This is a genomic window from Paraburkholderia strydomiana (assembly GCF_031456815.1).
In the GTDB taxonomy this organism is placed as follows: domain Bacteria; phylum Pseudomonadota; class Gammaproteobacteria; order Burkholderiales; family Burkholderiaceae; genus Paraburkholderia; species Paraburkholderia caledonica.
Genome location: NZ_JAVDVL010000008.1, coordinates 1 through 342,769 on the forward strand (window position 1 = coordinate 1; position 342,769 = coordinate 342,769).

General features: G+C 61.2%; 316 protein-coding genes, 1 tRNA gene and 2 riboswitches. Of the genes, 148 read left to right on the top strand and 169 right to left on the bottom strand.

What is annotated here, in order from left to right; all coding sequences use genetic code 11:
• Positions 1-515: 515 nt before the first annotated feature.
• Together J2W46_RS21120 and J2W46_RS21125 are read right to left on the bottom strand one after the other, a co-directional pair.
• Positions 516-1,304, bottom strand: a complete 789-nt coding sequence (locus tag J2W46_RS21120; RefSeq protein WP_310355879.1) for a CbtA family protein — start codon at positions 1,302-1,304, stop codon at positions 516-518.
• Between the two features lie 11 nt (positions 1,305-1,315).
• The gene (locus J2W46_RS21125; protein WP_131317972.1) at positions 1,316-1,537 is read right to left on the bottom strand and encodes a CbtB domain-containing protein; all 222 of its coding nucleotides are present in this window, start codon (positions 1,535-1,537) and stop codon (positions 1,316-1,318) included.
• 51 nt (positions 1,538-1,588) lie between these two features.
• A riboswitch (adenosylcobalamin (AdoCbl) riboswitch) is annotated at positions 1,589-1,675 on the bottom strand.
• Positions 1,676-1,753: 78 nt separating this feature from the next.
• On the opposite strand from J2W46_RS21125, the gene J2W46_RS21130 reads away from it, so the two are divergent.
• The 8 genes from J2W46_RS21130 to J2W46_RS21165 all read left to right on the top strand — a co-directional run bounded on the left by J2W46_RS21130 (position 1,754) and on the right by J2W46_RS21165 (position 11,234).
• Positions 1,754-2,344, top strand: coding sequence for a histidine phosphatase family protein (locus J2W46_RS21130; protein WP_310355882.1), 591 nt, complete (start codon positions 1,754-1,756; stop codon positions 2,342-2,344).
• Positions 2,345-2,537: 193 nt separating this feature from the next.
• On the top strand, positions 2,538-4,055 hold the full coding sequence (locus tag J2W46_RS21135) for an ATPase domain-containing protein (protein WP_310355884.1): 1,518 nt from the start codon (positions 2,538-2,540) through the stop codon (positions 4,053-4,055).
• A 4-nt stretch (positions 4,056-4,059) separates the two neighbouring features.
• Positions 4,060-5,718 carry an ATP-binding protein gene (locus J2W46_RS21140; RefSeq protein WP_310070617.1) on the top strand — a complete coding sequence of 553 codons (1,659 nt, stop codon included), beginning with the start codon at positions 4,060-4,062 and terminating at the stop codon, positions 5,716-5,718.
• 80 nt (positions 5,719-5,798) lie between these two features.
• A complete protein-coding gene (locus J2W46_RS21145; protein WP_310355886.1) occupies positions 5,799-6,344 on the top strand; it encodes a MarR family winged helix-turn-helix transcriptional regulator in 546 nt (181 codons plus the stop codon).
• Between the two features lie 6 nt (positions 6,345-6,350).
• The gene (locus J2W46_RS21150) at positions 6,351-8,453 is read left to right on the top strand and encodes an FUSC family protein (protein WP_087753127.1); all 2,103 of its coding nucleotides are present in this window, start codon (positions 6,351-6,353) and stop codon (positions 8,451-8,453) included.
• Between the two features lie 33 nt (positions 8,454-8,486).
• A complete protein-coding gene (locus J2W46_RS21155) occupies positions 8,487-8,696 on the top strand; it encodes a DUF1656 domain-containing protein (RefSeq protein ID WP_087753126.1) in 210 nt (69 codons plus the stop codon).
• A 7-nt stretch (positions 8,697-8,703) separates the two neighbouring features.
• Entirely contained in the window at positions 8,704-9,660 is a 957-nt protein-coding gene (locus J2W46_RS21160) for an efflux RND transporter periplasmic adaptor subunit (RefSeq protein WP_088175637.1), read from the top strand.
• On the top strand, positions 9,657-11,234 hold the full coding sequence (locus J2W46_RS21165) for an efflux transporter outer membrane subunit (protein ID WP_310355888.1): 1,578 nt from the start codon (positions 9,657-9,659) through the stop codon (positions 11,232-11,234). The genes J2W46_RS21160 and J2W46_RS21165 overlap by 4 nt, the downstream gene beginning before the upstream one ends.
• A gap of 236 nt (positions 11,235-11,470) precedes the next feature.
• Here the strand turns inward: J2W46_RS21165 and J2W46_RS21170 are convergent, their stop codons facing one another.
• The 6 genes from J2W46_RS21170 to xylA form a co-directional block, all read right to left on the bottom strand.
• The gene (locus tag J2W46_RS21170) at positions 11,471-11,929 is read right to left on the bottom strand and encodes a (2Fe-2S)-binding protein (protein WP_204523166.1); all 459 of its coding nucleotides are present in this window, start codon (positions 11,927-11,929) and stop codon (positions 11,471-11,473) included.
• A 14-nt stretch (positions 11,930-11,943) separates the two neighbouring features.
• A complete protein-coding gene (locus J2W46_RS21175) occupies positions 11,944-14,211 on the bottom strand; it encodes a xanthine dehydrogenase family protein molybdopterin-binding subunit (protein ID WP_310355889.1) in 2,268 nt (755 codons plus the stop codon).
• Positions 14,212-14,455: 244 nt separating this feature from the next.
• Positions 14,456-15,655, bottom strand: a complete 1,200-nt coding sequence (locus J2W46_RS21180; RefSeq protein ID WP_027778052.1) for a sugar ABC transporter permease — start codon at positions 15,653-15,655, stop codon at positions 14,456-14,458.
• Positions 15,652-17,211 carry a D-xylose ABC transporter ATP-binding protein gene (gene xylG / locus J2W46_RS21185; RefSeq protein WP_204523168.1) on the bottom strand — a complete coding sequence of 520 codons (1,560 nt, stop codon included), beginning with the start codon at positions 17,209-17,211 and terminating at the stop codon, positions 15,652-15,654. The genes J2W46_RS21180 and xylG overlap by 4 nt, the downstream gene beginning before the upstream one ends.
• Positions 17,212-17,291: 80 nt before the next feature.
• A complete protein-coding gene (gene xylF, locus J2W46_RS21190) occupies positions 17,292-18,320 on the bottom strand; it encodes a D-xylose ABC transporter substrate-binding protein (protein WP_020068929.1) in 1,029 nt (342 codons plus the stop codon).
• A 142-nt stretch (positions 18,321-18,462) separates the two neighbouring features.
• Complete coding sequence (gene xylA, locus J2W46_RS21195; RefSeq protein WP_020068928.1) at positions 18,463-19,785, bottom strand: xylose isomerase; 1,323 nt, start codon at positions 19,783-19,785, stop codon at positions 18,463-18,465.
• A gap of 290 nt (positions 19,786-20,075) precedes the next feature.
• Here xylA and J2W46_RS21200 point away from each other — a divergent pair, with 290 nt between their 5' ends.
• The 4 genes from J2W46_RS21200 to J2W46_RS21215 all read left to right on the top strand — a co-directional run bounded on the left by J2W46_RS21200 (position 20,076) and on the right by J2W46_RS21215 (position 23,391).
• Positions 20,076-21,299 (top strand): XylR family transcriptional regulator, encoded by a 1,224-nt coding sequence (locus tag J2W46_RS21200; protein WP_027804777.1) that lies wholly within the window; start codon positions 20,076-20,078, stop codon positions 21,297-21,299.
• 34 nt (positions 21,300-21,333) lie between these two features.
• A complete protein-coding gene (locus J2W46_RS21205) occupies positions 21,334-22,416 on the top strand; it encodes an aldose epimerase family protein (protein ID WP_310355892.1) in 1,083 nt (360 codons plus the stop codon).
• Between the two features lie 173 nt (positions 22,417-22,589).
• On the top strand, positions 22,590-22,883 hold the full coding sequence (locus J2W46_RS21210; protein WP_020068925.1) for a DUF4148 domain-containing protein: 294 nt from the start codon (positions 22,590-22,592) through the stop codon (positions 22,881-22,883).
• A 127-nt stretch (positions 22,884-23,010) separates the two neighbouring features.
• Complete coding sequence (locus tag J2W46_RS21215; protein WP_310355894.1) at positions 23,011-23,391, top strand: hypothetical protein; 381 nt, start codon at positions 23,011-23,013, stop codon at positions 23,389-23,391.
• Positions 23,392-23,435: 44 nt separating this feature from the next.
• On the opposite strand, the gene J2W46_RS21220 is transcribed toward J2W46_RS21215, so the two are convergent.
• The 3 genes from J2W46_RS21220 to J2W46_RS21230 form a co-directional block, all read right to left on the bottom strand.
• Positions 23,436-25,157, bottom strand: a complete 1,722-nt coding sequence (locus J2W46_RS21220; protein ID WP_310355896.1) for a PQQ-binding-like beta-propeller repeat protein — start codon at positions 25,155-25,157, stop codon at positions 23,436-23,438.
• A 398-nt stretch (positions 25,158-25,555) separates the two neighbouring features.
• On the bottom strand, positions 25,556-25,789 hold the full coding sequence (locus tag J2W46_RS21225) for a hypothetical protein (RefSeq protein WP_088175630.1): 234 nt from the start codon (positions 25,787-25,789) through the stop codon (positions 25,556-25,558).
• A gap of 142 nt (positions 25,790-25,931) precedes the next feature.
• Positions 25,932-26,327 carry a hypothetical protein gene (locus J2W46_RS21230; protein ID WP_256972097.1) on the bottom strand — a complete coding sequence of 132 codons (396 nt, stop codon included), beginning with the start codon at positions 26,325-26,327 and terminating at the stop codon, positions 25,932-25,934.
• Between the two features lie 435 nt (positions 26,328-26,762).
• Here J2W46_RS21230 and J2W46_RS21235 point away from each other — a divergent pair, with 435 nt between their 5' ends.
• Positions 26,763-27,407 (top strand): helix-turn-helix domain-containing protein, encoded by a 645-nt coding sequence (locus J2W46_RS21235; protein ID WP_020068920.1) that lies wholly within the window; start codon positions 26,763-26,765, stop codon positions 27,405-27,407.
• Between the two features lie 2 nt (positions 27,408-27,409).
• On the opposite strand, the gene J2W46_RS21240 is transcribed toward J2W46_RS21235, so the two are convergent.
• Together J2W46_RS21240 and pcaQ are read right to left on the bottom strand one after the other, a co-directional pair.
• Positions 27,410-28,543 carry a 4-hydroxyphenylpyruvate dioxygenase family protein gene (locus tag J2W46_RS21240; RefSeq protein ID WP_310355898.1) on the bottom strand — a complete coding sequence of 378 codons (1,134 nt, stop codon included), beginning with the start codon at positions 28,541-28,543 and terminating at the stop codon, positions 27,410-27,412.
• A gap of 235 nt (positions 28,544-28,778) precedes the next feature.
• Positions 28,779-29,777 carry a pca operon transcription factor PcaQ gene (gene pcaQ, locus J2W46_RS21245; protein WP_204523175.1) on the bottom strand — a complete coding sequence of 333 codons (999 nt, stop codon included), beginning with the start codon at positions 29,775-29,777 and terminating at the stop codon, positions 28,779-28,781.
• Between the two features lie 106 nt (positions 29,778-29,883).
• On the opposite strand from pcaQ, the gene pcaH reads away from it, so the two are divergent.
• Together pcaH and pcaG are read left to right on the top strand one after the other, a co-directional pair.
• Positions 29,884-30,588, top strand: coding sequence for a protocatechuate 3,4-dioxygenase subunit beta (gene pcaH / locus J2W46_RS21250; RefSeq protein WP_020068917.1), 705 nt, complete (start codon positions 29,884-29,886; stop codon positions 30,586-30,588).
• Positions 30,589-30,591: 3 nt separating this feature from the next.
• A complete protein-coding gene (gene pcaG / locus J2W46_RS21255) occupies positions 30,592-31,179 on the top strand; it encodes a protocatechuate 3,4-dioxygenase subunit alpha (protein WP_310355901.1) in 588 nt (195 codons plus the stop codon).
• 145 nt (positions 31,180-31,324) lie between these two features.
• Here the strand turns inward: pcaG and J2W46_RS21260 are convergent, their stop codons facing one another.
• Positions 31,325-32,518 (bottom strand): serine hydrolase, encoded by a 1,194-nt coding sequence (locus J2W46_RS21260; protein ID WP_310355903.1) that lies wholly within the window; start codon positions 32,516-32,518, stop codon positions 31,325-31,327.
• A gap of 337 nt (positions 32,519-32,855) precedes the next feature.
• Here J2W46_RS21260 and J2W46_RS21265 point away from each other — a divergent pair, with 337 nt between their 5' ends.
• The 5 genes from J2W46_RS21265 to J2W46_RS21285 all read left to right on the top strand — a co-directional run bounded on the left by J2W46_RS21265 (position 32,856) and on the right by J2W46_RS21285 (position 35,960).
• A complete protein-coding gene (locus tag J2W46_RS21265; RefSeq protein WP_027804774.1) occupies positions 32,856-33,491 on the top strand; it encodes a LysE family translocator in 636 nt (211 codons plus the stop codon).
• Between the two features lie 306 nt (positions 33,492-33,797).
• A complete protein-coding gene (locus J2W46_RS21270; protein ID WP_006047703.1) occupies positions 33,798-34,001 on the top strand; it encodes a cold-shock protein in 204 nt (67 codons plus the stop codon).
• A 289-nt stretch (positions 34,002-34,290) separates the two neighbouring features.
• Positions 34,291-34,515: a hypothetical protein gene (locus J2W46_RS21275; RefSeq protein WP_020068912.1), complete on the top strand. Its 225-nt coding sequence runs from the start codon at positions 34,291-34,293 to the stop codon at positions 34,513-34,515.
• 283 nt (positions 34,516-34,798) lie between these two features.
• Entirely contained in the window at positions 34,799-35,014 is a 216-nt protein-coding gene (locus J2W46_RS21280; RefSeq protein WP_193610986.1) for a hypothetical protein, read from the top strand.
• Positions 35,015-35,096: 82 nt separating this feature from the next.
• Entirely contained in the window at positions 35,097-35,960 is an 864-nt protein-coding gene (locus J2W46_RS21285) for a hypothetical protein (RefSeq protein ID WP_027804773.1), read from the top strand.
• A 220-nt stretch (positions 35,961-36,180) separates the two neighbouring features.
• On the opposite strand, the gene J2W46_RS21290 is transcribed toward J2W46_RS21285, so the two are convergent.
• Positions 36,181-37,095: a LysR family transcriptional regulator gene (locus J2W46_RS21290; RefSeq protein WP_310355908.1), complete on the bottom strand. Its 915-nt coding sequence runs from the start codon at positions 37,093-37,095 to the stop codon at positions 36,181-36,183.
• 216 nt (positions 37,096-37,311) lie between these two features.
• Here J2W46_RS21290 and J2W46_RS21295 point away from each other — a divergent pair, with 216 nt between their 5' ends.
• Genes J2W46_RS21295 through J2W46_RS21310 form a run of 4 tightly spaced genes read left to right on the top strand, consistent with a single transcriptional unit; the run spans position 37,312 to position 41,085 of the window.
• Positions 37,312-38,628, top strand: a complete 1,317-nt coding sequence (locus J2W46_RS21295) for an MFS transporter (protein ID WP_020068909.1) — start codon at positions 37,312-37,314, stop codon at positions 38,626-38,628.
• Between the two features lie 32 nt (positions 38,629-38,660).
• A complete protein-coding gene (locus tag J2W46_RS21300; RefSeq protein ID WP_310355909.1) occupies positions 38,661-39,401 on the top strand; it encodes an SDR family NAD(P)-dependent oxidoreductase in 741 nt (246 codons plus the stop codon).
• A complete protein-coding gene (locus tag J2W46_RS21305) occupies positions 39,398-40,246 on the top strand; it encodes a sugar phosphate isomerase/epimerase family protein (RefSeq protein ID WP_310355910.1) in 849 nt (282 codons plus the stop codon). The genes J2W46_RS21300 and J2W46_RS21305 overlap by 4 nt, the downstream gene beginning before the upstream one ends.
• On the top strand, positions 40,243-41,085 hold the full coding sequence (locus tag J2W46_RS21310) for an amidohydrolase family protein (RefSeq protein WP_310355912.1): 843 nt from the start codon (positions 40,243-40,245) through the stop codon (positions 41,083-41,085). The genes J2W46_RS21305 and J2W46_RS21310 overlap by 4 nt, the downstream gene beginning before the upstream one ends.
• Positions 41,086-41,099: 14 nt before the next feature.
• On the opposite strand, the gene J2W46_RS21315 is transcribed toward J2W46_RS21310, so the two are convergent.
• The 3 genes from J2W46_RS21315 to J2W46_RS21325 all read right to left on the bottom strand — a co-directional run bounded on the left by J2W46_RS21315 (position 41,100) and on the right by J2W46_RS21325 (position 44,257).
• A complete protein-coding gene (locus J2W46_RS21315) occupies positions 41,100-41,783 on the bottom strand; it encodes an HD domain-containing protein (RefSeq protein ID WP_027778075.1) in 684 nt (227 codons plus the stop codon).
• A gap of 491 nt (positions 41,784-42,274) precedes the next feature.
• Complete coding sequence (locus J2W46_RS21320) at positions 42,275-42,976, bottom strand: nitroreductase (protein ID WP_310355914.1); 702 nt, start codon at positions 42,974-42,976, stop codon at positions 42,275-42,277.
• A gap of 150 nt (positions 42,977-43,126) precedes the next feature.
• Entirely contained in the window at positions 43,127-44,257 is a 1,131-nt protein-coding gene (locus J2W46_RS21325; RefSeq protein WP_310355916.1) for a porin, read from the bottom strand.
• A 454-nt stretch (positions 44,258-44,711) separates the two neighbouring features.
• Here J2W46_RS21325 and J2W46_RS21330 point away from each other — a divergent pair, with 454 nt between their 5' ends.
• Positions 44,712-45,263, top strand: a complete 552-nt coding sequence (locus J2W46_RS21330) for a 4-hydroxylaminobenzoate lyase (RefSeq protein WP_310355918.1) — start codon at positions 44,712-44,714, stop codon at positions 45,261-45,263.
• Positions 45,264-45,319: 56 nt separating this feature from the next.
• Here the strand turns inward: J2W46_RS21330 and J2W46_RS21335 are convergent, their stop codons facing one another.
• The 6 genes from J2W46_RS21335 to J2W46_RS21360 form a co-directional block, all read right to left on the bottom strand.
• Positions 45,320-46,681: an MFS transporter gene (locus J2W46_RS21335; RefSeq protein ID WP_310355920.1), complete on the bottom strand. Its 1,362-nt coding sequence runs from the start codon at positions 46,679-46,681 to the stop codon at positions 45,320-45,322.
• 346 nt (positions 46,682-47,027) lie between these two features.
• Complete coding sequence (locus J2W46_RS21340; RefSeq protein WP_214881845.1) at positions 47,028-48,002, bottom strand: LysR substrate-binding domain-containing protein; 975 nt, start codon at positions 48,000-48,002, stop codon at positions 47,028-47,030.
• Between the two features lie 15 nt (positions 48,003-48,017).
• Complete coding sequence (locus tag J2W46_RS21345) at positions 48,018-49,277, bottom strand: NAD(P)/FAD-dependent oxidoreductase (protein ID WP_310355921.1); 1,260 nt, start codon at positions 49,275-49,277, stop codon at positions 48,018-48,020.
• Between the two features lie 4 nt (positions 49,278-49,281).
• Positions 49,282-49,605 carry a 2Fe-2S iron-sulfur cluster-binding protein gene (locus J2W46_RS21350; RefSeq protein ID WP_020068898.1) on the bottom strand — a complete coding sequence of 108 codons (324 nt, stop codon included), beginning with the start codon at positions 49,603-49,605 and terminating at the stop codon, positions 49,282-49,284.
• Between the two features lie 28 nt (positions 49,606-49,633).
• A complete protein-coding gene (locus J2W46_RS21355) occupies positions 49,634-51,070 on the bottom strand; it encodes a glutamine synthetase family protein (protein WP_088175609.1) in 1,437 nt (478 codons plus the stop codon).
• Between the two features lie 54 nt (positions 51,071-51,124).
• Entirely contained in the window at positions 51,125-52,441 is a 1,317-nt protein-coding gene (locus J2W46_RS21360; protein ID WP_310355925.1) for an aromatic ring-hydroxylating dioxygenase subunit alpha, read from the bottom strand.
• A gap of 384 nt (positions 52,442-52,825) precedes the next feature.
• Between J2W46_RS21360 and J2W46_RS21365 the strand changes: the two genes are divergently transcribed.
• Positions 52,826-53,557, top strand: coding sequence for a GntR family transcriptional regulator (locus J2W46_RS21365; RefSeq protein WP_087753096.1), 732 nt, complete (start codon positions 52,826-52,828; stop codon positions 53,555-53,557).
• Positions 53,558-53,679: 122 nt separating this feature from the next.
• Here J2W46_RS21365 and atzF read toward each other — a convergent pair whose 3' ends face one another.
• The 9 genes from atzF to J2W46_RS21410 form a co-directional block, all read right to left on the bottom strand.
• A complete protein-coding gene (gene atzF / locus J2W46_RS21370) occupies positions 53,680-55,494 on the bottom strand; it encodes an allophanate hydrolase (RefSeq protein WP_310355927.1) in 1,815 nt (604 codons plus the stop codon).
• 16 nt (positions 55,495-55,510) lie between these two features.
• Complete coding sequence (gene uca / locus J2W46_RS21375) at positions 55,511-59,110, bottom strand: urea carboxylase (protein ID WP_310355929.1); 3,600 nt, start codon at positions 59,108-59,110, stop codon at positions 55,511-55,513.
• Positions 59,111-59,282: 172 nt separating this feature from the next.
• Positions 59,283-59,924 (bottom strand): urea amidolyase associated protein UAAP2, encoded by a 642-nt coding sequence (locus J2W46_RS21380; protein WP_087753093.1) that lies wholly within the window; start codon positions 59,922-59,924, stop codon positions 59,283-59,285.
• 14 nt (positions 59,925-59,938) lie between these two features.
• Positions 59,939-60,643 carry an urea amidolyase associated protein UAAP1 gene (locus J2W46_RS21385; protein ID WP_310355932.1) on the bottom strand — a complete coding sequence of 235 codons (705 nt, stop codon included), beginning with the start codon at positions 60,641-60,643 and terminating at the stop codon, positions 59,939-59,941.
• Between the two features lie 12 nt (positions 60,644-60,655).
• Complete coding sequence (locus tag J2W46_RS21390; protein WP_204523191.1) at positions 60,656-61,447, bottom strand: ABC transporter ATP-binding protein; 792 nt, start codon at positions 61,445-61,447, stop codon at positions 60,656-60,658.
• Positions 61,444-62,259 carry an ABC transporter permease gene (locus J2W46_RS21395; RefSeq protein ID WP_087753090.1) on the bottom strand — a complete coding sequence of 272 codons (816 nt, stop codon included), beginning with the start codon at positions 62,257-62,259 and terminating at the stop codon, positions 61,444-61,446. The genes J2W46_RS21390 and J2W46_RS21395 overlap by 4 nt, the downstream gene beginning before the upstream one ends.
• Before the next feature lie 33 nt (positions 62,260-62,292).
• Positions 62,293-63,363, bottom strand: coding sequence for a putative urea ABC transporter substrate-binding protein (locus J2W46_RS21400; protein WP_087753089.1), 1,071 nt, complete (start codon positions 63,361-63,363; stop codon positions 62,293-62,295).
• Positions 63,364-63,421: 58 nt separating this feature from the next.
• Positions 63,422-63,521: riboswitch (guanidine-I (ykkC/yxkD leader) on the bottom strand.
• Between the two features lie 203 nt (positions 63,522-63,724).
• Positions 63,725-63,800: transfer RNA gene (locus J2W46_RS21405), tRNA-Lys, on the bottom strand.
• Positions 63,801-63,863: 63 nt separating this feature from the next.
• Positions 63,864-64,433 carry an Hsp20/alpha crystallin family protein gene (locus J2W46_RS21410; protein WP_020068887.1) on the bottom strand — a complete coding sequence of 190 codons (570 nt, stop codon included), beginning with the start codon at positions 64,431-64,433 and terminating at the stop codon, positions 63,864-63,866.
• A 449-nt stretch (positions 64,434-64,882) separates the two neighbouring features.
• Here J2W46_RS21410 and J2W46_RS21415 point away from each other — a divergent pair, with 449 nt between their 5' ends.
• Positions 64,883-65,143, top strand: a complete 261-nt coding sequence (locus J2W46_RS21415) for a hypothetical protein (RefSeq protein WP_087753088.1) — start codon at positions 64,883-64,885, stop codon at positions 65,141-65,143.
• Between the two features lie 6 nt (positions 65,144-65,149).
• Here J2W46_RS21415 and J2W46_RS21420 read toward each other — a convergent pair whose 3' ends face one another.
• Entirely contained in the window at positions 65,150-67,285 is a 2,136-nt protein-coding gene (locus J2W46_RS21420; RefSeq protein ID WP_310355934.1) for a hypothetical protein, read from the bottom strand.
• Positions 67,286-67,584: 299 nt separating this feature from the next.
• Here J2W46_RS21420 and J2W46_RS21425 point away from each other — a divergent pair, with 299 nt between their 5' ends.
• On the top strand, positions 67,585-68,874 hold the full coding sequence (locus tag J2W46_RS21425) for an MFS transporter (protein WP_020068884.1): 1,290 nt from the start codon (positions 67,585-67,587) through the stop codon (positions 68,872-68,874).
• Between the two features lie 35 nt (positions 68,875-68,909).
• Here J2W46_RS21425 and J2W46_RS21430 read toward each other — a convergent pair whose 3' ends face one another.
• A complete protein-coding gene (locus tag J2W46_RS21430; protein ID WP_020068883.1) occupies positions 68,910-69,902 on the bottom strand; it encodes a LacI family DNA-binding transcriptional regulator in 993 nt (330 codons plus the stop codon).
• A 166-nt stretch (positions 69,903-70,068) separates the two neighbouring features.
• On the opposite strand from J2W46_RS21430, the gene J2W46_RS21435 reads away from it, so the two are divergent.
• Positions 70,069-70,920: an NAD-dependent epimerase/dehydratase family protein gene (locus J2W46_RS21435; protein ID WP_310355935.1), complete on the top strand. Its 852-nt coding sequence runs from the start codon at positions 70,069-70,071 to the stop codon at positions 70,918-70,920.
• Positions 70,921-70,985: 65 nt separating this feature from the next.
• Here J2W46_RS21435 and J2W46_RS21440 read toward each other — a convergent pair whose 3' ends face one another.
• Both J2W46_RS21440 and J2W46_RS21445 read right to left on the bottom strand, forming a co-directional pair.
• Positions 70,986-72,179 (bottom strand): GGDEF domain-containing protein, encoded by a 1,194-nt coding sequence (locus tag J2W46_RS21440; RefSeq protein ID WP_310355937.1) that lies wholly within the window; start codon positions 72,177-72,179, stop codon positions 70,986-70,988.
• A 151-nt stretch (positions 72,180-72,330) separates the two neighbouring features.
• The gene (locus J2W46_RS21445; RefSeq protein ID WP_310355939.1) at positions 72,331-73,368 is read right to left on the bottom strand and encodes a transporter; all 1,038 of its coding nucleotides are present in this window, start codon (positions 73,366-73,368) and stop codon (positions 72,331-72,333) included.
• A gap of 362 nt (positions 73,369-73,730) precedes the next feature.
• On the opposite strand from J2W46_RS21445, the gene J2W46_RS21450 reads away from it, so the two are divergent.
• Positions 73,731-75,485 carry a methyl-accepting chemotaxis protein gene (locus J2W46_RS21450; RefSeq protein WP_310355941.1) on the top strand — a complete coding sequence of 585 codons (1,755 nt, stop codon included), beginning with the start codon at positions 73,731-73,733 and terminating at the stop codon, positions 75,483-75,485.
• 110 nt (positions 75,486-75,595) lie between these two features.
• Here the strand turns inward: J2W46_RS21450 and J2W46_RS21455 are convergent, their stop codons facing one another.
• Positions 75,596-76,558 (bottom strand): substrate-binding domain-containing protein, encoded by a 963-nt coding sequence (locus J2W46_RS21455; RefSeq protein WP_310355944.1) that lies wholly within the window; start codon positions 76,556-76,558, stop codon positions 75,596-75,598.
• A 94-nt stretch (positions 76,559-76,652) separates the two neighbouring features.
• Entirely contained in the window at positions 76,653-77,993 is a 1,341-nt protein-coding gene (locus tag J2W46_RS21460) for a leucine-rich repeat-containing protein kinase family protein (RefSeq protein ID WP_310355945.1), read from the bottom strand.
• 265 nt (positions 77,994-78,258) lie between these two features.
• Between J2W46_RS21460 and J2W46_RS21465 the strand changes: the two genes are divergently transcribed.
• Entirely contained in the window at positions 78,259-78,861 is a 603-nt protein-coding gene (locus tag J2W46_RS21465) for a methylated-DNA--[protein]-cysteine S-methyltransferase (RefSeq protein WP_088175596.1), read from the top strand.
• Positions 78,862-78,900: 39 nt separating this feature from the next.
• On the opposite strand, the gene J2W46_RS21470 is transcribed toward J2W46_RS21465, so the two are convergent.
• Both J2W46_RS21470 and J2W46_RS21475 read right to left on the bottom strand, forming a co-directional pair.
• Positions 78,901-80,484 carry an alpha/beta hydrolase family protein gene (locus tag J2W46_RS21470; protein ID WP_310355947.1) on the bottom strand — a complete coding sequence of 528 codons (1,584 nt, stop codon included), beginning with the start codon at positions 80,482-80,484 and terminating at the stop codon, positions 78,901-78,903.
• A gap of 51 nt (positions 80,485-80,535) precedes the next feature.
• Positions 80,536-82,158 (bottom strand): methyl-accepting chemotaxis protein, encoded by a 1,623-nt coding sequence (locus J2W46_RS21475; RefSeq protein ID WP_310355948.1) that lies wholly within the window; start codon positions 82,156-82,158, stop codon positions 80,536-80,538.
• A 369-nt stretch (positions 82,159-82,527) separates the two neighbouring features.
• On the opposite strand from J2W46_RS21475, the gene J2W46_RS21480 reads away from it, so the two are divergent.
• Both J2W46_RS21480 and J2W46_RS21485 read left to right on the top strand, forming a co-directional pair.
• A complete protein-coding gene (locus J2W46_RS21480) occupies positions 82,528-83,205 on the top strand; it encodes a hypothetical protein (RefSeq protein ID WP_310355949.1) in 678 nt (225 codons plus the stop codon).
• A gap of 247 nt (positions 83,206-83,452) precedes the next feature.
• Positions 83,453-84,961 carry an MFS transporter gene (locus tag J2W46_RS21485; protein ID WP_310356355.1) on the top strand — a complete coding sequence of 503 codons (1,509 nt, stop codon included), beginning with the start codon at positions 83,453-83,455 and terminating at the stop codon, positions 84,959-84,961.
• A gap of 33 nt (positions 84,962-84,994) precedes the next feature.
• Here the strand turns inward: J2W46_RS21485 and kdgD are convergent, their stop codons facing one another.
• The 3 genes from kdgD to J2W46_RS21500 all read right to left on the bottom strand — a co-directional run bounded on the left by kdgD (position 84,995) and on the right by J2W46_RS21500 (position 88,783).
• Positions 84,995-85,912 (bottom strand): 5-dehydro-4-deoxyglucarate dehydratase, encoded by a 918-nt coding sequence (gene kdgD, locus J2W46_RS21490; RefSeq protein ID WP_088175592.1) that lies wholly within the window; start codon positions 85,910-85,912, stop codon positions 84,995-84,997.
• A 58-nt stretch (positions 85,913-85,970) separates the two neighbouring features.
• The gene (gene gudD, locus J2W46_RS21495; RefSeq protein WP_087753075.1) at positions 85,971-87,320 is read right to left on the bottom strand and encodes a glucarate dehydratase; all 1,350 of its coding nucleotides are present in this window, start codon (positions 87,318-87,320) and stop codon (positions 85,971-85,973) included.
• A gap of 131 nt (positions 87,321-87,451) precedes the next feature.
• A complete protein-coding gene (locus J2W46_RS21500) occupies positions 87,452-88,783 on the bottom strand; it encodes an MFS transporter (protein ID WP_088175590.1) in 1,332 nt (443 codons plus the stop codon).
• 413 nt (positions 88,784-89,196) lie between these two features.
• Between J2W46_RS21500 and J2W46_RS21505 the strand changes: the two genes are divergently transcribed.
• A complete protein-coding gene (locus J2W46_RS21505) occupies positions 89,197-89,907 on the top strand; it encodes a FadR/GntR family transcriptional regulator (RefSeq protein WP_027804770.1) in 711 nt (236 codons plus the stop codon).
• 36 nt (positions 89,908-89,943) lie between these two features.
• Here J2W46_RS21505 and J2W46_RS21510 read toward each other — a convergent pair whose 3' ends face one another.
• From J2W46_RS21510 to J2W46_RS21520, 3 genes are read right to left on the bottom strand one after another with little or no spacing between them, the layout of a single operon-like run.
• Positions 89,944-90,261 (bottom strand): AtuA-related protein, encoded by a 318-nt coding sequence (locus tag J2W46_RS21510; RefSeq protein WP_204523205.1) that lies wholly within the window; start codon positions 90,259-90,261, stop codon positions 89,944-89,946.
• Position 90,262: 1 nt separating this feature from the next.
• On the bottom strand, positions 90,263-91,621 hold the full coding sequence (locus tag J2W46_RS21515; protein ID WP_310355953.1) for an acyclic terpene utilization AtuA family protein: 1,359 nt from the start codon (positions 91,619-91,621) through the stop codon (positions 90,263-90,265).
• A 26-nt stretch (positions 91,622-91,647) separates the two neighbouring features.
• Positions 91,648-92,952: a CitMHS family transporter gene (locus J2W46_RS21520; RefSeq protein ID WP_020068866.1), complete on the bottom strand. Its 1,305-nt coding sequence runs from the start codon at positions 92,950-92,952 to the stop codon at positions 91,648-91,650.
• Between the two features lie 99 nt (positions 92,953-93,051).
• On the opposite strand from J2W46_RS21520, the gene J2W46_RS21525 reads away from it, so the two are divergent.
• The 3 genes from J2W46_RS21525 (at position 93,052) to J2W46_RS21535 (ending at position 95,509) form a co-directional block, all read left to right on the top strand.
• Entirely contained in the window at positions 93,052-93,945 is an 894-nt protein-coding gene (locus J2W46_RS21525; protein ID WP_310355957.1) for a LysR family transcriptional regulator, read from the top strand.
• Between the two features lie 150 nt (positions 93,946-94,095).
• Positions 94,096-94,926 (top strand): alpha/beta fold hydrolase, encoded by an 831-nt coding sequence (locus J2W46_RS21530; RefSeq protein ID WP_310355959.1) that lies wholly within the window; start codon positions 94,096-94,098, stop codon positions 94,924-94,926.
• A gap of 355 nt (positions 94,927-95,281) precedes the next feature.
• Positions 95,282-95,509: a hypothetical protein gene (locus tag J2W46_RS21535; protein ID WP_020068863.1), complete on the top strand. Its 228-nt coding sequence runs from the start codon at positions 95,282-95,284 to the stop codon at positions 95,507-95,509.
• A gap of 188 nt (positions 95,510-95,697) precedes the next feature.
• Here J2W46_RS21535 and J2W46_RS21540 read toward each other — a convergent pair whose 3' ends face one another.
• Positions 95,698-97,926, bottom strand: a complete 2,229-nt coding sequence (locus J2W46_RS21540; protein WP_088175585.1) for an NADP-dependent isocitrate dehydrogenase — start codon at positions 97,924-97,926, stop codon at positions 95,698-95,700.
• A 360-nt stretch (positions 97,927-98,286) separates the two neighbouring features.
• Positions 98,287-99,291: a TauD/TfdA family dioxygenase gene (locus tag J2W46_RS21545; protein ID WP_088175584.1), complete on the bottom strand. Its 1,005-nt coding sequence runs from the start codon at positions 99,289-99,291 to the stop codon at positions 98,287-98,289.
• Between the two features lie 326 nt (positions 99,292-99,617).
• Between J2W46_RS21545 and J2W46_RS21550 the strand changes: the two genes are divergently transcribed.
• Positions 99,618-99,926 (top strand): putative quinol monooxygenase, encoded by a 309-nt coding sequence (locus tag J2W46_RS21550; RefSeq protein WP_027778121.1) that lies wholly within the window; start codon positions 99,618-99,620, stop codon positions 99,924-99,926.
• Entirely contained in the window at positions 99,923-101,086 is a 1,164-nt protein-coding gene (locus tag J2W46_RS21555) for an iron-containing alcohol dehydrogenase (RefSeq protein ID WP_310355964.1), read from the top strand. Before J2W46_RS21550 ends, J2W46_RS21555 begins: the two co-directional genes overlap by 4 nt.
• 86 nt (positions 101,087-101,172) lie before the next feature.
• Here J2W46_RS21555 and J2W46_RS21560 read toward each other — a convergent pair whose 3' ends face one another.
• Both J2W46_RS21560 and J2W46_RS21565 read right to left on the bottom strand, forming a co-directional pair.
• Entirely contained in the window at positions 101,173-102,567 is a 1,395-nt protein-coding gene (locus tag J2W46_RS21560) for a sensor histidine kinase (RefSeq protein WP_310355966.1), read from the bottom strand.
• Positions 102,557-103,234, bottom strand: a complete 678-nt coding sequence (locus J2W46_RS21565) for a response regulator (RefSeq protein WP_027778124.1) — start codon at positions 103,232-103,234, stop codon at positions 102,557-102,559. Before J2W46_RS21565 ends, J2W46_RS21560 begins: the two co-directional genes overlap by 11 nt.
• Positions 103,235-103,519: 285 nt before the next feature.
• Here J2W46_RS21565 and J2W46_RS21570 point away from each other — a divergent pair, with 285 nt between their 5' ends.
• The 5 genes from J2W46_RS21570 to J2W46_RS21590 all read left to right on the top strand — a co-directional run bounded on the left by J2W46_RS21570 (position 103,520) and on the right by J2W46_RS21590 (position 108,578).
• Positions 103,520-104,539, top strand: a complete 1,020-nt coding sequence (locus J2W46_RS21570; RefSeq protein ID WP_020068856.1) for an ABC transporter substrate-binding protein — start codon at positions 103,520-103,522, stop codon at positions 104,537-104,539.
• Positions 104,540-104,576: 37 nt separating this feature from the next.
• The gene (locus J2W46_RS21575; RefSeq protein ID WP_027778126.1) at positions 104,577-105,371 is read left to right on the top strand and encodes an ABC transporter ATP-binding protein; all 795 of its coding nucleotides are present in this window, start codon (positions 104,577-104,579) and stop codon (positions 105,369-105,371) included.
• 16 nt (positions 105,372-105,387) lie between these two features.
• The gene (locus tag J2W46_RS21580) at positions 105,388-106,251 is read left to right on the top strand and encodes an ABC transporter permease (RefSeq protein ID WP_027804767.1); all 864 of its coding nucleotides are present in this window, start codon (positions 105,388-105,390) and stop codon (positions 106,249-106,251) included.
• Positions 106,252-106,547: 296 nt separating this feature from the next.
• On the top strand, positions 106,548-108,068 hold the full coding sequence (locus J2W46_RS21585) for an alkaline phosphatase family protein (RefSeq protein WP_310355970.1): 1,521 nt from the start codon (positions 106,548-106,550) through the stop codon (positions 108,066-108,068).
• 192 nt (positions 108,069-108,260) lie between these two features.
• Complete coding sequence (locus tag J2W46_RS21590) at positions 108,261-108,578, top strand: DUF4148 domain-containing protein (RefSeq protein WP_020068852.1); 318 nt, start codon at positions 108,261-108,263, stop codon at positions 108,576-108,578.
• A gap of 305 nt (positions 108,579-108,883) precedes the next feature.
• On the opposite strand, the gene J2W46_RS21595 is transcribed toward J2W46_RS21590, so the two are convergent.
• From J2W46_RS21595 to J2W46_RS21605, 3 genes are all read right to left on the bottom strand, one after another.
• Entirely contained in the window at positions 108,884-109,132 is a 249-nt protein-coding gene (locus J2W46_RS21595) for a hypothetical protein (RefSeq protein ID WP_027778129.1), read from the bottom strand.
• A 115-nt stretch (positions 109,133-109,247) separates the two neighbouring features.
• Entirely contained in the window at positions 109,248-110,438 is a 1,191-nt protein-coding gene (locus tag J2W46_RS21600) for an acyltransferase family protein (RefSeq protein ID WP_310070428.1), read from the bottom strand.
• Between the two features lie 67 nt (positions 110,439-110,505).
• Entirely contained in the window at positions 110,506-111,552 is a 1,047-nt protein-coding gene (locus tag J2W46_RS21605; protein WP_204523214.1) for a phytoene/squalene synthase family protein, read from the bottom strand.
• A gap of 65 nt (positions 111,553-111,617) precedes the next feature.
• Here J2W46_RS21605 and J2W46_RS21610 point away from each other — a divergent pair, with 65 nt between their 5' ends.
• The 3 genes from J2W46_RS21610 (at position 111,618) to J2W46_RS21620 (ending at position 114,375) form a co-directional block, all read left to right on the top strand.
• Positions 111,618-112,118 (top strand): MarR family winged helix-turn-helix transcriptional regulator, encoded by a 501-nt coding sequence (locus J2W46_RS21610; RefSeq protein WP_020068848.1) that lies wholly within the window; start codon positions 111,618-111,620, stop codon positions 112,116-112,118.
• Between the two features lie 429 nt (positions 112,119-112,547).
• The gene (locus J2W46_RS21615; RefSeq protein WP_310355978.1) at positions 112,548-114,020 is read left to right on the top strand and encodes an ATPase domain-containing protein; all 1,473 of its coding nucleotides are present in this window, start codon (positions 112,548-112,550) and stop codon (positions 114,018-114,020) included.
• A gap of 4 nt (positions 114,021-114,024) precedes the next feature.
• The gene (locus tag J2W46_RS21620) at positions 114,025-114,375 is read left to right on the top strand and encodes a response regulator (protein WP_020068846.1); all 351 of its coding nucleotides are present in this window, start codon (positions 114,025-114,027) and stop codon (positions 114,373-114,375) included.
• Positions 114,376-114,399: 24 nt separating this feature from the next.
• Here J2W46_RS21620 and bla read toward each other — a convergent pair whose 3' ends face one another.
• Positions 114,400-115,365 carry a class A beta-lactamase gene (gene bla / locus J2W46_RS21625; RefSeq protein ID WP_310355981.1) on the bottom strand — a complete coding sequence of 322 codons (966 nt, stop codon included), beginning with the start codon at positions 115,363-115,365 and terminating at the stop codon, positions 114,400-114,402.
• Positions 115,366-115,464: 99 nt separating this feature from the next.
• Between bla and J2W46_RS21630 the strand changes: the two genes are divergently transcribed.
• Positions 115,465-116,343, top strand: coding sequence for a LysR family transcriptional regulator (locus J2W46_RS21630; RefSeq protein WP_027778135.1), 879 nt, complete (start codon positions 115,465-115,467; stop codon positions 116,341-116,343).
• On the opposite strand, the gene J2W46_RS21635 is transcribed toward J2W46_RS21630, so the two are convergent.
• Both J2W46_RS21635 and J2W46_RS21640 read right to left on the bottom strand, forming a co-directional pair.
• A complete protein-coding gene (locus tag J2W46_RS21635; protein WP_020068843.1) occupies positions 116,340-116,591 on the bottom strand; it encodes a hypothetical protein in 252 nt (83 codons plus the stop codon). The genes J2W46_RS21630 and J2W46_RS21635 overlap by 4 nt on opposite strands.
• A gap of 60 nt (positions 116,592-116,651) precedes the next feature.
• Positions 116,652-117,143, bottom strand: a complete 492-nt coding sequence (locus tag J2W46_RS21640) for a lecithin retinol acyltransferase family protein (protein ID WP_087753054.1) — start codon at positions 117,141-117,143, stop codon at positions 116,652-116,654.
• Positions 117,144-117,605: 462 nt separating this feature from the next.
• Here J2W46_RS21640 and J2W46_RS21645 point away from each other — a divergent pair, with 462 nt between their 5' ends.
• A complete protein-coding gene (locus J2W46_RS21645) occupies positions 117,606-117,893 on the top strand; it encodes a hypothetical protein (protein ID WP_013342362.1) in 288 nt (95 codons plus the stop codon).
• A 5-nt stretch (positions 117,894-117,898) separates the two neighbouring features.
• Positions 117,899-118,669, top strand: a complete 771-nt coding sequence (locus J2W46_RS21650; RefSeq protein WP_310355982.1) for a PP2C family protein-serine/threonine phosphatase — start codon at positions 117,899-117,901, stop codon at positions 118,667-118,669.
• Positions 118,670-118,711: 42 nt separating this feature from the next.
• Here the strand turns inward: J2W46_RS21650 and J2W46_RS21655 are convergent, their stop codons facing one another.
• The 9 genes from J2W46_RS21655 to J2W46_RS21695 form a co-directional block, all read right to left on the bottom strand.
• A complete protein-coding gene (locus J2W46_RS21655) occupies positions 118,712-120,082 on the bottom strand; it encodes a sigma-54 interaction domain-containing protein (protein ID WP_310355984.1) in 1,371 nt (456 codons plus the stop codon).
• Positions 120,079-123,138: a peptidase domain-containing ABC transporter gene (locus J2W46_RS21660; RefSeq protein WP_020068839.1), complete on the bottom strand. Its 3,060-nt coding sequence runs from the start codon at positions 123,136-123,138 to the stop codon at positions 120,079-120,081. Before J2W46_RS21660 ends, J2W46_RS21655 begins: the two co-directional genes overlap by 4 nt.
• A 40-nt stretch (positions 123,139-123,178) precedes the next feature.
• Positions 123,179-123,931, bottom strand: a complete 753-nt coding sequence (locus J2W46_RS21665; RefSeq protein WP_310355987.1) for a peptidylprolyl isomerase — start codon at positions 123,929-123,931, stop codon at positions 123,179-123,181.
• 37 nt (positions 123,932-123,968) lie between these two features.
• Positions 123,969-125,342 carry an HlyD family efflux transporter periplasmic adaptor subunit gene (locus tag J2W46_RS21670; protein WP_020068837.1) on the bottom strand — a complete coding sequence of 458 codons (1,374 nt, stop codon included), beginning with the start codon at positions 125,340-125,342 and terminating at the stop codon, positions 123,969-123,971.
• Positions 125,320-127,929 carry an FHA domain-containing protein gene (locus J2W46_RS21675; RefSeq protein WP_310355989.1) on the bottom strand — a complete coding sequence of 870 codons (2,610 nt, stop codon included), beginning with the start codon at positions 127,927-127,929 and terminating at the stop codon, positions 125,320-125,322. The genes J2W46_RS21670 and J2W46_RS21675 overlap by 23 nt, the downstream gene beginning before the upstream one ends.
• 257 nt (positions 127,930-128,186) lie before the next feature.
• Entirely contained in the window at positions 128,187-129,710 is a 1,524-nt protein-coding gene (locus tag J2W46_RS21680) for an efflux transporter outer membrane subunit (protein ID WP_310355992.1), read from the bottom strand.
• 161 nt (positions 129,711-129,871) lie between these two features.
• Positions 129,872-130,150: a hypothetical protein gene (locus J2W46_RS21685; RefSeq protein WP_310355994.1), complete on the bottom strand. Its 279-nt coding sequence runs from the start codon at positions 130,148-130,150 to the stop codon at positions 129,872-129,874.
• A gap of 263 nt (positions 130,151-130,413) precedes the next feature.
• Positions 130,414-130,845: a DUF4399 domain-containing protein gene (locus J2W46_RS21690; RefSeq protein ID WP_020068833.1), complete on the bottom strand. Its 432-nt coding sequence runs from the start codon at positions 130,843-130,845 to the stop codon at positions 130,414-130,416.
• 47 nt (positions 130,846-130,892) lie between these two features.
• Positions 130,893-131,396: a DUF4399 domain-containing protein gene (locus tag J2W46_RS21695; protein ID WP_310355995.1), complete on the bottom strand. Its 504-nt coding sequence runs from the start codon at positions 131,394-131,396 to the stop codon at positions 130,893-130,895.
• 380 nt (positions 131,397-131,776) lie between these two features.
• On the opposite strand from J2W46_RS21695, the gene J2W46_RS21700 reads away from it, so the two are divergent.
• Positions 131,777-133,777: an SUMF1/EgtB/PvdO family nonheme iron enzyme gene (locus J2W46_RS21700; protein WP_310355997.1), complete on the top strand. Its 2,001-nt coding sequence runs from the start codon at positions 131,777-131,779 to the stop codon at positions 133,775-133,777.
• Between the two features lie 48 nt (positions 133,778-133,825).
• On the opposite strand, the gene J2W46_RS21705 is transcribed toward J2W46_RS21700, so the two are convergent.
• Positions 133,826-136,030, bottom strand: a complete 2,205-nt coding sequence (locus J2W46_RS21705) for a serine/threonine protein kinase (protein WP_310355999.1) — start codon at positions 136,028-136,030, stop codon at positions 133,826-133,828.
• A 799-nt stretch (positions 136,031-136,829) separates the two neighbouring features.
• On the opposite strand from J2W46_RS21705, the gene J2W46_RS21710 reads away from it, so the two are divergent.
• The 6 genes from J2W46_RS21710 (at position 136,830) to J2W46_RS21735 (ending at position 140,938) form a co-directional block, all read left to right on the top strand.
• The gene (locus J2W46_RS21710; protein ID WP_087753047.1) at positions 136,830-137,048 is read left to right on the top strand and encodes a hypothetical protein; all 219 of its coding nucleotides are present in this window, start codon (positions 136,830-136,832) and stop codon (positions 137,046-137,048) included.
• Between the two features lie 328 nt (positions 137,049-137,376).
• On the top strand, positions 137,377-137,583 hold the full coding sequence (locus J2W46_RS21715) for a hypothetical protein (protein WP_310356001.1): 207 nt from the start codon (positions 137,377-137,379) through the stop codon (positions 137,581-137,583).
• Positions 137,584-137,758: 175 nt separating this feature from the next.
• Positions 137,759-138,373: a TetR/AcrR family transcriptional regulator gene (locus J2W46_RS21720; RefSeq protein WP_310356004.1), complete on the top strand. Its 615-nt coding sequence runs from the start codon at positions 137,759-137,761 to the stop codon at positions 138,371-138,373.
• An 85-nt stretch (positions 138,374-138,458) separates the two neighbouring features.
• A complete protein-coding gene (locus tag J2W46_RS21725; RefSeq protein WP_310356007.1) occupies positions 138,459-139,688 on the top strand; it encodes a YbfB/YjiJ family MFS transporter in 1,230 nt (409 codons plus the stop codon).
• 151 nt (positions 139,689-139,839) lie between these two features.
• Positions 139,840-139,995 carry a DUF3309 family protein gene (locus J2W46_RS21730; RefSeq protein ID WP_020068823.1) on the top strand — a complete coding sequence of 52 codons (156 nt, stop codon included), beginning with the start codon at positions 139,840-139,842 and terminating at the stop codon, positions 139,993-139,995.
• A gap of 142 nt (positions 139,996-140,137) precedes the next feature.
• Positions 140,138-140,938, top strand: coding sequence for an SDR family oxidoreductase (locus tag J2W46_RS21735; RefSeq protein ID WP_310070373.1), 801 nt, complete (start codon positions 140,138-140,140; stop codon positions 140,936-140,938).
• Here J2W46_RS21735 and J2W46_RS21740 read toward each other — a convergent pair.
• The 5 genes from J2W46_RS21740 to J2W46_RS21760 all read right to left on the bottom strand — a co-directional run bounded on the left by J2W46_RS21740 (position 140,935) and on the right by J2W46_RS21760 (position 147,224).
• Positions 140,935-142,326, bottom strand: a complete 1,392-nt coding sequence (locus J2W46_RS21740) for a four-carbon acid sugar kinase family protein (protein WP_310356009.1) — start codon at positions 142,324-142,326, stop codon at positions 140,935-140,937. The two genes, J2W46_RS21735 and J2W46_RS21740, sit on opposite strands and share 4 nt — an antisense overlap.
• Positions 142,323-143,621: a ribulose-bisphosphate carboxylase large subunit family protein gene (locus tag J2W46_RS21745; protein ID WP_310356011.1), complete on the bottom strand. Its 1,299-nt coding sequence runs from the start codon at positions 143,619-143,621 to the stop codon at positions 142,323-142,325. The genes J2W46_RS21740 and J2W46_RS21745 overlap by 4 nt, the downstream gene beginning before the upstream one ends.
• Positions 143,618-144,157: a VOC family protein gene (locus J2W46_RS21750; RefSeq protein ID WP_087753039.1), complete on the bottom strand. Its 540-nt coding sequence runs from the start codon at positions 144,155-144,157 to the stop codon at positions 143,618-143,620. The genes J2W46_RS21745 and J2W46_RS21750 overlap by 4 nt, the downstream gene beginning before the upstream one ends.
• Positions 144,158-144,249: 92 nt before the next feature.
• Complete coding sequence (locus J2W46_RS21755; protein WP_310356015.1) at positions 144,250-146,136, bottom strand: TRAP transporter large permease; 1,887 nt, start codon at positions 146,134-146,136, stop codon at positions 144,250-144,252.
• Positions 146,137-146,198: 62 nt separating this feature from the next.
• Positions 146,199-147,224 carry a TRAP transporter substrate-binding protein gene (locus tag J2W46_RS21760; protein ID WP_310356017.1) on the bottom strand — a complete coding sequence of 342 codons (1,026 nt, stop codon included), beginning with the start codon at positions 147,222-147,224 and terminating at the stop codon, positions 146,199-146,201.
• A gap of 198 nt (positions 147,225-147,422) precedes the next feature.
• On the opposite strand from J2W46_RS21760, the gene J2W46_RS21765 reads away from it, so the two are divergent.
• Both J2W46_RS21765 and J2W46_RS21770 read left to right on the top strand, forming a co-directional pair.
• On the top strand, positions 147,423-148,478 hold the full coding sequence (locus J2W46_RS21765) for a LacI family DNA-binding transcriptional regulator (RefSeq protein WP_310356019.1): 1,056 nt from the start codon (positions 147,423-147,425) through the stop codon (positions 148,476-148,478).
• A 565-nt stretch (positions 148,479-149,043) separates the two neighbouring features.
• Positions 149,044-149,517: an Lrp/AsnC family transcriptional regulator gene (locus J2W46_RS21770; protein WP_027778161.1), complete on the top strand. Its 474-nt coding sequence runs from the start codon at positions 149,044-149,046 to the stop codon at positions 149,515-149,517.
• A 30-nt stretch (positions 149,518-149,547) separates the two neighbouring features.
• Here J2W46_RS21770 and J2W46_RS21775 read toward each other — a convergent pair whose 3' ends face one another.
• The 6 genes from J2W46_RS21775 to J2W46_RS21800 all read right to left on the bottom strand — a co-directional run bounded on the left by J2W46_RS21775 (position 149,548) and on the right by J2W46_RS21800 (position 156,270).
• Complete coding sequence (locus tag J2W46_RS21775) at positions 149,548-150,786, bottom strand: YbfB/YjiJ family MFS transporter (protein ID WP_310356021.1); 1,239 nt, start codon at positions 150,784-150,786, stop codon at positions 149,548-149,550.
• Between the two features lie 158 nt (positions 150,787-150,944).
• Positions 150,945-151,664 carry a 4'-phosphopantetheinyl transferase family protein gene (locus tag J2W46_RS21780; protein ID WP_310356023.1) on the bottom strand — a complete coding sequence of 240 codons (720 nt, stop codon included), beginning with the start codon at positions 151,662-151,664 and terminating at the stop codon, positions 150,945-150,947.
• A 70-nt stretch (positions 151,665-151,734) separates the two neighbouring features.
• Positions 151,735-153,057, bottom strand: coding sequence for an MFS transporter (locus tag J2W46_RS21785; RefSeq protein ID WP_310356024.1), 1,323 nt, complete (start codon positions 153,055-153,057; stop codon positions 151,735-151,737).
• A 181-nt stretch (positions 153,058-153,238) separates the two neighbouring features.
• Entirely contained in the window at positions 153,239-153,475 is a 237-nt protein-coding gene (locus tag J2W46_RS21790; protein ID WP_087753034.1) for a DUF2783 domain-containing protein, read from the bottom strand.
• 43 nt (positions 153,476-153,518) lie between these two features.
• The gene (locus J2W46_RS21795; protein WP_310356027.1) at positions 153,519-155,237 is read right to left on the bottom strand and encodes an FAD-dependent oxidoreductase; all 1,719 of its coding nucleotides are present in this window, start codon (positions 155,235-155,237) and stop codon (positions 153,519-153,521) included.
• A gap of 73 nt (positions 155,238-155,310) precedes the next feature.
• Entirely contained in the window at positions 155,311-156,270 is a 960-nt protein-coding gene (locus J2W46_RS21800) for an MBL fold metallo-hydrolase (RefSeq protein WP_310356030.1), read from the bottom strand.
• Positions 156,271-156,546: 276 nt separating this feature from the next.
• On the opposite strand from J2W46_RS21800, the gene J2W46_RS21805 reads away from it, so the two are divergent.
• Both J2W46_RS21805 and J2W46_RS21810 read left to right on the top strand, forming a co-directional pair.
• Positions 156,547-157,404: an IclR family transcriptional regulator gene (locus J2W46_RS21805; RefSeq protein ID WP_310356033.1), complete on the top strand. Its 858-nt coding sequence runs from the start codon at positions 156,547-156,549 to the stop codon at positions 157,402-157,404.
• Positions 157,401-158,246 (top strand): IclR family transcriptional regulator, encoded by an 846-nt coding sequence (locus J2W46_RS21810; protein ID WP_310356036.1) that lies wholly within the window; start codon positions 157,401-157,403, stop codon positions 158,244-158,246. The genes J2W46_RS21805 and J2W46_RS21810 overlap by 4 nt, the downstream gene beginning before the upstream one ends.
• Before the next feature lie 4 nt (positions 158,247-158,250).
• Here J2W46_RS21810 and J2W46_RS21815 read toward each other — a convergent pair whose 3' ends face one another.
• The 3 genes from J2W46_RS21815 to J2W46_RS21825 all read right to left on the bottom strand — a co-directional run bounded on the left by J2W46_RS21815 (position 158,251) and on the right by J2W46_RS21825 (position 161,058).
• Positions 158,251-159,111: a MurR/RpiR family transcriptional regulator gene (locus tag J2W46_RS21815; RefSeq protein ID WP_310356038.1), complete on the bottom strand. Its 861-nt coding sequence runs from the start codon at positions 159,109-159,111 to the stop codon at positions 158,251-158,253.
• Between the two features lie 63 nt (positions 159,112-159,174).
• Positions 159,175-160,257 carry an ABC transporter ATP-binding protein gene (locus tag J2W46_RS21820; protein ID WP_310356041.1) on the bottom strand — a complete coding sequence of 361 codons (1,083 nt, stop codon included), beginning with the start codon at positions 160,255-160,257 and terminating at the stop codon, positions 159,175-159,177.
• Between the two features lie 27 nt (positions 160,258-160,284).
• The gene (locus J2W46_RS21825) at positions 160,285-161,058 is read right to left on the bottom strand and encodes an SDR family oxidoreductase (protein ID WP_310356043.1); all 774 of its coding nucleotides are present in this window, start codon (positions 161,056-161,058) and stop codon (positions 160,285-160,287) included.
• Between the two features lie 333 nt (positions 161,059-161,391).
• Between J2W46_RS21825 and J2W46_RS21830 the strand changes: the two genes are divergently transcribed.
• From J2W46_RS21830 to J2W46_RS21840, 3 genes are all read left to right on the top strand, one after another.
• A complete protein-coding gene (locus J2W46_RS21830) occupies positions 161,392-162,624 on the top strand; it encodes an ABC transporter substrate-binding protein (protein ID WP_027778172.1) in 1,233 nt (410 codons plus the stop codon).
• A gap of 194 nt (positions 162,625-162,818) precedes the next feature.
• Positions 162,819-163,709 carry a carbohydrate ABC transporter permease gene (locus tag J2W46_RS21835; RefSeq protein ID WP_020068801.1) on the top strand — a complete coding sequence of 297 codons (891 nt, stop codon included), beginning with the start codon at positions 162,819-162,821 and terminating at the stop codon, positions 163,707-163,709.
• Positions 163,706-164,557: a carbohydrate ABC transporter permease gene (locus J2W46_RS21840; RefSeq protein WP_310356046.1), complete on the top strand. Its 852-nt coding sequence runs from the start codon at positions 163,706-163,708 to the stop codon at positions 164,555-164,557. The genes J2W46_RS21835 and J2W46_RS21840 overlap by 4 nt, the downstream gene beginning before the upstream one ends.
• Positions 164,558-164,657: 100 nt before the next feature.
• On the opposite strand, the gene J2W46_RS21845 is transcribed toward J2W46_RS21840, so the two are convergent.
• Entirely contained in the window at positions 164,658-164,951 is a 294-nt protein-coding gene (locus J2W46_RS21845) for a DUF1330 domain-containing protein (protein WP_310356049.1), read from the bottom strand.
• A 342-nt stretch (positions 164,952-165,293) separates the two neighbouring features.
• Here J2W46_RS21845 and J2W46_RS21850 point away from each other — a divergent pair, with 342 nt between their 5' ends.
• The gene (locus tag J2W46_RS21850) at positions 165,294-166,103 is read left to right on the top strand and encodes a hypothetical protein (protein ID WP_310356052.1); all 810 of its coding nucleotides are present in this window, start codon (positions 165,294-165,296) and stop codon (positions 166,101-166,103) included.
• A gap of 192 nt (positions 166,104-166,295) precedes the next feature.
• Here the strand turns inward: J2W46_RS21850 and J2W46_RS21855 are convergent, their stop codons facing one another.
• Positions 166,296-167,609 (bottom strand): MFS transporter, encoded by a 1,314-nt coding sequence (locus tag J2W46_RS21855; protein WP_088175548.1) that lies wholly within the window; start codon positions 167,607-167,609, stop codon positions 166,296-166,298.
• A 314-nt stretch (positions 167,610-167,923) separates the two neighbouring features.
• Between J2W46_RS21855 and J2W46_RS21860 the strand changes: the two genes are divergently transcribed.
• From J2W46_RS21860 to J2W46_RS21870, 3 genes are all read left to right on the top strand, one after another.
• Positions 167,924-168,814 carry a LysR family transcriptional regulator gene (locus tag J2W46_RS21860; protein WP_310356055.1) on the top strand — a complete coding sequence of 297 codons (891 nt, stop codon included), beginning with the start codon at positions 167,924-167,926 and terminating at the stop codon, positions 168,812-168,814.
• Positions 168,815-168,938: 124 nt separating this feature from the next.
• Positions 168,939-170,105 carry a CaiB/BaiF CoA transferase family protein gene (locus J2W46_RS21865; protein ID WP_310356057.1) on the top strand — a complete coding sequence of 389 codons (1,167 nt, stop codon included), beginning with the start codon at positions 168,939-168,941 and terminating at the stop codon, positions 170,103-170,105.
• Positions 170,102-170,866, top strand: a complete 765-nt coding sequence (locus tag J2W46_RS21870; RefSeq protein ID WP_310356059.1) for an enoyl-CoA hydratase — start codon at positions 170,102-170,104, stop codon at positions 170,864-170,866. The genes J2W46_RS21865 and J2W46_RS21870 overlap by 4 nt, the downstream gene beginning before the upstream one ends.
• A 56-nt stretch (positions 170,867-170,922) precedes the next feature.
• Here the strand turns inward: J2W46_RS21870 and J2W46_RS21875 are convergent, their stop codons facing one another.
• The 4 genes from J2W46_RS21875 to J2W46_RS21890 form a co-directional block, all read right to left on the bottom strand.
• The gene (locus tag J2W46_RS21875) at positions 170,923-171,363 is read right to left on the bottom strand and encodes a hypothetical protein (protein WP_020068793.1); all 441 of its coding nucleotides are present in this window, start codon (positions 171,361-171,363) and stop codon (positions 170,923-170,925) included.
• A gap of 150 nt (positions 171,364-171,513) precedes the next feature.
• A complete protein-coding gene (locus J2W46_RS21880) occupies positions 171,514-173,202 on the bottom strand; it encodes a purple acid phosphatase family protein (RefSeq protein WP_310356062.1) in 1,689 nt (562 codons plus the stop codon).
• A gap of 88 nt (positions 173,203-173,290) precedes the next feature.
• A complete protein-coding gene (locus J2W46_RS21885; protein WP_288826820.1) occupies positions 173,291-173,734 on the bottom strand; it encodes a hypothetical protein in 444 nt (147 codons plus the stop codon).
• Between the two features lie 54 nt (positions 173,735-173,788).
• Entirely contained in the window at positions 173,789-175,723 is a 1,935-nt protein-coding gene (locus J2W46_RS21890) for a putative bifunctional diguanylate cyclase/phosphodiesterase (protein ID WP_310356068.1), read from the bottom strand.
• A gap of 353 nt (positions 175,724-176,076) precedes the next feature.
• Here J2W46_RS21890 and J2W46_RS21895 point away from each other — a divergent pair, with 353 nt between their 5' ends.
• From J2W46_RS21895 to J2W46_RS21920, 6 genes are all read left to right on the top strand, one after another.
• Complete coding sequence (locus J2W46_RS21895) at positions 176,077-177,171, top strand: ABC transporter ATP-binding protein (protein ID WP_310356071.1); 1,095 nt, start codon at positions 176,077-176,079, stop codon at positions 177,169-177,171.
• On the top strand, positions 177,158-178,282 hold the full coding sequence (locus tag J2W46_RS21900; RefSeq protein ID WP_310356074.1) for an ABC transporter ATP-binding protein: 1,125 nt from the start codon (positions 177,158-177,160) through the stop codon (positions 178,280-178,282). The genes J2W46_RS21895 and J2W46_RS21900 overlap by 14 nt, the downstream gene beginning before the upstream one ends.
• The gene (locus J2W46_RS21905; protein WP_020068787.1) at positions 178,279-179,175 is read left to right on the top strand and encodes a carbohydrate ABC transporter permease; all 897 of its coding nucleotides are present in this window, start codon (positions 178,279-178,281) and stop codon (positions 179,173-179,175) included. The genes J2W46_RS21900 and J2W46_RS21905 overlap by 4 nt, the downstream gene beginning before the upstream one ends.
• The gene (locus J2W46_RS21910; RefSeq protein WP_027801006.1) at positions 179,165-179,977 is read left to right on the top strand and encodes a carbohydrate ABC transporter permease; all 813 of its coding nucleotides are present in this window, start codon (positions 179,165-179,167) and stop codon (positions 179,975-179,977) included. Before J2W46_RS21905 ends, J2W46_RS21910 begins: the two co-directional genes overlap by 11 nt.
• Positions 179,977-180,258, top strand: coding sequence for a DUF2160 domain-containing protein (locus tag J2W46_RS21915; protein ID WP_027778187.1), 282 nt, complete (start codon positions 179,977-179,979; stop codon positions 180,256-180,258). The genes J2W46_RS21910 and J2W46_RS21915 overlap by 1 nt, the downstream gene beginning before the upstream one ends.
• Positions 180,259-180,360: 102 nt before the next feature.
• Entirely contained in the window at positions 180,361-182,100 is a 1,740-nt protein-coding gene (locus tag J2W46_RS21920; protein WP_087751810.1) for an ABC transporter substrate-binding protein, read from the top strand.
• A gap of 98 nt (positions 182,101-182,198) precedes the next feature.
• Here the strand turns inward: J2W46_RS21920 and J2W46_RS21925 are convergent, their stop codons facing one another.
• Both J2W46_RS21925 and J2W46_RS21930 read right to left on the bottom strand, forming a co-directional pair.
• Entirely contained in the window at positions 182,199-182,708 is a 510-nt protein-coding gene (locus tag J2W46_RS21925) for a DUF1697 domain-containing protein (protein ID WP_310356079.1), read from the bottom strand.
• Between the two features lie 33 nt (positions 182,709-182,741).
• The gene (locus J2W46_RS21930) at positions 182,742-183,398 is read right to left on the bottom strand and encodes a DUF2182 domain-containing protein (protein WP_310356357.1); all 657 of its coding nucleotides are present in this window, start codon (positions 183,396-183,398) and stop codon (positions 182,742-182,744) included.
• On the opposite strand from J2W46_RS21930, the gene J2W46_RS21935 reads away from it, so the two are divergent.
• On the top strand, positions 183,319-183,504 hold the full coding sequence (locus J2W46_RS21935) for a hypothetical protein (protein ID WP_310356368.1): 186 nt from the start codon (positions 183,319-183,321) through the stop codon (positions 183,502-183,504). The two genes, J2W46_RS21930 and J2W46_RS21935, sit on opposite strands and share 80 nt — an antisense overlap.
• 91 nt (positions 183,505-183,595) lie before the next feature.
• Here J2W46_RS21935 and J2W46_RS21940 read toward each other — a convergent pair whose 3' ends face one another.
• A complete protein-coding gene (locus tag J2W46_RS21940) occupies positions 183,596-184,363 on the bottom strand; it encodes a DUF899 domain-containing protein (RefSeq protein ID WP_310356082.1) in 768 nt (255 codons plus the stop codon).
• Positions 184,364-184,492: 129 nt separating this feature from the next.
• Here J2W46_RS21940 and J2W46_RS21945 point away from each other — a divergent pair, with 129 nt between their 5' ends.
• Both J2W46_RS21945 and J2W46_RS21950 read left to right on the top strand, forming a co-directional pair.
• Entirely contained in the window at positions 184,493-185,713 is a 1,221-nt protein-coding gene (locus J2W46_RS21945) for a helix-turn-helix domain-containing protein (RefSeq protein ID WP_310356083.1), read from the top strand.
• Between the two features lie 9 nt (positions 185,714-185,722).
• Positions 185,723-186,376 (top strand): Vgb family protein, encoded by a 654-nt coding sequence (locus tag J2W46_RS21950; RefSeq protein ID WP_020068779.1) that lies wholly within the window; start codon positions 185,723-185,725, stop codon positions 186,374-186,376.
• Between the two features lie 36 nt (positions 186,377-186,412).
• Here the strand turns inward: J2W46_RS21950 and J2W46_RS21955 are convergent, their stop codons facing one another.
• Entirely contained in the window at positions 186,413-187,360 is a 948-nt protein-coding gene (locus tag J2W46_RS21955) for a GlxA family transcriptional regulator (RefSeq protein WP_020068778.1), read from the bottom strand.
• A gap of 119 nt (positions 187,361-187,479) precedes the next feature.
• On the opposite strand from J2W46_RS21955, the gene J2W46_RS21960 reads away from it, so the two are divergent.
• On the top strand, positions 187,480-188,277 hold the full coding sequence (locus J2W46_RS21960; RefSeq protein WP_214882626.1) for an SDR family NAD(P)-dependent oxidoreductase: 798 nt from the start codon (positions 187,480-187,482) through the stop codon (positions 188,275-188,277).
• 116 nt (positions 188,278-188,393) lie between these two features.
• Here the strand turns inward: J2W46_RS21960 and J2W46_RS21965 are convergent, their stop codons facing one another.
• The 5 genes from J2W46_RS21965 to J2W46_RS21985 form a co-directional block, all read right to left on the bottom strand.
• Positions 188,394-189,296, bottom strand: coding sequence for a DMT family transporter (locus J2W46_RS21965; protein ID WP_087751816.1), 903 nt, complete (start codon positions 189,294-189,296; stop codon positions 188,394-188,396).
• Between the two features lie 161 nt (positions 189,297-189,457).
• A complete protein-coding gene (locus J2W46_RS21970) occupies positions 189,458-190,828 on the bottom strand; it encodes an MFS transporter (RefSeq protein WP_088175533.1) in 1,371 nt (456 codons plus the stop codon).
• A 319-nt stretch (positions 190,829-191,147) separates the two neighbouring features.
• Positions 191,148-192,080, bottom strand: coding sequence for an MBL fold metallo-hydrolase (locus J2W46_RS21975; RefSeq protein ID WP_310356088.1), 933 nt, complete (start codon positions 192,078-192,080; stop codon positions 191,148-191,150).
• A 2-nt stretch (positions 192,081-192,082) separates the two neighbouring features.
• Complete coding sequence (locus tag J2W46_RS21980) at positions 192,083-192,241, bottom strand: hypothetical protein (protein WP_020068773.1); 159 nt, start codon at positions 192,239-192,241, stop codon at positions 192,083-192,085.
• 203 nt (positions 192,242-192,444) lie between these two features.
• A complete protein-coding gene (locus tag J2W46_RS21985; RefSeq protein WP_374726856.1) occupies positions 192,445-192,855 on the bottom strand; it encodes a rhodanese-like domain-containing protein in 411 nt (136 codons plus the stop codon).
• A 126-nt stretch (positions 192,856-192,981) separates the two neighbouring features.
• Between J2W46_RS21985 and ftrA the strand changes: the two genes are divergently transcribed.
• Entirely contained in the window at positions 192,982-194,010 is a 1,029-nt protein-coding gene (gene ftrA, locus J2W46_RS21990; RefSeq protein WP_310356093.1) for a transcriptional regulator FtrA, read from the top strand.
• 59 nt (positions 194,011-194,069) lie between these two features.
• Here ftrA and J2W46_RS21995 read toward each other — a convergent pair whose 3' ends face one another.
• Together J2W46_RS21995 and J2W46_RS22000 are read right to left on the bottom strand one after the other, a co-directional pair.
• Positions 194,070-194,945, bottom strand: a complete 876-nt coding sequence (locus J2W46_RS21995; protein WP_310356095.1) for a LysR family transcriptional regulator — start codon at positions 194,943-194,945, stop codon at positions 194,070-194,072.
• A 455-nt stretch (positions 194,946-195,400) separates the two neighbouring features.
• Positions 195,401-196,345, bottom strand: a complete 945-nt coding sequence (locus J2W46_RS22000) for a LysR family transcriptional regulator (protein ID WP_310356098.1) — start codon at positions 196,343-196,345, stop codon at positions 195,401-195,403.
• A gap of 133 nt (positions 196,346-196,478) precedes the next feature.
• On the opposite strand from J2W46_RS22000, the gene J2W46_RS22005 reads away from it, so the two are divergent.
• On the top strand, positions 196,479-197,243 hold the full coding sequence (locus tag J2W46_RS22005; RefSeq protein WP_310356100.1) for an SDR family oxidoreductase: 765 nt from the start codon (positions 196,479-196,481) through the stop codon (positions 197,241-197,243).
• 73 nt (positions 197,244-197,316) lie between these two features.
• Entirely contained in the window at positions 197,317-198,108 is a 792-nt protein-coding gene (locus tag J2W46_RS22010; protein WP_204523263.1) for an SDR family NAD(P)-dependent oxidoreductase, read from the top strand.
• Between the two features lie 161 nt (positions 198,109-198,269).
• Here the strand turns inward: J2W46_RS22010 and J2W46_RS22015 are convergent, their stop codons facing one another.
• The 4 genes from J2W46_RS22015 to J2W46_RS22030 form a co-directional block, all read right to left on the bottom strand.
• Complete coding sequence (locus J2W46_RS22015; RefSeq protein WP_310356106.1) at positions 198,270-199,400, bottom strand: amidohydrolase family protein; 1,131 nt, start codon at positions 199,398-199,400, stop codon at positions 198,270-198,272.
• 2 nt (positions 199,401-199,402) lie between these two features.
• The gene (locus tag J2W46_RS22020) at positions 199,403-200,710 is read right to left on the bottom strand and encodes an MFS transporter (RefSeq protein ID WP_131316566.1); all 1,308 of its coding nucleotides are present in this window, start codon (positions 200,708-200,710) and stop codon (positions 199,403-199,405) included.
• Positions 200,711-200,782: 72 nt separating this feature from the next.
• Entirely contained in the window at positions 200,783-202,057 is a 1,275-nt protein-coding gene (locus J2W46_RS22025; protein WP_310356109.1) for a CaiB/BaiF CoA transferase family protein, read from the bottom strand.
• The gene (locus tag J2W46_RS22030; protein ID WP_310356360.1) at positions 202,054-203,013 is read right to left on the bottom strand and encodes a hydroxymethylglutaryl-CoA lyase; all 960 of its coding nucleotides are present in this window, start codon (positions 203,011-203,013) and stop codon (positions 202,054-202,056) included. Before J2W46_RS22030 ends, J2W46_RS22025 begins: the two co-directional genes overlap by 4 nt.
• Before the next feature lie 364 nt (positions 203,014-203,377).
• Between J2W46_RS22030 and J2W46_RS22035 the strand changes: the two genes are divergently transcribed.
• Entirely contained in the window at positions 203,378-204,154 is a 777-nt protein-coding gene (locus J2W46_RS22035; RefSeq protein ID WP_310356113.1) for an IclR family transcriptional regulator, read from the top strand.
• Between the two features lie 215 nt (positions 204,155-204,369).
• Here the strand turns inward: J2W46_RS22035 and J2W46_RS22040 are convergent, their stop codons facing one another.
• Positions 204,370-205,005: a DJ-1/PfpI family protein gene (locus tag J2W46_RS22040; protein WP_310356117.1), complete on the bottom strand. Its 636-nt coding sequence runs from the start codon at positions 205,003-205,005 to the stop codon at positions 204,370-204,372.
• An 82-nt stretch (positions 205,006-205,087) separates the two neighbouring features.
• Between J2W46_RS22040 and J2W46_RS22045 the strand changes: the two genes are divergently transcribed.
• From J2W46_RS22045 to J2W46_RS22095, 11 genes are all read left to right on the top strand, one after another.
• Complete coding sequence (locus J2W46_RS22045) at positions 205,088-206,419, top strand: aminotransferase-like domain-containing protein (RefSeq protein ID WP_310356120.1); 1,332 nt, start codon at positions 205,088-205,090, stop codon at positions 206,417-206,419.
• A gap of 174 nt (positions 206,420-206,593) precedes the next feature.
• Positions 206,594-208,966, top strand: a complete 2,373-nt coding sequence (locus tag J2W46_RS22050) for a bifunctional salicylyl-CoA 5-hydroxylase/oxidoreductase (protein ID WP_310356123.1) — start codon at positions 206,594-206,596, stop codon at positions 208,964-208,966.
• Positions 208,963-209,736 carry an SDR family NAD(P)-dependent oxidoreductase gene (locus J2W46_RS22055; RefSeq protein ID WP_131316558.1) on the top strand — a complete coding sequence of 258 codons (774 nt, stop codon included), beginning with the start codon at positions 208,963-208,965 and terminating at the stop codon, positions 209,734-209,736. The genes J2W46_RS22050 and J2W46_RS22055 overlap by 4 nt, the downstream gene beginning before the upstream one ends.
• A 23-nt stretch (positions 209,737-209,759) precedes the next feature.
• Positions 209,760-210,305, top strand: coding sequence for a MarR family winged helix-turn-helix transcriptional regulator (locus J2W46_RS22060; RefSeq protein ID WP_374726857.1), 546 nt, complete (start codon positions 209,760-209,762; stop codon positions 210,303-210,305).
• A gap of 24 nt (positions 210,306-210,329) precedes the next feature.
• Positions 210,330-211,181 (top strand): enoyl-CoA hydratase family protein, encoded by an 852-nt coding sequence (locus tag J2W46_RS22065; RefSeq protein ID WP_310356129.1) that lies wholly within the window; start codon positions 210,330-210,332, stop codon positions 211,179-211,181.
• Position 211,182: 1 nt separating this feature from the next.
• The gene (locus tag J2W46_RS22070) at positions 211,183-212,391 is read left to right on the top strand and encodes an acyl-CoA dehydrogenase family protein (protein ID WP_310356132.1); all 1,209 of its coding nucleotides are present in this window, start codon (positions 211,183-211,185) and stop codon (positions 212,389-212,391) included.
• A complete protein-coding gene (locus tag J2W46_RS22075; protein WP_310356134.1) occupies positions 212,388-212,831 on the top strand; it encodes an acyl-CoA thioesterase in 444 nt (147 codons plus the stop codon). The genes J2W46_RS22070 and J2W46_RS22075 overlap by 4 nt, the downstream gene beginning before the upstream one ends.
• Positions 212,828-213,223 (top strand): RidA family protein, encoded by a 396-nt coding sequence (locus J2W46_RS22080; RefSeq protein WP_310356135.1) that lies wholly within the window; start codon positions 212,828-212,830, stop codon positions 213,221-213,223. The genes J2W46_RS22075 and J2W46_RS22080 overlap by 4 nt, the downstream gene beginning before the upstream one ends.
• Positions 213,224-213,283: 60 nt before the next feature.
• A complete protein-coding gene (locus J2W46_RS22085) occupies positions 213,284-214,924 on the top strand; it encodes an AMP-binding protein (RefSeq protein WP_310356137.1) in 1,641 nt (546 codons plus the stop codon).
• A 50-nt stretch (positions 214,925-214,974) separates the two neighbouring features.
• The gene (locus J2W46_RS22090) at positions 214,975-216,198 is read left to right on the top strand and encodes a dienelactone hydrolase family protein (RefSeq protein WP_310356141.1); all 1,224 of its coding nucleotides are present in this window, start codon (positions 214,975-214,977) and stop codon (positions 216,196-216,198) included.
• Between the two features lie 82 nt (positions 216,199-216,280).
• Entirely contained in the window at positions 216,281-216,952 is a 672-nt protein-coding gene (locus J2W46_RS22095) for a glutathione S-transferase family protein (RefSeq protein ID WP_214882563.1), read from the top strand.
• 103 nt (positions 216,953-217,055) lie between these two features.
• Here J2W46_RS22095 and J2W46_RS22100 read toward each other — a convergent pair whose 3' ends face one another.
• Positions 217,056-217,316 carry a hypothetical protein gene (locus tag J2W46_RS22100; protein WP_027804758.1) on the bottom strand — a complete coding sequence of 87 codons (261 nt, stop codon included), beginning with the start codon at positions 217,314-217,316 and terminating at the stop codon, positions 217,056-217,058.
• A 690-nt stretch (positions 217,317-218,006) separates the two neighbouring features.
• Between J2W46_RS22100 and J2W46_RS22105 the strand changes: the two genes are divergently transcribed.
• The 4 genes from J2W46_RS22105 (at position 218,007) to J2W46_RS22120 (ending at position 221,721) form a co-directional block, all read left to right on the top strand.
• On the top strand, positions 218,007-219,518 hold the full coding sequence (locus tag J2W46_RS22105) for a DHA2 family efflux MFS transporter permease subunit (RefSeq protein WP_288826875.1): 1,512 nt from the start codon (positions 218,007-218,009) through the stop codon (positions 219,516-219,518).
• A 179-nt stretch (positions 219,519-219,697) separates the two neighbouring features.
• Positions 219,698-220,531: an AraC family transcriptional regulator gene (locus tag J2W46_RS22110; RefSeq protein ID WP_310356146.1), complete on the top strand. Its 834-nt coding sequence runs from the start codon at positions 219,698-219,700 to the stop codon at positions 220,529-220,531.
• Between the two features lie 65 nt (positions 220,532-220,596).
• Positions 220,597-221,046, top strand: a complete 450-nt coding sequence (locus J2W46_RS22115; RefSeq protein ID WP_456307033.1) for a DUF488 domain-containing protein — start codon at positions 220,597-220,599, stop codon at positions 221,044-221,046.
• A 147-nt stretch (positions 221,047-221,193) separates the two neighbouring features.
• Positions 221,194-221,721, top strand: coding sequence for a GNAT family N-acetyltransferase (locus J2W46_RS22120; RefSeq protein WP_310356148.1), 528 nt, complete (start codon positions 221,194-221,196; stop codon positions 221,719-221,721).
• On the opposite strand, the gene J2W46_RS22125 is transcribed toward J2W46_RS22120, so the two are convergent.
• The 3 genes from J2W46_RS22125 to pdxR all read right to left on the bottom strand — a co-directional run bounded on the left by J2W46_RS22125 (position 221,628) and on the right by pdxR (position 224,404).
• Positions 221,628-222,227: a flavin reductase family protein gene (locus J2W46_RS22125; RefSeq protein ID WP_088175512.1), complete on the bottom strand. Its 600-nt coding sequence runs from the start codon at positions 222,225-222,227 to the stop codon at positions 221,628-221,630. The two genes, J2W46_RS22120 and J2W46_RS22125, sit on opposite strands and share 94 nt — an antisense overlap.
• 66 nt (positions 222,228-222,293) lie before the next feature.
• Entirely contained in the window at positions 222,294-222,692 is a 399-nt protein-coding gene (locus tag J2W46_RS22130) for a hypothetical protein (RefSeq protein ID WP_165572601.1), read from the bottom strand.
• 200 nt (positions 222,693-222,892) lie between these two features.
• Complete coding sequence (pdxR, locus tag J2W46_RS22135) at positions 222,893-224,404, bottom strand: MocR-like pyridoxine biosynthesis transcription factor PdxR (RefSeq protein ID WP_204523282.1); 1,512 nt, start codon at positions 224,402-224,404, stop codon at positions 222,893-222,895.
• 118 nt (positions 224,405-224,522) lie between these two features.
• On the opposite strand from pdxR, the gene J2W46_RS22140 reads away from it, so the two are divergent.
• A complete protein-coding gene (locus tag J2W46_RS22140; protein WP_310356157.1) occupies positions 224,523-225,260 on the top strand; it encodes a GNAT family N-acetyltransferase in 738 nt (245 codons plus the stop codon).
• Positions 225,261-225,299: 39 nt separating this feature from the next.
• On the opposite strand, the gene J2W46_RS22145 is transcribed toward J2W46_RS22140, so the two are convergent.
• Both J2W46_RS22145 and J2W46_RS22150 read right to left on the bottom strand, forming a co-directional pair.
• Positions 225,300-225,839, bottom strand: a complete 540-nt coding sequence (locus J2W46_RS22145; RefSeq protein ID WP_020068738.1) for a GNAT family N-acetyltransferase — start codon at positions 225,837-225,839, stop codon at positions 225,300-225,302.
• Between the two features lie 119 nt (positions 225,840-225,958).
• Positions 225,959-226,825, bottom strand: a complete 867-nt coding sequence (locus tag J2W46_RS22150) for a LysR family transcriptional regulator (protein ID WP_020068737.1) — start codon at positions 226,823-226,825, stop codon at positions 225,959-225,961.
• A 136-nt stretch (positions 226,826-226,961) separates the two neighbouring features.
• On the opposite strand from J2W46_RS22150, the gene J2W46_RS22155 reads away from it, so the two are divergent.
• The 3 genes from J2W46_RS22155 to J2W46_RS22165 all read left to right on the top strand — a co-directional run bounded on the left by J2W46_RS22155 (position 226,962) and on the right by J2W46_RS22165 (position 229,240).
• Positions 226,962-227,906: an AEC family transporter gene (locus tag J2W46_RS22155; RefSeq protein ID WP_310356161.1), complete on the top strand. Its 945-nt coding sequence runs from the start codon at positions 226,962-226,964 to the stop codon at positions 227,904-227,906.
• 125 nt (positions 227,907-228,031) lie between these two features.
• Positions 228,032-228,610, top strand: a complete 579-nt coding sequence (locus tag J2W46_RS22160) for a DUF4337 domain-containing protein (protein WP_088175505.1) — start codon at positions 228,032-228,034, stop codon at positions 228,608-228,610.
• 12 nt (positions 228,611-228,622) lie between these two features.
• Entirely contained in the window at positions 228,623-229,240 is a 618-nt protein-coding gene (locus J2W46_RS22165) for a LysE family translocator (RefSeq protein ID WP_027804756.1), read from the top strand.
• A gap of 122 nt (positions 229,241-229,362) precedes the next feature.
• On the opposite strand, the gene J2W46_RS22170 is transcribed toward J2W46_RS22165, so the two are convergent.
• From J2W46_RS22170 to J2W46_RS22185, 4 genes are all read right to left on the bottom strand, one after another.
• Entirely contained in the window at positions 229,363-230,637 is a 1,275-nt protein-coding gene (locus tag J2W46_RS22170) for an RNA polymerase sigma factor (RefSeq protein ID WP_310356166.1), read from the bottom strand.
• A 4-nt stretch (positions 230,638-230,641) separates the two neighbouring features.
• The gene (locus J2W46_RS22175) at positions 230,642-231,049 is read right to left on the bottom strand and encodes a VOC family protein (protein WP_310356168.1); all 408 of its coding nucleotides are present in this window, start codon (positions 231,047-231,049) and stop codon (positions 230,642-230,644) included.
• A gap of 29 nt (positions 231,050-231,078) precedes the next feature.
• On the bottom strand, positions 231,079-231,492 hold the full coding sequence (locus J2W46_RS22180; RefSeq protein WP_020068731.1) for a YciI family protein: 414 nt from the start codon (positions 231,490-231,492) through the stop codon (positions 231,079-231,081).
• 151 nt (positions 231,493-231,643) lie between these two features.
• Complete coding sequence (locus J2W46_RS22185; RefSeq protein ID WP_310356171.1) at positions 231,644-231,997, bottom strand: YciI family protein; 354 nt, start codon at positions 231,995-231,997, stop codon at positions 231,644-231,646.
• A 382-nt stretch (positions 231,998-232,379) separates the two neighbouring features.
• On the opposite strand from J2W46_RS22185, the gene J2W46_RS22190 reads away from it, so the two are divergent.
• Positions 232,380-234,341: a hypothetical protein gene (locus tag J2W46_RS22190; protein ID WP_310356174.1), complete on the top strand. Its 1,962-nt coding sequence runs from the start codon at positions 232,380-232,382 to the stop codon at positions 234,339-234,341.
• A gap of 66 nt (positions 234,342-234,407) precedes the next feature.
• On the opposite strand, the gene J2W46_RS22195 is transcribed toward J2W46_RS22190, so the two are convergent.
• The 3 genes from J2W46_RS22195 to J2W46_RS22205 form a co-directional block, all read right to left on the bottom strand.
• Positions 234,408-234,881: a hypothetical protein gene (locus J2W46_RS22195; protein WP_310356177.1), complete on the bottom strand. Its 474-nt coding sequence runs from the start codon at positions 234,879-234,881 to the stop codon at positions 234,408-234,410.
• Positions 234,882-235,730: 849 nt separating this feature from the next.
• Positions 235,731-236,000 (bottom strand): DUF1488 family protein, encoded by a 270-nt coding sequence (locus tag J2W46_RS22200; RefSeq protein ID WP_027778246.1) that lies wholly within the window; start codon positions 235,998-236,000, stop codon positions 235,731-235,733.
• Between the two features lie 109 nt (positions 236,001-236,109).
• A complete protein-coding gene (locus tag J2W46_RS22205) occupies positions 236,110-236,523 on the bottom strand; it encodes a hypothetical protein (protein WP_310356180.1) in 414 nt (137 codons plus the stop codon).
• A 390-nt stretch (positions 236,524-236,913) separates the two neighbouring features.
• On the opposite strand from J2W46_RS22205, the gene J2W46_RS22210 reads away from it, so the two are divergent.
• Positions 236,914-237,387 (top strand): GNAT family N-acetyltransferase, encoded by a 474-nt coding sequence (locus J2W46_RS22210; protein ID WP_310356182.1) that lies wholly within the window; start codon positions 236,914-236,916, stop codon positions 237,385-237,387.
• A gap of 36 nt (positions 237,388-237,423) precedes the next feature.
• A complete protein-coding gene (locus J2W46_RS22215; protein WP_310356185.1) occupies positions 237,424-237,774 on the top strand; it encodes a DOPA 4,5-dioxygenase family protein in 351 nt (116 codons plus the stop codon).
• 22 nt (positions 237,775-237,796) lie between these two features.
• Here the strand turns inward: J2W46_RS22215 and J2W46_RS22220 are convergent, their stop codons facing one another.
• The gene (locus J2W46_RS22220; protein WP_310356188.1) at positions 237,797-238,108 is read right to left on the bottom strand and encodes a high-potential iron-sulfur protein; all 312 of its coding nucleotides are present in this window, start codon (positions 238,106-238,108) and stop codon (positions 237,797-237,799) included.
• A 62-nt stretch (positions 238,109-238,170) separates the two neighbouring features.
• Positions 238,171-238,908: a nitroreductase gene (locus J2W46_RS22225; protein WP_310356190.1), complete on the bottom strand. Its 738-nt coding sequence runs from the start codon at positions 238,906-238,908 to the stop codon at positions 238,171-238,173.
• A gap of 205 nt (positions 238,909-239,113) precedes the next feature.
• On the opposite strand from J2W46_RS22225, the gene J2W46_RS22230 reads away from it, so the two are divergent.
• Positions 239,114-240,109 (top strand): aldo/keto reductase, encoded by a 996-nt coding sequence (locus tag J2W46_RS22230; protein ID WP_087751916.1) that lies wholly within the window; start codon positions 239,114-239,116, stop codon positions 240,107-240,109.
• A gap of 37 nt (positions 240,110-240,146) precedes the next feature.
• Here J2W46_RS22230 and J2W46_RS22235 read toward each other — a convergent pair whose 3' ends face one another.
• From J2W46_RS22235 to J2W46_RS22255, 5 genes are all read right to left on the bottom strand, one after another.
• Positions 240,147-240,716: a YbhB/YbcL family Raf kinase inhibitor-like protein gene (locus tag J2W46_RS22235; protein WP_310356195.1), complete on the bottom strand. Its 570-nt coding sequence runs from the start codon at positions 240,714-240,716 to the stop codon at positions 240,147-240,149.
• A 42-nt stretch (positions 240,717-240,758) separates the two neighbouring features.
• Positions 240,759-241,670, bottom strand: coding sequence for an ROK family protein (locus tag J2W46_RS22240; RefSeq protein ID WP_310356198.1), 912 nt, complete (start codon positions 241,668-241,670; stop codon positions 240,759-240,761).
• A 4-nt stretch (positions 241,671-241,674) separates the two neighbouring features.
• Positions 241,675-243,294: a glucose-6-phosphate dehydrogenase gene (gene zwf / locus J2W46_RS22245; RefSeq protein WP_310356201.1), complete on the bottom strand. Its 1,620-nt coding sequence runs from the start codon at positions 243,292-243,294 to the stop codon at positions 241,675-241,677.
• A gap of 87 nt (positions 243,295-243,381) precedes the next feature.
• A complete protein-coding gene (locus tag J2W46_RS22250; RefSeq protein ID WP_310356202.1) occupies positions 243,382-246,177 on the bottom strand; it encodes an MGH1-like glycoside hydrolase domain-containing protein in 2,796 nt (931 codons plus the stop codon).
• A 51-nt stretch (positions 246,178-246,228) separates the two neighbouring features.
• Complete coding sequence (locus J2W46_RS22255) at positions 246,229-248,196, bottom strand: amylo-alpha-1,6-glucosidase (protein WP_310356204.1); 1,968 nt, start codon at positions 248,194-248,196, stop codon at positions 246,229-246,231.
• Between the two features lie 212 nt (positions 248,197-248,408).
• Between J2W46_RS22255 and J2W46_RS22260 the strand changes: the two genes are divergently transcribed.
• Both J2W46_RS22260 and J2W46_RS22265 read left to right on the top strand, forming a co-directional pair.
• Complete coding sequence (locus tag J2W46_RS22260; protein WP_087751857.1) at positions 248,409-248,720, top strand: hypothetical protein; 312 nt, start codon at positions 248,409-248,411, stop codon at positions 248,718-248,720.
• A 58-nt stretch (positions 248,721-248,778) separates the two neighbouring features.
• On the top strand, positions 248,779-250,941 hold the full coding sequence (locus J2W46_RS22265) for a phosphocholine-specific phospholipase C (RefSeq protein ID WP_310070158.1): 2,163 nt from the start codon (positions 248,779-248,781) through the stop codon (positions 250,939-250,941).
• A gap of 78 nt (positions 250,942-251,019) precedes the next feature.
• Here J2W46_RS22265 and J2W46_RS22270 read toward each other — a convergent pair whose 3' ends face one another.
• Entirely contained in the window at positions 251,020-252,135 is a 1,116-nt protein-coding gene (locus tag J2W46_RS22270; protein WP_310356206.1) for a succinylglutamate desuccinylase/aspartoacylase family protein, read from the bottom strand.
• A gap of 40 nt (positions 252,136-252,175) precedes the next feature.
• The gene (locus tag J2W46_RS22275) at positions 252,176-252,943 is read right to left on the bottom strand and encodes a transporter substrate-binding domain-containing protein (protein WP_310356209.1); all 768 of its coding nucleotides are present in this window, start codon (positions 252,941-252,943) and stop codon (positions 252,176-252,178) included.
• A gap of 167 nt (positions 252,944-253,110) precedes the next feature.
• Here J2W46_RS22275 and J2W46_RS22280 point away from each other — a divergent pair, with 167 nt between their 5' ends.
• Both J2W46_RS22280 and J2W46_RS22285 read left to right on the top strand, forming a co-directional pair.
• Positions 253,111-254,031: a LysR family transcriptional regulator gene (locus tag J2W46_RS22280; RefSeq protein WP_087751861.1), complete on the top strand. Its 921-nt coding sequence runs from the start codon at positions 253,111-253,113 to the stop codon at positions 254,029-254,031.
• Positions 254,032-254,191: 160 nt separating this feature from the next.
• Positions 254,192-255,040, top strand: a complete 849-nt coding sequence (locus J2W46_RS22285; protein WP_310356213.1) for an oxidoreductase — start codon at positions 254,192-254,194, stop codon at positions 255,038-255,040.
• Here the strand turns inward: J2W46_RS22285 and J2W46_RS22290 are convergent.
• From J2W46_RS22290 to J2W46_RS22305, 4 genes are all read right to left on the bottom strand, one after another.
• On the bottom strand, positions 255,037-255,450 hold the full coding sequence (locus J2W46_RS22290) for a rubredoxin (protein WP_310356215.1): 414 nt from the start codon (positions 255,448-255,450) through the stop codon (positions 255,037-255,039). The two genes, J2W46_RS22285 and J2W46_RS22290, sit on opposite strands and share 4 nt — an antisense overlap.
• A 327-nt stretch (positions 255,451-255,777) precedes the next feature.
• Entirely contained in the window at positions 255,778-256,986 is a 1,209-nt protein-coding gene (locus J2W46_RS22295) for an aromatic ring-hydroxylating oxygenase subunit alpha (RefSeq protein WP_020068706.1), read from the bottom strand.
• Positions 256,987-257,106: 120 nt separating this feature from the next.
• A complete protein-coding gene (locus J2W46_RS22300; protein WP_087751919.1) occupies positions 257,107-258,558 on the bottom strand; it encodes a glycosyltransferase family 2 protein in 1,452 nt (483 codons plus the stop codon).
• Positions 258,559-258,612: 54 nt separating this feature from the next.
• A complete protein-coding gene (locus J2W46_RS22305) occupies positions 258,613-259,212 on the bottom strand; it encodes a cytochrome b (RefSeq protein ID WP_310356219.1) in 600 nt (199 codons plus the stop codon).
• Between the two features lie 327 nt (positions 259,213-259,539).
• Between J2W46_RS22305 and J2W46_RS22310 the strand changes: the two genes are divergently transcribed.
• The 3 genes from J2W46_RS22310 to J2W46_RS22320 all read left to right on the top strand — a co-directional run bounded on the left by J2W46_RS22310 (position 259,540) and on the right by J2W46_RS22320 (position 261,720).
• Positions 259,540-259,743: a DUF3562 domain-containing protein gene (locus J2W46_RS22310; protein ID WP_020068703.1), complete on the top strand. Its 204-nt coding sequence runs from the start codon at positions 259,540-259,542 to the stop codon at positions 259,741-259,743.
• 112 nt (positions 259,744-259,855) lie between these two features.
• Complete coding sequence (locus tag J2W46_RS22315; protein ID WP_310356222.1) at positions 259,856-260,959, top strand: NAD(P)/FAD-dependent oxidoreductase; 1,104 nt, start codon at positions 259,856-259,858, stop codon at positions 260,957-260,959.
• A 299-nt stretch (positions 260,960-261,258) separates the two neighbouring features.
• Complete coding sequence (locus tag J2W46_RS22320; RefSeq protein WP_087751920.1) at positions 261,259-261,720, top strand: GNAT family N-acetyltransferase; 462 nt, start codon at positions 261,259-261,261, stop codon at positions 261,718-261,720.
• Between the two features lie 120 nt (positions 261,721-261,840).
• On the opposite strand, the gene J2W46_RS22325 is transcribed toward J2W46_RS22320, so the two are convergent.
• Genes J2W46_RS22325 through J2W46_RS22390 form a run of 14 tightly spaced genes read right to left on the bottom strand, consistent with a single transcriptional unit; the run spans position 261,841 to position 275,234 of the window.
• On the bottom strand, positions 261,841-263,244 hold the full coding sequence (locus J2W46_RS22325) for an MFS transporter (RefSeq protein WP_310356225.1): 1,404 nt from the start codon (positions 263,242-263,244) through the stop codon (positions 261,841-261,843).
• 25 nt (positions 263,245-263,269) lie between these two features.
• Positions 263,270-264,535: an NAD(P)/FAD-dependent oxidoreductase gene (locus J2W46_RS22330; RefSeq protein ID WP_310356228.1), complete on the bottom strand. Its 1,266-nt coding sequence runs from the start codon at positions 264,533-264,535 to the stop codon at positions 263,270-263,272.
• The gene (locus J2W46_RS22335) at positions 264,528-265,493 is read right to left on the bottom strand and encodes a VOC family protein (protein WP_087751867.1); all 966 of its coding nucleotides are present in this window, start codon (positions 265,491-265,493) and stop codon (positions 264,528-264,530) included. Before J2W46_RS22335 ends, J2W46_RS22330 begins: the two co-directional genes overlap by 8 nt.
• A gap of 14 nt (positions 265,494-265,507) precedes the next feature.
• The gene (locus tag J2W46_RS22340; RefSeq protein WP_310356231.1) at positions 265,508-266,998 is read right to left on the bottom strand and encodes an aldehyde dehydrogenase; all 1,491 of its coding nucleotides are present in this window, start codon (positions 266,996-266,998) and stop codon (positions 265,508-265,510) included.
• A 50-nt stretch (positions 266,999-267,048) separates the two neighbouring features.
• Positions 267,049-267,879 (bottom strand): aspartate dehydrogenase, encoded by an 831-nt coding sequence (locus J2W46_RS22345; protein ID WP_088175480.1) that lies wholly within the window; start codon positions 267,877-267,879, stop codon positions 267,049-267,051.
• Entirely contained in the window at positions 267,872-269,530 is a 1,659-nt protein-coding gene (locus J2W46_RS22350) for a thiamine pyrophosphate-binding protein (RefSeq protein WP_310356233.1), read from the bottom strand. The genes J2W46_RS22345 and J2W46_RS22350 overlap by 8 nt, the downstream gene beginning before the upstream one ends.
• Positions 269,523-270,332 (bottom strand): SDR family oxidoreductase, encoded by an 810-nt coding sequence (locus J2W46_RS22355; RefSeq protein ID WP_310356236.1) that lies wholly within the window; start codon positions 270,330-270,332, stop codon positions 269,523-269,525. The genes J2W46_RS22350 and J2W46_RS22355 overlap by 8 nt, the downstream gene beginning before the upstream one ends.
• Positions 270,329-271,213, bottom strand: a complete 885-nt coding sequence (locus tag J2W46_RS22360; protein WP_020068689.1) for an IclR family transcriptional regulator — start codon at positions 271,211-271,213, stop codon at positions 270,329-270,331. Before J2W46_RS22360 ends, J2W46_RS22355 begins: the two co-directional genes overlap by 4 nt.
• A complete protein-coding gene (locus J2W46_RS22365) occupies positions 271,214-272,107 on the bottom strand; it encodes an alpha/beta fold hydrolase (RefSeq protein WP_310356239.1) in 894 nt (297 codons plus the stop codon).
• A gap of 32 nt (positions 272,108-272,139) precedes the next feature.
• The gene (locus J2W46_RS22370; protein WP_310356242.1) at positions 272,140-272,667 is read right to left on the bottom strand and encodes a cupin domain-containing protein; all 528 of its coding nucleotides are present in this window, start codon (positions 272,665-272,667) and stop codon (positions 272,140-272,142) included.
• Positions 272,668-272,693: 26 nt separating this feature from the next.
• Complete coding sequence (locus tag J2W46_RS22375; protein WP_310356244.1) at positions 272,694-273,461, bottom strand: SDR family oxidoreductase; 768 nt, start codon at positions 273,459-273,461, stop codon at positions 272,694-272,696.
• Positions 273,454-274,557, bottom strand: coding sequence for an aromatic ring-hydroxylating dioxygenase subunit alpha (locus J2W46_RS22380; protein WP_088175477.1), 1,104 nt, complete (start codon positions 274,555-274,557; stop codon positions 273,454-273,456). The genes J2W46_RS22375 and J2W46_RS22380 overlap by 8 nt, the downstream gene beginning before the upstream one ends.
• Before the next feature lie 49 nt (positions 274,558-274,606).
• Positions 274,607-274,918 (bottom strand): recombinase-like helix-turn-helix domain-containing protein, encoded by a 312-nt coding sequence (locus tag J2W46_RS22385; RefSeq protein ID WP_310356246.1) that lies wholly within the window; start codon positions 274,916-274,918, stop codon positions 274,607-274,609.
• Between the two features lies 1 nt (position 274,919).
• On the bottom strand, positions 274,920-275,234 hold the full coding sequence (locus J2W46_RS22390; RefSeq protein WP_020068683.1) for a non-heme iron oxygenase ferredoxin subunit: 315 nt from the start codon (positions 275,232-275,234) through the stop codon (positions 274,920-274,922).
• A 438-nt stretch (positions 275,235-275,672) separates the two neighbouring features.
• On the opposite strand from J2W46_RS22390, the gene J2W46_RS22395 reads away from it, so the two are divergent.
• Complete coding sequence (locus J2W46_RS22395; protein WP_310356247.1) at positions 275,673-276,746, top strand: porin; 1,074 nt, start codon at positions 275,673-275,675, stop codon at positions 276,744-276,746.
• A 14-nt stretch (positions 276,747-276,760) separates the two neighbouring features.
• On the opposite strand, the gene J2W46_RS22400 is transcribed toward J2W46_RS22395, so the two are convergent.
• Positions 276,761-277,771, bottom strand: coding sequence for an IclR family transcriptional regulator (locus J2W46_RS22400; protein WP_310356250.1), 1,011 nt, complete (start codon positions 277,769-277,771; stop codon positions 276,761-276,763).
• A gap of 139 nt (positions 277,772-277,910) precedes the next feature.
• Between J2W46_RS22400 and J2W46_RS22405 the strand changes: the two genes are divergently transcribed.
• Both J2W46_RS22405 and J2W46_RS22410 read left to right on the top strand, forming a co-directional pair.
• On the top strand, positions 277,911-278,207 hold the full coding sequence (locus J2W46_RS22405) for a hypothetical protein (RefSeq protein ID WP_020068680.1): 297 nt from the start codon (positions 277,911-277,913) through the stop codon (positions 278,205-278,207).
• A gap of 144 nt (positions 278,208-278,351) precedes the next feature.
• Complete coding sequence (locus J2W46_RS22410) at positions 278,352-280,061, top strand: acid phosphatase (protein ID WP_310356256.1); 1,710 nt, start codon at positions 278,352-278,354, stop codon at positions 280,059-280,061.
• Positions 280,062-280,064: 3 nt separating this feature from the next.
• On the opposite strand, the gene J2W46_RS22415 is transcribed toward J2W46_RS22410, so the two are convergent.
• Entirely contained in the window at positions 280,065-280,739 is a 675-nt protein-coding gene (locus J2W46_RS22415; RefSeq protein WP_310356258.1) for a DUF4410 domain-containing protein, read from the bottom strand.
• Between the two features lie 205 nt (positions 280,740-280,944).
• On the opposite strand from J2W46_RS22415, the gene J2W46_RS22420 reads away from it, so the two are divergent.
• From J2W46_RS22420 to J2W46_RS22435, 4 genes are all read left to right on the top strand, one after another.
• The gene (locus J2W46_RS22420; RefSeq protein WP_020068677.1) at positions 280,945-281,304 is read left to right on the top strand and encodes a DUF3564 domain-containing protein; all 360 of its coding nucleotides are present in this window, start codon (positions 280,945-280,947) and stop codon (positions 281,302-281,304) included.
• A gap of 350 nt (positions 281,305-281,654) precedes the next feature.
• Positions 281,655-282,404 carry a DNA/RNA non-specific endonuclease gene (locus J2W46_RS22425; RefSeq protein WP_088175473.1) on the top strand — a complete coding sequence of 250 codons (750 nt, stop codon included), beginning with the start codon at positions 281,655-281,657 and terminating at the stop codon, positions 282,402-282,404.
• Positions 282,397-282,657: a hypothetical protein gene (locus J2W46_RS22430; protein WP_027779006.1), complete on the top strand. Its 261-nt coding sequence runs from the start codon at positions 282,397-282,399 to the stop codon at positions 282,655-282,657. Before J2W46_RS22425 ends, J2W46_RS22430 begins: the two co-directional genes overlap by 8 nt.
• Before the next feature lie 198 nt (positions 282,658-282,855).
• Positions 282,856-283,218 (top strand): hypothetical protein, encoded by a 363-nt coding sequence (locus J2W46_RS22435; RefSeq protein ID WP_310356261.1) that lies wholly within the window; start codon positions 282,856-282,858, stop codon positions 283,216-283,218.
• Between the two features lie 175 nt (positions 283,219-283,393).
• Here the strand turns inward: J2W46_RS22435 and J2W46_RS22440 are convergent, their stop codons facing one another.
• Positions 283,394-284,107: a Crp/Fnr family transcriptional regulator gene (locus J2W46_RS22440; RefSeq protein WP_310356263.1), complete on the bottom strand. Its 714-nt coding sequence runs from the start codon at positions 284,105-284,107 to the stop codon at positions 283,394-283,396.
• 90 nt (positions 284,108-284,197) lie between these two features.
• Here J2W46_RS22440 and J2W46_RS22445 point away from each other — a divergent pair, with 90 nt between their 5' ends.
• Complete coding sequence (locus J2W46_RS22445) at positions 284,198-284,737, top strand: Mpo1 family 2-hydroxy fatty acid dioxygenase (protein ID WP_310356267.1); 540 nt, start codon at positions 284,198-284,200, stop codon at positions 284,735-284,737.
• 36 nt (positions 284,738-284,773) lie between these two features.
• On the opposite strand, the gene rarD is transcribed toward J2W46_RS22445, so the two are convergent.
• Positions 284,774-285,664 (bottom strand): EamA family transporter RarD, encoded by an 891-nt coding sequence (gene rarD / locus J2W46_RS22450; protein ID WP_310356269.1) that lies wholly within the window; start codon positions 285,662-285,664, stop codon positions 284,774-284,776.
• A gap of 515 nt (positions 285,665-286,179) precedes the next feature.
• On the opposite strand from rarD, the gene egtD reads away from it, so the two are divergent.
• Positions 286,180-287,160, top strand: coding sequence for an L-histidine N(alpha)-methyltransferase (gene egtD, locus J2W46_RS22455; protein WP_087751880.1), 981 nt, complete (start codon positions 286,180-286,182; stop codon positions 287,158-287,160).
• A 57-nt stretch (positions 287,161-287,217) separates the two neighbouring features.
• Here egtD and J2W46_RS22460 read toward each other — a convergent pair whose 3' ends face one another.
• Entirely contained in the window at positions 287,218-287,511 is a 294-nt protein-coding gene (locus J2W46_RS22460; protein WP_020068669.1) for an acylphosphatase, read from the bottom strand.
• Positions 287,512-287,663: 152 nt separating this feature from the next.
• On the opposite strand from J2W46_RS22460, the gene hpnA reads away from it, so the two are divergent.
• Positions 287,664-288,674, top strand: a complete 1,011-nt coding sequence (gene hpnA, locus J2W46_RS22465; protein WP_027779011.1) for a hopanoid-associated sugar epimerase — start codon at positions 287,664-287,666, stop codon at positions 288,672-288,674.
• A 92-nt stretch (positions 288,675-288,766) separates the two neighbouring features.
• Complete coding sequence (locus tag J2W46_RS22470; RefSeq protein WP_310356276.1) at positions 288,767-289,327, top strand: hypothetical protein; 561 nt, start codon at positions 288,767-288,769, stop codon at positions 289,325-289,327.
• 44 nt (positions 289,328-289,371) lie between these two features.
• Here the strand turns inward: J2W46_RS22470 and J2W46_RS22475 are convergent, their stop codons facing one another.
• Positions 289,372-290,544 (bottom strand): glycosyltransferase, encoded by a 1,173-nt coding sequence (locus J2W46_RS22475; protein WP_310356366.1) that lies wholly within the window; start codon positions 290,542-290,544, stop codon positions 289,372-289,374.
• Positions 290,545-290,891: 347 nt separating this feature from the next.
• Here J2W46_RS22475 and ispH point away from each other — a divergent pair, with 347 nt between their 5' ends.
• The gene (gene ispH / locus J2W46_RS22480) at positions 290,892-291,836 is read left to right on the top strand and encodes a 4-hydroxy-3-methylbut-2-enyl diphosphate reductase (protein ID WP_027804741.1); all 945 of its coding nucleotides are present in this window, start codon (positions 290,892-290,894) and stop codon (positions 291,834-291,836) included.
• A 10-nt stretch (positions 291,837-291,846) separates the two neighbouring features.
• A complete protein-coding gene (hpnH, locus tag J2W46_RS22485) occupies positions 291,847-293,001 on the top strand; it encodes an adenosyl-hopene transferase HpnH (RefSeq protein WP_020068663.1) in 1,155 nt (384 codons plus the stop codon).
• A gap of 142 nt (positions 293,002-293,143) precedes the next feature.
• On the opposite strand, the gene J2W46_RS22490 is transcribed toward hpnH, so the two are convergent.
• Complete coding sequence (locus tag J2W46_RS22490) at positions 293,144-293,749, bottom strand: MlaC/ttg2D family ABC transporter substrate-binding protein (RefSeq protein WP_020068662.1); 606 nt, start codon at positions 293,747-293,749, stop codon at positions 293,144-293,146.
• A 223-nt stretch (positions 293,750-293,972) separates the two neighbouring features.
• Between J2W46_RS22490 and hpnN the strand changes: the two genes are divergently transcribed.
• Both hpnN and J2W46_RS22500 read left to right on the top strand, forming a co-directional pair.
• Positions 293,973-296,588: a hopanoid transporter HpnN gene (gene hpnN, locus J2W46_RS22495; RefSeq protein ID WP_204523317.1), complete on the top strand. Its 2,616-nt coding sequence runs from the start codon at positions 293,973-293,975 to the stop codon at positions 296,586-296,588.
• A 2-nt stretch (positions 296,589-296,590) separates the two neighbouring features.
• Complete coding sequence (locus J2W46_RS22500) at positions 296,591-297,661, top strand: MlaA family lipoprotein (protein ID WP_310356281.1); 1,071 nt, start codon at positions 296,591-296,593, stop codon at positions 297,659-297,661.
• Between the two features lie 46 nt (positions 297,662-297,707).
• Here the strand turns inward: J2W46_RS22500 and J2W46_RS22505 are convergent, their stop codons facing one another.
• The 7 genes from J2W46_RS22505 to J2W46_RS22535 form a co-directional block, all read right to left on the bottom strand.
• Entirely contained in the window at positions 297,708-298,436 is a 729-nt protein-coding gene (locus J2W46_RS22505; RefSeq protein WP_310356283.1) for a phosphorylase, read from the bottom strand.
• A 3-nt stretch (positions 298,437-298,439) separates the two neighbouring features.
• Complete coding sequence (shc, locus tag J2W46_RS22510) at positions 298,440-300,500, bottom strand: squalene--hopene cyclase (RefSeq protein WP_310356285.1); 2,061 nt, start codon at positions 300,498-300,500, stop codon at positions 298,440-298,442.
• Positions 300,497-301,765 carry a hydroxysqualene dehydroxylase HpnE gene (gene hpnE / locus J2W46_RS22515; protein ID WP_310356287.1) on the bottom strand — a complete coding sequence of 423 codons (1,269 nt, stop codon included), beginning with the start codon at positions 301,763-301,765 and terminating at the stop codon, positions 300,497-300,499. The genes shc and hpnE overlap by 4 nt, the downstream gene beginning before the upstream one ends.
• Before the next feature lie 4 nt (positions 301,766-301,769).
• The gene (gene hpnD / locus J2W46_RS22520; protein ID WP_087751889.1) at positions 301,770-302,618 is read right to left on the bottom strand and encodes a presqualene diphosphate synthase HpnD; all 849 of its coding nucleotides are present in this window, start codon (positions 302,616-302,618) and stop codon (positions 301,770-301,772) included.
• 288 nt (positions 302,619-302,906) lie between these two features.
• Entirely contained in the window at positions 302,907-303,845 is a 939-nt protein-coding gene (locus J2W46_RS22525) for a GGDEF domain-containing protein (protein WP_027779023.1), read from the bottom strand.
• A complete protein-coding gene (locus J2W46_RS22530; RefSeq protein WP_020068654.1) occupies positions 303,842-304,465 on the bottom strand; it encodes a chemotaxis protein CheC in 624 nt (207 codons plus the stop codon). Before J2W46_RS22530 ends, J2W46_RS22525 begins: the two co-directional genes overlap by 4 nt.
• Entirely contained in the window at positions 304,458-304,826 is a 369-nt protein-coding gene (locus J2W46_RS22535) for a response regulator (RefSeq protein ID WP_027779025.1), read from the bottom strand. Before J2W46_RS22535 ends, J2W46_RS22530 begins: the two co-directional genes overlap by 8 nt.
• A gap of 661 nt (positions 304,827-305,487) precedes the next feature.
• Between J2W46_RS22535 and J2W46_RS22540 the strand changes: the two genes are divergently transcribed.
• Both J2W46_RS22540 and J2W46_RS22545 read left to right on the top strand, forming a co-directional pair.
• Positions 305,488-307,770: a hybrid sensor histidine kinase/response regulator gene (locus J2W46_RS22540; RefSeq protein ID WP_310356290.1), complete on the top strand. Its 2,283-nt coding sequence runs from the start codon at positions 305,488-305,490 to the stop codon at positions 307,768-307,770.
• Positions 307,771-308,011: 241 nt separating this feature from the next.
• Positions 308,012-309,097, top strand: coding sequence for a hypothetical protein (locus J2W46_RS22545; RefSeq protein ID WP_310356292.1), 1,086 nt, complete (start codon positions 308,012-308,014; stop codon positions 309,095-309,097).
• Between the two features lie 82 nt (positions 309,098-309,179).
• Here J2W46_RS22545 and J2W46_RS22550 read toward each other — a convergent pair whose 3' ends face one another.
• A complete protein-coding gene (locus tag J2W46_RS22550) occupies positions 309,180-309,734 on the bottom strand; it encodes an NADPH-dependent FMN reductase (protein ID WP_310356294.1) in 555 nt (184 codons plus the stop codon).
• Positions 309,735-310,304: 570 nt separating this feature from the next.
• Positions 310,305-310,436: a hypothetical protein gene (locus tag J2W46_RS22555; protein ID WP_020068649.1), complete on the bottom strand. Its 132-nt coding sequence runs from the start codon at positions 310,434-310,436 to the stop codon at positions 310,305-310,307.
• Between the two features lie 304 nt (positions 310,437-310,740).
• Here J2W46_RS22555 and J2W46_RS22560 point away from each other — a divergent pair, with 304 nt between their 5' ends.
• Together J2W46_RS22560 and J2W46_RS22565 are read left to right on the top strand one after the other, a co-directional pair.
• Entirely contained in the window at positions 310,741-311,496 is a 756-nt protein-coding gene (locus J2W46_RS22560) for an RNA polymerase factor sigma-70 (protein WP_227471249.1), read from the top strand.
• Positions 311,477-311,686, top strand: coding sequence for a zf-HC2 domain-containing protein (locus J2W46_RS22565; protein ID WP_179214142.1), 210 nt, complete (start codon positions 311,477-311,479; stop codon positions 311,684-311,686). The genes J2W46_RS22560 and J2W46_RS22565 overlap by 20 nt, the downstream gene beginning before the upstream one ends.
• 69 nt (positions 311,687-311,755) lie before the next feature.
• On the opposite strand, the gene J2W46_RS22570 is transcribed toward J2W46_RS22565, so the two are convergent.
• A complete protein-coding gene (locus J2W46_RS22570; RefSeq protein WP_027804738.1) occupies positions 311,756-312,046 on the bottom strand; it encodes a DUF1272 domain-containing protein in 291 nt (96 codons plus the stop codon).
• A 454-nt stretch (positions 312,047-312,500) separates the two neighbouring features.
• A complete protein-coding gene (gene arsC, locus J2W46_RS22575) occupies positions 312,501-312,884 on the bottom strand; it encodes an arsenate reductase (glutaredoxin) (RefSeq protein ID WP_310356298.1) in 384 nt (127 codons plus the stop codon).
• Between the two features lie 1,136 nt (positions 312,885-314,020).
• On the opposite strand from arsC, the gene parA reads away from it, so the two are divergent.
• Together parA and J2W46_RS22585 are read left to right on the top strand one after the other, a co-directional pair.
• Positions 314,021-314,683, top strand: coding sequence for a ParA family partition ATPase (parA, locus tag J2W46_RS22580; protein WP_027779030.1), 663 nt, complete (start codon positions 314,021-314,023; stop codon positions 314,681-314,683).
• 24 nt (positions 314,684-314,707) lie between these two features.
• Positions 314,708-315,766, top strand: a complete 1,059-nt coding sequence (locus J2W46_RS22585) for a ParB/RepB/Spo0J family partition protein (RefSeq protein ID WP_310356305.1) — start codon at positions 314,708-314,710, stop codon at positions 315,764-315,766.
• An 81-nt stretch (positions 315,767-315,847) separates the two neighbouring features.
• On the opposite strand, the gene J2W46_RS22590 is transcribed toward J2W46_RS22585, so the two are convergent.
• On the bottom strand, positions 315,848-317,194 hold the full coding sequence (locus J2W46_RS22590; protein WP_088175454.1) for a replication initiation protein: 1,347 nt from the start codon (positions 317,192-317,194) through the stop codon (positions 315,848-315,850).
• A 1,811-nt stretch (positions 317,195-319,005) separates the two neighbouring features.
• Here J2W46_RS22590 and J2W46_RS22595 point away from each other — a divergent pair.
• Entirely contained in the window at positions 319,006-320,211 is a 1,206-nt protein-coding gene (locus J2W46_RS22595; protein ID WP_310356310.1) for a DNA-binding protein, read from the top strand.
• A 59-nt stretch (positions 320,212-320,270) separates the two neighbouring features.
• Here the strand turns inward: J2W46_RS22595 and J2W46_RS22600 are convergent, their stop codons facing one another.
• The 3 genes from J2W46_RS22600 to J2W46_RS22610 form a co-directional block, all read right to left on the bottom strand.
• Complete coding sequence (locus tag J2W46_RS22600) at positions 320,271-321,353, bottom strand: tyrosine-type recombinase/integrase (RefSeq protein WP_310356313.1); 1,083 nt, start codon at positions 321,351-321,353, stop codon at positions 320,271-320,273.
• A gap of 55 nt (positions 321,354-321,408) precedes the next feature.
• Positions 321,409-321,807 (bottom strand): DUF2471 family protein, encoded by a 399-nt coding sequence (locus J2W46_RS22605; RefSeq protein WP_310356316.1) that lies wholly within the window; start codon positions 321,805-321,807, stop codon positions 321,409-321,411.
• Between the two features lie 124 nt (positions 321,808-321,931).
• A complete protein-coding gene (locus tag J2W46_RS22610; protein ID WP_310356318.1) occupies positions 321,932-322,570 on the bottom strand; it encodes a helix-turn-helix domain-containing protein in 639 nt (212 codons plus the stop codon).
• 164 nt (positions 322,571-322,734) lie between these two features.
• Here J2W46_RS22610 and J2W46_RS22615 point away from each other — a divergent pair, with 164 nt between their 5' ends.
• Together J2W46_RS22615 and tdh are read left to right on the top strand one after the other, a co-directional pair.
• Positions 322,735-323,934 carry a glycine C-acetyltransferase gene (locus tag J2W46_RS22615; RefSeq protein ID WP_310356320.1) on the top strand — a complete coding sequence of 400 codons (1,200 nt, stop codon included), beginning with the start codon at positions 322,735-322,737 and terminating at the stop codon, positions 323,932-323,934.
• Between the two features lie 12 nt (positions 323,935-323,946).
• Complete coding sequence (gene tdh / locus J2W46_RS22620; RefSeq protein WP_020068636.1) at positions 323,947-324,978, top strand: L-threonine 3-dehydrogenase; 1,032 nt, start codon at positions 323,947-323,949, stop codon at positions 324,976-324,978.
• 48 nt (positions 324,979-325,026) lie between these two features.
• On the opposite strand, the gene J2W46_RS22625 is transcribed toward tdh, so the two are convergent.
• Positions 325,027-325,677 (bottom strand): YceI family protein, encoded by a 651-nt coding sequence (locus tag J2W46_RS22625; protein WP_310356323.1) that lies wholly within the window; start codon positions 325,675-325,677, stop codon positions 325,027-325,029.
• A 107-nt stretch (positions 325,678-325,784) separates the two neighbouring features.
• Here J2W46_RS22625 and J2W46_RS22630 point away from each other — a divergent pair, with 107 nt between their 5' ends.
• From J2W46_RS22630 to J2W46_RS22640, 3 genes are all read left to right on the top strand, one after another.
• Entirely contained in the window at positions 325,785-326,450 is a 666-nt protein-coding gene (locus J2W46_RS22630) for a TetR/AcrR family transcriptional regulator (RefSeq protein WP_310356326.1), read from the top strand.
• Between the two features lie 60 nt (positions 326,451-326,510).
• Positions 326,511-326,990, top strand: a complete 480-nt coding sequence (locus J2W46_RS22635; RefSeq protein ID WP_310356329.1) for a nuclear transport factor 2 family protein — start codon at positions 326,511-326,513, stop codon at positions 326,988-326,990.
• A 217-nt stretch (positions 326,991-327,207) separates the two neighbouring features.
• The gene (locus J2W46_RS22640) at positions 327,208-327,738 is read left to right on the top strand and encodes a hypothetical protein (RefSeq protein WP_310356332.1); all 531 of its coding nucleotides are present in this window, start codon (positions 327,208-327,210) and stop codon (positions 327,736-327,738) included.
• Positions 327,739-327,760: 22 nt separating this feature from the next.
• On the opposite strand, the gene J2W46_RS22645 is transcribed toward J2W46_RS22640, so the two are convergent.
• Complete coding sequence (locus J2W46_RS22645; RefSeq protein WP_088175446.1) at positions 327,761-328,147, bottom strand: nuclear transport factor 2 family protein; 387 nt, start codon at positions 328,145-328,147, stop codon at positions 327,761-327,763.
• A 589-nt stretch (positions 328,148-328,736) separates the two neighbouring features.
• Between J2W46_RS22645 and J2W46_RS22650 the strand changes: the two genes are divergently transcribed.
• From J2W46_RS22650 to J2W46_RS22670, 5 genes are all read left to right on the top strand, one after another.
• Entirely contained in the window at positions 328,737-329,954 is a 1,218-nt protein-coding gene (locus J2W46_RS22650; RefSeq protein WP_310356335.1) for a diguanylate cyclase domain-containing protein, read from the top strand.
• A gap of 627 nt (positions 329,955-330,581) precedes the next feature.
• Positions 330,582-332,972, top strand: a complete 2,391-nt coding sequence (locus J2W46_RS22655) for a HAMP domain-containing protein (protein WP_310356338.1) — start codon at positions 330,582-330,584, stop codon at positions 332,970-332,972.
• Between the two features lie 44 nt (positions 332,973-333,016).
• Complete coding sequence (locus tag J2W46_RS22660; protein WP_310356340.1) at positions 333,017-333,751, top strand: methyl-accepting chemotaxis protein; 735 nt, start codon at positions 333,017-333,019, stop codon at positions 333,749-333,751.
• Complete coding sequence (locus J2W46_RS22665; RefSeq protein WP_310356341.1) at positions 333,748-334,287, top strand: hypothetical protein; 540 nt, start codon at positions 333,748-333,750, stop codon at positions 334,285-334,287. The genes J2W46_RS22660 and J2W46_RS22665 overlap by 4 nt, the downstream gene beginning before the upstream one ends.
• Before the next feature lie 28 nt (positions 334,288-334,315).
• Positions 334,316-334,681, top strand: coding sequence for a response regulator (locus tag J2W46_RS22670; protein WP_020068625.1), 366 nt, complete (start codon positions 334,316-334,318; stop codon positions 334,679-334,681).
• Between the two features lie 681 nt (positions 334,682-335,362).
• Here the strand turns inward: J2W46_RS22670 and J2W46_RS22675 are convergent.
• Together J2W46_RS22675 and J2W46_RS22680 are read right to left on the bottom strand one after the other, a co-directional pair.
• Positions 335,363-336,121, bottom strand: a complete 759-nt coding sequence (locus tag J2W46_RS22675; RefSeq protein WP_088175440.1) for an SDR family oxidoreductase — start codon at positions 336,119-336,121, stop codon at positions 335,363-335,365.
• A gap of 85 nt (positions 336,122-336,206) precedes the next feature.
• Positions 336,207-337,169, bottom strand: a complete 963-nt coding sequence (locus J2W46_RS22680; RefSeq protein ID WP_088175439.1) for a GlxA family transcriptional regulator — start codon at positions 337,167-337,169, stop codon at positions 336,207-336,209.
• Between the two features lie 345 nt (positions 337,170-337,514).
• Between J2W46_RS22680 and J2W46_RS22685 the strand changes: the two genes are divergently transcribed.
• From J2W46_RS22685 to J2W46_RS22700, 4 genes are all read left to right on the top strand, one after another.
• On the top strand, positions 337,515-338,453 hold the full coding sequence (locus tag J2W46_RS22685; RefSeq protein WP_204523339.1) for a LysR family transcriptional regulator: 939 nt from the start codon (positions 337,515-337,517) through the stop codon (positions 338,451-338,453).
• Positions 338,454-338,571: 118 nt separating this feature from the next.
• Complete coding sequence (locus J2W46_RS22690; RefSeq protein WP_310356346.1) at positions 338,572-339,765, top strand: CaiB/BaiF CoA transferase family protein; 1,194 nt, start codon at positions 338,572-338,574, stop codon at positions 339,763-339,765.
• Positions 339,762-340,727 carry a hydroxymethylglutaryl-CoA lyase gene (locus J2W46_RS22695; protein ID WP_310356348.1) on the top strand — a complete coding sequence of 322 codons (966 nt, stop codon included), beginning with the start codon at positions 339,762-339,764 and terminating at the stop codon, positions 340,725-340,727. Before J2W46_RS22690 ends, J2W46_RS22695 begins: the two co-directional genes overlap by 4 nt.
• Before the next feature lie 59 nt (positions 340,728-340,786).
• Positions 340,787-342,118 carry an MFS transporter gene (locus J2W46_RS22700; RefSeq protein ID WP_310356352.1) on the top strand — a complete coding sequence of 444 codons (1,332 nt, stop codon included), beginning with the start codon at positions 340,787-340,789 and terminating at the stop codon, positions 342,116-342,118.
• Positions 342,119-342,769 lie beyond the last annotated feature (651 nt).

A 342,769-nucleotide genomic window follows, 5' to 3' on the forward strand; every position in this document is an offset into this window, starting at 1 on the left:
TACATTTTGGAATCCTACTAAATGTCTCGACGAGGCCCCCCTTTTCCAGTGAGGGCTCGGGCCTCTGCATTATTAAATCGATCCCGACCGGCGTACAGATGGAAACTGTCGCAGTTTTGTAAAACAAAATCGGGATAGGTCTTACGCATAACCAGCTAACGGATTGACTGACGTTGGACAGAACCAGATCGTCCGCAAGATAGGAAAGGCACGAAAAAAAGCCCGCTCGAGGCGGGCACAGTAACTATCGGGGGAAGGCAGACGCCACAGAGAATTGGACAACCGACCGCACACCCGCACTGCACACGTAGTGCAGATAGAGGCTCGATAGGCCCACTCCGTGAAGAGCAAAAAGGTGACTCGCCGCAGTGCAGAGATACGCACACAGTCACCTATGACAGGGCCAAAAACGCACCTATGATTTCCCAGCCCGTGTCATACCACCGCGCGCGCTCAACACCCACAGCCTTAACCACTCACGCAGCCAGCCGCTCAGCGCAAGCCGCCAGAAGACCTCAAGCCGACCGAGCCGCTGTGCGATTCCCGACACGCATGAACGAACTCCGCTCGACGATCGCGCCGAACAGTAGCCCGATCGTCGCCCACATGATCGCCTGCATGCCGAGTGCAGCCACACGGAACTTCCACAGCAGCGCCGCGGGAAAACCGGCCGGGGTTTCGTCGATCACGGGCATCGACATCTGCACCGCGGCAATGATGGCGATGAACACAAGTCCGGCCACGATCGAGCCGTTCCATGCGCCAAGTTTCATCGCCGCGCGGCGCCGGACCTTCAGCGAAAAAACCATCGCGGTCAGCGAGATGGCGATCATCAGAAAAAACAGGCCTGTGCGCGTTCCGATCGTCTCCGGGTCGCCGACCGCTGGCGGGTTCGCCGGATACTTGATGTTGGGAACGATCACCAGTGCGACGAAAGCGCCGAGGGCAAGCCACGCCGACAACGCACGTGCGCTCATCGCCCCCACTCGCCCGTACGCATAGGCAAACACCAGAGAGAACAGTCCGCCGAATGCCGCGCCGTAGGTCACTACGCCGGTGAGCAATCCCAATCCGGCTTGCGTATCGCGACTGACCAACTCCTGCTCATGCGCTTGCTCGTGCGCGTCCGCACCCGCACCGGCGTGCTCATGCTCATGCATTGCGCCGGCTCCGTCCCCGGCTTTCTCTTCGAAGGCAATCGCCTGATTGACCTGCGGCTCGCCCGCCACTCGCGCAAACGCGAACGTGAGCAGCCCCGCGGCGATGCCTGCAAGCATCCCGCGCAACAACAACTTACCGACCATGTTCTGCTCCGTTAGTGGCAGGGAAAGCCGAGCAGATGGCGGCCGTCGTGCACGAACTCATGCACGTACATGCCAGGCACTAAGGACGTGGCGCCCTGTTCCGCACCGACGAAATACAGCGCGAGCAACAGCAGCAATCCTCCGAACACGGCCCAAGGCAGCAGTTCACGCAACGGAATCGGCGTGGGCTGAATGGCGGGCTGGCCGGCGGTATCGAAAACAGCTTCAGTCATGATGGACATCTCCTGGGGTAGCGCGCCCCGTAGTCGATTGCAGAGGAATGATGCGAAGCTCAGGTCTGGCTTTCGGCTTGTGATGCCGATTACAGTGGCGCGACCGCGCCGGGCTTTCACCGGCTTCCGCGCTTCGCAGTGCGGCTATTCTACGCGCTAAACTTCCGCGCCAGCTATCACACAGCGACACGAGCGCATATTGACGGGAACTCAAAAATGAAGCTGCGGCTGTTACTGGTCAGCCATGCGCCGACCGCGGCCATGCGCGCGGGCCGCTTTCCCGCCGACGATCCGCTCGACGCTCGCGGCCTCGGCGAGGCGCAAGCAGCGCGAGCGCGACTGTCGTTTGCCGATGATGCAAGCGCATTCGTCAGCCCCGCCGCCTGCGCGCGCGAAACGGCCTTGGCGCTCGGTCTCGCTGCAAAGGTGGACGCCGCGCTCTCGGATGTCGACTACAGCCAGTGGCGCGGCCAACGGCTCAACGATCTCGCCGCGCACGCGCCAGACGCACTGGCAGCCTGGACGCACGATCCCGACGCCGCTCCTCACGGCGGCGAATCGTTCAGTCAGGTCGTGAAGCGGATCGGCGAATGGCTCGATGCAATAGACGTCGCGCCGGATGGCGCGTCGCACGCTGTCCACGATGTGGTCGCCGTGACGCATGCGCCGCTGGTCCGCGCGGCGATCGTCCATGTGTTGGGCGCCTCGACAGCGACATTTTCGCGCATTGAAATCCCGCCGCTCGCGGTCGTCGAACTGCAGCGCTCGCAACGACGAGGCTGGACATGGCGGCCGACGTCGTCGTGACTTTGCCGGAACAACAGGTCTATTCGTCCGATACCGACAGCCGCGTCGCCCACACGAACTTACACGGCGCTGATCACGCTTCTCCGCCGCCGCACACGCGCCAACCAAGGTCTTTTCGCAATAGGCATGCAACTTGCATTCTGGCGATACCGGCTGACGGACCAGGCCAATTATTCGATGCTATAACCACGCTATGTCAAAAGACGCTGCCACTCACAAGCCTACCCGCCTTTGCTCAGGAATCGAGGGAATCGATAACATCCTGGGAGGCGGCCTCACCCCGCACCGCATGTACCTGGTGGAGGGCGCGCCGGGAACGGGTAAAACCACCCTGGCGTTGCAATTTTTACTTCAGGGCGCTGAGGAAGGTCAGGCAGGTCTGTACATTACGCTGTCCGAGACGCGTTCAGAACTGATCTCGGTAGCTGACAGCCACGGCTGGAATTTGAGCCAGTTCCATATCCTGGAACTGGTCTCCGACGAAGGTCTGGATCCGCAATTCGAGCAGACGGTGCTGCATCCGGCCGAGGTCGAACTCGGCGAAACGGTGCGAAACGTCATCCAGCAAGTCGACGAGATCAAGCCTGTGCGGATCGTGCTCGACAGTCTTTCCGAGTTGCGCCTGCTGTCGCAGAACGCACTGCGCTACCGGCGGCAAATCCTCGCGTTGAAACGCTATTTCGCCACGCGCGCATGCACGGTCCTGCTGCTCGACGACAATACGTCCGACCCGGGCGACGTGCAATTGCACAGCATCGCTCACGGCGTGATCGCGCTCGACAACGTCGTGCACGACTACGGCGGCAATCGCCGGCGCCTGCGCATTGCCAAGATGCGCGGCATCAAGTTCCGCGAGGGATACCACGACTTCACGCTCGACACCGGCGGCATCCATGTCTATCCGCGCCTCGTCGCGGCCGAGCACCACGCCAAATTCGATACACATGTGGTGAGCACGGGCACTGGAGGCCTCGACGCGCTGCTGGGCGGCGGACTGATACCTGGCACCAACGCGCTCCTGATCGGCCCTTCGGGTGTCGGCAAAACCACCACCGTGGTTTCGTGCCTGATTGCGGCTCTCGAACGCGGCGAACGCTGCGTCTACTATGTCTTCGACGAAACGCTGGTCACCCTTGTCGCGCGCTGTGCCACGGTCGGCATGAATTTGCAGCCCTATGTCGACAACGGACTATTGACGCTGCGTCAGATCGATCCCGCCGAGATCTCGCCCGGCGAGTTCGCGAGCGACGTTCGCACCTCCGTCGAGAAAAGAGGCGTGAAATATGTCGCGATCGACAGTCTCAACGCTTACCTGCAAGCAATGCCCGGTGAGCGCTATCTGCTGTTGCAGATGCACGAACTGCTCGGGTATCTGAACCAGCAAGGCGTCATGACGATGCTCGTGCTGGGACAGCACGGGATTATCGGCGAGGTTCAAAGCGATATCGATATCAGCTACCTGAGCGACGTTGTCATTCTGTTCCGCTATTTCGAACACCACGGCGAAGTGCTGACCGCCGTGACGGCCGTAAAGAGCCGCGCTAACGCCCATGAACGCTCGATCCGCCAGTTCCGGCTCACGAGCCGCGGCGTCGAAGTGGGTGAAGCGCTGCGCGACTTCGAAGGCGTGCTTTCCGGTTTGCCGTCTTATCGCGGCACCACGGCGCTACTTGGCTCGACGGAGCGTGTCATCGACACGTCGCGGCAGTAACGTCATGGAGCAACGGGTCCTGATTCTCGCGCCTTTTGGCCGCGACGCCGATGTTATTGCCGAAGTCCTGCACAAGGATCAACGTCTATGCGTGCCGTGCCGCGACGCGGACGCCCTCACCGAGGCGCTCGACGCCGGCGCGGGTAGCGCGCTCATCGCTGAAGAAGCGCTCGCCGGCGAGCATGCAACGCGTCTATTCCGTTGGCTGGAGCAGCAGCCGGCGTGGTCCGACTTTCCGTTCATTCTGCTTGCGGCCACGCGCGTGGGGCATCGCTCTGCGCGCGGGATCGAAGTGCTGGAGCGCCTGGGCAACGTGGTCGTGCTGGAACGTCCGCTGAACTCCGAGACGCTGCGCCGCGCGGTGGCCTCGGCGCTGCGCGCCCGTGCGCGGCAATATGAATCGCGCCGCCATCTGGCTGAGCGGATCGAAGCGCAGGAAGCGCTGGTGCAACTGAACGACTCGCTCGAAGGCCGCATCGCCGAACGTACGCATGAGCTTGCTTCAGCCAACAACCGCCTGATGATGGAGATTCACGAGCGCGCAAAAGTGCAGGCCGTGCTCGTGCAATCGCAGAAGATGGAAGCGCTCGGGCAACTCACCGGCGGCATCGCACACGACTTCAACAATCTGCTGAACGTCATCATGGTCAACTCGGAACTGATCTCCCGGGTGAGCAGTGACGAGCGCATTCGCGGTATGGCGGCCACGGTCAAGCGCGCAACCGAACGCGGCGCGAAATTGACCGGCCAGTTGCTGACGTTCTCGCGCAATAGCAACCTCGACCTCAAGGCCGTCGACGTCGTCGCGTTGCTGCAAGGCATGCGCGACATCATCACCGTGTCGCTGGGATCGGGTATCAGCTACAGCAACGACTTCGAAAGCGACGAGATGTGGACGCAGGCCGACGCCAATCAGCTGGAACTGGCCGTGCTCAACCTCGCAATCAACGCGCGCGACGCAATGCCCGGCGGCGGCCAGCTCAGTGTCCGCGTGAAGCAGCGCACAGCGCCTGATCAGACGCTTGCCGAAGGCCGCTATGTCGTGATCGAAGTCACCGATACCGGCTCGGGCATACCGCCCGACATCGTGTCGCGCGTGTTCGATCCGTTCTTCACGACTAAGCCGATCGGCAAAGGGACGGGACTGGGCCTCAGCCAGGTGTACGGCATCGCGCGGCAAGCAGGCGGCACCGCGAGACTCTTCAGCGAAGAAGGCGCCGGTACGACGGTCGAGGTGTGGTTGCCGCTACGCGACCCCGTCGCGCCGCAGGCTGCGGAGGCGTCCAATATCGAAGCGAACGCCGTGGGCGAAAAGCGCGTGCTGGTGATCGAAGACGACAGCGAAGTACGCGCCATGCTCGTCGAGTCGCTGAAAATGCTCGGCTACCACGTGACGGAAGCCGCTGACGGGCGAGCCGGACTCAACCGCCTGCAGGACGACAACCCCGACCTGCTGATGGTCGACTTCGCGATGCCGGGCATGAACGGCATTGACGTGATCGCCGAGGCGCGCAAGATGCGCAGCGATTTGCCGGTGATTCTCGCAACCGGTTATGCCGACATCGACATTTCCGGTCTTGCGGTAGAACGCTGCACGGTACTGCGCAAACCTTTTCAGCTCGACGATCTCGCGAGGACGATCAGACTCGGACTGGTCGCGTGACGCTCGTGCGTCGCCATGCGCCGCTAAAAATTCCAATTCGATAGTTTGCTAACGATTGTTTTGGAAATACAATACCGGCCATGACGAATCTCGACGCCTTACGCCGCAAAGTGAGCAGCACACTCGTGATCGCTGCCAGAAAGTGGCGGCGCACGAGTCATGGCGTGCTGTCCGCGTTCAACGTCTCCGAGGCCTGCGCCACGCCGCTGCTCACCGCGAGCCGGCTCGGCGAGGCAGTTCGTCAGGTCACGCTGGCCGATTACATCGGCATCGAAGGACCTTCGCTCGTGCGCCTGCTGGACCAACTGTGTGCTGCGGGCCTGATGCGTCGCGACGAAGATCCCGAAGACCGCCGCGCCAAAACGGTGGTGCTGACAAAAGCGGGCCGCGCGGTGACCGAGAAAATGGAAGAAGAACTGGTCACACTGCGCGCGCAGGCGCTCAAGGGCGTTTCACGCAGCGATCTCGAAGCAACCTTGCGCGTGCTTGCCGCGTTCACAGCCGATTCCGCGGAAGAGTCCGAAAGCGCCAGTGCCGCAAAGGCGACGCGGTCCGCGAGCCCGGCCAAAAATACAAGCCGCCCCAGCCGCACAACTGCGCCACGCAACGTCAGCAGATCGGCGTAACGCGTCATGATCTACCCCTCCGTTCGCGACTGGCTGTTCTCGGTCAAGACGTTTGCCGCCGCGATGATCGCGCTGTACATCGGCCTGGCGCTCCAGTTACCACGGCCCTACTGGGCAATGGCGACCGTCTATATCGTGTCGAATCCGTTCGTCGGCGCAACGCGTTCCAAGGCGATCTATCGCGCGCTCGGCACCGCGCTCGGCGCGTCGGCGGCTGTACTGCTCGTGCCGCCCTTCGTCGAATCTCCGTATCTGTTCAGCGTGATTCTCGCGCTATGGGTCGGCACCCTGCTCTATCTCGCCGTATCGGACCGGACCGCGCGCAGCTACGTGTTCCTGCTCGCGAGTTATACGATGCCGATCATCGCGCTGCCCGCGGTCACGAATCCGGCCGGCGTGTTCGATCTTGCCGTTAGCCGCACAGAAGAGATCACTCTCGGCATCGTCTGCGCGAGCATCGTGGGCAGCGTGCTGTTTCCGAGCCGGCTCGCGCCGACCATCATCGAACGGACCGACGCCTGGTTTCGCGACGCCGCGTTCTACGCGACCGAAACGCTGTCGGGCCGCATCGCGGGCACGGCGATTTCCGCCGCGCGGCAGCGGCTCGCGACCACCATCAATGGCCTGGAATTGCTGTTGAGCCAACTGGCCTACGACCACACACGCCCCGACATTCTCACGCGCGCGCAGGAACTTCGCGGACGCATGCAATTGCTGCTGCCGATCATGTCGTCGCTCGCCGATCCGCTGCTCGCGCTGTACAACAGTGGCAGTCACAAGTGGCCGGACGGGCTCGAGGCGCTGCTCGCCGACGTCATCAAGTGGTTCAACGCGCCTCTGCCTGCAGCCAGCGCGGGCTATCATCCGGACGCCGCCGCAGATGCGCTGCGTGAGCGCATTGCAGCGATGCAGCCGCCGCCCGCCGCGCTCGCGACATGGGACGGCGCATTGCTGTCGAATGCGTTATGGCGCATGAGGCAGGTCATCGACGTATGGCAGGACTGCCGCTCGCTGCGCATCATCATCACGCGTGAAGAGGGCTCATGGCGGCCTCGTTTTCGTCATTGGCGGCTCGGTGGCACCGAGCGCTTCTACGATCGCGGCATGATGTTGTTCTCCACCGGCTCGGCAGCCGCGGCTGTCATTCTCGCGTGCAGTCTGTGGATCGAATCGGGTTGGGCAGACGGCGCCAGCGCCGTGACACTTGCCGCGGTAGCCTGCTGCTTTTTTGCCGCGCTCGACGAACCCGCGCCAATGGTCTTCCGCTTTTTCGTCGCTACGGCTATCGCCGTGGTGGCGGCAGGCGTCTATCTGTTCGCGGTACTGCCGCACGTGCATGACTTTCCGATGCTGGTGGTTCTCTTCGCCGCGCCGTTCATTCTCGTGGGCACGCTGATTCCGCGCCCGCAGTTCAACCTGGCCACGGTGCTCGTCGCCGTGAACACCGCCACGTTCATCAGCATTCAGGACGCGTACGACGCCAACTTTCTGACCTTCCTGAACAGCAATTTCGCGGGCCTCGCGGGGCTGCTTTATGCGTATCTGTGGACACGGGTCACGCGCCCGTTCGGCGCGGAACTTGCGGCAGCGCGCCTGTTGCGTTCGAGCTGGACCGACGTTGCGTTAACCGCGTCCACGCGGACAATTGAAGACCCGCGCAATCACGCGGCCCGCATGCTCGACCGTTTGATGCAATTGATCCCGCGGCTTGCGGCGACCGACGACCATCGTCATCCTTCCATCGAAAGCTTTCGCGACCTGCGCATTGCGTTCAATGCACTCGATCTGCGACGTCTTACGCGCAAGCTCGGCGGCGAAGCGCCCGCTGCGATCGACCGCGCGCTCGACGGCGTGCGCGCCTATTATGAAAACTGCGTGAACCGTCGCTCGCGTGAACCGGTGCCGGACAGCCTGATGTCGTCGATCGATTCGGCTGTAGCGCGCGTCATTGCACAAGGGCTCGCCAATGCCGGCGCGCCGGGCGCGAACTCGCAGGCTTCGGCACGTCATCTGCGCGAAGCGCTTCATGCGCTTGTCGGCTTGCGTCTTTCGCTATTTCCAGCCACGCTGCAAACACCCACGCCGCCCGCAACTGAGGCGAACGCGTAATGCCGCCGCTCAACACTCTGCTCCCTTCCCGCGATGATCGGTGAAATAGATATCTTCGGCGTGTTCGTGCCGGCCGTGCTCGTGCTGATGCTGGTCGCCTATCTGATCAACCTCGCCATTCGCACGGCGCTCGCGCGCGTCGGCTTTTACCGCTACGTGTGGCATCGCTCCATTTTCGACCTCGGCATCTATGTGCTGGTGCTGGGCCTTGTCGTCGTCGTTTCGCACAGACTCGTTTCGTGAAATCAACGTGAAAAAAACCTGGTTCTCCGTCGGTCAGATCGTGCTGACCCTGATCGTCGTCGTGGCCGCGGCACTCGTGCTGTGGAAGCTGGTCGACTACTACATGTTCGCGCCGTGGACCCGCGACGGGCACGTGCGCGCCGACGTGATCCAGGTCGCGCCGGACGTGTCGGGGCTGATCTCATCGGTTCAAGTGGTGGACAACCAGCAGGTCAGGCAAGGGCAGGTGCTGTTCGTCATCGACCAGGCGCGTTACACGCTCGCGCTTCGTCAGGCCCAGGCCACCGCGCAGCAACGCCGCGCCACGCTCGATCAGGCGCGCCGCGAGGACGTGCGCAATCGCAAACTCGGCAATCTGGTCGCCGCCGAAGTCGCGGAAGAAAGCCGCTCGCGCGTGGACCAGGCGGAAGCGGCGCTCGCGGACGCGAACGTCGCAATCGACACCGCAAAACTGAACCTGCAACGCGCGACGATCATGAGCCCGGTGGACGGTTACCTGAACGACCGCGCGCCGCGTGCCGGCGAATTCGTTGCCGCCGGGCGGGCGGTGGTCTCGGTTGTCGATATGCATTCGTTTCGTGTCGACGGCTACTTCGAGGAAACCAAGTTGGGCGGTATCGACATCGGCCAGCCGGTTGACATCAACGTGATGGGCGAGCCGAATTTGCTGCGCGGCCACGTGCAAAGCATCGTCGCGGGCATTGAAGATCGCGACCGCACGCAAGGCTCCAATCTGCTGCCGAACGTGAATCCCGCCTTCAGTTGGGTACGTCTCGCGCAGCGCATTCCGGTGCGCGTCGCGCTCGATGAAGTGCCCGCAGACTTCCGCATGATCGCCGGGCGTACTGCTACCGTGTCGGTGCGCGACCTGGCGAATGCGCGCGCTTCGCATGTCACGGGAGCGTCGAGCGCATCCGCCGCAACGCCTGCGAGTGCCGCGGCCACTTCGGGCGCCTCGCAATGAAACTGTCGCGCACCGTGCCGTTTCTGCGTTCGCTCGGGCTGCCGCGACCGCAATTGCAACGACAACTGCGGCTGTTGCCGCTGTTGCCGCTGTTGCCATTACTGCCGCTGCTGCCTTTGACGGCGGCGCTCAATGGCTGCATGAACGTCGGCCCCAACTACTCGCTGCCGAAAGACGCACTCGTCAACGCGCCGCTCGCGAATGCGCAGATCGAGGGCGCGGACGCAACGCTCACCTCACGCGGCAACGTGCCGGCTGTGTGGTGGAAACTGTACGACGATCCCGTGCTGAACGGTCTCGTCGACGAAGCGCTTCAATCGAACACCGACTTGCGCGTGGCCGCCGCCAATCTCGCGCGCTCGCGCGAGGCGCTAGGCGTCGCGCAGGCGCAGGGCGGGTTTTCCGGCAACGCCTCGGCGGTGATCGAACGCGCGCAGGAATCGGCCGAAAAATACTTGCTGACTGAAAAACTGCCGGTCGTGAATGAAGGCGACATCGGCATCAGCGTTGCGTACGAAATCGATCTGTTCGGCAAGCTTCGGCGCGGCGTGGAAGCGGCGCAAGCCGACACCGAGGCCGTGCAGGCAGCGGCCGATCTCGCGCGAATCACGGTGGTCGCCGACGTGGTGCGCGCCTACGTCGAACAATGTTCGGCGGCCGAGGAACTGGAAATCGCGCAGCAGTCGCTCGCATTGCAGAGACAACGCGTGGATGTATCGCGCCGTCTGCGCGATGCCGGCCGTGGCAATCAAACAGAAGTCACGCGCGGCCAGACGCAGGTGGATACGTTGTTCGCGGATATTCCGCGCTACACCGCGCGCCGCAAGATTGCGCAGTACCGGCTCGCGGCTTTGCTCGCGCGTGCGCCGTCGGACCTGCCGCCCGCGGTTCTCGCTTGCGAAAAGCTGCCGCAGATCCGTCAGCCGATTCCGGTGGGCGACGGCGCAGCGCTGCTCAAGCGTCGACCCGATGTGCGCGAGGCCGAGCGTCAGCTAGCGGCATCCACGGCGCGCATTGGCGTCGCCACCGGCGCGCTGTACCCGACGGTGAGCATCGGCGCATCGGCGGGTGTGACGGGCGTTCTGGAAGACCTCGGCACCTCGCCGACCGCGCGCTGGGGTTTCGGTCCGCTGATCAGCTGGACGTTCCCGGCGAACGGTGCGCGTGGCCGCGTACGCGAAGCGCAGGCGTCGAGTCAGGTCGCGCTCGCGCGCTTCGACGGCGTCGTGCTGACCGCATTGCGCGAAACCGAAACGAGCCTCGCCACCTATGCCTCCGACTACGCTCGCGCTGACGCATTGCGCGCCGCGCTGCAGTCGGCGACGCAATCCGCTGACGAAACGCATCGGCTCTATCGCGCGGGCCGCGAGTCGTTCATCTCCGATCTGGACGCCACCCGCACGCTAACGTCGACGAGATCTCAGGTGGCGGTCGCGGAAGGTCAGGTGGCCATCGACCAGGTCAATCTGTTCCTTGCTCTCGGCGGCGGCTGGGAGGAGACACAGGCAGCGGCACCGCATATGCCGACACCATCGGGGGCACGCCCGTCAGATCACAGCAGGCAACCCCGGTGACCCAATCGCCGTAATACCGGCGCTCAAGCTTACGATTTATTTTTGGCGACATTTCTTTTGCCTTTCAATTGCGGTTAAATACGTGCCACCAACCACAACACGTTACGAGGCCAAGCTATGTCGTCGTTCATGAAAAGCGCAGCAGCACTGGGCGGATGCATTGGCATTTTCACGGCCGTCGTGGCCGTGGTTGAGTTGCTGGCAGGCTAACTCCATCGCCCACGAAGCGCCGGCTATTACACAGGCCGGCGCTTCGCCGCTTCGTGAATCGCGGCGCGCACGCGGGGATACGTGCCACAGCGACATACGATGTTGCTCATTGCCGCGTCGATGTCGGCGTCAGTCGGGCGCGGCTTCTGTTTCAGCAGCGCGCAGGCGGCCATCAGCTGCGCGCTCTGGCAATAGCCGCACTGCACCACATCGAGATCGATCCAGGCGGCCTTTAACGCTTGGGCTTCGGCGCCTTGCATCCCTTCAATGGTCGTTATCTTCTGTGTATTCAGGGTCGACATGGGTGTCTGACACGACAGGCACGACTTGTCGTTGAGGTGCACCGTGCACGCCCCGCAAATGCCGACACCGCAGCCGAACTTGGTGCCGGTCATGCCGAGTTCGCAACGCAGCACCCACAATAGCGGCATATCGGGTTCCGCTTGTACCGCCACCGCGCGGCCGTTGATGTTCAGCGATCGCATGCGTGTCTCCCGCGTTACGTGAGCTTCAAGGGCAATGTGCGCAGCCGCTTGCCGGTCAGCGCGAACACCGCGTTTGCTACGGCTGGCGCGACCGGCGGCACACCCGGTTCGCCGACACCCTGCGGATGCAGGCGACTCGGCATGATGTCGGTTTCGATTACCGGGCAATCGTTGATCCGCACCACCGGAAAGTCGACGAAGTTCTTCTGTTCCACCTGCCCATTCACAATCGTGATCTCGTCCTGCAATGCAGCGGAGAGGCCGAATACGATTCCGCTCTCCATCTGCTGACGAATCAGATTGGGGTTCACAGGCAAGCCGCAATCGATCACACACACCACGCGATGCACACGGATTCGCCCGCGCGGTCCGATCGACACTTCCGCGACTTGCGCCACCACACTGCCGAACGCCTCGTGAAGCGCGACGCCGCGCGCACGCGGCGCGCCATCGGCGGCATGGGTCAACGGCTCGTGCCAGTCCGACAGCGCGGCCACACGCTGCAGCACCGCCAGATGCCTCGGGTGCTGCGCCAGCAGCGCAGCGCGAAACGCCACGGGATCCTGGCCTGCGGCGGCAGCGAGTTCGTCGGTGAAGCTCTCGGTGAAGAAGGCTTGATGCGAGTGCCCGACCGAGCGCCAGAAACCGACAGGCACCGGCAATTCCACGATCTTGTGCGCCACTCGCACGACGGGCCACTCGTATGGCTGATCGAATGCGCCTTCAGAAGTGGTTTTGTCGATCGGAATGCGCGGCACGCCGTAATAGCGCGAGAGCGCTTCGGGCACGATCGCCTGACTCGCGGATGCGCTGTGCCACGCAATCAGTTTGCCGTTGTTGTCGAGGCCGGCCCTCAACCGGGCAACGCATGCCGGCCTGTAGAAATCATGCGTGAAGTCTTGCGCGCGCGACCACAACGTTTGAACGGGATGGCCGTCCGCCTCGCGTGCAATCACCGCGGCCTGTGCAATGTAATCGAGTTCGAGACGCCGCCCGAACGCGCCGCCCAACAACTGCGCATGCACGGTGACCTTGTCGTCGTCGATATGCAAAACCTTGGCTACGTGATGCCGCGCGAGCGCCGGCACTTGCGTCGACACCCATACGGTCGCCGCGCCGTCCGCGACCTGCACCGTGCAATTGAGCGGTTCGACTGCGCCGTGCGCGAGATACGGCGCGTGATATTCGGCGCTGACGGTGTGGGCCGCGCGGCTCAATGCGTCGTTAATGTCGCCGCGATGGTAGTACGCGTGGCCGTCGCCGTCGTCGAGTGCGAGCGCGAGGCGGTGCTCAACTTCCGCGCTCGACAGCGATGCCGCGGCGCCGTGCTTCCACGTTACGTTGATGGCGTCGACCGCGTTCATCGCGCGAAACGGGTTGTTTGCAATCACGGCAACGCCACCGGTGCCGCCGTTATACGGCGGGAAGGCGAGAGCCTTGATGCAGCCCGGCATTTTCGCCGCCGACGCGGCGTCGAAGCTCGCGACCGTGCCGCCGAGCGTGGGACACATGACGACGCTCGCGTAGAGCAGGCCGTCGGGCAACGCGTCAATGCCGAAACGCGCGGTGCCGTTCAGCTTCGAAGCGGCCTCGATACGAGGCAGCGGCTTGCCGATCAGCTTGAAACCGGCGGGATCTTTCAACGTGACCTTGTGGGGCAAAGCTTGCTGAGCCGCCATCGACGACAACTCGCCAAAGCTCGCCTTACGGCCCGACGGATGACTCACGTATCCGCCCTGCGCGACGCACTCGCCAGCCGGCACGTGCCATTGCGCCGCCGCAGCCGCGATCAGCATCGCGCGCGCCGAGGCGCCCGCTTCGCGCATCGGTGTCCACAGGTCGTTAATGCTCGATGATCCGCCCGTCATCATCGTGCCGGCCTCGCGCATCAGTTTGCGCGTGTACCAGACGATCGTGCGCTTCGTGATGCTGTCGTGATCGGGACGAAACGGCAGATCGTCAATGACGCTCTGCACGCTGTTGTAGATGTTGTCGATCGGCGCGTCTTCGACTCGCACGCGCGACCAGTCGGCGTCCAGTTCTTCCGCAAGGACCATCGCGAGGCCGGTATGGATGCCCTGGCCCATTTCCGCTTTGCACATCATGACCGTGACGGTATCGTCCGACGCGATCTTGACCCAGCCGTTGAGCGCCGCTTGCGTGCCCTCGACCGGCAGCGGCGCGGCCGTGGTGAGGCGTTGCCGCGCGGGCAGCACAGACCAGCCGACCAGCAACGCGCCGAATGCACCCGCGCCGCCAACAAGGAAGGTTCTGCGCTTCATGACGATTGCCTATCCGCTTGCCGCCGGTAACAAGCTGTGAAGGCGCCACTTCGCGCCCTGCGTTCCCCGCAATAGTAGTAAGACGGGGAAGCGGGCGCGAACTTAAATTCGTCGGATGAAGCGATGGAGGCGCCGACTCGCGGCTTTCGTCATGGCGAGGAGTTGGCCGGGAGTCGTGGGGTGCTTCATTAATTGTGGGTGACCGGTGGCGACTTGGGGCGGGGCCGCCCCATAGCCAACCACCTCACCGCCTGTTCGAACCCGACACCACGTCGATCCAGACGGCCAGCACGAGAATGCTGCCTTTCACGATCATCTGCCAATAGGCGTCGACGTCGAGCATCGACATGCCGTTGTCGAGGCTTGCCATCACGAGCGCGCCGATCAACGCGCCGTACACGGTGCCGGAACCGCCGCGCATCGACGTGCCGCCGATAAAGCACGCCGCAATCGCGTCGAGTTCGCCCATCGAGCCCGCCGATGGCGAACCTGCCGCGAGCCGCGCCGTGTTCACAATCCCCGCGAACGCGCACATCAGGCCCATCAACGCAAAAATAGCCAGCTTTACGCGATTCGTGTTGACGCCAGACAGACGCGTCGCCTCGAGGTTCGATCCGACCGCGTAGATGCGTCGTCCGAACACGGTCTGCGTGGCAATCCACGTAAAAATGCCGAGTAGCGCAAGCAGCAACAGAACGGGCACCGGAATGCCGCCATAACGATCGAGCGTCGCAACGAAGCCCGCCAGGATCACACCTGCGCCGATCACCTTTGCGACGTCCTGCCAGACCGGCACGACGCTCAACTGGTAGCGCTCGCGATTGCGGCGCTGCCGCAGGGTCAGAAACGCGAGCAGTACGAACAACACCACGGCGAGCGTGTCGCCTGCAAGCGTCGGCAAATAGCCTTGTCCGACGAACACGAAACCGTCGGACACCGGCGCGATGGTCGAGCCGCCCGTCACGCCGAGCAGAATGCCGCGATAGGCGAGCATGCCGCCCAGGCCGACAATGAACGAAGGTACGCGCCGGTATGTGGACCACCATCCGTTGAAAACGCCGACGAGCACGCCGAGCAGCATCACCACCGGCAACGTAACGCCTATCGGCCAATGGCGGTTCACGTCGAGTATCGCAGCCACGCCGCCGAGCAAACCGAGCAACGAACCCACCGACAGATCGATCTCGCCCGCAATGATCACGAAGACCATGCCGCATGCGAGCATGCCGGTAATCGACATTTGCCGCAGCAGGTTCGACAGATTGCGCGGCGTCACGAAGGCGCCATGCGTTAGAACCGAAAAGAAAATCCAGATCGCGGCCACGGCGATCAGCAACGCGAGAATCTTGTAACGCGCGAACAGTTGCTGGATACGCTGTGAGCCGCCGAATGCGCCTCGCGGCGCGGTATCGTCGGCGCGTTGTGAAGTAACGTCGGGCGTCATGCGGCACTCGCTGCGGTTGGGTTCGGGACTCGCTGCACGGGACGGATAGCGGCGCTGAGAATGTCTTCCTGCGTGAGGCCGTCGTTGACGAAGTCGCCACGCAACTCGCCCTCGCCGATCACCAGCACACGATCGCTGATGCCGAGTACCTCCGGCAATTCGGACGACACCATCACGATCGACATGCCGCGTTGCGCCAGTTGAAAGATGAGTTTGTAGATTTCGAATTTAGCGCCGACATCGACCCCGCGCGTGGGTTCGTCGAGGATCAGTACTTTCGGGTCGGTCAGCAGCATTCGTGTGAGTACCGCCTTTTGCTGATTGCCGCCCGAGAGACTCGCGATCGACAACATCGGATGCGCGGCGCGCACGGAGAGCCGCTTCATTTCCGTGTGAATCGTGTCGAGTTCGGCGGCCGAATCGATACGTCCTCCAGAAGAAAAGCGCTGCAGAACCGCGAGCGTAATGTTGTGGCCGACACTTAAACCAGGCACGATGCCATGCCGCTTCCGGTCTTCAGGCACCATGCCGATGCCCGCGCGAATCGCGTCAATCGGCGCGCGGATCTTCACGGTCTTGCCTTCCATTACGACCGTTGCCTCGCTCACGCCAGGATAAGCGCCGAAGATCGCTTGCATCAATTCCGTGCGACCAGCGCCGACCAGACCTGCCACGCCGAGAATCTCGCCGTGCCGCAGTTCGAACGACACATCGCTTACGCGCTTGCGGCGCGGATTCGTTACGTCGAAACAGGTTACGTTGCGCGCTTCGAAAATGACCTCGCCGATCGGATGCGGCTCGCGGGGAAACAGGTTCTTGATCTCGCGGCCGACCATCAACGAAATAATGCGGTCCGTGGTGAGCGCGTGCATTGGTTCGGTGGCGACATGCCGTCCGTCGCGAATCACGCTAATCGTGTCGCAAACTGCAGCGACCTCGTCGAGCTTGTGCGAGATGTAGACGCAGGCCACGCCGCGCCGCTTCAGATCGCGCACGATGTCGAGCAAAATCGCAATCTCGGACGAAGTTAGCGAAGAGGACGGTTCATCGAGAATGAGCAGCTTCGCCTGCTTGTTCAGCGCCTTGGCAATCTCGATCAACTGCTGATGGCCGCCGCCATAATTCATGACGGGTTGCGCCGCGTTGATTCCGCTAATGCCGAGTTCGCGCAGCAATTCGTCGGCGCGCTGGTACATCGCCGCGTAGTTCATGCGGCCGCCCGGCAGGGTGATTTCATTGCCGAGAAAGATGTTCTCCGCTACCGACAACTCGGGCACCAGCATCAACTCCTGGTGAATGATGATGATGCCCGCGCGTTCGGTGTCGCGTATGCTCGTTGCCTTGAGCGGCTTGCCTTCCCAGGTTATTTCGCCATCCCAGGTACCGTGCGGATACACGCCGGACAGTACTTTCATCAGCGTGGATTTGCCTGCGCCGTTCTCACCGCACAAGCCGACGCACTCGCCCGGCGAGACCGTCAGGTCGATGCCGTCGAGTGCTTTCACACCTGAAAACGCTTTGACGATGCCGCGCATCGTCAGTAACGGTTGCGTCATTCGCTATGCCTCGCTGCAGGGCGCGCGTTCATGCCGATACGCTGCTGCATGTATCGACGTGAACCGCGCGCACGTTACGCTCATTGGCTCGCGAGCTGGGCCTGGGTGTAGAAGCCGTCCTTGATGACTACATCCACGTTGCTCTTGGTGAGCAACGTAGGCTGCAGCAGCACCGTGTCGACCTTCTTCTTTCCGTTGTCGTATTGCGCATTGAAGGCAGGCTTCTCACCCTTCGCCAGCGCGACCGAGAGCTTTGCCGCTTCACCAGCAATCAGCTTCAGCGGTTTGTAGACGGTCATGGTCTGCGTGCCCGCAATCAGCCGCTTGACTGCTGCGAGGTCGGCGTCCTGACCCGAGACGGGCACTTTCCCGGCCATGTGCTGAGCGGCCAGTGCCTGGATCGCGCCGCCGGCGGTTCCGTCGTTCGACGCAACGATTGCGTCGATCTTGTTGTTGTTGGCGGTTAGCGCGTCTTCCACGATGCGCAGCGCGGTGGATGCGCTCCACTCCGGCACCCATTGCTGCCCGACCAGCTTGATATCGCCCTTGTCGATGGCGGGCTTCAGCACTTTGAGCTGTCCTTCGCGCAGCATCTTCGCGTTGTTGTCGGTCGGCGCGCCGCCAAGCAGGAAGTAGTTGCCCTTCGGTTGCGCCTTATAAACACCTTCCGCCTGCAGTTCTCCCACCTTCTCGTTGTCGAACGAGATGTAGGCGTCAACGTCGGCATCGAGAATCAGGCGGTCATATGAAACGACCTTGATGCCTGCCTTTCTGGCTTCGGCGACCACGTTGCCGAGCGTCTTGGAATTGAACGGCACGATCACGATGACATCGACGCCGCGCGAGATCAGGTTTTCAATCTGCGAGATTTGCCGCGCCTCGCTGGCATCGGCTGATTGCACGGATACTTTCGCGCCGAGTTTTTCCGCAGCCGCGACGAAATAGTCACGGTCGCGTGACCAGCGTTCGACGCGCAGGTCGTCGATACAGAAGCCGATCTCCGGATGATCCTTGCTGGCATGCGCAAGCGGCGCCGCCAGTGACAGGCTGGCCAGCACCGCTCCACATACGAGCGAACCCAGTACAGTACGACGTGTTGCGAATTTCATTTCTGTCTCCTTCTTTTGATAGCCGGAATTCCGGATTGGACGGCCTGCGCTGCGAGCCGCAGGTCCGGACAAGCGACAACCCAAAGCTTTTTTATTCGCGCGGTATATGTCCGCGCGTTTTATTCACGTGCAACAGTGCTCGTCAGCGTCCGCTATAAATCGCCTGATTGACGATGTTTTCCATGCGCTCCTGCTGGCCGCTCGCGTGGCGCGGGTTCAGATCGCGCGACAGCGCTTCGGTGGCGAGCGCCGACAGCGAGAAGTCGCCCGACAGGATCTTGCGTCCAAGCTCGGCGTCCCAGCCTGCATAACGCTGGCGTTTGAACTGGTCGAGACGGTCGTTTTCGATCAGCACAGCCGCGCGTTCCACGGCGAGCGCGAGGTTGTCGATCGCGCCAATGTGACCGTAAAACAGATCTTCCGGATCGACACTTTGCCGACGTACTTTCGAGTCGAAGTTCATGCCGCCCGTGGTGAACCCGCCGTGCTTGAGGATTTCATAAAACGCGAGCGTCAGTTCTTCCACACTATTTGGGAATTGATCGGTATCCCAGCCGTTTTGCGGGTCGCCGCGGTTCGCATCTACGCTGCCGAAGATATCGAGTGCAAAAGCCGTTGCGATCTCGTGATGAAACGAGTGGCCGGCAAGGGTTGCATGATTCGCCTCGATGTTCACGCGAATGTCTTTCGCAAGCCCGTATTGCAGCAGGAATCCGTGCACGGTCGCGACATCGTAATCGTATTGATGCTTGGTCGGCTCCTGCGGTTTTGGCTCGATCAGCAGTGAGCCTTTGAAGCCGATCTTATGCGCGTGGTCCACGACCATATGCAGGAAGCGCGCGAGTTGATCGCGTTCGCGCACGAGATCGGTATTGAGCAACGTGTCGTAGCCTTCGCGTCCGCCCCACAACACGTAGTTCTCGCCGCCTAGCCGTTGTGTGGCGTCGAGTGCATGACGTACCTGTGTCGCGGCAAATGCGAATACTTCTGGATCGGGGCTCGTGGCCGCGCCCGCAGCATAACGCGGATGCGAGAACAGGTTGGCCGTGCCCCACAGCAGCTTGATACCGGTGTCCTGCTGTTTGCGTGCGAGGTAGTCCACTATGCGGGAAAAGTTCTCGCTGTACTCTTTCAGGTTACTGCCTTCGGGCGCCACGTCGGTATCGTGAAACGTGTAATACGGCGTGCTCAGCTTCGAGAAAAATTCGAACGCGGCATCCGCTTTCAGATGCGCCATTTCCATTGCGTCGCCGGACTGCTGCCATGGGCGCTTGAATGTGCCCTGACCGAAAATATCGACACCCGGCCAGACGAACGTATGCCAGTAGCACACCGCAATGCGCAGATGTTCTTCGAGCGTTTTACCGAGTACCTTCCTGTTCTTGTCGTAGTGACGGTACGCAAGCGGGTTGTCCGACTGCGGGCCTTCATAACGGATCTCGGGAATGTGTTCGAAGTAGGACATCAGCGTCTCCAGTATTTGTTGCACTGCAACCCGTGCGGACGTGGCCGCGCCGGTCGATAAGGTGACGCCATGCTGCCGCTTGCCGCAAGCATCGGCAATTGCGAAATTGCGCAGCGTGCTTGATGTTTCTCACCGCCCGCCATTTTGTTTTGCACTGGTGCGCGATTGGCGGCCTAGAATAACCGGACGCTTAAAAACATCGAACCGGAGATAGACGCTGCAGCGCCTACTCTGTCGACATAGGAGACGAAGGCTTTGCGGGTTTGACCATCCGCATGCCGAGCACCGCCATGACCCGTCCGCAAACTCCACAGACGACCCATCGGATCGCACTGCTGTTCAACGCGAACAAGGTCTACGATCGCGAGATCATTACCGGCATTGGTAACTATCTGCTGTCCACACGCGTGGCGTGGGACCTCTTTCTGGAAGAAGACTTTCGCTGCCGCCTGACGGGTATCGAGCGCTTTGACGGCGACGGAATCATTGCGGATTTCGACGATCCTGCCGTGAGTGAAGCATTGCGCGATTGCCCATTGCCGGTCGTCGCGGTGGGCTCGTCGTTTGAAGACCCGTCACAGTATCCCCCGGATTTACCCTATATCGCGACCGATAACAGCAAGCTCGTTTCACTGGCTTATACGCATTTAATTGGCGCCGGCCTCGAACACTTTGCGCTGTACAGCTTGCCGCAAGCGCAAGAGAACCGCTGGGCGCAGCAGCGCGAACTTGCGTTCGCTCATCTGCGCAGCACGGACGGGCACAGCGCCGAGCAGATTCAGAGCGAGATTTATCGTGGGCTGTCGACCAGCGCGCCTTCATGGAACCAGGCGACCGAACAGCTGACTGCGTGGCTGCGCGAGTTGCCTAAGCCCGTTGGCATTATCGCCGTGACCGATGCGCGCGCGCGCCATTTACTGCAAGCGTGCTTGATTGCGGGCATTCCGGTACCGGAAGAAGTCGCGATTATCGGCATCGACAACGACCCGCTAACGCGGACGCTCACACGCATTCCGCTTTCCTCCGTGATACAGGGCACCGAAGAAATGGGGCGCACCGCCGCCCACCTTTTGCATCAGATGCTGCGCGGTGCGCGCTTTCCTGGGCGGCGCATTCTCGTGCCGCCCGTCGGGATCAACGTGCTCGAGTCGACAAGACACGAACCGCTTGCGAGTCCGTATGTGATGCGCGCGCGGCATTTCATCCGTCAGTACGCGTGCCAGGGCATTCGCACCGAACAGGTGGCCGATTACGTGGGCGTGTCGCGCTCGTCGCTGGAAGAGTACTTTCGACGCGAACGCAAATGCACCGTGCATCAGGAAATCTTGCGCCATAAACTGGATGTCGCGAAGGCGCTGCTTGCGAAGCGCGATGCATCGAGTGCGGAAGTGGCGATACGTTGCGGCTTCACGTCGCTGCAATACATGTATGCGGTTTTCCGGCGCGAACTCGGTTGCACGCCGCGCGAGTACCAGGATCGCGTGAACTCGACTCAGGCTTCCACGCCAGGCTGAGCATGCCTTTACTTCTCAAATTTTTATCGACGATATGATCAGCATCGCACAACTTTCATCCGAGCCTTGGGGCGCGCTCAATGGCGGCGACCCGGTACGGCTCTTCACGCTGCGCAACGCGCACGGCATGAAGGTCGCCATCAGCGACCTGGGCGCGACGCTCGTTTCGTGGCATGCGCCGGATCGCACCGGACGTCTCGGCGATATTCTGCTCGGGCATGACACGCCGGCCGATTACGTCGCGGCCACGACCTATATGGGCGGGCTGATCGGCCGCTGGGCGAATCGCATTGCCGACGCCCGTTTTACGCTCGATGGCATCGAGTACACGCTCGACCGCAACGAGGGCGCGAACCTGCTGCATGGGGGAAGCGTGGGCTTCCACCGTGCGATGTGGGATGTCAGCGAGGACAACGGATCGCTGCTCATGCGGCTCGAGTCGCCGGAAGGCGACGCGGGCTTTCCAGGCAACGTCACCACGCAGGTGCGCTATACGCTCGACGATGACGGCACGTTGACCATCGAATACGAAGCCATTACCGACGCCGCCACACCGCTGAATCTGACGAGTCATGCGTACTTCAATCTGACTGGCCGCGCGGGCGCGGATATTCGCGGACACATGCTGTCGATCGACGCCGATCAGTTCTTCGAAGTCGATGCAGCAATGATTCCATGCAGGCTTGCGGATGTAGCGGGCAATGCATTCGACTTCCGGCAGAGCGCGCCGATTGGCGCTCGCCTCGACTGGCCGCACGGACAACTCGTGCAAGCGGGCGGCTTCGATCATTGCTACGTACTGCGCGAGGCGGCTGCTGACGCCAATCAAGCCGGCCATATGCGCGAAGTCGCGTGTCTTTACGATCCGGGGAGCGGACGGGAATTGACCGTGTCAACCGACCAGCGTGGCTTGCAGTTTTACAGCGGCAACTGGTTGAAAGGAGACGCGGGACGCGGCGGTGTGGTTTATCAGGCACATGCAGGGCTTTGCCTCGAAGCTGGCGGTTTTCCGAACCAGGTGAACATGCCGGCGGAACAGAGCGATGTAATCGTTCGGGCAGGAGACACCTACCGGCAAGTCACCGCATATAAGGTCGACGTGCGCCACGGCGTTTGACGACGTGCCTTCATTGTTTACGCCGTCCATTACAGCACGCCGACTTGTCATTTGCTGCAAGAGTGAATTACAGCATTGGGGGTTTTCCCTGGAATAAGGGCTTCCTAAAATCCGCGAATGGTGCCGACGATCCGCTGCGGCATCGGAGTACATCATTCCCGGAGGGAAGCATCATGAAATCGCTTATCAAAACAGTCGCGCTGGTTGTTGTTCTGGCCGCGCCAGTTGTCTCGTTTGCACAGTCGGAGCAGCCGCTCACGCGCGCGGAAGTGAAGGCTCAGCTGAAGCAGATCGAGCAGGCGGGATACAACCCGGCCGTTGCTGTGGATGCGACTTATCCCGCGGACATTCAAGCAGCCGAAGCTCGCATTGCTGCGCAAAATGCGATGGCTCAGAGCGATACCACCGGCTACGGTTCTACGGCGACGGGTTCGTCGCAAGCAGGGGCTGCCGCGCCTGCCAAGTGAGAGTTGCACTTTTGCGCAATGGCCGGTTGCCGGCCTGAGTTGCTATTGCGCAAGGCCTTGTGGGACTGTGCGTCTCCTTTATGCAGTCTCTTCGCCTTAAGATGATCGCTCGCAAACAGGAGCGGTCATGGGTTCATCCGTTAAGAATTCTTTGCTGTGGATCTTCGAGCCTTTCGAAGACGATCCCGGCTTTCTGAGGAAGCGCTTATTCGGCTTCGAAGCGGCTTATGTAGATGGCTTGCTCTGCCTTGCGATCGGCGACGGCGAGGAGCCCTGGAATGGACTGCTGGTGTGCACGTCGCGTGATCGGCATGCAGATCTCACTGCCGAGTTTGTGCAACTCGCGCCGCATCCCGTACTCGGCAAATGGCTTTATTTGTCGCAGCGGGAGGAGGAATTCGAGCAGGTCGCTCGCGCTGTTGTCGAGGCGGTTAAGCGGCGAGATCTGCGCGTGGGAGTCGAGCCCGGAGTCAGGAAAAAGAGGGCGAAGAGGGTAATCGGCAGTTGAAGCTCGCCGCGCTTGGACGGGCGCCGCGAGCTTCAGCTTCTTTTCTATTTCAACAAACCGAATACCGCCACGCCGTTGGTCGTGCCCACGTACACGTGCCCGTGCGCGATCATTGGCGTAATGAACTTGTTTCCCGCGCCGAATGTGTCTCGCGTACCGGACTGGTTACTGTTGTAGAGTTCCTGGCTCAGATCGCCGGCGTTAAAGGCATGCAGCGCGCCAACGGCGCCGTTCTCGGCGGCCCAGACAATCCCGTTCGACGCGCCATTCGCCGAAACGCTGGGCGTGGCGCCTGGGTAAGGGAAAGTGCCGGGACTGCGCGATGCGGGGCTCGTTGCCAGGAGTGCAGCGGTCACCGGAAACGCCTTGAGATTGTCGCCCACGGAGCCGAAATACACGACATGGTTGTAATAGGCGGGCATGCCGAAAACGCCTCCCGGCAGTTGCCCGTCGATCTCCTGCCAGATCTGGTTGGCGCTCGTGTTGAACTTGCCCATCGAATCGCGATTGACCACGTAGATCTTCGAATCCTTGCCCGCTCCCAAGGCGAGATGCCGGGTCGTGCCGCTTGCGTCTGCCTGGTCCGGCAGTACCAATGCACCGCCCGATCCGAGATCCGCGTCCCTTGCTGATTGCACGACAGTGTCGAAAGTCGCGAAATAGTCGGCCACACCGAGCCTCGGCGAAGTCGACAGCTTAAGGAAGGCGTTCCCATAGTCGCCTGCAATAGGGAAACCCTGCGCATTCAGCGTTGCGTCGAAAGTGCCGTTCGCGTCGAGGAGGTACAGGAATGCGCCGTCGGATGCCATACCCGCACCGCTCATCCAGACCGAGCCCTCACTTCCGTTTGGAGTGAGGTTCAGCGCGCTTGTCTGCGAAAGCGTATCCGCGCTGTAGGCCATCACCCAACCGCCGTAAGTGCCCTGGTCGCAATGCGACGTCCATGCAAGATAGACATTGCCGTTGACGAGGGTTAGCGCCTGCCGCTCCGCGTATTGCTGAGGATCGAAAGCGGTGACACCGTTGCTGCTGTTCGCGCCGGTTCCAGGGTAGGTGGCCGTGATCTCGGTGGGACCACCGAGGGCCTCCGATCCTGTCACGAGATCTATTGCGTGCAGGCGTTGATGAATGCCTCCGCTCGCATCTTTACTCATTGCGACCGCGTACAGGACGCCCGCCGTGCCGCGCGTGCGGTCGATAACCGGTGTCGACGTGATGCCGATTTCCGGTGTGATCTGACCGCAGTGACGATCGTCGCTCGTCGTCTCGCCGGAGCCAAGCAGGGAGCGCTGCCACAGTTGTGTGTTGGTGTCGGCGTCGAATGCGTAGACGCTGGCGTGCTCGGTCACGACGTAGACGACGTTGTGCGCTGTGCCGCCAATGGAGAGATTGCTGACGTAGAGCGGTTGAGCATCGACCTTGCCGTCTGCCGCGAGGAACGCAACCTTGCCAAATCCGGTCGGGTTAACGTTGGCGGGCGTCAGCGTCGTCTCCGCAAGATACTGTCCGGTACGGGCTAGGTCGTTGTGATACGTCAGAACGTCGCTCGCAGAAGACGTTGCACCAGAGCCCGAACCACCCGATCCACCCGAGCCGGTCCCGCCGGTGCCCGTTCCGCCGGACCCGCTTCCGCCGCTCGTACTGCTCGTGCTGGAGTCGCCGCCCGAGCCGCCGCTACAGGCGATACAGAAGATGGCAAGCAGGCCGGTCGACACTACCCGGCGCCAGGACAGCGCACATTTGTGCAGATACATGTTGCGGTTCATAGACGTCTCCCAGGCGATCGGGAAGACTGCCAGTCCCAATGACCGTCGACTTTCCAGTGCGGATCTACCCTTCGTTGCTTCGCAAAGAGCGAAGCGTTGCGTCGGGCCACTTGTCAGCGTGCCAACTCGTGTTGGCCAGAATCGTTCAGGGTCGTCGTCGGGAATTGAATCGTGTCCGTGCTTCTGTCATTGTTGATCCCCGTTCGAGGTTTCCAGCACCCATTACGTCCGCACACCGCCGTCACGAACCACGCGTTGTACTGCGGCAGTTGCTACAGCTCGACGTCTAACCGTACGGCCGGGCGCTGTCGCCTATCCGGGAGTTGCCCTGCTGCGCGGCAACGCCGCCGACCGTGCTGCTATGCATATCGCCGTCAACGCTCTGCGTGTGCTTTGGCTTATGCCTTGTCCTGCCCGTTGTCCCGCCCCTCGGTTGCTTCGTGGGCGCGATTGCCTCGCGGATTGGTATCTGGCGCAGGATGCACCTCGCCTTCGCCTCTCTGTCCGTTCTCCGGCGCGCCGCCAGTGACTGGTGCGCCGCGCTGATTGCCGAATGAGCCGCCTCCTGAAGCTCCGGTAGCCTTCGAAGCGTTGCCCTGGTCGTCCATTTCGTCTGAATCGTTGTTCGCCATTTTCGCGCTCCGTGCATTTGGGGTCTGCACTGTATGAGCAAGCAGCGCGCCTGGCTACGGCTGGTCCTCTACCGCTTCGGGCAGTTAGGAGCGCTTCGAGCAGATGGAGTGTCGCGATGAACCATGCAATTCACGGACTGCATCACCACGGCGCCCTTTTCTCGCTTTTTCCAAAACGCACAACGCATGATTCCGCCTCGGCGACAGCGAACACAGGCGCACAAAGCAATTGCCGTTCATGTAGATCGAGAATCTGGATAATAGGCGGACAATCCGCGCTTTCGATAACCCAAACACCCCGGCTTGCACACGAAGCTGCGACATCGAGAATACGTTCAGCATCAAGATAAACCTCGCGCTCCACCGCACCAAAACCTGCCTCCTGAAGGTACCAGGCGAGATAAAGCGCCTTGACGATTTTGGCAAGCAAATCCCCATTACCGTTTCCGGTTTTGAAAGCGGCCAACGCCAGATGCCAGCAGAGCGACTGTTCACGCACGTACGCGGCCGTGTGCGGTAATAACTGCGCTTTTCCCAAGGGCCTCCTACGTGCCCTATTCCCCGATTGGCGTTTCTTCCGATTCTGCGACATGAGGGTTTATCTTCTTGATGCTATTTTTAGTTTGAGCATCGTAATACATTGCAGCAATAAATCAATCCGCTCATGCGTTTGTTAACCTAAGTTAATGCACATGACGACGGGCATATCAAATTGCGTTGAGTCAGTTTTATGTCATCGAAAGGTTTTAAACGGCCCGTTGGCAACGACAGTGGCCGAAATGCCGCAGCGCGGAGCCTATTAAACGCTTAATGCACGCATACTCCCTGTTTCCAATCAGAAAGTCCAACCATCATCTGCAATTGCGCCGACAGCCAAATCGGTAGCCGAGGCGCTAACTTCACGATCCGCGCCAAATGTTATTATCGGAAACAGCAAACTACCGCTCAGATAGCAACGAAAGCAGCAGACCTCATGGACACCCAGATCACCAAGCCCGCTGAACCCTCGACGACCGATCTTGGCCGTCGCGTCCGCGCTGCCCGCCAGTCGCAGGATTTGACGCTCGAAACGGCGAGCCGCCTTTGCGGCGTTTCCCGCTCGACTTTATCCAAAGTGGAAAACGGCCTCATGTCCCCCACTTTCGACGTCCTGCAAAAGATCGTCCTCGGGTTGAAGATCGAAATCGGCGAGTTATTCGGCTCGATGCCCAAAGTGAGCGCAAGCGGACGTCGCGCGCTAACGCGCAAAGGCGAAGGGCAACGTCACGCGTATCGCGGCTATCAGATGGAGTTGCTTGCGACCGACCTCGCGCACAAAGCAATGCTGCCGTTCCGAATCCGCATCTCGGCGCACACGCTGGACGCGTTCGACGACTGGGGCCGTCATGAAGGCGAAGAGTTTTTGTACGTGATCAGCGGCAGCGTGTGCCTTCACTCCGAGTTGTACGCCCCGACACATCTGAACGCCGGCGACAGCCTGTACTTCGACAGCCGCACCGGCCACGCCGCGGTCTCGACAAGTGAAGAGGATGCCGAAGTATTATGGATGGCGACCAGCGCCGACATTCCGCAAGCACCGGCCGTTAATGAGTCGCCGAAAAAGCAGCGCGAAATCTGACTTCAGGCGCCGGCCTGCTCGCGCGCCCGCGCGAGCGCGCTGAGGTTACCTTCACCGAATCCATGATGTCCCTGGCGTTGCACGATCTCGAAGAAAATCTCGCCGGCACCGCGACGCACGAAGGTCTGAAAAAACAGCAGCGGCACGCCGTCCAGGCCGATCTCGCCATCCACCAGAACGTGCGTGCGCTTTAGCCGCTCGACGTCGAGACCGTGTCCTGGCAAGCGCGCGTCCAGCTGCTCGTAGTAGCGCGGAGGCGGCTCGACGAATTCCACGCCGTTTGCAAGCAACTGCTCGACGCACGCGAAAATATCGTCTGCGGCAAGCGCCAGGTGCTGCACGCCCTCGCCCGGATGATCCGGCAAATACTCGTGCATCAGGTCGGTCCGGCGCGTGCCCTCTTCGTACAGCGGGATGCGGATCGCACCGCACGGCGACACCATCACACGCGATTCGGCCGACACATGCCAGTTCGCGTGCAGCTCATGAATCTCGCGGAAGTTGAGCAGGTCGCGGTAAAAGTCGAGCCATTCCTGCATGCGACCCTCGCCGACCGTTTGCGTCAGATGATCCACGGCGACGAGACCCGTGCCTGCATGGCTGAGGTCGGCGTGCGCAGTGTCGATCTGGATCGGACGGAAATCGATGTCGAAGATCGAGATATCGCCAAGGCCTCCGCGTTGCCCGCCGCGTCCGCGCCAACGGTCGACAAAGTAGATATGCGAATCGCCAATGCCTTGAATCGCCGGGATCAGCAACTCGCCGGCGCCAATTCTCTCGCCTTCGAAAGCCCACGCGCCGAGTTCGATCGCGCGGTCGAAAGCGCGTTGCGCGTCGGCCACGCGAATGCCGATCGCGCAAATGCCCGCGCCGTACTCTTCGGCATAGCGCGCAGCAAACGAATCGGGCTCCGCGTTGATCAGGAAATTCATTTCGCCCTGCCGGAACAGGGTGACGTCCTTGCTGATGTGGCGTGCGATTGCCTTGAAGCCGAGCTTGGTGAAAGTCTCGCCCAGCGCCTGCGGATCGCGCGAGGCAAACTCCACGAATTCCAGCCCGGCCGTACCGAGCGGATTGTGCTCAGGCGCCGACACGGCGCGAAGCGCGGCGTCTGGAGTGGGCAAGTCGCTAGGCATGGCAATCTCCTTGTACTGTCTTACGACGCTGTTTCCAGTGTTTCCGATGTCTTTGCAACCCGTCTCGACTCGCAGCGCGGCGCTGCATCGCGCGGTCGGCGACGGCTTTTGCAACGTGTTTGTACACCGGCTAGCGTGACGTTCGCAACTTCATTTTGTACTGACTGGTTCACAGAGCCGCAGCCGGTGCGCGCGCGCAGCTAATTGCGTAGCACCGTTCGCTGCGCTTTGTGCATCAAGTTGTCGACGTTGTGCGGCGCGCACGCTTGCGTGCAGCGTTGCCCGCGGGCCTGCTCGCGCTCGCGGCCATTCGCAACTGAGCAACTTCTCGCACAGCGTCGATAAAAGCCCTTCCCACTGCTGACGGCTGCGTGTCCGAGCGCCGGATCAAGCCAACCGGCTCGCCGGTGCCCGCGAACGGCAACGGAAGACGCACAAGCATGCCGTGCGCCAGTTCGTACTCCACCGCGCTGAGCGGCACAAACCACACGGCGTCGTTCTCGAGCGTCAGCGCACGCCCGGTCGAAACCGACAGCACTTCCACGAACGCCGACAGCGGCGGCACACCCCAGGCGCTCAACAAACTTTCCGCCGACTGCCGGATCAGCGTTCCGAACGGCGGCAACACGACTGTGAAATCCTGCAATGCGGCCGAGGGTAAACCGGGCGCTGCATCGAGCGGATGCCCCGCGCGCACGACTGCAATCAGCGGTTCGGTGAACAACTGCTCGAAGCTCAGCCCCACCATTCGTTCGGGATCGGCTAGTCGCCCGATGGCAAATTCGATCGTGCCCGCTTTCAGGCGCTCGAGCAATTCGGGATTTGCGCCGGTTGCAAGGCGCACGATCACGCGCGGCCAGAGAGACGCGAAACGCTTGAGCACGGGCGGTATCAGCGCCGCCGCGACAGTCGGCAGAATCCCGACTTCGAGCGTGGCCGCGGCCGCGCCTTCCGCGCGCGCGAGCAGATCGACGCCCTGCCGCAACGCACTGACGCACGCGCTTGCATGGGGCATGAAGAGTTGCCCCTCCCGCGTGGGCACCGCCCCGTGACGGCCACGCTCAAAGAGTTTTACGCCCAGAATGGTTTCGAGTTCCGCGACCGTCTTGGAGACGGCCGGCTGCGTAATCGAAAGGCTGTCAGCGGCCCGCTGGACGCTGCCGAATTGGGCTACGGCCAGAAAGCACTGTAGATGACGGAATTTGACGCGGCTGTCCGCGAGACTGCGTTGCATAACGGAAGGTTATACGAAAAGCGCCAAAACGTCATTTTTCATAACCGTCCAGTTTGGATAAAGTCCGTTGATAAGCCTTATCCCACAAATCCCGAAGGAGACACTGATGGACGATTCCTTTCTCAGCGCGCGCGATTTCGCGTCGCATCCCGAATACATCTATCCCGGCTACGGTTCCTCGGTTAAACGCGGCCCGACACGCCCGCTGATTCCGCTGAAGGAAAAGCTGCGCGATCAGCGCGTGCCCGTCTACGGCACCGAAGACCTCGGCGCGCTCGACAGCGATCTCACGCGCAACGCGGTCCGTAACGGCGAACCGCTTGGCGAACGCATCATCGTGACGGGGCGCGTGCTGGACGAGGGCGGACGCCCGGTGCGCAACACGCTCGTGGAAATCTGGCAGGCGAATGCGGCTGGCCGCTATGTGCATAAAATGGATCAGCACGACGCGCCGCTCGATCCGAACTTCCTGGGCGCAGGCCGCTGCATCACGGACAACGAAGGCCGCTATCGCTTTCTGACGATCAAGCCGGGCGCATATCCGTGGGGCAATCATCCGAACGCGTGGCGCCCGAATCACATTCACTTCTCGCTGTTCGGCGAGCATTTCGGCTCGCGCCTCGTCACGCAGATGTATTTTCCCGGTGACCCGCTGCTGGCGTTCGATCCGATTTTCCAGGGCACGCCTGAGCAGGCCCGTGATCGACTGATTGCGAAATTTTCGCTCGATACCACGCAAGAGGCCTACGCGCTCGGCTACGACTTCGACATCGTGCTGCGCGGCCGTAACGAAACTCCGATGGAGCGCTAAGCCATGACCACTCTCAAGCAAACGCCCTCGCAGACGGTCGGACCGTATTTCGCGTACGGCCTGTGCCCGCAGCAATACGATTTCGACTTCAAGAGCCTGTTCACGCCAGTGGTGGCCGACCGCGAAGCGGCGGGCGAGCACATCACGATCGTGGGACAGGTGTTCGACGGTGACGGCAAAGTGATCGGCGACGCCATGCTGGAAGTGTCCCAGGTCGACGCCGATGGCCACTACCCCGAATCGCGCGAGGAAATTCTCAAGACCGGCTTTCGCGGCTTTGCACGCGTGGGCACGGGCACGGACCCGCAAAAGCGCTTTGTCGTCGAGACGGTCAAACCGGGCCGCGTGAGCCCTGACGAGGCGCCCCATTTAAACGTCATCGTGACGATGCGCGGCATGCTGCTTCACACGTTCACGCGCATTTATTTCGAGGACGAAGCGCAAGCCAACGAGCGCGACCCCGTGCTGACGGCAGTTCCGGCCGACCGGCGTGAAACCCTGATCGCGTGCCGCGAGCCGAACACCGCCAACGTGTATCGCTTCGACATCTATATGCAAGGCGACAAGGAAACGGTTTTTTTCGACCTGTAACGCGATTCCCCTACGCTTTCGTAAAGCTTTCACCTAGACTGAAAGTGATCCGTCTAGCGACTGGATCGCGAAACTCCGAGTAGTTGAGCCCGCCTTGCGCGGGCTTTTTTTGCGCCTGCAGAAAAGCGCGGGCATGAGTCATTAGTCAGTGCAATGAGCAACGCAGCCAGCGGCGAATCGTGATCACGTCCGCGATATGATCTCGTGGACCCGGCGCACCCAGCACGACAATGTCGATCGCCCTGCCGTGCACGATCATTCGCACGACGACGCAGTGCCCCGCTTCGTTAATGAACCCTGTTTTCTGCAATACGATCGACCGGTCGCCGCCCCGCACGAGCGCATTCGAGTTGTGATAACTCAAACGCGTGCGCGGTCCGCCGGGAAACACTAATTGATCCCGGTCGGTCGAATAAGCGCGGATCAACGGATAGCGGCTCGCGGCAGCCACGAGGCGAGCAAGATCTCGCGCCGTCGATACGTTTTGCGGTGACAGCCCCGTGCCATTTACGAACCGCGTGTGCCGCATGCCGAGTGCGCGCGCCTTCGCATTCATCGCGGCGACAAAGCTCGGCCGGCCGCCGGCGTAATCGCGGCTCAACGCCGCGGCAGCGCGATTCTCCGACGACATCAGCGCGATATGCAGCATGTCATCGCGCGGCAGCACCGAACCAACGCTAAGCCGTGATCCGGTGAACTTGTCGAAGTCCTGATCCTGAACAGTAACGTTGAGCGGCTCATTCAGTGAGCGCCTTGCATCGAGCGACACGACGGCCGTCATTAGTTTGGATATCGAAGCAATTGGCATGACGCGATCGGCCTGCTTTTCTGCGAGCACCGTGTGCGTTCTTTCATCGACAACGAAGACTGAACGCGACCGTAGCAATGCGCGCGACCTGGGCGTATATCCGCAGCGAGGCAAAAGACGAAGGCTCGCATGCTTCGTACGAGCCGAAAGCGTTGCATTAGCGATTACGCGTGCGGCCGACGCAGGCCGCCGGTTGCGATGCGCAGCCAGTTTGGCAGGGTGTCTGGAAGCGCGCGGCTCGCGTGCGGTGCGCGATGCCTGACGGCGCGACTTGGGCGTGAGCTTGCTCGCGTGCGGTGAACGCTCGTCGTCGGTGACATGCTTGCGCCTGCGTGTGACGCGCCGCCGCGTCTCGCCAGTCGTGACTTTTTTCACGTTACGCGTATAGCCAAGCGAAGAATGCCGTGGAGACTCGTGAGTCGCGCCGAATGTCCAGCCGATGCTCAGCCACAAGAGGCCAAATATCGCGATATAGCGGAGCCAGGCAGAAGAACCAAAAGCAAATGTAGGAGTTTGTGGGCGGTATGGCATGCAACTTCAGGTTCTGTGCCGCGTGCGCCGGTTATTCGGAGAACGGAATTGGCGCACAGTCAACAACGACTCGTAGATATCATGGAAGATCGCTTGCACGATCAAAGGCGCCTGTATGAAGCGGAATTCGTCGCGATAGCAGGAATTGCGTCCGCCTGCCTCAGTGTTCTAAGGCAGCTTTAACATATCGAAGCCGATTCTAGCATTCGCATAATGTTGCTTGCAGCGAATGCGTATGTCTTTACACTGCTTGTACTGCTTGTTAGATGAGAGCCGCGCTCTCATGCTATGTTTGGACAACACGCGCTATTCATATGCAACCGACGGAGACACTGCCATGCCAGCATCGACCGCTATTCTCACCATTCTCGCCGCGCTGTTATTAGGCGCAATGAGTCCGGGACCGAGCTTTGTCATCGTCGCGCGCAATGCGATCGGTCTGTCTCGCGGCGATGGTCTTGCGACGGCGCTCGGCATGGGCATTGGCGGGGTCTTCTTTAGCGGCATTGCGCTGCTCGGCTTATATACGTTGCTCGCTACCGTCGAATGGCTTTACATCGGGCTCAAAGTAGCCGGCGGGCTTTATCTGATCTATCTGGCCTCGAAGATCTGGCGCGGCGCCGCCAAACCGCTCGCGTTCGACGCCACGCAAACCGTTACCACGAATCCGCGCAAATCGTTCTGGATCGGCCTTAGTACCCAACTGAGCAATCCGAAGACGGCGGTCTATTACGGCAGTATCTTCGCGGCGCTGTTGCCGCAACATCCGCCGCTGTGGTGCTACTTTGCATTGCCGCCCGCGATCTTCGCCATCGAAGCAGGCTGGTACACAGTCGTCGCGCTGTGCTTTTCGAGCAGGCGTCCGCGCGAGATCTATCTGCAATGGAAGGCGTGGATCGATCGTGTCGCCGCAAGCGCGGTGGCCGCGCTTGGCTTGCGTCTGATTGTGACCGCGCACAAGGTCGGCATCTAAATCATCCTCGCGTCAGCCGCGTACCGATGGTCGCGGCGACAGGTGAAGACAAGGGCAAGCCGCTAGCGGGGCCGCATTGCGGCGCCTTCGCCGCGCTCAATGGAGCCGCCCAACAGAACAGTTACAAGTTAACTGTTGACGCTGCTGTGCCGGAGCGGTTACTGTGGCACCCGAAGTTCAAGAAGTTCGATTGCTGTTCATCAATGTCTCGCTCTCTCAGCGGTATTCGTTGTCCTCTCCCTCCTTGACGCTTCTAACGCTCCTTCACAGAGCACATTTTCAATTTTATTTCCTCAAGGATTCTTCATGGATACCGGTACCGTTAAGTGGTTCAACGACAGCAAAGGCTTTGGCTTCATCACCCCGGACAAGGGCGGCGACGACCTGTTCGCGCACTTCTCCGAAATCAGCGGCAACGGCTTCAAGACGCTCGCTGAAAATCAGAAGGTGAGCTTCGAAACGAAGCAAGGCCCGAAGGGTCTGCAAGCGGCCAACATCACGCCGCTGTAAGCTAGTTTGAAGGGCTCGGTGTCCGGCAACGGACATCGGGCTGCAGCGACATCCTCGCGGAGCTTTGTCTCCCACAGTTGGCGCGAATCGCTTTTGAGTTGCATGTATCAGGGCAGCTCGCTCAAGCGCCAATCGCCTCGTTGCTCCTCATTCTCCCCTCGGCTTGAACGCCCTCTGTAGCTTTCCGACTGCGTTCTGATTCGGCTCGCAATGGCTTTGAATCGACTCGTCCGCGCGACTCAATAGAAGTTCGCACGGCAGGCGCACTCGCACATTATTAAAATATAAAATGCAAAACCAACAAATTCACCTTTACAACGGCTATGCCATCAAACCATCGGCGCATCGCTTGCCCGACGGTACATTCTCGTCCAACCTTTTGCTCGAGCGCGCCGACAGCGCACGCGCTGAAGGGCTTTACCAGTTCTATTCGCTCGACTACTTCACCGACGAAGAGCAGGCATTGCAGCACTCCGCACGTTGGGCGCACGAATGGGTCGATACACGCGGTTGACGCACATTTAGCGCGGCGAAACCGGCCGCGAATGCCTGCGTCTCGCAAACGGAGTTCAGACGAACTCTTTAGCCGTTAGCATGACGGCTGCATCTAATATTCGTTTCAGCGCAGGCAACTCTTCCTTCAAGCGATCGCTCAGATCGCTACCCCGCCTGCACCGGCACTCCTACGTCAAGAAACTGGCGGCTCCGGGAACATCGCATTAGCGATACGCGTCCCGGCGCCCAATAGCTTTGCGAAGCTTGCGCGGACTATTGCGCCCCCCCTGAATGACGAATGAATGCCTGAAGTCGAGGCATTCATCTCCGTCGGAAAACAAACTCAATTGGCGCGCGGCACGAGTCGCTTCTCTTCCGAACAGCGAGACTATCTGTCGTTCGTTTTATGCGCAATGCATTCAAAGCGCGCACATACAGACCCACCGCAAATAAAGCATTCGAAGTTGAAAGACGCTTCTTCAAAAAATACTAAAGATTTTTCTTTTGCTGCCGTTTAAATCGGTGCGCGATTCTGCGCGGGCATATCGAGAGTTCAACAATCATTTTGCGGAAGCTACGGTCCGCACGCTAAATATCATAATGAAAATGAAAGAAAAACTACCTTTAGTCATTGCCGCGTTCGGTTCATTTACGCTCGCTGCGTGCGGCGGTGGCGGAGGCGACAGTTCGCCGCCTGCTCAAACCGCTGCGCCGGCCACGAGTGCCAGCGCACCGGCGCCCTCGTCGGCGCCCGTCGTCGCGGGCGAGTCGCTGCCCAGCCTGACGTCCCCGCAGGCCGGCTCGACTGCCGCCACGGGCAATGGCTTCGAGGGCATCTGGACGACTTCCTCGTCCTCGCGGACGACCGCCATGGTGGACCCGGCGAACAACATCTCCTACCTGAGCGGCATCTTCACGGTCGTCACATCGACCTTCTTCGGCATCGCGGCACCCGCGGAGCCGAACTGGACATTGACGAGCGGTTTCGAGAGCACAGGTGGCTTCCGCTATACGGCCTCGTCGGGAAGCGGAACGTACAGCGCGAAGCAAACCTTGAACGGCAGCTATGTCGCCAACGGCCAAACGGTGAACCTGGCATTGAACTACGATCCGGCGAACGCGCTTGCCGTCACGCAATCGAGCGTAACGGGAACGTGGGCGCAAAGTGGGACGACGCTGACCATTGACGCCGCCGGCGGCTTCACCGGCAACCTCTCCGGCTGCGCCGTCACTGGGACGCTGACATTGACGACGCCGGGTTCGAACAAGAACCTCTACACGATGACGGTGAGCGGCACCACGAGTACCTGCTTGCTGGCTTCCGGAACGACTTACTCCGGTAACGCCGCTATCACGTTCCTGCCCGTTACCGGCAGCACGACGCTGTATCAACGTTCGATCGTCTATCTGATCAAGGCAGCCGATAACTCGGTGATTGCCTACGGCCAGGTGACGAAGCAGTAAGCCGTTTATGGGCCGCAGCAGCCCGGCAAGTTGTCCGGCTGCTGATTGGCTCGTTTCAAAAGAACTGAGGTTCGCTTCGCGCGGACTTCAGTTCTCCGCGTCTCTTTCTAGTGCCGTTGCCGAAAGACCGGAGCTCTATCTGAACTACCGTTTCGTCAATCGTGCGTGTGAGCGCACCCCAGCGAATGCCAGATCTCCCAAGCCAAAGCCGAACATTTGACTACGCCGGCAGCGGCACACCGGCAATATGGCGGCTAAGGCGTTGCGCCTGCTTATAAACCGCGTGCATTAGCAGTGTCGTGTTGCGTGACGGAGGGGAGAACTTCGAATAGACAAAGGTTGCAACGAGCTCCAGCTCCTCGATCAACGGACGTATGACGAGGCCGTGATCGTCTGCGGCGAACTCGTCGACAATGGCTAATCCGAGACCGCCCTTCACCAGCGCCAGCGCCTGGTCTGCGCGCGTCACATCTACGACGGATTGCAGTTCTACATTGGCTTGCTGGCATGCGCGCGCGATCATCGTGCCGAACGGAATATCGCGCCTGAAAAGAATCATCGGCTCACCAACGAGATCGGCGAGCGCAATGGGCTCCGCTTCGGCCAGACGATGACGAGGCGGCACGACGCAGACCATCCTGCCACGCATGAACGGCACGACGTCGAGGTGTTCATGTTCGATCGGCATCGATGTCACCGCCACATCCACGGCCTTACTCAGCACCTCGAGCGGCATGTCCGCCATAAGCGTGGTATGCCAGTCCACGCTCAAGCCTGGCAATTGCCGTTTCAATTCGACGATCGCGGGTGCAACGATCGACGTCGCCAACGACGGGCTGCAGGACACCCGCAACAAACTAGCGGGCCCGAGCGACAGCGCCCGCGCGAATTCGTCGACTGAGAGTGCCGCTTGGTAGACCTGCTCGACTTCCCTGAATAGCGCCTGCGCCTCCGCAGTGGGTACCAGCCGGCCTTTCGCCCGCTCGAAAAGCCGCAGGCCGAGGTTCGTCTCCGTGTGAGAGATGAGCTTACTCACAGCAGGCTGCGACACGTAGAGCATTTTTGCTGCGGCGTTGATGGACCCCGTCAGCATGACCGCACGAAATACCTCCATCTGCCTGAGCTTGAACCGCATGCGTTCTCCGTGCCGCGTAGCCGGCCTATTAACAAAAAGTTATAGGGTAGCTGAAACTCGGCATACGACAGGCTTGCGGTAAATCCCTAGTATCTGTTCAACGGGAGCCTGACTCCCCGCATTGCGCGACACGCATAACGCCCGCAGTCTGCAAGCCGCACGCAGCGGAAACGGGCGCCGCGAAGAACGCACCAAAGAGAACAGGATGGAGACACGATGAATCACGCAACCCAGTCCGCAGACGCGACGATCAACGTTGCCACCGCGACGCGGAGAACCCGAGCCCGCTTCCAGATACTTGCGCTGCTCGCGATCGGCACAATGATCAACTATCTGGACCGTAGCGTCGCCGGAATTGCCGCGCCGAGCATGAGTCACGAACTCGGCCTTAATCCGGCGCTAATGGGCGTGATCTTTTCGGCGTTCTCCTGGACATACACGGCATCACAGATTCCCGGCGGCGTGATGCTGGACCGCGTCGGCACACGGTGGACCTATTTCTTCGCGCTCACGCTCTGGTCTCTCTTCACGGGATTGCAGGGGTTGGCGACCGGCTTCATATCGCTGCTGATCATGCGTCTACTGATAGGCGTTGCTGAAGCGCCGTGCTTTCCGACTAACAGCCGGGTAGTCGCTATCTGGTTCCCGCAAAGCGAGCGCGCCCGCGCAACCGGCATTTACACATTCGCGGAATACGTCGGGCTGGCCTTCCTGAGTCCCTTGCTGTTCTGGCTCGAACAGCAATATGGATGGCGTGCGCTATTCGGCATTGTCGGAACGGTCGGAGTGCTGTTCGGCGGCATCTGGCTGATGCGTTTTCACGAGCCGCATCAATCGAAGAGCGCAAATCGGGCCGAGCTGGACTACATCGCGAACGGAGGCGGCGTCGTAGACGGCAGCCAGAAAGCTACTCATTTCCGCTGGGCCGACATTGGTGCACTCCTGAAACGGCGAAGCATGCTCGGCATTTGTGTGGGCCAGTTCGCTTGCAATTCGACCAACGTGTTCTTTCTCACATGGTTCCCGACTTACCTCGTGACAGAGCGCCATATGCCGTGGTTGAAGGTCGGGCTGATTGCTGTGCTTCCGTTCATCGCCGCATCGGTGGGCACACTTGCAGGCGGCTGGATCTCCGACTCCATGTTGCGGCGGGGTATTTCCCTCAACTGGTCGCGCAAGCTGCCCGTTATCGCCGGTCTGCTCGCCGCATCGAGCATAGTCCTCGCGAACTACGTGGAATCGACGGCAACGGTTATTGCGATTCTTTGCGTCGCCTACTTTGCACAGGGCATGTCCGCACTCGCCTGGATGATCGTTTCCGACATTGCGCCAAAGGGATTGCTTGGTTTGAGCGGCGGCATTTTCAATCTCTTCGCGAATGCGGCGGGCATCGTCACGCCGCTCGTAATCGGACTGATTGTCAACGCAACAGGTTCGTTCGTTTATGCGTTGGGCTTCATCTCAGCCGTCACGCTAGCCGGGGCACTTTCGTACATCTTCGTGGTTGGCGATATCAAACGTATCGAGTTGTGAACAACATTTTTCAGCAAAGGAAAGAACCCCATATGACTCGCTCTCTCGACGGGAAAGTCGCCATCGTCACAGGCGCCGCGCGCGGCATCGGGCTCGGCATCGCGCAAAAACTGAAAGCGGACGGCGCACGCGTGGCGGTGTGGGACCTCGATGTGAGCGACTGCGGCGCGCAACGGCTGCAGTTTGAGCCTGATCACATTCAACAGGTGGACGTCGCCTCCATCAGTTCGGTCGAACAGGCTTTCGCGGCCACGCTCGGTACGCTTGGGCAGGTGGATATCCTCGTCAATAACGCAGGGATCAATGGGCCGGTAGCGCCGTGTTGGGAGTATCCAGTGGACGCCTGGCAGCGCGTGATAGCAGTGGACCTGAACAGCGTGTTCTATTGCTGCCGGGTCGCGATTCCGCACATGCGCGCGCGCGGCGGCGGCCGCATTGTCAATGTGGCCTCGATTGCCGGCAAAGAAGGCGTCCAGTTCATCTCAGGCTACTCGGCGGCGAAAGCAGGTGTCATAGCGTTCACCAAGGCGGCCGCCAAAGAACTGGCAAAGGACAATGTACTCATCAACTGCGTCGCGCCCGCAATGGTCGAAACCGAGCTTTTGAGCGAGATGTCCAACGCTCATATCGAGGCGAGCAAGGCCAAGATTCCAATGGGCCGTTTCCTGCAGATCGACGAGGTCGGTGCGATGGTAAGCTGGATCGCCAGCCCCGAATGCAGTTTTACGAGCGGCTTTACCTTCGATCTGACAGGTGGGAGGGCCACGTATTGAACGCCATCATTGCAGCACCGAAGCTTGCAGTCGCGCATCTCACCGCGCTTGAACTTGCGCCTACGGAATGGGTGGTCGAAGCCGCTCGCGCCGGGTTCGACGCAGTTGGGCTCAGGTTCAATCCGACTTCACCAGGTGCGATTGCCTATGCCTCGCCTGTGGGCAGCCCGGCGCATCTCGATCTGCGGCGTGTACTTGTCGGCGAAGGTATGACGGTGCATGACGTCGAGTTCATTCCAATGCTGCCCGATGTCGACGTGGCATCGTATGCGCCCATGTTCGATGCGGCGGCCGACCTGGGTGCCAGGTGCGTGACGGTTTCGGGCGACGATCCCAACGCGTCGCGGCTCGCCGCCAACCTGGCGGCTCTGTGCGAAATCGCGGAACAGTATGGCTTGCGTGTCGATCTGGAATTCATGCGCTGGCGCCACGTCGCCACCTTGCAGCAGGCGCGGTCGATCGTGGAGAGCGTGGGGAGCGCAAACCTCGCCGTTCTCGTCGACGCATTGCATCTCACGCGTTCGGGCGGCAATCCGGACGACGTCCGCGCATTGCCCGCCGGCATGGTGCGCGCGGTGCAACTGTGCGACGCCTCGCCGAACGATCCGGTAGGAGACGACGCGACGATTCTCGAAGCGCGCACAGGCCGCTTGCCGCCAGGCGAAGGGGCGCTGCCGCTAAGCGAATTGCTGGACGCGCTGCCTGCCGATACCGCTTTTAGTGTGGAAATGCCGTTGCCGTGGCTGCCTGCGAGAGATCGCCTCAAACTCGCGTATCGAAGCACACGCAATATGCTCGATGCCGCGCGCCTTCGGCGCGAATCTCGCGGAGCGTCTTGTCAATGACTATCTTCGACGAAAAAAAGATCGACTGTCACAACCATATTTTCGATCCCGCTCGCTTTCCCTATCGCGCCGACACCGCGTACAAACCATCGATGCAGGAAATCGGCACCGCTGCGCAGTTTGCCCATGTGATGGACGCATGCGGTGTGCAACACGCGTTGCTCGTAGGACCGACCAGTGGCTACGGCACCGACAATCGCTGCATGCTGGATGCGCTGGCGCGTTATGGCACCCGCTTCAAAGGCATCACCGTGGTGGACCACAATGCGAGCCGCGAAGACATGATCGAGATGAAACGCGCGGGCGTGGTTGGCGCGGCCTTTAATCCGGCGATGCTGGGCGTCGATGCCATGCGTGATGCCGACGCGCTCTTCAATATCCTGGCCGACCTCGATATGTTCGCGCAGATTCAGGTAACGGGCGATCAGTTGGTCGCACTCGAGCCGCTAATCGAACGTACGGCGACGCGAATACTGATCGACCACTGCGGTCGGCCGGACATTGCGGCCGGCATGAAGCAGCGGGGCTTCCAGACGCTTCTCCGTCTGGCCGACTCGGATCGCATCGTCGTCAAAATCTCCGGGTTGCAAAAATTTTCGCAGCTCGAATACCCATATGAAGACGCGCAGACCTTCGCGACGCGGCTTCTCAGCACGTTTGGGCCGGATCGTTGTGTGTGGGGTTCCGACTGGCCGTTTCTGCGCTCGCCAGTGCGGATTGATTACGCTCCGCTGCTCACGCTCGTCGAGCGCCTGATTCCAGATGCCGACGAACGCCGACGAGTGTTGTGGGACACGCCTCGCCGGCTCTTTGGCTTTGAAGCTTCCGCTACGCGTTAGTCATGCATGCGTGTTCAACCGTGCTTATGTGCCGGATCGTTGCAAGTGCACGCGTAATTCGAATCGTTCCACGCATTCCCAAGAATGATGCTGCAGAAGTTCTTCCGACGGAAACCCACGTCCTTCAGCGCAAGCACGTCGTCGTTGACAGTGCCAAAGGTCGAGTCCGGACGGTGCTTCATTCCATCGTTAAAGGCGTTGATGATCTGCTCCTTGAAGTTCTCTCCGCGAGGGTGAGCAGCAACCACCACCTTGCGCTGTTCCTCGGTGAATTCGTCAAATGCAAAGCCGAGCACGTCCATTTCGACGCCTGCCGTCACCAGTTGAACCACCGGCTTCTTGAATGGCGGGATACCCGGCGTGGTATGCAACGCAATCGCGTCCCACACGAGGTCGACATCTCCTTCGGGAATACCGTGCTGCTCGAGGAAGCTACGCGCTGCATTCGCGCTGTCCACCTCGAAGCGGTTCTGTGACGTCCTGAATTGTTCGGTAAGCCCCATATCGTGGAACATGGCGCCGATGTACAGAAGCTCGGGGTCATACTTCAATTGCTTGCGCTCGCCGGTGAGAGCGCCGAAAAGAAACACGCGAGTCGAGTGGTGGAAAAGCAGGTCCGACTCCGTGTCGCGAACGAGTTCGGTGGCCGCACGCGCCAATTTGCTATCGGGGATCTTGATTCCTGCGATCGTCGTCATGTTCGTTGCTCCAATATCTGCCTGATCGAACCGCGCGTCTTATGAGCGGCTCAGCAAGCTATGTTGAGAATCGGGACATGCCTGCCCCGGAGTTCGGATTGCCAGTCTTTCACGCGTTAGTCCAGCCGATGTGTCTATCGCCGAGTACTTCGTCAAAGGAAAACCACAAGCCAAGTATCGGACCGCGACAGCCGACTTTCAATTCGATTGATGCCCGGAACACGGCCAACAAAACAGTGTTTTCTGCCAAGGCCGGTGTGTGCGGGCCTGGCAGGGTCTCAACAGGACGAAGCACGTGGTCACGCTGCACGAGGCTGCTTTTCAATTCATGGTGAGTTGCATGCCATGCATTTCGGTGTTCACGATTGATCGCTTGTGACCGGTTTGACCATGTGGCCCGCTGAACCAATTTGCGCGCCTGCGGCCTCTCGTACGCAGGGGCCATCCGCCTCATCCGAGGCGGATGCGCGACGACAGGAGACGAACAGCCACTACGAATCGAACCCCAGGAACCGCGCGAAGTTCTCAACGGGTTCGCGTCCTGTTTCCAGACGGCTGACAGGGGAGTCGCAGTCAGACAATCCCATACTCATTCCGCACACCACTTCATAGTTCGCAGGAAGCGCCAGGTGTTCCGCAATCACGTTCTGGAATCTCGCAAACGAAACCTGCGGACACGTGTCGAGATCTACCGCTTGTGCTGCCACCATGACGGTCTGTATAAAGATGCCGTAATCCAGCCAGCTGAACTTTGTCAGCGCTGAATCGATTGAAAAGATCAGGCCCACAGGCGCGCCAAAGAAATCGAAGTTTCTCGCAGTCACACGCGCACGCTGTTGCACATCATGCTTGGGCACACCGAGCACACCGTAATATGCGGCGCCAAACGCTTCCTGCCTTCTTCTCATCGCTTCCGGCAAGACCTCGGGCATGTGCGTGAGCGGAGGATGGCGATTCTCTTCGTGTGCCTGCTTCAGAACATTGCTCAAAGCGGACTTTGCCGGTCCCGCGAGAACATCGACCCGCCAGGGCTGGGTGTTCGAATTGCTCGGGGCGCAGCTTGCCACTTCGAGAATCTGGTCAATGACGTGTCGCGCAATTGGATCGGGTCTAAAGGCTCTGACGGCCCGGCGTGATCGAATCACCGAGTCAACCACACGCGCGTCAGGGTTGGTGTTACGGTCGGTTCTCATAGGTCAATGCCAATGGATAGTGTGCCGCCAACACCACTTGCAGATAACGAAGCGCGTGGCGGCTGCATAGATGGATGCGAATCCGCATCGTAAAAGGCATCGCAACTGAACACATCGCGATACCGTGAAAAGTTGAGGTACTGCATCGGATCAGAACGTGTGCCGCATACCCACGATTGCTCCTAGCTGTCCGACGCCCGGCGCAGGCGTCGTCCCGCCACCGCCCGCGCTGACCGAATAGCGCGCGTGCGCGCTGTTCCATAGATAAGCCACGTTGCCGTATACCGCTGTTCTCTTCGACAGGAAGTAAGTCGCCCGCATGCTCGCCATGGTTGCACGTGCATTGTGCTGCTCGACGAGCACGCGATACGCCTCTCCATCAAGCGCAAATGCGGGGGTCACGTAGTACTGCGCCCCAATAAAGAAAAGATCTGAGTGCACGTCGCCGCCGGGCGCATCGCTTTCTACGCGACGACCTAACCATCCTGCGCCGAGCTTTACGCCCGCAACATTCACATAACCATTTGCCTGAAGACGCGCGTCCTTATCGCCGCTAGAAGATGTCTTGAAAGGCACTACGCCGTCAAAGAAGTTGGCCGCCGCATTGGTGCCGCCACGCTGCTCGTCGTAGGCGGTGGCGACGCCAAAGTAGGCGCCGTCGTACTTGAGCATCGCGCTCCATTGGCGGCACTGGTTGACATCGCCGGGCACCTGACCTGCGCAAGTGCCTTGCCCTGGCGAATTGCCCGTGCCCGTACTGTCGCGTCCAAACGACCATGACGCGCCGATCGTCACGCCGCGGAACTTGCCCTTGTAGACGATGGTGTTATCACTTCTGGCGTTCGGTATATACGCGTCAAGTGCGCCGATGCCATAGATGTCGGGGCCGAGAATATCCGCATCGGAAATGGCCCAGTACGTCATCGTGTACTGGCGGCCGAAACTCAGAGCACCCCATGGCCCTTCCAGTCCCACCCACGCCTGTCGTCCGAACAGACGGCCGCCCTGCCCCGAGTCGCCGCCACGCAAGTTGAAGCCGCTTTCAAGAACGAACGACGCCTTGAGTCCACTGCCGAGGTCTTCAGAACCACGCATCCCCCAGCGCGACGGCAATTCCCCGGTGATGCCCGGCATGCGCACGACATAACCTCCTGCTGCATTCGCGTGGGACACGTATTCGACGCCCGTATCCAACACGCCGTAGAGCGTCACGCTGCTTTGTGCAAATGCCGAAGCGCTGAACAGTCCCGCCGCCAATATCACCGCCCTGCCATATTTCATGAAGTCTCCTGGACCGCGTCTCGTTTGTTTGAATGACGAAGCTGCTCGTCACGAATGCATGGCGGCGAGATTAAAGTCGGCCAATGAACACGACAACGGGGAAACCCCTAAAGCGAGAGGCCGTCCGCAATGAAGAGAGAAAATGCGTCGGGCAAATCCTTCTCCGATTCAAGCAGGCAAGCCACGTTTTCTCTCAATGGTCCTAAGCACTCACAAAGTCTCAATTGAAAAAACGAACATCCGCCAACGACGCCTCAGATGCAGTTCTGCCCTGAAATGTCTTCAATCCAATATTGAACAATGTGAATCGATGCGTTCCGCGCCTCACGCACGACGTTCAAGACTCCCGGCCTCATATGCATCGCGTGCAATCCGGCGTTGCAGAAAGTTCGCTTCATTAGCCGTCTCCCCTATGGCATCGTGAATACGGCATGCACATCAAGGAGAAACTGGAATGTCGCAAACTGCAATCATCAGCAATAAGGATCAACTCGTCGCACGCTGTCTGCCCTTTCTTGAGGAAGTGAAAGACATGACGACGAATACAGACGTCGAGCAATGGCTGAACTCGAAGTACGGCGTCGATAGCGATTTGTATAAGGATCTTGCGCGGCTGATCAGGATCGGCGTGCAAGAGGGTTGGGCGGCCGACGTCGAAATCTCGGGCCCCCGATATCGGCGCGCTCGACTTGTCGAGCCGTGCGCGAAGACCTTCTTTTTCAGCATCACCGCAGTGCTGATGGATAGCACCGGTAACACGCAAAACAATCCGGAGAACAGCTTCCGCGGCGACTATCATGCTCACCCGTATGGCGAGTTCAATATGGTCGTGCCAGTGGACGAAGGCGCCGCGCTCGCCGGGCCGAACGGCTGGTGCTATGGCGGTTGGACGGCGCCCGCGCCGGGCAGTCATCACTATCCCGAGGCGAAAGGCGGCGCCGTGATTGCGCTCTTTTTCCTGCCGGCAGGCCGCATCTCGTACAACTACGACGCGCCCGCGAAATGAAAGTAAAGCGAGCCTCACTCGAGGCTCGCCTGTTTGTTCCTGCTCACTGCCTGCCGTCAATGCACAAGCGATTCACGTTCCGATGATTCCACTGCGGTCGTACTCGAACTCGTTGCCTGCTTGATCAGTAACGCGACGCACGACACTGCGCCCGCTATGGCGACCACCGTAAAGATGCTTTCCAGACCGACTTGCTGTCGGGACAACTCCGCGACGAGAAACGAACCGGCAATTCCGCCGAAGCGCCCGACACCGAGCATCCACGCAACGCCTGTCCCGCGCCCCGCCGTGGGATAGAAGGCCGCGGCGAGCGCAGGCATCGACGCCTGTGCCGTATTCACTAACGCGCCCGCGACGAACACCGCGCACATCAGCAGCCCGAGATTGCCGACCGCCTGCCCGATTGCGTACACACTGACCGCGCCGAGCGCATAGGCAGCGGCTACGACGCGATTGGGATTGAAGCGGTCCATCAGCATCCCGCATAGCACTGTGCCTACGCCGCCAAGCGGAAACAGCGCGGAAACCAGCGCCGCTCGCTGCGGGCTCAGCCCTGCTTCCTTGAGCAGAACCGGCATCCAGTTGACAAGGCCATAGAAGATCACGAGGCCCATGAAATAGCACAGCCATAACATCAACGAACCCACGAGGAACGAACGCGAGAGCGCTATACGAATGCCACCGCTGCCCGCCGCGTGTTCCACGGTTTCGCGCATGATGAAAGACTCCGCGGCATTCACACTCGCGCTGATCTGAACCAGTACTTTGCGAATCTTGATGGCCGGTTGTCGTTTCGCGACCATATAGCGAATCGACTCGGGCAACTTGAGCATAAGAAGCACCCACAACAGCAAGGGCACCGCGCCGCCGAACAGCAGTACGCTGCGCCAGCCGAAATGCGGAATCATCCATGCCGCCAGAAACCCGCCGAGTGCAGCGCCCAATGGAAATCCGCAGAACATCAGATTGACGATTGTCGCCCGACGCTTGTCCGGACAGAACTCACTCATCAGCGTGACGGCATTCGGCATTGCCGCGCCGAGTCCGACGCCCGTAATGAAGCGCAGTGTTGTCAGCTGCGTCAGGTCGAATGCGAAGGCGGAGCCGAAGCACGATACGCCGAATAGCAGCACCGCCGAGGTCAACACGACACGCCGCCCCAACCTGTCTGAGAGCGGACCCGAAAGCAACGCGCCGCACGCGAGACCGAACAGTGCCGCACTGAGCACCGGGGCGAGCGCTGCTTTGCCGATGTGCCATTCCTGCAGTAGCGAAGGTGCGATAAAACCGATCGCGGCCGTATCGAATCCGTCCATCAGCACGATCAGGAAGCACATTGCAAATATGAGCCGCTGAAATGGCGAAAAGGGATGCTCGTTGATGAGCACTTGTACATCGACTGGTCTTGTCTCTTCCATTGCGTCCTCGCGGAGATTGAACTGCCGGCGCGGCCCGCTCGTTGTGACGCTTGCCGGTTTGATTGAAAAGCCATCCGCTCTCGCGGTTCGCCAGAGTGCCGATACCTGATGAGATGGCAGGTATCGACGGGGACCAAGCTTAGGATCGCCGAAACACCTCTACAACCCGGCGAATCGCGCAAAGACGGCAATCAACACGAACGCGCATCGCCGATTCGTTCGCGCGATATGTGCGCGTTATGCTAAAAAAGGCCGCGTTTTGCAGGGTTTCGGCGATGTTGACGCAGCACTGCTCGCCAGCTCGCGAGCAGTGAATTGTTTGCATAGGTATCTTGAACGAACGGGTTCAGCCGGTACGAACCTGTCTCGCGACATCCGCAAGCTGTTGTCTCAGCCATTGCAGCGCTGGATCGGCGTCATTGCGCTCATGCCAAACAGCGCGCACCGTCACGTTGGGGCATTCATAGGGCGTTGCGCACATCTTCAGTTCGCCATAACGTTCGAGTTCCCGAGCAAGCGACGACGGAACCAGTGCGAGCATCTCGCTGTGGCGGAGCAGCGCGGGAATCGCAAGCGAGTGCGCGACGGACATGCGCATGCGCGGCATGTCGGGCGTGTCGGCGAACGCGCGGTTGAGCGCATCGCGATCGAACATTTCGGACTGCCGCGCCAGGCCACGTTCGACAATAAAGCCGCTTACGGCACCCTCTTCCGAGCCGCCTTGCGAGATCGCCACGAGTGGATACGCGAGAAGATCTTGCTGCGTAACCGCCCGCTCGGCAATCGGATGGTCGCGGTTCACCAGCAGTACGTCTGTCTGCTCCCACAACGCCATCGAGCGAAAGCGCGCTGGTACGTCGGCGAAGATGCCGATTGCAATATCGATTCGACCGACGTCGATCTGCCCTGCCAGGTCGAGCCGCGTAGACGGCCGAACGACCAGGTCCGCGAGCGGCGCTTCCGCGCACAGGCGCTGACTCAGCCGCCCCAATACGAGGGACGTGATGTAGTCGTTGGCGGCCACGACAAACTTGCGTTGCGCGACCTGCGGATCGAAGTCGTCCACACCCAACGCGGCCACGATCTGCTGTAACGCGCCGCGCACCTGGCCTGCCATGCGTAACGCACGCACGGTCGGCTCCATTCCTCTCGCGGTGCGCACGAACAGATCGTCGCCGACTACCTCACGCATGCGCGCGAGCGCATGGCTGATGGCTGACTGACTCAGGTTCAGACGCTTGCCCGCCAGCGCGAGGTTGCGGTCCTCGAATACCGCGTCGAACACGCGCAGCAAATTGAGGTCGATGCGGTTAGCGGACATGGCTCTCACCCGCTCTCATGATGCCGCTCCATGCGCGACGCCGGCGTCGCGGTTCGCGAATGCCTTGAGGTCGAACCCGGGATCGTTCACGTCTTCTACGCTTAGCCGCGTACCGGTTGAGAGCAGCTTGCGTGCGAGCATATGGTCTTGCGGCCGGTTGATGCTGTCCACAGCAACGAGCCTGTCGTCGCGAAAGTAGAACAGCGAAAACTTGCCTTCGTCGACAGAGCCGCGCACCGCGAAATCGGTGAACCCCGTATTGACGCCGGCCATTTGCAGCTTCAGATCGTATTGATCCGACCAGAACCAGGGCACCGCGCGATAGGGCTCGCGTCGCCCGAGGACCGATGCCGCTGCTGTCCTCGCCATATCGTTTGCGTTCTGCACCGACTCGATGCGGCAGGCGGCGCTGCCCGCCGGCGCCCAGTACGGCACAAAAGCCGCACAATCGCCGGCGGCGACGATTGACGGGTCGCTGGTGCGCGCACACGCATCCACGACGATGCCGCCCGCCACATCCAATCCGCAGCCCGCAGCGAGTTCTGTATTCGGTAGCACGCCAATGCCGACTACGACGAGATCGCACGACAACCGCGCACCGTCGTCCAGGTCGACGGCGACGCCGTCTGCTACATCGTGAATAGCGACTACTTTCCGTCCCAGCGCAAGCGACACACCGTGCCTTGTATGAGCGCGGTGCATGACGACGGAGATAGATGGTGAAGCAACACGCGCAAGCACGCGCGCCTCGGTCTCCACGACCGTGACATCGAGGCCTTTCTGACGCAGCGATGCCGCCGCTTCGAGGCCGATGTATCCGCCGCCCACCACGACCGCACGCCGCGCGGTTTGCGTGCGCTCAACGAGGCGTCTTGCATCGCGCAGATCTCGCAAGTAGTGAACCGCATCGTGCGACGCGCCTTTGCAATCGAGCTTGCGCACACGCGCGCCTGTGGTCAGCGCGAGATGGTCGTAGGCGAGCCGCGCACCGTCGTGCAACTCGATTTGTTTGCGTTCGCGGTCGATGCGCAGCGCGCGCGTCGAAGGCATCCATTGAATTCGCATTTCGCCGTAAAACGCCGGCGAGCGCAGCGGCAGGCGTTCTTCCGCGAAGCTGCCCGTCAGAAAACCTTTGGATAACGGCGGACGCTGATAGGGCGCGTGAGGTTCGTCGCCGATCAGCACGATATCGCCGTCGTGACCCGACTCTCTCGCGGATGCCGCGAGTTGCAGCCCCGCGTACGACGCGCCGACAATCACAAGCCTGGGTTTCATGATCTCATCCCTGCTTTTCGGGTATCCGCACGACAAGTCCGCTCATCGTCGATGCAACGACGAGCTGGCAACTGAGCCGGCTTTCCGGACGACGTTCGGCCGCTACGCCTTCGAGCAGTTCCTCCTCTGCATCGTCGGGCGCCGAAAGCTCGGCCGTCGAAGAAGGGTCGATATAGACGTGGCATGTCGCGCACGACAGGCACCCGCCACACTCGGCCTCGATGCCGCGCACATTGTTATGGATCGCGGCCTCCATCACGCTGGTACCGGCGGGCACTTCTATTTCAGTGCGTTTACCGTCGCGCAGAATATAAGTGACGATAGGCATCACATGTCTCCTTGATGATTGGGCGCACTCAAAACGTTTCGAAGTACTCGCGGTGTTCCCAGTCGGTTACTTCGAGATTGAAGCGGTTGATCTCCGCCTCCTTGAGCTTGCAGAAGTAGTCGATGAAGGCGCCGCCGAAACCTTCGCGCAGGCATTCGTCCGCACGCAGTGCGTCGAGCGCGTCGCCGAGTGAACGGGGCAGCGATTGCGCTTCAGTCTCATACGGTGTATCCGCTGAAGGCGGCAACTCCAGCTTGCGCTGCAACCCGTCGAGCCCCGATAGCACCTGCGAGCCGAAATACAGATACGGGTTCGCCGTAGGTTCGCCGACGCGGTTCTCCACGCGCGTCGCCGGATCGTTCGGACCGCCCAGCACGCGCAGCATGACGCCGCGGTTGTCACATCCCCAATTCGCGCGATCGGGCGCATTCGAATAGGGCCGATACCGCCTGTAGCCGTTGATTGTCGGCGTCGATAAAGCAGTAGCCGCTTGCGCATGAGCGAGCAGACCCGCAAGGTACGCTTGCCCCACAGACGAAAGCGGCGCAGTTGCATCGGACGGCATGAATGCGTTGCTGCCATTGTCGATATGCACGAGCGACTGGTGCAGATGCCATCCGCTCGACACCACGTTCGGAATGCGCGGCCGGCACATGAAAGTCGCGTGATAGCCGTTGCGCTGGCATATCTGTTTGACGGCGCTGCGAAAGAGGATCATGTCGTCGGCGCTTTTGATTCCCTTCGTCGGCGCAAAGGTGAACTCGAACTGACTCGGTCCGTACTCGACTTCGAGTGACCGCACGGGAAGCTCAAGCCCGTCGATCCCATTACGCAGCATTTCCATGACGTGATCTACGGCGTCGTATCGCAGCTCGGTCAGATACTGGTAGCCGTGCGACAGCAGTTCGACATCGGGCGGCAGGCCGGGCTGGCCAGAATGCTCGGGCTTCATATTCGGGTTCGTGAGCTTGAATACATGAAACTCGACTTCGAGGCCGCTGACCAGTTCGAACCCCTGGTTCGCGAGCCGCTCCAGCGCGCGGCGGAATAGATGCCGCGTGCCGAAGGGCACGGGCCTGCCGTTAGGGAAGTACAGATCGCAGAGCACCCAGCCTGTATGCGGTGCCCAAGGCAAAATTCGAAACGTCTGCGGATCGGCGATCATCAGCGTGTCGCACGCTCCCTGCATCTCGGGCATGCCGAATCCGCCGCCTGCGGTAAACACCGGAAACACGGTGCGATGCGACGTATCCTTGGCAAGCAATGTGCTCGTCAGTGTCACGCCGGATTCGAAGGCTTTGATTGCATCGGCGACGACAAGCGTCTTGCCGCGCAACAGTCCATGCTGGTCGGGAAACGAGAATCGCACGACCTGTACCGCACTTTCCTTCAGCCGCTCCAGAAGCTGCACGAAGGCCGCGTTCTGCGCGTCGGTCCAAAGACCATGGGTTTTAACGAAAGACATGTCTCTTTCGCGCAGCCTGAAAGCCGCGCGCTCCGTTCCGGTTGGGATAGCGGCTCAGGCCTTGGGCGCGGGCCAGGGCGCGGCAGCGCGGCGGCTCGCATCCGCTTCCTTCCAGTACTCGTCCCAACGCTCAGCGGGAGCAATGCCGTCGATCGACGCGGGCCCGGTCAGGTGTGCCGCCGCCTCTTCGTCGATCACCATCAACGTCTTTTCGCCGGCTTGCGTTTTTTCTATTGCGTCGACGAGCAGCCGCCGGTACGCCATGATTCCCTTGTCAGTCGTGCCCAGATGCTCTCGCGTGCGATCCTGAATGGGCCCTTGCGACTCCACCGCCCACTGATCGTGCACGTTGATGTCGAAGCCCATACCCGTGTACGTTTCCGTCAATTGCTCGTGCACGTTGAAGCCGTATTGGTTGCGCTTGTTCCTGCGCGATATGTAATCGGGCAATTCGTACAGTTCGAGCCGCTGTTCACGCATCTGCTGCTTGTTCGTCGGCGCGCCGAAGCTCGTGAAGATTGCGTACCAGTAGCAGTTCTCGTCGTCGACGGGAACGTGCCACTGCGTAATGGTCATCTCAGCGCTCATCGGAATCACGAAAGCCTGAGGGAACACGACGTTCGTCACACGCACATGCGTGTGCTCGTCGTCGATCGGACGCTTTGCGATTAGCCGAAGACCGTAGTCGGCCGGGCTGACGAGAATTTCAGGTGACTCATATTCGCGCAGCACCTTGGTAATGGGCATATTCGAGTCCGCCGACGCGCCGCGAAATTGCTTGCCATAGCTTGCGCTCACATCTTCGTCTTCAAAGAAGCGATGAAGAAACGATGCGTGCGCGGGGTCGATGCCCACCTCGAGTGCCTGCAACCAGTTGCATTCGAATAGTCCCTTGAACGCGAATGTGTACTCGTTCGGCGCCGCGAAACAGTCGAAGTGGGGGAACGCCGGTGGCTCACCTTTGCCGATGTAGGCGAACAGAATGCCGCTGTGTTCGATCACCGGATACGCGCTCTGACGAACCCGCTTGCACAGCGAGCTGCCAACCGGTTCTCCCGGCGTGGACAGACACTGGCCGTCGACGTCGAAAAGCCAGCCGTGAAAAGCGCAGCGCAAGCCCCCTGCTTCGAGTCGGCCGGCGGCGAGATCCGCGCCGCGGTGCGGGCAATCGCGGTCGAGCATTCCGTAACGGCCCTGTTCGTCCCTGAATACGACGAAATCCTGACCCATCAGCCGCACCGCGCGTACCGGTCGCACGTTGGGGAGCTCCTCCACCAGCGCGACCGGCTGCCAGTAATTGCGTAACAGTTCGCCTGCCGGCGTGCCTTTGCCGACGCGCGTGATCGCGTCGTTTTGCGCGGAACTCATCATGACACTGTCTCCTTGGATGAATACAAACGATGTTGCGTTGCATGCAGCATCTCGTTTGATTTATGCAAAGAGTAGGCTGTTGAATTCATACATGCAAGCCTTGCATACATCGTTAGTCGCCCGCACCGCGTTTTCACCGCGTGCCCGGATGCCGTGGTCGCGGTTAATTCATTGATTTTATGGCGATTTTCGATGCGTATAGTTGTTTTCCCTACTGCGAGCCTTTCCAGCCCAAGTCGAGGTTTTTGCGCTGTCTGCATACAGCCGAGAACAACACGTCTCAGTCGCCTCCACCGCTGATCCCACGCTCAGCTACAATGCAAAAGCAAGCTGGGCACTGCGCAAGACGGCACGACGCCTTCGGGGGCGAAAGGAGAAACAGAAATGGAGACGCAACAGGAGCGGGTGCTGGTGCATCTGCGCGACCTCATACTCAAGGGTGAGTTCGCCCCTGGCGAGCGCCTGGGCGAGGTGGCCCTTGCCGAACGGCTGCAGGCGTCGCGCACGCCGGTCCGGCTCGCGCTCACCACGCTGGAACAGGAAGGACTCGTCGAGCCGTCGCCCGCAGGCGGTTACGTGATGCGGCGTATCACCGCGGCGGAAATCGCCGACGCGATCGCCGTGCGTGGACATCTGGAAGGCATGGCCGCCCGCCTCGTCGCGGAGCATGGCGTACCGCGTCAACTGTCGAATGCGTTCGCCGAATGCCTGCGCGCGGGCGACAGGTTGCTGGCCAAGTCGGAACTCGACCTCGACGACTATGCCGGCTATACCGACATGAACAACCGGTTTCACAAACTGGTGGTCGATGGCTCCGGCAATGCAGCGCTTATTCGCGCCATCGACATGAACAACCGGCTGCCGTTCGCCGCCGCAAGCGCGATGCTGCCGATGCAATCGGCCATCGAGGAAGGCCGCCAATGGCTTTTCATGGCCCACGAGCAGCATCACAGCCTGGTTCAGGCCATGGAGCGCGGTGAGGGTACGCGGGCGCTTGCGCTGGCCACGGAGCACGTGCAGATCGCGCAGAGGAATCTCGCCTACGCGCTGGAGCGGCCCGAAGTCTGCATGAAGCTCGCGCCCGCGCTGCAACTCGTGGCGGAAGCGGGACTTTAAGTGCGCGGTCCCAACGCGTGACGGATGCAGGCGATGCAGCGAGCGCGCCCCGCTGGGGAAACGCTCGCCTGCACTAGTGCGCGTGTATTGCGCCGCTTAAGCCAAGAATGAAAGTACGACGCTCAAGCGTCGAGAGCGCGCTCATTGGCAAGCCATGCGCGCCATCCGCCAAACTCGGAGATGTCGGTGCCCGCCTGAATGCCATACGGTTCGCACAGGAAACCGGTCACCCACGAGCCATCTGCGAGTTCGATCTTGCCGAGAGCCAGCGGCGACGGAACCGTCGCAATGAATGAACCAAACTCCGAGGCAGGCATCTTCCAGACTTCGACCTCGACTTTCACGCCGCCATCGGCGACTCTCCATAGCCCCGGACGCCGCGTGCCATCCGGCGACGCTGGCAACGCTGCAAGCCGATAGCGCGGCGCCGTCTGCGTGGACTGCTGCAAAAGCGCACCGCGAGAAAGCATGTCCTTATTCAGCGGTAAGCCTTGCATGTGCGCGCCGCATACCGCGACGAGCATTCGATCGTTCGTCGCCTTGCGTTCCTCCGACAGCGCTATCGTGTTTCCACCAACGCATTCGACGCCGCTCGTCCGTTGCAACAGGGCCGCAACGCCCAACAGGTACTGATCGGTAAACGCGCGCCCGAAAACGGTCACGCCCCACGGGAGCCCATTCTTCATGAATGCCGTCGGGCTGGCCACAGCCGCGTAGTCCAACAGGTTCATGAAGTTCGTGTAGTAACCGAGCAGTGAGTTCGGCCCGATCGGATCCTGTTCCAGTTCGGCAAGCGTCACAGGGCGCGGATAGGTCGGCGTGAGGACGCAGTCGAGTGTGTCGATCAATGCATCGCAACGAGCCTTCAATGCCTGAAGCCGATATTGCGCCTGGAACAATTCGACAGCGGTTGCGCCCGGCGCCTTGGCGAGCACGTCGCGAATGACGGGAAGCACCGCGTCCGGCGTCGTCGACATCAATTCGCCTGCCACGCTGTAACGCTCCGCGACCCACGGCCCCTGATAAAGGAGATTTGCGGCTTCAACGAACGGCGCAAAGTCGATCTCGACAGCCTCGCCTCCTGCTGCCTCAAGCATCGCGCGAGCTTTGGCGAATAGCGCCGGACTCTCTGTACATCCCGCGAATTCCAGTTGCGAAGGAACGCCAAATCGGAAAGCGGCCGGTGCGCCGAAAGCTCGCGCGGAATTCCACTGCGGGTTCTTGCGACTGTATGCGTCGCGAGGATCGGTGAGCGCTGTCAGCGAGAGCAGTTCGCTCGCTTCTTCTGCTGTTGCAGTAAAGAACGTGACGCAATCGAGAGTGCGGCAAGCGGGCACTACACCCGCGGTGGACAGAATACCTTTGGTCGGCTTGAGTCCGACGAGATTGTTCAGTCCCGCAGGCACGCGGCCGGACCCGGCCGTGTCGGTACCCAGCGCGAAACTGGCCACACCGAGCGCAACAGCCAACGACGAACCAGCGCTCGAACCGCCGGATGGATAGTCTGGATGCACGCTGTTGCGGCACTTTCCATAAGGCGAGCGAGTGCCGTTAAGACCCGTAGCGAACTGATCGAGATTGGTCTTTCCGAGCGGGATAGCGCCGAGTGCAATCAGTTGCGCGACCAGCGTCGCCGACTCAGTAGGCGTGTAGGCAAAAGCGGGGCACGCAGCGGTGGTCTGAATACCGGCGAGGTCGATGTTGTCCTTGATGGCGAATGGAATGCCGTAAAGCGGCAGGTTCTCGCTGTTCTGCTGATCGAGCCAATCGAGGTATGGCGCGACTTCTTCTTCGGTCAGAAGATGGATGAACAGGTTGAACTCTGCATTGAGCTCCGCGGCTTTTCGAAGAAGCTCATTGACGAGCGTACGAGGCGCAAGGGTTCCGGCACGGTAAGCATTCCGCAATGGCGGAATGCGCAGGTCAAATGTCGACATGTGTGTGTCCTCGTATTCAGTGACGTTCAATGACTGCGATCCGCTGCCCGGCGCGCACAGGCGAGCCCGGACCCACGTAAATCTCGCCGACGGTTCCAGCGCAGGGTGCACACACCGATATTTCCATTTTCATCGACTCGATAATAAGCAGTATGTCGTCTGCGGCAACCACGTCGCCGGGCTTTACCTTCACCTGCCAGAGGCTCCCGGCGATCTCGCTGTCCACTGACACCTCGCCGTCTTCCAGAGGCGCCAGTTGAGCGTCTTCGGCCACGGGCGCCTCGATGGCCTCTTCCGATGTACCCGCTTCTCGCCAGCGTTCACGCTCGGCTTCGAATGCTGCCTGTTGCCGGGACCGGAACTCTTCGATGCTGGCCGATTCGCTCGCAAGGAACGCCTGATAGTCCGGCAGAGAAAGCTCCGACTCCTCGATCCGCAACGGGTAGCGTCCGAGCGGAAAGTCAGCGCGAATGCGCAGCAGTTCTTCGGACGACACTTCGTAGAAGCGGATCTGGTCAAAGAAGCGCAGCAAGTAGGGCTGCCCGCCGAAGTCCGCAACCTTCCGGTAGCGATTCCACATTTGCAGCGTGCGGCCCACGAATTGATAGCCGCCCGGCCCTTCCATTCCGTAGACGCACAGATACGCGCCGCCGATGCCCACCGAGTTCTCTGCGGTCCAGGTGCGCGCCGGGTTGTACTTGGTCGTCACGAGACGGTGGCGCGGGTCGAGCGGCGTCGCGACCGGTGCGCCCAGGTACACATCGCCGAGCCCCATCACGAGATAGTTCGCGTCGAAGACGATGCGCCTGACTGCGTCGATAGACTCGAGATCGTTGATACGGCGAATGAATTCGAGGTTGCTCGGGCACCACGGCGCGTCTTTGCGCACCGTCGTCATGTACTTTTCGATCGCGAGTTGGCACGCGGGGTCGTCCCACGAAAGAGGAATGTGGACGACGCGCGACGGTACGCGAAGGTCCTTCATCAACAGGACTTGCTCCCAGGCCTCCCCTACGACGACAAGCAGTTGCGCAAGAGATAGATCTTCGGGCCGATAATGAATCTGAAGCGAACGTATTCCCGGTGTGAGATCGATCACGCCCGGTAGCGATTTCGCTTCGAGTGCCTGCATCAGTGCATGCCCGCGAAAGCGCGATACGAGGTCGAGCTCCGGCGGCCCAATCTCCAGAAGAAGATGTGTGTCGCCGGACAAGCGTGCCACGAGCCGTTCATCGGCAGCGCCCGAGTCGAGAACAATGGGAGACGTCAGCGAAGAGCGTCTTTCGACTGGTGCGCATTGCACAATCTCAAGGCTCTCCAGCTCGCGGATGCGCTCACGTGCCGCTTCTCGTGCATGCCCGATTTCCACCGGCACGAAACGAACCTTGTCGCCTGCCTTGAGTTGGCCGATGTGCCAAAGGTCCGCTTCGATAATCGTCACCGGACAGACAAAGCCACCCAGACTCGGACCGTCTGGCCCGAGAATCACGGGCATGTCGCCGGTGAAGTCGACGGCACCGACTGCATAGGGATTGTCGTGAATATTCGACGGATGCAGCCCGGCTTCTCCGCCGTCTTCACGCGCCCACTCCGGCTTCGGTCCGATGAGGCGCACGCCGGTGCGACTCGAATTAAAGTGTATTTCCCACTCTGTATCGAGGAACTGCTCGATGTAACGGGCACTGAAGTACTCCGGCGCGCCGTGCGGGCCGTATATCACGCGTATCGTGCGAACGCTTTCCAGCGTTGGCACATTGGAGAGCGCCGCGCCAGCTTGCGTATCCTGCAGTGGATAAAGATGCAGCACGTCGCCCGCCCGAACGGCGCGACCACCATGCCCACCGAACTGGCCCAGCGTGAACGTACTGCGACTTCCCAGATACAGCGCAACGTCGAGGCCGCCGCGCACACACAGATATGCGCGTGCACCGGCGCCCCGAATCGTACCAAGTGCCAGCACGGAACCCGCCCGCACATAGACGCTGGTATTCAGCGGTTGCGTTACGTCGTCCAGCAGCACTGGAATCTCTGCACCAGTAATGGCAATAACGGCGTCGGTGTTGAATCGCAGCGTCGGCCCGCTCATTGTGATTTCGAGAGCAGCCGCTTCCGGCGCGTTGCCGAGCAGGCGATTGCCGAGCCGCATCGCGCGGTCGTCCATGGGACCCGACGGCGGTATGCCCACGGCCCAGAAACCCTGTCGGCCGGGGAAATCCTGCACCGTGGTCTGGGTGCCGCCACTCACCACTTCAATCGTACTCGCTCGATACTTCAGGCCTTCCAGACAGCGGGTCCACGGTTCTCCAGACGCAAAAGGCTCGTCGTCGAGAATCTGGCGCAAGTAGTCGCGGTTTGTTTCGACGCCAAAGATACGGGTGTTCTGCAACGCATCGTTCAGCGCGTGTCGCGCCTCTTCGCGCGTCGGCGACCATGCAATGATCTTTGCGAGCATCGGATCGAAGTACGGCGGCACTTCGCAACCGGATTCAATCCACGTATCGATACGCAGCGCACTTCCGTCGGCCTGCGGAAAAGCGACATCGGTGAGCAGGCCCGGACTCGGTATGAAATCGCGGCCCGGGTCTTCAGCGTAGAGTCGCGCCTGAATCGCATGGCCTCGCGGTGTGAGACCTGCGGCGAGTTCATTCAGCGGCGCAAGCGTTCCTGCTGCGAGTTCGATCATCCAGCGAACGAGGTCGACGCCCCAAACCTGCTCGGTCACACCATGCTCGACCTGCAGACGCGTGTTCACTTCCAGAAAGTAAAACTGCTGAGCGGCGCTGTCATATACGAATTCCACCGTACCGGCAGAGCGATAATCGACCGCCTTTGCAAGCTTGACGGCAGCGTCACACAACGCCTCTGCGATCCCTTCCGGCAAGCAGGGCGCTGGGGTTTCCTCGAGTACCTTCTGATTGCGCCGCTGCACCGAGCAGTCGCGGACACCGAGCGCAATCGCATCTCCCTTTCCATCGCCGAAAACCTGTACTTCGAGATGCCTGGCTCTTTCAATGTACTTCTCGAGGAACACGCCTGAATCGCTGAAGTTGTTCTCGCCAAGGCGTTTAACCGCATCGAAATGCGCACTGAGTTCATCCGCATGCCAACAGACTCGCATGCCGATACCGCCACCGCCGGCCGTGCTTTTCAACATCACCGGATAGCCAATGCTTTCAGCTGCGTCGAGTGCTGCCGGCAAGTCTTCCAGCAAACCGGTGCCGTTCAGCATCGGCACACCCTGCTTGCCCGCGATTTCCCGAGCCGTATGCTTGAGACCGAATGCTCGCAACTGTGCGGGCGTTGGGCCGATGAAGGCGATACCCGCTGCTTCACATGCTTCGCCGAAAGCTGCGTTCTCGGACAGGAACCCATATCCTGGATGAATAGCCTGCACGCCTTTGCGGCGAGCAATCTCGAGGATCTTCGTCGAGTCCAGATAAGTCATCGCTGCAGGACCGTCGCCCAATTCGTGTGCGATTGGCGCTTCGCTCACGTGACGGCTCGCCCTGTCGGCCTCCGAGAAAACGGAGACTCCGGTCACATTGAGTTCGCGCAACGTTCTGAGGATGCGGCAAGCGATTGCACCGCGATTGGCGATGAGTATCTTCTCAAACATGGGAGGAACCCGGATTCAAAGGCGGGCCGTCCCGCCGTGGGAATTTGCAGCCGCGGTCGTCCACGGCCGAAGTCGCATCAGCGATTTGCCAGATTCAGTTGTTCGCGAGTGCAAGTCATGCAGCGTCCGGAGCGAACCAGCAAGAGGAAGTAGATAAAACTGCGAACGCGCTTCAGTCCCATATCAGCAACTCCGCGGGCGTAGGGTTGTAGGCATTGCACGGGTTATTCAACTGCGGGCAGTTCGAAATCAGCACGATGACGTCCATCTCCGCGCGCAACTCGACATACTTGCCCGGCGCGGAAATGCCGTCTTCAAACGTAAGACCGCCTTCGGCAGTGACAGGCACGTTCATGAAGAAGTTGACGTTCGCACTGACGTCCTGTTTGGAAAGGCGGCCGTCATGCGCACAGGCACGCAGGAAGTTGTCGCGGCAGCTGTGCATGTAACGCTTTTCCAGCGCATAACGAACCGTGTTGCTCTCCTGCGCACAGGCACCGCCGAGCGTATCGTGGCGGCCGCAGGTATCGGCAACGATGGTCAACATCGCGTTGCCGCGATTCGAGTACAGAACCGAACCGGCCGTCAGATACAGGCTTTTCTGACGCCGCAGCGTGCGTTGCGGGTCGAATCGCTCGCGAGGGTCGGCAAGGCTATAGAAAAGCGTGTCGACCGCCTGATTGCCTTCGAGATCGACGATGCGCAATGTGCTCCCTGCCTTCACCTCGTGAAGCCACGGTTCGCCCGCCGCGACGGTCTGACGGAAAGCCGCAGTTTCCGGACGTTTGTCACTGACAACAAGTGTGCTAGTCATGAGTCGCCCTCCGCTCAGAGAAAGAATCGTTCGGTGTTGATAAAGCCGCGCACGTTCTCATCGCATGCGGTGCGACATACTTCGGCCACGCCCGGGTCCGCCTCGCTCAATTCGAGCTTCACAGGCTTCGGCGAATATTCGGGGTTTGGGTCGAGCGGATGCTGGATCGCAGTGAGCACGACGAGCGTGTTCATCGGCGCATACAGGTCGACGCAATCGCCGGCCTTCGAGTTGCCCTTCACGAAGCTGAGTGTTCCGTCGTCGCTAACGTCCACACGACTGAAGAGGTTCAGCGTCATCAGCAAGTCGGAGATGGTGAGCCCCCACTTGCTCATCTCGACGAGCAGGTTGTCCGTGCCGTTGCGATAGAAAGCGTTGCGCAATTCCTGGTAGCGCCCGCTCCCGTATCGCTCGAAGACTTCGTCGGCATTCGACACCCCGCCGATGCTGTCATGCCAGCCGCACGTGTCTGCCACGATCGCGGCGAGTACGCGGCCCATGTCCGAATACAGGCAGTGGCCGGCGGTCAGCTTCGCGGTGTGCTGGCATTTCAGCGAATCGGGCAGGTTGAGACGCTCGCTCTTCTCCGTTGCGTTGACCATCATGACGCTCACATTTGCGCCACCGTGCAGGTCGGTCACGCGAAGCGACTGTCCGCGTTTGACGATGAGCGACGTATGACCGCCGCCGGGCACGGTTTCTTCAAGTAACAGATTCATATCCGGTTCCCTTCAGTCCGAGATTGCTTCGAGACTCGACGCGCCTTGCACCGCCGCCTGGGCCAGGTGAACAGCCGACACGGATTCGCGGCTACGGTCGAGCGGAATGTTGTAGGTAATGCGTGCCCCGTAAGCTCCGGGCGCTTGAGGGTCCACCCGAACCTTGTCGAAGACGAGTACGCGGCTGCCCAAGGTGAAACCTTCTTTCAGGTCATGCGTGACCATAAAGATGGTGAGCTTCGATTCGCGCCACAGGTCAGACAGCAACTCGTGCATGTCACGGCGAATGCCGGGATCGAGCGCGCCAAACGGCTCGTCGAGCAGCAGCACGCGGGGCTTCATCATCAGCGCCTGAGCGATTGCAAGGCGTTGCTGCATACCGCCGGAGAGCTGCTGCGGATACTTGTCAGCGGCGGCGCCAAGGCCCACGCGTTCGAGCATCGCGACAGCTTCGTCGCGGGCGCGACGCCGTTGAGCGCCGAAGAGCCGCCCCGTGAACTTCGCTTGTGAAAGCTCCAGTCCAAGCGTCACATTGCGCAGCACAGTGAGATGGTCGAACACCGAGTAGCGTTGAAATACCACGCCACGATGTGCATCCGGCTCGCCCGGCAAGGGTTGTCCATCGAGCAGAATCTGGCCGCGTGTCGCTTGCTCCTGTCCCAACAGAAGTCGAAGAAACGTTGATTTGCCGCATCCCGAGGCGCCGACCATCGAACAGAACTCACCCTCTTTGACGGTCAGATTCAGGCGCTCAAGTACAACCTGATCGCCATACTCTTTCCAGACGTTGCGAACTTCGATCATCGCGCGCCCCCGCCATACCAGGGGAAGCACCACTGCGTGATACGGCGAAGCAGTTCGTCAGTGAGCCAGGCAAGCAGCGTAATCCACGCGACGTACGGCAGAATCAGGTCCATCGATAGATATCGCCGCACGAGGAAAATGCGGTAACCCAAACCATCGGTCGACGCAATCGCCTCAGCCGCGATGAGAAAGAGCCATGCGGCTCCGAGCGAAAGACGCATCGCCGCAAGCAGCCGCGGCAGAAGTTGCGGCAGTACGAGCCGCAAGATCAACGTCCAGCTCGTGGCGCCAAGCGTCTGAGCCTTGACCCACAACTCCGCTGGGATCTCTCTCGCGCGAGCATGCAAGTCCCGAATGATCATTGGCGTGATGCCGACGACGATGAGAACCACCTTCGACAATTCGTCGAGTCCAAACACAATGAAAAGAATCGGCAGCACCGCGAGCGGCGGCACCATCGAGATCACCGTGACGAAAGGCGAGAGCGTTGCACTCACCACCGGAAACGAGCCCGTTGCCACGGCTACCACGAGAGCGATCACCGCACTGACGAAAAGGCCGATTCCAAGTCGTCTCAGGCTCGACAGCGTGTCGGCCCACAACAGGTACTCACCGGTGCGCTTGTCCTCGGTGAATGCGACTGCTTTCACTGCATCGCTCATTTGCACCACGCCCGGCAGCAGCTTGTCATCGGGATTGAGCTTAAGCCGCTCGGCGGACCCCATGAAGTACACAACCAATAGCACGACGAACGGCAGCAGAAGTAGCATCAGGCCGCCGATCCGGCTCGGATGTCGATTGATCAATCTCATGGTGACCGCCTCTTTAAGCCGGGAATATCCGTGTCAGAGCTTGCCCGCGGCAGCCATCTCGACGTAGGTCGGGTCAAAGCGAAGCTTGACGTTGTTCTTGTTGCCGACCACGACGTTTTTATCGAACGCCATGCCCACGGCGTCCGCACTGCGGGCGTCCTGCCCGAGCAGACCATGGTCGAAGGAGAACTTTGCGACGCGCGTCATGATCTTCGGCATGTCAGGGCTGGTGACGAAATCCAGTGCAGCCTTCGGCGTATAGAAAAGTGCCGTTGTGGAAAGCTGACCTCTGAAGTTCGCGAGGTCGGTACCGGAGGCTTTTGCCATTGCAGTCAAAGCCGAGGTACTTTCTGCCGAGTTGGTGTGCATCAACGCGACCATTTCGAACCAGGCCCCGGTCAGTGCTTTTCCGAGTGCGGGATTCGCCTGCAGGGTCTTCGTGTTGACGACCATCATGTCCATGATTTCGCCAGGAATCTTGCTGGAATCGAAGACTTCGGTCACGTTGGGTTGTGCTCTCAGGTCGGCGAGCATCGGGTTCCACGTCACCGCGTTGTGGACGGCAGGCGTCGCGAAAGCGCCTGAAATATCGGCGTCGGACGTGTTCACTACCTTGAGGTCGCGCTCGCTCATATGCGCGCTTTCCAATGCGCGGGCGAGCAGGTAATGCGACACGGAGAACTGCACGAGATTGATCTGCTGTCCCTTCAGATCGGCAATCTGTTTGCCTTTGCCCTTCATGAGCACGCCGTCGTTGCCGTTGGAGTAGTCACTGACGATCAACGCTGTCGAATCGACACCGCCCGACGCGGGAATAGTGAGCGCGTCCATATTGGTCATTGCACAGCCGTCGAACTTGCCGGCGGTGTACTGATTGATCGACTCGACGTAGTCGTTCAACTGCACGACATCGATGTTGATGCCGTATTTTTTTGCCCACTTAGAGACAATGCCTTGAGTCTTCGCCTGACCCCACGGCATCCAGCCCGCGTAGATGGTCCAGCAAACCTTGAAGTCGTTGCGGCCCGCGGCGAACGCGGCACTGGAGGCGAATGTGGCGAGGGAGATGGCGGCAATGCCAAGACAGCGAGCGAGCTTGCGCATGAGGTTGACCTCGGAGGGGACGGTTAGCGACGGCAGGGAGCAGCGCAAACATCGCGTTCTCTCCCGGGCTTTTATCCCGCCGTGTAACCTCGCCTGAGGTCGACAGCTCTCGGACCAGCGCCTGCGCGAAGCAGGCCGGAACCCTAGCCGTCCATTTCCAAATTGTTTGACGAACCGGATGATGCGCCGGCTCCTTGCCCACTCCCTTAAGCGGGAAGCGTGCCAACGAAGAAGTTGCTGTTTTTCCGCGCGTCAGGCGTTGTTTGTGCCCTCGTGCGGTGACGACCTGCACTGCGATGCGCCAATGCGCACTCTTTTCGGGCATAGCGGCCCGGTTCCGGTCCGGTTAGCCGGAACTGGATGGTAGGCCGTGGCGGATTCGAACCGCCGACCAACGGATTAAAAGTCCGCTGCTCTACCAGCTGAGCTAACGGCCCGGTCCCCTCGCGCCTGTTCGCCGCCAGGCGCTTATGACGCTCTGCGATGCAATCCCTATCGGGCTAGCCAATTTCTATGTTGCGGCTCGCGGCCCGCGTCGGCTCCTGCTTCGGTACGGTTAGAGTCAGCACGCCTTTGTCGAACCTGGCCAGCGTGCGCTCAGGATCGGCGTTCTCCGGCATGGGGATGGTGCGCACGAACCTTCCGTATGCACGTTCGAGCCGATAGCAGCCGTCTTCCTCGCTGTGCACGTCCTGCTTCTTCTCGCCGCGCAATACGAGTGCGCCGTCCTCGGCGCTCACTGTCAGGTCGTCGCGCTCCATGCCGGGCAGTTCGACCGTCACGCGCAATATCTTGCCTTCGTCGACCACGTCGATACGCGGCTGGAAGCGCGACGAACTGAAGTCGCCAAACCATCGCTCGAGCGCGCCGCGGCCTGCGAACGGGTCGTGAAAGAACTCCTCGACGGCACGCCAGGAATCGCGAGGAAAGAGCCGCGAAATGTCAGGCCACGCCGCCCGCCATTGGTCGCTCGACGGCGGCGCCGAAGTATTTGCCGAGGCATTCTCCGCCTCGGGCTTGCGGCCCGTGCCGCGCAGAAACTTGAACGGGTTCCATTTTTTATCGCTCATGATGTTGCTCCCTCGCCCTGTGGGGCGAACCGGACCACGCGCTCCAGCTCGCCGATCAGGGAAATCTATCCACTGACAAACAAATCGAAACACGCAGCGCGTGCAACGCGACTGCTGAGCGAAAATAAAATAGGCCGACGGCCAAGGTTTTTCAAGTACGCGTTTCGCAAACGATACCGCGCGCCGGCTACCTCGCCAGCCGAAAAATCTTGTTACAAAGTCCCTCGCAAATATCCTCTTGAAGTCGCTCTGAAAATCCTTATTTCGCTTTCCGCCAGCATGCTGGCGACGGCTGCGGTCTCCGCGCCGGAACTCGATTACTGAAAAGTTTGGCTGGCATTGCCGTGTTTATATCCGGCACGGCTCCGGTTCGGCTCGCTGCCGGTTCGCGACTGACGGAGCCGCTTTTTGCAGGAGCCGCAGCCACCTTGAGTGAGGTTCGAATACCTATGGAACTGACGCTCACCATCGACTCGCGTCCGCTGACGCTGGAACTCGACGACGTCGTCGCCGGGCTCCTCGCGGTACGCCTGAACTTGCCCTCCGACACCGACACGCGCGCCGCGCTGTGCCGCTATCTGAGCGACGCAGGCGGCCCGTGGCTGCTCGACGAGAACCATATGCGCAAGCGCATCCTGCGGCGCCTGATACTCGATATAGCCGACCCTGCGCTGGTGATTCGCTATCTGATGATCGAGCAGCCCCATTGACGGACGCTAGCTGGAGTACTTCAAGCTCCAGGTGAACGTACGGTTGCCGCCCGCATTCAGCGTGAAAGGCTGCGTGGTACACGCAAACTTCGAATGCAACTGGCCGATTGGCGTTGTCGACAATGGGTTTGTCACGCCGCCCGCCGTGTCGAAGTTCGACAGCGCGCAACCGTCGAAGCCGGTCGTGCCGTAAGCAGTCGCGCTGCTATTGGCGTAGTTGACCGAGAAGCCGTCGCCGTTGGCTGTCGTCTTCTGGAAATCGGCGAACGAAGTGAAATCCGTTTCGACGGCCAGATTGCCGGTCAGCGTTGCCGAGCTTAACGTATCGGTTCGCGTCAGCGTGCCGCGACCGAACGTGAGAACGGTGTGAGCCTGCAAATCGAGGTCGGTGGAAAACGCTGCGTTCTTTGTGGCTTGTCTGAACTTTGCGGTATCGAACGATACGATCACCTGGCCATTGCTTTGCGTGACGCTCAGATTTTTATAGTACGTGACCGGTATGTACGTCTTGCCGTTGTACGACACTTGCGGAATGAGCAGCGCATAGCCGAGGTCCGTCGTGCCGTAAATAAGCTTGTCGGAGAAAGGAACAGGGTAATACGGCGTGTACGAGTTGTAGTCTGGCGCCTGGCTGAGGTTCAGATTGATGACCCGATTGCCGTCCCGTACCGTGACAAGCGCCGCGCTGTACGGGTGCGCGGTATCGGTGGGCTGGTTGTACCAGGTGAGCGTATAACGCGGCCTCGCATCGAGCCAGGTCTGGAAGTCGGAATCCGGCATAGGCGCCTTGCCGCCGAAGCCAAGCTTGCTCCACCACGCATCCACATACATGTACTGATGCAGCAGGCTGAAGTTCTCACCCATTACGCGTGGCTTGCCGCGGTATGTGTCGGTGCCACGGCCTTTCACCCACATATTCACCGAAGGAGTCGGCAACGTCGGGTCATACCAGAACGTCTCGTAGCGATGAGCCGCCTTATAGATGAACGTATAGGCAATCTGCATTTCCTGCGGCGTCAACACGCCCGCATTGGCCGCGGCCGTGAGCACTTCCATGAATGCCGAGTCGCCATAAGGACCGATGGAGCGCCCGTAGTTGAAGCCCTCGCCGTCGGCATTCAGTTGCGGGAGAATGAGATCCACCGATTTTCTCAAATAGCCCTTCAATTCCGGCGTGAGATTGGCCTCATTACCCATTTCCAGCGTGCGCTCCACCACTTCGCCGATCAGCAACGTGCTGTATCTGTCGAAACGCGCCTTGTCGTAATAGGTCGTGTGCGTGTTCGACGCTTCGTCGGAAAAGCCGCCGGACGAATCGTTGCGAATGTGGTTGGCGAGCGTGTACAACAAGGCGTCGCGTGCGCTCATCGTCGCGACGGCCGGGTCGGTGGCAGACGAGAAAGTCGGATTGCTCCATCCGAGCTTTTGCCGCAGTCCTGCAATACCGTACGAGACAGCGTAATAGTTCTGCGCGGTGTTGAGCGATGCAACGTCGATCGGCACGCCGGCAGCAGGGCATGTGTTGGTCTTGCCGCTGGAGTCTGCGCCGAACATGTCGCAAAACGTCAGGCGGTTTTGCAGCGTAGCCAGCATGGCGTCGCTGAATACTTCATTCAGCATGCCGCGCGCCTTGAAATTGTTCAGGGCAACCAGGTAATAGTATTCGCCCCACGACGTGTTCGCATACAGGTAATCCGCGCCGCTTGTCTGGCTCATCATCGCGGTGGTGACCTTCTGGTACGTCGCCAGGTAGTCCGCATACTTCGGGTCGCCCTTGGCCTTCATATCGATCAGGATGTACGAAAGGCCGAGCGCCAGCTTGCCGGGCAGAAACTTGTCGCCGGTGTTGGTGTCGAGCACGTGTACCGGACTGCCGTCCCCGAGATCCATCACGACCTGCGTAAAGTCCGGCGCCTTTCTGATCAGGTCGAACAGCGCACGCATCTGGCCCATCATCGTAATGGGTACATCGGTCCCGGCCGGGACGCTGGTATCGCTCGCGCCGTAGACGATTGAATGAAGAGAAGGCGTGGGCGTCGCGGCAGGCGGCTGGATCGTATCGCTGCCGCCTCCGCACGCCGTCATGAGAAGAGTCAGCGCACTCGCGGCACAGACGCCGCGCGGATCTAGTGGGGAACGCATGTTTGTCTCCTGACTGGAATGGATGGAGCGCAACTGGCCTCCGAACAACTTAAGAAAACGATTAACTTTTCGTCAGAACTGAATGCTCGCACCACTGCGCCATTGGGCACAATCCTAGGTAAACTCAGTACTGGAAAATCGCGCGCAAAGCTTCTATGCTTAGAAAAACGTTTTCCTAATTAGGTCCAAATCGTCGACTCGGCGCTGTTGCACTGCGTCGCACGTGACGGGCTTGGGGCCCTCGTCGCCCGGTATATAAAGCGCAGCGCGACGAGCGAGGCTGCGCGACGGAGACATCCATGCAAACTGCTGTACTCGGTCTAGCCCGTACTGCCAGCCGCTATCGCTGGACGGTGTGCGCGCTGCTGTTCTTCGCGACGGTCATCAACTACATGGATCGGCAGATTCTCGGTCTGCTCGCGCCGCTGCTGCAGCACGACATCGGCTGGAGCCAGGTGCAGTACGGCCGCATCGTGATCGCGTTCTCCGCGTTTTATGCAGTGGGATTGCTGTGCTTCGGCAGGATCGTCGACTGGCTCGGCACGCGAATTTCCTACGCGCTTGCCATGCTCATATGGAGTATTGCCGCGATGCTGCACGCCGCAGTAGGCTCGGTAACCGGCTTCGCAATGGTGCGCGCGCTGCTGGGCATAGGCGAAGGCGGCAATTTCCCGGCCGCGATCAAGACCACCGCTGAGTGGTTCCCGCGGCGCGAGCGTGCGCTGGCAACCGGCATCTTCAACTCAGGCGCGAACATCGGCGCAGTGTTCGCGCCCGCGATCATCCCGCCGCTTGCACTGGCGTTCGGCTGGCGCTCGGCGTTCGTGATCATCGGCGCGCTGGGCATTGTGTGGCTCGCCGTATGGTTCGCTTTCTACCGCTCGGCTGAACCGCGTTCACACGACGACGATCTTGAAGAAGCCCGCGACGAAGTCGAAGCGCTCGATGCCGCCAACGCCAACGCCCGCGCGCCCGGTTGGGGCGTGCTGATTCGCAAGCGGCAAACCTGGGCGTTCCTGATCGGCAAATTCCTGACCGATCCGGTGTGGTGGTTTTATCTGTTCTGGCTGCCGAAGTGGCTCAACGAGTCGCGCGGCATGGACATGCAGCACATCGGCCTGCCGCTGGTTTGTATCTATGCGATGACGACCGTGGGCAGCATCGGCGGCGGCTGGCTTTCGTCGGCGTTGCTGCGTGCAGGCTGGAGCGTGAACGCCGCGCGCAAAACAGCGATGTTCATCTGCGCGTGTTGCGTGTTGCCGATCGCGTTCGTCTCGCAGGTGGACAACCTGTGGGGCGCGGTTGCGATCGTCGGCCTCGCGGCGGCAGCGCATCAGGGCTGGTCCGCGAATCTCTTCACCACGGCGTCGGACCTTTTTCCGAAGCGCGCGCTTGGCGCGGTCGTCGGCATCGGCGGGATGGCTGGTTCGATTGGGGGCGTGCTGTTCTCGGAAGTGATCGGACAGGTGCTGCAACGCACCGGTCACTACTGGGTGCTGTTCGCAATCGGCGCGCTCGCCTATCTCATCGCGTTTGCCGTGATGCACATGCTGACGCCGCGCATGGCGCCGGCGAAGTTCGAAGCGTGAATGCGTGAGAAGCGTGAGTGAGAGCGCGACGCATGTCAGCCGCAGGCCGCCGTCGATTCACGGACGATGAGCCTCGGCTCGAACATCGAATGTCCTGTGTCGGGGTGGCCCGCAAGTGCGTCGATCAGTTTTTGCATCGCGAGCTCGCCCATCTTCTCGCTTTGAATATCGACCGTTGTCAGCGCCGGCGCCGCGAATTCGCCGTACGGAACGTTGTCGACGCCAGTTACGGACAACTCCTGCGGCACCTTGATACCCAGCGACGCCGCCTCTTTCATGAAGCCAAGCGCGATCAGGTCGTTATAGCAGATCACCGCATGCGGCCTGCGCGGGCCGAGCATGACGCGCGAACATGCATGTTCGCCGGCATGAGAGGTCGGCGCATGCGCGTCGTAGACATCGAGCGTCAGGCCAGCTTCTTCGAGACACTCGCGCGCGCCGCGAATCCGCTCGTCGTTGATGCGTGCCTGTCCAAAGCCGAGGTAAGCAATTTGACGATGTCCGAGGTTTAGCAGATGTCGCGCGAGCATGTAGGTGGCAAGCCGGTTGTCGATGCCCACACTCGGAATCGGCAACGTATCGCTGTGCCGCAGCAGCACGAGTGGCTTGCCGAGATCGAGCAACCATTGCGACTCGCTGTCGGACATGCGCGAACTGAGGATCAGCCCGTCCACGCGCTGCGCAAGCGCTTCGATCAACGGCCGTTCGCGCGCCTGGTTTTCGTCGGTATCGACGAGCAGCAGCGTGTAATCGTGGCGCAGCGCAATGCGGTTCGCGCCCTTCACGACGTTGGTGAAGTGCGGATTGCTGATGTCGAGAATCGTCAGCCCGATTGCGCGCGTGCGGCCGGTGATCATGGATCGCGCGAGCGGATTCGAACGGTAGCCGAGCTCTTCGATCGCGGCCTTCAGTCGAGCCTCGACCGGCGCGGAAAAGCGCTGCGCGCCGTTCATGTACTTCGACACGGTTGCGACCGAGACACCCGCAGCGGCAGCGACATCGCGAATGGTCGGAGAAAGTTTTTTCATCCCGAAGGTAACGTTTTCTCTTTGTTAACCGATTGTCGCAGAAAAGACCTGATATGCGGGCCTTTCCGACATGCTGAGACGTCCACTAACGCCCGGCTTCGCGTCGCTTCGCCCGCTGTCAAAAACGTTTACCTAACTAGCTACGCTACTTGCAGGAGTTTCACCGATGAGCCAAACGATGACCCAAAACGACGCCGCACCACACAAGCCGTTCCGGCGCCTGCTTCTAACGGGCGCCGCGGGCAACCTCGGCCGCCAGTTGCGCGGCGCGCTCGCCGAATGGGCCGATGTGGTTCGTGTGACCGACATTGCGAGCCTGGGCGAGCCAGCGCCGCATGAGGAAGCGAGCGTGGTGGATCTGGCGGACCGGGAGGCCGTCATGCAACTGGTCGAAGGCGTGGACGCAATCGTGCATCTGGGCGGCATTTCAATCGACGCCCCTTTCGACGACCTGCTCGGCGCGAACATTGCCGGCACGTACAACCTCTATGAGGCGGCACGCAAGCACGGCGTAAAGCGCATTGCGTTTGCCAGTTCGAACCACGTGATCGGTTTTCATCCAGTAACCGAAGTACTCGACGCCGACGCGCCGCAGCGACCCGACACCCTGTACGGCGTGACCAAATGCTTCGGTGAAGCGCTTTCGCGCTACTACTACGATCGCTTCGGCATAGAGACGGTGTGCATGCGCATCGGTTCGTCGTTTGAAGAGCCAAAGAACCCGCGGATGCTCGTCACGTACCTGAGCTATCGCGACTTCATCGAACTCGTGCGCTGCTCGCTGTTCACAAACCGCGTGGGGCATGTGGTGGTGTACGGCGCGTCGGACAATCCGGTCAAGTGGTGGGACAACACCAAAGTCAGTTTCCTTGGCTTCAATCCGCGCGACAGTTCGGCGCCGTTTGCAGAGCGCTTTCCCGCAACGGCGCCTGACGGCTCACGCGACGACCCGGCGCAGCGCTTTCAAGGTGGACCGTTCGTGTTGGGCGAGCCGCTGGAGCGTGAAAACTCGCGATAGCGCATCAACGCAGCGCGGCGCGGCGCATGGCCACAACGCCGCGTGCGGACATTCAACGCACGGCGCTAATACGCCGAGCGCGCCATGTCGTTCGCAGGGTGGCTCGCACGCTCCGTCCGCGCGAGTTCGATCCGGCACTTGCCGGCTCGTTTCGCGCGATACAGCATGGCGTCCGCGCCGGCCAGCGCGTCGCTCAGACTCTCCGCCTGTGCACATTCGTTGATGCCGGCGCTGAACGCATACGTCAGCTTGCCTTTTGCAGCCGGCTGCGGGCAACTCACCGCGGCGAGCATGCTGCCGACCAGGCGAGCCGCTTCCGCCATCGACGTCTGCGGGAAAAGTATCGCGAACTCCTCGCCGCCCAGGCGACCGAACACGTCACCGGCACGCATGTGCCGATGCACTTCAGCGCCAAAATCGGCGAGAACGCGGTCGCCTGTGGCATGACCGTGCCGATCGTTAATGGTTTTGAAATCGTCGATGTCGATAATCGCGACGCACAATTCGGTGCGCGCCGCGCGCGCCGCCTGCGAAAGCGTTGTGCCGCGAATCATGAATGCGCGACGCACCAGGGCGCCGGTCAACTCGTCGAAAGTGGCCAGCTTCTCCACGTGTTGCATCAGCCGGTCGTTGGCCACCATCACGAGGCCGATCGACAGAAGCGGCAGCGAAAGAATGCTGATGCCCAGAAAGGCGAAATCGGGAGCGACGTGCGTCGGCCAGCTTATCGCGGGATCGGCGAAGAAAGCGTTCAGAACGCCGCGCGCGAAGTACACGATTCCGCCGACGAGCGCCGCGCAAAGTACGAGCCAGTGGCCGTATTGCGGCCGCTCACGCACACGCGAACTCCAGAGCGTCCATCCTACGGCGATGCGCGCATACGCAAGCGCGAACGACATGACCGCGGCTCTCGCGCTGACGTTCGGCGACTCCCACGTCCAGTACATGACGGCACCCACGCACACGCCTAACGCGAGATGCTCGCCTGTCAGGCACGGCGGCTTGCCGACGAACGCGCGGCAACCTTGCAGCATGAGCAGCGCGCCACCGAGCACGAGCATGCACGATGCAAGCATGACGGCCGCCGAAGGGCGGGCATGCACGAGAAACAGCACGCCGGATGCGACGGCGAACAGGCAGTGCGCGGCAAGCCAGCGGCGTAATCCGGCGACCTTATATCGCGCAAGGTAGCCCAGCACGGCCGCGCTCGAAAGGCATGAGACGAACACGGTGGCGAGCAGCGCAACGGAACTGGACATGGTCTTTTGGCATTATTGTTGGCCGCACATGCGGAGTGCGGCCGTTCATTTTTCTCTAACGTCCGTTGGCACAGCCCCCGCACGGACAGATTTCGTTCCAATGCCGCTCTGCCGTCACGCGGCGCATCGGCAATAGTATGCGCAAGCCTCGCTATCGGTCCTTTCTTCGTCGAAACGCCCACCAGGCCGTCAGTCCCGTGAAGCAGGCCACGAGCACCACCATCACCCAGAAGCCGTGGTGATTCTCGGCAAACGGAATGCCGCCCACGTTCATACCGAAGAACCCCGCGACGATGTTGATCGGCATGGCGAGAACCGTGACCAAGGTGAGCGTGAACAGGGTACGGTTGTTCTGTTCTTCCAGTCGCGAAATGATCTCTTCCTGCAACAGTCTCACGCGTTCGATCAGACCTGCCATGTCGGAGAGCACGACTGAAAACTCCTCTGTCGACTCGCGCAAATCCTGCACGTCTTCAGCGTGAAGCCAGCGAGGCGGTCTTGCGAGCAGACGAAAAATCGCGCCCGGCTCCGGCGCGAGCATCCGCTGCAAACGGGTCAGCATGCGTCGCATCGCGCCGAGATCCAGCCGGTTTTGCGTGGGCCGCTGGGAGAGGAAGCGGTCTTCAATACGATCGATATCCGCGCTCGTGCGGCGGACGATCTGCACCAATAGATCGGCCTGGTCGCGCATCAGATGGACGAGCAATTCCACCGGCGAGCGGAAAACTTCCCCTTCTTTCACCGACGCGCGCAGCCGGTCCACGGAACGCAGCGGCTTCAGACGCGCCGTCACGATGATTCGCTGGTGCGCGTAAATCCATAACGTGGCGATCTCCGACGGAATGAACTCGAGGTTGAACATGACGTCGTTGACCACCGCGCGCAGCGCGCCGTCTGCCTGCTCGATACGCGTCGAATGCGAACCCTCCCGCAACGCGTCGAAAAACGTCTCGGGCAAATCGAGCTGCGCGCGCATCCAGCGTTCACTCGCGCTGTGCGCGAGGTTGAAATGCAGCCATATGAATTCGTCGGAATGCGACGCAGCATCCGCGCTTCGCTGCGCATGTAGCCATTCGAGCGCGTCATCGGCGGAAATGGGCCGGCCGGGTTGCGTCGGCGAAAAGACAAAGCCGCACACGATGCCGGACGAGTCCGAGCCGTAAGTTTGCAGCAGAAGTTCAGATTTCATAAGTCGTCCATTGCCTGCTTCCGCTTCAGGTTTCTAACAACCCGCAATTTACCAGCAGAACATGAAGCCGCGATGGCCGCCATGAGCATGTCACGCGGGCGTCATATTGCCTCGGAACTAGTGCGAGCCGTCGCGATTTCTGATTGAGCAATTGCTTCATAGTGAATATCAATGATGCGCAAACCTTTGCGCGTGAATTGCGCAGAGTAGTCGCCCTATTGCCATCGCACTGCTGGCCGTTATTGCGTTTAGCACCGACGCCAACTGATTGAGATCGCGTGCTGCTGCCCCTCGCGTTAAAGGGAATCGAAAGGCATTACTTAGTTTTCGGCCAGAAAAGTGTCGACTGGAGTCCAGGAATCATGAATTTTCGTAACCTCTCGGAGAAGGCAAAGCTGGCAGCCGCGTTCGGTTCACTTGCTGTCGTCGTGTTGATCGTCTCGGCCATTTCGCTGAAAGCGCTGAACAATGCGAACGAGCGCTTCACCGGCTATATGAGCGGCGTCAATGCACGCGCGCAGATGGCCGAGTCGGTGCGAAGCGCCGTCGACGACCGTGCGATGGCAGTGCGCAACCTCGTGCTGGTGTCTTCATCCGCCGACCTCGAAGTTGAAAAGGCCGCCGTGCTCGATGCCGAGAAACGAGTGGAGAGCAACCTCGAGAAATTCAATGCAATGGTGGCGAGCGCACCGGACATGACCGACAAGGCCCGTGCTCTGGCTGGCGAAATATCGCGAATTGAACAGCTTTATCGGCCGGTTGCACTGGAGATCGACAGGCTCGCCGTGGACGGACAACGCGACGCCGCAATCGCCGAGATCGCGGTCAAGTGCAGGCCGTTGCTCGCCGCGTTGATCAAGGCTTCGAATGCATACGCCGACGCCACGCATGAACACGCGATGCAGTTGGCGCAGGAATCGGCGGAGCAATTCGTACATCAGCGCAACCTGCTGATCGTCTTCTGCTTCGGCGCGATTGCGCTCGCTGTCGGAGCCGGGGTCATCATCACGCGCGGCTTGCTGCGTGCGCTTGGCGCCGAGCCCGTCGCGCTCGCGGAAGTCACGCGGCGTGTCGCAGAAGGCGACTTGCGCTCGGTTCCCGGAGCCAGCACTGCACCGGCGGGCAGCGTACTTGCATCGATGGGCGAGATGCAGTCGAGCCTCGTTCGTCTGATCGGCAATGTTCGCAATGCGGCCGACAGCATCGCAACGGGCTCGAGTCAGATCGCGTCGGGCAACGTGGATCTGTCTTCGCGCACGGAGCAGCAGGCGTCGTCTCTTCAGGAGACCGCATCGAGCATGGAAGAGTTGACCGCCACCGTCAAACAGAACGCCGAGAATGCGCAGCAGGCGAGCACCTTGTCCGCCAATGCATCCGAAGTCGCGTTGAAGGGCAATGGCGTCGTCGGGCAAATGGTGGGGACGATGGGCGAGATCAGCGCCAACTCCACGCGTATTGCCGAGATCACCGGCATGATCGAAGGCATTGCGTTCCAGACGAATATCCTGGCGCTCAATGCCGCCGTCGAAGCGGCGCGTGCGGGCGAACAGGGGCGAGGCTTCGCGGTGGTGGCAAGCGAGGTGCGCAACCTCGCGCAGCGCTCGTCGAGCGCGGCAAAAGAGATCAAAGACCTGATCAGCACGTCCGTGCAGAAGATTCAGGACGGCTCGTCGCTCGCCGACAAGGCGGGCATGACAATGGCGGAAGTCACGCAGGCCGTCGCACGCGTGACCGACATCATGGGCGAAATCGCGGCGGCGTCGGCGGAACAAAGTCGCGGCATCGAACAGGTCAATCAGGCAATCACGCAGATGGACGAGGTCACGCAGCAGAATGCCGCGCTCGTGGAAGAAGCGGCGGCCGCGTCGAAATCGCTCGAAGATCAGGGCCGGCAGTTGAATCAGTCGGTGTCGTTCTTCCGTCTTGAAGGCGCCGCGTTGTCGGCAACGCAAGCGTCCTCCGCTGCGCCTCGTGCGCGCAGCGCCTCTGCGAGCAACAGCGCGATCTCGAATAAGCGCACTGCGTCGGCCACCTTGCGCCCCGCCATGGCTGCTACGGCTAGCAGTGGAGTTGGGGCTGCGGCTGCAACGCGAACGGACGGCTGGGATACTTTCTAAATCTGTTCCCGCGTTGAGCACTTGTGGAGGCGAACGGTAGCAGTCATCCTGCCGTTCGCTTTGTCAGAGGGTCGCGCATTCGCCGTTTCGTTGCCTGGCGGCAAACGGGTTTACCGCGTCGCAGCCGTCACCAGTTGCAGCGGCGTTTCTATGGTCCGCGACAACTCGCGCTGCTTTCTCTGCTCGGTCACGGCTTTCAACGCGACGTCCATGCCGAACACGGCCTGCCGGTCTGCGAATTGATTGACAGTGGCTAGCACGTGGCCGTCGGCGATCAACGGTTTGATCGCTTCAATCGCGTTGTAGCCGGTGATATAAACACCGCCGGTTCGGCCCGCGTCGCGAACAGCGTCCGCCGCGCCCATTGCCATGTTGTCGTTCGCGCAGAGCAAGCCGCGAATCTGCGGATGCTGGCCGAGCATTTTCGACGCGACGTCACGGCCCTTGCCATACTCCCAATCCGCCGCCTGGGTCGCGACCACTTGCATGCCCGCCGTGCTCATGACGTCCCTGTAGCCGGCCGTGCGTTCCTGTGCGTTGCGGTCCGCGGCGATGCCCTCGATGATCCCCACCTGGTCGCCGGCCTGCAGCCGCTCGGCGAGATAGTTCGCCACCAGCGTCGCACCCTTGCGATTGTCCGGTCCGACGAACGGCACGGAGATCTTCGCGGCGTCCTGCGATGCGTCGTCGAGCGGATTGTCGATGCTCACCACGATAATGCCCGCCTTGATTGCGCGCGCCACCACGGCCGTCAGTGGTTTCGAGCCAGACGGCGCAATCACGATCGCGTTCATCTTTGCCTTGATCAGATCGTCGACGATACGGATCTGTCCAGCCGTGTCGGCTTCGGTTGCGGTACCGCGAACCGTTAACGCGAATTGCGATGCGTAATGCTGCTGATAGTTTTTTGCCGCGTTAGCCATCGCGACCGTGAACGGATCATTGATCGATTTCAGCACGAGCGCGATTTTCGGCATGCCGCCTTCCACCGTTGCCGCGCCGGTCGCCCGTGTGAGACCGGCCGCAGCCAGAGCACCGGCGATCAGCACGCGGCGGCGCATTTCCTGCGTCATGGTTTCTCTCCTTGCTGGCAGCGCCCGACAACAGCATCGACGCCAACGGATGGATGCGGGTTGACCTGCCCGCAAGCGGCTTGCAAGTTCAGCATTACCGAGCCTTCAACGCGCGGAGATCCGATGCGATCTGCTCGAATAGCGGTCGGCTTTGAACGTCTTCACTCAGGCAACTGTCTCTCAACACAGCGAGTTCATCGCGCAGATGACCGTGGTCGCTACGATCGCTCGCTTCCAAACGCTCGATCAATTCATCGAGCAGACAACCAAACGCTCGCACTTCGAGACGTTCAAGCGCAACGCTGCGTTCGGGGTTGTCAGTCGAATAGAAAGATGCGGCGCCGAAGTCTCCTAACAATACACGTGCCCGACCGTCGTGCAGAATGTTGTGCGCGTACAGGTCGCCGTGCATCACGCCCCGCCGGTGCAAATGGCACGCGGCAGATGCAATGCCGTGCGCCATATCCACGACATCGGCGGCTTTGAAGCTTGCGTCCGCCGCGTAAATGTCCCGCGTGCACGACTCGAAGCTCGGCGGCCCCGCCAGGTTGCGAAATTGCGGCTCGATCAGTTCCATCACGAGGCCGTGCGCGTTTGCCGGATGATCTTTTACTTTCCCCGCGACCGCAATCAGGTTCGCGTGATCGCCGGCCCGGATGCAGGCCGCCATTTCGCAGTCGGGCAAACCGTCGCTCGTGACTGCGCCTTTGAACAGCTTGACCGCGACGGGCCGCGATGTGCCATCCCGCTCACGTAGTTCCGCGCGGTAGATCACACCCGAGGCGCCCTCGCCCAGTTGCTCCTGCAGGCGCAGATCGTCCCAGTCGATTTCGGCAATGGGCGTATCCGTCAACGCCGCCGCTTCCAATGCGTCGCCGAACGGATTGCCCGCATAGGCGAGCCATGCGAGCCGTGGCATGCGAAACAGCCACGCCGGCAATTCGTCGAGCCGATTCGCCGCAAGCCGCAACAACTCCAGCCGCGAACACGCGGCCAGTTCTTCCGGAAGAAAACGCAGACGATTGCCCGCCAGCATCAACTTCTGCAAATGTGCGCAGTCACCGATCTGCGGTGGCAACTCGTCGATCTGGTTGTCGGTAAGAATCAGCCAACGCAGCCGCGGCGGCAGCGCATTACCGGCAACCGTAGCAATGCGATTTGCCTTGAAGCCAACCATGCTCAATTGCCGGCACTGCCCGAGTACTTCCGGCAGCTCGGTGAACGGATTGTTCGACGCGAACAGAATGCGCATCTTATGGAGCCGCGCGAAATCGTCCGGCAACGCTGACAGCGCATTGCCCGAGAGATCGAGAATTTCGAGCGTGTCGGCGAGTTCGAAAACCTCGCGGGGGAACTCAGTGAGCCCGCACGCGAGTTTCAGTTGGCGTGCGCCCGAGAGTTGTCCCGCTCGCAGTTGTTCCAGTGTTGTTGTCACAGTCGTAAGAAGATCCGGTGGCCCGCGCCCGTCGTGCACGAAGGGTCAATTCTACTGAGTCATATCGTGACGTGCTGTTGCGCAGCGTGAAGCCACGCTGCCGCTTCCCGATAACTGACCATCTCGCGCGCGAATCCTTCATACTTGACGACGAATCAGACAGCAAGATCCGACGTGTCTTCAGCAGGCGGGAAGACCACACTAGGGTCATTGCGACACCACTCGCGTGCCGCGCTGTCTCACTTCAATTCGCAGGAGCAGATAAGTGACTTACGCCTACAAGTTGATGGATTCTCCCGTCGGCAAATTGAAGCTCGTTGCCAACGGCGAGCATCTAGCCGCCATTCTGTGGGAATTCGACAAGCCAAACCGCGTGCGTCTGGCAGAGTCGATGCAAGCCGACGATCGGCCCATTCTGCTCGAAGCCGAGCGTCAGTTGAATGAGTACTTCGCCGGCAAGAGGCAGGCGTTCGATCTGGCGCTCCAGTTTCAAGGGACGGAGTTTCAGAAGAAGGTGTGGGCCGCGCTGCTGACCATCCCTTTCGGCCAGACCCGCACTTACGCACAAATCGCTGCGCAGATCGGCAATATCAACGCGGTGCGGGCAGTCGGCGCGGCAAACGGCAGAAACCCGATTTCTATCGTGGCGCCATGCCACCGGGTGATCGGCGCGTCAGGCGAGCTAACCGGTTTCGCGGGCGGCCTCGCGAACAAGATGCTGCTGCTGTCGCTAGAAGCGGGGCAAACGTCGCTCGAAGCCGCCGCCGACAGGCAGGCGCAAGCACCCGCAGACGCAACCAACGTCGGCGCGAAACGCGCGCGCCCAGCGCCTCTCCGCGGCACGCAAAGTACGCTGTTTGGCAATTGACGGCGTTCGCATAGTCGCCGGGCCTAAGGCCAGGCGCACTCAGAAGTTCGCAAAGAATGTCCGTGCGGCAATCATGCATGAGCCTGCAACTAGCCCTCCGTGATAGGAACGCAATACCGCGGCGGCGCCCCCGTCTGTCGCGCCGCCGGCGATGGCCTGCCGTGCAATCGATGCCTTCGCATTTGCAAAGCCCTGCTTGACGCTTGCGAACGGATCGTCGGGTCCGGTGGCGGACGAGTCCACATCCAGCACGGATGTCAGCCCCGCAGGCACATTGGCGCCGCGCCAATAAGCCTGCTCGATACGGGCGTTGAAGAAGAACACCATCGGGTCTGAGCCGCCTCCGCACAGCAGGACCGGCGCCTTCGGAACCCAGTTGCGCAGATCGTTGCGCTTGAACGCCTGCCGCAGCGGATGCAGCGGCGTGTCCGCTGGCGCGAGGCTTGCGCTTGCATCGGGGAAAGCGCCGTCGGGATTGGCGGCCGCGTCTTCCAGAAGCGCGCGGCGGTAGGCGTTACGCACGAGGTTGGCGTCGCCGAAACCTGCGGCAAATAGCGGTGTCAATGCGGGCGGCGTGAGCGACGGCGCTGCGGGCGGTGTCATCGACGCGAACCGCGCAGCCGGCGGCGTACTGCTGAAAAGGTGCGTTGACGGCAATTTCCGTTGCGAGAAAAGCGTGTCGAGAGGTTGTGCGCTAGGGAGCACGTGCTCGATATCGGGCGCGTAGGCGGCTTCGAAAAATTCCGTCGGCTTGCGGTACAGGTTCTTATACGCGTGTTGATAGCCCGTCACGACCATCGTCGTGAAAAGCGTCGAGCCGAGACTGACCTCGCCTGCAATGATGGCGTCGGCGGTAGCGGCAAGCGCGTATGGGCCCGAGCCCGGAGCGGATGCGGTCACCTTCACTCCTGCTGCTTGCAGCGCGCGATGCGTCGCCAACGCAACGAACCCGCCTTGCGAGTAGCCCGTAATGAAGAGCTTGCCGTTCTCCCGCGTGGGGGCGGACGAGCCATCGCCGTTCAACATGGCCCGCGCCGCGTGCAGCGCGTCGATCATATCGGCGGACTGCTGGTCGGCGTTCAGATAAGGATGGTACGGAAGATCGGACCCGGCATAGCCCGCATAGTTGCTGGCCGCCACGATGTAGCCGTGAGCCGCATACATCGCGGCCACGCTGAGGCCTTCGCCGGCCCCTTCGTTGTCCGCGTCGGTCCGCGCAATATCGGCGAGATTGTATTTGCTGTCGGTGGTGGTGCCGTGCGCATACAACATGAGCGGACGCGGCCCACCGCACGCCGCGGATTCGCCTTGCGGGGTCATCAATGCCCCGCTTGCAGTGGTCGGTTCACCCGCGCCGCCAATAGTCCGATAGCGGAAATACACGACCTCGACGCCGCAAGCTGGCGCACCCGCCATTCGCATGAGGTGCTGCCCCGAGGGGCTCGACGTAAGCAGATCGGACAATTCCGCAGCGCTGAGCCGCAACGTGACCCGATGATCCAGAAGCTGGCCGCGCGCGCCGCATGCCGGATCGCACGATGAGTCGGCTTGCGCCGATGTGCCGATAGTCAACGCAAGACACGATAGCAATGCAATGGCTGCGGTGCGGGTCGCTTGTGGCATGCGGGTCTCCGAACGAAACCGCTAGCATAGCGCCACTGTGGGAGCCCGCATTCAAACTGCCACGGCTAACCGGTGCGAGTGTTTCGGTACCGGTCGCTCCGCACCGCCCTCGCGCGAATGGTCTTGCACCTGGAAAGTTCGAATTGACGCTTCCAGCAATCTCGCCTGCTCGGTCAACGTCTGCGCCACCGCCGCGGCCTCTTCGACGAGTGCGGCGTTCTGTTGCGTGACGCTGTCCATCTGCGTGACGGCGTCGCCGACCTGATCGATGCCCGCGCTCTGCTCGGCGGCAGCCGCGGCAATGTCGCGCATGACGCCCGACAACTTCGCAATCGCGTCGCTCGCCGCCTGAATCGTCGTACCGGTTTTGTCGACGAGTTCAACGCCAGCCTCGACGCGACCCACGGCGCGGCTGATCAACGTGCGGATTTCCTTCGCCGCAGAAGCGCTGCGCTGAGCGAGCGTGCGCACTTCGCCGGCCACCACGGCGAAGCCGCGCCCTTCGTCTCCCGCGCGAGCCGCCTCGACCGCCGCGTTCAGCGCAAGAATGTTGGTCTGAAACGCAATGCCTTCGATCACCGCAATGATCTCCACCATCTTGTGCGATTCTGTCGATATCTCCTGCATGGTCGACACGGCCTCAGCCGCCATTTGTCCGCCCTGCGTGACGATCTGCTCGGCGCTTGCCGTCAACTGACTTGCCGTCTGCGCGCTCTCCGATGTTTGCCGGACCATCGCAGTCATCTGCTCCATGCTGGCCGCCGTCTCTTCGAGCGACGCGGCCTGGCTCTCGGTACGCGCGGACAGATCGGTGTTGCCTTCCGCGATTTCCCGCGCGCCGGTCGCCACCTTCTCGGCCGCGCCGCCGATCTGCACAATGGTCTTTGCGAGGCCGTCGCGCATCTGCCGCATGGTATGCAGCAGACTCGATTCATCGCCTTCACGAATCTCGACCGGGATAACGAGGTTGCCTTTGGTGATCTCACCGGCGACCTGCGCGACATACGCCGGGTCGCCGCCAATCGTGCGTTGAATGCTGCGATTGGTGAACGCGACGAGCGCGGACAGTAACAGCGCCACCGCGCCTACCACGCTGCCGAGCACATAAAGCGACTCTTTGAACGCGGCGTCGATATCGTCGACGTAAGCGCCCGTCGCGATGATCCAGTCCCACGGCGCATAACGCACGACGTAGCCGATCTTGCCGACTGCGTCGGACGGTGGACTGCCCGGATGCGGGAACACATAGTCAACGAAGCCGCCCTTCGGCGCCTGCGCCGTCGCGGCAAACGTCACGTAATGGTGACGGCCGTCGGCGTCCGCGGTGCCCGCGAGATCCTTGCCGTCCAATGCCGGTTTCATCGCATGCATGACCATGCGCGGCGTGGAGTCGAGCACGAGGAAGTAGCCGTCTTCGCCGTAGCGCACGCCACGCAGCCGCTCGAGTGCCTGCTTGCGCGCATCGGCCTCGCTTAGCGCGCCGCTCTGCGCAAGCGCCGCATATTCCTTCACGATGCTAAGTCCAACGTGCGCGACATTCACAAGGTCGTGCTTGCGCTCGTCAACGCGCGTCTCACGCGACAACCACGCCGCCGACACCGACACGGCGAGAAGCGCCAGCAGGCTGACGACAAGCGGCACCCAGAGCTTCTGCCTGAAATTCAATCGATCCATGCTCGCTCCTGTCTCGTCCGGTCGAAGGAGGCCGAGGGACCGCTGCGCGCGCATTTAATCGTTCAGGCGGCGCGGCAGCATCGCACGACCACTCGGCTTATTTATCGGCAGCGATAGGGGCGGCATGTGTAGAGACAAACCCTCTCCGGGCTGGATTGCGTCTGGAATGCGCGGATTGCTCGCGGTCTTGAATCAGCGCGACTGGCGTTTGCGCATGAAGCGCCCCCTTAAGTTCCATCAAGCGCTGTCGTTTACAAGGCATGCGGCGCCCGTGAACTTATTCGCGTCGCATATTGAATATCAACCGTTCGCTTGTCCGGCTGTTTCGATATCGGACACAACACATAAAATGTTCTCCCTCTACTCGAAATGAATAAACTTTTAGCCACTTTCGCTATTGCCGGCACATTGCTGATCACCGGTTGCGCAACTGTTGCGCCCATGTCGCCGACCACGTCGACCAGTTCGGTCGATACGACGCAAAACTCCTACGCGTTGATGACGGTAACGCTGCGCAACGCGTATCACACGAGCTATCAGCCGAGTCCCATCGTCGTGCACATGGAGCGCGGCGCAGCGGACAACCGTGGCGACCGTCTGAATTTCAAATTCGACGATCAGGCGACCACTACGAGCAGCACGGGCAATCATTACTTTGTCCGACTTCCGCTTGCTCCCGGAAAATACGTGATGCGCGGTATTACCGGACAAAGCGGCATATTCCCGTTCCATGGCATGTTCTTTACGCCGCTTCACGAAACGGTGGAGATCAAGCCGAATTCCATCGTCTATCTCGGGCATATCGACGCGACAGTGGTGGAACGTAAAGACGGCGAATTGCGCGCGGGACCTGTTATTCCGCTGATCGACCAGGCGGCGACCGGTTTCAGCGGAGGTACCTGGAACATTAGCGTTAGCGATCAGTTCGATGCCGACGTGCCGGAATTCAAAAAGGATTTCCCGGCGCTGACTAACGCTTCGATTGAGCGCGAGGTTCTGCCCGCGTGGGACAAGCAGAAAGCGACCGAATGGTGGGCCAATCACTAACGAGTGGCGTCCGCCGTACGTCGTGCGGGCAGCATCGATTTCGTTGCGCCCGCACACTGTTCTTCCAGGAGGAATAGTTTCAGCTAAGGGCAAACCCGTATAATGACCTAGTGGTCAGACAACTTTAGTACATCGGTTGTCCAGACCTCGCCCAATTAGCGCTTCACCTTAATCGCCCTTTCAGCCCAGATCCGTGACTTCCACTGCCGCTGCTCCCGCGCTGCCCTTCCGGAACGCCCTCTTCGCGATGCTCGGCATCGGTCTCGTCAACATGCTCGTGGCACTCGACCAGACGGTTGTCAGTACCGCGCTGCCGTCGATCGTCGCGGAACTGCACGGCTTCGAGTACTACGCATGGATCGCGAGTGCGTATCTGCTGGCGTCGGTCGTCACCGTGCCCGTGTTCGGACGCCTTGGCGACTACTTCGGTCGCAAGCGCTTCGTGATTGCCGCGGTGATCACGTTCACGGTCGCATCGGTCCTATGCGGCGTCGCGAACAACATGCTGTTTCTCGTCATCGCGCGCGGGCTGCAAGGCGTGGGGGGCGGCATGATGGTCGGCACTGCGTTCGCGTCGATACCGGACCTGTTCCCCGACCCGCGTGCACGGGTGCGCTGGCAAGTCGTGATGGCCGCGGCGTACGGCATTGGCACGGCAGCGGGTCCCTCGCTCGGAGGTTGGATGAGCGAGCACCTCGGCTGGCGCTCGACGTTTCTGATCAATCTGCCGGTCGGTGCCGCGGCGCTCTACTTCATCTGGGTGCATTTGCCGAGTTTTCAGCGGCCGCATGACGGCGAGGTCAAAATCGACTGGCTTGGTGCCGGGCTCGTGGCCGCCGTGCTCGGCGGTCTGCAGGCTTTCATCGAAGCAGTGCCGAAAGACGGCTTGACGGCCGCCAACATCACGCTTGCCGTGTGCGTGATCGTCGGCGCCATTGCCTTGTTCGTGTGCGAGAAGCGCGCCACACATCCGATCATTCCGCTCGATCTGTTCAAAGACTCGCAGCTCGTCACGCTGTTCACGCTCGGCATGCTGTCCGGCTTCGTGATGTTCTCGCTGATTTTCTTCGCGCCGCTGCTGCTGCAAGGCGGCTTCGGCCTGTCTCCGCAACAGGCCGGTCTGCTCGCCACGCCCATCGCCGCATGCATCGCACTCGGCAGCCTGCTGAATACGCGCATCGTGATTCACATGAAGAAGCCGACGCGCATCCTCTCGATCGGCTTTGCGTTGCTGCTGTTCGCGTCGATCGGTCTTGCATTTGCGAATCCGGACACACCGCACCTGTGGATCGAATTACCGATGGCCGCGGTCGGTATCGGTCTCGGCTTCATTCTCAACAATCTGAATGTGTTCGGACAGGAAATTGCGGGGCGCGAGCGCTTCGGCATCACGACCGCGCTGCTGCAATCGACACGAATGGTGGGCGGCATGCTGGGCACGAGCATCGTGGCGACGGTCGTGCAGCATCATTATCGCGACGTCGTTACGAGAACGATGGGCGTGCTCGGCGAGCCGACGGCAACGCAATGGCGTCCGCGCTTCGTCGATCTGCGCATTCTGATCGACGAAGCATCGCGCCTGAAGCTGATCGCGGACATGAAGCCATCGGGGCTCAACACACTCGCATTGATCGACACCGCGCGCGATGCGCTGGTGCAGTCCATTCACATCGGTGTGTGGCTGACCGCGGTGGCGGCGCTCGCCGCTGCTTTGCTCGTGCAGCGGATTTCGCACGTGGTGTTCCGCCGCGGCTAGGCACCAAGCCCGCGGCGAATGCGTGCAGCGCGCTTATTGCGGGCCGAGTTTCGCAATCAGAGCGGCGAGTTGCCCGCACTCTTCCTCGGTCAGATCGGTCAGCGGCGCGCGTACCGGACCAGCGTCGCGACCAACCAGTTTCGCGCCCGCCTTCACGATGCTCACGGCGTAACCCGCGCGACGATTGCGAATCGCCAGATACGGCAGGAAGAACTCGTCGATGAGCCGTGACGTGGTCGCATGATCGTCTGCGGCAATCGCACGATAGAACTCCATCGCGGTCTTCGGAATAAAGTTGAATACCGCCGACGAATACACAGGCACGCCGAGCGCCTTATACGCCGCTGCATAAACCTCTGCAGTCGGCAGGCCGCCGAGATACGAGAAACGGTCGCCGAGGCGCCGGCGAATGGTCACCATCGCCTCGATTTCGCCGACGCCGTCTTTGAAGCCGATCAGATTCGGGCAGCGATCCGCGAGCCGTTCCAGCATATCGGCATTGAGCTTTGAATTCGCGCGGTTATACACAATGACGCCGATGTTCTTCACCGCGTTGCACACCTGTTCGACGTGCGCGGCAATCCCTTCCTGCGAAGCCTCGGTCAGATAGTGCGGCATTAGCAGGACGCCGTTTGCACCAAGGCGCTCTGCTTCCCGCGCATACTCGATTGCGACGCGCGTCGGACCGCCCGCGCCGGCCAGAATCGGTACCTTGCCCTTGCACGTTTCAGTCGCTGTGCGAATTACATTGGTGTAGTCGCTTTTGGTCAGCGAAAAAAATTCGCCGGTGCCGCCTGCGGCGAACAGTGCGGTCGCACCATACGGTGCGAGCCATTCGAGCCGTTGCGCGTACGTGTCGGCGCGGAAGTCGCCTTGCGCGTCGAAGTCGGTCACGGGAAACGACAACAGACCTTCGGATACGATCGCTTTGAGTTCTTGCGGTGAAGTCATTTGTATATGCGTGAATATCGTCAAATGTGAATGAGCGGGCGAGCTGCGTCGCAAGCAATCAACGCACGAGGCACGGGCGCTTGTTGTCGAACTTCCAGTTGGGAATCAGGTACTGCATCGCGACGCCGTCGTCGCGCGCGCCGAGGCCGTGCTGCTGGTAGAGCGCGTGCGCCTTCTCGATCTCATCCATATCCAGTTCGACGCCGAGTCCCGGCTTTTGCGGCACTTTCACTTTGCCGCCGACGATCTGCAACGGTTCGCGCGTCAAACGCTGGCCGTCCTGCCAGATCCAGTGCGTGTCGATCGCCGTGATCTTGCCGGGCGCGGCCGCTGCCACATGCGTGAACATCGCGAGCGAGATGTCGAAGTGATTGTTCGAATGCGAGCCCCACGTGAGGCCCCAGTCATTGCACATCTGCGCGACGCGCACCGAACCTTGCATGGTCCAGAAGTGCGGATCGGCCAGCGGAATATCCACGGACTGCAACTGGATCGCATGGCCCATCTGGCGCCAGTCGGTCGCGATCATGTTGGTCGCCGTTGGCAAACCGGTCGCGCGGCGGAATTCCGCCATCACTTCGCGGCCTGAGTAGCCGTTCTCGGCGCCGCACGGGTCTTCCGCATAAGCGAGCACGTCGTGCTTGTCGCGACAGAGGCGGATCGCTTCCTCAAGCGACCATGCGCCGTTCGGATCGAGCGTCACGCGCGCATTCGGGAAGCGTTCTGCGAGCGCGGTCACCGCTTCGATTTCAGCGTCGCCGGGCAGCACGCCGCCCTTCAGCTTGAAGTCGTTGAATCCATAGCGGGCTTGCGCGGCTTCGGCGAGACGAACCACGGCTTCGGGCGTCAACGCTTCTTCGGTGCGCACGCGGTCCCAGTCGTCGCGTCCGTCAGCGCCGCTTGCATACGGCAGGTCGGTCTTGTTGCGATCGCCGATATAAAAGAGGTAGCCCAGCATTTCCACTGCATCGCGTTGCTGACCTTCGCCAAGCAGCGCAGCAACGGGCACGCCGAGATGCTGTCCGAGCAAATCCAGCAACGCAGCTTCGAGCGCGGTCACGGCGTGAATCGTGGTGCGCAGATCGAAAGTCTGCAGGCCGCGGCCGCCGGCATCGCGATCTGCGAACTGCGTGCGCACCTTGTTCAGGATGGCTTGCATATTACCGATCGACTGACCGACCACAAACGGACGCGCGTCGTCGATCGTCTTGCGAATATTCTCGCCGCCCGGCACTTCGCCCACACCGACATGACCGGCGCTGTCGCGCAGAATCACGATGTTGCGCGTGAAGTACGGACCATGCGCGCCGCTCAGGTTCAGCAACATGCTGTCGCGGCCGGCAACCGGCACGACGCGCAGTTCAGTAACGGTAGGCGTATCGTTCGAAATGGATGGGTTCGTGGACATAGGAACTAGACCGATTGAGATGGTGAGCCGGACGGTGGCGAGCAACGCAATTTGCAAGTACGCTCACCACCTGTGCCGGACGGAAACTGTTTGCGCGCGTGGCCCACGAGAGGCAGCCAGAGAAACAACGGTCAGTGTGCGCTGCCTTGCAGCGGATCGCGCAACAGGTTGCCGTCGCCGCGCCGATTACGCGTAAGGAAAGCCGCTGCGGCCGCGATCAGCGAAGCCACGCCGAGACCGTAAAGTCCGCCGGTGATCGAACCGGTATGTTGCTGCAAATACCCGAACGTGGCGGGCGCGAAGAAACCGCCCAGATTACCGATGGAATTGATCAGCGCGATCACCGCTGCAGCGACGCGCGCATCGAGATAACCCTGCGGAATCGGCCAGAACAGCGAGGCCGCCGCCTTGAAACCGATCGCCGAAAAGCAGATCGCGACGAACGACAGAAGCGGGTTACCCGAGGTCGACGCAAAGAGGCCACACGCCGCAATCACGAGCGCGACAGCGAGCCACGCCTGCTGAAAACGCCACTTCGCCGAAAGCAATGCGAAGCAGTACATTGCGACCATTGCAATGAGCCAGGGAATCGCGTTGAGCATGCCGACTTCGAAATCGGACAGGCCGCCGATCTTGCGGATGATGGTCGGCAGCCAGAAGGTAGCCGCGTAAATCGTCAACTGGATCGCGAAGTAGAGCAGGCAGAACAGCACGATCTGCGGATCCTTCAACAGCTTCACGGCCGGCAGATGCGCGCCGCCGTGTGCCACGCGCTCCGCCTGTTCAGCGGCGATCGTGCTTTCGAGAACGCCTTGTTCTTCGGCTGTGAGCCAGGAAGCATCGCGAATGCGCGATTTCAGGAACATCCAGCTGACCGCGCACAGCACGATAGAAAAGCCGCCTTCTATCAGGAACATCCATTGCCAGCCGTGCAGACCGAGTCCGCGAATGGACAACAGGCTACCTGTGATCGGCCCCGACACCACCGAAGCGATGGCCGAGCCCGAGAGAAAAATCGCCACAGCCTTGCCGCGTTCTTTTTGCGGCAGCCACTGCGTGAAATAGAACACCACGCCCGGAAAGAAGCCCGCCTCCGCGACGCCGAGCAGGAATCGCAACACGTAAAACGACGTTTCGTTCGACACGAACGCCATGGCCGCGGCAACGACACCCCACGTGCCCATGATCCGCGTGAGCCACGCGCGCGCGCCGTACTTCTGCATCAATACGTTCGACGGCACTTCGAACAGCGCATAGCCGATGAAGAACAGCCCGCTGCCGAGCCCATACGCCGCCGCGCCGATGCCCAGGTCGGTTTTCATGTGGGTGTTGACGAAGCCGATGTTCACGCGGTCGATGTAGTTCGCGATGAACATGATCAGGAAGAGCGGCAACACGTGCCGCTTGACCTTCGAGACGGCGGACCCCAGTGGATCGAGTGCGGCGGTGAGAGCAGAGGTCAAGAGAGTCTCCAGTGGCGACCGATTAGCGGCCTTGATCTGGCGTCATGTGCGGCTGGCACAGTCAGCAGTCGAACGGCGACGCACAGATATGTTGTCTGATGACAGTCTACTGCTGATCCGCAGCGCTTTCCAATGTGGTGTTTACCCTTCCTGGCGGCTATAACTCGCGTACATGGGCGAAAATCGAGGCGCACTCGCAACGTTTCAAGCCCGCAAAGCCGTTAAAATAAGACGTCTGATGACATGAAAGTCACTGCGGCGAGAATCTGCTGCGCTGACCAATGCCTCTTCATCATCGTTAAGCCATGAATTTTTACGACAGACGCTATGATGACTAATGTCCAGACGTCACCAGACGTCCCGCGCGCCCTCAACCCGCGCGTTTCCAGCCGATTAGTCAACAAGCCACAGCAATGAGCAGCCTAACTGAGAAAGTGGTGGCCACCCTTTCCGATGAAATCCGCCGCGGCGTCCTGAGACCGGGAGATCGCATTCCCACTGAAGTCGCGATGATGAAGCAGCTTTCTGTCAGCCGCTCCGTCGTGCGCGAAGCCATTTCGCGGCTGCAGGCGGCCAGGGTGGTAGAAACGCGTCACGGCATCGGCACGTTCGTGCTCGCGCCCGCCGCTGAGCAAAGCATGCAACTGCCCGCCGCCGATCTGTCGAGCATGCTCGACGTGATGGCGATCATCGAATTCCGTATCGATGTGGAAGCGGCGTCGGCAGCGCTCGCCGCTGCGCGGCGCACGGAGCAGAGCCTGAGACAGATGCGTGCGGCGCTCGCACGCTTCGAGTCCGAACTCGAACGCGGCAGCACCGACACGCTCGCGCACGACGTCGAGTTTCATTTGCAGATCGCGCGCGCAAGCGGCAATCGCTATTTTTTCGACGTGCTGAGCCAGTTGGGAAGCGCGGTCAGTCCGCGCACGCGCCTCGGCTCAGCGGAGATTGCAGAACTCGATCAGATCGAGACCTTGCGCAACGTGCTCAACGAGCACCAACTCATCTACCTTGCGATCGAGCGCCAGGACCCCGACGACGCCCGCGCCGCGATGCGCATGCATCTGAGCAACAGCCGCGAGAGGCTGCGACGCGCGCATGAGTCGAGTGCGCGAGGCGAGTAGCACCGCATTAACGGCGGGGCATTGCCGCCGGCGAATTCATAGCGGCGGCGGCGCTTCAACTTCGAGGCTCATCAACGCGGAACTGAGCGACTTGCCGTGCGCGTCGAGCGCGAGCGAGCGCGTCACGCCTCCGCCCAGCGCCTCGCCAAGCACGAAGTTGAACGCGGCAATGGCCGGCAGTTCGTAGCGCGCGACATTGCCGCGCACGACATCCGCGAGATGCGCCTTCACGCGCTGCGGCGTCAATACGGCCCGCAAATGCTCGTAGTGCCGTACGTCGTAACAGATCACCGAGATGTTCAGCGTATTGCCCTTGTCGCCGGTTCGCGAATGGGCCAGCTCACGTAGTTTCATCTCACGCCTCCACCATCGTGAACGTCGGCTTCACCAGATCGCGCGGCAACAGCACCGATTGCACCGCGACGACTTCGCGCGCTGACTTCGTGACTCCGCCGCCGCCCGCCGGGCCGTTCGTGTATAAGGTCTCGACTTCGTTGCCGACCCGCACAGCGTGCTCCAACGACGCAGTGCGCCCCGCCACGCGTGCGCGCACTTCGTAGGGCTCCGCCGAACCAGCGGCAAGAGTCTCGCCATGCAAAGCGTTCACGCCGATCAGGTCGAAGCGCAACTCTTCGGTCTGAACTCCGGTCAGCGCAAGCCGCTCGCGCACGATGTCGAGTGCGAGACGGGCACGCGTCAGCGCACCGGGGCCCGCATATGAAATCTGCCCTTCGCCAATAAAACCGTCGAAATACGCCACCGAGACCTTGAGCGTGCCCGTGCGCGGCGCGCCGCGGCCACCGCGCACGCGAACGCGGTCTGGCGCTTCTTCCTCGACGTGCACACGCGAGAAATCAGCGACCACGTCTGGTTGCAAATAACGTTGCGGATCGTGGATCTCGTACAGCAACTGCTCCTCGCACGTCGCCTCGGTCACACGTCCGCCAGCTTGCGCGAGCTTCGTGATGACCACGGCGCCATCTTCGCCGACTTCCGCGATGGGAAAGCCGAGCCTCGCCAGCGCGGGAACGTCTTTGAACCCGGGGTCCGAGAAATAGCCACCGGTGATTTGCCCCGCGCATTCGAGCAGATGGCCGATCACCGTCGCCTGACCCAGCGTCTGCCAGTCGTCCGTGCGCCAGCCGAACTCATGGATCAGTGGCGCCACGAACAACGACGGATCGGCCACACGTCCCGTGAGAATGATTTGTGCGCCCGCCGCGAGCGCGTCGACGATTGCGCTCGCGCCCAGATACGCATTCGCCGAGACGAGACGCGACCGGTAGTCCACTACCAGCTCGCCGGATTCCTCGAAGCGAAAGGCACCGTCACGCACGGCATCGAGCACGTCGTCGCCGGTAACCGCCGCAATCTTGACGTCGCCAAGACCAAGCGAACGCGCAATCTCCGCTGTCTTGCGCGCCGCCGCAAGCGGATTGGCTGCGCCCATGTTCGAGATAATGCGCACGCCATTGCGCAGCGCGGCCGGCAGCACCGCCTTCATGCGCGTCTCGAGAAGCGGGTCGTAGCCGAGTTCAGGGTCTTTGCTGCGCGCCTGCTGCGCAATCGCAATCGTGCGTTCGGCGAGACATTCGAACACGAGGTAATCGAGCGCGCCGTCTTCCGCGAGTTCGACTGCGGGCTCGATACGATCGCCCGAATAGCCCGCGCCCGCGCCGATTCGCACGAGGCGTCCCTGCTGAGTGGCTGTCATGCTGCTCACACCTGTTTCCGTAAAGCTCACAGTGAAAATATCCCCAACGCGACACATGCAATCGTCATCACGATGGATGCGCCGAACAACAAGGGGAACGTGAATCGCTGATGATCGGCGAGTTCGATCCCGCACAAGCCGACCACGAGGAAGGTGGCGGGCGTCAATGGGCTGACCGGAAAGCCCGTCGTCATCTGACCCAGCAACGCGGCCTGGCCGACCTGCACCGCGGGCACGCCGAGCTGGCCCGCCACTTCGGCGATAACCGGCAGTACCCCGAAGTAAAACGAGTCGGGATCGAACAGCATGCTAAGCGGCATCGACATGATGCCGAGCGCGACCGGAATGTGGCTCGCCATTGCGGGCGGCACAAAGCCAACTGCGGCTTGCGCCATCGCCTTGAGCATGCCGCTGCCCTGCATGACGCCCGTGAACACGCCGGCTGCGAGAAGAATGCCGGCCATCATCAATGCAGCGCGAGCATGCGCGTCGATCCGTTTGCGCTGCATGTCCACGTTCGGATAGTTGACCATCAATGCGACGCACAGGCCGACCATGAACATGATCGCGGGCGGAATTTTTTCGCCCATCACGACCATCGTGCCGAGTACGACGATCGTGAGCACGATGTTGAACCAGAAATTCTTCGGTCGCCGCAACGCCTGTTCTTCTGGCGTCAGTTCGCGTTTGGGCATCGGCACGGCACCGCTCGCAGCGCCGAAACCGAGCCGCTTTTCCTCGCGGCGTCCAAGCCAGAATGCAACGCCGAACACGAAGACGAGCCCGATTGCCTGTACCGGAATCAGCGGATTGAACAGCGCCGAGATCGGCAGATGCAGCGAGGCGGACGCGCGAATCATCGGTCCGGTCCACGGCAGGAAATTGATGCCGGCCGCCATCGAAACGGCCGCGGCCAGTACGCGCCGGTCCATCTTGAGACGGTCGTAGAGCGGCAGCATCGCGGGGATCGTAACGAGAAAGCAGACCGCGCCGGAGCCGTCCAGATGGATCAGCAGCGCGAGCAGCGTGGTGCCCATTACGATGCGCGTAGGCCGCGTGCCGACCGCGCGGAGAATGCGGTCGATGATCGGATCGAGCGTACCCGCGTCGGTAATGGTGCCGAAATAAAGAATCGCGAACACGAACATGCCCACGACCGGCGCGAGGCCCTTGAGCCCGTCGATCACAAACTTGCTCGTTTGAAAGCCGAACCCGCCGATCAACGACGCCGCAATCGGCACGATGATGAGCGCCACCAGGGGCGACATGCGTTTCGACAGGATGGCGCCGAGCAGCACGACGATGGTGGCCAGCCCCAGTAATGGCAGCATGTGCTTGTCTCCAATGTTGTTTTTTACTGCGATCCAGCGTAAGTTCAGGCCACTGATAAATCAATTGAAATGAATTGATTGCAGCAATTACAAACCGTCATGGATCTGAATCTTCGGGACATTCGCGCGTTTATCGCGGTCGCGCAAACGGGCAGCTTCACGCAAGCTGCTGCGCGCCTGCACCTTTCGCAACCGGCATTGACGGTACAGATCAGACGCCTGGAGGAAACTCTTGGCCTGCGGCTTTTCGACCGCAACAGCCGCAACGTCGCGCTCACACCGACGGGGCGCGATCTGCTGCCGCTTCTGCAAAAGTCGCTGCACGACATGGAGCATGTGCTGATCGACGCTCGCGCGCTCGGCGACGGCGCGAGCGGCACCGTGCGAATCGCCTGCCTTCCCACTTTCGCGGCAAGCTCGCTGCCTGAACTTGTTCAAGACCTGAAGAAAACCGTGCCGCGTGTGAGCTTCGAGGTGCGCGATGTCGTCGCGAGCATGGTCAATGCGTTGGTGCGTAACGAAGAGGCCGATATCGGACTGACCGGCGGCGCTCTCGACGACTCCAACCTGGAAGTGCTACATGCGGGCATCGACAGGCTGGTGGTGGTTTGCCCGAAGCGGCACCCGCTAGCGAAGCGGCGCCGCATCACGCTTGGCGATCTTGCTGCGACGCCGCTGGTGCTGACGGCGCAAGGCACGAGCGTGAGGGCGGTTGTCGATAACGCGTTTTCGAACGCGCGCTGCCTGCCCGAAATTGCCTGTGAGCCGACCTACATGATGAGCGCCGTAGCCATGGTTCGTGCGGGGCTCGGCGTGACCATTCTGCCGGCGTCGGCGCGCGAAGTGAGGGCGGAGCCTGAACTCGTGGTGCGTCCTGTCGACGATCCGGCATTCACGCGCCCTATCGCGCTGATCAAGAAGCGTGGACGCACGTTGCCGCGTGTCACGGAGACGTTCGTTGCAATGTTGATCGAGAAGCTCGACTCGGAGTGAACGGCGGTTGGGCGCTTGCGGCGTATCCCGAGAAGCGGCGAGGCGGCAAGAGGCAGCAGAATCCCGTAGGTTCGTTGCTATGCGCGCTGCTGTGCTGGCACGCTGTCGCTTGCGATGACAGTACTGGCAATCAAAGAGGAGACAACCGCGATGGCAGCTTTCCAGGAATCGGACGACGACTCGCTTGAACGCTTCGAAGCGCACGGCGCGCCGCCGCTGCCTGCGTCGAACAAGTCGGGCTGGGTCGAGCACGAAGGCGCGCGAATCTGGTACGCGTCTCACGGCAACGGCACGGCAGTGATTCTTTTGCACGGCGGACTTGGCCACAGCGGCAACTGGGGTTATCAGGTGCCGGCGCTCCTTGCGGCCGGGCACCGCGTGGTGATAATCGACAGCCGCGGTCACGGCCGCAGCACGCGCGACGCGCGGCCGTACAAGTACGAACTGATGGCTTCCGACGTGCTTGCCGTAATGGACGCGCTCGCGCTCGAACGCGCGGCAATTGTCGGCTGGAGCGACGGCGCGTGTGTCGCGATGGTGCTGGGCATGGTGGCGCCGCAACGCGTTGCCGGCGTCTTCTTCTTCGGCTGCAATATGGACCCCAGCGGCACAAAAGAATTTGTAGCGACGCCGGTTATCGACCGCTGTTTCAGCCGGCACCGTCAAGACTACGCACGCCTTTCCGCCACGCCCGACGAGTTCGACGCATTCGTCGCCGCCGTCAGCGAAATGATGAAGACCGAGCCTAACTATTTTGCGGACGACCTCGCGCGAATCCGCGTGCCGGTTGTCATCGCACAAAGCGAACACGACGAGTTCATCAAACGGGAGCACGCTGAATATCTCGCCGGCGCGATTCCCGGTGCGGAATTGAACGTGTTACCCGGCGTTAGTCATTTCGCGCCGCTTCAAAGACCGGCGCTGTTCAACAAGGCGATGATTGCGTTTGTGGAGCGCGTGCTGCCGGGCGCCCCCTCCTGAACGCATACGGGGGTGTATCGACAAAGCACCCAATATTTCACGATGCGACACGCGGCCCTGCTTCGTAAAAAATCGTGGTGCGTGGCACAAACTCGTCATTTCGCAATGTCGCCCCACGTTGCACATTGCAAAATGAAGCGCGCAACTCTTTGATTTTTAATAACAATTTTCGTTAGAACGAAGCTCCCAACGACCGCTTGCTCCGCTGCCTGCTGACATAGACTCTTTTACAAGAGCAGGCGCTTCATGCGGTGCGGTGGATTGGATGCGATAGAACCATCTCGGAAAGTCCCCGAATCCCGCGCAGGAAGCCGCCAGAGCACAGCGGTTTTTATTGGCAATTGGGAGATTAAAAATGAAAGGCTTTCGCTTTGGATCGACCGAAGGAGCGTTCTACATTTTGCCGGGTCAGGACGGCTGGGAAGCATCGTACGGCAACGACAAACTTGGCGAGTTTTCCAGCCCGCAACAAGCGGCTGACGACCTCGCGCGCGGTTTGACCTGCCCGCATCTGTCTGAAGTCGATACCTCGACGCTCGAAATTCCGGAGAAACTGAGCGACTGGGAAATCGTTCACGTTTGATGGACCGCACTACGCGCTTCCGCGATATGCAGCCAGAAATGACGATGGCGCTCGAGAGCGCCATCGTCATGCTTACCGCTTACTTTTATGCCGCGTTAGGTGTGTGCCTGACTGCGTCTTTCAAAGCGTGCGCAAGTGCGTTGTCACCTGGGCCGCTCCTCACACGTGTCAGCACATGGCTGAACACTTCACGCAATCGAGTCCACGATTTTGTTCAGCGTGGCGCTCGGGCGCATAGCCTTGCTCGTCAGTTCGACGTTCGGACGATAGTACCCGCCGATATCCACCGGCTTGCCTTGTGCGGCACGCAGTTCTTCAAGGATCTTCGCTTCGTTGTCAGCCATCGCCTTAGCTACGCCGGCGAACTGAGCCTGCAACGTCGCGTCTTCCGTTTGCGCGGCGAGTGCTTCGGCCCAGTACATCGCAAGGTAGAAGTGGCTGCCACGGTTGTCGAGACCGCCGACCTTGCGCGCCGGCGACTTGTCGTTGTCGAGGAACTTGCCGGTTGCCTGATCCAGCGTCTTGGCCAGAACCTGCGCCTTCGGGTTGTGATACGCGCTGCTCAGATGTTCGAGCGACGCTGCCAGCGCCAGGAATTCACCCAGCGAGTCCCAACGCAGGAAACCTTCTTCGACCAGTTGCTGAACGTGCTTCGGCGCCGAACCGCCCGCGCCCGTTTCGAACATGCCGCCGCCTGCCATGAGCGGGACGATGGACAGCATTTTCGCGCTGGTACCCAGTTCCATGATCGGGAACAGGTCGGTCAGGTAGTCGCGCAGCACATTGCCCGTGACCGAGATCGTGTCCTTGCCGGCGCGGATGCGCTCGACCGAGAACTTCGTTGCCTCGACCGGCGTCATGATGCGAATGTCCAGACCGTTCGTGTCATGGTCCTTCAGATACTGCTCGACCTTTTTGATGATCTGCGCGTCGTGTGCACGAGCCGCGTCCAGCCAGAACACCGCCGGCGTGTTGGTGGCACGCGCGCGGTTCACCGCGAGTTTGACCCAGTCCTGCACCGGTGCGTCTTTGGTCTGGCACATGCGCCAGATGTCGCCCGCTTCCACCGCTTGCTCGATCAGCACAGCGCCGCTTGCGTCGGTCACACGAACCACGCCGTTCGCCGGAATCTGGAACGTCTTGTCGTGTGAACCGTATTCTTCAGCGGCTTGTGCCATCAGGCCGACGTTGGGCACCGTGCCCATGGTGACCGGATCGAACGCGCCATTCTTCTTGCAGTCTTCGATCACTGCCTGATACACGCCCGCGTAGCAACGGTCCGGAATCACGGCCTTGGCGTCGTGCAGTGCGCCGTCCGCGCCCCACATCTTGCCCGACTCGCGAATCATGGCCGGCATGGACGCGTCGACGATCACGTCGCTCGGCACGTGCAGGCTCGTAATACCCTTGTCCGAGTTGACCATGGCCAGTTGCGGACGCTGTTCGTACTGAGCCTTGATGTCGGCTTCGATCTGCGCAGCCGTTTCGGCCGGCAGGTCTTTGAGGCGCGCGTACAGATCGCCGATACCGTTGTTCGGATTGAAGCCCGCTTGCGCCAGCGCGTCAGCGTGCTTGGTCAACACGTCTTTGTAGAACACCGATACGACGTGACCGAAGATGATCGGATCGGACACCTTCATCATCGTGGCTTTCAGGTGCACCGAGAACAGCACGCCCTTGCGCTTGGCGTCGGCGATTTCCGCTTCGATGAAGCTGCGCAGCGCGTTCTTGCTGAGCACCGACGCGTCGATAATCTCGCCCGCCTGCACCGGCGTCTTTTCCTTCAGAACCGTCTTCGTGCCGTCGGCAGCCGTCAGTTCGATCTTCACGGCACCGGCCGCAGCGATCAGTGCCGATTTTTCGCTGCCGTAAAAATCGCCGCCGCTCATGTGAGCGACATGCGACTTGGAGTCTGCAGACCACGCGCCCATTTTGTGCGGATGCTTGCGTGCGTAGTTCTTCACCGACAGCGGCGCGCGGCGGTCCGAGTTGCCTTCGCGCAGCACGGGGTTGACCGCGCTGCCCTTGATCTTGTCGTAGCGTGCCTTGACGTCTTTTTCCGTTTCCGTCGTGGCGACGTCCGGGTACGCCGGCAGTTTGTAGCCCTGATCGCGCAATTCGGTGATCGCGGCCTTCAGTTGCGGCACCGAAGCGCTGATGTTCGGCAGCTTGATGATGTTCGCTTCGGGGCGCGTTGTGAGTCCACCCAGCTCAGCCAGATCGTCGGAACCCTTCTGTTCCGCGGTCAGGTAGTCCGGAAATGCAGCGATGATCCGGCCAGCAAGCGAAATATCGCGCGTTTCAACGATCACGTCGGACGAGCGCGTGAACGCCTTGACGATCGGCAGCAGCGAGTAAGTCGCCAGAGCAGGCGCTTCGTCGGTCAGGGTGTAGATGATCTTCGGCGGTGTGGACATGTTTGATGCTTTGCTAGGTGAAGTGAGAGACAGAGCGTTGGACGCGCTGAGCCAGCGAGTTGCGACGAAGCAGCAAAACGCAGCGCGACCCGCGGCACTACTTTTTACGGCCCGACCGTGAGTATATGCGCGTTTTCCTCTATCCGCTGCTAAACAAACATGCCGGCGAACCCGCCGAAAGTGCGATGATGCCCGCCAGACAAGGCTTTCAGCGATTTATCCTACGCCTGAAGACATATGTCTTATAGATGACTTAAGTCGCAAAATTTTGCCAGATGCGAATTGTTTGCATTAACGCTGAGCTGAATCCATCCGCACGATCGTGCGCGAAACACCGTGCCGCGCGGTTGTCGTTCTGCGCTACACCGTCTGGCCTTCACGGTAACTCTGTGCCATTGCGACGACCACCTTGCGCGGCCCTTCGAACGGGTCGCGTGCATGCGCCGTCAACATGTTGTCGAGCATCAGCACGTCGCCGGTTTGCCACGGAAACACGACCCGCTCTTCGTCGAGAACGCCGCGAATCTGTGCAAGGGCGTCGGCTTCGAGCGGCGCGCCGTCGCCGTAATACACATTGCGCGGCACGTTTTCCAGACCTACGGAATCGATCAATGCGTCCTGCATGTCCTCATCGAGCGACGAAAGATGGAACAGGTTCGCCTGGTTGAACCACACGTTTTCACCCGTGCGCGGATGCCGCGCCACCGCCTGACAACGCTCGCGCGTGCGCAGAAGCAACTCGCCGTCTTCGCTGTCGCGCCATTCGCATTCAATGCCGCGCGCGCGGCAAATACGCTCGACAACGCCTGGATCGTCCGAGCCGAAGGCCTGCTGCCACGGCAAATCGAGCCCCTGACCGAAGTTGCGCACGTAAAGCAGTTCGCGGCGAGCAAAACGCTCGACGAGCGCGGGGTCGAGCGCTCGACAAATCGCGCGGCTGTCCGCAATCGGCGTCGCGCCGCCGGAACGCGCGGCGAGCGCGCAGTGGAACCAGATCCGTAACGGCCATTCGCGGGTGTACGACTGCTCGTTATGCAAAGGGATCGAGCGATGCGGCGGATATTCCGTCGATGTGTACACCGCGCCCTCAACCTGGCTACGCGGCGTAGAAGCGAATTCATACCCGATCAGCGGATGCCCGAACGAGGCGGCGAAACCTTGAAATGCATCGATCGAATCAACCCGGAAGCCTGAGAAGAGCACGCCGCCGGCGCGCTCGAGCGTCTCGTCGACAATCACGTGCAGCAGCGACGCGGCGTCGTTCAATGACATGTCCCCGCCCGCGCGTGGCGACACGACCGTGGGTAGGCCGGGCTCGATAGACAGATCGGCGAGCGTGGGCCGCGGCGTCGAAAGCATGGTCATACGAATTCCTTTGGATGATGCCGTGTACCGGCAGCGGTCTGGCGCCGCCGGTTTGTCGGCGGCGCGCACGCTCGTCCTTCTAAAAACACACCGCCAATCTATCGCAAACGCGAATGATTCTCAATATCCACCTGAGATGGCCCTGCCGATCTGATGGATTCACCCGCGGAACGCAGCAGGACGTTAGCTTTGCCGTTCAGCGGGCGATCCGAATCTGGTACAACTGGAGTTCGGCGCCGCGTCTGCCTGGCTAGGAATATCGGCAGCCCGCGGCGACATCGGCTTCACGCTCTGAGATCTCGACCACTGTCTTGTTGGAGTTACTGATGGCTCATGCCTACCTGCAGGTGATCGCGCATTATTTCGCCAAGCCCGGCAACGGCGATGCGATCGTCAAGCATCTCACCGAACTCGCCGCCGCCACTCGCGCGGAGCCGAAGAACCTCTACTACGAATTCTTCCGCTCGCCGCTCGAGCCGGACCACTTTGTAATCCTCGAACAGTACAGCGATGCGGACGGCCTCGCGGAGCATCGCGAGACCGAACATTTTCAGCGTCTTGGTTTCGGCACAATCGTTCCCTTGCTGGAGCGACGCGAAGTGTCGAGCCATATGGTCCCGGGAGAAGCAGCATGACGAACGCATTCCGCTTTCAAACGGCGCCCACGCTGATAGTCGAATTCGGTGCGGCTCGTCGGCTCGGCGCTTTGCTGCGCGCGCAATTTCCGGCGCTTGAACGTCTGTGTGTCGTGACGGACGGCTTCCTGCACAAAAGCGGCTTACTGGACCCGGCGCTTGCCGATCTCGCGGCGCATGGCTGGAATGCGACGGTGATCGACGACGTGATCGCCGATCCGCCAGAACATATCGTGCTTGAAGCGACGGCTCGCGCGCGCAGCGCCGGTGCCGAGATCGTGCTGGGCTTGGGCGGCGGCTCGTCGATGGATGTCGCCAAGCTCATCGCAGCACTCGCTCCACAGCAACAGCAGCAGCTCAGTGAAATGTATGGCGTGAACAAGGTGACGGTGCAGCGCCTGCCGCTTGTGCAGATGCCGACCACTGCCGGAACCGGCTCCGAAGTAACAGCCGTCTCGATTGTCACAGTCGGCGAGGCCAGGAAGATGGGCGTCGTCGCGCCGCAACTGATCGCCGATCTGGCGATTCTCGACGCCGAACTCACGCTCGGGCTTCCCGTTGCCGCCACGGCGGCCACGGGGATCGACGCGATGGTTCACGCGATCGAAGCGTATACGTCCGCGCATCTGAAGAACCCGGTATCCGACATGCTCGCGATAAAGGCGCTCGAACTGCTGTCGCGCAACCTGCTGCCCGCGTGCGAGGACGGCAACAATCGCGATGCGCGCGAGGCAATGCTGCTGGGCGCGACTTTCGCGGGACAGGCATTTGCAAACTCGCCGGTCGCTGCCGTGCACGCGCTGGCGTATCCGATTGGCGGCATTTATCACGTGCCGCATGGGCTTTCCAACGCGCTTGTGCTGCCGCATGTGTTGCGCTTCAACGCCGACTCGGCGGCAGATCTCTACGCGGAACTGGCCGACGTGGTCGTGCCCGGAACGACCGGCAGCGCCAGGGACAAGACCCAGGCGCTGATCGAAAATCTCGAACGGATGATTGCGGAGACAGCGATTCCGGCGCGACTGCGCGATGTCGGCATCGAGCGCGAAGGGCTTGGACGCATGGCCAGCGACGCGATGTTGCAAACCCGCCTGCTCGTGAACAATCCGCGGCCCGTCAGCGAGGCCGATGCACTGGCGATTTACAACGCTGCCTTTTGATACGTTTTGATCTCGACACTGGCGCAGCAACAACCGCGAGATTTTCAACGCGATACAGCCGCCGCCGGCCGCAATAGCTGGCGCTGCTAGCCTGCGCGCGACTGCCCCGACGCCGCACGCGGAAACGAAACGGCGATATGCACGCCTTTGCCGCCCTCACCCGCCTGGAGCACGATATCGCCTTTGTGCGCGTCCGCGACTTCCCGCACGATGGCGAGTCCGAGACCCGTGCCCTCCGTATCCGTCGAGGCGCGAAAGAACGGCTCGAATATGCGGCTGCGAGACTCGGCTGGTATGCCCGGACCGTCGTCGATCACGCTAACGGTAACCCTGTGTGCGTCGGCGGTCACTGCGACCGTGACGTGCCCGCCGCTGCCGGTGTAGCGAATTGCGTTCTCTGCGAGATTGGCGATCAGCGCCTGAAGCAGGCCGCGGTGCCCCGCCACCGGCGCGATGTCGCAAAGCTCCGCGCCGAGATCGATTTGCCGCCCTTGCGCAAGCAATGCGAAGTCTTCCACCACTTCCATGGCTAACGGCACGAGATCGACCGTTTCGACAATCACCTGCCGGTTGTCCGCCGCCTCGGCCTGAGCGAGCAGCAACAGCTTGTTGGTGAGTCCGACCATTGACCGGTTGCTGCGATGCATGGCGGCCAGCGCTTCGTCGAGCGCCGGGTTCACGCCGCCCTGCTGCCGCGCGAACTGCAACTGGGTGCCGAGCAGCGTGAGCGGCGTACGCAACTGGTGTGCGGCGTCGGCGATAAAACGGCGCTGCGCGGCAACCTGCACGCCGAGGCGTGCAATGCATTGATTGATGGCTTCGACAATCGGCCGCAATTCCGTATGCAGACGGTCCACGCGGATCGGCTCGAGTTGCATGGGATCGCGGTCGGCGACCTCGTCTTTCACCTTCATCAATGGACGCAATTCGAACGTCAGACCGATGCACACGAGCGCCACGGCAAGCGCGATCATCTCGATCTGCCGCACGAGTTGCGGTCGCCATAGTTGTTCGGCCATCGCGTCGCGTGAACGCACCGTCTTGCCAACAGTGACGCGCACGTGGCGCGTCGCGCCGTTGTCGTACATGAGCCGAACGAGCCCCACGGCGCGCACGTTCTGGCCGTATAGCGCGGTGTCGTAGTGGTCCGGCGTATCGGCCGCTTGCGCCGGACGCGGCGGGAATTCCGGCGTTCCCGCAAGCAGTTGCCGGTCGTCCACATTGACGCTGTAGAACACCTGATCGCGATAAGGCGACGCGAAGATTTCGAGCGCCGCCGGCGGTACATCCACGCGCAGGAAACCGTCGACCCATTCCACTTCGCCCGCAATCATTCGCGCTGACGAAATAAGCTGATTGTCCTGCACGAGATCGGCCGTTCGCCGGGCATTGTCGTACTCGGCCTTGCCAGTCACGAACACATACAATGCGAGCGGCACCAGCAACCACCATAACAATCGGACGCGCAAACTATTGGTCATCTTCTTTCTTGCGCAGCAGGTAGCCGAGCCCGCGCAGCGTGACGATGGCCGCCGAACTGCCGTCGAGCTTCTTGCGCAGGCGTGAGATATAAATCTCTACCGCGTCTTCGCTCGGCTCATCGGCGAGCGTGAAGATCGCGTCGACGAGCGCGGGCTTGGTCACCGTTTTGCCCAATCTAAGAATCAGCGTTTCGAGCACCGAGCGCTCGCGCGGCGTGACGTTCAGCGGTGCGCCCTTCAATGTGAACTGACGCGTATCGATGTCGAACGCAAGGTCGCCGCACACCACTTCGCTCGCCTTCGACGGAGACTGACGACGGATCGCCACCTTGATTCGCGCGATCAGCTCGCGCACTTCGAATGGCTTCACCAGGTAGTCGTCGGCGCCCGCGCCGAGCAACTCCACTTTCTCGTCGATCGAACCGCTCGCCGTCAGAATCAGCACGGGAGTCGCGTCGCCGCGCTGACGCAGCCGGCGCAGGACGTTTTTGCCCGACAACTTCGGCAAATTGAGGTCGAGCAGGATCACGTCATAGTGATTCGTGCGCAGCAAGCGGTCCGCCGCGTCGCCGTCCTGCACGGCGTCGAGAGCGAATGCCTCCTGCTCCAGCATCTTCGCGAGCCAGTGAGCGAGAGTGGGATTGTCTTCAATGAGCAGCAGCTTCATGGCACAAACGGCGAGAGTCAGGGCGTCGATTGTGCCGTAAAAACAGGGCGCTGCGCGTATCGCGTGAGGTTCGGCGCATACAGTTTCATGTTCTACCCCGAGCTTCCGCTAGATGCGCTGCGTGCGGTTTGCGGCACGATTTCGCGCGGTTCGGGGTTAACACTCACTATTTGCCGGCACCGTCGAAAGCTGGCAGAAGGTTTCCGATTTCTATAATCGCCGTCATTCACTCAAAAAGCGCCGCATGGTCCATAGGGCGGCGGCCAAACCCCAGGAGACTGCCTCATGCGTACCTTGCGCCAGATCGCCGCTGTGTCCGGTGTTGCGTTTGCCCTCGCCGCTGCTTCGGCCGCCGCTCATGCGGAGAAACTCACGATCATGGTCGGCGGCGCCACCAAGATTATTTACCTGCCGGCCAAGCTGACTGAACAACTCGGCTACTTCAAGGACGAAGGCCTCGACGTCGAAATTCTCTCGCAGCCCGCGGGCGTGGATGCAGAGAACGAACTGCTCGCAGGCGCGGTGCAAGGCGTAGTGGGCTTCTACGATCACACTATCGATCTGCAGAGCAAAGGCAAAGAAGTGCAGGCGCTGGTGATCTTCGGCCAGGTGCCGGGCGAAGTGGAAATGGTCTCCACGAAAGCGGCAGACAGCTTCAAGAGCATGGCTGACGCAAAAGGCAAGACGCTTGGCGTGACCGGCCTCGGCTCCTCAACAAGCTTCCTCACGCAATACCTTGCGCAACGCGCGGGTGTTCCGTCCACGCAATACACGCTGTTGCCGGTAGGTGCCGACAATAGCTTTATCGCGGCCATCAAACAAAGCCGTATCGACGCCGGCATGACGACAGAGCCGACGGTCTCGCAACTTCTCAAGACCGGCGACGCAAAAGTACTGGTCGATATGCGCACCCTCGAAGGCACGCGCGCAGCGCTCGGCGGCACTTATCCGGCTTCGAGCTTCTACGTGCAGCGTGCGTGGGCCGAGTCGCACAAGAGCGACGCAGCGAAGCTTTCGCACGCTTTCGCAAAGACGCTGAACTTCATCGCCACGCATAGCGCTGAAGAAATCGCGGCCAAGATGCCGAAAGACTACTACGGCAACAACAAGGACCTTTACGTCGGTGCACTGAAAGCGTCGCTGCCCATGTTCACGAAGGACGGCAAGATGCCCGCCGACGGCCCAGAGACCGTGTTGAAGGTGCTCTCCGCATTCAACCCCTCGGTGAAGGGCAAGCACATTGACCTCGCCAAGACCTACACGAACGACTTCGTGGCGGCGCCGGTCAAGACCGCGGCCAAGTAACGTCATCCACATCAAGCAAACTGCGAGGCACCAGCCGATGAACCAACCTATGTCACGCGAGACGCCTGCGATCGAAATGCGCAACGTGTCCTGCCGTTTCATTTCTCCGGACGGCAAGGCAACCATCGCGTTGCGCGACTTCAGCATGTCGGTGGCGCGCGGCGAGTTCGTTGCGATTGTCGGGCCGACGGGCTGCGGCAAATCCACCACGCTCAGCATGATTACGGGCTTGCTCAAGCCCACTACCGGCGAAGTGCGCGTGATGGGCGCGCCGGTGGACGGCATCGATCCGCGCATCGGCTTCGTGTTTCAGGCAGACGCCGTGTTTCCGTGGCGCTCGGTCATCGACAACGTCGCGGCCGGTCCGCTGTATCGCGGCCGCTCGAAATCCGCCGCCTATGAAGAAGCGAACGAGTGGCTGCGCCGTGTGGGCCTCGACAAGTTCGGCAAGCACTATCCGCATCAGTTGTCTGGCGGCATGCGCAAACGCGTGGCACTCGCGCAAACGTTCATCAACCGGCCGGAAATCCTGTTGATGGACGAACCGTTCTCCGCGCTCGACATGCAAACGCGCACGCTGATGCAGGACGAATTGCTGCAGTTGTGGGGCGGCGCCGGTTCGGTCGTATTTGTCACGCACGATCTCGAAGAGGCGATTGCACTCGCCGACCGCGTGTTCGTGCTGACCGCGCGTCCCGCGACGCTAAAAAAGGTCTACGAGATCGATCTGCCGCGTCCGCGTGTCACGTCGGAAGTTCGCTACGACCCGCGTTTCATCGAAATCTCGCGCGACATCTGGCACGACCTGCGCGAAGAAGTGCAGATCGGTTAATCAAGGAAAGCGAAACATGTCTACTACTCCTCAACAGATGATGCCCTCGGGTATCGACGCCGCGTCGCTCGCGCAGGTCGAACGGGTCGCGCAAAAACGTATCCGGCAACGTCAGGTGCTGGTGATCGCGCTGCGTATCGCCGTACTCGTGATCGTGCTCGGCGGCTGGGAACTGTCCGCGCGCCTGAAGTGGATCGACCCGTTCTTCTTTTCGATGCCGACCGCGATTTTCGATCAGATCGTCGACTGGTTCGTGAACGGCACGTCTCAAGGCCCGCTTCTCACGCAGGTTTGGGTCACGCTCGAAGAAACGGGACTCGGCTTCATTATCGGCTCCGTTGCCGGCGTGTTCTGCGGCATTCTGCTCGGCCGCAACAAGTTGCTGTCGGACGTGTTCAGCCTCTACATCAAGATCGCCAACTCGATTCCGCGTGTGGTGCTCGGCTCCGTGTTCGTGATTGCGCTGGGCCTCGGCATGGCTTCGAAAGTTGCACTCGCCGTGGTGATGGTGTTCTTCGTCGTGTTTGCCAACGCGTTTCAGGGCGTACGTGAAGCCGATCGTTACATGATCGCGAATGCGCAAATTCTCGGTGCTTCGCGCCGTCAGGTAACCACGTCGGTCGTGATTCCCTCGGCATTGAGCTGGATTCTTGCAAGCCTGCATGTGAGCTTCGGCTTCGCGCTCGTCGGCGCAGTGGTCGGCGAATTTCTCGGCTCTAAACAAGGTATCGGCCTGCTGATTTCCACGGCGCAAGGTGCGTTCAACGCAAGCGGCGTGTTTGCCGCGATGATCGTGCTGGCCGTGGTCGCGTTGGCAGCGGACTACCTGTTGACCGCAGTCGAGCAGCGCTTGTTGAAATGGCGGCCGGCAGCCGTCTAAACCTGAGCCACCTTGCCGTGTAAAAGCGCGGCGGTACAAAAAAATGCCGTTCGGTGAATGACCGAACGGCATTTTTGCATTCTGTTGTCACCAACGCCCCCAGTTGCAGCGGCGCATATGGCGGCCGCCACGCCGCGCGCGTAGGTGTTCAGCCGTCCGAGCCTGGCGGGAGAGGGCCGATCTTCTCCGGCTTCTCACAGCGATATGAAGCTTTCGTTGCGACGTTTTTTGCGCTAGGTTTGCAAGACTGACACCTCACACGTTCAGTCTTGCTTAATCCCGCAGGAGCGATGCACATGGACGACGTCCAACTCAGCAACGCGGCACGACAACAGGCACAGGCGCAGAACGACCCGATTCGCCACGTGGTTCTTCTGCTGATGGAAAACCATTCCTTCGACCAGATGCTGGGCTGCCTCGACGAAGTGCATGAGGGTCTGGACGGCGTGCGCAACGCTGCGTCGAAAACGAACGACGACGGCAAAGGCCACACCTTTTCTCCTCGGCCCACGCGAGTACGGCAAATGAAGCTCGATCCGGATCATGGGCACTCAGCCGTGCTAAGCCAGATCGACTCGAACAACAGCGGCTTCGTGCGCTCCTTCGCCAACGACTATCCAAACAGCAGTCTTGCCGCGCGGCAGAACATCATGGGCTACTATCCGCGCGGCTTTCTGCCCGCGCTGCACACGCTCGGAGAGCAATTCACCGTTTGCGACAGATGGTTTTCATCTCTGCCCGGCCCAACGTGGCCGAACCGCTACTTCGCGCTTTCCGGCACTTCGAACGGGCAGGTGGGAATGCCATCCGGCCTCGACGCGCTCAATCCCAGGTGGTACACCGAGCAGGATCAGGATACGATTTTTGACCGCCTGAACGACGCTAAAAAAACCTGGACCGTCTATTTCTACGACTTCCCGGCGTCATTGCTATTCAAGAATCAGCGCAAAGCCGAGAACCTCGCGAACTACCGCTACTTCGACAATTTCTTTCCCGATGCGGCCGGTCCAGCCGATGCATTTCCGGAGTTCGTACTCATAGAGCCCAAGTACTTCGGCGAGGCACAGAACGACGATCATCCGCCGCATAACATCATGAAGGCGGAAAAGCTGATCGCGGACACGTACAACGCATTGCGTTCCAATCAGGCGTTGTGGGAAAGCACATTGTTAGTCGTGCTTTACGACGAACACAGTGGCTTTTATGACCACGTGCCGCCGCCGTCAGACTCGGTCGCGCCCGACGAACACACGTCCGTGTTCGACTTCAGGCGGCTCGGCGTTCGCGTGCCCGCCCTCCTCGTATCCCCTTGGTGCGACCCCGGCGTATGCCACGCGCAATTCGACCATTGCAGCGTGCTGAAATATCTCTGCGACAAGTGGGGCCTGCCTCCGCTCGGCAAACGCACAGAAGCCTCGTCGAGCGTCGGTCTGGCGATCCGCACCACCGGCACGCCCCGCGCCGACACGCCTCAATTCATTCGGGTGAGTAATCAGTCGCTCATTCCGGATCATGTGGAACTGGAAAAGAAGTCGTCGAACAACAATCAGCGTGGGCTCCACCATTTCGCCGACTTTCTACATACCGAGCTCGACCGACTGGAAACGACCGCAGTGGTGTCGGCGGCGAATTTTGCGCGCGCCGAGAACCGCTGGGTAAGCCTGAAAAACCTGCTGGGTTCGGCGTTGATCGGCTTGGGGGAGTGGCTTAGCAAAGACTTCTATCGGGCCCGCGATCTGCGTGACGAGCGTACCAGCCATGCATTCACGCGGCTGTCGCAGCGGGCCGACGGAGCCGTCCGCCCGCGCAGTAAGTAAGAGCCGCTGCACGCAGGCTTTACTGGTGCGTCGGCACGAATGAACAGCGCCGTCCGTTTATCTCAATTCCAGCAACGAAGTTTACCGAAAAGCGCCATTACTCTCTCCAGTTTGCAAACCTACAATGTAATCACTGGCTGCGAACAACAAGGTTCGTAGCGCAATAAAGACCGAAACTGGAGGTAGTTCATCATGAAATCACTTATTCAAGCTGTTGTTATCGCCACTGTGCTGGCCGCTCCTGTCGCTTCGTTTGCGCAGTCCAACCAGCCCGTGACTCGCGCTCAGGTGCGCGCAGAACTGATTCAACTGGAAAAGGCCGGCTATCAGCCGACCCGCTCGGATCCTTATTATCCCGCTGACATTCAGGCCGCAGAAGCTCGCGTCGCCGCGCAAAACGGCACTGCGCAGCCGGCTGTGTCGAGCTATGGCGGTGTTGCGAACGGTTCTTCGGACTCTGGCCGCGCGGTGTCGGCTAATGGCACCAAGTCGATCTACTTCGGCAACTAAGCACAGCAGGCAAAGGCGGCAATCGGGTCGGTGCACCGGCTGAGAATGGCGCAATATGCCGCCGCCAAGGCGCGGCGGAATTCTCAGCACTTCACCGCGTGTCATGCCGCCGAAGCGCCAACTGTTTGAGCCGTTACAAATGAAATAGCCCGCGACCGGTTGTTCCGATCACGGGCCAGTTTGCTATCCGTTACCTCCGTCATCGGCTACCGATGACTTCGCCTGGACTCGTCAGTCCAGGCGCTTTTTTGCCCCTGCGAACCGTTGCGGGTGCAACGGATCATCCTCCGACCGAACGGACCTGCTCAATCGCGAGCGATCAGATCGCCCACTTGCCCGCGCCCCGTGACGAGGCAGCTCGACAGGAAATTCTCGCTCTGGCTGCTCGCGCCGACATCTCCAAAGCCCTTCTTGAGCGCGCTGGCCTTGACCAGTTCAGCGCCCTGATGGCATGTGATCGTCCCGACTTCGCCGGCCTGCGCGCGCATCAGCGCCCGATCCGCCATTAAATAGCCGAGCAACAGCACCACCGCGATATTGAATGCCTGCCTCATGGAATGTCTCCTCTTTCGAAGAGACTAACGCGAACCATCCGGACACGGTCTTAGGGGTTTCCCGATTCAGGCCTATGTGCTGACGCAGATTGAATCAAGCGAGGTGAGCGCCAAGTCAGGTAATCGTGCCGCGCTGACGAACATGCGCGGCTGTTGTATCCGGCGCTGTCTGCCCGGACTGCAGCCGCCACATGCGCTGCTGCACGCGCCGCGTGTTCCGCTCGAACAACAGATAAACCACGAAAGCGTACACGTAGCATGCAATGAGCATTCCGGTCAGCACGAGTACTCCTTTTGCATCGAACGGAATGCGCTGCCTGAAACCCACTGCGGCCACAAAAAGAATAAACGGGAAATGCGTGAGATACAGCGAATAGGAAAACCTGGAAAACAGAATTGCGGCTCGCGACAGCACCGGCAGGCGCAAGCGAACATTCTCGAGCAGCACGCAGCGGAGGAACACAAAGCAAGGCACGCCGACGATCCAGTCGTTATCGAGCAGAAAGAGGCGTGTACAAACCAGCGCGGCGACAAACACCATACCGCTTACGAACGTAAGCCACGGTAGAGCCCGGCGCTTCGCACGCGCGGGAGAACGCTTTTCCAGCACCGCGAGTAGCACGCCGAGCAGCCACAATCCGAAGCCGCTTTGCAGCGATGGGAACGCGATCATCGTACCGAGCGCAAACGCGGCGATCGCATAACCGCCGACTCCCCGTCGGCGGCCCAACAACACGACGCATGCGGGAAACCACAGGTAGTACCAGAATTCGTTAGCGAGGCTCCATAGCGGACCATTCGATCCGTATGTGCCGCACGCCAGGGTTTGCAGGAAGACGAGATTGCATGCGAGCGTCGCCGGGCTCAGATGCGATGCAACGTTGATCTGTTGATCGAATGTGCCTTCAGTCCCGAGATAGAAAGGTCCGCCCGCGAGATGGATGCCGAGGCGGTCCCAGAACAACGTTAGCAGCAGCGCCGGCACCAGCACGACCCACAGGCGCGATAAGCGTTCAGTCAGATAGCGCTGCCAACTCCACGTGCCGGTGCCGACCTGGCGCAGCACCGAGCCGCCGACAAAGTACCCGCTCAGCAAAAAGAACACGATGACGGCCGTATGCCCGTAGTTGCTGACGAAATAAAACGCCTTGCCCGCGAGGCCCAGTCCCACGCTCGACTTGTAGTCGACGAACATCAGATTGCGCAGATGGCTGAGGCAAACAGCGCCCGCCGCCAGTGCCCGGATCAGGTCGAGTGTGTCGCAATGCTGTTTTTCCGGCGGCGCCATGTGAGTCGGATCGGACAAAGGATTTGTCGATCAAACTACGGCCCGGCATGCTTTTAAACAGTACGTTGGGCCACACACAAGCAGCTCAAAGCCGGGCTTCTATGTGCCGGATGCGTTGCTCTATTGACTGACGCACCAGCCGGTTCGAACCGACCAGCAGCAGCGACGACGCAATGATCCGGTACACCGTGTTCCTGCGCACCTTCGAGACTTTTTGCGGATCGAGCCACGCTGAGTTATTCACGAGCAGCATCAACGTTTCGAGCCCGATCAGAATCGGCCACAAACACGCAAGCCGCAGGCGCACGGAAAAGGCGGGAATGGCGAGCGTGTAATCGAGCGCTTCACGGAAGTGATCGAGCGTGGTGCGCAATAGCTCGGTCATCAGCGGACGCGCGCGCAACGAAATGGCCGGCAACAACAGGTCTTGCGGACTCAAGCCGTGTTGATCCAGCAATGTTTGCGGAAGATAACAGCGGCCGATACGCAGGTCTTTTCCGCAGTCGCGCAAGACGTTGGTCATTTGCAGCGCCTTGCCGAACCGGACGCCACGGCTCGCCATTGTCTCGGGCCGCTCTTTGAGCGTGCCGGGCATATGTGCGTAGGTCATCGTGGTCCAGAATTCGCCGACGCAGCCCGCTACAAGATATGTGTAGCGGTCCAACTCCGAATATTCGCGCAGCGCCGCGATGCGGCCCGAACGTTCGTCGGGGAACGTGCGCAGATCGAACTCCATGCCCTCGGTCAGCGTTGAAACGATTCCCCGCACGGCCTTGCGATCCGATTCATTCAACTGCCCCAAGACGTCGAGCGCGGGACCGAGCGATTCCAGCAACACCTTCTCGTCCGACTGAGTCTGCTGACCCGCTACTTCGGCGGCCATACGCTGGAACAGCGCGCCGTCGCTCGACACACCGTTGACCTCGTCGCGCAACGCCAGCAACAACTGAAGGCGCTGTTCCGGCGCGATCAGCGATGTATCCGCAACCGTGTCGGCGGCACGCGCGAGCAGATAGGCGAGGCCGATCGGGTCGCGCATTCCCACTGGCAGCACGCGCAGCGTAAGGTAAAACGAGCGTGAAACGCCTTTCAGGAGCGGGCCGAGAAGAAAAGCCCGGGTCGGATTCGGCATGGGTGCGATGTCAGTATTGGCAAAATTCAAGCGGTGCCGAATTGTATACGGCAAGCCGCGATAAGATGCGGGATAGCCTGAATCTCGTGCCGACAATGAGCAAAAACCAGAATTCGACTCTTGAAGCCGCCACTACGCGTACTCGCCGGCCCGCCCTGCGCCTGACCTATGTGATAGGCAGTCTCGACCGCATCCTGCGGCGCCGTATGAGCGAAGCGCTTGCGCCGCTCGGCTTGACGCTCGCGCAATTCACCGCACTGTCCGTTCTCGAAGCAAAGGGGCAGGCGTCGAACGCGCAGCTTGCCGAACGCTCGTTCATCACGCCTCAGTCTGCCAACGAGGTGATGAACGCAATGGCGAGCCGTAACTGGGTGAGCCGCGAGCCGGACCCCACGCACGGTCGCATCGTGCTGCTGCAATTAACCGACGAGGGACGGGCCGTACTGCGTCAATGCGAGCAGGCGGTTAGAACGATTGAAAAGCAGATGCTCGAAGGCATCGAATTCGAAGCGGCCGGCACGGTGCAGCGTCACCTTGAAACTTTCGTGCGCAACCTGCGCGGATAGCATCGTCGGTCAGGGAAAAATTTGTTAAGGATGGCTAATATAGCCGCTCGCTAATGAACGCGCGAAGGGAACGCGCGAAGCGTGGCATTGGCATGTCTGGCCACTCGCTCGCCAGTAGAGAAATGCCGTGCGGTTAAGTAGCTTTGCACGTACCTGTTTTGTACTTTGTGCGCCGCCCAGAATAACTTTTTCATTTTCGGTTGGCTGCGCTGCGTTCGTATCGGAGCGCGTTCGGCTCACTTGTCCCCTGACCTTGCACCAATATGGCCGTGGTCAAGCGCTCAACGGACACGTAGAATCGCGTGTCAGCCATTCTCCCTATGCGTTTTAGCCGGTCAATACCGGGAACGCACATTGCTAACGAGGTTAGTTCAGGTTGCGGGCGGACGTCAGCGAACCGCCTGTGTTTGTACTTCAACGCACACCATAATGACTATTCACGAATCGCAGACCTTTCTTCGCGCCAACGTTGATACGGGCGTGCCCGGTCTCGACGAGATTCTTGGCGGCGGGCTGGTCCGGGGCGGCGTCTATCTTCTCGAAGGCATGGCCGGCGCAGGCAAGACGATTCTATCCAGCCAGATCGGCTTTCATCGCGTAAGCCGGGGCGAGAAGGTGCTGTACATGACCTTGATCGCTGAATCGCACGACAAGTTGCTCGCACACCTGAAGCGTCTGACTTTCTTCGACGAAAACGCAGTCGCGCAGCAGATGCTTTTCGTTTCCGGTTATCACGAACTCATGCAGGACGGTCTGGACGGCTTCCTGAAACTGATTGCGTCGAGCATCTACGATTACCGGCCGAGCCTCATGATCATCGACGGCTTTCGGAGCGCGCGCGAATTCAGCGAAACCGAACTGTCGTTGTCCAAGTTCATTCACGAACTCAATGCGCTCGTCGCGGCAATGGACTGCACGACGCTGCTCCTCGCGCCGCTGTCCGGCAACGAGCCGCATCCTGAGCACACGCTGGTCGACGGCCTGATCGAACTGAACCGCTTCAGCGACGGTATGCGCCGCGCCCGCGAAATCGAAGTCCACAAGCTGCGCGCGCGCAATCACCTGATGGGCAAGCACTACTTTCGCATCGCGGAGAGCGGGCTCCTCATGTATCCGCGTCTCGAATCGCAGTGCGCGCCGTCGAGCGGACCGGTGGATCTGAAAACGCGGATCAGCTTCGGCTTACCGCATCTCGACATCATGTTCGGCGGCGGTCTGTCGCAAGGCTCGACTACGACGTTGATCGGGCCGTCGGGTGTCGGCAAAACCATGCTTTGCCTGCAATTCCTTGCCGCAGGTGTCGCGAACGGCGAACGCTGCCTCTATCTCGGCTCTTACGAAGGACCGCAACGACTGCTCGGTAAAGCAGAAGCCGTTTCGATACCTCTCAACGACGCGTACCAGGACGGTCGTCTTGCCATTCAATGGCAGCCGGCCATTGAACTTGCCGTCGACGAGATCGCCGCTAACGCGCTTGCCACGGCGAGAGAAATCGGGGCAACGCGCATGGTGATCGACGGCGTGGAAGGTTTCCGCGATTCCGCGTTGCGCGTCGAGCGCTTCGGGCTATTCCTGAACGCATTGCTGCATCAGTTGCGCGAAGCCGGCATCACGGCGCTCATCACCGAAGAAATGCCGCTCTATCCAGACCACGGCAATTGTCGAAGCACGCGTGTATCGGCACTTACAGAAAATCTCGTCTTGTTGCGCTACGCGGAAACCGAAGCAGGACTGCGGCGTGCAATTTCAATCGTCAAGCAGCGGGAGAGCGCGCATGATCCGTCTACCCATGAGCTCGTAATCTCCTCACACGGGCTGGATGTTATTGAAAGTCCGTTTAGCGCCGCGGTTTCTTCGGCCACAGGCTTGTCCGCGACGTTGCAGTCGCGGCGACCGGCGTAGCCCCATGAAAACCATTCTGGTTGTGGATGACGAATTCGACATCCTCACTGTATGGCGGCTGCTGCTCGAACGTCACGGCTATACGGTGCTGACCGCATCGAATGGCGCGGCCGCGCTCGATCAGATACGCAAGACCCGGCCGGACGTTATCGTGTCGGACTGCATGATGCCGGTCATGTCAGGCCTGGAGCTTTGCGCAGCGCTTTACGCCGATCCGGACCTGCGCACCATTCCGGTGATTCTCTGCAGCGCGGCCGCCGACATTCCCGCGCAGCAGAATCCGTCCATCCAGTACGCGCGCAAGCCGATTTCATTCGACGCGCTGCTGACCATGCTCAAGCGCGTTTCAGGGTAAAAGCACAGGCCGTTGGCGCAGCCGTTAAACCGACTGCGCCACTAGCGCGCCGACGCTCGCAATAGCCGAATTGCAACGCGCCGCGTCGCCTGCCGTTTCCGTCAGATAGACCGCGACGAGAATGGGACCGCGGCCGGGTGGCCACACGATCGCCACGTCGTTGGCAGTGCCGTGATCGCCTGTGCCGGTCTTATCGCCAACGCCCCAGTCCTTCGGCAGTTTTGCGCGAATCCGCTCGCCGCCGGTCTCATTGGCCGCGAGCCACGCAAGCAATTGCGCTCGCGACGACGAAGTCAAATGCTCGCCGAGCACCAACTCACGCAGATTGCCGAGCATTGCGTTCGGTGTCGTAGTGTCGCGCGGATCGCCGGGCGTCCCCTCGTTAAGCGTGGGCTCGATCCGGTCCAGACGCGTGATGCCGTCACCCAGACTGCGCGCAAATTCGGTCAAGGCGGCAGGACCGCCAAAGCTCGCCAGCAACAGGTTAGCGGCCGTGTTATCGCTGAGCGTGATCGCCGCCTTGCACAGATCGCCAACGCTCATTCCCGTGTTGCCGGTGCGCTCACGCGTGTGCTTCGATGTCGCCGGCGAGTTCGGCACAAGCTCGCTTTGCGAGTAGACGATGCGTCGCTGCAAGTCTTCCTCGCCGCGATCCACCCTCGCCAATATCGCGCCCGCAACGAGCAGTTTGAACGTGCTGCACATCGGAAAGCGTTCGTCCGCATGTAAGCCGGCGTGCAGGCCCGATGTCGTGTCGACGATCGCGACACCGAGCCGTCCGCCGCTATCTGCTTCGATCTCCCGCAGCCGCGCGCGGATCGTATCGGCCTTTGCCAACTCTTGCCGCGGCGTTGCCGACGTGGTGCGCTTGGCCGGTCCGGCGTCTTTGCCCCATGCATCGCCGCTTCGGAACACGGCGCCAGCAAAGCCACCAACGCCAACTATCGAAACGCCCAGCATCGTGCGCGCAAATTTTCTTCTCGTGATCATTGCAGCTCCTTGTGTGAAGCCGCAACTATCGGTTTTCCAGCTTTCACTGACAAACGATGATAAGTTAGTGCGCTCACAAGAAAAACTTATGCCTCGGCTATGAGACCTTATCTTCCGCTCAATGCGCTGCGCGCCTTCGAATCGTCCGCGCGGCACCTGAGCTTCACCCGCGCGGCGCTCGAACTGAACGTCACGCAGGCCGCCGTCAGCCAGCAGGTCAGAACGCTCGAAGAGCGTCTTGGCACCGCGCTATTCAAGCGCCTGCCACGCGGCCTTGCGATGACCGATGAAGGTCTTGCACTGCGCCCCGTGCTCACCGACGCATTCGATCGCATCGAGGCGGTGCTCAAGCAATTTGAAGGCGGTCACTTTCATGAAGTACTGACGGTCGGTGTGGTCGGCACGTTCGCGGTCGGTTGGCTGATGCCGCGGCTCAAATCGTTTCGCGATGCACATCCCTTTGTCGAGCTGCGGCTTCTGACCAATAACAATCTCGTGGATCTCGCCACTGAGGGGCTAGACTTCGCGATCCGCTTCGGCGACGGCACGTGGCCCGGGTCACTCGCCACACGCCTGCTCGACGCGCCGCTCGCGCTGCTATGCACGCCCGAGATTGCTGCGAGATTGTCCACGCCCGCAGATCTCGTCGACGAAACGCTGTTGCGTTCGTATCGCGCAGACGACTGGATCAACTGGTTCGCAGCCGCCGGTATCGCGCCGCGTCCAATTCGGGGACCGGTGTTCGATTCGTCACGGCTCATGGTCGAAGCGGCCATGCAAGGCGCGGGCATCGCGCTCGCGCCCGCGCTGATGTTCGATCGCGAAATCAACACGGGCCGCCTCGTGCGGCCCTTCGATGTCGAAGTGCAGGCGGGAAGTTACTGGCTCACATGGCTAAAGGGCAAGGCGATGACACCCGCGATGCTGCTGTTCAGCCAGTGGCTCATCAAGGAAGCGGCTGCACACATGCCGCGTTAGCAAAGCCCGGTGCGCCGATGACCGTTCATCGCGGGGCGCTCTGCTTGCGGCGGAAACACGTTCCATGAGCCATCGTCGTGACGGAAGAAGAAGATGGACAACAGGCCGGACGGGCGCAGCGCTTCAACACGCACGAACCGTTGATGCGAAGCGCGGTGGCAAAACTCCACGACACGTGCGGGCATTGACGGAGTCGGTGCGAGCCATTTGTCGACGGCCCAGTGCAAGGTCTTTTCAGCGGTTGCCATGATGGTTCTCCTTCATTCCTTCACTTGAATACCCGAGGTCGATCCGATAGCTCACGCGAGCTATGCGGCGAGCTGTCCGCTGTTTGCGCCGGTGGCGCCGCTTTCGACGAAAGCCTTCACGAGGCACATCAGCACATGCATGCCGGTACGCGGATGACGCAAGCTGCAATGCACCTGTTCACTGCGGCTTTCGCCGAGCAGCACCCACGCGCAAAAGTGCTCGCAGTTGTTGGTCAGCAGCCGGTAGTGGTTTTCGCCGAGCCGTGAGCGCGCGCGGCGCACCGCTTCGTCGCCGATATAACGTGCATGGGGAGTCGCGCGAACCGAGAGCGGATGTCCTGCCGCGAAGCGATCGAGGCCGACTTCTTCGACCGGTCCACGATGCACCGAACCGGCGAAGCCTGCGTAATGAACCACACGGCCATTGCCCACGTAGATGCCGTGATGCTCATAACCGCAGCGGGCTGACACGAGATGCGAGCCGATGGGCAAGTCGATCGTGGACATGCAATCGTCGCGGGTGTCGCTCGTCTTAAGTTGGATCGTGTTCATGGCTGGCCTCGCTCGGTTTCCAACACTGTTGCGAGGTCTTTTGCATCATCCGGGCCATGTGCGAAAAAGCCTTTGTTTATAAGGCTTTCCGCCGAGTGCCACTTCTTCGACGAGGAAAACTGTGGGCCGCCGAGCGACAGAATATGCACTGAAGTGTTGGCGCGCGGCGCTCTTTTTGCCACGGCCAGAATGGCGATTCACGCTGCAGTTGGGTTGTTGTCGACTCGCCAGGAATGTGTTGGGCGCTACACCGGTTCGCAAGCGGGTCTGTTGGATGCGCGCCGACCTGTCGATCAACAGTGCACCGCTGAAACAGTGCTCGAATGAGCGGAATCGCAGGCCAGTCAACGCTGTGCGGCAAACCGCGTGGCGTCATGCAGCGATTGGCATAGCACTTGCACGATCCTTGTCCAGATCCATTAAAACCGCGCGCGTTGCGCACGCGGCCAACCGGAGAACGACATGGCTTCTATTTCTGTGAACGATCTTTCACTCAACCTCGCACTCGACCGCAAAGCAATGGCGGCCATTCGCGGCGGCGGTGGAGCGCCCTGGGTGTATGGCTGGATTCAACCTTATGTGCGGGAAACGCCGAGCATTGGACCGGTCGTGAACCTGTACGAGGTTTCCAACAACTTCTATGCTAACCAGATGATCAACCAGTTCCAGTCGGTCGATGTGCGCAATACAGGCGCCAACTCGAACATCAGTGTCTCTCCCGACGCACGCAGCAGAAACGATATGGTGTAGCCGTTGTGACTTGTGCGAGCCTATTCCGATGGACGTCGTCCGCGCGCTCCGACGCGGGGCGCGTGCGTGAAATCAACGAAGACGCCTGCCTCGACCAGTCCGAACTCGGACGCTGGGCAGTCGCCGACGGCATGGGCGGACACGCGGTGGGCGACGTCGCGAGCCGCGTCGTCATTGACGAATTGAAGCGGCTCGCCGCGCCCGTCAGCATGAAAGCGTTGTTGGCCGACGCGCGCGCACATTTGCAGGCTGCTAATCGTCTGTTGAGAGAAGAGGCCGCGCGCCGCCAGGTGCAACGCATTGGCAGCACGGTCGTCGCGCTGCTCGCCTGCGATCGCTTCTGTGGTTATGTATGGGCCGGCGACAGCCGCCTCTACCTTCTTCGCGACGGACAGTTACGCCAGCTCACGCGCGACCACAGTCAGGTCGAAGCGCTCAAGTCGCTTGGCGTGATTACCGACGAAGAAGCGCGGCATCATCCCGCGCAGCACATGATTACGCGGGCCGTGGGTGCGACGGATCTGCTCGAACTCGACGACGACGCAATCGAAGTTGCGGACGGCGACATCTTTCTGCTTTGCAGCGACGGCCTGAGCAACGAGATCGGCGAAGACGACATGCTATCTGTATTGTCTACGGCAGCACACGGCAACGCGCCCGATCAACTGGTGAGCCTCGCCCTGGAGCGCGGCGGCCGCGACAACATTACTGCGGTCGTGGTACGCGCCGAAGACCCTCACGCCGCGGACAAAACGCTTCTGAACCCGGCACCATGAGGTCTTGAGTCGCACGCCGTTCGATCTTTTCGGCTGACGGCATTATGTATCGCCTTCGCCGTCGTCCTCGGCTTGGTCTGCATGCTCGGCGGCGCCGTTCCTGTTCGTGGAGACGACGTTACGGTTGCGAAAGTCTTTCGAATGCAGACCGTGCTTCTTCAGCAGCATCTGCAGATGCGACCGGTTCATGTCGATGCGCCGCGCCAGTTCGGCCACCGTGCCGTTCACTTCGCGCAGTCCACGCTCCAGAAAGGCTTTCTCCGCGTCGTCGCTTGCGGCGCGCTTTGCATCGCTGAGCGACATCAGGTTCGCCACGCTGATCTGTTCTTGCCCTGTGCTGTTCGCGCCGCTTTGCAACGCCACTGTTCCCGGCGCTGCGGGCCGCATATCGGTCGGCAAATGATCCATGTCCGCCATATCCCCCGCAAGACACGAGATGCGATACATCAAGTTGCGCAATTCGCGGATGTTGCCGGGATACCCGTAATTGAGCAGAAAGTCCCTCAAACGTGGGGTTAATCTCACGGGCCTGCGTTTGAGCGTGCCGGCCGCCTCGTCGCCGAACCATGCGATCAGCAGCGGAATCTCGTCACGCCGTTCGCGCAGCGGCGGCAGCGTCACATGAATGACGCTAAGCCGATAAAACAGATCTTCGCGAAACCTGCCTTCTTCGCTGAGCTTGCGCAGATTGCGATTCGTTGCTGCGACTATGCGCGTATCGACTGCAATGGTTTCGTCGGAACCCACGCGCTGAATCTCGTGCGCCTCCAGCACGCGCAGAAGCTTGACCTGACCCGCGAGCGGCAACTCGCCGATCTCGTCGAGAAAAATGGTACCTGTATGCGCGCTTTCGAATTTCCCTTTACGGTCGTTTGAAGCGCCCGTGAACGCGCCCTTGCGATGACCGAACAGTTCCGACTCCAGCAGATTGTCAGGAATCGCGCCACAGTTCACCGAGATAAACGGCTTATCCGACCGCGAACCGTTCGCGTGAATGACTTTGGCCATCAGTTCCTTACCGGTCCCGCTTTCACCGTCGATCAGAACGGGCAAGTCGGTCGGCGCCGCTTTCTCGGCGATTTCGAGCGACTCGAGCAGACGCGGATTGTCGCCGAACGTGCCCTCGAAAATGAAGCTGCGCTCAAGCAGCGCCTGCCTGCGTGCACCGCGCGACTGCTCGGCGCGCTGTTCGGGCTCTGCTGCCGCCGCGGCTTGCACAAAGCGCTCCTTATGCGAAAGCTGCATGACCTCGTCGCGTAGCGACGTGGCTTGCCTGAGCAGCTTGTCGATATCCGTGCGCTCCAGCCGCGACGACCACCGCAGTGTCGAGCGCAGAATCTCGATCCGCTCGATCAGGCCGGCATATGAAATGGCCGGACTGATGTCTTCAATCTGGTCGAGTATCTTCATCATGACGTACTCAGTTGTTTCTGAACCAGCTGGTAGTACATGCCACCGCGCTGGATCAGTTCTTCATGACGGCCCTGTTCGACGATTGCGCCTTCATAGAGCACGAGAATCTTGTCGGCACGCATGATGGTGCTCAGCCGATGCGCGATGATCACTGCCGTGCGGCCCTTCAGAATGTCGTGCATATTGCCGAGAATGTTGCTCTCCGACTGCGAATCGAGCGCAGAGGTGGCTTCGTCGAATACCAGCAGGCGCGGATCGTGATACAGCGCGCGTGCAATGCACAGACGCTGGATCTGGCCGCCGGACAAACCTATTCCGCGCTCGCCGACAATCTGCTCATAACCAAGCGGCATCTTGCTGATGAACGCATGCGCATCCGCCATTCTGGCGACTTCCTCGATGCGTCGGCGGTCGGGTGCGTCGTCGCCGCTTGCTATGTTCTCGGCAATCGTGCCCGAGAACAGCAGGTTGCTTTGCATCACATAACCGATCTGCGCGCGGAAATAGGCTTTGTCGACCACGCCGAGGTCGTAACCATCAATCGACATCTTCCCCTCGCTCGGCGCGTAAAAGCCGACCAGCAACTTGGCCAGCGTCGTTTTGCCCGAACCGCTGCGTCCGACTATCGCTACGAGTTCGCCGGGTTTGATGTCGAAACTGATGTTCTCCAACACATAAGCGGAATCGTTTTCGCCATAGCGGAAGTACACACCGCTCAGGCTGATTTCGCCCTGCAGTTCGGGCAGCATGACGCGTGACGGCAGATCCTGCGGCCTCTGTTCTGGCTCGATGTCGAGCACATCGCCAAGGCGCTCCATTGCGACGCCCGCGTCATTGAGCATGCTCCATAATCCGACGAGTCCCATCAAGGGACCGAGCACGCTTCCCATGAATGCATTGAATGCAATCAACTGACCGATTGTCATCTCGCGCGCGAGCACGAGATTCGCACCTACCCACAGAATCGCAATCGTGGTCGCGGCATTCAGCAGTTGACTGCCGAGCCCAACGAGAATATTGAAAGCATGTGCGCGGTACTGCACTTCGAGCGCTTTCGCGTATTTCTTCTCCCAGCGCAAACGCACGGGCCGCTCGATGCCCATGCCCTTGACCGTTTCGACACCGGCGAGCGCTTCCATCAGAAACGACTTCGATTCCGTCGATGCGTTGAAAACCTCGCGCGCATAATTCTTGATTCGAGGCGTCGCCAACGCGGTCAGCGCCATGATCGGAATGACGAAGCCGATCAGCACGAGCGTCATCTTCACGTTGTAGACGAACATGATCGTGAAGTAGATGAACACCATCAGCAGATTCAGCGCTGTCGTCACGGTGGATTCCGTGAGAAATGCACGAATCGTCTGGTTCTCCTGGAAACGCGCGAATATGTCGCCGGTTTTGCGCTTTGCAAAAAACGAGAACGGCAACGACATCGTGTGCTTGAAGAACTGTGACATCATCGCAAAGTCCATATTGCGCACCATGAAATTGGCAAGGTACGCTCGGATCGACGACATGAGTTGCGAGAATACATTGGAGATAATGAGGCCGCCTATCAGCAGATGTAGCAAGCTCACATTCTGGTGCACGATTACGCCGTCCAGAATGTTCTGGATGATGAGCGGCGGAATCACGCCGAGTACCTGAATCACGAACGTCGCAAGAAACAGGTGACCGAGAATTTTTTTGTACGGCTTCAGGTAGCCGACAAAACGAATCCACGGTGAACGCGACGCCGACATTTGCAGTAAGTGAGGGCCGCCCGTAAAGAGCAGACATGTACCGCTCCAGCCGCGCTCGAAATCCTCAACCGTCAATTTGCGGAAGCCTAGCGCCGGGTCCGCGACCCATACGTACTCCGTGGAGAGCCCATACACCACGACATAGTGATAGCCCTCCCAATGCACGATGAACGGTAGATCGAATCCACGTAACGAATCGAACGTGCATTGCACGCCACGCGCTGTAAAGCCGAGCGATTCCCCCGCACGGGCAAGGCTGTCGAGCGTCGCGCCCTGCGTGGTCACATTGGCGAGTTCGCGCAGTTTGCCGAGCGTCATCGGAATGCTGTAGTGACGGCAGATCATTGCGAGGCACGCCGCGCCGCAATCCATTTCCTCGGCCTGTTCAACCAGCGCAAAACGCTTGATTATTTTTTCGCCGAACTCGGCCTTGCTCTGCAGGTCGAGCATCAACGGCAGCTTACGGCGTTGCTCCAGCCGCTTTTGCCGCTGTAACTCACGGTCGACGTAACGAATACGCTCGTCCAGCACCTCGCGCAGTTTCGGATTGCGTTCAAGAATGAAATGAACGGTGCGCTCGGGAATCACCAGCAGTCGCGCATCGGTGGACGCAACCGCGGAGGCCATTTGTTCCTGGCGCATCAGGCACGCTTTCTCGCCGAATATTTCGCCTTCGCCGAGCGTCGCGAGCGTATAGTCGCGCCCCTCCTCATGCCGAACGATGCGCACTTCACCCTGACGCACGACGTATAAACGCCGGTCGTCGCGTGCTTCCTGCTTGAGAATCTCTTTGCCTGCAGCGACACGTTTGACACCCACACTGCGCACGTATTCTTCAAGCTCAGCCTTGTTCAGTTTGCCGCGCAGATCGAACAACTGCGCGACAAAGCCGCCGGCCGAATTGATTGCGACATAACTCGCGACAAAAGCAAGCGCGGCCTGATTGGCCGTGATCACCGGCTCGATTGCTGCGCGTGGGATGAACAGCAACTCCGTCTTCGCCGACGCCCGCACCGAGGCTTCATGCACATACGTACGCAGCATTGCAATGTCGGCGAAAATTTCTCCCGACTTGCGCACTCCCATACTCGTTTCCTTGCCGTTCTCCTCGACAAAGATGCGCACCGTGCCCGAGCGGACCACGTATAAGCCGTCGGCGGTCTCCCCTGCAGAACATACCGTTTCGCCAAACGAATAGAAGCGCGCCTGCGCATATTCAGCCAGGCGGTCGATCTCATCGCGCGAAAAAGGCGACAGTATTTCCACCGAGGCGAGAAACTCGGCGGCGGACGGTGCGGTCTGGGGTGCATCCATAAGCTGCGGACCTCGATTCGACTTTTCAGGTTGCGCCCGGTTAGCGCGCCTCGATCACATGTTCCTGCGCACGCGCGATCAGCCAGCTTTCGCGCAGCAGACGCCTGACTTCGGCGGCGACATCGGCGTCGAGCGTGGCCGGGTATTTGGCCGTCACCGCAAAGATTTCAAAGCACGATCGATCAGCTGACGGGAACGGGCCAAGCAAATCACCCACCGCCGCATTGAAGATCTTCGCCTCGATATCCGGCTTCAATGAGCCGCGCAGTACTTTGCCTATTACGCCGCCCGCTTCACGCGTATCGGCAATGGAATGCTCGCGAGCCATATCGGCGAAACTGTCGGGATCGTCGCGCAGATACGAGATCATTTCCTTCGCCTTGCCTTCGCTATCGAGCACGATATGGCTTACCTCGATGGCGTCGAACTTCGGTGAATTCAGCGCGAAATAGTCTCTGACGGCAGCCTCGTTGCCGACCTCCTCCAGCATCTTTTCCTGATACAACCCGTCAGCGATGAACGCCTCGAATTCGTCGAGGCTCACGTTGAGCACATCCAGGTACTGGTTCATATCGGTCGCCCGATGCAAGCCGCGCACGCGCCGGAACTGGTCGGCGCGCTGCTGGATTTCGTCGGCGCTCACTGCAAGGCCCTGCTTCTTCGCCGCATGCACGGTGAGCTTGTCGCGCACGATCTGCTCAATCAGGCTTTCGAACTGGCCAGTCAGTTTCAGAAGTCGAATGAATTCGCTGACATCCACAACTTCATCATCGATTCGCACTATCGCGGTCATGTTGTCCGCTCCCATGGTTGATGAGTGATCCGCACGGTCAACCCGCCAACTGTCTGAACGGATCGAGACCCAGGTCGATTAGTCGCCGCTCGCGCACCACGATTTCCGCGCTCGCTGTCATGCCATAACGCAATGGATAACGCGTGCCCGCAATCTCGTAGTAGTTTTTATCGAGCGTGACGCGACCCTCGTAAACCGGCTGTTTGTCTTGCAATGAAGGCTTGGTGGCCGGCGAGATATAAGCAAGCGTGCCGCTGATCAACCCATAACGTTGATAGGGAAACGCATTGAACTTGAGCTTGACCGGCAGGCCTTCGTGCAGGAACGCGCGGTCATGTTCGGCAATCTCGATCTTCAACACGGGCTTCGCGTCTTTAGGCGCAACGCCGCCGAGTGGCGAGTTCGCCTGAATCTTGTCGCCGCGCTGCGTCGACGTGACGTCGGTAATCACGCCTGAAACGGGCGCGAGAATCAGCAGGAAATTGTCTTTGTCGATGTTCTCGAAACGTATCCGCGCAGCAGCTTCGGATACAAGCCGCGCGCTTTGTAGTTGCAGCCGCAACTTGTCTTCGACGTCGGTGACGTCGCGCACGGCGGCGTCATATTGAAGCTGAAGGTCGGTGGTCTGCTGGCCGCTTGTTTCCAGTTCCGCATTCGCCTTTGCATATTCGTGGCTCAAACGGAAGTCGAGTTCGGCAAGTTTCGATTGCGCGACGCGGTAGGCGTTATCCGCTTCCATCGCAGCGGTTCGCTTCTGTTCGACCTGCAGTTCGGCTATTCCGCCGCCGCCTGGCTGCGCGAACAGTTGCGAATAGCGGTCCAGTTCCTGGCGCGCCGCCTCCCGCACGCGCCGCGCGTTATCGAGGACGCTGCGCGCTTCGTCGAGTTCGGCTTTCTGCCCCTCCGCGAGTTTGCTCGTGCCTTCCGAAATGCGATTCTCATGCAGACGGGCCTCGACTTCCATTTGCGCCTTTAGCGCGGCGGCTCTTCGTTCCAGTAGCGCCTTCTTTTGAGGAAACTGCTTCCAGTCGCGCTCCGCGTCTTCGAGCTTCAGTTGCGCCTGCAACGCATTGCTCGCGGCCTCGATAGCGCCGCGCGCGTTGAGCCGGGCGAGCACGTCGCCCTTCGACACGGGCTGCCCCTCGGCGATATACAGGTCGGCCAGCTCGCCGTCGATCGGCGCATAAATGCGGCGCACTTCCGAATCCGGAGATAGCGTGCCCTGTGCGCTAACGATCACATCCGCGCGGCCCACGAACGACCATAGGAGTCCCGCCACCACCAAGCCGACCATTGCCCAGATCAGCGCACGCGCGAGCCGCACCGGCTCAGCGGTCAGTATCGCGATACCTTCGACGCTGTGATCTTCCAGCGCTTCCGAAAGCAGCCTAGGGTGACTGTCGCGTTTCACTCTGCTCGCCTCCAATCAACGCCAGCTTCGCCTTTAGAAGACCCGGGTCCAGCACCATGCGCAACTCGGTGAGCGAGCGACGCTGCAAGCTTGTTTCGGCTTCGATATCCGCGAGCAGGCGGTCAAAGTCGGCAGGATGGTCCGCCTTTAATTGCGAATAGATACGCATGCCCTGTTGCGCCGCGGTTTGAGCGTCGGACAGCAAACGCGCCTCGTTGCGAAATCCCGACGAGATGCCGGCTTCGAGCCGTTGTGTGCCACCGATCGAACCGCTCGCGCGGTATTGCTTCCACAGACTCTGCGCCCGCAGCATCAGATCTTGCGCACGCGCCAGTGCCTTATCGTGCAACGCGGCGACGTCCTTCTCGATCGAGTGCGCGAACCACACATCCGCCGACGGATCGAGGCTCGCATAGAACGACAGCAGACGTTGGTCGTAATCTTTGCCACCACGCGTTTTTTGCAAATCGCTGTATTGGTCGAGCAACGTTTTTTTGCGAGTCAGGTCGGCGGTCAGCATATCCGACCATGGACCGGCGGGCATCGACTGCAAGCCGGCCAGCGCCTGCTGCGCGTCGCCGCGCTTCCACGCTTCGGCCACCGCGTCGAGCCGCTGGATTACATCTGCCGATGGCAGACGCGTTGCCGCAAGTTGCCGGTATTGCTCCTGAAACGGCGGTGTGCTGAAGCGCGCGGCTTTCATTTGCGAAAGCAGTGAGGTCAATTTGCGAGCTAGCGCGGCTTCGAGCAAAGCGGTGTATTGACGCAGATCGTCGCGTACACGGTCGAGTCCCGCAAGGCGTGGATAGCGTTGCGCGTAATCATCCAGTACAGGCGGCAGCGCTGCTGGTTTATCGCGCGCCAATTCGGTGCGAATGATCCCGTCTAACCGTTCAATTGCCGCGAGATAGACCGAATCGTCGCTCTCCAGCTTGCGCAGATGGCTCAAGGCCTGCGCGTACGGTTCCGAAAAAACGGGTACGTATGTCGCGATCCTGTCGAGAGCACGCTGATGGCTCTTGGGATCGTCGTCCCAACGCTGCAGCAAGCCGCCTATCGTCGCTTCGTCCGCGTACATGCGGATCGGCGCTTCGACGCCGCCTCGCCCCGCCACGAAGCGCTCCAGATCGCCCACCCATTGAAGTTCGCCGAGCAACGACGCAGCATCCGCATTGTTCGCGCTCAACGACTTCATGTCGGCAAGCATTGCGTCGGCCTGGTCGAACTGCGCCTTTTGCAGTGCATTGAGCCAGCCAGGAAGCTTCGCCTTCAGCAGCGCTTCGCTCGCAAGCGCGCTGACTTTCGGGTCGGCGGGATGGCTCGCCAGATAGCTCTTCGCCGACTTCACGGCGTTTGTGTAGTCGCCGCTCGCGAGCAGATTTTTGACCTCGCGCTCGGGTGAACCGCGCAGATAGAGCGCCAACGCCGCGGCTGCGAAAAACACGACGGCCACGCCGCTCCACGCGGCGACGCGCCTCATGCCCGCACGATCGTCGCCTGCAAATGCCTTGCCAAGTTCGCTCGCGACGAGTCGCCAGCGGCGCTGCCTGCGCTTGGAGACGCTCACGCTTTGGCTGTTATCCGCTCCATTCGCGGCACTGTCGGCATCGCGCCCGCCATTGGCGCCCTTCGCAACGCTCACCGGCGCCCCGCCACCCGGCGACGCGCGCTTTGCTTGCGCCGACGCCGCGTGTGCAGACTCGTTGATCTCGTCCTCGCGTTGCCGCGCAGGGTCCACGCAAAAGATGTCGAGAAACGAATTCGCCGCGCCCACGAACGTTGTCTTGTCGGGGTCCGCGGCTTCGTCGACTGAGGGATTGAGGAGCAGTTGCGTCACGGTCGGCTCGTTTTCGGGCGGTTTTTGCAGCGTCACCCTGTAGACGAAGTGGTCTCCGCCAAATGCAACGACGTCGCCGTCCGCCAGCGGCAGCGCTGATTCGTCGAGACGTTTGCCACCGACGAATGTGCCGTTCGTGCTGCCCAGATCTTCGACGTAAAGCTCCGAGCCCTTCAGAAAGATATGCGCGTGCCGCCGGGAAATGTAATTGACCTGATGCGGGTAGCGGTCCTTGTAGCGCGAAAAGACATCATCGGCTTTGCTGACGAGGAACGGGAACGCTTGCACTTCGATCGGCTGAAGATCGAGATCGTCGCGCTGCGGCACGAGCAACAAGGCAGGGGCTTGTGCCGTGCTGCCAGCCGCTACGATGCGCGCGCGCGGTTCAATGCTCACGCGATAACACAGCTCGCCGCCGAAACACAGTTCGTCGCCTGCCCGCACACGCGCCGGCGTTTGCCGCACTGCGATGCCGTTTACCGTCGTGCCATTCTTGCTTTCGAGGTCCGCAACATAAATGGCGCCGTGCTCGACGAAGACCCGCGCGTGACGGCGCGATAGACGCGCAATCCGCTCAGCAGGGTAATCGGTGAACGGCGCTTCGCTGCGCCCAATTGCGAACAGGTTGTCGACAATCCGGATTGTGTCCAGCGCAGGTCGTTGCGCGGATGCAAGCGGAGACAACAGCACGTCGAAAGCGGCTTCGACAGTCGCGCGTGTCTCTGCAATGGGTGTTTCTCCGTCGGCCATTTTATCCGGATCACTAATCGTTTACCCGCTGCAGCGAGAGTGCAGCGGATTCAGCACGAAGGACGACGGCGAGAAGGTCTTTTATTAGCGAGCCATTGCAAAGCCGGCTCCTCAACGATTGTAAGTCACGCATCGCGAGTGTCAATTCCCTGTCGTTGGTTATGAAGCCAGCGGGCGTCCGGTGTGAAACCCAGATAAGGCTCGCACTCGCCACATTGCGGATTAGCTCAGTGTTCCTTTACTTCTGTTGTGCTGCCTTATTGCTGTTTCACTTGCGCCTGCACGTCGACACTGGGCCACCCGCCGCCGAGTGCCTTATAAAGCAGTACTGTGTCGGACAGAATCAATTCATGATTAGCCAGCAAAGATTGCTGCGCTTCGAGTAGCGTCCGCTCGGTTTCGAACACTTCCAGTTGCGACACGAGACCAAGCCTCAGCTGAGACTGAATCTGATCAGCCACGATTTGCAGACGATCCACCTCTTGCTGCAATTCAACCCGCTGCGCCTTATGCGCATTCAGATTGACCAGTGCGTTCTCTACTTCTTCGAATGCGCCCATCACCGTTGCACGATATTGCTGCTCAGCAACGGTCGATTGCGCCTGCGTTACCTTCACATGGGCGCGCACCGAGGGGTCGAGCAGTGGAATGTTGATACTGGGCATGAATCCGTATGTGAACGACTTAAGCAAATCAGTAAGAGCAAAACTCGCCGTGCCGCCGTGGCCAGTCAGGCTGATCGTCGGCAACTGCGCGAGCTTTGCCTCGCCGACGAGGTCGTACGCCTCCAGAACTCTGAACTCAGCGGCCACCACGTCCGGGCGCCGCGCCAGAAGTTGCGCAGGCAGGCCGTCGGGTACCGCAGGCAACTGCACGCGCTGCTGCAAATGGCCCTTAGGCAAACGAAACTCGCCTGCAGGTACGCCGATCAGCGTACACAACGCGTTGTTCGCGAGATCGCGCGAGCGTCCCAGTTCGAGCAGTTGATTCGTCAGGCGATTGATTTCCGCCTGTTGACGCAGTACCTGCGTCTGCGGGATAAGACCGCTGCGGCGCTGTCCTTCGTAGATCGTCAGGATTTGGCGGTTGGTGACGAGTGTTTTTTGCTGCTGGTCTATCTGGTCGTCGAACTGGAGCAGCTGGAAATAGGTGCTGGACACATTCGACACCAGTTCCAGATAGCCGGCGCGCCAGTCGGCTTCGCTCGCATGAAACTCGGCTTTTTGCGCTTGCACGCCTTTCTCGACCTTGCCCCAGATGTCGATGTCCCAGTTAACCTGCGCCGCAACGTTGTACTGCTTCGTGAAAGTCTGCCCGGTGGTCTTCTGAAAGCTTGCGCCGGCGCCGAGGTCCATCGTCGGCAACGCGCCGGCTTTGGCTTCGCCTATTTGTGTGCTGGCCACGTCGATGCGCGCGGCCAGCACCTTGATGTCGAAGTTGCCGCTGATGGCTTTGTCGATCAGCGAATCGAGAGTGGAATCGTGGAAGCCCTTCCACCATTCCGGTTCGATGGTGGCAGCCGCGGATATCGGTGAACCTTTCTGATCCGACCACGACGCTTTGGCAGGCGTATCGGGCCGCTTGTAGTCCGGCATGCTGACGTCGACGCATGCGCACAATGAAAAGGCGCAAACAGTTGCCGCGCACAGCCCGCGCAACGTCGTCGCGGTGTAGTGATTGAACGAGCGCTGACGGACCAGTGAATCAAGCAACGCTGACACGATTTTCTCCGATGACGCCCACTTCACAGCACGACGCAACGCACGCTTCAAGTAAAGCATCTCCGCCGCCGCTTCACCATCGAAGCAGGTGCATGAACATGGGTTCGGGAGATGTGCGGTAACGAGGTGTCGCGTGAAAAGAACGATTAGACGCGCAAACTTTTGAGGATCGATGCCGGCGGGCGCACGGGACGGCAGGCGTCGGCGTCCGCTCGCGTCGCTTACGACATGTAGATGTTGTTGCTCGCCGTCACATGTGGACCGATTTTGGCCGAGACGTCTGTAACGAAGGCTGCGTTGTTGCAGTTGCCGTTCTGAATATTAATCGTCGTGCTGATCAGTTGAGTCGCATCGACCTTCTTGCTGTGGTCCGGCGCAAAGAACGGTGCGAAGTTCACGTACGACGGATACAAAAGGCCGGTGCCGCCGCGCACCGCGCTCATTGCCTTGCTGTCGAGTTGTTCGGTGATGGACAGGTCCTGGATCATCAGCGTGTTCATGGCAGATCTCCTGAAAGGGAAAGTCGCAGTCTTGCGGTTGTGGTTCGAGCAACTTGTCTACTCGAGCATCACTAACGCATAGGCTGTGCCAGTTTTGCTTTCCGATCCTGAGAGATTTGCCGAGGCGCTTGTTGCAAAGGCGTTCAGGGGAATCGCGGCCTTGCGATAGTGCTATCCGCAAAGACGCGGCTGCCTCGACATGATGGATCGCAGCCAACAACCCGCGTGCAATGGTTGGTCCACGCGTGACACCACCCGCTCCGTCACCGCGCGATGACCGTTATTTTCTTCGAGTACACCGGCGGATTGTGCGGAACATGCATGTCGTCGCCCATTAATAGCTGCAACGTATGCTTGCCGGGAGGCAACTGGATCATCGTCTCGGTTTCGCCGGCGCCGAAATGCAGGTGATTGCGGTCCGAGGGTATTTCCTGATCCGGCGGCGGCAGGTCGGTGTCGATCAGAAGATGATGGTGTCCTGTGTTCGGATACTTCACGCCCTTTGGCGCCACGCCCATGTAACGCAATCCGAACCACACGCGAAACGGCTTATTGGCTTGCACCACCTGACCATCGTTCGGATAGCCGATATAGGCATAAGCGCCCGCAGGCGCCGGGGTTCCCGCCACGGCAAAATCCGCCGTGCCCCATGTCGCCGACGCCACCAGCGCCGCGACTGCAATGAGTTTGTACATGAACGTCTCTCCGTTCCGAGCGGTCCGCGATGAACGCGCGGCTCGCGCTAGTCTTTTTGCACGGTGATGGTGATCTTTTTCGAGTACACGGGCGGCGTGTGCGGCACGTGATTGTGATCGCCCAGAATCAGTTGCAATGTGTGTTTGCCTGGTGGCAACTCGATACGCGCGTCGGTTTCACCCGCGCCGAAATGCAGATGATTGCGGTCCGATGGAATCTCCTGGTCGAGCGCCGGCAGGTCCGTGTCGATCAGTAGATGATGATGCCCGGTGTTCGGAAATACGACGCCCTTCGGACACACGCCCATGTTGCGCAACCCCATGCGGACCCACAGCTTGCCGCCATGAATCACGGCGCCGTCGGGCGGCCAGATGATGTACTCCTCAGCACCTGCGGGCGATGCAGTCGACGCGCCGAACGCGGCGAAAGGCAGCGCCGCACCGCCGATCATCACGGCGAGCACGGTGCGCAAAACCGCTCGCCATGCACACAGCCGCGTTGCGGCCGTCAGACTCCGGTTGAGAACAGCGGGGACGTTGGTTATTCGCATAGCGCACTCTCCCGAAGAGCGGTCGTGGCCACCTCGACTGCGCGAGGCAGTGCGGGCAATTCTGCTGCGTTCGCGAGCGCGCACGCGATGCGGCGGCCGCGTAGTTAAAACGACCGTGCCGCGTTACTTTGTGAATCAGCTTAGGACGTAACTTGCCAAAAAGATACGCCACACTCGTTAACCGTATAGCGCACTCGGTAGAAGTGTTGGTTGTGACCCGCCAAGTGCGTGCTATGGTTGTTGATACGTTGCAACGTGGATGGTCCAAAGCGCGTCGTGCGTCCCATACGTGTCCGCGGTACGTGCGGCGGCGACGCATAGCGCCGACCGGTGCTGTACGCGAATGCCTATGTTCTGTCCGGAACAAACAGGATCCGAAGATGTGGCGAATATTCCTGCTGATGTGGATGGCCGGGGCCATTCTGGTGGACTGCGGCAATACATTTGCCGCTGCGCCGCGTGAAAGCACCGGCGCGATGGACCGGGCAATCGCGCCGTTCGCAGCCGGACACGATTCTCTTGGCGCGCCACGCATTGCACTCGTGATAGGCAATGGCGAGTATGGCGACAATTCACACGACGTCGTCAGGCAAAACGCGCCGCGTGACGCACGAGCCGTCGGCAAAGCATTGCGTGCGCTCGGCTTCGACGTGACCGTGCTTTCGAATGCAACGCCAGCTGCAATGCAACGATCGATTCGCGAACTACGCGAGCGTTTGACCGCAGGGGGTATCGGCCTGTTCTATTTCGCCGGTCATGGCATGCGGATCGGGGGGCAGACGTTGCTGATTCCCGCCGGACTGGACATGCGCTCGCCGGCTTCGCTGCTTCGCCAGGCCGTCGATCTGAATGACGTCTTGCAAGCAATGCATTCACGCGACAGCCAACTCAACCTCGTAATCCTCGATACCTGTCTCGACAATCCATTCGCTGCCGCTGTTGCGCCGGATGCGTCCGCACTTCCGCCGAACACGGTCGTTGCCTATGCGACCGCGCCTGGCGGTTTTGCGGCGGACGGCATACGCCATGGCATTTACACACAGGCATTGCTGCGAACACTCGACGAAGCACCAGCACAGCCTCTGATGAGCCTGCTTGCAAACGTTGCGTCCGAGACTCGCCAGATAACACGTGGCAAGCAGAGTCCGTGGATTGTGTCGACGCTGGCGGCATCGGCAGATGTAGGAAACAACGCGGTCGCAGTGCCAGTCGTCAATGTCGCGACCCACGACGATACTGTCGTGACACTGCACAGTCGCGGCATTCTCCCAAAAGACAGCAGTGAACAATACGAAATTACGTTCTGGAATTCGATCAAGGACAGTAACTATCCCGGCGACTACGAAGCGTATTTGAAGGCCTATCCCAATGGGCGCTTCGCCACGCTCGCGCATGCCCGCATCGATCGCTTGCGGGCGGCCGCATCGAACGCACCAGCGACCGCTGCAGCACCCTCCCCCGCGCCGCCCGCCGCGCAACCGGCAACGCCACCTGCTACACCGACACCGCAAGCCGCGCGTCCTTCAACGCCTGCAGCGCCCTCCGCTACCGCGACGCCTGATCGGCAGCGCGCCGTTTCTGCGCCGCCCGCTGGGAGCACTACGGCACCTTCAACGCCGCCTGCCACGTCAACCGCTCAGAAGCCCGCAGTGCATGCGCCGGTCGCAGGCGAAAGCCGCGATTGTGCTGCGTGTCCGATCATGATCGCGCTGCCCGCCGGCTCATTCTTAATGGGCAGCAGCAGCGACGATCCATCGGAGAAACCCGTTCATCACGTGACGATTGGGGCACCGTTCGCGATCGGCAAGTACGAGGTGACCGTCGAGCAGTGGAATGCATGCGTCGCCGCGAACGCATGTGCGAAACTCACTCCCGAAACGAATGCGAACAAGACGGCACCCGCTCGCGACCTCAGTTGGGATGACGCGCAGCAGTATGTAAAGTGGCTCAGCAAAACAACCGGCAAGCCGTACCGTCTGCCCACTGAAGCGGAGTGGGAATACGCCGACCGTGGCGGCACGACAAGCGCTTACTGGTGGGGAGATCAGATGCGCAAGGGCACCGCAAACTGCAAGGACTGCGGCGAACCGTGGCACAAGGAAGGCCCCGAGCCGGCAGGTTCTTTTGCGCCCAATCCATATGGCTTGCACGACATGAATGGCAGCGTCTGGGAATGGACCGCCGACTGCTGGCACAACTCGTACCAGTCCGCACCCGCAGATGGCCGCGCGTGGGAAAGCCCCACTTGCGACATGCGCGTGATTCGCGGCGGCTCGTGGCGAGAAGGCAGCGGCTACATGCTCAGCGCGACTCGCTTTAAATACAGTTCAGGTGTGCGCCAATCGCAAGATGGCTTTCGCGTAGTCAAAGAATTGAAGTGATGCATTGCTACAACCGCTTTCACGGTTGAGCTGAAGGGCATGCGCAGTTTATGGCGCGTGAGGCTTCGTAGTAATCGGCGCGAAGTCAACGACGATCCGCTCCCGGCCATACTTCGCGCCGATCTGGGCGAGGCGCGCGTCGAGTGCCCGAAGATAATCGGTGCGCGATTCCGCTTCGGGACGCGGCTTGTCGAATAGCGGTGCGGGCGTGATCAGAAGCACGACCATCTCCGAGCCGAACGGCTTCGAAATCACCCAGTCGCCCGCGCTGCCGATCGTCGCCGAATAACGCGGCGGCGCCTGATTGTCCTTCGCGCGCGGGCTCGGCACCATATGAACGACGTTACCGTCGAGTTGGTAATAGTCGAGGTTCACGTATGAGTCATAGCCGGGCGTGCTCACGTCGACAACCAGCGGATCGCCCTCACTCAACTGACCGCTCGGGGGACGCACCTGCAAGCCGGCGATGTGACCGGCCTGCCAGTTCTGCGTCCAGTACGGCGCGAGCGCCTTAACGGTGTCGCATTTATCGTCCGCGACGGACTGAACGTCGAGTTTTACGTCATCCACGCCGGGAAGCGCCCGCAGCCCATCTTTCAGACGCGCGGCGCCGTAGCGTTGGGAGACATAGCCGCGCACCGTCAACGTGTGATCCTGCGTCGATGCAGTTAGCGCCGAACACGGCACTTGGGCGAGCATCGGCGTCACGGCGGCGAGTGTCAATGCGGGCTTTGGAGCTGGGGGTGATGCGGGCGGTGCGGCAATTGTCGACGCATTCGTCGGTGCAGTCGTTGGTGCGTTCGTCGAGGCGTTCGTTGGTGCATTGGTTGTTGCGCCCGTTGACGAACCAGTCGACACCACGCCCGCTGTCGCCACCGAAGCGCTCGATTGCGTGGACAACGAGGCGCCCCGATCGACGCGTCCCTGCGACGAGCCCGCGCCCAACTGCGCCTGGCTTTGACGATTCGGCGCCGACTTCCACGCGTACACGCCCACGGCCGCGGCGCAAATCACCGCGAAGCCCGCAAGCCCCGCCTTCGCCAAGGTGCCGGATTTCTCGGCGCGCGCCTCGTTGTCGAACTCCGCGATAAAGCGTGTGACGCTCGGCATGCGCGTCGCGCGGTCAAACGAAAGCGCGGCGCGCAGCGCTCGCCACTGCCTAGTATCTAGATTCGCTGGCCGCTGCAGCTTGAAATCTGCGTTGCGCGCCTGCGTGGCGGACAACCGGTCGAACGGATGATGCCCGGTCAACAGTTCATACGTGATGCAGCCCAGCGCGTAAATGTCGTCACGCGGATCGGGCTCGCGATGCTCGATCATTTCGGGGCTCGCATACGCGGGCGTCAGCGCGCCGAGGCTTCCCGGATCGAAGACCGTTGCATCGCTCTCTTCCTCCGGGCGCTGAAACACGCGGGCAATGCCGAAGTCGATCACTTTGACTTCGGCATTCGTCGTGAGAAAGACGTTGGCCGGTTTGAAATCGCAATGCACGAAACCGCGTTCGTGCGCATACGCCAGCGCGCTGCACATGCCACGCACAATGGGCAACGCTGCGCGTACAGGCATGCCCTGATAGCCCGGCGTGCGCAGCAACTGGCTGAGTGGCTTGCCGGATAAGTACTCCATCGTCAGGTAGACGATAGGCCCATCGCGATCGAAGTCGTACACCGTGATGATGTTGCGATGCGCGAGCACCTGCGCCTTGCGTGCCTCGCGCTGCAATGCAACTAGCGAATTCGGATTGCCGCGAAACTGGACGTTGAGAACCTTGATCGCCAGATAGGGCTTTCTGTCCGACGCCTCCAGCTTGCGCAGATCGAGCGCCTTGTAAACAGTGCCCATTCCACCGACGCCCAGGCACTCTTCGAGTACAAAGCGGTTGTTCAGCGTGTCGCCGGTGCCTTTGATCTGGTCATGGCCTAACCCGCTGGATGCGTTAGGCGCACTCGCGCCGGTGCCTGCAGGCATTGCGCCTGCCGAGCGCACCGATGGAATTTCAACCGTAGTCTGGATGCCGGTTTCGTCGCCGCCGGCGGCCACATTCGACACACGCAACTGCTCGATACGCCGCCGCACTTCGACATAGATGTCTTCGGGCAGCGGCGCTTTACGATGCGCGGCGCCGAGCATGTCCAGCAACTGCGCGGGACCGAGGCCTTCGGTCACCAACGTGCTGTCGAGTTGAGCGACGAACTCGTCACGGGACAGCTCGCCGTTCTGGAAGTCGTGAATCACACGCGCAAGGCTAGCCATTTTGTGCGAGATGCCGCCGCTGCCATAGACCCCGATCGCGTATGACCGAGGCTCCCGTGGCCGATAGGAAAGCTGTCGTAACCAGTTACATGTGCCGCTTCGATACTAGCTCCAGGCCTGCGCTTTCGCAAACCAGGATTGCCCCGCGCGATGCACGAGCGGCCGATGTCGGACGCGCTCCAACAGAATCGCGCGCGTTGTCGGAAGAGTGCCACCGCTCGCTGCGACTGCGCTGGCCGCAGCGGAGATCCGTAAATACGGCAAGTCGGTCTGCAAGCCAAGGCCATAAGGGCGCCGATACTTTTGTTAGGAACCTTTACTAAATTTGGCACACGCCATGCGTTAGTGACGCACAAACAGACAGGTTGCTCGGATCGAACGGCAACAACGCCCACGTGCGATAAGCGGCGAGGCGAAGCGGCTGCTTGTTCATGCCGCTTCGCCTCGCGCCAGCCGCTTTTTTGTTCCGCGTCACTTTGGAGAAATACCATGTCATCCCTCATGATTCGCGACGTTCCCGAGTCCGCGAACTCAGCCGCCTACCCAAGGTAAGCGGGTGTCCCGCGGCGCCAGGCTGCTCGCGGCAGGCGGTCTAATCGGCATTGCCAACGTCAACGTCCCGGCGATAACGATGGACCGTGTGCCTCCCGACCGCCGCCTGCCCATATCCGCCAGGCAGGCACAAAACAGATTTCCTATACTCATAGTGCGACGAGACCTCAGCACACTTGACCCCATCCGCGAGCGCAGACGAGACCATTGAACGGTCGTAGCACGCGGCTTCTTCGGCGAACACACCATGGCCAGACTTCTCATCAACGACCTTACTGACAGCGTGGAACTCGACCGCGAGGCAATGGCCGCCATTGTCGGCGGTGCACGCATCGGCACGCGCCTGACGCGCGCCGCGCCACTCGTGCCGGTTTCCGCGCGGGTCGTCGAGTATCCACCCGGCTTTCCGGCCGCGCATCAGGCCATCGGAAAAGTAGCCGCGACGCGCGATAAACGGCGCGGCTAGATTCGCTTTCGCATCAGCAGTGCGGCGGCATGCGTCATCGACGCGTGCCGCTTTCGTTTTTGTCGCGCGAGGCGCAGCGCGCGGACCTTTCCGCAGCGCTGCCCAACATTGCGAACGTGAAATGTGGGCTACGTCCGCACACTTCGCTTCGGTCTTTCGCTCATCGCAATGCGCTTCTTGCGGCCGTGCCGCGCATATCGTTGCCTGGCGCGGCGTCGCCGACGAGATGACAGCTTCCGCGTTCATCGAACGAAAATTGGCATACACCTTGCAGAAATAGAAGCGAGCACCTTGCCGTGCTCGCCCGCCCACTTCGAGGAGTATCGCCATGAAATCCACCGTCATTATCAAGGACCTGCCCCGCAGCGCCGACGCGCCGTGCGAGGAAGCCACGCTCGACGCCGAGCAGATGAAACTCGTGCGCGGGGGCCGTTCCGTCGTCGTCACAGTCGACGGAGGCGCCTCGGGCCACGTCGACGACTTCGACATCAACACTGCCATCTTCGAAGGGCGCATCAAAGGCACCTATCTGTAGGACGCGTGAGATGTCCGCAATTGGAAACCGCCCCGCCGCGCCCTTGCTGGCGGGGCGCGGCGGCCCAGATACGCGCCGGCTAAATTGCCCTTGCGTTCTGTATCAATCGATATATAATCCCGTTCTATATCGTTCGATACAGAATCCGCCGCACAGGCGGTAAAGGACATGGATCATGGCGCGACCCCGCGGATTCGACGAGCAAGAGGTGCTCGAAGCAGCAAGCGCGACCTTCTGGCTCAAGGGCTACGAGGCCACCTCCACACGCGACCTCGTCAAATCGACGGGTCTCACCCAGCCGAGCCTGTACAACGCATTCGGCGACAAGCGCGGGCTGTATCTGCGCGCGCTCGAGCACTACCTGGACTGCACGCTGCGCGAGCGCATCAGGCGCTTCGAAAGCACGGTGCCGCCGGCTCAAGCCATTACCGGCTTCTTCGACGAGACAATCGAGCGTTCTGTCGCCGATCCGCACAAACGTGGCTGCATGCTGGTTAATTCGGCGCTCGAAATTTCATCGGAGGACGAAGCATTTCGTAAGCTCGTCGCGACCGAGATCGCCGAGATCCGCGAGTTCTTTTATCGCTGCCTTGTCGCCGCGCAGAAGGGCGGCGCAATCGCAGCCACCGTGTCGCCCGCCGACGCGGCCACTCATCTGCTCGCCGCAGTACTAGGCATGCGCGTGCTAGCGCGGGTCGATCCGCAACGGGAAGTGCTGACGAGCGCTGCCGCGACCGCTCTCGCGCTGCTCGGCTTGCCAGCGATACCGGCCAAACACGGCGGCGTCTAAGTCACGCGCCTAACGGGCGCACACCATCGCATTTTTACCCACAGCCGAATCCACGTTTAGCACGTTGGCCGGTAAAGGAATCGTCATGTCTTCAGCGCCCTCATTGACCTCTCCGGGCTCTACATCGCTCGACGCCCGTTCGCTCTACGCGACGCTCGCCGGCTTGTGCGGCAGCCTCGTCGCAATCGGACTCGCGCGCTTTGCGTACACGCCGCTGATTCCGTCACTGATTCAGGCGCACTGGTTCACGTCGTCACAAGCAGTGACACTCGGCGCCGCCAACTTCGCGGGCTATCTGATCGGTGCGTTGATCGGCCGACCGCTTGCGTCGGCGTTATCGAACCGTACCGCATTGCGCCTGCTGATGGCTGTCGTGACCGCAGCCTTCTTCGCGTGCGCATATCCGCTCTCGATCAGCTGGTTCTTCGCGTGGCGTCTGCTTTCGGGCATCTCCGGCGGTGCCATCATGGTGCTGGTCGCGACTTCTATTCTTCCGCACATTCCCGCGCCGCGCCGCGGCTTTGTCAGCGGCATGATCTTTCTCGGACTGGGCCTCGGCATTGCAGCGTCCGGAACGCTGATACCTGAACTGCTGCATTTCGGGCTGAGAACCACATGGCTCGGTCTTGGCGCAGTCGCGCTCGCATTGACCGCGGTGAGTTGGTTCGGCTGGCCGTCGACCAATCCGCCTGCACCGGTCGCAACAGCCGGCAATCGTCACGCCTCACACTCCAGCAATCTCGGGCTGCGTGTGCTGTATGCGCAATATGCAGCGAACGCGCTCGGTCTCGTGCCGGCAATGATCCTGCTTGTCGATTATGTGGCGCGCGGCCTCGGTCGAGGCGCGGCAATTGGGGCGGACTACTGGGTGCTCTATGGGCTTGCCGCGATCGTCGGACCAGTCATTGCAGGCAACGTCGCGCATCGTATCGGTTACGGCAAGGCTTACCGCGTTGCACTGCTGCTGCAGGCGGTAGCCGTTGCAATGCTCGCGCTTTCCGGCAATGCATGGGTCCTCGCGTTGTCGACTGTGATTCTCGGCGTCTTTACGCCCGGTATCGTTCCGCTCGCGCTCGGTCGCATTCACGAACTCGTGCCGCACGATCACACCGAGCAACGGGCGTCGTGGAGCCGTGCGACAACCGCTTTTGCGCTCTTCCAGGCGCTCGGTGGTTATGGCTACTCGTACCTGTTCTCGCACTCGCATAACAACTACGCGCTGATCTTTGCTTGTGGCGCCGTCGCGCTCGCCCTTGCGTTCATCGCGGACATCGTCGCGTCGCGGGTCAGGACCGCGCCTGCAACCGGTATGTGAGCGTAGCCGGCGCGCGTGACCGGCCCCGCGTTTCCATGTTGGGCACGACGCTTGCTCAAGCAGGTTGACGACGCTGCCTGGTCCAACGCACGCCAATCAACCGTGCGTGGCTCATAGATAGGCAGCTCCATCAACCAAGCGGAGGTCATATATGTTGGGAACTATTCTTCTGGTTGTGCTGATTCTTCTCCTCATTGGCGCGTTGCCGACGTGGCCGCATAGCCGTTCATGGGGTTATGCGCCGACGGGTGGTCTCGGCATCGTGCTCATCGTCGTGATCGTGCTGCTTGTCGCCGGCGTCGTTTAGCCGATCGGTGATGCAGCCACATTATCAATAAGTCCACGCAGGCCAGGCCGCCGGATCGCGATGCAGTGAACTGCGCGCAAATCCGGCGGCCTCGCTATATTCGTACTTAGACAAAAGCACGTTCAACCCCCAAGGAATTGCGATGGAAAAGTTACTCGCCAATCAATTCGCATTGGTCACGGGCGCAAGCTCGGGCATCGGCTATGGCGTTGCAAAGGCGCTCGCCGATGCGGGCGCGTCCGTCGCTCTGAATTATCATTCGCACGCTGAATCGGCCGAGAAGCTCGCCGACGAAATCAATCAATCGGGCGGCGTCGCAATCGCGGTTAAAGCAGATGTGTCGAATCCCGCTGATGTCGACGCGATGTTCGAAGCGTGCCGCGCTCGCTTCGGCACGTTGGATATCGTTGTCGCCAATTCCGGTTTGCAGAAGGACAGCGCTTTCGCCGAAATGACGCTGGAAGATTGGCAAACGGTGTTGGCCACCAACCTGACGGGACAATTCCTCACCGCTCAGGCAGCCGTAAAAGAATTTCGCCGACGCGGACCGACGTCGGTATCGAAAGCGGTTGGCAAGATCATCTGCATGAGTTCCGTCCACGAGGTGATTCCGTGGGCCGGACATGTTAACTACGCCGCGTCGAAGGGCGGGATTCAGATGTTCATGAAGTCACTCGCGCAGGAAGTGGCGCCGGAGCGCATCCGCGTGAATTCGATTGCGCCCGGCGCGATTCGCACCCAGATCAATCGGGACGCGTGGGACACGAGCGCGGCGCGCGACAAACTATTGCAACTGATCCCTTATGGCCGCGTCGGAGAAGTGGAAGACATCGGCAAGGCTGCCGTCTGGCTTGCATCGGATGAAAGCGACTACGTTGTGGGCACAACGCTGTTTGTCGACGGCGGCATGACGCTGTATCCGGGATTTGCCGACAATGGCTAGACGCCAGTACAGTCGTTGTCGCCGTGACCTTCCAGCAGTTTTTCGAACAGATCGACCTCGCCCATCTGACCGCCTTTGAGCATTAGCTCGATGCCATCCAGTTGAGGACTGTCGGCGTGGACACGGCACACGCTCACCCCAGCCGACAGCGGCGCAAGATATGACAGACCCCATGCGCCGAGTGCTCGCACCGCGATACTCGATGTGTCACCGCCCGCAATGCCGACACGCTGTAATTTCTCCGCGTCGAGCACTTGCCTCAACAATGCCGCGCAAGCGTGCGCAAGCCGAGGCAACGCACCGGACGATTCGATCCCGCTCGGTTCGCGCCGCGACGTGAAGGCCAGTACGTTGCTTCCGTTGCGCAACGCGTCGGCGATTGCTGCCACTTGCGCCATTAGATAGCTGTGTGCCGATTCGCCCGTCATCTGCAGCGGGTCCAGTTCAATGCAGCGATATGAGCGCGCGGCGCGGATCTGCACCTCGGTCAACGGCGACAGGCTGCCCGCCAGCACGAATACCGGACTGCGCGCACGAGCCAACTGTTCGCGCTGCGCCGTTGCTCCACTCGCGGCCGATTGAGCGAGCGCGGAGACATACGCCTGCGCCACGCTGCTTGCGCCCACCGCAAGGAGCGGCGCGGCGCTTCTCGCTTGATGCGTCAGCAAACGCCCAATCGTTTGAAGATGCGAATCGTCGAGTACATCGAATAGCACCGCATCGGGCCGCAACGTGAGCCGGCGTTCCAGCTCTGTTTGCAGCGCGGCGTCGCCTGCCGCATAGCAGCGCCAGTCGATGGACTGCACGTTCTCCACGCCCTGCCGCTGCAGATGCACGCGCAGGTCCGCCTCGCTCATCGGCGTAACGGGATGCCGGCTCATGGTCGGATGACGATCGATCCGGTAGATGGACGATTCGCCATTGTCAGCGCCCGCCGCTGCATACAACTCACCGAACACGCAATAGCGCCGCAGACTGGGCTGTCCGCCAATCACTGCGACAAGCGGGTTCGCGCAATACTCGCGCAATGTGCGGATCGCCACGCCGATGCTGCCCGTTCGCGGCGCGCTGTCGAAAGTCGAGCACACCTTGTAGTGCATCACCCGCACGCCGAGTTGGGCAAACGCCTGACCGACACGTGTCAGCTCCGCGCGCTGCTGATCCGGCGACATCGTCCGCGCGGCGCCCGCCACGCCAATCGCATCGAGCGGGCCGAGCTTTCCCAGATGCGTTGCGTCCGGTGGCGCTAATAGCAGCATGGTGCGCAATCCGGCGCGTGCCAGATGCGCGAGCGTATCGGTCGCGCCGGTGAAATCGTCGCCGTAAAACGCGTATTGAGGGTCGCCGGCGATATTGCCGCTGCTCGTGTCGTCGTTGTGTGTGTTCACCCGCGGCCACCGAAAAACTCGAGCGCGCGCCGCAGTTCCGGCATGCGCTCCGCGTAGACGGGCACAGGCGTGCGCGCTTGCACTGCGGCCCATGCCTGCCTGACACTCGTGACACCGGCCGCGGGGCCATCGGGATGCGCGAGGATGCCGCCGCCGGACATGAACAGCAAGTCGGTGGATTGCACGGCATCGAACGTCGCTTGTGCGGTACCTGCCCACTGGCCTGAAGAGAACGCCGGCAATACCGTGTCGTCGCAGCCTGGGGCGAGCGGCGTCGCGCAGTCGCGTGCGGACTCGATGACCTCGGCATCGCTCTGCGCGAACTTCCCGGCGAGACCATGCACATGCATATGATCGACGCCCGCCAGACGCCACAGCGTCTGATAAGCCTGAAACGATATGCCGAGCGAGGGATCGCGCGACATCATGCCGTAGCCGTTGCGATGTGCGTGCAGCACCAACGGCGTGGCGCGGCGCAGCGTCTGAATAGCGGAAAAGCCGCACCAGTTGATGCTCGCCATCACACACGCGCCGCCCTCGCGCTCCACCAGTTCGGCGTGCCGACGCATCGCGTCGAGGTCGTCGGTGATATTGAAGGCGACCATTACCGGGCGGCCGCTGCGTTCGCGATAGCGACGCACTTCGGCCATGACCGCGCGCACCCGTTCGGCAAGCGGTGCATGCGCGGGGTTGGCGCTTACTTCGTCATCCTTTATAAAATCTACGCCTGCCTCGCACAACTCGCGCACAAGCGCCGCGGTTTCCTGCGCACTCAGACCCACGTTCGGTTTGATGATGGTGCCGATCATCGGCCCGGCGATTACCTGAGTCAACGCACGCGTACCCTTCACGCCATGACGCGGAGTCTCAAAGCGTGCGCGATAAGACGCCGGCAAACGCAGCGACAATAACCGCATGCCGGTGACTTCGCCGAGGTCGTATAAATTGCCCGCGACAGTTGCGGCGAGCGTCGGCAAGTTCGCGCCAATGTTGGCAAGCGGAAAAGACAGCGTAACGCGCGCGCGCCGCCACGGTCCGTGCGCGCCTTGCCGTGCGAGCCATGCGCTATGAAGGCTCGGCTGCGCCGCAGGTTCCAGCTCCTCGATGTGCAGCACGCTTGCGCGGCTTCGTGCGCGCAATGCGTCGGTTTCGTTGGCCACGCGCACGAAAGTGCCGCTAGACTGCTCGCCCGCCATGATCTCGGCGACGCGCGCGGGATCGAGCGGCGTCTCGATCAGATAATCGGCTTCGAGCGAATCGCGATCGCCGCCATGCGGCTCTTGTGTGTCTGTCATAACGTGCTCAAATCCGGAAAGCGGCGCACCGGCTCACGGCCGTCCCAATCACGTGAGGCCGCGTAGATCATGTCGAAGAGCTTCCCCTTTGGTCCCGCAATCTCCGAAAGCTCGATCACCGTTCCCGGATGATCCTCAGTATCGAAGTACACGAAGCGGCCATTGCGGCCGACTTCGCCGCTCATCGCCACCTTGAAGCCTTGCTGCTGCAAACGCGCGAGGTCGGCGTCGAACGAAGTTGTCCAGTATGCGTTGTGCTGAAGCCCTGTATTGCCGGCGGTGAGAAAGTCGCGATACATGGAAGGCGCCTCGTTTCTCGTCTGAATCAGTTCGACTTGAAGCGGCCCAGAGTTGGCGAGCGCAACCGAGTTATGAACTTCGTATGATTGCCCGCGATAGGTGTAGTTCTCAATGGGTACTCGCTCGTTGTAAAACCACGGTCCCACACCGAGCACGCGGCTCCAGTAATCCATGGCGGCCTCGATATCGCGCACCACGTACCCCGCCTGGCGAATCTCGCCAAAGAATCGACTCATGAAAATCTCCCCACGCAGCAATTATTGATAGACGAGCAACTCCCCGGCGCGGCACAAAATGCAGCGCCCGAAGGTCGAACGGAAGACAGCAGTTAGAGAAAGCCGGTTGAAATCCAGGGTATCGCGGCCACGACAATCAGCCCCACGATCAGCGCCCCCATATAGCCGACAATATGACGAATGCCCGCGTCGGGACTGACCTTGCTGATCGCGCACGCCGAGTAATAGCCCACGCCGAACGGCGGCGAAAAGAGGCCCACTCCCATAGAAAGAATCACCACGATCGCGTAGTGAACTTCATGCACGCCCGCAAGCCGCGCGATTGGAAACAGCAGCGGTCCGAACAGCACAATCGCCGGAATGCCTTCGAGTACGCTGCCGAGCATCACGAACACGACGATCGACACCGCGAGAAAACCGTATGCGCCGCCGGGCATCGCACCCATCCATTGGGCAAGATCCTGCGAGAAGCCCGACTGCGTAAGCGCCCATGCCATTGCTGTGGCGCAGCCGATAATGAACAGAATCGCGCCCGACAAAGTGGCTGCATCGACAAGCATGCGGGGAAGGCGTCGCCACTCGAAACGCCGATAGATCAGGAGGCCGGTCAGCATCGAGTACGCAATACCGATAGTCGACACTTCGGTGGCAGTCGCGACACCTTCGACCACCGCGGCCCGGATCACGAATGGCAACGCCAGCGCGGGCAGCGACACGATGAACAGCCGGCCTATCTGCCGCTTGCTGAAACGTTGCGTGCCGCTCAGATCTTCCTTCCTATAGCGCCACCACACGACGACGCACAAAATGAGCGCAAGCACGGCGCCCGGCAACATGCCCGCAGTAAAGAGCGCGGAAATGGAAAGCCCTGTGACGGAGCCGATCGTAATCAGCACGATGCTCGGCGGAATGGTTTCGCTTTGCGCGCCGGTGGTGGCGAGCAGCGCGACAAGGTCGCCCTCGGACGCGCCGCGCTTTTTCATCTCGGGAAACAACACGGGCGCGATGGCTGCCATATCGGCCACTTTCGATCCGGAGATGCCGGACACGAGATACATTGCGCCGATCAGCACAAACGACAGACCGCCACGCACGTGACCGACAAGACTCGCGAGGAACTGGATCATCGCGCGCGCCATGCCCGTCATTTCGATCAGCAGACCGAGAAAGACGAAGAGCGGCACCGCCAGCAGCACGAGATGCGACATGCCTTCGTCCATGCGCCCCACGACTACTTCCAGCGGAGTGAAGGTCGAAAGGCCTAGATAACCGAACGTGGCCAGCGCGAACGAAAATCCGATTGGCACGCCGGAGAAGATGCCGATAGCAACCACGCCCACGAAGAAGATGATCAGATTCGCCTTGCCGAGCGTCTGGAACCACGGTCCCGCCCATATCGCCGCCGCGCCGAGAAGCGCCGCGATCGCCAGCGCAATAACGACGTCGCGCATCCGGCTAGTCTGCGCAAGCCGGATCAGGCCGACGACCAGCATCAGCGCGGCGCCAATCGGCAATGCAAATGCACGCCACGCATTGCTGATTTGCAAAGCAGGGGTGACGATGGCCGCTTCGCCGGACGCGTAGTTATAAGCTGGCGCTACCAGCAGTGCCAGCAACGCGACCGAGGCGGCGATGGCCAGCGTATCGACAAAGGCGCGACGCTCCGGCGATAACCGGCTGACGAGTGCGGTCATACGCATGTGTTCGCCGCGCCGCAATGCGAGAACAGCGCCCAACATGGCGAGCCAAAGGAACAGGATGCCGGCCAGTTCATCCGACCACACCAGAGGCTGATGCAACGCGTAGCGCGATACCACGCCCGCCAGCATGACCACGATTTCCACAGCAAGCAGCAACGCCGCGCACACCTCGACGACCGAAATCAGACCGCGGTCGAGCGCCTTCAGCCACCGGCGCGGCGTGCTCACCGTCGGCAACGGCACAGAGGCTTGCGCTGCATTCAATGCGTGATTCGACATGCTGCTATCTCCTCGCGGCGGGGCGCCGCGCGTAGTCCGATGCTTGCCCGCGCGATGTTGCATCAGGCCAGTTTGCCGACCGATTGTTCGAGCAGGTCCCACGCCTGATTGCCGAATTTGTCTTTCCATTGCGCGTAGAAACCCGCTTGACGCAACGCCGCGCGAAACGAATCAGGCGCGGGCCGGTTAATCGCAAGACCCTTGCTTTGCAGATCGGCAACAGCCGCGTCGTTGAGCTTGCGTACATCTTCGCGCTGCTTCAACGCACACTGATTAAACGCATCGCTTGCAATGCCTTGCAGGTCTTTCGGTAGACGCTGCCATGCGCGCGGATTGAGTACAAACCAGTAGCCGTCCCACATGTGATTGGTCAGTGAGCAGTACTTCTGCACTTCGTAGAGTTTTGCGACCTGCACGATTGGCAACGGATTTTCTTGCGCATCGACAATATGAGTTTGCAGCGACGAATACACTTCGCTGAATTGCAAACTGGTCGGTGCGGCGCCGAGCCCCTTGAACATGTCGATGCTGAGCGGGCTCACCGGTACACGAATCTTCAAACCGCGCATGTTCTGCGCACTCGTGATCGGCCCGTTGCTGGTGGTCGTCTGACGAAAGCCGTTGTCCCACATCTTTTCAAACGATTCGAGCCCGGCCTTCTGCATCGCCGAGCGCACATAGGCGCCGAGCTTGCCGTCCATTGCAGCCCACACCTGGTTGTAGTCGTTGAACGCAAAGCCGACGGCGTTGATCGCGACTGACGGCGCGAGCGTGGATACGACGAGTGCTGACGGCGTGAACATTTCGATGCCGCCGCTACGCACCTGCGCGAGCATGTCCGTATCGCCGCCAAGCTGGTTGTTGGGGAATATGCGGATCTCCATGCGCCCCTTCGACGCCTCGCGGATCTGATTGGCCGCCTCCTGCGCGCGAACGTTCAGTGGATGCGTAAGCGGCAGGTTATTGCCGTACTTGAACACGAACTCCGGGCCGGATGCAGCACGCACGATCGCTGGAAATCCGAGCGCGCCGGCCACGGGCGCGGCGGCTGCGGCACGCAGCAATGCGCGTCTCGCGAGGTTGGTCATTTGGGTGTCTCCTTGCTTATAATTGATGTGACTGTCCAATCCATCAAAACACATCATCACTTGCTCGCAACGTGCTGACTTCCGATCAGGTGCGTTGAGTCGTCGTGTGATAGCTGCAAGACTAGGCGTGCGCAGCAATCGCTGTCAAACCGCGAACTTGATGGTTTTTGATGGACTTCCAACCTGCGAAGGACGGTTATGCCCGATCCGCTTAGCTCTGCCGCCGCTGCGCGTGCCCGCATTCCGGACATCGCGCGCGCTGCGGGCGTCTCCACGGCCACAGTGGATCGCGTGCTCAACAGCCGCGAAGGCGTGCGCGCCGTCACTGCACAACGCGTGTTGCAGGCGGCTGCGCAACTCGGCTATCTGCTCACACAAGAAGGGCCTGCCACGCCCGCCTCCAAACCCATGCGCATCGCGTTTCTGCTGCCCGCCGGCACGAATCGCTATCTGCACATGCTGGGCGACTATATCGACTTCGCGCACGATCAATGGAATGCGCTCGACATGAAGTGCCGCGTCCATTACGTCGAAAGTTTCAACCCTAAAGAACTGGCCGACCGTCTGCTGCATTACGGACAACGCGCGGATGGCGTGGTGTTCATGGCGCTCGAGCACCCTGTGGTGCGCGATGCAGTCAATGCGCTGGCCGACCAGGGCGTGCCCGCGATCACGCTGATTTCCGATCTGTCGAATGCGCGGCGGCTGGCTTACGTGGGTATCGACAATCGTTCAGCGGGACGCACAGCCGCATTGTTGCTCGGGCGTTTCATGGGTCCGCGGCCCAGCGGGAAGATCGCGATGCTGGCAGGCAGCCTCAACTATCGCGGACATGAAGAACGTGAGATCGGTTTTCTTCATCTAATCGAATCCACGTTCCCGCAAGTGCGCGTAATCGGACTACGCGAAGGACAGGACGACAGCGAGCGCAATTATGTGCAGACGCGCAGGCTGCTGGAGCAGCATCCGGACCTCGCCGGCATTTACAACAGTGGCGGCGGATCGGATGGCGTGGCGCGCGCAATCGTCGAAGCGCGCTCGGATCAGAAGATTCTTTTCGTAGGACATGGCCTGACGCCGGACACGCGAGCATTGCTAATCGACGGAACAATGGACGCATTGATCACACAGACTCCGCAGGCAATGGTGGGAAACTGTTTGCGCATTTTCCGCAACGTGCGCGATAAGCGCGATGCAATGAGCGACGTGAAGCCGGTGCAGTTCAGCATTGTGTTGCGCGAGAATTTGCCTTGATTTACGGGGCTTTCGCGCGCGCCCGACGCCCACATGCAGCGATCGGAAATAACCCGGGCACGCGAGATGCTCAATCTCCTTCGTGTTCCAACCTTATACGAAAGGAGATACATCATGCCTTACCTACTTGGCTGGCTTCTCGGTGTTCCGGTAATCGTGCTGGTAATTCTGTACCTCATCTTCCATTGATCTCGTGAGACCTGTCCCGTGGCGCGGCCCTTATGTGGCCGCGCGTTTTCTAATGCGGGTCTAGCTGCGGCTCGTGATGCTCGTTGCCATACGTACGATACATGCATTCGTGCCAGAGCGAGTATTCGCTGCGATACGGTAGCGTCGCAGTTTCTCTCATGCCGCCTTCGGTAAAGGCAGCGATCACCCATATCAGCTTGTGGCCGCGAGTGGCCCGTTTGCGTCGAGCCTGATGGTTGTCCCAGGCACCAATGCACCCTGAAAATATACCGGCCCCCGTGCTGGATAGGCTTCCGAATCCGCCACCCGACGTTGCACCTCTCGGGACGTTCTTCCGATAGAATCAAGGTTAGATGAACAACCTTCCGGGTCGGCCATGAGCCCCAAAAATCGCGCGCTGGACAATCAGGATCGCAGGATCATGCGCGCATTACAAAAGAACGCGCGCTTAAGCAACGCGGAGCTGGCGGAACTGGTCGGCATGTCGACCACTGCATGCTGGAATCGCACACGTCAACTGGAAAACGAAGGCTATATTCGCGGCTATGTCGCGCTGCTGGATCAGCAGAAGCTCGGCTTCGCCGACATCGTGCTGCTCGAAGTGACGCTCGACCGTCACGACGACGATGCACTCGCGCGCTTCGGCGCCGAGCTCGCGACGCTCACCGAAGTGCTCGAAGCGTACCTTGTGTCGGGCGATTACGATTACCTCGTCAAGGTCGCTGTTGATGGCACCGCAGGTTATGAGCGCTTCTTGCGCGAGAAGCTATATAAGATCGCGGGCATTCGTCATAGCCGCTCAATGTTTGCGCTGCGTTGCATGAAGAGCATTCCGTCTGTGCAGGTATAAGGCGGCGCCGCTCGCGGTCAATACACGCACTCAATTCCGACGCAGCGGTTTTTGACATGCGGCGAGCACAGCGCCGCCCGCCAGCAACAGCGCGGAATAGATGAGGCCGCGAGCGAGACCTGCTCCGTCGGACACCCAGCCGATAACCATCGGCCCAACGATCTGCCCAAATGCAAAAACGATCGTGAATGCGCTGATGCCTTTTGCCCAGTGGCTCGTCGGCAGGTTGTGGCGCACGAACGCCGTCGTCGAGGCGACGGCGGACAGGAACGTCGCGCCGAACAGCGCGCCCGATGCGAACGCGATCCACGGTTGCGTGAATAGCGCGGGCAACAGCGTCGCGACCGCAAGCAACGCATTGAGCACGGCGAGCGCCTGACCGCCGCGCATGCGGTCGAGCAGCCCTGACCACAGGCGCGCGGAAAGCACCGTTGCGATGCCGAGCAACAGATAAAAACCCGTGACGACCGTGGCGCTCATGCCCGCGTTGCGCAGCAACGCGACAATGAACGTCATGTAGCCGATATAGCCGACGCCGAACAGCGCATAGCCGCCGAGCGCACGAGCGAAACGCGGCCAGCGCGGGGCGTCGTCTGTATTGCCCAGGTGCGCCGGTGCCGTTGCCGCCACCGCGTGCACGCCCTCGATCTTGCGCGCGGCGCCGATGGCGGCCACGCTGAATGCCGCGCATGCGGCAGCCAACGCAAACCAGGCGAACTGCCAGCCATGCGCACGGTTGAGAATGGTCAACGGCACCAGTACGGACGAAGCGACAATGCCCCATCCCGTGCCCCCGTAATACAAGCCGAGAACGAGGCCCGCATCGCGCGGACTCGCCGACGCGAGCCGCGCGGCGAGCACGCCACCGCTAATGAAAACCGCAGCGCTGCTCGCGCCAGTGATCACGCGCAGCACAAGCAGCGAATTGGTGTCGGCAAGCAGGCCGCTGGCCGCCATGAGAAACGCAGTGGCTATACAGCCGGCCACGAACAGCTTGTCTGCCTGCCAGCGACGCGCGAGTCGCGGAAACGCCAGCGCTCCGAGCAGATAGCCGAGCGCATTCGCAGTGTTCATTGCCCCGGCTTCGGCGAAGGTCCAGCCGAGGTCCAGTTTCATCGACGGTAATAGCAGCGCGTAGGCAAAGCGCGCGAGGCCCAGCGCAATTGCGCTCCCCAACGACAACGCGGCCGCCAGCATCAACATAGGAAGGCGCTGCGCCGCGTAGTCGGCTATGGGAGGTGCGGCAGCGTCGGACGGATGTGTCGGCATGGGCTAGTCTGGATGGAGAAGCATTGCTGCTGAGCGGTTCTGGTGCTCGGCTTTGCCGCGCTTTGTCATCATATCGGGAGGCGGGGTGCGGGGCTGACAGTTAGTTGCATTGAGTTGCACTGTGATGCGCGGCAACGCACGTGCTGACAGTCCGCGTGTTACTGCGCAAGCGTCGACATCGACGTCGACAGCGACCACGCAACGCACGCGGCATAGCCATGCGGCGCCTCTATCCATTGCGCGGAGATCTCACGCATGTCGTGCGCGATGGCGTTACGCAACATCACGCGATTGCCTTCGCGCGGCAGTACGGCGAGATGCTGCAGGCCTCGCGTGATGCCGACGCCCGTTGTTTTGACGAGCGCTTCCTTCGCCGTCCATGCGTCGTAGAACGCAGCCATCCGTTCGGAAGGATCGAGGCGCTCGATCCACGCCGCTTCGTCTGGGTCGAGCGTCAGCGTCATGATGGAACGCCAGTCGAATCTGTCGCTGTGCTGTTCGATATCGACACCGACGCGCCGAACATTCGACATCGCGATCAAAGCAAAGCCTCCCGCATGGGACACATTGAAATCGGGCGCTGTCGAATCCGCGAGCCGTGGCCGCCGGTTTGCGTCCAGCGCGAAGCGCACAGCGTGAGCTTCAACGCCCATGCGTTGCGCGAGCAACTCGCGCAACGCCGCGCGCGTTGAGGCGAAGCGCAGCGCGTCGTCACGCTGGCGGAAGTTGTGCGCTCGTTCGCGCTCGTCGTGACTGAGGCACGCGAACGCCGCGGCGTCGAGCGACATGTCGAAACGCAGATCGATCCGCCACAACGAAACGTCGGGCGGGCCTTGATGCTGAAGCGGAGGCGGAAGCGGTTCGATGGTGTCAGACATCGGCAGAACTGCGCGCAGTGTGGAATTACCGCGACTCTACATGATGATTCCCCTTCTGCACGGCGGGATCTCACGCGCTCTTTGCGTCTTTCGGAACGCCGATTAACAGCGCGACACCGCTCGCGAACAGCAATGCCGTCAATATATAAAGCGCGCTATCCATGCTGCCGGTATGCATCTTGATCTGCCCGATCGCCCACGGGCTGACAATGCCGCTCGTAATACCGATGCTGCTAATCAACGCTATCCCGCCCGCCGCCGCAGCGCCTGATAGATAACTCGACGGCACGGTCCAGAAGATCGGGAGCGCAGAGAAGATCAGCAGCGTAGCGAGCGACAGAATCGCGAGCATCGCCGGAAAACTGCTTAAGTGCAGCGTCAAAAAATACAGCGCAATGCCCCCGCCAATCGTGCATACCGCGAAATGCCGGCGACGCTCTGCGCGCCGGTCGGAATGACGCGCGATCAGCACCAGACCAACCGCGCCGATTGCATTCGGAATGACGCTGTAAAGACTGATTGCGAGAACATCGCGAATGCCGAAGTCGCGAATCATCAACGGCATCCAGAAACTGAGCGTCAACGACGCACACGTCAGCGAAAAATAGATGAACGCAAACAGGTAGACGCGCGGATTGCGCAAAGCCTGCACGAACGAGTGCGATGAATGCGACGATGCGGTGCGGTCCTCGTCGCGTTCGGCGATCAGTTGCGCTTTCTCGCCCGCCGTAAGCCATTTTGCGTGCTGCGGGCCGTCGACGAGATAAAACGCGGCGACGAGCCCCAGCACAACGGCCGGCGCGCCTTCAATCGCGAACATCCACTGCCAGCCGTACAGACCCAACACGCCGCCCATATCGCGCATGATCCAGCCCGACACCAGGCCGCCGAGCACGCCCGCAACCGCAACGCCCGCGAAGAAAACCGACAGCACGGCCGCGCGTCGGCGCGCCGGATACCAATAGGTCAAATACAGTACGATGCCCGGAAAAAAGCCCGCTTCGAAGACGCCAAGCATGAAGCGCAGCAGATAGAAGTGCGCGGGTGTCGACACCATCATCATGCCGACCGACGCCACGCCCCACAGCAGCATGATCCGCGTGAACGTGCGGCGTGCGCCGAATCGCGAAAGCAGGAGATTGCTGGGCACTTCGAACAGCACATAGCCGATATAGAACACGGCTGCGCCGAGACCGTACATGGCGTCGCTGAAACCAAGGTCGTGCTTCATCTGCAATTGCGCGAAGCCAATGTTGATTCGATCCAGGAACGACACGACATAACAGAGAAACAGAAACGGCACGATACGCAGCGATACTTTGCGATATAGCAGATCGTCGTGCGCGGCAGTGCTTGAACTCGGCTCGAGCGCGCGGGCAAGGGATTGACTCATCGGTTATCTCCAAACATGAGGCGTGAAGGGTCCTACGGACCCACGGGTCCGGTGTCTTGATGCACCGCGTTGTTGTCTGCTGAAGTGGCGGCGTGCGAATGCGCGGAACCGCCCTACTGTCGCGATGAAGTGCGCGCGACCCTAGGAGCCGGGCGCGCGTTCACGCTACATGCAGCGTGGATCACGCTGCCAGTGGATGAATCTCGCCGCCTTGTGTCGCTGGATCAGCCACGCCTTCGCGTGCGAGACGGATCGCTTCGAGCAGCGTCGCGTGATCGCCGATATGGTTCGCAAGCAGCAGAATGAGTTGCGCATTGGCGGACTGACTGCGCGCGTCGTCGAGGTCGCGATGCATGTCGATCAACGCCTCGTAGAAATCGTCGGGACGCGCGAGATTCGGTTGCGTGTTCAGTGCCATGTCGTGTCTCCAGATTCTATTTATCGCTACGCCTGCGGTGGTTTCAGGCCGTACCTTCCACGCACAACGCGCGTTTCAGCGCGTTCTCCACCGCGCTCGCGTCGAGTCGCCGCCAACGAGCGCATACATGCTGGTCCGGCCGGATCAGATAGAACGTGCCGGGTTGCGCGTCGTAGCGCGCGCTCGCCACGCCTTCCACGTCGCGCACAATCTTCGCGTCCGCTATCGCGGGCGCCGCCGCTTCGCCACGGGCGACCACAACGAGTTTCATAGGAATAGCGCCGGTGAGAAGGCGATTCAACGCGCCTTCGGTTTGCGCGTCGATGCCATCTTCGCCACAGAACAGCACGCCGGTGAATTGCTGACCAAGATGAGCGAGCAGCCACGCCGGTTCGCGCGCCGCCTGCACTGGCGCATCCACACAGGCAGCACCCGGGACCATCGCCCCCTCGAAGCTGTCGTTATCCGGCGTATTCAGCGGTGAGCCGCTCAGCACCGCGGGCACCGACAGGCGGCCACTGTTCGCCAGCTGCCGCGCAAACGGATGGTGGCGTGCGAGCTTCAGCACAGCGTCGCGGAATACGCGGCTCACCGGGCTCTTCGGGGTGATGAAATCGGTGGAACGTGTCGAGTTGCGGATGTTTTCGTCGGCGGCAAATTCGCGTTCGCTTGCATACGTGTCGAGCAACGCATCCGACGCCTTGCCTTCGAGCACCATCGCCAGTTTCCATGCGAGGTTCTCCGCGTCCTGCACGCCGCTATTGGCACCGCGTGCGCCAAACGGCGACACACCATGTGCGGAATCGCCCGCGAACAGCACGTTGCCGTGCCGGAAGCGCTCCATGCGCAAACACGAAAACGTATAGACGCTGACCCATTCCAGTTCGAACTTTGCATCCGGTCCGAGCAACGCGCGCACACGCGGAATGACGCGCTCCGGCGTTTTTTCCAGCACCGGATCGGCGTCCCATCCAAGCTGGAAATCGATTCGCCACACGTTGTCCGGCTGACGGTGCAGCAGCACCGACTGATTCGGATGAAACGGTGGATCGAACCAGAACCAGCGCTCGGTCGGAAAGTCCGCTTCCATTTTTACGTCGGCGATCAGGAACCGGTCTTTGAACGTGACGCCTTTGCTGTCGAGTCCCATCAAATTGCGAATCGGACTACGCGAGCCATCGGCGGCGACCACATAGCGGCCGCGCAAAGCGTACTGACCGTCGGGCGTGTCGACGGTCAACGTTACGGCTGCGTCGCACGTTCCCGGCGTTCCGCTTTGCTCCACACCGACCACTTTGCTTTTCCAGCGAATCTCGATGTTCGGCATTTGCTGCGCGCGTTCGAGCAGAAAGCCTTCGACGTAATACTGCTGCAAGTTGATGAACGCGGGCCGATGGTGGCCCGCTTCCGGCTGCAGATTGAACGAATAGACGAGTTCGTCTTTGAGGAACACTTTGCCGACATTCCAGCTGATGCCCTTGTCCACCATTCGCTGACCGCATCCGAGGCGATCGAAAATATCGAGCGAGCGCTTCGAGAAGCAGATTGCGCGCGAGCCCGTGGACAACGAACAGTCGTCGTCTACAAGTACGACCGGCACGCCCTGCTGCGCGAGGTCGATCGCCGTGGCGAGGCCCACCGGGCCCGCGCCAACCACGATCACCGGGTAGGCCGGCTGCTCCGCGCCGCTGTGCATGTCTTGCGCGCTCTGTTCGCGGCACGGCCGGTATTCGAACGACAGCCTCTGGTAGTCGATGCTCATCTTGTGTCTCCGTCCTTCTCCGCTTTGCTCTGCTGTGCTTCGCTGCTTTTATTCGCTTCTATTCGTATGCAGGTCAGGCTTGCAGTGCGTCCCACATTTCCTTGTCGCGTTGCGCAGTCCAGACGCGCGGATGTGTGATGCCGCTCGCTTCATCGAAAGCACGCGAGACGTCGAACGGCAAGCAATGTTCGTAGATGAACACGTGCCCGAACTTCGGATCCATTGCTTTACGCGTGTGCGCCATCGCGGCTTTCAGATCGAGCTTCTGCGCGACGGCTTCGCGACCTTGCTGCAACAGCGTGGTGACGAAATCCTTCGTGTAATCGAGGCCCTTGTTGACATCTTCCGGCGTGGTCAGCGCTGGGCCGCGGCCCGGCACCAGCTTGTCCGCATTGAGCGCACGCAGTGCTTCGAGTGTGGCGGGCCACTGTTCGAGCTGGGCGTCGCCGCAATAGCATGCCGCGTCGTATTCGACGAGATCGCCTGAAAACAGCACCTTCTGCGACGGCAGCCACACCACCGTGTCGCCCTTCGTGTGACCCGCGCCGAGATGCGCGATGCGCACTTCGAGCTTGCCGAGGAACAGCGTCATTTCCTTTTCGAACACGAGCGTCGGCCACGTCAGGCCCGGCACGGTTTCGACGCCGGCAAAGAGACGCGGGAAGCGCTCGATCTCCGACTTCATGTCCGCCTCGCCACGCTCGACGATCATCTCGTACGTGCCGCGACTCGCAATCACTTCCTGCGCGCCTTCCTTGAAATACGCCGACGCGCCGAGCACGCGCACCGCGTGATAGTGCGAAAGCACGACGTATTTGATGGGTTTGTCGGTCACGCTGCGAATCTTCGCAATGAGGTCTTGCGCCATGGCCGGCGTGGCGGTGGTGTCGACGATCAGCACGCCGTCGTCGCCAATGATCACGCCGGAATTCGGATCGCCTTCCGCCGTGTACGCGTAGGCGTTCTCGGACAACTGCGTCCACGTGACTTTCTTGACTTCCAGATCGGCCTGAGATGCGAATGCCTTTGCCATGCTTGTCTCCCTCAAAAGTTGGACGTGAGGCGAGACGGCCGGCGGCGCGCCTTGGCGCGAGCTGACGGTATTGGAGGTTGTCTCGCCCCGTTTTTGACTCTATGACTGCGCCGGTGTATCGGGGTGAATGCATCTTATGGCCGCGTCAGTCTATTTGTCAATAGCGAAATCTATCGCTATACGCAAATATCGGAACGACTAACATGACGGTGTGAACAGCGGGGTTTGCAGCGCGGGCTTCGGTTAACATGGACGCTTTTTCGGACGAACACGGGCGTGGGCAAAGCAGCGAAACCATCCGCGGGCGAAGGCTCGGGCGGCAGCCAGACGACAGACAGCGGCAAGACGCAGCGCGGCATTCAGAGCGTCGAAGTCAGCGGCCGGGTGCTGCTCGCGCTGGCGCGGGCGCGCGCGCCGTTGGCACTGTCGGACCTGTCCACCGCCGCCGAACTCGCGCCGGGGCAGGCGCACGCTTATCTGGTCAGCTTGAGCCGCCTTGGCCTCATCAAGCGGGATGAACTCTCAGGCCGCTACGAGCCCGGTCCGTTGTCGTTGCGCCTGGGCCTCTTGCATCTGGAGAATCAACCGGCGTTTCGCGCCGCCGTACCGCGCGTGGCCGCGCTGGCCGAAGCAATCGGATTTAGCGTCGCGATCTGCATTGCGGGGCCGCAGGGGCCGACCATTGTCCGCTACGAACATGCGGGGTTTCCATTGCATGTGAATCTGCATGTGGGCACGGTCATGTCGCTGCCGGCCACGTCCACGGGACGCGTGTTTTGCGCCTATCTGCCGCGCGAGACGCTCGACACGATGTGGGCGAATCAGTCCGGCGCTGCGCCGGGCATGTCCACCAAACCGGGCGAAGACGCCGTTTTTCAGGCGGCGGTGGACAAGATCCGCGCGCGCGGCCTGGAGTGCAGCGTCGACGCGCCGAGTCCGGGCATCAGCAGCCTGAGCGCGCCAGTGTTCGATCCGGACGGTCGTTTGGCCCTAGCGTTGACGGTGATCGGCTCGACCGGCGCAATCGACGCGACCGTCGATGGCCCCATCGCTCGCGCGTTGCTCGCAACGGCTCGCGACATCGGCGGTGAGCTTGCCGCCGGATCTTCCCTGCTTGCATCGACCGCACCGTGACCGCGCCTACCGACACCTCTTCCCTACCGCCCGCTTCCGCCGATGCGAAGCCGCAGCGCGGCATCCAGTCGCTCGATAGCACCGGCGAACTGCTGGCGGCGCTCGTCGCCGCCGCGCGGCCGTTGACGCTGCGCGATCTGGCCGCTGCGGCCGGGATGCCGCCGGCGAAAGCGTTCCCGCATCTGGTGAGTCTGCTGAAAATCGGCTTGCTGAGCCGCGACGCGTCCGGCTGTTTCGCCGCCGGGCCGCTGGCGCTGGAACTCGGTTTGATCGGCCTGCAGCGACTCTCGCCCACGCGCGAGGCGGAGCCTGAAGTCGTCGAACTCGCGGCATCGACGGCCATGAGCGTCGCGATGGCGGTGCTCGGTCCGCTTGGACCGACAGTCGTGCGGCTGGAAGAATCGGCGCGGCCGTTGCATGTGAGCCTGCGGGTGGGCACCGTCATGTCGCTGGTGAATACGGCGATCGGCCGCGTATTCGCCGCTTATGTAGCGGACGACGTGCGTGCCGGTCTGCTCACGCAGGATCATTTGCGGCTGGCGGGCTCGAACCCTGCCGATGCGCTAGCGGACAAGCACGGAGCAAAGCTGAAGGAAGCGTACCGGGAGCGTCTCGCGCAAGTTCGCGCGGGCGGCATGGACAGTGCGCTGAGCCGGCCGGTGCCCGGCATCGACACATTGGCCGCGCCTGTGTTCGACCACACCGGCAGCATCTGCCTCGTGCTCGCGTTGATGGGACCCAGCGGCAGTTTCGACAGCGACGCGACGGGCGAACCCGCGCAGACGCTGTGCGCGGCGACGTTGAGGTTGTCGCGGAGATTTGGGTGGATGGGAGCGGGGTGAGCGCCTAATCGCCCGTCTGCGGCTCATGCGACGACAGCCTCGCCTTCGCATGCCGCATCTTCTCCAGCGTCTTGGGCCCAGCCTTGAGCGCGACGCCGATTGCCAGCGCGTCCATGATGCAAAGATGCACGAGCCGCGAGACGCCGGGCGTATTCGGATCGATCGGGCTCGGCACGCGCAACAGCAACGGTATATCCGCGAGCCACGCGAGGCGCGAGCCGACGTTGGTGAGCGCGATTGTGGTCGCGCCGCGCTCCTTCGCGATCTGGATGCTTTCGTTCACTTCCGTGCTGCGTCCGGAATGCGAAATGGCAAAGGCGACGTCGCCCGGTTCCATCATGCCCGCATACAGGCGCTGCAAGTGACCGTCGGTAAAAGCTGTGGCGGCGATGTCGAGGCGCAGGAAGCGCAACGCCGCGTCTTGCGCGACCAGCCCCGAACCCGAGCCAACGCCAAAGAAGAACACGCGCCGTGCGCTCGATAGCGCGGCAATCGCGCTTTCGACCACCGCAGGATCCAGCGCGCCGCGCGCGTGCGTGATGCCATCGACGGCGGCTTCGCCCACTTTGTCCATCAAGGTCTGCACGTCGTCGTCGCGCGCGATTGCCGCCGACGCATACGGTAAGCCGCTCGCCACGCTCTGCGCCAGCTGCATCTTGAAGTCGCGCAGGCCGTGCGCGCCAATCGCGCGGCAGAATCGCGTGACAGAGGGCTCCGATACGTCCGCTCGCTGCGCAAGTTCCGTGATGCTCGCACGCATCGCGAAGTCGACGTCGCTCAGCACCATGTCCGCGACCTTGCGTTCGGCTGGCCGCAAATTGGCGAGTGCGCTGCGGATGTGGGGAATCAAGTTCGGTGCGGACACCCGGTGTTCCTTAAGGGTTAAATGAATCCGCGTGGGTCGCAGCTTCGATCGGCAACACGCGACTCAGACCAGTCTGCGCCCACTCTCCGTATCGAACAGGTGAATATGTGCGGCCGGCAAGCGCAGCGTGACGCGCTCACCAGGCTCGACCTTCGAACGTTGACGTGTCGTCACACACCACGTGCCGCCGCCTATCTTCCCGTACAGATGCGTTTCGGCGCCAGTCGGCTCCACGACTTCGACTTGCATTGTCACGTCGGGTGTCTGCGTAATTGTCTCGATGTGTTCGGGCCGCACGCCCAGCGTGATCTTTGCGCCGACCGCCGCCGAAGCAGGCGCGCCTTCGAGCACGATCTCGCCGCCGTCCGCGAGTTTCAATGCGAGTCCCGAACCTTGCGTGCGGTTCACGAGAACGCCTTCGGCGAAATTCATCGACGGCGAGCCGAGAAAGCTTGCGACAAAAAGATTCGCGGGGTGATCGTAAAGCTCCAACGGACGCCCGATCTGTTCGATCCGCCCAGCGTTCATCACGACGATGCGATCGGCCATCGTCATGGCCTCGATCTGATCGTGCGTCACGTAAATCACCGTGTTTTTCAGGCGCTGATGCAATGCCTTGATCTCCGTGCGCATTTGCACGCGCAGCTTCGCGTCGAGATTGGACAACGGTTCGTCGAACAGAAACAGGGACGGCTCGCGCACCACCGCGCGGCCCATCGCGACGCGCTGGCGCTGACCGCCCGACAACGCACGCGGCAGACGATCGAGATAGCCGCCCAGATTGAGCATCTTCGCGGCAGCCTCTATGCGCGGCTTGAAATTGGCTGGGGACTCCTTGCGGATTCGCGGGCCAAAAGCGATGTTTTCGTACACCGACAAATGCGGATACAGCGCGTAGCTCTGGAACACCATCGAGATATTGCGCTGCTGCGGCGCGAGATTATTCGCGCGCGTGCCGCCGATCATGAGATCGCCGCCGCTGATCTCCTCGAGGCCCGCGACCATCCGCATCAACGTGCTTTTGCCGCAACCCGACGGGCCCACGAGCACGACGAACTCGCCGTCGTCGATATGAAGGTCGATGCCGTGCACGACCTGGGTGTCGCCATAGCGTTTGAAGATGCCGCTCAGTTGCACTGCTGCCATGCTTTCCTCATCGTCTTGCGGTTTCTATCAAAGCGATTCGAGCGTCAACTCTTGGGCCATCAGACGGTTGCCGGCCATCAATCCGCCGTCTACAGGCAACGCTACACCGGTGATCACACGCGCCATTGGCGAAGCGAGAAAGAGCACGGCGTCGGCGATATCGTCGGGCGTTGCGAAATCGCGCAACGGGTACCACTTCTTCAGATCTTCGAAGACCTGCGGATTCTTGTCGACGCGCGCCTGCCATGCCTGCGTCTTGACGGTGCCGGGACAGACGATGTTCGCGCGAATGCCGTAACGGCCCAATTCCACAGCAAGGGCCTTTGTGTAACTGATGAGCCCGGCTTTTGCCGCGCTATACGCGGGATGTCCGAGCGCCGCCAAACCGTTCACGGAACCGATCAGCACTAGCGCTCCGCTGTTGCGCTCGATCATCGACGAACGCACGGCCTCGACAGTGTGATAAGTGCCGTTCAGGTTCAGGTGAATGTCGCGCTGCCAGCTCGCGGCATCGGTCGTGGCCAGCGTCAGACCTTCGGCTGCGCCCGCGTTGGCGACGAGCACATCCACCGGTCCGCGTTTTTCCACGGCGGATGCAACGGCTTGCTGCACCGCGGCCGCGTCGCCGAGATCGACCGCTATCGGGCTGACCTGCGTTTCGCCGAGTTGCTTCGTCAAGCGCTCCAGCGCCGCCGCATCGATGTCGAGCGCGAGGACCGTGTCGCCCTGCTCCACGAAACGCTTGCACAACACGCTGCCGATGCCGCCGCAAGCGCCCGTCACCAACACCACACGATTCATGTCCGCCTCGCTTTTCACGCTTGCCGCGTCTATCTAAATCGTCTGTAAATTTATTACAGCAGAGAAGCCGCGTCGCACTTCGTCATCCCGAATATTGGGTTTCTGCACCGCATGCCACGCGCAGAATATGCCTTGCCTACAGGCATCTTATGCACAAAACCATCCCGAACGAAATATCGCAGACCCTACGTGACAATGCATTTTTAGCCGTGTAGGATTTTTTCAAACAATTCAACCACAGCGGCCGGCGACGGCAGCGGACCATCCCACCAATCGTTGATGGGACCTTGGGAAGCGCTAATGCACTCACTAAGGTCGACACAGGAGAGAGAAATGTCGTTGCATGCCCGTGCTTCCCTCGCGCTCGGCAAAGTTGCCGTGGCGCTCGCGTTTGCAGGTATTGCCGTGGCGGCTCACGCCGACACGGTTCGCGTGACCGTCGCGCACTACAGCGATGCAACCGCGCCGTACTTCGAAAAGATGGCTCGCAACTTCGAGAAAGCCAATCCTGGCACGACCATCAAGATCGAAGACGTGAACTGGGACACGCTGCAACAGAAACTCCAGACGGACATTTCCGGCAACGCGAACGCCGATCTCGCGATCGTGGGCACGCGCTGGCTGCTCGACTTCGTGAAGGACGACGTGGCGGAGCCGCTCGACGGCTACATGGATGCAAGCTTCAAAGGCCGCTTTATTGGTCCGTTCCTCGCGCCGGGCGAGATCAACGGCAAGGTCTATGGCCTGCCGATTGCGGCTTCCGCACGAGCGCTCTACTACAACAAGGACCTGCTTGCGAAAGTCGGCTATCCCGACGGCCCTAAAACATGGAACGACGTAATCGAAGCGTCGAAGAAGCTGAAGGCGCAAGGTATTGCCGGCTTCGGCCTGCAAGGCAAAGAAATCGAAACGGACGTCTACTTTTACTATGCACTGTGGACGAACGGCGGCGAAGTAATCGGCAAGGACAACAAGGCGGCGTTCAACTCGCCTGCGGGTATCAAGGCGGCGACGCTCTACAAGTCGATGATCGATCAGGGCCTGACGCAGCCTGGCGTCACCGGCTATAGCCGTGAAGACGTGCAGAACCTCTTCAAGCAGGGCCGCGTTGCGATGATGATCTCCGCACCGTTCCTCGCCAAACAGATCAAGAAGGAAGCGCCGAACCTGAAGTACGGTATCGATCCGATTCCGATGGGCACCACTCACGCCACCTACGCGGTCACGGACTCGATCGTGATGTTCAAAAACTCGAAGGTGAAGAAGTCGGCATGGAAGTTCCTCGACTATCTGTTCACGAAGGAACCGCGTGTCGAGTTCACGACGACCGAGGGCTTCCTGCCGACCACCAAGGCTGAATCGTCGGACCCGGCGTTCAACGATCCGGATACCAAAGCATTCGTCGCACTGCTGCCCACGGCCCGCTTTGCGCCGACCGTGACAGGTTGGGAAGACACCGCGAAGGCCGTGACCGACGCAATGCAGTCGATCTATCTGGGTAAAGCCAAGCCCGCTGACGCGTTGAATGCGGCGGCCACGCAAGCTAACAAGTCGCTCGGTCATTGAGCGGCGCTACGCGGTGAGATTGCGGTAATTCGCTGCACACGGGACGCGCGCCGCGCGGCTGCAATAGCAGCCGGATAGAAACGCGCGGCGCGCATTCCGGCCATCATGCTGGCCGTAATCGACTGTCATCGACTATCCGGCCCATTCCGTCGCGCCCGCTCCGTTGTGCAGGCGCGTCTCACGATCGAGCACGTATGAGCCGTTCCGCTTCTTCACGCCTGCAAGCGCCCTGGTTGCTGATTGCGCCGAGCCTCGTGCTGGCGCTTTTTATCATCAGCTATCCGATTTTCAACATTGTCTGGCAATCGCTGCATGAGGTGTCGCGCTTCGGCGCCATTCGCGATTTCACGGGCCTGCAGAACTTTTACACGATCTTCGGCGATCCCGCGTTTCTCGCGGCAGCGAGGCGCACGATAGTCTGGACCGTGTTTGTAGTGGGCGGCACGGTGCTGATTTCCGTGCCCGTTGCGCTCGTGCTGAATCAGGATTTCTATGGACGCGGCGTCGCGCGAACGATTGTCATGCTGCCGTGGTCTGTCTCGTTGACGATGACCGCCGTTGTGTGGCGCTGGGCCTTCAACGACGACTACGGCATGGTCAACGTCACACTTCAGCGCCTAGGGCTGATCGGCGGACCGATTCACTGGCTCGCGACGCCCGAGTTCGCTTTTCCGGTAGAAATCGCGGTCGGCATTCTCGTATCGATTCCATTTACTGTGACGATTCTGCTCGGCGGATTGTCATCGGTGCCAGGCGACATCTACGAAGCGGCGCGCATCGACGGCGCCAGCGCATGGCAGCAGTTTCGCAAGCTGACGCTGCCGCTGCTGCGGCCCTTCATCAATATGACCATCTTGTTGAACGTCATTTATGTGTTCAACTCGTTTCCGATCATCTGGGTCATGACGCAAGGCGGGCCCGACAACAGCACGCATATTCTCGTCACGTATCTGTATGAACTGGGCTTCAGGCTCGGACGTCCAGGCGAGGCCGCGGCCGTTTCGCTCATCATGCTGGTCATGCTGTTCGTTTTCTCGATGGCGTATCTGCGCTTGCAGCCCGCGAAAGAAGGAGAACCGTCATGACGCTCAGCGCAAAAGCGAAACGCTCGTTGTGGTGCTGGCTCGCATTGTCGCCGCTCGTGGTGGTCGTGCTGTTCCCGTTCGCCGTCATGCTCTTCACCGCATTGAAGCCTGCTTCGGAGATCTTCGTGTATCCGGCGCGCTGGCTGCCAGTGCATTGGCAATGGAGCAATTTCGTCGATATGTGGCAAGCCGCGAATTTTGGCGTGGCGTTGCGCAATAGCACGGTAATCAGCCTGCTTTCGACGCTGCTCGCGCTCGCAGCGAGCTTGCCGGCGGCTTACGCATTGGCGCGGTTCCCGTTTCGCGGACGCGGAACGTATCGCCAGTTCCTGCTCGTCACGCAAATGCTGTCGCCTATTCTGCTGGTGGTCGGCCTGTTCAGGCTCGCGGCCATGATTCCTTATGGCGACGGCAACCTCGTCGATTCGAAAATCGGCGTGATCGTTTCTTATGCCGCGTTCAATATTGCATTCGCTGTGTGGATGCTGTCGTCGTATTTCCAAACGGTGCCGCGCGATCTCGAAGAATCAGCGTGGCTCGAAGGATGCGGTCGCACGAAGGCCGTTTCCAAGGTGTTTCTACCGCTTGCCGTGCCCGCCATCGTCGTCACGGCGATCTTCACGTTTATCAACGCCTGGAACGAGTTCGCCGTGGTGTACACGCTGATCCGCTCGCCGGAGAACAAGACGCTCACCGTGCAGGTGACCGATATGGTCGCCGGCAAGTACGTGGTGGAATGGCATCTCGTGATGGCCGCTACGCTTTGCGCGACGTTGCCTGTGTCGATCGTGTTCGCGTGGTTGCAGCGGTATCTGGTGAAAGGGCTGGCGTTGGGCGCGGTGAAATAGGTCTTTGCGGACCGCGCTGTTGTGCACTGCCCCAGGTGCAGTCACGGCGGTCGAGGTGTCGGCCGCCATAAACAGCACTATTTAGCGCACTCTCAGCGAATTACTCGGAGCCGCGGACGATCCGCAGGTCGCGCTCTACCGCATCGCCCAAAGCCGCGAGCGCCTTCTTGTAGTCGTCGCGGTCGTACGCGGCGACTGCGTCTTCATACGACGGGAACTCGATCACCACCGTCCGCTCCTTCAGGCCCTGCTCGTGAACTTCGTCCGCGACACCGCGCACGAGGAACTTGCCGCCGGCAGCGGCGACGGCCGGGCCCGCCAACTGACCGTAGGCCGCCAGCTTCGACGGGTCTTTGATCTTGCGATACGTGGTTACCCAATACCCCTTGCTCATTTGACGCTCCTTCTACGTGTTGGCGATGAGTCGAGCAGCGTAACAGAGAATGCCGAGCGCGCCTCTAATGCCCCGATGTGTTGCGGGTTCTCCGGAAAACCAGCAAAGCGCCGGTAGTCGCCTCTACAAATAGCGCCACACGTCTAAAAAAGATGGCCCGAAACGTTGAATAACGGCGGGTGACAAATAGCCGACTTCTCTAGAAACTCTTCGTACGATCCACGTAATGCGTCGACGCCTGGCCGCTCCTGCATGATTTGCAACCGAGTGCGTCACGGTGAGGCAACGAGTCGTCGTTTATCATGGACCTTACACTGCCTTGAATGAAGCTTCAGTTTAGATATGACGAATACCGGCAAGACGTTGATTATCGGTCTGGTGCTAGCGGACCTGGTGGTCTGCGGCTATTTATTTTATCCGCGTGAGGACAGGAAGTCGGCGCCTCCAGCCGAGGCGGCCTTGACCGCACCCGACACGACCGACTCGCGCTCCTACGGCGAAAGCCATGTGATCGCAGGCAGTATCGCGCGTCCTGGTTCGCCGGACGCTAATGCGAACGCGAGCGCTAAATCCAATAGCGGCACGATTGTGAGTGGCGGCGATGTGCGGGCGCCCGCACCGGCCGCGCCTATGCCGACGACGCCTGCAGCCACGGCGGCACCTGCTGCCACAGTGGCGAATATCCCAGCGGCGGAGATGCAACCTCAAGCACAAGTCGCCCAGCCCGCACAATCGCAGGCGCAGCAGACGCAGCAGGCGCAGCAGACGCAGCAGGCGCAGCAGACGCAGGTGCAACCTCAACCTCAATCGCAGCCTCAACAGCAACCGCAGCCTCAGCGCTATAGCGCCAAATCGAAGGCCACGCAGCATGCGGACGACGCGCGGAGCCATGAAGATCTGCGTCGCCATGGTTCCAGCGATGTCGGCGCCTTGATGACGGAGTTGCTCGTCCGCGAATCCGCGAAGCTCGATCCGTCGTTGCCACCGCCGCCCGCGTCTCCGACGCCGCCGCCGTCGTCCGTGACGGATCGGGAGCCGATCAATCGGCGCAACTCGAATCCTGTCGCGGCGGCAATGACCGATCAGCTGGTCAAGGAGTCGGCTCGGGTGACGCCCGCTTCAGGCGCTCAGAGGCAGCCGGGCACGCAATAACCGCCGACTGCTCGAGCGGATGGCCACTTGGGCTGAGCCAGCAATCTCGATGTTCGGGCGCGCATCTTCATGTGAAACGGCATCCGGCGGTTTTCTCGCTGGATGCCGAAGACGCTACCTGGTGGCTGCTCACTCTCCCGACGTTCGGCCCGTCATTCCCCGCAAGACAGCCCCTTTCTCGCGCCATCTCGTTCACGCAGCCTCGTCCTCCAGAATCGGTTCGCGAGCCATGAACCAGTAGAACAGTGCCGCGCATCCGGCAATGGCGCCGCCCGAGATGAAGGCAAGCGCATAGGAACCGGTACGGTCCACGATGAACCCCGCGACGACCGGCGAGAACGCACCGCCAAAATATCCGCCGAAGTTCTGGATCGAACTGACAGAGGCAATCATCGAAGACGGCGCAATGTCCGCCGCCAGCGCCCACGCCGAACCGACCACGGCCGCAATGAATGCGAGCCCGACGGTGAATAAAGCGAGGGTAACGTTCAACGCGTGAGTGAACGGCAACGCAATTGCACACACGGCGGCGCCCACCGCGCAGCACGCAATCAATAACCGTTTCGCGGCGATCGGCGACGCGAATCCACGGTCCACCATCTTCTTCGCAAGGTAGCCAACCGCAATCTCGCCGAGGGCGCCGCCCGCCCAAGGAATGCCCGCATAGACGCCAAGCTGCGCGAACGAAATATGGAACCGGTCGAGCAGATAGAGCGGCAAGAACACGAGGAAGATATTCCACAGCCAGATCGTGCAGAAGTAGCCGAGAATCATGCCCCACACGCTGCGTCGCGCGAACAGCGACCGCCACCGCAGCTTTGAATTGACGAGCGACCGTTCGTGACCGCCGCCACCTGCTTCGATGTATTCGCGCTCGTCTTTGGAGAGACGCTTACTGTCCATCGGATTGCGATACAACATCAGGAACAGCAGCGCAAACGCAATACCGAAAGCACCCGTCACATGAAAGAGCGAGCGCCAGCCGAACGCGACCATCAGCGCGACGAGCATGGCCGGCGCGATGGCCGGCCCCCACTTTGAAGACGAATCCCATACGCCCGTCGCAAAGCCGCGCTCTTTCGCCGGAAACCACGCGGCAGTGATCTTCGCCGACGTCGGCCAGCACGGCGCCTCGCCCACCGCGAGCAACGCGCGCATCACGATGAGTCCGGAGATCGAACCGACCACGCCGGTGAGCCACGTGGCGACGCTCCACCAGATCATCGCAAACGCGTAAGCGCGTTTCGCGCCGAAGCGGTCGATCACCCAGCCCGCCGGCAATTGCATCACCGCATACGTCCACGCAAATACGCTGCCTAGCAGGCCGATCTGCGTGCGCGTCAGGCCAAGTTCCTGGATCATGCCCGGCGCGGCGATAGAAAGACTCGCGCGGTCCATGTAGTTGATAATCCCGCCGATCAGCAACCAGATGAGCACATGCCAACGGAAGTTGAACCGGGCGGGACGCACGGCGGCGGCCGTGAGCGAACTGGTGGGCTTGTCCAAAACGTGTCTCCGTCAAGATGGCCGTTAAAGACCATTCGTCGTTGTCGGTATGCATCGTTCGGTGCAGCGTGGCGCTGTACTTGTATGCACATACTGAATGACAAGTGTACGGACGCAAACGCGAGAGCTCCAATGTCGAAACGGTATGTGGCGATAGCGTTTTCGTTATCGTTACCGTCAGAACGCCATGGTCGATGCGGCGATCGGTGCGTGGCGTTCATCCGGCGCACCGGTTCCGAATGCCGCCTGCCGCGGCACACTAAACTATCGGGCGGCGCGCGTGCCCATCATCGTTCGATACAACTGGAGACAAAGTGAAATTCGACACGACAACCGTCCGGCTGATGCTGACCATTGCGGAAGAAGGCAGCATCTCGCGCGCTGCCGACAAGCTGAGCCTGGCAGTTGCGGCAGCGTCGCGGCGCGTGTCGGACCTGGAGGATCAACTTGGCGCGAAGCTCTTCAGGCGCGTGCCGCACGGCGTGGAGATCACCGAGTCAGGCGCGAAGTTACTGGCGTATGTCCGGCAGATCGACAACCTGATCGACCGCATGGAAGGCGACGCACAGGCGCTCAATCATGGGCTCGACGGACGCATCATCATTGGCGCGCCGAAAGCGGTCGTCATTCAGTTCCTCGCTCGTGAAATCGCCGCGATCCAGCGCAAGTACCCTCGGATCGCGCTGAAAATCGTCGAGGAAAACAGCAAAATCGTGCAGCAACTGCTGCGCGACAAAGTGATCGACGTGGGCATCTACGAGAAGAAAAGCGGCTTTCTGGATCTGGACAAGTTCGCGTATAGGGAGGATCGGCTCGTGCTGGTCTATAGCCGCGCACATTTCACATTCGAGCGGGTGCCCGTGGGCGTCGACGACATTCTCGACCTTCCCATTGTGAGTCTGGGCAAAGGCTCGGCGGTGCTGTCCGCGGTCGAGCGCGCGTATCGCAGCCGCGGGCGGCTGTTCCCGAACAACTTCACGGTAAACGGCTTCGACACGATGCTCGCCATGGTGCGCCACGGTCTCGGCGTCGGCTTGATGCCGCCCGATGTTCTGCAGAGCTTCCATCCCGAGGATTCGCTCGCTTCGGTCGAGCTCGACGCAGACTGGTCCCGGCGTAGCTACGTGTTGTCCTGCGTCGAAGGACACGCTCAGGACCAAACGCTGCGCAACGTCGTGGCTCAATTGCTGGAGGGCGGCGCCTAGCGGAACCACCGGGGCGGTTTCGCGAACCGCGAAACCAGCCATGACGCGGCGATTCTTGCGGCAGCCTGCGCACTCGGCGACAGTGGAGCTACAACACACCACTTATCCGAGGAGGAAGCTCGACATGACGCAATCTGCGCATCTCCCACTGCAAGGCATTCGAGTGCTAGACGTGAGTCAGGTCATGGCGGGCCCGTTCGCCTGCATGATGCTCGCCGACCTCGGCGCGGATGTCATCAAGGTCGAACCGCCAGAAGGCGACCAGACCCGCGGTTCAATGGGCTTCAAGATGAAGGGCCCCGACAGCATGGGCTTCCTTAATCTCAACCGCAACAAACGCTCCGTCACGCTCGACCTGAAGAGCGACGAGGGGCGCGAGCTGTTTTATAAGCTTGCCAAAACGGCCGATGTGATCGTGGAAAACTACCGCCCCGGCGTCGTCCAGCGTTTGCGAATCGACTACGAGTCGATCAAGGCGATCAACCCGAAGATCGTCTACGCGAGCATCTCAGGCTTCGGGCAAAGCGGGCCCTGGGCGTCGCGGCCCGGCTTCGATCTGATGGCGCAAGCCATGTCCGGTGTGATGAGTGTGACGGGCTACAAAGGCGGCAAGCCTGTCAAGGCGGGCGTACCGGTGGCCGATATTGGCTGCGCGATGTTTGCAGTGTACGGTCTCCTGTCGGCTTATATCGGTGCGCAGAAAAGCGGGGAAGGCCAGCATATCGACGCGTCGCTGTTCGACTCCATCATGGCCTTCTCGATCTGGGACATGTCCGACTACTGGGGCACGGGCGTGCCGCCGACGCCGCTCGGCACGAGCAACAAGATGAGTGCGCCTTATCAGGCGGTGAAGGCCCGGGACGGTTACTTCGTCATGGGCGCGACGAACCAGAAACTGTGGACCAAGCTGTGCCGCGTGCTGGAGCGGCCCGATCTGATCGATCATACCGATTACGCCAACGTGTCGCTGCGTCTGAAAAATCGCGAGGCGATGATCGAAGTGCTGGAGCAGGAATTCGGCAAACGCGACAGCAACGACTGGGTCGACATATTGCTCGCTGCGGGCATACCAGCCGGTCCCATTCTTTCGTATCCCGAAGCGTTTGAAAGCGACCACGCCCGGCATCGCCACATGTGCATGGAAATCGATCATCCGAACGAGGGCAAGGTCAAGAACATCGGCTTTCCCGTCAAGCTGCTCGGCACGCCGCCGACCGTGCGCCGCCATCCGCCGCTGCTCGGTGAACATAACGACGAGATCTTCGCGGAGATCAACGGAGCCGCATCATGAGCGAACTGGTCAGCCTGAGCGTCGACCCTTCGGGTGCGGCGGAGATCCTGATCGACAGACCCGAGCGGCACAACGCGATGACGCTCGACATGTACGAGGCGCTACTCGCACTCGTCGCGCAGTGTGAAGCGGATATCAGCGTGCGCTGCATTCTGTTGCGCGGCGCCGGCGGCAAGTCTTTCATCTCCGGCACGGACATCGGCTATTTCACGGGCTTCCGCGATGGTCGCGACGGCGTTGCATACGAAGCGTTCGTCGAGCGCGTGATCGGCACGGTCGAGCGAATTGCGAAGCCGACCATCGCGGTGATAGACGGCTGGGCCGTGGGTGGGGGTCTGGCGCTTGCCACGGCCTGCGATTTCCGTGTTTGCAGCGACGCATCGCGCTTTGGTGCGCCGATTGCCAAGACGCTGTCCAATACGCTTTCATCGCGCAACATCGCGCGGCTCCAGGCGGCGTTGGGCACGCCGCGCGTCAAAAAGATGCTGCTGCTCGCCGACTATCTGACGGCCGACGAAGCGCTGGCCTGCGGATACGTCTATCAGGTCTGCGCGCCTGGCCTGTTGCAGGAAGCGGCGCATACGCTCGCGCAACGGTTGATGGCGCTCTCGCCCGTCACGCAGAAAGCCGTGAAGGAGAGCTTGCGCCGCATCGTAGTCGAGAAACGACTCGACGATGACGACCTGATCGAAGAAGTGTATGGCAGCGCCAGCTTCAAGGAAGCGGTGCTCGCGTTTACGTCAGGCTCTTCGAAGGCGTGAGTGTCCGGGCCGCACATGTATTGCCGGTGCGGTCCCGAAGCACTCAGGCGTACCGCTTAGTCGTAATGTCGATGCTTATGATGCTTCTTGCCCGAGCGGTAATCGCGCGAGTAGTCGTCGGCATACGAGTTCGAACGCGAGATATTGCCGCCGAGCGCGGAGCCCGCGCCGCCGCCTAGCGCTGCGCCGATCAGGCCGCCGCCGCGTCCGCCCATGGCGTTGCCGGCCGCGGTGCCCGCACCGCCGCCCAGCGCGCCGCCTACGATGGCGCCCGTGCGCTCGCGGCGGTTCGACGTCACCGCGCCGCCCGCGCCGCCGCCCACCGCGCCGCCGATCACAGCGCCCGTGCTGCCGCCGACCGCGCCGCCCAGTGCCGCACCCGCTACGCCGCCGAGCGCGCCGCCAAGCGCATTGTTCATATCGCCGGCCACAGCCGACAACGACGCCGCGCTCGTGAGCGCTGCAACAGCCACAATTTTTAGAATTCGCTTCGACATAAGAGGTCTTTGGTTTTTATGAGACGGCGCGAGTATAACCGGCGATTCGAAAGGCTTCTGTAACCGCCTCATCGCGTACCGGTAAGACGTGTAACAAAACCTGCCGCGCCGTCTCTTCCCCTTGCTTCTTGCCTCTCCCCGGCTCGCGCGTCAGCGCTTGCGTTTCTTCTTCAGCTCGATGGTTTCGAACAGTTCATAGTTCGATGTAGGCGTCTGGTCCGCGCCGGGTGCGTGATAGTAGTTCATCGTGATGGTCGTCTCGCCGCCCGGATGGCCCGGCTCATGATCGAACACGGCGATGCCGTAGCCGGTGCCGGTGTCTCGTTGCGCGGACCAGATTGCGTCTTCCACCGCATCGGCGCTTGCTCGCACGAACGTGCCCGCCGTGCTGCCTGGAACCGGACGGTTAGGTCGCGTGAAAATGCGCGCTTGCGGCAGGCCGGTGCCCGCGTCGAGGCCATACACGTCGAGCGGTGCGCTCGTGCCGCCGCCGCCGAGAATCAGGTGGATGGTGCCGTGGCTCGTATCGAATGTGGACGCCCCAGCGGATATTGCGGACATCACCGGCTTCGGCTGCAATGTATCGACGGGACGACCCGTGGCGATATCGGTGCCCTTGTTGTGATTGCAGCCGCGCACGGGATAGCTGCGCTCATAGTCGTGATCGTGGCCGCATAGCACGAGGTCCACGCCATAACGGTCGAAAAGCGGAAGCCAGGCTTCGCGGATGCCTTTGTCGGAGCCGTTGCCCGTCTTCGAAGAACTCAACGCGTCCTGATGCATCTGCACGACGATCCAGTCGACGTCGTCGTCCTGGGCCGCGTGGCGGAGCGTCTTCTCCAGCCAGCGCGTTTGCTCGCCGCCGCTGTAGCCTCGCACATAAAAGGACGTGCCAGGCTCGATCGGCGGATTGCCGGTGCTCGCTGCCGGCACGAGCGGTGCCGGCCCGCCCACGAACGCAGCGGCGTCCTGATAGACGACGTCATCGGCATCGAGCGAAATGAACAGCACCGAGCTCACGCGGAAGCTGTACCAGCGCCCCTGAAAGCGCGTGTGATTGTCAGGCAACGCGTAGCGCGCGAGGTACGACGCGAACCCTTGCTCGCCGTTGTGAAACTCGATCTCGTGATTACCGGGGCATGGCATCCACGGACGATTCGCGGCTGAAGTTTGACAGTTGTTGCCGAAGTCGCGCCACACTTCGGGCTGCTGTGTCGGGTTCAGATTTGCATAACAAAGGTCGCCGTTGAGCAGGTGAAAGAGCGGATGAAAGCGCTCGACCGCCTGCACGGCGAACCGGCTTTGCGGCGACGAGAGCACCCAGCCCGTATTCGGCGTGGCGAGGTCGCCATAACTCGTCCAGCGAAACGGTGCGCGGCCTCGCGGTGCCGTGCGGAAGCTGCCGCTGAAGGGCTGCGCCGCATTGCTGTCGTTATCGGCCGTGACCTCGTATTCGTAACTCGTGTCCGGCTTGAGATCGCGCAGACGCGCGTGATAGTTGAATACCACTTCGCCGTTGAGGCCGTCGGTGTACGTGGTCTGCACGCCATGCACGATCCGTTTGCCTTCTCCAACGCGGCCAATACGCAAATGCGGCTTCACGGCAGCCGCGAGCGACGCCCACGACACCGTGACTTCATTGGATGGATCGTTGCCCCAGGTCAGGTGTACCTGCTCCGGTGTGCCGTCCGGCGTTGTGCCTGCGGCGCGCGCCGTTGACAGCGCGTTGGCTGCACTAGCGAGACTCGATGCGCCGGCGAACTTCAGGAACCCGCGACGCGAAACGATGGAAGCGCCCTGATCGGCTGGCGAAGCCTTAGCGTTTTTTGTGTTCGACATGTCTATGTTTTGTGGGTAGGAAGGACTGGCGGCTTGACCAGTGATCCTAGTCGCGAAACAGTGACAGTTGAATGAAACCGGCCAAACGTTAACGACTCGGAGGCTGAGGGCTATTGGCTGGATTCGTATCGAACTTCGAAATGCGCTCAATACCGCTTTCAATACCGCCGGATGCGCCGCTCTCACCGCATAGCGCTAATAGTTCGGTCTCCATTGCATCGGCGGTCTGCTTGTCGTAGATCTGTTCGCCATTCACGTAGACGGTGAACGAGCGCAGGTACTTCGCTTTCTTCTCCGGGTTTTCGATCGTCTCGCGCGTCCACTGATAGAGCGGATATTTTTCGATGCCGAGCCGCTCCGCCTCGCTCACGTAGTCCGCGAATGCGTCGTACTGACAAATTACGGTTGCGTTATGCCGATGCAAAATCCGTTGAAGCGGGACATGCGCCGCGCCGGAAGAATCGGCGCGCAATGCACTGGCAAGTTCTGGCGAGACGGTGAGCCGTAGCTGGAATTTGAGTGTCGAGTCCACGTGTTCCTCACTGTCGGATAAAGGCGCCGTATTGCGCCGCAGTCATGAAACCGCCTAGGCCGGATTCACCGATTGCGCCGGCAGCTTCTCGTCGATGCGCGCGATCTCGCAGCCTTGCACCGGTCTGCCGAGTAAAAACCCCTGCGCATGTGTGCAGCCGGAACGGCGCACGAAGTCAAGTTGCTCTTCAGTTTCGATCCCTTCCGCCGTGGTCGGCATACCGATCTCGCGTGCCAATGCGACGATCCCTCGCACGACCGCAGCAGACTCACGCCGATGCACCGACTCCTTGACGAACGAACTGTCGATCTTCAGCTTGTCGAATGTGAAACGCACGAGCGTCGACATCGTCGAGAAGCCCGTGCCGAAATCGTCGAGCGCGAGGCCGATACCCAATGCACGCAACCGCGAAATATTGCGCCGGGTCACGACGTCGTCGTTCAGCAGTACCGTCTCCGTCACCTCGATGTTAAGACGCTCGGGCGGAAGCCGCGTCTTGCGAAGCACGCCCGCAACGATCGACGCAAACGTCTCTTCACGCAATTGCACCGGCGATACATTGACTGCAACCGGAACCTTGTCGCGCCACATGACCGCTTCCTTGCACGACTGCAATAGCGCCCATTCGCCGAGCGCGAGGATCAGGCCGGTGCGCTCGGCAGTCGGAATGAAAGCCGAGGGCGACAGCTCGCCGCGTGTCGGATGCTTCCAGCGAATCAGCGCCTCGCGGCCCGTCACAAAGCCGCTGGCCACATCGACAATCGGCTGATACTCCATGCGCAGTCCGCTGAACGAACGCAGCGCCCCTTCAAGGTCGCTGCGCAGCAGGCTCAGGTTTTCGTCGGATACATGCTGCTCCGCGTCGAAAATGACGTACGCGCTCTTGCCGCTGCGCTTAACCGCATACAACGCGCGGTCGGCGCAGATCAGCAATTGCGGCCCGGTCGTCGCGTGCTCGGGACACAGCGCGACGCCCACACTCGCGCCAATATGCACGAGCGCCTCACTCAACGCGAAGGGCCGGGCCAAGGTTTTGACGATTCTGTCCGCGAGCACGCGGACATCGCGGGACGGGTCGGGTGCTTCTGAAATGACCACGAATTCATCGCCCGCAAGGCGTCCGACGATGTCGGCGGCAGGCAGCACTTCGCGCAAGCGGACCGCGGCCTCCTGGAGAATCTGGTCGCCGGCGGCATGACCCAGGCTGTCGTTGATTGCCTTGAAGCCGTCCAGGTCGATCAACAGCACGGCAAACAATGGCTCGCGATGCGACGAGCCCACCGCCGTGCGCTCCAGCAGCAGTTCGTTAATGCGCGCCCGATTCGGCAAGCCCGTCAGGCTATCGTGATGCGCAAGCCGCTGACTGTTTTCGCGCGCGAGCAGCAGCGCGACCGTATCGCGATTACTGCGCAGCGCAACGGTCAGAAAACCGGCGGCACAGAACGGCGCCTGAAACAGCAGCACGAGTTTTCCCGAGCCGGGCGACAGCGCGGCGCCGACTCCCAGTAAACCGAGAATAAAAAGGATCTGCAGCATGACCAGCCGCGGCGTGGCCGCATTGCGTCCGGCCAGCCCGCCGACAACGCCGACGGCGCAAACATTGCCAAGCAGAAAGAGCGTCGCGTCGCCGCTGATATTGCACAGCAAACTACCGAAGCCAAACAACGCGCTCCACAGAATACTTGCGAACACAAACGCGGAGGTAGGCGTGGGCAAATCCCGCGCCCTACAGCGGCGACACAGCCAGATAAGCCAGAGACGCACCATGAGCAGCGCAACAACGGCGCCTGTCCAACTCGCATATAGCAGGTTTGGATACAGATAGTAGGCCGTGGCGCAGACGCTGATTTCGCAGATCGACGCGAACACGATTGACCACGTTCGCGTGAAAAGATTGGCGAGAAGTATTTGCCGGTTCTCGGCGCTCAGGTTTTGAGCCGAAGAGACGATCCACTTGAAAAATGGAGACCTTGGTTCGCTAAAAGCCATGACCCGCGCATTTTTAATGGTTAGTGAATCGAAACGGCAGCGTGGCCGATTATTACGTAAACCTAAGTCGAAAGGTTAAATCGGACAGGGAAGCGGCGTAAATCGCCTTCCCAATTGTTGGGCATCCAGAGCAAACCGAAGGCTGCTGGTCGCGCTTGCGAACACCCGAATCGACAAGGTTCTCTATTTCCGCCTTTCGTAAGGTTAACCCCGATTTAAACGCAAACCAACAAAAGGGACATTCTGTTTGCTGCGTGTAATCAGAGTGCAAACCAATTGACGCCTCCGCGAAGCTCCGGCTCCGCGGCTGGCGCAGACACCCAGACATATCTCGCGCCCGAAAGGAGAGCAATTTGGTCCTGGAACTGGAGCAAGTGAGTGTCGTTTCTGGCGGGCAACCGTATCTGTACGGCGTGAATTTGCGTCTCGTGCCAGGCGCCATCAATGTGTTGCTTGGACCTACCCAGGCCGGCAAGACAACGCTAATGCGCGTCATGGCGGGACTGGACAGGCCAAGTGCGGGCCGCGTGCTCGTAGACGGTCAGGACGTGACAGGCGTCAGTGTGCGCCAGCGCAACCTTGCAATGGTTTATCAGCAGTTCATCAATTACCCGGCGATGACGGTGTTTCAGAACATCGCCTCGCCGCTCCAGCTTCAGAAGACCGACCCCGCCGAAATTCGCCGGCGCGTGCAGGAAGTCGCGGCAAAACTGCATATCGAGCATCTGCTGGAGCGGCGGCCGAGCGAACTGTCAGGCGGCCAGCAGCAGCGGTGTGCGCTGGCGCGCGCGCTCGTGAAGCGCACATCGCTTGTATTGCTCGACGAACCGCTCGTCAATCTCGACTACAAGCTGCGCGAAGAATTGCGCATGGAACTCGCCACGCTTTTCGCGGACGGCAAGACGACCGTGGTGTACGCGACCACCGAACCTCTTGAAGCATTGCTGCTCGGCGGCTATACGGCAATCGTCGATAAAGGCCGCGTGCTGCAATTCGGCCCGACGCTCGACGTCTACAACGCACCGGTCGACGTGGACGCCGCGGCCGTCTTCAACGATCCGCCTATGAACATGCTCACGAGCGAAGTGAACGGTAACGGCAGCGCGCGACTGCCGATCGGCATCGACGTGCCGATCCGCCGTGGCACCGCTGCGAACGGCACATGCCGCATCGGCATCCGGCCGGGGCACTTGCGTCTTGCGGCGAAGACATCGCATGCGATCGCCGTTCCATGCCGGCTCGAACTCGCCGAACTGAGCGGTTCGGAAACCTATCTGCATCTGCACACGCTCAATGGCGGCATTGATCTCGTCGCGCAGTTGCAAGGCGTGCATCAGATCGAACTCGGCACGCAACTCGACGTATTCATCGACCCCGACGAACTGTTTGTGTTCGGCGCGGATACGAAGCTCGTGTCCAGCCCGGAGGCAGCCTATGGCGCGCATTGAGTTTCAGAATCTCGCGCACGCGTATCGTCCGAATCCGGCGACGCTCGACGACTACGCGCTGCAACCCATGAGCATGGTCTGGGAAGACGGCGGCGCGTACGCGTTGCTCGGACCATCCGGTTGCGGCAAGACCACGCTGCTGAACATCGTGTCGGGTCTCGTCAAGCCGTCAGAGGGCAAGGTGCTGTTCGACGGACGCGACGTGACCGCGCTGGGCGCACGCGAGCGCAACATCGCGCAGGTGTTCCAGTTCCCGGTGATCTACGACACCATGAGCGTGTTCGACAACCTCGCGTTTCCGCTGCGCAACCGCAAAATACCGGCAGCCGAAGTCAGGAAGCGCGTGCACGAAGTGGCCGACATTCTCGACATGACGCGGGATCTGCCGCATAAGGCGAGCAACCTCGCAGCGGACGCGAAGCAAAAGATTTCGCTGGGACGCGGCCTCGTGCGCCAGGACGTCGCAGCAATCCTGTTCGACGAGCCGCTGACCGTGATCGATCCGGCCATGAAATGGATGCTGCGCCGGCAGTTGAAGAAGATCCATCAGCAACTCAAGCTCACGCTCATTTACGTTACGCACGATCAGGTCGAGGCACTCACCTTCGCCGACGAAGTCGTGGTCATGACAAACGGTCGCGTCGTTCAGAAGGGCGGCGCCGATGCGCTTTTTCTACGGCCGGATCACGCGTTCGTCGGCTACTTCATCGGCAGCCCCGGCATGAATCTTTGCCCAATCGAGCTTGACGCGGAGGGCGTGAAGATCGGCGCCCAACGGCTCGCTCTGGACACTGACACACTCGCCACGCTAAGACACGCGCATGAGCATGCAAACGGCTCGCTCACACTCGGCATTCGCCCTGAGTTCGTGGGGCTCGCACAGGAAGGCGAAGCGGGTGCGGTCAAGGCGCAGGTATTGCGCGCGCAGCAGCTCGGCAACTATCAACTCGTCACAGCGCAATGCGACGGCCATCTGTTCAACGCCAAACTTGAGCCGCATGTGCGCGTGGTCGACGGACCGGCCTGGCTGCGCCTCGCCGCGCCTGAAACGGTGTTCTTCTGCAACGACGAAAGAATCGACGCACGCATCTCCGAAGGAGCGGCCAGATGAACAAGCCCGTCAATCAGAAAGCGTGGCTGCTGGTCGTGCCCGTGTTTATCTGCGTCGCGTTCTCCGCGATCCTGCCGCTGATGACAGTGGTCAATTATTCGGTGCAGGACATTATCAGCCCGACACAGCATGTGTTCGTCGGCACCGAGTGGTTTCGCAACATCATGACCGATCCCGACCTGCGCGACGCGCTTGGCAGGCAGATCATATTTTCCGCTTGCGTGCTGCTGTTCGAAATTCCGCTCGGTGTGGGCCTCGCGCTTGCGATGCCGGCTTCGGGTTGGCGCGCATCCGCGGCGCTCGTCATACTCGCCATGCCGCTCCTGATTCCATGGAACGTGGTCGGCACGATCTGGCAGATCTTTGGACGCCCGGATATCGGTCTGCTCGGTTATTGGCTCAATAGCCTCGGCTTCGACTACAACTACACGGCGAGCCCCACGGCCGCGTGGCTCACCGTGCTCGTGATGGACATCTGGCACTGGACGCCGCTCGTCGCGTTGCTGTGCTATGCAGGCTTACGCGCGATTCCCGATGCGTTCTATCAGGCCGCCGAAATCGACGGCGCAAGCCGCTTTGCCGTGTTCCGCTACATCGAATTACCGAAGATGCGTGGCGTGCTGATGATCGCCGTGCTGCTGCGCTTCATGGACAGCTTCATGATCTACACGGAGCCGTTCGTGCTGACAGGCGGCGGTCCTGGCGATTCCACGACGTTCCTCAGCCAGTACCTGACACAGAAAGCCGTCGGCCAATTCGACCTCGGTCCAGCCGCCGCATTTTCGCTGATCTATTTCCTCATCATTTTGCTGCTGTGCTTCATTCTCTATAACTGGATGAGCCGTGTAGGCAAAGGCGGCCCCGCTGCGGAAGGAGACGAACATGCAGGATAAGCGCCGCTGGATGCGCACGTTGGTGCTCGTCGTCTATATGTTGTTCGCGCTGATTCCGCTGTACTGGATGCTCTCGATCTCGTTGCGCACGAACGAAGAAACCATGTCGACGTTCGCCACGCTGCCGCAGCACGTGACGTTCGAGAACTACAAGATCATCTTCACCGATCCGTCCTGGTACTGGGGCTACATCAATTCGATCATCTACGTGTTGATGAATACGGTGATGTCGGTGCTCGTCGCGCTGCCTGCCGCTTATGCGTTCTCACGCTACCGCTTTCTCGGCGACAAGCACATGTTCTTCTGGCTGCTCACCAACCGCATGACGCCGCCCGCCGTGTTCCTGCTGCCGTTTTTTCAGCTCTATTCGAGCGTCGGGTTGACCGACACGTACATCGCCGTTGCGCTTGCGCACATGCTGTTCAACGTGCCGCTCGCGGTGTGGATTCTCGAAGGCTTCATGTCGGGCGTATCGCGCGAAATCGACGAAACAGCGTATATCGACGGCTATACGTTCCCCGCTTTCTTCGTGAAGATTTTCCTGCCGCTGATCAAGTCGGGCGTCGGCGTGACGGCTTTCTTCTGCTTCATGTTCAGCTGGGTCGAACTGCTGCTCGCACGCACGCTGACCTCCGTGAACGCGAAGCCGATTGCAGCCGTGATGACACGCACGGTGTCGGCGGCCGGCATGGACTGGGGCGTGTTGTCCGCGGCGGGCGTGCTGACCATCGTTCCTGGTGCGCTAGTGATCTACTTCGTGCGCAACTACATCGCGAAGGGCTTTGCGATGGGGAGAGTCTGATGTTCACGTGGATGTACTGGACGCCCGAAGTGGCGCTCTTCTTCGGCTGCATTGTCGTAATGCTGGCCGGCATGACGATGTGGGAACTGCGCTCGCCGACGACCGAACGCAAGGGCTTTCTGCCCATCTCGACCACGCGTGGCGACCGCCTGTTCATCGGTCTTCTCGCGGCGGCGTATGTGAACCTCGCATGGATCGGCATCAGCGCCGAAGGCTCGAATTCGTGGCCGGGATTCGTGGCTTCGGTGCTCGTTCTGCTCGCGATCATGTGGAAAGGCTAGCAAGTCGACACATGCAATGAAGGCTGGCAACTCCCGGTTCCGCTGATGCCCCGAGCGGGCTCCGGCCAGATTCAAGGGGCACGAAAGACACAGGAGAAGACCATGCAACAGAGGAGACGGATCGTCGCGCTCGCAGTGGCAGGCATCGTGTCGGGTGCCCTTGCGAATCAGGCACAAGCGGGCATGCCCGAAGCGCAAAAATGGGTCGATAGCGAATTTCAGCCAAGCACGCTTTCGAAACAGCAGCAGATGGACGAAATGAAATGGTTCGTCGACACGTCTGCCAAACTGAAGTCGCAAGGCGTCAAGGAGATACATGTGGTGTCGGAAACTATCGACACGCACATCTACGAATCGAAAACACTCGCGAAAGCGTTCACTGAAATCACCGGTATTCAGGTAAAGCACGACATCATTCAGGAAGGCGATGTCGTCGAAAAATTGCAGACGTCGATGCAATCCGGGCAAAGTATTTACGACGGCTGGATTTCCGACTCCGACCTGATCGGCACGCACTATCGCTACGGCGTGATCGTGCCGCTGTCCGATTACATGACAGGCGAAGGCAAGGACTATACGAACCCTGGCCTCGACATCAAAGACTTCATTGGCACGAGTTTCACGACCGCGCCAGACAAAAAGCTCTATCAACTGCCCGACCAGCAGTTCGCCAACCTTTACTGGTTCCGCGCCGACTGGTTCGCGCGCAAGGACTTGCAGGACAAGTTCAAGGCGAAGTACGGCTACGAGTTGGGCGTGCCGGTGAACTGGTCCGCGTATGAAGACATTGCCGAGTTCTTTACCAACGACGTGAAGAACATCGACGGTGAAAAAGTCTACGGTCATATGGACTACGGCAAGAAAGACCCGTCGCTCGGCTGGCGCTTCACGGACGCATGGCTTTCCATGGCGGGCGAAGCCGACAAGGGCATCCCGAACGGCATGCCGGTCGACGAATGGGGCATACGCGTGACGCCGGACGGCTGTCATCCGGTGGGTGCGTCGGTGTCGCGCGGCGGCGGCACCAACAGTCCCGCAGCCGTCTATGCGACGACCAAATACATCGACTGGCTCAAGAAATACGCGCCGCCCGAGGCCTCGGGCATGACCTTCAGCGAGGCGGGCCCGGTGCCTGCACAAGGCAAGATCGCGCAACAGGTCTTCTGGTACACGGCGTTTACCGCGTCGATGCTCAAGCCCGGCAATGTCACGAATCCGGACGGCACGCCGAAGTGGCGCATGGCGCCGTCGCCGCACGGCGCATACTGGAAAGACGGTATGCAGAACGGCTACCAGGACGTCGGCTCGTGGACCTTCTTCAAGTCGACGCCGCCCAATCAGCGCGCCGCAGCCTGGCTGTATGCGCAGTTCGTAACGGCAAAGAGTGTGTCGCTGAAGAAGTCGATTGTCGGTCTGACGTTCATTCGCGACTCCGACATTCATAGCGACTACTTCACGAAAAACGCGGACAAGTACGGCGGTCTGATCGAGTTCTATCGCAGCCCGGCACGCGTCGCGTGGACGCCGACCGGCAACAACGTGCCCGACTATCCGAAGATGGCACAGCTTTGGTGGAAGAACGTCGGCACGGCAGTCGCCGGCGAAAAGTCGCCGCAGGCCGCAATGGATAACCTCGCGAAGGAAATGGACCAGGTGTTGTCCCGTTTGCAACGCGCCGGCATGAAAGTGTGTGCGCCGGAGCTGAATGCGCAAAGCGATCCGTCGAAGTGGTTGTCCGATCAACACGCGCCGTGGAAGAAGCTCGCCAACGAGAAGCCGAAGGGCGAGACGGTCAAGTACGAGCAGTTGCTGTCGGCGTGGAAGGCGGGCAAGGTGCGCTAGGCGGCTGATCTGGAAATTGGCAGTTAATAGAAGGGCGGCACCATGCGTGCCGCCCTTTTTCATGCCGCCGATGCCACCGATGCCACAACCCGCATGCGCTATTCGTTTGCCATGTCTACCAGCTTCGCAACCGTGTTCATGTTGCGTGCGGTTCCCGTTCTGGCGGCCGGGATTTTCAACTTCGTGTCTGCCATTCCGTTGTTGTAATGCACGTAGATTTCGCGCGTGCCGAGCGCCATTTCTTCTTCGCGCTGGCCGCTTGCGTGAGTCAGCGCGTCGGCGGGCGGCGGTGTGTCGAGAAAAATCGCGACCGTCCGGTTCGGCGCGGCGGACTTGAATGGATTGGCGGCCAGCACCTGCGCAAGTTCCTTGCTCGTTCGCACCGCAACGCCCACCGGCTTGCCCGCATACTCTTCAAGGCAACGCTCGAACCGGCTTTTCACCGATGCCTCGGCAAGCTTGCTGTCGAACACGACGTTGCCGCTTGCAATGTACGTGCGCACATTGGTGAAGCCAACGGCTTCGCACATAGTTCGCAATTCAGCCATTGGAAGCTTGCCGGTGCCGCCGACATTCACAGCGCGCAGAAAAGCAACGTATCGGGTCATCGAGTGAGTTCTTCTGATGTCGAATACAAGTCTTTACACGAGCGAGGCGGCTCGCACGATCATAAATAAGCCGGCGCCGATCACAAGAAACCCAATGACCCGCGCGATGAACTCGCCGTGTGGCGCCACGCGTTCGAGCGTAATAGCGACCGTGACCGCCGCCATTGCACGCAGATCCATCACGCCGGCCACGGCAAGCACCGCAGTCAAGCTTGCACAGCACGCACAGCAATGGACCCCTAGCCGCACACCATATCTTATCGCGGCGACCGCGCGCGTAGGCAGTGCATGAAGGCAGGATTGAGCCGCGTGACGGCAACAGCGAAGATAACGCGCCTTCAGCGCCGTGAGTTGCAACGCGCCCGCGGAGAGCACAATTACGCCGGCCACAATGGGAACAGCGCGAGAAACCGCGGGCATGCGCATCTCAAGCGCCGCTAACGTCGCGCCGAACACAAACAGCGCTGTACCCAACGCGGCCCACACAGCGAAATAGCCCACGCCGGCAAGCAACGTCATAAGTGCTGCGCGCGCGTGCCCTGCTCTGCGAAGCGCCTCGTCGTAACGCCACAAAACAGGTGCGAGGGACGGCAGCATCATCGCGATCATCATGACGACCCACATCCCGACGAACCGTGCCGCCACGTCCGGCCACGAGCGGCCGCACATGGGCATCCACGTCATCGACATGGCCCAGCCGCCTGGCATGGGCATGTCGTCCATGGTCGACATGGACCCGCAAGCAATGAGGGTTGCCGCCACGCAGACTGCGAACAGCAACGCACAGACACCGTAAAAGAATGCGCGCGAACGAGGAGCGCGCATGTCGAGGTATTGCGTCGCGAAGTCACCGCATCGGCTCGCGTGCACGGGCCTCATCATCGACCTCAGCGCTTTGCGTACTCGTCGTGACGGCGCCACCAGATGCCCGTTTCGTTGCGGCCTTTCGGCGCGCGGTCGAGCCATTGGTACATGCCCCACAGGCCGTCGAGTCCACGCGCGTAGGTGGAATACGTGTGGTACACCGCGCCGTCTTCCAGCACGAAGGCGCTTAGTCCCGGCCGGTCGCGCGCGTAAGTGGATGCGTCGGTACCGCAAGTCGCCGCGAATTGCGCGACGGGCTCCGGCGCCGGTACCGCGTCCATTGCATGACGGCCGCGCTGATAGTTGTATTCGACGGTGCCCTCGCGCTGCTGCTCCTCGGTAAAGGAGATGTTGAAGTCGAAGTTGAAGTCGCTGCCCGCCGACGAAGCCCACGGAAACGTCCACCCCATGCGCCGCTTGTACTCCTGCAGCTTCGCGAGCGGCGCACGGGACATGGCCGTCAGCGCGACGTCGTGATTGGCCAGATGAATCGCGATACCGTCGAAACCATCCGCGATCGACGAGCATGACGGGCATCCTGCCTTGTAGTCCGGCCCGAACATGAAGTGATAGACGAGAAGCTGCGAGCGTCCGCCAAACAGGTCGGCAAGCGACGCGACGCCCTGCTCGGTCTCGAACCGGTATGTCTTGTCGATGCGGACCCAAGGCAATTCCTGGCGTCGGCGCGCCAGTTCGTCGCTGCGCCGCGTAAGCTCTTTTTCCGCGTTGAGCAGATCGATGCGCGCTGCCAGCCACTGCTCGCGTGTTCCGGTCGTATGTGTCGTGGTCATGGTTCTCTCCGTTCGGTTTTCCTCGGCGCTCGATCGCTTTCGATGCGACGTACTGGTTAGCGGTCGTGCTAGATTAGTGTCGGGAATCCGGACGGTGGGAGTGACAAGTGTGGCGCGATTTCAATCAGCATGGATCCGCTAATCCAGGCCGCCGCTCAGGCGCTCGCAGCGGGTGATCCGCTCGGCGCATTGAAGCGCGTCGCGTTACGCGGCGACGCGCCGGCGCTCGCGCTTCGCGGCATCGCGATGGCGCAACTGGGCGACTTCATCCGCGCCAAGGCGCTCGTGCGAAGCGCGGCGCGTGCGTTCGGTTCGAAGCAAGCTGTGGCCCGCGCGAGATGTGTCGTGGCGGAGGCGGAGATCGCGCTGGCGTCGCGTGATCTTGCTTGGCCGGCGAAAGCGCTGGGCGCTGCGCGCGCGACGCTCGAAGCACACGGCGACCGTGCCAATGCCGCGCATGCGGGCTATCTGGAAGTTCGCAGGCTTGTTCTGATCGGACATATCGACGAGGCCGAGCGCATGCTCGGCACATTCGATTCCGCGCCTTTGCCGCCCGTGCTCAGAGCGGCACACCAGCTGATGGTGGCGAGCATCGCGCTACGGCGTTTGCAGGCCAACAAGGCTCGCGCCGCGTTCGCACAAGCGAGGCATGCGGCACGAGCTGCCGAGATTCCCGCGCTGATCGCTGAGGTCGAAAGCGCATCGAATACGTTGAACGTGCCGGCCGCGCGCCTGATCGAAAGAGGCGAACAGCGGCTGTTGCTGCTCGATGAAGTCCAAGCACTGTTAATGTCGAACGCGTTCGTGGTCGACGCCTGTCGCAATGTCGTGCAGAAGTCCGGTACGGCTGTCTCGCTGGCACGGCGTCCGGTACTGTTCAATCTCGCGTACCAGCTTGCCGAAGCATGGCCCGCCGATGTATCGCGCGACACGCTGATCGCACGCGCATTCAGAACGAAAGATGCCGATGACTCGCACCGCGCGCGTCTGCGGGTGGAGATCGGCCGGCTTCGCACAGTGCTTGGCACGCTGGCCGATATAAGCGCGACGCCGCGTGGCTTTACGTTGGCCCCGCGCGACGGGCAAGAGGTTCGGGTACTCGCGCGGCCCGTCGACGAGACTCATGCGGCCATGCTCGCGCTGCTCGCGGATGGCGAGTCGTGGTCGAGTTCTGCGCTCGCGCTCGCACTCGGCGCAAGCCAGCGCACCGTGCAGCGCACACTCGATTCGCTCGCCGCCGTTGGCAAGGCGCAGTCGTTCGGCCGAGGCCGGGCGCGCCGCTGGATGGCCCCGCCAGCGTCTGGATTCGCGACAACGTTGTTACTCCCCTCGCCCGTCACGCTCAATTAGGATGGCAGCATGAATCGATCGAACGCCACTATCATCCGCGAATATGGTCCGTTCCCGGACGTGCAGCAAGTGGCTGGCGTCACCTACGACGGCCAGCAGGTCTGGATTGCAACGGGCAAGACGTTGAACGCATTCGATCCCGCGAGCGGTGAGACTCTGCGCGCAATCGAAATCGCCGCCGATGCGGGCACAGCCTTCGACGGCCAGCATCTGTTTCAGATTGCCGCGGGCCGCATCCACAAGATCGACCCGGCAACCGGCCGCGTGCTTTCGAGCATTCCTGCGCCGGGAGGCAATGGCGCGTCGGGACTCGCATGGGCCGAAGGATCGTTGTGGGTCGGCGAGTATCGCGAGCGCAAGATCCATCAGGTCGATCCCGAGACCGGCGTCGTGCTTTCGAGCATCGAGTCGAACCGCTTTGTAACGGGCGTCACGTGGGTAGACGGCGAGCTTTGGCACGGCACCTGGGAAGACGATGCAAGCGAGTTGAGGCACGTCGATCCACGTACCGGCGAGGTACTGGAAAGCCTCGAGATGCCCGAGGGCGTGGGCGTGTCGGGTCTCGAATCCGATGGCAGCGGGCAGTTCTTTTGCGGCGGCGGAAATAGCGGGAAGGTACGCGCAGTGCGCCGTCCGCAACGCGAGACGGGCGACGTCAGCTGATTCGCTCTGCTTTTGCGCCGCGAACCACGGTCTATTTCACGCAGCACTACGCACTTCGCGACGCACCGCCTGCGGCGGCACGCCAAACCCGCGTATGAACGCCTCGCGCAAATGGCGGCGGTCGCGAAAGCCAGTCTCTTTGGCAATGACGTCGAGCGGATGCCGGCTTTGCTCGATCATCAGGCGCGCAGCTTCGAGGCGAAGGCTTTCAATCGCCCGCGCAGGCGATTGCCCCGTTTCTAGCGTGAACACACGGCTGAACTGCCGCGGACTCAGGTTCGCTTTATCGGCCAGCTCATCGACGGTAAGTGGCCGGCTCAGGTTCTCACGCGCGTAGTTCAACGCGCTCTGAATGCGGTCCGACTTGGGCGCGAGGTTGAGCATTTCCGAATGCTGCGATTGGCCACCGGAGCGCCGCTGATGCATGACGAGCTTGTGCGCAACGGAGCGCGCCACTTCGGCGCCCAGATCTTTTTCGACCATCGCAAGGGCGAGATCGAGCCCCGCGGTCATGCCGGCCGACGTCCAGATCGGACCGTCGACGATATAAATGCGGTCGTCTTCCACGCGAACGTCGGGAAAGCGCTTCTGCATTTCACGCGCGTAAGCCCAGTGTGTCGTGGCGCGACGCTGCGATAACAGACCCGCCTCAGCCACCACGAAGCCGCCTGTGCAAATACCGCCGATGCGCCGCGCGCGCGGCCCGGTTTTGCGCAGGAACGCGAGCACGTCTTGCGGCGCCGGCGATGCCAGCGGATCGTTGACGCCTGCAACGATCCACGTATCCGTTTGACGGCGCGATTTGAGCGGACTCGTGCTCATGGTCATACCTAGCGACGAACGCACCTCGCCGCCCGCAGGCGAAAAATTCTCCACCTGATAGAACGGCTCGCCCACTACGAGGTTCGCGTATTCAAAAACAGCTTGCGTGGCGATCGCCATGACCTGAAAGCCGTCGCTCAGCAAATATCCCACGCGGTGCATGTCCGTTCTCCGTCCAAGTGGATGTCCTGAAACCTAACCATATATGTCATTTGCGTCGCCGTCAAAACGGGACAGAATTCGTTCACACCATCAACGGTTGACTGCAAAGGAGTGACATCATGACTGAAGCACACAAGGGCACTGCACTGATTACGGGCGCGTCGTCGGGCATCGGCGCAATCTACGCGGACCGCCTCGCGCGGCGCGGCTACGATCTCGTATTGGTCGCCCGTAACCGCGAGCGCCTCGCCGCGCTGTCCAGTCGCATCACGACTGAAACGCGCCGTAGCGTCGAGATACTGGACGCCGATCTGGGCGACAAAGCTGGGCTCGCAGCGGTCGAAGCGAAACTGAAACAGGACGCGAGCATTACGCTTCTGGTCAATAACGCCGGTGTCGGCACGCATACGCCGCTCGTCGACAGCGACGTCGATGCAATGCAGCGCATGATCGACCTGAATGTCAGCGCGCTGACGCGGCTCACGTATGCGGCCGTGCCCGGCTTCGTCGCGCGTGGCAAGGGGGCGTTGATCAACATTGCGTCCATCGTGGCTATTGCGCCGGAGGTTCTCAACGGCGTGTATGGCGGCAGCAAGGCGTTCGTGCTGGCCTTCAGCCAGTCGCTGAAGCACGAACTGGCCGACAAGGGGATTCAGGTGCAAGCGGTTCTGCCGGGCGCGACCGCGACCGAGTTCTGGCAAACGGGCGGCCTGCCGCTGGAAAACCTCGACAAGGCAATCGTGATGTCCGCCGACGACATGGTCGACGCAGCGCTGGTCGGCTTCGATCGCGGCGAGCTGATCACCATTCCGTCACTGCACGCGGTTGAAAAGTGGGAAGACTACGAGGCTGCGCGCCGCGCGATGTTCTCGCTGTTGTCGACCAATGCGCCGGCGCCGCGCTACAAGGTGGCTTGACGGGCGACAGTGGAAAGTAGCGGCGGATCGCGGCGAATTCGTGCAAATTGCATCGGCATGCGCGATTCGCCGGGTAGCCGCAAGTTGCATTGATTCGGCGCCCGCAGGCCATCGCATCAGGCGAGAGGTCCTTCGGGCGCTTTGCGGCGCACCGCGACCGCGATGGCGCTGCCCACGATCATCAATATGCCGGCCACCGACAGGAGCTCCAGCGTTTCGCCCCACAGCACATAGCCGAAAAGCGCCGCCCAGACGATGCTCGTGTAGTTATACGGAGCCAGCGCGCCTGCATCCGCGCGACGGAAGGCTACCGTCATCAGCATTTGGCCGGCGGTCGCGAAGACGCCGAGCGCGGCCATCACGAGGAGTGCGTCCACCGAAGGCGTGCGCCATTTAAAGAGCAACGTGCAACCCATGACCACGGTGCCCATTGCCGTGAAGAAGAGAACGGTGGTCGCGGAGTCGTCGGTCGGGCGAATGCGTTTGATCTGGACGATGGAGAGCGCACCGCAAAACGCGCTGGCCAGCAGGATCACGGGCCCTAGCCAGGACGTCTGCGCGCCGCCGGGCCGTACCACGAGCAGTACGCCGAGAAAACCCACAATCGCGGCTGCGGCGCCGCGTGGCGTCAAGCGCTCGTTGAGCATTAGCGGGGCCAGCACGATGACGATCAGCGTCTCCGAATAGGCAAGCGCGACGGCTTCGCTGAGCGGCACATAAGGCAGGCCGGCAAAGAACAGAGCCGAGGCGCCGAGGAGTGCGATCGCGCGCGTGGTCTGCCCTTTAACATCGATATTCCGCAAGCGGTCGGACAGTGGCCGGCTTCCTCCGCAACACAGCAAAATGGCGGGAAACAGGCCGAAAAGCATGCGGAAAAACGTGACCTCGTTGGCCGGATATTGCAGCGCAACCGACTTGGCCAGCGCATCGACCACTGCAAAGCAGAACATCGAGGCAAGGATGGTGCCGACGCTGCCAAGCGAGAGTGAACTACCGTGGGTGGACGCGGAAGTCGGCATGTGAGAACGCAATCCGTATGGGGATTTGCATGATCTCACAGACGCACGGGCTGGCGCTTCACACTACGTGGTGTCGGAAACCGGCAGCGCAGCGACGGCTTCACCGGGGGCAAAGCGCGAGTTACACGATGCGGCGGGCTTTACCGCGCCGCACCTGACAGTCAGGCGTGACGATGACCGTGCCCTCTGTCGCCCATCGAGCGCGGCTCGTCGTATTCCTGCGAAATGTCCTTGTTCGTGTAGTCGCCGAGTCGCGAAGCGGCGAACAGGCTGAGCACTCCGCAAACGAACACGTAAACCGCGATTGCGTAGCCGGAATGATAGTAAGCGAATAGTGCGGTCGCGATCAGCGGCGCAGGACCGCCCGCGATCACCGAGGCCAGCTGATAACCGAGCGACGCCCCGCTGTACCGTAGCCGCCCCGTGAACGACTCTGCGATCAGTGCGGCCTGAGGGCCGTACATCATCGAATGCGGCACTAGCGAGAGTACGATCGCCAGGAAAATTAACGTCGGATTGCGGGTGTCGACCATGGCGAAATAGACGAAACCGAACAAGCCCGCTGCCGCGGCGCCGATCATATACATGCGGCGACGTCCGATCAGATCGGAGATATGGCCGAACAGCGGAATGGTGCCGAATTCCAGCACCGAAGCCGCCAGCACCGCTGTCAACAACAGATCGCGCGACGCCCCGAGTGTCGTCACGCCATACGTGAAGACAAAGGCCGTGAAAATGTAGAACGGCGCTTGCTCCGCCATGCGTGCCACGGCCGAAAGAAGAATGTCTTTCGGCTGGCGGCGCAAGACTTCGAGCATCGGTGTCTTTTCGATCTTGCGCTCAGCGAGAAGCTTCGCGAAGATCGGCGTCTCCAGGATGTTCAGCCGGATATAAAGCCCGATCCCCACCAGCAGGATGCTCAGAAAGAAAGGCACACGCCAGCCCCACGTGACGAAGGCGTCGCCGGAAATCGCGCTCATTGCCAGCACGGCTAGATTAGCGAGGAACAACCCCGCGGGTACGCCAAACTGCGGCCACGATGCGACGAAGCCACGATGCGCATTGGTGCGGGCCCATTCCATCGACATCAACACGGAGCCGCCCCACTCGCCACCCACCCCGACGCCTTGAATGAAACGCAGCACGGTAAGCAGCACCGCGCCCCAGATGCCAATAGACGCGTACGTCGGAACAAATGCCACGGCGAATGTGGCAAGTCCCATCAGCAGGAGCGTGACGATTAAGGTAGCCTTGCGCCCTATTCGATCGCCATAGTGTCCAAAAATGGCAGCACCGACCGGCCTCGCGATGAAGCCGACCGCGTAGATCAAGAAAGCTTGAAGTGTGCCGACCAATGGGTCCGATTGCGGGAAGTACAGCTTCGCGAAAACGAGACCCGTAACCGTACTGTAGAGAAAGAAGTCATACCATTCGATCGTAGTACCGATCGTACTGGCGACGACGGCGCGACGGAGTTGCCGCCGCGCGTCCTCTTCGGAGAGGGGCGCAGCCCCCGGTTGAGTGGCAGTCATTTGGCATCCCCTGATAAAAGGGCGACATTTGATATTGACCGCTGAGACGCGCAGAGGTTCCGGCTATGTCGCTGCTTGATCAGATATGCTTACTAACGGCGTGGCATTGCTAATGCTCATGTGCTTTGGTCGATCGCGAAAGCGCTTGAGGCCTGATCGGCGCATCGCGCGCTATCGGTTATCGTGTGAAGATTCGGCGCGTCCTGTCCGTCACGGGTCCGTTCTACACAAAAACCGCCGCGAGTCTCGTGAACTCGCGGCGGTTTTCTGCCGCCCGTCATTGCAATCTATACGACGACGATCGATAGTCAGTTATCGATCAGTAGTCCCACTGAACCGGCACAAAACGGAAGCCGTCGCCGTTCTTTGCGATATGACCAATGGACGGGAACGCGACATGCGCTGCGGCCAGCAGAGCGCCGGTTCTGGCGGCGTCGTTCAGCAGCGACATGCGCACGTTCACAGCTCCTTCAGGATCGTGTTCGAAGCCGTTTTGCCATTGCGGATTGTCGAAGTTGACTTCGAAAATCGCGTCGCCGACGAACGTCAGCTTCTCGCCGTTCGATGCGACGTCCACGACGCAGTGCCCCGGCGTGTGACCACCCGTTACCCGCGCCGACACGCCCGCTGCCACTTCCACGGTCTGATCGAACTGTACGATGTTTTCGCTGTATAGCTTGACGAACTTTGCAGCGGCCTTGCGCAGCGCGGGAGGAACCGTTTCCGGCATCACCGTCTTGCTGAAGTCCGGATTTTTCCAGAACTCCACTTCGGCGCGCGATACGTGAATGCGCACGTCCGGGCGCAGCCTGGCTTTGACGCCGTCAACGTTCAGTCCGCCGACGTGATCCATGTGCATGTGCGTAATCACGATATCGGTGATTGCAGCCAGGTCGATGCCAGCCGATTCCAGGCGCATCACCGACCGGCCGGCGCGAGAAAAGTATTCGAAACCATCGCCCACGCCGGAGTCGATCAGGATCAGCCGCTCACCGCTGCGCACGAGTGCGACGTTCAGTGCCCAGTCGAACATGTCACGCTGCAGGAAGCGGCCATCAAACCATTCGTTGCGGTCCGCTTCGCTCACGTTGGTAGACATGGTCGAGGTCGGCAGCGGCAGAACGCCGTCGCTGATCAGCACGACGTCGACATCGCCCACGCGCACGGCATAGCGGGAAGACACGAGTTCGCCTGCACCCTCTTTACCAAGGCCGGCGATCACGGGCTGCACATTGCGGGTTGTTTCGCTCATCTTCAATAGTCCTGTTGATTAAGTGGGGTAAGCCGCACGGTGCGGCTCACGAGCACGACCACGAATCTCGCGCGCTTCGGTTGCTCGCCTTTCGACCGAGCCTGCGACGCATTGTAGGTAGGGCCGGCGAACGCCACTAGCACTGCGAAGGTGTTCACCATGTTGTCTCGATGACAACAATCGGCGATGGACTGGTGATGAGAGCGACGCGAGTAACAGGCTTATTGAGGAGCGGTTACAGAGGACACGCGCGGCCTTGAAGTGGATGACCGCGCCACGCGATCCGGAGCAGTGGGACGATGCCTTAGGCAGGCATCGTCCGTTCCGAATGGGAGCTAACGTTGACGGCGAGCTAGAAGCGCGACTACTCCACTGCGCTCACAGTGAGGTTGCCGCCTTCGTCGAGCCATCCGGTGATCCCGCCAATCATTACTTTCACCGGCCGCCCAAGCAAAGCAAGCCGTATTGCACCACGCGTAGCGCCGTTGCAATGAGGACCCGCGCAGTACGTGACGAAGACCGTTTCAGGCGGATAGTTCACCAGCTTGGACTCGACAATTTTGCCGTGTGGCAGATTGACCGCGCCCGGCACATGACCCCGCGCGAAGAGCGTCGGGCTGCGCACATCGAGCAGCACGAATCCGGGCGTGCCGCTGGCGAGCGCGCTGGCGACATCGGAGCAATCGGTCTCGAATTGCAGCGTCGCGCGGAAGTGGGCAAGCGCGACTGCGCTGTCCGCTGGGGGCACGGCGGTGACGGCGTTGGTAGTCGACATGTTTGAACTCTGCATAAATCCTCGGATGAACATAGCGCCTGGCGATTTGATCCAGGAGCCCCATTCTGGCGTCGCGCGGCGATCCGGATAAGTGGCGCAATCGTCAATCTTCGGTAACATCACGCCATGGACAATCATCTCGTCGTTGCGCTGGCTTACGACCGGCTTTGTACTTTCGAATTCGGCTGCGTGACCGAACTGTTCGCGCTCGAGCGTCCGGAGCTCGGTGTCGACTGGTATCGATTCGGGGTTTGCGCGAGCGAGCCAGGCCCGCTCCGCGCCGCGGGCGGCATCACGGTCTCTGCGCCCTACACGCTCAAGGTGCTCGATCGCGCAGATACCATCGTGGTGCCAGGTTGGCGCGATGCGGACGAATTGCCGCCCGAGGCGCTGCTTAAGAAGATCCGCAATGCTTACCGCCGTGGAGCGCGTCTTTGCTCGATCTGCTCCGGCGTGTTCGTGCTGGCAGCGGCCGGCGTGCTCGACGGCAAGACTGTGACGACCCACTGGCGATACGCCGCGAAACTGCAGGAGCGCTACCCGCAAGTTAGAGTGCAGCCCGATGCGTTGTATGTGGACGAAGGACAGATCATCACGTCGGCAGGCTCCGCTGCGGGGCTGGACATGCTGCTCCATCTGGTGCGACGCGATTACGGTGGAGCGGTGGCAAATCGGGTTGCACAAAGGCTCGTGGTGCCGCCTCATCGGGAGGGTGGACAGGCGCAGTTCGTACCGCGTCCAATGCCGCAGGACGACAGCGGACGTCTCGCGAAATTGATGGATTGGGTGCGCCAGCATCCCGCTTTGCCGCATACGCTGCGCTCGCTTGCAGAACGGGCTGCGATGAGTCCGCGCACGTTGCAGCGGCAATTTCATGACGCCACCTGCATGGCGCCATACGAATGGCTCGTGCGTGAACGCGTGACGGTGGCCCGTGAGATGCTCGAGGCACAGTCAGCATTACCCATTGGCCGCGTCGCCGAGTTAGCGGGGTTTGGCTCGGAGGAGTCTATGCGCCGGCATTTCCGACGTATCGCGCTCACGAGTCCGGCCGCATACCGGGCAAAGTTTGGCCATGGCGCGAAGGCCCAGAATACTGGTTCTGGAATCGGGGGACGGTCGGGCGGAATTCGGGTTGACGCGCAGCGCGACTGATCGCAAATGCAATGCGCAGACAGTCAGTTGCGATACAAGGCCGACGCCGGGAAGAACGGTTAGAGGTTTTTTAACGCGGCCCGCACGAATGGGACGAATCGTGATGTAACCGGGTTTTTCTGGGCATCCGCCCACACAAGCCCTACACGCCACTTCGCGTGCGTTCCGCGCAGAGGCAGGACGGTAGCGTTCCGGAGTAAATGCTGCGCACGTGACGGCACAAATGCCACGCCGACGCCTGCGGCAACAGATGCCAACACGGACTGCACATCATCGGCTTGTTGCGTCACATTGGGTACGAAGCCCTGTTCGCGACACCAGGCGTCGACTTGCGCAGCGAGTCCGGGCCCGCGCCCACGCCGCAACGCCAGGAAACCCATTTCGTTCAGCTTGCCGAAATCGGCAGGCAAACGCACTCGCTCGAAACTAGGGGGCAACGCCAAGGCCAATGTTTCGTCAATCACGCGAACCGACGAAAGACCCTCGACCGACGGCACCCGCATGAACCCCACATCCAGCTTCCCCGACAGAATGCGGCGAGATTGTTCATCGGAAGACAGATCGCTCAATGCAATCGCAATACCCGGATATTGCTGGCGGAAGTCGGCGATGATCTGCGGCGCAATTGTCAGCACCGACAGGCAAATGCCGATTCGCAATTGCCCACGCCTGCCGCTGCCTGCCTCTCTCGCACGCGCGAGAATCTCGTCCGCATCGTCGACGAGCGCGCGTGCATCGGGCAAAAAGCTTTCTCCGAACCGCGTCAACTCTGCGCCGTGACGACCCCGTTCGAACAGCTTTGCGCCCAGACTCGCCTCGAGTGCGCCAACCTGCTTGCTCAACGCGGGCTGGCTGATGTGCAGAGCGTCCGCCGCCCGCCCGAAATGACGCAGTTCGACGACGGACAAAAACGTCCTTAAGAGCTTCAGTTCCATTCTCTACCGTTATCGTATCGATCAAATCATTCATTTTACTAATCGATGGCCGAGTTGTTCAATGCGAGTACATCTTCTCGGCGAGCGACTATCAAATGGCTTTGACAAACTCCAGGCGTCAATTTCACGGGCCTATGCCTGCAGATGTCGAGTCAGGTGACGACACGGGAGAAACTGACTCGACGCCGCGCTGTTCGGCCGGTCACGAGCGCCGCTCCCGTCGCTCTCGCCTCGCTGACCTTATAGAGGCGGAGGAAAGCCACGCTAAAGGAGGGGCGATCGCGGTGAGCTTCGCCGTCGTCTCCCGGAAGCGATGGCCGCGGTAATCGAGACCGCTCTACCGCAATGAACTTCATCGTCAGTTGAGGCGCGGCATGCTTCATGGCCATGGGCTAATGACGAGGCAGCGGACCGTCATCGTCCGCATGTGTCGGACGCCGGTTCCAGACGCGCGTTCAACTGGCCCTCGACGTGACGGCTGTCCGGCTTTCGTCGTTCCGATCCCATGGCGGCGTCCCGCCGAATGCATCGACCAGGAAATCGATCATCACCCGCACCCTGGCGCTCAGGTGTCGACGGCTTGGATACATGGCGAGTATGTCGATCTCAGGCAGGCAATACTCGGGCAACACGCGAACGAGCGTGCCGGCACGTAGGTCGTTGCCGATCAGGAATGTGGGTTGCCAGATCACTCCTTGCCCGGCGAGTGCTGCTGCGCGCGCCGTATCGCCGTTATTCGTATGCATGTGACAGTCGACCTTCACCGTGTGGGTCTTGCGGCCAGCATCGATCAGTTGCCACTCATCGCCGGTGGCCGCATACGTGTACCCGATGCAGCGATGTTCCATCAGGTCCGCTGGCGCCGCCGGCACTCCCGCGCGAGCCAGATAGTCCGGCGACGCGCACAGAATGTTCTGCGATGTCGCCAGTTTGCGGGCTGCATGGTTCGATGAACCAGCACGCGAAATGCGGATGGCGAGATCGTAGCCTTCATCGACGATATCGACGACGCGGTCGATCAGTCCAACGTCGATTTCGATGCCGGGATACTTCCGCATGAACTCCGGCCATAGCGGCGCCAGATACTGAATGCCGAAGCTCACAGGCGCGTTGATACGCAGGCGTCCGCGGGGCTGCACCGACGCCGACGACACCAGCCCTTCTGTATCGGCGACATCGTCGAGAATGGATTTGCAGCGGGCGTAAAGCGTCTCGCCGCCCTCGGTTAGAGAGAGCGTGCGGGATGTGCGATTCAACAAACGCGTGCCCAGGTGTGCTTCCAGTTCGTTCACATAGCGGGTCACGTTGGCGGGCGACGTGCCTAGCACTTCCGCCGCGCGCGCAAAGCCGCCGCGGCTCACCACGGTCACGAAAACTTCAAAGGCGCGCAGGCGATCCATCTCAACTCCGATCATTCACAAAAGCTGACTGATACGACCATGTTTTTGACCTTTCCGCTATCAGGACTGAAGCCTATATTGCTTCCACGGGCCAAGGCATAGGGCACTGGCCGAATGCATCAGGAGAGAGAACATGCAACGCTTGACCGGAAAAGTCGCTATCGTGACAGGTGCCAGTGCAGGTATTGGCCGCGCTACTGCAAAGTTGTTCGCGAAGGAGGGCGCCAAGGTCGTCATTGCCGCCCGGCGCGCGGCGGAACTCGAAGCACTGGCTGCGGAGATCGCAAGCGAAGGTGGCGAAGCCGCATATCTGGCGGGCGACGTGCAATCGGAAGACTTCGCAAAGGCGCTGGTGGAACTTGCAGTTGGGCGCTTCGGCCGTCTGGATATCGCCTACAACAACGCCGGTACGCTGGGCGAGATGGGCCCGAGCACCGGCATTTCCGAAGCCGGCTGGAACGCCGCGCTAGCGACTAATCTAACGAGTGCGTTCCTCGGAGCGAAATACCAGATACCCGAAATGCTCAAGCAAGGTGGCGGATCGATCATCTTCACGTCGACGTTCGTCGGTTACTCGTTCGCGTTTCCGGGTACCGCGGCTTACGCGGCGAGCAAGGCCGGACTGATTGGCCTGACGCAGGCGCTCGCCGCCGAATACGGCGCGCAAGGCGTGCGCGTCAACGCGGTGTTGCCGGGCGCCGTGGATACGGAGATGTATCGCGGCATGAACGACAGCGACGAATCGCAGGCATTCGTGACCGGGCTGCATGCGCTGAAGCGCGTCGCCAAGCCGGAAGAACTGGCGCGGTCGGTGCTCTATCTCGCGTCGGACGATTCGTCCTTCGTGACCGGTACCGCCTCACTGGTCGATGGTGGCGCATCCATTACACGTACGTGAACCCCTTGGCGGCATCCGGCATCAAAGCTTCGATGCCGCCGTTCTTACTTCAACCACGGAAAGGAATTCACTCATGGACTTGAATCTCACAGGCAAACTCGCACTCGTAAGCGGCAGTACAGCCGGCATCGGATTCGCTATCGCGAGCACGTTGGCGCAGGAAGGCGCACGTGTGATCGTGAACGGCCGCTCGCAGTCATCCGTGGATGACGTGGTCGCGCAACTGAAAGCGGAGACCGGCACCGACGTGCAGGGATTCGCGGGCGACCTCAGTACGGCCGCTTCGGCAGAAGAACTCGCACGACGCTATCCGAACGTGGAAATCCTGGTGAACAACCTGGGCATCTTCGAGCCGAAGCCGTTTGAAGACATCCCCGACGCGGACTGGCAGCGCTTCTTCGACGTCAACGTCCTGAGCGGCGTACGTCTCGCCCGCCTGTTTTTGCCCGCGATGAAAAAGGCCAACTGGGGCCGAATTATTTTCATTTCGAGCGAAAGCGGGGTGCAGATTCCAGCCGAGATGATCCACTACGGGATGACGAAAACCGCGCAACTGGCGGTTGCGCGCGGACTCGCGGAAGCAGTTGCGGGCACGGGCATTACGGTCAACAGCGTGCTGCCCGGACCGACGAAGTCGCGGGGAGTAGGCGATTTTGTGGAGTCTCTTGCCAAGGCCGACGGCAAGTCGTTCGAAGCGTTTGAGAAGGAGTTCTTCGAGAAGGTGCGTCCCACATCGCTCATCAAGCGATTCGGCACGCCGCAGGAAGTCGCCTCGCTCGTGGCCTATGTCGCCAGTCCGCTTGCGTCGGCCACGACGGGAGCTGCGTTGCGGGCCGACGGAGGGGTCATCAAGAGCGCATTTTAAGGGGGCGCTGGGGTTGGCGCCGGGCTCTTTGTGTGTTTGGTGGATCGCTTTTTTGGACGCAGTGGGCCTGGTTGATGCGCTTTCTTTTTGATGCGGGACGAAGCGGCATTGTCGAATGCGCATCGCCGGATTCACCTCGTCGCTCGTGCTTCGCACTTCGCTCAAGCAAGCCGATACACTGTGGATGCCGTCCCGCCGAAGAGCGCAGCACGTTCACCAACGCTGGCTTGCGCAGTCAGCCGCTTGAAGGCGTTCCAGCCGTTGCTGTACGGGTACGAGCCTTTGTCGACAGGAAAATTGCTCTCAAACATACAACGGCTCGCACCAAATGCCTCGATGCATGTATGCATCCACGGCTTCCAGGTTTCGGCTAGTTCAACAGAGGACGGCGGTCGCTCACCCTTTTCAAAGTCAAAGCCATTGATCCGCATCCCCATGCCGCCAACCTTGACATAGACATTCGGCAACTGTGCCAGTTGACGCATGGACCGCGACCAGGTTTCGAACACCTCGTTTCGCTTGTCCGCGTAGCTGGCGATGCGCACGATCCCGCCACAATGGTTAATGATGATCGGCAGGTCAGGGAAAGTCTTTGCGAGATCGTATAGTTCCGGAAGTTGGGGAAAGAACAGCCACGCGTCGTATGACAGGCCGCGTGGCGCCAGCTGCGCGACACCTTCACGATATTTTGGGTCAAGCAACAGACCGCGCGGAACCGCAGACAGCGGATTGACCAGCGTTTGATCCGCGTCCCAGGTGACCAGGTGCCGAACGCCCCGAAAGCGCCCGTTGCCTGCCTCAATGTGGGCGTCCAGAACGCTTTGCACGGCAGCGCCGCGACGAAGGTCCGCGTAACCCACGATGCCCTTTGCGACCTGTGGCGAACCGGCGGGCAGCGCCCTAACGGCGTTCGCGACATACTCCGTTTCTCCCACGGGTCTTAGCTCCTCCGGCCCCGTCTGACGGTAGCGAGTGAGCCCCTGCATAAATACGGTCGCCGTAATGTTGTGCCCGGAGCGAACGTCTACCAGATAGTCGTCGAGCAGGTAGATCCAGCCGGGACGCTCGTAGAAATGATGGTGCGCGTCGATAATCGGCATCTCCGGCTCAATCGCGGCTTCAGTTCCTGACGCGAGCCATTCCGGGCGTACCGGGAGATAGTTGCTGGTCGTCTTCATGTTGCGCGTGTCCTCTGCGGCGAACGCATACCTGGTGTCGATGGCGGAGGCCGCAACCGATGCAGCGGCAACCGCGAGGAACCTGCGTCTGCCTCGTGAATGGATCATGTCCATAGTCATTTCTCGCGGTTGAACGCATACAGCGATAGGGTCAACAGAGTCGTGATGCCGAGCACGATCGCAAGCCCCATCATTCCGGCCGTGAAGGTGCCGTAACTGTCTTTGAGGTAGCCGACCAGGTATGGTCCGGCGAATCCTCCCAATGCGCCAATCGAATTGATCAGGGCGAAGCCACCAGCCGCTGCCTGTCCCGATAGAAAACGAGCGGGCAATGTGTAGAAGATTGTTCGTCCGGCAATCGTGCCAATGAGTGCCAGGGTTACGCCGACCATTGCAGGCCCGAGTTGGTGGAAATGGGTCGATACACCAAGTGCCACGCCACCAATAAGCAGGCCGGCAGCAAGGTTCGCAATGGCGCCTCCACGGCGATCCACACGTTTGGCCCACCACAGCAGTGCGATCGTGGCAAAGAAGTAAGGCACCGCAGAGAGCCATCCGGTCTGAGCGACGGTCATCCCGTGCGCCTTGAGCATCTGGGGCAGCCAGATGCCGATCCCATACGATCCCATCGTAAAACCGAAGGAGATCAGCGCGAGAATGTAGACACGCACATCCCTGAGTGCGGCACCGAAGTGCTTTTCCTTCCGGCTAGAAGACCCTTCCCTGTCAAACGCGCCCTGAAGAGCGTCGCGCTCCGCGGGTGACAGCCATCTGGCATCGGCAGGTCGGTCTGCGAGCATCTTGAGTACGAGAAAGCCGACAACGCACGCGGGCAATCCTTCGATGATGAACATCCACCTCCAGCCTGCCAGCCCCAACACGCCATCCAAATGGAGCAGCCACGTCGAAAGCGGTGCGCCGATCAGAGAAGAAAGCGGCGTGGAGACGGTGAACCACGCCAGCACGCGGGTGCGATATTGAGCGGGAAACCACAGGGCCAGGAAGAAGATCACGCCGGGAAAAAAACCCGCTTCACCAATTCCCAACAGCAGCCGAATCACATAGAAGCTGTTCGGTCCCACAGCAAAGGAGGTCGCGGCAGCCATGAGGCCCCACGTGATCATGATGCGCGCAAGCCAGCGTCGCGCGCCGAAGCGATAGAGGGCAAGGTTGCTCGGGACTTCACAGATGCAATATCCCGCGAACATGATGCCGGCGCCCCAGCCGAATTGGGTCGCCGTGAGCCCCAGATCCTTGTTCATGGTCAGAGCGGCGAAGCCAACGCTGGTACGGTCGAGATAGTTGAAAAAGTATGCGAGCGCGAGCAGTGGAATAAAGCGCCACGCCGCTTTGCGCACCGCCTGCTGTTCGATCGAACTGGCGTTGAGGCTGTCGGAAACCATGCCGGGGGAAATTGATGTCATTGTCGTCTCCATAACTTCGCCGGTCCGCTGCAAGAATTGGCGCGGCCGGGTGATTTCTTGCGCTCAGCGGCTTCAGGCGCTGGCAAGCTCGTTTGCAGATGGGCTCGCCTGATCGCCCGGCTGCCATTCCTGACATCGGACAACGCCGGCCTCAGCCAACTGCCTCCGATCGTCGGCCGTGTATCCGAGCTCCTCGAGAAGCGCCTGCGTGTTCTGCCCGAGCGCCGGCGGCGCAGCGCGCAAACGCAGCCGTTCGCCGGCAAGGGTCAAGGGCAACAGTGCGGTTCTCGTATTAACAGGCTCTCCGGCTCCGCTTGCATCCGGCGGCAACGTGACGTCCGCGAGTCCGCCGGTGGCGAGCAGGTGCGGATCGTCAAACAAGTCCTGGGGTTTGGTGATCGGGGCGTAAGGCAGCCCAATCCGCTCAAAAATCTGGCTGATCTGCGCCGCGCTGAACCGTTCCATGTGCTTGCGCAACCGGGGCAGCAACCACTCCCGCGCCTGAACTCGCTGGTTGTTGGTGGCGATCCGCTCGTCCGCTTTGAGGTCATCCAGCCCGAGCGCATCGCAGAAGAGCGCCCACTGGGTGTCAGACACCACTGCAAGAAATATCTGCTCCCCATTCTTGACCGAGAACACGTCATAGACGGCCCATGCCGAGATGCGGCTTGGCATCGGCGCAGCGGCTTTGCCAGTGACTGCAAACTGCATCATGTGCTGCGCGACGAGAAACACGTTGTTTTCGAACAGCGCGCTCTGCACTTCCTGACCATGGCCCGTGCGTTCACGCTGAGCGAGTGCGGCCATCGCACCGATGGCGCCGAACATGCCGCCCATGATGTCGTTGACACTCGTCCCAGCGCGCAGCGGACGTCCTTCGGGGCCCGTCATATATGCGAGGCCGCCCATCATTTGCACGACCTCGTCCAGTGCCGTGCGATGGTCGTAAGGCCCCGGGAGAAATCCTTTGTGCGAGACGTAGATAAGGCGTGGATTGAGCTTCGACAGCGCGGCGTAATCGAGCCCCAGCTTGTTCATAGTTCCAGACTTGAAGTTTTCGCTGAAGATGTCGGCGCTGCCCAGCAGCTTGTGCACGATTTCCAGCCCACGTGGATCTTTTACGTCGACGGCGATGCTTTTCTTGTTGCGGTTGAAAGTGCTGAAGAAGCCTGCGCCGGAGCCTCGGAGGGCACGCGTGCTGTCGCCAGCAATCGGCTCGACCTTGATCACCTCTGCTCCCAGATCTGCGAGCACCATCCCGCACGTAGGAGCCATCACCATGTGGGTCATCTCGATCACACGGACGCCGCTATACGGCAGCGATTGATTCTGCTGCAGATCATTCATTGCGCAACTCCCTTCAGACAGCCGTCGGGCTGCACAGCGCTCGGGCTACGGCCGTCGGCATACTTGAATCCCTTAGGAAGGCCGGCGTCCTGAACGTGTCCGTATAAAGCTTCTCCGGGTAGGGCTTCGCTCAGGATCGAGCGCGCTGCTACGAGAGCATCAATGTCAATCCCGGTGTCGTGTCCCATGGATTCGAGGAGAAACGCGAGGTCTTCGGTCACGATGTTGCCGGTCGCCCCTGGAGCATATGGACATCCGCCAAGACCGGCCTGGCTGGAGTCGATCGTCTTCACTCCCGCCTCGAGTGCCGCCACTACATTGGCCAAGCCTTGCCCGCGTGTGTTGTGAAAGTGGGCACCACCCGCCTTGCTGCCGAACTCACTTTGCAGACGCCGGAACAGACGACGCACCTGCGTAGGGTTCGCGTAGCCGCTGGTGTCCGACAGGCCGATTTCATCGACACCGCACTCCGCCATTGCCGCACACATGCGAATCGTCTCATCGTCGCTAACCGCGCCCGCGATCGTGCAGCCGAAGGCCACTGAAACGCCGGCTTCGATTGCAATGCCCGGAAACTCACCATCTCGCAACGCGACGATCTGCCGGACCTCTTCGATCATCTGGCCGGTCGTCTTGCGGATGTTGGCCATCGAATGCTCGTTGGTTACCGATACCGGCAAGGTCACTTTGTGGACACTGGATTCGAACGCCGCCCGGCAACCGCGAAGATTCGGTGCAAGGACGGCAACGTGCAGACCGGGAATAGTCAGGGCGTGTGCCACGACGTCCCGTATGTCAGCCATCTGGGGCAGCAGTCTTGCTGGCACGAACGAACCCACTTCTATTTCTTTGAGCCCCGCTGCGGCGAGTGCCGAGATCCACCGCAACTTCGCCTGCGTTGGCATGATGCTTTTGATGCTTTGAAGGCCGTCGCGCGGACCAACCTCGCTGATCATCACTGGAAAAGAGGGAGAGACATCCACGATATGCTCCTTTCGTTCTGCCTGAGAGAACGCCGTTCTGTTGTTGAAAACTATACGGTTGAAGCGTAGGCTGATCAAGCGAGTAAACCCGCCGGACTGATCTGTTTAACGGAATATTGTTCTGTTAGACAGAACGATGGCGAGGTATTTAGCGCGTTTCTGGATCCATAGATCCGTCGGTGCCAATCGAGCCTGCAGGTATGAAGACGGCCCAGCGCCGCTGTTGGCCGTGACTTGCTGCCTGATGGCTTGCAAGGTTTCACCCGTGACGCTTCCGCAATTGACGCGCGGCAAGCGAGTGTCTAGGATGGTTCTGTCTAACAGAACGGTATTCGGAATGCCCTCGAACGATGACGAAAAAGGCGGCGTGGCGGCACTCGACCGGGCGTTTGCCATTCTCGGAGTTTTCCAACCGGGCGAACGTGCGCTTTCCCTTGCGGAAATCGCTCGACGCACTGGCTTCTACAAAAGCACTATCTTGCGATTAATAGGTTCACTGGAACGTGGCGGTTTTATCCGCAGACTCGAGGACGGCAACTACTCGATTGGTCCTGAACCGCTCAGACTCGCGCAGATATTCCAGGAGTCGTTTCACATCCGCGAGGTCATTGAGCCGGTACTCCGGCAACTTTCTGCGGACTCCGGAGAGACGTCATCGTTCTATGTACGTCAAGGTGACTATCGCGTCGTTTTACATCGGGTCGAGCCGTCGCGGTCGGTACGTGTGTCGATCCGCGAAGGCGAGCGTTTTCCAATCGGTCGCGGTGCGTCAGGAAAGATTCTCATCGCGTTTTCGAAACCCTCCCGGGCGAGTCATGATGCCGTGCGCGAAAGGTTGTGGGCCTTGTCTTATGGAGAACGGGATCCAGACACCGCGGCCGTGTCGGCTCCTGTGCTTGGTCCAAATAACGAACTTGCGGGCGCCTTGACATTGTCCGGCCCGAAGGATCGGCTCGGAGCCACTGAGACAATGCGAGCTGCCTGCCACCTGTTGCTGACCGCTGCAGCAAGGGCGACCGCTGCCTTGGGAGGAGATCATCGAATCTTCGCTTATGGAATGGCACTCGCCGCGCAGTTCGACTTTCCGCCGCCCACCGAAGTCCAGAAAGCCTGAGTGTGCGGTGACGGCTTATCGCGCGAAAACGGGTACCGGGGTGGCGATACCACGTTTATCGTGACTGGCCGTATATGGCCGACCACTGCCTCGCGCAATCGCGCGGCCCATGCCAACTGCCACGTTGGCGATGCTTGCTTATCGTGATCGTCATGGGCACATTGACGCGCAACTATCCGATACCGGATCTGATGAGCGAACCGGTTTGAGGCGGCTCAACTCACGATTGATTGGCGCTGCCGGTCGCCGGCGTCGGCAAGAAACGGTGCGATGTTCGACATCGCGCGCTCGACGTAGATCTCCTTTTCACCCACGGGCGCCACGTAGTGAATCGCGTTGCGCGCAGCCTCAACGCCCTCCAGACGCGCAATCACCCACGCCGCCAGGTATTGCGACGACAAACATCCCCCCGCCGTTGCCACGTTCCGGTTCGCCACGAACGGCCGATCGATCACTGCGACGCCGGCCTCCTCGACCCACGGCTTCGTGGTTGAGTCCGTACAGGCAGGCACGCCGTCGAGCAGCCCGAGCTTCGCGAGAATCAGCGTCCCCGAGCATTGCGCGCCCAACAGTTGGCGTTGCGGATCGAACGCGAGCCGCGACATCAGCCCCGTATCCGCCGCCACATCCCGCGTCCGGACGCCGCTGCCCACCAGCACGGCCTGCGCGTCCCGGGCCTCGTCCAGCGACGCTTGCGCCTCGACAACCACACCGTTCATCGACCGGACATGCGACGACGGGCTCGCTATCGACACCCGCCAGCCAGGTCTTTTGACCCGATTCAGAATATTGAGCGCAATCAGCGAGTCGAGCTCGTTGAACCCGTCGAAGGTCAGAATGGCGATGTGCATGGCTTGCTCGCTGAATAGGGGTGAATTTGCATCGTAGATCCGGGTATCAATACAATCAAATAATTGTCATGGATACATTTCGATGCCCGAGCTCCGCTACAAACATCTCGTCGATCGATTGGCGGCCGAGATCCGCGCAGGCCGCTTGCAGCCCGGAACAAGATTGCCCACCCACCGCGAACTCGCCGCGCGCGAAGGCATCGCGTTGGTGACGGCCACGCGCGTCTACGCCGAACTTCAGTCGATCGGCCTCGTGAGCGGCGAAACGGGGCGCGGTACGTTCGTGAAAGAGCCGCTGCCCCGTGGCGAAGGGATCGACTTGCATGCGTGGGACGCCGACACCGTCGATCTGAGCTTCAACTATCCGGCGAGTGCCGGTCAGGTTGCCTCGTTCAGGACGGCACTGCGCGACCTCGCGGGCGCCGGCGACCTGGCGGCGCTGCTGCGCTACCAGCCCCACGGCGGCCGCGAGCACCAACGCGCGACCGTCGCACGCCACCTCGCCGGAGCGGGATTGAGCGCCACGCCCGACACCGTCCTGCTCGTGAGCGGCGCACAGCATGGACTGGCGACGACCACGCTGGCGTTGCTGGAGCCTGGCGACGTGGTGGCCGTGGACTCGCTGACCTATCCGGGATTCAAACTGGCCGCCGAGATCAACCGGCTGGAACTCGTCGCGGTCCCGGCGGCGGGAAACGGTCCGGACCTCGACGCGCTGGCGGCGCTTTGCAAGCGTCGGCGTGTACGCGCTGTCTACACGATGCCGACGTTGCACAACCCGCTCGGCTGGGTGATGAGCGCGACGCGCCGGCGTGAGCTGGTCGCGATTGCGCGGCGGCACGGACTACTGATCATCGAGGACGCCGCTTACGCGTTCCTTGTCGAAAACGCGCCACTGCCGCTGGCATCGCTCGCGCCTGAGTTGACCGTGTACGTGTCGAGCCTGTCGAAAAGCGTCGCGACCGGGCTTCGTGTCGGATTCATTCATGCGCCGGCCAGCTTCGTTTTAAAGCTCGAACGAACCATCCGGGCAACCACCTGGAACACGCCGGCGACCCTCACGGCGATCGCATGCGGCTGGCTCGAAGACGGCACGGTCGACCTGTTCGCGGCCGACAAACGCCGCGACGCCGCGGTGCGCCAGGCGATGGCCACTCGTTTGCTGAGCGGCGTGAAACGGATCGGTCATCCGGTCTCGTACTTTCTATGGCTTCCGCTTGCCCAGGAAGTGCGCGCGGACGCGATTGCCATGGCCTTGAGGCGCGAGAAGATCGCCGTTTCGACTGCGTACCCGTTCGCCACGTCGCCGCATGTGCCGCACGCGATCCGGCTCGCGCTCGGCTCGGTGGGCTTGACGACGCTCGAGCAGTCGCTGCAGACGGTTGCGCGGGTCATCGCCGATCAGACCTACTGACCGACGACAGTGCGACGCCGCGCTCGTCATCCCAGCGCGGCCGATCGCGCGTTGCGGCGTTTTGCCTGTGCCGGTTGCCAGAACGCCCGGGTAAACGCATCCACACATTTGCTTGACACCTAAACTATCTAGGCCTAAATTAACTCCACGAGCAAGTTCACAGTGGGGAGCAGCATGCGCATTGTCTGTATCGGCGGCGGCCCGGCCGGGCTGTACTTCGGCTTGTTGATGAAAAGCCGCGACCCGGCGCACGAGGTCATCGTCGTGGAACGCAATCGCCCGTACGATACTTTCGGCTGGGGCGTAGTGTTCTCGGATCAGACGCTGGGCAACCTGCGCGCCGCCGACGCCCCCAGCGCAAACGCCATACTCGACGCGTTCAATCATTGGGACGACATCGAAATCAATTTCCGCGGACGCCAGGTGCGTTCGTCCGGCCACGGGTTTTGCGGCATTGGTCGCAAGCGTCTGCTGAACATCTTGCAGGCCCGTTGCGAGGAACTGGGCGTGAAGCTCGTGTTCGAAACGCAGGTCACCGACGACACCGAATATCAGGCCGATCTCATCGTCGCGTGCGACGGAGCGAACAGCGCGATTCGTCAAAAGTACGCGTCGACCTATAAGCCCGACCTGGACATGCGCGATTGCCGCTTCGTCTGGCTCGGCACGCGAAAGCTATTCGACGCTTTCACGTTTGCGTTCGAAGAAACGGAGTTCGGCTGGTTTCAGGCGCACGCCTACCGTTTCGACGATCAAACGTCCACGTTCATTGTCGAAACGCCGGAGCGTGTGTGGCGCGCCGCCGGACTCGACGAAATGAGCAAGGAAGAGAGCATTGCATTCTGCGAAAAACTCTTCGCGAAGTACTTGGACGGCAACGCACTACTGTCGAACGCCGCGCATTTGCGCGGCTCGTCGCAATGGATTCGTTTCCCGCGTGTCGTCAACCAGGAATGGGTGCATTGGCGCAGCAATACCGACGGCACGCAAACGCCAGTCGTGCTGATGGGCGACGCCGCGCACACCGCGCATTTTTCAATTGGCTCGGGCACCAAGCTCGCGCTCGAAGATTCGATTGAACTCGCCAACAGCATCGGCGCGCATCCGGGCGATTTGCATGCTGCGTTGAAGCATTACACCGACGTGCGCAGCGTCGACGTATTGCGCATTCAGAACGCAGCCCGCAATTCGACCGAATGGTTCGAGCACGTGGACCGCTACACATCGTTCGAGCCAGACCAGTTCGCTTACTCGCTGCTCACGCGCTCGCAACGCATCTCGCACGAGAATCTGCGCGAGCGCGACGCGCGTTACGTGTCCAGCTTCGAAGATTGGCTCGCACGGCGTTCAGGCGTAGAACGCGCGCCGCAAAAACATTCGATTCCGCCAATGTTCACCCCATTCACGTTGCGCGGTGTCACGTTGAAAAACCGCGTTGTCGTTTCGCCAATGGCGCAGTACTCAGCTGTCGACGGAATCGCTGGCGACTATCATCTGATGCATCTCGGCGCACGCGCAATGGGTGGTGCGGCGCTCGTTATGACCGAGATGACATGCGTGTCGCCCGAAGCGCGCATCACGCCGGGATGCCCCGGCATGTATGCGCCGGAGCACCTCGCCGCATGGAAGCGTATTGTCGATCTCGTGCACGGGCAGTCCGACGCCAGGATCGGCATTCAGCTCGGACATTCCGGCGCGAAAGGATCGACGCGCGTGGCTTGGGAAGGCATCGATCAGCCGCTCACCGAAGGCAACTGGCCGCTCATCTCGGCATCGCCGCAGCAGTATCTGCCCGGCATCAGCCAGCATTCACGCGAAGCGACGCACGAGGAGCTCCGCGAGATAGAAGCGCAGTTCGTGCGCGCGACGCAAATGTCGGCGGAAGCGGGTTTCGACTGGCTCGAACTGCACTGCGCTCATGGCTATTTCTTATCGAGCTTCCTCTCGCCGCTAACCAACCATCGCACCGATGAATACGGTGGCTCGCTGGAGAACCGTCTACGTTATCCGCTACGGGTTTTCAAGGCGATTCGCGCAGTGTGGCCGCAGGACAAGCCGATTTCCGTGCGCATTTCAGCGAACGATTGGGTCGAAGGCGGCACCACGCCCGACGACGCCGTGCAGATCGCACGCGCGTTCAAGGCGGCGGGCGCAGACATGATCGACGTCTCGTCGGGCCAGGTCAGCAAGAACGAAAAGCCCGTATACGGCCGCATGTTTCAGACGCCGTTCGCCGATCGCGTGCGAAACGAAGCCGGCATCGCGACTATTGCGGTGGGCGCGATTTCGGAGGCGGATCACGTGAACAGCATTATCGCGGCCGGTCGCGCCGATCTGTGCGCGATCGCGCGTCCGCATCTCGCGAATCCATCGTGGACTTTGAACGAGGCCGCGAAGATCGGCTACTTCGACGTGACATGGCCGAATCAGTACACCGCCGCAAAGTCGCAACTCGAACGCAATCTGGAACGTGAACGCGCACAGGTTGCGGCAAATGCCGGCCTCTCGGCGCAAGAGCGCGCGCAGCGCGCGGAAGGAACCACGTGAACTCGATTCAATCTCCCCTTGCGGGACAACACGCCGTTGTTACTGGCGGCGGAAGCGGCATCGGCGCGGCCATTGCGGAGGCGCTGCTGCAGGCTGGCGCCCGCGTTACGCTGATGGGCCGCAATGCCGAACGGCTAGAGACTCAGCGTGCAAAAAGCCGCGCATGGGGCGACGTTGCATGCATTACCGTCGATGTCACGCAAGAAGAGTCCGTTGCAAAAGCGTTCAACGAAGCTGGCGCCGTCGACATACTCATCAACAACGCAGGGCAGGCACAGGCCGCGCCGTTCACGCATACCGACATGACGCTATGGCAGCGCATGCTCGACGTGAACCTCACCGGCGTTTTCCTCGGCACGCGCGCCGTGCTGCCGGGCATGCTCGAACGCAGACATGGGCGCATCGTCAACGTGGCGAGTACGGCGGGACAAATTGGCTACGCGTATGTCGCCGCATATTGCGCGGCGAAGCACGGCGTGATCGGTCTCACGCGCTCTCTCGCGCTTGAAGTTGCCACGAAAGGCGTGACGGTCAACGCCGTTTGCCCCGGCTATACCGAGACCGAACTGCTGCACGCGTCGCTGCAGCAGATCACCAGCAAGACGTCGCGCACGGAGGAGCAGGCTCGCGAAAGCCTGCTTCGCTCGAATCCGCAACATCGCTTTGTGAGTCCAGAACAGGTTGCGAATGCCGTGCTGTGGCTGTGTCAACCGGGTTCCGATGCAATCACGGGGCAATCCGTTTCCATCTCCGGTGGAGAAGTAATGTGACCAGGCCAGCCAACGTCAAGAAGATTGCAGCAAACGATGCAAAGGCAACAGAAACGAGAGCGCAGCGCAAAGGCGTTGCGAAGCCTGCGGAGAACGTCGTGGATCTGGAAATGAGCACCGGCGCGGACAGCCACATGGGCTTACGCTTGTGGCTGCGCATGTTGACTACGACGAACCTCGTGCAAGCCGAATTGCGCAAACGTCTGCGTACCAAATTCGACACTACGTTGCCGCGCTTCGATCTGATGGCCCAACTCGAACGTCATCCAGAAGGACTCAAGATGACGGAACTGTCGCGACGTCTGATGGTGACGGGCGGCAACGTGACCGGCATTACTGATCAGCTGGAGAAAGAAGGTTTGGTCTCTCGCGATACCGACCCTAACGACCGCCGCTCAATCAGCGTATGCCTTACTCCCGCAGGCCGCAAAGCGTTCGACAGAATGGCGGTCGCGCATGAGCAATGGGTCGTTGAATTATTCGGCGGACTTAGTCTCGAGGAAAAGTCGCGCACGCACCAGCGGCTCGGCAAATTGAAGAAACATCTGCTGGACAGTTTGAAAGACTAACGCCCAGCGACAGGAGACACGAACATGCCACATTCAAACGCCGACGCGCTGTTGGCCGGTAATCGCCTGACACTCGCAGGTTACGAAGCGCAGCACTTCGGCTGGTCGGTCGCGAACAAAGTCGCGACCATTACGTTGAACCGGCCGGAGCGCAAAAATCCGCTTACCTTCGAATCGTATGCCGAGCTGCGCGATCTGTTTCGCCAGCTCACGTATGCGACCGATGTGAAGGCCGTTGTGATCCACGGCGCGGGCGAAAACTTCTGCTCGGGCGGCGACGTGCACGACATCATCGCACCGCTGATCGACCTGCCGATGCCTGAACTGCTCCTCTTCACACGCATGACGGGCGACCTCGTCAAAGCCATGCGCCATTGTCCACAGCCGGTGATTGCAGCGGTCGACGGCGTTTGCGCCGGCGCGGGCGCGATTCTCGCGATGGCCTCGGACATGCGTCTCGGCACTGCACGCAGCAGGCTCGCGTTTCTGTTTTCGCGCGTCGGCCTGGCGGGTTGCGATATGGGCGCGTGCTCGATCCTGCCGCGCATCATCGGTCAAGGGCGTGCCGCCGAACTGCTCTTCACGGGGCGCTCTGCCAGCGGCGACGAAGGCTACGCATGGGGCTTCTATAACCGGCTTTGCGAGCCTTCTGCACTTCTTGAGGACGCGCAACAGCTCGCCGCCGATCTCGTCGCCGGTCCGACATTCGCGCACGGCATCACGAAGAAGATGCTGCACCAGGAATGGAGCATGAGCATCGACGAAGCGATCGAATCCGAAGCACAGGCTCAAGCCATTTGCATGAGCACTCGCGATTTCGGGCGCGCTTATCAGGCGTTCGCCGCGAAGTCGCGCCCCGTCTTCGAGGGAGACTGAGGTGAGCGCAGAAAGAGACGTTGATCTGCACAGTGCGCTCGCGTGGCCTTTTTTCGAACCACGTCATCGCGAACTGGTTGCCGGTATCGAAGCATGGTGCCGCTCGAATTTGTCGCATGTTGAACACGGCGATGTCGATTCGACCTGTCGTCAACTGGTGCGCGAACTCGGCGCCGCCGGCTGGTTGAAATATGGCGTGGGCGGCGTGGCCTATGGCGGCCACGGTGACACGATCGACACGCGCGCCGTCTGTCTGCTGCGCGAAACGCTAGCCAGGCATTCGGGCCTCGCCGACTTCGCTCTCGCGATGCAAGGGCTTGGCTCCGGTGCGATCTCGCTTGGCGGCACGCACGAACAGAAAACGCGCTACTTGCCGCGCGTGGCGAACGGCACCGCCATTGCGGCGTTCGCGTTGTCAGAACCGGAAGCCGGATCGGACGTTGCGGCAATGTCGCTCGCTGCACGCGAAGACGGTGACGCCTACGTGCTGGACGGCGATAAAACGTGGATCTCGAACGGTGGCATCGCCGATTTCTATGTGGTCTTTGCGCGCACCGGAGACGCGCCCGGCGCGCGCGGCATTAGCGCGTTCATTGTCGATGCGGATACGCCGGGACTGGAAATCGCCGAACGCATCGACGTAATTGCGCCGCATCCGCTGGCGCGCCTGCATTTCGCAGGCGCGCGCGTGCCGCGCAGCCAGATGCTCGGCGCACCCGGCGAAGGTTTCAAGCTCGCAATGCGCACGCTCGACATTTTCCGCACGTCCGTGGCGGCTGCCTCGCTCGGCTTCGCCCGACATGCAATGGCCGAAGGACTGACGCGAGCCGCATCGCGCAAGATGTTCGGTCAGACCTTGGGCGATTATCAACTCACGCAAGCGAAGCTCGCACAAATGGCGTTGACCATAGATAGCAGTGCGCTGCTCGTGTATCGCGCGGCATGGTTGCGCGACCAGGGTGAGAACGTGACTCGCGAAGCAGCCATGGCCAAGTGGCACGCGAGCGAAGGCGCACAGCAGGTGATCGACGCCGCCGTTCAGCTTCACGGCGGCATGGGTGTGCAAAGCGGCGTCGCGGTCGAACTGCTGTACCGCGAGATTCGCGCACTGCGCATTTACGAAGGTGCGACGGAAGTACAGCAATTGATTGTGGGCCGCGATCTGTTGAAAGAGCATGCGGCGACAAGCGCTGGAGAACGCGCAAAATGACCACGCACTTCGAAAGGCCGGTACGTATCCGCTTCTCGCACTGCGACCCTGCGGGGATCGTGTTCTTTCCGCAATATCTGGTGATGACCAATGCCCTTGTGGAAGACTGGTTCAACGAGGGTTTGCACGTCGACTACTCGCAGATGATCGGCCAGCGCCGCCTCGGCCTGCCGATCGTCAAACTGGACTGCGAGTTTTCGCGCCCAAGTCAGATGGGCGAAACAATCATGCTGACGCTAACCGTTGCCGCAATCGGCCGGCGCTCGATCACCATCGATATTCTCGGTCACTGCAACGGCGAGGCGCGGTTTAGAGCAAAGCAGGTGCTCGTCACAACCTCGCTGGAAAGCGGCCGCTCGATCGACATTCCCACCGACATCGCCGGCTCACTGGCGAAGTTCGCCCCACAGCCTGAACTCAGCGAGGCGCAACGCACATGAAAAAAGCTCTTCTCCCCGCCGGCTGGGTCAAGCCGCGCGGTTATGCGAATGGCGTCGCGGCAGTCGGCACGCAAGTTTTCATTGCCGGCCAGATCGGCTGGAATGAAGAAGCGCGCTTTCAAACCTCGGACTTCGCCGGCCAGGCTATCCAGGCACTCAAGAATGTACTGGCCGTGCTGCACGAAGCGGGCGGCAGGCCAGAGCATCTTGTGCGCCTGACGTGGTACGTCACGGATAAGCGCGAGTACCTCGATTCGTTAAAAGAAATAGGCCGTGCGTTTCGCGAGTTGATCGGCGACTACGACATCGCAATGAGCGCGGTGCAAGTGGTCGCGCTGATCGAAGACGAAGCCAAGGTCGAAATCGAAGCAACGGCAGTCATTCCGCAGTAAGGACACGCAGCCCTCGTCAACTGAAGCGCATAGAGCCGGCTTGAAACCGGGGAGACCACGATGGAACCGTCAGCACACGTCGATACTTTCGCGCGCGACAATCTTCCGCCGCAGGATCAATGGCCTGTATTTCTGCTGGACAATCCGGATGTCGCTTATCCGGCGCGTTTCAACTGCGCGACGGAGCTTCTGGATAGGACGATCGAAGCGGGTCATGGCGAGCGTGCAGCTATCTGGTCGCTGGTTGACAACGAGCCGCGTGCTACGAGCTACAAAGAATTGCTTGCGATGGTCAATCGCAGCGCGCACGTGCTTGTCGATGAAATGGGTTTGCAACCGGGCAATCGCATTCTGTTGCGAGGGCCAAATACATTGCAAATGGCGGTTGCTGCACTCGCCGCGCTGAAAGTGGGCCTGGTTGCCGTGCCGACCATGCCGCTGCTGCGCGCGAAAGAGTTGAAGCAGATCATTGCAAAGGCACAAGTAAGCGCTGCGCTCTGCGATGCACGCCTGACCGAAGAACTCGCGCGTTGCAACGATCCTCAGGACGAATTTTATTGTGCTGAGCTGAAGCAAACGCTGCTGTTTCATGACGATGCAGTGGATTCACTCGACACGCTTGCGATCAACAAGCCCGCTGACTTCGACGCATGCGATACGGCAGCCGACGACGTGTGTCTGATCGCCTTCACGAGCGGCACGACGGGCGCGCCGAAAGGCTGCATGCATTTTCATCGCGACGTGCTCGCCATGTGCGATCTGTTTCCGCGTCATGTGCTGAAGCCTTCGGCGAGCGACATATTTTGCGGCACGCCGCCGCTCGCTTTCACCTTCGGGCTCGGCGGCTTGCTGTGTTTTCCGTTGCGCGTGGGCGCGTCGACGGTATTGATCGAGAAGCTCACGCCCGAGACGTTATTGCAGACCGTCGAGCGCTTTCACGCGACCATCATGTTCACGGCGCCCACTTTCTATCGGCAGATGGCACCGCTCGTCGCGCGTCACGATGTGTCGAGCTTGCAGAAAACCGTGTCGGCCGGCGAGGCGTTGCCCGATTCGACACGGCGGCTGTGGCGCGACGCTACTGGCATCGACATGATTGACGGTATCGGCGGCACCGAGTTGATCCACATTTTTGTTTCGGCGCAGGGCGACGAGATTCGTCCGCATGCAATTGGACGCGCGGTGCCGGGCTACATCGTGCAAGCCGTGGACGACGCAATGCAACCCGTTGCGCCCGGCACGATAGGCAAGCTAGCGGTGCGCGGGCCGACAGGTTGCCGTTATCTCGCAGACGAACGGCAAATGAAATTCGTGCGCGACGGCTGGAATTTGCCGGGCGATTCGGTATATCTCGACGCGGACGGCTATGTTTTCTATCAGGCACGCGCCGACGACATGATCGTCTCAGCCGGCTACAACATTTCGGGTCCTGAGGTAGAAAGCGTTTTGCTGCAACACGAAGCGGTGGCCGAATGCGGCGTAATAGGCGTGCCGGATGAAACGCGCGGACAAATCGTGAAGGCCTTCGTGGTGCTGAACCCCGGCTACAGCCGCGACGACAATCTCGTCGCGCAACTGCAGGACTTCGTGAAGAATACGGTGGCGCCTTACAAGTATCCACGCGTGGTCGCTTTTGTCGATTCACTGCCGCGCACCGAAACAGGCAAACTCAAGCGCTTCGAATTGCGTACGATGGCGTAGCCTCTTCCTCGCTTCCTCGCTATTCCTCGCAAACCTCAGGAGACAAACGCATGGCCGGCTCTTTCATTGAAGTTGTCGCCCAGGACGGCGGCCGTTTCAACGTGTACGTCGCTCGTCCCGCGCAAGGCTCGGGCCCCGGACTCGTTCTATTGCAGGAAATCTTCGGCATCAACGACACCATGAAGGCGACGGCCGACCGCTTCGCCGAGGAAGGCTACGTGGTGCTGGTGCCCGATCTCTTCTGGCGGATAAAGCCAGGCATCGAACTGGGTTATGACGAAGCCGACATGAAGCAGGCGCTCGCCTACCTGAATCAGTTCGACACTAATCTGGCGGTGGACGATATCGCGGCCACGATTGCCGCACTGCGCGCGATGCCCGAGCAGGTCGGCAAGGTCGGCGCAGTCGGGTACTGCCTGGGCGGCAAGCTCGCGTTCCTGAGCGCGGCGCGCACCGACGTCGATTGCGCAGTGAGCTACTACGGCGTGGGTCTCGATGCCTATCTGGACGAAGTGCCGGCCGTGCGCTGCCCTATGGTGTTTCATTTCCCCGAAAACGACGCGCTCTGTCCGCCGGAAACTCGCGAACGAATCAGCGCCGCATTGCGCGCACGTCCGCAAATCGAGCAGTATGTGTACCCCGGTTGCGACCATGCGTTTGCGGCACCCGCGCGTCCACAATACGACAAGCCCGCAGCAATGATGGCGTATTCGCGAACGCTTGCGCTACTGCGCAAAGTGCTGGGACCGGTTTACGATCTGAACGCGCTGTGGGAGGCGCATTGCTATCACGAGTTCGCCACGCGCGACGTGGAAGCGGTCATGCCGACAATGGTCGCGCAGCCTTACGTCAATCACGTGCCGACCATGACGGGCGGTGTCGGCCACGACAACCTCAAGCGGTTCTATACGCATCACTTCGTCAACTCGAATCCGGCTGATACAAAGCTGATTCCGATTTCGCGGACTATCGGCGCAGATCGTATCGTCGACGAATTCATTTTCAGCTGCACGCATGACTGTGAAATCGACTGGCTGTTGCCAGGCGTTGCGCCAACGGGAAAATATTTCGAGGTGCCGATGCTCGCGGTCGTGTGCTTCCGCGGCGACAAGCTTTATAACGAGCACATCTATTGGGATCAGGCTAGCGTGCTCGTGCAGGTGGGCTTGCTCGATCCGAAAGGACTGCCCGTGGCTGGCATTAAAAGCGCGCGCAAATTGCTGGACGAAACGTTACCTTCGAACGAATTAATGGGAAGCAAGTCGCGAGTATGACCAGGTTGGCAAGCTGCTAGAGGCCTGCCTCTGCGCAATATCCTTATGATGTGACGTTCCATTGGCCACCATCTATCGACCCATGCTGACCGTCCATCATTTGAATAACTCCCGCTCGCAACGCGTCTTGTGGCTGCTCGAAGAACTCGGCGTGCCGTACGAGGTGAAGCGTTACGAGCGCGATCCGAAAACCATGCTCGCGCCGCCCGAGTTACGCGCGGTGCATCCGCTCGGCAAATCGCCCGTCATTACCGATGACGGGCAGACCATCGCGGAGTCAGGCGCGATTGTCGAGTATCTGGTGGAGAAGTATGGGCAGGGGCGTTTTGCGCCCGCGCAAGGTACGCCTGAGCGTTTGCGTTACACGTACTGGCTGCACTACGCGGAAGGCTCGGCAATGCCGCCATTGCTGCTCAAGCTGATCGCAGGGCGCATCGCGAGTGCGCCGATGCCTTTCTTTGCAAAGCCGATTGCGCGCAAGATCGCGGCTACGCTGCAAACAGGTTTTGTCGACCCGCAATTGAAGCTGCATTTTGGGTATATCGAGAAGGAATTGACAAAGAGCCCGTGGTTCGCCGGCAGTGAGTTCACGGCCGCCGACGTACAGATGAGTTTCCCGCTCGAAGCGGCCACGGCCCGCGGCGGAATGGCATGGCCGGCGGTCACCGCGTTCTTACAGCGGATCCATGCGCGGCCCGCATATCAGCGGGCGCTGGAGCGCGGTGGGGAGTATGGGATTGTGGGTGGGGGATGAGCGGGTGACGCCTCGGCGGGATCGATAGAAGGAGGGGCCAAGTTGTTCTTGGCCCCTCCCAGTCCGCGTGGTTTCAAGTCATCCTATTCGCGGCTACTTGCGGCTATTCGATTGGATCTTTGGTGATGTTCATGTATTGCTCGATAGCGGGTTGACCAAGTGCGATCAGGGCCAGCATTGCCGCACCGAGCCGTCGCGCGAATGCATCGTCAAGGTTAAATTTGTGCTCGTCGAGCAGAACAGGAATTTCGAGCGAGCCTGCCACGACAGACGTTAGTTTGGCTCGATCAATGGCCTGTAAGGAGAACTCTTGACGGTCTTCGAGGTAGGTCAGACCTACAGAATATGGTGGATGGTTAGCCATTAATAACCTCTACACTCTTGATAGATTTGAAATGCCTTTTGCTTGCATAGAGCGATGGCTCGCGCTCCTCCCATGTACGGCGCTATCGCATTGCACATTGACATGTGAGCATCATACTGCGCGGAGCACCCGCTTTCATGAGCTTCTCTCCCACTACATTTAACCGTCCCCCCGCCGTCGCCTCCGGCCGCGAACAGCGCACTATAAAGCGCCGACCGCTTAGCAGAAGCCGACAAGTCCGGCACTAGGCCTGGATTGTTATGGCCGGTGTCGACGTAGCAACTGTTAAGGAGATTTGAATATCTTTACATCCGACAACTCTTAAGACTACGGTCAGCTTGCACTCGATTGAAACCAGCCCGCCATTCGTCCCTTCCCTGCGTGAGAAGTTGCCTGCGTACCTGTCGTGATTCCCGGCAGCGTTAGGAAAAATTGCAGAATCGGCGACTTGCGTCTGAGTCCGTCTCAAGGCAGCTTGGACATCAACGAAATTCCACCCGCCCAGGAATTCGTAGTTGTGACGCAAAACTCACGGGTGCTAAACTGAAAAACCCCTCGCCCCCGACAACTTGCCAATTGCTTGATCAACATCGCGCCGGGCCGTGGGCCCGTCCGGCATCGCATTGAAACGGCCCACCTATGCTCGAAGCCGCCGGCAATATCAAACGACTGCGGCACAGGAGCCCTCGCATGACCCATTCCATTCACGGCAACAAACGCTGGCTCGCGCTGATCGTGCTGTGCCTCGGTGTGCTGATGATCGTGCTGGACACGACAATCGTGAACGTCGCATTGCCGTCCATCGCTGCGGATCTCGGCTTCACGGAAACGTCGCTCGTGTGGGTCGTCAACGCGTACATGCTGACCTTCGGCGGCTGTTTGTTGTTGGGCGGACGGCTCGGCGATCTGTACGGTCATCGCAGACTGTTTCTCGGCGGCATCACGCTGTTCACCGTGGCATCCCTCGCGTGCGGCCTCGCTAACTCGCAGATTTTGCTCGTGTGCGCGCGCGCCGTACAAGGGTTGGGCGGCGCTATCGTGTCCGCGGTGTCGCTGTCGCTCATCATGAATCTGTTCACCGAGCCCGGCGAACGTGCGAAGGCGATGGGCGTCTATGGCTTCGTCTGCGCGGGCGGCGGCAGCATCGGCGTGTTGCTCGGCGGTCTGCTGACCAATCTGCTCAGCTGGCATTGGATCTTTCTCGTCAATCTGCCGATCGGCGTTGCCGTGTACGCGTTGTGCGTCGCGCTGCTGCCTTCCGCGCGGGGTCATGCGCACGGCGAGCGGCTCGACGTGGCCGGCGCGGTCACGGTCACCGTTTCGCTGATGCTAGCCGTGTACGCAGTGGTCAACGGCAATGAAGCCGGCTGGACTTCGGGTCAAACGCTTGGCTTGCTGCTCGTTGCGCTCGCGTTGCTTGCGGCGTTTCTCATCATCGAATCACGCGTTCAACATCCGTTGATGCCGCTCGGACTGTTCCGTCTGCGTAACGTGGCCACCGCGAATGTCGTCGGCGTACTGTGGGCAGCCGCGATGTTCGCGTGGTTCTTCATTTCCGCGCTTTACTTGCAGCGCGTGCTTGGCTATCGACCGCTGCAAGTCGGGCTCGCATTTTTGCCCGCCAATCTCATCATGGCGTTCTTCTCGCTGGGCCTGTCGGCGCGTGTGGTGATGCGCTTCGGTTTGCGTATTCCTCTCGCGGTGGGCCTGCTTGTTGCCGCGTGCGGGCTCGCGCTGTTCGCGCGCGCACCTGTGGGCGGCAGCTTCGTGCTCGATGTGCTGCCGGGCATGATGCTGCTCGGCTTCGGCGCGGGGATCGCCTTCAATCCGATGCTGCTCGCCGCAATGAGCGACGTCGATCCCGCCGACTCGGGACTCGCGTCGGGCATCGTCAATACGTCGTTCATGATGGGCGGCGCACTCGGCCTCGCGGTACTCGCGAGTCTCGCGGCCGCACGCAGCGGTGACTTGCTGGCGACGCAAAACGCGCTCGCCGCGCTCAACAGCGGCTATCACGTGGCGTTTGCCTTCGGCGCCATTTTCGCGGCGGCGGCAGGCGCGATCGGCGGTGTGATGTTGCGCGCGGGACGGCCAGGCGGTGCGGACGCCGCTACGCATACGGATGCGGAGGAAGCACACGGCGCGTCCGCCGCCGGGCGGCCTCGTCCCACGGGCAATACGGCGGCGACGGAGAACGTCTGATCGACATGCGCGCGCGGCGCTGGCTGCTAGTGTGGACTGGTCGCTTTGCACGCGCTCGTGGCATCGGTCACCCAGCCTGCGTCGAGTAGTCGTTTGCATCGATTGCGAAACCGCAAGCGCGATCAAATGCCCGCGTCTGCGGCTGGCTATGCTGGTTTCATGCTGACATGAGAGCTGCTATGAATCCGGTTGGAAAAGCGCTGTGGTTTATCGAAAGCCACTTTGCCGACGAACTCACGCTCGACGACATCGCGCACTGTGCATGCGTGTCGCGCTTTCATCTTGCGCGTGCTTTCGAAGCAGCGACCGGCGCGCCGGTCATGCGCTACGTGCGCGGGCGTCGCTTGAGCGAGGCCGCGCGGCGACTCGCGAATGGTGCGCCGGACATACTGACGGTTGCTATCGACGCTGGCTACGGTTCTCACGAAGCATTCACGCGCGCGTTTCGCGAGCAATTCGGGCTCACGCCCGAGGCGCTGCGCGCGCGTGGTCATCTCGACAATCTTGTCATCGTGGAGCCGATCAAAATGGACGAAACCCTTCTTACGCATCTGGAGCCGCCGCGCTTTGAGGACGGCAGGGCGCTTCTCGTCGCGGGTCTGAGCGCGCGCTATACGTGCGAGAGCGCAGCCGCGATTCCATCGCAATGGCAACGCTTTAACGCGTATTTCGGCAAAGTGCCGGGCCAGGTGGGCAACGTCGCGTATGGCGTCTGCTACAACGCGGACGACGCCGGCAACATCGACTACCTGTGCGGCGTGGAAGTCAGCGACTTCGCTTCATTGCCCGGCGAGTTCAGTCGTTTGCGCATTGCGGCGAACAGGTATGCGGTGTTCAGTCATCGCGAGCATGTGTCGACGGTGCGGCGCACCTGGAACACAATCTGGAACAAGTGGCTGCCGGCGTCGGGACACCTTCCCGCCGATGCGCCCAACTTCGAGCGCTATGACGAGAAGTTTGATCCGGTTACTGGAATGGGCGGGTTTGAGATATGGTTGCCTTTGAAGGGGTGATCTAAGTTGATTCCCAGAATTACGCATGACCTCACCGGACATGACGCAGCGAGGACGCCAGGCAAGTGACGAACATCGACGTTTCAACGATTGGATTCACGAACAAGACCGCGGAGAAGTTTTTCAGCTTGCTGCGCGGAGCTGGTGTGCGAACACTGCTTGACGTCCGTCTGAACAATACATCTCAGCTGGCCGGCTTCGCAAAGAAGGCGGATCTGAAATTTTTTCTGTCTGAGCTGCTGGGCGCTGACTTTGTCGAGCTAGGAGACCTGGCTCCGGAGAAAGGCATGCTGCGGCGGTATCAGGACAAAGAGATGACGTGGGACAGTTATGCTGACGCATACACAGAGCTAATCGCCAAACGGCGCGTGGAAAGCAATCTGGATATCGCGCTGTTCGATCGCGGATGCTTGCTATGCAGTGAGGACAAACCCCACCAGTGCCACCGCCGCCTCGCAGTTGAGTACCTGAACTCGCGATGGAGCAACAGGCTGAAGATCTCTCATCTTTACTAAGCACCGTCACGAGTTCAGTGCATGGAACCTCGGCGCAGTCACTGCTATGCTCGCTGTTCAAGCTAAAGGAGCGCTAGCCTACCCGACGTGCTACATGCGCATCAGGCTCCGACACTCGATCATTCAACGCAACAACAGAACCCACCCTTGACCATCCAGATCCGCCCCGCCACCGCCGCCGACGCCCCGCTCATCCTCAACTTCATCACCGAACTCGCGATATACGAAAAGGCTGAGCACGAAGTCGTCGCCACCGTGCAAGACATCGAAGCGAGCCTCTTCTCCCCCGCAGCCACGGCCACCGCGCTGATCTGCGAAATGAACGGCGAGCCGATCGGCTTTTGCGTCTATTTCTTCTCCTACTCGACATGGCTCGGCAAAAAAGGCCTGTATCTGGAAGACCTGTACGTATCGCCGAAATCGCGCGGCAGCGGCGCCGGCAAACAGATGCTGCGCCACCTCGCGCGCATTGCATGCGAGACCGGCTGTGGCCGCTTCGAATGGAGCGTGCTCGACTGGAATGCGCCCGCAATCGGCTTCTATGAATCGATCGGCGCGAGCGCCCAAAGCGAATGGGTTCGTTACCGGCTCGCCGGCGACGCGCTCAGAGCATTTGCCGAAGGTGAAACTTCGAACGCGTCGCCCGTGGCGAAAAACGTCCCGCCGGCGACGTAATGGCAGGTGCGAAGATCGGGATCGTCGCCGAAATGCCAACGGTTGTTCGAGTACACACGGCTGTCGGCGTAGGCGGCCACCACTTCGCCGATAATCAGATCGTGCCGCTGGCTATCGTCGGGAATCACCTTGCATTCCATCCACGTGATGCAGCCGGCCAGCATCGGCACGTCGATTTTTTCCGCAGAGAACGTTTCGAGTTCGAAGGCCGAAAACTTGTCGAGTTCCAGCCCCGCGTTGGTGCCCACGGCAAGCGTCTGCGCGGCGAACTTACGGCTCGGCAATTGCAGACCGAACACACCGCTTGCTTCGATCAATTGCCGGGTCAGCGTGCGGCTGTCCACCACGACCACTACCTTCGGCGGATCGAAGTCGAGCGGCATCGCCCATGAAGCCGCCATGACGTTCGAGCGGCCCTCGTGCGCGCTCGTGATAATGGTGACCGGTCCATGATTGAGTAACTGCGTGGCGCGTGGCAATGCCACCGGTTCCCGCGTAACTTTCATGCTTTGTTTTGCCCGAAGGTCTGATCTGTCAGGGCGGCAACCCATGAGCCGCCGCCCTCGCATGCATCAATGCGGCGCTTTTCCGTTGGGAACGGCGTCCACCGGTTTGTGCTGCTCTTCGCCGAGCCCCGGGAAGAACGCGTTCCATGCGGCTCGTACGCCGTTCGCCGCGGTGGCCTCGGCGTCGATGTGTTCGTCTGCGCCTTTGGCGTCGGCATCACCGGCGGCTTCGTCCCCGTCGGTCACTGCTTTGGCCTCGTCTTCTGCGCCCTCACCCGCCTGCGATGGATCGGCGGAAAGCCCGCGCCAGTGCGTGAACTCATCGTCCGGCTTCTCGGTCCACTCGCCCTTGCCGAATTTGGCAAATGCCGTGTCCCCGCTCGCCAATTGCACCTCGTACCAGCCGTCGCGCGCGGGCAAGTCAGCGGCCAGTTCAAACCACGGGGTCGGTTCGATTTCCTTCATGTCATCTCCAATCGGATAAATCGTCATAGAAAACCACACCAAAGGGATGCTTCATGCCCGGACTGCGCAGCCGTCCGGCGACGCGCACCAGACGGCGCGCGGAACATGATGCGGGCGCTCCGTCGATATCGCCTCGTCGCAACCGCCACGCATAAACGACACGATAGCGCGACATGGGCCGCGCGGACAAACGCTAAAACTCAGGCCCGGCGCCGACGCGGTTTTTCCATGCCGGCAGCAAGCTCGGACAGGGTCCGCACGGCCGGTGCGAGTTCCTCCGCGGAGGTATTGCCATAGCCGATCACAAGGCCGTTCGTGCCGGCGTGCGGCTCGAGCGCGAATCCGGACAGCGCACGCGGACTTAGCCCATTCGCGAGTGCGCGTGGGATAAGCGCCTGATCGTCGATGCCCGGCGGCATACGAAGTGTCAAATGCATGCCGCAATCGCCGCCCAATATCTCCGACGACGCGAAGTGTTCGCTAAGCGCTTCGCGCAGTGCCTGCTGCCGCTCACGATACAGCCGTCGCATGCGGCCAAGATGCCGCCCGAATTCGCCGCTCTCCATGAAATGCGCGAGCGCAAGCTGTTCCAGCCGATGCCCGCCACGCAGCATTTCACACAAGGCTCCCTCGACGTGCGCGGCAATCGCCTGCGGCAACACGACGAAGCCGATCCGCAGCGCCGGAAACATCGTCTTGCTGAACGAGCCGACGTAGAGAACCGGCGCGTCGTCGACGAGCCCCTGCATGCTCGCAATCGGTTCCCCGGCGTAGCGAAATTCGCCGTCGTAATCGTCTTCGATCACCCACGCGCCGCAGCGGCGCGCCTCGGCGATCAATTCCAGCCGCCGCGCTACCGACAACACCGCGCCCGTCGGATACTGGTGCGCGGGCGACGTATAGATCAGTTTCGGCGGATGCGCGCGCCAGGCGCCGGACGGCACGCACATGCCTTCCGCGTCGACGGGCATGGGCACCGTTGCCAGATCGCCCTGGTTGAACGCCGCCTTCGCGCCGCGATAACCGGGGTCCTCGATCCACGCGACATCGCCGGGATTCGTGAAAAGGCGCACGCAAAGGTTCAGCGCCTCCTGCGCGCCTTCGGTGATCACTACCTGCGAGCCTTCGCAGCGCACCCCGCGCGCCATCCGCAAATGCGCGGCAATGGCGTCGCGCAACGCCGGCTCACCCGCTGGCGTCCCGTAGCCAAGCGCGAGCGGCAACGCGCGCTCCATCGAACGCTCCAGCGCGCGCCGCCATGCGGCCAACGGGAAGCGATCCAGCGCCGGTGTGCCGGGCGTGAGCGGCAACGCAGCATCCACAGGCGTGCGCGTCGCCGTGAACTGGCCGACGCGGGCCGCGTAGGCCACTTTCGGCGGGGCAGATCGTGCGGGCGGCTCGCCACGCGCGGCGCGGCTCGACAGCGGGCTTACGCGCGTGCCCTTCTTGTCCGCCACCACATAACCGACTGCCGCCAGGTGTTCATATGCAATGACCACGGTGTTGCGCGACACGCCCATTTCCGCCGAAAGCAGTCGCGACGACGGCAGCAGCGATCCGGCTGGCAAGCGCCCGCCGAGAATCGCCTGCTGCAAACGCTCGATCAACTGCTTCTGCAGCGGCGCGGGCTTCTGCGCGTCGCCGATACCGGCGCCAGCCGCGAGCCCGCGGTTCGCGGCTGTGTGAGCAAGCGGGCCAATAATCTCGATCATGGACGGCTGGACCTATCAGATACGGTTCTTGTGGATCTTTTTAACATACCACGATTGCCGTATCGTTCATCATGTTCTTTGTGACCAATGATTAACCCCAGACGCCAGGAGTGCAGACATGGAACCCCGACGTAACGCGTTCGAACAACCGATCGGAGCGCCGCTGCCCGACTGGAACGGCGCGAAGCCGCCCGCGCGGACGCCGCTAGCCGGCCGCTATTGCCGGATCGAACCGGTCAACGTCGAAGCTCACGCGGCGGATCTCTTCGACGCCTACCGCTCGGCACCTGACGCCCGCGACTGGACGTATCTCGCAATAGGCCCGTTCGAAACCGTCGACGCCTATCGTGAGCATCTGACGCGCATCGCGGCGTCGGCTGATCCGCTGCACTACGCAGTGATCGACGCCGCAAGCGGGAAGGCGGTCGGCACGCTGGCGCTGATGCGCATCGATCCCGCTAACGGCGTGATCGAAGTGGGGCATGTCACCTATTCGCCGCGTCTTAAGAGAACGCGCGTGGCGACCGAAGCCATGTTTCTGCTCATGCAATACGTGTTCGACGAGCTTGGCTACCGGCGTTTCGAGTGGAAGTGCGATTCGCTGAACGAGCCGTCGCGCGCTGCGGCGTTGCGCTATGGCTTTAGCTTCGAGGGAATCTTCCGCCAGGCGATTGTTTATCGTCAGCGCAGCCGCGACACCGCATGGTTTTCAGTTATCGACAGCGAATGGCCTGCGCTGCGTCCGAGCTACACACGTTGGCTCGACAACTCGAACTTCGACGCCGAAGGCCGGCAAGTCGAGCGGCTAGCGGATCTCATCGCGCGACAAAGAGCAGCGTCTCACGAAGGTCAGTGACGGCCTATCTAAGGGTGAATAAGCCAGCTTCGCGCTGGCTTATTTCGCCGCACGAGGTGCGCGCCGAAGCATGATGGTCGGCTGCCCCTTGTATATGGTGCGAAGGTGCTCGCGATAGCCGACCTTGTGCGCGACCCGCAGCGAAGCTTCATTCTCCGGCGCAATGATGCAAGCGGTCTCTGCGTCTGGCCATCTTTCGTCTGCCCAATCCAACACGGCACGCACGGCTTCCGTCGCATAGCCGTGGCCATGCAGTGCAGGGCTCAAAGCCCAGCCCATTTCCGGCGTGCCCGCCAGCGAGGGCTCGATATCGCGCTGATAATCGGCCAAGCCCACTTCGCCAATGAAACGCCCGCTGTCTTTCTCGCGGACGACCCAATATCCGTAGCCGAGCATCGTCCAATGACCGGCGTAGCGCAGCAAACGCGCCCAGACTTCTTCGCGTGTGGAAGGCTTGCCGCCGATATACCGGATCACCTCCGGATCGGACCACATCGCGTGGCTGTCGAGGAAGTCGTCGCGGGTGTGGGCGCGTAGGATCAGGCGGGCAGTGGTGAGAACAGGCGGCTGTGTCGGCATTGAAAGATCAGCGGAAAGGCAAGGTTAGCTAAGGCGCGTGCTTTCGATGATCGCAGATTCCTCGCTGAAAAAAATTGCGCTTGCGTTTGCACTTGCGTTCGCACTTGCGTACTTCGAACTCAAGCCAACTCCAGGAACCGCGCCAGACACGGATTCCGGTTCGCCGGCGACCAGGCCAGCACCTGCTCGATCAACGGCGCGTCCACCAGCGGCTTGAACACCACGCCCGCAAGCTGGGCCTTGCGCATGGACGCGGGCACGAGTGCAACGCCCACGCCTTCATCGACAAGGCTCAACACGGTCTGTTGCAGCTGCACTTCAAAGCGAATGTCCGGTTCAAAGCCGCCTGAGCGGCAATGATCGAGAATCGTCGCGCGTAACGTGGGCGCCACTTCCGCGGATGCCAGCACGAACGGCTCGCCGGCTAGTTGCGCGATCTTGAGCCGCCGGGCGCGAGCCCGCGGGTGACCTCGGGATAACGCGACGCACAGCGGCTCGCGCAAGATGGTGCGCGTGGCGAGTCCCTTATCGGGCACGTGAGGAAACATGATGGCGGCGTCGATGTGCCCAGCCACCACCTGCGCCGCCAGGTCGTTCGACACCACTTCGCGCAGATTCAGCGCGACCTCGGGGTACGCCGCGCCGAACGCCCGCGCATAGCCGGGCACGACGTTATAGGCGGCGCACATCGTGAAGCCAATCGCGAGCTTGCCCGCGTCGCCCGACGCCGCTGCCTGCGCATTGCTCACCGCCTGTTCGACCGACGCGAGAATCGCCTTTGCATCCGCGTAAAAGCGCTCGCCCGCGGCGGTCAGCGTGACGCTGCGCGGGCTGCGCTCGACAAGCATCACGCCGAGGCTCGCTTCCAGCGCCGCCAGTTGACGGCTCAACGGGGGCTGTGACAAGTTCAGGCGCGCCGCCGCCCGCCCGAAATGGCGCGTCTCGGCAAGCGTCACGAAATAGCGCAGCGGCTTGATGTCGATCACGTGTCCACCTGAGTCAAGCGACGATGCATAAAAGGTATCGTCGAGCGTAAAAAACGGTATTTGATTGTATCAACGCAAGTCACTACGCTGACGGGTTGCCCTCCTACACGCCGTATAGCTCGCGCGTTTCCCACCGATGTTAGCCACTCTCGAGATCCTGCTTCCCGTTTTCGGCCTCATATTCGCGGGCTTTGCCTGTCGGCGACGCGGCGTGCTCGGGCCGAACTCGGCGTCGGAACTCAATCGCTTCGTGGTCTGGCTCGCGTTGCCCGCGCTGCTGTTCGACACCATGGCGCGCGCCACATGGGAGCAGCTGTACCAGCCGGCGTTTGTCGTCACGTTTTCGATTGCATGCGCTGGCATCTTTGCTGTGATTCTCGTCATGCGGCTACTGAGCGGCCGCCATCTCGCGGATGCAAGCGTCGACGCGATTGCCGCGTCATATCCGAACACCGGCTACATCGGCTTTCCGCTCGGCATGATCGCGTTCGGCCAGGCGAGCCTGACACCCACCACGATCGCGACAATTCTCGTCGCCTGTGTGCTGTTTGCAGGCGCCATCGTGTTGATCGAAATCGGCTTGCAGACCGAACGCACACCGCACAAGCTTGGCTTGAAAGTGCTACGTTCGCTGGCGCGCAACCCGTTGATCGTGTCGCCGATCGCGGGCGCGCTGTTTGCCGGTCTGCACGTGGCCATGCCGCCGAGCGCGGAGACGTTCCTCAAGTTACTGAGCGATGCGGCCAGTCCTTGTGCACTGGTCAGCCTCGGCTTGTTTCTCGCCGAAAAGCGTCCGTCCGAATCGGGTACACGGGGCATTGCGTTGCTGCTGACGCTCGTCAAGCTGGTCGTGCAGCCGGCGCTTACATGGTGGCTCGCCGCGCGCGTCTTCCGGCTCCCGCCCGCGCTGGTCGAAATGGCGGTCGTGCTCGCAGCGCTGCCCACTGGCACCGGCCCGTTCATGCTGGCCGAGTTCTATGAGCGCGAAGCGCAGATCACGTCGCGCACAATTCTTTTATCGACCGTGGGTTCTGTCGTGACGCTGTCGCTCCTGCTACTTTGGATGGGTCATCGCGCCTGAATCGGAACAACGAGGCGCTCGCAGAAAGCATGCTTCTCCATCGTCGTGACGTCACGCGCTAAGATTGAGGCCCCGGGTCCGCGCGACGCCTGGATACGACAAAAGAGTTTGCCTCGGAGAATTTGATGCCTGAAGAGTATGAAGTGCATGGTCCACACGACCACGCGGTGCAGCACGCCGGCCACCACGACGCGGACTCTTTCGGGAGCCGCATGGCCGTGATAACGGCAGTCCTCGCGACGATTGGCGCGTTGTGCGCGTACCAAAGCGGAAACAGCGAAAACCTCGCGCTGTACTACAAGAACGAAGCCGCGATCAAAAAGACCGAAGCGTCGAACCAATGGAACTATTACCAGGCCAAGGGCGAAAAGCAGAACCTCGCGGAGCTGGGCGCGGCGCTGTCGGTCGCCAGTTCTGACGAGCATGCAAAATTTCTCGCGGATGTCGACAAGTACAAGCAGCAAAAAGAGCCGATCCGCGCAAAGGCTGAAGCGATAGAAAAAGAGGTGCTCGACAATGACGCGAAGAGCGAGGCGCTGCTGCATGGCCATCATCGCTGGGCGCAGGCGACTACGCTGATTCAGGTTGCCATCGCTCTGTGCGCGATCACGCTGCTCACGCGCAAGAAATGGTTGCGCAATGTGTCGTTCGTGGTCGCGGCAGCGGGCGTCGCGACCGGTGCAATGGCCTTTTTCTCTGCTTGATCGGAGCTTCGCGTGGTAGATAGTTCGGCCGTTCTAGGTGTGTTATCCGTGTATGTGGCCGGCGTTGTGATTCCCGGTCCGAACTTCGTTGCGGTCGCGCATAAGGCGGCCTCCGCTACACGCACCGAAGCACTGGCGGTGGTGGCGGGCATTGTGCTCGTCAATCTGTTCTGGGCGAGTTGCGCGATTCTCGGCGTCGGCATTGTGTTCGCAGCGTTTCCGTGGCTGGCCTTCGCCGTTAAAGTGGCCGGCGCCGCTTATCTGATCTGGTTCGGTGGACGTCTGATCTTCAAGGCTTCCGCAGGCAACCCGCAACCGAATGCGCAGGCGCCCGGCGGCAGCGTCCGCCAGGCATTCGCTCAAGGCTTCGCGACGAATATCGCGAATCCAAAATCGGTCGCGTTTTTTGCCGCCGTGTTTTCATCGGCGGCGCCGCCGCATGAGAGCGTCGGCACTTTCGTCGCGATGCTGGGCATGGTGTTCGTCGTGGCAAGCAGCTGGTATGGCTTCGTTGCGCTGACGTTGTCGCACGCGCGCATCGCGTCCGCGTACCGGCGCAGCAAGGCATGGGTCGACCGGGTGTGCGGCGGCCTGATCATCGCGTTGGGCGTGCGTCAGTTGATCCGCTAGCAGGTTCCATGGCGCTTTCGGTGATGCTTCCCGCAGCGCCTGGGAGAATAATGCCGTCGTCGGCGCACGATCGCGCGCAGTGCCGTGGCTATGCCCGGTTTATGCGCACAAACTTCGGCAGCCTACTGCATCACCGCACGCGCGCGTTCGAGCAACAACTCGCGCTCGCGTGCGTTGCGCGTCATCGCGGCAGCACGTTCGAAGTCCGCGCGCGCTTCATCCATGCGACCGAGTTTCGCAAGCAGATCCCCGCGCACGCTCGGAAGCCAATGATAGTTGGCGAGCGCCGCATTTGCCGCGAGCGCATCGACAATCTCCAGGCCTGCCGCCGGTCCGAAGGCCATACCCACCGCAACCGCGCGGTTCAATTCGACAACCGACGACGGCGCCACCTGCGCAAGCGCGTCGTATAGCGCAACGATCTGCGCCCAATCGGTGTCTTCGGCCCGGTGCGCACGGGCATGACACGCGGCTAGCGCGGCTTGTAGCGCGTATGGCCCGCTCGCGCCGCCAAGCGCGTGCGCGGTGTTGAGCGCGGCCAGCCCGCGACGGATCAAAAGCGGGTCCCAACGGCTTCGGTCCTGATCGAGCAACAGAACGGGGCGCCCTTGTGCATCGGTGCGCGCATGCGTACGCGACGCCTGAATTTCCATCAACGCGACAAGGCCGTGCACTTCACTTTCGTCAGGCACGAGACCGCTGAGCACGCGCCCGAGCCGCAGCGCTTCTTCGCAGAGCGCGGGGCGCATCCAGTCGTCTCCGGCCGTCGCCGAATAGCCTTCGTTGAAGATCAGATAGATCACCTGCAGCACCGACGCGAGCCTCGGCGCACGCGCTTCCGCCTGCGGCACCTCGAACGGCACTTTCGCGGCCGACAGCGTCCGCTTCGCGCGGACAATGCGCTGTGCGACGGTCGGTTCCGGGACAAGAAAAGCGCGGGCGATCTCGTCCGTCGTCAGGCCGCCTAGCAAACGCAGCGTGAGCGCGACGCGCGCGTCGGTGGACAACACCGGATGGCATGCGGTGAAGACGAGCCGCAGCAAATCGTCACCGATATCGTCGGCACGCGCGGCGTCGAGCGCATCGACGAAATCCGGCACGACATGCGCCTCGAGCGCGTCCAGGTCGTGGCCCAGCTCTTCGCGTTTGCGCGCGTGCAACGCTTCCTGCCGCAAGCGGTCGAGGGCGCGGTTCTTTGCGGTCGCCATCAGCCACGCTCCAGGATTGTCGGGCACGCCCGCGTCGGGCCAATGTTCGAGCGCCGACACGAGCGCGTCTTGCGCCAGTTCTTCGGCGAGCCCGACGTCGCGCACCATTCGCGCGACGTAGGCGATGACCTTGGCGGACTCGATCCGCCAGACTGCCTCGATGGCACGGTGAGTGGCCGGTTTCGTCACAGGCTCAACCCGGCGCCTTCGCGTTGGGGTCCATGTAGATCAGCTCCCAGATATGCCCGTCGATGTCTTCGAAACCGTGGCCGTACATGAAGCCGTAGTCCTGCGGCGCACGCGGCGCGGTGCCGCCCGCAGCGAGCGCTTTGGCAACGAGCGCATCGACCTCGCCTCGACTGTCGCATGACAGGCCTACGAGCGCTTCCGTGCTTTCCTTCGGATCGCAAAGCGACTTGCGCGTGAAGGACTTGAACAGGTCTTTGACCAGCAGCATCGCGTAAAGATTTTCACCGAGGGTCAAACACGCCGCCTGATCGTTGGTGAATCGCGGATCGAAATTAAAACCGAGTGCGCTGAAGAATGCCTTTGACCGATCGAGTTTATCGACCGCGAGATTGACGAAGATCTGCTTGTGCATGATGAGTCCAGTAATCGATTGGCGTGGGATCAGCGGCGGCCCGCTTCCAGTTCACGAAAGCGCTCGAGTTCCGCGCTCGGCTCGAAGTCATCGAGTTCGTAGAGTTGCCGCACCTCGATTTCACCGTCTGCCTGTTCGCCGAACGGCGCGGGAAAACGCCGCGCCCATTCCATCGCTTCTTCACGCGAACGCACCTGGATCAGCGTGTAGCCGGCGACCAGTTCCTTTGTCTCAGCAAACGGACCGTCGATCACCGAGCGCTGACCGCCGCTGTAGCGAACGCGCCATCCTTTCGAACTGGGCTGCAAGCCCGTGGCGTCCAGCAGCACACCTGCCTTGGCGAGTTCTTCGTGGTACGCGCCCATCGCGGCCATTAAGGACGCTTCTGGCATTTCGCCGGCTTCGCTCGCGGCAGTCGCCTTCACCAGAATCATGAATCGCATCGCGGTTACTCCTTTCGTCGTGAGGTTCGAGGATGTCTCGTTGAGCGTGGCGCGTTGGCCTGCTCTTACTCACACGACGAGCAATGCACGAGCGATTCGACAGACAGCTCGGGCGCCTGGTGAAAACCCCGAGCAAACAGCCGGAGCTAGCCTAGGCGAAGCAGGGGCCGAGCTTGCGTACCTCGACGGTGCACCAGGTCGCCGCCGGACAGGCTTGCGCAATGGCCACCGCTTCCTCGCGCGAGTCGCAATCGAGGAGGAAAAAGCCGCCGACCATTTCCTTTGCTTCTGCGAAGGGTCCGTCGACCAGTTTCGGCTGCCCGTCGCGCACCTGCACCCGCACAGCGTCGCGGGAAGACGTGAGCGATTCCACAGCGAGCAATTTGCCGCGCTCCTTCAGGTCAGCGGCGAAACGCACCATCTGATCGTAGACTTCACGGCCTTTCGCCTCGCCGCGCTCGATGCGCTGTTCCGTGGGCTCGACAATCAGCAGCATATAAGACATGGCGTCTCCAATGAGTGAGCTGCGGACAGGCGCCCGGCAGTCGTATGGCGGAAGAAAAATGCGCTTGGGATGAGCGCGGAAAACCAGTCTAGCAAGCGCGGATCGTTCCGGTAAGCCTGAACCGCGGACTAATCGGCGGCTAGCACGCGCTTTTACGGAGACTCGTAAGCTTCAACGCTTTGCGGATTCACTTTTGCGACACGGCACGCTTGCGTCGATTTGAAGTATTCTCCCAACGCACCATCAGCCGCTATTTAAACGGCCGTTAAAGTGTGAGAAAACATAGGTATTGCTTTCAATCCGACGACACCGCGCGAGGATTGAAAAGCGCTTATCGACATAACGGGCCGATATCAAAACGAATCACAGCATCGGGGATTTCATGCATCGAACGTTAGTGCGCAGCGCCGTCGCGGCCGCAGTGGCTTTTGCGTTTCTTCAACTGAGCGGTTGCGGCGGCGGTTCGGGGTCGGGATCAGGCTCGTCCAATACGCAAACTGCCACCGCGGCATCCGTTACCGGCACCGTAGCGAGCGGCAGCGCATGGGCCGGCGCAAGTGTGACCTTGATGGACGCCACCGGGGCGCAAGCGACCGCCACCACCAACGCACAGGGCGCGTTTAGCATCTCCGTCAAAGGCATGACCGCGCCTTTCCTGCTGATGGCAAACGACGCGACCGGCTTCTCGAGTCCGCTTGTCTCCGTGCTGGCCAAGCTACCCAACGGCACCGCGCCCGCCGTTGCCAACATCACTACGCTCACCACCGCAATTGCCGCGATGTTGACGGCATCGGGCAATCCGTCCGATCTCGCGTCGAGCACCGCACTCGCTAAAGTTACGCTGCCCTCGGTTCAGATCGCCATCATCACGCTCGACGCAATTCTCGCGAACGTGCTCGCGCAAAACGGCATTCAGTCGGCCGGCTTCGATCCTGTCGGCACCGCGTTCACGCCGAATCACACGGGTGCGGATTCGGTGATCGATACGGTGTCGGTTGTGACCGGCCCTAACGGCGGCTTGCTGCTGCTGTCCAACGCCGCGCCCGGTACAACCGTCGCGCTGAACAAGCAGACAGGGCAAACCACGAAGCTCGCCGCGCCGGCGGCTGCAGCCAATTATCTGGAACCGCTCGCGCCATTGCTGACGGCGTGTGCTGCAACAGGCACGCTGGATACGTCGTGCGCACCCGCCATCGACAGTACTTTTCTGGAGAATGGCTCAAGCAACCTTGCGACGGGTCACGGCTTGCCGAACGCGTCGCTTGCCGGTGCGCGCTTCGGATCGCCGAAAACCCTCGCGTTTTTCACGCGCAACGGCAAGCAGCAAGCGCTCGTACAAATCCCGTTGACACTCGCCGACGGCACAGCAGGCGCGCTGTACAGCATTGCTCAGCAGATGGCGGCCCCGGTTGCGCTCGCGGGCGGCACGCAGCTCGGCTGGAACCTGGTCGGCAACCAGTCGCAATTCGCCGTGGCGATAAATTCGCGAATCCAGCGCCGCACGTTTCTCGACGCGCGGGTCAACGACGTGAACCGCTACGAGTCCGGCCTGGAAATTACGATTCCGGTCGCGCTGAACCCCACTGTGTACTCCGCGTCCGTGTCAGGGCCCGGGCTCGCCGCGCCTGTGTGGCTTCTGCCGCGCAGCGCCGCTGGCAGCAGCACGCTCGGCCTCTCTGACACCGCGTTGAGCGCCGCGCCGGTATCGCCGGCTACGACTGCGAGCAGCACGTCGATGTATCGCTGGTCATGGCAATCGCTACCGTCGACGGCCAGCTTCGCGCCGCCCGCGTCGAGCGGCGTGTACGCGGCGCAGTCAGTCGATGTCGGCACAGTGCCGCTCTACGCCGCCTACACGGTGACGTTTTACGACAGCACCGGCACGAAACTCGGCGTGTCGCAGGTCATGAACCCGGGTAGCCCGCTCGGCGCGGCGGCCGGTGCGACGGTGTCGTGGCCGACTTTGCTGTCCGACTTCCAGACGCAGTTTCTTACTCCGGCCGGATCGCTTGCCGGTATTCAGTATGCGATGAGCGTCAGCTGGTCCAGCCTCGTCAACGGACAGAGCCTCGCGTATCCGGTGAATTCGGTGCAGATTCAGGCATCCGGTCTAACCTTGGCCGGCACGAACGGCGAAGTCGACGGCTTTGCAGTGGGCACACCGAATAACACCACGTTTGGCCAGTATCAAACGACGGTTAGCGCCGGAATCAATTCGCAAGGCGTTCGCACGTGTACGAATTGTCCGTTCCCCGCGCTGACCTCAGGGGGTTCGCGCCTGGTTGAACTTGGCGGCAATCAGAACTGGATCAGCTATTACGATGTGACGCAGTACAACGATTAACCGGCGCGGCAAAAAAAAACGCCCCACATGGGGCGTTTTCTATTTGGGGGATTTGCGGCTCTACCGTCAGAGCACCGCTTCAGCGATTGCTCTCGTCCGCGCGGACCGCATCAAGCCTTCGATCATTCGCGCCTGAGCGCTCGCAATCTCGCTCAACGATGCCACGGACAATTGCTCGTCCAGAATCGCGAGCGACGTGCACAGGCGTGCGTGTTCGTCGTCATTGAGCGTCCACTTGCCGGTTATCTGCTCGCGGCTGTCTAAGTGGACCATAGCGGCGTGGCCGCTCTCAATATCGTCGAGAAGGTCTTCACCGAGGCCGAGGCGCGCAAGCTCCTGCGACACGAGCAAGTGCCGGCTCAACGACATGTGCAGATCGCGCGAGCCGTGACCGTGCTCGAACGCGTCGAGCGCCGCATAGCACTGCAGAAGCATCGCAGCGGTAACCGGCTCGTGCGTGCTACGGCTTTGAGTCAGCGCACGCAACAACGGCGACATGGCCGGCGAATTGTGTTTGCGGACTCGCGATTTACTGGACATAGGTTTTACCTCCTTCGCTAACTCTCGGCTTCGTCGCACGATCGGTATGATTTCCCGCGACGAGTGCCGCCGATGCGCCGGCGGCTGAACAGCCTCTAATGTGAGTCTGTGTAAGCATGATGGCAAGCGAATATTAAGTCCGGCTTAAAACGCGAAGGTCGCGTGCCTTCATCGCATCGACGAAAAAAAACCCTGTTCCCGCGAGAGAACAGGGCCGGACAGGATGGAAGAGTCGTGCTCGCGCGTGGATGCTCGCCGACCTGTAACCATCGAAACTGAAACGCTGTTACTGCCAATCTTGCTACTTATGTTGCTGCTGCGAAGGCATCTTCTGAACTTGTACTGCTACTGCTGAGACTTTCGTTGCGACTTCAACTGTTACTGGAAAACGGTCGTTGCCAGGTCAACTACTACCAGCACTGCAAAAACGGTTGTTGCTACTTCACCTGCTACTGCGCCATTGCTTTGCTTCTACTTCGTGCTGCGTTACTGCCCTGCCGCGTCGAACACCGCGGCAAACTGCCATCAACGGTACGGTTCAAAACAACGCGGGGGAAGACCGCGTCGATGGGGCTCGGTGATTTGTCGCTCCATGTAAAACAGTTTATGCGAGCGAGCGCCCAGGCAATTGGGCAAAAGGAAGGGATTTGCCGCGCCAGTTTGACGAATCGGCGTAACAATCGGGGACGCATGCAGGAGGGATGCCGGAATCGCGTGAACGACTCACACGCGAATGGCGAACAGGCAGGCGAGCGAGGGCGCTATCGAGCGCCCGCTCGCACAAGATTCAGCGCGACGAAAGCGCACGCAACGTCATGACAACGATGCGTGCACGGCGATGAACCGTCATTAGCGCGCGGCAAAATCGCTGATCGTCAACAGGACTCTATCGCCCGGACGGGCCAGCATCTTTCTTTCGGCGACAGCAGTGATGCGTTTGCGGCCATCCGCAAACGTTTTCAACATGCGGTCCTCGGCAGCGCCGCGCTGCAGCCAGAAATGCTGCTCCAGCGCTTCACGCGTTACCGCGCATTCGAGGTCTCGTCCTCGCGCCGAAAGCTGGAAAATCACCGCGCGCCCGTCAGCCGAGACGCTAGGTTCAAGCTCGATAATCTCCATGGCCCACCTCGCAAAGTTGGTTATGCCGTCCGCCGTACTGAAAAGGACAACACCGAACAAAACTGAATAGACACGCAAACCGGCGCCGATCTTTCGGCTGATGAATTCCCTACTGTGCTGCCGCTACGTTCATCGTAAGCGAACGCAACGGCGCGTGCATGTCCGCATCTCCCGGCAACACTGCCGACGTAGACGCGGGCCGGGCTGCGAGACGAAGCGCCGGCGCAAACACCAGCGCGCTGGCCGCTGCCGGCATGTGCGCCCGGCCGCTCAGCCACCTCGAGCGTTTCCGGCAGAATTCATGCAATAGGGTACTCAAGCCTTCGGACATCGCGTGTGTCCCGCCGCGCACTTCGCGCAACGCGGACGAAATCGCAAACCAGGAATGCGGTGGCCGGAGTTCGTGGCACACCACACCGCGTGAATCGGCGAAACGCAGGCAGCCTGTGTCGGGGTAGAAGACGAGCGTCATCGCGTCGCCATCTATCGCGCGCGTCAGAACATGTGGTTTCGTGTTCAGCATTGTTCGTTGTATGCCAAGTGGCGCCGTTTCCCGGCGTTTCGGCGTGTCGCGCGCGGAGTCTCGAACTCGCGCGCGTAGCAATCCGCGGGTAGGGCAAAAGCAAGGCACATGCCAATCAGCGCTAAACGCGCTGCGCTCATGCTTCGGCGACCCGCAGAATGCGCTTGCATAGCGTGTCGCGCGAGCGGCAAACATCGGCGGCGCCTGATGCATCGCGGTTAAAGTCGCGGCGCCGCTTCCGGCTTTCGTGACTCGCACGAGCGGCGACCAACCCGCATTCTCTGCGCGAGCGCGCGCATCGGAACAAGCTAGCATGGTAAAAAAGCACTGGCAGCGTGACAATTCGCGCCCATTCTTACTAACCGGCTCCGCATCCGGCACAGTTCCGACATGTCCGACGACCACGCTGCGATAACCCTGCGCCCCGCCGTCGCGCCAGACGAGCCCTTTCTCCTCGAACTGCGCAAGGCGACGATGACCGAACACCTCGCGCGTGTCGGCGAACCTGCGGACGACGCCGAGCATCGCGCGCGTTTGCTGCATCGTTACGACACAGCGCGTGTCATTTGTGTCAACGGCATGCCTGCCGGCTTGCTCAAAGCGCATCGCACCGATACTGAATGGCTAGTCGTTCAATTGCAGATCGCGCCCGCGCTGCAAAGGCGCGGCATCGGAGAAGGAGCGCTCAGCACGGTGCTGCGCGCCGCCGACGCCGACGCATTGCCCGTCGCGCTCAAGGTGCTCAAAGGCAACCCGGCACAGCGTCTATACGAGCGGCTCGGTTTTGAAATCGTGGGCGAAGATGAAAGACAGTTTCACATGAGGCGCGCGCCGCGCGCGTCGGCGGAAACTGAAGCAGAATAATTGGCGGATAACGACTGACACACCCACAGGCTCGGCATGACTCTTCGTGACACTTCCGTGATTCAAAGCTGGCACGCGCACGTCTACTTCGATTCCGCGACGCGCGACAGCGCCTGGGCGTTCCGCGAGCAGATCGAAGCGCGTTGGCATGGCAAGCTGCAGATGGGCCGTTTTCACGAACGCCCGGTCGGGCCGCACCCCATGTGGTCGTATCAAACGGCTTTCGCCCACGAGCAGTTCGGCGAGCTGATTGGCTGGCTGTCGCTCAATCACGGCACACTCGACATTTTCGTGCACCCGAATACCGGCGACGCACTGCGCGATCACCGGGACGCTGCCGTGTGGATCGGCCGCTCACATGAGCTTCTGCTCGCCGCGTTGATCTGACGAATGCGCGGCTGCCCGCGGTTCACATGTTCGTGTACGAACTGCACCAGCCGCGCGCGGCGACCTGTTTGTCGCCGAACAGCGTGCAGCCGCCGTAGGCGTCGGTAGCCTTGCCCTGAAAGAGCGAACATGTCGCGCAATTCTGGCCCGCTGCGTATTGCGGATACTTGGCCTTGTCGACTTTTGACACGTCGTCTTTATAGCCGAGCGCCTGCGCCTGCGGGTCTGCCTCGCTGAGTGCGTTCCCGCCGGCGGCAAATGCCGCGCGCGAAATCATGAGCGATGAGCCTGCACTCACGCCCAACAATAAAAAATGGCGGCGCGATGTTTTCATTATTCGACTCCTTTGTGCTAGTGGGACGCGCCTGAACCACAGGCCGTTTTATCGCCAGGCGTTCAATCCAGAAACCGCGTGAATCGTTCGACCGGCTCCCGTTCGGAGCGCAGCGCGTTGACCGGCGCGTTTTCGTCTGCGAAGCCGAGCGACATGCCGCACACCAGTTGCTCGTCTGGCGGCAGATCGAGTTGCGCTGCGATCACCTGATGAAACGGCGTGAACGCGGCCTGCGGGCAGGTGTCCAGGCCGCGCCCGCGCGCCGCCGTCATGATGGCTTGCATGAACATGCCGTAATCGAGCCAGCTGCCGCGCTCCATTACGCGGTTGATGGTGAAGAAAAGGCCCACCGGCGCGCCGAAAAAGCGATAGTTCTGCGCGTGCTGTTCATGCATGCGCGCGTTGTCGCCCTTTTCAATGCCGAGCAGTCCGTACAGATCCCAGCCGATCTTGCGGCGGCGGTCGATGTAAGGAGACACCCATTCGCGCGGATAGTACGGATATTCCTCGCGATAAAGCGTGTCGCGCTCCGGATGATCGTAAGCCTCCAGCAACGCCTGCGACACACGCGCGAGCGAGTCGCCCGTCACCACATAGACCTTCCACGGCTGTGTATTGGTGCCGGAGGGCGCGCGGCTCGCCACTTCGAGAATCGCCTCGATGTCTGCGCGCGGCACGGGCGTCGGCAGAAATGCGCGGATCGAGCGGCGCGTGACGAGCGCGGCATCCACCACGCTTGTGGCTTCGCTTGCGTTCTGGCTCGAGGCGTGGTTCGTGACTGTGGCGGCTGGGCGTGTCATCGTCGAAATTCCTGTTGAAGCGGCAAGCAATGCGCTGCAACGATTCTAGCGCGCGCGGCCATTTCGAGCGGCCAAGCGCGCAGCTTACGTTTGCAATGCATGGCTGTGCGCCTGTCAACGCAACTATCGTTTTGCGTTTATCCTCTTCGCACGCTTCTTGCCGTATTCCCTATCGCAATCCATTCGTTCAATTCCGGAGTTGAGCATGCAATACCGCAAATTCGGCCGCACTGGCCTGACGGTTTCCCGCTTGTGCCTCGGCACGATGACTTTTGGCCTGCAGACCGAAGAAGACGCTTCGCGCCGCATTCTCGATACTGCCGCCGACGCCGGCGTGAATTTCATCGATACGGCCGACGTCTATCCGCTCGGCAGCGACCACAGCGACGCGGGACGCACGGAGGAGATCGTGGGCCGTTGGCTGAAGGGCAAGCGCGACCGCTTCATTCTGGCCACGAAGGCAGTTGGCAAGATGGGCCCTTCGGCATGGGACCAGGGCGCGTCGCGCAAGCATCTACTCGATGCAATCGATGCCTCGCTGAAGCGTCTCGGCACCGACTATGTAGACCTCTATCAACTCCATACCGACGACGCGAACACTCCGCTCGACGAAACACTCGAAGCGCTGGACGTGATCGTTCGCTCGGGCAAGGCGCGCTACATCGGCGTATCGAACTTTCTTGCGTATCGGCTCGCGCGTGCGCTGGGTCGCGCCGACGTATTACGCGTGGCGCGCTTCGTCTCGGTGCAGCCGCGTTATAACCTGCTGTTCCGCCAGATCGAACGTGAACTGCTGCCGCTGGCCGCGGAGGAGCAACTTGCAGTCATGCCGTACAACCCGCTCGCGGGCGGCTTGCTGACGGGCAAGCACAAGCTCGATGCAGCGCCGCCATCGGGTCGCTTCACTGAAACCGTCGGCAAGGCGGGCGCCATGTATCAGGAGCGGTATTGGCACCAACGCGAATTCGAGACGATCGAGCGGCTCAAAGCGATTGTCGAGCCGACCGGCGAGTCGCTAACGCGCGTGTCGCTTGCATGGGTGCTGGCAAATCCACTGGTCACGTCGGCGATTATCGGCGCGAGTCGCGCCGAGCAATTGACCGATACGTTGGCGGCGTCCGAATTCGTGCTGGACGCCGACATCAAGCAGCAACTCGACGAGGCCAGCGTCGAATACCGGTGGGGCGACGCGGCGCGCTAAACGTGGCGGGTGATCGTTGGCTCCAAGCCCGCTGCGATCATCGCCCGTATCGAAGCACTGTGCTGGTTGCCGCAACCACGTGATCCTTCATTGCGGCAAGCAGCGCGTCTCTCGTCAAGCCGGCCGGCAAAGCGTCGGGCGCGAGATCAAGCGCGTAGACCTGCACGACGTAGTGATGCGGCACCTCGCCGACCGGCGGGCATGGTCCGTAATATCCCGTGCCACCGGTGCGATTCGTCCCACCGACACTGCCAGGCGGCGGTGCGGCTCCCGAGCCAAGCGAGGTAACGGAAGGCGCAATGCCATAGAGCACCCAATGCACGATGCCCAAACCCTTCGCGCCGTCGGGATCGAAGATGGTCACCGCATAGCTTTTCGTGCCTGTGGGCGAGTTGTGCCATTGCAATGCCGGCGACACGTTGCCGCCGCCGCAGTTGTTGGCGCTGGCCGCGTGAGTCGATTCCAGCGTGGCGCCGTCGGCCAGCCCCGGCGACGTCAAGGTGAACGCCTCAGCCGCATTTGCAGCAGCCACGGTGAAGGCGAGCATCATGCCCACGCCTGCGGACATCAGGCACCGCGCAATGCCAACGTAAGCGCGTCGAATCATTACTGCTTGCTCCCGGTTATTCGCCATTGACGTGAGTTCGAATTATTCGAATTTGCCAACGCGCGCGTTCGCTTCGGGAAGCTGCCGCGTTTCGCGCACCGACCGCGGATGCCATAGCCGCGCGCCGCCTTCAATGCCCGCGTCGTTCGAAACCGTCGCCACGTTCGCCGGCAACTGGAATGTCAGGCGTGCCGCGTTGCCGCCGCCGATCCACAGCTTGTCGTAGTTCACCAGCGATTCGAGGATTCGAATCACTTTCTCAACGCGCCGATTCCAGCGCTTATTCCCAGCTTTTTCGCGAGCGGCGTCGCCAATGTATTCGTCGTAAGCAACGCCTTTCTTGCTCACCGGATGGTGCGCAAGCTCCAGATGAGGCATCAGTTCGCCGTCGCGAAAGAGCGCCGTTCCCGCGCCGGTGCCGAGCGTCAGGACGAATTCAAGTCCTTTGCCTTCAATTGCGGCGAAGCCTTGCATTTCGGCGTCGTTGATCATGCGGACCGGCAAACCACCGAGCCTTTGCGCGAGCAGATCGGCAAGCGCAAAGTCGTGCCAACCTTCCACGCCGAAATGCGGCGCCGTCAGAATGCGGTTGTTGCGCACCACGCCCGGAAAGCCGATCGACATCAGCGCGGGCGGCGCTTTTGCGACCAGCGGCTCCACGAGTTCCGCCAACGCATCGACGAGTTGATCGGGCGTGCACGGATGCGGTGTCGCGACACGCAAGCGCTCGGTCTGCATCTTGCCGTCCGCGTCGATAATGGCCGCTTTCAGGCCGGTGCCGCCGACGTCGATTGCGAGAATCCGCTCGTCACTCGTTGCTGCTTGCGCAGCTTTGGCCTGCGTTGCGGCGTTTGTCGCTTTTGCCGCGTTTGTCGCTTTTGCCGCGTTTTTCGCCTTTGCCGCGTTTGCTTTGGATGTCGCCACGGTTACCCCGTATGTGTGGTTGTGCTTCATGGCATTACTTCTTCTGGACCGCGCCCGCTTTCAACGGACGCCACGCGCGGCCGTCGCGCGCCAGCAGCGCATCCGCTTCGGCGGGCCCTTCGCTGCCGGCCGCATAGCCGTGCACCGGGACCGCGCCGCCCGCTTTCGGGTGCAACACATCGTCTACCGCGCACCAGCTCGTTTCGATGCTGTCGGCGCGCTGGAACAACGTCTCGTCACCGAGCATGCAGTCGTACAGCAGCGTTTCATAGCCTACGTTCGCGCGTTCCGCGAAAAAATCGCCGTAGTCGAACGAAGACTGTACCGGGCCGATCTGCATTACCGGGCCCGGCGTCTTTACGTTGAAGTCGAAGCTCGTGCCGTGCGCAGGGTCGATGCGCAAAGTCAGCACGTTAGGCGTAAGCGCATCGACAGGCGTGTCGCGGAACAGACGAAACGGCACGGGCTTCAGTTGCACTGAAATTTCCGTGCGGCGCGCGGCGAGCCGCTTGCCCGTGCGCAGATAAAAAGGCACGCCGGCCCAGCGCCAATTTTCTACGAACACGCGCGAGGCGGCATACGTTTCCGTCGTGCTGTTCGGCGCAACATCCGGCTCCTCACGATAACCCACGCCTGCAGCGCCGCTTTCGTATTGACCGAACACCACGTCGTTCGGCGTCAGCGGCAAGATGGCGTCGAAAATTTCGGCCTTTTTATCGCGCACGGCTTCCGCATCGAATGAATTGGGCGGTTCCATGGCAACCATGCCGAGCAACTGGAACAGGTGGTTCGGCACCATGTCGCGAAACGCGCCGGTCTGTTCGTAGAACTTGCCGCGCCCTTCCACGCCGATTGTTTCCGCCGCCGTGATCTGCACACTGTCGATATATTCGCGTCGCCATACCGGTTCGAATAGCGCGTTGGCAAAGCGCACGGCAAGAATGCTCTGCACCGTGTCCTTGCCGAGAAAGTGGTCGATGCGATAAATCTGCGATTCCTTCGCATATGAAAGGATATGCGCATTCAGATCGCGTGCTGTTGCAAGGTCGGTGCCGAACGGCTTTTCGATCACGATGCGGCGAAAGCCATCGCCCTCCTTAAGCAACCCCGCCTCGCCCAGATGCTGGACGATCGGTTTGAAGAAACGCGAAGTGACCGCCAGATAAAAAATCACATTGCCGCCCGGCGCGTCAGCGAGTTTCTGCTTGAGCTGCGCGAAGGTGTCGGGTGTCTCGAACTCGCCGGCCATATATTCGAGGCGTTGCGCCACCCAGTTCCACGCGTTGTCATCCAGCTTGCCGGCGTGAAAGGTGCTGGCCTTGTCGGCGGCGAATTTTTGCAGCGACTGGTGCAGGTCTTCCCGCCACTCGGCCGTCTCTCGCGCGCCATGATTGACGCCGACAATCTGCATGCCGTTGTCGAGCAGGCCGTCCACCGCGAGGTTGTAAAGCGCGGGCATCAGCAGGCGCTTCGTAAGGTCGCCGCCCGCGCCGAAGATCACCAGCGTGCAAGGCGGCGCGGGACGTTTGCCCGCAGGCGACGGCGGCTCACCTTGCGCGTTCGCACTGACTTTGCAACTGCGCTCCACAGCAACGTTGCCGTCAGCGTCTGCGTTCGAAGGATTAGCGGCTTGAGAATTCGGTGTAGTCGGCATGGGATTCACTTGAAGAAGCCAATGAAACGGACGTGGCAATACTTGAAAGACCACGCCCGCAGCCACACAGTTCAAAACGATAGCGCGCTATTTGACGGAACTTGTCGCCAACGCAGACGCCGTTTCAGGCTCGACCTCGCGCGCCGGTGCCGACGGCGCAGTCGGAATCGGCGCGCGCCCGGCCTCGCCCGCGCGCGGCACGCTGCCGGAAGCGGCCATGACACGCGGTTGTAACAGCAGCGCTACCAGTCCGCTCCAGCCGGTTTGATGCGAAGCGCCGACGCCGCGTCCATTGTCGCCGTGGAAATACTCATGGAATAGAACCAGATCGCTCGAACGGGGGTCGGCTTGCAGCAAAGGATAAGCGCCCATTACCGGACGCTCGCCGTTCTTGTTCTTCAGGAACAGCGTGGTCGCGCGGCGTGCGAGTTCGTCGGCGATTTCGCACAGCGAGAACTTCTGGCCCGAACCAGTCGGATATTCGACGCGGAATTCGTCGCCGTAATAGCGGTGGAATTCGTATAGCGATTCGATCAACAGATAGTTGACTGGCATCCACACCGGACCGCGCCAGTTCGAATTGCCGCCGAACACGCGCGTGTCCGATTCGGCCGGCAGGTATTTGACGGTAAAACTGTTGCCGTTGTGGTTGAAGACGAACGGATGATCGCGGTGGTATCGGGACAGCGCGCGCACGCCATGATCGGAGAGGAATTCGCTCTCGTCGAGCGCGCGCCGCAAAAGCGCTTTCATACGATGCCCGCGCAACACCGACAGCAGCAGCGCGTTGCCCTTGCCCGGCTCGTCCCAGCGCGAAACCAGCTTTGCGAGGTCCGGACGATGCTTGAGGAACCAGACAAGCCGATCCCGCAATCCAGGCAAGTGACCATGCAAGCGCTCTTCGAGCACGTGCACGGCGAAGAGCGGAATGAGCCCGACAATCGAGCGTACACGCATGGGAACGCTGCTGCCGTCAGGCAGGCGCAGCTTGTCGTAGAAGAATTCGTCCTCGCTGTCCCACAGTCCGGTATCGCAGCCGTCGTCGCAACTCACGGCCTGCGCGATGTACAGGAAGTGCTCGAAAAACTTCACGCCGATATCGACGAACACATGGTTCGCATACGCAAGTTCGAGCGCGATGCGCATCAGGTCGAGCGCGTAAGCGGCCATCCACGCGGTGCCGTCCGCCTGATCAATGTGACCGCCGGTTGGCAACGGCGACGAGCGATCGAAGATCCCCACGTTGTCGAGACCGAGAAAACCGCCCTGAAAAATGTTGTGGCCGTCGGCGTCCTTGCGATTCACCCACCAGGAAAAATTGAGCAGCAGCTTATGAAAGATCAGCTCGAGGAAATCGCGGTCTGGCTTACCGGTGAGCGCACGGTCGATTTCATACACGCGCCACGCGGCCCACGCATGCACGGGCGGATTTGCATCGCCGAGCGCCCATTCGTAAGCGGGCAATTGTCCATTTGGATGCTGATAGCGGTCTTTCACCAGCAGCAGTAACTGACGCTTCGCAAACGCTGGATCGATCAGCGCGAACGCTGCTGCATGAAACGCGAGATCCCACGACGCGTACCACGGGTATTCCCATTTGTCCGGCATCGACACGATGTCCGCGTTGCACAAATGCATCCAGTCCGCGTTGCGCCCACGCTTGCGTCCGGCCGCGGGCTTTGGCTGCAAAGGATCACCTTCCAGCCAGCGATGCACGTCATACCGGTAATACTGCTTCGACCACAGCATGCCCGCCAGCGCCTGACGCTGCACCAGGCGCGCGTCAGCGTCATCCATGTCGTGCTGCAGCGCGCCGTAGAATTCGTCGGCCTCCGCAATCCGCTTTGCAAAGAGTGCATCGGCGTCGAGGGGCACTTCGTCGGGGCTCGCTTCCGGACGCCAACGCATGTAGATCACTGCGCGGCCGTGCGGAGCAAGTTCGATCGGCGCATGCGCGCCGGCTTTCGTGCCATGCTCGCGACGCACCGCTTGCTGGTCGCCATGCACCAGGTAGTCGTTGAAGCCGTCTTTGAACGGCCCTTCGGCCTCCATGTTGAACAGCCGCTTCACGTTGGTGTCGTTCTCGCAGAAGAGCCACGTGACTTGCGGCACGTCGTTCGACCAGGCCGTGACGACGATCGGCTCCTGTCCATGCTGATGGCCGATCAATTGCGCGTGACCGTTATGGTCGGTGCCCGCAATCAGCGAAGGTTTGTCCGTGTTCTCTTTCCACGACCACGAATTGCGCGCCCAGATTTGCGGAAGCACATCGAGCGACGCTGGCTCATCCGCGCGATTCTCGATTGTCACGCGCATGACGATGTCGTTCGGCGCATGCTTTGCGTATTCGACCTGCACGTCGAAATAGCGCAAGTCGTCGAACACACCGGTGTCGAGAATCTCGTACTCCGGCATGTCGCCGCCACGTCGCGCGTTTTCCTCGATCAAATCCTGATACGGAAAAGCGTTGTGCGGATACTTGTAGAGCATGCGCATGTATGAATGCGTGGGAGTACCGTCGAGGTAGAAGTACAACTCCTTCACGTCCTCGCCATGGTTGCCCTGCGCGTTCGTGAGACCAAAGAGCCGCTCCTTCAGGATCGGATCCTTGCGATTCCACAGCGCGAGCGACACGCACCAGCTCAGCGTGTCGTCGCCGAATCCGGCAATGCCGTCTTCGCCCCAACGGTACGCGCGGCTGCGCGCATGGTCGTGCGGAAAGTAGTCCCAGGCTGTGCCGTCCGCGCTGTAGTCCTCGCGTACGGTGCCCCATTGGCGCTCGCTGAGGTACGGTCCCCAGCGCTGCCAGTGGGCGCAGTCCGCCGAATGCAGGCGTGAGCCTTCAGTGGTGTCTAACAGATTCGCAGCGCGCAGCGGTGGCATGACAGCGTCCTTGCGTCGGGCTTGGCGGAGAGACACACATCGTAGCGCGGTTTAAGCGCCGGTGCGATCCAACCCGGCAAGCAGATGCTCCATCCGCAGCAGTTCTCCAAGCGACCACGCCTGAAACGGTGTGCCCGCGGGGGCATGCGGCGCGTCGCCGTCAGCTATTTCCGAAATGTGATCGAGGCCCGCGTGATCGAGATGCGTGTGTAGCGGATCGAGAAATCGTGTTCGGGCCTCCCGGCGCGCGTCGGGTGAATCGCCGCGCACGCGCAACCAGGCCTCGACGAACGGCCCGAGCAGCCACGGCCACGCCGTTCCTTGATGATAGGCGCCATCGCGTTCGTAGGGCGCACCACTGTAGCGGCCGCGATAAGCAGGGTCCGACGGCGCGAGCGTGCGCAAGCCGAGCGGCGTGAGCAATTGCGCTTCAACCTGATCGACCACCGCGCGCGCCGCCGCGCCTTCAAGCAATGCAAAAGGCAGACCGCCAACCGCGAAAATCTGGTTCGGGCGAATCGAGCGGTCCACGGTGCCGGTTACATGATCCACATCGACGTTGTCGAAAAGCGTCTGCGTGGACGGGTCGATGAAGCGTTTAAGAAACGCTTGCAACGCCTGCTCGGCCGGCCGCTGCCAACGCGAGTTCCACGTTGCTGCAATGCGCAACGCGTTGATCCACAGCGCCTGCACTTCCACCGGTTTGCCGATACGCGGCGTAACGACCCAATCGCCGACCTTCGCGTCCATCCACGTTAGCTGCATGCCGGGCACGCCCGCACATAGCAGACCATCTTCCGCAGACGCCTTGATGTTGAAACGCGTACCTTGCGTATAGCCCGCGAGGATCGCTTCGACCGCTTGCTGCAGACGCTTCATGGTTGCGGCGCCCGCGTGGTTCGTCGCCAGATAGTCGTGCACGGCGACGATAAACCACAGCGATGCATCGACCGAGTTGTATTCCGGTGCATCGCCGTAATCGGGAAAGCGGTTAGGCAGCATGCCCTCGGACAATGTTCCAGACCATTCGAGCAGGATCGCTTCGGCAGCGTCGAGTTGGCCTGTTGCAATCAGCAAGCCGCGCATTGCGATAAACGTATCGCGGCCCCAGTCGGTGAACCATGGGAAACCCGCGAGTATCGTGCGGCCTTCGTTACGCTGCACGACGTAGGCGTCGGCGGATCGTTGCAGACGCGAGCCGAAGGCATTGCGACGTTGTTCTTCGACGGCGGCCAGTTGATCGGCATGGCTCGTTGCCGCAGCGTGTGCGGTCGGCATATCCGACGCACTGAGGATCATCACTGCTTGCGCCCCTGCGAGATCGAAACTGAAGACGCCGGGCGTTGCCAGATCTTCGCTGAAATCGAGCCCGCGCTCGCGCTCCCGGACGTAGCAGAAGTTGCGATACCAATCGGGCGCATGTGTGTAGACGCCGTTCGTCGCCGCATGAATACGCGGCCGATCTCCATACGGTTGCCAGCTTACGCAGCCGGCATTGCTGCCGGTTTGAGCGCTGAAGTCAAACGCGGCGTTCTCATGATGCAGCGCGTGATAGTCGCGGCCCGATAACAGCGGTCGCACTTTCAACGTGATCCCACTTGCTTGCGATGCTGTTTGCGTACGCTGCCATCTCCAGCGCAATACCGTTTCGCACGTCGCCTTGCTGACGAACACTTCAGCTATGACGACGGTTTCCGCATTGAACTGGAAGCGCCATGTCGGCCACGGTTCCGTGGTGAAGTCGAGCATGTTCGCCGCCGCGTCGGGATAGACCACATCGGGCACATAGCGTTGCATGCTGAGTGAATAACGCTCGCCCGGCGCTTCGAGCCATGCTTCGATGCCGTTCACGAGCACAATGCGGCCGCCCGGCGCTCGCGTGGCGCTCAACAGCAACGCGTGGTAACGGCGCGTGCGCAGCGTGCCCACGGTTCCGGATGCGAAGCCGCCGAAGCCGTCGGCTTCAAGCCATTCGTCTTCGAGATGCGTCATGTCGAAAGGTCGTTCAATGCGTGTCATGGCGTGAGCACTCTTGCAAGGCGGTTGCTATGTTTCGGTGTGCCTGAACGTCAAGCAGATGGCGCTAACGTGTCCATTCTCCTACTTATCACTTTCCGGTTCCTTTCGAAGAACTCACAAACGCGAGTCATTTTTCCCACTCGCAAACGTTTCACAATTATTTCTTGAAAGGGTTAGAGACTGCATCCGCTCTCACGAAACTGGATGCAGACATGAGAAGAGACAAACGCCTCGCTGGCGCGCTGTTCGTTGCGCTCGCAACGTTAGCGCTAAACGGTTGCGGCGCGGATGATTCCGCGTCGAGTAATGCGTCTTCATCGCCGGGCGTTGTGGCGAATAACGCGGCGAGTCGAGCGGACTCTTCTCCAACATCTCCTCCCAACGCTTCGGCGACGCTCGCGGCGGACCCCGCCCTCGCGTCCGACGCGATCACACAGAACATGCAAGCCAGCCTCGCCGCCGACAGCCAGCAAGTGGCGCCCGTCATGCATTACGCACCCGGCGACAGCGCGAACAGCAACTGAGCGATTCCACCGGCGCGCGCGGCGCGCTATTCTTTCCCCCCGCAGAAGGTGATATTCGATGACATCAAATAGCCGTCGCCGTTTCCTGCAGACCGTGGCTTCATCCGCCGGCGCTGCCGCCGCGCTGACCGCGCTGCCCGAGTCGATCCGCAATGCGTTGGCCGTTCCCGCGTTTTCGCGCACGGGCACCATTCGCGACGTCGAACATATCGTCGTGTTCATGCAGGAGAACCGCTCGTTCGACCACTACTTCGGCCACTTGCGCGGAGTGCGTGGTTACAACGACCGCTTCCCAATCCCGCTGCCGAGCGGCAAGCCGGTGTGGTATCAACCGTCGAAGGCAGACCCGACGAAACCTGTGCTGCCGTTTCATCTGGATACGTCGACGACGAGCGCGCAATGCGTGGGCGACCTCGATCACAGCTGGTACAAAACGCATGCCGCGATCGACGGCGGACGCTATGACCAGTGGCCCGCCACCAAGACCGACATGACAATGGGCTACCACCTGCGCGGCGACATTCCATTTCACTACGCGCTCGCCGATGCGTTCACCGTATGCGACGCGTACTTCTGTTCGCTGCCAGGACCGACGCACCCGAACCGCTCGTATCTGATGACCGGCACCGTGGACCCGACCGGCAAGTTCGGCGGGCCGCTGCTCGATAACAACGATTGGGTGGACGGCGACGGCCCGCCGAACTATCAATTGCTGTCCTGGACCACGTACCCCGAGCGCCTGCAAGCCGCGGGCATTTCGTGGCAGATCTATCAGCAAGGGCTGACCGGCTCCGATCCGTTGAATGGCAATTACGGCACCAACATCCTGCAGAATTTCAGCAACTTCATCAACGCGCAACCGGGCTCGCCGTTGTATGAACGCGCGCAGACGGTGCGCACGATCGACGATCTGAAAGCCGACGTGCTCGCCAACAAGCTGCCGCAAGTTTCGTGGCTGTGCCCGCCGGCTGCCTACTCTGAGCATCCGCAATACACGCCTGCATACGGCGCCGAATACACGTCTCAGATTCTGGATGCATTGACGTCGAACCCGGAGGTGTGGAGCAAGACCGTGCTCTTCATCATGTACGACGAGAACGACGGCTTCTTCGATCACATGGTGCCGCCGCAACCCGCGACCACGCCCGCGCAGGGCAAGTCGACGGTCAGCACCGAAGGCGAAATTCACAACGTGGTCAACCCCGGTCGCGGCGGCAGCTATACGGCCGACGGCCTGCCTTACGGCCTCGGCCCACGTGTGCCGATGACCATCGTCTCGCCTTGGAGCAAGGGCGGTTTCGTATGCTCGCAGGTGTTCGATCACACGTCGGTGATCCGCTTCATTGAAACGCGCTTTGGAGTGTATGAGCCGAACATAACCGCATGGCGTCGCGCTGTGTGCGGCGATCTGACGACGGCGTTCGATTTCCGCACGCCGGATTCGAAAGTGCCGCCGCTGCCCGACACGAGCAACTACAAGAGCATCGCCGACAACCAATGCGCGACGCAGCCCAAGCCGACCGTTCCGGCAACGCCGGGCGCGATCGACCCGCAGGAAGGCGGCATCCGCTTCGCGCGCGCATTGCCGTACGAACTGCATGTGAACGGCCAGGCCGACCCGAAGAAGAGCACGTTCGAACTTTCTATCGGCAACACCGGCGATCAGGGCGCGCACTTCTATGTGTACTCGACGAACCGCACGGACGGTCCGTGGCGTTACACCGTTGAAGCAGGCAAGTCGCTCAGCGAGTCGTTCGATCTCACGACGACTAACGGCGCATATGCATTCGAAGTGTTCGGTCCGAATGGCTTCGTACGCAAATTCGCGGGCAACGTAGCGGCAACGGCGCAAGGGGCAACGCAGGCATCGCAGTTTGGCGCGGGGCATCACAACGAGAAGCCCGCTCAGCCCGAAGTGAAGGTGCAATACGACGTCGCGAACGGCAACGTGTTCCTCAAGTTCAGCAACAAGGGCGACAAGCTCGCGCGTTTGACGGTGACGGACAACGCGTATGGCGCGCGCCCTCGCCCGGTGCTGGTGCCGGCGGGAGCGCATATCGAAGAGGCGTGGGTGCTCGCGGCCAGCCATCACTGGTACGACTTGACGGTAACCAGTAACGACGACGAGAGCTTCTTGCGCCGCGTTGCAGGCCACGTCGAAAATGGCCGGCCGAGTATCAGCGATCCGGCTGCAATCGCGCCGGTGCTGGTGGCAAACTAACAGCGTATGACGCTCAGGCTTCGGCTGGCCACGTGTTGTCTGCGCGGCTTGCCGAAGCCTTCTCGCATGCTGGTGTGACTACGCCCCTAACAACACGCCTGTTCTGAACGGCCGCGTTCCTGTCACTCGCCCAAGCGGCGCGCCCGCCGTCACAAAGCGGATCGCGCGACGCATATAAAACACGCCTTCCGTACGACTCGTGAGCGTAGTCGTTTCGTCGGTTAATGGATCGACAATATCGAACAGCGGCTGCCCCACGCGAATCGTGTCGCCAATGTTCGCGCGGTGAATCAGAATGCCGCTCACTGGCGCATAGAACTGCTCACTGCCCGCAAGCGGCGTGGCAGCCGTCAACAGCGGCGGCAGCGGCTTCGCTTCAAGTCGAATAGCTTTGCGCCACACGAGATAGTCGACGATCGCGTCGGCATCCTGCTGTGCGGCTTCGTAGGTCACGTCGCGCTGGCCGCGGCACTCCACCGTCACGGCGATCGCGCCGTTGGGCACCGGCTTGTCGGCGGGCATTTCCTGCTGCAATTGCCACCACAACAGGCTGTGCGTTTCGTCAAACGCCTCGCCGCCCGAGTTGGTTGCGAGCAACGAGGCCTGTGCGCCAAGATAGCGCGCGAACGGTTCGAATTGCGGCCACGCCGCCTCGCTCGTGTACAGATGCATCGCGGCTTCGAGCGAGCAGTGCAGATCTATTACGACGTCCGCATCGAACGAGAGCTTGAGCATTGCCAACTGCAAAGACTCGAACTCGGTCAACGGCTTTTGTGCGGCCAGTTCCTCTGCAATCAACCGACGAACAATGCGCACGTTCTCCACCGCGTCGACGCCTAGCGCTTCGCGGGCCCGCGCAATCAGCTTGGGGAACCGCAGGAAATGCCGGTTGAAGTTCTTGCCGCTCGCGAGATCGAAGCGCCCTAAAAACTGGCCGAGTATGTATTGCCCGAGTCCAACCGGATTGGCCACCGGGACGAGCACGATCTCCGCATTCAATTTGCCCTGCTGTTCGAGCTCCACGAGACGCCGTTTCAATAGAACCGTGGTCAACATTGCCGGCGTTTCGTCGGCGTGCAGCGACGACTGAATATAGATTTTTTCTCCGCTGCCAACCGGACCGAAGTGAAACGACACCAGTTCGCGGTGCGTGCCGATAGCCGGCGAAAGAAGCGGATGCGATTGCCTGTTCATGAGTGGAAAGCTGTCGGTTGAAGAGCAAGACGCGTAGGCATCAATTGCCGTATGGGTCGAAGTCGAAGTACTTCTTTGCGATCTGCGCATAAGTGCCATCTTTCAACATGGCGGCAATCGCCGCGTTGATCGACGCCTGTATCGCCGTCTCGTCCTTGCGCAAGCCGATGCCCGTGCCGCGATCGCCCATTGAAAGCGGTTCGCCGACAAACGCAAAGCCGTTGCCGGCCGGCGTGCGCAGGAAACCGAAATCCGCTTCGACCGAGCCGAGCAATGCGCCGTCCAGGCGTCCGTTCTGCAGGTCGGCGAATACTTCGTCCTGGCTCTTGTATGCGACGACATGCGCGCCGAGCGGCACCCAGTGGGTAAGCGCATAGCCTTCGAACTGCGTGCCCGATTGCACGCCGATCTGTTTGCCGGAGAGTGCCTGCAGGCCCGCAGCGAGCGGCGAGCCTTGCCGTGCAATTAGCCGCGATTTGAATTGAAAGAGCTTCGACGTGAACAGTATTTGCTGCTCCCGCTTCTGCGTGATGGCCATCGAGGAAAGAATCGCGTCGATCTTGCGTGCCTGAAGCGCCGGGATCATCCCCGAGAATTCGAGTTCGACCCATTGGCAACGTGCCTGGATGCGGCGGCAAATCTCGTTGCCGAGATCGACGTCGAAACCTTTGAGGCTGCCGTCAGGCGCTTTGGAGTCCATCGGCGGATAGCTCGGGTCAATGCCCAGGCGCAGCGTGTTGGACTCAGCGGCACACGCGCCGAAGCTAAACATCAGCGCGGCGCCGAAGATCATCAGCGGAAGTTTCATGGGAGCGGAAGGTTCGAGTGGACGGATCGTGGCCAAGCCATCGTATGCCGGCGCCGCGCTCCATAGAAGTCCCGTTCCGACTATCATGATCACCTTTGCCGATCACAGACGCGGCCTGTGCGGCTGAATACCTTCGCCACCCTGCGAACTACCACACGGACGCTCATATGGCGTTGACCATCTCGCAACTGCGAGCCTTCAAGGCAGTAGCCGAACATGGCAGCCTGCGCGCAGCCTCGCGCGCGTTGGGCGTCGCGCAAAGCGGCATCACGCAGCAGTTGCAGAACCTTGAATCGATCCTGGGCGCCACGCTGTTTATCCGCACGAATCGCGGCATTGCGTTGACCGCGCTGGGCCAGCGGCTGTTGCAGCGCGCCGGCGCGATCATCGGCGAATGCGAACGCGCCGAGCAGGAAGTGCAGCAATTGCGCGGCGATTATGCGGGCGAGGTCACGTTCGGCATGACTACCGAGCCGCTCGTCGACGCATTGGCGCCCGTGCTGATGGATTTCCGCACGCGCTTTCCGCAGGTCGCGCTGCATCTGCGCACCGGCACCTCGCGCATGATGATCTCGTGGATTCGTGAAGGCACGTTGGACTTCGCGGTCGCTCTGGTGTCGAAACATACCGATACTGCCGATCTGTCCGTCGTACCGCTTTATCCGTCCGACCCGGTCATTGTCTGCCGCAAGGGTCATCCGAAAGCCGGCGCGCGAACGCTCGCGGAACTCACCGGCTGCGCGTGGATCGCGACGCGCTCACCGAATCTTACCGACGATCCGCAAGTCAACCGCCTGAGCCATCTGTTCGAAAGTCATGGCTTGCCGCCGCCCGAAATCGTCGCGACCGTGGAAGGCCTGTACGAGACCTTGCACCTGGTGGGCGCTACTAATTGCCTGTCGCTGGAGTCGTCGATTGTCGCGAAGCAGGGGCCTTTTGCGAGTGCGCTCACCGTGATCGACGTCCGCGAGCGAGCCATCGAGCAGACCGTCTGCCTGCTGCAACGCGCGGCCATTCCTGTCACGCCCGCCGCGCAGGAACTGGCGACCATGATCGCCTCGTACACACGTACGGTAAGGGCGCGTTGACACGACGCAATTGTGGCGCGGGCGTCGGAGCGCTCCACAGCGAGACCGCCGACCTACGACTACAATCAGGTTCCCCTGCCCGGCGCAAGCAGCATTCAAGGCGTTAGTCAAACGAAAGGCGCAAGGCAAAGTCGCAGACCATCAACAGGAGTTTTCCCACATGATGAATCGAGACAATCCCGTCTGGCTAATTACAGGTTGTTCGACCGGCTTCGGGCGCGAACTCGCGAAACTGGTACTTGAGCGAGGCTGGCGCGCCGTGGTTACCGCACGCGACGAATCCAAAGTAAAAGACATTGCCGAGCCGCACGGCGAGCGTGCGCTCGTTCTGCCGCTCGATGTCACGAACCGCGCGCAAATTGCAGACGTCGTCGCACAAGCCAGGCAACGTTTCGGCCGCATCGACGCGCTCGTGAACAACGCAGGTTATGGCTATCTGGCCGCGATCGAAGAAGGTGAAGACGACGAAGTGCGGGCCATGTTCGAGACGAACGTGTTCGGTCTCGTCGACATCACAAAGGCCATGCTGCCGATCATGCGCGAACAGCGCAGCGGTCTGATCGTCAATGTATCGTCGATTGGCGGCCTCACGAGTTTTGCCGCAACCGGTTACTACCATGCGACGAAATACGCGGTGGAGGGCTTGTCGGAATCTCTAGCCACCGAGGTCAAGCCGCTCGGCATCGACGTGCTGATCGTCGAACCAGGTCCGTTCCGAACCAACTGGGCCGGTCCGTCAATCAAGCAATCGGCCACCGAGATCGACGACTATGCGGCCACCGCCGGCGAGCGGCGCAAGCAGACCGAAGCCCGTAGCGGTAAGCAGGCCGGCGATCCGGTGCGCGCGGCGCAAGCGATCATCGACGCGGCCCTGTCGGACCGCCCGCCGCTGCGGTTGCTGCTCGGCAAGACCGCGCTCGAACTGGCGCGCAAGAAGCTCGACTTCATGCGCGGGGACTTCGATGCGTGGGAAGCAACTACCGTGGGCGCCGATTTTCCCGACGCCTAGAATTCGACGAGCGCGAAGTCTTCCTTACCCACGTCGCACAGCGGGCAGCGCCAGTCGGCGGGAATGTCGGCCCAGCGCGTGCCCGGCGCGATGCCGTCTTCGGGTAAGCCGGCGGCTTCGTCGTAAATCCAGCCACAGATCACGCAGACCCACTGCTTGAAGTCGTCCGCCGAAGCGGTGGTGACGGCCGCCGAGTCCAGCCTGCCTTGTTGCAAGGCAGGCGTGTCGTCCAGGCCGACAACGAGTGGCGCCTGCGTGCCCGAACTTTCCACGGCGAAACGCGTTTGCAGGCTTGCCAGCAAGCGCTGCGCTTCGTCTTGCGTCAAATCGATCCAGTAAGGATCGCCAGCGTTGTTGTTGAGTCGCTCGGGAGAAAACTGGATTTCGAGCGCCACGCCCTTCTTGTACATGAGGGCGTTACACCAGCAGATTGAGCAAAATGGAAGCGATCAGCCCGGCGGCGCCGATGATGCCGAGCAATTGAAGGAGAGTGAGAGGTTTGCGCGATGCAGTGCGGAATTGTTGCGTAGTCACGGAGCGGTCTTTGGAAATCAAAAAAGCGAAATGGTACACGGGTCGCGGTGCGGCGTATGCCGATCTGCGCAAACCTGCGCGTATCGGTTGCCGCCCGCTTTCCACCCGGTTGCCATTATCGCCGGTCGACCGCACCGGATTACTTACGCGACGGAGATGGACTAATTCGCGGCGAGGCGGAAAAGCCGCCTGCCGCTCGCCGCTCAGGTTTTCGCGAGCGGGCTGCCGCTGCGTGAGTCCCAGAAACGGATGATTTCCGTGTCGCCGGTGCCTGCACCAACCACCTGATCCGGCGCGCCGCTTTCGCGCAGCAACGCGCGCAGTTCGTTGATGACCGGAAACACTTCGTGGTTCCAGTCGGCGCCTTGCGAATCGTGCGCGCGCTGCTCGGCCTCGACGATCTCGCGGTCTTCCTTGAAGATGCGCTCAGTGAACCACACGAGCAGCGGCCACGCGAGATTCAGCACGCCGGGAACACCTGGCTTGCGAATGGACAGCAGCCCGAAAGTGCGGTTGGTGCGCTGCTCGCGATCGAGCGGCACGTACACGATCCACAGGTCCATGACGAGCGTCTGCTCAGACGTGCGAATCTGCAGCGTCTGATACGGATACTCGGTGCGGATCGTCATCACGTCTTTGTCGTTGTCGCCGCCCGTTTTGCGGCTCTGACCAAACACGATCGCCTCGCCGATCGGCTGCTGACCGGCCATGCGCGCAAACGTGTAATCCACTTCGACCCAGCCTTCGCCGCGCCGCCGCCCGAGCGAACGCGCGCGCATCTGCCCCATCTGGCGGCGATGCAGAAACTGATGGTTCATGTCCATCAGGTTCTCGTGCATGAACGAATAGTGGCAATTCACAGGACGGCCAAAGCGCCGCGTCTTGTACTTCTTGTCGGACACGGAACCAAACGTGGGCAGCGGGCGAATCTCGGCCATTGCCGGGTCGCCGGGAAATACGAAGATCAGGCCTTCCACTTCGCGGCACGGATACGAGCGCACGCCGTTCGGCAAACGCTCGCGTCCAAGGTACGGTACGTCGACGCACTTGCCCGAGCAGTCATAGGTCCAGCCGTGGTAGCCGCAACGAATCGACTCGCCGTCGACCACGCCCTGGTGCAACGGCACCTGACGATGCGCGCAGCGGTCTTCGAGCGCGAAAACTTTGCCGGATTCGGTGCGGGCGAGCACGATCGGATCGCCCGCGAACGTCACGCCATGTGTCTTGCCGCGCTTTACTTCGTGTGACCACGCGAGCGGATACCAGTAGTCGGGATGAATGCCGACGCGGCGCAGGTCGCGGACCGGCGCGCCGCTGGCCGCCTGGCCAAGCGTGGGAGCGGCTTTAGGCGATGTCGCATGCGTTGAGGACGCCTCGACGGTGTCTTGTTCGAGCGGGGGAACAGCATGCATAGTGTAGAGCCTCCGTGCACGTGCGGATAAAGTAGGCGGCCGCATTCGCGCGGCCGCAATCGCGTCAGTCTACTCGAACCGGGGACGGCATGGGTTGCGCGGGGTCAAAACACCGCGCCGCTAGGTCTCGTCGCGAGCCACGAGCCCCGTGCGGCGCTGCACGCCCCACGATCGCCCGCCGCGCAGGAAATGCAACCAGCCGAGCGCTGCGCCGAGGTGCCGCAGCAGCTGGAAAGTGAAAGGCTCCGCAATGGCAGCCAGCATCGCCATGCCCATACTCGAGCCGCTGCGCTTGCCGGTCCAGCGCCGATAAAGATGAACGCTCCACAGGTAAAAAGCGAGGTCGATCGCTGTTTTCAGGCCGATTACACTGAAGATCGACACGACGATTGCGCCGTGCCTGCCGAACACGAACGCGAGCAGCAATCCGAAAGCGGTCAGGCCGTAGATGGGCTGCATGGTATCGAGCGCCTTCACGGGCAGCATCAGCATGCCGAGCGTTCCATAGCGGCGATTGCCGGTCATGTCGCGGTTCCAGTACTGCGTTTGCAGGAAGCCCGCGAACCAGCGCCGCCGTTGCCGCAGGAAGCTGCCGAGGTTGTCTGGCGCATCGGTTTGCGCATGCGCGTCGCCGACCACTCGCACGTCCCAGCCGAGGCCATGATCGACCGAATAGCGGCGCAGCCGGTGTATCAGCTCGTAGTCTTCGACCAGACACTGCGGATCGAAGCCGCCGACGTCGAGCAGCGCATCGCGCCTGAATGACGCGAAGGCGCCCGACACTAACAGCAGACTGTCCGCGCGCATCCACGCAAAACGCGCGATGAAATTGCGCATGTACTCGTAGGTCTGGAACCATTGCAGCACACGGCCAGACGCGGACTTGCCGCAAACCGGCACCAGCAGGCCGGCGGCGGCGACGAGCTTGGGGGCGCTGGCGAAAGCGGCGCGCATTGCGTAAGTGGCGTCGTCGTCGAGAAGCGTATCGGCGTCTACGGTCATTACGATGTCCGTGCTCATCACGGTGATCGCGGCGTTCAGCGCGCGCGCCTTGCCGCCGTGCGGCATGCGCAGCCAGAAGAGATTGGGATGAAGCGAACTGGGCGCGCTCAACTTCCCCTCGGCCGGCGCGACGAGGCCGAAGCGTTCGGTGAGCAGCGCGTGCGTGTGGTCGGTGGAGCCGTCGTCCGCAATCACGATTTGGGCTGGGCCGTGAACCTGCCGCAACAACGCCGCAATCGTGACCGGCAGCACAGCCGCCTCGTTATGTGACGCGACCACCACGCCGATGTCCGGCAAGCTGCGCCGATCGTAGTCAGGCTCGAGCGGCGCCGCGCGACGCATCAGCGGCAGTGTTTTCCATGTGACGAACGCGAGCAGCACGGTGTCGTAGATCACGTAGGCGATACCTGTGGACCACGCCACCACGCCATGCAGAAAGAACGCACGCGCGAACAGCAGCAGCCACACGGCGACGACGCTCGCATGAATCAACGTGCTCGAAAGCGTCGTGCCACGCGACACGATACGGGGCGATGCAAGCGCGAACGCCTGTTCCAGGTTCTGTTTCAAGGTAACTAACGAGCCGGTCGTTGCTGCGGTTTGGAAAATGAGCGAAGCGGGTGCTCAAGGCATCATGCGCTTCAGAACCGACTTTCGATCGATCCACTGGTGCTTCAGCGCGCCGCCGATATGCATGGCAAGCAACGCATACAGCGCGTAACCCAGCCACGTATGCAACGCGCCAAAGCGGTCGTGCAGCGTCTCCTTTAGCCCGGGATCGAGGTTCATCACGTAGCCGATACGCGGCCACGGAAACAGATCGAACAGACGCATTGGATGCGTGGCCGCGTCCTTCCATGCGGAATCGTGCAGCCAGCCGGAGAGCGGCAGCCCGATCATCAGCAGATACAGCAGAAAGTGCGCGAGATGCGCGGCGACTTTCTCCCACGACGGAAACTCGCGCGGCAACGGCGGCGGCTTGTGCGACACGCGCCACAGAATGCGCAGGAGCGCGAGACCGAGCACCGTGATGCCGATGGACTTGTGTGTATTGATTACCGGGCGCACCCAGTCGTCGGGTAGCGAATCCGCGCTCAAAGCGAGCGCGACGTTGCAGATAATCAGCAGCGCGATAAGCCAGTGCAGCGTGATCGCCGTGCGCGTATAGCGTGAGGGCGCTGATGTTCCGGCCTGGTTGCTCAATGGTTCGGCGTGGATATTCATAAGTGGGTGCGGCCTGAGAGGGGATCGTTGCAAAGCTTTCTATTGGCCGCTCGTCAGCGGCGCGCCATTCATGAGACAAGAACCCCCGAGTGTGCCGTTTTATTCCGAAACCCGCAGAATGATCTGTTTCCGATTATTTCAAGCGGCCTTCAGCGTCGAGCGTTCGCACTAAGTCAGCGAAACGCTTACCGCAAGAAAAAATCTCTGTGGTAGATGGCGCGCGATAGACCGATTCAATTGGCGGCGGCGAGAATCACGTCCTCTAATAAAAAGCCGCGTGCATCGCCGCGCTCGCCCGTTCAACCGCTGCCAGTCTGGAGAGAATCAATGTCTCAGCCCGAGCCAAATGTGGACGAAGTGGTCAGAAGCATTGCCGAGGAAACCGACACGCCGCCGGAAACCGTCTCCAGGATGTACGCCGATACGTTGGCCGACTATCGCCACGACGCGCGGGTGTTCGATTATGTGCCGCTCTTCGCGGCCAAGAAAGTCCGCAATAAGCTGCGCGACGCCTCGCATCGAAAGCATTGAAAGTATTGTTTTATGCAATATCAATCGTCGGCTGAATTGACTTCGATAGGCTCAACGCAGCAATTATTTTCCCGCGCTAGACTTGATCCGGTTTAACTACCGGAGGATTGGTATGCGGGTGACAATTGTTGGCGCTGGAATCGTCGGCTTAAGTACGGCGTGGTCGCTCACCAAGCTGGGGCATGACGTCACGTTGATCGAGCAGGGCTCGATCCCCAATCCGCTTGCCGCGTCGCGCGACGCGCACGGCATGATTTGCCGCGCCCATGACGGTGCCAACGGCCATGCGGAAACGATCGCTGAAATGTTCGATAGTTGGGACATGCTGTGGGACGACCTCGGCGTGTCCCACTACGCAAACTGCGGCGTGCTCGGCATATCGCAATTCCCGGGAGACAGCGGCGAGCAATTGCGAATGAGCTTCGACCGCGTGGGCTTCGAATACGAACGGCTCGACGCCAACGAAGCCGTCGAGCGTTACCCATTCCTCGACGCCGCCACGTTTCGCTACGCATATCTCGATCGTGACGGAGGCGCGCTGTTCTGCGCGCGAATCGCCCACGACATCAAAGCGTGGCTAAGAATGCGCGGCGTCGACATTCGCATGCACACTAAAGCGGTTGCAATCGATGCGGCGGCGGCACTCGTGCATATCGACGACGGCACCGCGGTCCAGGCGGATCGGCTCGTGGTAGCGACCGGCGCGTGGACGTTGGGGCTCCTTCCCGCGCTTGCCGACAACCTTGCGATTCGCCGCAGTCTCGTCGCCTATTTGACGCCGCCCGCAGACCTGGAGACCGCGTGGTCGAATGCACCGGCGATAGTGGACATTGGCGGTCGGAGCAACGGCTATGCATTGCCGCCAATCGACGGCGCCGATCTGAAGTTCGGCGCATGCGCACTGAAGAAACCGGTGCCGGATGCAGAAGCCGATCGCACGGCAGGGCCCGGGGAAGGCGACCGTTTGCGTCAACGGTTCGCGCCGCCGTTTAGCCGCATCGACGAATACGCGGTCACCGAGGTGGAAAGCTGCGCTTACACGTTCGCGGCGGACCAGCGGTTCTTTTCAAAGCGCGTCGGCAAGACACTCGTGGTGTCCGCCTGTTCGGGACACGGCTACCAGTTCGGCGCGGCAGTGGGGCTTCGCGTCGCGCATGCAGTTCAGACCGATGACGACGCCGCGCTCGTGCAATGGCTCAGGGCCGAGACGGTTTGATAACGCGATGACCGACGCGGACGGGCTTTCCGTTCCGCATCACGACGACATCGACGAGCCGGCGCTGACACGCGCTGCATCGAATCCTGTGGGTCGTGACGTGACGGGGCAGCGGTCGTCTTAGCGTCGGCTTCGCGCTTTTACGACGATGCGTGGTTCTAAATCCGAGGCACGCTGTGGAGCTAACAATGGCCGGCTGATTTTCTTATGCTTGCGGTTTGCGAGCCGGCGTCTGCTTCGATACGTGAAAGCAATTCATGGCGTTGTGCGATGGCTCGCTTATCGACAAGGAGCCGCGCATGTCCGACACGATTCAGATCCGCCCCGTCACACACCAGGATTTCGATGCCTGGTTGCCGCTATGGGATGCGTACAACGCGTTCTATGGCCGCTCTGGCGACACGGCGCTGCCGCGTGAAATCACGCATCTTACGTGGGGCCGGTTTTTCGATTGCTACGAACCGATGCATGCAATGGTCGCCGAACGTCATGGCGAGCTGGTCGGCATCGTGCATTTTCTCTATCACCGTCATACGACGCTGGCAGGGCCAATCTGCTATTTGCAAGACCTGTACACGTTGGAGTCCGAGCGCGGCAAGGGCGTGGGGCGCGCGCTGATCGAAGCGGTGTATGAGCGGGCGAAGGCCGATGGTTCGCAACGCGTGTACTGGCAAACGCATGAGACGAATCACACCGCGATGCGGTTGTATGACACGGTGGCGGATAAGTCGGGGTTTGTGGTGTATCGGAAGCAGATGTGATACGTGCAGGGTGGTGACGGAAATGCCGAGCGCACCGCATAAAACAAAAGGCGCACCACCCAGTGCGCCCTTCGTCCCCTGCAATTGCGGCACTACATCACCGCCCACCGAAAACCGTCTTCAAGCTTCCAGCTGCTCGAGCACCTTACCCTTGGTCTCAATGCCCAAGAAATGCACCGCCACCGCCGCAAGAAACGGCACTGCGGCGAGAACATAAAACGCTACCTGCAAATTGCCGCCGATCATCGTCTTCGACACAATGGCCGGTGCAAAAATGGCCGCCACCTTGAGCCACGCGCCGCCGACACCGCAGCCCATTGCACGGATGCTGGTCGGGTACAACTCCGGCGTGTACACATAAGCGGTGATAAAGCCGCAAGCGAGGAAGCCCAGCGAGAACGCGCAGAACGTCGCCACCACATACACCGACGACTCGTGGAACACGCCTGCCAGCAGCAACGACACGGCGCACGCCACAAACGACAGGTTGATGATCGGCTTGCGGCCCACCTTGTCTACCAGCAACGCGCACGTCAACGACCCGACCACGCCGAGCACCGAAGCGGCCACCGCCAGATTCAGCGCCAATTGCAGCGGCGCGTGATAAATCGTGCGATAGATGGTCGGCAGCCAGGTCGAGAGACCGTACTGAATGAAGCCGCACGTGATCCACAACATCGCAACGGCCAATGTACGCTTCAGGTACGCGGGACCGAACAGATCGCCCATGCGGCGCTTCGGATGACGATTCGCCATCGCTTCGAACTCGGCCGAGTGTGCGACCGGCGGCAACGGACCCTTGGCGGCACGCTCGAATGCATGCACCGCGGCATCGGCATCGGCCATGCGTTCACGTTCGGCAAGCCAACGCGGCGACTCGGGAACGAGTTTGCGCAGCACGAAGAACAGAATCAACGGCATGCCGCCGATAAAATACATAGCCTGCCAGCCGAACCGCGGCACGATCCACGCGCCCAACGCATTCGAAGCCAGCAGCCCCACCGGGAAAACGATCTCATACAACAGCACGAAGCGCCCCCGTCCATGCGCACGGCTGATTTCGTTGATGTAGGTCGCCGCGACGGGCAATTCACCGCCGAGCCCAAGCCCTTGAATCACACGCAGCACGACAAACGCGGCGAACGTCGGCGCAAATCCGCACGCGATACTCGTAATACCGATAATTCCCGAGCTCAACGCAATCGCACGCACACGCCCATGACGCTCGGCGTACCACGGAAACATGAACGCACCGATCAATTGGCCGACCGAACCGGAGCCGATCAGAAAGCCGATTTCCCACGGTGTGAGATGCCACTTCGCGATCAGAACCGGCAACGTGGCCGCGATAGCGATCACGTCGAAGCCGTCGAAGAATGTCGCCAGACCGATCAGAATCCGCGCACGCACCTGCATTGCATTCTTCGGCAGCCGCTCGAGTCGCGCGATGATCGAGCCTCTCGTCACGGGCCCGGAGACGCCCGCACCGCTGCGCTCCGCAATTGTGTTGTCGATGGTTCTCATGCCGTTGTGCCGTCCGTAGATGTGGTTAGGCAAGCGCCGTTGAGGCGTCGGTCAATGTCGCAAGGTCGATCGTCCGGCCTTGATTCATCCACTTGCGCGAAAGCTTGAGCTCGCGTGGAGTGTTGATGGCGATTACGCCGCGAATGGCGCCGTCTTCCAGATGGAAAAGCGTCGCGCGCTTCGCCGGCAGATCGCCGCGTACCGCAAGCTGCGCGTCGGCGGGAATGTCGCCGAGAATCTGCAGATTGACGTCGTACTGATCGGACCAGAACCACGGAATGTCCGCGTACGGTTCGAACGTGCCGAGTAGCGCTTTCGCTGTGGCAATCGCCTGGTTCTGAGCATTGGCCCACGATTCGAGCCGCACACGGCGCTTGAGCCACGCGCTCGGATGGTTCGCCACGTCGCCGCACGCGAAAATGCGCGGGTCGTCGGTCGCGCCGAAATGATCGACCACGATGCCGTCCTGCACTTTGACGCCCGCCGCTTCGGCCAACGCCGTATGCGGAGTCAGACCGATGCCGGCCACCGCGAAATCGGCGTCTAGCGTCGAGCCGTCAGCGAACGTCGCGCGAATGCGATTCGCGTCGTTCGGATGATCTTCGAGCTTGGTGAGCGCAGCGCTCAAGCGCACATCAACCCCATTCGCGCGATGCAGTTGCAGGAGAAAGTCCGACACCATCGGCGGCAACGAGCGCGCGCAAAGACGCGGCGCGCCTTCCACCACGGTTGCATCCACGCCGAGCTTGCGCGCTGTCGCCGCGACTTCCAGGCCGATCCAGCCGCCGCCCACCACCAGCACGCGCCTGCTTGCACGCAGTCGCTCGCCGAGCGCAACGGCTTCGTCGAGTGTGCGCAGATAGGCAATGTGCGATGTACTCACCAGCGATTCCGGCAAGCGCCGCGCCGCGCCGCCCGTCGCGATCACCAGGCGGTCGTATTGCACTTCGCGTCCCGATTGCGTGCGCACAATGCGCTGCTCGCGATCGATCGACGTCGCGCAATCCGGCTGCCATGCCTCGATGTTCAGCGCGTCGAAATCGTCGGGCTTCACGAGACGTACCGTGTCGATATCCGCTTCGCCGGAAAGTACGGCCTTTGAAAGCGGCGGGCGTTCGTAGGGCAAATGCACTTCGTCGGCGATCATCACGAGGCGGCCGTCAAAGCCTTCCTTGCGCAACGTCTTCACGACCCAACCAGCCGCCTGGCCGCCGCCAATCACGACAATCGTGCGCGGCGCTTCGAGTTCGGCATGCGCGGCTTGCGCCTTTGCGGTAGCAGCGTCAGTCATTTTTGCGCTCCGTCATGAACTTGCCTTCCGGCGCCTTCGCGTTTTTCTGGCGACGCGTATTGCCGTCGATGCCGCCGTCGATCGCCCATTCGGCGAACACGGTCGGGCCGGGTTCGAAGTCGCGCGGTTGCCATTCGGGCGTGAGTTGATCTTCGTCTGCGTAGTACTCGATCAGGCCGCCCGCCGGATTCTGGAAGTACCAGAAGTACGCCGACGAAACCGGATGGCGTCCCGGCCCAAGCTGCGTGTCCCAACCGCAGCGGCTGATATGCATGCCGCCGCCGAATACTTCATGGATATCGCGCACCGTGAATGCGACGTGATTCAAACCGCGCTTACCGTTGGGCAGCGCGAGCAGGAAAATGTCGTGATGACCGCCGTGCGGCGCGCAGCGCATGAACGCGCCGCGGCCCGGATAACGGTCCGACATTTCGAAGCCGAGCAGCTCCTGATAAAACTTTTCCTGTTCGGCAAGCTTGTTCGTGAAGAACACGACGTGGCCTACTTCAACGGGTTCGGCATGTTCATAGATTGGCGACGGCTGATCGACGCGCAACGTTTGGCCCCACACGTTCGACGGCGAGCCGTGAATGTCGAGCGCACGCTTGCGGGTCACTTCCACGCGAATCGCCATGCCGTTCGGATCGATGCAGCCGACGGCGTCGTCGGTTTCAAAATGGCCTGGCTGACCGGCGAAGCGTCCGCGCAATTCATCGAGCTCTTCTTTGCTCGCCACGCCCCAAGTCACTTCGCGCAGCGTGGGACCTTCTTCGAACGCGGGAGGCAGCGACGGGTCGTTCGCATCCACGGCGAGAACCGTGCAGCCGTTGAGCGTTTCGAAGCGCGCATGCGTTTCGTCGTGCGCAACTTCCTTCAAGCCCCAGTCCGCGAAAAAGCGGCGACAGGTAGCGAGATCCGTCACGCCGTAGATAATCTGTTCAATGCCGAGAATCGTCATAACCTGCCTCTTGCCTAGTTTGCCCACGCCAGCGGCGCGTCGTTCAAGCCCCAGTAGAGGCTCTTCTGTTGCATGTATTCGCGGATGCCGAGCCGGCCTTTCTCGCGTCCCATGCCGCTCTCTTTCCAGCCGCTGAACGGCGTCGAAATCGAGAACAGCTTGTAGGTGTTGATCCAGATGGTGCCGGCTTCCAGCGCGCGGGCGGTGCGGTAGGCGCGCTTGTAGTCGCGCGTCCAGATACCGGCAGCGAGGCCGAACACGCTGTTGTTCGCTTCCTTCAGCAGCGATGCTTCGTCGTCGAACGGCATTGCGACCAGCACGGGCCCGAAGATTTCTTCCTGGCAGATGCGAGCGCTGTTCGAGAGGCCTTCGAGAATAGTCGGCTGAAAATAGGTGCCTTGTTCGCGGCCATCGCCAACCGGGCGTTCGCCGCCGCACAGCAGACGTCCGCCTTCTTCGATCCCGAGCGCCACGTAACGCTCGACCGTTTCGCGGTGGGCTTGCGTAATCAGCGGACCCATCTGCGTTTCCACTCGCGACGGATCGCCCACGCGCAACTTGCGCGCACCTTCAACGAGACGCTTCATGAACGCGTCGTAGACCGAGCGCTGCACGAAGAGACGCGAGCCCGCAATGCAAGCCTCACCAGATGAACTGAAGATGCCGTACAGCACACCGTTGACCGCATGGTCGAGATCGGCGTCGTCGAAAACAATGGTCGGCGATTTGCCGCCGAGTTCGAGCGAGACCGGCATCAGCTTGTCCGCAGCGATCCGCGCGATGCCGCGGCCAACCTCCGTGCCGCCGGTGAACGAGACCTTCTTCACGAGCGGATGACGCACGAGCACGTCGCCGATCACCGAGCCTTTGCCCGGCAACACGCTGATCACGCCTTTCGGCACGCCCGCCTCCTCGCAGATGCGGGCCAACGCCAGCGACACCAGAGGCGTCACCTCAGCGGGCTTCAGCACGACGGCGTTGCCGCCCGCTAATGCCGGCGCGAGCTTCTGCGCGTCAGATGCAATCGGCGAATTCCAGGGCGTGATCGCGGCAATCACCCCGATCGGTTCGTACACGCTCATGGTCAGATAATCGCCGCGCGAGGGCGTGACTTCTTCGTCGAGCGTTTCGAGGCATGCCGCGAAATAGCGAAACGTGTTCGCGGCGCTGGCCACCAGCACGCGCGTTTCGCCAATTGGCTTGCCGTTGTCGCGGCGCTGCAACTGCGCGAGCGCTTCATGACGCGCCATGATCATATCGGCGATGCGATACAGAACTAGCGCGCGTTGATGCGGCTTCAAACCCGACCAATCTGCTTTACGCCATGCGATATCGGCCGCTTCCACGGCTTCGCGGGCGTCGTCTGCATTGGCTGTCGAAATCTCCATGTTGACCGACTGATCCGCCGGATACAGGCTTTTATACGGGTTGCCACGTCCCTGCCGCCATTCGCCGCCGATAAAAATATCGCCGGTCGGCACAAGGCTGGTATCGAAGTGAGTCATGTCGGTCATTCCGGTTTTGCTCAAGCTGCTGGCTTGAATCGTCTAAATCGCTAGATCACGCAGCGGGCCGCGCGATTGCGTAGCGCACGGATCGCGCTGTACGCAGTCAATGCGGACGTCTTGGGGTTGTCGGGCAGCGGCTTGCCGCACATTTCCAGCGACATCTCGCCGAACGCGCCGCGCGCGAGAATGCGGTGCACATTGCGGGTCACGTTCGGATCGGCAATCAGTCGAACTGTCGTGTGGTCAAGACCGAGCCCCGCGAGAGCGATGGTCGCCGCAACGTTGGCGTTCTTCGGATAAAGCCGCGCCGCTTCTCGCGCGCTGCCTTCGAAGATGACCTTCTCTTCCTTCAACGTGTTCAGATCGCAGACCTGTTCCGCGGGCGTGCCGAGCCAGCCCGTGGGTGGCTTGCGGCCGGTGTACAGCACTTCGTCGAGGCCACCGAGCTTCGCCGCGGCCAATGCATCGACTCCGCCGATTGCGCCGGACAGCAGCGTCAACGTCGCGTCGCCTTCGTCGGCAGCGGCTGACAACGCGTCGAGCAACATCACATCGGACAATGCACCGATCGACGCCACCGCGCAATCCGTGCCGGCTTTCAACAGCGGCACCACGTGATCGACCAGTGCGCTGTGACCGGCGCATTCCAGAGCGAAATGCGGGCGGCTGCTCAATGCGGACACCGAAGCCACCACGTCCACCGTCGAGCCGACCACTTCGCGCACCGAATTCATATGACGCTCCGGCACGATCACGTGCGACACGCGCACCGTCGGATCGGCTGCGACCGAGCGATACACCGCCTGGCCGATCGCGCCGAAGCCGATCATCGCGACGTCGACGGGAGCGTGGTGCCCCGCGTAGCCCGCTTCACGCATGTTCCGGCTCCTCTTCCTTGACCGGCGGCCCCGCGAAAGCGGTCGCGAACGAGCCGACCGACAGCATGTCCACTTCGACCAGCACCGGTCCGGTCTTCGCCATGCCTTCGCGGATGATCGCGTCGGCCTGATCGAGCGACTTGATCCGGTAGTGCGTGAGCTTCAGGCTGTCGCAGAACTGCGCGAAATCCGGCTGATGCAGATCGACGTAGCAGCGGCGGCCACCGTATTGCGCATCCTGAATGTTGCGGATGACGCCATAGCATTGGTCGTTCATCAGCACGATCATGACGTTGGCGTTTTCCTGCACAGCCGTTGCGAGTTCGCCGACGTTCACCATCAAGCCGCCATCGCCGACGAGGCACACGGTTTTCGACGCGCTGTTCGCGAGCGCCGCGCCGATACCCATCTGCATGCCCTGGCCGATGCCACCGCCCAACGCATGCACGCCCGCGCGCGGCGAAAAGATCTTCAGCATGCGGTTGCCCCACGTGCTGTTCGAGATCGTGACGTCGCGCACCCAGTTGTAGTCGCGGCCCACTGCTTCCTGCAGCGCATCGACGAGGCGCTTGTACGGACCCAGGCCCTTGCCCACATCGGCGACGGCGCTTTCGCGTGCCGAGGCCAGGTCTTGCGCGAATGCGGGATCGACCTTCACTCGGTCTTCCAGCAGCGTAGCGAGTTCTTCGAGCACTGCCGACGCATCGCCGTGAACGAACATCTCGTTCCGATAGCCGCGGTTGTCGGCGAGCGCGTCGGCGTCGATGCGATAGAGCGGCTGCGGAAGCGCAAGCTTGTACTTCAGCGTTTCATTGCCACGCAGACGTGAGCCGACGACGACCAACGCGTCGCAAGTCTTGTAGAAACTTTCGACCGCCGGATGCACGTTGAACGCGCCGAGCGTGGCCGGATGATCTTCCGGCACTACGCCGCGGCCCTGCACGCTCGTCACCACACCAAAGCCCAGCGCGACGAGGCGTTCCACCGCTTTTGCCGCATGCCGCGCACCGCCGCCCAGCCACAACAGTGGACGCTTTGCGTCCGCCAGTTGATCCGCGAGTCGCGCGACGCGCTGGCTGCAATGCGTGAGCGTGGTGATATGCGGCGCGGCCAGATCGGCGGGCCATTCAATTTCAGCGGCTTGAATATCGATGGGAATCTCGACGCTCACCGGACCGCTCGGCGCCGTTTGCGCGACGCGCACGGCTTCGCGGATCGTCGGCAACGCGGTCTCGACGGAACGCACGCGGTACGCAGCCTTTGAAATCGACTGGAGCATCGACAACTGGTCAGGCGCTTCGTGAATGTAAGCGAGATCCTTGTCGAGATACTCCGTCTCGATCTGACCGGTCACGTGCAGCAGCGCGGTGCCCGCAGTCAGCGCCTCGACCATCGCGCCCGCTGCGTTGCCCGCTGCGGTGCCCGTGCTGGTGAACGCCACACCTAGGCCGCCGGAAACGCGTGCAAGACCGTCGGCCATGTTCACGGCACCGGCTTCGCCGCGCGCGCCGACGTAGCGAATCTTGCCGCGGTTGTGGATCGCGTCGAGGATCGGCATGTTGTGAATCGAGATCACGCCGAATGCGGTTTTTACGCCGCATTGCTCGAGAAAAGCGGCGATCAGCTCGCCAACGGTGGTTTTGTTAGACATGTCGTGCAACGCCTCCAGAAACATCGATGTGACTGCCTGTCGTGTAGGACGACAGCGTCGTAGCCAGATAAAAGAGCGCTTGAGCGGCTTCTTCGGGCTTGCCGAAGCGGCCAAGCGGAATGTTTTTCTTGCGCGCGAGTTCCGCGGTCCAGTCTTCCCAGCTCTGGTCCGCCTGCGCTTCTTTCGCATAACGGCGACGCCATTGCCCCGATTCGACGATGCCGATCAGAATCGAATTGACGCGGATGTGCTGCGGCGCGAGTTCCACCGCGAGGGACTTGATGAGGTTTTGCACGCCCGCACGCGCCGACGACGTCGCCACCATATGCGGCTCCGGTTGCAGCGCGAGCAGCGAGTTCACGCAGACCACGGCCGCGTTATTGCCGGCGCCGGCTGTATCGCGAAGCATCGGCAGAAACGCGCGGGTTGGGCGGATCACGCTGAAATATTTGAGGTCAAGTTCTTCGCGCCAGGCTTCGTCGCTCGTGTCGGCGAAGGTCGACACGCGGCCCTGGCCCGCGTTGTTGATCAGCATGTCAGCGCGGCCGAAGCGCGCTTGGACCGCTTGCGCAAAAGCGCTGACGTCTTCGGCGTCGAGCACGTCGCAGCGGCGCGCGAGCAGTTGTGCGCCAGGAAACTGCGCGTTCAATGCTGCCTCGGCTTGCGCAAGACGCTCGGTATCGCGGCCGCAAATCGCAACCGACGCGCCGGCTCGCAGGAACAGTTCGGCGGTCGCGAGGCCGATGCCGGACGAGCCGCCCGTCACCACCGCCACCTGCCCGTTCAGATCGATTCGAATCATTTGAGCCCCAATGCCTTCATGTATTTGCTGCCCGCGTTCGATGCATTGCCCGGCCGGTAGTTGAGCCGTTGCGACAGTTCGTCGGCTGCGCGCCTTACCTTGTCGACGAGACCGCTGTCGAGCAGCGATGCGTCGATCTCCTGGCGCGGAATCGTCGTCGTGATCACGGCGACGATGCGCCCGGTGTCATTGCGCACCGGCGCGCTGACCACCGAAATGCCGCGCTCGAACGACGACTCGCTGATTGCGAAACCGCGCCGCGCGTCGTCGCGGACCCGTTCATAGAGGTCCTCCACGGTCGCGGGCGTCTGCCTTGTGAAGCGTTCGAGTTCCGGCTCGGGATAAAGCTTCTTCAACTCGTCGAGCGTCATATCGCCCATCAACACCTGGCCGTGCGTCGTTGCATACGCGGGCAAGCGGGTGCCGACGTTCACTTTCACTGAACTGAAAATCGGCGCGTGACTTTGCGCCTTGGCGACGAATACGACATCGCGTCCGTCGCGAATCACGATGTGCGTCGTGAGGCCCGTTTCGTCGCGCAATGCTTCGATGATCGGCAAGCCGAGGTCGGTCAATTCGAGCGAGCTCAAGTATTCGAAGCCGAGGCGCAGCACCGCGACGCCGAGCCGGTAGTTGCGGTCCTTATCGGCGCGTTCGAGAAAGCCGAGCGATTCGAGCGTTTGCAGCAGACGGAAGACCGTCGTACGCGGAATCTTCAAGCGACGCGACAATTCCGGAGCGCCGAGCACCGGCTCGCGAGGCGAAAACTCCGTGAGGATCTTCAGGCCGCGCTCCAGGCCCGGCACGCGGTAACCCGCGTCGGCGCTGCTGTCGTTGCGGTCGTCTTCCGCGTCACGCTCGTTGATGGTGTCGGGCGTCATTCATTGGCTCCGTTGTCCGGCGCTTGCGCGGCAGAACGTGTCGATGATCGCGGTGTACGCGGCAGATGCTTCGATATAGCCGGCGTGCCCCGCGCGTGGCACGACTTGCAATTGGGTTCCCGCGACGAGCGCGAGCCGCTCGCAGGCCGCGGGAGTCGTAATGGTGTCGTCGGCACCGACCGCGACATTGACGCGGCCTTTGAAGCGCGCGAGGTCGGCGGCGAGGTCGGCGTTGGCAAGCAGATGCGTAGCCTGCGCGTAACCCCGATCAATCACGCGCGACATGTTCCAGCGCACCCATGTGCGGGCTTCGTCGCTTGCGTGTGAGGACAACATGTTGGCGCTGCGCTTGTCGGCGAGGCCTTGCGGGCCGAGTTCGTTCAACATGGCGAGGCGCTGATCGCGCTTCGTCTCGCGGACCTCAGCGCAGGCCGCGCCGTAACCGCCTGCCGGCGATAGCAGCAAGAGCCCGGACACACGCTGCGGATGCACCGCAGCAAACGCACCGGCGATGATCGCGCCAAGCGAATGGCCGACCAGCACGCAACGTTCAATGTGAAGTGTGTCGAGCCATTCCGTCAGGACGCTTGCGTAATCGGCGGCGACGGGCGACTCCGGCGCTACCGGCGTCGACATCCCATAACCAGGCGCGTCCCATGCAAGCACGCGGCGGTTTGCGCCCAGCGCTTCGAGTTGCTGTACCCACGAAGCCGCGCCCGATCCGATTCCGTGGAGCAGGACGAGCGGCAACGCGTCGTTTGCAGCGGCGCCGTCCGCTTCGCGATGGCTCAGCACACGTTGATTCGCCAGTTCGATCTGCCGCGCCGGAAAGCGCGCCAGGCGCGCTTCGAGCGTGGCGTTTGCATCGACGTCGGCGGACGGGACTGCGGACATGATTTCCTTCGTGGTATCTGTACAGGGACGACTTAGCGCTTGAGCTTCGCGAGCGGCGAATCCGGCGGATACGTGGGCGTAACCGGCTTCGGCGAACCGAGCATCACGCACATCAATGCGTCTTCCTCGCCGACGTTGATTTCCGTGCGATACACGCCCGGCGGCACCGAGATCAGATCGCGCTCGCCGAGCACGGCTTCCCACGTTTCGCCATCCTTTTCGCAGACCACTTTCATCTTGCCGCGCAGCACGAAAAAGATTTCTTCGACGTCCATATGAATATGACTGGGTCCGATATTGCCGGCCGGAATCACCATCGTCGAAAACGTGAAGCCGCCTGCGGGGACCGTATTCATGTCCTTCGCTACGCCGGTGCCGCCGGTGCCGACATAGCGCATTTGCGCTCGGCGATACTTCGGGTCGTAGTCGGCCTGAAACTTCAGCGCGTCCCAGTCGTAGCGGCGCGTTTCCAGGCGCGCGACGCGGCTGTCCAGCCACTGGGCAAAGCTCGCGTCCGCAGGTTGTTCCCACGACTTGCGTTCGATATCGGCGTCAGCCATCTCTTTCTCCTTTGGATTCGACAAGATCAATTCATCACAAAGCCGCCGTTGACCGGCAGCAACTGGCCGGTCACGAAGCGCGCGGCATCGGACAACAGGAACAGCACGGGCCCGGTGACGTCGTCGGGCACCTGCGCACGCGTCAGCGCGCGGCCTTGCAGGTAATACTCGTGACGTTCGGCCGGCACATATGCGGTCGCTTCGACTTCGGTGAGGCCAGGCGCGATTGCGTTGACTGTCACTTGATGCGCGCCGAATTCGCGGGCGAGCGAGCGCGTCATCGAGATCACTGCGCCCTTGCTCGCCACATAGGCGAGCAGCTTCGGCGCGCCCCACATTGCTGTGTCAGAAGCGATGTTCACAATGCTGCCGCGACCCGAGTCGCGCAGATACGGCAATACGGCCGTACTCATCAACCAGGTGCCGCGCACGTTTACATTCATTACGGCGTCCCAGGTATCGACGGATAATTCGTCGGCAAACTTGCCGCCCGAATTCGTAATGGCCGCGTTGTTGATCAGCGCGTCGATTCCGCCGAGTCGCGACGGACCTTGTTCCGCGAATTGCTTGATGCTTTCGGGATCGGCGAGGTCGAGCGGAAGATAGATCGCCGCGTGACCCTGCCCAGCGAGCAATGCAGCCAGCGCGCGCCCTTCTTCGTGCAGCACGTCGCCAAATACGACCTGGGCGCCGGCTTGCACCAGCGCGCGCACAAACGCCGCGCCGAGGCCGCGCGCGCCGCCTGTCACGAGGACACGCCGGCCGTTGAGCGTCGCGGACGCGTCGTTATGCATGGCTGTGGCCTGCTGCTTCGGTTTGCGCGGAGCCGGTTTGAGCCGACTGCGCGGCTTCGGCGCGATGCGCTTCGAGCGCGGCGAAGTCCTGTTGCGCACGCTGGCGCAACATGCGGCGCACTCGCGTCATGCCGACGTCGTGCTGATAAAGGAATTCGTGCTCGCGCGCATTCGGCGCCATGCTTTCGAGCACATAGCGGTCTTGCTCGAGCACGGCCCAGTGCAGGCCTTCCAGGCGATTGCGATACATGAAGCGCCATGCGTCGCGCTGCCAGCCCTGCACCTTGCGGGTACGCCAGAAATAGACCTGGCAGTTGTTTTCGTCGACCGGAACGGCGAAGCCGATGATCCCGAAGTTGCCGCCGGGACCGAACTTCTTCTTGTACGGAATCGCGAGGCGCATCCACAGGCAACCGGTTTCGCCGAGTTCGACCCAGTCGAAGTTCACGTCGCGCTGGCCGACCTTTTCGAACATCAGGCCCGTTTCTGTTTTGCGCACCCGCATGTCGGCCTGCTTGTCGCCTTCGGCCATCGAATGCGACGTTGCATGCAGATAGGCGCCGTGCATCGGGTCCATGACGTTGTCGATCGCGTACTGGTAATTGCACTTCCAGTTCGACATGCAAAGAAAGCTCGCGTATTCGTCGCCGACCAGTTCCTCCGGCAGCCTGAGCGGTGCGGGCTCCTTGTGCGCGTCGTCGCCGAACCACAGGAAGATCGCGCCCGCATGTTCTTCCACCGGATACGACTTCACGCACTTCTGGCCTTCTAGCGGACATGCCGACACGGCGGGCACCTTGGTAACCGTGCCGCCACCGTTGATTTCGATGCCGTGATACCAGCACGCGACGCTGCCGCCGAGGTTCCAGCCGAGCGACAGACGCGCACCGCGATGCGGGCAGCGGTCTTCGAGCGCGTGGACTTTGCCTTCCTTGTCGCGCCACAGCACGATCTGATCGCCGAGGCGGGTAATGCCGACCGGCGCGTCGCCGACTTGCCAGCTCGGCGCGACGGGATACCAGTAATTGCGCAGACCGCGGTCCAGATACGACTGGATCGGATCGGCCGCGTGTTGACTTGTAGCGGGGGACGTCATGAAGAGACTCCGGATGCGGATGCGAGGAAACGTGTTCGGAAAAGCGCGCTTATTCGGCGAGCAGACGGAATTCGGCGGCGAGGCGATCGGCGCCCCACGCGTTGCCTTCCGGCGTGCGGAAGCCAATGCCGTTCAAACCTTCGACGACTTCCTGCAACTCCACCGCGCCCGCTTCAAAGACTTTTTCGAGCGCGTCGCCGAAGTCGTTTTCGTATTGCGTCGGCTCGGCCTTGCGCGTTTGCCAGATGAAGTTTTCCGTCTCGCCCGGCTTTTCGATGACGCCCTTGCCAGCGACGTTGTTCGGCTGCGGCGCAAGCCACGGCTTCAGGAAGGGATTGAAGTTCACGGCTACCTCTCGCATGTCATTCCACCTTGATCTGGATTTCTTCGCCGGCAAGGCGGACCGAATACATCTTCAGGTCGCGGCCGCCGGGCTCTTTCAAGCACTTGCCCGTCGGGATATGGAATACGGCTTCGTGCAGCGGGCATTCGACGGTGTCGCCGTCGACAAAACCCTGCGTCAGCAGCGCGTACGCGTGGGGGCAGACGTTTTCGAGCGCATACAGCGCATCGCCCACCTTGTAGATGCCGATCTCCGTGCCGTCGAGCTTGAACTCGAGCGGCGCATCTTCGGACAGGTCGCCGGCATGGCCGGCGCAGCGCCATTGTTCAGTCATTTCTCGCCTTCTCCTGAAGCACCGTGTTCCACATAAGGAACATTAGTTCGTGTATGGATAATTATAGGAGTGTCGTCGGCGGGAAAAAATAAAATCTGGAGAGTTAGGGGAAAACACTATGTGTGGCATCTGCAACACATCATTGTGAGTATCGCGAGGACGGACGGCTCAGCTCGCTGCGGCTTATGGCACGGCGCTTTGAGCGCTTTTAAGGCTGAGAAAGCTGAGCGCAGATGCGGGTTTCTACGGACACCGAAAATTTATTTTGATCGCTTTTGAAGTCACTATACTTTTCCATAGGCGATACAAACGCCCATAGGTGGAACACAAAGCGTAGCAGTTTTGGCGCATAAACCCAAGCTGCATCAACCCACAGCAAAGGATCAGGGACGTCGGATTCGTGCGAGCGATTCAGTCGTGTGATCAGGAGAACCAACGGTGAAGCACATCATTGCAGCCGGCTTGACGGCAGTCTGCGCAACCACAGGCGCATGGGCGCAGAGCAGTGTGACGCTATACGGCAGCCTGGATGCCGGGATCGCGTATATCAGCAATGTCGGCGGCCACTCGAAGTGGATCGAGGAACAGGGCAACATGCAGCCGGACCGCTGGGGCCTGAAGGGTGTAGAGGACCTTGGCGGCGGTCTGAAGACGATCTTTCAGTTGGAGAACGGCTTTTATACGAACACCGGAGCCTTCGCCAAGGCGGGCACGCTGTTCAATCGCCAGGCGTTTGTCGGTCTGAGCTCGGACAAGATCGGGACGGTGACACTCGGCCATCAGACACCGTTCAGCTTCGATGTGCTGGGTCCGCTGAGCACCGCTTATCTCGCCGCCAGCTGGTACGCGTTCCACCCTGGCAATATCGACGAACTCGCGGACACGGGTGTCGTGCCGTTCGACAACTCGGTGAAGTTCCGATCCGCGAGTTTCAACGGCTTTTCAGTCGGCGCGATGATGGGCCTCGGCAACACGACCAACTTCTCGACCGGCAAGACGTTGAGTTTTGCGCTTAGCTATGCGAACGGTCCGTTCAGGGCCGGCGCAACGTATGCGAACGAGCACAATCGAACGCCGTCGATCGTGACGACCGGCATTACAAATTTCCAGGGCGTGGCGGCGGCGAACTACAGCGCCGACAAGGTGCAGAACATGGGCGCGGGCGCGTCATACCAGTTCGGCAAGCTGCTCGTGCATGGCTTGTACACGCGCGTCAAGCTGGAGTCGGCCGGACACTCGGACACGTATCAGAGCTACGACGTCGGTGCGAATTATCAGTTCACGCCGTTTAACAGCGTAGCCGGGGGCGCCGCGACCACGACGCTGGCCGGCCACCGCTGGACGCAGTTCGAAATCGGCGACATTTATGCGCTGTCGAAATCGACGCAGTTGTACGTGAATGCTTTGTACGAGCGCGCGGGGTCCAATACCGACGCCGCATTCTTCACGGCGGGTGTGTCGAGTGGCCGGAACCAGACGATCATCCTGACCGGTATCCACCACTCGTTCTGATCTGAAACTCGGAACTAGCTCGCCGCGACGGGTTTGCGGCGAGCTTGCATCACCGTCGGTTCGTCGGCGCGCGGACGGTGGCCGAGCCGCTCGGACAACTCGAGCGCGGCCTGGCAAACGGCGGTAACGAGCCGCTCGCGTTCTTCGGTCTCGCCGAGATCGGAACGCGGGATCGTGACGGTCAACGCGGCCGCGATCTTGCCGCTCTGATCGCGCACCGGCGCGCTCACCACGGAGATGCCGCGCTCGAACGACGCCTCGCTCAGCGCATAACCGAGCGCCGCGCTTTCGCGCACTCTTCCATACAACTCCTCGACGGTGGCCGGCGTGCGCTCGGTGTAACGCTCCAGTTGCGCTTCGGGATACAACTGGCGCAACTCATCGAAAGTAAGGTCGCCCATCAGCACCTGACCGTGCACAGTGGCATGCGCGGGCAAACGCGTGCCGACGTGCACTTTCACAGAGCTGAACATCGGCTCATGGGTTTGCGCTTTGCCGACGAACACCACGTCGCGTTGATCGCGGATCAACAGATGCGAGCTCAGGCCCGTGGCGTCGCGCAGACGTTCGAGAATCGGCGTACCGACGTCGGTCAATTCCAGGGAATTCAGATATTCGAAGCCAAGGCGTAGCACGGCGACGCTCAGGCGGAAGTAACGGTCGCCATTGACGCGCTCCAGAAAACCGAGCGCTTCGAGCGTCTGCAATAAGCGGAAGGTGGTAGTGCGCGGAATGCCGATGCGCTTCGACAATTCCGGCGCGCCCAGTACCGGCTCACGTGCGCTGAATTCCGACAGAATGCGCAGCCCGCGCTCAAGGCCCGGCACGAGATACGTCGAGCCGCCGGCGCTGTCTTCGTCGGCATTCGCGGCGCTGGAGGTGTTGGCGGTGGAACGGATCGAATCAGTCGAATCGGCGCCGCCTTTTTGCGCCGACGACATCTCGTCGTGATGCGAAGCCGGCGCTGCCATAGCGCGTGGCTTTGCCTGCTTGCGTCCCGCTCCTGTCTGCTCTTCTTTTGCCATCTTGGCTGCCGTTTTCTGCTGTTCATCGAGGTCAGATCAGCATCATAGCGTCTTTGCGGTGCTATGCTTTGATGCGGTCCGCTGCGCGAGGCCCCGCTGCCGCGCCTTCGTTCCGCACAAGCGTCCGGAGGCCACGCTCATGTCTGATTCCGTGCAGATTCAGGTTGCCGATTCGCATCTCTATCCTGGGTGTGCGGTGCACATAGCGCACTTGCCGAAGTCGGAGCGAACGGCCGCTGCGGTGGTCGCGGTCGTCGAGTTTGCAGACGGCTCCGGCGCTAATGCCACCTGTCATCTGCGAGCGCACGACGAACTCGAACTGACGGTAGACGGTTATGCGACGCAGAAACGCCACCCTGTCAACGCGAGACATTGGCTGCTGCTCGCCGTCGATGCAACGCACAATAGTTGGCGGGTCAAACGCCGATTGCCTTAGCTGGAAAACCCGCCGCATCTCTTGACGCAGTAGTTCGCCTGCACGTCCAGCCGTATCCGCAACGAATCGTAGCTTCCGCCGGCGTTTTGCGCGCCGCCCCGAGCCGCACCTGAGCGCTCGCCACGCACACTTCGGAACCGACCGATGACAGACCACGACTCCTCCCTGCCGCCGAACCCCGGTAGCTCAGACAACGCCTCCAGCGCCGCAGACGATCCGCACAATCCTGAACGCCGCCGTGTTCTTACCGGCCTCGCGGCCGTCGGCATCGGGCTTGCACTGACCGGCTGCAAGACCGGACAGGCTGCGAGCGAAGTAGCACCGCGTACCGCCGCGGACATACGGCTCGACGCCGCGTTGCACGACCAGGTCAAGCAGATCGTGGTGATCTATGCGGAGAACCGCAGCTTCGCCAACCTGTATGGCAATTTCCCAGGCATCCAGCATCCGCTCGATAAAGTAACTGCCGAGCGATATCTGCAACTCGACCGCGATGGCAAGACGCCGATGCCGCGCTTGCCTGCCATCTGGGGCGGCCTGGTGCCGCAGGCGCAGGAAGTGGACGGCAAGCGTTACATGATCGGCCAGAAGGACATCGGCAATCTGCGCAATGGGCCGTTCCATTTGACCGACGCGCGAGGCGCGCCGTTGCCGACGGGCGTGATTACGCGCGATCTCGTGCATCGTTTTTATCAGAACCAGATGCAGATCAACGCCGGGCGCAACAACCAGTTCGCGGCGTGGGGCGATTCGGGCGGACTCGTCATGGGGCATTACCGAAATTCCGCCGATACGCTCAAGCTCTGGAGCCTCGCTCAGCAATACACGCTGTGCGATAACTTTTTCATGGCAGCGTTTGGCGGCTCGTGGCTCAACCACATCTTTCTGATCTCGGCGCAGGCGCCGTTCTATCCGGACGTGCATAACAGCCCGGCGAAAAAAATGGTCTCCGTGGTCGAGGGCGACGACCTCACCGGTGCGCGGCTGAAGCTCGCGCCGGACTCGCCGGCATCGGCACTCGACGGTCCGCCGAAATTCGTGAACGACGGCGCATTTACCGCCGACGGCTATGCCGTGAATACGATGGCACCGCCATACCAGCCGAGCAACGTGCGCCCGGCGGAAGGCGGCAACCCGGCTTTCGCGGATGCGTCGAATCCGCGGGTGCTGCCGCCGCAGAATTACGCGACGATTGGCGACCGTCTCACGGACAAGGGCGTGGATTGGGCCTGGTACAGCGGGGCCTGGCAATATGCGTTGGAACATCAGGACACAGGTGCCGTGCCCGACTTCCAGTATCACCACCAGCCGTTCAACTATTTCGCCAACTACGCGCCTGGCACGACCGCGCGGCGTAAATATCTGCGCGATGCGGGCCTCGGCAGCGACGCATCGACCAACCGCCTGATCGCCGACATCGACGCGGGACGTCTGCCCGCGGTCACCTTCTACAAGCCGCAGGGCGATCTGAATATGCACGCCGGCTACGCGGACGTGGAATCCGGCGACCGGCACATCTCAACTGTGATCGAGCATATTCAGAAGGGTCCGCAATGGGCCAATACGGTCGTGATCGTCACCGTCGACGAAAACGGCGGCTGGTGGGATCCGGTCGCGCCGCCGAATGGCGACCGCTGGGGTCCGGGCTCGCGGATTCCGGCGCTGGTCATTTCACCGCTCGCCAAAAAAGGCTATGTCGATCACACCGTGTACGACACGAATTCGATTCTTCGCCTGATCAGCCGCGTGCATGGACTGGCGCCGCTTGACGGCGTCGTGGCCCGCGATCGCGCGTTCGCAAAGAACGGTTTGGCGCCGCTCGGCGATTTGACCGCGCCGCTGGATCTCGCCTGACGATCACGGCGCAGCGGCGTGAAGCCTGGCGATGACGGCATCGGAAATCTGTTGAGCCGTTTTCTTGATCGTCTTCTTCTCGTCGCCGCTTGCCATGACGAACTTCGCTGCGATCACATACGGATTGAGCTTGATGGCAGCGCCCGGCCCGTGCTTGCTGTCGGCCTCTTCCACGGCTTCATAGAGAGGCGGCAAACTCGCCGATGCAAGACTGTCGCATGACACGGCGACCTGAATGTCAGTCTGACCGGTGCCCAGACCGACCATGGCACGCCGCAGACGGTTGCCGTCGTCGACGCTCAGGAAGACACCGCGCACTTGCCAGCCCGCAGCCGGCGAAGTTTGACCGGGCGCGATGCGCCGTGCGTCGACGCCGCCTTCGCGCAGATCGGCCGTGAGCGCCTCCGCCATTTCGTCGACGATGTTCTTTGCGTGCTCCTGCGGATTCGCGTTGCGGTCCAACGGTCCCGGCCCGCTTGGCAATAATCCGCGCAGACGGCGCACGCGTTGGCCGGGGCCACTGTCCGGCGCAACGTTCGCGACGTCCAGCTCGAAATCCGACACGTAGACGATGGGCGCGGGCTCGGCGAACGATGCTTTACCCGCTGCAAAACCAGGCGCCGGCGCCGCGCTTATGCACGCGGCCAGCGCCACAAAACGCAGAAATTGATGCTGCATGACACGTCTCCAGGATCGGTGCAGCGGCAACGAAGAAGCAAGATAGCGCGGTAAAAAGCGGAGGCCGGATCGCGACGCGAACATGGTACAGCCGTGTACATGTGGCGTCCGTATTTTCGTGCACAAGTCTTACCATTTGCCTTGAATAACCGGCGTCGCGACATAGACTGTTAAAGCAATTCTGAGTACTTTGCACGGAACTGATATGCGCCTGACCATCCTCATCAACGGTTCCGATCCCACCGTCAGTCACGACTACGCTGTGCTATGGCTCGACACCGACCAACGCCGGTGGTCGAGAGAAGCGCATCAAGGGATCGATCTGCCCCCGTGGGGCGAATTACGCGACGAAGGTGGCGTGACGACACTTTGCGCGCCGAGCACGGACGCACCGTTGTGTACGCTGCGTGGATTGCATGTCGACCGTAAGCAGCGCGTGAGCGCCGCCCAAGGCGACGCAGCGTGGACGGCCGTGCGCAACCGCGCGCCGACAAGCGGCTTCTGGCGCTTGCAAGCGGTCGATCGTCAAAACGTGCGCGCCGAAAACAGCGTGTTCGGCAATTAATTCCAGCACCCTTTTTACTCGGTCGATGTTCCCGCACGCGCGTCGCAAGGCGCGCGTGCGAAATCCGTCGGCTTACCACTCTGCACTGTTCCCTTTCGTCGATTGACGGGCCGTTTTCCGCGACGCATGCATTTAAGCTTGTCTTAAGTTTGCGTGCGTAGTGTCGGAAGTCCACGCATTCGGGTCGCCGCAAGGCGGCCCATTTTTTTGCCTGTGCGACGTCGCGTCACGTGCCAGTCCGGCGCGCGAGCGTCACATTGCGGTTCTTCGCTACGCTCCCCCCTTTTACATCGCTCGATCATCACGCTCGACGCTATACTTTGCGCCCCTCTCTTTTCACCGATTAACCCATGAAGAAGTGGTTCGCCTGTCTGCTCGTTGCAGTTGCCGCTCACGCAACGGCGGCGCCTTCCTGCACCCAGTTCACACCTAATGCGCAATGGCCCGTTCTGACCAATCAGAAGATGGCGCCCAAAACGCGCATGCTTTGCTATAGCGATTTCGCCGTCATGCATTCGGGCATCACACACGGTCCATTGTGGTCCGCCGAACATTTGACGCGCGACCATATTGAAGCCGCGAAAGACATGGTGCGCACCAACAAGTTCTTCGAAGACGCGCGCTTGCCCGACGGCGAAGGCGCAACGCTCGCCGATTACAAGCGCAGCGGCTTCGACCGCGGACATATGAGCCCTGCGGGAAATCGCTGGAATGAGCAGGCGATGGCACAATCGTTTTCGCTCGCGAACATCGTGCCGCAAAATCGCGAAAACAATCAACGGCTGTGGGCGCGCATTGAAACGTCGGTGCGCAAAATCGCAACGGCTTATGACGACACGTATGTCGTCACGGGTCCGATGTTCAGCGGTCAGCAACTGCAGACGATCGGTCCCACGCGCGTGTTCGTTCCAACGCAGTTGTTCAAGGTCGTCTACGTACCTTCGCGGCAACTCGCGTTCGCGGTAGTGGTCGACAATGTGTCGACGAATCGATACGAAATCAGAACGATTCACGAACTCGAAGCAGCATCGGGCATTCGCTTTCCGGGAATTCCGGAGAACCTCAAAGATCAGCGACCGGGAGGACTCAAAGGTGTTTAAACCCTATTCGAACGACGACGACGTACTCAACCTTCAGGGCGACGCAATGACCGTGAGCAACGGTACGAAGCGCGTCGTGCTGAACGGCACGCTCGAACTGACGCAAGACCAGCGAGGGTTGAAGGCTGCGCTCGCATTGAAGGAAGCGGTAGATGCAATCGTCGCAGCTTTGCAGGCGCATCCGGGACTGCCCGCTAAAGTGAAAGACGAGCCAGACGCGAAACCGGGTGTCGTGGACAATCCATTCAACTAACGTTTGAAGTCTTAAATCGTCGAGAGCAGGAAGGCCGGAAGAGTAGTCAGCAGCCCGATATGTTTCTGCCGTTACGTTTTGTCACCAGAACATCGTCAACTGCTGTCTTCCCGGCTGCGTTAAACCGGCAGCGCTGAATAAATCCAGCCGCGAAACAGAAGCTCGCAGGAATCCACCGGTTTAACAAGGAGTCACACCATGAAGACGCTTTTCGCTGCTCTCGCTTCCGCTCTGCTCGTGTCAACCGCTTTCGCTCAGACTGCCGCACCGGCACCGTCCGAAGCAACGCAGCCCGCAGGCCAGGCGAATCTCAAGGCAAGCACCGCCGTGCAAACCGGCGCGTCGAATGACACCACCACTCACGCGAAAGCACCTTCAGGCACGACCGCGAAGTCGCATGTGAAGACGTCTTCCAAACACTCTGTGAAGAAGCACAACGCCGTGAAGAAGACTCCGGCCGACTCCAGCGCAGCGAACAAGAAAACGGACGGCGCGCAAGAGGCCAGCAATGCGCCGGTGAGCGCTGACGGCGCAAAGACCGGCACGACAAAAACGCAATAACACGTGCACGGTTCCGGCACGCACCGGCCAACCAGGCATTAGAAGAATCAAGCTATTAATCGAAGCCGGGCAATGCCGTTCAGGGAGGGCGAGTCGTATGACTCGCCTTTTTTTTTGCGCAAGCTTTCGCGTTGCCGTAGCGGTGGAATCGTGCGGCAATGGCGCTCTCAAGCCGTCAACGTGTATCCGGGCCCGACTGCGCAAGCTCGTGAAGTCGGCCTTTGTCGACTATCTGGATTTCCGCATAACCAAGCTTGACCGCGCCCTGCGTTTCAAACTGCTTGAGCACCTGGTTGATGGTCTGCCGCGACAGTGCGAGCATCATCGCGAGATCTTCCTGAGGCACGTTGATGACACGCCGCATGGTTTCCCCCTCGCCATATCCACCCGCCATTAGCAACAGTCGTCGCGCTACACGTTGCGCTGCGGGCAGCAACGCGGCTTCCTCTATTGCATCGAAGGCAAGACGCAGTTTTTGCGTGAGCAGCAAGCCGAAGGTGTGCCAATGGGCCGGCGTACGTTCAAGCAATCCGACGAGTGCCGCGCGCGTCACATGAAACAGTTCGGTATCGCGTTCGGCATACGCGTCGTGCGTTCGCGGACGATGGTCAAACAGCGCGATCTCGCCGAACCAGTTCACCGGTTCGATCACAGCAAGCAATGCTTCCTTTCCGCTCTCACTCGCTGCGCCGATTCGCACCACGCCGCCAAGCACGCAATAGATGCCGTTATCTGCATCGCCACGCGTGAACAGACGCTGACCAGCGGCAAGGCGCTCGATCCGGCCCGCGTCGATCAATTGCGTCTGCAGAGACGCCGGTGCCGAGCGGAACCATGCACTGTTCGACAGCAGCGTGGCAAGCTGGGTACGAGGAATATTTGCGGTCATTGAATCGCGCTTATACCGATTGTCGGCTACCCGATGGTTTGAGATTCCAATCGCCGCGATTATGCTGACTTTGATGAAGGAGCGGCATCCATGAGAACGCTGACGCAACAGCTTACGCAGTATGCGGCTTACCATCGCGACCGGCGCAATATCGCCACGCATTTCATCGGCATCCCGATGATCGTGCTTGCATTGGCAGTGCTGTTGAGCCGTCCGGCTTTCGCGCTAGCCGCGCCGCCGTTGATCCTATCGCCCGCATGGCTGTTGTTCTCGGCGGCCACGCTCTATTACCTGGTGCTCGACGTGCCTTTGGGTTTGCTGATGACAGCGGTGTCCGCGCTTTGCATCGTGTTCGGCCAATGGATTGCGGCGCAGTCCACGCCGGTCTGGCTGGCAACTGGCGTCGGCCTCTTCGCGGTCGGCTGGGTGTTTCAGTTCGTCGGCCACATTGCCTACGAGCACCGTAAGCCGGCTTTTGTCGATGACGTAATCGGTCTTCTGATCGGACCGCTGTTCGTGCTGGCCGAAGCATTGTTCTACACCGGCTGGCGGCCTGCGCTTCGTGAAGCGATAGAAAGCCAGTTGGGGCCTTCGCCGACGAAAGACCAGCGCGCGGCGGCGCACAAGTGAACGCAAAGCAACATGGTCGTGGCAGGCGCTCGAGTCTCACGCAAAGCGCACGATCCGCATGCTGTGCAACGCTGTCAGCACGACCGCGATCCAGATCGGGATGTACGTGGCCAACTGCGCAGCACTCAACGTTTCGCCGAGCAACGTGATCGACACCAGCACGAGCAATACCGGCTCGACATAACCGAGAATGCCGAACAGCGCGACGGGCAATAAGCGACTCGCCGTCAGATACGAAGCCAGCGCGAGCGTGCTCAACGCGCCCAGCCCCGGCAGCAGCAGAAGCCACATGTCGAGGCGTCCGGAGATCAGCGTGAGCGACCCGCCGGTCACGATCATCGCCACTGCGACGGGTAGTAGCAAGATCATCTCGACGGTAAACAGCGCGAGCGAATCCTGTTTGATTTTGCGCCGCAACACGAAGTACGGCGGATAACCGAGCGCAACTAGCAACGTCGGCCACGAGAAAGCGCCCGTCACCCACAGTTCATGACCCACGCCCACAGCCGCGCATATCACGGCTGCCCCCTGCAAACCGTCGAGACGCTCGTGATAGTAGAAGCGCCCGACCAGTACCATCACGAGCGGCAACAGGAAATAGCCGAGCGACACTTCAAGCATGCGGCCATGCAACGGCGCCCACAGAAACACCCACAATTGCGCGCCGAGCAACGCAGCGGCGGCGAGCATCGCAACGCCTAGCGCGGGCTGAGTCATCATCCGGTAAAGAAGTTGCCGCAGGATTGGCATGCGCTTGCGCGACGCAACCAGCAGCAGTGCGCCCGGCACGGTCCAGACGATACGCCACGCGAAAATATCGAGGCCGGTGAGCGGTGCGAGCAGCGTCGCGTAAGCCGACAGCAGGGCGAACATTGCGCAGGCGCTAACCGATAAGGCAATGCCGCGTTTCGGCGAATACTGATTCATCGTGCGCCCCGCTGTGCGGGAGCTTCGCCTTGCGGCGCGAGCGCATGCGCACGTGGCGCAACATGGCGGCGCACCGCGATTCTCGTTGTCATTGGAAGTGAAGGTCCGTGAGCCGCAGCGCGTGTCGGGCGCCGCTTCTTGTAGTTTTATCCGGCGATGCAAGCCGGGCATTCTAGCCGGATTATCGACGTGGCACGGACACACTTCGCGTCGCTTTCATTCTTGCGGCAGCAATTAATCCGTGCAGAACGCGCGTCGATGAACTAGAACATAACTTCACGCGCGCGGGAGTCAGCTGTGCGCGTTCGACAAGCAACTCCGTCAATCAAGCGCGAATCTTGCTTCCCGCTTCTGCTACAGCGTTTGCAACCAACGTTTGCAATCAGCGTTTGCGACATCAACGAGCCCGGCCGCATGGCGGCCCGCTTCCTCCGCGGCACGCACCAATCGTTTCGATCCCGCGTGCCGCCTCCGGCCAACCATCCCGCTCATCGCATGTGACTACTGGAGCCAGCATGACCCAGCCAGCCCTCTCGCACGACGCATCACCCGATCAACGTTCCGCGTTCGCCGCCGACGTCCGCAGCGGCCTCACGCATGCGCCGCAGAAAGAGTTGCCCTCGAAGTATCTGTATGACGAAGTCGGTTCCGCGTTATTCGAAGTGATCACCGTGCTCCCCGAATACGGCGTGACACGCGCTGAGGAGCGGCTGCTGGCGAAGCACGCGGTGGACATCGTCGAGCATCTTCCGCACGACGTAACCGTCGCCGAACTCGGTAGCGGCAGCGGCCGCAAAACGCGCCGCATTCTCGAAGCGCTGTGTAAAAAGCGCCCCACTTCCTACTGCCCGATTGAAATTTCGCGCACCGCGTTGCAGTTGTGCAGGCGCGAATTAGGCGACATCGAAAGGATTTCTATTGTCGGCTATGAGCGCGATTATCTGGCGGGTCTCGCTGAAGTCAGCAAAAAGCGCGCAGCCGACGAACGCTTACTCGTACTCTTTCTCGGCAGCACGATCGGCAATTTCGGCAGACTGGCCGCGACGCGCTTTCTGCGCGACATTCGCAACATGCTGGCGCCCGGCGACGCGCTGCTGCTCGGCACCGACCTCATCAAGCCCACGCCCACGCTGATCGCCGCTTACGACGACGCAATCGGCGTCACGGCGTCGTTCAACCTGAACCTGCTCGCGCGGATCAATCGCGAACTGGGCGGCGATTTTCCGCTCGACGCATTCGAGCACGTCGCGCGTTTCAATCCGGACGCGCGTAGTGTCGAGATGCACTTGCGTGCAACGCGCGACGTTACCGCGCATGTTGCCGCCGCAAACCTGACGGTGTCGCTCAAGGCAGGCGAAACGATCTGGACCGAGAGCAGCCACAAGTATCGCGCCGACGAAATGCCCGCGATCGCCGACGATGCGGGCTTCGTGTGCAGCCATCAGTGGCTGGAAAACGAGTGGGGATTTGCCGAAAGCCTGTTGGTAGCGCAATAGCGCACAACGGCCAGAGGGGCGGCGGGCTCTCAACCCGCCGATGTGGTTACGCGCCGTTCAATGCTGTTCGAAACGCTCGTAGCGTTTCTCGGTCACGCGCTCTTCGCCGGCTACCTCGGTCACGCGCGCGGCCGGCGGCCCGTGCCGCAGCCACGACAGCATCCGGTCGACCTGATTCGCCGTGCCCTGCAACATCGCTTCGACCGAACCGTCGTCGAGATTCGCAACCCATCCCTTGATGCCCAACGCGTGCGCCTGCCGCACGGTCGCGTGACGAAAGCCGACGCCCTGCACGGTGCCGCGCACGCGCACGTAATACGTTTCGATCCGCTCATCCAGATCTGGGGACATGCCGTTCTCTCCTCGCAATCTTTCAAGCGGGCATTCTAGTCGCGTCGCGACGAGCCTGCTTGCAGAACGCGGGTTGGAATAGCCGCGTCGACGACGCGGCCCCCGCTCGCCACGTACAATCCCCCGACTGTCACGCAGGGAACGGAAACAGAATGACCGAACAGAATGGCGATCTCGTGCTCGTGACCGGCGCATCCGGCTTTGTCGGCTCGTCGGTGGCGCGCATCGCGCAACAGAAGGGCTTCAAGGTGCGTGTACTGGTGCGCGCCACCAGCCCACGTCAGAACCTCGAGTCGCTCGACGCGGAAATCGTCGTGGGCGATATGCGCGACGAAGCGTCCATGCGCAACGCGCTGCGCGGCGTGCGCTATCTGCTGCACGTCGCCGCCGATTACCGGCTGTGGGCGCCGGACCCGAGCGAAATCGAGCGCTCGAATCTGGAGGGCACGGAGGCGACCATGCGCGCGGCGCTGAAAGAAGGCGTCGAGCGCATCGTGTACACGAGCAGCGTGGCCACGCTGAAGGTGACGAGCGCCGGCAATTCAGCCGACGAAACATCGCCGCTCAAGGCCGATCAGGCGATCGGCGTCTACAAGCGCAGCAAGGTGCTGGCCGAGCGCGCAGTGGAACGCATGATCGCCGAAGACGGCCTGCCGGCGGTGATCGTCAACCCGTCCACACCTATCGGCCCGCGCGACGTCAAGCCGACGCCGACCGGGCGCATCATCGTGGAAGCGGCGCTCGGCAAGATTCCCGCTTTCGTCGACACAGGGCTGAACCTCGTGCACGTGGACGACGTCGCAGCCGGGCACTTTCTGGCGCTGGAGCGCGGCAAGATCGGCGAACGCTACATTCTCGGCGGCGAAAATCTGCCGCTTCAACAGATGCTCGCGGACATCGCGGCACTCACCGGCCGCAAGGCCCCCACCATCAGCTTGCCGCGCTGGCCGCTTTACCCGCTCGCGATGGGTGCGGAAGCGGTCGCGAAGTTCACGAAGCGCGAACCGTTCGTCACCGTTGATGGATTGAAGATGTCGAAGAACAAGATGTACTTCAGTTCGGCCAAGGCGGAACGCGAACTGGGCTACCGGGCGCGTCCGTACCGTGAGGGCCTGAGCGATGCGCTCGACTGGTTCCGGCATGCGGGCTATCTCAAGCCGTAGCGCGAGCATTTTGTTACAACGTCGCTGTATTTGCGGAAGGTAAAGCCTACGCGCAGCAGTTAAAATCGCGGGTCTTACCAGAGAAATCTCGCATGAACCTTCACGAACAGCTCGGCGCGCTCGAAGTGGGCGTCGATCAGCTCATTCAGGCTGTCGTGGCCCCGCAGGCCCAAAGCATCCCCGAGACACGCAACCAGGCTGACGCGCAGCACGCGCCGGCTGAACATGCCGTGCCGGACGTCGAATCGGAAACGGTCGAAGTTCAAGCCCAAGCCGAGGCCGACGCCGCGGTCAGCGAAGCCGGCGCGCAAACCGCTGCGCCCCCGGCTCTGCCCACGCTGGAAATCAACCGTCCGGCGCAGAACGAAATCACCATGACCATCGGCGGCCAGACCGTCGCATTGCGCGCGGAGCAGATCGGCCAGCTCATCGAGGAACTGTCGAACGCGCGCGCCTCGATGACACCCGAACCTCCTCCGGGCATCCCGCCGGGCTGGCGTTTCGTGTCGACGAAAAATCCGGTCATGGCCGTGCAGAAGCAGTCGAACGGCGACCGTTTGCTGGTAATGCGCCATACCGGTCACGGCTGGGTGCCGTTTACGTTTTCACCGGACATGGTGATTCAACTCTATATGCTGCTTACAAAGGGCTAAAAGAAAAGCGGCGCAATGCGCCGCTTTTTCGTTACTGCTTCGCGTCAACGTTCCTGCATGGGCGCCTGAACCCGCGCCTTCCATTGCCCGCCTTTGCCACGCCAGTAGCGCACCGCCGACGCAAACGTCGCCCCCACATAAAACAGCGCGATGAGCGGCAGAAACGGCGCCCATAGCGGCGAGCGGCGGTAATAGCTGAGCATTGGCGCATACGCGCAGCACATGGCCGCCCACGCGAGCCAGGCGGGCCAGCCCGTTGGTCCGAGCACGATGGCGGCGACCGGCGGCATCAGATAGATGATCGTCATGCCGGCAAGCGTGCCCGCCAGCAGCAGCGGCGAATAATGCAACTGCGTGAACGCAGTGCGCGCAATCATGTTCCAGATGTCGCGCCAGCTATCGTAAGGACGCAACGACACGCTTCGCGCAGCCACGTCGAGCCGGATTGGGTGGCGCCCGGTGCCGCGATGCTTGATGCGCGCCGCGAGGCTGCAATCGTCGATCAGCTCGGCCCGGATCGATTCAATGCCACCAGCTTCCTCCAGGGCGCTACGACGCACGAGCATGCAGCCGCCCGCCGCAGCCGCCGTGCGATTGCGCGGATTGTTGACCCAGGAGAACGGATACAGCTTCGCGAAGAAGAAAACGAAGGCCGGAATAAGCGCTTTCTCCCAGAACGAGTCGCAGCGCAGGCGCACCATCAGCGAGACGAGATCGCGCTTCTCAACGTCAGCACGGACGACAAGTTGCGTGACGGCCTCCGCGGGATGACCGATATCGGCGTCCGTCAGCAACAAAAAGTCGGCCGGCAAGCCGAGCGTGCGTACCGCCTCGATGCCTTGCGACTGCGCCCACACCTTGCCGGACCACCCCGGCGGCAGCGGCTTCGCGCTCAGCACGGTCAAACGGTCGGGGCATTGCAGCTGCAGCGCGGCTGCGCGGGCAGCGTCGGCGGTGCCGTCGGTGCTGTGGTCGTCGACCACGATCACGTGAAATTCGCCGGGATAATCCTGCTGAAGCAGCGTCGTAACGGCCTGTGCAATGACATCGACTTCATTGCGGGCAGGCACCACGGCGGCCACGCCGGGCCATGCGCTACGCGGTTCGGGCGCAAGCGGCGCGGCGGGACGCGCGCGCCAGAAGCCGCCTCGGGCGAACAGCAGCACGATCCAGATCAGCAAGGACAAACAGGAAAGGAAAAACAGAATCACCGCCATCAACCCCATTAAGCGTTACCCTCGAATTTGCAGCAAGCGTCGACCATTTTGTATTGCGAGGCGCGAGCGCTTCACAGGACGACGTAGTTTAAGGGTTCCGCCAGAGCGGTGCAGCGTGCAATTTTTGCCGCATGGGTTTGGTAAAGCTAAGGCATATGCCGCGTGCGCCCAACACTGTAGCGGCCCCGGCAAAGCAAAGCTGGCGTGATAGCGTTAGAATGCGCGTTTGGTTTTGCTGTACCGGCACGTCGCCGGGGCTCAAGACGTCAACTAATTAGATGGTCGCGGCGATAAAGTCAGAATTTCCGACTTGCTCGAAACCCGCGTCAGTCGGAGTCCGCCAACTTATGCGAGTCATCCTTGCCCAACCCCGCGGCTTTTGTGCGGGCGTTGTTCGTGCGATCGAGATCGTCGATCGGGCGCTGCAGCAGCACGGCGCGCCTGTCTACGTACGCCACGAAATTGTCCACAATCGTCACGTGGTCGATAATCTGCGCCAGAAAGGCGCGCGTTTCGTCGAAGAACTCGATGAAGTGCCGCAAGGCGCCGTGGCGATCTTCAGCGCGCACGGCGTCGCTCAAACAGTTGAGCGCGACGCGGAAGCCCGCGGTCTCGACGTGCTCGACGCAACGTGCCCGCTCGTCACCAAGGTGCACGTGCAGGGGCGTCAATATGTGAGCGCGGGGCGCACGCTGATCCTGATCGGCCACGCCGGGCATCCGGAAGTGGAAGGCACGATCGGCCAGATCCCGGGCAAGGTGCTGCTGGTGCAGAGCGAAGCCGAGGTCGAGCATCTGCAGCTGCCGATCGACACGCCGCTCGCGTACGTCACGCAGACCACGCTGTCGGTAGACGACACCCGTGGCATTATCGACGCCTTGCAGCGCCGCTTCACCGACATCGTCGGCCCCGACACGCGCGACATCTGCTATGCGACGCAAAATCGCCAGGCCGCGGTGCGCGAGTTGAGCAAGCAGGTGGACGTGCTGCTGGTGGTGGGCGCAACAAACAGTTCGAACTCGAACCGGCTGCGGGAAATTGGCAGCGAAAGCGGCGTGGCGAGCTATCTCGTCGCCGACGGTTCAGAAGTGAAGCCGGAATGGTTTGCGAATGCGCAGACCATCGGCATCACGGCCGGCGCTTCGGCGCCGGAAGAAATGGTCAGAAACGTAATCGATGCGCTAAGCGCAATGGGGCCCGTCGATGTCACGACAATGGCGGGCCGTGAAGAGAAGGTTGAATTCAAGTTGCCATCGAAGCTGATGCAACCACTCGCCGCACGCGAAGTTTAAGGAGGACGTCTTGTCTATTCCGCTGCTACAGAAAGTCCGGGTCGGCGCATACATCATGCGTCAGCACCTCTCCGGCAACAAACGCTACCCGCTCGCCCTGATGCTGGAGCCGCTGTTCCGCTGCAATCTCGCCTGCAATGGCTGCGGCAAGATCGACTATCCGGACCCCATCCTGAATCAGCGTCTGTCGCTGGAAGAATGCCTTGGCGCCGTCGACGAATGCGGCGCCCCGGTGGTGTCGATTGCAGGCGGCGAACCGCTCCTGCACAAGGAAATGCCGCAGATCGTGAAGGGCATCATCGCGCGTAAGAAGTTCGTGTACCTGTGTACGAACGCGCTGTTGATGGAAAAGAAGATGGACGACTACGAGCCGAATCCGTACTTCGTCTGGTCGGTTCACCTGGATGGCGATCAGCAGATGCACGACCATTCGGTGTCGCAAGACGGCGTGTACGACAAGGCAGTCGCCGCCATCAAGGAAGCGAAGCGCCGCGGTTTCCGCGTGAACATCAACTGCACGCTGTTTAACGACGCGGTGCCGGAGCGCGTTGCCGCTTTCTTCGACACGGTCGGGCCGATGGGCGTGGACGGCATCACCGTCTCACCGGGTTATGCCTATGAGCGTGCGCCGGACCAGCAGCACTTCCTGAATCGCGACAAGACCAAACATCTGTTCCGCGAGATCTTCAAGCGCGGCAACAATGGCAAGAACTGGTCGTTCAGCCAGTCGGCCATGTTCCTCGACTTCCTCGCCGGCAATCAGACCTACGAATGCACGCCTTGGGGCAACCCGGCGCGTACGGTGTTCGGCTGGCAGAAGCCGTGCTATCTGGTCGGTGAAGGTTACGTGAAGACCTTCAAGGAATTGATGGAAACCACGGACTGGGACAAGTACGGCACCGGCAACTACGAAAAGTGCGCCGACTGCATGGTCCACTGCGGCTTTGAAGCCACGGCCGTGATGGATACGGTTGCGCATCCGCTGAAGGCATTGAAGGTCAGCCTGCGCGGCCCGAAGACTTCGGGTGCTTTCACCAAAGACATCCCGCTGGACAAGCAGCGCCCGGCTGAATACGTGTTCTCGCGCCACGTCGAGATCAAGCTTGAAGAGATCAAGGTGGCCGGCAAGGGCAGCAAGGTGCAGACGGCTACGGCCGCGCACTGAGCGTCGAATCGGGGCGGCCCTGCGCCGCTCTGAATCGCGCCGCATAACCCGCGTAAAAAAGCGCGGTGGCTTTTAAGGCCACCGCGCTTTTTCTTTTGTTGGTCTGCTTCTACCTCGCAGGCAGTCGGCTTGCCGATCCAGCTTACCCGCCGCTGCGTGCGTTATGCGCGGTGAGGAACTTGATCAGGCCGTCGACTCCGCCCTTGGAAAGCTGATCGGCGAATTGTGTCTGGTACACCTGAATCAGCCATGCGCCCATCATATTGATGTCGTAGATCTTCCAGCCCGACGGGCCCTTGGTGAGCCGGTAGTCGATTGCGTCGTCGCCGCCGTTGCTGATCACGTGCGACTGCACCACGACGTCTTTCGCGGCGCCCGGTGCATTGGCCGGCGCAAACTTGAATTTGACGTCCTGGTCGCGCAACTGCGAAAGCGACGCAGCGTAGGTGTGCACGAGAAGCAGCGTGAACTGCTCATAGAGCTGCTTCTGCTGCTCGGGCGTGGCGGTGCTCCATGCCTTGCCGACCGCGATGCGGGTGGTGCGCTGGAAGTCGGTGGCCGGCACGAAGCGCGTCTCGACCAGTTGCGTGATCTTGGCCATATCGCCGCCGCGCGCTTGCGGATCGGCCTTCATCGCGGAGACCGTACCTTCGACGGCACTTTTTACCACCGCGTCGGGCGAGCTTTGCGCATAGGCAGCCGTTGAGACTACGGCTGCGGCCAGAAAAGCAGACAGATAACGTTTCATACGCTGGACAAGACCCGAAAAGAGTGTGCGCCGCCGACCAGCAAGATCGGGGCGAAAGCTGGATAGACCAGTATAACGACATTGCGTTCCCGCCCTTTCATGTTGCGCCGGGAGCCGGTTTTGCTACGCGCATTGCTGCCGAATACGATCCGGATTGCTCCGGCTCTGTATACTTGTGCACTTTCGTCAAAATGCTACCCGTGATAAGGCCAAGTTCGCCTACATGCTGAAGTCATCTATTGTTCGCCTCGTCGCCTATTCGGTGCGCCATCCGTTGCGGATCATCGCACTGTCGATCGTGCTCGCCGTGTTGAGCGGGATCTATGTCGCGCATCACTTCAAGATCAACACCGACATCAGCCGCCTGATCGAAACCGACAAGGAATGGTCCACGCTCGAGCACGCGATGGACCAGGCCTTCCCTGATCGCGGCGAAACGGTGCTGGTCGTCGTGGAGGCGCGCGCGCCCGAGTTTGCCGACGCCGCAGCGAATGCGCTGACGGCGGCGCTCAAAGCCGAGCCGAAGGAATTCGTCGCGGTCTCGCAGCCCGCCGGCGGGCCGTTCTTCGAACATAACGGTCTGCTTTTCCCATCGACCGAAGAGGTCATGTCGACCACGTCGCAACTCGTGCAGTCTCGTCCGCTCGTGAACACGCTTGCGCACGACCCCAGCCTCGCGGGACTTGCAGGCACGCTCACCACGAGCCTGCTGCTGCCGCTGCAGATCGGTCAGGTGAAGCTCTCCGACATGAGCCGCCTGCTGTCGCAAAGCGCCAACACGCTGGACCTCGTACTGGCCGGCAAGCCCGCCGCTTTCTCGTGGCGCGCGTTCGTCGACAAAAGCGCGGCGACCAATCCGGCGCGTGCGTTTGTGGTCGTGCAGCCGGTCGTGAACTACGACGCCCTAGAGCCGGGCGCAACCGCGTCGCAGGCCATTCGCGATACGGCGGCCTCGCTGCATCTGGACTCGCGTTATGGCGCCACCGTCCGTCTGACCGGCGAACAACCGCTCGCGGACGAAGAGTTCGCGTCAGTCAAAGATGGCGCGGTGCTCAACGGCATCGGCACGTTCGTCGTGGTGTTGATCATTCTGTGGCTCGCGTTGCGCTCTGGACGCATGATCGCCGCAGTCTTCATCACGCTGTTCGTTGGACTCGCAATCACCGCCGCGCTCGGCCTCATGATGGTCGGCGCGCTGAACATGATCTCGGTTGCGTTCATGGTGCTGTTCGTCGGGCTCGGCGTCGATTTCGGCGTGCAGTTCGGCGTCAAGTATCGCGAGGAGCGTAATCGCGACGACCGTCTTTCCGCCGCGCTTGCTCATACCGCGCACAGTATCGGCGTGCCGCTTACGCTCGCCGCGGTTGCGGTCGCGTTGAGCTTCTTCTCGTTTCTGCCGACCGCGTACCGCGGCGTGTCGGAGTTGGGTGAGATCGCCGGCGTTGGCATGTTCGTCGCGTATCTGACCAACATGACACTGCTGCCAGCGTTGCTGAAGATCTTCAACCCGCCGGGCGAAGCCGCGTCGCCGGGCTTCAAGCAACTCGCACCCGTCGACGACTTTCTCGCCCATCATCGCAAGCCCGTGTTGATCGGCACGCTGATCGTCGTGATCGGCGCAACGCCGTTGCTCACGCGTTTGCACTTCGACTTCAATCCGCTGCACCTGAAAGATCCGCATACCGAGTCGATGGCCACGCTGCTGTCGCTGAAGGATTCGCCCGAGGCCGCGGTGAACAACGTGCATGTGCTCGCGCCCTCGCTTGCCGACGCCGATCGCATGGCCGAGCGGTTGCGCGCGTTGCCCGAAGTGGGCCGCGTCACCACGCTGGACACCTTCGTTCCCGCGCAGCAGCAGCAAAAGATGATGCTGATCGCAAGCGCCGCGCAGCAATTGCTGCCCGCGCTGCAACAGCAACCGGCGCCACAGGCCACGGACGCCGTGCGCGTCGCCGCGCTCAAGCGCGCGTCGAATCAACTTTCGCTCGCCGCCGAAGATCATCCCGGGCCAGGCGCCGCCGAAGCGCAACATCTGTCGGTCACGCTGCAAAAGCTCGCCGCAGCCGACTCCGCCACGCGCGACCGCGCGGAACACGCGATGTCGGAGCCTTTGCGCATTGCGCTCAAGCAGTTGGAGAACCTGCTCCAGCCGACCGAAATCACGCGGGACAATCTGCCGAAGGAAATCTCGAAAGGCTGGGTGTCGAAGGACGGCCGCGCCCTCGTCGACATCGCGCCGAAGGTGAAGCCGGGCGCCGATCCGAACGACGACGCCACGCTCGCCCGCTTCGCCCATGCTGTCAAAAAGGCCGAGCCCGGCGCGATTGGCGGCCCGATCTCGATCCTTCATTCCGCGGATACGATCATCAAGGCGTTCTTGCAGGCCGCGTGCTGGGCGCTGCTGTCCATCGCGATCCTGCTGTGGGTCGCGCTGCGGCGCGTTGGCGACATGCTGCGCACGCTGGTTCCGCTGCTTGTGTCGGCGCTCGTCACGCTCGAGTTGTGCGTGGTGTTCGGCATGCCGCTGAACTTCGCGAATATCATTGCGTTGCCGCTGATGCTCGGCGTCGGCGTGGCGTTCAAGATTTACTTCGTGATGGCGTGGCGCAACGGGCAGACCGGCCTGTTGCAGTCGAGCCTGACGCACGCGGTGCTGTTCAGCGCGGCGACGACGGCGACGGCGTTCGGCAGCCTCTGGCTATCGCACCATCCGGGGACGTCCAGCATGGGCCGCTTGCTGGCGCTGTCGCTGTTTTGCACGCTTATCGGTGCAGTGGTTTTCCAACCCGTGCTGATGGGCAAGCCGCGCCCACGTCGCGCGAAGCACAAAGGAATATAAGCATGAAACTGCGTACCACCGTGCTGGCGCTTGCTGCCACCGGCCTCATAACCGGCTGCGCAACCGGTCCCGACCGCAAGCCCGGCGACCCGTTCGAGCCGATGAACCGGGCGGTGTTCAATTTCAACGACGGCCTCGACCGCTATGTCGCGGTGCCCGTCGCGAAGGGCTATCAGAAGGTGACGCCGCAGCCGTTGCGCACGGCCGTCAGCAACTTCTTTTCGAACCTGGGTGACTTGACCAACGCCGCGAATGCGCTGCTGCAGTTGAAGATCACCGACGCGACCGAGGACCTCGTCCGTTTCGCGTTCAACTCCACGTTCGGTCTCGGCGGCCTGCTCGATTGGGCGACGCCGGCCGGCCTGCCCAAGCATCATCAGGATTTCGGCCTGACGCTTGGACACTGGGGCATTCCATCGGGACCGTATCTGGTCTTGCCGCTTTTCGGGCCGAGTACCGTGCGAGACAGCATGGGGCTGGTGGTGGACGTGAAGTTCAATCCCTTGAACTACATGGAGCCGGCGGTGCGCAATCCGCTGTACGTGCTGCAGTTCGTAAGCGTTCGCTCCGACCTGCTGGGTGCGACGGATCTTCTGCAGCAAGCGGCGCTGGATAAATACTCGTTCGTGCGGGACGCCTATACGCAGCAACGGCGGGCGCGTCTGCGCGGCACCGGCGACAATGCCGCGCCGCTGCCGGAATACGAGGATCAGGACGACTCGGGCGCTGCGACGACTCCAGCGAAGGGCGCCGCTGCCGGCGCGCCGGCGACGCTTCCGAACTACGCAGACCCGGGCGATACGGCCGACACGCCGGACGCGGCCTCTGGTGCCGCCACGGGCGCACCGGCGGGCGTGCCGAATTACACGGATCCGGGTGAGTCGCCCGCGCCGGCAAGCGGCGCGGCGGGCTCGGTGCCTGCAAGTGAAACGACGGGGGCTAAGTCAGGGACAACCGCGACGCCGGCAACAGCGCCAGGTGCGGCTTCAGCGCCCAGTACGGGCACGGCTGTCCCGACCACGTCTGCACCTGCTGGTAGTCAGCAACCGGCTTCAGCGCCGGCTGCACAATAGGATCGGCGTACGCCCGCCCAGGGCGTGCGTCGACGCTGCTGAACCGCTAGGCCAACTTCAGCAAGGCCTCAGCCGCACCCAGCGCTTGGCGGGCCTGCACCAGCGAAACGCGCGCCGCACGCGCGTCGATCGCCACCTGAATGAGCGCGCCGATCTGTGACGGTTGCCGCATCAGCTCACGCAGGATCGGCGCAAGCGCAGTGCTTCCGTCATCGCGCAACCCCGCGGTCGCTGCCGACGGCAACGTACGCCACGCGGGATCCACAATCGCACGGCACACGGCGAACGGCAGCCCGCGGGCGGCGGCCATTGCGCCAGCCAGATGCGATTCCATATCCACAGCCAATGCACCCGTCGAGCGATGCAGCGCACGCTTGTCGTCGGCGAACATGAGCGGCGCCGCTACCGAGGCCATTGAACCGCGCCGCAAGCGTGACGCGAGCGGTCCTGTCGCCAGCGCGGCGGCAAGCCTGTTCGTCCAGGCCGGATCGGTAGGGATGCGGCCAAACGGACCTTCGACGGCGTCGGCGACAATGAGCGCCCCCGGCTGTAAATCCGGCGCCAGGCCGCCCGCCGTACCGAAACTGACAATGCCGGAGCAACCGCGCGCCACGGCTGCGTTCAGCGCGCGTTCCAGCAGATCGGCGCGTGCCGCATAGACCACTTCGACGCCTTGGCCCCGCGCAATTCGCGCTTCGAAGGCCATGCCCGTTACGACGATGACCGGCAAGCTGTTGCCGTCGGCATCGGCGGACGGCGCAGTTGGGCGAAGCATTCGTTACATCCCGACGGCAACGCGCGTGAGCCCGTTGCGCTTCAGATGACGGAAACGCGCCAGCGCCCAGAGCGGGAAAAACTTGCGATAGCCGTGATAACGCAGATAAAACACGCGCGGGAAACCGGTGGCCGTGAAACGCGTTTCGTCCCACAAGCCGTGCTCGCGTTGTTCACGCTGCAAATAGTCGATGCCGTGGGCAACCGCCTCGTGATTCACTTCGCCCGCCGCCATCAGGCCCATCAACGCCCACGCCGTTTGCGAAGCCGTGCTCGGCGCCCGTTCGTAACCGTGGTAGTCGAGCTTGTAGCTCTCGCCGGCTTCGCCCCAACCGCCGTCGTCGTTCTGGATCGACAGCAGCCACTGTGCGGCGCGTTTGATGCGCGGGTCGTCGTGCGAAATGCCGGCCGCGTTCAGCGAACACAGCACGGTCCACGTACCGTAGATGTAGTTCAAACCCCAGCGGCCGTACCAGCTGCCGTCGGGCTCCTGTTCCTTCAACATATAGTCGAGCGCACGCTGCGCCGGTTCGCTGTTTTGCGGCAACTCGCCGAGTTGCGCGAGCATCGACAGGCAGCGACCCGACACGTCTGCCGTCGGCGGATCGAGCAGCGCGCCGTGATCGGAGAACGGAATGTTATTCAGGTAATACTGCGTGTTTTCAGGCTCGAACGCGCCCCAGCCGCCGTCGCTGCTCTGCATGCCGACGACCCATTCCCGCGCGCGCGCAATCGCCTCGCGATCGACACTCGACTGCGTCAGCGCAGCCGAGCGATGCATAGCCATTGCGACCACCGCTGTATCGTCGACGTCCGGGTAATACGCGTTGTTGTACTGGAAGGCCCAGCCGCCCGGCCGCACGTTCGGCCGGCGCGAAATCCAGTCGCCGCGCACGTCGAGAATCTGCAGCGGACGCAGCCATGCAAGGCCGCGTTCTGCTGCCTGCTCGGCACGCGCTTCGCCCGTTTCGAGCAACGCGTGCGCGGCAAGCGACGTGTCCCAGACCGGCGACAAACAGGGCTGACAATATGCTTCGTCATCCTTGATAACGAGCAGCTTTTCGATCGACTGACGCGCAATTGCGCGGTTCGGATGGTCGGCCGGATAACCGAGCACGTCGTACATCATCACCGAATTGGCCATGGCCGGGAAAATCGCGCCCAAGCCGTCTTCCCCGTTCAGCCGCTGATCGACAAAGGCCACTGCCTCGCGGACCGCTCGCTCGCGCGTGGCTTTCGGAAACAGACCGTCGACCGCGCGCAGCACCGTATCCACGACCCGGAAAAAGCGGAACCAGCCGACATGTTGATGCGGCGCCCGCTGCGGCATGCCGGTGTTCACGGGCGCGCCGCGGAACAATTCGTCGATGCGCACGCGGCGCGGATTGCGCGCGAGCGGCCGCTTCGCGTTGAGCACGAGCAGCGGCACGATTACGGTCCGGGCCCAGTACGACACCTTCGACAGATGGAACGGAAACCACATGGGCAGCAGCGTGATTTCCACGGGCATCATCGGCACCGCGCGCCACGACACCACGCCGAACAAGGCCAGCAGGATCCGCGTGAAAACGTTCACCGCCTCCGCGCCGCCGTGCGCGAGAATTGCCTCGCGTGCGCGGACCATGTGCTCCGCGTCGACCGGGTCGCCGATCATCTTCAGCGCGAAGTACGCTTTCACGCTCGCGCTGACGTCGAGCGCGCCGTCGGTGAAGAGCGGCCAGCCGCCGTCGGCCAGCTGGATGCGGCGCAAATAGCGCGCGATTTTCTGCTCCAGCTCCACGTTCGGCGTTTCGCCAAGGTAATGGACCAGCAGCACGTATTCGGCGGGAATCGTCGCATCCGCTTCGAGTTCGTAGACCCAATGGCCGTCGGGCTTTTGCGCGGCGAGGATCGCCTCGGTTGCGCGCGTGATCGAGGCGTCGAGCGAAGCGGCGAAACCAGCAGATTCTGCAGACGCGGTAGACGCGTGGGCCGCATCGCTCGCAACGGAAGGCGCGCTTCGCGCTTCGTCGGCGAATTCGGGCATGACGGCACCCAGCATGTGGGCTTGAGATAAATCGTTCATCGGCGTTCCATCGGTTGATTCAGCAACGTATCCGCGGCCTTCTGACCTGAGCGGATCGCGCCTTCAATCGTCGCGGGCAGGCCGGTAGCCGTCCAGTCCCCCGCGAGCATCAGATTATTCCAGCGAGTGCGCGTGCCGGGACGCAGCGTTTCCTGTTCCGGCGACGCGGCAAAAGTCGCCCGTTCGTCGACGACGATCTGCCAGGCCGGCATGGGCGCGGCAGGCAGATTGGCCGCCTGAGCCACCTCGGCCCACAAGCGCGCCGCCAGTTCTTCGCGCGGCGTGTCGACAACATTGCCGACGCCATAAACCGTTGCGGACAGACGTCCGTCGGACGCGAACAGCCATTGCGCAGTGCCGTTCAGGAGACCGGTGACGGGCGGCAAGCCGAACGGCGGTTCCACGGCGAAATACGCGCTGAGCGTCGCGGCAAAGCGGGCCGGCGCCCGCAGGCCAGGGACAAGCGTCTGCGCGACATCCGGCGGCACGGCGAGAATCACAGCCTGGTTGACGTCTAACGCGACGCTCTGTTCGGCGAAATCGAGCGCCTCTACGCGGCTCGTGTTCGCCGCAAACCGGATTTTTTTGAGCCGCGAGCCGATCTCGATCGTCGCGCCGCCATGCTGCAACAGTCGCAACGCCGGATCGACGAAAGCGCTGCTCAAACCGTTCCGCGCGATGAGCGGCCGGCACGCGAGGCCGCCCGCCATCAACGTCTCGCGCACCATTGCCCCAGTCAGCGCCGCCGACGCGTCGCGCGGCTCGGCGTTGAGCATTGCGCGAAACAACGGCGCGAGCAGGCGGTCCCACAGCGGGCCATTGCTGCGCATGGTTTGCGCGACGGTGCGACCGGGCTTGGCGAAAAGCAGCGGCACGAGACTCAGATAGTCGCTCGGGCCGGTGTTCGGTACACGCGCGTTCTGATCGAAGATCCACCAGGGCAGCCGTCCGGACGACAGGCGCACGGTCCAGCGCGCGTGAGTGGCGATATCCACGAACGGGAATTCCGGCAACGCCGGTCCCGTCAGTTCGTCCACGGCGCCGATAGCACGCGCGTAATTCAGCGTCGCCGCGTTGCCCGACATCATCAGGTGATTGCCGCTGTCGATCGTTGCGCCTAGCTTGGCGTCGTAGTACGAACGGCAGCGGCCGCCCGCCTGTTGCGCCGCTTCGTGAAGCACGACTCGCGCGCCGCGCCGCTGCAACTGCACTGCGGCGGCCAGGCCGGCGAGGCCCGCGCCGACCACATGTACGAGTCTCGGCATCGGCTCAGAAGAGCGCGTAACGCGCGACGATCCACAGCATGCGCAGCTTCGGCTTGCTGACCTTCGTGCGCGGAATGTCGAAGCCGCGTTCGAGTGTGCGTTCCAGCAGCAAGCGGTACACGCCCGACATGATGCGCGGTGCGCGCACCTGAGTGCGCGGCTCGCGGTCCATGATCGCGTCGGACGCGGCGAAATGCTCTTTCGCGCGTTCAGCGAGCGTTGCGCAGACGCGCGGCAGCGACGGATCGTCGGCGATCTGCGAGGGATTCTTCACCGCGATGCCTTCACGCGCCAGCAACTCATGCGGCAGATAACAACGGTTGATACCCGCGTCTTCGTCGATGTCGCGCAGAATGTTCGTCAGCTGAAGCGCGCGGCCGAGATGGTGCGCCAGCAAACGGCCCGGCTCCTCCTGCATCCCGAATATCCTCACCGATAGACGGCCCGCCGCACTCGCGACCCGGTCGCAGTACAGGTCGAGCGTAGCCTCGTCGGGGGCGCAGATGTCGGCGGCCGCATCCATCGCCATGCCGTCGATCATTGCGTGAAAATCCTCGCGCTGCAGGTGGAACGTGTGGATGTGCCGCGTCAGCGCGCGCAACGAGGCGCGCGGCGAGCCGGTATAGCACGCGTCGATGTCGGCGCGCCAGCGCTCGAGCGCCGCGGCGCGGTCGGCGCGCGGCATGTCGCTGTCGGCGATATCGTCGACAGCGCGGCAGAAAGCGTAGACCTGATACATCGCGTCGCGCTGCGCGGCCGGCAGGATGCGCATTGCGAGATAAAACGAACTGCCGGACGTGGCGGCAGCGGCGTCGATTTCAGTATCGTCCACGACAAGATTGGATACAGCCAAGACGATCTCCGCAGGAGGGCGCCCGCTGAAAGGCGTACAGGAATTTTTATGCCTCGCCGCAGGGCGGGCGGCCCGCGCGCGCGGACACGCGCGAAACACACGGCTGGGATGCCGGAAACGGCGAAAAGTATAACAACGTTTGTCCGACGACGCAGTTTCCACAGAGCAATGACCGACACAACCCGCTGTGACCGGCAAGCCCGGTGCGACGTGCGGCGCGTGATGCCGCGGGCAGAACCGGCTTTTTAGCGCAACCGGGCGCTATGAGCGAACCTCAATCGCCGCCATTTACGTCAACGCGACGCAGCGATTGCGGCCTTGCCGCTTCGCGCTGTAGAGCGCCGCATCGGCCTCGTTGATCAGCACGTCATATGCGGGCGAGCCGGCACGCGCGGCCGCGCCGCCCACGCTCGCCGTAACGGGCACGCTCGTGCCCTGCACCTCGACCGGCGTATCGGCGATCGTGCGGCGGATTTTCTCGGCGACGCGCATGGCGTCCTCCAGCGGCGTGCACGGCAGCAGCAATGCAAACTCTTCGCCGCCGAAACGCCCGAACGTGTCCTGGGCCCGCACGACCCCGGCAACGCGCTGCGCCATCACGCGCAAAACGGTATCGCCGACGCCGTGACCGAACTGGTCGTTGATCTTCTTGAAGTGGTCGAGATCGAACAGCAGCACCGACATGTCGCCGCCATAGCGCTGCCAGCGCGTGTATTCGTCGAGCAGCCGCGCCTCGAAGAAGCGGCGGTTGGCAATGCCGGTCAGTCCGTCACGGTCGGCGTACTCCTGCAGCTTGGCGACAGCCTCCTCGCGCTCTCGCTGCACGATGCTCACATGGGTCACGTCGGAGATGGTCACGCAAACGGCCACCACCTCCCGATCGCGCGTGAGCGGCATGAACGTGACGTCCTGCTGCATGTAGTCGACCCCGCCCGTGATCGGCCGGTCGTGGTCGAACTTGAACAGATACGGCCGCTGTTCCCACGAACTGAACGCGAAGCTACCCAGCTGAAAGACACTTTCGATCTTGCGCGACAGCCACACTCGCGGCAGTTCCGGAAACTGCGTGAACAGCGACTTGCCGACCACCTGCTCCGCGGACAAACCGCTGTGGTCCTGCATGAAGCGGTTCCACATCAACACGTTCATGTCGCGGTCGAGCACGAAGATGCCGAAGCCCACCCGCTCGACGACCAGATCGCTCAACGACTCCGTAGGCGCGCTCATAGGCTGGACAACAACGCGTCGAGCGCGTCGCTCATATGACGGATGGACTCTTCCGCCATCAGCATCACGAGATGCGCGCGGAAGCTCTGGTCTTCCAGCGCGAAATTGACTTCGACGAGCAACGCGACTTCCCATTGCAACACGCCGGGCTGAAACACTTCGTCGAGCGTCAAGGCGTCGCCCAGCAGGCCGGGCGCGGAAAACACCGGCGTGCGGCCGAGCTGGTCGAGAATGCACGACACGCACGCGCCGGTAAGCACGTTCGCCACGTCGAACATCAGCTCTTTCTGGCTCACAGCTTCGTAAGCGGAGCGCGAATACGGGTCGCTGACCAACGCGCACAAGTCCTCCACGCTGTCGCTGCGGCAAATCACCAGCGCCTCGCCCTTGATGTCCGAACGAAAGCCCTGGCGTACCGCGCTGACCCGGTCTTCAATACCGGTCATCTCCCGCAGCGCTTGCGCGGCCTCGCTCACGGCCACCACCCTCACGCGCGGCACCGATAATTCGATAAACGAATCGAGCAGCCGCGCGAGACGTGTCGCGGCTTGACCCATCGCCAGATTGGCGACCTCTTGCAGCGCGTCGCGCTGATCTTCGGTGAGGACTGGCTCAGACATACAACCCGTACTCCTTGAGGATGGGCAGTACCGCCTCCGGCGTCACGGGCTTGGCGATGAACGCCGCGGCGCCGAGCGTGCGTACGCGCGCCTGGGCCATCGGCTGGATATCGGCCGAGACGACGATGACGAAGGTGTTCAGATCCTCATGCTGCAGCGCCTCGAGTACCTGATAGCCGTTCATTTCCGGCATGGTCAGGTCGAGGAACATCACCGAGGCTTTCCCTTGACGATACAGAGCGAGGGCTTCGCGCCCGTTCGACGCGTACGACACATCGACGTCCCAGTCCGGCGGCAATGCCTTGGTGAGCACCTTGCGGGCAAGCAATGAATCATCGGCGATCACGATTGGCAAAGGCATGGCGGGTCGAAAGACGGAATAAGCTCGTACGGGTTAACGGCGGATAGCGGAATTCCTTTAGGGCGGAGTCTGGCAAGCCGCGAACTGTGCGTTGCCTCGGTGGAAGGCTGCTTGCGGGCGCGCGGGGAGGTGGCGCGGCGACGCGCGTCTGGCGAAACCATGGCGCGCGCAAGGCTGCGTGCGCTGGACGACGGTTATGACCGGCATGTGAGCCTACCCCGTAGATGAGGCGCGGCTGGTTGGATCGGCTGGTCCCGTGCCGCGCGCTTGTTTTCCGCGAACGCCGGCACTCACGCGTAAACGCATGATCCGATGCCCTCGCGGCGTATGCGTCCGAACATAGCGGACGCACTTTTTCTCATTGCGTCGATTCTCAAAGCAAACCAGTCGAAATGCAATACACGGTATTTTCGTCCTGATAACAATATCTTCCTTACACGAGCGTTATTTGAAAAAATACGCCCTGCATAATAATCGTTTCAATCCCGTTTATACTTTTGTGTACGTTTGCGCTTCTCGATTCTTCACTGTTTTAAAAGGGCAATGAATAGGTGTCGAAATGTCTGGCGCCCTCAATTACGGTAACTTCTACCGCCATTCTGCGACTATGCTTCTCGTATCCGCCGTGCCTCCTAGCCCCGAAGACCTGAGCGCTTAACAAATGACCCAAAACCGGTTCGACCCGCATCGAGCGAGCCGCCTTTCCGCTGATGGGCAGGACGAGGCCGTGTTTCCTGCGGTACCGGAGCAGAACTTCCAGATCCGGCGCATGACGTTGATCGCGCTGCTGGTCGCCGCGATCGTGCTGCCATGCCTCTACGTCGCGATCATGGCGTTCAGCGACCTGCGAACCCGCGAAGCCGATGCCACCAACATGACGCTGCGCACCGTGCGAGTCGCTGAGGAGCATGCGCTGAAGGTCTTCGACATGAACGAGACGCTCGACACGCGCATCGTCGATCTGACGGAAGGCCTGGACGACGACGGCATTCGCGCGCGCGAGGCCGCCATCCACCGAAAAGTGCGGACAATGGGCGGCGGCTATCCGCAAGTGGCCGCCGTGTCGATTTTCGGCCGCGACGGCGCGCTTCTCGTGAGTAGCCGCGTTTATCCGGCACCGCCGGTTTCCATCGGCGAGCGCGAGGATTTCGTCGGCCTTCGCGACGGCCACGACCTCGAACACGTGTCGAAGGTAATGACGGGGCATGTCGCCGGCGAACAGGTGTTCAACACCGGCGTCGAACGGCGCGCGCCCGACGGCACTTTCGCCGGCGTGGTGTCGGTCGCGCTGCGCCCGAGCTATTTCGACGCGTTCTATCGCGAACTGCTCGGCGGCAACGACGGCGCGCCGATGACCATGAGCCTTGTGCGCTCCGACGGCGCGGTCCTCGCACACTATCCGCGTCGCCCGCGCGAACCGGCGACCGTCGCGCCGGATTCGCCGTTCGCCGAGGCCATGAACCAGGGACGCCGCGCCGGCGTCGCGCGCATGCGCTCGAATCTCGACGGCGACAACATGATCGTAGCGTTCCGGCACGTCGGCTCCTATCCGGTCTACGTCATGTGCGGGTATCGTGCATCGGCGATGTGGGCCGCCTGGTATCGGCACCTGGCCGTGTTGATTTTGTCGATATTCACGCCGTCCGTCGCGCTATGGTGCGTGATCTGGCTGTCACTGCGGAGGCTCAGCGCCGAGGAAGAGGCATGGGAACGATGGCAGGCGGAAGCGTCGATGCGCCGTTCGATCGAATCCGCGTACCGGCAGTCGCGCAAGATGGAAGCGCTCGGCACGCTGGTGGGCAGCGTCGCACACGACTTCAACAATCTGCTGATGATTCTTGCCGCCAACGTGCAGATCGCACGGCGGCGCGGCGCGCCCGGGCTGGACCGGGAATTGTCAGCCATGGAGCGGGCGCTGAAGAGCGGCCAGTCGCTCACGCGGCAGTTGCTGGGCGTCGCGCGTAAGCAGCCGCTGCGCAATGAAACCGTCGCGCTCGAACGTTGGCTGCCCGCATGCCGCGACTTGCTGCGCGCGTCGCTCGGAGCCAAGGTTTCGCTGGTGATGGACATCGGGGCCGGCGTCTGGCCGATGCGTGTGGACGTCGCCGAGCTCGAGCTCGCGCTCATCAACATCGCCGTCAATGCGCGCGACGCCATGCCCAACGGCGGGCGCTTCACCGTGCGTGCGACCAACATTACGTTCCGTCACGAAGACGGCTTTCCGCTCACAGGCGACTTCGTCCAGGTGTCGCTTGAGGACACCGGTGCGGGGATGGCGCCCGAGGTGCTCGCGCGCGCTTTCGAGCCGCTCTTCACGACCAAGGCAAAAGGCATGGGTACCGGACTCGGCCTGCCGCAGGTGTTTGCCTTCTGCGAGCGATCTGGCGGGCTTGCGGCAATCGACAGCGCGGTGGGTGCCGGCACTTCAGTGCGGCTGTATCTGCCGCGCGCGCCGGAAGAGTCGGCCGTCGACACGCCGGACGAAACGGGCGCAGAACACCAGGGCGCGCTGCACGGGCTGCGCATCCTGCTCGTCGAGGACAACGAGGAAGTGGCGGCAGGTACCGAAGCGTTGTTGCAGATGATGGGCCACCAGGTCACATGCGTGTTCAATGCAGACATGGCGCTGCGTCTGTTGCGCGACGCTTACGCGCAGCGGGCGCGCACTGGTGAGCCGGTGCCGTTCGAACTGGTGCTGTCCGACATTCATATGCCGGGCGCCCTTAACGGCATCGATCTGGCCGAGGCGATCAGAACGCTCGATGTCACGCTGCCCGTCATTCTCGTCACCGGCTATGCGGAAGAACTCGATCGGGCACGGCATGTGAACGTGCGCGTGCTCTCCAAACCCTTCGATATCGCGCTGCTCGAAAGTCTTCTGCAGGGCATCCAGCGCGAACTCGCCCAGACCGGGCTCGATCCGGCCACGCATCACGCGCAATAGGATCGACCACAGGCAGCGGCTTTCAGCGCTCCCATCCCGTTTTTTGCTCAATTTGCGCGAGATTGTAAAAAGCGCGGCGGGCACGCTGCCGCATCGTCGACGTGAAGCGCTTCGCGCAGCCCAGCGGGGCGGGCCGTGTGGCGCATGAATCAAGACTCCGGCATGAAGGTTGCGGCACCTGTTGGATAGCCGGGATGGCGCGCGCCGCGCTATCCGTCCTACCCAAAAACGGGAGACAGCCATGCGACATACCGTGATTGGTTTGTTTAATACCTATCCTGAGGCCGAAACCGCTCGGGAGACACTAGTACAGACCGGTTTCGCACGCGAGACAATCGAGTTGCAGGCCAACGCCGAACCGTCAGTCGGCTCCGCAACCGCCGAGGTCGCGGGTTCGGGAGTGCTCGCAAACATAGAGCGCTTCCTGTCGAGCCTCTTTGCCAGCGGCCCACGGGCGCCGGAGACCGCGCGTTACACCGAAGCCGTGCGGCGCGGGGCCGTGCTCGTCGTAATCGACGCCGCCAGCGAATCGCACGCGGAACTCGCCCGCAACACGCTGACGCGGCTCGGCGCGACCGATATCGGCGAGCGTTCGCCGGACTGGAGCACGCAGTCAGCCACGGAGGATGCCCGCGAGCATTCGTTACTCGACGAACTGGGAATCGGTGCGGTCACGCCGGGAACACCGCGCGGCCCCGAACCGGGAATGACGACTTCGACGGTCCGTGAAACGCCGGCATCCGTCAGAACCGAGACCGCAGCACCAGGCGGCGTCGGAACACCTGCCTCGCCTGGTTTCACTGGTTCTACGACGGCTGATCCGCTGTACACGACCTCGCCTCGCAGCACCGACGCCGAGCCGTTCGTTCCGCCGCCGCTCACCGGAAGCCGCGCGACCGATCCGCTGAACGAGCCTCTGCCGGACCCGCTCGCGGCCGACGCGGGACGCAGCGCGATTGCGGCCGGGTCCGCGCCGGGCTCAGGCGCTGTGATGCAGCCGTCCGAAGTGGTTTCCGGGTCGGCCCAACCGACGGCCGGCCTGAGCGGCCAGATTCCGAACGAATATCTCGAGTACGAAGAAGATTTCCGCACACATTACGACGAGCAGTACGCCGCCGACGACGCGCGCTACGAAGACTACGTTCCGGCCTACCGCTATGGTGCGGAAATCGGCAAGGACGTGCGTTATCGGGACAGGGCGTGGGACGACGTCGAACCGGAAGCACGACGGCATTGGGAGACGACGTCGCCTGACAGCACCTGGGAGCGCTTCAAGCTTGCCGTGCGTCACGGCTGGGAGCGCGTGACCGGGCATCACCACGTGTAAGAGCAAACGAGAGTAGCGGTAGCGGCGGCGCACCGGAGGTGCGGCGGCGCCACCGCCTTCGGACGGTCGGAGCTATACAGTGTCAGGCAGCGGTATGCCGCTTGACCCACGTAACGTAGCGGTCGACGAAAGTCTGCAGGAACTTGCGCGTCCCATCGTTCAGAATCTCGCCCTTCTCATTGATGACCGCGGGATCGTGCTTGATGAACACCTCGGGCTGACCGAGCACCGCGACGTCGAGATAAGCCAGCACATTGCGCAGATGTTGCTGCGCGAGGGCCGAGCCAGTCGCGCCCACCGAGGTGCCGATCACCCCGCCCGGTTTATTACCCCACGAATTAGTGCCCCACGGACGCGAGCCCCAGTCGAGTGCGTTCTTCAGTACGCCCGGCATCGAGCGGTTGTATTCGGGCGTGACGAACAGCAGGCCATCGGCGGCCTCGATCCGCTGTTTGAGTTGCTTGCCCGCTTCGGGATAATCCGCGTCGTAGTCCTGGCTGTAGAGCGGCAGCGAGCCGATGTCGATGAACTCGAATGTAAAGTCGGACGGCGCCAACGAGATGACCGCTTGCGCCAACTGACGGTTGAACGACTCGCGACGCAAACTGCCGACGACAACTGCAATGTGTAGGGCCATGATTCGCTTCCTTGAATAAGGCGCTCGACGCGCAAAGGGTACGGACTGTCATCATAGGCAAAAAGCCGGGCGCAGGGCGCCGGCCCGCACCGCTTTGGACAAAGTGGCGGAAAAGTACGGCGGTTTTGCGCTGATGCGGTGGATAACGCGGCAGGTGCAAAAGTTATCCACAGTTTTACTGAATAACCTTGTGGATAAGTGCTACTTTTGCCTTGTCAATCAAGCCTGCCTCCGGCCTACGCCTTTTGGAGGCAGCGGCAGTTTTTCGGTGGTCAGTCGTGAGTGATGACGGTGTGCGGTTAATCGCACGTTCGAGCAGCCGTGGCGTGGATTCGGCTGTGACCGCGCTGATGGAAAACGCGTGGTCAGGGCGCAGGGATGTGCGGGTGGCGTAGGCAGCGGCGTGGATTTGTAACGGGCATCCGGCCCGTGATTGGTTTCGTTCTGACGTTGCTTCGAAAAAAGGGCACCCATCTGGGCGCCCTTTTTTTCGCTTCGGACAGTTCGTCTCCGCGATTTCCGCGGTCAGCCGCTGGTGCCTGCATGGGTGCAGGCGGCCCGGAGCGGAGCTTAGTTGCCGAAAAACACGTTGCAGTACGACGCCGGGCCATTGCATTGTGCCGGGGCAGCAGCCTCGGCTGCGCCGGAAGCGGCGGCGAACAAAGCGACGGAAGCGATCAGGGCGGACAGAATGCGTTTCATGGTGCTACTCCTCGTGGTGTTTGGCTGGCGATCTGGTGCGATCGATGGCCGAAGAATAGCGATTCAGTGCCCACCCAAAAATGGGCTAGACGGGAAGACTTCTTTTCACTAACTGAAATAATGCAAACGCAACGAATGCTTCGCTAACTCATCCCGTGACTGGCGTGCCTTTGGCGGGAGAAGAACGCCCGGTTCACGGGCCGCGAACGTTAATTTCGTTTTGCGCAATAGTCGATTTCTGTTTGTCACAAGATGCCCGCCCTGCGCGACTAACGCCCACAAATCCCCGCGTCGGAGACCGCGTATGTCCAATATCAATTCGCTTGCGCCGCAAGCTGCGGCAGAATGGCGCTCGTGCCAGAACCCCGTGCGAGACAAACTCTCCGTTTATGAGCGACAACCATTCATACGACCGCGCGCACGCTTCGCGGTGCGTGCAGCGGAGCCTACCGTGACGCAGGCGAGCGCCGGGACCCTCGGCGACCCTGTTTATCTGGCTCAACTGCGTCGCGACCTCGTGCGCTTCGCCCGTTTGCAATTGCGCGATGCCGCGGCTGCCGAAGATGCTGTCCAGGAAGCGCTCGCCGCAGCCTGGACGCAAGCCGACCGGTTTGTCGGACAGTCGGAACATAAGACGTGGGTGTTCGGCATCCTGCGGCACAAGCTCGTGGATACGTTGCGTGCCCGGCAACGCACTGTAAACCTCTCCGCCCTCGAGTCAGAACTCGACGGCGAAGCGCTACTCGATCGCGAGTTGTTCAAGGACAACGGCCACTGGTCGCAACAGACCAAGCCGCGCCCGTGGCCGACGCCCGAAACGGCGCTGCGTCAGCAGCAATTCTGGGCGCTCTTCGAGGCGTGCCTGGAGCACCTGCCCGAGCATATTGGGCGCGTTTTCATGATGCGCGAATTTCTCGACCTCGACACCGATGCGATCTGCGCGGAACTGCAACTGACGGCCAACCATTGCAGCGTGCTGATTTATCGCGCGCGTCTTCGCCTGCGCACCTGTCTGAGCGAGAAAGGCTTATCCAGCGAGGATGCAAATGGGGAAATGTAAGCACATCACCCGGCTGCTGTCCGACGCGCTGGACCGTCCGTTGACGACTGGCGAATGGGTTGCCATTCGGCTGCATCTGCCGACTTGCAGCGGCTGCCGCAACTATCGCAAACAGATTCGCCTGCTGCGTGACGCCGCTCATACCATGAGCGGCATCTCGACGTCGGACGCGATGAACGGCGACGATTGATGCTGCATGCCGGTGGGCTTGCGGTGCTTGCCGTATTGCTCCTGGCGGCGACGCGATATGCCCGAAACGTCACCGTTCGCTGGGTGGCGTCGTGCGATAGCGCTCGAGGAATTCGGAGTGCGAGGCTTCGTCAATAGCAACGGCGGTTCTCTCGCTACGAGCCGGGTGCTTTGCTAACTGAGCCCGCGTGCGGATCGGTCGATGTGCGAAATTTCCGCCGCAGTTAGGGCATACGTTGCGCAAAGTCGTCAGCGCGCACACTTCGCAGAAAGTGCATTCGTAGGTGCAGATCATCGCGTCGGACGCATTCGGCGGCAGCGACTTTCCACATCCTTCACAAGATGGGCGTAGCTCAAGCATTCGGACTCCGTTTTTGTGTTCGGGGAACCGCTCGCGCGGGGTGTGACGCGTCTGTTCCTGCTGCGCTAGCGTAGATCGTGTCTTGTATCAGGAAGGGACAGGTCTGCGTTAATTACTGCCAATGCGATGATTTTGTTGGGCGCGTCGCTGTCCGCGGAAGGTTGCGCGAGGCACGGCGCGATTGCCTACGTCGGTGGGACGGAGTCGACGCTAGGGCGTTGGCTTATTTCCACCGACGTCAACTCACAGCCTCGATGAAACTGTCATTGCATTTAGTTGAGCCGGTGCAACGCATGCGAATGTTCCTCGGTGCGAGCCTGTTGCCCGAACGCAGGGGATCGCCTAGAGGTTGAGATGAAGTGCAAATCATGCCAACACAGTTGCGCAAGTATATGGCGCTGGTCATGGGCGTCTCGCCTTCAGAGCGAATTGCGTAGGAGCTATGCCTTGCACTTTATTGCTGCGCTCCGGTGTGATGCTCGACGAACAAGCTCGCCACATTCTCGGGTGGACCGCCAATCACAGCACGCCCGTTTCGCACGACGATCGGGCGTTGCAGGAGTATCGGATGCGCAGCTAATGCTTCGTATAACTGAGCGTCGCTTAACGTGGGCTCAGATAAGCCTAGTGACTCGTATTCGGGCTCGGTGTCGCGGATCATAGCGCGCACCGGACAAGCCAGTTGCATGTTCAGTTGCTGCAATTCGGCGCCGGTGAGCGGATGATCCAGATATTCGATGACCTCAACAATCTCTTTGCCGTCGCTATAGCTGCTGGTAATCAGATCGCAGGTCGCACGGGATTTGGAGCAGCGAGGGTTGTGGTAGATGATGATCATGACGCGTTTGGTGGTTAAGAGGAGAGAGGCTGGTACGTCGGGGACGTTGTTTGTCGGATTTTATCCGCTATCGGCGGACAGGCTTTGTTGCTCGTCTGCCGTGCCTCGATGCCGTCCGCCGCTGCCTTGGCGGATGACTGACGGCGCGCGTGGTTGCCATGGTGACGGCGGAGCTTGGTCGCCATGTCGTGTGTTAGGAACGCGCGTTGTGTCTCAGTTGCCTGCGAAGCGGCAGGTTGTTGACGCCAATGCCTTCGATGCGTACGGCCCGTCGCACGGCTGGAGCGGGGATTGAGCGGCAGCTTTATTGGCAGTTCCGAAAGCGGCGACCGAACCATTCTGAGAAGGCAGCGCACCGATTTGCTCTCCGCCGGCCCTTCTAATCGGGGCGGAGGAGACAGCAACTTTATGCGCATAAAGCCGCCGAAGTTGGTCCGGCTGACCTTCACGCAACCGCGGCGCGGGAACGGCTGGACGGCGGGGTTTGTGCCCGTCCTCCAACCACCCGTCCTCTTAGCAACCCGCGATTGCCCGAGGTCAGTATTGCCACCATGTGGCCGGAGTCGCGATCCACTTGCCAATGTGAAGCAGCGAACAAAAATGAGCTGGCTAGAGGCAACGGTGGTTTATGCGCATAAACCGGTGGACCGCATATCGCCAACGAGCCGGCAGGGGCTCATGATCCAATCGACATCGCGTTCCAACCTAGGCCAGCGCATCGGACTAAGAAGCAGGGCGCGCGCACTCTGCTCTGCGGTCAATCCGTGAGGCGCCATAAAGTTGCCGGGGTAGCCGCCGCGACGCGACTGGCATTACGCCAAACTGACCCGCTCACAAGCATCGATCATCCGCCCGGCTACGCATGTGCACCTATGTCTCCGCCACGCCTGACTTCGCGTCGCACGCACCGCACCACAGGTCACGTCACGTCACGTCACGTCACGTCACGTCACGTCACGTCACGGCACGGCACGGCACGGCACGGCACGGCACGGCACGGCACGGCACGGCACAGACATCATCTTTATGCGCATAAACCTGGCTGAACGGCTAATTCCATCGAGATTCAAAGAAACGATTGAAATACGAATTCTTCCAGGTAAAATCCATCTGCGCTTAAAAAAGAGAGGTGAACATTGGCAGCTGAAATCATCGCGGTAACTCAGCAAAAAGGTGGAGTCGGGAAGAGCACAATCGCGATGCATCTCGGGGCGGCTTTTCACGAGAAAGGAAAGCGAGTCTTGGTCGTGGATGCCGATGGTCAGAACACATTGATCCACTGGGCCAGTGCATCCTCGGATGGTGACACCGGCATACCGTTCCCCGTCGTCAATCTTTCTGAAGCCGGCAGCCAGATTCACCGTGAGATCAAGAAGTTCGTTGGCGACTACGACATCATCGTCGTCGACTGCCCACCTTCCATTACGGAAAAAGTCTCGGGCGTCGTTCTGCTCGCGGCGAGCGTTGCGGTCATCCCGACGTCGTCGTCGCCCGCCGATTATTGGTCGAGCATTGGCTTAGTCAAACTCGTCCAGCAAGCGCAAGTCATGAACGAAGACCTGCGCGCAGTCTTCCTCCTCAACAAGACGGAAGAAAAGCGCATGCTGACGCGCGAGCTCAAGCGTGCGTTAGAAGAGCTCGGATTCCCTCTCCTCAAGACCCAGATTCCTACCCGTGAAGCCTACAAGCAGGCAATGGCATTGGGTCAAACAGTGCTACAGATGAGCGATCGCGGCGCCAAACTCGCCGCCATCGAAGTACGGGCGTGCGCGAATGAGATCGCCGCCTTGCTCCCGTAAATTTATGCGCATAAAGGACCCTGAATGAAACCCTCCCAATTTGCCAAAGGCTTTCAAGCACGTCCTGATACGACCAGTAGCGAGAAGCGAACGGCGTTAGACCGACTGAACGCGATTGATGGGCTGGTCAAAAACAATGCCTCGAAAGCCCCCGACGGTTCTGTGCGACCGCGTCCGGGCATAGTCCCGCAAACCGATTCGGGCCTCGACATCGTCGATTCCGAAAACGAGTCCGCCGCCTACCGTGCATGGAGAATTGAACACGGATATCGCCCGGGTCAGGTCATCGAGCTTGCGCTGAAAACGATCAAGCCGAGCCCCTTCAATCCGCGGCACTTCTACGTGAAGTCATCGATTGCCGAGCTCGCCGTGAATCTGGCGAAGCAAGGGCAACAGCAGGCGATCCACGTCATTCCTGACTACGACAATCCCGGCACCTACTTCGTCAGCGACGGCGGTAGACGTGTGCGGGCGTTGAAGGAAGCAAACAAGGAATCAGTGAAGGCGATCGTTATCGATCTGCCAATTGGAATTCAGAGCTACAAGCTCGGCTACGATCTCAACGTCCAGCGAGATTCGCAGACAGTCTTCGACAATGCGGTGGTCTGGAAACGCTTTCTGGACGACCGCCATTTCCAGAGCCAGAAGGAACTGGCTGAGCATCTTGGTTTGGACGAGTCGACGGTGGCCGTGGCGCTGTCGATTGCCAAGTTGCCCGAAGCAGTCATGCATGAGATGGTTGCGCGGCCTGACCGTTTCGGCTCCAACATGGCGTATCAGGTAGGCCGCTATCACGCGGCTCGCGGTGCCGACGCGACGCTGCGTCTGATCAACAAGATCCTCTCTGACGACCTCAGCACGCGGCAGGTTGCCGACATCGTCAAGGGCAGAGCGACTGCGCAGGAAAGCACCAAGCCGGCAGGTCGCCAGCGCTATGCACAGCGGCTGGAAGTAAAGCTCGACGGAGTGTCGGTCGGCGACCTGAAGACCTACGGAGAGGACCGCATCGAATTGCGCCTCAAAGGTCTCACGCGCGAAAAGCGTGACGACATTCTTCGACAGATCGAAAAGATGTTGAAGTAATAGTCGCTCAATAAGCGGTCTGGCGGCGGCCGCCGTCAGATGCGCCGCCTCGTCCAGAATTGCCGGCAGCGTGCCGACTGATCAGGCAGCGCGCGACTGACTAAGTGTGAAAGCGAGCAGATCGCCGTCGGTCGGCTCGCCCCACGTCTTGCGAGCCAGCCAATCGAAGAACGCCGTCTCGACGATCTTCGAGTCGAGTCCCCGGCGACGCCAGTCGTCGCGCATATGAGCGCCGAGCCCCGGCAACTCTTCTTCCTCAAACGACTGCCGTGCGATGTCCCGTTCGGACTCACCCTGCTCGTCGTAGAGCTCGCGTGCCTCCCTGCGACGATACGCGGAATACTCGCCCAACAGGCGCGCCTTCAGATCGTCCGCGGGAGCCGCGACGGCCTTAGCGCTACCACCGGATGCCGCGGTCTCGACAGGCGGTGCGTACCCTTTCTTCAGCGCGTCCTTGAACAGCGCCGGCGCACTGCGTACCGGCGGCAGCGACGTGCTACGCATCCGTTGCTCGGTCATCTGCAAAGCCGCGCGGATGCGGTTTTCCTCGCTGTCCGCGTAAAGCGTTTGCGCCTCTTTCAGCGGAATGCCGATCTTGACCATCCGATCCACAAGCGTGCTATCGAACACGTTCGGATGCTCGTCGAGAGCCAGCATCGGCTGCTTGCGCTCGGTCACGCGAAACTGGATCTCGGCGACACGCCGGCCCTCGCGGTGCTCGATCAGCTCCACGAAGATATTTGTGACTGCGTTCACCTCGGCGATTGCCGGCCGCAAATAATCGCGCTTGAAATATTTGTATTCGCGCTTTGCTTCGTCGCCCGCTTCCGTGTCCGGCGTGCCGGAGAGGATAGGGCGCCACCATTCCCACGACTCGCGCATCGTCAGATGGCTTGGATTGGTCAGATAGCGCACGCAGATTTCGTACAGCGCGAGGCCGGCGCTGCTGCGCAACTGGCTTTGGAACTGCAGGCTCAGACGCGCATACTGAACCGGATCGAGCAGCTTCTTCTTGATCTTCGGGGCGAACGAAAATTCCACCCAGACCCGGCGCGTGGTCGGATCCTCGAGAATTTCCGCATCTGCGATCAGCGTGGAGATGCCCCACTTCCGGCCCGGCTTCTGGCTGGACGTGCCAGTGCTCCATTCGACCTGAACCGAAACCATCCGGCGCAGGTGCTCTTTGACGAGAGCGGTGTCGTTGGAATCAAACGCAGAGTTGGCGACGATGTCCGACAGTAACGCGCGATAGGTATCGCCCGATTCGTCGGCTTGCTGCGCGACAGCGAGCAGCACATTGAACAGCTTGCGCGTCAGCAGCGTGATTTTGCCGCTCTTCGGCTGAATAGCGATTGCCTCGACGGCCTTGCGCAATTCCGCCGAACTGGGGCTGACTACATCGGTTTTCTTGGCGCGCTTCGTGGCCATGCGTATGGTCAAGGAGGGATTTGGCGAGAGCATACCGACTGTGGTGATACCCGTCTATAGCGTGATTCTCACCATTGCGGGTGAAGCGAGTTTACGCGACGCGACTCACCTCCGCAGACTCCCGAAAACTCTCACCTTTCTCTTTCGGCGCTAGGTTCGGCAATCCTTTTAGTGTCGCGGGCTGCGGAAAATCGGGAGGTTTGGAGCGTCGGCTCGACGGCGAGCGCGATATCCCGAACCTCCTCACCTCAAAATTTTTTTCGCCCTTTTACCTTAACGTGCATGCAGGTCACAAGGGCTGTGATCCCTCGCCATATAGAGAGACCGGGGTGTGCGTGACCATGTGCGTTGGGCATCTTCGACAGAATTGCCGCGCAGAGGGGCCGAAATAGGGTCGTCGATCGCAACCAGCTTCGCGAGTCCCCGAAAAAGCTCACCTTAGGATCGGTTCAATGCTCCAAACGGCGCGGCTTCCCCCGTGGCGAAGCGATAAAAGTGCTTCAAAATCGTCCCGAAAAGCCTCACCTTCGAACGCGGCACCATGTTCGCAAGTCTTCCACATGCACCTCCCGAAAAGCCTCACCTTTGCAGGAATATCGATATTTGTGCTTTGTTTTCAATGCGTTATATCGAACAAAAATGGGGTCGACGTTGAACTTTGCCGGTGTAGCGGCTCCCGTAAAGTCTCACCTTTAGGCCAGATTGCAATTTCCCTCGATGTCCAATGGTGGCTTGCACGTTCCCGAAAACTCTCACCGTCGGCATCCCAACGCCACCGCTCAACTACAGGCCAAAGTCCGCAGGTAGGACTTTTGCGGCCGATGAGCAGCCTGTTGCCCCCGAATTCCCTCACCTTTACCGTTAAAACCGCCCGAAACGCGCCCCGAAAACTCTCACCTTTCACGTCATCTCGGTCGACTTTGGAGATGATTAGTCGCCATGGCGACCAACTCCCGGATTTGCTCACCTTTTACATCGCCGCTGCCTGGCAATTTCACTGTCATGCGGAAAAATGTGCGCCGGAAGCGGGAACACCTCCCGCAAAAGCTCACCTTGGGCTTCAAATGCCTAAAATAAAGGCAAACCGGCCAGCCAAGCCCCGTAAAGCCTCACCTTTCATCTGCGTTTTCTCCCGTCTTCGCTCACCACGAGGTTTTTCCCGGCTCGAACAGGGTCAAAAAGAGGGCGTCGCAACCCTCCCGAAAGTGCTCACCTTGATCCTGACGGCTTCACGAGTCGCTGGCGAGGCCTGCCGGGCGCTCCCGACCGAAGCGCTCCCGCAAAAACTCACCTTGTCCTGACGTCTCCTTCAGCGGGGTCCCCTGAACCCGCTCACGATACATCCCGGACCTGCTCACCACGCCTCCCGAACCCCATCACTCCCGATTCCCGCATAACCTCACCAACTCTCCCGGAAAGCTTCACCTTGCTGCTCGGAAAGCCCCGCCAGGCAAGGCTTTGCTTTGGCGTTAACGTTTTTAACTTGGGTTCAAAGGTGTTTACTTTTATTACTCTCTAGCCAAAAACACGAGAGCTCTCGGATAGAAACAATCGTCGATCGCTTGTAGTGATGCGTATCGTGAAACAGTGCGCTATCAAACCACGGCTAACAAACCGTCTTTGTTTACAATAAGTTATGCGTGGTTCTTAGTTTTGTTTCACGAAGAATTGCTGCACGCGTGACTCTATGTCTGCAAAATAAGCCCTCCTCGACTAAGAACAGCCTCCGCACAGTCCAATCTCACAAAAACGTATCGTTTGCTACGTAAATTGTTATTATTCGTCCAGTCAGCACAACAGTGAGCCCAAATATGAACGTGGACGACGAACGTCAAGCCATCCGCGAAGAGCTTGACGCCATGCGATCTCGCGGCAGCCGCCGCCAGGAATTGTCGCTGCATGCATGCAAGCGACTATTTTTCGATTTGGGCATACGGCCGTCCATGGCAGCCGTACGTGATCTCACTCAGACCGGCAGCGCGAGCGACATACCCAAGGACATCGACCACTTCTGGGAACGCATTCGTAATGTGTCGCGCGTCAAGGTTGGCGCGGGTGCCATCCCGAAAGCTCTGGAAGAGCGCGCCGGCGAATTGCTAGGCGCGCTTTTCGAAGAAGCCGTCGCCCACGCGCGCACCACATTGGACGCCGAGCGGGAAGAGTCGCGCTCGCAAATTGCCGCGGCGGAACAGCGCGCACGCGAGGCGGAAATCCGTCGCGACGCCTCGGAAGATGCAATCAAGCGCAGTGAACAACGGGCGGAAGCTGCATGGGAACGCGTTCGCGCGCTGGAGGCGGAGTTGTCCACCGTCACTATGCACGGCACTGCCCACCATGAAGGTCTGCAAACAACGGTGCGCCGGCTCGAACACGAAAACGAAACGCTCCGCCAACGCCTGGACACGGAACAGGCCACGAACGCGACGCTGCGCGATCGCATCGACGCGCTTCATGTGGAATTGCGCCAAAGCACCGAACACTACGCGCAGCAGATCAAAGATGCCGTCGCCGAGGCCGAGCGCCGGGTGAAGCCGATGCTTGTCGAACTGGATTCGCTGCGCAGCATGGCCGCGACCTATCAGTCCGGCGTGCGCGACGCGAGTCGGAAGGAATTCGAGTTCATTCAGCAACTTGCGGCAGCGAAGGCGCGGGGCGACCGGCTCGACGCGCAACTGCGCGAACAGTCGGACGAGGTCGACGCGCTGACAAAAGAACTTGCGGCTTTGCGCGGCCAGCAGGGCATCGACCCGGAAATCGGCAGTTTGCTGTGCTCGCTAGTTGAAGGCGGCCGGCTCTCGAGCGATGAATTGCGAACTATTGGAACCGCAGCTGACGGCCACGTGCGCTTGCCGCTGCGCTGCCCGAAGTGCGACGAAGGTGAGCCCGAACTCTCGCAGGTCGATCACCGGTTCGAACTGCAGTGTCCGGAATGCGAGCATTCTTCGGGGCTCGGCGATTCGCGACTGGAAGCGGTAAGCCGATTCTTATCCAGCAACTCGCTTTCTGCACAGGCATGAAACGAAGGCGCCGCCTACGTCAAAGGTGAGGAAATTCGGGAGGCCAAACGTGAGAGGTTTCAGGACTCCGCCGCACCCGGCGTCCTCGTGAAACGCCCGTTCATGCGAGGTTCTGGCAACAGCGGCGCGGCAGGATCCGGTTCGAGTATGGCGTCTGGATTCTGCTGTTTCGTCCATGTTTGCCAGGCTCGATAGAGACGATTCGCAGACACGGCCTGCACAAATCCGAGCCATTGTCCGACGAGTTCCGCCTCTACTCCGCTTTCGAACAGATCAGCAGCGAACGTGTTGCGCAAGGTTTGCGGACTGGCGCGCGATGTACGCGACGCCGCAATGCCTGCCGCTTCGACGAGTGCATCGACGGCACGAAGCATGGTTGCCTTGTGCATCGGCCTGCCTGAAGGCGACGCAGGAAAAATCAGATCGCCGGCGAGGTCCGCCAGGCGCCGCTCGGCGAGCCATGCTTCGAGTATCGCCGACGCGAAAGGCGCTAGCCGAGTGCGCCGCATGAGCGCTGGGTTTGCCGGGTCAATCGTCAACCACGGCGAGCCCGGTGCCGCGCAACTAACCGCTAGGGCCGCGGCCTCGCCGGTTTTCAGTCCACCGCCGAGAAACACTGCGATCAATGCGCGGTCGCGCCGTTCTTTCCAGCGCTGCGCTTTAGACAGTCCCTGTAGCGGCGAAAACAGATGCGCGATCAATGCAGCCCGTTCGGCATGATGGAGAAAACCGGTCGGCTCGTTCTCGCGTGCGTTGCGCCACGCGGCTTCGCCATCCTGGGCGATGAAGCGAGCCGGATTGGTCGACGATGCTTCGACTTCACGCACATGATCCAGCACGCGCTCGATCAAACGTAAGTAACGCACACGCTGAGGCTTGCGGATATTCAGGCCGGCGACAAAGTCGGCGATGCTCTGCGTATCGACAGTAACCAGCGTCTTTTGACGCGCGGCCAACCACTCGAGAAAAAGTCCCCACTGCGCCTGATAAACCTGCGCTGACGAACGCCTGAAATGCTGCTTCGCAAGCCACGCGTCGAACGCGATTTGTGGATCGCGACGCCAGTCTTCGCGTTGCTGATCGAAAAGATCAGTGGATGGATCCGGGCGCGGAACCGGATCGGATAAATGAGGAGGTGACATGCGCGATCGTTCAGTTAGTTGCGCACATTGTAGACTCGCCTGTCGAGACTGACGGTCAGTCGCCCCAAGCTCTTGCCCGTTTATGTGCGGCAGGTTGAGATGCGCGCGTCGCGGCGCTGCGAGCCGCCTGCTCATAAGCGGAGACTGCAAATGCAAACACCGCGGGCAGCGCGGTGGACATGCCGAAGTCCACGCCCTCGTCGGTTTCCGGATAAGGAAGGTCCGACGGACGCTGAAACAGACCGAGCATGATCGCGTCATGGCGGCTGGCAAATCCAAGATCAGCCAGCGCCTCCGCCTCGATTGCATGCAGCAGGCGCCAGGTGAGCGGCACTTGCTGCGCGATATAGCGCGCAGCAATATTGCGGACGATATATTCGAGATCGCGCGCCGCGGTTTGATAACGCAGCGCGGCCAGAGCGCGGTCAGTTGTCTCGGTCGTCAGGTCGTTCATTCATCGGCTCCAATCGATACCCTATACTGTACAAATATACAGTGTTCGACGCAACCTTTCACACTTCCCGACTCAGCCGGCGACCCCCTCACGGTTGAAAAGATTCTGACGGTGAGTCAGCCGCTCAGCCGTGGATCACCACCAGCAGCGCTTTTGCCTCACCCTTGCCAGCATTGCGGATCGCGTGCGGCTCGTCTGCCACATAGCGCGCGGTGTCCGCAGCTTTCAGGCGCCTGGCGGTGCCGGCTGCCTCGATTTCAATCGATCCTTGCAGCACCGTCAGATGTTCACGCGTGCCGGGCTCGTGCGCATTGGACACCAGCGCCCCGCCCGGTTGAAGCGTCAACTCGTACCACTCGAATTTGCCGGCCAACTCGATCGGCCCCCACACCCGCAGTTGATACTTCGCATCGTGCCCGCTCAACGTGGGGATTTCGTGTGGACCGGCAACGGCGATCGCTTCCGGCGTCTTTTGCGGCGCGAACAGCGAATCGAGGCTCACTCCCAGCGCGTTGGTCAACCGCCAGGCCACCGCGATCGTCGGATTGGCCTTGTCGCGTTCAATCTCCGAAAGCATCGACTTCGATACGCCGGCCGCACGCGACAGATCGTCGAGCGTCATGCGCCGTTCTGCGCGCAAGCGCTGAATTTGTTCCCCGACGCGCGGCGGCGCCGCGATCGCGGGAGCCGCGACTGCATGGGGAGCGGACGCCGCGCTTGCCGCCGCACGGCGATTACCCGAGCTTGCCATTTCCAGATCCATCGTTTAGAGTTGTTCGACATACCGGATTTTAGTTCGGAAAAACGAAAAAATCCGATAAAACTGACAGCCGACTATAGCAGGTCGCTTCGTGGCCGCCCATGTCGCGCGTGCCCAAAGCGGTGGAAGTCTCGCACTCGCCTATCACCCATTCAGGAGCCCGGTTCATGCGTGAACAATATCTCGCCCATCTGCGCGGCACTTTGGAGCAGATCCGCGCCGACGGTTTTTACAAGAGCGAGCGCGTGATCGCCAGCCCGCAATCGGCCGACATTCGTCTTGCCAACGGCACAGGCGTGCTGAATTTTTGCGCGAACAATTATCTGGGACTTGCCGACGACGCACGGCTCATCGAGGCGGCGAAGCAAGGCCTGGACAACGACGGCTTCGGCATGGCGTCGGTGCGTTTCATTTGCGGCACCCAGACCGTGCATAAGCAACTCGAAAGCGCGCTCGCCGAATTTCTGCAAACCGACGACTGCATTCTCTATTCGAGCTGTTTCGATGCCAACGGCGGTCTCTTCGAAACGCTGCTCGACGAAAACGACGCCATTATCAGCGACGAGTTGAATCACGCGAGCATCATCGACGGCGTGCGGCTTTCGAAGGCGAAGCGCTTCCGCTACAAGAACAACGATCTCGCCGATCTCGAAGCGAAACTACAAGAGGCAGACGCCGCAGGCGCGCGCTACAAGCTGATCGCCACCGACGGCGTGTTTTCAATGGACGGCATCATCGCCGACCTCGCCGACATATGCGATCTCGCGGACCGTTACGGCGCGCTCGTGATGGTCGACGACTCGCACGCCGTTGGGTTTGTCGGTGAACACGGACGCGGCACACCAGAGCATTGCGGAGTGCTGTCGCGCGTCGACATCATTACCGGCACGCTCGGAAAGGCACTCGGCGGTGCTTCGGGCGGCTATGTTGCCGCGCGCAAGGAAATTGTGGACTTGCTGCGGCAGCGTTCGCGCCCCTATCTGTTCTCCAACACGCTGACGCCGAGCATCGCGGCGGCATCGCTGAAAGTGCTCGAACTACTCGCAAGCGACGAAGGTGCACAACTACGCGAGCGCGTGCGCAAGAACGGCGCACACTTTCGCGACAAGATGAGCGCGCTCGGATTCACGCTCGTGCCTGGGGAACACCCAATCATTCCAGTGATGCTCGGCGACGCACAACTCGCTTCGAAAATGGCCGATGCATTGCTGAACGAAGGCGTCTACGTGATCGGCTTTTCGTTCCCGGTCGTACCGAAGGGCCGCGCGCGCATCCGAACGCAAATGAGCGCGGCGCATACAACAGAACAGATCGACCGCGCGGTGGATGCATTCGCGCGCGTCGGCCGCGAACTTGGTGTCATCTGAAACGGGACGCATATGAAAGCATTGGCAAAACTCGAGCGCGCGCCCGGTCTCACGCTCACTGACGTCAAAGTGCCCGAAGTCGGCCATAACGACGTGATGATCCGCATCAAGCGCACCGCTATTTGCGGCACCGACATTCATATCTGGAAGTGGGACGACTGGGCGCAGAAAACCATTCCGGTGCCGATGCATGTCGGTCATGAGTATGTCGGCGAGATCGTCGAAATGGGCGCGGAAGTGCGCGGCTTTTCGATTGGTGACCGCGTGTCGGGCGAAGGTCACATTACCTGCGGGTTCTGCCGCAACTGTCGCGCCGGGCGTCGGCATCTGTGTCGTAACACGGTGGGCGTCGGCGTAAATCGCGAGGGCGCGTTCGCCGAATATCTGGTGATTCCGGCGTTCAACGCGTTCAAGATTCCGCCGGAGATCTCCGACGACCTCGCGGCGATCTTCGACCCGTTCGGCAATGCCACGCACACCGCGCTATCGTTCAATCTGGTCGGCGAAGACGTGCTGATCACGGGTGCCGGGCCGATCGGCATCATGGCTGTGGCGATTGCGAAGCACGTGGGAGCGCGCAACGTCGTGATTACCGATATCAACGATTATCGGCTCGGACTCGCTCGTAAGATGGGCGCGACGCGTGCCGTGAACGTCTCTCGTGAATCGTTGCGCGACGTGATGGCCGATTTGCACATGGCCGAAGGTTTCGACGTTGGCCTCGAAATGTCCGGCGTTCCAGGCGCGTTCACCGGCATGCTCGAAGCAATGAACCACGGCGGCAAGATCGCGCTGCTCGGTATTCCGCCCGCTCAAACAGCGATCGACTGGAACCAGGTGATTTTCAAAGGCCTTGAAATCAAGGGCATTTACGGACGTGAGATGTTCGAGACCTGGTACAAGATGGTCGCGATGCTGCAAAGCGGTCTCGATCTGTCGCCGATCCTCACGCACCATTTCAAGGTCGACGACTATCAGCAAGCGTTCGCGACCATGCTGTCCGGCGAAAGCGGCAAGGTCATTCTCGACTGGACCTCGGCATAACACACACGTGGCGCCATGCGCGCCGCGTCAGACACGCCCGCAGCGTGCTCAAGCGCCTGCGGGCGTTTTGTCGAACTCGGCCTGAATGCGCACGTGAATGTCGTCGCCGACCGCTGGATACCATGTCGCGAGCCCAAACTTCGCGCGGCTGATATGCCCTTCTGCGGAAAAACCCAGCGTGTCTTTTTTCGTTAGCGGGTCCGGTGCAAAACCGTTGAAGGTGACGTCGAGCGTGACGGGTTGCGTTACGCCATGAATGGTCAGATCGCCCGTCAACGTGCCGCGAGCTTCGCCGGTGCGCTCGAATTTCGTACTCACGAAACGGATCTCCGGATAGCGCTCCACGTCTAGCAGGCTCGGGCTTTTCACCATTTTGTCGAGCAGCGGCACATTCGTGTCAATGCTCGCGGCGTCGATCGTAACGGACACGCTACTCCGCTCCAGTCCGCCTTCTTTCCAGTCCAACTGCCCTGTCTTGCGATCAAAGCGCATCGTAAAGCGCGAATACTTGAAGTGTTCGACGTCGAACGTGATGCTGCAATGGTCATGGTCGAGATCGTAGCGCCCAACCGGCACGCGCGCCTCATTCTGGCTGACCGAATGCGTGAGCACTTGCAATGGCGTGCAAGCCGTTGCAAAGAGAAAGCTTGCAGCGAGCAAAGCGCGCACGACAACGGCGCGGCCGATAAATGTCTTCATCAATAGCTTCCGGTTGACTCATCTCGCCCAAGATAACAGTTCGCGGTAGCCGCACGCAAAATGGGGAAAAACTTGACGAGGGAGAATGATCGTTCTACCCTTCGTGCATGGCTACTCATATTCGCATTGAAGAAGCGGCGACGCTCAGCCCACGTGAGCGACTGCTAGACGCCGCGGAAGCGTTGATCTACGCCGGAGGCATACACGCAACCGGCGTGGATGCGATCGTCAAGCAGTCAGGAACCGCGCGGAAAAGCTTCTACACACATTTCGAATCGAAAGACGCGCTCGTCGCGGCTGCGCTGGAACGACGCGACGAACGCTGGATGAACTGGTTCATCGCAGGCACGCAGCAGCGCGGCGGCACGAGCGCGCGGAAACGCCTGCTTGGCATGTTCGATGTATTGCGCGAATGGTTCGCGTCGGAGAACTTTCACGGCTGTGCGTTTTTGAACGCGGCCGGCGAAATCGCTTCGGCAGAAGACCCGATCCGTGTCGTCGCGCGGGAACACAAGGAACGTCTGCTTGCATTTGTGCGAACGCAATGCGAGCAGTTCGTCGCGCAAGAGAACGTGGATGCAAGGCGCACCGCGCGTTTGTCGCGTCAGTGGCTGGTGTTGCTCGACGGTGCGATCGCTGTTGCGCTGGTTAGCGGCGAGCCTGACGCCGCGCTCGACGCGCAAGCCGTCGCTCAAACTTTGCTCGACGCTGAATCAGGCGGGAAGCCCAAGACGTCCTTAACCAGGAAAGCTTCACCTCGATCAAGCAAGTAAGTCCCCGCCTTCCAGGCGGACCGCAATCTCACCGCAATCTGACCATTAGCGAGGAATCTCATGGCCGATCAAATCGAAAGCCGCCCGCCGCTGCCGCCGTTCACGCGCGAAACCGCGATCCAGAAAGTACGCGCCGCTGAAGACGGCTGGAACACCCGCGATCCCGAACGCGTGTCGCTCGCGTACACGCCGGACAGCGTGTGGCGCAACCGCGCCGAGTTCACGCATGGCCGCGCGGAAATCGTCGGGCTGTTGCGCCGCAAGTGGGCGAAGGAGCTGGACTATCGTTTGATCAAGGAGTTGTGGGCGTTCACCGACAATCGCATTGCCGTGCGCTTTGCCTACGAATGGCATGACGACTCGAACAACTGGTTCCGCTCGTACGGCAACGAGAATTGGGAGTTCGACGAAAACGGATTGATGGCGCACCGTCACGCGAGCATCAATGATCTTCCCATTCGTGAAGCGGACCGGCTGTATCACTGGCCGCTCGGCCGCCGTCCCGACGATCATCCCGGTCTCTCCGATCTCGGCCTCTAGACATTTCCACGCAACGTGAAGGCGGGCGCGTCGCCTTCACCGCTTTGCCATCAGTCCTCCGTTATGGTTGTGCTGCCGCTTTCCGGCACGTCTTGTGCCCGCAAGCCCGAGTGCGTCTTCAACATCGCATGAGTGGCTTGCGGTACAGTGCGCGACGGGCGGCACGCACAAAAACCAAACAGCATCACGCCGGCGCTCGACCGGTGGTGGAGAGGACATGCATCTTCGGCAGATCAGTAGGGACATCCGCAAGCACATCAGCCACACATTGTTCGCGCTCGTCGCGGGCCTCGCTGGGACATCGGCAGCGCACGCGGGCAGCTGGTGCGACGGCGGCGTTTGGGTCGACGCCATGCTCGGCTCGTATCACATCAATCCCGACCCGGACAAGCATTTCGAGCAGTTCAATCCGGGGCTTGGCGTCGAATGCTGGCTCAACAATCAATGGGCGCTGACGGCGGGCGGCTTTCGCAATTCGCTGCGCCGGCCGTCGTATTACGGCGGCGGCGTCTGGTCACCCGACTTCCTGCATTGGGGCATTGTGCGAATCGCGGCGATGGGCGGCATCATCTCCGGCTATAACTACGGCAACTGGGGACTCGGCCGCGACCATACGATTGGGCCAGTGCTCGCCCCGCTCGTCATGGTCGAGTACAAGCGCGTCGGTGCGAACTTCATCGTCATCCCGCCGATTCCTTCCGACGACCTTCCGTTCACTATCGGCTTCCAGGTGAAGGTGAAGTTCTAGCCGCGACTCGTGCAATGTGAGGCTAGTGGCCGCCTCTCGTTGCCGTATCGAAGAACTCGACAAAACGCGTCAGCAAGCCGTTCTTGAGTGTCATGACGTGAATCCACTCGCTTTCAACGGCTTCGCCCGTCGATCGGATCGTGCCCTTCACGAAGCCTAGTGTGACGATATCGTCCCCCGCGTCGATATATTCGCGCGGTTCGAATACTGCGATGTCGTCGCTTTCCGCGAGCGACTTGAAGAACGCGGACACCTCGTTCTTGTTGCGGCATTCTCTTGGAAACGGCAGCGAAGCGGGTCCAACGACACGCCATTCAACGTCGTCCGCGATGACCTCGAGTATCGCGGGAATGTCGCCCCGCTGAAACGCCTCGTATGCACCTTTGACGACTGAGAGATTCGTGCTCATTGCTGTCTCCTTCAAAAGATCATATGAGCGGACGGGGCTGTTGTTCAGGGCGATCTGCGCCTGCGCTCAACCGCCGGCGTCGGCCACGGCTGTGCACTAGCGGTCTCGGATCAGGCGTGCGGAGCTTATGAAAAGTCTGTTTGAAGTGCGCCGCAACTGGTTGCGGATTCGCTGGTGGCTCTATGAAAAATAGGCAAAGTTGTCAGCGAAGTGAAGCCTTATTCGCAAGGCCTTGGTAAGCCTTCTTTTGATTAAATGCACCACACACGCACGCCTCGGCAAAGCTGTATGACGTGCACTTCCAAGCATTGTTTGAGCGTCACGCAGGCAGTGCAGGAATAATTCTTCAGTGGAAATTTTCGCCGTTCCCAGTGATCACGTCGCCGCGTTTGCCGGCAGACCGCAACTGCCGTGATGAGCGCAAGGACGCGCGGGTAGCGGGCAGTTCGTCTGTTTGACAAAACGGCGAACGTCGAACGTCGAACGATAAGCGGCCCTGGCGGTCCACTTGCCCACCCTGACGGGAAGCCGCCACGGCTCTCCAGTATGATTGCAACCTTCCCGTCACCCTCACCGCCCTGGAGCTCTTGTGACCGCGCGTCTGTTTCGCTCCGCGAAAGCCGATCGTAACCGTTTCATCGTGCTGTACGTCAGCATGGCCATTGGCTTGCTGGTCGCCGCCGGCCTCTTCGTGTATGAAGCGCGGATCATCGTTGCCGACGGTTTGCGCGACGAAGAAGCGTTTGCCGTGCTCGGCGCAGCCAACCGCGTGCTGCACGATCTGGAGAACGCGGAGACCGGTCAGCGCGGCTATCTGCTGACAGGCGACGAAAGTTACCTCGTACCTTACCGCGAGGGCATTCGTGATCTCGACGACACCGTGCTGCGCTTGCAGCAGGTGGCGGGCAGCGACGAGAGATCTCTCGAACTCGTGCGCCGTGTCGAGCACGCGAAGACCGACAAGGTGACGGAACTTGCGCGCACCATCGAGCTTGCTCGCAGCGGCAATCGCATCGCTGCCGTCGCACTCGTGCAGACGAACGAAGGCAAGCTTTACATGGACGGTCTGCGCCAGGACCTTAGTCTGTTGCTGAACGACTGGCGCGAAAGACGAAGGGTGGCGACAGAAGACGCTCACCAGCGCCTGATGTTCGGAAGCGCTGCGCTAGTTGCTATCGCTGTGCTGGTGTGCTGCCTGATGGGTTATACGGTCTATATTCAGCGTCGTGCGTTCGCGAGGGTGCATGCGTATTCCAACGCACTCAACCAGCAAGCGGCGCAGGACACTTTGACGGGACTGCCGAACCGGCGCCGGCTGCTTTCCACCATCGACGCACTTTCGAACGATGCGGCCGCCGCTAAGCGCGTCGCGCTGCTGTACCTCGACATAGACGGCTTCAAGAATGTGAATGATGCGATGGGCCACAGCGCCGGCGACGTACTGCTGCGTCGGCTCGCCGAATCGCTACGCGCGGCGACGCGACAGAACGACATGCTCGCTCGTGTTGGTGGCGACGAGTTCGTTCTACTCGCGACGGATTGCGGTGACGACGCGAAGTTAAGGGAACTCGCCGACCGTCTGCTTTCAAGTGTTCGCGCTGTCGGTGACAAAGAGTATGGCGGTCGTTTTGCGATTGGCGTGAGTATCGGCATCGCCACCTTTCCCGACCGGGTTCAGACCATCGCAGGACTGCTAGACGTTGCGGACGCCGCCATGTATGTGGCCAAGCGCAGCGGCCGCTCCACTTACAGCTTCGGTTCGTCGCCGGGACCGGGGCTTTCGAATGTCGTCAAGCTGACGAGATAACGCGTCGCACGGCGGCAGCCTGTGTTGGCATACCGCCGTCAAAGGTGAGCAATTCCAGGATGGTGAGGAATTCCAGGAGACGGCATCACCTTTGACCTTGTGCACACAAAGGTGAGACGTTCCAGGAGACGATGCCATGTCCGCAATGGTGAGTCGTCCCAGGATTTACGCCGCACCGTTGAGCGCCCCACGCGGCGTTGTCAGCTGGCGTCACGCGCAAAGGTGAGGAGTTCCAGGAGGTTGCCGCAAAGGTGAGCGATTCCAGGAGGTACCTGACTATCAGACTCGCCTATGTCCGACAGGTGAGGTAGGCGCGCCGCTGTGCGCACCTTTAACGATGTGGTGAGGATATTCGGGAGCGCCCCAGACTCGATCCCGCCTTCCGCCTTCCGCCTTTCGGTTTGGTAAATGTCGACACGCGAACGCAACGGACGCCACCCAACGGCATAGCCGCCGAAAACTTGAGAATTAAAAATTGCGGCTCCGAATGCGAAGTTAAGTCTGTAGTCATCGCTTAGTAACACGGGTCGGCAATACTCGGCAGCGCTGCAAGCAAGATCTCATGTCGCATAAAAAACGCGCTGCTCCAAACGAGGGCAGACGCGAAGGCCAGAACCCGGGGTTCACATGACTATCCGTCATCGCATTACGCTATTGGTTGTTTTAATGTTCGTCGCGTTGTCGGCGATCGGCGGTTACGCCGTCTATCAAACGCGCGGCAGCGCAGCCGAAGTGCGCAAGGTCACCGAAGGCGTAGTGCCCAGCGCGCTGGCTTCCGCCGACCTTGTATCGCAGGTCAAGGACGTTCAGCTCGCGACCATGACGCTTGTCTACGCGCCCGACGGCGCCGTTGTCGCGCAGGCGCAGGACGAACTGAAGAAGAAAAGAATCGCGCTCCAACAGGCGCTCGCCTTGCAGGCGAAAGACGCCGCGAGCCACGCGCAGAAGGGTCTCGTTTCGCAGGCCAACGACAGTCTCGACAATTACTTCTCCGCGATTGCCGAGACGGCGAAAATGAAAGCCGACGGCAAGAATGAACTCGCGCAGGCCTACCTGTTTGCGAACGTCGCACAGTATCGAGATGAACTCGAGGGTATTGTCGAAACGCTGCGCGTTGAGAAGAACCGCGAGAAAGACGAAGCGATCACGACGCTGAACGCGACACTGGCGACCACGACGACCGCGATTGCTGCCGTGACCGGCATCGCGATTATTCTGCTGACTTCGATCGGCGCTTTGCTCTACCGTCAGATCACGCGGCCGCTCAGCCGCATGCAGGCCATGATGAGCGAGATCGCGTCCAGCCAGGACTTCACGCGCCGCGTGCCGGTGGGGCGGCTCGATGAGATCGGCCATTCGATTGTCGCCTTCAACGGCATGATCGAGAAGATCCAGCAAAGCTCGGCGCAACTCAAACAGAAAACCGCCGACATCCAGGCGATGTTGCAGAACATGCAACAGGGCATCCTGACGGTGATCGACGGCGCCGTGATCCATGCGGAGTACTCGGCGTATCTGGAAGACATCTTCGAGACGAAGGACATTGCCGGGCGCGGACTCATGGACCTCGTGTTCGCAGACACCGATCTGGGCGCCGACGCGTTGTCGCAAGTCGACGCCGCCGCGCATGCGTGCCTTGGCGAAGACTGCATCAACTTCGCGTTCAATCAGCATTTGCTGGTCGGCGAAATTTCGAAGCGCATGCCCGATGGCCGCGTGAAAATTCTCGACCTGAGCTGGTCCGCAATTACCGACGAAGACGACACCATTGTCCGCTTGATGCTTTGCGTGCGAGACGTGACCGAGTTGCGCAAGCTCGCTGCGGAAGCCAGCGAACAGCGCCGGCGCCTCGACATGATCGGCGAAATTCTGGCGGTCAGCGAAGAGAAGTTCCATCACTTCATCGAGAGCTCGGCCGGATTTATTAGCGAGAACGAGCGCATCATCCGCAAGCATTCGGAGGCCGACCACGCCGCGATTGCAGAGCTGTTCCGCAATATGCACACCATCAAGGGCAATGCGCGCACGTACAACCTGCAGCATCTGACCGATGTCGTTCACGAAACGGAGCAGAGCTACCACGAGTTGCGACAGCCCGACACGGATCGCCCGTGGGATCAGGAGCATCTGATGCGGGAGTTGACGCGTGTGCGCGAGGCTATCGAAAGTTACGCGACGATCAACGAGCAAAGCCTTGGCCGAAAGGGCAAGGCGCAGCGAAACGACGCGGGCAACGCGGGCCGCTATGTGATGGTCGACAAGGAAGAGATGCAGCGCATCGTGAGTCTGCTCGACGAGACGAATGCAAGCGAACTGCACGAACTCCAGGCGATGCAAAAGACACTGCGCCGCAATTTACTCGCGCTCGGCAGCCAAAGCATCCGCGATGCGCTGTCGGGCGTGTTGGGCTCGCTTCCGTCGCTCGCAGGCGAATTGGGCAAGCCTGCGCCGTCCGTGCATATCGCCGACAACGGCTACCGGCTGCGTGGCAAGTCGGCCGGCACGCTGAACAACGTCTTCATGCATTTGCTGCGCAACTCGATGGATCACGGCATTGAGTCCGCCGAAGCCCGCGCCGCAAAAGGCAAGACGCCGGCTGGCGCGATCTCGATCGAGGTCGGCGTGGATGGCGGCGCATTGCAGATCACGCTCAGCGACGACGGTCGCGGCCTCGCGCTGGAACGCATTCGCGGCATTGCGATGGAGCGCGGCTGGATCGGTCCCGACGAAACGCCGGGCGACGAAGCCATCGCCGAGCTGATTTTCCGTCCGGGCTTTTCGACCGCGGACACCGTCACCGCAGTGTCGGGCCGCGGCGTCGGCATGGACGCCGTGCGCGACTTCCTGAAGCGCGAAAACGGCAGCATCGAACTGCGCTTCACCGACGATCACAAAGGCGCGGCGTTTCGCCAATTCCAAACGATCGTGTGTCTGCCGGACAGCGCCGCCGTCGACACGCTCGGCACCGAGTCGCGCAACGAAGACGGCGAAGTTCGCGTCGACGCAGTGACGCGCTGAGCATTTTTTGCGCCGCACGCCGCGGCGTCATTCAAGGAATGGTTGTGATTCAACAGTATCTATTGGCGGCGCTGGCGGGCAGCGCCGCGACCGCGTTGCTCGGGGTGGCCGCGCATCGGCTGTACGTTACGCGGCTGACCGCAAGGCTGCGTGCGGACGCGCAAGCCCAGATCAATTCGCTCAGGGCCGGGCACGTCGCGCTCGACGCAGCAGCACACGAGCGCGAGCGGGCCGAGCATGAGCTGCAAACGCAGACCGCCCAATTGCGCGCCGAATTGATGGAACGATCGGCAAGCGTCGACGAATTGCGCGCGACGCTCAAAAGCATTACCGAAGACAGGGAACAGTTGGCGCAGCAGGCGCGGCAACTTGCCAGCGAAGCCGCGCGCCTGAAAAGCCTGGGCGCTGCGTTCGAGCGTTGGCACGAGCAAATGATCTCGCTGATGACGCAGAACCACGACATGCACGCGAAGAATCAGGAGCTCTCATCCATCGTGCGGCATGTGGTGATCGTGTCGCTGAACGCGTCGATCGAAGCGGCACGCGCGGGTCCCGCCGGCCGCGGCTTTGCGGTGGTGGCGAGCGAAGTGCGCTCGCTCGCCGCGCGTTCCGAGGAATTGTCGAAGAGCTATCGCGACAGCCTGCATCGCAACGACTTGACCACGACTTCCACGTTTCAGGACATTCAGGCCGGCGGCAAGATGATTGCGGCGTCGCTTGCCAGTGTGGAGTCGATGGCCAGTCAGTTTCATTCGAAGCTGGACGAGGTGTCCGCGTGATTACGGCCCACGCCAAGGACAGCTTCGAGCGCATATTTCGCAAGGCCGCGCAGGCGCGCTTGCCGCTGAGTCCAGACGACCAGTGCGAGATCGTCCCGATCGCGCAAGCCGACACAGGCACGGCACACGGCACACAGGTCGTCGTACTGACCATTTCGTCGATCGTGTTCAGGCTGCTGCTGATTCTTCATTTCGACGAAAACGACAGCACGCGCGCGTACTACCTGAAGGAAGCCGACGAGCGGCCGTTTCAGGACGCGTTCCTGGAAATCTGCAATCTGTGTTGCGGCGCGATCAATCAGGAACTGCTGCGCTACTTCCCGGACCTCGGCATGTCGACGCCGTACGTGCTGAGCGCGCATTGCCTGCCGCATCTGCATGAGTTGAAGCCGGCGCTGCTGTCTTCGTATTCGGTGATGCTCGGCGGCACCGCGCGGCTTGGGGCGACGCTATGCGTTTGCGCGTATGCGCCTCTCGATTTTGTTGCAGACACGAGCGCCATTGAAGAAACCAGCGGTGAGCTGGAGCTGTTTTGATCTCTGACGGATTGATGAAGGGAAAGATATGTCGAAAATTCTGGTAGTGGACGACTCAGGCACGGTGCGCGACGAAGTGGCCGGCTTTCTGAAGAAGAATGGTCTCGACGTGGACACCGCGGTGGACGGCAAAGACGGCCTCGCGAAACTGAAGGCTAGTCCAGGCATCAAGCTCGTGATCAGCGACGTCAACATGCCGAACATGGACGGTCTCACTATGGTCGAAAAGATTCGCGGCGAACTCGCGAACAAGACGGTCAACGTCATCATGCTCACAACGGAAAGCAGCCCGGCGATGAAAGAGCGCGGCAAGGCGGCGGGTGTCAAAGGTTGGATCGTGAAGCCGTTTAAGGGCGACGCGGTTCTCGAGACGTTTCGCAAGCTCGCGAGTTGATGCACGACCGCGAGTTGATGCACGACCGCGAGGGCAAAGGTGAGGCTTTTCGGGAGCGAGTCGGCGGCGGCTCGAAACGCTCGGCTAGCTCCGCTTCTTGCTGCAAAAACCGCAAAAATTCGCTAGACGTCCAGCCGACGCGGTAATGCAAGAGAGCTCTCCGTCGCGTGTCGCCCGCGCAAAGGTGAGGGAATTCGGGAGGGGTTAGGACGTTGCATCGACCGTGAGCGGCCAGACTCAAACCGCCTCACCGTTCATGTAGTCGCACGATTCGCCGCCGACGAGTCCTTCTGTATCGAATCGCGTGCTACGGCGTCTTACCTGGGTATCCAGATCGTTTGCGCATCCGAAAGGTGAGAGTTTTCGGGAATCGTCTGTTTCGGGCAACCGGTGCCCCGCCCAGTATGGCTTTGCAGCCTGTCCCTTACTGCGAAAGGTGAGTGTTTTCGGGAGTTCGGAAAACGCCGCCAGCTGCGAAGTGTTGATCGCTTCGTACCGAAGGTGAGGTTTTTCGGGAGCGCGAGCTTCGCCTCCGAATCATCGGCAAGAAGCGAAGCAACGGGCAAAAATCCCCGAATAAAGAGCGTGATTCGCGCGATGACTTCGTCGCAAAGCCACGGGAATCATCGCCGCATGCACGCAAAGGTGAGGTTTTTCGGGAGCTACGATGCCAGCTACACGTCAAGCCGACTTCGCGATTTCGCGAATGTCGGCCACCGGCGTTTCACCGAATGCATCGCTAAGTGCGTAGTCGAGCAACTGAGCCGCGCATTGCTCGGGCGTGGAAAGCTGACCGGTGCGCTTGAGGTCCTCGAACTTCTCACGCATGGGGAACTGTTCGACGCCGGTTCCGCGAATCTCTGCCTGCATGTTCGTATCGATCACACCAGGCGCAAGACTGCAGATGCGCAACGCGCGGTTCGCGTCGAGCGAGACGGCGCGCGCATGGTGATCGAGTGCCGCCTTCGTCGCGCAGTAGATGCTCCAGCCGGCGTAAGCGTTGCGCGCCGCGCCGCTCGAAATATGCACGATGCGCCGATCGCTCGCGTGCGGGCTTGCGGCGGCGAGTGCGCTCGCGAGCATTAGCGGCGTTGCCACGTTGAGGCTGACTGCAGTCGCGATGTCCACCACGTCCTGCCCTTCGATCGGACCGATTGGCTGCACCATGCCCGCGTTGTTGATCAGCAGGACAGTCTCTGCGCCGCTGACGAATGCGCGCAAAGCATCGGTGGCCAGCCATTCAGCAACGCGTGCTGTATCGGCAAGTGCGAGTTCGGTTTCTTCTAGCAGCGTGGGAAAGCGCTGTTTGAGCGATGCATGACGCGAGCGCGATAGACCGAGCACCGCGATATCGCGTGCAAGCAGTTGTTCAGCGAGCGCCGCGCCAAGGCCGCGCGTGTGTCCGGTGACGATCGCGCGAATCGGAGAAGAGGGGTTCATGTCGTTCCTTGAGCGTTGGCTTGAGCAGAACGTTATCTTCTCACGCATGTTTTGCGCGCGCAGCGGCGCCGCTCATCGACGGTGATCAGGTGGCCCGAAAGCGCTCACGATATTGCATCGGCGTTGCGCCGATTCTTTTCATGAAGACGATCCGCATGCGCTCGGCCGTGCCGAAACCGCAATCGTAGGCGATCGTCTTGAGCGCAGCGCCGCTGCTTTCCAGCAGCTTGCGCGCTGCATCCACACGCGCGCGCTCGACAAACTCATGCGGCGTCACGCCCGTTTCCTGCACGAACACGCGCGCGAAATTACGGGCGCTCATTCCGGCGACGTCGGCCAGTTCTTTGACCGTAAAGCTTTCGTGGATGCGCTCCATGACATGCGCCTGGACTTTTGCGACCGGCGATGTTTCGTCGGCGGGTGCCGTGAGGTATGGGCTGAATTGCGACTGACCGCCTTGCCGCTGCGCGAATACGACAAGCCGCTTCGCCACTGCGAGTGCAATGTGCGAACCATGGTCTTCGGCGACGAGTGCGAGCGACAGATCGATGCCCGCAGTCACGCCCGCCGACGTCACCAGCTGGCCATCGCGCAAATAAATGCGGTCGTAATCGACGCGCGCTTCGGGAAACTGCGCAGCGAGTTGGGCCGCATGTTGCCAATGTGTGGTGACGTTGCGTGCATCGAGCAGGCCCGCATGTCCAAGCGCGAAAGCGCCGGTGCAAATGGAACCGTAACGCGCGCATCGAGGCGCGACGTTGGTCAACCAGTCGAGCAGCGGTGCAGCGGGCGGCTCGCCTTCGGGCAGTGCAGGGCCGCCCGCGACCAACGCGAGATCGAATGGCTCGCGAGCGTGATCGAACGTGGCGTCGGCGATTAACGTCATGCCGTTCGACGCGCGCAGCGGCGCTTGCTTTGCGCTCAGCAGTGTGACCTCGTAGCGCTCCTGTGGCGTGACGAAGCGGTTCGCTTCCGAGAACACATCGACAGGCCCGGCGACGTCGAGCGCCTGCACGCCGGGGAAAATCGCTATCGCGACGGTGGGCATCGAATGATTCCTTTGACGATGGGCGAACTGCGAGCCTTGGCAGCCAACGCTGTGCGGTTGGCCGCGTTCGACCGGTCGCGGCGCTTATCGCAACAAGCGCGTTGGTGAATACTGAGGCCGAGGGAACGACCATGGCGCCCCGCGAAATGACCGGCGATCCAGCATACCAAACGCGCTTTAGCGCTGCACGGCAAGCGGCTCTGTTGGTTCGCACAATCACAGACTCTTCTCATGGCCATGAATGCCCGCGTTGCCGCTGGGCGATCTCACCACGACAATTCAGGGCTCGGGCTGCGCGGCTGCATGTGGGATGATTAGCACTGACTGAACTGCCGGCGCCGCACCATGGTGATCAAGAACCTTCTTCGTAAGCTCGACCTTACGACCCTTCAACTGTTCCTTGCCGTCTACGAGGAAGGCACGCTCACGCGCGCCGCGGAGCGCGAGGCGATTGCCGTTTCGGCAGCGAGCAAGCGCCTGCTCGAATTGGAGCAGGCGGTCGGCGCCACGCTGTTCCAGCGCAACGCGCGCGGCATGACGCTCACGCCGGCCGGCGAAACGCTGCTGCATCACGCACGGCGCGTGATGCGCGACATCGAAAACATCGGCATTGAACTCGCGGGACACGCGAGCGGCGTGCGTGGTTACGTGCGAATGATGGCGAATCTGTCGGCGATCGTCGAATTCTTGCCCGAAGATTTACGCGCGTTCCAGCTGGAGCACGAGCGTGTGAAGCTCGATCTGGAAGAGCGGCCGAGCGGTGGCGTGGTCGAAGCGGTGGACGACAGCCTGGCCGATCTAGGCATATGTTCCGGCGACGCTGACACGCGCGACTTGCACGTCGAGCACTATCGTCATGATTCGCTCGTGCTCGTGATGCGCGACGATCATCCGTTGGCTACGCGCGAAAGCGTTGCGTTCGCCGAAACGCTCGACGGAGATCACGTCGGCTTGCACGCCGCGAGTTCCATCAACGCGCGCACGCATATGGCCGCGCGCCAGGCCGGCAAGCCATTGCGGCTGCGAATCCATGTGCCGGGTTTCGACGCGGTTTGCCGGATGGTACAGGCAGGCATGGGCGTCGGCGTATTGCCGCAAAAGGTTTATGAACTCATGGGCCGCCCGCTTGGACTGGTCGGTGCGCCACTCGAAGACGAGTGGTCGGAACGCAGCCTCGTGCTGGTCGTGCGCGACGTCGATGCATTGTCGCCGGTGAGCCGTCTGCTGTTCGAGCATCTGCGTTCGGTGGAAGCAAAGGACAACGCGCGAACCGCGGCGACTTAATCCGCGCCTCGCGGGAGCGTTCGCCGTTCGCGAACGGTCGTTGGCGAATTGCGGTTGGACGCCGCCGCGGCATGCCTGCAAGCTGTCTCTCAACAGAAAACTGCTATGGAGACAGCACATGAGTGGACCCCTTCAGGGTATCCGCGTCGTCGAGATCGGAACTCTCATTGCCGCGCCGTTCGCCGCGCGCCTCATGGCCGAGTTCGGCGCCGACGTGGTCAAGATCGAAGCGCCTGAAACGGGCGATCCGCTTCGCAAATGGCGCAAGCTGCACGAGGGCACCTCGCTCTGGTGGTATCTGCAGTCGCGCAACAAAAAGTCGGTTTGCGTGAATCTCAAATCGGCGGATGGCGTCGAGATCGTGAAGCGGCTCGCGGCCGAGGCCGATGTCATCATCGAAAATCTGCGTCCGGGCGCGCTCGAAAAGCTCGGCATCGGCTGGGACGTGCTGCACGCGATCAACCCCAAACTGACGATGGTCCGTATCTCCGGCTATGGACAGTCTGGTCCGTATCGCGACAGGCCGGGCTTCGGCGCAATCGGCGAAGCGATGGGCGGCATCCGCTACACGACGGGCGAAGTGGACGGCGCGCCGGCGCGCGTCGGCGTGAGTCTCGGCGATTCGCTCGCGTCGCTGCACGGCGTGATCGGCGCGTTGATGTCCTTGCTTCGCGTGAAGACGGGACAGGGAGAAGGCCAGGTGGTCGATGTGTCGCTCGTCGAAAGCGTTTTCAATCTGATGGAAAGCCTCGTGCCCGAGTACGACCTGCTCGGGCACGTTCGCGAGCGGAGCGGCGGCGCCTTGCCCGGCATTGCGCCGTCCAACACGTATCCCACGGAAGACGACGGGTACGTGGTGATTGCAGGCAACAGCGACCCGATTTTCCGGAGGCTGATGCAGGCGATCGGCCGCGCAGATCTCGCCGACGATCCGGCATTAGCTCACAACGACGGCCGCGCCAGGCATTGCGCGATGCTGGACGAGGCCATCGCCGCATGGACCTCGCACCATTCCACCAACGACGTGCTGGCCGCGCTGGAACTCGCCGAAGTGCCTGCGGGACGCATCTATTCAGTCGCGGACATCGTGTCCGATCCGCACTACCAGGCGCGTGACATGTTGTTGCAGGCGCAACTGCCTGGCGGTGCATCGGTGAAGATGCCGGGCATCGTGCCGAAGCTGTCGGACACGCCGGGGGAAGTGCGCTGGCAAGGTCCCACGCTTGGCGAACATACCGGCAGCGTGCTGAGCGAACTCGGATTTGCAACCGAAGAAATCGAGCGGCTTCGCCGCGAAGGAGCCGTGCAATGAGCCGAGCATCGAACGGTGTCATGGACACCAAAACTGCCGACAAACTGATTGTCCAGGAAGTCGCGCCGCGCGACGGCTTGCAGATCGAACCCACTTGGGTCGATACCGCCGACAAGATCGCGTTGATCAACGCGCTTTCGACGGCGGGCTTCACGCGGATCGAGGCCGGTTCGTTCGTATCGCCGAAAGCGATTCCGGCGTTGCGCGATGGCGAGGCGGTGTTTCAGCAGATCGAGCGCCATGCGGGCGTGATCTATGTCGCGTTGGTGCCCAACCTCAAGGGCGCCGAGCGCGCGCTGGCTGCGAAGGCGGATGAACTGAACCTCGTGATGTCGGCAAGTCAGACGCACAACCGCGCGAATATGCGCATGAGTTGCGAGTTGTCGTTGACGGCGTTTGGCGACATCGTGCGTCATGTCAAAGATTCGGGCGTATTGCTCAACGCTTCCGTAGCGACTGCGTTCGGCTGTCCGTTTGAAGGCACGATCGACGAGGACCGCGTGGTCGGCATTGTCGATACATATCGCGAGATGGGCATACAGGGCATCACGCTCGCGGATACGACCGGCATGGCGAATCCGCGCCAGGTGACGCGGCTCGTAACGCGGGTGCTTGAACGCGTGACGCCTTCCGCGCTCACGCTCCACTTTCACAATACGCGCGGACTTGGGCTTGCCAACGTGCTGGCTGCGTATGAGGCCGGCGCACGTCGTTTCGACGCCGCGTTGGGCGGCCTTGGCGGTTGTCCGTTCGCGCCGGGTGCATCCGGCAACATCTGTACGGAAGACCTCGTGAATCTGTGCGATGAGATGGGCATTCCGACCGGCATCGATCTGGAGAAGCTGCTCGCGTTGTCGCGGGCACTGCCGGATCTGCTCGGCCATGACGTACCCGGGCAGGTGGCGAAGGCCGGACGCAACAGCGACCTGCATCCCGTGCCGGACTACGTGCTGCAAATCTAACTTTCCTTGATCCACTAAACGACCGGACGGCAGCGCCGAATCCGGCATTGGAGACGAACATGAGTGACCTGGGCGCAATCGCAACCGGCGGCCGCGAGCAAAGCGCGGACGGCGCGGCGGCCATTATCCGCAAAGTGGCATGGCGGCTGATGCCGCTCATCATGATTTGCTATCTGTTTGCGTTCTTCGACCGCATTAATATCAGCTTCGCCAAGTTTCAGTTGCAAAGCGATCTCGGGTTATCCGACACCGCGTATGGTCTTGGCGCGAGCCTGTTCGTGATCGGCTACGTATTGTTCGAAGTGCCAAGCAATCTGTTCCTGTATAAGGTCGGGGCGCGGCGCTGGATTGCACGGATCATGATTTCGTGGGGACTCGCCACGGCGGCGATGGTTTTCGTCAATACCGAATGGCAGTTTTACGGACTGCGTTTTCTGATCGGCGCAATGGAAGCGGGCTTCGCTCCCGGCGTGCTGTATTACCTCACGCTGTGGTTTCCGCCGAGCTATCGTGGGCGTATTACGTCGATGCTGTTTCTCGCGTCGGCATTTTCGGGGCTGGTCGGTGCGCCGCTTGCCGGCCTGGTTATCGGGCATATGAACGGCGTGCTCGGTATGCCCGGATGGCACTGGCTGTTCCTGCTCGGTGGCCTACCGTGCGTGCTGCTCGGCTATCTCGTGCTGAAGATATTGAAGGACCGCATTGAGGACGCGAGCTGGCTGTCTCCCGCAGAAAAGTCGTATCTGTCTGAGCAGATCGCGCAGCAAAGCCGTCATCCCGACACCGGTCATTCGCTGCTCGGCGCGATCAGGACGCCAGGCTTTCTCACGCTGGGTCTCGTGTACTTTCTGATTCAGGTTGCGTCGTATGGATTGAATTTCTGGACGCCGCATCTGATCCGCGTGGCCGGCACCCACAATCCGACGCTGATCGGTTTGCTCACGGCGGTGCCCTATGTATGCGGCGCGATCTGCATGGTGGTGGTGGGGCGCCTGTCCGACGCAACCGGCGAGCGGCGCAAGTTCGTTTTCGGGCTGCTTGTGATGTCGGCAATCGGCTTCTTTGCCGCGGGTTTCTTCGACAAGCAGACGGGCTTCCTGATCGTCGCGTTGGCCGTGATGGGCGCAGGCGTGGTGGCATCCATCCCGGCGTTCTGGGCACTGCCGCCTAAACTGGTGACTGGGGCGGGCGCGGCTGGCGGCATCGCGTTGATCAATACGCTGGGTCAGCTCGGGGGGATCGTGAGTCCGATCATGGTTGGACGCGTGCGGGATCTGACCGGCAGCACGACGCCCGCGTTGTATGTGATCGGTACGATGAGTGTGATTTGTGCGTTGATCGTGCTGCGCGGGTTGCCGGAGTCGCTGCGGCGGAAGGATGGAGTACGGTGAGGGGCTGTTTCCCAGCGATGCCGTCTCCGGCTGAGTGTTGCGGAGACGGCGCGGGATTGCAGTGTGCCATCAAGTACTTGGTGTGGGTTTGCTGAGGTTGTCCACAGGGTTTTGAACAAAAACTGGGGATAAGTTTTCGCTTTGGCTGGCACAGTACGATTGAGCGTAAGACGTTTCCGTCGTCGTTCCACGTGCAGACCCAACGCCGTTGACTGAAGTTGCCACACACTCTGATCGGTTGAACTGGTGGTAGGTCGCACCCGCAGTTCGCTGAAGCTTGTCGTCCCACTTAGCGTCGAACCTGCTCACCCGTTGGATCGCTGGTCGGTTGCGTCCCATGGTGCGACCCACTGGCAGCAGCGGCGCGATGATGAGCGCTATGTGACGTCCCCCGTTTCCCCCGATAGTTACTGCTGCCCGCCTCGCGCGGGCGTTTTTTCATGCCTTTCCCTATCTTGCGGACGATCTGGTTCTGTCCAGCGTCAGTCAATCCGTTAGCTGGTTATGCGTAAGACCTATCCCGATTTTGTTTTACAAAACTGCGACAGTTTTCATCTGTACGCCGGTCGGGATCGATTTGATAATGCAGAGGCGAGCCCTCACTGGAAAAGGGGGGCCTCGTCGAGACATTTAGTAGGATTCCAAAATGTC

Excerpts from the sequence above, each read along its gene's own strand:
- J2W46_RS21120 (WP_310355879.1), bottom strand. The coding sequence starts at position 1,304 with ATGGTCGGTAAGTTGTTGTTGCGCGGGATGCTTGCAGGCATCGCCGCG.
- J2W46_RS21125 (WP_131317972.1), bottom strand. The coding sequence starts at position 1,537 with ATGACTGAAGCTGTTTTCGATACCGCCGGCCAGCCCGCCATTCAGCCC.
- J2W46_RS21130 (WP_310355882.1), top strand. The coding sequence starts at position 1,754 with ATGAAGCTGCGGCTGTTACTGGTCAGCCATGCGCCGACCGCGGCCATG.
- J2W46_RS21135 (WP_310355884.1), top strand. The coding sequence starts at position 2,538 with ATGTCAAAAGACGCTGCCACTCACAAGCCTACCCGCCTTTGCTCAGGA.
- J2W46_RS21140 (WP_310070617.1), top strand. The coding sequence starts at position 4,060 with ATGGAGCAACGGGTCCTGATTCTCGCGCCTTTTGGCCGCGACGCCGAT.
- J2W46_RS21145 (WP_310355886.1), top strand. The coding sequence starts at position 5,799 with ATGACGAATCTCGACGCCTTACGCCGCAAAGTGAGCAGCACACTCGTG.
- J2W46_RS21150 (WP_087753127.1), top strand. The coding sequence starts at position 6,351 with ATGATCTACCCCTCCGTTCGCGACTGGCTGTTCTCGGTCAAGACGTTT.
- J2W46_RS21155 (WP_087753126.1), top strand. The coding sequence starts at position 8,487 with ATGATCGGTGAAATAGATATCTTCGGCGTGTTCGTGCCGGCCGTGCTC.
- J2W46_RS21165 (WP_310355888.1), top strand. The coding sequence starts at position 9,657 with ATGAAACTGTCGCGCACCGTGCCGTTTCTGCGTTCGCTCGGGCTGCCG.
- J2W46_RS21170 (WP_204523166.1), bottom strand. The coding sequence starts at position 11,929 with ATGCGATCGCTGAACATCAACGGCCGCGCGGTGGCGGTACAAGCGGAA.
- J2W46_RS21175 (WP_310355889.1), bottom strand. The coding sequence starts at position 14,211 with ATGAAGCGCAGAACCTTCCTTGTTGGCGGCGCGGGTGCATTCGGCGCG.
- J2W46_RS21180 (WP_027778052.1), bottom strand. The coding sequence starts at position 15,655 with ATGACGCCCGACGTTACTTCACAACGCGCCGACGATACCGCGCCGCGA.
- xylG (WP_204523168.1), bottom strand. The coding sequence starts at position 17,211 with ATGACGCAACCGTTACTGACGATGCGCGGCATCGTCAAAGCGTTTTCA.
- xylF (WP_020068929.1), bottom strand. The coding sequence starts at position 18,320 with ATGAAATTCGCAACACGTCGTACTGTACTGGGTTCGCTCGTATGTGGA.
- xylA (WP_020068928.1), bottom strand. The coding sequence starts at position 19,785 with ATGTCCTACTTCGAACACATTCCCGAGATCCGTTATGAAGGCCCGCAG.
- J2W46_RS21200 (WP_027804777.1), top strand. The coding sequence starts at position 20,076 with ATGACCCGTCCGCAAACTCCACAGACGACCCATCGGATCGCACTGCTG.
- J2W46_RS21205 (WP_310355892.1), top strand. The coding sequence starts at position 21,334 with ATGATCAGCATCGCACAACTTTCATCCGAGCCTTGGGGCGCGCTCAAT.
- J2W46_RS21210 (WP_020068925.1), top strand. The coding sequence starts at position 22,590 with ATGAAATCGCTTATCAAAACAGTCGCGCTGGTTGTTGTTCTGGCCGCG.
- J2W46_RS21215 (WP_310355894.1), top strand. The coding sequence starts at position 23,011 with ATGGGTTCATCCGTTAAGAATTCTTTGCTGTGGATCTTCGAGCCTTTC.
- J2W46_RS21220 (WP_310355896.1), bottom strand. The coding sequence starts at position 25,157 with ATGAACCGCAACATGTATCTGCACAAATGTGCGCTGTCCTGGCGCCGG.
- J2W46_RS21225 (WP_088175630.1), bottom strand. The coding sequence starts at position 25,789 with ATGGCGAACAACGATTCAGACGAAATGGACGACCAGGGCAACGCTTCG.
- J2W46_RS21235 (WP_020068920.1), top strand. The coding sequence starts at position 26,763 with ATGGACACCCAGATCACCAAGCCCGCTGAACCCTCGACGACCGATCTT.
- J2W46_RS21240 (WP_310355898.1), bottom strand. The coding sequence starts at position 28,543 with ATGCCTAGCGACTTGCCCACTCCAGACGCCGCGCTTCGCGCCGTGTCG.
- pcaQ (WP_204523175.1), bottom strand. The coding sequence starts at position 29,777 with ATGCAACGCAGTCTCGCGGACAGCCGCGTCAAATTCCGTCATCTACAG.
- pcaH (WP_020068917.1), top strand. The coding sequence starts at position 29,884 with ATGGACGATTCCTTTCTCAGCGCGCGCGATTTCGCGTCGCATCCCGAA.
- pcaG (WP_310355901.1), top strand. The coding sequence starts at position 30,592 with ATGACCACTCTCAAGCAAACGCCCTCGCAGACGGTCGGACCGTATTTC.
- J2W46_RS21260 (WP_310355903.1), bottom strand. The coding sequence starts at position 32,518 with ATGCCATACCGCCCACAAACTCCTACATTTGCTTTTGGTTCTTCTGCC.
- J2W46_RS21265 (WP_027804774.1), top strand. The coding sequence starts at position 32,856 with ATGCCAGCATCGACCGCTATTCTCACCATTCTCGCCGCGCTGTTATTA.
- J2W46_RS21270 (WP_006047703.1), top strand. The coding sequence starts at position 33,798 with ATGGATACCGGTACCGTTAAGTGGTTCAACGACAGCAAAGGCTTTGGC.
- J2W46_RS21275 (WP_020068912.1), top strand. The coding sequence starts at position 34,291 with ATGCAAAACCAACAAATTCACCTTTACAACGGCTATGCCATCAAACCA.
- J2W46_RS21280 (WP_193610986.1), top strand. The coding sequence starts at position 34,799 with ATGCCTGAAGTCGAGGCATTCATCTCCGTCGGAAAACAAACTCAATTG.
- J2W46_RS21285 (WP_027804773.1), top strand. The coding sequence starts at position 35,097 with ATGAAAATGAAAGAAAAACTACCTTTAGTCATTGCCGCGTTCGGTTCA.
- J2W46_RS21290 (WP_310355908.1), bottom strand. The coding sequence starts at position 37,095 with ATGCGGTTCAAGCTCAGGCAGATGGAGGTATTTCGTGCGGTCATGCTG.
- J2W46_RS21295 (WP_020068909.1), top strand. The coding sequence starts at position 37,312 with ATGAATCACGCAACCCAGTCCGCAGACGCGACGATCAACGTTGCCACC.
- J2W46_RS21300 (WP_310355909.1), top strand. The coding sequence starts at position 38,661 with ATGACTCGCTCTCTCGACGGGAAAGTCGCCATCGTCACAGGCGCCGCG.
- J2W46_RS21310 (WP_310355912.1), top strand. The coding sequence starts at position 40,243 with ATGACTATCTTCGACGAAAAAAAGATCGACTGTCACAACCATATTTTC.
- J2W46_RS21315 (WP_027778075.1), bottom strand. The coding sequence starts at position 41,783 with ATGACGACGATCGCAGGAATCAAGATCCCCGATAGCAAATTGGCGCGT.
- J2W46_RS21320 (WP_310355914.1), bottom strand. The coding sequence starts at position 42,976 with ATGAGAACCGACCGTAACACCAACCCTGACGCGCGTGTGGTTGACTCG.
- J2W46_RS21325 (WP_310355916.1), bottom strand. The coding sequence starts at position 44,257 with ATGAAATATGGCAGGGCGGTGATATTGGCGGCGGGACTGTTCAGCGCT.
- J2W46_RS21330 (WP_310355918.1), top strand. The coding sequence starts at position 44,712 with ATGTCGCAAACTGCAATCATCAGCAATAAGGATCAACTCGTCGCACGC.
- J2W46_RS21335 (WP_310355920.1), bottom strand. The coding sequence starts at position 46,681 with ATGGAAGAGACAAGACCAGTCGATGTACAAGTGCTCATCAACGAGCAT.
- J2W46_RS21340 (WP_214881845.1), bottom strand. The coding sequence starts at position 48,002 with ATGTCCGCTAACCGCATCGACCTCAATTTGCTGCGCGTGTTCGACGCG.
- J2W46_RS21345 (WP_310355921.1), bottom strand. The coding sequence starts at position 49,277 with ATGAAACCCAGGCTTGTGATTGTCGGCGCGTCGTACGCGGGGCTGCAA.
- J2W46_RS21350 (WP_020068898.1), bottom strand. The coding sequence starts at position 49,605 with ATGCCTATCGTCACTTATATTCTGCGCGACGGTAAACGCACTGAAATA.
- J2W46_RS21355 (WP_088175609.1), bottom strand. The coding sequence starts at position 51,070 with ATGTCTTTCGTTAAAACCCATGGTCTTTGGACCGACGCGCAGAACGCG.
- J2W46_RS21360 (WP_310355925.1), bottom strand. The coding sequence starts at position 52,441 with ATGATGAGTTCCGCGCAAAACGACGCGATCACGCGCGTCGGCAAAGGC.
- J2W46_RS21365 (WP_087753096.1), top strand. The coding sequence starts at position 52,826 with ATGGAGACGCAACAGGAGCGGGTGCTGGTGCATCTGCGCGACCTCATA.
- atzF (WP_310355927.1), bottom strand. The coding sequence starts at position 55,494 with ATGTCGACATTTGACCTGCGCATTCCGCCATTGCGGAATGCTTACCGT.
- uca (WP_310355929.1), bottom strand. The coding sequence starts at position 59,110 with ATGTTTGAGAAGATACTCATCGCCAATCGCGGTGCAATCGCTTGCCGC.
- J2W46_RS21380 (WP_087753093.1), bottom strand. The coding sequence starts at position 59,924 with ATGACTAGCACACTTGTTGTCAGTGACAAACGTCCGGAAACTGCGGCT.
- J2W46_RS21385 (WP_310355932.1), bottom strand. The coding sequence starts at position 60,643 with ATGAATCTGTTACTTGAAGAAACCGTGCCCGGCGGCGGTCATACGTCG.
- J2W46_RS21390 (WP_204523191.1), bottom strand. The coding sequence starts at position 61,447 with ATGATCGAAGTTCGCAACGTCTGGAAAGAGTATGGCGATCAGGTTGTA.
- J2W46_RS21395 (WP_087753090.1), bottom strand. The coding sequence starts at position 62,259 with ATGAGATTGATCAATCGACATCCGAGCCGGATCGGCGGCCTGATGCTA.
- J2W46_RS21400 (WP_087753089.1), bottom strand. The coding sequence starts at position 63,363 with ATGCGCAAGCTCGCTCGCTGTCTTGGCATTGCCGCCATCTCCCTCGCC.
- J2W46_RS21410 (WP_020068887.1), bottom strand. The coding sequence starts at position 64,433 with ATGAGCGATAAAAAATGGAACCCGTTCAAGTTTCTGCGCGGCACGGGC.
- J2W46_RS21415 (WP_087753088.1), top strand. The coding sequence starts at position 64,883 with ATGGAACTGACGCTCACCATCGACTCGCGTCCGCTGACGCTGGAACTC.
- J2W46_RS21420 (WP_310355934.1), bottom strand. The coding sequence starts at position 67,285 with ATGCGTTCCCCACTAGATCCGCGCGGCGTCTGTGCCGCGAGTGCGCTG.
- J2W46_RS21425 (WP_020068884.1), top strand. The coding sequence starts at position 67,585 with ATGCAAACTGCTGTACTCGGTCTAGCCCGTACTGCCAGCCGCTATCGC.
- J2W46_RS21430 (WP_020068883.1), bottom strand. The coding sequence starts at position 69,902 with ATGAAAAAACTTTCTCCGACCATTCGCGATGTCGCTGCCGCTGCGGGT.
- J2W46_RS21435 (WP_310355935.1), top strand. The coding sequence starts at position 70,069 with ATGAGCCAAACGATGACCCAAAACGACGCCGCACCACACAAGCCGTTC.
- J2W46_RS21440 (WP_310355937.1), bottom strand. The coding sequence starts at position 72,179 with ATGTCCAGTTCCGTTGCGCTGCTCGCCACCGTGTTCGTCTCATGCCTT.
- J2W46_RS21445 (WP_310355939.1), bottom strand. The coding sequence starts at position 73,368 with ATGAAATCTGAACTTCTGCTGCAAACTTACGGCTCGGACTCGTCCGGC.
- J2W46_RS21450 (WP_310355941.1), top strand. The coding sequence starts at position 73,731 with ATGAATTTTCGTAACCTCTCGGAGAAGGCAAAGCTGGCAGCCGCGTTC.
- J2W46_RS21455 (WP_310355944.1), bottom strand. The coding sequence starts at position 76,558 with ATGACGCAGGAAATGCGCCGCCGCGTGCTGATCGCCGGTGCTCTGGCT.
- J2W46_RS21470 (WP_310355947.1), bottom strand. The coding sequence starts at position 80,484 with ATGCCACAAGCGACCCGCACCGCAGCCATTGCATTGCTATCGTGTCTT.
- J2W46_RS21475 (WP_310355948.1), bottom strand. The coding sequence starts at position 82,158 with ATGGATCGATTGAATTTCAGGCAGAAGCTCTGGGTGCCGCTTGTCGTC.
- J2W46_RS21480 (WP_310355949.1), top strand. The coding sequence starts at position 82,528 with ATGAATAAACTTTTAGCCACTTTCGCTATTGCCGGCACATTGCTGATC.
- J2W46_RS21485 (WP_310356355.1), top strand. The coding sequence starts at position 83,453 with ATGCTCGGCATCGGTCTCGTCAACATGCTCGTGGCACTCGACCAGACG.
- kdgD (WP_088175592.1), bottom strand. The coding sequence starts at position 85,912 with ATGACTTCACCGCAAGAACTCAAAGCGATCGTATCCGAAGGTCTGTTG.
- gudD (WP_087753075.1), bottom strand. The coding sequence starts at position 87,320 with ATGTCCACGAACCCATCCATTTCGAACGATACGCCTACCGTTACTGAA.
- J2W46_RS21505 (WP_027804770.1), top strand. The coding sequence starts at position 89,197 with ATGAGCAGCCTAACTGAGAAAGTGGTGGCCACCCTTTCCGATGAAATC.
- J2W46_RS21510 (WP_204523205.1), bottom strand. The coding sequence starts at position 90,261 with ATGAAACTACGTGAGCTGGCCCATTCGCGAACCGGCGACAAGGGCAAT.
- J2W46_RS21515 (WP_310355953.1), bottom strand. The coding sequence starts at position 91,621 with ATGACAGCCACTCAGCAGGGACGCCTCGTGCGAATCGGCGCGGGCGCG.
- J2W46_RS21520 (WP_020068866.1), bottom strand. The coding sequence starts at position 92,952 with ATGCTGCCATTACTGGGGCTGGCCACCATCGTCGTGCTGCTCGGCGCC.
- J2W46_RS21525 (WP_310355957.1), top strand. The coding sequence starts at position 93,052 with ATGGATCTGAATCTTCGGGACATTCGCGCGTTTATCGCGGTCGCGCAA.
- J2W46_RS21530 (WP_310355959.1), top strand. The coding sequence starts at position 94,096 with ATGGCAGCTTTCCAGGAATCGGACGACGACTCGCTTGAACGCTTCGAA.
- J2W46_RS21535 (WP_020068863.1), top strand. The coding sequence starts at position 95,282 with ATGAAAGGCTTTCGCTTTGGATCGACCGAAGGAGCGTTCTACATTTTG.
- J2W46_RS21540 (WP_088175585.1), bottom strand. The coding sequence starts at position 97,926 with ATGTCCACACCGCCGAAGATCATCTACACCCTGACCGACGAAGCGCCT.
- J2W46_RS21545 (WP_088175584.1), bottom strand. The coding sequence starts at position 99,291 with ATGACCATGCTTTCGACGCCGCGGCCCACGCTCGCCGATCTGTCTATC.
- J2W46_RS21550 (WP_027778121.1), top strand. The coding sequence starts at position 99,618 with ATGGCTCATGCCTACCTGCAGGTGATCGCGCATTATTTCGCCAAGCCC.
- J2W46_RS21555 (WP_310355964.1), top strand. The coding sequence starts at position 99,923 with ATGACGAACGCATTCCGCTTTCAAACGGCGCCCACGCTGATAGTCGAA.
- J2W46_RS21560 (WP_310355966.1), bottom strand. The coding sequence starts at position 102,567 with ATGACCAATAGTTTGCGCGTCCGATTGTTATGGTGGTTGCTGGTGCCG.
- J2W46_RS21565 (WP_027778124.1), bottom strand. The coding sequence starts at position 103,234 with ATGAAGCTGCTGCTCATTGAAGACAATCCCACTCTCGCTCACTGGCTC.
- J2W46_RS21570 (WP_020068856.1), top strand. The coding sequence starts at position 103,520 with ATGCGTACCTTGCGCCAGATCGCCGCTGTGTCCGGTGTTGCGTTTGCC.
- J2W46_RS21575 (WP_027778126.1), top strand. The coding sequence starts at position 104,577 with ATGAACCAACCTATGTCACGCGAGACGCCTGCGATCGAAATGCGCAAC.
- J2W46_RS21580 (WP_027804767.1), top strand. The coding sequence starts at position 105,388 with ATGTCTACTACTCCTCAACAGATGATGCCCTCGGGTATCGACGCCGCG.
- J2W46_RS21585 (WP_310355970.1), top strand. The coding sequence starts at position 106,548 with ATGGACGACGTCCAACTCAGCAACGCGGCACGACAACAGGCACAGGCG.
- J2W46_RS21590 (WP_020068852.1), top strand. The coding sequence starts at position 108,261 with ATGAAATCACTTATTCAAGCTGTTGTTATCGCCACTGTGCTGGCCGCT.
- J2W46_RS21595 (WP_027778129.1), bottom strand. The coding sequence starts at position 109,132 with ATGAGGCAGGCATTCAATATCGCGGTGGTGCTGTTGCTCGGCTATTTA.
- J2W46_RS21605 (WP_204523214.1), bottom strand. The coding sequence starts at position 111,552 with ATGCCGAATCCGACCCGGGCTTTTCTTCTCGGCCCGCTCCTGAAAGGC.
- J2W46_RS21610 (WP_020068848.1), top strand. The coding sequence starts at position 111,618 with ATGCGGGATAGCCTGAATCTCGTGCCGACAATGAGCAAAAACCAGAAT.
- J2W46_RS21615 (WP_310355978.1), top strand. The coding sequence starts at position 112,548 with ATGACTATTCACGAATCGCAGACCTTTCTTCGCGCCAACGTTGATACG.
- J2W46_RS21620 (WP_020068846.1), top strand. The coding sequence starts at position 114,025 with ATGAAAACCATTCTGGTTGTGGATGACGAATTCGACATCCTCACTGTA.
- bla (WP_310355981.1), bottom strand. The coding sequence starts at position 115,365 with ATGATCACGAGAAGAAAATTTGCGCGCACGATGCTGGGCGTTTCGATA.
- J2W46_RS21630 (WP_027778135.1), top strand. The coding sequence starts at position 115,465 with ATGAGACCTTATCTTCCGCTCAATGCGCTGCGCGCCTTCGAATCGTCC.
- J2W46_RS21635 (WP_020068843.1), bottom strand. The coding sequence starts at position 116,591 with ATGGCAACCGCTGAAAAGACCTTGCACTGGGCCGTCGACAAATGGCTC.
- J2W46_RS21640 (WP_087753054.1), bottom strand. The coding sequence starts at position 117,143 with ATGAACACGATCCAACTTAAGACGAGCGACACCCGCGACGATTGCATG.
- J2W46_RS21645 (WP_013342362.1), top strand. The coding sequence starts at position 117,606 with ATGGCTTCTATTTCTGTGAACGATCTTTCACTCAACCTCGCACTCGAC.
- J2W46_RS21655 (WP_310355984.1), bottom strand. The coding sequence starts at position 120,082 with ATGATGAAGATACTCGACCAGATTGAAGACATCAGTCCGGCCATTTCA.
- J2W46_RS21660 (WP_020068839.1), bottom strand. The coding sequence starts at position 123,138 with ATGGATGCACCCCAGACCGCACCGTCCGCCGCCGAGTTTCTCGCCTCG.
- J2W46_RS21665 (WP_310355987.1), bottom strand. The coding sequence starts at position 123,931 with ATGACCGCGATAGTGCGAATCGATGATGAAGTTGTGGATGTCAGCGAA.
- J2W46_RS21675 (WP_310355989.1), bottom strand. The coding sequence starts at position 127,929 with ATGGCCGACGGAGAAACACCCATTGCAGAGACACGCGCGACTGTCGAA.
- J2W46_RS21680 (WP_310355992.1), bottom strand. The coding sequence starts at position 129,710 with ATGCTTTACTTGAAGCGTGCGTTGCGTCGTGCTGTGAAGTGGGCGTCA.
- J2W46_RS21685 (WP_310355994.1), bottom strand. The coding sequence starts at position 130,150 with ATGAACACGCTGATGATCCAGGACCTGTCCATCACCGAACAACTCGAC.
- J2W46_RS21690 (WP_020068833.1), bottom strand. The coding sequence starts at position 130,845 with ATGTACAAACTCATTGCAGTCGCGGCGCTGGTGGCGTCGGCGACATGG.
- J2W46_RS21695 (WP_310355995.1), bottom strand. The coding sequence starts at position 131,396 with ATGCGAATAACCAACGTCCCCGCTGTTCTCAACCGGAGTCTGACGGCC.
- J2W46_RS21700 (WP_310355997.1), top strand. The coding sequence starts at position 131,777 with ATGTGGCGAATATTCCTGCTGATGTGGATGGCCGGGGCCATTCTGGTG.
- J2W46_RS21705 (WP_310355999.1), bottom strand. The coding sequence starts at position 136,030 with ATGGCTAGCCTTGCGCGTGTGATTCACGACTTCCAGAACGGCGAGCTG.
- J2W46_RS21710 (WP_087753047.1), top strand. The coding sequence starts at position 136,830 with ATGGCCAGACTTCTCATCAACGACCTTACTGACAGCGTGGAACTCGAC.
- J2W46_RS21715 (WP_310356001.1), top strand. The coding sequence starts at position 137,377 with ATGAAATCCACCGTCATTATCAAGGACCTGCCCCGCAGCGCCGACGCG.
- J2W46_RS21720 (WP_310356004.1), top strand. The coding sequence starts at position 137,759 with ATGGCGCGACCCCGCGGATTCGACGAGCAAGAGGTGCTCGAAGCAGCA.
- J2W46_RS21725 (WP_310356007.1), top strand. The coding sequence starts at position 138,459 with ATGTCTTCAGCGCCCTCATTGACCTCTCCGGGCTCTACATCGCTCGAC.
- J2W46_RS21730 (WP_020068823.1), top strand. The coding sequence starts at position 139,840 with ATGTTGGGAACTATTCTTCTGGTTGTGCTGATTCTTCTCCTCATTGGC.
- J2W46_RS21735 (WP_310070373.1), top strand. The coding sequence starts at position 140,138 with ATGGAAAAGTTACTCGCCAATCAATTCGCATTGGTCACGGGCGCAAGC.
- J2W46_RS21745 (WP_310356011.1), bottom strand. The coding sequence starts at position 143,621 with ATGACAGACACACAAGAGCCGCATGGCGGCGATCGCGATTCGCTCGAA.
- J2W46_RS21750 (WP_087753039.1), bottom strand. The coding sequence starts at position 144,157 with ATGAGTCGATTCTTTGGCGAGATTCGCCAGGCGGGGTACGTGGTGCGC.
- J2W46_RS21755 (WP_310356015.1), bottom strand. The coding sequence starts at position 146,136 with ATGTCGAATCACGCATTGAATGCAGCGCAAGCCTCTGTGCCGTTGCCG.
- J2W46_RS21760 (WP_310356017.1), bottom strand. The coding sequence starts at position 147,224 with ATGACCAACCTCGCGAGACGCGCATTGCTGCGTGCCGCAGCCGCCGCG.
- J2W46_RS21765 (WP_310356019.1), top strand. The coding sequence starts at position 147,423 with ATGCCCGATCCGCTTAGCTCTGCCGCCGCTGCGCGTGCCCGCATTCCG.
- J2W46_RS21770 (WP_027778161.1), top strand. The coding sequence starts at position 149,044 with ATGAGCCCCAAAAATCGCGCGCTGGACAATCAGGATCGCAGGATCATG.
- J2W46_RS21775 (WP_310356021.1), bottom strand. The coding sequence starts at position 150,786 with ATGCCGACACATCCGTCCGACGCTGCCGCACCTCCCATAGCCGACTAC.
- J2W46_RS21780 (WP_310356023.1), bottom strand. The coding sequence starts at position 151,664 with ATGTCTGACACCATCGAACCGCTTCCGCCTCCGCTTCAGCATCAAGGC.
- J2W46_RS21785 (WP_310356024.1), bottom strand. The coding sequence starts at position 153,057 with ATGAGTCAATCCCTTGCCCGCGCGCTCGAGCCGAGTTCAAGCACTGCC.
- J2W46_RS21790 (WP_087753034.1), bottom strand. The coding sequence starts at position 153,475 with ATGGCACTGAACACGCAACCGAATCTCGCGCGTCCCGACGATTTCTAC.
- J2W46_RS21795 (WP_310356027.1), bottom strand. The coding sequence starts at position 155,237 with ATGAGCATCGACTACCAGAGGCTGTCGTTCGAATACCGGCCGTGCCGC.
- J2W46_RS21800 (WP_310356030.1), bottom strand. The coding sequence starts at position 156,270 with ATGGCAAAGGCATTCGCATCTCAGGCCGATCTGGAAGTCAAGAAAGTC.
- J2W46_RS21820 (WP_310356041.1), bottom strand. The coding sequence starts at position 160,257 with ATGGCAGCAGTGCAACTGAGCGGCATCTTCAAACGCTATGGCGACACC.
- J2W46_RS21825 (WP_310356043.1), bottom strand. The coding sequence starts at position 161,058 with ATGAATCGTGTGGTGTTGGTGACGGGCGCTTGCGGCGGCATCGGCAGC.
- J2W46_RS21830 (WP_027778172.1), top strand. The coding sequence starts at position 161,392 with ATGTCGTTGCATGCCCGTGCTTCCCTCGCGCTCGGCAAAGTTGCCGTG.
- J2W46_RS21835 (WP_020068801.1), top strand. The coding sequence starts at position 162,819 with ATGAGCCGTTCCGCTTCTTCACGCCTGCAAGCGCCCTGGTTGCTGATT.
- J2W46_RS21840 (WP_310356046.1), top strand. The coding sequence starts at position 163,706 with ATGACGCTCAGCGCAAAAGCGAAACGCTCGTTGTGGTGCTGGCTCGCA.
- J2W46_RS21845 (WP_310356049.1), bottom strand. The coding sequence starts at position 164,951 with ATGAGCAAGGGGTATTGGGTAACCACGTATCGCAAGATCAAAGACCCG.
- J2W46_RS21850 (WP_310356052.1), top strand. The coding sequence starts at position 165,294 with ATGACGAATACCGGCAAGACGTTGATTATCGGTCTGGTGCTAGCGGAC.
- J2W46_RS21865 (WP_310356057.1), top strand. The coding sequence starts at position 168,939 with ATGACGCAATCTGCGCATCTCCCACTGCAAGGCATTCGAGTGCTAGAC.
- J2W46_RS21870 (WP_310356059.1), top strand. The coding sequence starts at position 170,102 with ATGAGCGAACTGGTCAGCCTGAGCGTCGACCCTTCGGGTGCGGCGGAG.
- J2W46_RS21875 (WP_020068793.1), bottom strand. The coding sequence starts at position 171,363 with ATGTCGAAGCGAATTCTAAAAATTGTGGCTGTTGCAGCGCTCACGAGC.
- J2W46_RS21880 (WP_310356062.1), bottom strand. The coding sequence starts at position 173,202 with ATGTCGAACACAAAAAACGCTAAGGCTTCGCCAGCCGATCAGGGCGCT.
- J2W46_RS21890 (WP_310356068.1), bottom strand. The coding sequence starts at position 175,723 with ATGGCTTTTAGCGAACCAAGGTCTCCATTTTTCAAGTGGATCGTCTCT.
- J2W46_RS21900 (WP_310356074.1), top strand. The coding sequence starts at position 177,158 with ATGGCGCGCATTGAGTTTCAGAATCTCGCGCACGCGTATCGTCCGAAT.
- J2W46_RS21905 (WP_020068787.1), top strand. The coding sequence starts at position 178,279 with ATGAACAAGCCCGTCAATCAGAAAGCGTGGCTGCTGGTCGTGCCCGTG.
- J2W46_RS21910 (WP_027801006.1), top strand. The coding sequence starts at position 179,165 with ATGCAGGATAAGCGCCGCTGGATGCGCACGTTGGTGCTCGTCGTCTAT.
- J2W46_RS21915 (WP_027778187.1), top strand. The coding sequence starts at position 179,977 with ATGTTCACGTGGATGTACTGGACGCCCGAAGTGGCGCTCTTCTTCGGC.
- J2W46_RS21920 (WP_087751810.1), top strand. The coding sequence starts at position 180,361 with ATGCAACAGAGGAGACGGATCGTCGCGCTCGCAGTGGCAGGCATCGTG.
- J2W46_RS21925 (WP_310356079.1), bottom strand. The coding sequence starts at position 182,708 with ATGACCCGATACGTTGCTTTTCTGCGCGCTGTGAATGTCGGCGGCACC.
- J2W46_RS21935 (WP_310356368.1), top strand. The coding sequence starts at position 183,319 with ATGACGACCCACATCCCGACGAACCGTGCCGCCACGTCCGGCCACGAG.
- J2W46_RS21930 (WP_310356357.1), bottom strand. The coding sequence starts at position 183,398 with ATGTCGATGACGTGGATGCCCATGTGCGGCCGCTCGTGGCCGGACGTG.
- J2W46_RS21940 (WP_310356082.1), bottom strand. The coding sequence starts at position 184,363 with ATGACCACGACACATACGACCGGAACACGCGAGCAGTGGCTGGCAGCG.
- J2W46_RS21945 (WP_310356083.1), top strand. The coding sequence starts at position 184,493 with ATGGATCCGCTAATCCAGGCCGCCGCTCAGGCGCTCGCAGCGGGTGAT.
- J2W46_RS21950 (WP_020068779.1), top strand. The coding sequence starts at position 185,723 with ATGAATCGATCGAACGCCACTATCATCCGCGAATATGGTCCGTTCCCG.
- J2W46_RS21955 (WP_020068778.1), bottom strand. The coding sequence starts at position 187,360 with ATGCACCGCGTGGGATATTTGCTGAGCGACGGCTTTCAGGTCATGGCG.
- J2W46_RS21960 (WP_214882626.1), top strand. The coding sequence starts at position 187,480 with ATGACTGAAGCACACAAGGGCACTGCACTGATTACGGGCGCGTCGTCG.
- J2W46_RS21965 (WP_087751816.1), bottom strand. The coding sequence starts at position 189,296 with ATGCCGACTTCCGCGTCCACCCACGGTAGTTCACTCTCGCTTGGCAGC.
- J2W46_RS21970 (WP_088175533.1), bottom strand. The coding sequence starts at position 190,828 with ATGACTGCCACTCAACCGGGGGCTGCGCCCCTCTCCGAAGAGGACGCG.
- J2W46_RS21975 (WP_310356088.1), bottom strand. The coding sequence starts at position 192,080 with ATGAGCGAAACAACCCGCAATGTGCAGCCCGTGATCGCCGGCCTTGGT.
- J2W46_RS21980 (WP_020068773.1), bottom strand. The coding sequence starts at position 192,241 with ATGGTGAACACCTTCGCAGTGCTAGTGGCGTTCGCCGGCCCTACCTAC.
- J2W46_RS21985 (WP_374726856.1), bottom strand. The coding sequence starts at position 192,855 with ATGTCGACTACCAACGCCGTCACCGCCGTGCCCCCAGCGGACAGCGCA.
- ftrA (WP_310356093.1), top strand. The coding sequence starts at position 192,982 with ATGGACAATCATCTCGTCGTTGCGCTGGCTTACGACCGGCTTTGTACT.
- J2W46_RS21995 (WP_310356095.1), bottom strand. The coding sequence starts at position 194,945 with ATGGAACTGAAGCTCTTAAGGACGTTTTTGTCCGTCGTCGAACTGCGT.
- J2W46_RS22000 (WP_310356098.1), bottom strand. The coding sequence starts at position 196,345 with ATGGATCGCCTGCGCGCCTTTGAAGTTTTCGTGACCGTGGTGAGCCGC.
- J2W46_RS22005 (WP_310356100.1), top strand. The coding sequence starts at position 196,479 with ATGCAACGCTTGACCGGAAAAGTCGCTATCGTGACAGGTGCCAGTGCA.
- J2W46_RS22010 (WP_204523263.1), top strand. The coding sequence starts at position 197,317 with ATGGACTTGAATCTCACAGGCAAACTCGCACTCGTAAGCGGCAGTACA.
- J2W46_RS22015 (WP_310356106.1), bottom strand. The coding sequence starts at position 199,400 with ATGGACATGATCCATTCACGAGGCAGACGCAGGTTCCTCGCGGTTGCC.
- J2W46_RS22020 (WP_131316566.1), bottom strand. The coding sequence starts at position 200,710 with ATGACATCAATTTCCCCCGGCATGGTTTCCGACAGCCTCAACGCCAGT.
- J2W46_RS22025 (WP_310356109.1), bottom strand. The coding sequence starts at position 202,057 with ATGAATGATCTGCAGCAGAATCAATCGCTGCCGTATAGCGGCGTCCGT.
- J2W46_RS22030 (WP_310356360.1), bottom strand. The coding sequence starts at position 203,013 with ATGATCAGCGAGGTTGGTCCGCGCGACGGCCTTCAAAGCATCAAAAGC.
- J2W46_RS22035 (WP_310356113.1), top strand. The coding sequence starts at position 203,378 with ATGCCCTCGAACGATGACGAAAAAGGCGGCGTGGCGGCACTCGACCGG.
- J2W46_RS22040 (WP_310356117.1), bottom strand. The coding sequence starts at position 205,005 with ATGCACATCGCCATTCTGACCTTCGACGGGTTCAACGAGCTCGACTCG.
- J2W46_RS22045 (WP_310356120.1), top strand. The coding sequence starts at position 205,088 with ATGCCCGAGCTCCGCTACAAACATCTCGTCGATCGATTGGCGGCCGAG.
- J2W46_RS22050 (WP_310356123.1), top strand. The coding sequence starts at position 206,594 with ATGCGCATTGTCTGTATCGGCGGCGGCCCGGCCGGGCTGTACTTCGGC.
- J2W46_RS22065 (WP_310356129.1), top strand. The coding sequence starts at position 210,330 with ATGCCACATTCAAACGCCGACGCGCTGTTGGCCGGTAATCGCCTGACA.
- J2W46_RS22075 (WP_310356134.1), top strand. The coding sequence starts at position 212,388 with ATGACCACGCACTTCGAAAGGCCGGTACGTATCCGCTTCTCGCACTGC.
- J2W46_RS22080 (WP_310356135.1), top strand. The coding sequence starts at position 212,828 with ATGAAAAAAGCTCTTCTCCCCGCCGGCTGGGTCAAGCCGCGCGGTTAT.
- J2W46_RS22085 (WP_310356137.1), top strand. The coding sequence starts at position 213,284 with ATGGAACCGTCAGCACACGTCGATACTTTCGCGCGCGACAATCTTCCG.
- J2W46_RS22090 (WP_310356141.1), top strand. The coding sequence starts at position 214,975 with ATGGCCGGCTCTTTCATTGAAGTTGTCGCCCAGGACGGCGGCCGTTTC.
- J2W46_RS22095 (WP_214882563.1), top strand. The coding sequence starts at position 216,281 with ATGCTGACCGTCCATCATTTGAATAACTCCCGCTCGCAACGCGTCTTG.
- J2W46_RS22100 (WP_027804758.1), bottom strand. The coding sequence starts at position 217,316 with ATGGCTAACCATCCACCATATTCTGTAGGTCTGACCTACCTCGAAGAC.
- J2W46_RS22105 (WP_288826875.1), top strand. The coding sequence starts at position 218,007 with ATGACCCATTCCATTCACGGCAACAAACGCTGGCTCGCGCTGATCGTG.
- J2W46_RS22110 (WP_310356146.1), top strand. The coding sequence starts at position 219,698 with ATGAATCCGGTTGGAAAAGCGCTGTGGTTTATCGAAAGCCACTTTGCC.
- J2W46_RS22125 (WP_088175512.1), bottom strand. The coding sequence starts at position 222,227 with ATGAAAGTTACGCGGGAACCGGTGGCATTGCCACGCGCCACGCAGTTA.
- J2W46_RS22130 (WP_165572601.1), bottom strand. The coding sequence starts at position 222,692 with ATGAAGGAAATCGAACCGACCCCGTGGTTTGAACTGGCCGCTGACTTG.
- pdxR (WP_204523282.1), bottom strand. The coding sequence starts at position 224,404 with ATGATCGAGATTATTGGCCCGCTTGCTCACACAGCCGCGAACCGCGGG.
- J2W46_RS22140 (WP_310356157.1), top strand. The coding sequence starts at position 224,523 with ATGGAACCCCGACGTAACGCGTTCGAACAACCGATCGGAGCGCCGCTG.
- J2W46_RS22145 (WP_020068738.1), bottom strand. The coding sequence starts at position 225,839 with ATGCCGACACAGCCGCCTGTTCTCACCACTGCCCGCCTGATCCTACGC.
- J2W46_RS22155 (WP_310356161.1), top strand. The coding sequence starts at position 226,962 with ATGTTAGCCACTCTCGAGATCCTGCTTCCCGTTTTCGGCCTCATATTC.
- J2W46_RS22160 (WP_088175505.1), top strand. The coding sequence starts at position 228,032 with ATGCCTGAAGAGTATGAAGTGCATGGTCCACACGACCACGCGGTGCAG.
- J2W46_RS22175 (WP_310356168.1), bottom strand. The coding sequence starts at position 231,049 with ATGCACAAGCAGATCTTCGTCAATCTCGCGGTCGATAAACTCGATCGG.
- J2W46_RS22180 (WP_020068731.1), bottom strand. The coding sequence starts at position 231,492 with ATGCGATTCATGATTCTGGTGAAGGCGACTGCCGCGAGCGAAGCCGGC.
- J2W46_RS22185 (WP_310356171.1), bottom strand. The coding sequence starts at position 231,997 with ATGTCTTATATGCTGCTGATTGTCGAGCCCACGGAACAGCGCATCGAG.
- J2W46_RS22190 (WP_310356174.1), top strand. The coding sequence starts at position 232,380 with ATGCATCGAACGTTAGTGCGCAGCGCCGTCGCGGCCGCAGTGGCTTTT.
- J2W46_RS22195 (WP_310356177.1), bottom strand. The coding sequence starts at position 234,881 with ATGTCCAGTAAATCGCGAGTCCGCAAACACAATTCGCCGGCCATGTCG.
- J2W46_RS22200 (WP_027778246.1), bottom strand. The coding sequence starts at position 236,000 with ATGGAGATTATCGAGCTTGAACCTAGCGTCTCGGCTGACGGGCGCGCG.
- J2W46_RS22205 (WP_310356180.1), bottom strand. The coding sequence starts at position 236,523 with ATGCTGAACACGAAACCACATGTTCTGACGCGCGCGATAGATGGCGAC.
- J2W46_RS22210 (WP_310356182.1), top strand. The coding sequence starts at position 236,914 with ATGTCCGACGACCACGCTGCGATAACCCTGCGCCCCGCCGTCGCGCCA.
- J2W46_RS22215 (WP_310356185.1), top strand. The coding sequence starts at position 237,424 with ATGACTCTTCGTGACACTTCCGTGATTCAAAGCTGGCACGCGCACGTC.
- J2W46_RS22220 (WP_310356188.1), bottom strand. The coding sequence starts at position 238,108 with ATGAAAACATCGCGCCGCCATTTTTTATTGTTGGGCGTGAGTGCAGGC.
- J2W46_RS22225 (WP_310356190.1), bottom strand. The coding sequence starts at position 238,908 with ATGACACGCCCAGCCGCCACAGTCACGAACCACGCCTCGAGCCAGAAC.
- J2W46_RS22230 (WP_087751916.1), top strand. The coding sequence starts at position 239,114 with ATGCAATACCGCAAATTCGGCCGCACTGGCCTGACGGTTTCCCGCTTG.
- J2W46_RS22235 (WP_310356195.1), bottom strand. The coding sequence starts at position 240,716 with ATGATTCGACGCGCTTACGTTGGCATTGCGCGGTGCCTGATGTCCGCA.
- J2W46_RS22240 (WP_310356198.1), bottom strand. The coding sequence starts at position 241,670 with ATGAAGCACAACCACACATACGGGGTAACCGTGGCGACATCCAAAGCA.
- zwf (WP_310356201.1), bottom strand. The coding sequence starts at position 243,294 with ATGCCGACTACACCGAATTCTCAAGCCGCTAATCCTTCGAACGCAGAC.
- J2W46_RS22250 (WP_310356202.1), bottom strand. The coding sequence starts at position 246,177 with ATGCCACCGCTGCGCGCTGCGAATCTGTTAGACACCACTGAAGGCTCA.
- J2W46_RS22255 (WP_310356204.1), bottom strand. The coding sequence starts at position 248,196 with ATGACACGCATTGAACGACCTTTCGACATGACGCATCTCGAAGACGAA.
- J2W46_RS22260 (WP_087751857.1), top strand. The coding sequence starts at position 248,409 with ATGAGAAGAGACAAACGCCTCGCTGGCGCGCTGTTCGTTGCGCTCGCA.
- J2W46_RS22265 (WP_310070158.1), top strand. The coding sequence starts at position 248,779 with ATGACATCAAATAGCCGTCGCCGTTTCCTGCAGACCGTGGCTTCATCC.
- J2W46_RS22270 (WP_310356206.1), bottom strand. The coding sequence starts at position 252,135 with ATGAACAGGCAATCGCATCCGCTTCTTTCGCCGGCTATCGGCACGCAC.
- J2W46_RS22275 (WP_310356209.1), bottom strand. The coding sequence starts at position 252,943 with ATGAAACTTCCGCTGATGATCTTCGGCGCCGCGCTGATGTTTAGCTTC.
- J2W46_RS22280 (WP_087751861.1), top strand. The coding sequence starts at position 253,111 with ATGGCGTTGACCATCTCGCAACTGCGAGCCTTCAAGGCAGTAGCCGAA.
- J2W46_RS22285 (WP_310356213.1), top strand. The coding sequence starts at position 254,192 with ATGATGAATCGAGACAATCCCGTCTGGCTAATTACAGGTTGTTCGACC.
- J2W46_RS22290 (WP_310356215.1), bottom strand. The coding sequence starts at position 255,450 with ATGTACAAGAAGGGCGTGGCGCTCGAAATCCAGTTTTCTCCCGAGCGA.
- J2W46_RS22295 (WP_020068706.1), bottom strand. The coding sequence starts at position 256,986 with ATGCATGCTGTTCCCCCGCTCGAACAAGACACCGTCGAGGCGTCCTCA.
- J2W46_RS22305 (WP_310356219.1), bottom strand. The coding sequence starts at position 259,212 with ATGAATATCCACGCCGAACCATTGAGCAACCAGGCCGGAACATCAGCG.
- J2W46_RS22310 (WP_020068703.1), top strand. The coding sequence starts at position 259,540 with ATGTCTCAGCCCGAGCCAAATGTGGACGAAGTGGTCAGAAGCATTGCC.
- J2W46_RS22315 (WP_310356222.1), top strand. The coding sequence starts at position 259,856 with ATGCGGGTGACAATTGTTGGCGCTGGAATCGTCGGCTTAAGTACGGCG.
- J2W46_RS22320 (WP_087751920.1), top strand. The coding sequence starts at position 261,259 with ATGTCCGACACGATTCAGATCCGCCCCGTCACACACCAGGATTTCGAT.
- J2W46_RS22325 (WP_310356225.1), bottom strand. The coding sequence starts at position 263,244 with ATGAGAACCATCGACAACACAATTGCGGAGCGCAGCGGTGCGGGCGTC.
- J2W46_RS22330 (WP_310356228.1), bottom strand. The coding sequence starts at position 264,535 with ATGACTGACGCTGCTACCGCAAAGGCGCAAGCCGCGCATGCCGAACTC.
- J2W46_RS22335 (WP_087751867.1), bottom strand. The coding sequence starts at position 265,493 with ATGACGATTCTCGGCATTGAACAGATTATCTACGGCGTGACGGATCTC.
- J2W46_RS22340 (WP_310356231.1), bottom strand. The coding sequence starts at position 266,998 with ATGACTCACTTCGATACCAGCCTTGTGCCGACCGGCGATATTTTTATC.
- J2W46_RS22345 (WP_088175480.1), bottom strand. The coding sequence starts at position 267,879 with ATGCGTGAAGCGGGCTACGCGGGGCACCACGCTCCCGTCGACGTCGCG.
- J2W46_RS22350 (WP_310356233.1), bottom strand. The coding sequence starts at position 269,530 with ATGTCTAACAAAACCACCGTTGGCGAGCTGATCGCCGCTTTTCTCGAG.
- J2W46_RS22355 (WP_310356236.1), bottom strand. The coding sequence starts at position 270,332 with ATGATTCGAATCGATCTGAACGGGCAGGTGGCGGTGGTGACGGGCGGC.
- J2W46_RS22360 (WP_020068689.1), bottom strand. The coding sequence starts at position 271,213 with ATGACGCCCGACACCATCAACGAGCGTGACGCGGAAGACGACCGCAAC.
- J2W46_RS22365 (WP_310356239.1), bottom strand. The coding sequence starts at position 272,107 with ATGTCCGCAGTCCCGTCCGCCGACGTCGATGCAAACGCCACGCTCGAA.
- J2W46_RS22370 (WP_310356242.1), bottom strand. The coding sequence starts at position 272,667 with ATGGCTGACGCCGATATCGAACGCAAGTCGTGGGAACAACCTGCGGAC.
- J2W46_RS22375 (WP_310356244.1), bottom strand. The coding sequence starts at position 273,461 with ATGCATAACGACGCGTCCGCGACGCTCAACGGCCGGCGTGTCCTCGTG.
- J2W46_RS22380 (WP_088175477.1), bottom strand. The coding sequence starts at position 274,557 with ATGACGTCCCCCGCTACAAGTCAACACGCGGCCGATCCGATCCAGTCG.
- J2W46_RS22385 (WP_310356246.1), bottom strand. The coding sequence starts at position 274,918 with ATGCGAGAGGTAGCCGTGAACTTCAATCCCTTCCTGAAGCCGTGGCTT.
- J2W46_RS22390 (WP_020068683.1), bottom strand. The coding sequence starts at position 275,234 with ATGACTGAACAATGGCGCTGCGCCGGCCATGCCGGCGACCTGTCCGAA.
- J2W46_RS22400 (WP_310356250.1), bottom strand. The coding sequence starts at position 277,771 with ATGGCAAAAGAAGAGCAGACAGGAGCGGGACGCAAGCAGGCAAAGCCA.
- J2W46_RS22405 (WP_020068680.1), top strand. The coding sequence starts at position 277,911 with ATGTCTGATTCCGTGCAGATTCAGGTTGCCGATTCGCATCTCTATCCT.
- J2W46_RS22410 (WP_310356256.1), top strand. The coding sequence starts at position 278,352 with ATGACAGACCACGACTCCTCCCTGCCGCCGAACCCCGGTAGCTCAGAC.
- J2W46_RS22415 (WP_310356258.1), bottom strand. The coding sequence starts at position 280,739 with ATGCAGCATCAATTTCTGCGTTTTGTGGCGCTGGCCGCGTGCATAAGC.
- J2W46_RS22420 (WP_020068677.1), top strand. The coding sequence starts at position 280,945 with ATGCGCCTGACCATCCTCATCAACGGTTCCGATCCCACCGTCAGTCAC.
- J2W46_RS22425 (WP_088175473.1), top strand. The coding sequence starts at position 281,655 with ATGAAGAAGTGGTTCGCCTGTCTGCTCGTTGCAGTTGCCGCTCACGCA.
- J2W46_RS22435 (WP_310356261.1), top strand. The coding sequence starts at position 282,856 with ATGAAGACGCTTTTCGCTGCTCTCGCTTCCGCTCTGCTCGTGTCAACC.
- J2W46_RS22440 (WP_310356263.1), bottom strand. The coding sequence starts at position 284,107 with ATGACCGCAAATATTCCTCGTACCCAGCTTGCCACGCTGCTGTCGAAC.
- J2W46_RS22445 (WP_310356267.1), top strand. The coding sequence starts at position 284,198 with ATGAGAACGCTGACGCAACAGCTTACGCAGTATGCGGCTTACCATCGC.
- rarD (WP_310356269.1), bottom strand. The coding sequence starts at position 285,664 with ATGAATCAGTATTCGCCGAAACGCGGCATTGCCTTATCGGTTAGCGCC.
- egtD (WP_087751880.1), top strand. The coding sequence starts at position 286,180 with ATGACCCAGCCAGCCCTCTCGCACGACGCATCACCCGATCAACGTTCC.
- J2W46_RS22460 (WP_020068669.1), bottom strand. The coding sequence starts at position 287,511 with ATGTCCCCAGATCTGGATGAGCGGATCGAAACGTATTACGTGCGCGTG.
- hpnA (WP_027779011.1), top strand. The coding sequence starts at position 287,664 with ATGACCGAACAGAATGGCGATCTCGTGCTCGTGACCGGCGCATCCGGC.
- J2W46_RS22470 (WP_310356276.1), top strand. The coding sequence starts at position 288,767 with ATGAACCTTCACGAACAGCTCGGCGCGCTCGAAGTGGGCGTCGATCAG.
- J2W46_RS22475 (WP_310356366.1), bottom strand. The coding sequence starts at position 290,544 with ATGGCGGTGATTCTGTTTTTCCTTTCCTGTTTGTCCTTGCTGATCTGG.
- ispH (WP_027804741.1), top strand. The coding sequence starts at position 290,892 with ATGCGAGTCATCCTTGCCCAACCCCGCGGCTTTTGTGCGGGCGTTGTT.
- J2W46_RS22490 (WP_020068662.1), bottom strand. The coding sequence starts at position 293,749 with ATGAAACGTTATCTGTCTGCTTTTCTGGCCGCAGCCGTAGTCTCAACG.
- hpnN (WP_204523317.1), top strand. The coding sequence starts at position 293,973 with ATGCTGAAGTCATCTATTGTTCGCCTCGTCGCCTATTCGGTGCGCCAT.
- J2W46_RS22500 (WP_310356281.1), top strand. The coding sequence starts at position 296,591 with ATGAAACTGCGTACCACCGTGCTGGCGCTTGCTGCCACCGGCCTCATA.
- J2W46_RS22505 (WP_310356283.1), bottom strand. The coding sequence starts at position 298,436 with ATGCTTCGCCCAACTGCGCCGTCCGCCGATGCCGACGGCAACAGCTTG.
- shc (WP_310356285.1), bottom strand. The coding sequence starts at position 300,500 with ATGAACGATTTATCTCAAGCCCACATGCTGGGTGCCGTCATGCCCGAA.
- hpnE (WP_310356287.1), bottom strand. The coding sequence starts at position 301,765 with ATGCCGAGACTCGTACATGTGGTCGGCGCGGGCCTCGCCGGCCTGGCC.
- J2W46_RS22525 (WP_027779023.1), bottom strand. The coding sequence starts at position 303,845 with ATGAGCGCGCCTACGGAGTCGTTGAGCGATCTGGTCGTCGAGCGGGTG.
- J2W46_RS22530 (WP_020068654.1), bottom strand. The coding sequence starts at position 304,465 with ATGTCTGAGCCAGTCCTCACCGAAGATCAGCGCGACGCGCTGCAAGAG.
- J2W46_RS22535 (WP_027779025.1), bottom strand. The coding sequence starts at position 304,826 with ATGCCTTTGCCAATCGTGATCGCCGATGATTCATTGCTTGCCCGCAAG.
- J2W46_RS22540 (WP_310356290.1), top strand. The coding sequence starts at position 305,488 with ATGACCCAAAACCGGTTCGACCCGCATCGAGCGAGCCGCCTTTCCGCT.
- J2W46_RS22545 (WP_310356292.1), top strand. The coding sequence starts at position 308,012 with ATGCGACATACCGTGATTGGTTTGTTTAATACCTATCCTGAGGCCGAA.
- J2W46_RS22550 (WP_310356294.1), bottom strand. The coding sequence starts at position 309,734 with ATGGCCCTACACATTGCAGTTGTCGTCGGCAGTTTGCGTCGCGAGTCG.
- J2W46_RS22555 (WP_020068649.1), bottom strand. The coding sequence starts at position 310,436 with ATGAAACGCATTCTGTCCGCCCTGATCGCTTCCGTCGCTTTGTTCGCC.
- J2W46_RS22560 (WP_227471249.1), top strand. The coding sequence starts at position 310,741 with ATGTCCAATATCAATTCGCTTGCGCCGCAAGCTGCGGCAGAATGGCGC.
- J2W46_RS22565 (WP_179214142.1), top strand. The coding sequence starts at position 311,477 with ATGCAAATGGGGAAATGTAAGCACATCACCCGGCTGCTGTCCGACGCG.
- J2W46_RS22570 (WP_027804738.1), bottom strand. The coding sequence starts at position 312,046 with ATGCTTGAGCTACGCCCATCTTGTGAAGGATGTGGAAAGTCGCTGCCG.
- arsC (WP_310356298.1), bottom strand. The coding sequence starts at position 312,884 with ATGATCATCATCTACCACAACCCTCGCTGCTCCAAATCCCGTGCGACC.
- J2W46_RS22585 (WP_310356305.1), top strand. The coding sequence starts at position 314,708 with ATGAAACCCTCCCAATTTGCCAAAGGCTTTCAAGCACGTCCTGATACG.
- J2W46_RS22590 (WP_088175454.1), bottom strand. The coding sequence starts at position 317,194 with ATGGCCACGAAGCGCGCCAAGAAAACCGATGTAGTCAGCCCCAGTTCG.
- J2W46_RS22595 (WP_310356310.1), top strand. The coding sequence starts at position 319,006 with ATGAACGTGGACGACGAACGTCAAGCCATCCGCGAAGAGCTTGACGCC.
- J2W46_RS22600 (WP_310356313.1), bottom strand. The coding sequence starts at position 321,353 with ATGTCACCTCCTCATTTATCCGATCCGGTTCCGCGCCCGGATCCATCC.
- J2W46_RS22605 (WP_310356316.1), bottom strand. The coding sequence starts at position 321,807 with ATGAACGACCTGACGACCGAGACAACTGACCGCGCTCTGGCCGCGCTG.
- J2W46_RS22610 (WP_310356318.1), bottom strand. The coding sequence starts at position 322,570 with ATGGATCTGGAAATGGCAAGCTCGGGTAATCGCCGTGCGGCGGCAAGC.
- J2W46_RS22615 (WP_310356320.1), top strand. The coding sequence starts at position 322,735 with ATGCGTGAACAATATCTCGCCCATCTGCGCGGCACTTTGGAGCAGATC.
- tdh (WP_020068636.1), top strand. The coding sequence starts at position 323,947 with ATGAAAGCATTGGCAAAACTCGAGCGCGCGCCCGGTCTCACGCTCACT.
- J2W46_RS22625 (WP_310356323.1), bottom strand. The coding sequence starts at position 325,677 with ATGAAGACATTTATCGGCCGCGCCGTTGTCGTGCGCGCTTTGCTCGCT.
- J2W46_RS22630 (WP_310356326.1), top strand. The coding sequence starts at position 325,785 with ATGGCTACTCATATTCGCATTGAAGAAGCGGCGACGCTCAGCCCACGT.
- J2W46_RS22635 (WP_310356329.1), top strand. The coding sequence starts at position 326,511 with ATGGCCGATCAAATCGAAAGCCGCCCGCCGCTGCCGCCGTTCACGCGC.
- J2W46_RS22640 (WP_310356332.1), top strand. The coding sequence starts at position 327,208 with ATGCATCTTCGGCAGATCAGTAGGGACATCCGCAAGCACATCAGCCAC.
- J2W46_RS22645 (WP_088175446.1), bottom strand. The coding sequence starts at position 328,147 with ATGAGCACGAATCTCTCAGTCGTCAAAGGTGCATACGAGGCGTTTCAG.
- J2W46_RS22655 (WP_310356338.1), top strand. The coding sequence starts at position 330,582 with ATGACTATCCGTCATCGCATTACGCTATTGGTTGTTTTAATGTTCGTC.
- J2W46_RS22670 (WP_020068625.1), top strand. The coding sequence starts at position 334,316 with ATGTCGAAAATTCTGGTAGTGGACGACTCAGGCACGGTGCGCGACGAA.
- J2W46_RS22675 (WP_088175440.1), bottom strand. The coding sequence starts at position 336,121 with ATGAACCCCTCTTCTCCGATTCGCGCGATCGTCACCGGACACACGCGC.
- J2W46_RS22680 (WP_088175439.1), bottom strand. The coding sequence starts at position 337,169 with ATGCCCACCGTCGCGATAGCGATTTTCCCCGGCGTGCAGGCGCTCGAC.
- J2W46_RS22685 (WP_204523339.1), top strand. The coding sequence starts at position 337,515 with ATGGTGATCAAGAACCTTCTTCGTAAGCTCGACCTTACGACCCTTCAA.
- J2W46_RS22690 (WP_310356346.1), top strand. The coding sequence starts at position 338,572 with ATGAGTGGACCCCTTCAGGGTATCCGCGTCGTCGAGATCGGAACTCTC.
- J2W46_RS22695 (WP_310356348.1), top strand. The coding sequence starts at position 339,762 with ATGAGCCGAGCATCGAACGGTGTCATGGACACCAAAACTGCCGACAAA.
- J2W46_RS22700 (WP_310356352.1), top strand. The coding sequence starts at position 340,787 with ATGAGTGACCTGGGCGCAATCGCAACCGGCGGCCGCGAGCAAAGCGCG.